This is a genomic window from Vibrio sp. JPW-9-11-11 (genome assembly GCF_013369335.1).
GTDB lineage: Bacteria > Pseudomonadota > Gammaproteobacteria > Enterobacterales > Vibrionaceae > Vibrio.
The window spans coordinates 1-461,373 of the sequence record NZ_SZQJ01000036.1; the positions used below are offsets into that span (position 1 = coordinate 1).

At 47.5% G+C, this 461,373-nt stretch carries 410 protein-coding genes, 1 tRNA gene, 5 pseudogenes and 2 riboswitches (1 of these 418 only partly in view); of the genes and pseudogenes, 214 read left to right on the forward strand and 202 right to left on the reverse strand.

All coding sequences use genetic code 11. The features are described 5' to 3' along the window. Positions 1 to 181 (forward strand): IS30 family transposase (locus FCU94_RS15900; protein ID WP_161782028.1); only part of this gene is annotated, 181 nt, incomplete at its 5' end. Between the two features lie 25 nt (positions 182 to 206). Here FCU94_RS15900 and FCU94_RS15905 read toward each other — a convergent pair. Beyond that, positions 207 to 632: a hypothetical protein gene (locus FCU94_RS15905; RefSeq protein ID WP_176289461.1), complete on the reverse strand. Its 426-nt coding sequence runs from the start codon at positions 630 to 632 to the stop codon at positions 207 to 209. Between the two features lie 152 nt (positions 633 to 784). After that, entirely contained in the window at positions 785 to 1,243 is a 459-nt protein-coding gene (locus FCU94_RS15910; protein WP_021822656.1) for a lasso peptide biosynthesis protein, read from the reverse strand. A 333-nt stretch (positions 1,244 to 1,576) separates the two neighbouring features. On the opposite strand from FCU94_RS15910, the gene FCU94_RS15915 reads away from it, so the two are divergent. Further along, positions 1,577 to 1,714 (forward strand): hypothetical protein, encoded by a 138-nt coding sequence (locus FCU94_RS15915; RefSeq protein WP_176289462.1) that lies wholly within the window; start codon positions 1,577 to 1,579, stop codon positions 1,712 to 1,714. Between the two features lie 225 nt (positions 1,715 to 1,939). On the opposite strand, the gene FCU94_RS15920 is transcribed toward FCU94_RS15915, so the two are convergent. From FCU94_RS15920 to FCU94_RS15935, 4 genes are all read right to left on the reverse strand, one after another. After that, positions 1,940 to 2,161 (reverse strand): VF530 family DNA-binding protein, encoded by a 222-nt coding sequence (locus FCU94_RS15920; RefSeq protein WP_176289463.1) that lies wholly within the window; start codon positions 2,159 to 2,161, stop codon positions 1,940 to 1,942. A 248-nt stretch (positions 2,162 to 2,409) separates the two neighbouring features. Then, a complete protein-coding gene (locus FCU94_RS15925) occupies positions 2,410 to 2,925 on the reverse strand; it encodes an adenylate kinase (RefSeq protein WP_176289464.1) in 516 nt (171 codons plus the stop codon). 349 nt (positions 2,926 to 3,274) lie between these two features. Then, the gene (locus FCU94_RS15930; RefSeq protein ID WP_040122766.1) at positions 3,275 to 3,577 is read right to left on the reverse strand and encodes a hypothetical protein; all 303 of its coding nucleotides are present in this window, start codon (positions 3,575 to 3,577) and stop codon (positions 3,275 to 3,277) included. 207 nt (positions 3,578 to 3,784) lie between these two features. After that, positions 3,785 to 4,531: a hypothetical protein gene (locus FCU94_RS15935; RefSeq protein WP_029831590.1), complete on the reverse strand. Its 747-nt coding sequence runs from the start codon at positions 4,529 to 4,531 to the stop codon at positions 3,785 to 3,787. A 254-nt stretch (positions 4,532 to 4,785) separates the two neighbouring features. Here FCU94_RS15935 and FCU94_RS15940 point away from each other — a divergent pair, with 254 nt between their 5' ends. Then, positions 4,786 to 5,748: an integron integrase gene (locus FCU94_RS15940; RefSeq protein WP_176289465.1), complete on the forward strand. Its 963-nt coding sequence runs from the start codon at positions 4,786 to 4,788 to the stop codon at positions 5,746 to 5,748. 99 nt (positions 5,749 to 5,847) lie between these two features. On the opposite strand, the gene rplT is transcribed toward FCU94_RS15940, so the two are convergent. From rplT to FCU94_RS15980, 8 genes are all read right to left on the reverse strand, one after another. Further along, positions 5,848 to 6,201, reverse strand: a complete 354-nt coding sequence (gene rplT / locus FCU94_RS15945) for a 50S ribosomal protein L20 (RefSeq protein WP_004401084.1) — start codon at positions 6,199 to 6,201, stop codon at positions 5,848 to 5,850. Positions 6,202 to 6,242: 41 nt separating this feature from the next. Beyond that, complete coding sequence (rpmI, locus tag FCU94_RS15950) at positions 6,243 to 6,437, reverse strand: 50S ribosomal protein L35 (protein ID WP_176289466.1); 195 nt, start codon at positions 6,435 to 6,437, stop codon at positions 6,243 to 6,245. Between the two features lie 106 nt (positions 6,438 to 6,543). After that, entirely contained in the window at positions 6,544 to 7,095 is a 552-nt protein-coding gene (infC, locus tag FCU94_RS15955) for a translation initiation factor IF-3 (protein WP_176290063.1), read from the reverse strand. Between the two features lie 3 nt (positions 7,096 to 7,098). Continuing rightward, the gene (gene thrS / locus FCU94_RS15960; RefSeq protein ID WP_176289467.1) at positions 7,099 to 9,027 is read right to left on the reverse strand and encodes a threonine--tRNA ligase; all 1,929 of its coding nucleotides are present in this window, start codon (positions 9,025 to 9,027) and stop codon (positions 7,099 to 7,101) included. Between the two features lie 207 nt (positions 9,028 to 9,234). Then, positions 9,235 to 10,749: an NAD(P)H-hydrate dehydratase gene (locus FCU94_RS15965; protein WP_176289468.1), complete on the reverse strand. Its 1,515-nt coding sequence runs from the start codon at positions 10,747 to 10,749 to the stop codon at positions 9,235 to 9,237. A 78-nt stretch (positions 10,750 to 10,827) separates the two neighbouring features. Then, positions 10,828 to 11,268 (reverse strand): PAS domain-containing protein, encoded by a 441-nt coding sequence (locus tag FCU94_RS15970; protein WP_176289469.1) that lies wholly within the window; start codon positions 11,266 to 11,268, stop codon positions 10,828 to 10,830. Then, positions 11,268 to 12,272: a response regulator gene (locus FCU94_RS15975; protein WP_176289470.1), complete on the reverse strand. Its 1,005-nt coding sequence runs from the start codon at positions 12,270 to 12,272 to the stop codon at positions 11,268 to 11,270. Before FCU94_RS15975 ends, FCU94_RS15970 begins: the two co-directional genes overlap by 1 nt. 247 nt (positions 12,273 to 12,519) lie before the next feature. Further along, positions 12,520 to 12,981, reverse strand: a complete 462-nt coding sequence (locus tag FCU94_RS15980) for a TetR/AcrR family transcriptional regulator (protein ID WP_176289471.1) — start codon at positions 12,979 to 12,981, stop codon at positions 12,520 to 12,522. 489 nt (positions 12,982 to 13,470) lie between these two features. Here FCU94_RS15980 and FCU94_RS15985 point away from each other — a divergent pair, with 489 nt between their 5' ends. Both FCU94_RS15985 and FCU94_RS15990 read left to right on the forward strand, forming a co-directional pair. Beyond that, entirely contained in the window at positions 13,471 to 13,764 is a 294-nt protein-coding gene (locus tag FCU94_RS15985; RefSeq protein WP_176289472.1) for a YfcZ/YiiS family protein, read from the forward strand. A 123-nt stretch (positions 13,765 to 13,887) separates the two neighbouring features. Next, a complete protein-coding gene (locus FCU94_RS15990) occupies positions 13,888 to 14,487 on the forward strand; it encodes a hypothetical protein (protein ID WP_176289473.1) in 600 nt (199 codons plus the stop codon). 48 nt (positions 14,488 to 14,535) lie between these two features. On the opposite strand, the gene FCU94_RS15995 is transcribed toward FCU94_RS15990, so the two are convergent. Next, entirely contained in the window at positions 14,536 to 15,636 is a 1,101-nt protein-coding gene (locus FCU94_RS15995; RefSeq protein ID WP_176289474.1) for a 1-acyl-sn-glycerol-3-phosphate acyltransferase, read from the reverse strand. 188 nt (positions 15,637 to 15,824) lie between these two features. On the opposite strand from FCU94_RS15995, the gene FCU94_RS16000 reads away from it, so the two are divergent. Both FCU94_RS16000 and FCU94_RS16005 read left to right on the forward strand, forming a co-directional pair. Further along, a complete protein-coding gene (locus FCU94_RS16000; RefSeq protein ID WP_176289475.1) occupies positions 15,825 to 16,427 on the forward strand; it encodes an AraC family transcriptional regulator in 603 nt (200 codons plus the stop codon). A gap of 92 nt (positions 16,428 to 16,519) precedes the next feature. After that, positions 16,520 to 18,388, forward strand: a complete 1,869-nt coding sequence (locus FCU94_RS16005; protein WP_176289476.1) for a methyl-accepting chemotaxis protein — start codon at positions 16,520 to 16,522, stop codon at positions 18,386 to 18,388. 58 nt (positions 18,389 to 18,446) lie between these two features. Here the strand turns inward: FCU94_RS16005 and FCU94_RS16010 are convergent, their stop codons facing one another. Continuing rightward, positions 18,447 to 19,799 carry an alpha-amylase family protein gene (locus FCU94_RS16010; protein WP_176289477.1) on the reverse strand — a complete coding sequence of 451 codons (1,353 nt, stop codon included), beginning with the start codon at positions 19,797 to 19,799 and terminating at the stop codon, positions 18,447 to 18,449. Between the two features lie 204 nt (positions 19,800 to 20,003). On the opposite strand from FCU94_RS16010, the gene FCU94_RS16015 reads away from it, so the two are divergent. Both FCU94_RS16015 and FCU94_RS16020 read left to right on the forward strand, forming a co-directional pair. Beyond that, complete coding sequence (locus tag FCU94_RS16015) at positions 20,004 to 20,651, forward strand: DsbA family oxidoreductase (protein ID WP_176289478.1); 648 nt, start codon at positions 20,004 to 20,006, stop codon at positions 20,649 to 20,651. A 126-nt stretch (positions 20,652 to 20,777) separates the two neighbouring features. After that, positions 20,778 to 21,698, forward strand: a complete 921-nt coding sequence (locus FCU94_RS16020; protein WP_176289479.1) for a M14 family metallopeptidase — start codon at positions 20,778 to 20,780, stop codon at positions 21,696 to 21,698. A 43-nt stretch (positions 21,699 to 21,741) separates the two neighbouring features. On the opposite strand, the gene FCU94_RS16025 is transcribed toward FCU94_RS16020, so the two are convergent. Both FCU94_RS16025 and FCU94_RS16030 read right to left on the reverse strand, forming a co-directional pair. Next, positions 21,742 to 22,530: an AraC family transcriptional regulator gene (locus FCU94_RS16025; RefSeq protein ID WP_176289480.1), complete on the reverse strand. Its 789-nt coding sequence runs from the start codon at positions 22,528 to 22,530 to the stop codon at positions 21,742 to 21,744. Between the two features lie 161 nt (positions 22,531 to 22,691). Beyond that, a complete protein-coding gene (locus tag FCU94_RS16030; RefSeq protein ID WP_176289481.1) occupies positions 22,692 to 24,509 on the reverse strand; it encodes a hybrid-cluster NAD(P)-dependent oxidoreductase in 1,818 nt (605 codons plus the stop codon). Positions 24,510 to 24,760: 251 nt separating this feature from the next. Here FCU94_RS16030 and pyrC point away from each other — a divergent pair, with 251 nt between their 5' ends. Then, a complete protein-coding gene (pyrC, locus tag FCU94_RS16035; RefSeq protein WP_176289482.1) occupies positions 24,761 to 25,789 on the forward strand; it encodes a dihydroorotase in 1,029 nt (342 codons plus the stop codon). Between the two features lie 60 nt (positions 25,790 to 25,849). Here the strand turns inward: pyrC and FCU94_RS19395 are convergent, their stop codons facing one another. The 3 genes from FCU94_RS19395 to FCU94_RS16045 all read right to left on the reverse strand — a co-directional run bounded on the left by FCU94_RS19395 (position 25,850) and on the right by FCU94_RS16045 (position 28,232). Beyond that, positions 25,850 to 25,975 carry a hypothetical protein gene (locus FCU94_RS19395; protein WP_255199289.1) on the reverse strand — a complete coding sequence of 42 codons (126 nt, stop codon included), beginning with the start codon at positions 25,973 to 25,975 and terminating at the stop codon, positions 25,850 to 25,852. 61 nt (positions 25,976 to 26,036) lie between these two features. Beyond that, positions 26,037 to 26,237 (reverse strand): restriction endonuclease subunit S, encoded by a 201-nt coding sequence (locus tag FCU94_RS16040; protein WP_176289483.1) that lies wholly within the window; start codon positions 26,235 to 26,237, stop codon positions 26,037 to 26,039. 81 nt (positions 26,238 to 26,318) lie between these two features. Further along, entirely contained in the window at positions 26,319 to 28,232 is a 1,914-nt protein-coding gene (locus FCU94_RS16045) for a methyl-accepting chemotaxis protein (RefSeq protein WP_176289484.1), read from the reverse strand. A gap of 379 nt (positions 28,233 to 28,611) precedes the next feature. On the opposite strand from FCU94_RS16045, the gene FCU94_RS16050 reads away from it, so the two are divergent. Genes FCU94_RS16050 through FCU94_RS16075 form a run of 6 tightly spaced genes read left to right on the forward strand, consistent with a single transcriptional unit; the run spans position 28,612 to position 35,369 of the window. Continuing rightward, positions 28,612 to 29,568, forward strand: coding sequence for an AAA family ATPase (locus FCU94_RS16050; protein WP_176289485.1), 957 nt, complete (start codon positions 28,612 to 28,614; stop codon positions 29,566 to 29,568). Between the two features lie 11 nt (positions 29,569 to 29,579). Beyond that, positions 29,580 to 30,497, forward strand: coding sequence for a DUF58 domain-containing protein (locus FCU94_RS16055; protein ID WP_176289486.1), 918 nt, complete (start codon positions 29,580 to 29,582; stop codon positions 30,495 to 30,497). Between the two features lie 2 nt (positions 30,498 to 30,499). Further along, on the forward strand, positions 30,500 to 30,973 hold the full coding sequence (locus FCU94_RS16060; RefSeq protein WP_176289487.1) for a DUF4381 domain-containing protein: 474 nt from the start codon (positions 30,500 to 30,502) through the stop codon (positions 30,971 to 30,973). Then, positions 30,966 to 31,934 carry a vWA domain-containing protein gene (locus tag FCU94_RS16065; protein WP_176289488.1) on the forward strand — a complete coding sequence of 323 codons (969 nt, stop codon included), beginning with the start codon at positions 30,966 to 30,968 and terminating at the stop codon, positions 31,932 to 31,934. Before FCU94_RS16060 ends, FCU94_RS16065 begins: the two co-directional genes overlap by 8 nt. Beyond that, positions 31,927 to 33,738 (forward strand): vWA domain-containing protein, encoded by a 1,812-nt coding sequence (locus FCU94_RS16070; protein ID WP_176289489.1) that lies wholly within the window; start codon positions 31,927 to 31,929, stop codon positions 33,736 to 33,738. Before FCU94_RS16065 ends, FCU94_RS16070 begins: the two co-directional genes overlap by 8 nt. Continuing rightward, the gene (locus FCU94_RS16075; protein ID WP_176289490.1) at positions 33,732 to 35,369 is read left to right on the forward strand and encodes a BatD family protein; all 1,638 of its coding nucleotides are present in this window, start codon (positions 33,732 to 33,734) and stop codon (positions 35,367 to 35,369) included. The genes FCU94_RS16070 and FCU94_RS16075 overlap by 7 nt, the downstream gene beginning before the upstream one ends. A 28-nt stretch (positions 35,370 to 35,397) precedes the next feature. Here the strand turns inward: FCU94_RS16075 and FCU94_RS16080 are convergent, their stop codons facing one another. Beyond that, positions 35,398 to 37,524 (reverse strand): sensor domain-containing diguanylate cyclase, encoded by a 2,127-nt coding sequence (locus tag FCU94_RS16080; protein WP_176289491.1) that lies wholly within the window; start codon positions 37,522 to 37,524, stop codon positions 35,398 to 35,400. Positions 37,525 to 37,778: 254 nt separating this feature from the next. Between FCU94_RS16080 and FCU94_RS16085 the strand changes: the two genes are divergently transcribed. Then, positions 37,779 to 38,255 carry a L,D-transpeptidase family protein gene (locus FCU94_RS16085; RefSeq protein WP_369597265.1) on the forward strand — a complete coding sequence of 159 codons (477 nt, stop codon included), beginning with the start codon at positions 37,779 to 37,781 and terminating at the stop codon, positions 38,253 to 38,255. 5 nt (positions 38,256 to 38,260) lie between these two features. Here the strand turns inward: FCU94_RS16085 and yddG are convergent, their stop codons facing one another. The 6 genes from yddG to FCU94_RS16115 form a co-directional block, all read right to left on the reverse strand. Then, positions 38,261 to 39,157 (reverse strand): aromatic amino acid DMT transporter YddG, encoded by an 897-nt coding sequence (gene yddG, locus FCU94_RS16090; protein ID WP_176289493.1) that lies wholly within the window; start codon positions 39,155 to 39,157, stop codon positions 38,261 to 38,263. Positions 39,158 to 39,221: 64 nt separating this feature from the next. Continuing rightward, on the reverse strand, positions 39,222 to 39,620 hold the full coding sequence (locus tag FCU94_RS16095; protein ID WP_176289494.1) for an OsmC family protein: 399 nt from the start codon (positions 39,618 to 39,620) through the stop codon (positions 39,222 to 39,224). 13 nt (positions 39,621 to 39,633) lie between these two features. Continuing rightward, positions 39,634 to 40,629, reverse strand: a complete 996-nt coding sequence (locus FCU94_RS16100; protein ID WP_176289495.1) for a Gfo/Idh/MocA family protein — start codon at positions 40,627 to 40,629, stop codon at positions 39,634 to 39,636. 204 nt (positions 40,630 to 40,833) lie between these two features. Next, a complete protein-coding gene (locus FCU94_RS16105) occupies positions 40,834 to 41,448 on the reverse strand; it encodes a LysE family translocator (RefSeq protein WP_176289496.1) in 615 nt (204 codons plus the stop codon). Positions 41,449 to 41,555: 107 nt separating this feature from the next. Further along, a complete protein-coding gene (locus FCU94_RS16110; RefSeq protein ID WP_176289497.1) occupies positions 41,556 to 42,476 on the reverse strand; it encodes a LysR family transcriptional regulator in 921 nt (306 codons plus the stop codon). Further along, positions 42,466 to 42,918: an Lrp/AsnC family transcriptional regulator gene (locus FCU94_RS16115; protein ID WP_176289498.1), complete on the reverse strand. Its 453-nt coding sequence runs from the start codon at positions 42,916 to 42,918 to the stop codon at positions 42,466 to 42,468. Before FCU94_RS16115 ends, FCU94_RS16110 begins: the two co-directional genes overlap by 11 nt. A 200-nt stretch (positions 42,919 to 43,118) precedes the next feature. Here FCU94_RS16115 and yjeH point away from each other — a divergent pair, with 200 nt between their 5' ends. From yjeH to FCU94_RS16130, 3 genes are all read left to right on the forward strand, one after another. Continuing rightward, the gene (gene yjeH / locus FCU94_RS16120; protein ID WP_176289499.1) at positions 43,119 to 44,369 is read left to right on the forward strand and encodes an L-methionine/branched-chain amino acid transporter; all 1,251 of its coding nucleotides are present in this window, start codon (positions 43,119 to 43,121) and stop codon (positions 44,367 to 44,369) included. Between the two features lie 120 nt (positions 44,370 to 44,489). Then, positions 44,490 to 45,812, forward strand: coding sequence for an ABC1 kinase family protein (locus tag FCU94_RS16125; protein WP_176289500.1), 1,323 nt, complete (start codon positions 44,490 to 44,492; stop codon positions 45,810 to 45,812). A 74-nt stretch (positions 45,813 to 45,886) separates the two neighbouring features. Continuing rightward, complete coding sequence (locus tag FCU94_RS16130) at positions 45,887 to 47,233, forward strand: magnesium transporter (RefSeq protein WP_176289501.1); 1,347 nt, start codon at positions 45,887 to 45,889, stop codon at positions 47,231 to 47,233. A gap of 353 nt (positions 47,234 to 47,586) precedes the next feature. Here the strand turns inward: FCU94_RS16130 and FCU94_RS16135 are convergent, their stop codons facing one another. Beyond that, entirely contained in the window at positions 47,587 to 48,342 is a 756-nt protein-coding gene (locus FCU94_RS16135) for a TerC family protein (protein ID WP_176289502.1), read from the reverse strand. Between the two features lie 933 nt (positions 48,343 to 49,275). Between FCU94_RS16135 and FCU94_RS16140 the strand changes: the two genes are divergently transcribed. The 6 genes from FCU94_RS16140 to FCU94_RS16165 all read left to right on the forward strand — a co-directional run bounded on the left by FCU94_RS16140 (position 49,276) and on the right by FCU94_RS16165 (position 54,335). Continuing rightward, complete coding sequence (locus FCU94_RS16140; RefSeq protein WP_176289503.1) at positions 49,276 to 49,725, forward strand: dCMP deaminase family protein; 450 nt, start codon at positions 49,276 to 49,278, stop codon at positions 49,723 to 49,725. A gap of 599 nt (positions 49,726 to 50,324) precedes the next feature. After that, positions 50,325 to 51,761: a glyceraldehyde-3-phosphate dehydrogenase gene (locus FCU94_RS16145; protein WP_176289504.1), complete on the forward strand. Its 1,437-nt coding sequence runs from the start codon at positions 50,325 to 50,327 to the stop codon at positions 51,759 to 51,761. Positions 51,762 to 51,988: 227 nt separating this feature from the next. After that, the gene (locus FCU94_RS16150) at positions 51,989 to 52,198 is read left to right on the forward strand and encodes a hypothetical protein (RefSeq protein ID WP_176289505.1); all 210 of its coding nucleotides are present in this window, start codon (positions 51,989 to 51,991) and stop codon (positions 52,196 to 52,198) included. A 13-nt stretch (positions 52,199 to 52,211) separates the two neighbouring features. Beyond that, entirely contained in the window at positions 52,212 to 53,381 is a 1,170-nt protein-coding gene (locus tag FCU94_RS16155) for an alpha/beta hydrolase (protein WP_176289506.1), read from the forward strand. A 92-nt stretch (positions 53,382 to 53,473) separates the two neighbouring features. Then, complete coding sequence (locus FCU94_RS16160) at positions 53,474 to 53,959, forward strand: acyl-CoA thioesterase (protein WP_176289507.1); 486 nt, start codon at positions 53,474 to 53,476, stop codon at positions 53,957 to 53,959. Positions 53,960 to 54,089: 130 nt separating this feature from the next. Continuing rightward, the gene (locus FCU94_RS16165) at positions 54,090 to 54,335 is read left to right on the forward strand and encodes a hypothetical protein (protein ID WP_176289508.1); all 246 of its coding nucleotides are present in this window, start codon (positions 54,090 to 54,092) and stop codon (positions 54,333 to 54,335) included. A 335-nt stretch (positions 54,336 to 54,670) separates the two neighbouring features. On the opposite strand, the gene malG is transcribed toward FCU94_RS16165, so the two are convergent. The 3 genes from malG to malE form a co-directional block, all read right to left on the reverse strand. Further along, positions 54,671 to 55,561 carry a maltose ABC transporter permease MalG gene (malG, locus tag FCU94_RS16170; protein ID WP_176289509.1) on the reverse strand — a complete coding sequence of 297 codons (891 nt, stop codon included), beginning with the start codon at positions 55,559 to 55,561 and terminating at the stop codon, positions 54,671 to 54,673. Between the two features lie 11 nt (positions 55,562 to 55,572). Beyond that, complete coding sequence (gene malF, locus FCU94_RS16175; protein WP_176289510.1) at positions 55,573 to 57,147, reverse strand: maltose ABC transporter permease MalF; 1,575 nt, start codon at positions 57,145 to 57,147, stop codon at positions 55,573 to 55,575. Positions 57,148 to 57,218: 71 nt separating this feature from the next. After that, positions 57,219 to 58,400 carry a maltose/maltodextrin ABC transporter substrate-binding protein MalE gene (gene malE / locus FCU94_RS16180; protein WP_176289511.1) on the reverse strand — a complete coding sequence of 394 codons (1,182 nt, stop codon included), beginning with the start codon at positions 58,398 to 58,400 and terminating at the stop codon, positions 57,219 to 57,221. A gap of 658 nt (positions 58,401 to 59,058) precedes the next feature. Between malE and malK the strand changes: the two genes are divergently transcribed. Next, the gene (gene malK / locus FCU94_RS16185; protein ID WP_176289512.1) at positions 59,059 to 60,177 is read left to right on the forward strand and encodes a maltose/maltodextrin ABC transporter ATP-binding protein MalK; all 1,119 of its coding nucleotides are present in this window, start codon (positions 59,059 to 59,061) and stop codon (positions 60,175 to 60,177) included. 54 nt (positions 60,178 to 60,231) lie between these two features. Here the strand turns inward: malK and FCU94_RS16190 are convergent, their stop codons facing one another. Next, positions 60,232 to 61,050 (reverse strand): phosphate ABC transporter substrate-binding protein, encoded by an 819-nt coding sequence (locus tag FCU94_RS16190; RefSeq protein ID WP_176289513.1) that lies wholly within the window; start codon positions 61,048 to 61,050, stop codon positions 60,232 to 60,234. Between the two features lie 170 nt (positions 61,051 to 61,220). On the opposite strand from FCU94_RS16190, the gene FCU94_RS16195 reads away from it, so the two are divergent. Further along, positions 61,221 to 61,574 carry a DUF3024 domain-containing protein gene (locus tag FCU94_RS16195; protein WP_176289514.1) on the forward strand — a complete coding sequence of 118 codons (354 nt, stop codon included), beginning with the start codon at positions 61,221 to 61,223 and terminating at the stop codon, positions 61,572 to 61,574. Positions 61,575 to 61,627: 53 nt separating this feature from the next. Here FCU94_RS16195 and rnb read toward each other — a convergent pair whose 3' ends face one another. Then, the gene (rnb, locus tag FCU94_RS16200) at positions 61,628 to 63,631 is read right to left on the reverse strand and encodes an exoribonuclease II (RefSeq protein ID WP_176289515.1); all 2,004 of its coding nucleotides are present in this window, start codon (positions 63,629 to 63,631) and stop codon (positions 61,628 to 61,630) included. A 460-nt stretch (positions 63,632 to 64,091) separates the two neighbouring features. Here rnb and FCU94_RS16205 point away from each other — a divergent pair, with 460 nt between their 5' ends. Beyond that, positions 64,092 to 65,966 (forward strand): DEAD/DEAH box helicase, encoded by a 1,875-nt coding sequence (locus FCU94_RS16205; protein ID WP_176289516.1) that lies wholly within the window; start codon positions 64,092 to 64,094, stop codon positions 65,964 to 65,966. A gap of 61 nt (positions 65,967 to 66,027) precedes the next feature. Here the strand turns inward: FCU94_RS16205 and FCU94_RS16210 are convergent, their stop codons facing one another. Both FCU94_RS16210 and FCU94_RS16215 read right to left on the reverse strand, forming a co-directional pair. After that, complete coding sequence (locus FCU94_RS16210; RefSeq protein ID WP_176289517.1) at positions 66,028 to 67,008, reverse strand: chemotaxis protein; 981 nt, start codon at positions 67,006 to 67,008, stop codon at positions 66,028 to 66,030. 150 nt (positions 67,009 to 67,158) lie between these two features. After that, on the reverse strand, positions 67,159 to 68,124 hold the full coding sequence (locus FCU94_RS16215; RefSeq protein ID WP_176289518.1) for an ABC transporter substrate-binding protein: 966 nt from the start codon (positions 68,122 to 68,124) through the stop codon (positions 67,159 to 67,161). Positions 68,125 to 68,237: 113 nt separating this feature from the next. On the opposite strand from FCU94_RS16215, the gene FCU94_RS16220 reads away from it, so the two are divergent. Then, on the forward strand, positions 68,238 to 70,190 hold the full coding sequence (locus tag FCU94_RS16220; protein ID WP_176289519.1) for a PAS domain-containing sensor histidine kinase: 1,953 nt from the start codon (positions 68,238 to 68,240) through the stop codon (positions 70,188 to 70,190). Here FCU94_RS16220 and FCU94_RS16225 read toward each other — a convergent pair. The 7 genes from FCU94_RS16225 to rbsD all read right to left on the reverse strand — a co-directional run bounded on the left by FCU94_RS16225 (position 70,175) and on the right by rbsD (position 77,765). Next, on the reverse strand, positions 70,175 to 71,704 hold the full coding sequence (locus FCU94_RS16225; RefSeq protein ID WP_176289520.1) for a DUF3369 domain-containing protein: 1,530 nt from the start codon (positions 71,702 to 71,704) through the stop codon (positions 70,175 to 70,177). The two genes, FCU94_RS16220 and FCU94_RS16225, sit on opposite strands and share 16 nt — an antisense overlap. 97 nt (positions 71,705 to 71,801) lie before the next feature. Then, entirely contained in the window at positions 71,802 to 72,809 is a 1,008-nt protein-coding gene (locus FCU94_RS16230) for a substrate-binding domain-containing protein (RefSeq protein WP_176289521.1), read from the reverse strand. Between the two features lie 21 nt (positions 72,810 to 72,830). Further along, a complete protein-coding gene (rbsK, locus tag FCU94_RS16235; RefSeq protein WP_176289522.1) occupies positions 72,831 to 73,754 on the reverse strand; it encodes a ribokinase in 924 nt (307 codons plus the stop codon). Between the two features lie 137 nt (positions 73,755 to 73,891). Continuing rightward, on the reverse strand, positions 73,892 to 74,770 hold the full coding sequence (rbsB, locus tag FCU94_RS16240) for a ribose ABC transporter substrate-binding protein RbsB (RefSeq protein WP_176289523.1): 879 nt from the start codon (positions 74,768 to 74,770) through the stop codon (positions 73,892 to 73,894). A gap of 65 nt (positions 74,771 to 74,835) precedes the next feature. After that, positions 74,836 to 75,819, reverse strand: coding sequence for a ribose ABC transporter permease (gene rbsC / locus FCU94_RS16245; protein WP_176289524.1), 984 nt, complete (start codon positions 75,817 to 75,819; stop codon positions 74,836 to 74,838). Next, on the reverse strand, positions 75,816 to 77,321 hold the full coding sequence (rbsA, locus tag FCU94_RS16250; protein WP_176289525.1) for a ribose ABC transporter ATP-binding protein RbsA: 1,506 nt from the start codon (positions 77,319 to 77,321) through the stop codon (positions 75,816 to 75,818). The genes rbsC and rbsA overlap by 4 nt, the downstream gene beginning before the upstream one ends. A gap of 24 nt (positions 77,322 to 77,345) precedes the next feature. Then, positions 77,346 to 77,765 carry a D-ribose pyranase gene (gene rbsD / locus FCU94_RS16255; protein WP_176289526.1) on the reverse strand — a complete coding sequence of 140 codons (420 nt, stop codon included), beginning with the start codon at positions 77,763 to 77,765 and terminating at the stop codon, positions 77,346 to 77,348. Between the two features lie 306 nt (positions 77,766 to 78,071). On the opposite strand from rbsD, the gene FCU94_RS16260 reads away from it, so the two are divergent. Next, positions 78,072 to 78,335, forward strand: a complete 264-nt coding sequence (locus FCU94_RS16260) for a DUF3012 domain-containing protein (protein WP_176289527.1) — start codon at positions 78,072 to 78,074, stop codon at positions 78,333 to 78,335. Positions 78,336 to 78,405: 70 nt separating this feature from the next. Here FCU94_RS16260 and FCU94_RS16265 read toward each other — a convergent pair whose 3' ends face one another. The 4 genes from FCU94_RS16265 to FCU94_RS16280 form a co-directional block, all read right to left on the reverse strand. After that, positions 78,406 to 79,074 (reverse strand): LuxR C-terminal-related transcriptional regulator, encoded by a 669-nt coding sequence (locus FCU94_RS16265; protein ID WP_176289528.1) that lies wholly within the window; start codon positions 79,072 to 79,074, stop codon positions 78,406 to 78,408. Between the two features lie 153 nt (positions 79,075 to 79,227). After that, positions 79,228 to 80,235 (reverse strand): S1 family peptidase, encoded by a 1,008-nt coding sequence (locus FCU94_RS16270; protein ID WP_176289529.1) that lies wholly within the window; start codon positions 80,233 to 80,235, stop codon positions 79,228 to 79,230. Between the two features lie 168 nt (positions 80,236 to 80,403). Next, entirely contained in the window at positions 80,404 to 81,522 is a 1,119-nt protein-coding gene (gcvT, locus tag FCU94_RS16275; RefSeq protein WP_176290064.1) for a glycine cleavage system aminomethyltransferase GcvT, read from the reverse strand. 258 nt (positions 81,523 to 81,780) lie between these two features. Continuing rightward, complete coding sequence (locus tag FCU94_RS16280) at positions 81,781 to 82,404, reverse strand: helix-turn-helix domain-containing protein (protein WP_176289530.1); 624 nt, start codon at positions 82,402 to 82,404, stop codon at positions 81,781 to 81,783. Positions 82,405 to 82,777: 373 nt separating this feature from the next. Here FCU94_RS16280 and FCU94_RS16285 point away from each other — a divergent pair, with 373 nt between their 5' ends. The 3 genes from FCU94_RS16285 (at position 82,778) to gcvP (ending at position 87,477) form a co-directional block, all read left to right on the forward strand. Further along, entirely contained in the window at positions 82,778 to 84,073 is a 1,296-nt protein-coding gene (locus FCU94_RS16285; protein WP_176289531.1) for a serine hydroxymethyltransferase, read from the forward strand. A gap of 34 nt (positions 84,074 to 84,107) precedes the next feature. After that, positions 84,108 to 84,488 carry a glycine cleavage system protein GcvH gene (gene gcvH, locus FCU94_RS16290; protein WP_176289532.1) on the forward strand — a complete coding sequence of 127 codons (381 nt, stop codon included), beginning with the start codon at positions 84,108 to 84,110 and terminating at the stop codon, positions 84,486 to 84,488. A 124-nt stretch (positions 84,489 to 84,612) separates the two neighbouring features. Continuing rightward, on the forward strand, positions 84,613 to 87,477 hold the full coding sequence (gene gcvP, locus FCU94_RS16295; RefSeq protein ID WP_176289533.1) for an aminomethyl-transferring glycine dehydrogenase: 2,865 nt from the start codon (positions 84,613 to 84,615) through the stop codon (positions 87,475 to 87,477). 330 nt (positions 87,478 to 87,807) lie between these two features. Here the strand turns inward: gcvP and FCU94_RS16300 are convergent, their stop codons facing one another. From FCU94_RS16300 to FCU94_RS16315, 4 genes are all read right to left on the reverse strand, one after another. Further along, positions 87,808 to 89,856, reverse strand: coding sequence for an AAA family ATPase (locus tag FCU94_RS16300; protein WP_176289534.1), 2,049 nt, complete (start codon positions 89,854 to 89,856; stop codon positions 87,808 to 87,810). Next, the gene (locus FCU94_RS16305; RefSeq protein WP_033008173.1) at positions 89,850 to 90,323 is read right to left on the reverse strand and encodes a hypothetical protein; all 474 of its coding nucleotides are present in this window, start codon (positions 90,321 to 90,323) and stop codon (positions 89,850 to 89,852) included. Before FCU94_RS16305 ends, FCU94_RS16300 begins: the two co-directional genes overlap by 7 nt. Next, complete coding sequence (locus FCU94_RS16310) at positions 90,323 to 91,234, reverse strand: hypothetical protein (protein WP_176289535.1); 912 nt, start codon at positions 91,232 to 91,234, stop codon at positions 90,323 to 90,325. Before FCU94_RS16310 ends, FCU94_RS16305 begins: the two co-directional genes overlap by 1 nt. Positions 91,235 to 91,366: 132 nt before the next feature. Continuing rightward, positions 91,367 to 91,765, reverse strand: a complete 399-nt coding sequence (locus FCU94_RS16315; protein ID WP_176289536.1) for a hypothetical protein — start codon at positions 91,763 to 91,765, stop codon at positions 91,367 to 91,369. A 450-nt stretch (positions 91,766 to 92,215) separates the two neighbouring features. On the opposite strand from FCU94_RS16315, the gene FCU94_RS16320 reads away from it, so the two are divergent. From FCU94_RS16320 to FCU94_RS19410, 8 genes are read left to right on the forward strand one after another with little or no spacing between them, the layout of a single operon-like run. Further along, the gene (locus FCU94_RS16320; RefSeq protein ID WP_176289537.1) at positions 92,216 to 93,079 is read left to right on the forward strand and encodes a TnsA endonuclease N-terminal domain-containing protein; all 864 of its coding nucleotides are present in this window, start codon (positions 92,216 to 92,218) and stop codon (positions 93,077 to 93,079) included. Then, entirely contained in the window at positions 93,069 to 95,246 is a 2,178-nt protein-coding gene (locus tag FCU94_RS16325; protein ID WP_176289538.1) for a Mu transposase C-terminal domain-containing protein, read from the forward strand. Before FCU94_RS16320 ends, FCU94_RS16325 begins: the two co-directional genes overlap by 11 nt. Further along, the gene (locus tag FCU94_RS16330; protein WP_255199290.1) at positions 95,236 to 96,630 is read left to right on the forward strand and encodes an ATP-binding protein; all 1,395 of its coding nucleotides are present in this window, start codon (positions 95,236 to 95,238) and stop codon (positions 96,628 to 96,630) included. The genes FCU94_RS16325 and FCU94_RS16330 overlap by 11 nt, the downstream gene beginning before the upstream one ends. Then, positions 96,623 to 97,537, forward strand: coding sequence for a TniQ family protein (locus FCU94_RS16335; RefSeq protein ID WP_176289540.1), 915 nt, complete (start codon positions 96,623 to 96,625; stop codon positions 97,535 to 97,537). Before FCU94_RS16330 ends, FCU94_RS16335 begins: the two co-directional genes overlap by 8 nt. Before the next feature lie 4 nt (positions 97,538 to 97,541). Then, positions 97,542 to 99,125 carry a TnsD family Tn7-like transposition protein gene (locus tag FCU94_RS16340; RefSeq protein WP_176289541.1) on the forward strand — a complete coding sequence of 528 codons (1,584 nt, stop codon included), beginning with the start codon at positions 97,542 to 97,544 and terminating at the stop codon, positions 99,123 to 99,125. An 11-nt stretch (positions 99,126 to 99,136) separates the two neighbouring features. Further along, complete coding sequence (locus FCU94_RS19400; RefSeq protein ID WP_255199291.1) at positions 99,137 to 99,391, forward strand: hypothetical protein; 255 nt, start codon at positions 99,137 to 99,139, stop codon at positions 99,389 to 99,391. 37 nt (positions 99,392 to 99,428) lie between these two features. Beyond that, entirely contained in the window at positions 99,429 to 99,731 is a 303-nt protein-coding gene (locus FCU94_RS19405) for a hypothetical protein (protein ID WP_235429229.1), read from the forward strand. A 41-nt stretch (positions 99,732 to 99,772) separates the two neighbouring features. Continuing rightward, positions 99,773 to 100,252: a hypothetical protein gene (locus tag FCU94_RS19410; protein WP_255199292.1), complete on the forward strand. Its 480-nt coding sequence runs from the start codon at positions 99,773 to 99,775 to the stop codon at positions 100,250 to 100,252. Between the two features lie 50 nt (positions 100,253 to 100,302). Here FCU94_RS19410 and FCU94_RS16355 read toward each other — a convergent pair whose 3' ends face one another. Further along, the gene (locus FCU94_RS16355; RefSeq protein ID WP_217906486.1) at positions 100,303 to 101,943 is read right to left on the reverse strand and encodes a UvrD-helicase domain-containing protein; all 1,641 of its coding nucleotides are present in this window, start codon (positions 101,941 to 101,943) and stop codon (positions 100,303 to 100,305) included. Between the two features lie 5 nt (positions 101,944 to 101,948). Beyond that, complete coding sequence (locus FCU94_RS16360; protein ID WP_176289543.1) at positions 101,949 to 103,643, reverse strand: ATP-dependent nuclease; 1,695 nt, start codon at positions 103,641 to 103,643, stop codon at positions 101,949 to 101,951. 226 nt (positions 103,644 to 103,869) lie between these two features. Here FCU94_RS16360 and FCU94_RS16365 point away from each other — a divergent pair, with 226 nt between their 5' ends. Then, positions 103,870 to 106,668 carry a tetratricopeptide repeat protein gene (locus FCU94_RS16365; RefSeq protein WP_176289544.1) on the forward strand — a complete coding sequence of 933 codons (2,799 nt, stop codon included), beginning with the start codon at positions 103,870 to 103,872 and terminating at the stop codon, positions 106,666 to 106,668. A 145-nt stretch (positions 106,669 to 106,813) separates the two neighbouring features. On the opposite strand, the gene FCU94_RS16370 is transcribed toward FCU94_RS16365, so the two are convergent. Next, complete coding sequence (locus FCU94_RS16370; RefSeq protein WP_176289545.1) at positions 106,814 to 107,989, reverse strand: hypothetical protein; 1,176 nt, start codon at positions 107,987 to 107,989, stop codon at positions 106,814 to 106,816. A 602-nt stretch (positions 107,990 to 108,591) separates the two neighbouring features. Here FCU94_RS16370 and FCU94_RS16375 point away from each other — a divergent pair. Next, a complete protein-coding gene (locus FCU94_RS16375; protein ID WP_176289546.1) occupies positions 108,592 to 109,086 on the forward strand; it encodes a NifB/NifX family molybdenum-iron cluster-binding protein in 495 nt (164 codons plus the stop codon). Beyond that, positions 109,083 to 109,298 carry a (Na+)-NQR maturation NqrM gene (gene nqrM / locus FCU94_RS16380; protein ID WP_176289547.1) on the forward strand — a complete coding sequence of 72 codons (216 nt, stop codon included), beginning with the start codon at positions 109,083 to 109,085 and terminating at the stop codon, positions 109,296 to 109,298. Before FCU94_RS16375 ends, nqrM begins: the two co-directional genes overlap by 4 nt. On the opposite strand, the gene FCU94_RS16385 is transcribed toward nqrM, so the two are convergent. Then, the gene (locus FCU94_RS16385) at positions 109,282 to 109,563 is read right to left on the reverse strand and encodes a DUF134 domain-containing protein (RefSeq protein WP_176289548.1); all 282 of its coding nucleotides are present in this window, start codon (positions 109,561 to 109,563) and stop codon (positions 109,282 to 109,284) included. The two genes, nqrM and FCU94_RS16385, sit on opposite strands and share 17 nt — an antisense overlap. A 23-nt stretch (positions 109,564 to 109,586) precedes the next feature. Between FCU94_RS16385 and FCU94_RS16390 the strand changes: the two genes are divergently transcribed. Then, positions 109,587 to 110,000: a PaaI family thioesterase gene (locus tag FCU94_RS16390; protein ID WP_176289549.1), complete on the forward strand. Its 414-nt coding sequence runs from the start codon at positions 109,587 to 109,589 to the stop codon at positions 109,998 to 110,000. An 80-nt stretch (positions 110,001 to 110,080) separates the two neighbouring features. Continuing rightward, positions 110,081 to 111,025, forward strand: coding sequence for an endonuclease/exonuclease/phosphatase family protein (locus FCU94_RS16395; RefSeq protein WP_176289550.1), 945 nt, complete (start codon positions 110,081 to 110,083; stop codon positions 111,023 to 111,025). A 54-nt stretch (positions 111,026 to 111,079) separates the two neighbouring features. On the opposite strand, the gene FCU94_RS16400 is transcribed toward FCU94_RS16395, so the two are convergent. Next, positions 111,080 to 111,337 (reverse strand): DUF2999 family protein, encoded by a 258-nt coding sequence (locus FCU94_RS16400; RefSeq protein ID WP_176289551.1) that lies wholly within the window; start codon positions 111,335 to 111,337, stop codon positions 111,080 to 111,082. Between the two features lie 277 nt (positions 111,338 to 111,614). Here FCU94_RS16400 and FCU94_RS16405 point away from each other — a divergent pair, with 277 nt between their 5' ends. From FCU94_RS16405 to FCU94_RS16445, 9 genes and pseudogenes are all read left to right on the forward strand, one after another. Beyond that, complete coding sequence (locus tag FCU94_RS16405) at positions 111,615 to 112,469, forward strand: DMT family transporter (RefSeq protein WP_176290066.1); 855 nt, start codon at positions 111,615 to 111,617, stop codon at positions 112,467 to 112,469. Between the two features lie 184 nt (positions 112,470 to 112,653). Beyond that, positions 112,654 to 112,878, forward strand: a pseudogene (tssD, locus tag FCU94_RS16410) (type VI secretion system tube protein TssD); the annotation flags it as partial. Between the two features lie 4 nt (positions 112,879 to 112,882). Continuing rightward, positions 112,883 to 113,548: pseudogene (locus FCU94_RS16415) on the forward strand (IS5 family transposase); the annotation flags it as partial. A 444-nt stretch (positions 113,549 to 113,992) separates the two neighbouring features. Continuing rightward, a complete protein-coding gene (locus FCU94_RS16420; protein ID WP_176289552.1) occupies positions 113,993 to 115,183 on the forward strand; it encodes a glycosyltransferase family protein in 1,191 nt (396 codons plus the stop codon). A gap of 32 nt (positions 115,184 to 115,215) precedes the next feature. After that, positions 115,216 to 116,430, forward strand: a complete 1,215-nt coding sequence (locus FCU94_RS16425) for a glycosyltransferase (RefSeq protein WP_176289553.1) — start codon at positions 115,216 to 115,218, stop codon at positions 116,428 to 116,430. A 3-nt stretch (positions 116,431 to 116,433) separates the two neighbouring features. Further along, positions 116,434 to 117,594: a glycosyltransferase family 4 protein gene (locus FCU94_RS16430; RefSeq protein ID WP_176289554.1), complete on the forward strand. Its 1,161-nt coding sequence runs from the start codon at positions 116,434 to 116,436 to the stop codon at positions 117,592 to 117,594. 1 nt (position 117,595) lies between these two features. After that, complete coding sequence (locus FCU94_RS16435) at positions 117,596 to 119,416, forward strand: ABC transporter ATP-binding protein (RefSeq protein WP_176289555.1); 1,821 nt, start codon at positions 117,596 to 117,598, stop codon at positions 119,414 to 119,416. Further along, entirely contained in the window at positions 119,406 to 121,736 is a 2,331-nt protein-coding gene (locus tag FCU94_RS16440) for a phosphotransferase (protein ID WP_176289556.1), read from the forward strand. The genes FCU94_RS16435 and FCU94_RS16440 overlap by 11 nt, the downstream gene beginning before the upstream one ends. Next, positions 121,733 to 122,899, forward strand: coding sequence for a nucleotide sugar dehydrogenase (locus tag FCU94_RS16445; protein ID WP_176289557.1), 1,167 nt, complete (start codon positions 121,733 to 121,735; stop codon positions 122,897 to 122,899). The genes FCU94_RS16440 and FCU94_RS16445 overlap by 4 nt, the downstream gene beginning before the upstream one ends. 3 nt (positions 122,900 to 122,902) lie before the next feature. Here FCU94_RS16445 and FCU94_RS16450 read toward each other — a convergent pair whose 3' ends face one another. Next, positions 122,903 to 124,192 carry a GGDEF domain-containing protein gene (locus FCU94_RS16450; protein ID WP_176289558.1) on the reverse strand — a complete coding sequence of 430 codons (1,290 nt, stop codon included), beginning with the start codon at positions 124,190 to 124,192 and terminating at the stop codon, positions 122,903 to 122,905. Between the two features lie 175 nt (positions 124,193 to 124,367). After that, positions 124,368 to 124,458 (reverse strand) — tRNA-Ser (locus FCU94_RS16455). A 318-nt stretch (positions 124,459 to 124,776) separates the two neighbouring features. On the opposite strand from FCU94_RS16455, the gene FCU94_RS16460 reads away from it, so the two are divergent. Continuing rightward, positions 124,777 to 125,460, forward strand: coding sequence for a MaoC family dehydratase (locus FCU94_RS16460; RefSeq protein ID WP_176289559.1), 684 nt, complete (start codon positions 124,777 to 124,779; stop codon positions 125,458 to 125,460). Positions 125,461 to 125,532: 72 nt separating this feature from the next. Here FCU94_RS16460 and FCU94_RS16465 read toward each other — a convergent pair whose 3' ends face one another. Continuing rightward, positions 125,533 to 126,096: a hypothetical protein gene (locus tag FCU94_RS16465; protein ID WP_176289560.1), complete on the reverse strand. Its 564-nt coding sequence runs from the start codon at positions 126,094 to 126,096 to the stop codon at positions 125,533 to 125,535. 163 nt (positions 126,097 to 126,259) lie between these two features. On the opposite strand from FCU94_RS16465, the gene FCU94_RS16470 reads away from it, so the two are divergent. Beyond that, a complete protein-coding gene (locus tag FCU94_RS16470; protein WP_176289561.1) occupies positions 126,260 to 127,780 on the forward strand; it encodes a DUF3612 domain-containing protein in 1,521 nt (506 codons plus the stop codon). A gap of 342 nt (positions 127,781 to 128,122) precedes the next feature. Here FCU94_RS16470 and FCU94_RS16475 read toward each other — a convergent pair whose 3' ends face one another. Next, positions 128,123 to 128,557, reverse strand: a complete 435-nt coding sequence (locus FCU94_RS16475) for an Mpo1 family 2-hydroxy fatty acid dioxygenase (RefSeq protein ID WP_176289562.1) — start codon at positions 128,555 to 128,557, stop codon at positions 128,123 to 128,125. Positions 128,558 to 128,625: 68 nt separating this feature from the next. Then, a complete protein-coding gene (locus tag FCU94_RS16480) occupies positions 128,626 to 130,002 on the reverse strand; it encodes a diguanylate cyclase (protein WP_176289563.1) in 1,377 nt (458 codons plus the stop codon). Between the two features lie 343 nt (positions 130,003 to 130,345). Between FCU94_RS16480 and FCU94_RS16485 the strand changes: the two genes are divergently transcribed. Together FCU94_RS16485 and FCU94_RS16490 are read left to right on the forward strand one after the other, a co-directional pair. Next, complete coding sequence (locus FCU94_RS16485) at positions 130,346 to 131,434, forward strand: DUF3541 domain-containing protein (protein WP_176289564.1); 1,089 nt, start codon at positions 130,346 to 130,348, stop codon at positions 131,432 to 131,434. A gap of 342 nt (positions 131,435 to 131,776) precedes the next feature. After that, positions 131,777 to 132,940 carry a GGDEF domain-containing protein gene (locus FCU94_RS16490; protein WP_176289565.1) on the forward strand — a complete coding sequence of 388 codons (1,164 nt, stop codon included), beginning with the start codon at positions 131,777 to 131,779 and terminating at the stop codon, positions 132,938 to 132,940. On the opposite strand, the gene FCU94_RS16495 is transcribed toward FCU94_RS16490, so the two are convergent. Beyond that, positions 132,921 to 133,208, reverse strand: coding sequence for a hypothetical protein (locus tag FCU94_RS16495; protein WP_176289566.1), 288 nt, complete (start codon positions 133,206 to 133,208; stop codon positions 132,921 to 132,923). The genes FCU94_RS16490 and FCU94_RS16495 overlap by 20 nt on opposite strands. A 196-nt stretch (positions 133,209 to 133,404) precedes the next feature. Beyond that, on the reverse strand, positions 133,405 to 133,689 hold the full coding sequence (gene ppnP, locus FCU94_RS16500; protein ID WP_176289567.1) for a pyrimidine/purine nucleoside phosphorylase: 285 nt from the start codon (positions 133,687 to 133,689) through the stop codon (positions 133,405 to 133,407). A 382-nt stretch (positions 133,690 to 134,071) separates the two neighbouring features. On the opposite strand from ppnP, the gene FCU94_RS16505 reads away from it, so the two are divergent. Next, on the forward strand, positions 134,072 to 134,509 hold the full coding sequence (locus FCU94_RS16505) for a DUF2850 domain-containing protein (protein WP_176289568.1): 438 nt from the start codon (positions 134,072 to 134,074) through the stop codon (positions 134,507 to 134,509). A gap of 79 nt (positions 134,510 to 134,588) precedes the next feature. Further along, a complete protein-coding gene (locus tag FCU94_RS16510) occupies positions 134,589 to 135,692 on the forward strand; it encodes a mechanosensitive ion channel family protein (protein ID WP_176289569.1) in 1,104 nt (367 codons plus the stop codon). A gap of 53 nt (positions 135,693 to 135,745) precedes the next feature. On the opposite strand, the gene FCU94_RS16515 is transcribed toward FCU94_RS16510, so the two are convergent. Both FCU94_RS16515 and FCU94_RS16520 read right to left on the reverse strand, forming a co-directional pair. Continuing rightward, positions 135,746 to 136,993 carry an MDR family MFS transporter gene (locus FCU94_RS16515; protein ID WP_176289570.1) on the reverse strand — a complete coding sequence of 416 codons (1,248 nt, stop codon included), beginning with the start codon at positions 136,991 to 136,993 and terminating at the stop codon, positions 135,746 to 135,748. 142 nt (positions 136,994 to 137,135) lie between these two features. After that, a complete protein-coding gene (locus FCU94_RS16520; protein ID WP_176289571.1) occupies positions 137,136 to 138,311 on the reverse strand; it encodes an MBL fold metallo-hydrolase in 1,176 nt (391 codons plus the stop codon). Positions 138,312 to 138,414: 103 nt separating this feature from the next. Between FCU94_RS16520 and FCU94_RS16525 the strand changes: the two genes are divergently transcribed. Beyond that, positions 138,415 to 139,032, forward strand: coding sequence for a TetR/AcrR family transcriptional regulator (locus tag FCU94_RS16525; protein ID WP_176289572.1), 618 nt, complete (start codon positions 138,415 to 138,417; stop codon positions 139,030 to 139,032). Between the two features lie 47 nt (positions 139,033 to 139,079). Here the strand turns inward: FCU94_RS16525 and FCU94_RS16530 are convergent, their stop codons facing one another. After that, positions 139,080 to 149,219: a retention module-containing protein gene (locus FCU94_RS16530; RefSeq protein ID WP_176289573.1), complete on the reverse strand. Its 10,140-nt coding sequence runs from the start codon at positions 149,217 to 149,219 to the stop codon at positions 139,080 to 139,082. Between the two features lie 420 nt (positions 149,220 to 149,639). Between FCU94_RS16530 and FCU94_RS16535 the strand changes: the two genes are divergently transcribed. Beyond that, complete coding sequence (locus FCU94_RS16535; protein WP_176289574.1) at positions 149,640 to 151,697, forward strand: alpha-amylase; 2,058 nt, start codon at positions 149,640 to 149,642, stop codon at positions 151,695 to 151,697. Between the two features lie 79 nt (positions 151,698 to 151,776). On the opposite strand, the gene aroG is transcribed toward FCU94_RS16535, so the two are convergent. Next, entirely contained in the window at positions 151,777 to 152,832 is a 1,056-nt protein-coding gene (gene aroG, locus FCU94_RS16540; protein WP_176289575.1) for a 3-deoxy-7-phosphoheptulonate synthase AroG, read from the reverse strand. A gap of 307 nt (positions 152,833 to 153,139) precedes the next feature. Between aroG and FCU94_RS16545 the strand changes: the two genes are divergently transcribed. From FCU94_RS16545 to FCU94_RS16560, 4 genes are read left to right on the forward strand one after another with little or no spacing between them, the layout of a single operon-like run. Beyond that, the gene (locus tag FCU94_RS16545) at positions 153,140 to 153,856 is read left to right on the forward strand and encodes an amino acid ABC transporter ATP-binding protein (RefSeq protein WP_176289576.1); all 717 of its coding nucleotides are present in this window, start codon (positions 153,140 to 153,142) and stop codon (positions 153,854 to 153,856) included. 3 nt (positions 153,857 to 153,859) lie between these two features. After that, positions 153,860 to 154,654 carry an amino acid ABC transporter permease gene (locus FCU94_RS16550; protein WP_176289577.1) on the forward strand — a complete coding sequence of 265 codons (795 nt, stop codon included), beginning with the start codon at positions 153,860 to 153,862 and terminating at the stop codon, positions 154,652 to 154,654. A gap of 12 nt (positions 154,655 to 154,666) precedes the next feature. Further along, positions 154,667 to 155,506, forward strand: a complete 840-nt coding sequence (locus FCU94_RS16555; protein ID WP_176289578.1) for a transporter substrate-binding domain-containing protein — start codon at positions 154,667 to 154,669, stop codon at positions 155,504 to 155,506. 60 nt (positions 155,507 to 155,566) lie between these two features. Next, the gene (locus FCU94_RS16560; protein ID WP_176289579.1) at positions 155,567 to 156,478 is read left to right on the forward strand and encodes an amino acid ABC transporter permease; all 912 of its coding nucleotides are present in this window, start codon (positions 155,567 to 155,569) and stop codon (positions 156,476 to 156,478) included. Between the two features lie 23 nt (positions 156,479 to 156,501). Here the strand turns inward: FCU94_RS16560 and cyoE are convergent, their stop codons facing one another. Genes cyoE through FCU94_RS16580 form a run of 4 tightly spaced genes read right to left on the reverse strand, consistent with a single transcriptional unit; the run spans position 156,502 to position 159,700 of the window. Beyond that, positions 156,502 to 157,398, reverse strand: a complete 897-nt coding sequence (cyoE, locus tag FCU94_RS16565; RefSeq protein WP_176289580.1) for a heme o synthase — start codon at positions 157,396 to 157,398, stop codon at positions 156,502 to 156,504. Then, entirely contained in the window at positions 157,391 to 158,425 is a 1,035-nt protein-coding gene (locus tag FCU94_RS16570; protein ID WP_176289581.1) for a COX15/CtaA family protein, read from the reverse strand. Before FCU94_RS16570 ends, cyoE begins: the two co-directional genes overlap by 8 nt. 17 nt (positions 158,426 to 158,442) lie before the next feature. Next, positions 158,443 to 158,991, reverse strand: a complete 549-nt coding sequence (locus tag FCU94_RS16575; protein ID WP_176289582.1) for a hypothetical protein — start codon at positions 158,989 to 158,991, stop codon at positions 158,443 to 158,445. Next, on the reverse strand, positions 158,984 to 159,700 hold the full coding sequence (locus FCU94_RS16580) for an SURF1 family protein (RefSeq protein ID WP_255199294.1): 717 nt from the start codon (positions 159,698 to 159,700) through the stop codon (positions 158,984 to 158,986). The genes FCU94_RS16575 and FCU94_RS16580 overlap by 8 nt, the downstream gene beginning before the upstream one ends. 22 nt (positions 159,701 to 159,722) lie before the next feature. Here FCU94_RS16580 and FCU94_RS16585 point away from each other — a divergent pair, with 22 nt between their 5' ends. Next, positions 159,723 to 159,959, forward strand: a complete 237-nt coding sequence (locus tag FCU94_RS16585) for a DUF2909 family protein (RefSeq protein WP_176289584.1) — start codon at positions 159,723 to 159,725, stop codon at positions 159,957 to 159,959. Positions 159,960 to 159,975: 16 nt separating this feature from the next. Here the strand turns inward: FCU94_RS16585 and FCU94_RS16590 are convergent, their stop codons facing one another. Genes FCU94_RS16590 through coxB form a run of 4 tightly spaced genes read right to left on the reverse strand, consistent with a single transcriptional unit; the run spans position 159,976 to position 164,299 of the window. Further along, the gene (locus FCU94_RS16590) at positions 159,976 to 160,860 is read right to left on the reverse strand and encodes a cytochrome c oxidase subunit 3 (RefSeq protein WP_176289585.1); all 885 of its coding nucleotides are present in this window, start codon (positions 160,858 to 160,860) and stop codon (positions 159,976 to 159,978) included. Further along, on the reverse strand, positions 160,857 to 161,459 hold the full coding sequence (locus FCU94_RS16595; protein WP_176289586.1) for a cytochrome c oxidase assembly protein: 603 nt from the start codon (positions 161,457 to 161,459) through the stop codon (positions 160,857 to 160,859). Before FCU94_RS16595 ends, FCU94_RS16590 begins: the two co-directional genes overlap by 4 nt. Before the next feature lie 9 nt (positions 161,460 to 161,468). Further along, entirely contained in the window at positions 161,469 to 163,127 is a 1,659-nt protein-coding gene (gene ctaD, locus FCU94_RS16600) for a cytochrome c oxidase subunit I (protein WP_176289587.1), read from the reverse strand. Continuing rightward, entirely contained in the window at positions 163,124 to 164,299 is a 1,176-nt protein-coding gene (coxB, locus tag FCU94_RS16605) for a cytochrome c oxidase subunit II (protein ID WP_176290067.1), read from the reverse strand. Before coxB ends, ctaD begins: the two co-directional genes overlap by 4 nt. Positions 164,300 to 164,613: 314 nt before the next feature. On the opposite strand from coxB, the gene FCU94_RS16610 reads away from it, so the two are divergent. After that, positions 164,614 to 166,320, forward strand: a complete 1,707-nt coding sequence (locus tag FCU94_RS16610) for a phospho-sugar mutase (protein WP_176289588.1) — start codon at positions 164,614 to 164,616, stop codon at positions 166,318 to 166,320. Between the two features lie 52 nt (positions 166,321 to 166,372). On the opposite strand, the gene FCU94_RS16615 is transcribed toward FCU94_RS16610, so the two are convergent. Next, positions 166,373 to 166,792 carry a GNAT family N-acetyltransferase gene (locus FCU94_RS16615; RefSeq protein ID WP_176289589.1) on the reverse strand — a complete coding sequence of 140 codons (420 nt, stop codon included), beginning with the start codon at positions 166,790 to 166,792 and terminating at the stop codon, positions 166,373 to 166,375. Between the two features lie 65 nt (positions 166,793 to 166,857). Next, entirely contained in the window at positions 166,858 to 167,490 is a 633-nt protein-coding gene (locus FCU94_RS16620; RefSeq protein ID WP_176289590.1) for a LysE family translocator, read from the reverse strand. A 225-nt stretch (positions 167,491 to 167,715) separates the two neighbouring features. Here FCU94_RS16620 and FCU94_RS16625 point away from each other — a divergent pair, with 225 nt between their 5' ends. The 3 genes from FCU94_RS16625 to FCU94_RS16635 all read left to right on the forward strand — a co-directional run bounded on the left by FCU94_RS16625 (position 167,716) and on the right by FCU94_RS16635 (position 169,641). Continuing rightward, positions 167,716 to 168,540 (forward strand): AraC family transcriptional regulator, encoded by an 825-nt coding sequence (locus FCU94_RS16625; RefSeq protein ID WP_176289591.1) that lies wholly within the window; start codon positions 167,716 to 167,718, stop codon positions 168,538 to 168,540. Between the two features lie 76 nt (positions 168,541 to 168,616). Further along, complete coding sequence (locus FCU94_RS16630; RefSeq protein WP_176289592.1) at positions 168,617 to 169,336, forward strand: AzlC family ABC transporter permease; 720 nt, start codon at positions 168,617 to 168,619, stop codon at positions 169,334 to 169,336. Then, positions 169,333 to 169,641: an AzlD domain-containing protein gene (locus FCU94_RS16635; RefSeq protein ID WP_176289593.1), complete on the forward strand. Its 309-nt coding sequence runs from the start codon at positions 169,333 to 169,335 to the stop codon at positions 169,639 to 169,641. The genes FCU94_RS16630 and FCU94_RS16635 overlap by 4 nt, the downstream gene beginning before the upstream one ends. Before the next feature lie 177 nt (positions 169,642 to 169,818). On the opposite strand, the gene FCU94_RS16640 is transcribed toward FCU94_RS16635, so the two are convergent. From FCU94_RS16640 to FCU94_RS16650, 3 genes are all read right to left on the reverse strand, one after another. Next, the gene (locus FCU94_RS16640) at positions 169,819 to 170,433 is read right to left on the reverse strand and encodes a fumarylacetoacetate hydrolase family protein (RefSeq protein ID WP_176289594.1); all 615 of its coding nucleotides are present in this window, start codon (positions 170,431 to 170,433) and stop codon (positions 169,819 to 169,821) included. A 209-nt stretch (positions 170,434 to 170,642) separates the two neighbouring features. Then, positions 170,643 to 171,464, reverse strand: coding sequence for a MalM family protein (locus FCU94_RS16645; RefSeq protein WP_176289595.1), 822 nt, complete (start codon positions 171,462 to 171,464; stop codon positions 170,643 to 170,645). A gap of 66 nt (positions 171,465 to 171,530) precedes the next feature. Continuing rightward, positions 171,531 to 172,880: a carbohydrate porin gene (locus FCU94_RS16650; RefSeq protein ID WP_176289596.1), complete on the reverse strand. Its 1,350-nt coding sequence runs from the start codon at positions 172,878 to 172,880 to the stop codon at positions 171,531 to 171,533. Positions 172,881 to 173,323: 443 nt separating this feature from the next. Here FCU94_RS16650 and glgX point away from each other — a divergent pair, with 443 nt between their 5' ends. Together glgX and FCU94_RS16660 are read left to right on the forward strand one after the other, a co-directional pair. Next, positions 173,324 to 175,273 (forward strand): glycogen debranching protein GlgX, encoded by a 1,950-nt coding sequence (gene glgX, locus FCU94_RS16655; RefSeq protein WP_176289597.1) that lies wholly within the window; start codon positions 173,324 to 173,326, stop codon positions 175,271 to 175,273. 127 nt (positions 175,274 to 175,400) lie between these two features. Then, entirely contained in the window at positions 175,401 to 176,267 is an 867-nt protein-coding gene (locus FCU94_RS16660) for a glycerol kinase (RefSeq protein ID WP_176289598.1), read from the forward strand. A gap of 66 nt (positions 176,268 to 176,333) precedes the next feature. Here FCU94_RS16660 and FCU94_RS16665 read toward each other — a convergent pair whose 3' ends face one another. From FCU94_RS16665 to FCU94_RS16700, 8 genes are all read right to left on the reverse strand, one after another. Then, positions 176,334 to 176,765 (reverse strand): YccF domain-containing protein, encoded by a 432-nt coding sequence (locus FCU94_RS16665; RefSeq protein WP_176289599.1) that lies wholly within the window; start codon positions 176,763 to 176,765, stop codon positions 176,334 to 176,336. Between the two features lie 15 nt (positions 176,766 to 176,780). Beyond that, on the reverse strand, positions 176,781 to 177,077 hold the full coding sequence (locus tag FCU94_RS16670) for an antibiotic biosynthesis monooxygenase family protein (protein ID WP_176289600.1): 297 nt from the start codon (positions 177,075 to 177,077) through the stop codon (positions 176,781 to 176,783). Between the two features lie 32 nt (positions 177,078 to 177,109). Continuing rightward, positions 177,110 to 177,838, reverse strand: a complete 729-nt coding sequence (locus FCU94_RS16675; RefSeq protein ID WP_176289601.1) for a sulfite exporter TauE/SafE family protein — start codon at positions 177,836 to 177,838, stop codon at positions 177,110 to 177,112. Positions 177,839 to 177,929: 91 nt separating this feature from the next. Continuing rightward, complete coding sequence (locus tag FCU94_RS16680; RefSeq protein WP_176289602.1) at positions 177,930 to 179,474, reverse strand: cryptochrome/photolyase family protein; 1,545 nt, start codon at positions 179,472 to 179,474, stop codon at positions 177,930 to 177,932. Continuing rightward, positions 179,474 to 180,757 carry a DASH family cryptochrome gene (locus FCU94_RS16685; protein ID WP_176289603.1) on the reverse strand — a complete coding sequence of 428 codons (1,284 nt, stop codon included), beginning with the start codon at positions 180,755 to 180,757 and terminating at the stop codon, positions 179,474 to 179,476. Before FCU94_RS16685 ends, FCU94_RS16680 begins: the two co-directional genes overlap by 1 nt. Before the next feature lie 91 nt (positions 180,758 to 180,848). Then, positions 180,849 to 182,054, reverse strand: coding sequence for an MFS transporter (locus FCU94_RS16690; RefSeq protein ID WP_176289604.1), 1,206 nt, complete (start codon positions 182,052 to 182,054; stop codon positions 180,849 to 180,851). Further along, positions 182,051 to 182,233, reverse strand: a complete 183-nt coding sequence (locus FCU94_RS16695) for a hypothetical protein (RefSeq protein ID WP_176289605.1) — start codon at positions 182,231 to 182,233, stop codon at positions 182,051 to 182,053. The genes FCU94_RS16690 and FCU94_RS16695 overlap by 4 nt, the downstream gene beginning before the upstream one ends. A gap of 110 nt (positions 182,234 to 182,343) precedes the next feature. Beyond that, positions 182,344 to 182,742, reverse strand: a complete 399-nt coding sequence (locus FCU94_RS16700; protein WP_176289606.1) for a rhodanese-like domain-containing protein — start codon at positions 182,740 to 182,742, stop codon at positions 182,344 to 182,346. Positions 182,743 to 182,861: 119 nt separating this feature from the next. Here FCU94_RS16700 and FCU94_RS16705 point away from each other — a divergent pair, with 119 nt between their 5' ends. Continuing rightward, positions 182,862 to 183,806: a helix-turn-helix domain-containing protein gene (locus tag FCU94_RS16705; RefSeq protein ID WP_176289607.1), complete on the forward strand. Its 945-nt coding sequence runs from the start codon at positions 182,862 to 182,864 to the stop codon at positions 183,804 to 183,806. A 14-nt stretch (positions 183,807 to 183,820) separates the two neighbouring features. On the opposite strand, the gene FCU94_RS16710 is transcribed toward FCU94_RS16705, so the two are convergent. The 8 genes from FCU94_RS16710 to FCU94_RS16745 all read right to left on the reverse strand — a co-directional run bounded on the left by FCU94_RS16710 (position 183,821) and on the right by FCU94_RS16745 (position 190,845). Then, positions 183,821 to 184,216 carry a DUF2391 family protein gene (locus FCU94_RS16710; RefSeq protein ID WP_176290068.1) on the reverse strand — a complete coding sequence of 132 codons (396 nt, stop codon included), beginning with the start codon at positions 184,214 to 184,216 and terminating at the stop codon, positions 183,821 to 183,823. Between the two features lie 32 nt (positions 184,217 to 184,248). Beyond that, positions 184,249 to 184,797 carry a mechanosensitive ion channel domain-containing protein gene (locus FCU94_RS16715; protein WP_176289608.1) on the reverse strand — a complete coding sequence of 183 codons (549 nt, stop codon included), beginning with the start codon at positions 184,795 to 184,797 and terminating at the stop codon, positions 184,249 to 184,251. Further along, positions 184,797 to 185,732: a CorA family divalent cation transporter gene (locus tag FCU94_RS16720; RefSeq protein ID WP_176289609.1), complete on the reverse strand. Its 936-nt coding sequence runs from the start codon at positions 185,730 to 185,732 to the stop codon at positions 184,797 to 184,799. The genes FCU94_RS16715 and FCU94_RS16720 overlap by 1 nt, the downstream gene beginning before the upstream one ends. A 171-nt stretch (positions 185,733 to 185,903) precedes the next feature. Continuing rightward, complete coding sequence (locus FCU94_RS16725) at positions 185,904 to 186,680, reverse strand: EAL domain-containing protein (protein ID WP_176289610.1); 777 nt, start codon at positions 186,678 to 186,680, stop codon at positions 185,904 to 185,906. Positions 186,681 to 186,855: 175 nt separating this feature from the next. Beyond that, entirely contained in the window at positions 186,856 to 187,854 is a 999-nt protein-coding gene (locus FCU94_RS16730) for a succinylglutamate desuccinylase/aspartoacylase family protein (protein ID WP_176289611.1), read from the reverse strand. A 115-nt stretch (positions 187,855 to 187,969) separates the two neighbouring features. Further along, on the reverse strand, positions 187,970 to 188,875 hold the full coding sequence (locus FCU94_RS16735) for a DMT family transporter (RefSeq protein WP_176289612.1): 906 nt from the start codon (positions 188,873 to 188,875) through the stop codon (positions 187,970 to 187,972). A gap of 1 nt (position 188,876) precedes the next feature. Continuing rightward, the gene (locus FCU94_RS16740) at positions 188,877 to 189,620 is read right to left on the reverse strand and encodes a 2OG-Fe dioxygenase family protein (protein WP_176289613.1); all 744 of its coding nucleotides are present in this window, start codon (positions 189,618 to 189,620) and stop codon (positions 188,877 to 188,879) included. Beyond that, positions 189,607 to 190,845 (reverse strand): argininosuccinate synthase-related protein, encoded by a 1,239-nt coding sequence (locus tag FCU94_RS16745; RefSeq protein ID WP_176289614.1) that lies wholly within the window; start codon positions 190,843 to 190,845, stop codon positions 189,607 to 189,609. The genes FCU94_RS16740 and FCU94_RS16745 overlap by 14 nt, the downstream gene beginning before the upstream one ends. A gap of 99 nt (positions 190,846 to 190,944) precedes the next feature. Between FCU94_RS16745 and FCU94_RS16750 the strand changes: the two genes are divergently transcribed. Further along, positions 190,945 to 191,895, forward strand: a complete 951-nt coding sequence (locus tag FCU94_RS16750) for a LysR family transcriptional regulator (protein WP_176289615.1) — start codon at positions 190,945 to 190,947, stop codon at positions 191,893 to 191,895. On the opposite strand, the gene FCU94_RS16755 is transcribed toward FCU94_RS16750, so the two are convergent. Both FCU94_RS16755 and FCU94_RS16760 read right to left on the reverse strand, forming a co-directional pair. After that, positions 191,884 to 192,816 carry a Gfo/Idh/MocA family protein gene (locus FCU94_RS16755; protein WP_176289616.1) on the reverse strand — a complete coding sequence of 311 codons (933 nt, stop codon included), beginning with the start codon at positions 192,814 to 192,816 and terminating at the stop codon, positions 191,884 to 191,886. The two genes, FCU94_RS16750 and FCU94_RS16755, sit on opposite strands and share 12 nt — an antisense overlap. 6 nt (positions 192,817 to 192,822) lie before the next feature. After that, the gene (locus FCU94_RS16760; protein ID WP_176289617.1) at positions 192,823 to 194,001 is read right to left on the reverse strand and encodes an MFS transporter; all 1,179 of its coding nucleotides are present in this window, start codon (positions 193,999 to 194,001) and stop codon (positions 192,823 to 192,825) included. 203 nt (positions 194,002 to 194,204) lie between these two features. Here FCU94_RS16760 and FCU94_RS16765 point away from each other — a divergent pair, with 203 nt between their 5' ends. Beyond that, complete coding sequence (locus FCU94_RS16765) at positions 194,205 to 194,696, forward strand: GNAT family N-acetyltransferase (protein WP_176289618.1); 492 nt, start codon at positions 194,205 to 194,207, stop codon at positions 194,694 to 194,696. 19 nt (positions 194,697 to 194,715) lie between these two features. On the opposite strand, the gene FCU94_RS16770 is transcribed toward FCU94_RS16765, so the two are convergent. Beyond that, the gene (locus FCU94_RS16770; protein ID WP_176290069.1) at positions 194,716 to 195,681 is read right to left on the reverse strand and encodes a phosphotransferase; all 966 of its coding nucleotides are present in this window, start codon (positions 195,679 to 195,681) and stop codon (positions 194,716 to 194,718) included. 4 nt (positions 195,682 to 195,685) lie between these two features. After that, entirely contained in the window at positions 195,686 to 195,964 is a 279-nt protein-coding gene (locus FCU94_RS16775) for a GNAT family N-acetyltransferase (RefSeq protein ID WP_176289619.1), read from the reverse strand. A gap of 169 nt (positions 195,965 to 196,133) precedes the next feature. Here FCU94_RS16775 and FCU94_RS16780 point away from each other — a divergent pair, with 169 nt between their 5' ends. Then, positions 196,134 to 196,859, forward strand: a complete 726-nt coding sequence (locus FCU94_RS16780; protein WP_176289620.1) for a PilZ domain-containing protein — start codon at positions 196,134 to 196,136, stop codon at positions 196,857 to 196,859. Positions 196,860 to 196,906: 47 nt separating this feature from the next. Here the strand turns inward: FCU94_RS16780 and gltS are convergent, their stop codons facing one another. Next, positions 196,907 to 198,133 carry a sodium/glutamate symporter gene (gltS, locus tag FCU94_RS16785; RefSeq protein ID WP_176289621.1) on the reverse strand — a complete coding sequence of 409 codons (1,227 nt, stop codon included), beginning with the start codon at positions 198,131 to 198,133 and terminating at the stop codon, positions 196,907 to 196,909. Positions 198,134 to 198,786: 653 nt separating this feature from the next. On the opposite strand from gltS, the gene FCU94_RS16790 reads away from it, so the two are divergent. Beyond that, positions 198,787 to 199,707 carry a DUF368 domain-containing protein gene (locus tag FCU94_RS16790; RefSeq protein ID WP_176289622.1) on the forward strand — a complete coding sequence of 307 codons (921 nt, stop codon included), beginning with the start codon at positions 198,787 to 198,789 and terminating at the stop codon, positions 199,705 to 199,707. Positions 199,708 to 199,849: 142 nt separating this feature from the next. Next, positions 199,850 to 200,575 (forward strand): siderophore ferric iron reductase, encoded by a 726-nt coding sequence (locus FCU94_RS16795; protein ID WP_176289623.1) that lies wholly within the window; start codon positions 199,850 to 199,852, stop codon positions 200,573 to 200,575. On the opposite strand, the gene FCU94_RS16800 is transcribed toward FCU94_RS16795, so the two are convergent. Beyond that, the gene (locus FCU94_RS16800) at positions 200,572 to 201,777 is read right to left on the reverse strand and encodes an MFS transporter (RefSeq protein ID WP_176289624.1); all 1,206 of its coding nucleotides are present in this window, start codon (positions 201,775 to 201,777) and stop codon (positions 200,572 to 200,574) included. The two genes, FCU94_RS16795 and FCU94_RS16800, sit on opposite strands and share 4 nt — an antisense overlap. A gap of 150 nt (positions 201,778 to 201,927) precedes the next feature. On the opposite strand from FCU94_RS16800, the gene FCU94_RS16805 reads away from it, so the two are divergent. The 8 genes from FCU94_RS16805 (at position 201,928) to FCU94_RS16840 (ending at position 213,920) form a co-directional block, all read left to right on the forward strand. Further along, positions 201,928 to 202,695 carry an ABC transporter ATP-binding protein gene (locus FCU94_RS16805; RefSeq protein WP_176289625.1) on the forward strand — a complete coding sequence of 256 codons (768 nt, stop codon included), beginning with the start codon at positions 201,928 to 201,930 and terminating at the stop codon, positions 202,693 to 202,695. A 23-nt stretch (positions 202,696 to 202,718) separates the two neighbouring features. Beyond that, positions 202,719 to 203,618 (forward strand): iron-siderophore ABC transporter substrate-binding protein, encoded by a 900-nt coding sequence (locus FCU94_RS16810; protein WP_369597266.1) that lies wholly within the window; start codon positions 202,719 to 202,721, stop codon positions 203,616 to 203,618. A gap of 77 nt (positions 203,619 to 203,695) precedes the next feature. Further along, positions 203,696 to 205,612 carry a Fe(3+)-hydroxamate ABC transporter permease FhuB gene (fhuB, locus tag FCU94_RS16815; RefSeq protein WP_441351753.1) on the forward strand — a complete coding sequence of 639 codons (1,917 nt, stop codon included), beginning with the start codon at positions 203,696 to 203,698 and terminating at the stop codon, positions 205,610 to 205,612. Between the two features lie 178 nt (positions 205,613 to 205,790). Beyond that, positions 205,791 to 207,587 (forward strand): IucA/IucC family protein, encoded by a 1,797-nt coding sequence (locus tag FCU94_RS16820; protein WP_176289627.1) that lies wholly within the window; start codon positions 205,791 to 205,793, stop codon positions 207,585 to 207,587. Then, the gene (locus tag FCU94_RS16825; RefSeq protein ID WP_176289628.1) at positions 207,580 to 208,497 is read left to right on the forward strand and encodes a GNAT family N-acetyltransferase; all 918 of its coding nucleotides are present in this window, start codon (positions 207,580 to 207,582) and stop codon (positions 208,495 to 208,497) included. The genes FCU94_RS16820 and FCU94_RS16825 overlap by 8 nt, the downstream gene beginning before the upstream one ends. Further along, a complete protein-coding gene (locus FCU94_RS16830) occupies positions 208,497 to 210,272 on the forward strand; it encodes an IucA/IucC family protein (RefSeq protein WP_176289629.1) in 1,776 nt (591 codons plus the stop codon). Before FCU94_RS16825 ends, FCU94_RS16830 begins: the two co-directional genes overlap by 1 nt. Positions 210,273 to 210,337: 65 nt before the next feature. Next, complete coding sequence (locus FCU94_RS16835; RefSeq protein WP_176289630.1) at positions 210,338 to 211,648, forward strand: lysine N(6)-hydroxylase/L-ornithine N(5)-oxygenase family protein; 1,311 nt, start codon at positions 210,338 to 210,340, stop codon at positions 211,646 to 211,648. A 157-nt stretch (positions 211,649 to 211,805) separates the two neighbouring features. Further along, positions 211,806 to 213,920, forward strand: a complete 2,115-nt coding sequence (locus tag FCU94_RS16840; protein WP_441351754.1) for a TonB-dependent receptor — start codon at positions 211,806 to 211,808, stop codon at positions 213,918 to 213,920. A 62-nt stretch (positions 213,921 to 213,982) separates the two neighbouring features. Here the strand turns inward: FCU94_RS16840 and FCU94_RS16845 are convergent, their stop codons facing one another. Further along, positions 213,983 to 214,960, reverse strand: a complete 978-nt coding sequence (locus FCU94_RS16845; protein WP_176289632.1) for an arginine deiminase-related protein — start codon at positions 214,958 to 214,960, stop codon at positions 213,983 to 213,985. Between the two features lie 310 nt (positions 214,961 to 215,270). Here FCU94_RS16845 and FCU94_RS16850 point away from each other — a divergent pair, with 310 nt between their 5' ends. Then, positions 215,271 to 217,124: an ABC transporter ATP-binding protein gene (locus tag FCU94_RS16850; protein ID WP_176289633.1), complete on the forward strand. Its 1,854-nt coding sequence runs from the start codon at positions 215,271 to 215,273 to the stop codon at positions 217,122 to 217,124. A 94-nt stretch (positions 217,125 to 217,218) separates the two neighbouring features. Here FCU94_RS16850 and FCU94_RS16855 read toward each other — a convergent pair whose 3' ends face one another. The 3 genes from FCU94_RS16855 to FCU94_RS16865 all read right to left on the reverse strand — a co-directional run bounded on the left by FCU94_RS16855 (position 217,219) and on the right by FCU94_RS16865 (position 219,682). Continuing rightward, positions 217,219 to 218,034 carry a helix-turn-helix transcriptional regulator gene (locus tag FCU94_RS16855; protein ID WP_176289634.1) on the reverse strand — a complete coding sequence of 272 codons (816 nt, stop codon included), beginning with the start codon at positions 218,032 to 218,034 and terminating at the stop codon, positions 217,219 to 217,221. 16 nt (positions 218,035 to 218,050) lie between these two features. Beyond that, entirely contained in the window at positions 218,051 to 218,647 is a 597-nt protein-coding gene (locus tag FCU94_RS16860; protein WP_176289635.1) for a LysE family translocator, read from the reverse strand. A 186-nt stretch (positions 218,648 to 218,833) separates the two neighbouring features. Then, positions 218,834 to 219,682 (reverse strand): pirin family protein, encoded by an 849-nt coding sequence (locus tag FCU94_RS16865; RefSeq protein ID WP_176289636.1) that lies wholly within the window; start codon positions 219,680 to 219,682, stop codon positions 218,834 to 218,836. Between the two features lie 185 nt (positions 219,683 to 219,867). Between FCU94_RS16865 and FCU94_RS16870 the strand changes: the two genes are divergently transcribed. The 3 genes from FCU94_RS16870 (at position 219,868) to arfB (ending at position 222,086) form a co-directional block, all read left to right on the forward strand. Continuing rightward, complete coding sequence (locus tag FCU94_RS16870; RefSeq protein WP_176289637.1) at positions 219,868 to 221,163, forward strand: alpha/beta fold hydrolase; 1,296 nt, start codon at positions 219,868 to 219,870, stop codon at positions 221,161 to 221,163. Between the two features lie 207 nt (positions 221,164 to 221,370). Continuing rightward, positions 221,371 to 221,610 (forward strand): hypothetical protein, encoded by a 240-nt coding sequence (locus FCU94_RS16875; protein WP_176289638.1) that lies wholly within the window; start codon positions 221,371 to 221,373, stop codon positions 221,608 to 221,610. Between the two features lie 62 nt (positions 221,611 to 221,672). Then, a complete protein-coding gene (gene arfB / locus FCU94_RS16880; RefSeq protein ID WP_176289639.1) occupies positions 221,673 to 222,086 on the forward strand; it encodes an alternative ribosome rescue aminoacyl-tRNA hydrolase ArfB in 414 nt (137 codons plus the stop codon). 67 nt (positions 222,087 to 222,153) lie between these two features. Here arfB and glgB read toward each other — a convergent pair whose 3' ends face one another. The 3 genes from glgB to FCU94_RS16895 all read right to left on the reverse strand — a co-directional run bounded on the left by glgB (position 222,154) and on the right by FCU94_RS16895 (position 229,446). Continuing rightward, on the reverse strand, positions 222,154 to 224,337 hold the full coding sequence (gene glgB / locus FCU94_RS16885) for a 1,4-alpha-glucan branching protein GlgB (RefSeq protein WP_176289640.1): 2,184 nt from the start codon (positions 224,335 to 224,337) through the stop codon (positions 222,154 to 222,156). Positions 224,338 to 224,709: 372 nt separating this feature from the next. Continuing rightward, positions 224,710 to 226,890 carry a 4-alpha-glucanotransferase gene (malQ, locus tag FCU94_RS16890; RefSeq protein WP_176289641.1) on the reverse strand — a complete coding sequence of 727 codons (2,181 nt, stop codon included), beginning with the start codon at positions 226,888 to 226,890 and terminating at the stop codon, positions 224,710 to 224,712. A 102-nt stretch (positions 226,891 to 226,992) separates the two neighbouring features. Beyond that, on the reverse strand, positions 226,993 to 229,446 hold the full coding sequence (locus FCU94_RS16895) for a glycogen/starch/alpha-glucan phosphorylase (RefSeq protein ID WP_176289642.1): 2,454 nt from the start codon (positions 229,444 to 229,446) through the stop codon (positions 226,993 to 226,995). A 566-nt stretch (positions 229,447 to 230,012) separates the two neighbouring features. Here FCU94_RS16895 and malT point away from each other — a divergent pair. Next, on the forward strand, positions 230,013 to 232,721 hold the full coding sequence (gene malT / locus FCU94_RS16900) for an HTH-type transcriptional regulator MalT (protein WP_176289643.1): 2,709 nt from the start codon (positions 230,013 to 230,015) through the stop codon (positions 232,719 to 232,721). 157 nt (positions 232,722 to 232,878) lie between these two features. Then, the gene (locus FCU94_RS16905) at positions 232,879 to 235,767 is read left to right on the forward strand and encodes an alkaline phosphatase family protein (RefSeq protein ID WP_176289644.1); all 2,889 of its coding nucleotides are present in this window, start codon (positions 232,879 to 232,881) and stop codon (positions 235,765 to 235,767) included. Between the two features lie 37 nt (positions 235,768 to 235,804). On the opposite strand, the gene FCU94_RS16910 is transcribed toward FCU94_RS16905, so the two are convergent. After that, entirely contained in the window at positions 235,805 to 236,161 is a 357-nt protein-coding gene (locus FCU94_RS16910; RefSeq protein ID WP_176289645.1) for a YibL family ribosome-associated protein, read from the reverse strand. Between the two features lie 177 nt (positions 236,162 to 236,338). Between FCU94_RS16910 and FCU94_RS16915 the strand changes: the two genes are divergently transcribed. From FCU94_RS16915 to FCU94_RS16925, 3 genes are all read left to right on the forward strand, one after another. Further along, entirely contained in the window at positions 236,339 to 237,112 is a 774-nt protein-coding gene (locus FCU94_RS16915) for a DUF4344 domain-containing metallopeptidase (RefSeq protein ID WP_176289646.1), read from the forward strand. Positions 237,113 to 237,150: 38 nt separating this feature from the next. Beyond that, positions 237,151 to 237,537 carry a thiol-disulfide oxidoreductase DCC family protein gene (locus FCU94_RS16920; RefSeq protein WP_176289647.1) on the forward strand — a complete coding sequence of 129 codons (387 nt, stop codon included), beginning with the start codon at positions 237,151 to 237,153 and terminating at the stop codon, positions 237,535 to 237,537. A 185-nt stretch (positions 237,538 to 237,722) separates the two neighbouring features. After that, positions 237,723 to 239,384, forward strand: a complete 1,662-nt coding sequence (locus FCU94_RS16925) for a methyl-accepting chemotaxis protein (protein WP_176289648.1) — start codon at positions 237,723 to 237,725, stop codon at positions 239,382 to 239,384. A gap of 81 nt (positions 239,385 to 239,465) precedes the next feature. On the opposite strand, the gene FCU94_RS16930 is transcribed toward FCU94_RS16925, so the two are convergent. The 6 genes from FCU94_RS16930 to FCU94_RS16955 form a co-directional block, all read right to left on the reverse strand. Then, on the reverse strand, positions 239,466 to 241,286 hold the full coding sequence (locus tag FCU94_RS16930) for a M4 family metallopeptidase (protein WP_176289649.1): 1,821 nt from the start codon (positions 241,284 to 241,286) through the stop codon (positions 239,466 to 239,468). A 427-nt stretch (positions 241,287 to 241,713) separates the two neighbouring features. Continuing rightward, the gene (locus FCU94_RS16935) at positions 241,714 to 242,442 is read right to left on the reverse strand and encodes a transporter substrate-binding domain-containing protein (protein ID WP_176289650.1); all 729 of its coding nucleotides are present in this window, start codon (positions 242,440 to 242,442) and stop codon (positions 241,714 to 241,716) included. Positions 242,443 to 242,462: 20 nt separating this feature from the next. Beyond that, complete coding sequence (locus FCU94_RS16940) at positions 242,463 to 243,998, reverse strand: methyl-accepting chemotaxis protein (RefSeq protein WP_176289651.1); 1,536 nt, start codon at positions 243,996 to 243,998, stop codon at positions 242,463 to 242,465. A 267-nt stretch (positions 243,999 to 244,265) separates the two neighbouring features. Beyond that, entirely contained in the window at positions 244,266 to 245,360 is a 1,095-nt protein-coding gene (locus FCU94_RS16945; RefSeq protein WP_176289652.1) for an alginate lyase family protein, read from the reverse strand. Positions 245,361 to 245,602: 242 nt separating this feature from the next. Continuing rightward, the gene (locus FCU94_RS16950; protein ID WP_369597267.1) at positions 245,603 to 247,735 is read right to left on the reverse strand and encodes an ATP-binding protein; all 2,133 of its coding nucleotides are present in this window, start codon (positions 247,733 to 247,735) and stop codon (positions 245,603 to 245,605) included. After that, positions 247,728 to 248,228: a molybdopterin-dependent oxidoreductase gene (locus FCU94_RS16955; protein ID WP_176289653.1), complete on the reverse strand. Its 501-nt coding sequence runs from the start codon at positions 248,226 to 248,228 to the stop codon at positions 247,728 to 247,730. Before FCU94_RS16955 ends, FCU94_RS16950 begins: the two co-directional genes overlap by 8 nt. 157 nt (positions 248,229 to 248,385) lie before the next feature. Between FCU94_RS16955 and FCU94_RS16960 the strand changes: the two genes are divergently transcribed. Continuing rightward, positions 248,386 to 248,760, forward strand: a complete 375-nt coding sequence (locus FCU94_RS16960; protein WP_176289654.1) for a rhodanese-like domain-containing protein — start codon at positions 248,386 to 248,388, stop codon at positions 248,758 to 248,760. A gap of 36 nt (positions 248,761 to 248,796) precedes the next feature. Here the strand turns inward: FCU94_RS16960 and FCU94_RS16965 are convergent, their stop codons facing one another. Beyond that, entirely contained in the window at positions 248,797 to 249,540 is a 744-nt protein-coding gene (locus tag FCU94_RS16965) for an RNA methyltransferase (protein ID WP_176289655.1), read from the reverse strand. A gap of 193 nt (positions 249,541 to 249,733) precedes the next feature. Here FCU94_RS16965 and FCU94_RS16970 point away from each other — a divergent pair, with 193 nt between their 5' ends. Both FCU94_RS16970 and FCU94_RS16975 read left to right on the forward strand, forming a co-directional pair. Further along, positions 249,734 to 250,516 carry an HAD-IIB family hydrolase gene (locus FCU94_RS16970; RefSeq protein ID WP_176290072.1) on the forward strand — a complete coding sequence of 261 codons (783 nt, stop codon included), beginning with the start codon at positions 249,734 to 249,736 and terminating at the stop codon, positions 250,514 to 250,516. Between the two features lie 73 nt (positions 250,517 to 250,589). Further along, complete coding sequence (locus FCU94_RS16975) at positions 250,590 to 250,754, forward strand: hypothetical protein (RefSeq protein ID WP_176289656.1); 165 nt, start codon at positions 250,590 to 250,592, stop codon at positions 250,752 to 250,754. 120 nt (positions 250,755 to 250,874) lie between these two features. Here FCU94_RS16975 and phnE (FCU94_RS16980) read toward each other — a convergent pair whose 3' ends face one another. The 7 genes from phnE (FCU94_RS16980) to FCU94_RS17010 form a co-directional block, all read right to left on the reverse strand. Then, positions 250,875 to 251,678: a phosphonate ABC transporter, permease protein PhnE gene (gene phnE / locus FCU94_RS16980; protein WP_176289657.1), complete on the reverse strand. Its 804-nt coding sequence runs from the start codon at positions 251,676 to 251,678 to the stop codon at positions 250,875 to 250,877. Then, positions 251,678 to 252,472, reverse strand: coding sequence for a phosphonate ABC transporter, permease protein PhnE (gene phnE / locus FCU94_RS16985; RefSeq protein ID WP_176289658.1), 795 nt, complete (start codon positions 252,470 to 252,472; stop codon positions 251,678 to 251,680). Before phnE (FCU94_RS16985) ends, phnE (FCU94_RS16980) begins: the two co-directional genes overlap by 1 nt. Next, positions 252,460 to 253,245, reverse strand: a complete 786-nt coding sequence (gene phnC, locus FCU94_RS16990) for a phosphonate ABC transporter ATP-binding protein (protein WP_176289659.1) — start codon at positions 253,243 to 253,245, stop codon at positions 252,460 to 252,462. Before phnC ends, phnE (FCU94_RS16985) begins: the two co-directional genes overlap by 13 nt. A gap of 92 nt (positions 253,246 to 253,337) precedes the next feature. Continuing rightward, a complete protein-coding gene (gene phnD / locus FCU94_RS16995) occupies positions 253,338 to 254,378 on the reverse strand; it encodes a phosphate/phosphite/phosphonate ABC transporter substrate-binding protein (RefSeq protein ID WP_176289660.1) in 1,041 nt (346 codons plus the stop codon). A 238-nt stretch (positions 254,379 to 254,616) separates the two neighbouring features. Next, entirely contained in the window at positions 254,617 to 255,828 is a 1,212-nt protein-coding gene (locus FCU94_RS17000) for a glycerophosphodiester phosphodiesterase family protein (protein ID WP_176289661.1), read from the reverse strand. Positions 255,829 to 256,043: 215 nt separating this feature from the next. Then, a complete protein-coding gene (locus FCU94_RS17005) occupies positions 256,044 to 257,384 on the reverse strand; it encodes a sigma-54-dependent transcriptional regulator (protein WP_176289662.1) in 1,341 nt (446 codons plus the stop codon). After that, complete coding sequence (locus FCU94_RS17010) at positions 257,381 to 259,330, reverse strand: sensor histidine kinase (protein WP_176289663.1); 1,950 nt, start codon at positions 259,328 to 259,330, stop codon at positions 257,381 to 257,383. The genes FCU94_RS17005 and FCU94_RS17010 overlap by 4 nt, the downstream gene beginning before the upstream one ends. Positions 259,331 to 259,601: 271 nt before the next feature. On the opposite strand from FCU94_RS17010, the gene FCU94_RS17015 reads away from it, so the two are divergent. Next, the gene (locus FCU94_RS17015) at positions 259,602 to 261,194 is read left to right on the forward strand and encodes a bacteriohemerythrin (RefSeq protein WP_176289664.1); all 1,593 of its coding nucleotides are present in this window, start codon (positions 259,602 to 259,604) and stop codon (positions 261,192 to 261,194) included. Positions 261,195 to 261,327: 133 nt separating this feature from the next. Next, the gene (locus FCU94_RS17020; RefSeq protein WP_176289665.1) at positions 261,328 to 261,480 is read left to right on the forward strand and encodes a hypothetical protein; all 153 of its coding nucleotides are present in this window, start codon (positions 261,328 to 261,330) and stop codon (positions 261,478 to 261,480) included. Between the two features lie 55 nt (positions 261,481 to 261,535). Here FCU94_RS17020 and FCU94_RS17025 read toward each other — a convergent pair whose 3' ends face one another. From FCU94_RS17025 to FCU94_RS17035, 3 genes are read right to left on the reverse strand one after another with little or no spacing between them, the layout of a single operon-like run. After that, positions 261,536 to 262,366 carry a hypothetical protein gene (locus FCU94_RS17025; protein ID WP_176289666.1) on the reverse strand — a complete coding sequence of 277 codons (831 nt, stop codon included), beginning with the start codon at positions 262,364 to 262,366 and terminating at the stop codon, positions 261,536 to 261,538. Then, a complete protein-coding gene (locus tag FCU94_RS17030) occupies positions 262,366 to 263,235 on the reverse strand; it encodes an ABC transporter ATP-binding protein (protein WP_176289667.1) in 870 nt (289 codons plus the stop codon). The genes FCU94_RS17025 and FCU94_RS17030 overlap by 1 nt, the downstream gene beginning before the upstream one ends. After that, the gene (locus FCU94_RS17035) at positions 263,232 to 263,603 is read right to left on the reverse strand and encodes a GntR family transcriptional regulator (protein WP_176289668.1); all 372 of its coding nucleotides are present in this window, start codon (positions 263,601 to 263,603) and stop codon (positions 263,232 to 263,234) included. The genes FCU94_RS17030 and FCU94_RS17035 overlap by 4 nt, the downstream gene beginning before the upstream one ends. Positions 263,604 to 263,769: 166 nt before the next feature. Between FCU94_RS17035 and FCU94_RS17040 the strand changes: the two genes are divergently transcribed. Further along, entirely contained in the window at positions 263,770 to 264,015 is a 246-nt protein-coding gene (locus FCU94_RS17040; RefSeq protein WP_176289669.1) for a DUF3297 family protein, read from the forward strand. Between the two features lie 178 nt (positions 264,016 to 264,193). Next, positions 264,194 to 265,093 carry an AraC family transcriptional regulator gene (locus tag FCU94_RS17045; protein ID WP_176290073.1) on the forward strand — a complete coding sequence of 300 codons (900 nt, stop codon included), beginning with the start codon at positions 264,194 to 264,196 and terminating at the stop codon, positions 265,091 to 265,093. A 65-nt stretch (positions 265,094 to 265,158) separates the two neighbouring features. Here FCU94_RS17045 and FCU94_RS17050 read toward each other — a convergent pair whose 3' ends face one another. Continuing rightward, positions 265,159 to 266,337, reverse strand: coding sequence for a lytic polysaccharide monooxygenase (locus FCU94_RS17050; protein WP_176289670.1), 1,179 nt, complete (start codon positions 266,335 to 266,337; stop codon positions 265,159 to 265,161). Positions 266,338 to 266,673: 336 nt separating this feature from the next. Between FCU94_RS17050 and FCU94_RS17055 the strand changes: the two genes are divergently transcribed. Beyond that, on the forward strand, positions 266,674 to 268,521 hold the full coding sequence (locus tag FCU94_RS17055; RefSeq protein ID WP_176289671.1) for a M3 family metallopeptidase: 1,848 nt from the start codon (positions 266,674 to 266,676) through the stop codon (positions 268,519 to 268,521). A gap of 71 nt (positions 268,522 to 268,592) precedes the next feature. Here FCU94_RS17055 and FCU94_RS17060 read toward each other — a convergent pair whose 3' ends face one another. The 4 genes from FCU94_RS17060 to FCU94_RS17075 form a co-directional block, all read right to left on the reverse strand. Then, positions 268,593 to 269,732 carry a glycerate kinase gene (locus tag FCU94_RS17060; RefSeq protein WP_176289672.1) on the reverse strand — a complete coding sequence of 380 codons (1,140 nt, stop codon included), beginning with the start codon at positions 269,730 to 269,732 and terminating at the stop codon, positions 268,593 to 268,595. An 8-nt stretch (positions 269,733 to 269,740) separates the two neighbouring features. Then, positions 269,741 to 271,006 carry a GntP family permease gene (locus tag FCU94_RS17065; protein ID WP_176290074.1) on the reverse strand — a complete coding sequence of 422 codons (1,266 nt, stop codon included), beginning with the start codon at positions 271,004 to 271,006 and terminating at the stop codon, positions 269,741 to 269,743. A gap of 136 nt (positions 271,007 to 271,142) precedes the next feature. Further along, entirely contained in the window at positions 271,143 to 272,285 is a 1,143-nt protein-coding gene (locus FCU94_RS17070) for a sugar diacid recognition domain-containing protein (protein ID WP_176289673.1), read from the reverse strand. A 32-nt stretch (positions 272,286 to 272,317) separates the two neighbouring features. Beyond that, positions 272,318 to 272,800 carry a MarR family winged helix-turn-helix transcriptional regulator gene (locus tag FCU94_RS17075; RefSeq protein ID WP_176289674.1) on the reverse strand — a complete coding sequence of 161 codons (483 nt, stop codon included), beginning with the start codon at positions 272,798 to 272,800 and terminating at the stop codon, positions 272,318 to 272,320. Between the two features lie 115 nt (positions 272,801 to 272,915). Here FCU94_RS17075 and FCU94_RS17080 point away from each other — a divergent pair, with 115 nt between their 5' ends. Then, a complete protein-coding gene (locus FCU94_RS17080; protein WP_176289675.1) occupies positions 272,916 to 273,812 on the forward strand; it encodes a DMT family transporter in 897 nt (298 codons plus the stop codon). 62 nt (positions 273,813 to 273,874) lie between these two features. On the opposite strand, the gene FCU94_RS17085 is transcribed toward FCU94_RS17080, so the two are convergent. Both FCU94_RS17085 and FCU94_RS17090 read right to left on the reverse strand, forming a co-directional pair. Next, positions 273,875 to 275,566, reverse strand: a complete 1,692-nt coding sequence (locus FCU94_RS17085) for a glycoside hydrolase family 13 protein (protein WP_176289676.1) — start codon at positions 275,564 to 275,566, stop codon at positions 273,875 to 273,877. A 31-nt stretch (positions 275,567 to 275,597) separates the two neighbouring features. After that, a complete protein-coding gene (locus FCU94_RS17090) occupies positions 275,598 to 276,629 on the reverse strand; it encodes a LacI family DNA-binding transcriptional regulator (protein ID WP_176289677.1) in 1,032 nt (343 codons plus the stop codon). 339 nt (positions 276,630 to 276,968) lie between these two features. Here FCU94_RS17090 and FCU94_RS17095 point away from each other — a divergent pair, with 339 nt between their 5' ends. The 5 genes from FCU94_RS17095 (at position 276,969) to gtfA (ending at position 283,258) form a co-directional block, all read left to right on the forward strand. Next, positions 276,969 to 278,321 carry an ABC transporter substrate-binding protein gene (locus FCU94_RS17095; RefSeq protein WP_176289678.1) on the forward strand — a complete coding sequence of 451 codons (1,353 nt, stop codon included), beginning with the start codon at positions 276,969 to 276,971 and terminating at the stop codon, positions 278,319 to 278,321. 87 nt (positions 278,322 to 278,408) lie between these two features. Next, positions 278,409 to 279,419 (forward strand): carbohydrate ABC transporter permease, encoded by a 1,011-nt coding sequence (locus tag FCU94_RS17100; RefSeq protein ID WP_176289679.1) that lies wholly within the window; start codon positions 278,409 to 278,411, stop codon positions 279,417 to 279,419. After that, on the forward strand, positions 279,419 to 280,600 hold the full coding sequence (locus FCU94_RS17105; RefSeq protein ID WP_176289680.1) for a carbohydrate ABC transporter permease: 1,182 nt from the start codon (positions 279,419 to 279,421) through the stop codon (positions 280,598 to 280,600). Before FCU94_RS17100 ends, FCU94_RS17105 begins: the two co-directional genes overlap by 1 nt. A 28-nt stretch (positions 280,601 to 280,628) precedes the next feature. After that, positions 280,629 to 281,720, forward strand: a complete 1,092-nt coding sequence (locus FCU94_RS17110; protein WP_176289681.1) for an ABC transporter ATP-binding protein — start codon at positions 280,629 to 280,631, stop codon at positions 281,718 to 281,720. 65 nt (positions 281,721 to 281,785) lie between these two features. After that, the gene (gene gtfA / locus FCU94_RS17115) at positions 281,786 to 283,258 is read left to right on the forward strand and encodes a sucrose phosphorylase (protein WP_176289682.1); all 1,473 of its coding nucleotides are present in this window, start codon (positions 281,786 to 281,788) and stop codon (positions 283,256 to 283,258) included. Positions 283,259 to 283,269: 11 nt separating this feature from the next. Here gtfA and FCU94_RS17120 read toward each other — a convergent pair. Then, positions 283,270 to 283,419: pseudogene (locus tag FCU94_RS17120) on the reverse strand (sugar O-acetyltransferase); the annotation flags it as partial. A gap of 60 nt (positions 283,420 to 283,479) precedes the next feature. Between FCU94_RS17120 and FCU94_RS17125 the strand changes: the two are divergent. Next, positions 283,480 to 284,136 (forward strand): cupin domain-containing protein, encoded by a 657-nt coding sequence (locus FCU94_RS17125; RefSeq protein WP_176289683.1) that lies wholly within the window; start codon positions 283,480 to 283,482, stop codon positions 284,134 to 284,136. A gap of 13 nt (positions 284,137 to 284,149) precedes the next feature. Here the strand turns inward: FCU94_RS17125 and FCU94_RS17130 are convergent, their stop codons facing one another. After that, complete coding sequence (locus tag FCU94_RS17130) at positions 284,150 to 284,881, reverse strand: glucose 1-dehydrogenase (RefSeq protein ID WP_176289684.1); 732 nt, start codon at positions 284,879 to 284,881, stop codon at positions 284,150 to 284,152. A 35-nt stretch (positions 284,882 to 284,916) separates the two neighbouring features. Then, complete coding sequence (locus tag FCU94_RS17135) at positions 284,917 to 285,822, reverse strand: LysR family transcriptional regulator (RefSeq protein ID WP_176289685.1); 906 nt, start codon at positions 285,820 to 285,822, stop codon at positions 284,917 to 284,919. A gap of 82 nt (positions 285,823 to 285,904) precedes the next feature. Here FCU94_RS17135 and FCU94_RS17140 point away from each other — a divergent pair, with 82 nt between their 5' ends. After that, complete coding sequence (locus FCU94_RS17140) at positions 285,905 to 286,141, forward strand: DUF2798 domain-containing protein (RefSeq protein ID WP_176289686.1); 237 nt, start codon at positions 285,905 to 285,907, stop codon at positions 286,139 to 286,141. Positions 286,142 to 286,185: 44 nt separating this feature from the next. Here the strand turns inward: FCU94_RS17140 and FCU94_RS17145 are convergent, their stop codons facing one another. The 3 genes from FCU94_RS17145 to FCU94_RS17155 all read right to left on the reverse strand — a co-directional run bounded on the left by FCU94_RS17145 (position 286,186) and on the right by FCU94_RS17155 (position 287,565). After that, positions 286,186 to 286,902: a YebC/PmpR family DNA-binding transcriptional regulator gene (locus FCU94_RS17145; RefSeq protein ID WP_176289687.1), complete on the reverse strand. Its 717-nt coding sequence runs from the start codon at positions 286,900 to 286,902 to the stop codon at positions 286,186 to 286,188. 92 nt (positions 286,903 to 286,994) lie between these two features. Next, positions 286,995 to 287,204, reverse strand: coding sequence for a DUF3283 family protein (locus FCU94_RS17150; RefSeq protein ID WP_176289688.1), 210 nt, complete (start codon positions 287,202 to 287,204; stop codon positions 286,995 to 286,997). 163 nt (positions 287,205 to 287,367) lie between these two features. Next, complete coding sequence (locus tag FCU94_RS17155; protein WP_176289689.1) at positions 287,368 to 287,565, reverse strand: PA3496 family putative envelope integrity protein; 198 nt, start codon at positions 287,563 to 287,565, stop codon at positions 287,368 to 287,370. 330 nt (positions 287,566 to 287,895) lie between these two features. Between FCU94_RS17155 and FCU94_RS17160 the strand changes: the two genes are divergently transcribed. Beyond that, positions 287,896 to 288,375: a transcriptional regulator gene (locus FCU94_RS17160; RefSeq protein ID WP_176289690.1), complete on the forward strand. Its 480-nt coding sequence runs from the start codon at positions 287,896 to 287,898 to the stop codon at positions 288,373 to 288,375. 366 nt (positions 288,376 to 288,741) lie between these two features. On the opposite strand, the gene FCU94_RS17165 is transcribed toward FCU94_RS17160, so the two are convergent. Next, positions 288,742 to 290,712, reverse strand: a complete 1,971-nt coding sequence (locus FCU94_RS17165; protein ID WP_176289691.1) for a replication initiator protein RctB domain-containing protein — start codon at positions 290,710 to 290,712, stop codon at positions 288,742 to 288,744. Between the two features lie 1,224 nt (positions 290,713 to 291,936). Here FCU94_RS17165 and FCU94_RS17170 point away from each other — a divergent pair. The 16 genes from FCU94_RS17170 to FCU94_RS17245 all read left to right on the forward strand — a co-directional run bounded on the left by FCU94_RS17170 (position 291,937) and on the right by FCU94_RS17245 (position 310,417). Next, the gene (locus tag FCU94_RS17170; RefSeq protein WP_176289692.1) at positions 291,937 to 293,154 is read left to right on the forward strand and encodes a ParA family protein; all 1,218 of its coding nucleotides are present in this window, start codon (positions 291,937 to 291,939) and stop codon (positions 293,152 to 293,154) included. 7 nt (positions 293,155 to 293,161) lie between these two features. Further along, on the forward strand, positions 293,162 to 294,133 hold the full coding sequence (locus FCU94_RS17175) for a ParB/RepB/Spo0J family partition protein (protein ID WP_176289693.1): 972 nt from the start codon (positions 293,162 to 293,164) through the stop codon (positions 294,131 to 294,133). A gap of 88 nt (positions 294,134 to 294,221) precedes the next feature. Then, a complete protein-coding gene (locus tag FCU94_RS17180; protein ID WP_176289694.1) occupies positions 294,222 to 296,231 on the forward strand; it encodes a tRNA(Met) cytidine acetyltransferase TmcA in 2,010 nt (669 codons plus the stop codon). Between the two features lie 350 nt (positions 296,232 to 296,581). Continuing rightward, positions 296,582 to 296,851: an STAS domain-containing protein gene (locus FCU94_RS17185; RefSeq protein WP_176289695.1), complete on the forward strand. Its 270-nt coding sequence runs from the start codon at positions 296,582 to 296,584 to the stop codon at positions 296,849 to 296,851. 15 nt (positions 296,852 to 296,866) lie between these two features. Continuing rightward, the gene (locus tag FCU94_RS17190; protein ID WP_176289696.1) at positions 296,867 to 297,226 is read left to right on the forward strand and encodes a response regulator; all 360 of its coding nucleotides are present in this window, start codon (positions 296,867 to 296,869) and stop codon (positions 297,224 to 297,226) included. Between the two features lie 41 nt (positions 297,227 to 297,267). Then, complete coding sequence (locus FCU94_RS17195; RefSeq protein ID WP_176289697.1) at positions 297,268 to 299,343, forward strand: chemotaxis protein CheA; 2,076 nt, start codon at positions 297,268 to 297,270, stop codon at positions 299,341 to 299,343. 10 nt (positions 299,344 to 299,353) lie between these two features. Further along, positions 299,354 to 299,914, forward strand: coding sequence for a chemotaxis protein CheW (locus FCU94_RS17200; RefSeq protein WP_176289698.1), 561 nt, complete (start codon positions 299,354 to 299,356; stop codon positions 299,912 to 299,914). Next, positions 299,911 to 300,375 carry a chemotaxis protein CheW gene (locus FCU94_RS17205; RefSeq protein ID WP_176289699.1) on the forward strand — a complete coding sequence of 155 codons (465 nt, stop codon included), beginning with the start codon at positions 299,911 to 299,913 and terminating at the stop codon, positions 300,373 to 300,375. The genes FCU94_RS17200 and FCU94_RS17205 overlap by 4 nt, the downstream gene beginning before the upstream one ends. A gap of 69 nt (positions 300,376 to 300,444) precedes the next feature. Beyond that, positions 300,445 to 302,838 (forward strand): aerotaxis transducer Aer2, encoded by a 2,394-nt coding sequence (gene aer2 / locus FCU94_RS17210; RefSeq protein WP_176289700.1) that lies wholly within the window; start codon positions 300,445 to 300,447, stop codon positions 302,836 to 302,838. After that, positions 302,823 to 303,674 carry a CheR family methyltransferase gene (locus FCU94_RS17215; RefSeq protein ID WP_176289701.1) on the forward strand — a complete coding sequence of 284 codons (852 nt, stop codon included), beginning with the start codon at positions 302,823 to 302,825 and terminating at the stop codon, positions 303,672 to 303,674. The genes aer2 and FCU94_RS17215 overlap by 16 nt, the downstream gene beginning before the upstream one ends. A gap of 9 nt (positions 303,675 to 303,683) precedes the next feature. Then, positions 303,684 to 304,331 carry a chemotaxis protein CheD gene (locus FCU94_RS17220; RefSeq protein ID WP_176289702.1) on the forward strand — a complete coding sequence of 216 codons (648 nt, stop codon included), beginning with the start codon at positions 303,684 to 303,686 and terminating at the stop codon, positions 304,329 to 304,331. Next, positions 304,331 to 305,368 (forward strand): protein-glutamate methylesterase/protein-glutamine glutaminase, encoded by a 1,038-nt coding sequence (locus FCU94_RS17225; RefSeq protein WP_176289703.1) that lies wholly within the window; start codon positions 304,331 to 304,333, stop codon positions 305,366 to 305,368. Before FCU94_RS17220 ends, FCU94_RS17225 begins: the two co-directional genes overlap by 1 nt. Positions 305,369 to 305,396: 28 nt before the next feature. Then, positions 305,397 to 306,554, forward strand: a complete 1,158-nt coding sequence (locus FCU94_RS17230) for a methyl-accepting chemotaxis protein (RefSeq protein WP_176289704.1) — start codon at positions 305,397 to 305,399, stop codon at positions 306,552 to 306,554. Positions 306,555 to 306,604: 50 nt separating this feature from the next. After that, entirely contained in the window at positions 306,605 to 306,904 is a 300-nt protein-coding gene (locus FCU94_RS17235; RefSeq protein WP_176289705.1) for an STAS domain-containing protein, read from the forward strand. A gap of 17 nt (positions 306,905 to 306,921) precedes the next feature. After that, positions 306,922 to 308,619 carry a fused response regulator/phosphatase gene (locus FCU94_RS17240; RefSeq protein WP_176289706.1) on the forward strand — a complete coding sequence of 566 codons (1,698 nt, stop codon included), beginning with the start codon at positions 306,922 to 306,924 and terminating at the stop codon, positions 308,617 to 308,619. Positions 308,620 to 308,737: 118 nt separating this feature from the next. Next, entirely contained in the window at positions 308,738 to 310,417 is a 1,680-nt protein-coding gene (locus tag FCU94_RS17245) for a DUF342 domain-containing protein (RefSeq protein WP_176289707.1), read from the forward strand. A gap of 120 nt (positions 310,418 to 310,537) precedes the next feature. On the opposite strand, the gene FCU94_RS17250 is transcribed toward FCU94_RS17245, so the two are convergent. Next, on the reverse strand, positions 310,538 to 312,472 hold the full coding sequence (locus tag FCU94_RS17250; RefSeq protein ID WP_369597268.1) for a methyl-accepting chemotaxis protein: 1,935 nt from the start codon (positions 312,470 to 312,472) through the stop codon (positions 310,538 to 310,540). A gap of 325 nt (positions 312,473 to 312,797) precedes the next feature. Beyond that, on the reverse strand, positions 312,798 to 313,133 hold the full coding sequence (locus FCU94_RS17255; RefSeq protein ID WP_217906505.1) for a winged helix-turn-helix transcriptional regulator: 336 nt from the start codon (positions 313,131 to 313,133) through the stop codon (positions 312,798 to 312,800). Positions 313,134 to 313,326: 193 nt separating this feature from the next. On the opposite strand from FCU94_RS17255, the gene FCU94_RS17260 reads away from it, so the two are divergent. Continuing rightward, positions 313,327 to 313,869: a nuclear transport factor 2 family protein gene (locus FCU94_RS17260; RefSeq protein ID WP_176289710.1), complete on the forward strand. Its 543-nt coding sequence runs from the start codon at positions 313,327 to 313,329 to the stop codon at positions 313,867 to 313,869. Positions 313,870 to 313,985: 116 nt separating this feature from the next. On the opposite strand, the gene FCU94_RS17265 is transcribed toward FCU94_RS17260, so the two are convergent. After that, on the reverse strand, positions 313,986 to 314,570 hold the full coding sequence (locus FCU94_RS17265; protein WP_176289711.1) for a TetR/AcrR family transcriptional regulator: 585 nt from the start codon (positions 314,568 to 314,570) through the stop codon (positions 313,986 to 313,988). A 240-nt stretch (positions 314,571 to 314,810) separates the two neighbouring features. Between FCU94_RS17265 and FCU94_RS17270 the strand changes: the two genes are divergently transcribed. After that, positions 314,811 to 315,365, forward strand: coding sequence for a carboxymuconolactone decarboxylase family protein (locus FCU94_RS17270; protein ID WP_176289712.1), 555 nt, complete (start codon positions 314,811 to 314,813; stop codon positions 315,363 to 315,365). Positions 315,366 to 315,430: 65 nt separating this feature from the next. After that, entirely contained in the window at positions 315,431 to 316,276 is an 846-nt protein-coding gene (locus tag FCU94_RS17275; RefSeq protein ID WP_176289713.1) for a DMT family transporter, read from the forward strand. Between the two features lie 33 nt (positions 316,277 to 316,309). Here FCU94_RS17275 and FCU94_RS17280 read toward each other — a convergent pair whose 3' ends face one another. After that, positions 316,310 to 318,004, reverse strand: coding sequence for a methyl-accepting chemotaxis protein (locus tag FCU94_RS17280; RefSeq protein WP_255199295.1), 1,695 nt, complete (start codon positions 318,002 to 318,004; stop codon positions 316,310 to 316,312). Between the two features lie 257 nt (positions 318,005 to 318,261). On the opposite strand from FCU94_RS17280, the gene FCU94_RS17285 reads away from it, so the two are divergent. Then, complete coding sequence (locus FCU94_RS17285; RefSeq protein ID WP_176289714.1) at positions 318,262 to 319,740, forward strand: sensor domain-containing diguanylate cyclase; 1,479 nt, start codon at positions 318,262 to 318,264, stop codon at positions 319,738 to 319,740. A gap of 95 nt (positions 319,741 to 319,835) precedes the next feature. Here the strand turns inward: FCU94_RS17285 and FCU94_RS17290 are convergent, their stop codons facing one another. Further along, entirely contained in the window at positions 319,836 to 320,495 is a 660-nt protein-coding gene (locus FCU94_RS17290) for an NAD(P)H-dependent oxidoreductase (protein WP_176289715.1), read from the reverse strand. Positions 320,496 to 320,773: 278 nt separating this feature from the next. Further along, the gene (locus FCU94_RS17295) at positions 320,774 to 321,193 is read right to left on the reverse strand and encodes a universal stress protein (protein ID WP_176289716.1); all 420 of its coding nucleotides are present in this window, start codon (positions 321,191 to 321,193) and stop codon (positions 320,774 to 320,776) included. A 199-nt stretch (positions 321,194 to 321,392) separates the two neighbouring features. Between FCU94_RS17295 and FCU94_RS17300 the strand changes: the two genes are divergently transcribed. The 5 genes from FCU94_RS17300 (at position 321,393) to FCU94_RS17320 (ending at position 327,366) form a co-directional block, all read left to right on the forward strand. Continuing rightward, the gene (locus FCU94_RS17300; protein ID WP_176289717.1) at positions 321,393 to 322,781 is read left to right on the forward strand and encodes a glycoside hydrolase family 1 protein; all 1,389 of its coding nucleotides are present in this window, start codon (positions 321,393 to 321,395) and stop codon (positions 322,779 to 322,781) included. Between the two features lie 156 nt (positions 322,782 to 322,937). Beyond that, on the forward strand, positions 322,938 to 323,663 hold the full coding sequence (locus tag FCU94_RS17305; protein ID WP_217906489.1) for an IclR family transcriptional regulator: 726 nt from the start codon (positions 322,938 to 322,940) through the stop codon (positions 323,661 to 323,663). 5 nt (positions 323,664 to 323,668) lie between these two features. Further along, a complete protein-coding gene (locus FCU94_RS17310; protein WP_176289718.1) occupies positions 323,669 to 324,502 on the forward strand; it encodes an arginase family protein in 834 nt (277 codons plus the stop codon). 459 nt (positions 324,503 to 324,961) lie between these two features. Continuing rightward, positions 324,962 to 326,839 carry a PhoX family protein gene (locus FCU94_RS17315; protein ID WP_176289719.1) on the forward strand — a complete coding sequence of 626 codons (1,878 nt, stop codon included), beginning with the start codon at positions 324,962 to 324,964 and terminating at the stop codon, positions 326,837 to 326,839. A gap of 374 nt (positions 326,840 to 327,213) precedes the next feature. Beyond that, positions 327,214 to 327,366 (forward strand): hypothetical protein, encoded by a 153-nt coding sequence (locus FCU94_RS17320; RefSeq protein WP_176289720.1) that lies wholly within the window; start codon positions 327,214 to 327,216, stop codon positions 327,364 to 327,366. Positions 327,367 to 327,461: 95 nt separating this feature from the next. Here FCU94_RS17320 and FCU94_RS17325 read toward each other — a convergent pair whose 3' ends face one another. After that, positions 327,462 to 328,358, reverse strand: coding sequence for a LysR family transcriptional regulator (locus tag FCU94_RS17325; RefSeq protein WP_176289721.1), 897 nt, complete (start codon positions 328,356 to 328,358; stop codon positions 327,462 to 327,464). Positions 328,359 to 328,440: 82 nt separating this feature from the next. Continuing rightward, positions 328,441 to 329,271 (reverse strand): HDOD domain-containing protein, encoded by an 831-nt coding sequence (locus FCU94_RS17330; protein ID WP_176290077.1) that lies wholly within the window; start codon positions 329,269 to 329,271, stop codon positions 328,441 to 328,443. Positions 329,272 to 329,412: 141 nt separating this feature from the next. Continuing rightward, positions 329,413 to 329,513: riboswitch (TPP riboswitch) on the forward strand. Between the two features lie 80 nt (positions 329,514 to 329,593). On the opposite strand from FCU94_RS17330, the gene thiD reads away from it, so the two are divergent. The 3 genes from thiD to FCU94_RS17345 all read left to right on the forward strand — a co-directional run bounded on the left by thiD (position 329,594) and on the right by FCU94_RS17345 (position 332,394). Then, complete coding sequence (thiD, locus tag FCU94_RS17335) at positions 329,594 to 330,424, forward strand: bifunctional hydroxymethylpyrimidine kinase/phosphomethylpyrimidine kinase (protein WP_176289722.1); 831 nt, start codon at positions 329,594 to 329,596, stop codon at positions 330,422 to 330,424. 148 nt (positions 330,425 to 330,572) lie between these two features. Then, positions 330,573 to 331,523: a GGDEF domain-containing protein gene (locus FCU94_RS17340; RefSeq protein ID WP_176289723.1), complete on the forward strand. Its 951-nt coding sequence runs from the start codon at positions 330,573 to 330,575 to the stop codon at positions 331,521 to 331,523. 118 nt (positions 331,524 to 331,641) lie between these two features. Continuing rightward, positions 331,642 to 332,394, forward strand: a complete 753-nt coding sequence (locus tag FCU94_RS17345; protein WP_369597269.1) for a phosphatase PAP2 family protein — start codon at positions 331,642 to 331,644, stop codon at positions 332,392 to 332,394. 37 nt (positions 332,395 to 332,431) lie between these two features. Here FCU94_RS17345 and FCU94_RS17350 read toward each other — a convergent pair whose 3' ends face one another. Next, positions 332,432 to 332,722 (reverse strand): hypothetical protein, encoded by a 291-nt coding sequence (locus tag FCU94_RS17350; RefSeq protein ID WP_176289724.1) that lies wholly within the window; start codon positions 332,720 to 332,722, stop codon positions 332,432 to 332,434. A 242-nt stretch (positions 332,723 to 332,964) separates the two neighbouring features. Here FCU94_RS17350 and FCU94_RS17355 point away from each other — a divergent pair, with 242 nt between their 5' ends. Further along, positions 332,965 to 333,270: an ArsR/SmtB family transcription factor gene (locus tag FCU94_RS17355; protein WP_176289725.1), complete on the forward strand. Its 306-nt coding sequence runs from the start codon at positions 332,965 to 332,967 to the stop codon at positions 333,268 to 333,270. Between the two features lie 37 nt (positions 333,271 to 333,307). After that, on the forward strand, positions 333,308 to 333,694 hold the full coding sequence (locus FCU94_RS17360) for an MAPEG family protein (RefSeq protein WP_176289726.1): 387 nt from the start codon (positions 333,308 to 333,310) through the stop codon (positions 333,692 to 333,694). 43 nt (positions 333,695 to 333,737) lie between these two features. Here FCU94_RS17360 and FCU94_RS17365 read toward each other — a convergent pair whose 3' ends face one another. Further along, positions 333,738 to 334,760, reverse strand: coding sequence for an acyltransferase (locus tag FCU94_RS17365; RefSeq protein WP_176289727.1), 1,023 nt, complete (start codon positions 334,758 to 334,760; stop codon positions 333,738 to 333,740). A 217-nt stretch (positions 334,761 to 334,977) separates the two neighbouring features. Here FCU94_RS17365 and FCU94_RS17370 point away from each other — a divergent pair, with 217 nt between their 5' ends. The 10 genes from FCU94_RS17370 (at position 334,978) to mnhG (ending at position 345,909) form a co-directional block, all read left to right on the forward strand. Next, positions 334,978 to 335,565, forward strand: coding sequence for a TetR/AcrR family transcriptional regulator (locus tag FCU94_RS17370; protein ID WP_176289728.1), 588 nt, complete (start codon positions 334,978 to 334,980; stop codon positions 335,563 to 335,565). 105 nt (positions 335,566 to 335,670) lie between these two features. Beyond that, a complete protein-coding gene (locus tag FCU94_RS17375; RefSeq protein ID WP_176289729.1) occupies positions 335,671 to 336,528 on the forward strand; it encodes an alpha/beta hydrolase in 858 nt (285 codons plus the stop codon). Between the two features lie 313 nt (positions 336,529 to 336,841). Then, entirely contained in the window at positions 336,842 to 338,230 is a 1,389-nt protein-coding gene (locus FCU94_RS17380) for an SLC13 family permease (RefSeq protein WP_176289730.1), read from the forward strand. 283 nt (positions 338,231 to 338,513) lie between these two features. Continuing rightward, positions 338,514 to 340,097: a BCCT family transporter gene (locus FCU94_RS17385; protein WP_176289731.1), complete on the forward strand. Its 1,584-nt coding sequence runs from the start codon at positions 338,514 to 338,516 to the stop codon at positions 340,095 to 340,097. A gap of 262 nt (positions 340,098 to 340,359) precedes the next feature. Next, on the forward strand, positions 340,360 to 342,996 hold the full coding sequence (gene mbhE, locus FCU94_RS17390) for a hydrogen gas-evolving membrane-bound hydrogenase subunit E (RefSeq protein ID WP_176290079.1): 2,637 nt from the start codon (positions 340,360 to 340,362) through the stop codon (positions 342,994 to 342,996). Further along, entirely contained in the window at positions 342,996 to 343,349 is a 354-nt protein-coding gene (locus FCU94_RS17395) for a Na+/H+ antiporter subunit C (protein ID WP_176289732.1), read from the forward strand. The genes mbhE and FCU94_RS17395 overlap by 1 nt, the downstream gene beginning before the upstream one ends. After that, complete coding sequence (locus FCU94_RS17400) at positions 343,346 to 344,839, forward strand: proton-conducting transporter transmembrane domain-containing protein (RefSeq protein ID WP_176289733.1); 1,494 nt, start codon at positions 343,346 to 343,348, stop codon at positions 344,837 to 344,839. The genes FCU94_RS17395 and FCU94_RS17400 overlap by 4 nt, the downstream gene beginning before the upstream one ends. After that, positions 344,836 to 345,312, forward strand: coding sequence for a Na+/H+ antiporter subunit E (locus FCU94_RS17405; protein ID WP_176289734.1), 477 nt, complete (start codon positions 344,836 to 344,838; stop codon positions 345,310 to 345,312). The genes FCU94_RS17400 and FCU94_RS17405 overlap by 4 nt, the downstream gene beginning before the upstream one ends. A gap of 4 nt (positions 345,313 to 345,316) precedes the next feature. Then, positions 345,317 to 345,583 carry a monovalent cation/H+ antiporter complex subunit F gene (locus FCU94_RS17410; RefSeq protein ID WP_176289735.1) on the forward strand — a complete coding sequence of 89 codons (267 nt, stop codon included), beginning with the start codon at positions 345,317 to 345,319 and terminating at the stop codon, positions 345,581 to 345,583. Next, complete coding sequence (mnhG, locus tag FCU94_RS17415; protein WP_176289736.1) at positions 345,583 to 345,909, forward strand: monovalent cation/H(+) antiporter subunit G; 327 nt, start codon at positions 345,583 to 345,585, stop codon at positions 345,907 to 345,909. Before FCU94_RS17410 ends, mnhG begins: the two co-directional genes overlap by 1 nt. Positions 345,910 to 345,922: 13 nt before the next feature. Here mnhG and FCU94_RS17420 read toward each other — a convergent pair whose 3' ends face one another. Further along, positions 345,923 to 346,858, reverse strand: coding sequence for a universal stress protein (locus tag FCU94_RS17420; protein ID WP_176289737.1), 936 nt, complete (start codon positions 346,856 to 346,858; stop codon positions 345,923 to 345,925). Between the two features lie 283 nt (positions 346,859 to 347,141). On the opposite strand from FCU94_RS17420, the gene FCU94_RS17425 reads away from it, so the two are divergent. The 3 genes from FCU94_RS17425 to FCU94_RS17435 are packed head-to-tail and all read left to right on the forward strand — an operon-like array spanning position 347,142 to position 349,670. Next, positions 347,142 to 347,282, forward strand: coding sequence for a hypothetical protein (locus FCU94_RS17425; protein ID WP_176289738.1), 141 nt, complete (start codon positions 347,142 to 347,144; stop codon positions 347,280 to 347,282). Positions 347,283 to 347,313: 31 nt separating this feature from the next. Continuing rightward, positions 347,314 to 347,688, forward strand: a complete 375-nt coding sequence (locus FCU94_RS17430) for a diacylglycerol kinase (protein ID WP_176289739.1) — start codon at positions 347,314 to 347,316, stop codon at positions 347,686 to 347,688. 26 nt (positions 347,689 to 347,714) lie between these two features. Then, positions 347,715 to 349,670 carry an LTA synthase family protein gene (locus FCU94_RS17435; RefSeq protein WP_176289740.1) on the forward strand — a complete coding sequence of 652 codons (1,956 nt, stop codon included), beginning with the start codon at positions 347,715 to 347,717 and terminating at the stop codon, positions 349,668 to 349,670. 285 nt (positions 349,671 to 349,955) lie between these two features. Here the strand turns inward: FCU94_RS17435 and FCU94_RS17440 are convergent, their stop codons facing one another. Beyond that, on the reverse strand, positions 349,956 to 350,828 hold the full coding sequence (locus FCU94_RS17440) for an NAD(P)-dependent oxidoreductase (RefSeq protein WP_176289741.1): 873 nt from the start codon (positions 350,826 to 350,828) through the stop codon (positions 349,956 to 349,958). A gap of 190 nt (positions 350,829 to 351,018) precedes the next feature. Here FCU94_RS17440 and FCU94_RS17445 point away from each other — a divergent pair, with 190 nt between their 5' ends. Continuing rightward, on the forward strand, positions 351,019 to 352,359 hold the full coding sequence (locus FCU94_RS17445; protein ID WP_176289742.1) for an aminotransferase-like domain-containing protein: 1,341 nt from the start codon (positions 351,019 to 351,021) through the stop codon (positions 352,357 to 352,359). 412 nt (positions 352,360 to 352,771) lie between these two features. On the opposite strand, the gene FCU94_RS17450 is transcribed toward FCU94_RS17445, so the two are convergent. From FCU94_RS17450 to FCU94_RS17465, 4 genes are all read right to left on the reverse strand, one after another. Continuing rightward, positions 352,772 to 355,876 carry an efflux RND transporter permease subunit gene (locus FCU94_RS17450; protein ID WP_176289743.1) on the reverse strand — a complete coding sequence of 1,035 codons (3,105 nt, stop codon included), beginning with the start codon at positions 355,874 to 355,876 and terminating at the stop codon, positions 352,772 to 352,774. Further along, entirely contained in the window at positions 355,873 to 357,195 is a 1,323-nt protein-coding gene (locus tag FCU94_RS17455) for an efflux RND transporter periplasmic adaptor subunit (RefSeq protein ID WP_255199296.1), read from the reverse strand. Before FCU94_RS17455 ends, FCU94_RS17450 begins: the two co-directional genes overlap by 4 nt. Positions 357,196 to 357,319: 124 nt before the next feature. After that, positions 357,320 to 357,670 carry an EF-hand domain-containing protein gene (locus FCU94_RS17460; RefSeq protein WP_017059884.1) on the reverse strand — a complete coding sequence of 117 codons (351 nt, stop codon included), beginning with the start codon at positions 357,668 to 357,670 and terminating at the stop codon, positions 357,320 to 357,322. 636 nt (positions 357,671 to 358,306) lie between these two features. Next, positions 358,307 to 359,518, reverse strand: coding sequence for an MFS transporter (locus tag FCU94_RS17465; protein ID WP_176289745.1), 1,212 nt, complete (start codon positions 359,516 to 359,518; stop codon positions 358,307 to 358,309). 91 nt (positions 359,519 to 359,609) lie between these two features. Here FCU94_RS17465 and FCU94_RS17470 point away from each other — a divergent pair, with 91 nt between their 5' ends. Continuing rightward, complete coding sequence (locus tag FCU94_RS17470; RefSeq protein WP_176289746.1) at positions 359,610 to 361,298, forward strand: ABC transporter substrate-binding protein; 1,689 nt, start codon at positions 359,610 to 359,612, stop codon at positions 361,296 to 361,298. 157 nt (positions 361,299 to 361,455) lie between these two features. Here FCU94_RS17470 and FCU94_RS17475 read toward each other — a convergent pair whose 3' ends face one another. Both FCU94_RS17475 and FCU94_RS17480 read right to left on the reverse strand, forming a co-directional pair. Then, a complete protein-coding gene (locus tag FCU94_RS17475; RefSeq protein ID WP_176289747.1) occupies positions 361,456 to 362,310 on the reverse strand; it encodes a sterol desaturase family protein in 855 nt (284 codons plus the stop codon). Between the two features lie 22 nt (positions 362,311 to 362,332). Next, positions 362,333 to 363,346, reverse strand: a complete 1,014-nt coding sequence (locus FCU94_RS17480) for a DUF2804 domain-containing protein (protein WP_441351755.1) — start codon at positions 363,344 to 363,346, stop codon at positions 362,333 to 362,335. A 130-nt stretch (positions 363,347 to 363,476) separates the two neighbouring features. Here FCU94_RS17480 and FCU94_RS17485 point away from each other — a divergent pair, with 130 nt between their 5' ends. Continuing rightward, positions 363,477 to 364,517, forward strand: coding sequence for an AraC family transcriptional regulator (locus FCU94_RS17485; RefSeq protein ID WP_176289749.1), 1,041 nt, complete (start codon positions 363,477 to 363,479; stop codon positions 364,515 to 364,517). A 55-nt stretch (positions 364,518 to 364,572) separates the two neighbouring features. Here the strand turns inward: FCU94_RS17485 and speB are convergent, their stop codons facing one another. Both speB and speA read right to left on the reverse strand, forming a co-directional pair. Next, positions 364,573 to 365,499 carry an agmatinase gene (gene speB / locus FCU94_RS17490; RefSeq protein WP_176289750.1) on the reverse strand — a complete coding sequence of 309 codons (927 nt, stop codon included), beginning with the start codon at positions 365,497 to 365,499 and terminating at the stop codon, positions 364,573 to 364,575. Beyond that, positions 365,500 to 367,410, reverse strand: coding sequence for an arginine decarboxylase (speA, locus tag FCU94_RS17495; RefSeq protein WP_369597270.1), 1,911 nt, complete (start codon positions 367,408 to 367,410; stop codon positions 365,500 to 365,502). A 284-nt stretch (positions 367,411 to 367,694) separates the two neighbouring features. Between speA and FCU94_RS17500 the strand changes: the two genes are divergently transcribed. Beyond that, positions 367,695 to 368,216 (forward strand): DUF2058 domain-containing protein, encoded by a 522-nt coding sequence (locus FCU94_RS17500; protein ID WP_176289751.1) that lies wholly within the window; start codon positions 367,695 to 367,697, stop codon positions 368,214 to 368,216. A gap of 28 nt (positions 368,217 to 368,244) precedes the next feature. On the opposite strand, the gene FCU94_RS17505 is transcribed toward FCU94_RS17500, so the two are convergent. After that, a complete protein-coding gene (locus tag FCU94_RS17505; RefSeq protein WP_176289752.1) occupies positions 368,245 to 368,457 on the reverse strand; it encodes a hypothetical protein in 213 nt (70 codons plus the stop codon). Between the two features lie 269 nt (positions 368,458 to 368,726). Next, on the reverse strand, positions 368,727 to 368,939 hold the full coding sequence (cspE, locus tag FCU94_RS17510) for a transcription antiterminator/RNA stability regulator CspE (RefSeq protein ID WP_176289753.1): 213 nt from the start codon (positions 368,937 to 368,939) through the stop codon (positions 368,727 to 368,729). A 492-nt stretch (positions 368,940 to 369,431) separates the two neighbouring features. On the opposite strand from cspE, the gene FCU94_RS17515 reads away from it, so the two are divergent. Beyond that, a complete protein-coding gene (locus FCU94_RS17515; protein ID WP_176289754.1) occupies positions 369,432 to 369,683 on the forward strand; it encodes a DUF3081 domain-containing protein in 252 nt (83 codons plus the stop codon). A 53-nt stretch (positions 369,684 to 369,736) separates the two neighbouring features. Here FCU94_RS17515 and FCU94_RS17520 read toward each other — a convergent pair whose 3' ends face one another. Further along, positions 369,737 to 370,096 (reverse strand): DUF413 domain-containing protein, encoded by a 360-nt coding sequence (locus FCU94_RS17520; RefSeq protein WP_176289755.1) that lies wholly within the window; start codon positions 370,094 to 370,096, stop codon positions 369,737 to 369,739. 195 nt (positions 370,097 to 370,291) lie between these two features. Here FCU94_RS17520 and FCU94_RS17525 point away from each other — a divergent pair, with 195 nt between their 5' ends. Next, complete coding sequence (locus FCU94_RS17525) at positions 370,292 to 371,185, forward strand: LysR family transcriptional regulator (protein WP_176289756.1); 894 nt, start codon at positions 370,292 to 370,294, stop codon at positions 371,183 to 371,185. A gap of 63 nt (positions 371,186 to 371,248) precedes the next feature. Here the strand turns inward: FCU94_RS17525 and FCU94_RS17530 are convergent, their stop codons facing one another. Beyond that, positions 371,249 to 371,827 carry an FMN-dependent NADH-azoreductase gene (locus FCU94_RS17530; RefSeq protein ID WP_176289757.1) on the reverse strand — a complete coding sequence of 193 codons (579 nt, stop codon included), beginning with the start codon at positions 371,825 to 371,827 and terminating at the stop codon, positions 371,249 to 371,251. A 197-nt stretch (positions 371,828 to 372,024) separates the two neighbouring features. Beyond that, positions 372,025 to 372,228, reverse strand: a complete 204-nt coding sequence (locus tag FCU94_RS17535; RefSeq protein WP_176289758.1) for a hypothetical protein — start codon at positions 372,226 to 372,228, stop codon at positions 372,025 to 372,027. Between the two features lie 151 nt (positions 372,229 to 372,379). Here FCU94_RS17535 and FCU94_RS17540 point away from each other — a divergent pair, with 151 nt between their 5' ends. From FCU94_RS17540 to FCU94_RS17550, 3 genes are read left to right on the forward strand one after another with little or no spacing between them, the layout of a single operon-like run. Then, positions 372,380 to 373,744: a DNA-3-methyladenine glycosylase 2 family protein gene (locus FCU94_RS17540; RefSeq protein ID WP_176289759.1), complete on the forward strand. Its 1,365-nt coding sequence runs from the start codon at positions 372,380 to 372,382 to the stop codon at positions 373,742 to 373,744. Then, positions 373,741 to 374,214: a methylated-DNA--[protein]-cysteine S-methyltransferase gene (locus tag FCU94_RS17545; RefSeq protein WP_176289760.1), complete on the forward strand. Its 474-nt coding sequence runs from the start codon at positions 373,741 to 373,743 to the stop codon at positions 374,212 to 374,214. Before FCU94_RS17540 ends, FCU94_RS17545 begins: the two co-directional genes overlap by 4 nt. Positions 374,215 to 374,218: 4 nt before the next feature. Beyond that, the gene (locus FCU94_RS17550) at positions 374,219 to 374,620 is read left to right on the forward strand and encodes a hypothetical protein (RefSeq protein WP_176289761.1); all 402 of its coding nucleotides are present in this window, start codon (positions 374,219 to 374,221) and stop codon (positions 374,618 to 374,620) included. On the opposite strand, the gene nhaD is transcribed toward FCU94_RS17550, so the two are convergent. The 4 genes from nhaD to FCU94_RS17570 all read right to left on the reverse strand — a co-directional run bounded on the left by nhaD (position 374,609) and on the right by FCU94_RS17570 (position 380,815). Beyond that, positions 374,609 to 376,042 carry a sodium:proton antiporter NhaD gene (nhaD, locus tag FCU94_RS17555; RefSeq protein WP_176289762.1) on the reverse strand — a complete coding sequence of 478 codons (1,434 nt, stop codon included), beginning with the start codon at positions 376,040 to 376,042 and terminating at the stop codon, positions 374,609 to 374,611. The two genes, FCU94_RS17550 and nhaD, sit on opposite strands and share 12 nt — an antisense overlap. Before the next feature lie 177 nt (positions 376,043 to 376,219). Beyond that, entirely contained in the window at positions 376,220 to 377,539 is a 1,320-nt protein-coding gene (locus tag FCU94_RS17560; RefSeq protein ID WP_176289763.1) for a hypothetical protein, read from the reverse strand. Positions 377,540 to 377,707: 168 nt separating this feature from the next. After that, positions 377,708 to 379,012 (reverse strand): dicarboxylate/amino acid:cation symporter, encoded by a 1,305-nt coding sequence (locus FCU94_RS17565; RefSeq protein WP_176289764.1) that lies wholly within the window; start codon positions 379,010 to 379,012, stop codon positions 377,708 to 377,710. Positions 379,013 to 379,330: 318 nt separating this feature from the next. After that, the gene (locus FCU94_RS17570; protein WP_176290081.1) at positions 379,331 to 380,815 is read right to left on the reverse strand and encodes a phospholipase D family protein; all 1,485 of its coding nucleotides are present in this window, start codon (positions 380,813 to 380,815) and stop codon (positions 379,331 to 379,333) included. 176 nt (positions 380,816 to 380,991) lie between these two features. Here FCU94_RS17570 and FCU94_RS17575 point away from each other — a divergent pair, with 176 nt between their 5' ends. From FCU94_RS17575 to FCU94_RS17620, 10 genes are all read left to right on the forward strand, one after another. Beyond that, a complete protein-coding gene (locus FCU94_RS17575) occupies positions 380,992 to 381,612 on the forward strand; it encodes a LysE family translocator (RefSeq protein ID WP_176289765.1) in 621 nt (206 codons plus the stop codon). Between the two features lie 13 nt (positions 381,613 to 381,625). Then, on the forward strand, positions 381,626 to 381,883 hold the full coding sequence (locus FCU94_RS17580) for a hypothetical protein (RefSeq protein ID WP_176289766.1): 258 nt from the start codon (positions 381,626 to 381,628) through the stop codon (positions 381,881 to 381,883). Between the two features lie 20 nt (positions 381,884 to 381,903). Further along, on the forward strand, positions 381,904 to 382,224 hold the full coding sequence (locus tag FCU94_RS17585) for a heavy metal-binding domain-containing protein (RefSeq protein WP_176289767.1): 321 nt from the start codon (positions 381,904 to 381,906) through the stop codon (positions 382,222 to 382,224). An 82-nt stretch (positions 382,225 to 382,306) separates the two neighbouring features. Further along, complete coding sequence (locus FCU94_RS17590) at positions 382,307 to 382,774, forward strand: YaiI/YqxD family protein (RefSeq protein ID WP_176289768.1); 468 nt, start codon at positions 382,307 to 382,309, stop codon at positions 382,772 to 382,774. Positions 382,775 to 382,777: 3 nt separating this feature from the next. Continuing rightward, positions 382,778 to 383,743 carry a LysR family transcriptional regulator gene (locus FCU94_RS17595; RefSeq protein ID WP_176289769.1) on the forward strand — a complete coding sequence of 322 codons (966 nt, stop codon included), beginning with the start codon at positions 382,778 to 382,780 and terminating at the stop codon, positions 383,741 to 383,743. A gap of 112 nt (positions 383,744 to 383,855) precedes the next feature. Next, the gene (locus FCU94_RS17600; RefSeq protein WP_176289770.1) at positions 383,856 to 384,095 is read left to right on the forward strand and encodes a YdcH family protein; all 240 of its coding nucleotides are present in this window, start codon (positions 383,856 to 383,858) and stop codon (positions 384,093 to 384,095) included. A gap of 273 nt (positions 384,096 to 384,368) precedes the next feature. Further along, the gene (locus FCU94_RS17605; protein ID WP_176289771.1) at positions 384,369 to 385,694 is read left to right on the forward strand and encodes a sphingomyelin phosphodiesterase; all 1,326 of its coding nucleotides are present in this window, start codon (positions 384,369 to 384,371) and stop codon (positions 385,692 to 385,694) included. After that, the gene (locus FCU94_RS17610; protein WP_176289772.1) at positions 385,694 to 386,635 is read left to right on the forward strand and encodes a chromosome partitioning protein ParA; all 942 of its coding nucleotides are present in this window, start codon (positions 385,694 to 385,696) and stop codon (positions 386,633 to 386,635) included. Before FCU94_RS17605 ends, FCU94_RS17610 begins: the two co-directional genes overlap by 1 nt. 155 nt (positions 386,636 to 386,790) lie before the next feature. After that, a complete protein-coding gene (locus FCU94_RS17615) occupies positions 386,791 to 389,187 on the forward strand; it encodes a M9 family metallopeptidase (RefSeq protein WP_176289773.1) in 2,397 nt (798 codons plus the stop codon). Positions 389,188 to 389,449: 262 nt separating this feature from the next. Then, on the forward strand, positions 389,450 to 390,643 hold the full coding sequence (locus FCU94_RS17620) for a DUF3103 domain-containing protein (protein WP_176289774.1): 1,194 nt from the start codon (positions 389,450 to 389,452) through the stop codon (positions 390,641 to 390,643). A 51-nt stretch (positions 390,644 to 390,694) separates the two neighbouring features. Here the strand turns inward: FCU94_RS17620 and FCU94_RS17625 are convergent, their stop codons facing one another. Beyond that, positions 390,695 to 391,696: a GGDEF domain-containing protein gene (locus FCU94_RS17625; protein ID WP_176289775.1), complete on the reverse strand. Its 1,002-nt coding sequence runs from the start codon at positions 391,694 to 391,696 to the stop codon at positions 390,695 to 390,697. Positions 391,697 to 392,038: 342 nt separating this feature from the next. On the opposite strand from FCU94_RS17625, the gene FCU94_RS17630 reads away from it, so the two are divergent. After that, positions 392,039 to 392,599, forward strand: coding sequence for a type II secretion system protein (locus FCU94_RS17630; protein WP_176289776.1), 561 nt, complete (start codon positions 392,039 to 392,041; stop codon positions 392,597 to 392,599). A gap of 162 nt (positions 392,600 to 392,761) precedes the next feature. Next, entirely contained in the window at positions 392,762 to 393,013 is a 252-nt protein-coding gene (locus FCU94_RS17635) for a hypothetical protein (RefSeq protein ID WP_176289777.1), read from the forward strand. A 143-nt stretch (positions 393,014 to 393,156) separates the two neighbouring features. Here the strand turns inward: FCU94_RS17635 and FCU94_RS17640 are convergent, their stop codons facing one another. Then, positions 393,157 to 393,378, reverse strand: a complete 222-nt coding sequence (locus FCU94_RS17640) for a DUF2798 domain-containing protein (protein ID WP_176289778.1) — start codon at positions 393,376 to 393,378, stop codon at positions 393,157 to 393,159. A gap of 154 nt (positions 393,379 to 393,532) precedes the next feature. Between FCU94_RS17640 and hpaC the strand changes: the two genes are divergently transcribed. Next, on the forward strand, positions 393,533 to 394,039 hold the full coding sequence (hpaC, locus tag FCU94_RS17645; RefSeq protein WP_176289779.1) for a 4-hydroxyphenylacetate 3-monooxygenase, reductase component: 507 nt from the start codon (positions 393,533 to 393,535) through the stop codon (positions 394,037 to 394,039). A gap of 48 nt (positions 394,040 to 394,087) precedes the next feature. Here the strand turns inward: hpaC and hpaR are convergent, their stop codons facing one another. From hpaR to FCU94_RS17665, 4 genes are all read right to left on the reverse strand, one after another. Then, the gene (gene hpaR, locus FCU94_RS17650) at positions 394,088 to 394,513 is read right to left on the reverse strand and encodes a homoprotocatechuate degradation operon regulator HpaR (protein ID WP_176289780.1); all 426 of its coding nucleotides are present in this window, start codon (positions 394,511 to 394,513) and stop codon (positions 394,088 to 394,090) included. A 165-nt stretch (positions 394,514 to 394,678) separates the two neighbouring features. Continuing rightward, positions 394,679 to 395,977 (reverse strand): TRAP transporter large permease, encoded by a 1,299-nt coding sequence (locus FCU94_RS17655; protein WP_176289781.1) that lies wholly within the window; start codon positions 395,975 to 395,977, stop codon positions 394,679 to 394,681. Beyond that, on the reverse strand, positions 395,978 to 396,505 hold the full coding sequence (locus FCU94_RS17660; protein ID WP_176289782.1) for a TRAP transporter small permease: 528 nt from the start codon (positions 396,503 to 396,505) through the stop codon (positions 395,978 to 395,980). Positions 396,506 to 396,509: 4 nt separating this feature from the next. Continuing rightward, positions 396,510 to 397,535, reverse strand: coding sequence for a TRAP transporter substrate-binding protein (locus FCU94_RS17665; RefSeq protein WP_176289783.1), 1,026 nt, complete (start codon positions 397,533 to 397,535; stop codon positions 396,510 to 396,512). A 477-nt stretch (positions 397,536 to 398,012) separates the two neighbouring features. Here FCU94_RS17665 and hpaH point away from each other — a divergent pair, with 477 nt between their 5' ends. From hpaH to FCU94_RS17710, 9 genes are all read left to right on the forward strand, one after another. Continuing rightward, positions 398,013 to 398,816, forward strand: coding sequence for a 2-oxo-hept-4-ene-1,7-dioate hydratase (gene hpaH, locus FCU94_RS17670; protein WP_176289784.1), 804 nt, complete (start codon positions 398,013 to 398,015; stop codon positions 398,814 to 398,816). 8 nt (positions 398,817 to 398,824) lie between these two features. Continuing rightward, a complete protein-coding gene (gene hpaI / locus FCU94_RS17675) occupies positions 398,825 to 399,628 on the forward strand; it encodes a 4-hydroxy-2-oxoheptanedioate aldolase (protein ID WP_176289785.1) in 804 nt (267 codons plus the stop codon). A 31-nt stretch (positions 399,629 to 399,659) separates the two neighbouring features. Continuing rightward, a complete protein-coding gene (locus FCU94_RS17680) occupies positions 399,660 to 400,307 on the forward strand; it encodes a fumarylacetoacetate hydrolase family protein (protein ID WP_176289786.1) in 648 nt (215 codons plus the stop codon). After that, complete coding sequence (locus tag FCU94_RS17685; protein WP_176289787.1) at positions 400,304 to 401,080, forward strand: fumarylacetoacetate hydrolase family protein; 777 nt, start codon at positions 400,304 to 400,306, stop codon at positions 401,078 to 401,080. Before FCU94_RS17680 ends, FCU94_RS17685 begins: the two co-directional genes overlap by 4 nt. Before the next feature lie 12 nt (positions 401,081 to 401,092). Then, complete coding sequence (hpaE, locus tag FCU94_RS17690) at positions 401,093 to 402,613, forward strand: 5-carboxymethyl-2-hydroxymuconate semialdehyde dehydrogenase (protein ID WP_176289788.1); 1,521 nt, start codon at positions 401,093 to 401,095, stop codon at positions 402,611 to 402,613. Between the two features lie 68 nt (positions 402,614 to 402,681). After that, positions 402,682 to 403,074: a 5-carboxymethyl-2-hydroxymuconate Delta-isomerase gene (locus tag FCU94_RS17695; protein WP_176289789.1), complete on the forward strand. Its 393-nt coding sequence runs from the start codon at positions 402,682 to 402,684 to the stop codon at positions 403,072 to 403,074. A 22-nt stretch (positions 403,075 to 403,096) separates the two neighbouring features. After that, complete coding sequence (locus tag FCU94_RS17700; protein ID WP_176289790.1) at positions 403,097 to 404,050, forward strand: AEC family transporter; 954 nt, start codon at positions 403,097 to 403,099, stop codon at positions 404,048 to 404,050. A gap of 82 nt (positions 404,051 to 404,132) precedes the next feature. Next, positions 404,133 to 404,990, forward strand: a complete 858-nt coding sequence (gene hpaD / locus FCU94_RS17705; RefSeq protein ID WP_176289791.1) for a 3,4-dihydroxyphenylacetate 2,3-dioxygenase — start codon at positions 404,133 to 404,135, stop codon at positions 404,988 to 404,990. Positions 404,991 to 404,993: 3 nt separating this feature from the next. Then, on the forward strand, positions 404,994 to 406,445 hold the full coding sequence (locus FCU94_RS17710; RefSeq protein WP_176289792.1) for an NAD-dependent succinate-semialdehyde dehydrogenase: 1,452 nt from the start codon (positions 404,994 to 404,996) through the stop codon (positions 406,443 to 406,445). Positions 406,446 to 406,485: 40 nt separating this feature from the next. Here FCU94_RS17710 and hpaA read toward each other — a convergent pair whose 3' ends face one another. After that, entirely contained in the window at positions 406,486 to 407,370 is an 885-nt protein-coding gene (gene hpaA / locus FCU94_RS17715) for a 4-hydroxyphenylacetate catabolism regulatory protein HpaA (protein ID WP_176289793.1), read from the reverse strand. A gap of 186 nt (positions 407,371 to 407,556) precedes the next feature. Here hpaA and FCU94_RS17720 point away from each other — a divergent pair, with 186 nt between their 5' ends. Further along, on the forward strand, positions 407,557 to 408,729 hold the full coding sequence (locus tag FCU94_RS17720; RefSeq protein ID WP_217906491.1) for a p-hydroxyphenylacetate 3-hydroxylase oxygenase component: 1,173 nt from the start codon (positions 407,557 to 407,559) through the stop codon (positions 408,727 to 408,729). Positions 408,730 to 408,786: 57 nt separating this feature from the next. Here FCU94_RS17720 and FCU94_RS17725 read toward each other — a convergent pair whose 3' ends face one another. Further along, complete coding sequence (locus FCU94_RS17725) at positions 408,787 to 409,686, reverse strand: AraC family transcriptional regulator (RefSeq protein WP_176289795.1); 900 nt, start codon at positions 409,684 to 409,686, stop codon at positions 408,787 to 408,789. A 181-nt stretch (positions 409,687 to 409,867) separates the two neighbouring features. Here FCU94_RS17725 and FCU94_RS17730 point away from each other — a divergent pair, with 181 nt between their 5' ends. Next, positions 409,868 to 411,064, forward strand: a complete 1,197-nt coding sequence (locus tag FCU94_RS17730; RefSeq protein WP_176289796.1) for a sugar efflux transporter — start codon at positions 409,868 to 409,870, stop codon at positions 411,062 to 411,064. A 65-nt stretch (positions 411,065 to 411,129) separates the two neighbouring features. Here FCU94_RS17730 and ribB read toward each other — a convergent pair whose 3' ends face one another. Next, positions 411,130 to 411,786, reverse strand: coding sequence for a 3,4-dihydroxy-2-butanone-4-phosphate synthase (ribB, locus tag FCU94_RS17735; protein ID WP_176289797.1), 657 nt, complete (start codon positions 411,784 to 411,786; stop codon positions 411,130 to 411,132). Positions 411,787 to 411,888: 102 nt separating this feature from the next. Next, a riboswitch (FMN riboswitch) is annotated at positions 411,889 to 412,041 on the reverse strand. Between the two features lie 152 nt (positions 412,042 to 412,193). Here ribB and FCU94_RS17740 point away from each other — a divergent pair. From FCU94_RS17740 to FCU94_RS17760, 5 genes are all read left to right on the forward strand, one after another. Continuing rightward, on the forward strand, positions 412,194 to 412,349 hold the full coding sequence (locus tag FCU94_RS17740) for a hypothetical protein (protein WP_176289798.1): 156 nt from the start codon (positions 412,194 to 412,196) through the stop codon (positions 412,347 to 412,349). After that, entirely contained in the window at positions 412,342 to 414,093 is a 1,752-nt protein-coding gene (locus FCU94_RS17745) for an ATP-binding protein (protein WP_176289799.1), read from the forward strand. The genes FCU94_RS17740 and FCU94_RS17745 overlap by 8 nt, the downstream gene beginning before the upstream one ends. A 141-nt stretch (positions 414,094 to 414,234) precedes the next feature. Further along, the gene (locus FCU94_RS17750) at positions 414,235 to 414,720 is read left to right on the forward strand and encodes a VOC family protein (protein WP_176289800.1); all 486 of its coding nucleotides are present in this window, start codon (positions 414,235 to 414,237) and stop codon (positions 414,718 to 414,720) included. Between the two features lie 214 nt (positions 414,721 to 414,934). Next, positions 414,935 to 415,669 (forward strand): beta-ketoacyl-ACP reductase, encoded by a 735-nt coding sequence (locus FCU94_RS17755; RefSeq protein ID WP_176290082.1) that lies wholly within the window; start codon positions 414,935 to 414,937, stop codon positions 415,667 to 415,669. A gap of 79 nt (positions 415,670 to 415,748) precedes the next feature. Next, the gene (locus FCU94_RS17760; protein ID WP_176290083.1) at positions 415,749 to 416,000 is read left to right on the forward strand and encodes a TIGR03643 family protein; all 252 of its coding nucleotides are present in this window, start codon (positions 415,749 to 415,751) and stop codon (positions 415,998 to 416,000) included. A gap of 90 nt (positions 416,001 to 416,090) precedes the next feature. Here the strand turns inward: FCU94_RS17760 and FCU94_RS17765 are convergent, their stop codons facing one another. After that, complete coding sequence (locus FCU94_RS17765) at positions 416,091 to 417,002, reverse strand: LysR family transcriptional regulator (RefSeq protein WP_176289801.1); 912 nt, start codon at positions 417,000 to 417,002, stop codon at positions 416,091 to 416,093. A gap of 143 nt (positions 417,003 to 417,145) precedes the next feature. On the opposite strand from FCU94_RS17765, the gene FCU94_RS17770 reads away from it, so the two are divergent. From FCU94_RS17770 to FCU94_RS17780, 3 genes are all read left to right on the forward strand, one after another. Next, positions 417,146 to 417,607 (forward strand): DoxX family protein, encoded by a 462-nt coding sequence (locus FCU94_RS17770; RefSeq protein WP_176289802.1) that lies wholly within the window; start codon positions 417,146 to 417,148, stop codon positions 417,605 to 417,607. Positions 417,608 to 417,697: 90 nt separating this feature from the next. After that, positions 417,698 to 418,651: a glutathione S-transferase family protein gene (locus FCU94_RS17775; RefSeq protein WP_176289803.1), complete on the forward strand. Its 954-nt coding sequence runs from the start codon at positions 417,698 to 417,700 to the stop codon at positions 418,649 to 418,651. Continuing rightward, on the forward strand, positions 418,648 to 419,442 hold the full coding sequence (locus FCU94_RS17780; RefSeq protein WP_176289804.1) for a DODA-type extradiol aromatic ring-opening family dioxygenase: 795 nt from the start codon (positions 418,648 to 418,650) through the stop codon (positions 419,440 to 419,442). The genes FCU94_RS17775 and FCU94_RS17780 overlap by 4 nt, the downstream gene beginning before the upstream one ends. Before the next feature lie 156 nt (positions 419,443 to 419,598). On the opposite strand, the gene FCU94_RS17785 is transcribed toward FCU94_RS17780, so the two are convergent. The 3 genes from FCU94_RS17785 to FCU94_RS17795 form a co-directional block, all read right to left on the reverse strand. After that, positions 419,599 to 421,335, reverse strand: a complete 1,737-nt coding sequence (locus FCU94_RS17785; RefSeq protein WP_176289805.1) for an Lnb N-terminal periplasmic domain-containing protein — start codon at positions 421,333 to 421,335, stop codon at positions 419,599 to 419,601. Positions 421,336 to 421,454: 119 nt separating this feature from the next. Beyond that, complete coding sequence (locus FCU94_RS17790; RefSeq protein ID WP_176289806.1) at positions 421,455 to 421,940, reverse strand: DUF3015 family protein; 486 nt, start codon at positions 421,938 to 421,940, stop codon at positions 421,455 to 421,457. A gap of 231 nt (positions 421,941 to 422,171) precedes the next feature. Beyond that, positions 422,172 to 423,623, reverse strand: coding sequence for a hypothetical protein (locus FCU94_RS17795; protein ID WP_176289807.1), 1,452 nt, complete (start codon positions 423,621 to 423,623; stop codon positions 422,172 to 422,174). A 271-nt stretch (positions 423,624 to 423,894) separates the two neighbouring features. Here FCU94_RS17795 and FCU94_RS17800 point away from each other — a divergent pair, with 271 nt between their 5' ends. Beyond that, on the forward strand, positions 423,895 to 424,971 hold the full coding sequence (locus FCU94_RS17800; RefSeq protein ID WP_176289808.1) for a helix-turn-helix transcriptional regulator: 1,077 nt from the start codon (positions 423,895 to 423,897) through the stop codon (positions 424,969 to 424,971). Positions 424,972 to 425,042: 71 nt separating this feature from the next. Here FCU94_RS17800 and FCU94_RS17805 read toward each other — a convergent pair whose 3' ends face one another. From FCU94_RS17805 to FCU94_RS17820, 4 genes are all read right to left on the reverse strand, one after another. Continuing rightward, positions 425,043 to 426,215: a MerR family transcriptional regulator gene (locus FCU94_RS17805; RefSeq protein WP_176289809.1), complete on the reverse strand. Its 1,173-nt coding sequence runs from the start codon at positions 426,213 to 426,215 to the stop codon at positions 425,043 to 425,045. A gap of 444 nt (positions 426,216 to 426,659) precedes the next feature. Next, positions 426,660 to 427,700, reverse strand: a complete 1,041-nt coding sequence (locus tag FCU94_RS17810; protein ID WP_176289810.1) for a DUF2860 family protein — start codon at positions 427,698 to 427,700, stop codon at positions 426,660 to 426,662. Positions 427,701 to 427,783: 83 nt separating this feature from the next. Beyond that, complete coding sequence (locus FCU94_RS17815) at positions 427,784 to 429,019, reverse strand: histidine kinase dimerization/phospho-acceptor domain-containing protein (protein WP_369597271.1); 1,236 nt, start codon at positions 429,017 to 429,019, stop codon at positions 427,784 to 427,786. Next, on the reverse strand, positions 428,988 to 429,650 hold the full coding sequence (locus FCU94_RS17820) for a response regulator transcription factor (RefSeq protein WP_176289811.1): 663 nt from the start codon (positions 429,648 to 429,650) through the stop codon (positions 428,988 to 428,990). Before FCU94_RS17820 ends, FCU94_RS17815 begins: the two co-directional genes overlap by 32 nt. 104 nt (positions 429,651 to 429,754) lie before the next feature. On the opposite strand from FCU94_RS17820, the gene FCU94_RS17825 reads away from it, so the two are divergent. Further along, complete coding sequence (locus FCU94_RS17825; protein WP_176289812.1) at positions 429,755 to 430,885, forward strand: fumarylacetoacetate hydrolase family protein; 1,131 nt, start codon at positions 429,755 to 429,757, stop codon at positions 430,883 to 430,885. A gap of 366 nt (positions 430,886 to 431,251) precedes the next feature. Here the strand turns inward: FCU94_RS17825 and FCU94_RS17830 are convergent, their stop codons facing one another. Then, positions 431,252 to 432,145, reverse strand: a complete 894-nt coding sequence (locus FCU94_RS17830; protein WP_176289813.1) for an EamA family transporter — start codon at positions 432,143 to 432,145, stop codon at positions 431,252 to 431,254. Positions 432,146 to 432,241: 96 nt separating this feature from the next. Between FCU94_RS17830 and FCU94_RS17835 the strand changes: the two genes are divergently transcribed. After that, entirely contained in the window at positions 432,242 to 433,627 is a 1,386-nt protein-coding gene (locus FCU94_RS17835) for an aminotransferase-like domain-containing protein (RefSeq protein WP_176289814.1), read from the forward strand. Between the two features lie 215 nt (positions 433,628 to 433,842). On the opposite strand, the gene FCU94_RS17840 is transcribed toward FCU94_RS17835, so the two are convergent. Then, positions 433,843 to 434,742, reverse strand: coding sequence for a LysR family transcriptional regulator (locus FCU94_RS17840; RefSeq protein ID WP_255199297.1), 900 nt, complete (start codon positions 434,740 to 434,742; stop codon positions 433,843 to 433,845). A 102-nt stretch (positions 434,743 to 434,844) separates the two neighbouring features. Between FCU94_RS17840 and FCU94_RS17845 the strand changes: the two genes are divergently transcribed. Together FCU94_RS17845 and FCU94_RS17850 are read left to right on the forward strand one after the other, a co-directional pair. Next, complete coding sequence (locus FCU94_RS17845) at positions 434,845 to 435,495, forward strand: glutathione S-transferase family protein (RefSeq protein ID WP_176289816.1); 651 nt, start codon at positions 434,845 to 434,847, stop codon at positions 435,493 to 435,495. A 466-nt stretch (positions 435,496 to 435,961) separates the two neighbouring features. Further along, positions 435,962 to 437,635 (forward strand): amidohydrolase, encoded by a 1,674-nt coding sequence (locus tag FCU94_RS17850; RefSeq protein WP_176289817.1) that lies wholly within the window; start codon positions 435,962 to 435,964, stop codon positions 437,633 to 437,635. Between the two features lie 473 nt (positions 437,636 to 438,108). Here the strand turns inward: FCU94_RS17850 and FCU94_RS17855 are convergent, their stop codons facing one another. After that, positions 438,109 to 438,966, reverse strand: a complete 858-nt coding sequence (locus FCU94_RS17855; RefSeq protein ID WP_176289818.1) for a LysR family transcriptional regulator — start codon at positions 438,964 to 438,966, stop codon at positions 438,109 to 438,111. Positions 438,967 to 439,052: 86 nt separating this feature from the next. Between FCU94_RS17855 and FCU94_RS17860 the strand changes: the two genes are divergently transcribed. After that, the gene (locus tag FCU94_RS17860; RefSeq protein WP_176289819.1) at positions 439,053 to 439,292 is read left to right on the forward strand and encodes a DUF2798 domain-containing protein; all 240 of its coding nucleotides are present in this window, start codon (positions 439,053 to 439,055) and stop codon (positions 439,290 to 439,292) included. Then, positions 439,285 to 439,572, forward strand: a complete 288-nt coding sequence (locus FCU94_RS17865; RefSeq protein WP_176289820.1) for a putative quinol monooxygenase — start codon at positions 439,285 to 439,287, stop codon at positions 439,570 to 439,572. The genes FCU94_RS17860 and FCU94_RS17865 overlap by 8 nt, the downstream gene beginning before the upstream one ends. A gap of 177 nt (positions 439,573 to 439,749) precedes the next feature. On the opposite strand, the gene FCU94_RS17870 is transcribed toward FCU94_RS17865, so the two are convergent. Both FCU94_RS17870 and FCU94_RS17875 read right to left on the reverse strand, forming a co-directional pair. Then, positions 439,750 to 440,385, reverse strand: coding sequence for a LysE family translocator (locus FCU94_RS17870; protein WP_176289821.1), 636 nt, complete (start codon positions 440,383 to 440,385; stop codon positions 439,750 to 439,752). Between the two features lie 46 nt (positions 440,386 to 440,431). Further along, positions 440,432 to 441,142: a type 1 glutamine amidotransferase gene (locus FCU94_RS17875; protein ID WP_176290085.1), complete on the reverse strand. Its 711-nt coding sequence runs from the start codon at positions 441,140 to 441,142 to the stop codon at positions 440,432 to 440,434. A 103-nt stretch (positions 441,143 to 441,245) separates the two neighbouring features. Between FCU94_RS17875 and FCU94_RS17880 the strand changes: the two genes are divergently transcribed. Further along, complete coding sequence (locus FCU94_RS17880; RefSeq protein ID WP_176289822.1) at positions 441,246 to 442,016, forward strand: AraC family transcriptional regulator; 771 nt, start codon at positions 441,246 to 441,248, stop codon at positions 442,014 to 442,016. 154 nt (positions 442,017 to 442,170) lie between these two features. Here FCU94_RS17880 and FCU94_RS17885 read toward each other — a convergent pair. Further along, a pseudogene (locus FCU94_RS17885) lies at positions 442,171 to 442,766 on the reverse strand (tyrosine-type recombinase/integrase). Between the two features lie 124 nt (positions 442,767 to 442,890). Then, positions 442,891 to 443,760 carry a LysR family transcriptional regulator gene (locus FCU94_RS17890; RefSeq protein WP_176289823.1) on the reverse strand — a complete coding sequence of 290 codons (870 nt, stop codon included), beginning with the start codon at positions 443,758 to 443,760 and terminating at the stop codon, positions 442,891 to 442,893. 92 nt (positions 443,761 to 443,852) lie between these two features. On the opposite strand from FCU94_RS17890, the gene FCU94_RS17895 reads away from it, so the two are divergent. From FCU94_RS17895 to FCU94_RS17910, 4 genes are all read left to right on the forward strand, one after another. After that, on the forward strand, positions 443,853 to 444,815 hold the full coding sequence (locus FCU94_RS17895) for a nitrilase family protein (protein ID WP_176290086.1): 963 nt from the start codon (positions 443,853 to 443,855) through the stop codon (positions 444,813 to 444,815). A gap of 190 nt (positions 444,816 to 445,005) precedes the next feature. Further along, positions 445,006 to 445,911 (forward strand): alpha/beta hydrolase, encoded by a 906-nt coding sequence (locus FCU94_RS17900; protein ID WP_176289824.1) that lies wholly within the window; start codon positions 445,006 to 445,008, stop codon positions 445,909 to 445,911. 507 nt (positions 445,912 to 446,418) lie between these two features. After that, a complete protein-coding gene (locus tag FCU94_RS17905; RefSeq protein ID WP_176289825.1) occupies positions 446,419 to 447,969 on the forward strand; it encodes an ABC-F family ATP-binding cassette domain-containing protein in 1,551 nt (516 codons plus the stop codon). After that, positions 447,959 to 449,116 (forward strand): MFS transporter, encoded by a 1,158-nt coding sequence (locus FCU94_RS17910; protein WP_176289826.1) that lies wholly within the window; start codon positions 447,959 to 447,961, stop codon positions 449,114 to 449,116. The genes FCU94_RS17905 and FCU94_RS17910 overlap by 11 nt, the downstream gene beginning before the upstream one ends. 133 nt (positions 449,117 to 449,249) lie before the next feature. Here FCU94_RS17910 and FCU94_RS17915 read toward each other — a convergent pair. Continuing rightward, positions 449,250 to 449,747 (reverse strand): annotated as a pseudogene (locus FCU94_RS17915) (IS5 family transposase); the annotation flags it as partial. A 133-nt stretch (positions 449,748 to 449,880) separates the two neighbouring features. On the opposite strand from FCU94_RS17915, the gene FCU94_RS17920 reads away from it, so the two are divergent. After that, positions 449,881 to 451,446 (forward strand): sensor domain-containing diguanylate cyclase, encoded by a 1,566-nt coding sequence (locus FCU94_RS17920; protein ID WP_369597272.1) that lies wholly within the window; start codon positions 449,881 to 449,883, stop codon positions 451,444 to 451,446. A 154-nt stretch (positions 451,447 to 451,600) separates the two neighbouring features. On the opposite strand, the gene accD is transcribed toward FCU94_RS17920, so the two are convergent. Then, entirely contained in the window at positions 451,601 to 452,467 is an 867-nt protein-coding gene (gene accD, locus FCU94_RS17925; RefSeq protein WP_176289827.1) for an acetyl-CoA carboxylase, carboxyltransferase subunit beta, read from the reverse strand. A gap of 107 nt (positions 452,468 to 452,574) precedes the next feature. Between accD and FCU94_RS17930 the strand changes: the two genes are divergently transcribed. Then, positions 452,575 to 453,480 carry a LysR family transcriptional regulator gene (locus tag FCU94_RS17930; protein WP_176289828.1) on the forward strand — a complete coding sequence of 302 codons (906 nt, stop codon included), beginning with the start codon at positions 452,575 to 452,577 and terminating at the stop codon, positions 453,478 to 453,480. 125 nt (positions 453,481 to 453,605) lie between these two features. Here FCU94_RS17930 and FCU94_RS17935 read toward each other — a convergent pair whose 3' ends face one another. From FCU94_RS17935 to doeA, 5 genes are all read right to left on the reverse strand, one after another. Next, positions 453,606 to 455,012, reverse strand: a complete 1,407-nt coding sequence (locus tag FCU94_RS17935) for an aspartate aminotransferase family protein (RefSeq protein WP_176289829.1) — start codon at positions 455,010 to 455,012, stop codon at positions 453,606 to 453,608. A 39-nt stretch (positions 455,013 to 455,051) separates the two neighbouring features. Further along, positions 455,052 to 456,572, reverse strand: a complete 1,521-nt coding sequence (locus tag FCU94_RS17940) for an NAD-dependent succinate-semialdehyde dehydrogenase (protein ID WP_176289830.1) — start codon at positions 456,570 to 456,572, stop codon at positions 455,052 to 455,054. Positions 456,573 to 456,726: 154 nt separating this feature from the next. Beyond that, positions 456,727 to 457,206: an Lrp/AsnC family transcriptional regulator gene (locus FCU94_RS17945; RefSeq protein ID WP_176289831.1), complete on the reverse strand. Its 480-nt coding sequence runs from the start codon at positions 457,204 to 457,206 to the stop codon at positions 456,727 to 456,729. Positions 457,207 to 457,251: 45 nt separating this feature from the next. Continuing rightward, positions 457,252 to 458,292 (reverse strand): N(2)-acetyl-L-2,4-diaminobutanoate deacetylase DoeB, encoded by a 1,041-nt coding sequence (gene doeB, locus FCU94_RS17950; protein WP_176289832.1) that lies wholly within the window; start codon positions 458,290 to 458,292, stop codon positions 457,252 to 457,254. A gap of 53 nt (positions 458,293 to 458,345) precedes the next feature. Next, complete coding sequence (gene doeA, locus FCU94_RS17955) at positions 458,346 to 459,533, reverse strand: ectoine hydrolase DoeA (protein WP_176289833.1); 1,188 nt, start codon at positions 459,531 to 459,533, stop codon at positions 458,346 to 458,348. Between the two features lie 243 nt (positions 459,534 to 459,776). On the opposite strand from doeA, the gene ehuR reads away from it, so the two are divergent. After that, on the forward strand, positions 459,777 to 461,186 hold the full coding sequence (gene ehuR / locus FCU94_RS17960; protein ID WP_255199298.1) for a MocR-like ectoine utilization transcription factor EhuR: 1,410 nt from the start codon (positions 459,777 to 459,779) through the stop codon (positions 461,184 to 461,186). Positions 461,187 to 461,226: 40 nt separating this feature from the next. On the opposite strand, the gene fdhF is transcribed toward ehuR, so the two are convergent. Then, on the reverse strand, positions 461,227 to 461,373 hold the end of the coding sequence (gene fdhF / locus FCU94_RS17965; protein WP_176289835.1) for a formate dehydrogenase subunit alpha. It continues 4,059 nt past the right edge of the window; only the last 147 of its 4,206 coding nucleotides appear in the window; the start codon falls outside the window, past its right edge; its stop codon occupies positions 461,227 to 461,229.

Genomic DNA, 461,373 nt, shown 5'->3' on the forward strand with positions numbered 1-461,373 from the left:
ATGGGAACGAGGCACTAATGAAAACACCAATGGCTTGATACGACAATACTTACCAAAACGAACTTCTATGTCACACGTGACACAGAAGCTCTGCAATGAAATTGCACACAAATTAAATACGCGCCCACGCAAAAGACTTGGGTATAGAATACCATTGGAGTATATTCATGCGCATCTGTAGAAAGTGTCGCACTTCAAACTTGATACTAAGTTTTGTACACTACGATGTCAGCATTTTCTAGTTGATATCTTTGTAACAACACCATTGCCCTTTCAGAAACTAAGAGTAGCCCATCATTTGTTACGCTAAAATCGTCTTTACCGATGGTTCCGGATACTTGGAGCCACGAAAAACGAGGTAAAGTACACTCTGGATACAGTTCTTCAAATACGTCAGAAGTAGATATTTCAGCCACTTCCAGATTGTATCCTGACAACTGCGATGAACTTAAGGCCGTTGCTAAACGTTCAGTGACTAAAAAGCATGGAAATGAAGTCAATAAATCATCACCTAGCCACCCATCAAACTGAAAATGTAGCTTTTCTATTATCGGTGGATGCAAATCGAAATTTGCCAAAGTATTTTCACCCAAACTCCCAGGAACTTCTGGTTCGATCAAATATTGACTCACTTTATTCTCCCAAAGAAAGCTAACGCCCTGTTAAGGTGTGAGCAACGCAATACCGAAGCTCCCGCATACCACCTTAATCACTTAAACCAACGCATGGTGAAAATGCCACGCGTTGCGAATCACTCTTAAACAGTTTGTTATGTGAACTGTTTTCACATGCGATGGTACACATACTCTAGATCTTCAAGGTAGTCTTCATCTACATCGTTCTCATCCCATACCCAACGTTCCTTAGAGACAAGTGAAAATATCTTATAATGAGGGGCTTGAGCAATGGGACAGCAGTAAACGGATTTAAATTGCCTACCTGTCTTAATTTTGTAGCTAAGCAAACGATCATCAATGAAATTAAATTGATCAGCTGTAATATCAATTAAGAGGTTATCAACTTCGACCCACCAATGACCAACTGTACCACTCCGTTTTTTAGACACACCAAATACTAAACAAGGTGATTTATACCCTTTTCTATTCAAGTGGTAACACAGCAACATCGAGGCGTGCTTACAAGCATCAATTGGAAATTCAGAATTGAAGTAACCTAGCGCTTCCTCTGCAAGCAACTCCAATCGTTGCCTGATCCAAGTAACGTCTTGTTCAAGATTCTTCATATTACCTCGGTTCACATAACGCCCAATTAAGTAGCCCGAAACGCCCTGGCTCACCTTCCGCATAGCAGCGTAAACACTAAACCCGACGCAAACCAAAAGTGCCACGCGTTGAGGGTCTGCTTGAATTGTTTGTTATGTTTTACCACAAATGACTGATTTATTTGGCAAAGAACTGCTTTGTTGAGCACGTTTCAAGAAGTCAGTCACACGCCCAAACTCACTTGGCCGGCAGATGCACGAAACACCAAGCGCGTAAATCCACTTCCCTGCCCAATGAGGCAACCCGACTTAGCTTCAACAAGCGCCCTCTCTTTCCAGCCAAAGCGCAGTACAATGGCAAATTGCCGAGGTAACTGCCAAGCCAATATGCTGATTGGCAAATACGCTCAAAGCGACTTAGAGCCAGTGAAATTTGAAACCAACCGCCACGACCTGCAAATGAAGCAACCCACGAATATTGGCATGTTTTAATGGCTGAGAGATTCAAGAATTTAGGCCGACAATGCGGATTTGCTGAGACAACTCCGACGAACTGCCAAAGGGGCAAAGAACAGAGATCGAAGAATTTTTAAGCCTTTGAAATACAAGTAAACATAACGCCGCATTAAGGTGTGAGCTGCGCTTGGCTATACTTGAGCGAAGCGAAAGCGCCAAGCGTTGCGAATCACTCTTAAATGCTTTGTTATGCAAATTTTCTTACTTGCAGAAAGTCTCAATATACAGTGCTTCGACCTTGTCTCTAGCCCACTGAGTGCGACGCAAGAACTTAAGCGAAGACTTGATAGATGGGTTGTTGTAAAAGCAGTTGATCTGGATTTCCGCGTCCAAGCCTTCCCAACCATAATGTTCCTGTAGACGGACAAGAATTTTCTCTAGCGTCAAACCATGTAGTGGGTTGTTTGGTTGCTCTTGGTTCATTTGGGGGATTCCTGAAATACTTAAAGTCAGCCTAAGTCTACCAGATTAGCAGTAGGAACTTAGTAGTTTTACCCACGTTTATCGCTGTCTGTCTGAACAATCAGAAACGAACAGAAATGAGCTATAGAGTTAAATTACCCTCATTTGCATAACGCCGCATTAAGGTGTGAGCGGCGCTTGGCTATACTTGAGCGAAGCGAAACTGCCAAGCGTTGCGAATCACTCTTAAATGCTTTGTTATATGCGTGCTATTTAGTTTTCGCTAAAGCAAAGTCATTTAACTCAGACACTGTTTTGATTATGTAGACTTTTTTAGTACTCGAGTATTCCATTAGCTTAGATAAGAATTCATCGTTCCAGAATTTAGGGCATAACTTGAGTGTCTTATAGCTATTCAATGTACCTTTCAATATTGAGCTCCCTTCAGGCCAACCCTCAGGCTTGATAAAGAGCCCTTTCAAGCAGCGTTTAGTTACAAACCAGTAGCTAATAGAGTAAGGGAGATCAATGTATACGAGGGTATCAGCTGCCGCTAAACGCTCGTTAAAGGAACTAATAGGACCAAAACCATCAATAATCCACGATTCTGAACTCAAAATATCGTTATGTGCGGCATCAAATACCTCTCGTGCTACGAACTCACCATTTGGCTTATAAACAATTGAGTCTAGTTGATAAAGCGGGAGCTCATTCGATAACGCTAAAGCTTTGCTTACTGTGGATTTTCCGCTACCGGGCTTTCCAAAAACGGCTACCTTTTTCATTTGAATCCTCCAAGATACTGATTCCTAAAAGGTAGAAATAGAAACCCCACCTTCTAGGGCGGGGTTGATTTGTTCAAAACATACAAAAATCCCACCATTCCTAAGGAATGATGCTAATTCGGTTGTTAAGATGCATTGGATTAAATTTCATACAGCTACTCTTATACAGATGCGTTTGGTTGTCAATTTTTCTTTGTGTAACGGAGAATCCTTCGCAAAAGCATATAACGCCGCATTAAGGTGTGAGCAACGCTACCACGAACCTAAACCATTGCGCCGAAAACACGAAACCCAACCTTGAACTAAAAATGCCAAGCGTTGGGAATCACCCTTAAATGCTTTGTTATGTTTAGCTTTTTACTTGCTCGATTACTTCACCTTCCGGACTTAACTTTTTATAACCAGAAGAAGCTGAGAAAGATTTAGGTGTAGACATATGATGCCAAGCTTCATACAAAGCAACAACGTTACCATCTTGGTCTTTTTCGACAAAAGAGTAGTCATCGTCATCTCGCATATGACGTGAATTGTTTGAGTAGTTGGTAAGCTCCAAAGTATTTTCGCTAGGAATACCAAACACCTTGCGATACTCGTTAGCACGATCAGTGTTCCATTGTTCAGAGCCAATAACATATTTTGGATCAATTGCCATACTGCACCTTTTAACATTTTATATTTATCACGAGTCTGCAATTTTGCTCCTGAAACTACCTTTATGCAACAAGTCTCTAGCTATACATAACGCCGCGTTAAGGGGTGAACAACGCCACCACCCAACCTAAACCATTGTGCCATAACCACAAAAGCTAAACTTTGAACCAAAACTGCCAAGCGTTGAGAATCCCTCTTAAACGCTTTGTTATGTGTTTTTTGAAATCTGCGAAAGTGTAAATTTTTTTAAGTCTTCGCAATCATCAGTATCGATACCAAAACGCCTATATATGCCAGCATATTGTTCCCAACTCATAACCTTCTTTTCGAACTCTTCCATACCACGCGCAAAGTCAAATATGTTATCAATTAATACTTGAATATGAGCTAAGCTATAAACGCAAGATTTATAGTAAGAATAGTTTGAGCCAGTCTCTGAGGGCATTGACTGCATTCTTGAGTGATGAATTTGTAATAACATCAAAATATTTGCCAAGTAGCTCGCCACTTCTGGCTGTGCGTGTCGAATACAATCTTGAAATACAGCCACATGAAAGTCTGGGTATGGGGTTACGGTGGAAGTCAACTTATCTCTTCGCAGCTTTCTCGAACGCCCTCTTTCATATGACTCCACAACAATTTTACTGCTTTCCTCACAATACTCGCAAAGCTCGCTTAGGGCTTTCGGTAATAGCGCTTTAGAAGCAATAAACTCTCGTTCAGTTTGTTTATTTGCGTTGTATCTTGATATGTTGAAAGCTATTACGCTAGAAGCAAATGCTAAAACGCCGACGTTTAGAGCCTGCCATGTATACCAAACAGAATGAACATGCTCCCAATTGAAATTTGAAGTTACAAATGGATACACGAGCATTGAGAATAGATACAGAATAAACGCCAATAAACAAATTTTATTTGCAATTTTTAACATCAAGTCTAAGTCAATTTTTCTCATTAACGTAAATCTACCTCGTTACACATAACGCTAACTATACAACCCAAAGTCGCTATAGTCCGGACTAAGCTCACTTCGACGCAATCTTGGGTTGGATCGAATATTATCACATAACCATATGAAACATATATCAAACTGGTATTAGGCTATGGGTTGTAGCCTGCAACTAGATTGCAAAGTGTCGACTAATTCTTGCAACCGCCTCAAGCATGATTAACTGTCTATATATACAGAGTAAAATAGTTAGGTAACAGGTGAAAAATCAGTTTATTTTAAGTGTACGCGAACACATGCGAGCCCGCCACTACGCGACAAAAACGATAGATGCTTATATCAATTGGATCGTACGTTTTATTAGTTATCACAACAACCAGCATCCTGCGAAACTCGACGAGACTCACGTAGAGGCCTTTCTAACTCATTTGGCTATTAATGATAGAGTTGCTGCAAAAACGCAGGCGTTGGCGCTTAATGCTGTTAACTTTGTCTACCGAGAATATCTTCGCACGCCACTGAACAACGAGATGAAGTTTCAGAAATCTCTGCTAGATCGTAAGCTACCGGTTGTCTTGACCAAAGATGAAATGCGCCGGTTTGTCACTCATATCGATCCAAAGTACAAGCTGCACATTATGTTGCTCTATGGATCAGGTTTAAGGGTAATGGAAGCGGTGAGGCTTCGCGTGCACGATATAGATTATCACTATTATGCGGTACGAATCTGGCAGGGCAAAGGAGGGAAAAACCGAACGGTCACATTAGCAAAAGAGCTAATTCCACTTCTAAAAGAACAACAGAGTATAGCACTACGCTATTTCAAAAAGGATATTAATACTGCTGGCTACGGAGGGGTTTGGCTCAATGAATCGCTCCAACGCAAATATCGAGGATGTGAGTTTGAATTTAATTGGCACTATTTATTTCCATCGACCAAGTTATCAACCGACCCTGAATCTGGGTTACTACGTCGGCATCATATCAATGAGGTCGCTCTGCAGCGTGCTGTAAAAAAAGCAGCTAGAGATGCAAATATCGATAAGAATGTCACCTGTCACACCTTAAGGCACAGCTTCGCAACACACTTGTTGGAGTCGGGTGCAGATATCCGAACGGTTCAAGAGCAGTTAGGCCACAGTGACGTTCGCACAACACAAATCTATACGCACGTTATAGACCGAGGAGCGAACGGCGTACTCAGTCCATTGTCGAACTTATAAGCATTCTGAGGAGTTTGGCGATTAAAATCTACCTAGATGACAAACGTAAAAAAGGGAAGCCTAAGCTTCCCTTTTCGTAATCCTAATCACTGACTCTTATTAAAGAGCAGCTTTCGCTTTTTCAACTAGAACCGCGAATGCAGCTTTGTCGAATACCGCGATGTCAGCAAGGATCTTACGGTCGATCTCGATAGATGCTTTCTTAAGACCGTTGATGAAACGGCTGTAAGATAGACCATTTTGACGAGATGCCGCGTTGATACGTGCAATCCATAGTTGACGGAATTGACGCTTCTTGTTGCGACGGTCACGGTAAGCGTATTGACCAGCTTTAGTAACTGCTTGGAAAGCTACGCGGTAAACACGTGAACGCGCACCGTAGTAACCTTTAGCTTGTTTTAGAACTTTCTTATGACGTGCACGAGCTTGTACACCACGTTTTACGCGAGGCATTATGCTTCTCCTAAACTAAACGATTGATAAACTAAAAAGAATTAAGCGTATGGCAACATACGAACAACTGCAGCCACTTCACACTTAGGAAGGATTGCATTTGGACGAAGCTGACGCTTGTTCTTAGTAGTACGCTTAGTCAGGATGTGACGTTTAGTAGCGTGCTTGTACTTAATACCACCAGCAGTTTTCTTAAAACGCTTAGCAGCACCTTTGTTGGTTTTCATCTTAGGCATGATGAATAACTCCGCATTGTTGAGTTGTTTATAACAATAGTAATTAGGGCGAACAAAACTCAGCCACCTTACGGCAGCTGAGTTCTATTACTTGCAAAGCCGTTAATTACTTCTTTTTAGGGGCAAGTACCATGATCATCTGACGACCTTCAATACGACTTGGGAAAGACTCGACGACCGCGAGATCGACAGTGTCTTCTTTCAAGCGTTTGAGAACGTCAACACCGATGTCTTGGTGTGCCATTTCTCGGCCACGGAAGCGAATTGTTACCTTCACTTTGTTGCCTTCTTCAAGGAAACGCGTCAGGTTGCGTAGTTTTACCTGATAGTCTCCGATATCAGTTCCAGGACGGAATTTAACTTCCTTAATCTGAATCTGTTTTTGCTTCTTCTTCTGCTCTTTAGCAGCCTTGCTCTTCTCAAAGAGGAATTTACCGTAGTCCATTACACGACATACAGGTGGCTCAGCATTTGGACTGATTTCTACTAGGTCCATACCTGCTTCTTCAGCTGCTGCTACTGCTTCTTGGATCGATACAACACCAACTGATTCACCGTCTGCGCCTGTTAAACGAACTTCACGAACGCCACGAATTTCACCGTTTAAACGATGAGCATTTTGTTTGGCCGGTTGTTGGCCGCGTCTTCCGCCTTTAATAGCTTATTCCTCCAGATTGAGCTTACGGCTTGAGATCTCGTCTTGGATGTATGCAATAAAGTCATCCACTTTAAACTTACCGAGATCCTTACCTTTACGAGTCCGTACTGCGATTTCACCGGCTTCCATCTCTTGGTCACCACAAACAAGCATATACGGTACACGCTTCAAAGTATGTTCGCGGATTTTAAAGCCAATCTTCTCATTTCTCAAGTCTGCTTTAGCTCTAATTCCACATTTTTGTAGTTTTTGTGCCACTTCCTGAACATAATCTGACTGTTTATCAGTAATGTTCATGATCACTGCCTGCTCTGGCGATAACCAAGTCGGGAAGAAGCCGTAGTACTCTTCAATCAGAATACCGATGAAACGTTCAAGCGAACCAAGAATCGCGCGGTGGATCATCACCGGCACCTGGCGCTCGTTGTTTTCATCTACGTAAGTCGCACCTAGACGGCCTGGCAGGTTAAAGTCTAGCTGAACCGTGCCACATTGCCATGCACGATCTAGACAGTCGTGTAGAGTGAACTCGATCTTAGGCCCATAAAATGCACCCTCGCCTTCTTGAATCTCGTACGGGATTTCCATCGATTCAAGCGATTGTTTTAGCGCTTCTTCAGACTGATCCCAAATCTCATCTGAACCCACACGTTTTTCAGGGCGCGTCGACAATTTCACTACGATATTTTCAAAACCAAAGGTTTGGTACGTATCGTACACCATCTTAATACAGCTAGTGACTTCGTCTTGGATTTGACTCTCTGTACAGAAGATATGTGCATCATCCTGAGTGAAGCCACGAACACGCATAATACCGTGCAGCGCGCCTGATGGTTCGTTACGGTGACATGAACCAAACTCTGCCATACGAAGTGGTAAGTCGCGGTACGATTTCAGACCTTGGTTGAAAATCTGAACGTGGCCGGGACAGTTCATTGGCTTAAGCGCGTAGTCACGGTTTTCAGAAGAAGTGGTAAACATCGCTTCTGCGTATTTGTCCCAGTGACCAGAACGTTCCCATAGAACGCGGTCCATGATAAGTGGACCTTTCACTTCCTGGTAACCGTACTCTGTGAGTTTTTCGCGAACGAACACTTCCAGATCACGGAAGATAGACCAACCATTATGATGCCAGAACACCATGCCCGGCGCTTCTTGCTGCATGTGGAACAGGTCTAGCTGCTTACCAATTTTACGGTGGTCACGCTTCGCCGCTTCTTCTAAGCGAGTTAGGTGCGCTTTAAGTGCTTTTTTGTCGTGGAATGCCGTGCCGTAGATACGTTGCAGCATCTTGTTGTCACTGTTACCACGCCAGTAAGCACCCGCGACGTTAAGTAGCGTGAAGTGCTGACAGAAACCCATATGTGGGACGTGTGGACCACGACACATATCGATGTATTCTTCGTGATGGTAAAGACCCGGGCGATCGTCGCGAGCAACGTTCTCATCTAGGATTTCCATCTTGTATGTTTCACCGCGAGCTTCAAATGCATCGCGTGCTTCCTGCCAGCTGACCTTTTTCTTGATCACTTGGTACTTAGTTTTCGCCAGCTCTTTCATACGCTTTTCAATCTTCTCGAGATCTTCTTGCGTGAGTGAGTGCTCTAGGTCGATATCGTAGTAGAAACCGTTGTCGATGGTAGGACCAATCGCCATTTTTGCTTCTGGGAAAAGCTGCTTGATCGCATGGCCGAGCAGGTGAGCACAAGAGTGGCGAACGATTTCTAAGCCATCAACTTCATCTTTGACTGTGATGATTTCAAGGCTGGCGTCTTGCTCAATGAGATCGCACGCATCAACGCGTACACCATCAACGCGACCTGCGATGGTTGCTTTTGCAAGACCAGGACCGATTGATTGAGCGACTTCAAGAGTAGAAACTGGGTTGTCAAATTGACGCTGACTGCCGTCAGGAAGAGTAATAATAGGCATTTAACTGTCCTTTACAGTGGTGTTGCACACCAAGCAACACGTGTATGTAAATCGTGCCTTTAACTTTAAACAAAACAATGTGTTAAAGGCGAGAACTCGGATCCTTTTATATGCAAATACGGATGCACAACTCAGGAACAAGCGGCTATTGTAACGGATTAAGATGAAATAACAATCAATGTCACAGATATGAAGTGAAAAAGTCGATTAGTTGACCAATCGAGCAGCAGCGACCCACTGATTGAGCACTCTACGCGACTGCTCGCTCACTTCACTCGCTCGCATCCCTATCAATCCTTGGTCGCGCGCTAACTCATCAGCAGCGCAGCTATGAAGGTAAACTCCAACTATCGCCGCATGAGCGTAACTTAACCCTTGAGCCAGCAATGCCCCAATGATGCCGGTGAGCACATCCCCGATCCCCCCAGAAGCCATGCCAGGATTGCCCGCTGGGCAAACATACATCTGCTTTCCATCAAATACCAAACTTCCTGCCCCTTTCAGTACTACCACTCCCCCGTATTGACGTTGAAGTGCAACAATAGCAGCAAAGCGGTCAGACTCGATTTGTGCGACAGAACATCCCAACAGCCTCGCCGCTTCACCGGGATGAGGTGTGATGACTCGCTTATCGTCATGACTTGGATTTTTAGCCAATAGATTGAGCCCATCCGCGTCGACTACTTTCGCTAAATCCCTTGTAATACAGGTATGAAACAGTTGCTGTGCCCACTCATCTGTGCCGAGCCCTGGGCCAAAAGCAAGCACCTGCGCCCAATCCAGACCTTCAACCAACGCTTGCTGCTCCGCGCATGCTTGAGTCATTACCTCAGGCGTACTCACCTGCAAAGGTAAAATCGAACTGGAATGACAGAGCGCGCGAACCAAACCCGCACCGGTGTTGACCGCGGCACCTGCGCACAAACGAATCGCGCCTGCATAACCCTGGTTGCCTCCGAGACACAACAATCGCCCATGCATACCTTTATGCGCAGCAGCATAACGAATAGGTAGCCAGGGCCGAACCAAGGCTGAATCAATCACCACAGCGGAGGGGGATTGGGTTTGCTCGAACTCAGATTCGACGCCAAGCCCAGAATAGTGAAGTTGGCCTGTGTAGCCTCGCGCCTGCCCTGTCATCAGGCCTTGTTTAACACCGATAAAGGTTAGGGTATGCGCCGCCTCTATGGCAGCACCGAGTACTTTGCCTGTGTTGCTGCATAATCCAGACGGTATATCGACAGCAAGGACAGGGGCTGACAACTGGTTGACCTGATCAACCACCGACCTAAGCGGCTCTTTGACCTCACCCGTTAGACCTGTTCCTAACAACGCATCAATGATCACATCACACGTGACTTGCGACCAATCGAGTTCGGATAACGAATGGATTTGGCCGCCTGAGGCTAACCAGTCGTCTTTGGCCTTTAGGGCGTCTCCTTGAAGCTGATCGGGCTGATCATGCAAGGCAACCGTTACCTTGAGTCGGTCTTGCTTGGCGAGCCTGGCAATGACGAACCCATCGCCACCGTTGTTGCCTTTGCCACACAATACTAATAGGTTTTTTGCCTGCGGGAACTGGCGACGAACAAGGTTATAGCTCGCCTCTCCTGCGGCCAACATTAGCTGATACATCTCTATACCGGCCAAGCGCGCCGCTTCTTGTTCTCCTTGTTTAACCTGCTGAGCGGTATACAGACAAGTGGGAAGTGTGTTGTTCATAAGCAACCGTGAGTAATAAGCTGTACTGACAAGCATAAACAACAACGCCAAGTGATTCCTTGGCGTGGGTGGCATTTCTTAGGCAGGCTTTCGCGACACTAAGGCTTCAGCGGTCGCATCCTGAATCGACAAAAACATCGAACGGATCTCTCCGGTCGGCGTCCGCATTGGGTTTAAGGTGATATTTTGGTACATGAATTCGGCTTGTTGAGTGACAGGACGAACATTACGGCACTTAAACAAGTATGGTCGCTGCTGCCAAGTGATAAAACTGCGACACCCCAAGTCATAGACTGGCTTAGTTTTTAGTTTGAACCAATCGGTCGGGATCTCTGGAAACAGTTCAAACAATGATTTACCTATCGCATCGTGTGCTTGAACCCCACTATGATGAGTCATGAAACCGTTCCAGACTTGCACCTTATACTCTCGGTCGAGTACAACCAGCCCCAAGTCGACATTTTGCACCATATCCACCATCCAGTGGAACTGTTCAAATTCTGCAGGAAGATTGAGCATTAAAAGTCCTCCATCAGATACGCGAGTTTATTATCTAGTAGCGGCAAAGATTCATCGACGAACATAAACAGTAAATCACAACGAATCGACGTGCCGTCAATGTTGTAACTCACCTCAAACGTCATCGTTTTCTTAAACGCACCTGTGGTCGATTTAATCACGGAATCAATTGAAATATGCTGCCCAAGTAGCACTGGCGAGCTTTGGAAAAAACGTACTTCTGCCTGTTCCCCTAGCCCGTTCAAAAACGAGCCGACCAAAATATTCGACACGTCCATGAGCAATTCGAGCTCTTCTAGCTCTTCGCTGTCGGCAGGTACCTTCATCAATTTTTTGAGGTCGGAAACACTGGAGTCACTGAGAAGAACCAGAGCTTCACCTGCAATTCCTTCGCCACTGAACCCCTGACAGACACCGGAAACTTGGTCATTTTCAGCCAAATCACGCAGAGCCATATGCAACTCACTCACCTCAAAAATATTGACGTTAGGCAGTGGAAGATGGACAAAAACATCAAAATGGCGAGCCAAAGCATCTGCAGCTCGACCTATCGAGACGTTCGCCACTTCCATATAGACATCGCGTCGCTTTAAAATTGGCAGTTCAATGCTAGTTGGGGTGACAATACGCGGTTGGGTGACGGGCTCGACGAGCTGTTTGAGAACAGTGTTGAGTGCCTCTTTATCTATAGGTTTCTGAATAAACGCCTTCGCGCCAAGATCCATTACCCTTTGTTTGGCTTTAGGCTGGATATCCCCCGACACCACGACCACCGAGATATCGATGGCTTTTTCTTGGATAGCCTCAAGCGTACCGAAACCATCGAGCTCAGGCATGGTTAAATCGAGGAACATCAATTTAAAAGATTGATTCGCTAATTGCTCCAAGGCATCGAGCCCATGCACAGCAAACGTAATGTCGGCATTGAGTGATGCGGGCAATGAACGCGCCATCTGCTTTCTCGCTAAAGCGGAGTCATCGCATATAAGAACGGGAAATGACATGCGTACACCTACTCCTCTCTGTTACTGATTGATCCATGAGGCAGAAACGCAAATAACCAAATAGATGAAGTCATTGTAATTTCGGCTGCTCTTATCAATGTAGCAGATCGGGCCGGGCCTGAAAGTATTGACGCAGGAAATAACCGTCTGCAGCGTTCGAGTGAGCAAAAAACACTCAAACGGAGAAACATAGACACAAAAAAGCCCTCTTTGCTTAGAGGGCTTCGTCCATTGATGGGCTGAAAGTTTAACCGGCCATACGCAGCAGCGATTTGCCAATTAGCCACTCGAGTTCTTTACTGCTCGCTTGACCAAATTTCGCTTCGGTCATCGCATACAAACGTTCGACCCCATTGCGAGCAAACTCATGAGTACTTTGCGATGTGACAATATGGTGGAATAGCAGACGCAAAATTGCGATGAACTCTTTATTATCGAGCGCGGCAAGCCAACTGGCCGAAAAATCACTCACATCGTGTTCAAAATCGACGTGCTCGACAAACATCTTAAAAATACGTCCGTCTAACGCAGCAGTGAAGTCGGTCTTTTTGGGAAAGTGGTGGCTGATCCCAGTTCGTGAAATCCCCGTTTGTTGGCTAAGTGTTGTATATGACATCTTGTCATAACCGAGACGCAAAAGTTGGTCAACAACCGCATCCATGATTTTCTGTATCGTGATTTCGGTATCTTCTTTACTACGCTTTGGCATGTGCAGGCTCTTCTCTCTGTCAATCTGTGTGCCCATACTGGGCTAAAATAAAGCGACGCCTTACCGGGCATGATCAATGATTACAACGTGAATGAACACCGACTTACCACCGTAGTGCAGCAGACCAAGCGCCGATTCAATATCGCGAAAATGAACCAAGTCCGTGCTAACAAATCAATTCAATGTTTCATTAGCGTTACAAGGCATATTGTTTTTATATATTTAATTTTTGAGCCATCGATGATGTAATAATTTTTTGACTCTTACAACGAATAGAACAGCGTTCTGACTCAAAAGTTACGGCTAATTTCGTCAATTGTTGATACAAATCACAGTTAAATAACTCTCATTCGCATTAATTTGCTTAATTAGCATTCACTTGTTAACAACCTTATCAATTAGACGTATTTTTGGCACTCAGGGATATAGCTAGATCAACCTGGCGTTCCTCGATAGAATAGCCCCATTATTTGTAAGAGGATAAATGAGATGAACACCGAACAAGAGCAAGTATGTGAAGCGTGCGGCTGCGCAGGTGAAATGGGCTTTATTATCAAAGAAGGCGATGATGTCGCTGAAGTGACCATTTTCGCTCAAGGTAAAGCGCTACTTGAATCTGAGCTGGCTAAATATGTCGAGCTAGCCAAGCAGGTGTGTGCCAATGTTGAGTATGAAACCAGCCCAATTGAAGACAACTCTGAACAACTCACGGCTCGTTTTCAATTTGAAGTCAGTGCAGAAAAACTTATCTTCGAGCTAAAAACCCGCTCTCTCGCTCGCTAGGCTGAAACAATAAACAAAGGAAACGGGCGTTTGTGCCCGTTTTTTTTATCTCGTCGTTTAATAGAGTTGACCTAACTCAAGGGATCACTAAGATTGAATGATTGACTTCGACGATGACTGCTTATGCGTGCTCTGCTTTTCTCCGTGCTATTGACCGTTTTTAGCCTTCCTCTGGTGGCTCAGCAACTCGACCAATTCCGCATTCTGAATCACTTGGATAACTATGGTAACCTCGATCTCCGCGGTAAGCCTTACACCGAGCTCCCGACAGGGTTGACCATCAAAGGCAATCTAAACATGGCCAAAACCGCTATCAAGACTCTGCCTGAAGACCTTGACATTCAAGGCAGCTTAGATGCATCCAATAGCCAGTTGAGCCGCATTTCAAAAGGGGTCAAAATCAAGGGGTTTGCCAATTTACTCGGTGCACAAATTACGCGTTGGCCACGAGGGGTAAGAGTGGGCGGCTATATCAACTTAACCGATACGCCCGTTAACAGTCTGCCACCTCGAATGCGCGTTAAAGGGGACTTGAGTGTGATTCGCACCCCACTTGAGCGTTTACCGGAAGGGTTGATTGTCGAGGGGAACTTATTTATCGGCGGGTCGATGATAAGCGAGTTTCCCGATACGTTAACCGTCAATGGCAATATATTTCTGGGCGGCAATCGAATATCCAAGTGGCCCACCAACCTAACTCTAGGCGGCGCAGTCGCTCCCTAGAAACGCAAAAAGCCTTACATCGCTGTAAGGCTTTTGGTTTTCAGCGGTCTAAGGTCGGTTCTTAACCGGGTTTGCGTAACTCGCGACTAGATAAGGCCGAGCTTCCGGTGGCAAGTTGTGCAGTTTGGCGGCGAATTCTGCTTTGACCTGCTCATCCACCTGTTCGTCGCCCGCCGCCAGCTGGTTGATAGGAAACAGTTTGTAGTTTGTGTGTACTTGACGGTCGATTTCTTGGGCCAACGCCTCAGGCGTGTCAAAGTCTTGCTCTATCACATCGCCAAACGCGACGTGGATCCGGCCTTTATCACCTACGATGCCTTGAATAATGCTTTGGATGTCTTCAAACTCAGCCTTTTCATAACGGCCGTGGGTATCTTTAGCTTGCAGCTCTATCGCTTTAGCGACATCACATGGGTCGTTTTCATATGAAATGGCAACCGGCACAATCTTCAATGATTTAATGTACTGTGCAAAGGAGACTTTCTGCTTACGACCTTCAACATGAAACATTTTTAAAATCGCCGGATCGGTATAGTCATTCCCGTCTTTGGCGCGCCCTTCTTTCTGAGCAATCCAAATAGAGTGTCCGCTATCTAGCGAATGTTTGATGTAAGCCGATAACGTCCCAAGCGCTTTCATCATTTCCCGCGGCCCTTTAGCCGAGCGCTTAACGATAAAACTTTTGTTGAGTTTCATCAGTTCAGTCGCACAAGGCTTCTTTAACAAGTTATCGCCGATCGCAATGCGCATGGTCTTGTGACCGCTATTAAACAGCCCGTAGTTGACGAGCGCGGGGTCCATAGCGATATCGCGGTGGTTAGAAACAAATAGATAGGCTTGATTCGGATCGAGCTTGTCGAGCCCGCTGTAAGTGACGCCATTGGTCGTGGTCTTCAGGGTTTGATCTAGGTACTTCTTTACCTCTAGCTGAATCGCTTCTACTGAATTCAGCTTAGACCATTTCATTTTCAGATAGATTTTCACCACAGGCGACATTAAGGCGCGAAACCAGCCTGAGTGATTAGAAAAGCGGTGCTTCAAAATAGCGCTAATGAACTCTTCATCATTAACTAAGCGGTCAATTGCCGCTGGAATTTCGTCGTCGTTGTACGGACGAATTTCAATAAATGGATCGTTGTTTGTGGTCATTTTGTTCTACATCAGATAAAAAGCGGCTCCATTCTACGCACAGAAAAGCCTCTTGGCAGCCACCCTTTTCGCAAAACTGTTAAGGTCAGACCAGAATTATTATCTGAATCTGCGCGCTTGGTTGCACAAAGTTGGCTTTTTTGGCAAGAAACGTTAATCTTAGCGCCCCAACACAGACGAGCAACGTTATGCACTACGCCATTTCCTTTCACACTGACACTCACGACTTTTTGCTGACAACGCCACGTAGAAATGCGCTCAAGCACAAACTGATATGTGTCAAACAGGGGCTCGTGTTGGTCAAGTTAGGCAAGCTGGAATATGCGGTTGAGTCGGGACAGAGCTTTTGGCTCCCTTTCGATAGCCTAGTCTCGCTCACCTATACACCGAACACTCAGGTGAACACGGTGGAAGTCTCCTCTCGTGTCAGCACATCACTCGCGAGACAAGGAGGTTACGTTGAGCTTGATCAACTGACGCTGGCACTGCTGAGTCGATTAGAGACACTTGGCGAAAACCAAACGCGATTGCGCACTCTGCTGACGGTATTACTCGATGAACTCTCAGAACTCAAACCCGAGCTCAAAGAGAGCAAACTTAGCCAGCAGATCAATCAGTGGCAACCTGACCATGATTCGCCCCTAAACAATGAGTTACAACTCGTTTTACGCCTCAGGGAAGCCAAGAAACAAATGCTCTCAGGTAAAAAGCGCGCCGGAGTGGTTGACGATTTATTTGACGGGAACGACGCCCTGTTGATCAGTTTGGAGCACGCACTGCTCGGACGTTAATTACAACAAAAGTTTAAGTTTTTCTGGCTGAATCTTCATTTGATAACTATAAATTTATTAATAGTACCTTGTTAATCTATGAGGAATGACAAATGAAATTCAGCCATAAGATTGTGGCGGCTTCGTCTGTTCTGTTGTTAGCAACAGTAACCCTTTTGACCCTTCAGCAATATTTCACTGTTCAGAGCGAAATTAAGAGTCAAGTGACCTCCAGTGTCACCGAAATAGTCAATGGGGTACGTGACACCACCGCAGCCGAAATTAACGCCCGTAAAGCCATCGCGGCCTACGCCACCAGCATGATAGAAGTCGACCTCAGCCCGAGCGCCGTCGAAGCCGTGATCACCCGTCCGATTGTCAAAGATACCTTTTTGCTTGCCGGATTAGGCCTCGAAAAAGATGGGTCTAACATCAACAATGATCCCTCTTGGAACCCAGGCCCGACTTGGGACCCTCGTGTACGACCTTGGTACATTGATGCCAAAACCTCTGGCAAATTAATCATCACCGCGCCATACGCCGACTCAGCGACGGGTGAGATCCTCGTCTCGATAGCGACACCAGTGCGAGACAGTGGCAACTTTATTGGCGCAATCTTCTATGATGTCAGCTTGGCTGCGTTAGCAGAACTGGTAAACAAGGTTGAACTGTTTGATGCTGGTTTCGTGTTTATTGTCGCTGGGGACGGCACCACGATCGCCCACCCCGATGCCAAGCTCAACGGCAAGCCCATGAAAGAGTTCCTCGGCAGTGCGGTAATACAAGATGAACCTCAACAAGCCACTATAGACGGCAAAGTCTATACGCTCGATTTTTCAAAAGTTTCGGGGGAAGATTGGTACGTAGGGGTGCTGCTTGATGAAGAAATTGCTTATCAGTCACTGGCCGAGCTGCGCAATAGTTCGATTGTCTATACGGTTATCGCGTTAGTGATCAGTATCGTGGTGCTACTGGTACTGATCCGCACCTTAATGCGTCCACTCGATACCCTAAATGATGCGATTCAAGAAGTGGCTTCAGGACAAGGGGACTTAACCAAGCGGTTGGATACGAATACCGACAAAGAGTTCTCGATTCTCGCCTCTGGCTTTAACGACTTTACCTCCACCTTGCAGCAGTTGATCAGTCAATCCAAAGCGATAGGCGAAGAGATACTACGCGGCTCTGAAATGACATCGATGGGCTTGCAAGAGTCTGCGGCCGCAATGCAAGATCAGCTTCATGAACTTGAGCAGCTCGCGACCGCGATGCATGAAATGGCGACTACCGCTGGCGACGTTGCCAACAATGCTCAGGGCGCTGCGGCAGCCGCGCGTGAAGCAGATGAAGCGACAGGCCTTGGGACTTCGGTTGTCAGCGAGACGACTCGGGCGATAGACAACCTATCACAGACCATCGACGAAGCGGTCGAAGAGGTGAAAGTGCTTGAATCCGCCACCGACAATATTGAGACCATTTTGAAAGTCATCAATGACATTGCCGACCAAACCAACTTACTCGCGCTGAACGCAGCGATTGAGGCGGCGCGCGCTGGGGAATCTGGTCGTGGTTTTGCTGTGGTGGCTGACGAAGTCCGAACCTTGGCACAACGCACTCAAGAATCGACCACAGAAATACGTAATATGATTGAGCAACTTCAAGCAGGCGCCAAATCGGTTTCCAACGCAATGAATACCAGTAAGAGTACAGCCGACAGTGCGGTTGACCGAGCTCAAGAAGCCAATGATGCCCTCAATCAAATCCGCGATGCGATTCAGCGCATTAGCGATATGAATATTCAAATCGCGTCTGCCGCTGAAGAGCAAAGCTTGGTCGCAGAAGAGATCAACAGTAACACGGTGAAGATCAAAGATCTGTCGACCCAAGTCTCCGACTCCGCGGCCAACGCGAATATTGCTATGCAAGCTCAAACAGAGAACATTCGCGAGCAAGATGCCATCTTGAACAAGTTCACCGTTTAAGTTTACCACCCTAGCGAGATACAAAGGCGCCACATTGGCGCCTTTGTTTTATCCATGGCTAGATCGCCACCAGCATCAGCGCCGATTGGCCTGGCACTTTAACCAAGCACCGCCCCGCTTGGGGTTCGATACTCTCCAAAGTGAGCAAATCAAGCCATTCAGATTTAGTGATAAAATCGACACTTTGTGCGCGGCGCGATTTATTGATGATCACTATACCTTCTTCCCCGCGAGCGAAAACGAGGAGATCATCTGAGGCTTCGAGTATCTTCATACTCTTACCATGCATGCGATTATGAAAGTCGATAGCCGCCAACATTTTTTCTTCTTGCCATGCGGCTAACCAACGTGGCTCTCCATGCTGATTTTTAATGCCACTGGTATTTAAATCGGTGTAAATCAGCGGCACGCCCCCATCTCTACCAAGCAGGTAACAGTAGGCCAGCCACTCATTCGCTTCGCTCATCACCAAGTTGGCAAACACATCATTGTTGGGAATGTCATGGGTAATGGCAAAGGTGATCGCTCGCGTTTCGGACAGTGCCTGACCAAAGCAGTAAGGGTCGACCAAACTTTTTAAGCTACCTCGACTATCAAGCGCATCAAATAGTGTCTGAAATAATGGAAAATCATAGGCACCCAATCGTGTTTGAGCCAAAAAAGGCTCTAAGAACAATTCATATTCTGGTTTCGTGGCACCGCCACTAGTAATAATCTCACCGAAGATGTGGACGTCTTGGCAAATTTCCTCTGTCCAGACCTGCTTGAGGTGCTCTAGCGTCATATGCTTAGCGGCATCAATACGAAAGCCCTTAACCCCCAATTGCTTCAGTGCACGTAGATAAGCTTGCTGCTGCTCTACCACATGAGGACATACTCTAAGCGTTGGCAAACCAGGGTCGGTCGGCCCGCCAGTAATACGACCATTTTGTACCTGCCAGCGATCTTGCCAATCTTCAATGCCAAACGCTTCAACAAAATCATCTTGGTCAAAAAGAGGCTGGCCGAGATCGCCAAACAATTTCTGCGCTTGATAGTAGTCACTATCACGCTGGTAGTCGGCCAAGTCAGCACGGCTTGGGTATTGCAGGTCGCCACGTACATCCGATTCATTGGCCATATGGTTAAACACCACATCAGCGTAAACATGCACACCTAAGGCTTTTAACGTCTCGACCATACGCGTAAAGTCTTGGCTATTACCCAGTTGATTGTCTATCACTCGATAGTCTTGGGGTTGATAACGCTGCCACCATTCGGTACCCGAATCGCGTTTGAGCGATTTCATCGGCGGCGAGACCAATACCGACTGATAGCCCGCTTGCTGTATTTGTCTTGCACGCTGCTCGACCAAGGCATAGGGCCAATCAAACGCATGCAATATGACGTCAGTGGCGTGAGAATTGTTCATCACGAGTTCCTTTATCAGGGAGTCAACACTCACAAGGAGTGGTCCATTACTTCGCATCTTAGCAAAGCCGACTGCTATCTCTTCCCCCTTGCACACTTTTTTTACGTAGTAGTGAATAGGCGTAGACCCGGGGGATATGTTACCTTGGATTCACCCTCTTGAGGGAGGCTATACTTATCAACAGCGGCACAAAAGGATGACAAGATGAACACTATTCGTATTGATATCGTTTCGGATGTGGTTTGCCCTTGGTGCATCATAGGCTTCAAACGCCTAGAACAAGCGTTGAGCAGACTCGAACACAGCATCACGGCGGAAATCCATTGGCACCCATTCGAGCTGAACCCTGCGATGGGCAAAGAAGGACAAAACCTGCGCGAGCACATTCAGGAAAAGTATGGCACCAGTGACGAGGCCAGCATCGCAGCACGCGAAACTCTGACTCAACTCGGCCAAGAGGTCGGTTTTCAGTTCAAATTTTATGACCAAATGCGCATCTACAACACGCGTAAAGCGCATCAACTGTTACTTTGGGCGCAAAGCGAAAACAGACAGATGGCGTTGGAAATGGCGCTATTTGAAGCCTACTTCACCAATCAGCTTGATGTCAGTGATGAGCAGGTTCTTATCGACTGCGCCGAACAAGTGGGGCTCGATAGGCAAGTCGCGGAACATATTCTCCACGAGGAAAGCTGGGCCGAAGCGGTCGCGGCGACGGAGCAGCAATGGCTTGAGGCCGGGATCAACGCAGTCCCTGCGATCATCATTAATCAGAAACACCTTATTTCTGGTGCACAAACACCAGACAGGTTGGTCGAAGCCATCGAACAAATCGCCCAAGCCGAAGGTTAGGCTGAATAAGGGAGGCGGCAAGTCAACCAGCAGTGCGCCCTCCGCCCCTTTTTACCGACCAAGATTGCCTGTCGCGCATCACCGCTCTATGCTATGACTCTAATCCAATCACGTTAGGGCTATTTCATGCACAGCAGCGACACCTACCCAATCGGCATCCCAGGTCAAAAATGGGGCGATACGCAGCGCCAGCAGTGGCGTGCACAAACCTCAATAAAACGTCACTACCAACAAGAAGTGGTGCCAAAAATAGATGCACTGCGCGACCAGTTTGACGTTGAACAATACGGCGCGCTCTCCTATGACCCGAGTCGCTACCCGCTGTTTTGTATCAAGAGTAAATCTTGGCAACCGAGTAAACCGGTAGTTCTAATAACGGGGGGTGTTCACGGTTACGAGACGAGTGGCGTACACGGCGCGCTCGAGTTTGCCCGCGCAGAAATGGCACGATACAGCCAAGATTTCAATATCGTTATCGCGCCGTGCGTTAGCCCGTGGGGCTATGAAACCATCAATCGTTGGAACCCACTCGCTCTCGATCCAAATCGCTCTTTCTACGCCAACTCCCCTGCAGAAGAATCCGCTCACTTAATGGCGTTGGTGGCCAAGCTTGACGGCGAGGTCTTAGTGCATATTGACTTACATGAAACCACAGATAGCGACGAAACCGAGTTTCGCCCCTCCCTCGCTGCGCGAGACGGGGTTGAGTATATTGAAGGAATGATTCCTGACGGCTTTTACACGGTAGGAGACAGCGAAAATCCACAACCTGATTTTCAAGCCGCTGTGATCGCCTCGGTGAGTAAAGTGACCCATATCGCCCCGGCGGATGAGAAAGGCGAGATCATCGGCTCTCCTGTCATTCAACACGGCGTAATCCAGTACCCTATGGTTAAACTTGGCTTATGTGGTGGGGTGACCCACTGTACCTACGGCACAACAACCGAAGTATATCCCGATAGCCCAACCGTCACCGACCAAGAGTGTAACCGCGCCCAAGTGGCGGCGATTGTCGGCGGTTTGGACTATGTGCTAACACAGATATAGTCAACAGAATAAAGCGTTGAGCAACTGTACATATCGATGGGTATTACAGTAATCGGCTTTTATATTGCTCCGGGGTTTGCCCGGAGTATTTTTTGAACATCGCGATAAACGGACTAGCCTGATTGTAACCTAAGGTGAGTGCCACTTCTTTAACCGAATGACCTTTTCGCAGTAAATCCATAGAGTGCAGATAACGCACTCGTAGGCGCCATTCTGTAAAGCTCATCCCGAGCTCAGCCTGACAATGCCGTGCGAGCGTACGCTCGGTGGTGTGCACTTTTTCGGCCCATTGTGACAAGCTGGTGTTATCAATCGGGTTCTCTTCAACAGCCGCCAAAATCTTGGCCAAATATTTGTTGTCTGTCGACGGCAAAAAGTGATGCTGGGTATCGCGAGTAGCGAGTTGGTCGAGGAGCACTTGCACCAACCTTTTGTCTTGTTGGCTGCTGGCGATATTAACCTGGCGTTGACGAAAATCATCCACAATCGCCGACACTATCGGCGTAATTTTGATAAGGCTGGTACAATCGGGAAAGTTCTCGGTCAAGCGCTCGGCGATGTTCAATGAGCAATAAGATAAAGGCTTGCGGTTGAAACTGGTGTGCATCACACCGGCAGGCACCCAAATCGCCAAATGCGGCGGAGCGAGAAATCGCGTCCCTTGCGCTTCCATTTCCAAGATACCGCCACTGATCAACTGAACTTGTCCCCATGGGTGACTGTGCATGCGGGTTTCGGTATTTGACAAGAATGCTTCGAAATTCATAAACACCTCTGATGGTGCTTTATCAATCGATAATGAAGGGTGGAGATGTTTGGCTGATTTTCTCAAAACGTGTTTTCCTACCAGGCGCCGTGTCGCTATAACGATAGATGCAATCATACAGACCTGACAGACGATGACTACTGTTAATCTTGTTGATTGAACCGTGCAACAGTCAGTGGTACACGGCGGTGCTCCTCACTTGAGCAAGCACCGCCGTCTGTTATTGGCTACACGCTGACGTCTAAGTCAGTTTGCGGTACGCTACAACAGGCCAGAATCTGGCCTTGATGGCGCTCACTCTCTGGTAAAGCCGGCACATCCGGATGATGCACTTGACCTGAGCTAAGCGTGACTTTACACGCGCCACATAACCCCGCTCGGCAACTATTGGCAATCGCAATGCCGGCATCTTCAGCTTGTTCAAGCAGTGTTTTTTGGTTGTCGCCACTAAAGGCTTGCCCATTGACGTTGATCGTCACCGACGCGAACGCTTGCTGGCTGGTAGTGCTCACGCCAAAGGCTTCTTGATGATACTGCTTTTCGGGCAAACCTTTTTTCAGCAACAAGTTTTTCGCCTTTTGCATAAAGCCATCAGGCCCACAAACAAACACCTGACGCTGCTCGACATCCTTAATCTGTTTTAGGTGAGACAAGGTAAAACGCCCTTTCAGGCCGAACCAATCGATCGGTGCTTGCGACAAGGAAATCAGCACTTTTAAGCCCGGATGCTGCGCCCGCAATTGCTCTAGCTCGTCACGGCACGGAATATCCTCGACACTGCGGCATTGATGATAGAACACCACATCACCGACTTGGTCATGGTCGGCAAGATAGCGCAGCATCGATAACATCGGCGTCACACCACTCCCTGCAGAGAGCAACAACAAGGGAGAATGGCTTTTGTTACCGAGATGGAAGCTACCGTCCGGCTTTTCACAATCTAAGGTGTCACCGATTTTCAGATTATCCACCAGCCAGTTAGAAACTCGACCACCGTGAATACGTTTGACCGAGATCGCTAAACGTCCTGGTCGCGAAGGACTGGAAGAGAGCGTATAACGACGACCAATCGTTTCACCATCGACTTGGATAGAAATCGGCAAATGCTGACCAGGCTGATAACTTGGGATCTCACCTTGTTGCGGCTCGAGCCAAAAAGTCACGAAATCACGAGCAATCTCTTCACGCTCGACACAGGTCATCACCATTTTTTTCGGGCTGTTGTCGGGATAGGACTCTTTCGGTTTATACTCCAGCACTTCCACGCTGTCGCCTTGATGAATGGTCCCTTCATTCAGAGCCACCAGATTTTGGCCAAAGAATACTCCACCAAACTTATTGGCCCGGAATTGAGACAAGGTTCTGAGCGGCTCTTTTGTCGCTCTGAACTCACCCGTTTCAACATCAACCGTAGTTAAAATACAGCGCTCACACGGTTTAACCGCCTCAAACTCCACCTCTCCAATCCGAATGCGCTTCCAGCTGTCTTCGACAAAAGGTTCATCACTGGAAACAACCAAATTTGTTCTAAATTGGTCCATCGAGTGATGTTCTGAGCTACGACGGTTCAGTTCGGCCAATGACGCTTCACTGATCACCAGCAACGGGTAACCATCGGCAAAACTGACATTGTGGCCGAATTTTTCGCGCACCCGGTTGGATTGCTCGCCACAAAACAGCAGTTCCACTCGTTTGCCAAGCACATCACTAAACCAATCATCTGCCGCATCGGTGGTGGTATAGGCGGTGAAATCATCACTCCATACCGTCGCGGGCGTCGGTTGCATCTTAAATTCACTGTATCGAATCCGCAAAGGCTCGTGACCCGGGGCCGTAATAATCAAACCGTCAGGGGTAATCGTGGATTGAACCGTGACCATAAATGGATATTTTCGTGCGGTGACCATAGAGCCATCGGCTAATGCGAGCATAAAACGGCGATCAAACATCAAACCTTGTTTTTCGACCCAAGCATTAGAGAGCGAAACACCACCAACGGACTTGACCGGATAGACATTAATTTGAGAAAGAGTTGAGACTGACATTGCTAATCCTAAGCATTCATTATTGTCGCACCAGTATACTCAATTTGATGGCGTTTTATTGCTGATGCCAACAAAAAAACAAAGCGTAAGACCTTTGATGCCCTAAACAAGTGGCGGTTTCGATGAAAAAAAAGGTGAAATAGAATCAGGTTTGCTCTATCATCCTGTCGCCTAAACGTAAGCGTTTGCCTTCACATTTTTCGTTGCGTTTAGGCTCCAATCAGACAACTCAATTTATGGTGGGAGCAATCATGACAACACTTACAATCACACGTCCTGACGACTGGCATGTTCACTTACGTGATGGCGAGGTCCTCAAGGATACCGTGCGAGATATTAGCCGCTACAACGGACGTGCGCTGATCATGCCTAACACCGTCCCACCAGTGACCACCACCGAAATGGCGCTCGCCTATCGTGAACGCATTATGGCGCAACAGCCAAGTGAACAGTTTCAACCTTTAATGGCGCTTTACTTGACTGACAACACCACCCCAGATGAGATTCGCAAAGCAAAAGCATCGGGCGCGGTTGTCGCCGCCAAGCTTTACCCTGCTGGGGCCACCACCAACTCTGACTCAGGTGTTACTGACGCTAAGAACATCTACCACGTACTTGAAGCGATGCAAGAAGTCGGAATGCTGCTCTTGGTTCACGGTGAAGTCACCCACCACGATGTGGATATCTTTGACCGTGAGAAAGCGTTTTTAGATACCGTTTTGGCCCCTATTGTCAATGATTTCCCTAATCTAAAGGTTGTCCTTGAGCACATCACCACGGCCGATGCGGCGAACTTTGTTAACAACGCCAATGATAATGTCGCGGCCACCATTACCGCTCATCACCTTCTTTACAACCGCAATCACATGTTAGTGGGTGGTATCAAACCTCACTTCTACTGCCTGCCAATTCTTAAGCGCAACACCCACCAGCTTGCGCTCATTGAGGCAGCGACCAGCGGCAGCAAAAAGTTTTTCTTAGGCACAGACTCTGCGCCGCACGCAAAAGGCATGAAAGAAGCGGCTTGTGGCTGTGCCGGTTCGTACACGGCGCACGCGGCACTAGAGCTGTACGCTGAAGTGTTTGAGCAAGAGGGCAAACTAGGCAACCTTGAAGCCTTTGCCAGCCACAATGGTCCAGATTTCTACGGTCTCGAGCGCAACCCAGATACCGTCACACTAACCAAGCAGCCATGGGCTGTCGCTGAAATTATGCCATTTGGTCAAGACGTTGTGGTTCCGATTCGCGCAGGTGAAACGGTTGGTTGGAGTGTCAAATAGTCAGACACGATTGAAAGCAAAAAGAGCGACCTGAGGTCGCTCTTTTTTATTGGTGACGGGTTAAAGTCCGAATTCAGCCAGTAAGCGAGCGACCCAGGTAATTTCACCGAACGCAATCCAATCATATAACGTGAAGAACAGCGCACAGATAACGGCCAACTTCACGAGGCGGTAGACAATAAACATAATCGACTCCGAGACAATAAAAAAGGCCGCATTAGCGACCTATACACAAACGGATACTGACTTAGTGCACTGGCGTATCTGACTTAGCGTAAAACTTACCAAAGTACTGCTCAAGCACTTCTGGCGTTAGCTTGCCTTCTGCTTCCAGTTGTTTCAGCTCTTGCGCAATCGCTTGTTGCTCTTCAAGCGATGGCAATGCAACTTCGGGTTCGCTGCTCATCTCCTGAGACATCTGCTCAAGCTCTTTTTCGAAATCGCTCATGACTTCACTTACCTTTTAACCAAAATAACTGGGGCTAAGTTTACCCCACTTAGCCCCGGTGACGCCAGTATCGCTGTTACTTTACAGCTTAAAGCTGCCCACCATTCGATCAAGGCGTTGTGACAGATCTTTCAACTCGGTGCTCGCAGCGGCCAGCTCTTCAGCGGTCCCTGTCGTTACTTCGTTGATCGCGTTGATCTCTTCGATATTCTGGTTGATGGTGTGAACCACGGTTGATTGCTCTTCTGTGGCCGTCGCAACCTGGGTATTGCGGTCCGAAATGTCATGAATACGCTCAGAAATGCGTACCAGCACTTCGACGGCTTCGTCTGACGCAGAGACCCCTTCTCCGGTCACACTCTTACCCGCTTCCATCGCCGACACTGCATCTTTGGCATCGCCTTGCAACTGGTTAATCATCTTCTGAATTTCTTCGGTTGATGCGGCAGTGCGACTGGCCAAGTTACGTACCTCGTCAGCCACAACCGCAAAACCTCGTCCTTGCTCCCCAGCACGCGCGGCCTCAATGGCTGCGTTGAGTGCGAGCAAGTTGGTTTGCTCAGAGATATCACGAATCACATCGAGAATAGAACCAATCTCTTGGGTCGTTGAGGCCAACTGTTCGACCACTCGGCCCGTATTTTCGATGTCGAGAGCCAAACGGCTAATGGCATCTTTGGCCTTATTTACCACGTTTTGGCCTTCTTGGGTGTTGTCTGAAGCCGTAGAGGCCGTCTCTGCTGCTGTCGCCGCATTGCTAGCAATCTCACTGATGGTTGCCCCCATCTGATTAATCGCCGTCACCACTTGAATGGTTTGGTCACGCTGAACTTGGCTGTTGTTATGAGTAGTATGCGACTTAGTCGATACGCCATCCGCCGCGGCTTGCAGGGCGTGGCTGGTTGACGCCACTTCTTTCATCGATTGATGAATTTTCTCAATAAAGCCATTAAAGCCCTCTGAAAGCTGGCCAATTTCATCACGTCCTTTCACTTCGATACGTTGAGACAAGTCACCGTCGCCTTTGCCCAGGTCAACAAAACGTGTTGCAATCGCTTGAATTGGGCGAGCGATACCGTTCGCGAGGAAAAGTCCCATCAAGATAAACAGTCCAGCAACAACGATGGTGGTCACCATCATTTGGGTCGCGACATCGTTGAGTTCAGCAAACACCTCGTCCACGGGGATCACACCGACCACAAACCAGTTCATCGACGGAATAAAGCTGGTCGCTACCAATACATCTTGGCCTTCGTACACCGCTTCAATCAGGTTAAACGAAGACTTATTGAGCAGTTGAGATGTATCACCCCCAAATAACTTGGCAAGGGTTGATTTGGCTTTGCTGCTATCGCGATGAATCTGGACTTGTCCTTGCGCATCGGCAAGAAACACAAAACCAGACTCTTCAATTTGGAAACCATTGAGTAATGCAACCATATCATCCATCGACTTAGATAGGCCCGACATCGACATCCCATTGAGGCTTTGATAGTTGGTGAACATCTTCACATCGCCGTTGGCTTCTTGGAAAATACTCACCGATGTCGCGTTTCCTGACTGCTTGAAACCAAAGAACCACCCATCTTGCTGCTGGTTTAGCTGGCGCAAGAACCCATTTTGGTTCCAGTAGTATGCCGTATCACGATTGGCCACTGAGGCATCATTGAGTTGATATTGGGCGCGCATATTATTGAGCTGCTTAACCAAGCGTGCTTCCACCTCTGGTGAGATAGAGGTGGTATCGATCGCTTGCTTAATAAACTCGTTGTCGGCGAGCTGTTTCGCCGCGGCGAGCAGTTGACGCACTTCATCGTCAATTTGCCCACTGATTTGTTCTAGGGTGGCGGGCACCTCTAGATTGATCAAGCGATCTTCCAATACCGATCGCGCCTGACGTTGCGCCATCACACCGACGATGATGGTCGACGCCAATACCGCAAAGGTAATGCCTGCGACCACTTTCTGTTTTATGCTGATTGAGTTCAGTTTCATTCTCTCTGCCTTTTCAAGCTTTTCGATATTGAGTCAATATTGGATTGGTGTGCCAATGTATGCGGCTTTTATTAACGCATACGACTCAATCCAAATCTTATATCGGCATCAGTATTGATTTCTTAATGACATAATGCTGATTTATCTAACTTTGCTGTCACTATCAAATAAAGGTCAAGAAAGCCAAGTTTTCAATATTGGAATATTGGATCTGAGAATTTTGCCCCCATATTTTAACTCACTGAATTGATTGCACTTGTCTAGACAGCCCTAAGTCAGTGTGGTGATATTTTCGACATAGCGCAATTACTGGCCTGATCGAGAGGGAACTTTTCGTTCTTACCAGCTACTAAGTGAAAAAATAAGGAGAGAGACAATCATGAATTCGCAGGCTCTACAACAGTTACGAGACTATTTAAACAGCCAAATCGTTGGCCAGAGTGAGCTGGTGAATCAACTCTTGGTTGCTTTGCTGGCAGACGGGCATATTTTGGTTGAGGGCCCACCAGGACTTGCCAAGACTCGCGCGGTCAAATCTCTTGCAGATTGCATTGAGGGGGACTTTCACCGTATTCAGTTTACCCCCGACCTACTGCCGGCAGATCTCACCGGGACCGATGTCTTCCGTCCGGAAAGCGGCGAATTTACCTTTCAAGCAGGCCCCATTTTTAACTCGCTTATTTTGGCTGATGAGATCAACCGCGCGCCAGCCAAAGTTCAAGCCGCCATGCTCGAAGCCATGGCTGAAAAACAGATAACAGCCGGGCGCAAAACCTACCCGCTGCCTGAACTGTTTCTAGTTATGGCGACGCAGAACCCGATTGAGCAAGAGGGCACTTACCCACTGCCAGAAGCGCAGCTCGACCGATTTTTACTCCACCTAGATGTGGACTACCCAGATGCCGACAGCGAACTTGAGATCTTAAGGTTAAACCGCGGTGAAGCCAAAGGTGATAGCCACCCTGTACCGCCAATGTTGAAACAAAACGATATCTTTACCGCCAGACAAGCGGTCCTTAATATCCATATGGCGGAAAGTATCGAACAATACATCATCCGACTAGTGATGGCGACGCGCAATCCAGGTAAGTACGATGAGCAGTTAGAACAGTGGCTTGAAATGGGCGTCAGCCCGCGCGCCACCATCGCTTTAGACCGCTGTGCCCGCGCTCATGCTTGGCTCAGTGGGCGTGATTATGTCGATCCACAAGACGTTCAAGCTATGGCCTATCCTGTCTTGCGACACCGCTTGCTGCTCAGCTACCAAGCGCAAGCACAAGGTGTGCAGCCGAATCAGGTCATCACGACGCTGCTTTCCCTCGTTGGCAGTGCTTAAGGGTGAGATCCATGCACACTCAGCTTCCACCTTATAGTGACGGCGTCAATCTAACCCTTGATGAGCTGATCTATTACAAGCAACAAGCTATCCGTTGGATGCCGCCAGGAAAAAGCCTGTGGTCACAGAGGCTTGGTCAGCATCACAGTCGTCAACTCGGCCGGGGTATGGATTTTAGTGAAGTACGTCAGTACCAGGCTGGAGATGATATTCGCGCCATCGACTGGCGCGTCACGGCCCGAACGGGTAAGCCTCATACTAAGCTGTTTAGCGAAGAGCGTGAAAAGCCCATCGTTTTGTTGATTGACCTTTCACCTAGCCTTTTTTTCGGCTCTCAACTGCTGTTCAAGTCGGTTCAAGTCGCGCATATGGCGAGCTTAATTGCTTGGCTAAGCGTGGCGCAGCAAGATAGAGTTGGCGCAGTCATCGACACTGGTAGCGAGCTTATCGAACTCAAGCCAACCGCGCGAACTAAAGGCGCTCTGGGCTTGATTCAATCACTCGTCACCCAGCACGCCATCGGCCTTGCGGCAGAGAAGCACGACTCTTGGCCGCTTAGCCATGCCCTGCAAGCGCTAAATCGTCTGTGCCCAAAAGGGAGTGAGATCATTCTATTAAGCGACTTTACTCGTTTGATACCGAAGGATGAACCTGCGCTTAGCCGCCTTACTCAACATAACCGCGTGCGCATGGTGCACATTTGCGATCCATTGGAGTATGGAGACACGCATTTTCGTGGTAGTGAGTTAGTCAGTAGTGCCAAAGGCAATCATTGGTTAGATTTTGCCTCTAAACTAACACGCGCCGGTATTGCCGACGCATTTGAGCAACAGCGCGCCTACTTAACGCAATTAGCCCTAACCATGGGCATCTCATTTTCAGCGCTCAGCAGTGATCGCACCCTATTAAAACAATTAGATGGATTTTAACTATGAGCACCGAGACTCAATCTTCACTTCTCCCCCTAAACGCGCTGCACTTACCGCCCCCTCCAAGCTGGTTCCCTTTGGCATGGGGATGGTGGGCTACATTAGCCGCATTTCTCGTTGCTGTGCTGATCGTCGTTGCGCTGATTCGCTGGAATAAAAAGCGCTTAGCGCCGAAAAAAACCGCCTTACGCTTGCTCGCCAATGGGCAAAAACCGTCAGAAGCCATTGAACTGGTGCGCCAGACCGCCCTGTGCTACTACCCAAGAGAAGAGATTGCACAACTAACGGGCAAGGAGTGGTACCACTTTCTTGATAGCCAAATGGCCCAACCTTGCTTTGTTGAACACTATGATGAGTGGCAACAAGCCCTATACAGCAAGCAGCCAGTCAACAATGCGCCGCATCTCATTCAACAGTGCAACGACTGGGTTTCCCAAGCACTACCGCCGAAAAGAGGGAGAGTTAAGCGTGGCTAACCTTAGCTTCGTTTGGTGGTGGGCATTTATCCTATTGCCACTACCTATTATTGTCTATCGACTCACGCCGCCAATTAAAAAGGCCGCGACGATTCATTTGGCTTATCTGCCGAGCAACCTCTCTCAGCGATCAGCAAGCCATTGGCTGATTAAGCTGCTTGCCGGCTGTTTTTGGCTTACCTTGATTACCGCGCTGGCTCGGCCGGTATGGTATGGCGACCCTGTCACCACCCAGCCTAAGCACCGCGATTTGATGTTAGTGCTCGACCTCTCTTACTCAATGAACCAACAAGATATGCGTCTTGGCGACGAGTATATTGACCGGCTAAGCGCGATGAAACAAGTCGTTAGCGACTTTGCTAAACAGCGTCAAGGGGACCGGTTAGGTCTCGTACTGTTTGCCGACCACGCTTATTTACAAAGTCCATTGACGCTAGATAGAACAGCCATTGCTGAACAGGTAGAGAGTTTGGTGCTGCGTTTAATCGGCGACAAAACCGCACTAGGTGACGGCATCGGACTCGCGACCAAAACCTTTATTGATAGCGACGCCCCGCAACGCGTCATTGTCCTGCTTAGTGATGGCGGCAATACTTCTGGCGTACTCGAACCCATCGAGGCGGCCAAGATCGCCAATAAGTATAACGCTACTATCTACACCATAGGCGTCGGTGCAGGGGAAATGATGGTCAAAGAATTTTTTATGACCCGCAAAGTCAATACGGCTCAAGACCTCGACGAGAAAAGCTTAATCGCCATTGCGAACGCCACGGGCGGCCAGTACTTCCGTGCGCGCAACGCCGACGAACTAGCAACCATCTACGACACCATCAATAGCTTAGAGCCGATCAGTGCGGCGACCCAAACTTGGCGACCACAAACCGAGTGGTTTACGCTACCACTTGGTTTGGCCTTTATTCTTGGTACCTTGATCCTAGTGATGAGGAGGAATCGTGTCTGATTTTACCTTGCTTTATCCTGGGTGGTTATTGGCCATTATCCCTTGGCTAGGGTTGATGTTTTGGCTCAAGCAATCGCGCGCGAAAGCCAGCTTAATCGCCCCGCATTTGGCACAAGCGATGAAGAGCGCTCACGCACCATCATCAAAAGCAGTGCGCTGGGCAGTAGCGCTGTCTGGCGTTATCGCCCTCGTCGCGTTAAGCGGCCCGAGTATCAGTCAACAAGAGCGACCAAGCTTTAGCAACAGCAGCGCTCGCGTTGTGGTTTTGGATATGTCGATGTCGATGTACGCCAACGACATTAAACCTAACCGCTTAACCCAGGCGCGCTTTAAGCTCACCGATCTACTTAACGGTTGGCAAGAGGGGATGACTGGACTGGTGGCCTACGCCGGAGACGCCTACCGCGTCACACCGTTGACGAGCGACACTCAAACCATCATTAACCTGCTGCCCAATCTCACGCCAGAACTGATGCCCTATCCTGGCGCCGATGCCAGCCGCGGTGTCGCACTGGCGATTGAGATGATGAACAATGCCGCGATAAACACTGGCGATATTGTTTTGCTCGCCGACGACCTCGATGATAGCGAGATGGAGCGAGTGGCAACACTGCTGGAGGGCTCCGCCTGGCGTTTGACTATTCTCGGGATTGGCAGCCGCAGTGGCGCACCGATTCAACTTAGTGATGGTCGCTTGATGGCACTGGATAATGGTCAACCCGTTGTGGCAAAGTCAAATTTTGACAACATGCGCGCACTTACTTCACAGCTTGGTGGACAGTTTATCCCCATTCAGCTCACCAACCGTGATGTCGAGCAGGTATTGTCTGTTACCACTGGGGTTGAGCAGGCACAAACGACGGCTTCAAGCCCGAGCCTCACCGAGCGAGTTAATCAAGGCTATTGGTTATTGCCCCTGCTGATCATCGCTTCTTTGGCACTGTTTCGCCGCGGTGTTCTATTTGGCCTATTGGTGATGGCAATACCATTGGTCTCCCCTCAACCCGCACTCGCATCACCGTGGAAAACCAGCGACCAACAAGCTTGGCAGCTCTATCAAGCAGGTCGCTACAGCGACGCTGCGGAGCAGTTTACGCAGAAACAATGGCGCGCCGCTGCCCATTACCAAGCTGGCCACTATAAACAAGCGATTGAGGCGCTAGAGAATGCCAGCGATATCGACAGCCGCTATAACTTGGCCAATGCGTACGCACAAGATGGACAACTTGAAACCGCACAGCAAATTTATCAAGACATTTTACAGCAGCATCCCGACCATCAAGATGCGCAGCACAACTTAGACGTGGTCAATAAGGCGCTGCAACAGCAACAGCAACAGCAACAGCAACAGCAACAGCAACAGCAACAGCAACAGCAACAGCAACAAGGTGAGTCTTCTCAACCAGAGAGTCAAGGACAAGATTCGTCGTCACAACAAGCAGGGGGCGAGTCCGCTCAGACCCAGCAAGCGAAAACAGAGCCAAGCGACGGTCATCCACCTCAGCAAGATCAAAGCGACGAGTCCGCCAGTGCTGAACCGCAAACACAAGCGGCTCTTGATGAACCAGAGTCTGAGCCTAACCAGACGCCCTCAAGTTCGAGTTCACCCGCAGCCCAAGCTGACTCGTCAGACAGCCAAGGTAATCCGCAAGGAGAGCCGAGCAGCAGTACCTCTATTGATCCCGACCTACGTAAGTTGCAGCAGGTTGAAGATGCACGAGATCCGAGCCGCTTACTGCGCGCGCAACTGCTGCTGCAAGCCCAGCAAAAACAACCTCCGCAAGGGACAGGTAAGAAATGGTAAGTATCCAATCCGTAACATCACATGCAGTACGCCTCCTTGCCTTCGCACTGCTGATGGTCAGCGCTCAAAGTTGGGCCACCACAGTCGTCGCTACGGTAAGCAAAAACAAAGTGGTTAAAAACGAAGTCTTTCAACTCCGCATCGTGGTCGATAAGCGTGTCTCTTCCGACGCCATCGACTTATCTGCACTTGAGCAAGATTTCTATATTGGTAAACCCAGCTTTGGTAGTTCAGTGAATATCATTAATGGTGACCGCAGTACGCGAAGTGAATGGAACATTAGTTTGGCCGCGCAGCGCTTAGGCATCGCCAAAATTCCTGCGTTTGTGATTGATGGTGCTCAATCTCAACCAATTGCGATTCAAGTCACCATGGACAGTGACCAACCTGTGCTGAGTGATTTGATTGAAGTCCAAAGCCATTTGGAGCGCACACAGCTTTATCCGAGTGAGAGTAGCGTGCTTGCGACTCGCCTAATCATAAAAACAGACCCGAGGCGACTACAAAACCCAGCCATAGTACCGCCGAAAGCCAGCGGCGTCTCGCTGACTTCCATTGGCGAAGCCAATCAATATCAAAGCGTTCTCGACGGCGTTGAGGTAACGATTGTCGACCAAAAATACCGCCTAACCGCCGAAAAAGCGGGGACGTTTGAGATACGTGGCATTGGCTTTAACGGCAGCATCGTTTATGGCGATAATCGCAGTGGCACCACAAAACTGGTATCGGCCAACACAGAGCCCGCTCGACTATCACTTGAAGTGCTGCCCGTGCCTTCTCAATATCAAGGGCAGTGGCTCCCCGCCTCTCAGTTAGAGCTCAGCCAACAGTGGCGGGACTCACAAGGTCAACCCGTCGCGACCGACGCCGTTTACACCACCCCTGTAGGTGAATCACTCAGTCGAGAAATTACACTGGATATTCAAGGACTCGCGTCGGAGCGTTTTCCCGACCTAGTGCTATCGGCTCCATCGAGCTTGCGGGTGTATCAAGAAAAGCCGCAGTTTAGTCAGCTCGACAATGGGTTAACACGAATGACTGTGAAGCAGGTTCTGATCCCACAACAATCGGGCGAAATCCGCCTTGATCAAGTGACGCTTAACTGGTGGGACAGCGTGAACAACGAGCAACAAACCAGTATATTGCCGGGGTTAACGCTCCAGGTTATGCCCGCAAAAGAGATCAACCAAGAGGTCGTACTACCTGCTGCTAGCCCAGGGCGCGCTGCTGAGATTAAAACCGTGTACGATGCTGGTTTTTGGCCCTATCTTACCGCCTTGTTTGCTCTGTTGTGGTTGACAACAGTGGGATTGGGCTACCGCATGTTGCGGAAAAACCCACATAGCCGCTCGCAGGGGCCAACACACCACCAAACGGACCCTTCGATTGAGCAAGCGTTGAGAAACCAAGATTTCGTTAATGCCAATTTGCTAATAAATCGCTGGTTGGATGCAAACCCAGATTTGGCGATCTCCACACGTGATGCCATCGGCCAACAGATTGCGCAAATGAACCAAAGTCGCTATAGCCAACAGGCCCATGAATGGCAACCCGATGGGCTGCTTAAGCTGCTGAAACACGCCCAAACCTGTAAGACCAGCAGTAAACAGCCCCCACTGGCTGAGTTGTAAACGAACAGGTCGCGACATGGCGACCTGTTTATTCGGTTTTTTTCTCCAGCAGAGAGACTGACCCAAACACTTGATTTCGTCCTTCGTGCTTGGCTTGATAAAGCCCTCGGTCAGCAGCGTTGTATAGCTGATCAAAATTAAACTTATCTTGGCTGACTTCAATCACCGAATACCCGACAGACACCGTTAGCGATGAGTGAATCTCGCTCTGGCTATGGGCGATATTTTCTTGTTCGATACTGGCACGAATACTTTCAGACAAAGTCGCCACACAATGTGGCTGGTCGGTAATCATCAATAGAGCAAACTCTTCACCGCCAATTCGGCAAAACACTTCACGCTCTCCTTGTGTATGCTGAGATAGAACACTCCCAACACGCATCAGTGCAATATCGCCCTGCAAGTGACCATAATGGTTGTTGTACAAGCCGAAAAAATCAATATCAACCAAGATTAACCCGTAGCAACGCGGTATGCGCTCTTGTTCAATACACAAATCTTCTAGCAATGAATCCAGCATTCGGCGGTTACCCAGCCGTGTGAGAGGATCGAGTTTTGATAGGGCGTCGAGCTGTTCATTGGCTTGTTGTAGCTCACGAGTACGTGCCTTGACCTCTTGTTCAAGGTTCTCATTCATTTCGTGGATCGCTTGCTGAGCACGGGTTCTCAGCAACACTTCGGTCAAGTTCGAGGCAAACATGCGGATCATTTCGCGCAGTTGGTGGGTGAGCGGCGTGCGTTTGAGTAAGTTATCAGCGGCAATAAAAGCGATGGGCTCGCCACTATTACTTACCAGCATGGTCATGGCTGTCCAGCCAAAACCGACAATATGAAAGTCATGATAAATGGGCACCGACTCTTCAAACACCACATCATTCGGGTTTATGCGCGCCGCACTGACAATTGAGCGATCAACGGTTTCCGAACGATAATATGACTCATCGACCACATTCCCTTGGATATCTGTCCCCCAAGTACCTTGCATATGAGTACAATCCTTATCGGTCAGAAACACTGCGAATCGGTCTATACCCAGTCGGTTAATCGCAAACGTCACCGCCGACTTACACACTTCACTAACGGTCATACAACGAGACAACTCGACCATACTGGTGTGCAACATACGCACATTTTGCTCTTGACGTTTGCGAATATAAATCTGCGCCAGTAGTGAGGCAAACGACTCCAACATCTGCTTTTGGTAGCTGGTGATAGGGGTACGGTTGATATAGTTATCCATAGCGATCCAACCGATGATCGCTTCACCATCGCGCAAGATCAACATTCCATTCCAACCCTGGCCAATCACGTTGCCTGCGGTATACAGCGGCGCGTCTTCTACGACGACTAAAGTCTCTTTGCCTTCAAAAAGCGCGTTAATGTACGTCTCTTCCAACTGGTGCAGATCAAACTGCGTATGGTGCTCACTGACGGTCTTCCCTTGCTCGTCCGTGCCGTAAGTCCCGTTAAAGCTACGTTTTTTAATATCGAGCAGCATGAAGGACACGCGGTCGAACCCCAATCGGTCGCGAATCACTTCCACTGCCTGTTTATACAGTTCATCTAAGTTAGCCGGGTTAGAGATTTCCACCGCCACCGCTTGGACCAACTTCATGTTATCGATAAACAACTCACGCTGCTTGATAACATCGAGATATTTGGCTTCTTTAATATCACGCTGCTTAAACTCTTTCGCCGCTTCGGTTTCGGCGCGGACACACTGCCAGCGCGCGGCGATGATTTGCAGAGCGTCCAATTGACGGCTCTCATTGAGAGTATCTAGTGACGATGCTTTGAGGCTCTCTACCACTAAGTAAATGCGCTTTCCCGGGTGGTTGTCGAGCATGAATATATAACTGTGCGCGCCCATGATGGTTCGGTAGCGCCACTGGCAAGTATTCATCGCCAGCGGAATTAAACCGTCCGAAGTGTCAAACTGGCACACCCAGGCCCAAAACGTCCCTGGGTAGTCGTTAAGGGAAGCGGGTTGACCATAAGCGTAGAGTAGCTCCGCTGGCTGAGCGTCCTTGGGCTCGGAAAAGATGGCCATATGCTTGGGCGTTAGCACTTGCTCAAGATACTGGAACAGAGCATTGGCCAAATAACGCTGATTTCTAGCTGACAAAATATCTTTGAGTAACGAACGGGGCAACATAGCGCGCGACTAAACCTTTGATGGATTCTGACAGATAAAAATTATCAGTTGGTGCTATGCAATCAAATGTATTTGTCATCGCCTGTTAAGTGACTCGCATTTTGCTGTGAGCAACTTGCCGAGACTTGAACAGAGCAGCAATTCACGCATTTTTATCCGCATGATTGCACCCTATATGTTGCTATTGTGCGTCGTCATCATCCACAATCTTTATCCAGTACCTGTAACGTGAGATGAGTCAAAAGGAAGGCAATGTGTTGAGGTGGCTATCCCTGCTGTGTTTATTGGTTTGTGCTCATAGCGCCGCGCAGGTCGATCTCATTAAGGTGGATAAATCTAAACGTAGGATGTATTTGTTCGACGGCCAACACGTCGTCAAAGAGTATCGGATTGCCCTAGGCAAACGCCCCAAAGGCCATAAGATTCGCGAGGGCGATAAACGCACACCAGAAGGCCGGTATTATCTCGACTTTGTTCTCGAACAATCTGAATTTTATCGCTCCATTCATATCAGCTACCCCAACCAAACCGACATCGACTACGCTACGCGGCTCAACCTCGACCCCGGTGGCGATATTAAAATTCATGGCTTGAAAAACGGGGAGCAGCGCCCAGCCAATTTTGTACAAAGCTTTGACTGGACCGATGGGTGCATTGCCATCACAAATCAAGAAATGGATGAGCTGCTGAGTTTGGTGACCATGGGCACACCGATAGAGATCGAGTGGTAGTGCCTTTAATGCGCCGTTTTTTCCCGAGTCACCCACCAGCACAATAGCGAGCCAATAGTCACCATCACCACACCTTGAAGAAAGCTTGGACTAAGCACCAACCCCAAGATCATTGACGAGATCACCGTCGACAGCACCGGAGTAAAATAAGATAACGTCGCCAGCAACACCATATTTCCGCCAATGATGGCGTAGTTCCACAGCGCATAACCACTGCCCATCGCGATACCGGAGATCAGCAGCAGAGACCCCGACTCTAAGTTGAGACTCATCCCCGTTTCATCACTCAATGCGTATTTAAGCCACAGCGTCATCGCAGTCATGACAAAGAATAGGGTAATCGCATTCTGCCCGTTGGCTATTCTCTTTGTGAGGTTACAGTAGATCGCCCATAAAAAGGCGCCCACAAACGCCATCGTATAAGTGGCGGGATTGGTCGCGACATTAGCCGCGATTTGACCGACGGTTAACCCTTGATCGCCAGTAATACTCCAAGCGACCCCAAAAAACGCCAGCGCGATACTTGGGTACACCCACAGGCTGGTTTTTTTGCCACTGGTCAACACCGCCAGCAGCACAGTTAACGCCGGCCATAAGTAATTAATCACCAGCATTTCTACCGCTTGTTGGCGCGAGTTTGCCATCGCTAAAGCAAGCGCTAAACAGATTTCATACGCGACAAACAGCCCACCACCTATCAATACATAACGCAATGAATAGTGACGGATTTTAGGAATTCCCATTACAAGTAACAGAAACAGTGAAGCGACGGTGTAAATAGACGCGGCGCCGCCAACCGGTCCGAGCATTTCCGTCACCGCGCGCGCGAACCCCATGACGCTACTCCAAAGTAAGATCGCCGCGATTCCTGCGAGCGTGAATTTATGTGCGCTTTTAATCATTATTATTGCCAACTAAAACAAAAAAGCCGAGCTCAGCGCTCGGCCTAGGTTGTAAAGAATCAAACTAGATAATTTCCCAGCTATGGGTCATTTCAACGCCTTTACCCAACATCAAGCATACAGAGCAGTACTTCTCGAGTGAGTCAGCCGCCACTTTGGCCACAATGTCAGGGTTAAGCTGGTCACCCTGTACTTCGAAGTGAACGTTCACACGAGTATAAATACGCGGCGCGGTGTCACGACGCTCTGTTGTGAGCTTAGCGACGCAACCTGTTACCGCTTGATTGGCTTCTTTCAGGCCGTCGACCACATCTACCGAGCTGCAGCCTCCAGCCGCCATCAAAACCATCTCCATTGGACTCGGCGCCGTTGCGCCGCCATTACCATCCATAACCACAGAGTGGCCTGACTGAGATTGGCCTAAAAACTTAAACTCTTCGACCCATTTTACTTCTGCTTGCATCTATTACTCTCTTTTAGCTGTTATTTTTCAGATCGTCGCTTGGAAAGACGACCCCCGTCTGGCGACGAATCTCTTCAAGCAATTTTGCCACAATTAACGAGCGCTGTGTGCAAGCATCATTCATTGCTTGCTGTTGATACTGCTGCGCAAACTCGAGTGCCTCGTAGTACATGGGATTAGCGTCTTGTTTGACACTCAAGTCAATCCCGATGTCGCTTCCTCGAGTGTACTTGGTAACTTTTTTCGCGGTCGAGATCATCTCAACCAACAATGCGCCCTCTTCACCTTGTATCTCACTCGGTAGATAAGAATCGCTGGTTTTAGAATGCTGCAGTACGACTTCAAAACCGTCGTAGCTCATGATCACGCTACCGCTACCATCAACGCCTGAGTCGAGCAGCTGCGCTTGTGCTTGCACTGAGGTTGGCGCACCAAATAGCTCGACCGCCGAACTCAAGCAGTAAAAGCCGATGTCCATGATTGACCCATTGGCAAAGGCTGGATTAAAGGTGTTAGGGTTGTCACCCGCCAGGTATTTAGGGTAGCGAGACGAATACTGACAGTAAGTGATCAAGGCTTTACGAACTTGGCCAATCGAACTTAATGAGGTTTTCAAGCGTTTAAAGTTGGGAAGATGCGGCGACATAAACGCTTCAAATAGAATCACATCGTTTTGACGTGCGACCTCAAACATCTGCTGCGCCAAAGCATAATTGGCGGCCATCGGCTTTTCGACAATCACATGCTTGCCCGCTTGCATCATCTCGATCGCCTGCGGTCCATGCAAAGCATTTGGGCTAGCAATATACACAGCATCGATGGCGTCAGATTGAGCGAGGGTTTGCAGATCATCAAATAGTTCTGGTGAAGCATACTTTTGCGCGAACTGCTGTGCACTCTCGAGCGAACGAGAATAGACACCGCTCAACTCGTACTTGCCCGACTTTAACGCCGCTTGAATGAATTGATCGGTAATCCAATTGGTCCCGATCACTGCTAGTCTGATCATATTTGTTCTCCCTAGCCCGAGCACAGGGCTAGGGCAAACCGTTTTATACCAATCGGGACAAGTCGCTGTGCAGATCATTGCGCAGTAAAATCGCTTAGAGCAAGGCACTGATTTTGTAGCGAGTTGACCTACCTACAAAATCTATAACCAAGCTATCAGCGATTTTAACCAGCAAGAATCACCAGAGACTTATTCTGATTGTTATTACACCGTCCAAACCACACGTATTGCCAGTAGGATCAATACGGCGCCCGACAAACGGTCGATTAATAATGCTTTAGCCCGGATTCTATCAATTAATTTGGGACTGGAAAGCAAAAAAGTGATGACGGTGTACCACAAACCATCGACCACTAGCGGCGTAGCCACAATAACACTTTTCGCGGCCACACTGTCACCGACCGCGACAAACTGACTAAACAGTGCGATAAAGAACAACGCAATTTTAGGACTGAGTAGCGAAATCAAAAAACCTTCGCGCGCCGATTGCCACACCGTTGTATGCTTCCCAGACTCCAGCCTTGCCGCCACTCCACCTTTAGATCGAAGCGCGTTATATCCCAAATAAGCCAAATACGCCGCACCTGCGTAACTGATGGTTTTAAACAGCAGAGGAGATTGTTGCAGCACAACGGCTAACCCAATCAAGGTGACAAATGCATAAATACCAATGCCGAAAGCGTGTGCCCACGCGGTCGCAAGCCCATTCAGCCTTCCGCCTGCTAAGCTGTGCTTGGCGACCATAGCCAAGCTCGGGCCAGGAGACATTGCGCCCAGCAAGCAGATTGTAAACAGTGAAAACCACACCGTGAGTGTCATACTATCTATCCTTTCATCGTCAACTAGCGTACAGCACGCCCTATCAACTCAAGATAACTGAGCTCAATAATGATTTGAAATCAAAGTTACTCATTTAAGTAATGATTTTAAATCATACCGATTGAGTAAGACGAGCTTTGCATCGCGTTGAGAACATTGTGGCGCATCCATTGGTGCGCTTTATCTTGGTCAAACTTAGGGTGCCACATTAACCAATAACGATGCGGCTCGCTGGTTACCGGTAAATCACGATACGCAAGTGGATAGTTGCGCGAGAGATTGCGCGCAATGTGTTCGGGCACGATCATCAGATAGTCACTCGTCAACAGTGCATTCACGGCCGCCGAGAAAAAAGGCACTTTGAGCGCGATGCGTCGTTGATAGCCCTGCTGCTTTAACGCAACGTCTGCGTGACTATCCTTATCTCCACCGCCGGTTACTTTTAAGTGTGGATAACCCACCAGACACTCACAAGTTAGGGGCGGTTCGCTATCGAGCGGATGCCCTCGGCGCATCAGACAGACCGAATTGTCTTGTCCAAGCGCGATACTGCTCAACTGCGATGGCGGCTGCGCCAGCATGGTCGAGGCTAAGTGAATGCCGCTCTGTTCAAAGCGGTCCAAATAATCGGGTTGCCAAAGTCGGTAAGCAATGTTGACGTGTGGCGCTTGCTCAACCATTACCGCCACCACGTCGGGGAGTATATATTGAGCCACGTAATCACTCGATGAGATGACAAATTCCTGTTGCCACAGCGCGGGGTCAAAAGGCTTGTCAGCCATCAACTGGTCAAACTGCTCGAGTAACTCACGAAGTTTCGGCTGCATTGAGACGGCTCGCGGTGTGGCAACAAGCTGGTTGCCTTCTCTGACCAGCAAAGGATCACCACATAAATCACGCAGTTGAGACAACTGACGGCTGACCGCCGACTGAGTTAAGTTGAGCCTCTGCGCGGCGTGACTCACATGACACTCCTCCAATAGGACGTGCAGCGAGCGCAGAAGATTGAGATTAATGTTATTGAGCATGATTGAGGGTATTGAAAAATTCAGTGAGGACAGTATGGGTCATAAGATGGCGTAACTCAGGAATTTGCTGCAGTTCGTCGCGAATCGCATTAAGTCGTGTCATGGTGTCGACCTCAACATACAACATCATATCGGTCTCGCCACTGATCGCGTGACACCACTTGACCCCATCTATCTGATAAATCCGCTCAGCATACACTTCGCAGTACTGACGAGAGCCCGACATGTCAAACTTGAGCGCCAAATAGGCTTTGATTCGCTCTTTGTCATTCTGCTGTGCGATGTCGGCATGGTAGCCCAAAATAACGCGTTCATTTTCGAGTTTTTGAATTCGGGCCGTGACGGCGCTGCGCGACAAGTTCACTTGACGGGCAATATCACTGACGCTAGCACGCGCATTCAGGGTGAGTTGCTTAATAATCTGTTGATCAAACTTATCCATTTCTTACTTCCTAATTGCCAACTTATCCTGTTGGTTCAAGGCAATGTGACACAAAACCCGCGCTCTGAAAAGCAGACAAATCGCCATTTGTCCCGTGAAAAAACGACAAAATGACGGCCGACTGCGACGAAATGACTACTGCACCAATCAGGCGGTTGAGATAAGCTGGCAAAAACACAATAAGGTGCAGGGAGAGCATCATGAGCGAGTTAAAACAAGACATTACCTTACTGTCCGGTATCGGTCAGTTATCCACCACGTTACTTGGGACAGGGTTATTTATGGTCCCGGCGATTGCAGCAGGAATTGCCGGCCACTTCTCTTTATGGGCTTGGCTGATCTTGTTTGTCGCGATCTGTCCGATAGGCTTAACCTTCGCCCAATTGGGTAAACGCTACCCCAACGCAGGTGGGACCGCCTTTTTTGTTCGTAAAGCGTTTAACCCACGCCTAGAAAAAAGCGTCGCTTGGTTGTTTTTGAGTGTAATTCCCGTCGGGGTGCCGGCTGCCATCGCTCTGGCCGCTGGTTTTCTCCAGCCACTACTGCCGTTCAACCTCAGTTCTTCGCTGTTTGCTCAGTTACTCACCGTCGCGTTACTGGTCGGAGTTAATCTCGCAGGGGCAAAATCATCCGGTCAACTGCAAAGCGTGATTGCCATCGTTATCTTCGCTCTGATTGGCGCGTTTTGGTGGCAAGGAGACTTATCCCCTGCCGACCTTGCCCTGCCTACGCTGACCTCATCCGGCATCGCATCGATTGGCGTGGCTTTGGGTGTGATGTTCTGGTGTTTTGTCGGTATCGAGGCCTTTGCTCATATGGGAGAAGAGTTTAAAAATCCACATAGAGACTTTCCCATTGCGATTATTATCGGTTGCTTTGTAGCCGGGGCGACCTATTGGCTCTGTTCGGTGATCATTCTCAAAATGGGCGCCTACGGCAGCGCCGACTTTGACAGCGCGTCGATTCCTTGGCTATCTGAACAGCTGTTTGGCACTCAATTTAAAATATTGATCAGCGTTATCGGATTTGCCGCCTGCTTCGCTAGTGTCAACCTGTATACCCAAAGCCTGTCTCGGATGCTGTGGGCGCAAGCGCGCGACTATAACCCTGCCAGCGGAATCGCCCGTTTATCGATTCGCGGCGTTCCGGCCAATGCGACTCTCGCCGTGGGCGGCGTTGTGGCGCTCTCTTGTGTGGCTGGCGATGTATCTGGATTGAATCTTGAGTTTTTCCTCAAACTGGCCAACGGGATTTTCGTACTGGTCTATTTACTGGCGATGTTAGCTGCCTTTAAACTGCTGACTGGATTCGGCCGTGCCCTAGCGGGCGTAGCATTGCTATTGTGCAGCGCCGTGTTTCTCTGTTTAGGTTGGTCTATGCTCTACGCGGTTGTGGTGTTTGGCTTACTCAATTTGCCTTGGGGAAGGTGGCGCGTAGCCAGACCAAGCTAAGTTGTGATCAACAACCGCAATTAAAAAGCACCACTTCAACGGATGCTTTTTATTTTCCTCTACTTGTATCCAACTCAGCGCTTTTTCCGTATAACTCTATCAGCGACAGGGAGAAGAGATATGCCAACCAAAGAACGTAGCCTACCTACTCACCGACTTTCAAGATTGGGAAAATTTGCCTCACTCGCTACTCGCGTGGCAGGCAATGTACTGAGCGAAGGTACCAAACAAATTGTTCAAGGCAATCGCCCCAAGGCTCGTGACCTTCTCCTCACACCACAAAATGTGTCGCGTCTCACTGATCAACTCGCTCATCTGCGCGGCGCAGCCATGAAGCTTGGGCAGATGCTGTCGATGGATGCTGGCGATATCTTAGAGCCTGAACTGGCTGATATTCTGGCCCGCCTGCGATCCAGCGCTGACCCTATGCCAGCCAAACAGCTTAATCAGGTGTTAGTCAATGCACTCGGTACAGAATGGAAAAATGAGTTCCTCGCCTTCAACTTCAAGCCTGTCGCCAGCGCATCAATCGGCCAAGTTCACCTAGCTTATAGTGATGATGGCGAAAAGCTCGCGGTAAAAGTGCAATACCCAGGTATTCGCCAAAGTATCGACAGTGATGTCGACAACGTCGGTACCCTGCTTAAGATCGTCGGCTTGATCCCTGAATCGGTCGATTACAAAGGTTTGCTTGAAGAAGCGAAAAAGCAGCTCCATGATGAAGCCGATTATCAACGTGAAGCCCAATTCATGCAGCGCTACCGCACGGCCTTACAAAACAGCCCTCATTTTGTCGTACCTAAACTTTTCTCACACAGCAGTTCCCAGTCGGTGTTGGCGATGAGCTTCATTGATGGGCAAAGTATAGAAAGTATCGAAAACGCCAATCCGCAGACCCGTGACTTTGTCATGCACGCTCTGCTTGAACTGCTGTTTAAGGAGCTATTTGAGTTCAAAATGGTGCAAACCGATCCTAACTTTGCCAATTATCTCTATCTCGAGGAAAGTCAGCAAATCGGTTTGCTCGATTTCGGCGCAACCCGTGACTATAGCGAGCGGTTCAGTTCGGGCTATAAGAAAGCGTTCATCAGTGTGATTCATAACGATGAACAAGGATTAAACGAAGCGCTCGAACAAATTGGATTCTTTAGCCAAAGTATACTCCCCGAGCAGCGCCAAGCCGTTTTGGATTTGGTTCATCTGGCTTGTGAACCCATGCTGGTAGATGAAAAGTATGACTTTAAAGCGAGTGGGCTAGCACAGCGTCTACGCGATGCTGGCACCATACTAAGCATGGAACAAGACTACTGGCATACGCCACCTGCCGACGCCCTTTTCCTGCACCGGAAAATTGGTGGCATGTACCTATTGGCGGCACGAATCGGTGCAAAAGTAAACATTCGCCAGCTTGTGCTCCCTTATCTGACTATGCAGGACCAATAGGGTATTGTTTTTCTTCTCCTTTCGAGTACCTTGAAGTATAACCAACAAAAATAATCTCTTTTTCGAGGTACTCTGTGAGTCAGTTTCAGGATCTCTCTCTGCTTATCGAACAAATCGGCAAGGCTGATGAAGATCAGCACGCGCCCATTCTTAATGAAGCGATCGAACAAGGCTTAGAGCCTGGGTCTGTTGCGCTGATACTTGAAGCTTTCCCTATCGAAGAGCGTGTGAAGCTATGGCGCAGCCTCCCTCTTGAACTGCACATCGAAGTGTTGACCGAGGCGCGTGCCGAAGTGCGACACTCAGTCATCGATCAACTATCTGACACCGAGCTCAAGCTCACTCTGGCCAAACTCGATAACTTATCCTTAATTGAATGGGCCGACTCACTTCCCGAAGAGATCATTAATGAAGCGCTGCATCTGATCGAAAAAGATGAGCTAGAGCTCTACGATCAGGCCAATCAGTACCAAGATGATGAGTTAGGGCGTTGGGCAGAAAGAAAAGTCGTCACTCTGCCATTCAACATATCAGTCGATAAAGCCAAAATCTTGATGGAGCGTTATAGCTACGATGCCCCCCAACAAATCTACTTGATCAACAAGCGCAAGCAGTTCCGCGGCTTGGTTAGCTATATTGACCTGCTGCGAGCCGAGCCAAATGAACGCTTGCGTAACTTAGCGGTTGATAATGTACTAACTTTAGATGCCAACCTGACCCTTGCCGAGAGCATTGAATCGTTGGAACACTCCTCATTGTCCGCCATGCCTGTCGTAGATGAACAACAAACTCTAATCGGTGAAGTTGACTGGCACTTTGCGTTGGGCACTCAGCGCGAAATATACGAAGCTCGCCTAATGGCCGGTACTGGTATGGATGAGGGTGACGACCTATTTGCCCCGGTGATCAAAAGTTCGCAAAAACGTGGCGTATGGCTTGGTATCAACTTATTGACCGCCATTTTAGCCTCAGTAACGATTGGGCTATTCGAAGATGTCATTGCCCAAGTCGTGGCACTGGCGGTGCTGATGCCAATAGTGGCATCAATGGGCGGTATTGCGGGAAGTCAAACCCTAACGCTCATGGTACGCGCGATGGCGCTCAATCAGATCACTACGGGCAACCGATGGGCATTGCTTAAGAATGAAATAGGTATTGGCTCGATTAATGGTCTGCTGTGGGCACTGATCATCGGCGCGTTAGCTGGGCTGTGGTTTCAATCCACTGTGCTAGGCGCCACCATCGCGCTGGCGATCATTGTCAATATCATCACGGCAGCCATGTTTGGTGTGTTGATCCCAATTGCACTCGACAAGCTCAAGCTTGATCCAGCGCTAGCGGGTTCGGTAATCCTCACCACGGTAACCGACGTGGTTGGATTTTTTGCCTTTTTAGGTACCGCGAGCTTAGTGATGCTTTAACTGCGTTAACTATGCAATCATCAGTAGCAATTTCAACACTGTTCGCATTTTGCACTTTCAATATGCAATAGCGACGGCCACTTTCAACCTAAAACGCGCAAATACTGCGCAATTTGGCACTATAAAAGTTGGCACATATGCTGCAATATATTAGATGACCCTTATTAAGCCGAGGGTCACCTAGCCAACTGACGTTGTTAGTGAACCAGATTTTGTTCACACCTATATCAGCCAATCTCACTCCTTGAGGTTGGCTTTTTTTATTCATCGATGAGTGCTCTGAGCGACCTTGCCTAATCGACATAAAAAAGGGAAGCCTTGTTCGCTTCCCTATTATGACCTTGACTAAATCACTATGCCTTGCTCACCCGCTTAAACGGTCGGATGGCGGTAATTCGCAATTGGTGTTTTTTCTTCAACTGAATATGGCATAGCTCCAGTATCAAACCAAATGCCATCGCAAAATAGACGTAGCCTTTGTTGACGTGAATTGCAAAACCTTCCGCCATCAACAGCCCTCCCAATAACACTAAAAAGAGCAACGCTAAGGTCTTAAACCCAGGATACTTGGTGACCAAGTGATTGATCTTTTCCGCGGTTAATACCATGACGACCGCAGACGCCAGTATCGCCGCGACCATCACTGGCACCTCACTGGTCAAGCCGACGGCGGTAATGACCGAGTCCATTGAAAACACGGCGTCGACCGCGACAATCTGCAACAGCACAACAGCAAGTCCAGTGCGAACGTGTGTCGAGTGCGCGGCACTGTGGTGCGTTAACCAAGCCCACAGCTCTTTAGCACTTTTGGCGAGTAGAAATACGCCACCCAATATCATAATCACATCACGCCCAGTAAATGCCACTTGAGCTAACTGGAACAATGGCTGAGTTAACGACATCACCCAAGAAATCGAGAAGACCAAGACGATACGCGCAGCAACCGCCAAGGTGATACCTAGGTTACGAGCCAGTTTACGCTGATGTTGTGGCAGTCGCTCACACAATACGGAGATAAACACGACATTATCGACGCCGAGTACTATCTCGAGCACAAATAGCGTGGCAAAAATAGCCCAAATTTCAGGTTGTAATAAGAGTTCTAACATTGAGAGACCTCCACCACGGTGGAAGCGAAGGGAGTATTGAGTCGACTAAAGGGGTCGTCCATTAAGAGCATTACCTCTGTTGCTTAGGGATCGGTAGTAAATCACCACACCACAAACAAGGCAATATCATCAAATGTAACCAAATATTTCGAACAAAAGAAAACCCCACTAGGCTTTCACCTAGTGGGGTTCATTCTTACTCGCAGCAATCCGGCTACTAATAGGTGCTCCCTGCATCTATTCCTTGATAGCACACTGAATCCTTCAGCACTGTCCTTATCATCGCCTTCCTAGCGGTGTCCTTGGCCGTCCAGCCCGTTAGCTATCCAAGCTAACTCTCTTCACTTGTCCTTAAGCGGTGTCCTAGCTCTATCATCCTGATAGATTTTGCCTTAGTCCGTTAAGCGTCCATTGTCTTTCCTTGTGTAACCATCCTAGTTACTAGCGTCCAGCCAATGTCCTTTGCTATCCATGCCAATTACTCATCCTGAATAATCGAATCTTCTTCCTGAAGATGACCTATCCTTGGGTCTTTCCTGTTCCGTGTCGGCTTCCTGCTGACACATTAAGATTATGCGATGAGCTGTTTTTCACAACGCTTGTTGCTACTTTTAGCCAAGCAGATAACGATTGCATTTTAAACAAATACAATATATTCATATAGTTACAGGCGTTAAATCTTCATTTTCTTGCGAACAACTTAAGTTTTACTTACGTCATTGTGAGAGATCTCTTACATGACAAAGAGACGATCTCTTGCTGGTGGTGATTTATCAAACAACACAAAATGTGATCTCAAACAGGCCCTTAGTATTATCAAGCGTGGATTGTCTCTGTCATTGCGGGTTTTTCTGGACTATCAGAGGCGAAATTAGGATATTATGGCCAGATCTAAATCACATTACTTGTTTCCATCTTGCAGAGGACGATTGAATGATTTCTAAGTGGGCTCAACGCTTTTACCAAATGGCAGAACTTGTTGGCTCTTGGAGTAAGGATCCCTCCACCCAAGTCGGTGCTGTCATCACCAAACAAAATCGGATTGTCTCGGTAGGTTTCAACGGTTATCCGCATGGTATTTCGGATAGTGCCATTACGGATGACCGTGAAATGAAATACCTCAAAACGCTCCACGCTGAAGAGAATGCCATTCTATTCGCTAAACGCGACCTAGATGGCTGTGAGATCTGGGTGACTCATTTTCCTTGTCCAAACTGCGCTGCCAAAATTATTCAAACGGGTATTTCCGCTGTTCACTGTCCGGAGCAGACAGAAGACTTTTTATCGCGCTGGGAAGACAAGATTAAAGTGAGTCAGGAGATGTTTCTCCAAGCGGGTGTAAAAGTAAACTGGTTACCACTCGAAGACATACAAACCCAATAAGTTCTGTCTGCGGTTAACTACCTAAGTGAACCGCAGCAACCTTGAACACCCTTAATTTGATTTCATCTCAACAGCCATAGCAAACCAATGAAAGATGCGCTGTTTTGTCGTCATCACGACCATTTTGCTTCCTACCCAGTAAAAACCGGCTTTTATCCCGATTATTTTTTTAACTCATGGCGAAGTCCTCGTTCAGAAGCCATAATTAACCATTCGCCGAAAGTTTTAGGTCGCAACCACTATTCATTGTTTACTAATTAAGTAGATCTAGTGACCAAAGTCGGTTTTATCTTATGAACCTATCACTACTGTTACACAAAATGTGTGCTTCAAGTATTTTTCTTCGCAAAATAAGGCGTCAGTAATCAAAAAGTCAATACGATCAACTGCTAGACCAAACCAAAAACAACCACCACAAATCCCCCTATTTTTAGCATAAAAGCCAAGCATTAATTTTACTAGCAGAATAAGATGTTAGGCATTACAATCCTGCCGCATAAAAATTACAAATTTAATACAAATTTTAGTCCACTCTACTCGATACCCTACAATCGCAAAGTAGAGTCAGTCCCCCAAAACGTGAAAGGTCCACATATACAATGAGCCCAGAGAAACATCTCCTAGATTGGCAAACGAGCCAAACGATTGCGGAAACTATCTCTCCACTTCTTGGTCAACTTTATCGCCACAAAGGGGTTGAAGTACTCCTGTTTGGCAAAACTCTAGTTAACGCGGCGACGATTGATATCATCAAAGCTCACCGGCTAGCCCGCCGTTACACGGATACCGCACTTAGCCCCCAGCAAACGCTTCCTCTTATCAAAGCGCTGGCGGAAATGGAACTTTCTCCTTGTCGCATCGACATTGGTCAGCTCGCCCATCAGTTCTGGAAAGATCGCGATGACGAGCACGGTGTAAAAGACTTTCTTCATACTTCCTTGCTCGGTGCAATGAACGGCGAAACGGTCACCGAACCACGCGATGTTGTGCTGTACGGTTTTGGCCGCATTGGTCGCCTATTGACGCGCTTGTTGGTCGAAAAATCTGGCCCCGGCTACCCGCTTCGCCTGCGTGCTGTTGTCGTCCGTGGGGGTAAAAAAGGTGACTTAGAGAAACGCGCAAGCTTGCTTCGCCGCGACTCAGTTCATGGTCAATTTAACGGTAGTATTGTGGTCGATGAAGAGCGAAAAGCAATCATCGCCAATGGCAACTATATCCAGTTCATTTATGCCAACAAGCCGGAAGAGGTAGACTACACTCACTACGGCATCAACAACGCTCTGGTTGTCGATAATACTGGCGTATGGCGAGACGCTGAAGGTTTAAGCCAGCATCTAGCATGTGGTGGCGCAGAAAAAGTCCTACTCACCGCACCGGGTAAAGGCGATATCAAAAACGTCGTATTTGGTGTCAATGACAGTGTTATCCAAGCTGAAGATACGATTATCTCCGCGGCAAGCTGTACCACCAACGCGATTACACCGGTGCTCAAAGCAATCAATGACAAATTTGGCGTGACATCTGGTCATATCGAAACGGTGCACTCATTTACCAACGACCAAAACTTGATTGATAACTTCCATTCTGGCGAGCGTCGCGGTCGCAGCGCGTCACTGAATATGGTGCTGACTGAAACGGGTGCGGCAAAAGCGGTGGCAAAAGCCTTACCAGAGCTAGCAGGCAAGCTGACAGGTAACGCGATTCGAGTTCCGACCCCGAACGTATCCATGGCGATCGCCAACCTCAACTTAGTAACGGGCACCGACAAAGAACAGCTCAACGCTTACTTACGTGAAATGGCGCTTAAGTCTGAGTTATCGGCGCAAATTGACTACACAGAATCAACTGAAATTGTCTCGACAGATTTGGTTGGCTCGCGCTTTGCGGGTGTAGTCGATGGGGCTGCTACCATCGCCCAAGACAATCGCTGCGTCTTGTATATTTGGTATGACAACGAGTTTGGTTACAGCTGTCAGGTGGTCCATTGTATGGAGCAAATGATGGGTGTACGCTATAAAACTTACCCCAGCCAGTAAGACTGTCAGCCGAATATTATAGAATATCGCCCCTCATAGGTAGGGGCAAAACTCCACAACATAATAGCTATAATAATCCCCCGTATTTGCCATCCTTGGGTTCTTAGGATGGCTTTTTTTGGTTATCCAACGAGAGATCAGATTTAATCCCGCTGATAAAAACTCTTGTTCATGTTTGATTCATTTGCCCACCGTTATCTTAGTCAGATAATAGAGAGGTAATAATTATGAATAGAGCTATTTCTGGTATTCTGACACTGTTTATCGGTGTATTCACACTCCTGTTCACCCTGATATTGGCGATCCCATTGACTATCGTTGCGCTTATCACAGGCAAAAAAATTGAGAAGTCACTCAAGATGCAGCGCGAAATGTTTTCTCATTCAAGCGATCGATCAGTACTCGAAGGGGAGTATGAAGAGGTATCAAAACAGTAACGGACCCAGCTCAATGATACGAAGAACTCTGTGGTTAATTTTCTCTTGTACCGCTTTGCTCAGCCTTAGTTTAAGCGGCTGTAGCTCAGCGTCCCAAGCCCCTGAATATAGAGCCGCGGACGCGCTCCCCAACTACGCTCAACCTAGCTTCGCTGCTTACATCCGCGACACCCAAGCTTGGCTTGAGCAACATCGTATTTTCCTCACTCAAGACAAGTCCACTGAGTTAGGATTGGTCACTCCGCAAGAATTTCGACCTAAGAAGCCCAATGGTCAGGGCGTACTTTTAGTACACGGTTTAGGTGATTCTCCCTATTCGTTTATCGATATCGCGACCCACTTGGCCAAGCAAGGCTATCTGGTTCGCACCATCCTTCTGCCGGGTCACGGGAGTAAAGTCGGTGACTTACAACTGCCCTCTTATAACGACTGGCAAGGCACCGTTAAGCATCATATTCAGTTGCTAAAACAAGATACCGATTCCATCTGGCTAGGCGGCTACTCAACTGGCGCTAACCTAGTGACCGAGCATGCCGTTGACGATCCTTCCATCAATGGTTTACTGCTGTTTTCTCCCGCGCTACAACCCCTTTCCGGTGCGGTAAAATACGCCAAACTTGCCAGCTACTTCATTACCTGGGCAGACCAAGACCCAGAAGATAACCCATTGCGCTATAACTCCCTGCCAATGAATGCGGCCGCCGTGTATTACCAAACATCCACCCAAGTGAGAGCGTCACTGTTGGGAAAAACCTATGACAAGCCAGTGTTCATATTGATGAGCGAAGGCGATAAAGTGATCGATAGCCAGTTCGTGACTGAAGTATTTTCAACGCAAATGACTCATCCGGCTAGCCACTTGGTGTGGCAAGGCGAGAAAGAAACTGGCATTGCAAGAACTACACGTTTTAGTATGCGCTTACCTGAGCTACACATTTCGAATGGCTCACACATGGGGCTGCTGTTCTCGCCCGACAACCCCTATTACGGACGCCATGGTATGCATCGAATTTGCAGTAATGGCCAAGGAGACGAGCTAGAACCGAAATGTTCGAGTAGCGAGGTATGGTATTCTGCGTGGGGCTATCGTGAAGAGGGAAAAATTCATGCGCGGCTCACTTTCAATCCTTACTTTACCCAAAGCATGGCAATCATGGATAGCGTTATGCGCTCAGCCCGCTAAAACCTGGCTTATCTCCTAGCAGAGGATAGTTGTTGCGCAAGATTGAGTGGTTTGTTATTAAAGAGTGACAATAATAACCACAGGAATGAGTGATGAGTACTGGTCAACGAGATTTAACCCTGCGCTTTCTTGCCGAACCCAGTGACGTCAATTTTGGCGGCAAAGTTCACGGCGGCGCCGTAATGAAATGGATTGACTTAGCGGCCTATGCCAACGCGGCGGCGTGGAGCGGGAAATACTGTATTACCGCCTACGCGGGTGGGATTCGTTTTGTCGCTCCAATTCATGTCGGCAACCTGGTCGAAGTGAGCGCCAAGGTCATCTACACTGGCCGTAGCTCGATGCACATCGCGATTGATGTTCAAGCGAGCGATCCTAAGGAACTAAAAAACCGCCTCACCACCCACTGCATCGTGATCATGGTGGCAGTCGACGAAGACGGTAAGCCGACAGACGTGCCTGATTGGGTTCCTCATACCGCGGAAGATATCGCACTTCGCGACTCGGCGATTCGATTGATGAACATGCGCAAGCAGATTGGCGAAGAGATGGAAGCGCACGTCAAATATTTGAAGTAGTTTATCTAAACTCAATGTAGCTGGCGAAAGAAACCCACCAGCTACACTCTCACATCCCCCGGCTGTCATCTTTCCTTCATCTTAGTTTGCTTAAATCCGCTAACTAAATCGCGCATTAAAGGAATCAGTCTTGTCTCTGTGTGACATTACATTAACGGAATCCACTCTGCTTAATCTTAAGTCGGTCGAATATCAATGGGTACGTACCCTGTATGTGGAAGGCTATGGTGAGCAAGAGATCAACCGTTATATCCGCGCCTGTTTTGGCGGTGACGAGACGTTCGCTGACCTGTTTAGACGAGTGGCTCTGTCACAAGAGAGTCACTATGTGCTGCTGCGCTATCTCGGCTGCGCCCCTTCCAGCCGTGAATTTTAGCAAGAAATTTCACTGTGACTCGCACAACAATGTAACCCGCTGCAAATCACTTAGACACTTTTTTTACCCGATCGCATTGATTTCTCCCTTTACTATCAATCACTAGCAGAGCTTTTACACTGCTCTAAACCAGCAAAAATCAGACACAAAAAAACCCGGGACAAAGCCGGGTTTTGGTTACAAAAACTGTTAGTAGTGAAATAGTAAGGAATCTAGCTAACAGCCAGCTATGCGTAACGCCAGTTCTGATCTCGACTTAACTGATCGGCGGCCAAACCAAAAGTGTTAAGTCTCAAACAAAATGGGCGACCTCGCGGTCGCCCTTATCGTTATTATTACCCTTTCACACCGCCGGCGGTTAATCCTCCGACCAACCAACGCTGCGCAAGTAAGAATACGACGGTAATTGGTAGCGCAGACAAAACTGCTGCTGCTGCAAAATCGCCCCATAGATAGTTCTGTGGGTATAAATACTGCTGCATACCAACCGCTAATGTGTATGAGTTTACATCAGAAAGTAACAAAGATGCTACCGGAACTTCACCTACTACCATAATGAACGACAGAATAAACACCACCGCCAAAATAGGCACAGACAGAGGTAGCAGCACCAATCGGAATGCTTGCCATGGTGTAGCACCGTCTAACGCGGCTGCTTCTTCCAATGAACCATCAATGGTTTCGAAGTAGCCTTTTATGGTCCATACGTGCAGTGCGATCCCCCCCAGATAAGAGAAGATCAGACCTCCGTGAGTATTCAACCCCAAGAACGGAATGTACTGACCCAGCTTATCAAACAAAGCATATAGTGCCACCAGTGCCAGTACCGCTGGGAACATTTGGAAAATCATCATCGCTTTAAGGATGGTGTTCTTACCTTTGAACTTCATACGAGCAAATGCATACGCAGACGTGGTAGATAGACACACGATCAAGATAGAAGAGATGCCCGCAACCTTGACTGAGTTCCACAACCAAGTCAGGACAGGGAACGGCGGTGGCGTCACCGTTCCATCGGCGTTGGTGACAGAAAAGCCCAACGCTAGCTTCCAGTGTTCAAGTGACGGATTCTCTGGGATCAGGCTACCTGTCGCGAAGTTACCTTCACGAAACGAAATCGCGATAATCATCAACAGTGGGAAAATAATCAGTGATAAAAACGCCCACAGTGCGATGTGTGTAGCCCACACTCGGTATTTTAAAGACTTACCTTGTACCATTGCCATTTGTTGTCTCCTTAATCCTGAGCGACTTTTGTTACACGTAGGTTGAGTAGCGCCAGCGCCCCTACAAGTAAGAAGATAAGTGTTGCGATTGCACTTGCTAGACCAAAGTCTTGACCACCCGCCCCTTCGAAGGCAATACGATAGGTGTAGTTTACTAGCAAATCAGTATAACCAGCAGGCTCTGAGGTACCGATCATGTTTGGTCCACCTTGAGTCAACAGCTGAATCAATACGAAGTTATTGAAGTTGAACGCAAACGCCGCGATTAGCAATGGCGTTAGAGGTTTAATCATCAAAGGCAACGTGATCTTGGTAAAGTTGGAAATAAAGTTTGAGCCATCGATAGCCGATGCTTCATAGAGGTCGTCGGGAATCGCTTTAAGTAGGCCCATACATAAAATCATCATGTAAGGGAAACCGAGCCAAGTGTTTACAATAAGGATCATAGTCTTGGCAAGAACTGGGTCTGAGAACCATGTCGGGCTAATACCAAATAGGCCTTCAAGCACCATGTTCACTTCACCAAAACTCTGGTTGAATAGACCTTTGAAAATCAGAATCGAAATAAAAGCAGGAACCGCGTAAGGTAAGATCAAGAGTACGCGGTAAATAGCACGACCTTTTAACGCTTCCCACTGCACAACACTGGCCAAAATTAAACCAATGAAGACCGTTAACCCGACACTGGCAGCAGAGAACACCACAGTCCAAATAAAGATGCTGATAAACGGCTCTTTGATGCCATCATCTTTCCACACACGCTCGAAGTTGTCGCTGCCGATGTTAACGATGAAGCCAGGTGAAACCGTGTCACCGACAAAGTCACCGTTGTCATCAATAGGCTGGTAGAATCCCACGTCGGCGTTAGGACGGAGCAATTGTTGCGTACGATTGTTGTATAAGGTTTCACCATCGGCTTGCAGAGTATAAAGCGGTACTACTGCGGCGAACTTACGCAGACCACTCATACGGATGTCTTCACCGGTCGGTAGGTGGAGATCCAGTTCAGACAGGGCAGAGCGGTTTTGAATGATGGTTTTTATTTTTTCTTTTTGTCCGTCTACGCCTTCAACCGGCAGAAGGTCCATATCCGCAGCGGTCAAACTAGCAAGCTCAAAAGAGTCGGTGGCGAGAAGCTGTTCGCCATCTTCAATCACGATGCGATGACCTTGTTCTGTACTATACAGGGCAAAAGAGTAGTTTTTACCGCTTTGGAACGTTCTGTCTAATAAAACGCTTTGCGCACGGTCGAAAGAGAGCTGGTTTTTCGCACTGTAGTTTGTGAATGCAAGACCTATGGTATACGCCAATGGAAATAGGATGAACAGAATCATCCCCGCCACACCTGGATAGATATAGCGGTGGGCATAGGTCTTTTTACTACCAAAAATAAAAAGTGCCAGTGCAGTAAGAATCACAGTAAGAAGCGCAAACGCCATCTCACCGCGGGAATACATTAGAATGGTCGCGTAACCGTTAAGAATACCAATGGAGCCGAGAAGCCCCCACTTAATCAGTACGTTTTTACTTGAAGGCAAGCTCGTTGTGGGTGATGGCATAACACCTGAACCTTGAACTGACTGCATAATAGAACCTGCTAGCGATAATAAAAAGAAAAATGAAGGAGGGGTTACCCCCTCCTTAAAAAGGTAAAGCTTTATTTAGTCATTTGTTTTTCAGCGTCTGCAAGAGCAGCATCCACTGTTTGACGACCATCAACGATATTGATGATGGCATTTTTCGCACTACCCCAGAACGCGTTCATTTGTGGGATGTTTGGCATGATTTCGCCGTTCATGGCGTTATCCATGGTAGCCGCAATGCGTTTATCAGAATCGAGTTCACGCTGGAACGAGTTAAGCGCAACGGCACCCAATGGTTTGTCGTCGTTCACTTTACGTAGACCATCGTTGGTCAATAGGTAGTTCTCGATGAACTCTACCGCTAGGTCTTTGTTTGGTGACGCAGTGCTGATACCTGCAGACAGAACGCCAACGAATGGCTTAGAAGATTGACCATTGAATTTAGGCAGCGTTGTCACGCCGTAATTGATGCCAGATTTTTCAATGTTGCCCCAAGCCCAAGGACCGTTAATCGTCATAGCAGTTTCGCCTTGGTTGAACGCCGACTCAGACACAGAGTAGTCCATATCTGAAGAGATAACGCCCTTCTCGACGAGGCCTTTAACGAAGTTCATCGCATCTTTTACACCCGCGTTGGCAATGCCCGCGTCTTTCACATCGTAGCCTTCTGCACCGTATTTGAATGCGTAACCGCCGTCAGCGGCCATAAGAGGCCAAGTGAAGTACGGTTCTTTTAGGTTCCACATGATCGCAGATTTGCCATCCGCTTTAAGCTTGGTATCAAGCGCAGCGACTTCTTCCCAGCTCTTAGGTGGATTTGGTACTAGGTCTTTGTTGTAGATAAGCGATAGAGACTCAACAGCCACTGGGTAACCAATCAACTTACCTTTGTATTTAACGGCATCCCATGCAAAATCAACGATACCTTCTTTAAGCTCTTGAGATGGGTTGATCTCAGTCAGTAGACCCGCTTCTGCGTAACCACCAAAACGGTCGTGAGCCCAGAACACAATATCAGGACCATCACCAGTCGCAGCCGTTTGTGGGAACTTGTCTTGCAACGCATCAGGGTGCGCCACTGTCACTTTAATGCCAGTGTCTTCTTCAAACTGTTTACCGACTTCAGCCAATCCATTGTAGCCTTTGTCGCCATTGATCCAGATAGTCAATTGACCTTCTTCGATAGCAGCATTTGCACCAAAAGAGCCAAGAGCAACAAGAGTTCCTAGTGCTACTGTGCTTAGGGCGTTTTTCATGTTCATATCCTTTTTATATTTGTGTTGTAGGGCTCCACCAGAGGTTTCGCCGTATTTCAGCAGTAATTTTCAGCCAAACTGACAAAAGACTCATCCTCCTACTCCCTACGCCCTACCTATTATGAACTATTTTCGTGATCCCTATCGTCAATGAACAACGACCAAGCTCACAAAAATTCGTTGTTGTGTGACTCAATTCACTCTCAATGACGGCAAATATTTGAGCTGGATCTCTGTCTGTATTCTCCACCCTAAAATGGCTCCTCCCTATCTACTCCCCCTACAATTTTTTTGCTTAGGAGGATGCAAACACAGGCGATATTTCACAAACTACAGCCATCCAAGAGTGGATGGTAAGAACCCTTTCCAGTAGCACGCAATAGGGTGACTGGTTACAATGCCGCTAGGGTTTGCGAAACGTACTCAAGTCACGTAGGTATTCAGGAAACTGATTCATTCGGGGGAGAAGCTTAGAGTACACGGGGGTAGCAAACCTGACTTTGGCTTGGTGGGTGATGTGAGGAACTCCATCACCCTATTTTCTTACACTTCAATTGATTGAATCCATTCCAATACCAAATTCCTACTGTTATTGCCTGCTCCAAAATTCATATAATGATAGGCAGTAAATTATAAAAATTGATCGAGGACGAGCTACATGGCGAGTGTCACGTTAAAAAATGTATGTAAAGCTTACGGTGACGTACTGATTTCCAAGAACGTTGATTTAGAAATCCAAGAGGGCGAATTTGTCGTTTTCGTCGGTCCGTCAGGCTGTGGTAAGTCAACACTACTCCGCTGTATCGCTGGTCTAGAAGACATCACATCAGGTGAGCTTTACATCGGCGATGAGCGCATGAACGATGTCGAACCATCAAAGCGCGGCGTGGGCATGGTTTTCCAATCATACGCCCTATACCCACACCTCAACCTTTACGACAACATGTCGTTTGGCCTTAAGTTAGCCAAAGCCAGCAAGGGTGAAATCGACAAGCGCGTTGAACACGCCGCAGAAGTTCTGCAGTTGAGCCACCTTCTTGAACGTCAACCTAAGGCGCTATCGGGTGGTCAGCGTCAGCGTGTTGCTATCGGTCGTACCTTAGTATCACAGCCAAATGTATTCCTACTCGACGAGCCACTGTCTAACCTTGATGCTGCGCTCCGTGTGCAAATGCGCTCTGAGATCACTAAACTGCAACGCAAACTCGGCTGTACCATGATTTACGTCACCCACGATCAGGTGGAAGCGATGACCATGGCAGACAAGATTGTCGTGCTCGACGCAGGTTTCGTTTCGCAAGTAGGCAAACCGCTTGAGCTCTACCACTACCCACAAAACCGTTTTGTTGCGGGCTTTATCGGTTCGCCAAAAATGAACTTTATGAGTGTCTTTATTGAAGCGGTAGAAAAAGACCGTGTGATGGTTCAACTGGCGAATGGCACGACGTTCTGGATTCCTGTCGATGGCACAACGGTCACTCGCGGCGAGCGTATGTCACTCGGCGTACGCCCAGAGCACTTACTTCCAGCCAATGAAGGCGATGCGACCATTGAAGGTGAAGTGAACATCGTTGAAAAACTTGGTAATGAAACTCAAGTTTACATGCACATTGACGCAGCAGACGCCGATATGATTTATCGTCAACCTGACACGCTTGCGGTTGAAGCTGGCGATACGCTGTCGGTCGGCATTCCGGCTCACCGCTGTCACCTATTCCACAGCGACGGTCAAGCGTGCCAACGCTTGCACAAAGAAGCGGGCATCGATTTCGAATAATCTGCCCTAAAGTAAAAAAGCCCAGCATTGAATGCTGGGCTTTTTGTTTTATGCTCACTTGGTAACGGGTGTGTAGCCGTACTCTTCAATGAGTTGCTTGGCATCATCACTTTGCAAATATTGAACAAATGATTTGGCGTTCGCATCGAGACGATCGAGATTGTACAGAACTAAAAATGGACGTGAGAGCTCATACTCTCGTTTAGCAATAGTCGCGCTGCTAGCCGTCACCCCTTCAAACTGAATCGCTTTAATCGAACTATCAACCGAGCCCCTCGAAACAAAGCCAATGGCCTGCTTGTTATGATTGACGATGGTTTTCACCATACTGTTACTATTGACGACCAAATTATCTGGATTAATGTCCGACACCAAACGACCATTGATGACCTTAGTTAATCCCATCAGGCTTTCAAAACTGTACCGGGAACCCGATGAGGCTTCTCGCGTGACCACGGCAATATCTTGATCGCTACCGCCGAGCTGTTTCCAATTGGTAATCTTACCTTTGTAAATATCAAACAACTGCTCACGGGTGATGTTTTCAATGGGATTCGCTTTGTTCACCACCACTGCCAAGCCATCAAAAGCTATCGGTGCTACAACTAAGGTTTCGTCAAGCTCACTCTCTGTCAAGTAACGTGAACTCATCCCGATGTCCGCCACCCCTTTTTTTACCAAACTAATACCGGCACTAGAGCCAACGCCCTGCACAGCGACATAGCTTTCCTTGTGAGTGGCATTATACTGCTCAGCAAGCACGTCCATTACGCGCGCCACGGAAGTCGAACCTGAAACGTTCACTTCGTCCGCCAGTAATGTAGCGCTGAATAGTGAACTGGATAGTAGTGTTGCTAGCGCGACACGGAACATATTTTTCTCCCAAACGAAACGGTCTAATTGATATCGGCGCCTATGTTATGTCGATTAGATGACATTTTTGTGAAAACCTATACAGACATGACCGGATCTTGTATCTACTATCAATAAACCCGAGTATGGTAAGCAACAGAGTTAAGAGGCAACAAGCGAGACCGAGCGTCATGGAATTGGTAAGTTTGCTCCAAAGACAAGTCGAGAGCCGAGCACAGCAAATCTGCAAGCAGCGCAACCAAAGTACGCCAGCGGAGTTGGGTAAGGCAAGCTATGAAACGCTACACAACGGGGTTGTGTTTATTAAGCAGCACTTTTTACTCGACTCTAGCCACTGCCACTACATGAACCCCGTGGCGAAAGTGGCTTGGAATCAAGATCTCCACCTTTGGCAGTTGTTTACGCCCCATGATAACGAACTCGAAACTTGGCTGCCCTATCCGTTTCTAGCACAAAGCAGCGATCTCACGGCTATCATGCGCGAAGTGGCCAAAGACCCAAAAGCGATATTCTGGAGCGACTAAAGCTCCTACAAAAAGGGCGCTCTATTGAGCGCCCTTTTTATCATCACACCGTATTACACTGCAGGTGTTTGCCCCTCTTCGACACTTTTGACTTCATCAAAGATTTGCGTAGGCTTAGCCACTAAGCTGCGGTTTTCTTGGTTAACGTCGGTCAGAACGACTTCTAACACATCGCCTAAACGATAAGTCAGCGCTTTATCAATGCTCACCGTGCCATTGTCGCCGTTGCACTCTAAGCGCTCTTTATTCGCCAAAATCAACGTACCAGGAATAAACGCCGCCGCTCCATTTTCAAGCAAACGCACTCGCATACCTGCACGGTTAATATCAAAGATTTCAGCGTTGAACTTGGTGCCCTTGCTCGGTTCATCGGCCAGTGTACGAGCGTATAGCCAGTCACCGACATTACGCTCAGCAATCTTATGATGTTTGCGGTGAATCGCTAGCTCTTCGCCCACACTGTCATCCGCGGTTTGCACCGGCTCTTTACCCAAAATATGCGCTTTTAGCATGCGGTGATTGATCATATCGCCGTATTTACGGATTGGCGAGGTCCACGTTGCGTACAGGTCAAGCCCCATCGCATAATGCGGCAAAGGTTGATTGCCAATTTCACTGTATGCCTGGAACTTGCGAATACGATTATCTAGGTACGACGTTTCTTGTGTTGCTAACCAGCGACGAAGCTGGGCAAAACCTTCTAAAGTCGCGAGAGATTCTGCCGTAAATGGAAGCTCACCGTTAGGGTTGATAAGCGCCACCACTTCTTCGATTTTCTCTGGTTTAAAGCCGGCGTGAGTATTGAATACCCCAGAGTCAAAGTTCGCTTTCAACGTACGGCCCGCACAGATGTTAGCGGTGATCATCGCCTCTTCAACCAAACGGTTAGCGCTGCGGCGCAGATCAGCATGAATCGCCACAACATCGTTATCTTCGCTTAGCTCAAATCGATAGTCAGGGCGGTCAGGGAACACGACGGCATTCTTCTCACGCCACTCAGCGCGCGCTGTCGAGAACTGGTACAAGTCACGCACGATTTGGGCAATATCATCGCTAGGTTGCCAGGCGTCGGAATGGCCGTTTTCAATCCAGTCAGACACGTTGTCATACACTAAACGGGCATGAGACTTAATGTTAGCCGCAAAGAACTTGATGTCATCGCCAATCACGCCGTCTTTACTGACCGTTACGCGACAACAGAGTGCCGGGCGCACTTCGTTCTCGATCAGTGAACACAGCTCGTCCGCCAAGTCACGTGGTAGCATCGGAATATTCCGACCAGGCAGATAAATAGTGAAACCACGCTCGCGTGCCACTTTATCCATATCACTATCTGGCGTGATGTAAGCGGTGGGATCGGCAATCGCAATGGTCAGTTCAAAGTCACCCGATTCGGTTTTCTTCGCGTGCAGCGCATCGTCCATATCTTTTGTGGACTCGCCATCGATGGTGACAAAAGCAACGTGCGTCATATCTACGCGCTCGAGATCCGCGTCGTCTTTGATTTGCCAATGATCGATGCCCGCAGGTTCGCTATTAGGCAGATCATTTTGCGCCAGCGTTACCCACCAAGGTGCGATTTTGTCGTCAGCGTCAGTGATCTTTTCTGAAATTTCAACGAAAAAGCCGTTGTCACCTTTTAGCGGGTGACGAATCAGGTGAGCCACCACCCAATCGCCTTCTTTTAGATCGTCGCTCTTAATGCCCTTACGGGTTTTCGCTTTAAGAGACAGTTTTTTCAATTGAGGGTGATCAGGAGCCACATTCAGCTTACCTTTGAACAGTTTCACACGGCCGATAAAGCGTGTTAATCCTTGTTCAATCAGCTCTTCTGGCTCCGCCACTTCACGCTCTTTTTCAGTACGAATGATGGCTTTGACCTTGTCACCGTGAAGACATTTTTTCATGTACGGTGGCGGGATAAAGAAGCTAGTTTTGCTATCGACTTCTAGAAAACCAAAGCCTTTTTCGGTTGCTTTGATGGTGCCTTCCTTTTTAGGAAGCGTTTCTTGAATTTGCTGCTTAAGTTGAGCCAGTAGCGGGTTATCTTGGAACATCTCTACAATTCTTACTGAAAAAATTGCGCACACTATAACACTGCGGCTATGGCCTCGCTAGCGCGCAGCCATGACAATCTCACCTTTAGACCGGATTTCAAACGCTTATCAAAACAAGCTATTCGCGGATAATTTAAACAAAGCACATCAATTAGTGACGAAGATGTGAACAGAACGGCCCGATTCAGAGAAAAATTGTGATGAAATTCAATTTTTTCTAGCTTTTTTTATGCGTTTGAGGAATAATGCGCTCCCTCAAATCGATGCGACTACAGTGTAGGCAAAGCTGCCATGTGACACCGCGAATGTAGTGAGCGGCATCGAGAGAATTTACGTCCCTAGTGGCTTGATGCGATTTACGACTTTTCCGCATCTGAACGGAATCAGCTCTCAACTGGATTGGTATTGGAATTGGTAGAGCTCGTGGGACCTTTTGTTGACATAATATAGTAGGATCCCAATGACAGATTCTGTAATTCAGTTTAGCGATCTAGCGCTTAACGACTCTATCCTTTCAGCTCTTGATGGTATGGGTTTTGTTTCACCAACTCCAATTCAGGCAGCGGCTATCCCGCACCTATTGGCTGGTAAAGACGCACTAGGTAAAGCTCAAACTGGTACTGGTAAAACTGCCGCTTTCTCTCTACCTCTTCTTAACAAGCTAGACCTCGGCCAACGTAAGCCTCAAGCTATCGTTCTGGCACCCACTCGTGAACTCGCGATTCAGGTTGCTGCAGAAGTTAAGAACCTAGGTAAGAACATTGCTGGCCTTAAAGTGCTAGAGATCTACGGTGGTGCATCTATCGTTGATCAAATGCGTGCACTGAAAAACGGTGCTCACATCGTTGTCGGTACGCCAGGCCGTGTTCAAGACCTTATCAACCGTGACCGCCTACACCTAGACGAAGTTCATACATTCGTGCTTGATGAAGCAGACGAAATGCTCAACATGGGCTTTGTTGATGACGTAACAGAAATCATGGAACACGCGCCTGAGTCTGCACAGCGCGTTCTTTTCTCTGCAACTATGCCTCCAATGCTTAAGAGCATTGTTGAGCGCTTCCTACGCGATCCAGAAACGATCGACGTTGCAGGTAAAAACCACACGGTAGACAAAGTAGAACAGCAATTCTGGGTTGTTAAAGGCGTAGAAAAAGACGAAGCGATGTCACGCCTTCTAGAGACAGAAGAGACTGACGCATCAATCGTATTTGTCCGTACTCGTCAAGATACTGAGCGCCTAGCTGACTGGCTATCTGCACGTGGCTTCAAAGCAGCGGCTCTGCACGGTGATATTCCACAATCTCTACGTGAGCGTACTGTTGATCACATCAAACAAGGTGTTATCGACATCCTAGTTGCAACTGACGTTGTAGCACGTGGTCTTGACGTTCCACGTATCACACACGTATTTAACTACGACATCCCATTCGATGTTGAGTCATACATCCACCGTATCGGTCGTACTGGCCGCGCTGGACGTAAAGGTAAGGCGATCCTTCTAGTTCGCACCAACCAACTGCGTATGCTTCGCACTATCGAGCGCGTCACTAAGTCATCAATGGAAGAAATCCAACTTCCGCACCGCGACAAAGTGGCAGAAGCTCGTCTACTCAAACTGGGTGCAGAGCTAGAGACAGAAAAAGAACACAAAGCGCTAGAGAAGTTCTCTGAGCTAGTTGAAAAACTGCAAGAGTCTCTAGAGTTAGATGCAGCAACACTTGCCGCTATTTTACTTAAGCGCCAGCAAGGTAAGCGCCCACTATTCTACATTGGCGAAGACCCAATGATTGAAGCGATTGAGCGTGATAAGAAGCGTCGTAAAGAGCGCCGTGAAAATGGTCGTGATGGTGGCCGTAGCTTCAATACTCAAGACTGGGATACGTACCAACTTCAAGTCGGCCGTGAACAAGGTGTTCAGGTTAAAGATATCGTTGGCGCACTGGCAAACGAACTTGGCCTAACCAAAGGCTCTATCGGTGCAATCAAGCTAGCACAAGGCGAGACTTACGTTCAGCTACCAAAAGCGATGTCTTCTGAGACTGCAGGTAAACTACGCAAACTACGTATCCGTCAGAAACAAGTTGATGCTGTGGTCTGTGACTTTGACGACTTCCGCGAGCCGCGCGGACGCCGTGAAGGTGGTCGTCGTGACGGCGGTTACCGTGGCAACCGTGAAGGCGGTCGTCGCGAAGGCGGTTACCGTGGCAACCGTGAAGGTGGCCGTGGTGGTCGTGACGGCGAACGTCGCTTTGACCGCAACCGCGGTGGCGATCACCGTGGCAACTATCGCGGTGAACGTGGCCATGGCCGCGATCGTCGTAACGACGCTTAATCAAGACAGAAACAAAAAAGGATACGCATTGCGTATCCTTTTTTTATAGCTGTACCACTGGTTACTGTCGGCCAAAAATATACTTGTCCATCATGGTCACCATTTTACCAATCTCGGGTTTGGTAATCGTATCGTTGGCGCCTAAAGCTAAAGCTTTAGCCCGGTTATCCTCACTCATTAAGGACGAAAACATAACAATCGGAATAGTGGCATAAGCTTCACTGTCACGTAGACGCTTAACTAAGTGCATACCATCCATACGTGGCATCTCTACGTCGGTCACCACACCATCGATAAACTCGCTCACTGGCATGTTGTCCTCTTTGGCCACTTCGATGAGGTTCATCAACTTCTCATGTGCTTCACCGCCATCTTTACACGCGATCACATTATAGCCTGCAGAAGTCAACGTATCTTGAATCATCGAACGGATAAACGCGGAGTCATCGACCACCATAACGGTTTTTGCATTCCGTTTGGTGACCATGCGCTGGTTCAAATCAACCGACTTATCGACCGTCACATCGTATTTTTCCATGCTCAGTTCTGGGTTGATGTCGGCAATGATCTTCTCGAAATCAAGAATCATGATAAGATTGCCATCTTTTCGTACCACCGCCACCACGCAGTCTTGCTCACCCGCTTCCAAGAACTGACTCGGTGATTCAACATCATTCCAAGAGATACGGTGAATACGGCTAATACTGTCGATCAAAAAACCATTGGTCATGTTGTTAAAGTCAGTGACAATAACAAACTTGCGCTTTAGGTCTTTATTGGTTGGAACGCCCAACCAACCCGCCAAGTCCACCAGCGGGGTCAAAACATCACGCGAAGAGAAGACGCCAACCATATGCGGCTGGGCGTTCGGATAATCTGTGGTCTCAGGAACCTGGATGACTTCTCGCACTTTGGCGACGTTAATTCCGTAGTAGCAGGTTTTTGTCCCACCACCTGGAAGTTCTTTGACTAAATGGAACTCAATGATTTCCAGCTCATTGGTGCCACTCTCAGTTAAAATCGTACTACTTGATCCGCTCATAATTCTTCTTTCTTCATTTGATCACAACTTATTATCGTCAATAGTCGTAGATACTTTTATTCTTTTTAACCGCAAAGCAAAAGTTTGTAAATCGAATAGACAGTGCGAGTTCAAAGTTCTGACCTTCAGGTTCTCAATATTACTGTTGAATCACTCAACAGCTTGCCAGTGATACGGTATTTCTAGCTGCCAACGCTCAAACTCTTTTTTTGAATAAATCGCTTTTCCTTGGTTATCAGTCACGATGGGAATAATAGGGTCATGGCCTGTTTGAATAATTTGATTGACCAGTTGTGCCGCTCGGGTTCCTTGGCTGTAACCAAATAATACCACCCCACCCGCGGCTTTGTTCTCACCAACGGCGAAGTCCCAAAACGCAAAAATCGGCAACGGCGAGTGGTTACGCGTCCATGTGATCACCTGTTCAGCAGGTACGTTGTTTCCCTGTTCATCAACCAAGGTTTGATACAGTCCGACAATAATCGCGCTAAAACCAGATTGCTTGGCAGTGAGCACTTGCTGTTCCCATTGCTGCTTCGTTTCAATGGCTTGAATATCGACCTCGATCCCCAAGTTGTTCTTAATCAGGCTATATTGTTTCTGTATGTAGTCTTTGGCAATCTTAGACGTTACCCCAGAGTCAAACAAAATCTTTACTTGAAACCGCTCTCGCTCAAACAAGCGTCTCAACTCCCCAAGTGACTTTACAAATAGTGGTCGCTCAAGCACCCCGGTAACTTTTGCCTGACCGCGATACTGACTGAGTAGCGCCCGCGGATTGGCATTCACGCCAAGAAAGACGATAGAAATCGGCTCATCATAAAGTTTAGGCAACAAATAATTAAATGCGTTGTCATCACCAAGAATAACAATCTCTGGCTGATGCTGTTGGTAAAACGCAAAAGCGTTATCTGCTTGCTCGGCATGCTCTGATGAAGGTAAACGTTTGGTATCCATCGAATAGCTGACCAGCTCTACTTTCGAGGTGAGGGTATCGTTAAGCCCCTCGACATAGCTGGCATCCCAAGGATAGGTCGAATGGTAGCTTTCTATCAACAGCACCTTGGTCGCCCACACCGGCGATGCACATACAAGCAACAGCCAACTCCAACGCATAGCTCTTCCCCCACTTAAGTATGAAATGAGTGTAGTTGGCGAATTGCAACTCTCCAACCTTTGCGCCTCTGTTTATTTTTCAAATGACTATACTGATAGAAAAGAGGAAAGTTATGACTCGCAGCCGAAAAATTGAAGATTGCCAAGACAATCCGCTTTCCAGTCGTATCGGGCGACGCATCATATTAATTATGGTCTTGCTCAGTGGTGTCATCACTGTGCTCACTACACTAATCCAACTTTCGTGGGACTATACCCACGAGTTTAATGCCGTCGAGCAGCGCCAAATTGAGATCCGCGATATTCACGCGCCGCTAATTGCTTCGTCGTTGTGGGATTTTGATCTTCTTTCGCTGCAACAAGAGCTCGACGGTTTGGTCAATCTACCCAAGCTCGATTATCTGCGCGTGCAAAGCGGTGATTACCAATTCGAGGCAGGTCAACCCACGGCTGAGCACCCCATTACCGAACAGTTCACACTGCTATATCAACACCCGAACTCCTCTTTGGTTGAGTCTGTTGGCACCATTTTTATTCAAACCGATGCCAAACAGATCTACGACTATCTAATTTGGCAAGCCGTCTATACCTTACTACTCAATGCATTTAAAACTCTGCTGGTATGCTACTTGGTCTTGATGGTCTTTCATAAAAGCGTCAATCAACGTATTTTTGCTATTGCCTATTACCTACGAAAGTACAACCCTCGCCACCCCAAAGCGCCACTGGTACTCGATCGCCACGCCTGGATCGCTGAAAAAAATGACGAGTTAGACTGGCTCGGTGACGAAACCAATAAGATCACCCAAAACGTCACCACGCTGTATAACAACATTAAGCAGGAACAAGAGCGGCTACACGAGTTCGCCCATATATCTTCCGACTGGCTGTGGGAAACTAATGCCTTGGGTGAGTTAATTTATTGTTCTGAGAGTATGCAAGAGGCCTTATCGATTGCGCCAGACAGCAAGCCGATATTGAAACAGCTTCCGGCGTTAACTGATGCGCAGCAACTCACAGAGTCTCTCTCTCGCCAAGGGGATTTCAGCATGTGTGAGGTGAGTTTAACCATCAATTGCATTAACCATTTTTTGCTGTTCCAAGCCAAAGCTCGCTTTGAAGATGATAGGTTTGCTGGCTTTCGTGGTACCGCAATCAATATCACAGAACTCAAACGCGTTCAGATAGAACTAAAACAACTCAATCAATCACTAGAACATACTGTCGCGACGCGAACCTTAGACCTCAAGCACAGCATGGAACAGCTCAAGCAAACACAAGACCAGTTGATTGAGTCGGAAAAGCTCGCAGCACTAGGAGGCCTTGTGGCAGGCGTCGCGCACGAGGTCAACACGCCCTTGGGGATTGCTGTTACCGCCACTTCCGTTATCCAAGATGTGGTCAAGGAAGCCAAACAAGCTTTCGCCGCACAGACGTTAACCAGTCAACAGTTTGAGTCTTTGATGGCTCGAATGAGTGACAGCCATGCGATGCTCGAGAACAATCTCAACCGCGCCGCGAAGCTGATCCGTGACTTCAAGCAAACCGCGGTGGATCAAGTTTCAGAGAGCCGCAGCCATTTCAATGTGTATCAAGTTCTCGATGCACTTATCGCCAGCTTGCACCCAGAGACACGCAAAGTACCGGTCACGCCACGTTTAGAAGGCGATAGAAGCGTTATGATGAACAGCTTATCAGGCGTCTTAACTCAAGTGATCTCTAACTTGGTGATGAACAGCATCAATCACGCTTTCGACCAACAACCCAATCCTGAGATAACCATTGAGTTTCAACAACAAGAAGATGCCATTGTCGTCGAGTATCGAGACAATGGTTGTGGCGTCGATGAGTCGTTGCATCAAAAGATTTTTGAGCCATTCTATACCAGTAAACGAGGCTCAGGCGGCTCTGGTTTGGGGCTCAATTTGGTGTTCAACCTGGTAAAACAAAAGCTCAAAGGCGAGCTCTCCTTCGCCTCTCAGCCCGAGCAAGGCGTGCACTTTACCTTCACCTTGCCCAAAGTTCTTCCTTCGGAGAGCCATGGACCGGGTCAATCGGGTAATTGATCACGAATTGCGATGAACTCAGCCCAATTGGCAATCAACAGGTCGACCAAAACAGGGTCAAAATGACGCCCACGCTGGGCAATGACCTCGTTTTTAATATCTTCATCGCTCCAAGGCTCTTTGTAGCTACGTTTGGATCCAAGCGCGTCAAACACATCAGCCAATGCCGCAATGCGGCCACTGATAGGTATATCCGTGCCCGCTACCCCTTGCGGGTACCCGCTGCCATCCCATTTTTCATGATGATAGGCGGCGATCTCTTTTGCCATAAGAATCAAACGGCGCTTTGAGCGACTGAGTATCTCCACCCCATATTCGACATGGCGTTTCATGATCTCCCACTCATCTGGCGTTAATTTGCCCGGCTTATGTAAAATGGCATCTGGAACCGCAACCTTACCGACATCATGCAGCGGAGAAGCGTGCTTGAGCATATTGGCCTCGCGCTCCCCCAGCCCATACATCAGAGCCAGTTTCTCACAGAACAGCGATACCCGTTGAACATGCGCACCGGTCTCGCGACTGCGTGCTTCTACCGCATTGGCTAAGTTGTACACCAGCTCTTTTGACGTATCTTTAATATCGATCAGCAAAGTGAGGTTTTCGAACGTCAAACCAATATTTTGCATATAGATTTCGAGCAGTTGAACATCGAGATCATTCAAATCACGATGAAAATTGACGTACAAAATGCTATCGACCCCTTGCTCATCGTTGGCATAAAGGACAAACGCGTCGCCAAAATGCATGGACTGCTGCAGTTCGAGAGCTTGGCGACAACGCACTGCAACCTGTTCAGGAAGCTTGTCAAACGTGCACTCACTGTAGCAATCAACATAGTCCCCTGTTGCCGCAATCGTCAGTGCTCTCGATGCTTCCCCTTCCGGACGTGGTTGAACGACACAATAGAAGGCCGACTCTTCCAGTTGCAGTAGCGAGGTTAGCTGCTCAAGTACCGAGGAGGCATACGCTTGTATCGTCGTGGTATTTTGCACTTGAGCCGATGCCTGAATAACCTTTCTCAGACCATTTTTTTGCTTCTCAATCAAACACAGATCGCGATAAGAACGAAGCATTGAATAGAGCAAGGTTTTGAGCTTTTGTGTGGTGAGTTCAGTTTTTTCTTTGTAGTCGTCGATCTCGTATTCTCGAATAACGATATCTTCTGGTGCTTGACCCGCTTGACCTGTACGCAACACAAGCCGAATCAACGAGTTATTGAGTTGCTCGCGAATATACTTGACCAGCTCAAGCCCAGCGTGCTCAGTCTCCATCACCACGTCAACCAAAGCCAAGGCAATATCATCGTTTTGCTGCAAAATTGGCTTTGCCTGTTCGGCAGAGTAAGCAGACAGCAGCTCTAGCCCTCGTCCCTCAAACTGAAATCCTGATAGTGCCAAACGGGTAATTTGATGCATCTGCTCATCATCATCCACCAGTAGCACCAACCAAGGCTGTTTAGCGTTAGGCTGCAATACGTCTTGAGTGTTTTTTTGATCTGCGAATAAGTCCATTTATCGCCCTAAGCTTAAAGTCATTATCACTTAAGGTTTAGCACAAATTCATCAAGTTAGGTGGGATAACTGCTAGGAAACAACTACCCATTTGGTGTTATTTTAGACACGCCTTCACTGTTGCACGTTCGACGAGCGTCGGTTCAAGCTGAACCACTTGAGCTTGATCGCTGTCACCTGCCAGTTTTTTCAAAACGGCTTCAACCGCCGCTTTACCTAAGCGATATTTCGGTTGGTGGATAGTCGTTAAAGAGGGGCTCATGAACTTGGCGATATGTATATCATCGTAGCCGATAATCGAGAGCTGCTCAGGAATCGCTACACCTTGTTCATTGGCTGCATTGATCACCCCCATCGCCATCATGTCGTTACAAACAAAGATCGCACTTGGCAACGGCCCTTTCTCTGCCATTTTTTTGAACGCCTCATAGCCGCCTTCACACTCAAAATCAGCCTCGATAATCCAGTCCGATTTAAACTTGAGTCCGGCTTCATTTAAAGCACGTTTGTAGCCTTCATAACGCATCTGCGCCTGATGTTTAACCAAAGGTCCGGTAATACAGCCGATCTCAGTATGACCAGAGTCAATCAGGTACTTCGCCGCCAGATAGCCGCCACGCAAAGAGTTGTCTTGAATCTTATCGCTGGTAAACAGCATGGGGCCCCAGTCCATCACCACAACCGGTATGTCAGGATACTGTTCAAACACATCGATACGCTCTCCCTCGAGCGAAGAGCACATCAAAATTAAGCCATCAACCCGCTTTTGCAATAACGTGTTGATCGATTCTCGCATTCGCTGGTTATCCCCTTCAGTATTGCACAGAATGAGGTTATAGCCTTGCTGGTAGCAACTGCGCTCTACCCCTTTCACCACTTCACCAAAGAAAGGGTTGGTTGACGTCGTTACCAGCATTCCTATGGTTTGAGTTCGGTTTATTTTCAAACTTCGCGCCAACGCCGACGGGCGATAATTGAGCTCTTTCGCAGCCTGATTAACCCGCTGTGAGATCTCTTCACTGACATAGCGAGATTTGTTAATGACATGGCTCACCGTTGAGGTCGACACCCCAGCCAGTCGTGCGATATCTTTCATTGTTGCCATGCCGTACTCCCTTACGCCAGATTATTGATTGCGCTCCGCAAGAAAGGCGTCAACTTCAGCACGCGATGGTATCGAGGTTTGAGCCCCAAAGCGAGTCACAGAGATTGCCGCTGCTGCATGAGCAAATTTAATCGCTGATTCTAAAGGCAAATCCTCAAGTAAACCAGTGACTAATGCCCCATTGAAGGTATCACCTGCCGCCGTGGTGTCGAGCGCTTCAACGCGAAACCCTTCAATTAAGTCACCGCGACCATTTTGGCTGAGCCACACTCCTTTGGCGCCTAAGGTAATCATGACAATTTCGATGCCCTTACGGTGCAGCACATTGGCCGCCTCTTGAGCACTTTCATTGTCTGTAACCGTTATTCCAGTCAGCACTTCAGCTTCTGTTTCGTTCGGCGTGATGACATCGATACAAGCGAGTAGCTCATCTGACAACTCACGCGCTGGCGCCGGATTAAGAATCACATTGGTGCGAGCCTGCTTAGCGACCTGCGCCGCTTTCTCGATCCCGCATAATGGGGTTTCCAATTGCATGAGCAGATACTTGGCATTGCGAATCGATTCTAAGTCTGGCTCTATCGCGTCTGCGGTTAGTTTGGCATTAGCCTCAGCGGAAATACAGATGCTGTTTTCACCGCTATCAGACACTTGGATCATCGCGATACCAGTTGGACAGTTCGGCTCCATTTTCACGCCGCGAATATTGATGTTGTCCATCTTGAAATTTTCACGAATATTGATGCCAAACGCATCATCACCCACGCAGGCAATAAAACCTGTATCAGCCTTTAAGCGTGCCGCCGCAACCGCTTGATTTGCCCCTTTACCACCCGGAATGACTTGATAGTTGCGACCATGTAACGTCTCGCCAGGGCGAGGAAAAGAAGGCACTTGAAGAACATGGTCAGCGTTAACACTACCTAAAACCACTAACTTATTCATAAGGTTGTCCTCGGCTCGATAGAGCCCAATAGATGTGAACAGGAGAAATAGTGATGGACTCTCAGGCACAGAGCCCATCACTATTTGCCCTCTTTGCTGCCGACAGATAACCGCAGCAAAGAGGGCTCCAACGTCAATTACTTAGTAATCACTTTTAGCGGAACCGGAATGTACGCTTCGACCTGCTCGCCTTTGAGTACTTGGTCTGCAGTTTCGATACCGAGTGCACCAATCAAATCGGGTTGTTGTGCAATTGTGGCAGACAGCTTACCGCGGTTAACGGCGGCGATACCGTCATCGGTACCATCAAAGCCAACAATCATCACGTCTTTGCCTGATGCTTGCACGGCGCGCAGTGCACCCAGTGCCATTTCATCGTTCTGGGCAAATACCGCTTCAACGTCTGGATTAGCCGCAAGCAAGTTTTCCATCACGTTAAGGCCCTTAGTACGGTCAAAATCGGCAGGCTGGCTCGCCAATACATCCATTTCACTGCCTTTTACCGCATTCATAAAGCCTTCACCACGCTCACGTGCTGCAGACGTACCCGCGATACCCTCGAGCTGAATGACTTTGGCTTTCATGCCGACTTTTTCGACAATGAAGTTGCCCGCCATTTCGCCACCCACCACGTTGTCTGACGCAATGTGGCTGACCACCTCACCACGACTCGCGCCGCGATCAAGGGTAAGAACAGGAATGTTAGAGCGGTTGGCCATGCGAATTGCGTTTGATACTGCGTCCGAGTCGGTTGGGTTGATCAAAATCGCTTTAACGCCACGGACGGTTAAATCTTCAACGTTAGAAAGCTCTTTACTCGGGTCGTTTTGCGAGTCCAACACGATCAGTTCATAACCCAGCTCCTTCGCTCTCGCTTCTGCCCCATCTTTCATGGTGACAAAGAACGGGTTGTTCAGCGTCGACAATACGATGGCCATCGTATCTTGTGCCTGTGCGGATACAGAAACGGTTGACGAAAGTAGTGCCGCGGAGATAAGAGTTGCGAGTTTTTTCATTTTCTCTGTCCTTGTGTAGGGTGGGTCAAGACACGTCACTTGACCCTATTGAGTTTAGTTTTGATTTACTTGTTTTTGTTGTCTACCAGTACCGCCAGCAAAATAACCACTGCTTTAGCAATCATCTGATAGTAGGAGGAAACATCGAGTAAGTTGAGGGCATTATTTAAGAAACCAATGATAAGAGCACCGATCAAGGTTCCCATAATGCGGCCCTTGCCGCCCATTAGACTGGTGCCCCCCAATACGACGGCCGCGATCGCATCGAGCTCGTAGCCCATACCAGCGGTTGGCTGAGCAGATGAAAGACGCGAAGTCACGATAATCCCGGCCAAGGCTGCGAGCAGACCACAGATGGCGTAGACGCCAATCTTAACGCGGTCAACGTTGATGCCTGATAAGCGAGTAGCCGATTCATTGCCACCCAGCGCGTAAACGTAGCGGCCAAAGCGAGTGTGGTTGAGTAAGTACCAAGCCGCAGCAAAGACGATCACCATTAACCACACGGGCACAGGAATACCGAGCGCATAACCGGTACCAAACCAAGCAAAGGCGTCCGCCGTTTCGGTAAATCCGGTTGAAATAGGACGACCATCGGTGTAGACCATAGTGACACCACGCAGTAGCGTCATCGTCACTAGCGTTGCAATGAACGCCTGCACTTTGCCCTTAGCGATAATAATGCCACTGATCGCGCCTAGCGCCGCACCAGCGAATAGCGCCGTTGGTACGGCAATCAACACTGGAACTTCCATGGCAATCAAACTAGCAGCAAATGCACCACATAACGCCAGCACCGAGCCGACACTCAAATCGATCCCTGCGGTTAAGATAACCAACGTCATACCGACGGCGATAATCGCGTTAACTGATGTCTGACGCAGAATGTTAAGAATATTGTCGACGGTAAAGAAGTTTGGATTTAAGAATGAGACAACAACAATCAATAATAGCAACGCAATCAGCGACTTTTGTTCAATTAACCACTCTTTACTAAACAGCTTATTACTGTGGGACGTATTTGTTTTGCTCATGGTATCGGTACTCATGCGGCTTCCTCATTAATCATTTTGCCTACAGCACAGGCGAGTAGTTTTTCTTGGTCAGCGTCTTTGGCATCAAATTCTCCGCTGATCCGTCCTTCGTGCATCACCATAATGCGGTCACTCATGCCGAGCACTTCAGGCATTTCTGAAGAGACCAAAATGATGCTCATGCCATCAGCTTTGAACTTATTGATCAGTTGGTAGATTTCTTTCTTGGCACCGACATCCACGCCTCGGGTCGGTTCGTCTAAAATCAAGACTTTCGGCTTTGTCATCAAGCCCTTAGCGATAGCGACTTTCTGCTGGTTACCGCCCGATAAGTTGCCAATGATTTGGTCACGTGTTGGTGTTTTAATATTGAATAGATTAATGAAGTCCTCGACTGCAATCACTTCATCGTTGTGCTGGATTCGACCACCTTTAGTCAGTTTATCGAGCGCACAAAGCGACATATTCTCTTTAACCGATAGCCCTAAAATTAAACCATCGCCTTTGCGATCTTCGGAAATATAAGCAATACCATTGGCCAAGCCATCTTGAGGGGAAACGGGGTTGATAGTCTTTCCGTCTAAATTGATCACGCCGCGCGCACTAGGCAGAGCGCCATAAAGCACCTTCATTAACTCAGTGCGTCCAGCCCCCATCAAGCCGGACACGCCAAGGATCTCACCTCGTTTAAGCGTGAAGCTGACATCGTCAACCCCCGACCCAGTCAATCCAATGACCTCTAGACAGGTTTCACCATGGCGGACATCGATGCGCGGATACTGCTCATCCAACTTACGACCAACCATCATCTCAATCAGGCCATCTTCATCGGTATCGCTTACTAAGCATTGACCAATAAATTTTCCATCACGCAATACGGTAATATCGTCACAAATCTCGAAAATCTCTTTCAAACGGTGCGAGATATACACAATGCCACAACCTTGATCGCGCAGTTCGTTGATAACCGCAAACAGAGACTCGGTTTCGGTATCCGTTAATGCGTCTGTCGGCTCATCCATGATGATGACTTTGGATTCGAACGACAGCGCTTTGGCAATTTCCACCATCTGCTGCTCACCAAGGCTCAAATCACCGAGCAAGGTCTTTGAGCTGTGCTTAACGTTAAGGCGCGCGAGTAGCTTGTCCGCTTCGGCATACATGTGTTGCCATTGAATACCACCAAACGCGTTGGTAAATTCTCGGCCTAAGAAAATGTTTTCTGCGATGGTGAGTTCGGGGATAAGGTTCAGCTCCTGGTGGATAATGCTGATACCCGCTTGCTGCGAGTCACGTGGACTGTTGAACGACGCAGGTTGGCCTTGGTAGTGAATGCTGCCAGCATCTAATGTGTAGATGCCCGTTAACACTTTCATCAGCGTCGATTTTCCAGCACCGTTTTCGCCCAGTAGCGCCATGACGCGGCCGGGGTAAACATTGAGGCTCGCTTTGTCTAAGGCTTTCACTCCGGGGAACGCCTTTTCAATTGAACTCAGCTGTAGTATGGCTTGAGTCATAGTGTTTCCTTCCTGTTGCGCCATCTAAAACACAACGCCAGCTTGAAAAATGACGTTCGCGTATGGGGTAAATTCGCCAGTGCGCACTACAGCGCGACTTTGTCCTGTACGTGCTTTAAAGGCCTCATGACTGACATATTGGATTGCAATGTCTTTGCCTGTCGATTCGCTTTCTGCAGCCAGCTCTTTGAGGAGTGCCTCATGGTGAGTTGGGCTGACCGATTTAAATTCTTCGGCGAGGATCACCCCTTCAATCTGTGATTCAGACAAGATCACTCGTACAGTTTCTAGAAATGCGGGCACACCATGAGTCAGTGCCAAGTCGATACGCTGCACCTGCGCCGGGATCGGTAACCCCGCATCACAGATCGTGATTTCGTCAGTATGACCGAGCGTGGCAATCAAATAGGACAGCTCTGAATTTAATAGCGTGTGTTTTTTCATCTCATCGACCTTCAAAAATAGACGTTTGTTCAAGAGTGAGTGTTGCGTGTTATCGACTGAATTACTGAGAAAACACTCATCGAAACGTTTCGATGAAATAATAATAGCTGGTTTTATTTATGCGAGTCGTGGTTAACAAGATTGTGAATTGGATCTTTTTCGTGCAAAGAAGTCATTATAATGAAGTGATCGCCGTCACTGATTGATACTATTATCAGTGACGGTAAACGAAAAATTTACCCACTTCGAACACATCTAAGCGGTGATAAACGCTATAGTGTCGTCAAAATGATATGGACCCAAACAATGAACAACAGACTACTCGCAATCGGTGCAATTTTTTTGTTTAGCGGCTGCCAACAAGAGGTGGGAACGCAAGCATGGTGTGACACCATGGCGACAACAAACAAGGGGCAATGGAGCGCACAAAACGCCGTTGATTATACCAAGCACTGCATTTTACTTGATGCCGTCGGCAGTGAAGCATGGTGCAAAGATTTAGAGCAAAAATCTAGAGGCGATTGGAGCGCCAACGATGCCACAAGCTATGCCAAACACTGCGTGTTTTGAGGCAGAGGACAATAGAAAAGGCCTGGGCAGGCCAGACCTTTATCAAGTTATTGACTGTTGAGTCTTGGGGTTAAACACGCTCTTCAAGAGAAATATTGTTGTTCGCCCACAGCAGTGCTTGCAAACGGTTTTTGGCGTTGATCTTTTTGAAGATATTATGCAAGTGAGTTTTGACGGTATTCTCACTGACAAACAGTTCATCAGCGATTTCAATATTCGACGCTCCATGCCCAAGTAAACGCATGATCTCTTTTTCGCGTTTTGTCAGGTTGGCGTAGGCTTGTGAAGTGGTCACAGTGTTGGCACAGCGGAAGTGTTCAATATAGTCCTGAGCCACTTTGCGAGATAGCCACATTTCATCTTGCATCACTTTTTCCATGCCTTTGAGCAGCAATGGCAGTTCATCATCGAGATAAAACACCCCTACCAAGTTACGCCATTTGAATAGCTCGCTTGAGGGCGCATCCGCCGGGCAATTAAACACGATTTCTTTCACCGCCGTTTGACTCTGCCCTTTGGCAAAGTGGTAGCTTTCAAACTTATCGCCATCAAGATAGTGGTAATCAATAAGTACTAAGTTGCCTAGTATCGACTCGCCTGGTACACAGTTTTTCAGTGAGTCGGCGGTCACAATCGCCACCTGCAGATCTAGCCCTTTCTCCAATGAATCCTTTAGTAGTTTTGATTGCATGCTCACATCAGAAACGAGTGTAACTTTATAGATGTCATTGCTAGCCATAACGTTGATCCCTGCCAAAAGTAACTGTCAAACTAAACCTATCTTCTCACAGAGAATAGTCAACAGGTTGATTACTCTCACTCAACAAGGAAATACAATAAAAATAATTAATTTCAAAAGGTTAAGTTGACATTCTCATTTATAAGAAGCGTATTAACTTACCCAAAGTCGAGCACGCGAATACGCCACAAGCACTAAGACTATCAGTGTGGAGAGAGGTAACGATCCTCCACCACCACCTCCCGATTGTGGGGCGGTTGACTCACTCCCTCCTGTATCATTATTGATCAATACACGAACCCCATTGCGCGTCTCTACATAAGCTTTTGGTGTTTCTTGACCGGTAATAACTCGCGAAATCCAACTTTGATAATCGTAAACATCGGTAAATACCGACGTCACGTTGACACTCGCGTCGCCACAAGGCTCGGGGCCAAAGCTGGTGATACCAATTTGCACATATTGTCCCCCGGTTGACCAGTAAACAGGCCCGCCTGAGTCACCGCTACAGGTAGCATTTTTGTACGTAGCGCCAGTCGGAACTGGACCGTCAAAACAAAGCTGGCTTGATGATATCTTACTGCCGAATACCGCTTGGCAATCCGTTGTATTTACATAGGTCAATGAGGTCTCTAATAACTGGGTTCCACCAGGGGTATTGTCCTCGATGTACCCATGTCCTACCGCTTTGTAATCAGCGTTAGTCGCGAAGGTGTTGTTGACAGAGGTATTAAGCAGCGAAGAGTAGTCGCTGACCGCCAGCGGCGATTCCAATTTGATGATCGCGATGTCGTTTGGCCAACGCTCTAGCTCAGAGTCTAGATAGCTGTCCGGATAGTAAAAAGCTTGCGCCTTAGCTTGTTGATTTGAGAGAAAATTACTCTCATCCTCTAATTGTGGAGCCACAACTGTGTAAAGCATCAGATTATTGTCGGCGTATATGCAGTGCGCCGCCGTGAGTACGTATTGCGAGTTGATCATGGTCGCGCCGCAATAAGCCGATGCACTGTAGGTGTTACCATTTCGATAAAAAAGACTGGCGAAAGACGGGTAATCAGAAATATCGGCATTAGAGCCATTGACAATATAGGGTTTCACGTCGACCGCATATGCGCTGGCGGGCACTAGTATCAACAACAAGCAGTAAAAGATACGACTCATAACAACATCCTGGCTTAAAACTACAAATTAAGTTTAGTTTACGTCAAACTCGATGATTGAGTTCATAACACTCTAACCACAATCAGACAACTAAATGAGTATCCATTAACAAAAAAAACCTCTCGAATCGAGAGGTTTAAGATTTATATAACGTTTCGTTGCAAATAACTAGCCACGGTAATAACGCTGTGGCACGAATGGCATTTTCGCCACCGTCATCGGTAGCTTCTTACCACGCACGTCGGCAAACAGTTCAGTGTCAATAGCAGCAAGATCGGCGCGCACATAAGCCATAGAAACAGGCTTGCCTGCGTTTGGACCAGCAGTACCACTAGTAACAATGCCCACTTTGTTATCATCAGCATCGAACAGCTCGGTCCCTTCACGTACTGGCGCTTTGGTTTGACCAACCAGACCAATACGCTTGCGCGTCACATCTTTAGTGTCGATCTGCTTAAGAATGATCTCTGCCCCTGGGAAACCGCCTTCGCGTTCACCGCCAAGTCGACGTACCTTCTGAATCCCCCAAAGCAAACTTGCTTCCACTGGGGTTGTCGTTGTGTCGAGATCGTGACCATATAAACATAAACCACACTCAAGGCGTAAAGAATCACGAGCGCCAAGACCAATCCACTCTACTTCTACTTCCGCCGTTAACTTTTGCGCCAGTTCCTGTGCATGCGTGTTAGGTACTGAGATTTCGTAACCATCTTCACCAGTGTAACCACTGCGGCTAACAATGCACTCAACGCCTAAGATCTCTAACTTCTTCACATCCATAAATAACATGTCTGCGACTTGTGGATTGAATCTTTTTAGTACATCAACGGCTTTAGGGCCTTGCAATGCGAGTAATGCTCGGTCATCAATGACTTCAAGCTCAACGCCCGAAGGTAAATGCGCTTCTAGATGGTTAATGTCTTGATCTTTACACGCTGCATTCACCACCACAAAAAGATGATCGCCCAAATTAGCCACCATCAGGTCGTCCATGATGCCGCCTTGATCGTTGGTGAAAAACGCATAGCGCTGGTTGCCCGACGGAAGATCGATAATATCAACTGGAACCAATGACTCTAAAAACGCTGATGCACCCTCACCATGTAAACGCAGTTGCCCCATGTGCGATACATCAAATAAACCAGCCGCATCGCGCGTGTGTAAGTGCTCTTTCTTTACGCCAAGTTTGTATTGGACAGGCATATCGTAGCCAGCGAAAGGAACCATCTTCGCACCAGCTTCAATGTGCAGCGCGTGTAGAGGGGTTTTGAGTAGATCTTGAGTCATTGTCGTCTCCATTTTATCAGGTTCGTTTTCCATGCAAGGAAACCTTGTTTCCAATAATAAACACGAGTGGAGAGAATTTGCACGATCAACACGACAAGAAGCGTTCAAAGTGTGACGCTTAACATCATATTTACATCTGAACAGACAAATAAAAAACGCCGCTTTGGCGGTAGAATCACCAAAGCGACGTCATTTTACTCTTTCAAGACCCAAAAGCAAACGTTTGCCTTCGCTATAGGAAATTACAATTATCGGTGGCTATTTGGCCGTCACCCACAAAATATGCGCGTCTTGCTCACTAGTGGAAACCAACATATGCCCCATGTTGGCGTCATAGTAAACACTGTCGCCTTGGCTAAGTTCTACCGGCTCGTAAAACTCAGAATAAAACAGAACCGAACCCGACAATATCAACAAGAACTCTTCACCGTCATGGCGAACCCAATCACTATACTCGTCAAAACTCCGTGCATGAACTTGGCTCTTAAACGGCATCATCTTTTTGTTCGACAGCTGAGTAGCCAATAACTCATGTTCATAAGTTGGCGTTGGGTGAGGTTTACCTTGGTTAGACTTAGTGATATCTCGTCGCCCCGTCGCCACCTTTTTCCTTGGTGGTTCAAACAGTTGCGGCATATCTATCTGTAACCCCATTGCCAGTTTTTGCATCGCTTGGAAGGTTGGGGAGATCTGTTCGTTTTCAATTTTACTTAACGTTGAGCGCGCAAGGCCTGTACGCTGGCTCGCTTCCTCTAACGTGATACCTAGCTTGCCACGAATCTCTTTTATCCGCTGTCCTAGTTTCAGTGGTTCTATGTTTTCGTCGGCAGACTCTTTTGCCAGAGTCAACGACGGGTACTCGTCATAGATATCTTCGGGCATGCTTCCCTCTTCAATATTTAGCAACATCCTGTGTGATTTTCATTGTGCCCCAAGCGCATAGTCGAGGAAAGACGTGAACAATAAATAAACCGTGCTCCCGTTAACAAATTTAGAAACCTTGTTTCCAATAGGAAATTTTTGGTTGATTGTTGTGCCGACAACCGCTATGTTACCAACTTGTTAGTTGTAGAGATGCGATTTCCGAGACCAAACGCTGACAGAGTTAACATTTGGAATCGGCTTTCCCCACCGTTTAGGGGTATGGAAATTCACCCTGCTCTTACGTAGATAAGAACAGTAACAAAAAGCAGAGCCGACGAGAGCCATCGATAGAAGTAACCATCTCATCGGCACGAATGGAAGGTCATCTACCATGAACAAACCGTTTCAAAATCACAGCTTAGAGAACTTTTTCTCTACTAACCTTGCTGCTACAGACGATGCTGTCTTCGCTGGAATTCAAGCAGAGTTTACTCGTCAAAATGAACAAATTGAGCTGATTGCTTCGGAAAACATTGTCTCGAAAGCAGTCATGCAAGCCCAAGGCACCTGCCTTACCAACAAATACGCAGAAGGTTACCCGGGCCGTCGTTACTACGGTGGCTGTGAGCACGTTGATACGGTTGAGGCGATCGCTATCGAGCGCGCCAAGCAATTGTTTAAGTGTGAATACGCAAACGTTCAACCTCACTCTGGCGCACAAGCAAACGGCGCAGTCAAACTGGCCCTCTTGCAACCGGGTGACACCATTATGGGCATGTCGCTTGATGCGGGCGGCCACTTAACGCACGGCGCTCGCCCCGCGCTTTCCGGTAAATGGTTTAACGCCGTTCAGTACGGTGTGGATCGCGATACGCTAGAGATAGATTACGACGCGGTTCGTGAACTGGCTTTAGAGCACAAACCCAAAATGATCATCGCAGGTGGTAGTGCAATTCCACGTACCATCGACTTCGCTAAGTTCCGCGCCATCGCTGACGAAGTAGACGCAATCTTGATGGTCGATATGGCGCATATTGCAGGCCTAATCGCAACAGGTGCACATCCAAGCCCACTTCCGCATGCACACGTTGTCACCACTACAACACATAAGACATTGCGCGGCCCACGCGGCGGTATGATCCTGACTAACCACGAAGAGATCATCAAAAAAATCAATTCTGCCGTGTTCCCCGGCCTTCAAGGAGGCCCATTAATGCACGTTATCGCAGCCAAAGCGGTCGCGTTCGGTGAAGCTTTAGGCCCTGAATTTTCGACATATATTGATTCAGTGATCAACAACGCAAAAGTTCTGGCTGAAGTGTTGCAAACTCGCGGTTGTGACATTGTGACCGGCGGAACTGATACGCACCTTATGTTAGTTGACCTTCGCCCTAAAGGCCTCAAAGGTAATAAAGCGGAAGAAGCTTTGGAGCGTGCAGGGATCACATGTAACAAAAACGGCATCCCGTTTGATTCAGAGAAGCCTATGATTACATCGGGCATCCGTTTAGGAACGCCTGCGGGAACAAGCCGCGGCTTTGGCGCTGAAGAATTCAAACTTATCGGTAACTGGATCGGCGATGTACTCGACGGGTTGGTTGAAAACCCGGAAGGTAACGCAGAAGTTGAGCAACGCGTTCGCAAAGAAGTCAAAACACTCTGTGCTCGCTTCCCACTTTACCAATAAACAATTTAATCAAAGTTATTTTGGAGAATAAGCAATGGACAACACACTGAAGTTTGCAGATAGCCACGAGTGGGTACGTGACAACGGTGACGGCACAGTAACTATCGGTATTTCAGAGCATGCTCAAGAAATGCTAGGCGACGTTGTTTTTGTCGACCTACCAGAAGTTGAAGACGAAATCGAAGCAGGCGATAGCTTCTCTTTGGTTGAATCAGTTAAAGCTGCGTCTGACATTTACGCACCAATCACAGGTGAAATTGTCGAGATCAACGAAGAGCTAGAAGATAGCCCAGAGCTTATTAACGAAGAGCCGTATGAAGGCGGCTGGATTGTAAAAGTGAAGATGTCAGACCCATCTGAACTCGACAATCTAAAAGACGCAGAAGAGTACCTAAACTCAATCGACGATGAGTAATTAGGAAAACATAGAAAGCTGCCCCCGACTTTGGGTGGCAGCTTTTTTTCTAAGTTCGGACGTATAATTATCATTATCAGTAACGCTGTAATCCGTTACCCGAACATGGAGTAGGTAAAGGACAATGACTGAATTACTTCAAAGCCTCAGCACACAAAATGAGTTCGTTGCTCGCCACAACGGCCCAAACAAATCTGATCAACAGAAAATGTTGGAAGCGATCAATGTTGCCAACCTAGACGCGTTGATTGATGAAACCGTTCCAGCGCAAATTCGCCTAGAAAAACCAATGACACTTGCCGCAGCAAAAAGCGAAGCAGATATGCTGGTGGCCATGCGCGAGTTTGCCGATCAAAACCAAATCAAACGTACATTTATCGGCCAGGGTTATTACAACACCTTCACGCCGAACGTGATTCTACGTAACGTGCTGGAAAATCCAGGCTGGTACACGGCATATACCCCTTATCAACCAGAGATTTCCCAAGGCCGCCTTGAAGCGCTACTGAACTTCCAGCAAATGGTGATGGATCTCACGGCAATGGAGATTGCTAACGCCTCACTACTTGATGAAGCCACTGCCGCAGCAGAAGCGATGACGCTATGTAAGCGTGCGGGCAAAAGTAAAAGCAACGTCTTCTTTGTGGCTGACGATGTGCACCCGCAAACACTAGAAGTGGTGAAAACTCGCGCTAAGTACATCGGCTTTGACGTGCAAGTTGGTTCTTTAGAATCACTCCCAGAGCAAGACGTGTTTGGTGCGCTTGTTCAATACCCTGGCACAACAGGTGAAGTTCGTGACCTAACCGACATCATCGCTAAAGCGCAAGCCAACAAAACCCTAGTAACAGTTGCGACAGACCTACTCGCTTCAGCTCTACTTAAGCCTGCGGGCGAAATGGGCGCAGATGTAGTCATTGGCTCAGCACAACGCTTTGGCGTACCTATGGGTTACGGCGGCCCGCACGCCGCATTCATGGCAACTCGTGACAAGCACAAACGTACTATGCCAGGTCGCGTAATCGGTGTTTCTATCGATTCTAACGGCAACCAAGCACTGCGTATGGCGATGCAAACTCGTGAGCAACACATCCGCCGCGAGAAAGCGACATCAAACATCTGTACCGCTCAAGCACTACTGGCAAACATGGCCTCTTTCTACGCGGTCTATCACGGCGCTGAAGGCCTACACACGATTGCTCGCCGTACTCACCACATGACAGCAATTCTAGCGGCAGGCCTGACTAAATCTGGCTTCGAACTCGCGCACAATAGCTTCTTTGATACTATCACCATCAATTCTGGCGAGCAGACTGACGCGCTGTACGCAAACGCGCAAACAGCTGGCATCAACCTGCGCAAACTACCTACTCAACTCGGTGTTAGCCTTGATGAAACAACGACCATAGCTGACATTGAAGCGCTGTTTGCCGTATTTGGCGTAGAACAAGACGTAAACGCACTGTCATCAGAAATCGCGAACAACGAATTTGCTGCGATTCCTGAAGCGCTGCGTCGCACTTCTGAATACCTAACGCACCCAGTATTCAACACGCACCACAGCGAAACGCAGATGATGCGTTACCTAAAACAGCTTGAGAACAAAGACTTCTCGTTGACGCACGGTATGATTCCGCTAGGCAGCTGTACGATGAAGCTCAACGCCGCCGCTGAAATGATCCCAGTTACGTGGCCAGAGTTTGGCTCTATTCACCCATTCGCGCCAATCGAGCAAGCAGCAGGTTACTCGGCACTCGCGAAAGATCTGAAAGAGAAGCTGTGTGAAATCACAGGCTACGATGACTTCTCACTACAGCCTAACTCGGGCGCATCAGGTGAGTACGCAGGTCTTATCGCGATTCAACGCTACCACGAAAGCCGCGGCGAAGGTCACCGTAACGTATGTCTGATCCCAAGCTCTGCGCACGGTACTAACCCAGCGACTGCTTCTATGGTGTCAATGAAAGTAGTTGTGGTGAAGTGTGATGAAGATGGCAACATCGACATGACCGACCTAGCAGCGAAAATCGACAAGCACTCTGAAAACCTATCAAGCATCATGATCACTTACCCTTCAACGCACGGCGTTTACGAAGAGCAAGTGAAAGAAGTGTGTGAAATGGTTCATGCCGCGGGCGGTCAAGTATACCTAGATGGCGCGAACATGAACGCTCAGGTTGGTTTAACGTCACCAGGCTTGATTGGTTCTGACGTTTCTCACCTGAACCTACACAAAACCTTCTGTATTCCACACGGTGGTGGCGGTCCGGGTATGGGTCCTATTGGTGTAAAATCGCACCTAGCGCCATTCCTACCTGGTCACATCGAAAACGGTGTAGAAGGTGAAGATTTTGCAGTATCAGCTGCTGATTTAGGTAGTGCTTCTATTTTGTCTATCTCTTGGGCTTACATCGCAATGATGGGTGAAGCGGGCCTAACAGACGCGACCAAAGTCGCGATTCTAAACGCGAACTACATGATGGAGCGCCTGCGCCCTCACTACCCGGTTCTTTACCGTGGTGCCAACGGCCGCGTCGCGCACGAGTGTATTATCGATATTCGTCCACTGAAAGAAGAAACAGGCATTAGCGAAGAAGATATCGCCAAGCGTCTAATGGACTACGGCTTCCATGCGCCAACCATGTCGTTCCCGGTGGCGGGCACGCTGATGGTTGAACCAACGGAATCGGAAGATCTTGAAGAGATTGACCGTTTCTGTGATGCAATGATCGCGATTCGTGAAGAGATGACAAAAGTGAAAAACGGTGAGTGGCCACTAGAGAACAACCCTCTAGTTAACGCTCCACACACTCAAGTCGATCTTGCTGCAGCAGAATGGGACCGCCCTTACTCTCGTGAGCTAGGCTGTTTCCCATCGAAAGCGACTAAGTCTTGGAAATACTGGCCAACAGTAAACCGCGTAGATAACGTTTACGGTGACCGTAACCTAATCTGCTCGTGCCCAAGCATTGATAACTACGAAGACTAATTTTCCAGGTGATCACAGATAACCAAGTTGGAAACTGTGATAACCGAGTTGGAAACCGATAACTAAATTGGAAACTAACTTCAGTAAAAAAGGCGAACCGTTTGGTTCGCCTTTTCTCTTTGCACAGTTTTTAGTCTAACATGGTGTCATATTTTCGATGCTAGGAACTCAGCAATGACTAACGTTAAATCAAGGAAAACTCGGAAAGCTTACACTCCAGAGGAAGCTGCTCTTTTCGCTAAAGCAGCTAACGCAGCAGCAAAACAAATAGTTTCACTACAGCTTCAACGTTACGACGACACTCCTTATACCCGTAGCAAAAAGGATTCGTTATAGCTTACCAATAATATATGAATCAAAGTGCTTTAACTCAACATCAAGTCCAGAAATAGCTGATTGAAGATTGTTGTAATCTTCACTAGTTCCTATGATTATCTGCTTACCTATTTTCTTTACTTCAGATGATTTTACGATGAACTCTTGAAAGCTTTCATTCTTAGCCTCTTGTTGGCGAGGTTCATCGAGGATTAGTAACCCCAAATGATTCGTTTCCTGTCCAGAAGCACTATCTAGAGTTAACATTGAATATAGATATGACCAAATAACACGAATGTTATCGCTGGCAGATGCCTCTGAATTGATATCCACCTCATTAAGTGCAGGTTTGAAGCTTCGTTCTGATATTTCGAAGTCTTTTAGATCACTACTGCTGTAACCAAACGCTTCTAGATTATTTACAAAACTATTTTTCAAAGAGCTTAACTTTCTACGATCATTAGCGCTTAAACCATTAAATGGGAGTGCACTTAGAGCTTTCTCCGCTATACCCCACGACAACAAGGCTTCTTCCATATTTCCTTTGATTTCTTCTTCACTTCGGAGAGCTTTTTCCAATGAACTGATCTCTCCTTCCAGAAGAAGCTCTTTCTTGATATCACTTCTTGAAGGTACAGAAGTTGAGTCAATCAAACTATCTTTGATACTTCTTATGAGGGCACGAGTTTTAGTTAATTCAGAACGAGACTCTCTCAACAAGTTTTCTTTTTTATCAAGTTTTAGTTCCTCTCCTTTCGCTAACGCATTATATGCATCTAATTGCTTCTCCAGATATTTTATATTGTCGCCTAAACCCAAGACCTTTGAGTCATTATCTCCTAACTCCGTTAACAGTGTTTCAGGCATTTTTCTTTGGCAGGTTGGGCATTGCTTTTGTACTATAGAAAAATTCTCTTGTGATCCTATTTCCTCAAGACGTTGGAGATCTTTATACTTTCGTAAACTATCTTGGACGTCATGGATCCTATCCTTAATTGAAACAAAGTACTTATCAGATACTGACAAGTCCGAAAGTAACATACTGATGCTCTTTTCTTGGCTACTTAGAAGAGTTTGTTGTTGCTCTAAATCACGCTCTAGTCTGCTAAGTTTCTGAGAATCAAGCTTACTATTAGTGAACTCCTGCTTTAGCTTAATCAAAGCGGTATTTAAATTCTCAATACGCTCTTTATAGCTCACCGCATTGTCAGAATCGTAGAAATAAAGGTACGAACCATTGGCTAATTGTGTTTTCTTTCCAATTTTTTCGTCTAACTGATTCGAAACGAAACCATATGTTCTCTTCGCTTCATTCATGAGGTTATCAAGAGCTAATTCCCAAACTCTCTCAGCGTCTTTCTTCTTCTGGGTATGTTCTTGTCTTCTTTTTGCAACATCTCTAGCATCTAGGTCTAGGGTGAACTCGATTACTCGCTCAGATAGCTCTTTTATACCCAAGTACGTTGGCAATATGTTGAGAATACCGCCCCATCCACGCGTTTGCTCAACATAGTTCATTGCAAATATGGCTTCTAGGTATAGTGGAGATTCACCACCGTTATACTTCGTAACTCTAGGAAGCTCTATCTCAAGGAAGTCAGCAAGCAGGTAGTGAAAGCCTCTCTCCCGTGATGCAGCTCCTTCAACCCTTAAGTAGTAATCTGAGCTTTCAATGTCATTCCTTTCGAGGACTTCTTCAACCGACAGGTCAAAATAAACGGAAATCAGATCTTTTCTATCTTCATTACTACTCCTCATAATCGTCATACGCTTATTCGAGTTAGAAATTTGAAGATATATTTTCGATCCAATTACACTAACTTTTCTTCCGCCCTCGACCCTCAACTGGCTGGTTAATGCTGTTTTTAAGGGTACTTTTCTCGATGGGCCTAAACAACCTTCCAAACCAAGTGCGTATACAATGGACTGTATACATGTTGACTTACCATGCGTGTTCTCAGCATGAATTATGTTGAGGCCTTGCGTGAAAGGAATGTCAGTACCATAAAGGCCATCATTGGTTTGAGTGCGAATAGATAGATTCTCTATTACAAGGTTTAACATATGATATTACCCTGAATGATATTGTTAATTCTTTGATCGTTAAAATGGGATTTCGAGTAAGCATTGATGAAATCACTTTCGAGAATGAACAGATTCGAATCTGCATCTATTTTTTTTGCAAACTGCACCCCTTTAGGGGTAAGTTTGATACTCTTTGCATCATCAATTATGAATAGCTTTTCACCTATACCTATATCTATTGCTCGATCAACAAGCGGGTCAAAACGGATATTACTATTCTCACGAGAAAGCAAACCTCCCCGATATGCAACACGCTTTTTATCTGATGAAACAAGTGCATAAAGCACTTGGATTTTTTTCAAGTTGGCTTTGTTACCAGAACAAAGTTTATACAGAATCAATACTAACAACGAAATACGCCAGAGGGGTCTAAGTTCAGCGTCTACAGAAGCGCCTCTATAGTTAAACTTAATTCCGTGTTGGGGTTCAATGTCAAATAAATCCATTAGTGGAAGTCCAATGTACAGTTCATTAGCCAATCAGCAACAGTTCCGAGAGCAATGGTGTCGAGATTGTCTTCATGTAGTTTTGCAGAGTTTTCTAACTTCTCTCGCAACACATTTTTCTGATAAGCAATGCTTTGGGATTCAGGTGATGAATCTAAAGCTTCGATGAAAATTTCTTCAGCCCGTTTGTCCTTCGTCGAGGTTATAGCTTTGTGGAACTCAGGATAATCTTCCTTTAGTTCAGTTAGCATGTTTTGTGACATTATCGCCTTACGCGTTAAGAGACCTTTACCATTGGCAACAACACTTGGATTTGAGTTGAGTTTACTGAGTTTAGTAGTCAGGTTTGACATAAACTCCGTCGAAGTATCTTCTATAAAAGAGGCTACATGATGTTCCTCTATGTCCGATATGTTCAACTTTAAAGTGGCGTACCCTGCCTGCAAAAGCATGGTTTCTTCTTTTTTAAACTCACTACGATCCCAGATCAAAACTCTGAAATCGTTGTTGTCAACGTAATCGAGGTTTGCAGCCTTAACTTCTAAGGTCTTTTTGGTCGCATGAGCCACTAGGTCTTTTGTTTTGTGGGAGGGTACAACTAAAATCCATCTTTTGATTTTTAGATCCCCAAAAAAACCACTCATTTTATCTGTATTAGTAATAAACTTTCCAATGTCCCTAGTCATCTTATTACGTTGCTTTTCGTAAAGCTTAGAGACATTTTCTACTTCTTCAGGGCAATACATCTGGTAGGCGTGTCCATCTAGAGAGAAGCCCTCTATGCCGCCATCCCCCTTATCATGATCAGGTATAGGGATATAGTTCGCAGACGAGTAGCGTTCTTTCAAAAGGTCATTTGCATGGGTCTCCCACTCATCAGGAAACCATACTTTGTCATTGCTCAATTCCATTAAAATCAGCTCAATAATGCGTGACAATTAACATAAACTAAAACATAAGATTATAAGAACTTAATTACTGATAAACAGTGAGCATAATCAAATTGTATCTATCTGTTCTATAAGGACATCTGATTTATTGTGTTATGAAGTTATGCTTATCATACTTTCAAAAAATGCTGATTCTACTCGCTCATACAAGTCTCTTCCCTCGGTAACGAAAACACACACTAAAAAAGAGCTTTCATTTGTATTTGCAAGTAGTGACCTCAGCCAAAACGTCTCATTACACTCCAAAGGTGCCAGCGCGTCAGCTCCTTCAAAAATGACAAGTGTCTTGCGTCTACAACCTTCCAAAGTAGCAACCAATTCTCGGTTCTCTTCTGCTGCGAAAGCAGCTAGGGGGGATTCATACTCATTAAAGTTCAGATTAAAGACATCTATGCCTCTACTCTTAGCTTGGTCTCTACACACATCCAAGTAGCCCTCTGGTGTTTGGTCAGTTATCAATGAGCAGATGGTGAGCTCTAGTTCCCATGCCATACTGATAAATCTTTCTGCGCTAACCATAACCAAGCCTAACTAATCATCACATGTTTGTAATACTAGCCTCTTTAAAAAAGATATCTAACTCTGTCGAAAATAAGCAACCAGAACAATAAATTTGCATGTTTTATAAGTTTTTTTTGAGTTAGGAATCCAAGTGTACGATCCGTGAACAATTATTTCTTAAAGCAATGAAATATAAAGACATTATATTCTATATCGATTTATATAAGGAATAATAATTAAGCCTAATGAAAAACTGCAAATTCCATGTATCCCTTCAAATATCACATTGAATTACAAGCTTTTCTAATTCAGCTCCCTAAGCTCTAAGTCAATTATATAAGTTATAATAAATCCTTTATTTACAAACACTTACAAGCACACCCAGTTAGACAAACCCTAGAAAGGCTGCTAACAATATATTAGTAAGTGAGGATTAGGCATATGAAAATAGTTAAGCAACCATACATAACAAACTATGAGCTCAGAAAATTAGAAAAACACTTAAAGAAGATTAAGAATGGTGAGTACGAGCCATATATTACAGTTCGACGTTCAAATAGTGTCGGTCTATCTCATATTGTTTTCAGTCACAAGACGAAACGCTGCCATCACTTATTCAGCTTAGGTGAGCTTGCTCTATTCCTTCATCTTGAGCACGATCCTGAAGTCTTGGATATACAAGAGCAATACCCCTTACCGTTAAATGAAACTCTCAAGTGGGCTAAATATCTGAATTATCGACACCCTGCTAAATACAAAGAACGGGATGGTAAAGATATTCCTGCTGCAACCATGACCACGGATTTCGTTGTCACCTTGTATGATGCGACAAGAGACCAGCTTGGCATTCAGCCGTATAACTATAAACCGAGCTCAGCACTAAGCACTGAATTTGAGCCTCCCCAAAAAGTCACACGAACCCAACAAAAGTTCAAAATTGAAGAGATGTACTGGGGGCATTACAACCATCATCTAACGCAAATAACAGATGAAGACTTAAACCCCAACAAAACATACAACCTTCAATGGCTTAGAGAGACTTACCATCATGTACGCGAGAGCCAAATCGAAGGCCCACTGTGCGAAGGGATGTTAAACACTCTAAACAAGAGCCTTATGAACGACCCAGATAAAACTCTAAAGCAGCATTTGAATCACGCATCATTAGTACATGATGTAACCGAACTTGCTGCGTTAGAGATATTTCAACATCTTGCGTATTCAGGTCAACTAGACGTTGACCTGAATGAGCGCATAGAAGTTTTTCGCCCTGTAATGATGATTACGCAACACGATGAGAATTAATCAAAAATTAGTCGATGGCAAAAAAGGGCTTGAATATCTTATCGTAGATATTTGCCAAGACCTCGACCAAATTGCTGTCACTCAGCTCAATGTTGAACGCCCTAAAAGGCCTCATACGATTATGCTAAGTGATACGTTGAGGCAAATAGAGCTGGGCAAATGGAAAGTGCTAGAGCATTCCTTTAGCCCTTACCTATACATGTCGGACGAAGAGTTACTGAAGGATAAGAAGCGCAGAAAGTGGTTACAACGCAGAGATAGCAGCTTTAACATTATTGCCCCGTTAATCGATAACGACGAACTACGTTACAACTATCTTTTTATCGATAGCAGTTCAATCTTACATCGATTGATAGAAACATCAGGTCGCAGCCGCAGTTATGTAGCAAAAATTTTAAATCGTTACTGGTATTACGGTTCTCACGTCAATGCTCTACTCCCTCTATGGAGAAATTGCGGAACGAATCAGTCTTTACCTGAAGTACCGTCATTTGACCAAGACCCTGAGTTAGGCAAAAGTGGCCCGAAAACCAAATATGGAAGTCCTTATCGTGGAGTCACTCTACAAGACATTAAACATATTCGACGATTTGCTAAAACCATTCCAAACGGTGGCAAAGCTAGGCTGAGTGACCTTTACGATCAGTTTACACGCAAGTTCATGTATGCGCGTGTTAAACCAATGATTGAAGAAGCACATGAGATAGCTTTACCTGTTCCAAGGGCCAAACTCATTTCACGAAATGCATTTAAATATCATTTTAAGCAAAACGTAGATCAACTTGAATTGATAAGGAAGGCTGTCGGCACGACCAATTTTCAAAAAGACTACCGAGGCCGTGCAGGCCTTGCTCGACAGGGTGTTCGTGGCCCCACAAGTCGCTATGAAATAGATGCAACAGTCGTTGATCAATACATACGCTACCCCTACGACAAAACCAATCAGTTAGCCACGGGACGCCCTGTGATCTATCTAGTTGTAGATACGTGGTCTGGCATGTTTGTTGGCACTCACGCTTGTTTTCACGGCCCAGATTGGACTGGAGCATCACAAGCCCTTTTCAATGCTTTTACCAACAAAGTCCAGTTTGCTAAACGCTATGGCGTTGAAATTACTGAAAACGAATGGCCGTGCCACCATGTCTGCTCACAGTTAGTCATGGATCGAGGTTCCGAGTATACAGACCGTAACATTGAAAGCATGCTTAAGGGTGAAATTGGCTTATCAATCGCCAGTTTCGCTCCGTATCATCGCGGGGATTGTAAAGGAACTGTCGAGAAAGCATTTGATATTTTTCATCAAAATGCTGTTCGATTTGTGCCTGGTCAAGTCATGAAAGTACCCAGCAAGGAAGAGCAACACGCTTCTAGAAAAGCGTCGATGTCCTTCGAAGCATTCATGGAAAAGCTCATAAGGACAATCATTTATACCAATAACAACCGCCTTAGAAAGAACAACCATAACTTCGAGATGTCTCGTGATGATGTTGGTTTCTCTCCTAGAGACTTATATCTCTACGGGCTAGAAGAAATGGTGATACCGCCAGCTCAGATTCCTGAAGAGCGACTTCGTTTCGCATTGCTACCTGCTGACAAGGCGACTGTGAGAATGGAGGGCGTTTACTTTAAGGGGCTGTATTACAGCGCTAACAAAATCATTCATAAACAATGGTTAGACAAAGCTCGTAATTTTGGTCGATACACAGTGGAAGTTCGATACGACCAAAATTCAACGAACTTTATTTGGTGTAAAGACCCTGAATCTAACGAACTAATTACTTTAGAACTCACTGATCGCTCTGAAGCGTATCGTAATCAAATTTGGCAATCGACCCTTCATGAAATCGAATTAACCAAACAAAAACAAAGCCTTCATGAAGAACATTCATTCGCTAACAAAATTGAGTTCTTAAACAAACTGGATGAAATCGATAAACAAGCAAAAGCTGACGCTCGATACTTAAAAACATCGTCAGCAAAGTCTATCCAGACAGGTATCAAAGAACGAAAGAGTATCGTCTCTTCTATTGAACGCAGCAAACAATCTGAGCAGATAGCAGCAACCTTAAGTTCCGAAGATAACGCTAGCTCCACTGCTAAAAAGAATACCCAACACTTGGAAACACCTGATTTTTTTGACTTTGATGATGAACAAGATGATAGCTAATTATATACCTCACCCTAACTCTCAGATGGCACAAAATCCTCTGATTGAAGCGCTTGGAATGCCATTGCTACCTAAACAATTTATCCAGGCAACAACACTATCTCCTGACATGATGATTGATGTCAGTTCGCTCCCTACTGAGCATCATGGTTACTACACCAGAACATTCATTGATAACCTATCTGAGTGCTATGTTGTTCAGGATGAAGCCCCACGCCTTTATGACACCGTATTTCGCATGATTGAACGAGGCTATATCTATCGCAACCCTTTGGTGTATGGCGATATTAAACAATTGCAATTTGCCGACTCTATTGAAATACCTGAAGGGCAAGAGCGCACTCTAAAGCAAACAGCAAATCAGCAGAGTTTTTTGGTAGCAGGTCTATCAGGTCGCGGAAAGTCAGCGATGGTAGAAAGCATCTTGTCTGCCATTCCTCAAGTCATTTCACATCAAGAGTACCAAGGACAAAAGTTCATCTACGAACAGATTGTCTGGCTCAAGATCGATATCCCAACAGCTCGCGGGCAGCGTGCACTACTCTGGAGGATTCTTGAGTCCATCGATTCGGTAACTGGTGAGAATTATTACGAATCACATCAGAAAAGCTCAGTTACAGCACTAATGATTGCGGTTCGTAAGGCTCTACTCATCCATGGTGTTGGGATTATTGTTCTAGATGAAGCTCAGAACCTATCTGAAACTCGACAGTACGAGAAAGTCGGTAACAACGAAAACGCCACACTAAAGTTCGTGGAAGAGTTGTTTAACAAGGTTGGTGTACCACTATTACTCGTCGGGACACTATCAACACTTAATCTGTTTTCTAAAGAGATGACTGCCGCTAGGCGAATTGGAAAGACAGGGTCGCTAATCTTAGAGCAATGTGCTGTTGAAAGTTCGTTTTGGAAACGCTTCATTAAGCAAATGTGCCCGACACAATTACTTAAGAATCAGACAACTGACATTGATACTCTAACACGCCATGTTCACTACTTATCAGCAGGGATCCCTGCTATCGCGAGCAGCCTAATAAAGGCCACATTGTCTTATCTGACTTATCTAACACCAAACAATCAAGACCTAAGCATGGCTGCTCTAGACCATGTATTCAAAGAACAATTTCTCTTGGTCTCAGGCGCATTAACGGCACTAAAGCGTGGTCAATTTTATAAATATGAGGATTGCAATCCTTTATCTCAATTGCACTCTGTTCAACAGGATTTGTTTTCTGAAAGTGGCTCAGATATTGACGGCAACCAAGTCTATAAGAAATCCATTAGAAGCTCTCGTTCTGCCGCAAACCTTACTGAGAAAGACCAAGAAATGCTAGAGAACTTAACTCCTGAAGCCTTACTAGCGCAGGCTAGAAAGTATGAATAACATCTTGTACCTACTACCGAACGAACACCTAAGAAGCTTCCTTAGCCGAGTTCATACTATGTCCCCTTTTGGCACTTTTGCTACTTCAGCAAAACGTGTAGGGCTGGCAAATTTCAGTGCGTCGCCAGTTACAGTCATGTCTGACCTAGACTCCATACTGATGAATATTCTTAATGATGACAATCGTTCGATTTGGCAAATGCATATGCACGGTAACGTCATCGAGTCTTTCCTCAACGAGCGAGAGAAGCGCGAACTACCATTGTTTTTGAAAGGAAAGCCATATGACATCGACTTTACGCAATCCCAAACGGTACATAATCGTTTGTGGCGTTACTGCAAAGACTGTATTGCTGAAGACTTAGATACTGTTGGTATTTCATATTTTCACCAACATCACCAACTACAGGGGGTTTTTCACTGCTACAAACACGGAACGAGGCTCATTAATAGCTGTTCTTCATGCAGTTACACTGTAAAAAATCTTAGTCGAATGCAAACCCCAACATTAATCTGTCCGAGCTGTGGTTCCAGTATGATAAGTCAGGGAGCGTATTATGATGAAACAATGCTAAGAGTTGAACAGCTTATGTTGGCGTTAAATGAGCAAACGCTCACCCTATGCCTTGAATCCGTGCAACAAAATACGTTGGCACGCATGGGGTTTACGCTTGAGCAAACTGATACGTTGGCTTTTAAGAAAGCTTGTGGCGATTGGTACAAAGAAATTTTCATGACTCTAGGGAAAGGCGCTCTAGAGCAGTACTTCTCGAATACGAGGAAAGTAAATGATCACATAATTTCTCCTACGATGAGGACAACACGCTTATTTTTATCGACTTCAACAAACAGATTTAGTCCACCACTGATCTACATTCTCATGCTGGTTGCTACAGGACAGTTATAGACCTATGTACCTGCACGAAATAGCTGGTGAAGCCTTTTATAGCCTTGTTGCGCGACACCACGCAGCCTCACCAAGACGCTCGCTACGCGAAAAAAACCGAGCTCTCCTAGGGCGCACAGATGTTCGCATTAACCCCCAGCTTCCTTGCATGCTCGAACAAGTTGCCAAACAGACTTCAATAGATGCGGAAAGGTTGTTGTTTAACAGTACTTGTTTCCCTGTTGTCGGCGCTTGCCTTCAAGATAACAAAAGCAAAGCAAGACTTAGATTGCACCTGTTGAGCAATGATGGCAGTCACATCGCGGTCTTATCACGTACTACTTCTTCTCGGTTAAGGTTTAGCAGCGCACTAAAGTTCTGTCCGCAATGCCTTGAGGAAGACACATTGAAATGGGGGCATGGTATTTGGCGTACCGTACATCAGTATTGCGGTATGTTCGTTTGTCCAAAGCATGCTTGTTGGCTGCAATATGCACCGACAGATGCCGATGGCCTTAACAAACGCATCGAACTACCACCAACACCTTACGATAGATGTTTCCATGGTTCTGATCTTTGTTTAGAACGAGCTTTGAGGTTATCGCAATTCATCAGTAGTTGGCATCGCTATGAATACGAACGTCGATACGAGCATATTGCTACACCCTCTCACTCATCTTGGATGATTAAGGCCCATTTGTTAACTCCGAAAGGACAGATCAGGCAATCAGAAGCCGTCAATCGTCTACAAGACTTTTGGGCTCCTCTATTTGCTGGTGCAAAGCTACTGCCTTCGAAGCTATATAAATTCAATTTCTTAAGGTGCCTTCTCCTAAACGACCACTACAACCATTACATACAGCATGCATTGGTTGGTGCTTTCTTTGCGAAGAACGCCAAGTGTTACTTTCGACAAACTTCTCAGGTCTCGAACTATTGTAGTCGGGAATCTCATAAGCCTCGTGTCTGTCTATCCGAGTTGGCCTCAGGAAACTCGCTTCGTTCTGTCGCCAAGGCGACAGGATGTTCGGTTGGCTTTCTAGCAGCCATGGCGCAACGCAATGGGGTCACAATCAAGCATCGATTTAAAAGACTCAACGATGCATTAGTCGACCAAATATTGAGACTCGCTTTTCGCGGGGTTCATAGACGAGATATCGCCAAATTATGCGGTGTTAGCGTTGGTACTGTAGAACAGCAAATAAATGCGATGTCAGGATTATCCGCATGGAGAAAACGACTCTGGTTCTGCCAAAAACGACATCAATATCGTCAAACACTCCAGAAGATCATTTCCCAGAATCCAACATTAACTCGGACAGAGATTAAAAATTCGAGCAGTTGCTACATGTGGCTATTTCGATATGACAAGGACTGGCTAAACCAGCACTTACCAAAACGAGAGCCTGCTAAGTACCATCAATCTATTGATTGGAATCTGGCAGATAAAAAGCTGGCTAAACAAATTAAGCGACACGTAAAGAAGGCTACTTCAGTTTCACACGTCGAAAGGCAGGTGGACTCACAACACTCATTAATCAAAAACAGAAAACGCCTACCCCTTTCGGTTAGGCAAGCGGAAAAAATCGTCTCAAAATCCCAAAATTAGGAACAATTACTATGAAATTTCTCGGTACATTCAAACAAATTTTCGAAGCACACGAAGTCAAACCTCGCTTACGTGACATCGCGATGTTTGTGACTCTTAATAATACAAGGCTCTATCCGAGAGAGCAGTTTGATGAAAATGGAGACATTCATCCGTACCTAGCACCACGTCTTGACCTGATTAAGATCATCAAACAAGAAAACTCAGTTAAGTGGTTCTTTACTGAAAGTAACTTATCAAATTTGGGATTACAAAGTACCTGTTAGGCGCCCAGCTTTCCTCAAGGCACGCATGAAGCAATACATGAAAGCCGAAAAGTTGTTTGAGCAAAGTCGTAACTATGTCACAGCTAGCCCTGCATCACTCTTAAGAAGAGACGATGAAGCGAAAGTGTTCAACATGTTCTGTGATTACATGCTCACATTTAATCAAATCGCTGTTGAGAGCAAATCTATAACATTGAATGAATGGCTTGTGTGGTATTCAGACATGAGGCGTATTGAAGCACAAAAAGAAGAAAACAAAGAAAAACAAAGACGTCACCGAGAAGTTATCGCTGAATGTAACAAATTGGAAGATGACCAAGACTCAACCGACGAAAATTAACCGTATGATGACCAACGCAATGATCGCTGTGAGGAGATCTGATGAATAAGCTCGAAACTAAGCGATTAAAAACTATTGTCTCGCTTCTCAACGGCCTAGAACTCATTTCTCATGAGGAGTTACCCGAAGAGCAGCACAACGCTCTTTGTATCAATGTGAACGGCTGGAGGTACTACCCGTCCTTTCAGTTCGATGAGCATTGTAATCTTATAGATAACCTCAGAAACAATCTTAGTCTCATGCGAGAAGGCCGAGACGACACTGATATTCTACTTTGGATGATCTCCGAGAAATCGGTATTGGTGGAGCGAGCTGTTGCTCCACCAGCATTAGTTTCTAAATACTTAGATAAAGGTGACTTAGAAGGCTACGAGAGATTAGTCTCAACAGAAGCGCGAAGTCATAAATACGTAACCGCCAAACCCTGTGACTTGATTGATGGGCCTTTGTTTGAGGTGTTCGTTGAGGACTGGTTAAGACCTGATGGGCGCAGAATTAAGACAAAAAGCATTACTTTCTAACACCCGTTTTAACTATCCGAAAAAGAGGGCGTCGGAAAGATATATAAAATTCACGAAGGAAGCGAATTTATAAACAAACCATTCAACTGAACCAAACTCAAAAAATATGACGGTGCTGAAGTTTTGAGCTCTCCTCTCGAATTCTCACGCAGTTCACTTTGACAAAGAACACAAAGTTCTTCTGCACGTGTTATTCCTACATAGTGAAGGTTCATTTCCTGTTGTAAGTCAGGGTATTGCGGAGGATCATTCCAATCGCCTGTATATCTTCGGTAAGGGAAGTTCCACTCTTCCAATCCGAAGTGAAGCACAACTTTGAACTCTAATCCTTTCGACTTGTGCAATGTCATGATTTGCACTTCTTCACGATTTATTGGTTTGTATGACTTTAGTGCTAAGTCATCCAACAGTATTTCAGCGAATACTTCTAACTCTCCAGACTTTACCTCCAAGTCAAACAAAGTTATGAGCTCGCTTGCAATAGTAACTAGCCGTGTATGGTCTTCCTCTTGCTTCAGCATACGAACTTGCTCTCTCGCATAGCTACTTTTACGACGAATATTGGGTGAGCTATTCCTAGCAAACTTATCGCATATTTCCTGTGCGCTAACAATTTTGCCGTACTTATACTCAATTAAAGCTGTCAAAAAATCAGAAGCGGTTGTGCCAATCGCGTTTAGCTTGTCATCGACGTACAACCTATTTGGCACCTCTAGATTCTCAGACACTAATTTTAAAATTCTTTCCGTTTTTGCCAATATGGCAATATCTGAAGCTTTTTCTACTTTAAATTTTTTCCCAGCGATCCATTCGCTTATTAAATCCGAGACTGTAGAAGCGCATGTCGGTAACCATCCCTCCATCACTAACCGAACGACGCGTAGATCACCCTCTTCATGTTCCACCAAGTTACAAGTAGGTCTTTTTAGGCGGCTGGCATAGTTAACGATCGAAGGATGACTCCGATGATTCAAATCAATCTCAAAGTGCTTGAAACCAGAACCTTCACGCGTCAATTCCTCAAGTAGCTTGGGGTCACCTCCCCTAAAACCATATATCGATTGATCGTTATCACCAACTGCTATACCAACTAATCCTAGTTCGACGAGTTCAAGAAACAGCTCGTGCTGAGCAAGTGAGCTATCCTGATATTCGTCAACAAATACATGTGTATATCTGGCCTTTATGTATCTCCTTGCTCCCTCAGAGTTTTTCAATACAAACAATGCGAGTCCCGAAAAGGAGCTCATCCAAAGCACATTTTGTTCGTAAAGAGAATTAAATCCCCCATCATTCATTACATCTTCAAGAGTTGGGGCCTGATAATTCTGACTTAGTTGTGAGAGGTGATCTTCAGTCAGTTTCTTAACTATCTCGCAACCTGCAACTTGTCCTCCCCATAATCTTTCTAAAAAAGGGGCTATCAATTCACTGAAGCAAAAACTATCTATGGTGCCAAAGAAACTGGCTTTTGTATCATGCCCGTTTGCTTCGCATTTCTGTCTAAGCTCTGTGCTCGCCTTATTGGTAAAAGATATACCGATAACACCTTTATAACTTGGAAGCATTGGAGTCAAAGCACGCACTTTCTCTTTAACAACTGTTGTTTTACCGCTACCAGGACAGGCAGTTATTACGGCACTACCATCCTGATAATCGACAGCGTTTTTTTGTTGTTCGGTTAGCTTCAAAATAGTCATTCCTGAACAGTCTTAATCAATGCTAATAATGGTTTAGCAATGTTACTGTTAGCTAAATCACTCATATTTCCGCGTAACGCGATCACTAATTCTCGCATTCTAACTGCTTTCTTATCTTGCAAATAGTTTATAGCGGCAGCGGCAGATGTCTTATTAAGTGCTTTCAAAGTTGGCTGACTGAATTCACTCACTAAGTCTGTTTCAAGGTCTACTCTAGATAGAAACACATCATATGTTTCAAGTTGTTCACTAACAACTTGCCAGTCAGGTTCGGGCATGTCACAAGGAGTTAACTTAACTTCAGAATGCTCCCACTTTTCTTCATTGATAATTGTCAAGCATCTATTGACACCTGCATATTGCCAGAGCTCCTTGTTTGGCACTTTCGAAATGTCGTTGTCAGTCCTCATTACGACAGGAATATCCAATCCTTCTAAAATATCGATGAACACCCTAAAATCGACTCCATCAACCGAGAGTATCGATAAATTTAGAAAATCTAAGTCATAGCCAAGTCCCTCTGCGAGTGCGTGATAAAAAATAACCTCTGATGGCCCTTCAACCAACAACACTCCGTTAGAAAAAAACGTCTCTGCTGGGATGATGCTCATACGATAACCCATCCCGTCCCATGCTTCGCTAATCCGCTCTGAACAACCATCATCAGCAGCCCATGTTTCTCCATCCTCAACATAGAGCCTTACAATTGAGTCAGGACTAAAACCCTCAGCAATCTGTGGAGAGTGAGTAGTTATGATCGTCTGGCCGCTTAACTCTTCTACAAGATAATTGGCTAATTTCCTTTGCTGATGAGGGTGCAAATGAGCTTCAGGTTCTTCGATCACATAGAACACCACACTATCATTTTCAGCATTTTCTCGGCTACTCCGAGATTTCCATAATGCCAGTAGTATCTGGTTGTTCCTTCCATCCCCCCCAAGGAGAACGTCGGAACCATTAGTATTCGCTCCCAGTTGCAACTTCTCAATGAAGTCACCCACCTGTATAGCTCCAGTATCTAATTGAACCTCATAATCACTATTGTGGTGTGCAAGCTTTTTAAGCTCTACATTTACGTCATTCGTTGCGGCTTCTACATATTTCAGAGCTGATACTTTCTTGTTCAAGGACTTCAAGTCGCTACTTATCTCAGCCATTAGAGCTTCATCACATTCAGCTTCATCTTTTAGTAAAGACTGTTGGGCATGCTTCAATAATTGTTTCTTTTCTCTTTGTATGAATTTATCTAAATCCCTTTTTGACTGAACATACTTCAAGTTCATACATTTTAGGTACTTGCTCCGAGGGAAGTCATCAAGTGACTCCATAGATTCACCCATTAAGATTCTTGGTTCAAGGTTATCTCTACTTGCTCGATACTGTAGATAAACTTCTCCATTGTCACTCACACACCCTTTCAAGGTAGAGAGCACCGATTCCTCTACCACCTCGTCAAACTTAATGGTAATAGCAAGCTCTGTGCTTATAGCTTCTTTGCCGATATGAAAATCCAACTCGGACGCTTCAACATCAGCCTCAGAGAAGCTTCTATCAAGTAGAAGCCTAAGAGCATGAAGCATGTTTGATTTGCCTACATCATTTGCTCCGATTACGAGGGTTTTCTCGTTGAAGTTAATATCGGTATCTTCGTAATTACGAAAACCCTGTAAATGCATGTTTGAAATTTTCAATCGTTCACCTTACATCCAATCTAAACTGTCACAACACCAAACAGATACGCAATCAGGCGCTGAGCAACAAAACTCGAAAAAGAATATCAAAAGGTATAAAGTGGAGTAAAAACAAAGATCACAAAACCAACGCGAACTGCGCAGTATATAAGCACCCATAAGGATTATTTTGGTTCATCACTCCAATTGGTGCTTTGGAATTCATCAAGTTCTGGGATTTCTTGCCATGCATGAACATATAAAGAAACGAATAGTAAAAGATCTGATAGAAGAAATTGGGAATCTCGATGACCGAGATATAGAGCTTGTTGGTAACAATTTCATAGCGGTTAGCGAAGGTCAACCGATGATACATCACGGCCTTAACAAAGATTATAAACCCGCCAACTACACTGTAGACTCCTTTTCGGACGATTTTACAGTGGTAGGCGAATATAGCACGGACAAAAACTACTTCACTCATAAAGGGACAGCTAAGTCCCCTACTTTTGAAAAGATCGAAAATGATGTAAACCACGCCGTCAATCATGCAGCGAAATGTGTGCTCAAAAAGATATATCTAATAACTAATCAAGAAGAACCAAACTATTTTAGAAAGAAGTTCAACACCACTGATCTTGCAAAGCGCCATTCGCACCTCATATCATTTATCGATGCTAGAAGGCTCTCCATAGGCATTTACGAACAATCAATTAGTAACCCCAACATCGCGGATTTCTACAAGCAATTCTTCCCTTTATTCTCTTTAAATCTAGATAACTATGAATATTATGGAAAGTTGCCACACCTTTGCCAAGGGCACATTCGGGATGACGCCGTCTTAGATAAAATTATAACTCATGTAACTCAGAAAAATCCGATATGTGTTCTCTCTGGTCTTAGTGGTACGGGAAAGACTCAAACAGCAATTGATTTTGTACACAAGTGTACAGAGGACTTCCAAAACTATGTGTGGATAATAGGTGACGACTGGTCTGAAAACAAACCGTTGAGTAGCGTTCAGCGCTCAAGGGGAGGAGCACCTGTAAACATTGCTGGACTATTTAACTCCACAAAAACAATCTTAATAATTGATAGTTTAGAACGAGTTATAGATGAAACCGCCTTTAATGAATTAGCTGAGGGATTCAAGAAAGGTAGTATTGTTTTGGTTACATCGCAGCTAACACAACCTTTGTCAGATATATACCTTCCGATCCCGCAGTTCTCCCTGCAAGTTGCATATGCGATTTTGGGGGAGTCTTTTCCAACATCTACATCAGATTGTGAAAAGTTTGTATCCAAATGTCGTTTTTCACCTTTGATATTGTCCATGGCAAGAAAACTTGCAGAGAATGAAGGCATAAGTAAATCAGATATTTATACAGAGATACTACAAGATCCAGAACTGATCGATGACGATAGTGGTAAATCTATAATTAAGAAAATCTTATCAAGACTAGAACCTAAGACACTTAAGTCACTGACCAAAATTTCTAATTCAGGGCAAAACACTCACGAAATACAATTTCTAAAAAATTACATAGGGTTTCTCAACCTGAATACCCTACAAAAACTTTCTTTGCTTGTACCGACCAAAGTGCCTGGTGTATTGAAAGTTCACGATCTAGTCGCTCAGTCGGTGATTGAATCCATCGATATAAGCGGGATAGCCAAAGATGTTGAAGATTTTGTGGCTAAGTTTAAGGGTGATATGACTCCCAGTGTCATTCGTCAAATACATCTATGCTTTAAACCTTTATACCAAGAGCATATAAAGAGAGGGCCCCGCTCCCCTGACTGGCTTCACTATTCGATACTTCAGTGTGAAAGTGATAGAAAAACAGAACTCTATGATGGCTTACACCAATTGCCTTTAACATCATTGACTAGATTGGATTTACCTTACCTAAAATGTGTTATTGATGCGAAGGAAATTCATTCCTATACAATTTTCGACAAAGCTGAGCGGACGAGCTTTTACAAGACCTGTGCAACTTCTTATGCCAAGTTAATAGAAACGACCTCCGATGAAGACTTACGAGCTGAGCTTCTTCACCATCAAGGGAAAGCCCTTCGCAGATGTGGAGAACTAGATGAAGCGTTAGCATCATTTACTAAACTACTAGCATTAAAACCTGATTGGCACGCAACTCATGGTCAAATAGCTCATCTAGGTAGCCAGCGAGAGGCTAGACCAGAAATTAAACGAGTAGGTGAAGAGTCAATGCGCATTTTAATTCAGGAAATGCTTAATGACTCCGCCTCTGTTCCACTACGAGTATCCTTAGCAACTATCGCACGCCTGAGATCTTATTTGAATGTGAAGAATGATGTCAATTCCCAGAAAGACTCCGTAAGAAAGCTCGCCAATATAATTGCACTATCAGCACTTGAAGGGCTTGACCAATTTTATGAAGGGTTTGTTTCATTTACCTCTTGTTTTGGATACAACCACAGTGAGCAATCGCTGTACATCGCTGAGCTCGTTCCAGAGATAACCGTTGTTTCTCCTGTTCAAATTGATGAAAGGCAATGGTTGAGCGCCTGCGAAGCTTTTACCAATGCTGCTATTGAAGCTGATCGGGCGAACAAAATATCTATGCAAGAAACTTTAAACGAAGCTAGCCTGCGTTTTGCTGATGCATTAAGTAATTACCCTACGCTAACCTCATTTACAGCTAGAGGGATCGCAAAAGCTTACACCTCTGCTAATGTTCCCAAAAAAGCGATAAAAACTATAAACAGGATAGACGAAAACGAAAGAAACCACTGGCTTCTATATGAGCTTGCAAAAGCTTACCTTGAAGATGAACAGAATGAGTCAGCATTAAGAACCGCGAAGGAGTGCTTTAATCAAGCATCCAAAGATCGAAATGGGATAAGTCGAATATCTATTTACCATGAACTATTGAGTAAATGCTACGAGCAATGCGGTTCCCCAGTGAAGGCATGGCAGCACTGTAAGAGAGCATTAAAAAAATGTTCAAATCCAAAATACAGAGAAGCTATCGATAATCGGCTAAAAACATTAACAACAGTATAGGGTGCTCATAAAATGACAAACTAAAGCAACTTTGTTCTTAACAATCAGCTTGTTTTGTAAAAGACGATTGATGGTGGTGAACTCTCGGGCACATAGCTCCAAAAAGCCTAATAGATATGTACCACCTCTATTCGTTACAGTCTCATCAGGATATGCCAAGCATTAAAGCAATTTTACTATGTACAGAGAAGATAATAGAAAAAACCTCATTTAATGATGCAATAACAAGATTAGGTAGAAAAACCATAGTTGCTATAAAGGCATAAACAACCCAGTTCTTAATCTGGTTCTTCTTTTTTTCAAGCAAGGCCGTATTTCGAAATCTTTCAAGTGCTAGCGCCTGGTTATCTATCTCTTCTTGCTTCCTACCCTGCACACGCTGAAGTCTTTGTTCAGATGAGTCAACTTCACTCTTTAACCTTTGAATTCTGGCCCTCTCGGAGTTCAACTCATTCGAAAATAACTTTACTTTTGAATCAGACTCATCAATTTGTTGCTCCAAGAGACTTTTCTCTTCATGGAAATCGCTGATTAATTTACGCACTACTTTATGGTGTACCCTTGTAGATATTGGATTGACGATAAGAGTTACGTAAATCCCTTTTTCAAAGTATGAAATGAGGTCATTGATATGCTTTTCTACTAGTTCGGGGCCCCATAAGCGCTCCTCTGGCCAATCAGGCCTTTCAGCGGGGAACTGACGAAACGTATCATTCTTTATGAATAATTCGAGTACTGGTATATTGTGAAACATGAAGTCTTCTATCTTGTAAGATTCACAACCGTGCTTGTACTTAACTTCGATAGCCAGCTTGCCCCCCCATTGATCATACATTTCATGATCTTCTTCAAAAGTACAAAGAACATCAGGGTAGTACGTCGCGCTATTGGGTAAGTTCAAATAAGGCTCTTTCCGTATAGAGGTGAAGTCAAATTCCAAAGGCTTATGTTTACAGTCACCAACAAATATGAATTTCATGTTCTGCATTCTTGAAAGAGCCTCGACTGCACACTTATGAGTCATCGACTCGTCATAACCTCTATCAATACCCAACTCAGATTCACCTTTACTGTAACGCTCGAACTGTTTATTTACTGTATGAACTTTAAGCCGATATCTATCATCTGGGTTAGGATGCAAGCTCATATAGTGCCTTTTCTTGTGCAGTTTGCGATTGTCTTTGGCTATTCGTATAGCCTTCTCTATACTAACAAGGCTATGCTCTCCTGAAATGTCATCTTCTTGGTAATAGCCCACGCTACCATCTTCAGAATACAGCTTTACATACGCATTCTTTGGTCTAACACTTTTTAATGACATGACACCCCCAAGACACTGTATACATAAACAGTACCCATATATGTTTCAATTTCAATACTAGGTTTCATTGATGAAACAAATACATGAATCCAATCTCAAATTTTAGAATCCATAGTGATACAACTATCCATAACAACCCAAAAGATAGAGGAGTTTCGTATTCTGAGCTGTTTATATACTGCTTGTGTGGTGGAAATTCACAGTTCGTAAAGTGCGGTTCGCAAAGTACGGTTCGGGTTTTACGAACTGAACAATCACTCTAAGTGAGAGAGTTCTATTGAAGAGGAAGTTTTCAACTTAGTTAACCAAACCTGATGGCTTCATTTGCCATTAAGCGGTAGGAGTTTGCAACTTGGTTATTTTTGAGAAGTATTCCAGATGGCTGATTTAGAAAGCTAGCTAGTTTCCATCTTAGTTATCTGTGATCACCAGGTGATCACAGATAACCAAGTTGGAAACTAACTTGAATAACAAAAGGCGAACCGTTTGGTTCGCCTTTCTGTTTTGCGTTATATGGATCCTTATTTCCCACAAATAATTATTGGCATATGCCATAAATGGGATGTACAGTGGTGGTGTTCCTCAGTCAAAAGGAGAACCCTATGTTATTTGCCATTCCTAGTCGCGAATTGTCTCTTTCCAATCACTTTGCCAAAGCTCCACAGATAGTACTTTGGGATAGTCAAAGCCTAACTGAACGTATGATCGAGCTCCCCGAGTCTTCAAACTGCTGTGGTCACAAGAAGTTTTGGATTAAGACATTGCAAGACAACCAAGTGGATGCTGTCGTTGTTCGCTCTATAGGCACTAATATGCTAAACACCTTGTTAAAGCTGAATGTGGCAGTGCTAAGTGCGCCGCGCGGTTTTGATATAACTAACTTTGATCAAAGTCTGTTAACTCCAGTGACAAACCTCGGCTTTGCACGACCATCACCTAATAGCAAAAAACACGGCTGCGCAACGCACTCTGACTCGCATCGATTACAACGCCCTTCTTATAATGGCGAGCTTAAGGCCCACAAGCTTTCACCAACAACGATGAAGCATCTGACAAAAGCCTTCGAACGCGCCACCCTACCTGAGAAAAAGAGATGACCTATATACTGTGTTTTTTAGTGTTTTTAGGCGTGATAGTGTTGATGGCAGTCGGTGTCATTCTGCAACGAAAAACCCTACAAGGCAGTTGTGGCGGGCTCGCAACGCTCAAGATAGAAAGAGAGTGCAATTGCGTGAGCACATGTGATGAGCACTCGTATCGGCTATATCAAATTCAAGAGCCGAAAGACAGAACTATGATTCGCGACTGATCATGATCGCCTGACCAAGAACAAGGCTTTGAGCAACTTTGGCTCGTGCACGTTTGACGATATTGCCAAACGTCTGTCTAGAGACCCCCATACGAGTCGCGGCTTCAAGCTGACTTAACGCTTCAAGATCGGCTAAGCGTATCGCTTCAAGTTCATCTGCGAGTAGATTGATCTGATTGAGTTTCGACAGTGGCACCCCGTTGGGTTTGAAGCACTCATACGGCGCGGTTCCGCATATATTTCGCTCTTTCTTTGGTCGAGCCATGTTCTCTAATCCAGTGGTATTTTATGTCTATCCAGATCCCAGAAAATCACCAACACTGTTCGGTGTGCTGTCAGCCTTTTTTTAACCGTCACACTGTCATTGACTTTACTTTAACGTCGGATGGAGGGGTTGAAGGTAAAATTGTACCAACAGAAAAAGTGCAAGGCTATCAAGATGTCATGCAAGGCGGTTTAATCACCACTCTGCACGACTCAGCCATGACACATTGTTTGTTTGCTCAAAACATTCACGCCATGACGGCACAGTTAAATGTACGTTTTCTTAAACCCATCCCGCTCAACTCTGTTGTTTGGGTTAAGGCCCGCTGCCTAAACAGTAAGCAGAGGATGCACACACTACAAAGCGACATCTTTGTTGATGGAGTTTGTCACTCTCGAGCGGAGGCGAAATTCATGCAAAGTTTCGACGCGAAATAACGCTCAAACTCCGCGAGGAGAAAGCAAGTGATGCTGAGATTGGTTACACTGATGGGGTGCTATAAACATAAGGACTCCCTTTGCTGACCAACCAAACACTGACTCTTGCTTCAGCCAATCTGTTTAACTTTGTTGAGCCGCCCAACGCATTTTATCAGTTTGATAATATCTATGAACGGGAGCAGTGGCTTGACAAATGCCATTGGACCGAGCAACAACTTACAACGCTCAATGCGGATATTATCGGCCTGCAAGAAGTGTTTAGTATTGAGGCCGCCAAGTCACTGATGAACCAAATGGGTTACCCCTATTTCGCTACCGTCGACACTCCCATGGTGGAGGATGAGTACATTTTCTCACTCCCGGTGGTTGCTGTTGCGTCACGCTATCCATTTAAGCGGGTCAGAGCCGTTCAACCTTGTCCGTCAATTAGCCAAAGCTATCAGGTGATACCGCCCGCTTTTAGCCGCCAGCCGATTTTTTGCATCATCGATGTGCCCATTATTGGCGAAGTCAGTATTTATGTATGCCATTTAAAATCTCAGCGGGCAACGGAGAGCATCAAGATTGAAGATGAACAGCCATTAGTCGGTAAGTGGTTGTCGGCTCAGCAGCGAGGTTGGGAAGCGGTGATGTTACGACTATTTATGCAGCAGCAATACCAACAAAAGCCAATGCCGACCGCACTAATGGGCGATTTCAATCAATGCTTGAGCAGTGATACGCTTGCCCCTCTGGTTAGCCCAATCGAGTCGGACGATGAGGCACTGACGTTGACCGATTGCTGGGATTTGCAAACTTCAGTGCCGACCCATCGCCCCGCTACTCATTACCATTTTAGTACCGGCAACGTACTTGACTACATTTTGCTTTCACAGGAGTTTCAGACAAACTCTTGCCAATCTCTTGCCGACGTAATTGACGTAAATACGCTGGATCAACACCTGATCAATCCTAACTATGAACAAGACAAAAATGCCAGCGATCATGCGTTTATCTCTGCGACTTTGCGCTTCGTGTTATAACGCAACAGGCCGTGTTAAAACACGGCCTGTCTATGGATTAATCTCGCTTACCGATTATGACGGCTGTTGAAGTTTGGCCTTTGCCTGTTCCACTTTAGCGAAATCCAGCCCTAGTTCTTCAACCGCTTGTTTGATCAAGGCTGGGTTTTGCATCACTTGCCCCATCAAAAGTTGCAGCTTGTCTTGTGGGAGACCAAGTTGGCTGATGGTCGCCATCGCCGCCAATGGATTTTCCGTCAAGGTTTGAAACAGTTGGTTGATTTGTTCATCGCTAATATTGTTCTCTTTCAACATTGCAATAATTGGGTTCATCGGGTTACCTATTTGGCTCAGTAAAACATGACGGGAAGTCTAGCACTGGCGCAGACCAATTTGTAGTCTGTTCAGCTCTAGCGCATTCGACGAATGGGTAGTGTACAGACCAGGGGCTTTACTAGGTAGCGAGCAAACTCAATTGACTTGTTTTATCCATTTCCTTACTGGCAACCCATTACGACATCCTTTATCCTGCCTGGCGAATAACGACTATTATCAAGGCGATACCATGCTTAACCAACTGTATCTTCAGATCCCCGTCGGGGTTCGATTTATGCTGCTCTCTGCATTAGGGTTTGCGTTGATGTCGGCCTGCGTTAAATATGTCAGTCACTATGGTATTCCGGTGTTTGAAATCGTGGCGGCGCGCGCTTTGGTGTCACTGATCATTAGCTATCTCGATGTCAAACGAAAACGACTCTCTCCATGGGGCAACAATAAACCCTTACTGCTTGTGCGCGGTGTTATCGGCACCTTTGCTCTAATGTGTGTCTACTACTCGGTCACCACACTACCACTCGCAGAGGCGACGATCTTACAATACGTCCACCCTGTGTTTACTGCCTTACTGGGGCTGATGTTTCTTAAAGAGCGCATTCAAACTTCCACCGTCATCTGCATCGTTTTTTGCTTGGCAGGGCTTGGCTTTATGATTCAACCGAGCCTAAACAGTGGGATTGAGTATCAACTCCCGTTATTTAGCGTCACGACCGCTTTGTTTGGAGCGCTTGGCAGTTCGATTGCTTACGTGATTGTGCGCAAACTAAGCCAAACCGAAGACAGCTCGGTGATCATCATGTATTTTCCACTTATCGCTCTGCCAGTGTCCTTGCTGCTCATTTGGGATAACTTCATTTGGCCAAGCCTCTACCTGACGCTGTTACTCGTCTTAGTGGGTATCTTTACCCAAGTTGGCCAGTACGGATTGACCAAGGCCATGCAGACCCAAGCGGCGGGTAAAGCCTCTGCCTATTCCTATGTTCAAATCGTTTTTTCCGCGTTGCTTGGCGTTTGGATCTTCGATGAAGTTCCTTCCATATGGACCTTCCTAGGCGGGAGCCTGATCGTCACTGGAGCATTAATTAATGTCTTTGGTCAAAAGTTGGTAAAACCTTTCCAACGTGGGTAACAAATCACAACATATTGCTCATTGGGCAACGTGTTTTTGCTTATGCTAGGTAAAATCTTGCTCAACCAATCGCAACGAAAAACGTAAACAATTGATAAATTTAGATTTTATAATTAGGCATAACAATTGCCCTTTAGTAAGCACATTCACATGTTAAACAAACACACTAAAGGAAAGGATTGCTATGCCAACTCCATGTTATATCTCTATCGAAGGTGAAACTCAGGGTCTAATTACTGCGGGCGCATGTACTGCTGATTCTATCGGTGACTCATTTGTAGAAGGTCATGAAGATGAAATGCTGGTTCAAAAGTTTGACCACGTTGTAACCGTTCCAACTGACCCACAATCTGGTCAGCCTTCAGGCCAACGTGTTCACAAGCCATTTCAGTTCACTGTTTCGCTCAACCATACCGCTTGTTTGTCCGCATTACACCTGTATAAGCCGTCGAGCTAAACAGGTTGAGGTTTCATTTAAAACTAAAACTAGAGGTGCGATACAGCATCTGGTCATTGATGCCACTGGTCTCAAGGTTTATGGTGAAGGTGAATAGAAAGTCAAGAAGCACGGTACTGACGGGAAGCGTAGAGTATGGAGAAAGCTGCATTTAGCAGTCGACACCAGTACTCACGAGATAGTAGCAGCAGAACTGAGTTTATCTAATGTCACTGATGCAGAAGTCCTTCCTAATTTGCTTAAGCAAACACGTCGACGAATCATCGAGATATCTGGAGATGGTGCTTACGACACAAGGAATTGCCATGATACCATACGGTTGAAGCAAGCAGTTCCGCTTATCCCACCAAGAGAAGGGGCAGCCTTCTGGGAACAAGGACACCCTCGCAATTTAGCAGTAGTTTGCCAAAAGCTCTATGGCTCCAACAAGAAGTGGAAAAAGCGGTATGGTTATCACAAGCGTTCGCTCTCTGAAACAGCCATGTATCGTGTGAAGCAGTTGCTAGGCGGGAGGTCAAGCCTTAGAAACTACAATGCTCAGGTAGGTGAAACCTACGCCATGATTAAAGCGCTGAATAAGCTTACAGGGCTTGGTATGCCTGAAAGTCGGTACATTGTTTAAGAACGCGCGGTTTGGTTTTCCGTCCGAATTACGCAACAAAGCCACGACTATGTTGCGATAGATCTTGATACCGACATTTGTAAAAAGTTTGCAAAGTAAAAATGTTTTTTGTTGCTGTGGGCTGATTGTGTTTGATTTAACCAACTCCAATCAGCTTACAGCCAAATAGTGCACTGGGGGTTAGGTCCTCCGTTTGTCACCACTACACAACCACTTCCATATTCGACTCTTCCATACATTTAGAACGCGTCTAAAAAGTTATAACCCACACAAACAATAGGATAGGTGCGTCGAACTCTCCTAGCTGCGTATTTCTCCGGCACTTTGCCCGCCAACTAACCATTAATGACTATACTATCATTAAACTTTGTAATGAATTGTCGTCACCTCTAGGCAAGCAGTAAGCAGTGATGCCGTTTCGAAACCTTAGCGTGAGGGAACCGCGTGATTAAGCTGCTTTTCTATTCTCATGATAGCTATGGCCTAGGCAACATTCGCCGAATGATTGCCATTGCCGAGTATTTGATCGAGCAGCATAGTAATGTCACGGTTTTGCTGATCACTGGCTCAACCATGTTGCATGCTTTTCGAACCAACCACGCGCTTGATTACGTTAAGCTTCCTTGTTTAGGCCGCGACCAACTGGGACAGTATCGCCCGAAGCTGGACAGTTTTAGTCATTGCCGAGAGCTTATTGCACTACGAGGGCAGATGATCCAACAAGTCCTCCAGCACTATCAGCCCGACCTGTTTTTAGTTGACAAAAAGCCGATAGGATTAGGCAACGAGTTAAGTAGAAGCTTTCAGTATTTACAAAGTTGTTCCAAACGCCCACGGCTTGTATTGCTGCTACGAGACATTTTGGACAGCGCCAAAGTGACATCGCGTATCTGGCGTAAGAACCACTATTTCACCTTTATCGACAAGCACTATGATCAAGTGCTGATAGCCGGGCAACAGAGCGTGTTTGATGCCACCCGCCACTACCAGTTTCCAAACAACATTCGTGAAAAAACCAGCTACCTAGGCTATTTGCAAAGACCGATTCCAACACAAGATGTTGATAAAACCGAACGGCCAGATACAAACATTAAACGTGTGCTGGTGACGGTGGGTGGAGGAAACGACGGAGTGTCGGTCATTACTCACTATCTTCAAGGTCTTGCTCAATCTGAGTATCGCAGCAACATCCACAGCACGGTGATCTGCGGCCCTGAAATGTCGGCGCGTGATATTGAGAATTTGTTCCAGCTAGCAGCTCCATTAAGCAATGTGACCATGCTGCAATTTAGTGATGAATTAACCTCCTATATCGCTAACTCAGACTTAATCGTCTCAATGGGCGGGTACAACACGGTGTGTGAGATTCTTTCAGCGGGAAAACCTGCCCTAATCATACCAAGAACCACGCCCTGCACTGAACAACTGATACGGGCCCAGAGTATGAGTCGTTTGAAACTATTTGACTATATTCATCCCGAGCAAGTAAGTGGCAAAGCGTTGATGGAAAAGGTCGCCGACATGCTAAATCGCTTGGGGAATTCGACTTACCATCAAAAGATTCGATTAGATGGAATGGAAAATATCAGCCAATGGATTCTGAGTCTTGCCAGCTCTAGGCGGCTCACCCACTGAATGGGACTGGCATCAAGGATTGGAGATCAAGCATGCGCGTTGCTTACGTTGTCAAACGTTACCCAAGATATTCTGAGACATTTATTGTCAACGAGATTTTAGCTCATGAGCAGGCTCATCAAGAGCTATTCATTTACGCATTATTGCCCCCTCAAGATACGCACTTCCAAGACATAATTTCTCGAGTAAGAGCGCCAGTCGCTTACTTGTCTGCTAAGGCAGAACGAGCCAGCAGTTTTTGGGAGAAGCAAAAGGCGGTTGCGCTGTTATACCCTATGATGTGGGCCGCCTTAAGTCAGTATCCAAAAGCCAGTGCGCGCGAGGTACTGCAAGCACTCGAGCTATGCGAACACATACGCAAAAAACGCATCACTCACCTTCACGCTCACTTTGCAACTACCGCCACAACCGTGTCGCAAATCGCCAGCGCGATTACAGGCGTCCCTTATAGCTTTACCGCTCATGCAAAAGACATTTTCCATCAAGAGGTCGATAAAAAACTGCTGTTGAAAAAGTTTGATTCCGCGCAATGCGCTATCACAGTGAGTGACTTTAACGTCACGTACCTAACTCAACAACTCCGGGTCCCCAAACAACAGCTCAAACGTATCTACAATGGTTTAGACCTTGATGAGTTTGCTTTCCACTCTCCTAATTTACGCGAACCTGTTATCTGTACGGTAGGCAGGCTGGTTGAGAAAAAAGGCATTAGCGATCTCATTGATGCTTGTGCACTGCTTAAAGAGCGCGGCGTGGTGTTTCATTGTCAGATCATTGGCAGTGGCGAACTCTACCAGGCGCTCAAACAGCAGATCAACTCACTAGGTATGGAAGGTCAAGTGAAAATGCTTGGCTCTTTACCACAGAAAGAGGTCAAGCAGTATTTGCAACAAGCCGCGTTATTCGCTGCGCCATGCATCGTCGGCCATGATGGAAATCGAGATGGATTACCGACAGTGCTTCTTGAAGCCATGGCGATGGGCACCCCTTGCATCTCTACAGACGTAACCGGCATCCCAGAAGTCATTCAACATGAGGTAACCGGGCTGATGATAGAACAGCGTAATCCTGCCCAACTTGCCATTGCAATCGAGAGGCTGTTGTCCGACAGCGAATTTAGAGTCAGCCTCGCCAACAACGCACGACAGAAAATAGAGCAAGACTTTGATATCCATCTAAATGCAGCACGCATTCGTCAATGCTTTTGTCGACCTGTCGATCACCCTCTATCTGACGAGCAGGAGTAGCAAATGAATGTCGCCTATGTATGCTCTGACCGAGGGGTTCCTATTTTTGGCACCAAAGGATGTTCGCTCCATATTCAGGAGGTGTGTCAGGCTCTATCACAGTATCAGATTTCTTTTTCACTCTTTGCCGCCAGCCTTGGCGGGCAGTGCCCAAGTCAACTTCATCCAAATGTGGTTTATCAAATTGCTCACCAACGAATAAAAGATCGCGCCCAACGCGAACAAGCCGACATCGAGGATAATCAAGCGACACTTGAACTGCTCGCCAACGCAGGTCCTTTTGACTTTGTCTACGAACGTTATTCGCTCTGGAGTCATGCAGGTATGACCTACGCCAATGCTATTGGGGTCCCCGGGATCCTCGAAGTGAATGCGCCCTTGATTGAAGAGCAAGCACGCTATCGCGGCTTAGTTGACCATGCCTCGGCTGTTTCCATCTCAGAGCAATGCTTTAGCCACGCCACCCATATACTCGCGGTGTCGAAAGAGGTCGCACATTACTTAAACCAGTTTCCTCAGGCCAGAGGCAAAATACAATTGCTACCCAATGGCGTGAATGTTGAAAGATTTTCCAACTGTCGTTCTCACGCCATCACCAAGCGGCCATTTACCATTGGCTTTGTCGGAACCTTGAAACCTTGGCACGGGGTTGAGTCACTGATCGAAGCCTTCGCTCAACTTTACCCACTCCATTCACACATTCGCCTGATGATTGTCGGCGATGGACCACAACGCCCTGCGCTGCAAGCCCAGATAGACTCGTTGGACCTTAATCATGTCGTGCAAATGACAGGCGCTGTCAGCCCAGCAGAAATGCCCGACTACCTAAGCAAAATGGATATCGGTGCTGCGCCTTACCCTGACAATATCGAGTTCTATTTTTCACCACTCAAGGTGTTTGAGTACATGGCGGCGCAACTACCTGTAGTCGCAAGTCGTACCGGACAGATAGGTGATGTCATTGAGCACAAGGTGCACGGCTTACTCTATTCCCCCGGAGACGTGCAGCAACTGATCGAGTGCTTGGACTATTTAATCACACATCCCAATGACGCAACGCTACTGGGTAAACAAGCGCGTTATGAAGCTGAGCAAAAACACAGCTGGCATCAGCGAGTAGGTCAACTGTTGAACTGGTTGGCCTTACCTACAAGGGTACACTGATATGGCAAGAGCAACGGGGCTCAAAGATAGCCTGCCAAAATTGCGGCGCTTTTTTTATCATGTTCGCCCTTACATCATAGAGAAACGGGCGCTCATTGCCGCAGCTTTTGTTGGGTTGTTCATCCAAATGCTACTGCGCTTGCTAGAGCCGTGGCCATTGAAATACATTATTGATCGGTTAATGACACCGGACCCAAGCAGTGCTAAGCACCTAGATATACTGCGCAACCTCGAGATTTCTCACTACTTTGCTGCCTTGGCGTTGGCACTGGTCGCCATCACTTTGCTCCGTGCATTAGCGACTTATACCACTACCATCTGCATGGCTTTAGTCGGCAATCACGTCATCATTCGCCTTCGTGCTCAATTGTTCGATCATCTGCAAAGGCTCTCTCCTGTGTTTTATCAAAAACAGCGTAGTGGCGATCTTGTGGTTCGGCTGATCAGTGATATGGGAATGATGAAAGAGGTCGCGGTGACAGCAGCGGTCCCGCTCTTGGGCAACTCCCTGATCTTCATTTGCATTGTGTCGGTGATGCTGTGGCTCAACTGGCAACTAGCTTTACTCTCTCTGTCTACCCTGCCGTTACTGTGGCTGTTCACCCTCAGCAGCAGTAAACAAATTCATACCGTTGCGCGCAAAAATCGACAAAGGGAGGGGGTGATGGCAGCGACGGCATCAGAGTCGATTCATGCGATAAAATCGGTCCAAGCCCTGACGTTAGAAGGACGGTTTTCGTCAATCTTTGGCAGCGCGAATAACAAAAGTCTTAAAGAAGGGGTGAAGAGCAAACGTTTGATTGCCGGGCTACAACGCAATGTGGACATTCTGATTGCTGTCTCCAGTGCTATCGTCTTATGGTTCGGCTCATTACAAGTGATGGAAGGCAAGCTAACCGCAGGTGAGCTTGTGGTGTTTATCTACTATCTGAGGCGTGTTTTTCGCCCTATCAGAGACTTTAGCAAATACACCGCACGTCTCGCCAAAGCATCGGCCGCAGGAGACCGAGTTCTTGATGTGCTCAATCAAGAACAAGATGTTCGAGACCAACCCGATGCAATTGATGCCCCCAGTTTTGTTGGCAACATCGCCTTCGAGTCGGTGTCTTTCTCCTATCTAGGGGATGCCAAGCATCACCTAAATAACCTCACACTAAAGCTCAACGCCGGAGAAAAAGTCGCGATAGTTGGTCCCTCTGGCAGTGGTAAATCCACTATGGTCAACCTTCTGCTTCGTCTTCATGACCCACAGCAAGGCCGGATCACTATTGATGACGTCGACATCCGAACCTACCGCCTCGCCAGTTTACGCAATCAAATTGCCGTTGTTTTGCAAGAAACAGCCCTGTTTGCGACCTCTATTGCCGAGAACATTACTATCGGGCAGCAGGGTTATTCAATGCAGCAAATTATTCAAGCGGCCAAATTGGCCGAAATCCATGAATTCGTCGCGTCTTTACCGCAAGGATATGACACTGAAGTCGGGGAACGTGGGGTAACACTTTCTGCTGGTCAGCGGCAACGGATCGCGATTGCTCGAGCGGCCCTTAAACAGGCGCCAATATTGATTCTTGATGAGCCCACCACAGGATTAGATCCGGTAACAGAAGCGTCGGTCAGCCGTGCTTTATACAGACTTTCCGAGGGCCACACCGCCATTATCATTACCCACCGCAAGGAGATCGCTAAGCAGTGCGACCACATTGTGTATATGGACAAGGGCCAACTTTCTGAGCAAGGCACACATCAAACGCTGCTTGAAAAAGCAGGGGAGTATAGATCGCAGTTCGGAGCATTAGCGGGGGCCAACAATGACCAGTGAAGAATTAGAGATTATTGCTCGTGATCCTTCTCTTCCTGGATTGAGCCTAGTGCTTAATGAAAGGAAACTAGGGCGAGTATTGCAATCACTGCACCCTAGCCTTGCTTTCGACTCCATCACTAAGTACTACATTCGCTACAAAAAGGGGACGAACTGCTTAGTCAAGTATCAGCTCAGCCATCAGGGCGTCTGCCATTCACTGTACGCTAAAGCCTATGTTCCGAGCGACGCCGACAAACTGCATAAACGTGAGCCATCTTCAACCTTGTCTCCTCCACTCCGCTTTACCTTGCAACAAGAGTCTGTACTGATCGCCTATTTTCCTCACGACGAAAAACTCGCAGTAATGTCGCGTCTGATTGAACCGCTTGCACGGGAGCAACTACTCGAGCGAGTACTTTATCAACCACAAGACTTCACAGGCTCGTCAATTGAAACACTGCAATACAAACCTGAAAGGCGCTTTGTTGGTTTGTTATCTGCACCGACAGGCCAACGTGCAGTAATCAAGATCTACACCAAAGGGCGCTATGAGCAAGCTAAGCGCGCGCGGCGTCAATCGGTCAACGGACGTCGGCCGCTTCGTTTGATTGGACGTAGTAATAAGCACCATATTCTGGTTTATCAATGGCTAGAAGGAACACCTCTCAGCCAGCTCTGGAATCAAGTTGATTTCGACCCTATTCAACTCAAGCGAACTGGCAAGCAGTTAGCCTTGTTCCATGGTAAATCTGCAAAACAGACCCTGCCCGAGCGTCATAATGACGAATACTGCCAACAGCTGAATCGAGTCGCGAAGAATACCGCTGACCTACTCCCAGAATTGCAACAGCAGACCGAATCGATCGCGCTGCGTATTGGTTATGGCGTGCTCAGACTCACCTCAGCCAAAACACGCATTCATGGTGATTTTTACGCAAAGCAAATCTTGGTGTGCCCAAAAGAAATAGCGTTGATCGACCTTGACGATGTCTGCCGCTTTTATCCAAGTTGCGATCTGGGGTTGTTTATCGCTCACCTTGAGCGAGATCGAATCGCAATGCGCCTCAACCAAACACAAGTCGACACTTACCGCAGTGCTCTGCTGCAAGGATACCAAGCCCAGAGGGGCTTTTTCGAAGATGAAGTCCCTCTTTTTACCGCCGCCGGACTATTGCAGCTGATTCATCACCCCTTTCGCAATAATGAACCTAATTGGCCCGCGCGAACCCGAGCTATCTTGCAGGCCAGCCTTCGCCATCTAGAGCAGTTTGAATCAAATCAACAAGGTAACTATCGCGTTTGCAGTGATCCCGACATGCCTTTTCTACACCAACTGCTTGATGTCAAGGCGATGAGTAGCGCAATCCAAGATGCTCTCTCTCTACATCATCCTGAGTTAAAGACTAAGCGCTTGCGCAAAATCACCCCATTGCGACATAAAGTAGGTAAACGCATCTTGCTTGAGTTTGTTTTTTCAGCAGACGGCCAACAAGAGTATTGCGTAATTGGTAAAGCGCGAGCGAAAGGGTTCGACAGGAAAACTTGGCGAGCGAATTGTCGCCTGCAAGAACTGGGGTTTGCTACTGACTGCGCTGATAAAATTGAAATTCCTAAACCTCTAGGATATTTGGCTTCACACCATATCTGGATGCAATCTAAAGTGAACGGCCAAGCGCTGTTTCCGCACTTTTGTGCAAACGATGGAACTTGGGTTGCCGAAAGAAGCGCCGATGCACTATACAAATTACATGCAAGTGGTGTTGAGCTAGAGAAAATGCACACTCTGCAAGACGAGCTCAAGATCTTGCGCCGCGCTCTAGCATCCGTGGCCGAACGTCACCCTGATTGGCAAGCTAGGTTAGACGTGCTATACGCGCAATGCCTCCTGCTAGCCGATAAACTACCTCCGCCTATGGCTTGCCCTATTCACCGAGACTTTTATCACGACCAACTGCTTGTTGAAGGCGACAAACTGTATTTGCTCGACCTCGACTTGCTGTGTATCGGTGACCCTGCCATCGACGTGGCCAACTTTATCGCACACATAGAGGAGCAGTGCCTGAGAGAATTTGGAAACATGAATCATGCTAGACGCCAAGTAGAAACGTTTACCGCTCGATATCAAGATCTTAGCGGCCAGGACATCACACAACAAATAGCGATTTATCGAATGCTAACACTGGCTAGGCACCTGTACATTAGCCAGAGAATCGCGAGTCGAAACAGCATCACTTACTCACTACTTGAGTACTGCGAGTCTCAAGCCCATGGACTGATTAGAGGAAGTTATTCAAGCAAAGAAATGGACATAAGACATAATCCAAGGAGTGAACGATGAAAATAGCCATTGCTGGCACCGGCTATGTCGGGCTATCGAACGCCATGCTGTTCGCTCAGCATCATCAGGTAGTAGCATTAGATGTAGTAGAAGAAAAAGTCTCACAGCTCAACAAGAGGATTTCACCCATCCTTGATAAAGACATTGCAGATTTTCTCGCCAACAAGCCAATTGACTTTGTTGCCACCACAGACAAATACCAAGCCTATTGTGATGCACAAATTGTCATCATCGCTACACCAACTGACTACGACCCAACCACTCAATACTTTAATACACTCTCTGTTGAATCGGTTATTCGAGATGTCAAAAAAATAAACCCACAGGCTACCATGGTAATAAAGTCTACCGTTCCTGTTGGGTTTACAGAGCGAATAAAACAACAGCTTGATTGTCAAAACCTGATTTTTTCACCTGAATTCCTTCGAGAGGGTAAAGCGCTACATGACAATTTATACCCGTCTAGAATCATCGTTGGTGGATGCGATAACAGGGCAAAACAGTTCGCAAATCTGCTTATTGAAGGGGCTTGGACGAAAGAGATTCCAGTACTCTTGACTCACTCAACAGAAGCAGAAGCGGTGAAGCTTTTTTCTAATACTTACCTTGCTATGCGTGTCGCTTACTTCAATGAATTGGACTCCTATGCAGAAGCCCATGGCTTAAGTAGCCGAGATATCATCAAGGGTGTCTGCCTCGATCCGAGGATTGGCGATCATTACAACAATCCCTCTTTTGGCTATGGCGGCTATTGCCTATCAAAAGATACCAAGCAGTTGCTGGCAAACTACCATTCTGTGCCCAACACTATTATCAGTGCCATCGTGACAGCAAATCGTATGCGTAAAGATCATATTTCCGATTCAATCGTGAAGCGTTCGCCGCAAGTCGTCGGCGTTTATCGGTTAGTGATGAAATCAGGTTCAGATAACTTCCGCGCTTCATCCATTCAAGGCGTTATGCGCCGCCTACAAGAGAAAGGGGTTGAGATTGTCATCTATGAACCCGCTTTAGAGCAGCAAGAATTCCATCAAGCAAGAGTATTGAAAGACTTAGAGACTTTCAAAACTCTCTCAGACCTCATTATTTGCAACCGGATGAGCAAAGAGCTATACGATGTTTTAGACAAGGTTTACACTCGAGATCTATTCGGTTGCGACTAGTCTTTATTCACTGCCCTCGGCAAACGCATAGGCATTCTTGCCTGACTTTTTCACCTTATACATGGCGTCATCGGCTATTTTGAGCAAATCTTTTAGATTGTCAGCCTGCTCGGGATAAGAGGCGATACCGATACTAGCGTGGACTTTCACCATATTGCCTTGCACTTTGATCGGCTCAGCCAAGGTGCTGAGAGTGCGCTGAGCGATACTCTCCGTATCATTGGCGCCGGACTGGAGAATGACAAACTCATCACCACCGATGCGAGCGAGCATGTCGGTGCCACGAATGACGGATTTGATTCGCTGCGCGACGATTTTAAGTACTTCATCGCCAATATCATGACCGTGTTTGTCATTGATCTGCTTAAAGCCATCAAGATCAATAAACAACACTCGAACCCCTTCCCCTTCGCGCGTTGCTTCAATAAGTGTTTGCTTGGCGACTTCTTGCATATGGTGCAGACTTGAAACTTGGGTGAGAGTATCGGTCATCGCGATATCATGAAGGCGTTTTCGTGCTTGTTCGACTTCTGCAAGTGCTTGGTAGAGTTCTGTCACGTCATACTCTACCACCAGTAGCAAAAACTCCCCGGTAAGCGGGTGGCGCGTGCGACGAATATCCAGTGCATGCTGGCGCTCTCCTAGCGCAGTGCGCATGATGTAGTCCCAGCGTCCTCCTTGTTGTTCGATGGCGGTAGCCAAGCACTTTCGTCCTTGGTCAGGGCAAGCAAAGCGCGCAACAAAGGTACTTGTCTCATCTGGGGTGCGATTTGTATTGAGGTGTGCATAGGTTTCGGTAGCCGCTGGGTTTTCAATCACCACTTCACCAGCCTCAGTAAAGGTGGTGGCAGCCACTCGGGTGTAGCGCATGGCTTCAACCAACAAAAGATTTTCCGGTTGCTCGCCTAGTTCAACTTTCTCATTGATAAAAGCTATGATGCCGCGATGTTTGTCTGGGCCTAGTAACACCGCTCGGTGCATCATAAATACAGTTTTGGGTTTGCCGTTTGGGTAGGTAGTCCAAGGGTCGATAGTCAGACCATTCTTCGCCGCCAATTCAAAAGTTTGCGCCGTTCTGTCCTTGGCCCCTTGCGTATCTCCAGACAAATCCTTGTCGATCAATTGCTGAACGTTATCTAACCCCCAAAATTCTACCGCCGCTTGGTTTCCCCACCACCAGCCGTGCTTATCGAGATCAAAAAACCATATCACATTCGGGATAAGCTCATACAAGGCAAGTTCATCGTGACTGGCTATATGAATCAAGTGTTCGTAATTGTCGCTGCTTTCCATGCTTTGAATCTATCTATCCACTCTATATCGCGATGGTATCACAATAATATCGTCGGTATCGTCAGGCAAACTGGTTTCGCAACGCGACTCTGTGATGCACTCAAAAAATAAAAAGCAATGTAGCTATTGGGAAATGCAAAAAGCCCGCTGAGTAACAGCGGGCTTTTCTAAATAGTGGCGGAGAGATAGGGATTTGAACCCTAGATACGCTATTAACGTATGCCGGTTTTCAAGACCGGTGCTTTCAACCACTCAGCCATCTCTCCGTTTCGGCTGGTATAGTAGGTACATGCCCGATCGATGTAAAGCGTTAATTTACCTCAGGTTGTTTAAGTGCTTATAATATATACAGTTATCATTGACTAAGTAGATAAAGCCCCGTGTGACATCGCTCGCAACTGATAGATCGAAAGCTCTAATTAGAAAAGTACAATAAAATAGTGTTTTATTAGTATATCATTGAAATATAAGAATTAAACACTGTTCAGTTAACGCTTGTACGCCCGAAAGTCATTGCACAACAGTGTGAACTATATCAAAATTAGCGAATTAACTGGCTAGTGTGTTCAAAAACTGAGGTTTTTATGAAAGTCGCTGACTTATTTAAACATCGTGGTGAATCAAATTCTAAGCAGCATTCTGAATTTATGCAGTGGATGACTCCAACTGTTCGCGAATACTGGGAAGAAATTGTCAACAAGGCTCATAACCGCCACCTGTTTACGCGTCTACGTGATTTTCATGTCCCTGCAGTTAACGATGAAGTTGAGGCACCACAACCAAAACCTATCGAACTCAAGCCAGAAGCTCAGCGCCTTTACAATGAGTTGCAGGCTAAGCTAGGCGAAGTTATCCATACCGGTGACTGGTTTGATGTAACACAAAAGCGCATCGATCAGTTTGCGCAGGTCACTGAAGATATGCAGTGGATCCACACCGATCCTGAGCGCGCAGCGGTCGAGTCTCCGTTTAAAACCACCGTGGCTCACGGCTTTCTGACGCTGGCATTACTGCCTAAACTCACCGACAGCGTCGATCCCGAAAACAACTTATTCCCGACCGCCAAGATGATCGTGAACATTGGTTTAAACCAAGTGCGTTTTCCTTACCCGGTTAAAGCGGGCAACCGCGTGCGAGCAGTGAGTACTTTGGCGAAAGTGACGCCAATTCGTAAAGGATTAGAGATCGAGCGAGAAATCAAAGTAGAAATTGACGGTGTGCGTCGCCCTGGTGCGGTTGTTACATCGGTAATCCAGTTGCACTTCTAAGGCTCAACCTAATACTACTTCCATTAAAAAAGGGTACGTTTTCGTACCCTTTTTGTATTTGTTGAGTGCTTCTTAGCTCATGGTGTAACAACAACCTAGTTGGAAATCCTCGCCATTTTTCGCGGTGTACTCTTTTTCTTCGGTACACGCTCTCGGCTTACCTCTTTCGTCCCCTTTCACTAGGCTAATCCAATGGCGCATTGCTGCCATACCCGCCATTTCTTGTGGGAAAGTGGTACAGGTTTCAAGCTGGATATCTTCGATATCAATCAACTCAACACAACCGGTTCCTTTATGGCAACCTAGGGTCACTTCAACATGGCTTCCAGTCCCATCGCGGAACAAGATAGATTCGGGATCTTCCTTCTCGCCAGTGAAAGCAACAAAGTGCTTAGGGTGCTTTAAGCCGCTATGTCGGCCGTCTTTAAAGTAGGCCATTACGTGACGGTAATCGATCACGTAAGCGGTCACCTCTTTATGAGAGCCACTTTCTAGTGGGAAGAGACGGTCAAGGAGCTGTTTCGCTTTCACTTGTTTTTCCATCGCTTGACTCGTTTCTACCGCGAAGACTGCTTCAGCGATAAATGGCTTATTTTGTTTTTGGATTTCAGTTTTATCGAATGTCAGCATGTTCATGGCGTTTCCCTCGCGGATATTTCACAACTTTTAAGTCCTAGAGCAAATATTCGAAATCGGCGTTTAACTGTTTTTGCAGATTTGTGACTTTGCTTACTTTGTATACTAGTGAATTTTTGACTACAATTTCACAACAAAAATTTTACAGTGTGAATTTTACAAAATGCCAGTGTCAAAAAGCTTAATTCGTCAGTCTCATTTTTTGGGTACTAAGATAAGAAACCTTAGGAAACGCAATCACTTAACTATGGAAGATCTCTCTGCACGTTGTATTCGTGTTAGCCCAGAGTACGCGCCTTCTGTTTCTTACTTATCGATGATTGAGCGTGGAAAGCGGGTTCCTAGCATCGACATGCTCGAGGTGATTGCCGAAGTATTTCAAAAAGATCCGACTTGGTTTCTTGACGACGAACCTGAGCAAGCCGATATCACCCCCGATAAAGGTAATCGAGGTGGAATAAGTGGCATGGCGCTCGAACCGAGCTTTCTTTTTTCTAACGACATCTTACAAATCGCGATCCCAGAGATGCTATCGCAAACTGGTATTACCGGTCGCCAATTCGCTCATCTTCTAATTCGTGCCCACCAAGAAAGTAATCAGAACCACTTCCCCGATCTTGAACGTGCGGCGGAAGAAGTGGGGCTAAAAAGGCTCAATCTCTCAGCAGAAGACTTAATGGACATAGCACGCAGTTTAGGCCTAACCATTCGCTGGGTGTCTCAACCTCCTAAGGATGTCGTAGACGAGCTTGGCGTCAGCGCCAAACAGGTCGTCACTTCGTTTTTTGAGCCACCTGGAACCATCTTTCTCAATGAGATCTTAAAGCACTATCCGACACGGCTTAAATATGATTTGGCGGTTTATATCGGCCACTGTGTTCTGCACAGCAAAGAAGGGCTTAAGAGCGTCCTGTCGGTTGGCCATGCGAATAGTTGGGAAGAACATGACCAAAGCACCTCGACATCAGAGCTCAACTCACAAGATATTTTGCAAGCTTGGCGTGACTTCGAATCGAGCTTTTTCGCTGGCGCTTTATTGTGCCCCAAAGTGCCCTTTAGACAACTTCTCGATAGGAGCGGTTACGAAATCGATGTGCACCTAAAAGCTGGGGTTTCTCCTTCTGTAGCGATGCGACGCATGACCGTCGTCTCACCCTACCCGCATTGGCACTATTTTGATGCTTATGGTCAAAACAAACTCAAAGCCGTGTATCGAGGCAATGGCATTCCCCTACCCTGGGGAAATATGCGTAAAGTCAATGACCCGTGTCAGCACTGGGCGGTGTTTCGTCGCTTGTCAGAACCTCGCCTAGGCAGCTCTGCACAAATTTCTATTCTTAACGTGGGTGATGAACCAAGAATATATTGCTGTGAATCAGTGAATATGACCGACCCGGCTGGCAATAACCGTGTACTGTGTGCAGGCATCGACCTCAATCCTGCCATTGATGCACAAGGAGGCAACTCAGTCGAGCTGGCTGAAGAACTGAAGGCGCTTTGCGTAGGACAGGGAGGTAGCGCCCCGATTCCGCGTCATATCCAAAAAGAGTTTACCACCATCGCTAAGATTCTAAATATCAATTGGATTGAGCGAGGGCTTGAGTCTGATGCTCGGGTTATTTGTTCACGCGGCGCAGTGTGCCCGAGAAAGCCGAGTTGCTATAGCGGCTGCCAAGACGCCTAGCCTGAAAAGAAAAAAAGCCAACCACAATCACCGTGGTTGGCTATATATAAGTGTGAACAAAATGGGTTCACTAACAACGTCAGTTGGCTAGGTGACCCTCGGCTTAATAAGGGTCATCTTAAGTAAAGCAGAAAGCGTGCCAACTTTTAAAACACAATATATGGGCATTTTTGGGCGAAAAATAACCTATTTCACAAAAACCAGGCGCATAATGAAGTCGCAAATTAAAAATCCATGCAAAATGCAAATCCGTGTGATTGCAATATGCAAAATGGCACAAGGTTTGAGTTCTTGACCTACTATTGTTCTCCTTCCCCCGAGCACATAACCAAGCATTCAGGGTTAGCGTTTACGAAACACCCAAATGGGCCCGATCAGGAGAAATTGCACATCTTCGAAAAAGGATGGTTTCTTACCTTCGATTTTGTGTCCGATAAACTGAAGCAACCACAAAACTGCAAACAAAACCAGCGACACGAGTAACACGGAGATTTGTAATAACTCAAGAGACCAAATAAGCGAGATGCAAGCCAATGAGAAGCCAAGCATCATCAAAAACACACTCAGTGACAAGCGATAATAGAACACCATAGTCGGAGCCAAGGCTATCCATACCCAGTTTAAATTCAAGCCATATAAAGGAATGGGAGGGATAGACCATAGCAACCCTACTACGGAAAGAAATATGCCCGGCACAGCGACTTTATGAATCTTTTGATTGACCGGGTGTTGGTGGCTTTCGCCGTACTCCTGCAGCCATTGAGTGAGATCTTTCATACCATCTCCTAAACTCATTATCTCTTATTTCTATAGCATGAGTTTACTTCCCATGCTGACGGACAGAGCTAATCTGTGAGAGTTTTTTGTTTCTGGCGACGCTTTTCTTCATACATGCGCTGATCGGCAAGTTTCAACATCTCATCAATATCTGTGAATTCATGCTGATAGAGCGCATAACCAATACTCACTTTCAGATTGATCAGGTGGTGATCGTAAATTACGGGTGTCTGGCAAATGGCCTTTTGCAGTTCGATGTTGATGATATCAATATCTTCAACCTTCTCAATTCTCGACAATAAAATTAAGAACTCATCACCGCCTAAACGGGCGACCACATCAGACATCCGCAGAACACTTTTCAGCCTCTCAGCGGTCGCGATTAACACTTTGTCACCTGCCGAGTGCCCATAGGTGTCATTGATCGCCTTAAACTGGTCCAAATCAATATTCAAAATGGCAAATTTGTCGCTTGCGGTGCCTTTTTTAAGCGCTTCAAAATGTTCAGTTAGGGTGTACATAAAATAACGACGATTGGGCAAGTGAGTAAGCTCATCTTGTAGTGACCGTTTACTGGCGGTAACAAACAGCCGATAGGTCAGCGCAAACGCCATCACCAGCAGCACTATCATCGGGTAGCCGATAAGACGCACCGCATGAACACGATACCAAGCACTGTTTGCCAATAAATCCTGTTTGGTCGAAGCCGCCAACACCCAGCTACCATAGGGGAAGTGAACTGACTCGATGGCAAAAGCATTATCAAATGTCGATTGCTCACCGTAGAACAGATCGCCTTCCATACCTTTACTATCTGTGCCTCGAATCGCTAAGTTATGGTTAAACTCAAACGAAGCGATGCCCGCTTCGGTAAAGAGGGAAGAGAGTGAGATAACTACACTGCAAACACCCCAATAACGAGTATTGTAGGGAGGGTCGGTGAAAATCGGAACTCGTACGATCACAGCACGTCCACCTTGAACAAGGTTGACAGGGCCTGCAATAAATATCTCTTGAATTTGTTGAGCTTTTCTCACCGTTCGCCATTGTTCTGGAATCGTTCGATAATCCAGACCCAAGGCTTTTTCATTGCCCTGTAGCGGATAAATATGCTCGATCACATCATTGGGCGCTAAGCCGATCAGCTCAATATGGCGACTTTTGCGCATCACACTAGAGGCAATCAAAGCCCAGCCTGAGAATTCGAAGTCTTGATTCGCCGCCACTAAGGTGGAAAGACTATTTGCCACATATACATCAGAGACAATAGCGGTTTCGATTTGAGAACGAACAATCGACAACTCTTCTTTGGCTTTAGCCAATAAGCTATCTCGAAGGAACGATTTTTGGCTACGATCAAGAGACTCCACCATTACAATAGAAAAAATGAATGAAATCAGAAACAAGCTATAAATAAAGTAGTGCTTGCCAAGGCGATAGGCCATCCGTCCCCCACAGCGTGTGTTATATTTGTGAGCCAAAACGGCTTTGCTCACTCACACGAAAGTCAATGTTAAATATTCTAGTTATTGTATAAAAATACATTAAAGTAGTGATGTTTTCATCGTCTAATCGATAAAAATATTGATAATTAGGCTCAGTTTTGTTGGTCAATAACCGTATTCGCACATAAGGCCACCGCCAATACGCCCTCTTTGTATAGGTTAACCACCCGTTAACGTAAAGTAAGCAAGCAAATTTAACCCGACTTTGACCCATCACTCACATTCATCATGGAAATGTCGGTTACATTCGTTAGTTTACTCGTAATGACTAAGGTCAAATTTTATGCGTCGATTGCTTCTCGGTTTGTGCCTTGGTGCCGTTGTTCATTATTCAGCGTTCGCCAACAACCAACCCTCAACTTATCAAGATTCCGCCGACTTGATCCGCAATACATATGAAAGCCAGCTCTACACTTTGCCCGCTTTCAAGGAGGGCCATTACGGTTTACGCATGTATCGGCAAACCCGAGATGAAAAATACGCCGCCGCAGTGTGGACTGATATGGCGCGAGTCACTAGTCGACTTAATCGATTCTCTGCCGACGTTCACACACCAGAACAAATCCTCATTTACGCCGAAAAAAGACTCAGTGGCTATGCAGATGAGACCGATGAACGCAGCTTAAGACGCTATAGCGTCACCAAACATATGCCTGAATACCTTTACCTTGGGGTCGATCTTCTGGGCTCTATGGCACGCGCCAATGAGTACGGTCTGAAACACAAAGATGACCAAAAATTGCGTTCTGTGATCCGCCGTTATGATTTTAGTCGCTACGCGACTAACCCTGACATGATTAAAGCGTGGGCCGCGCAACTCGCCAACCAAGTATTTTGGCTACGTCAATTGGGAGAGCAAGACATCGTAGAACCCTTTATAAAGGCCTTTAGAGAAACGTATCCCGATGAGCAAGATAAGGCACTAAGCAAACAACAATATGGCAACAAAATTTATGGATTGACCCATATTGTGTTTGCCGACTCCGAATACTATCAACATCAAGTCAGTGAACAGCAATATCAATGGATCTATGACTACTTCCGGACCAACATCGACACCATCTTACTGCGTGCCAAAGAGGATGTGATTGCAGAGGTCGGGATAAGTTTTCTCCTCGCAGGGTTAGACGATGACCCGGTGGTGGACAAAACCCGTCAAGCCATTCAAGCGTCAATTAATAGAGATAAAGGGATGATTCCTTGGGTGAGTGGGGATTTTGACCTTAAATATGGTGAACATCGCAACGTTCTAGCAATCATGTTGCTCGACTGGCAACAAGTGAATCACGCGCCCACCGTCGCGAGTGATCCTAGCGTTTTTTCTAACCTGCCTTATGGCTTAGTGCCCATTCAACACCATCGCGATAAATAGTGTCACCGAGCCTATCGCAAGCGGCGCGCCGTTATTTCAATACGGCGACGCCTCCATTAGAACATTTGATTATAAGGCACTGGCTCTTGATAGCGCGAGGGCCGAAAGCCTCCTCAACAAATAAACGTCAAAGATTAATCACTTACATAATTTCTATTCAGAATACAATACGTTAGTTATGTGTCAAAAATTATGCACTTGATCTCACACCTTTTGTTATAAGCACTTTAACTCATATCAAACCAGCAGCACGTTAATTTCTCTAAAATTTTTTCTTGGTTCAGACTTTCTTTTTTCTTCTAGACTTTGCTTGAGGGACTACGTATCGAGGAAATTATCAATATGCCACAACTTGCTGGGCAAAAAATTGAAGAAATGGCCGATATTCAAGCCAAGCGCAAGCGCAGAATGGTGATGCTCTGTTCTGCTGTCGGACTGTTTTATCTCGCTTTCTACAGCGTGGTTCGATTTGCTGAGCACAATTTCTTTCTTGGTCCGCTCAACTTGTTCTCTTCACTTGTGCTTGCCTGCAATTTACTCTACCTCTACCGCAGTTCCTCCGCCAACCATGCCAGCCTTATCTTAAGCGTGGTATTAATCGTTCATGCACTGCTGTTTTTAACCAGTGGAGACAGTGTCGTTGACCGTTTATTGTGGATTTATCCCATTTTAGCTGTCGTCGTTTTCGTTAACCCTTTTATCCCAGGAGTGATCGCAAGTGGCGCACTTTCCGTGTTAACCAGTTATTTCGTACTGCAAGCGCCCTCACAGCAGTTAACCTTAGATAGTGAGCAAGTGCGCTTTCTGTTAAGCCTTACTGCACTATTTATGTTGTGCAACATCTATGCATTCTATCATTGGAAAGTACTCACTTTCGTGCGAAACCTTTACAGTGAAGGAATTGAAGACTTAGCCTATCGAGACCAACTAACGGGCCTTGCGAATCGATGGAGTTTTGAGAACTGGGCGACAGATAAGCTTGAAGAGATCAAACAGAACGATACATTGACAGCCATGGTGTTCCTTGATATCGACAATTTTAAATCGATTAATGACACCTATGGACACGATGTCGGTGATCGCGTGCTGAAGCATTTCGCCAGTCGACTCAGAAACAACATCCGTAACAAAGACCGAAAAACCAACAAGTATGATTATTCCATCGCTCGCTTTGCGGGTGATGAGTTTGTACTTCTCATTTACGATATTAAAACCGCAAAAGATCTCGACAACATTCTCCAGCGCGTCTGTGACTTATTCACCCGCAGCTACCAAGTGTCAGAGCGAATCAACGAGCTGACGATCAGTGCTGGTGTCGCGCTCTACCCTCATGACGCAGAAACGTTACCAGAACTCACTCGATGTGCAGACAAAGCGATGTACGCAGCAAAGCATGGCGGAAAAAATCAATATCGCTTCTACAACGACACTCATGCTGTGCTGCAATGCAAACAAAAATTGGCGAGCGTTACTTCTATAAAAAAGGCTAGCGGGTCATATACATGACCCATAATGAGAGGGCCATCGCCACAATCAACCATGCGGCATAGCGAACGGTGTTTACCTTGTCTTTTTTAGGTTTGATGATCGGTTTTAGCGCAGCACGCCTAGCCGCTCTAGCCGTCGCGGCAATAGTACCTTTCTCAATGCTTTCTTCACGACGCTTTTGCGCTTTCTGAGCGGCTTTACCAAACCGGTGCAGCTGATCGGCGGTGAGATCTTGGCTAGGATCGTAGCGATTACTCGGATCTTTATGTTTTGGTACAACTGCCATAAGCCCTCCTCGCCAATGGACGTCTCTCAATTAAGTATAGTCAACTCTGTTATACGTCACCTTGGTTATAACTGAAGCAACTTTCGACAAAACCGAAAGACGTACTCCTCCTTGATGGACCAGATCGCGCAGCTTAACGCTCTACCCATAGTAAAAAAGCCGTGTAAACACGGCTTTCTTTACTCACTGACAACCATTAATTCAGGTATTCACACAGGTACGCGGTCGGCTGTTCAACTTGTAAGTCAAAGGAAGCATCACCCGCGACGTTAAACGATTCTCCGTCACGATATGTCACCCACTCTGCATCGGGGGCCAACTTAACCGTCAAGGCACCTTTAACGACGGTCATACGCTCTGGGGCTGCAGTCCCAAACGTGTACGCTCCCGGTAACATCACACCTATACTTAACTCTTGATCTTGCTGGCAAAACGCCAACGACTGCACTTGGCCTTCAAAGTATCGGTTCGCTTTAATCATTTCATCCTCCATGATCCATTCAACATTAGCGACTTGCTCGTTTTAGCCTAAATTCGCCTGGTCAGCAATCACTCGATGCAACCACAGCCAAACCTAGATAGCCATGATCCACCACTGTTATTAAGCTATGCAATCATATGGGCTAGACACTTCTCTGTTTGACAAAGGAAATGGCTGCAATACATGCGCTCTACCCACTGAAATCCCGTTTTCTCATCTAGGATGATATGAGCTAAACTTGACAACTAGGGCAATACTTAAACGTGGTTCTGGGGTCGAGTTCAAACTTCTTTCTATCACAATTGCGTTGAGAATCGATCTCTTCCAATCTAGCTAGCCGCGACTTGCAGTATCCTTTATAGGGGGATGAGTACATTACATTATGACCCGAAGCTCAACGTTTAAAACCGTCGCCATCAGCGTGTTTATCTTGCTTGCCGTAGGCTTTGCAAGCCTGCTCTACTTTAGCTATCAAGACTATGTGCACCCTAAGCATGTTTATGGAAGATGGATCGAAGTGGGTGCTCCGCCCTATCAAACCGAAGTGCTTGAGCTTAACGCTCAGGGGGTGTTTCGTAACGAGCGCTTGATCGCGACTCAGTTTGAATTTGATGGCAAACAAGTGTTTATTAAAACCGGTAAGGGTACCTCCATCTATCAAATAGCAGGGACATTCGACTCACCTCAATTGCGACGACTGCAACCTAACAGCCCTACTCAACGCTTTGTCAAAGAAGGGTTTGAACAAACCATCGATATGGAAGGCGGCGGTTCGGCTAAGAACCGCCGTTCGGCTCTGTCTGACCATTTTAGCCAATAATAACCGCGGACTGGGCTCTGGTTTGTGACCGCTCTAGCTCGTATACTGAGTTTACACGTCAGCTAGTTAGCCTAACATAATGAATAACCTCAAAGACTACCTTCCACAACACGTTTTATCACTACTCGACAGTTGGGACAGTAACGTTGTTCTGATCACTTTCGCCAGCCTGCTTGCCTGGATTTGTTGGCGGTTGGTGTACAACCAGCTTGAAGTGCTGGTGACTACCACCCGCTTTTATTGGGATGACCTGGTTCTCGAAGCAGTAAAAACCCCTGTCAGTGCATTGATCTGGTGCTGGCCCGCTACCCTCTCTTTTGGCTTTTTACTAGAAGATTACACAACCTCCCAACTCGACTGGCTCAGTACGCTCAAGGAGCTACTGCTGATCGCCATCTTTTTATGGGTAGTCATCCGCCTCATTAACAATGTTGAAGAGTACATTCTCGACCAGCGAAAACGCGACGAAACCACAGTGCAAGCAGTGGCCAAAGTGGCGCGGTTATTTTTCGTCGTTATTGCTACCTTAACCGTGATGCAAGCCTTCGGTCTGAGCTTATCGGGATTACTCACGTTTGGTGGTGTCGGCGGGTTAGTGGTGGGTTTTGCTGCGAAAGACTTACTTTCAAATTTCTTCGGCGGGATGATGATTTACTTTGACCGTCCGTTTAAGGTTGGCGATTGGATCCGCTCTCCCGACCGAGAGATCGAAGGCACTGTCGAACGTATTGGTTGGCGCATGACCATCATTCGTACCTTTGACAAAAGACCGCTCTATGTTCCCAACTCCGTGTTTAGTAATATCGTGGTCGAAAACCCTTCACGCATGCAAAATCGTCGTATTAAAGAGGATATCGGTCTTCGCTATAAAGATGGCGATAAAGTGGATGTGATCGTAACCGAGATAAAAGAGATGCTTAAATCACATCCAGATATCGATGCAAAACAGACCCTTATCGTCAATTTTAACGGGTTTGGACCTTCTTCGCTGACCTTGATGGTGTACACTTTCACAAAAACGGTGAACTGGATTCGCTATCACAAAGTCAAGCAAGACGTCCTGTTGAAGATCTACGCCATCATTCAGCAGCATGGGGCGGATATCGCCTTCCCAACTCAAACGATTCAACTCGAGCCACAACATGCCGGCACAAGCGATCAGCCATCTCACCTAACCAGCTAACCAGCTAACCAGCTAACCAGCTAACCAGCATAGTCAGTAGCCCGCTTTCAGGGCTACTGCAGCGCGACCTCTCTCTCAACCGTATCGTCCATTTTTGACGCTCTGGCATACAGCCAAATCATAGTTACACTAACAATAAAACAGAGACCAAACAGCCAACTCGCACCAAACCATTCTATCATCGCGCCACCGACAATAGGGCCAAGAGCGAAGCCAAGAGAGTACAAGGCGGTTGCACCAAAGTAAGAGCCTCGCAGATGAGCAGGCGCCAAACGGTCAATCTGAACGTTCAGTGTCGGAAAAGTAATCACCTCGCCGAGGCTAATAATGAAACAAGCTAGTGCCCACCCCAAGGCAGAGTCATTGGGTGATACAATGAAGGCCATTTGACCGACAGCAATGAGCACCATGCCGATTCTCGTCCGCGCAAATAGTGGTACACGCTCAAGCATTTTCAGCAAAGGAAACTGGAATAAAACAATCGTTGCGGTGTTTACAACCATTAACATTGCAATCAAGCTCGCAGCGCCTTCTATACCACTACGCACGATGACCTGCGGAACAGAAGACTCCAACTGAGCATAAACGAACATTAACAATAAGTTGGCCACCAGCAACAAAACAAACACCTTATCACGAGCGATGACCTTCAAAGTTTGAGTGAAATTGGGCAGCAGAGGGGAGTCGGCCGCCTGATTGACTTTGGCACTCTTGCGTTCAACACCAAATAGGATCCAAAACGCATAAACAAGGTGAGTAAAGCCTGTGATCAGAAAAAGGCTCTGTGGCTGGGCCAATGCCAGCGTCACCCCTATGAGAGGGCCAACTGCTCCACCAATATTGAGTAAAAAATAGCGTAAGTTAAGCGCTAACTCTCTATCTTTAAGGTCGGCTAAGGAGTCTCCGATGACCGCTTTAGCTGGTCCATCGATCATTGGACGCATGAAACCCGTCAGCAGAATGAGCAGATGGAAATGCCACATTTCGCTAGCAAGGGCGATGCCACTGTAAGCGACGAAACCTAGAACACACCCTATGACCATCAGCCACTTACGACCAAACTTATCCGACAAGTAACCAGAATAGACGCCAACGAGTGAACCAACTAGCGCTGAGGCGGCTAACATAGCGCCTACTTCGATTGCTGATGCGTTGTAATCCTGATAGAGAAACACGACCAAAAACGGCCACGCCATAAAGTAACTGGTTCTGGCTATCAGCACGCCAATCAGCACAGTCCATACTGGCAGATTAAAACGCTTTACCCTTTGCCATTCAAAAAGACTCTGCTCTTTTTCCATACGCTACCCCTTAAGCCAACCAGTTTCATATTGTTAACTCAGTATACAAACAATTAACACAAACAAAAGCTTTATTCTCATTCATATAAAAAAGCCTGCTAACAGCAGACTTTAATGAGAAAAGACATTCATAATCATATGGTTAATTATATAATTCTTGCGTACTTAAACTCACATTAGACAGATGATATGGCGAGTTTTTCCACCAAAATGTGGTTTTCATTCTTTCTGTCACTGCTAATGTCTCTCCCACCATAGGTGTGACCAAATGTGCACCTGCCACCTGCGCTTCTGCGATCAAATCTGTGATCGGTTCATCCCACTTGTAAGCAAACAACTCGTAAGTAGACCAGTGCACAGGAAACAGTTGTTCAGCATCAAGATCTTGGAAAGCTTGCATCGTGTGTCTGGCTTGCATATGCCCCCAGTTCTCAACCGGAAAGCCACGACCATTTTTTACATTCGCGGCGACTTCGATAAAGGCGATATCGAACGGTCCCAGCTTTTTGCCGATTTGGCTAAAGTGGTCATCATACGCACTGTCTCCGCTATAGAAAAACGAACCATTTTGCCCCTTAATAGCCCACGAGCACCACAGTGTCGAATTTGAATCAAAACCAGTACGACCAGAGTTATGATTGGCGGGCGTTGAAGTAAATGTGACACCATCAATACTCGCCTCTTGCCACCAGTCAAACTCATTGATTTTGCTTGGATCCACCCCCCATGACTCCAGGTGGCGCCCGACTCCAAGAGGAACAAAAAACTTTACGTCCTCATTAGCAAAGTGGCGAACGGTAGACTCTTCAAGGTGGTCGTAGTGATCATGAGAAATAACAATGACATCAGGAACCGGTACCTGACCGCGTTCCAAAGGCGCATCAAGGTTCCGCTTAAATAAAGATTTCGCCACCCAAGGTGACGCATAGTCAAACACAGGGTCAATCAGGATACGGATGTTATCCAGGTCGATGAAAAGGCTTGAATGGCCAAGCCAGGTCACGCGCATCTGTTCACTTCTCTGGTTTAACAGAGCGAGATTGGTTGGATAGTGAGGCAGTTTGTGACTGGGCTTAAACGAAGATCTTTCAAAGAAAAACTGTCTCATAACTTCAAGCGTACTCTCATCTGAAGTAACACTTGGCATTCTTGTGACCGCTTTGCCCTCTTTGAACTGCGGTGACTGCGCAATACGCTCAGCTCTTTGTCGCTCACTCTGTTGACGAGCCTGATTGCTATCATGGGCAATACACTGATTGTATCCCAACATACCCAACACGGAAATTACTGAGGCTTTAATCACATTACCCATAGTCATCACTGGTCCACTATCCAATAAAGTAAACGATAGTGTATACTTTATGAACTACCAGAGAAAAAGTAAACACCATCGTTTACTTTTATTTTATCAGGTCGCTATAATGATAAAAAGAAGTGATATAAAACAAGAAGATATCATCAAATCTGCGATTGAAGTTTTTTCTCAGAAAGGCTTCAATCAGGCCAGTATGGAAGGTATTTCTAAACAGGCAGGCGTCTCAAAGCGCACCCTGTATAAGTATTACCCCAATAAAGAAGCCTTGTTTGATGTGATTGTCGATAACCTGATGTGTCGCTTTGATGAGCAATATGACGTTGAGTTTGAACCGTCGCAGCCTGTCGACCAACAATTGCTACAACTAACACTGAAACAGATGTGTTATATCAGCAATCAGGATTTTCAACTCACCGCTCGACTAGTCATGGCTGAATGTATTCGCTGCCAGGAAACCTCTAAGCTACTGGTGAGTAAATTTGAGTCTATCGAAGACTCATACGGACTACAGAAATGGGCTCAGCAAGGTATTGATGCTGGCGTGTTGCAAATACCAGACATTGGCACGGCCATCGAGCAGTATGTCGGCAGTATTAAGGCCGTCGTCTTCTGGCCACAGTTGGTCGCTCATTTACCACCGCCCACCGGCGAACAAGTGGAACAAGCAGTAAAAATGGCGGTCGCGAGTTTTGTCGCGACTTATCAGATTAATGATCATCAGTAACTCAACACTGAGCGAAAAAAACGCCCCTTGGTCAGGGGCGTTTTGCGTTAGTTGTTATCGTGTAGCATGACATGGTCTAATAAAGAAGCCACCATATCGTGCTGCGACATCGCATCAAAGCCGCTATCAAGTTGATGAGCGAGGTTTTCTACCACGATTGACTGCTCTTGTGTCCCAGCTCCGCCAGGGTGAATATGCAGCTCAACATTGTCGCCATCTACGGTAACATCAAGGTGCTCAAGCAAGCTATCCATATCCAACGCGTTCTGCTTAAGCTCAGGAAGAACTTCACGCAAGTCTATTTTGTCCCCTTCACTCACCTGAAAGCCCTGAATCGTATCCAGCGAGCCATCATCAATATGGTCCCAGACAAATGTATCCATGCCAGTACCACCGACTAGAATATCCGAACCTAAACCACCATAAATAACGTCATCACCATCACCGCCAATCAGGGTATCATTACCATCACCGCCGACTAATAGGTCGTCACCACTGCCACCAATCAGCGTGCTATCAGAGCCACTACCATCGAGGCGAACCGCTTCGGTCTCCGAGGCGCGATTTACCTCCAAGTCAGCCACAGTGTCGACTACATTGAGATTGATCTCGATATGATGACTCGACTCAGCCTGATCGATGATGCTGCCGTCTTGGGCGAGTTCATGCGACAGCGCAGTGAACTGTAGTGTATGCGCACCCTCAGGTGCACCTTTGATGGTTAAACCTTCAATCGCTTGAGAGGACACTTGCCATACATCACCAACCAGAGTGACCAAACCCGTGCTGCTCTCGACCGTTGCTCCAGCGGGTACACCTTTCACTTCCAAAGTGAGCGCTTCACTGGTATCGGTTAACGCCGCCATGATGCCAACAATCGCTATTCCATCTGTACTAGCACTTTGCGTTGCAGTAATGTTTTTGTTGAATTCGTACCTGCTATCAAGTGTTAAGGTTGGCGCATCCGCTACTGGATTAACAGCAAGGGTGTAGTGCTTAGGCTCTGCCTCTAGCGCAAGACCTGAAGAGTTCCAACTGTCTTTCGCTGTGACTTGCAGAACGACGCGATTAGCCGACACTGAACTCGCATCAATAAACACCCCAACATCACTTTTTGGCTGATCAAGTAACGCATTTAGATCCGAGATCGTCCCCGATAAGGTGAGATTACCACTACCGCTCCCTGTCGCAGTGACACTCGAACCAGTAGGAACCACGAGAGAAAGCGAACCGTCGTCGACGCTTAGAGTGACCGTCATCAGGTCATTAGCCGCAGCGCCAACGTAATCGACATCACTGACTGAGATCCCGGTTAACTGCTGGTTCACATCTTCATCAATCTGCGCGGTAATGTGATCAATATTCAGCACTGGCGCATCATTGACCTCAGTCACGTTAATCACGAAGCTTGTCTGGTTGGTTGAAGAGCTAGTGCTATCACCCGGATCCATCGCGCCGTTATTACCACCATCATCGACCGTCGTGGTCACTGTAACCGGCCCGTTAAAGTCCAAATCGGGTTTAAAGATAATGTTACCCGCAGCCAACGCCGCGTTAATGTCAGCGATTTTACCTGTGGCAACCAGACTGCCATCTGCTGCAAGTGTAAAGTTCACATTCGCATCGTCAAGGAACTCAAGGGCGCCTTTATCGACTTGTAAGGTGAGCGTATAAGTCGCATCTGGGTCATCGTAAGTCGCATCAATATCAGCAATGCCAAATTGGTTAAGCGCGAGGCCGCCAACCACATCTTCTGACGTCTCTAGATTGATGACGTTGACGAAAGTAGGTTGATCGTTAACCGAGTCAATCACCAGATCGACATCAAATTCGGTTTTCGGCCCCAAGGCGCCATTGTCTACTGACTGGACCGCGATATGAATTGGGCTATCAATGCCTAACGCATTGCCACTGTCGCTGTTGTGCTGGCCAGAATTGAACACAATCTTATCCAGTTGTTGAGCAGGGATCTCTAGTACCCATACCTTGCCATGACTACCAGCGGCTACCGCTGCTGGTGTCACCCCATCTGGATAGTAGATGGTTGCGCCAGCAGGCACATTGCTGACTTCAACTCGAACGGTTTCTGCTGGATTTTCAGTGACATTGCTATGCGGTGTTGCCGACAGCGCCTTATCAATCACTGAAGCGTTAATCACAATATCGATGTTCTGCCCTTCAGAGCCAGAGACAGAGTCTGTGGCATCGGTGTCAACAATGTCGCCGATTGGGTTCACCGTAATCTCAAATTCAGGTAGATTTTTCGCCGGCGTTGGCACGCCAAGCAAAGACTCCTGAGTAAAGACGGTGACGCCAAACTTAACCGTGCCACTGAAATGCTTAGGTGGTTGCACCGTAATCGCACTTAAATCGAGTGAGTCTGTAGTGCCTGCTGGCAGTTTGACACTCCATTCGCCGCCACCGTTGTTTTTTACTGTGTAGCCGTCGTTGGCATTGAGTAAGAAGCCATCTGGCACGCCGGTAAACTTAATCGAGACAAAGCTTTCTGAACCATCAGTATCGGTCAGTTCGATCAACACTGGAGCTGAACGGCTGCCCAATGCGATGGCTTGGTCTTCCTCACCGACAATTTCAATCTTAGTCGCGCTACCCGGCCCTGTGACTTTGACATCGTCAACCACAGGCGTGACTTCAAAACTCACACTAGTGCTAAAGCTACCTTTGTGTTGAGCAGAGCTTTCAAAACCTGGCTGGTTAAATTCCGCTGTATCGGTCACTTCGCCCGTCACATTAATTTGCACCGTATTCTGGTCATTGCCTGTAGGATAATTCTCTTTCGGTCTGAACAAGATATTATTCAACGCACCATTGTCTATCTCAGCTCTACTAAAGGTAAGAGAGGTGCCTAACGCGCTTCCAGAGTGATCATAAAACTGCCCAATCGCAGTATCGGCCAACGTTAAGGTGAGTGACGTCAGTGACTCTTCCCCCCCTTCTACACCGCTAACTTGGTCGGCAAACTCAGAGCCAAAAGCAAGCTGAATGTAGCTGTCTTCATAACCCAGTTTATCGGCGCCCGCTTGGCCATCTTGGTCGATAGGATTGAAGCTGCCGTCTAGTGAGCCTGTAACCTCAGCAGTAATCGTTGGCGCGTGGCCCGTTTGCACATCGGCGATTGGTGTGATTTGAACCACTACCGACTCAGATCGAGTGAGTTCGTCGCCCGACGCTCTGTCGGTCGTGATCACGGTGATCGGCAACTCGAAATCCCCTGAGTAGTCTTTCGGCGGAGTAATGGTTAATCCATCCAAGCCGGTGATCTTGCCCTCTGCGGTGAGTGTCGCTTGGAAAACATAACGACCATCGGTAAAGTCTTCACTGGCGCCTAAGATATCAATGTTACCCACCGAAGTTTTGCTATCAATGACCAGGGTAATCATATCTTCGTGCCCATCATCAGAAAGCACTTTCAACAGAGGCTCTAGCTGCGCGCCAAGGTCTATTTGAGTATCCTCAATGCCTGTCACGATTTGATTGTCGGTCAAATCTAGCTCACCCGCTTTGTAATCACCGCCATCAAGATCCGCCGGGAACGACAAAGTAACACTGGTAGAGCGCTGCTCGACATCACTGCGCTTGCTGCCGTTGTCGCCTTTATCAACCACTTCGGCGAAAATCGTCAGACCGATATCACTGTGTGGCTTGCCGCCAAGCGAATAGGACAAGCCATTGGGCGCTTTAATACTAAATGCCTGTTCATTCGTGATAACCCAGCGCCCAGCGCCTTCGTAGACAGCGCCATCAATAAACAGCTGGTCCATCACCTGCTCATCGGTCACACTAAACTGCACCACTAGCTGAGTCACGACTTCGTTCGGTTCGCCCGCTAAGCCAGATTCGTCCGTCTCTTGGTAGCGAATCACAAACTCGCCGCTTTGGTCCGCTTTGTGGCTGTTGGTCGTGAAGTGAATACTGCCGTCAGGGTTGGCGGCAATATTGCTACCCGCAACGCCCGCTTCGCTCTCAACCACCAGTCGGTTATTGACATCTTGTGGCTCAACAATCGGCTTAACCTCCACCGTGATAGTGCCATGCAAGGTTTCTTGCGCGCGCTCAATCTCATCCGTGGGCTGACCCATTGCATGCTCGTGATTAACCTCTTCCACTTCAATCGTGGTTTTCAGCTCAAAGTGAGTACTTGAGTCTTTAGGCGGGATAATGTGAATAAAGCCTGGTTGCAGAGCTATCTCGGTAAATTTCTCCGGCGTTTGACCGCTCTCAGGGGTAATGGTCAACTCACCGGTTGCGCTATCAAAGTTCCATACCACACCACCAGCAACGCTTACTTGAGCACCATTTGGAATCCCCTCAATCATAATCGAAGTGACGATCTCATCTTTGTCGGTGTAAGCCGTGTCTAACCTTGGATGCCAGTCGATGTCGATCGCGGTATCTTCATTGCCAACCGACGTGTTGGTATAGTTATCTGGCGTGTCGATAACAGGCTCAACTTTGACCTTAACCACTTGATCAAAGCTGCGACTATGACCATCGTTTTCTGTTACCACAATGGTCGCTTTTATCTCAATATTTTCCGTTGAAGAGCTCGCTGGTTTAATCACAATCCCAGTATTGTTCTGCTCTTGAGTAATGTTGGCTTCATACATTGGCTGGCCGTTATCATCGTAGCCAACAAAGTTGAGACCAATCTCTTTGCCGGCGCTATCTTCAACCACCACACCGTGCGGAATATTGGACAGTACCACAGTCACCGACTCTGAATTATCACTCGATCTTTCCGTTAACTCGCCAGAGCGTACAGTGAAGTTAAGCTCAGCTTTACCATTCTCATCAATCTTGGTCTCGACGCCAACTTGCTTGCCGTCTTCAGTCATGACATGCCACTCAGTGGTGCCTTTCGAGTCTTCAATCGGGATAATCTTAGGCAGGTCCGCAACGCCTTTCACTTCAACATTAACGGTTTTGGTGCCAATCACTTGAGTATCGATGTGAGTGACATTCCCCGAAAGCTGGGCGGTATCCTTCACCACGCCAGTAACATCAAACTTAAAGTCATGGTTGTTGTGCAGATCAGGAATGACTTCAACGTACTTCAGTTGATCGTAAGGGATTTCTTGGTAGGTTTTGCCATCCACAGTTACGGTCGAGATTTGACTTGGCTCTTGTCCAACCCATTTAAGCTGCGCACCTTCTGTCATCTCTGAAATGCGCGCATGAAGTGTTTCTGAATCATCCATGTCTACAGACGGTTTCATCTCAATCACTTCATTTAAGGTGAATGGCTCATAGTTAGAGTCTCCTGGATCTTTATTCGGATCGTCGATATTGTCTTCATAGATCTGAATACGATGAACACTCAAACTGCCCAAGTCCGCATCAGCTTTCACGTCAATAATGATCGGTTGGGTTTCTGACTCAGCACGACTCTTATCCACCGAGGCTTCTTTATATGGATTACGCTTTTCGGTGGTAATCGCCGTCGCTTCAAGGCGAATTTGCCCAGAGTAATTATCGTTAGGATTGACCTCAACCTGATTGATCTCAGACGCTTTAACTGTATAAATCCCATCCACTGGCGTAAGCACTCGATTACCGATCTGTAGCTCAAAGTGGCCATCACCCTCTATCACTTTAAGCTCATAGGTGATGGTTTCTGGCCGACTGGTATCTTGAGTATTGGCCTCAAGTTGAAGCTGAACCGTGCTTTCATCTTCCACCGTTTCGTAATGGTAGATGCTGTTGTCGTCGTTCCAAATCGCAATATCAGCCACACTCTCGATTTCAATTCTAAAGCTAGAATCAAGCTGATGGTCTTTGCTGCCATGATTATCAATTTGTAGCTGGTAGTGAATTTCAACACCTTTGCCATTAGTCGAGAAGTGACGATCGGGAACAAAGTAGAGGTTATCAATCGTGGCAATAGTATGGCCACCACTTGGCGTAAAGCTTTGCTGAAGAACCGAACCATCAAAGATGATGTCTCCATCAGCATTCGGTTCTAGCTTGTAGAACACACCATTTTGTTGGTAGTAGAAAGTTCCGTGGTGATTACCCGATTCAATGGTCAACTGGCCAATATCTTCGGCGTTGTCTCTATCAAATAGGTCAACAGACAACTCGACTTTAGCAGGTGAGTCCGCCAATCCGCCTTGGTTATCTTGTCTGTTTTCCCACTCAGGCGTATCGCCCGAAGCATAGTTGATTTGCGACTCGCGTCCGGCGTCTTCAAAAGTGGTGACCTTAAGATTGATGGGCTCGGCTTTGTGGTCTGAAATGGTGACATCTAGCGGCACTACAGACGTGTCTTTATCGCCATCCGTCGCAGTCACATTGAGTGTGAAGTTGATTTCGTCGCCGCTGTGCTCAAGATCTGGAGCCGCGGCGAAAGTCACTTGGCCATCAGAATCAACAGCCAACCAACCGATATGACGCTGGCTAACTTGACCACCTGAACTTGTGGTTTGCTCGTAAACAAACAAATGCTGAGAACCTGGCTTCAAATCCACAGCGCTGGTGTAACCGCCATTGCCATCACCAAATACGATGTGTGTGCCGTGACTATTTTGCGTTCCGGCAACTTGGGTCAGAGATGCATGATCGGCGCCTTTATCCGTTTGGTTCGCAAACAGATTGACAGTGCGACTCCAGCCCTCTCCCTCTTCTGTGGTTAACGACTGCGCGATTAAGCTCGGTATATCATCCACCACGCGGATAGGCAGAGTGATCACATTACTCTCATCACCATCAAAATCAGTGGCTTTGATAGTGAAATCGAGCTGCAGGCTATTTTCTCCGTTGCCTGCGGCGTGATCGAGGGATTTAAGCAGCTCGAAACGGTAGCTATGGTCAACCGTGTCGAAAACGATGGTAAACACCGCATCTCCACTTGCCGTTTCAGCAGTGTAACGAAACTCGGTCCCACTTTGTGTCACTGCGCGCCATGACAGCGCTTCACCGCCACTGGTGAGTTCTGCGAGAATGTTGTCGGCATCGGCGAGTTGATATTTAACGACACTATCCGCGCCTTCGGTCACATCGAAATGGCCACTGATTTGTGGCCGCTCATTCTGATCTGAACCTGAATAGGGCAGATCGTCTTCATCGACAACGTGAGTCTGGGCAATATCGGCCAACGTTGGCGTGTCATCGACCAACTTAACCGCCAAGTTCACCGATGGAGATGAATCTCCATCACTATCAAGCGCATAGACGGGGATATTGAGCGTTAAGCTATCTTGCCCTTGGACAGGATGATCGACCTCTTGAAGCAACGTGACTGTGTATTGGTTCAATGTATCTTGGTCAAGCTTAATCGATAAGACATCGACTTCCTTACTCTCGTCTGTCGTGATATAGCCTCGATACACGCCCGGAGAAACGGCTTCAAACACCACGTCCTTGCCACTTGATTTCAATGATGTCGAATGATTGAGTGTCTGCAAATCGATGTTCATTGCCACGACGTCATCGCTGCCCGTCACAAAATCTATCCAACCACTGGTGGTCGTGGCAGCCACTCCTGGATTTGAACCATCGCTCAAACCCGTATCAAAAAGCTCTGCCGCTGTAATGCTGTTAATCACCGGATCTTTGCCATCTGAAATCTCAAGGTCAACCGTACTGGTGAGCGTATCTCCGTCCTTATCGGTGACAGTGACGACGATAGTATGCTTAATAGTCTCGCTGCTCGAATGATTGAGGTCGCTGTTAGCAACAAACGACAGTTTACCGTCCGGAGTAATGACGACCGTACCATCAGTGACTGGGTATTGTGTCTGGCCCGCTACCATGTTTTGCGGCGTACCATCGAATGAAAACGCGCTTACCGCACCATGGTCGGCCCCCGCCTGAGTAATAACGTCAATTTCATTACTCACAGCAGTCCCAATATGGTCAGGCTCGCTAACGCTCAGGCTACCATCAGTCACCACCTGCAGATCATCGCCAATCTTGATCACTAGTTGGCTATTGTCAGAATGATCGTTGTCACTATCGACCGCATAAACAGGAATATTAACGATGAGGCTGTCCTGTCCTTGGGTAGAGTGATCGACTTCTTGATGCAGGGTAACGCTGTACTGACCGAGTGTTTCAAGGTTGATAGTAAGAACGTCGATCTCTTGGTTATCGACAGTGATATAGCCCGTATAAATCCCTGCCGAGACCTCTTTGAGTAAGACACTCTTACCACCAGAGGTTAGCGTCGATGCAGTGTTGAAAGCGTCGACATCAATCCCCATCGCAACCACTTGATCGCTGCCCGTGGTGAAATCAACGTGGCCGGTGGCGGTGATTTCTGTATCGCCGACTTTCGAGCCGTCATTGAGACCTGCTTCATACAGCTCAGCAGCGGCAATAGCGTGAATAACTGGGTCTTTACCGTCCGCAATGGTCACATCAACCGTGCTGGTCAATTGATCACCATCTTTATCCATCACAGTAATCACAATGGTATGGCTAATCGTATCGCTGACTGAATGGTCAAGATCACTGTTGGCAATAAACGACAAGGTGCCATCTGCGCTAATTTTTACCGTGCCATGCGTCACTGAATATTCGGTTTTCCCCTCTTCAAGCGGGTACACTTTGCCATCAAAAGTAAATGACGTTACCTCGCCGTGATCAGCGCCCGCTTGACGGATCACATTCAGCTCGGCGCTCGCCGAGGTGGTACCAAAATCTGGCTCTGTAAGACTCAAACTACCGTCAAACACCACTTGTAAATCGTCGCCCACTTTAATAACGAGTTGCGCACGCTCTGACTGGTCAGAGTCTGCGTCCATCGCGTAAACAGGCAGCGAAATTAAAAGCGAATCCATGCCCTGCAGATCCTGATCCAACGCCTCTAGCAGCTCGATTTTATAATCAGCATTAAACGAAGTACCGCGGCTCACCACGTCATCGATAGTGACTCTAAACACATCGATTCGCGTACCTGAGAGTGTGATGTAGCCAGAATAGACGCCCGCTTGACCATCAATCGCTTCTAGCACGATGGTTTGCCCTTGAGCAGTGATTGCGGACTCTTGCTGCGCCGCATTAAATGCATCGACGTCAACCTGCAGTTGCCTAACCTGATCACTGCCCAACGCACCGCTTAAGGTGCCGCGAAACTCGGTATTCGTATCGCCCACACCAGAGCCATCATTCAGTCCTGCTTCAAAGACTTGCGCTTGTGGAATAGGCTCAAAGCTCGGCTTTGCACCATCACCAATGGTGATCAGAGCGTCAATGGGCTCTCGAATCGCATTGCCGCCACCATCTTTACCTTCAAGCTCGAAAGAGATAATGATCTGGTCATTATCGAAAGCAACCTGACCGCCTCCAATCGATGGAACATGGTCAATAGGCTGAGAAATAGTCGTGGTCAATTCGATCACCACATCTTTGCCAAGATTACTGGTATCGATATCAATACGTAGTACTTCTTCGCCTTCCGCAACGCCAACAATCATGTTTTCAGCTGCGTTGTAGTTGAAAGTGACTGATTGTCCGTTGGACGTAATATCGCTATTCAGCTCACTAATCAGCGAAGCAAGGGAGGCTTCACTGAGAACAAAAGAAGTGGGGTCAAGGGGAAGATCGCCAGCAAAAATGGTAACTGACGTCGTCACTGTGTTTGGGTAGGTCCCTTGAGATAGAGAGCCTTCAACCAAGGTTTCACTGATGCTTTCACCGCCTGCGGCAAAAACCAGTGGTCTGGCTTCGTCATCCGTTTCTGTAGCAGTGCCCGATGTAAAGCCAGTCGTTTCAAAGAAGGTACTGGCGAGTACTTCTGCGCCAGTATAGTCAATAGTCACAAAGCCCGCGTTGGCCGAGCCTACACCAGCACCAGCAGCCGTCGCTTCCAGTAATTGTGTTGGGTCAGCCCCGGCTAAAATGGCATCTTGGATCGCGGCTAGGTTATCGGGGTCAAACGCCGCCTCATTCAGTTGTGACAAATCAAAATTAACTTCGCCTGCAATCGGGGCATTCGGCCACGTGTCCAATCCGTCATCGACAGCAATCCGGTTAGCATCCAAACGAAACTCTGATACAGAGTTATCGAGCAGTATATTTGACTGGTGTGCGGTTAACAGAATGTCACCCAGACTCAGCACATCACCGACAGCGGCTTTTCTTGCATTACCTTGAGGTTTAACAATGACGACATCGCCAGTCACTTGTTGTACGACTGCGGCTTGGCGCACTACATCTACGTCCATAAAGGCTCCCCGATAAACCACCCCAAAAACGTGTTAGGGCGTTGAAATATTTTGTTTCATTCTTAGTGTTATCCGGCAAAAATAGCAAAACTCGCTCACAAAACCAGCGAAATTTAATGACATCATTGTTATTAAGTTTTAGCTAATATGAACCAAAGCAAGACAGGCTGGGGGTTGCGTTCGATCCAACACGACAAATGTGGAAAATAAATGACCAAAATTCTCAACTTTGATACACATGAAGCAACCACAAACACTAGGCGTTCCGCCGAATCAATCGTATTGAACGACCACTCATCCCTAGGTAGACGAAGTGTGAAACAGCTCTGTTTTTGGGGCGTAGAGATTAGGAATGATGTCGGGCAATTGCTGAGCAGCTAAGGTAGGCGAGTATAAAAGCAACAACATCAAGGATGCCACGTGAACAACTCTACAGCTTTTACCCTGACTTTACTCGCTTGTGCGGTGAGTAGCGCAGCGCTAGCAAGCCCTAATTTAACCCTTTCGACCAGCACCACCAGCCGAGACTTTCCCTTGCAAAATGGTCAACCAATTGTGCTGCCACTAACCAAAGACACCTACCAAGTCACCATCTCGGGTATTAATGGTGACTGCCCTGCTATTGATGAGCAGAAAGTGAAGTTTCGCCGCCCACTCAGCTTAAATTGCGGTAAAGAAACCCAACTACCACTAAACATACGCTTCAAGGGCGACTACTCATTTTCATACAACGCTACGGACAACACACTCACGGTGGCACGTGAGGCTAAAAAGAGTAGTAAGACTTTTGTTCGCCCTATGCCTAACGTCGAATGCGAAGTCTATGGCGGAGATGAAGTCAGCATAGCTTTAGACAACACGTTTGCAGATGGAACGCTGCTTAGAGATGCGTTAAGTGGTCAAGAAATTGAAGTGAAAGATGGCCAAGTGACCTTGACTCCGTCACCCGCTAGTGGCGGCCTAGTGTTGCTTGAGGCCGCCAATCGTACCGCTGACAACGCGGCATTTACCTACCACAACGCCAATATATACTTTGTGATGGTTGATCGTTTCCACAACGGTAATACCCACAACGATCTGAGTTACGGACGCCAAAAGGACAACCAACAAGAAGTGGGCACTTTTCATGGCGGCGATCTGCAAGGCGTGATTGATAAACTCGATTACATTCAGAGCCTTGGCACCGATGTGATTTGGTTATCGCCTATCGTTGAACAGGTTCACGGCTTTGTCGGCGGCGGTGAAAGTGGCAGCTTTCCTTTCTACTCTTATCACGGTTATTGGACGCGAGATTTTACTAAAATCGACCAAAACTTTGGTGGTGAAGAAGACCTTCGCCAACTGGTGACCGAAGCCCACAAGCGTGGCATGAAAGTATTCCTCGACGCTGTACTCAATCATGCAGGCTATGCGACTTTGGCGGACTTACAGCTCGATGGTATTGAGGTGGTTAACCTCGACAAGATGCCGAGCCAATGGTCACAATGGGCACCAAAGCCTGGAGAAAATTGGCATCGTTTTAACGATGCCATTAACTATCAAAGCGAGCAATGGGCAAATTGGTGGGGCCCCGACTGGATTCGAGCAGGCCTTCCAGGTTATCCCAAACCAGGCAGCAGCGACACAACCATGAACTTGGCCGGACTGCCCGACTTTCAAACCGAGTCGAACAAGGCGGTCACACCACCACAATGGCTACTGAATAACCCAGCAACACGAGTTCAAGCGCGAGAAAACTACACAGTCGCCGACTATTTGGTTGAATGGCAGGCCGATTGGGTGAAACGTTTCGGCATCGATGGCTTTCGGGTTGATACCGTCAAACACGTTGAAGGCGACGTGTGGAGGCAACTCAAACAAGCCGCGAGCGCAAACCTCAGCCATTGGCGCGCGCAGAATGGCCAGCAAGGCGAACCATTTTGGATGATGGGCGAAGTATGGGGGCACTCCGCTTATCGCTCACCTTATGCGGACCAAGGGTTTGATGCTTTAATCAACTTTGATATGCAGAAAAAACTCGACAAAGGCGCGGCATGTTTCAGCCAAATGCAGGATGTCTATCAGAACTACTCGGAGTCGATCCAATCAACGCCAGACTTCACACCTGTTAGCTATATGTCATCCCACGATACCGAACTGTTCTTCAATCGTTTCAAGTCATTCGACATGCAGCGCAATGCCGCCAATGCCCTACTTCTTAGCCCTGGTGCAGTACAAATTTACTACGGTGATGAAGTGGGTCGAGAATTAGGGCCATACGCAGACGATTTCCATCAAGGAACTCGCTCCGATATGGTATGGACACTGGATAAAGAAAGAGCGCAACTGCTGTCACACTGGAGAAAGCTCGGTCAATTCCGTCAAAGTCACCCGGCTATCGGGGCAGGGGTACACAAGCAGATTGTCAACAAAGGGGCTTATGTATTCTCCAGAACCTTAGCTGATGACAAGGTGGTCGTGGCCTATTTGGGCCGCTAAAATCATAAACGCCAGCGGCTTAAAACCGTGACATTAAAAAAGCTCCCGAGGGAGCTTTTTTGTTATCAATACCAAGTGCTTACTTGTTATTGCGACGAGCGGCAACGGCATCGGCTAGCTGGCGAAGCACTTTTTCTGTGTCTTCCCAACCTATACATGCATCAGTGATCGACTGACCGTAAGTAAGAGTCTCGCCTTCCACCAGATCCTGACGACCTTCAACCAAGTGTGATTCAATCATCACGCCGAAGATCGCATCTTCGCCACCTGAAATCTGGCTCGCGACATCTTCAGCGACAACCATCTGACGTTGATACTGTTTAGAGCTATTTGCGTGGCTGAAGTCAATCATCACTTTTTGTGGCAAACCGGATTTCTCAAGCTCTTGCTTGATAGCACCAACATGGTCAGCGCTGTAGTTTGGCTCCTTACCGCCACGAAGAATGATATGGCAATCCGGGTTACCCGCGGTTTCAATGATTGCCGAATGACCGTACTTAGTCACAGAGAGGAAGTGGTGTGAAGCACTGGCTGAACGAATCGCATCGGAGGCGATCTTAATGTTGCCATCGGTGCCATTTTTGAAACCGACTGGACATGAGATACCCGACGCGAGCTCGCGGTGCACCTGCGATTCAGTCGTACGCGCGCCAATCGCGCCCCAGCTGATCAAGTCTGCGACGTATTGCGGTGAAATCATATCTAAGAACTCACTCGCCGTCGGCATGCCCAAATCCGTCAAATCGAGCAGCAGTTTACGCCCCATACGCAAACCATCGTTGATCTTAAAGGTATCGTTTAGGTAAGGGTCGTTGATAAGGCCTTTCCAACCCACTGTGGTACGTGGTTTTTCGAAGTAAACACGCATGACGACTTCTAGGCGGTCGCCAAGCTCGTCACGCAGAACCTTTAGACGTTTGCCGTATTCAATCGCAGCTTCTGGGTCATGGATTGAGCAAGGGCCGATAATCACCAGCAAGCGGTCATCTTTGCCTTTGAGAATATTTGAAATCGCTTCGCGAGAACGAAACGTAGTCGAAGCAGCAGATTCGGTTGCAGGAAACTTCTCTAAAACGGCAACTGGTGGTAATAATTCTTTGACTCTATTAATTCGTACATCATCGGTTTGAAACATTGCTTACTTCTTCCTATTTCTCTTTAATGGAGCGCAACACTCAAATAAGGTGGTGAAAAAACGCTCACGCTGTCTTGGTCCTGTCTCTGTAACTTATCTATCAAAAACCAAGCTTGCAACCACTATTTTTATCAAAAGGCAATATTTTTACTATTTTTACGCTTTACATAGAGTGTAAAAAAATAATTACACACATTAAAGCTGTTACTCTTATGGGGTTCCGTTACGATACTGTTACGTTCAAGATGAAATATGTTGCTGATATTGCTAAGGTAAGCAGATAACAACAATCACGATAAGATCAGGCATGAAAGCCATTGAGTTTAACAACGTTGATAAATGGTTCGGTGAATTTCACGCACTCAAAGGGATTAACCTCAGTGTCATGAAAGGCGAAATTTTGGTCGTCTGCGGCCCTTCGGGGTCTGGAAAATCGACCTTAATCCGCACGGTCAATGGACTTGAATCGATTTCTAATGGCTCGATTTCGGTTCTTGGTCGCGAGCAATCCTTCCTTCAAGCTGGCAAAGTGGGCATGGTGTTTCAACACTTTCACTTGTTCCCGCACCTGACAGTGCTTGAAAACCTCACGCTGGCCCCCATCAGAATGCTCGGCTTATCGAAAGAAAAAGCAAAAAAACGTGCTATCCACTTTCTCTCTCGAGTCAATATTGAACAGCAGGCGAATAAATATCCGGTGCAATTATCGGGAGGCCAGCAACAGCGAGTGGCGATCGCCCGCTCTCTTTGCATGCAACCTGAGATTCTACTGTTTGATGAGCCTACTTCAGCCCTCGATCCCGAAACTATCCAAGAAGTGCTCGACGTTATGGTCGATCTGGCTAACGACGGCATCACTATGATGTGTGTGACTCACGAGATGGGTTTCGCACGTAAAGTGGCGAACAGGGTTCTCTTTATGGATCAAGGGGAGATTCTTGAAATCAACTCGCCAGAGCAGCTGTTCTCTCAGCCAAACCATCCACGAATGCAACAGTTCTTGCAACAAATTTTGAGCCATTAGCCGATGATAAAAGTGCTTAAACCGACTTTATCCGCCTTACTACAAATGACCCTGTTGCTGACCGGAATCGTCTGGTTGCTCGACTCCGGCGCACAAAGTATGGGTTACCAATGGCAATGGCATCGCGTGCCCGACTACCTGGTATTTTTCGAAGATGGCGAGTGGTGGCCTGCTGAGTTGTTAGATGGCCTGCTCGTCACGATTAAACTATCAGCACTCAGCCTTGCTTTCACCTTACTGCTCGGCCTCACCACCGCGGGGTTAAAACTTTCTGACTCGTGGGTGGGACGAGGATTAGCCAACGTCTATATCGAAGTGATCCGCAATACTCCGCTGCTGGTTCAGATCTACCTGCTCTATTTTATATTCGGTCCGGTCATCGGTCTCGACCGATTCGCAACTGCAGTATTAGCGCTTTCACTTTTTCAAGGCGCCTATACGGCTGAAGTCTTTCGTGGCGGGCTCAACAGCATCCCAAAAGGTCAATTTGAAGCGGCAAAATCGCTTGGGCTGAGCCCATTTTTCACTTTCTATGATGTAATTCTGCCCCAGCTTTTGCAACGAACCTTACCGCCGCTGACCAATGAAGTCGTTTCTTTAATCAAAAACTCTTCCATCGTGAGTGTGATGGCGATTTTTGACCTCACCACCGAAGGGCGAAACATCGTTTCTGAGACCGCTATGCCGTTTGAGATCTGGTTCAGTGTCGCGGCAATTTATCTCGCTCTGACGTTACTGCTGTCAGGGTTTTCTGCTTGGATGGAACATAAACTTGGCGCTAGTTGGCGTACACAATAAAGGATAGTGACTATGACAAACATTGGAAAAGCCTTGTTAAGGGGTAAAGGGCTTAGAGCCGCGATGGCCGCACTATTGGGCCTAGCGATTAGCTTACCCAGCTCGGCATCCGAGACGCCGAATCTCGATAAGATCAATGAACGCGGAACCCTGAGAGTAGGCATGTCGACCTTCGTTCCTTGGGCCATGCGCGATAAACAAGGAGATTTAATCGGCTTTGAGATTGATGTCGCCAACAGACTGGCGGAAGATTCAGGCTGGAAAGTTGAGTTTGTCCCAACCGCATGGGATGGCATTATTCCTGCGCTGCTGGCTCAGAAGTTCGACGTGATCATCGGCGGTATGAGTATTACTCCAGAGCGCGCAAAAAGCGTCCTTTTTACCGCTCCCTATTCTCATTCAGGTGTACAGATAGCGGCGAACAAAGCATTGGCTGAGGGTTTTGCTCAGTTGAGTGATTTTGATTCACGCCGAGTAAAAATCGCAGCTCGCCGCGGCGCCTTTACCGTTCAGGTTGCACGAGAAACGTTCCCGAAAGCCAAAATTCTACAGTTTGATGACGACGCGCAAGCATTCCAAGAAGTACTTAATGGCAATGCCCACGCCGTTATCGCGTCTAGCCCGAAACCTGAGCATGAAGCAGTGAAAAACAGCGATAAACTGTTTATTCCTTTTACAGAGCGCTTATCTAAGGGTAACGAAGCCTTTGCGGTGCGCTTGGGCGAAAACGACAAACAAGCTTTCTTCAATAGTTGGATTCAGGCTCGTACTGAGGATGGCTGGTTAAAAGAGCGCTACGAGTACTGGTTCTCAACCCTAGATTGGCAAAACCAGATCGCCTCAGGTCAATAATCACAAAGGCCCGAATCATTAAGTTAAGTGGTTCGGGCTGCAACTAGGAAGTCATACTCGGTGTTTAAAGCGAAATCACTCCCTCAACCATCATTCGCCACGACCAAACGAACATTCAACAAGCTCGATATTGTGTTGATTTCGATCTTAGCCGTCGCTGGGTACTGGCTCTATCAACGCTCCGTAGCAGGAGTCAACTACAACTGGCGTTGGCAAGAGGCGCTTGAGCTGATATTTACGCCTCGCTCCGATGGCTCCCTCCCCTACTTTTTTCAAGGACTGATTTCGACACTGCGCATTAGTCTTTGGGGTATGTTGCTGGCGATGAGCTTAGGCACCACTTTGGGCATCGCAAGGCGGTCAAGCATTGCACTCTTACGCATGCCAGCCAATGCGTTCGTTCAGTTAATTCGCAACATCCCTCCTTTGGTGTTTGTGTTTATTTTCTACTTTTTTGTTTCTAACCAGTTAATACCTTTACTTGGACTTGACCAAATCCTTCGCCAATACAACGGCGATATCAACACGGTTCAATACTTTCTGTTTGGCCCGGCTAACCTGTGGGAGAACTTGCTATCTGGGATCCTATGTGTCGGGCTGTTGTCTTCTGCTTATGTTGCCGAAGTGGTACGTTCTGGCCTAAGCAGTATTGCTCAAGGACAATGGGAAGCGGCAGATTCTTTGGGTTTATCCCCTTGGGTAAAATACCGTTATGTTATTGCACCACAAGTATTGTCAGCCATTACCCCGGCCCTTGCAGGACAAGCCATCTCGTTAATAAAGGACACGTCCATAGTGTCGCTGATTTCGATCCAAGAAATGACGTTTGTCGGTACCGAAATTGCTAACTCATCCGGGTTAATTTTTGAAATATGGCTGATCGTCGGCCTGGCCTATTTCACCCTGTGCATGTCTCTTTCTTTGCTGTTTAAGCAGATAGAAAAGCGTAGCCTCAAGCATCTTCAGCACTAGCCAGTTCAGCCTGAGACCGCCGATTACATAAGGTAATGGTCAACCAATAGAGCGACAAACAGTAGCATTAAGTGATAGATCGAAAAGACGAAAGTCTTCATCGCTCGGGTTGGGTCGTCGCTAAACTTAAGCTTCCAAGCATGCCAAACGAACATCGAGCTCAGAACCAAAGCAGCCGTAAGATAAAAGACGCCCGCCATTTCAACCAGAAAAGGCAATAAACAAATGACAAGCAGCAAAATGGTGTAGAGCAGAATTGAGGTTTTGGTGTACTCGACCCCATGAGTTACGGGTAGCATAGGAATATCGGCTTTAGCATAGTCTTCTTTACGATGAATAGCCAAGGCCCAAAAGTGCGGCGGCGTCCAAATAAAGATAATCATCACCAATAGCCAAGCATTGGCATGCAACTCCCCTGTGACGGCTGTCCAGCCCAATAAAGGGGGCATCGCACCAGCAATACCCGCAATAACAATATTTTGCGGCGTTGCCCGCTTTAAATACAAGGTGTAGACCACCGCATAACCAAGCAAACTTCCGAACGTCAGCCAAGCCGTTAAGGCATTGACGCCAGAATAAAGAATGACAAACCCCGCTACGCCAATCGCGGTAGCAAATGTGAAAACATGACTAGAGCGCAGTTTACCTTGCGGCAAAGGGCGTTGGTAAGTACGCGCCATGATCGCATCAATCCTTTGGTCGATAAGATGATTAAAAGCTGCCGCCGATCCTGCCATCAACCCCACGCCGCTGAGGCCAAGCAAAGCGGCTTGAATCGGTAAAGCGCCAGGTACGGCCAAGCACATACCCACCAAAGCCGTTAACAGCATCAGGGCCACCACTTTCGGCTTGGTCAGGGTAAAATAGCTCTTCAAGCGCCCTTTTTCATTGGCTGAGTGTAATGAAATCGCCTTACTCATGAATGCTCTCCTTAGACAACGAATTTGACGCGACGAGACTCAGTTCGCGCACAGCCCAAAGCACATAATTGGCGCGCAACACCGTCAACAACAACAATGCAGCCCCAAGGTTATGTGCTACCGCAATCACTAACGGCAAGCTCAACAGCACATTGCCGATGCCCAAGCCAATTTGCACCATCAGCATTGTAACGAGTGCTAACGCTGTTTTGCGAAGGCTAGCCTGTTGAGTGATAAAGAGCCGGTAAGCGAGCACAATCACCATCGCGCTCACCACGACAGCTCCCAAACGATGAGTAACATGAATGGTCATTCGAGCCGCATAGTCGAGCGTACCAAACTCATAACTCTCTTGCGGAGGCTGTATCAAATCAAACGCAGTCGCAAAATCGAGATACGCAGACCAATTGCCTTCACAAATTGGTAAGCTGGTACACATCAACGCCGCATAATTTGATGACGTCCACCCCCCTAACGCAATCTGAGCCACCACAACCAGCAAGGTCGCGACTGCCCAATAACGCAACCGTGACGGCTTGTTTATACTCGGCTTAACCGGTGCTTTCCTCTGTAACTGCCAGTGACATAAGGCCAACAAGCTGAACAGGGTAAAACCACCCAACAAGTGCCCCATCACAACTATAGGCATCAGCTTCATTGTCACTGTCCACATGCCTAACAGAGCTTGGAACACCACCACTGTGGTCACCGCGACCGATAACATTAGGGAGAGTTGACGTGTTTTTAAACCAACGAAGGTAATCGCAAACACAATCAAGCCTAAACCACCCGCCACATAGCGGTGAATCATCTCGAGCCAGGCTTTATCTTCTTCGATAACTAGGCTGGGGAACAAGGATTGTGCCAAGGCAATCTCATGCGTTTCATTAGGCACAGTGAAATGGCCATAACACCCAGGCCAATCCGGACACCCCAGTCCTGCATCCGCCAAGCGTGTATAAGCCCCTAACATCACCACAACAAAAGTCACCAACAGACTCAACCTGACCAGATATATCAACTTCATCTCGGCACTCCTTGCCATCAACCAACACGGGATAACTTAAGCAACTTGCGTAAGTCTGCGAGTAGCCCTTTACTTTGAGCAGTCAGTTGCGCCGCAGAGTCGGCTTTGGGATAACGCATGACCAACTGACCGAGTGGATCGACAATCACGTACTCAAACTGACCAACATGACGTGTAAAACTTGGGGTGACTTTCAGCTCAGAAAACTCGCCCCAGTTTGGCGAAGATTTTGCGCTGCTTGGTGTAGTGATGAGTACCGGTTGAACACGTTGCTGGTATTTACCGAGCGCGATATGGCTCTGCCCTAACAGGTGGATCTGTTGTTGGCAAAAGGCATCACACTGCTCTGGTACCACGTAAGCCAATTGCCATTGCTTGTGCAACAACGGGCTATCGATATCCAGCGCTGCTAGCGTCAAGGTGGGCTCAATCAACACCCCTTTATTAGTCACCCCTGATTGGTACCAGTGCTGACTGAGTACCGTTTTGGCCACCACCGCAGGTAGAGCAAACAGCAGTACTAGCGCGATAAAAATCAATCGGCCTCGATAGACTGGGTTAATCATGACTTGCTCCTTGTTTGAGTGTTCTAACCAATAAGAAAAGCGATAGCACCGCCAACGCAAACGCCATCGAAAACCACTGAAAGGCGTAACCAAGGTGTTTCTCTGCATTCATCGAGACTGGTTGCCAGGGCTGTGGATAAGGCCAATCAGAATAGAGGGGCTGTATCACATAGGGTTCAATGTCAATCTGCCACTCACGTTCGAGCTGAGCGATGTTTAGGTTTTGAATGCGGCCGATCTCTCCACGCTCGATAAACAGATCCTGACTGAGCGGGTTAAGCGACTTGCGGTAGATTCGGCCAACCCCCTTAAGTGGTTCTTTCAACCATTTGACCGTCGGCAACTGCGCTCGGGTTGAAGGTGCCACCACAAAACCTCGCTCTAGCAACACCCATAGGTTCGCCTCAGTACGCATCAGTTGTAGCGCCAAGTACCCAACCTCACCTGCAAAATTTTGGTTATCGAGTAGAAGATATTTGCCTTCAATCGGCGTTGCGGAAAACCTCACTCGCAACCCAGTCGGTTGCGTTAATTGATCGTGTTTGAGCTCGGAGAGCGCTAATGGATGCAAATTTTCTCTATCACTAACTCTTTGCTCTATCGCCGTTTTTTCATCGGCTCGCGACAGTTGCCATAAACCCAAGTTGATCAATAGTAAAAACGCAACCACAGTTAACAGACATGCCCCAACAAAACGTAATGTTATCAACCGATCCGCAAAGGAAATCGTTATGGTGTTTATCTTTAAGCTACTACTGCTTCTGCTACTGCTTTTCATCTTAATCAACCTTGGCCGAGCCATGTTTGAGATGGTCAGAGGCGACGACGAACAACATGACGCATCCCCCGACGACAAACCGATGAGCTTTTACCTCGGCCGCCGTGTTTTTCTGTCTGCCCTCGCGATCATCTTGCTGGTCGCCGCCTTACTCAGCGGGCTGATCGAGCCCAATAACCGCCCTTTCTAAGTCACGCTCATCTCGACTAAGTGACATAGACGAAAATAAACAGACATAACCAAACCACATCAACAAAATGCCAATACCAACTGCCTGCCTGAAACGCGAAGTGATTACTTGGTGTAAAGTGATCTTTCGCCACTCTGGCCAGCAAAATGATTAAAAACGTCGTCCCCAACAACACGTGCATACCGTGAAAGCCTGTTAGCAAGAAAAAGGTATTGCCGTATACACCAGACTGCAGGGTTAAACCCAGATCCTGATAGGCATGGATGTACTCTGCCCCTTGGTAATACAAGAAAAAGCAAGCCAGCACGATGGTAATTTCCAACCAGACGATCAGCGCCATGCGTTTGTTTCGCTCAAGGCTTACGTGGGCGAAGTGCAAAGTGATCGAGGAGGTGAGCAGGATAATGGTGTTGATAAGAGGCAACCCCTGCCAAGGCATCGCGGTAGTGGAATCGCCACTGGGCGTTAAGGTCAGGGGCCACATCGCTTCAAAGGTGGGCCACAAAACTTCTGCCGTCATGGCATTGTTGCCAGCGCCACCCAGCCAGGGCACCGAAATCATACGCGCATAAAACAGCGCACCGAAGAAAGCGCCAAAAAACATGATCTCAGAGAAGATAAACCAACTCATACCTTGCCTGAATGAACGAGAGAGTTGGGCGGAATACTTACCACTCATCGACTCGGCAATAACATGACTAAACCAACCTGCAAACATATAAAGAAGGAATAACAGCCCTGAAATGAGAATAACCTTGCCAAACACGCTGTTATCACCACCTTCGTCCATGTTTTGCACGGTCAAGCCTGCGCCAACAGCAATCAAAAACAGGGCAATGGCGCCCACGATTGGCCAACTGCTTTGAGCAGGTACGTAGTAGGGTTGATGTTTTGAACTCATGGCGTTGCTCCTTGCACTACGTCACGACTGGATAAGGTTGACGTGTTGGCTATCTCGGTCACCGTCGCTTGCTCACTGATATCGTATAAGGTGTAAGACAACGTCAGTGTATGGATCGACTCTGGGATATCAGGTTCAATGTAAAAGATCAGCGGCATTTCCGCGCTCGCTGACGCCTTAAGTGGCTGCTGGTTAAAACAGAAACACTCGATTTTGTTAAAGTAAGTGGCGCCCAAACCAGGAGAGACCGAAGGCACCGCCTGACCAACCATGTCGCGCGCAGACCTATTTTCTGCTCGATAAGCCGTTTGAATGACCTCTCCAGGGTGCACGTCCATCGACACCTGATCCGGTTCAAACCGCCAAGGCACGTTATGATGGTTGTGCGCCATAAACTCAACTCGTATCACCCGTGAGGTATCAGGTACCATGCCTTGCGGCTGCAATACTGACTCACTATTCGTCTTGCCATTGATCCCAAGCGCATCACACATCACGTCATACAGAGGCACCAGCGCAAAGCCAAAACCAAACATCGCCACCACGGCTGCAATCAGCTTTAAAGTCAATCGTTGATTTGCTTGATTGGTGAGACTCATAGCGCACCCCTAATCAATTTTCGGCGGCGTATCGAAGGTATGATGTGGTGCAGGGCTTGGCACCGTCCACTCTAGACCTTCGGCGCGCTCCCAAGGTTTTGCCGACGCTTTTTCACCACCACGGATACACTTGATAACTAACCATAAGAAAATCAGCTGCGACAAACCAAAGGCAAAGCCGCCAATCGAAACAATCTGGTTAACATCGGCAAACTGGATCGCGTAGTCAGGGATCCGGCGTGGCATCCCGGCCAGCCCCAGAAAGTGCATGGGGAAAAACAGTACATTGACCGAGATAACCGAGCACCAGAAGTGCCACAAACTGAGCCTTTGGTCATACATATGCCCAGTCCACTTCGGTAGCCAATAATAGGCCGCAGCCATGATCGAGAATACCGCGCCCGACACCAACACATAGTGGAAATGCGCCACAACGAAATAGGTATCGTGGTATTGGAAATCGGCAGGAACAATCGCCAGCATCAGACCGGAGAACCCACCGATGGTAAACAGAATAATAAAAGCAATCGCAAACAGCATTGGCGTTTCAAACGTCATCGCGCCTCGCCACATGGTCGCTACCCAATTAAACACCTTAACGCCAGTGGGCACAGCGATGAGCATAGTGCAGTACATGAAAAACAGCTCAGCAAAGACCGGCATACCCGTTGTAAACATATGGTGCGCCCACACCAAGAACGACAACAAGGCAATGCTGCAAGTAGCGTACACCATCGAATGATAACCAAACAATTTCTTACCACTGAACGCGGGCACTATGGCGGAGACTATGCCAAATGAGGGCAAAATCATGATGTAAACTTCAGGGTGGCCAAAAAACCAGAAAATATGCTGGAACATGACGGGATCGCCGCCCCCGGCGGCATCAAAGAATGACGTCCCAAAATACTTATCGGTCAACACCATGGTCACCGCCCCCGCCAGCACAGGCATCACCGCAATCAGTAAAAACGCAGTGATAAGCCAAGTCCAGACGAACATCGGCATCTTGAACCAAGTCATACCAGGCGCGCGCATGTTGACGATTGTCACGATGACATTAATCGCCCCCATAATGGAGCTAATCCCCATAATATGGACAGAAAAGACAAACAGCGCAGTGCTATCCGGGCCGTATGTCGTCGATAGCGGTGCATAGAAAGTCCAACCGAAATCGGGGCCTCCGCCCTCGGTGAATAACGAAGCGAGCAAAATAGCGAACGCAAAAGGAAGAATCCAAAAACTTAGATTATTCATACGTGGCAGCGCCATATCTGGCGCGCCAATCATCATTGGGATCATCCAGTTAGCCAGACCGGTAAATGCAGGCATCACAGCACCAAACACCATCACTAAACCGTGTACTGTGGTCATTTGGTTAAAAAACTGCGGTTCGACCAACTGCAAACCTGGTTGGAAAAGTTCAGCCCGAATGACCATCGCCATCGCGCCCCCGGTGAGGAACATGATGAAACTGAACCACAAATAAAGCGTGCCGATATCTTTATGGTTAGTGGAATAGAGCCAACGAGTGATCCCTTTAGGCGCATGATGGTGGTCGTCTTGCTCAATCGCAGCGGTGCTGTTCGCGCGCGCGATGTCACCATCAGCAGCAGGAGCTGACTTGGTTTTATCTTCGATGACACTATCTGGTTTGGACGTTTTCATTGTCCCTCCTTAGACGCCTTAAACTGGTTTACATCTGAGGCCTGAACTGAATCACCCACGCTGTTTCCTAGCCCGTTACGTTGATAAGTGATGACAGCAGCAATTTCTTTATCGGTAAGCTGATTGGCGAACGCTTGCATCGCCGTGCCGCTGCGTCCGTTAACGACAACATCAATATGTTGGTCGACCTCTCCTGTCGCCACTTTACTGGCCGTAATCGCCGGGAACGCACCAGGAATACCCGCACCATTAACTTGGTGACACACCGCGCAACGGTCCAGATAAACCTTTTCTCCGATCGTCATCAATTCATCGACGGACAGAGAAGCGGTCAAAGCCGCTGCGGCCTCTTGTTGTGCTTGGGCAATTTCCGCTTTTTTAGCCAGCAGCCACTCATCGTATTGCTGCTCTTCCATTGCATGCACCACCACTGGCATAAAGCCATGAGCGCGGCCACACAACTCGGCGCACTGACCTCGGTAGATGCCGGGCTTATCAATACGAGTCCATGCTTCATTGATAAAACCGGGGATGGTGTCTTTTTTAACCGCAAAGTCTGGTACCCACCACGAGTGAATCACGTCATCCGACGTTAGCAGGAACCGCACTTTGCGATTGATAGGTAAAACGAGCGGATTATCAACTTCGAGCAAGTAGTGGGCGCCTTTCTCTTCGATGCCCTCTATCGATTTCTGACTGGTCGCCAATAAACTAAAAAACTCCACATCTTCGCCGAAGTAGCTGTAATGCCATTTCCATTGCGACCCCGTTATTTTGACAGTGAGATCCGACCGGGAGGTATCTTCCATTGCGACTAACGTTTTCGTCGCAGGAATCGCCATAAGTACCAAGATCACAATGGGGATCACGGTCCAAATCACTTCTACTTTGGTGCTTTCGTGAAAATGTGCAGCAACAGCGCCCTTAGACTTGCGATGGTGGTACATGGAGTAAAACATCACCCCAAACACCACCAGTGCGATGGCGCAGCAGATATAAAAGATCAGCATGTGCAGTTCATACACCTGACCGCTTATCTCTGTTACCCCTTGCGTCATGTTGTAACTGTTACTTTCAGCGCGTGCGGAGTGGGTCGCAAGGGACGCGGACAGAATAAGCACGTTGACTGAAATATGTGATGGTTTCAAAAGATCTCTCCTCTGCCTCCGCATCAAGCGTGATGAGGTACCCGTGCCACGCACAACTCCGGTTAGGCAAGAAAGTACCAAGCTACCTTTGGACCTTAGAAAATGAAGTTAGAAAGCAAATAATGTGTAAATTGTTATATTTATGTTAATAAACGTTAGTTGGCGTTTCGAGATTGTGCAAGAAAGTCCTAGCGAAAGACGCCGACACGACTCTTACACAAGGTTTAGCGATTGCGCTCTATTAAATGAGAATCAATATCAATTAAACTGGTGCGAATTGTGTGAAATCACATAGACTTAATGGGTAACAACCTCTGATAACGAAATAGGTAGATAAGATGATGGATAACGTGACCCGCTGGTTGGAAAAAGATCCCGACCCGCACACAAGAGAAGAGCTTCAACACCTTATTGATCAACAACAGTTCTCCGAGCTGGAAGACCGCTTCCGACAGCGGCTTGAATTTGGTACTGCGGGCCTACGTGGTGAAGTAGGTTGTGGTCCCAATAGAATGAATCGTTTAGTTATCCAAGAGACCGCGACCGGGCTGGGGCATTATTTAATCGAACAAGTCTCTGATGCCAGACATCGCGGCGTGGTCATTGGCTACGATGGCCGAATCGACTCACAGCAATTTGCCCACGACACCGCATGCGTACTCACCGCATTAGGCATAAAGGTTTTCCTCACTCACACTGTCGCCGCAACACCGATCGTCGCCTTTGGAGTAAAGCACTTTAACGCGGCCGCCGCTGTCGTGGTGACTGCGAGTCACAATCCTCCCCAATATAATGGCTTTAAAGTCTACTGGGAGAATGGCGCGCAAATTATTCCACCGCACGATGCCGGCATTGCCGCTGAAATAGACCTTGCCGCGACCAAAGCCATCCCATTGATGTCACTCGCGGATGCGGAGAAACAAGGTTTGCTCATTTGGTTGCAAGATGATTACTATCAAACCTATCGTCAGGCAATGAATGACAACCCCTTGTTACAACATCGCCATCAACCAGAGCTGGTTTCTGTCGCTTACACCGCGATGCACGGTGTCGGTGCATCAATGGCTGAAACCCTATTAAAAGATGCGGGCTTCACTCAGGTTTACAGTGTAAACGAGCAACGTGAACCTGATGGCACCTTCCCGACCGTTAATTTCCCCAATCCCGAAGAAGCAGGCGCTATGGACAAAGTGATTGCGCTTGCAAAACAGCACAACGCCGACCTCGCGTGCGCCAACGACCCAGACGCAGACCGTTTCGCCGTCGCAGTACGAACACCTGAAGGCGATTACCAAATGCTGACAGGAGACCAAGTCGGATCGCTATTTGGCCATTACCTGCTGTCACAAACCGAGGCCAGCAAACAGTTGGTGGGCAATACAATTGTCTCATCAACCCTGCTCAACAAGATAGCCTCCGCCCACGGCGCACACTATTACCAAACTCTCACTGGTTTTAAATGGCTAACCAATGTCGCGATGCAAAAGCAAAGTGAAGATCAGCAGTTCTTGTTTGCCTATGAAGAAGCGCTTGGTTACACCATTGGCAACCAGGTGTGGGATAAAGATGGGCTTTCTGCCCTAGTAGCTTTTGCTCAGTTGACTGCCGAGCTTAAGAGTCAAGGAATGAGTATTTGGGATCAATTAGAGCAGCTTTACCGTCAGCATGGTATGTACCTGAACGCTCAGCGCAGCATCGCGCTGGATCCGACATCACCACCTGTGGGTGATAAACTACGTGCTTATCCCCCAACCATGATAGCGGGACGAGCGGTTGAAGTGAGTGAAGACCTCAAGTCGCTCACCAAGACATTCGCCGACGGCACTACCGAAGCGATTGACTTACCCGCCAGTGACGTACTTATTTATCACTTATCAGGAGGAGCACGTGTGATTGTTCGTCCATCAGGAACAGAACCTAAGCTCAAGTGCTACTACGAGGTGGTGGAGCCATTTTCAAGTGAAGAAAGTTTGGACCACGCGTTAGAGAAAGCCACTGAATCCATGGGTATGCTGATTTCGGAACACCAACACAGCTTATTGTAAACGACTTCAACCTCATCAAAGGCTCAAATGCATATTTGAGCCTTTGTCTTAATTAAACGATGTGTTTTTGCAAAAAGATTTTGTCTACACCTTGGGTTGGAAAGCCTGTGTATCGACCGACTTCCTTAAAACCAAGTTTGGCGTAAAAACCTGGCGCCTGAAACGTATAAGTATCGAGATATAAATCGGTCACACCCAGCTTTTTAGCTTCAGCCTCCACACGCTCCATAAGCAACGAACCCGTTCCAGATTGACGCTGAGACTCATCAATCCATAAGAATTCGACAAACAAGGTATTGGTAAAAATCTCCCCAGTGAGTCCACCGACGAAGTCTCCATTATGATCTTCCGCATAGCAGGCGAGGCTATGCACATCTTCGTGCGGAAAATGCTTCATATTGAATGCCTTCAAACCAGAATAGATCACATCTTTAATATTTTTCGGCGGGTTGAGAACGAACTGAACATTCATAACGGCTTCCTTGTTATGGCATAACTTCAAGACAAAAAAGGCCAGCTCGCGCTGACCTTTGTTGCTTAGCTCGCAAAGGAGCTTAACATCCAAATCGCTAAAACAACAAATATCAACCCCATAAACTTGTGCTGATAAGTGCGGAATCTTTCGTTCTCGAGCAACGGTTTGCCTAAGGTACCAACTAGTGCAACTAACACCAAATTAAACGCCAAACCCAGTACATTGAGCAATAACCCCAAGGCCAGCATCTGTTCACCAGAGGTCGCATTGATATTACCGGAGACAAATTGAGGTAGAAACATCACAAAGAAAACCAACGCCTTTGGGTTGAGCAAGTTACTCACCAATGCTCGCTGGTAGAAGGTGGTGGCCACTTTACTGCTTCCATCCAACTCGGGCGCATCGGCGGCACTGGCACGCAGACAATCCCAACCCATTTTTAACAGGTAAGCCCCTCCCAGTAAGTGCAAAGCTTTGAGCGCAATCGGGCTCATGGCAATCAACGCTGACACACCAAGCGCTGCGAGAAAAGTCAGAATAATGCCCGACGTAGCATTACCTAAGCTGGCAAAAATGCCCACTTTACGCCCGTAGCTCATACTTGAGCTGGCGATCAGCAACATATCGGGTCCTGGTAACAATAATAAAGCAACGACTGCGGTTAAATAGACCGGCAGAACAGTAATATCAATCATTCTTATAATTTCATAAATACAGCAAAGCGCGGGATTTTATCCTAAAAAATAGCCACTTTCCACACACAAACAAAAAGAATAAAATCCAAAAATCAGAACAAACAACAAGCAAAAACTCACCCAGAGCGATAACCAAGATAGGGCAATTTTGTACAAAAATAATCAACCGCTATAAGCTAGACTCGGTCTGCAGCCCGTAAACAAACTCATTAGCAAGGAGAGCGAATGGTAAAAAGTGCTAAAGAATCGGCCAACTTTCATTTCGCCGGGGAACTAGGTGGGCTTGAACTGCTGGATGCCAAATACACCAATCAAAATTTTTCTCGCCATAGTCATGAAGGCTATACGATAGGAGTGATTGAGAAAGGTGCCCAAAGATTCTATCGAACGGGTGGCAATCATATTGCGCCGCAGGACAGTATTATTCTTGTCAATGCTGACGAGGTGCATAATGGTCAAACAGCCACAGAAGGTGGCTGGGAATACAAAGCCATGTATCCACTTCCAGAACAGTTTGAGCAACTCAGTCAGGGGCTGTCTTCAACAATCGCCACGCCATACTTTACCGAGCCTGTCGTCTATGACCCAGAAATGGCTCAGCAATTGAGGTTGGTCTTTAACACTCTAGCTCAGTCAGAGAACAAGCTGCTAAGAGAAACCTTGGTATATGGTACTCTGATCAAGTTGGTCTCGCGCCACAGTAGAACTCGGGTAAATTGGGAGCCCAAGAGCCGTAGCCAAAGGCAACTGGTGTTAGTGAAAGAATTTCTCGATGATTTCCCCCAAGCCGATGTCAGTTTGGAGCAACTGTCGAAGCTCGCTGGACTGAGCCCGTATTACCTCACGCGAAGCTTCCAAAAAGAGTTTGGTTTACCGCCTCACGCTTATCAGATTCAAGCGCGCTTGAGAGTCGCGAAACAGTTACTGCGGCAAGGTGTGACCATTTCAGATGTGGCTCAAGAAACGGGCTTTCATGACCAAAGTCACTTTCATCGTCACTTTAAACGCGCGCTGGGGGTCACTCCCAAACAATTTGCTGGCAAAAAATAGCCAGCAAGAACGTACAAGCAGACCGTCATCAATCTGTGACTAAATGGATGTATCAGTCACTAGCAAAAGAATAATTATGAATACCATGACCTTAGATTCCCCCCAAAATCTCAGCCGTTCAAGACTGTTCTGGCAAGGCACCCTCGCCATGATACCGTTAAGCATCGCCGTCATCCCGTGGGGGCTACTCGCTGGATCATTTGCCATTGAGTCCGGTTTAACCATTGCAGAAAGCCAAGCGCTCTCGGCAATTTTGTTTGCCGGTTCCGCTCAGTTAGTCGCCACTGGAATGTTTAAGGCAGGGGCCTCACTCGCAACCATGCTACTCGCGATATTCTTTATCACTTCTCGTCATCTACTTTACAGCGTTTCAATGCGTGACAAGATTAAGCCTTTACCCCTTAAATGGCGCTTAGGGCTGGGCTTTCTTCTCACCGATGAACTGTTTGCGATATGTGGTCAACAGTCAGACAAGCAGTTCAATCGTTGGTACGCGCTCGGGGCGGGCTTGAGTTTCTACCTGTGTTGGAACTTAGCCACCCTAGCGGGCATCGTTGCTGGCCGCTATATCCCCGCGATGAATGAACTGGGCTTAGAGTTTGCCGTGGCAGCCACCTTTATCGCAATCGTCGTGCCCAACATTAAAACTTCTCCTGTGGTGATGGCGGTTTTGGTCTCTCTTGTGCTTTCGGTATGGTGCACCGCACAACAAATAGAGTCTGGACTGATGATCGCTAGTGTCGGCGGCATGCTGGCTGGCTACCTCACGGAAACACTGCGCGGAGGCAAACAATGATCATGCTATCGATACTCGCGATGACGGCTTTAGTGTTTTTAAGCCGCTATCTATTTTTAGAGCCCCGTTTACCACTGAGATTAAACCCTCAAGCGCAGCGGTTACTCACGTATTCAAGCCCTGCGGTTTTAACCGCCATTTGGGCACCTATCGTGTTCATGCCTGAGCAGGAGCTCTGGTTATCGCCAAGCAATCCTTACCTGATTGCCGCCGTGGTCGCTGCGGCTCTCGCTTGGAAAAGCAAGAACGTCTTGCTAACCACGGTGATAAGCATGCTGCTCTTTCTCGCGTTAAAGTTGCTTTAACCGAAAAATAACACCAAGACAACCAAGCCGACCCCCATAACCGCAACGTACTTGGCCAACAGAGCCAAATTGTTGCTTCCCCCGTTGGGCGACCGATTACAACATCCCATAAAAAAACCTCCAATTGATCACTCAATTGGAGGTTAATCCTTATCCCAAGGGCAAAGTAAAGCGCTTTTATTGCGCTACCCACTCTATTTCTATCAATGTCTTATCAGCTGATTTTAGGCGAGCTAGAAACACATCCCCTTGATGCACTTCACCCACCCCTTGCGGCGTGCCCGTCATAATGATGTCGCCGTCGCACAACGTCGTGTAACTGGAGAGCTCTTCTACTATGGTCTCTGGTGAATACATCATCTGCTCGACCGAGCCTTTTTGTACTCGGACACAGTTGATAAACAGCTCGATTTCTAACGAATCAATCGCGATCCCTTGTAACGAGATAAATCGACTAAATAGCGCCGAACCGTCAAAAGCCTTGGCACGCTCCCACGGCAAGCCTTTCTGTTTAAGTTGCGACTGCAGCTCGCGCTTAGTGAGATCTAAACCGACTCCTACCGCGCTCAATCTCCCTTGTTCAACCACAAAGCAAATCTCGCCTTCATAGTGAAGCGGCTCTTGATGATAGGCGTGTAATCGAGTGGTAATCGATGTTGCAGGTTTGGCAAACACCACCATTTGCTCTGGCACCGCATTGTTGAGCTCATGGATATGCTCAAGATAATTGCGACCCACGCATAAAATCTTTCCGGGTTGGATCGTTCGCTCTTCAACCTTCACACTGTACATGCCATCTTCCTTGATTCATTTGACTGCCAACATTCTAATCAAAATGTGAAGTAATTGAATGATTCAGCAACATTTTTTGAGGTTTGATCCCAGCTTATCTCACAACATCTAGCTTGGTTCTGTGATCACAAAGCCTTACTTGCCTATTTCTCGTGGCAAGCAATAAAGCCCTCGGCGAAGCGAGGGCTTAGATTGGACAGTATCATCGCTTACTTAGCGTTTACCGCTTTAATAAACGCTTGTTGCGCCCCTTCTACATTAAGGGATTTCGCTTCTTCGAGTAAGCTCAGGGCTTTGTCGAGATTGTTCTCAGCTACCGCTTTTTCAATACCACGGATATAGTAGTTTCTAGTGTCCTCTAGAACAGCAACTTGTGGTGCTTTAGTTGTAATCACACTAGAGCCAGTATGTTTATTAACAGAAAGGCTTAAAGGCTCAATGCTGATTTCGATTTCACCAAAATCTACATGTTTTGCGATAGGATCCGGAATTTTTGGCGGGTCATTTCTTTTGGCAATCGCCATCGCTTTAGCAGGATGAATAAGAACCGTTTCAGCCATTAAGTCTGACGCAGTTGTATAAACGACAAAATTGAGACGATTTACGCTTTCAGGCACTAAAAATTCCACATCACCTGATAGTGCTTCTCCGAGTATGAAATCATCTCTGTTGTATGAAAAATGTGACGAGTCAAAATTTTGTATTAAGTTAAAATCCTGATCATACACTGCTAGATTTGGGGCAAACACCGTAAGCTCGTTAACAGGCGACTTCAAAGAGATTTTGAGCCCCACATAATCACTGTCTATCGAGAACACACCTACAGGGCTTTCAGTTAAGGAGTTAGACAGGGTCTGAGAACGATGATCGATTGTCATTAACAATCGGTTTCCATTCACTTCTTGCCAAGATAGGTCAGATACATTCGCGACTTCTTTCACAGTAGTTCGAGGAGCAATAACTGTTTCAGCAGGTGAGACACATCCACCCAATAAGAACGCTGCAAATAAGGTCGAAGCAATTCTCTTCATACTAAATCCTTAATACCAATAAGCAGGCCATCTCACAAAGATGACCTGCTATTCAACTAACTTAGTTTACCACCAAGCTTCTACTTGAGCGCCAACCATTAGGTCGTTATTGTCAACTGACAAATCGCCATTGTACGCACTTGCAAATACTCGGATAGCTGGACGAGCCCAAAAACTTGTACCCGCTTGCCACTGTTGTGCGATGGTGATTTTATTCAGATCTTGAGACGAGTCCGCCCAATATTCGTCTGCTTTGTAGTAACCTAGCTCAAACACTGTGCTCATGGTTTCTGACCACTTATATGAAGGTCGAACTACGGCACTCATGCGTTTACCATTGTCCGAAGCACCTTCATCATCAAGGATTGAGTATATAAATGAGTAACCAAGATCCCAAGACTCACCAGAAATTACACCCCAGTCGATGAAGCGCATAGACTTACGACCTTTTTGACCTTGTTCTAAGTTGTAACCAATCCCCATGTGACTGTTTACACCATAGCCATCCCAGCCAAAACCTTCTGTGTTGTATTGGAAGATAGCCTTGTTAAAGCCGCCAAAGAAGTTGCCCTGCGTATGTTCAACGGTAAAGCTGTATCCAACTTCATCCAAGCCATAATCACTCACGTTGCCTGTGCCATTGTTGATAGCAGTTTGCTGTGCGTCAGTGTAGTCAGGTTTAGCAACGAAGAAAACAAAGTCCAAAGAACCGTCTTTATTGGTATTTAAACCAGTGTAACGTAAGTCTAGAGTTGGAGCCGAAGAGTAAAGCTGCTCTGCTTCTAATGCAGATGACTCATCTTCTGGAGTACTTGAATCATCAACAACGGCTAGAGGCGCCTTCCACTTTCTATTGAAGATTGCAGCAGAGAACTTGCCATCGCCTAACTCAATGTTCTCAATACCGATACCATCTCCAGAAGTGTTTACATAATACATATCTAAAATATGTACATCTTTACGTCCATAGTAACGCTTACCAGCCCACAATGTTTTTCCATCTTCCATGGTGTAGTCGACCCACGCCTCGCGGAATGAAGCGCGTTGTCCACTCCAAGGGTCTGACGCATCACCAATATTTTGGAATGAGCTACCTCTAGTGTCTCTTTGAGTAGATGGATCTTCGGCTGTACCGAATGCTAGAAGCGTATGTGCATTAAAGCTTCCACCATCACTTGTTTCATAGAGCTTATTTGCATTTAAAATAAACTCGCCATACATGTCACATTCATCACCTAAGCGGCCAACTACATGAGCCGCAGGTCCGCCATTACCGTAACAAAACTGAGAGCCACCATCTGCATTGAAACCCATTCCAGCACGGAAATATCCATGGTAATCAACTTCTGCAGCCGCTGCTCCTCCGGCCATTAGTGTGGAAACCACTGCGGCAGCTAATACACTTACTTTTTTCATTATTTAACTCCATTTAGGGATTATTATTCTTTTGCTCTCTCGTTCTAGACTCTGTAAAGGCAGAAACAGATTCGACATAAAAGAGAGGTAAGATGGGAGTTAGGCCCTCGCCTTTCTCCCCGTTTGTTTCAACTGCTGCAAGATTAACCGGGGAGTAGACGCTAAGAATCCTCCAGATGAGAAATAGTTAGGGGGGATGAGAAAGGATGAGAAATCATACCCTACGGTGTTTTTAAGTGTTTTGTCACAAAAGTTGGGAGGAGAAAAATCGAATGGAAAGAAAATGGGGCTACAAAATGTCAGATCGCTCACTGTTTGCTGATAAATAACACAAATAATGAAATTTAATTACAAAACTAATATTTAACAATCAAGCTTGACCTAATTCACACAACACTATTTACTAATATTTTAGTAAGAGACCATATTAATAAGTTATTAAGATGCAGTGTTCACGTCCATATCCCTTAGGGGCGACACCAGATAGCAAAGGGTGCAATTTCTCGATTTACGCACCTCAGGCACAAGAGATCCAACTCGCCCTTTTTGAATCAAACGGCGAGTTTAAAACGTATCCCCTACAAGGCGAATATGCGGGTATTAAGTTTACTTACCTAGAGAAAGTAAAAGCTGGCCAACGCTATGGCTACATTACGCAAGTCAAAGGTAAAGCTCATTTTATCTCCGACCCCTATGCCAAAGCGCTCGATAAACCGCTTGATTATCAACTCCCTTTTAGCGCAGAAAAGAGCTTTCAACTGGCAAAGTGTGTGGTCGTTGATGACTCTTTTGACTGGCAAGGCGTTTCTAAGCCGAATCGCCCGCGAGAAGAGATGGTTTTATTTGAAACCCATGTCAAAGGGGTAACCAAACTCAACCCGAATGTCAGCCCTAGCCACCAGGGCTGCTACCTAGGTCTGATTAGCTCAGAAATGTTGGCATTCTATAAACAGCAAAACATCAACACCCTCCAGCTACTGCCCATCGCCGCCTGTATGCACGAGCCACATTTGCTTAAAATGAACAAGGTGAATTACTGGGGCTACAATCCTTATCTGTTTATGGTTCCAGACCCAAGATACGCCGAAAAAAATGCGGTCAAAGAGCTGAAAACCACCATCCGAGAACTGCACCGTCATGGCATAGAAGTCATTCTCGACGTGGTGTATAACCACACCGCAGAAGGAGGAGCTGATGGGCCATTGTTTAATTTAAGGGCACTGGATAAGCGCTTTTACATTAAACATGGTGAGCATTACGCCAACTATACTGGTTGCGGTAATACAGTCGATCTAGCCTATCAACCGGCACTCAATCTGGTGATGGATACCCTGCGTTACTGGGCGACTGAGTATCAAGTTGATGGCTTTCGCTTCGATTTAGCCGCCACCTTAGGACGCCAAGGCGAGCACTTCAGTCCTGACGCAGGTTTCTTTAAGGCCGTCGCGCAAGACCCGGTATTGCAACAGGTCAAATTGATCGCCGAACCTTGGGATATTGGCCCTAACGGCTATCAAGTCGGTAATTTTCCTTTCGGTTGGAACGAATGTAATGACCGCCTACGTGATATTACACGCAGCTTTTGGCGCGGCGACCAAGGCTACTTAAAAGAGTTTGCTACCCGCTTAATGGGCTCTCGCGATCTCTACAGCGCAGCAAACTGGCCGTATAAGCTCACCGTGAACTACATTACCTACCACGATGGGTTCTGCATGCAGGACCTGGTCTCCTTTAAGCACAAGCACAATGAAGCAAATGGAGAACAAAATCGCGACGGTCATGGTGACAATCGCTCGGATAACTATGGCGTCGAGGGCGAAACAGACAACCCACTGATTATTGAGAAACGCGAAAAGCAAAAACGTAACTTTATGGCTAGCCTGCTGTTTGCGTTTGGTATTCCACATATTCTAACGGCTGATGTGCTGTCTCAAAGTCAACAAGGCAACAACAACGCCTACTGCCAAGATAATGAGGTAAGCTGGCTCAACTGGCAAACCAGTGACACAAAACAACGTTTTAAAGCTTGGCTTGCCGATATGGTTCAAGCCCGTCAACAATATATGCTGCCTTTCATTCGCGCCTTTAGTGGCAAGAAACGCAACCAAAATCGTATTTTTTGGCGTCGCATTGACGGCAGTTTTATGGAACATGACGACTGGAATCAGCTCAGCTCTGTGGCACTTCACCTAGGTATTGGTGAATCGGGCGATGAGCTCTTTTACTGCATTAACCAAACTAATGCGCCTGCTCGATTTACGCTACCGGAAAGCAATAACAGCTGGACCATGATCTGTAATACCGACAGTCACGATCTGCACCAAACCATTGACCAAAAACAAGTACTGGTCGCACGCGCCTCACTAGCAATTTTCTTTGCCGAAGGTGAGTAACTCTATCCCTCCTTACCAGTGGCATCTTTTTGACTGGTGAGGAGGCAGATATTGGCAAATTCCCACCTATCGACTTGATTTACTGAGTATATCGCTCAACAATAGCACCAACGACTAAGAGGTGCTTATGTCCGACAAAATCTCGACCACAGCCTTAGCAAAACTAAAAGGTATCGACATCAAACAGCTGTTTAGCGACTTAAAATCCGCCGGTTATATCAATCGCGCCGATGACGCTTGGCTGCTGACTGAACTTGGCCGAAAATTTGGTGGGGAAATGGTCGAACACGCCAAGTTTGGCCCCTTCATCGTTTGGCCGAAAAACTTGCTGATCGATCTCACTGCCACCAGTGGCAAAACCTTGAGTGCGACCCAAATCGGCCAGCGCTTCGCGCTCAGCGCCAAGAAGATTAACCAATTACTGCAAGAGCTTGGTTGGATTACCAAAAAAGACGATGGTTGGCACGTCACTCAGCCTGGGCTGAGCGTCGGTGGATATCAACGCGAAGACCAAGAGAGCGGCCAACATTTTGTGGTATGGCATGATTCGATAGCCCGCAATAAGCGCCTCAAGCAATCGGTTATTGAGTTCTCTGGCCAAGACGCCGAAGCCCACGCCACCGACAAGTCACTGTCAAGTTTTAGACAGAAATTCGAGGCCAAGCACCGAACATTAGACGGCCACTATGTCCGTTCAAAAGGTGAGCTGAAAATAGATAACTGGCTGTATATGAATGGAATTGTCCATGCCTACGACCGACAATTGCCGATTGATAGCGATGTACTCAGCGACTTCTACTTACCAACCGGAAAAGTGTACCTACAGTATTGGGGCAGCGATCATGGCGAGATAGATGCCAACCATCAAGCACAACTGCGTACCATTTATGCCGAACACCATTTTGGACTGATCGAAGTATTCCCAAGCGAAATCGAAAAGTTAGATGAGGTGCTTCCTGCGCGTTTAAGAAAGTTCGGTATCAGGGCTTACTAATGCCGATAAAGACAAAGCCGACTTCATACAGTGAAGTCGACTTTGTTGTTCCGCCTTAGCAGGCAATTATAGTTTGCCGTAACGAGCTCGCGCGGCTTGTTCTTTAGGCACGACCGTCTTGCCAATCGGCGCCAACGAAATCAGAGCCAGTTTCAGGTGCTGCAAAGCGAACGGGATGCCGATGATGGTAATAAAGCACGCCACCGCCGACATAATATGCCCAATCGCGAGCCAAATACCCGCCAATAAAAACCAAATCACGTTGCCTATGGTACCGAGCGGGCTAGTCCCAATGTCGAGCTCATTAGTCAGCTCATTACGACTGATCGCTTCTTGACCAAACGGGAAGAAGGAAAAGTTTCCCATCACCAAACAGGCACGACCCCAAGGGATACCGATGATACTAATAAAGGCCAGTAGACCAAAGAACCACCACATCAGCCCCATGATCACGCCACCACACAAAAACCAAATAATATTACCTAAAATTCTTAACACACTGCGCTCTCCTGGTTAGCTTTCGTAGACACTTTGATAATGTTCTACGGTTGGGAATGGGTCATAAAAGTGGTGCAAAAGGGCTTTCCATTCCTGATATTGCGGCGACTGCCTAAACCCTTGCTCATGATCTTCAAGCGTTTGCCAATTCACCAGCAAAATGTAGCGGTTTGGCGTTTCAATACAGCGCTTGAGCTGGTGAGAAAGGTAACCCGGCATCGAAGAGATAATCTGTTGAGCTTGGGCAAAATTGGCTTCAAACTGTTCTTCAAGCTGAGGCTTTACCTGTAATATCGCGACTTCCAGTATCATGACTTCTCCTTAACCTAAGATGAACAATTCCATTAACTCAATCCCTGCCAAACGGCCGTAGCACCACTAATTGAACACAACAGCAATGCCCCGCGACGAATTTTCTCTTTGGGTAGCGTTTGTGTCGTTGCTCTCGCCAGCTTGTACCCCAACCAAGCGGCGGGCATCAGCGGGATAGAAATCCACAAGTGGTGCAGAGTGAAAAAACCTGCCGGGATTTGAATAACCAGTGAAATGATAGAACTGAATACAAAGAATGCAGAAAGATTTCCGCGTAATTGATTGGCTTCTTGATGTTGTAGTAGCAGCGCCATCGGGGGCCCGCCGATGGCAGAACTGGTGCCAAAAAAGCCGGAGAAAAAGCCCGCGACCCCCATTTTCATCGGCGTCGGTTCAATGCGAAACGGCAGTAGACTGACAGCAACAGCAAACAACACTAGAGCACCCAGCCACAGCGCCAGGAGGTCGGTCGACACCATCACCAGCAGCACCCCTCCAGCAATCGACCCTGGCACCCGACCAATCAAGGCCATTTTTAGGCCGCCGATCTCTACGCTATCGCGATGTTTTAACGCATTTAAAATGGAAATAAACAGCGCCACCAAACAGATAGGTGCAGGAACATAATCTGGCGATACCAAAAACAGCAAAGGCGCAGCGACGATCGCCAAGCCAAACCCAATCGCCGTTTGGACAAAAGAACCTAAAAATATCAACAGGGCGGCGATCAGCGCTTGCGAGGTGATCCATTCGGCGAACATATAAGCAATTCAGTGCAAAGAAAAAGTAAGCTCCATCTTAGTCGAACTACACACCCAATGAACAGCATTTGCTGCTCCTCAGCATTTATATTTACAACTGTTCGATATGGTCTAGATAGTGCTGCGCGGTATCCAACACGGCTTGTTGCGCCTGACTGTCCATCTTGTCCCACGTCCGATAAATCATACCAATACGCGGATTCGCCGCTAATCTATCGCGATGCTTGATCATAAAGCGCCAATACAGGCTGTTAATAGGGCATGCGCCTTCGCCACTTTTAGTCTTCACTTGATAATGACACTTCTTACAGTAATCACTCATACGGTTGATATAAGCGCCGCTGGCCGCATAGGGCTTAGTGCCGACAATTCCGCCATCGGCAAATAGGGCCATCCCACGCGTATTGGGCATTTCGACCCACTCTATGGCATCGATATAGATACCTAGGTACCAACTGTCTACTTGATCCGGGTCGATTTCGCTGATTAAGCAAAAATTGCCGGTCACCATCAAACGCTGGATATGATGGGCGTATGCGTACTCCAGTGACTGACCGATCGCTTGGTGCAGGCACGCCATTTTAGTCTCACCACTCCAAAAATAATCGGGCAGCGCGCGCTTGGCGGTTAAGTGGTTTAGCGATGCATAGTTCGGCATGTTGACCCAGTAAACCGCGCGGATGTACTCACGCCAACCGATGATCTGCCTAACAAACCCTTCGACTTGAGCGATATCTACTGTTGGGTTGTTAGCGTAGGCTGAGAGCACCGCCTCCACGACCTCACGTGGATGGAGCATCTTACTATTGATCGAGAACGACAGACGACTATGGTAAAGACTCCACTTTGCACGATGTTGTTCGGTCATCGCATCTTGAAAACGGCCAAATAGCGGCAAGCAAACCTGACAAAAATGCGCCAACAGAGACAAGCTCTGGTTACGGTTCACTGGCCAAATCAAGTTGTTCTCCGCTCGACCTATCGTCGCGATGCGATGTCGCGCTATCCGCTCAACGATTGAAGAGACGTCGGTGGCAAACAGCAGAGGTTCAGGTAAATTCTCAATATCCGCCGCTTTGAGTTTGTTGCGATTATTGGCATCGTAGTTCCACTTTCCTCCAACGGGTTTGCCTTGTTCCATTAATAGGTTAAAACGCCTACGCATTTTTCGGTAAAAATGCTCCATCATGACGTGCTTACCCGGAGAGAAGTAGTCGTGCAGTTCAGCAAACGGGAGCAAAAAGTGTTCACTCTCGACTAAAACCACCTCACAGTCGGGAATGAAGAGCTGCGATAGCTGTTGACAGAGACGATACTCATCTGGCCTTTGGTATTCCAAGCGAGATGCCCCCGTTCTTGCAATATAGTGCTCGAGCAGAGAAGGCAAATGCGAGAACTCGCAGGTTTCATCCAAAGTAAGATGAACCACTTGATGCCCTTGTTCACAAAGCTGGCGCGCAAACTGCTCCATCGCGGCAAAAAAAGCGCACACTTTCTGCACGTGATGACGGGTGTAACTCGCCTCTTGGGGCAGCTCTGCTATCAGATACAGCACAGAGTCGTCCACTTGCTGAAACCAAGAGTGATTGCTATCGAGTTGGTCACCCAAGATCAAACGAATTGATTGAAACTGCATCACTGCGACTCCTTGCCACTAGCGTCGCTTAGCCATCTAGCGACAAATTCACCATTAGGGTCGTACATCTGAGTCTGTTTTTCTAGATTGAATTTGCGGCTTGGATTTGGGTCCGCCCCTACCCCCGCCAAATATTGCCAGTTGCCCCAATTTGAGCCGACATCGTAATCGACCAGTTGAGTTTCAAAATAGGCCGCGCCATAGCGCCAGTCTAAATCGAGTTCATGGATCAGACAGCTGGCCACCAGTTGACGTCCACGATTAGACACGTAACCAGTCTGTTTTAGCTGACGCATACAGGCATCAACGATCGGGTAGCCAGTCTCACCGTTAATCCATGAGCTAAAACGAGCTGAGTCAAAGTGCCGGCTCGGACTGTGGTATTTAATCCCTTGATGAAAGAATAGCCGCTCGGCATGGCGCTGCGCATACCAATGAAAATACTCGCGCCACAGCAGTTCAAAATAGATCCAGTAGGTCGATTGATTGGCGCCATGCTGGGCTTCATAATCTTTAAGATAGACCATGACCTCTCTCGGCGATAAGCACCCCAGGGCTAACCAAGGCGAAAACTTAGTCGAGTATGCCTTACCGTCCAAGCCGTTGCGGGTAAGTTTGTACTCACTGGCTAATGGCGTGGAAAAGTACCAGGCGCAGTGTTGATGGCCTGCTTGAGCGCCCCCCACAAACATCTCAGTACTCTTTTTAATCTTAACGGGTTGAAAATAACTTAGCTCGCAATCCGGAATGGGTGGCAGTGTGTTTACCGCCACCTGATGATCAATCGGTAGAGTTTCCACCTGCTTACGAAACTGGGTAAAAGTTTTAGGTAGGTCACTTAGCGTGAAAGGCAACTGCGTGTCACTAAACAGCGTCGATACATCAGCTTGTATCACTGAGAGTTGCGGGAAGAGCTTTTGCAAGGCGTCGACACAGCGAGCCTCATTAACACCACAAAATCGCTCGCAGAACAAGTGAGTGACTTGTAGCGATTGAATCAATGATTGCAGCGCGGTAAAAGGGTTTTGCTGACATACCCATAACTTCTGGTCGAGCTGAGCAAGCTGTTGTGACAAATCGTTCAGTGAAGCTTCGATAAAGCTAAACCGCTGACGACCAAGCTGCGTTTGCTGAGAGAAATGGGCCAAATAAGGGGTTAACTCTGGCATGCAGTAGACACATATCAAGTGTTCAACTTGCTGCGAGACTTGCGCCAATAAGTCATTGTCTGTCAATCGTAAGTCATGGCCAAACCAATATATCCCCACTTTTTTGTGCTGCACGCGACTCTCTCCTGTATAACAAAAAACAGCGAAGTGTTTACTTCGCTGTTTATACGCAAAACCCGAGTGTTCGACTCACTCCATCACGGATTTATGTCGATGCTAGACGTCTAACAGGTTGATCGTTAATCGGTAAATGAATCAGCGCTGCTGCAAACGCCAGCACCACGGTCGACCACCAAATCGGCTCGTAAGATCCGTAGTAGTCGTAAATTCGACCTCCTGCCCACGCCCCAAGGAAACTGCCGACTTGATGAGTAAAAAAGACCAACCCATACAAAGTCGATAAATACTTAGCACCAAAAATCTGTCTTACCAACCCAGAAGTCAGCGGCACCGTACCAAGCCAACAGAAACCAATTGCGGCGCCAAATAGGGTTGCAGTTTGCTGCGTGACGGGTAGCGTCACAAACGCGCCAATCACCGCTGTGCGCAGTAAATAGAGTGCTGACATCACATGACGTTTACTGTACTTGTCGCCCATTACCCCCCAAAAATAGGAGCCAAAAATGTTAAATATCCCCACGTAAGCCAGTGCCATCGCCGCAGTCTCAGCGGGCAAATGACGATCCGCTAGGTAACTTGGTAAATGCGTAGCGATAAACATCACGTGAAAACCACAGACGAAAAAGCCCAAATGAATCAGCCAATAGCCTCGATGAGACAACGCCTCTTTAAGCGCACTTTTCAAGCTCTGCTGCACCGCCGAAGCCTGACTGTTAGCGCGGTGATCTTTGGGTTCGCGCATAAACAGGGCAAAAGCAATCATGACCGAACACAATAGGGCAAACCACTGCATGGCCCCTTGCCAGCCAAAGTCACTCAACAAGGTTTGAGCGCCGGGGATCATGGCAAACATACCAAAGGAGCCCGCCGCGGTGGTCAAACCAAACGCTTTGGCCGCATGTTGGGCAGGAACCACTTTAGCCACCGCGCCAAGCACAATGACATAGCTGGTTGCACTCAAACCCAATCCAACCAACACGCCCAACGATACATAGAGCACACTTGGGGTCATCGCGACCGAGGTCAAATATAAGCCAAGTCCGTAACTGACGGCTCCCAACACAATGATCCGCTTGGCACCAAAGCGGTCAGCGGCCATTCCGACAAAAGGCTGGAAAACGCCAAACAATAAGTTTTGCAACGCAATAGCAAAACTAAAAAACTCCCGACCTGTTTGGAAATAGTCTGAAATCGGCAACATGAAGATCCCAAACGACTGCCTAATACCTAGGCAGATAACTAAGATGGCAATCCCAAGCCAAACCATCGGTGGAAATCGAAAAATACTCATCGTAATACCTTAGAGTGTGAATGGTGGGTGTCGGGTTGATTGCTTTGATGGCAGCCACTGTCTGCGGCTTGCTGGGCCAACAGTGCGACCAAAGCCGGCGAGTGATGCAATATCACTAGTGACACACTCAACAACAAAGTCATTCTCGCCAACTGAGCAAAAAGAGATTGAGAAAACATAGTGTCTCCCTCAGCATGATAAAAAAGAGCGCGCAGCATAGAGACTGACCTGTCATGCTTCCAATGACATTTTGACAATACCTCTATGCGCCGAGCGCATAATTAAAACGTCATCGCTCAGTGACAAGCTCAAAACCTTCATCGCACCATCCCTTTACACCACCAATCATTTTTTTGACAGGGCGACCTAGTTTGGCCAAGCGAATTGCTGCCTTTTCAGTCGCGTTGCAGTGTGGTCCAGCGCAATAAACGACAAACAACGCCTCAGCTGAGTATTCCGCCAACGTGGTCGGGTTTAGTCGAGCGTGAGGGATATTGATCGCACCTGCGATGTGTCCAGCAGCAAACAGCGCCTCGCCCCGAACATCGACCAGCACAAAATCTTGACGCTGGTTAGACAACGCGTGGTGCACGTCCCAACAGTCGGTTTCAAATTCTAATAAACGTTCAAAGTGAGCCAGCGCTCGCTGACTGGTGGCCGCTTTTACACGGGATACGGCACTATTCATAGCGACTCCTTGCTTTATTAACCAATGAGTCCCCATCATGCCAGCAGACAAAACAGCATGACACTGGCCTAAAAGACAGTTATCGTTAACTTTAAGCCAATCTGAATCACGAGATACTGATGAGAAAAGTCGCCATACTCGCTCACTCACACCTTACTTTGTTTGAGATGTCTTGCGCGGTAGAACTGTTTGCCCTACCTCGACCGGAGTTTGTTAACTGGTATCAAACTGAGGTCGTGAGCTTAGAGCAAGACCAAATTAACACCACGGGAAGCATTCAGTTAACCGTCAAACACGTCGACCATCTCGAAGATTATGACACCTTAATTGTTCCTGGTTGGCCAACTTGGGACTACCCCACCCCCGCCACGATTGAGCAGCAAGTGCGCCGCTTCGTACAAGATGGTAAGCGAGTGCTCACTTTATGTTCAGGCTCATTCTTATTGGCTCGCCTAGGGCTGTTAAACGGGAAGAGGGCGACCACGCACTGGATGTACCAAGGCCAGTTTTGTCAGCAATTTCCTCAGATCAATTATCAACCTGACGTACTCTACGTGTTTGATGGCAATATCGGCTGTTCGGCTGGCAGTGCGGCGGCGTTGGATTTAGGACTCGCGGTGATTCGCCACGACTTCGGTTACCAAATAGCCAACCAGGTCGCGAAACGTTTGGTTATCTCCGCTCATCGTTCAGGAGGGCAGGCTCAGTTTGTAGATACCCCTATGCTTGAGGTGCCCAATCAGTTTTCGCAAGCCCTCGATTGGGCTAGCAGCCATTTGGACAAAAGCATTACCGTTGCGGAGTTAGCGGAAAAAGCCAGTATGTCGCGGCGCACCTTTGACCGAAAATTTCGCGCAAGCTTCAATTTGTCGCCAAAAGAGTGGCTGATTCAACAAAGAGTGGAACGTGCGAAGGGATTACTGGAAGAGCGCGCCTTCCCCGTAGAGCAATTGGCGACGTTAGCTGGATTCGACAACGCCACCACTTTGCGCCACCACTTTCGGCGTTTAATCGGCGTTTCGCCACTTCAATACCGCAAACAGTTCGGCGATAATCGGCCATAGCCCGCGCGATGGGGCTATTCTTTGTCGAAGCTATCGACGACAATCGCCCCCATTGACGCTGGCATAGTGATCACTATCACCCGTTTTAAGGAGGTGGCCGGGTCTGCAAAAAGAGGCAGTTGATCGATACAGGCCAAAACCAAAGCCACCACCAATGCTGCCATTAAATAAGCCGAAACTATCCGCAGCACAAACACGCCTTTACGCTGGCGAACATCACGCTGAAAAACACTTTCATAAGTAAACAGCGTTAAAAACGTAAACGATAGAACCATAAGCATCAGTAAGTTAGCGGTGGGCAGTGTTTCACCCAAACGCCACGCTTCTTCGGAAAATGAGATTGGCACCGCTAACGCAAACGCGCCGACAAAAATTTGTCCGGCATCTTCAAAATTAAAGCTCAACTTCATCGACACTCTCGACTCCTTAGCTGATTGATGCCCTATTCGCTCTCGACTTTGAGCGATTCTACTTGGTTTTTCGCCACAATTTTGGTCACACCTTTTTGCAAAATCAGGCTATTAGGATAGGTAATGATATTACCACTGGCATGGCGCAGAATGACATGAAACATAGTGATATCGATGATCACACCACTAATATCCTCGTCCTTTTCCGCCACTTTCACTGTGTCGCCAATGCGGTAAGGGAATACAAAAAAGATCAAAATACTGGCGGTCAAGTTACTTAAAATTGACCACTGGGCAAACAGCGCCACACCCAGTACGGCAAAAATCGACGATAAAAACAGCGAGATATCACCAAAACCCAAGTCGAGAATAATGGTGAAAAATGATATAAACAGGATGAAAGCCATCAAGTTAAAGGCTTTCGACACAAACTTGGTGCGCTCTAGCGATACGCGCTTATTACTCGCTAAACGAGTGATCCAGCGCAAACCCAACCGGCGCACCACCAGGTACCCTACAATCAATAAACTGGCTAATAGTACCTGTTTGCTAACCAAAGTTAGCGGCCAAAACTGCTCCACTAAATAAACCTCAATTTTCTCAAAATAATCACTTCTGCCACACTCACCACTACCAAAGCAATGCAGAACACCGTAAACGCGGTCGGGCTATCCACCCCCGGCATGCCGCCAATATTGACACCGAGCAAACCAGTAAAGAAACTCGCGGGCAAGAAGATGCCAGCAATGATCGAGAAAAGATAGGTATTTCGATTCATGACCTCACTTTGTCTTTGCGCGACATTGGCTAGCTGATGATTGATTTGGTCCATGTAAAATTCAATCGACTCATTGATGCGTAAAATCAGGTCGAGACCGTTTTTGACTTGCGTCTTTTGCGCCTCCAGCGGCGTTACTTCGGCACTAATCAGGTCTTCAAACACATAGCGTTGCGGTTTAAGGTAACGGCGCAATTTCAAGAGTCTAAAATGCAACAGGTTGAGAGTATCGAGATTGATCTGCTCTTCCCCTTCCAACTCATTGATTTTGTCCTCAATCGGCGTCAAGAAATCTGCGATTAACCGGTTGATGCCGTTCATCATACTTACTAACACTGCATCAAGGCTTTTGGGCCCTTTTCCCTGCTCCAGCTGATTAATCAGTGTGGAGACCGCGCGCGACGGCACCTTGCGAGTCGAAATCAGCGCCCCTTGGTGCCACAAAATTCGCAAACTCAGCATGTCATCTGGCTCAGAGCCTTGGTTAAGGTTGATTCCGCGCAAGATAATCAAAAAACTGTCGTCATCGTAGCTTTCAAACCGAGGTCGGGTGTCATCGGCCAATAACGAGTCGATAACGCCTTCCGAGATGTGGTTTTCCATCAACCATTGGCGAAGCCCTGGTTGATCGCGTTGACAGTGATACCAGTTGTTTGCCTCAATCGGCTGAGCGTCTGGTGTTTCGAGTTGCGCTTTTGCTGATGAAAAGTTCCATCGAGAAATAATAAAGTCACTCATCACGCGTCCTTGGTTTTGCGAATAGTCGAGTTGGTTAATATATGGATGAAAAAAGCGCGTGGCGCAATCAATTTCCATACAAAACAAATAATCCCGTGCTTTATCGCGCTGATATGAGAAGAAAAAAATGAAAAAGCGGGCTATCGAGCCCGCTTACTTTCTCTGCTGTAACTAAGACCAGCTCAGCAGGGCAACATCGGGTTTAGGTAAGCATTCAAATCCCGGTTTAGCAATCAGATAGCCTTGCACTAAATCCACCTCTAAGCCTTTAAGAAATGCGAGTTCTTCAACAGTCTCAACGCCTTCAGCTAGCACTGTGATATCGAGCTGCTTAAACATACTCATACAGTTTTTAACTATCACCTGGCGGCTAGTCGATGAATCGATATTGCGAATCAACGCCATATCCAGCTTGGCAATGTTGGGCTGAAAATCAGCGAGTAAACTCAATCCAGAGTAGCCAGCGCCGAAGTCATCTATAGCAGTTAAAAAACCCAGTTTTCGATAACATTCAACGATATTCCTAAGATGATCGGTATCGCGCATCTTCTCCACTTCGGTAAACTCGAACATAATTCGGCTGATGGGAAAGTCATATTTGTCAGCCAACCTTAAGGTCGTTGCGAGGCATTGCTCAGGCTCATAAACCGCGTTGGGTAAGAAGTTAATACTCAATGTCGTATCCAGCCCGAGTTTTGCGGCCAGTTTAATCGCTTTAGCTCGACACTGCTGATCGAAGTGATATTTGTTTTCGTCATTCACTTGCGATAACACATGAAATGCAGATTCATTGTTCACGCCTCTGACTAAAGCCTCGTAGCCAAAAAGCTTCCCCTGCTTTAAATTCCAAATGGGCTGAAAGGCCATTGTGAAATCGCCGATTTTGGATTTACGACACTCACATTGCTCACATTTGACTGGGGCCTGTGTTTGAACCTCTTGAGTCATGGATTTTTCACCTTAAACCAACAAACCTCTTAGCAGGATAGACCAAAAGAGAGCGATATGTAACTGCAGCTAAACATAGTGTTAGGCGCGACAAAAAACCTTTTTTGACTGCTGGTCAATATGTTACCTCTTGCTCACTGTCTCGTTTGCGGTCGATGTAAGCTTCAAGGCAAACTCAAGCAATCAAACGAACAACCAATGAACCAGGGGCACGCACCGACTCGACGTTATGGCTAATGACTGTCCCCGTAGACGGGGCATAGTAGGTCTGAATTTCATCACCAAAGCTATTGTATTGCGTTGCAAGCTTTTGACCTTGTTCAACCTGTTCCAGCAGCTCTACGTGACAGACAACAAATCCGCCTTGCTCGGCGCGTACACTGCAAATCTGGCTGCCTTCAACACAGGGCCAATCCCCCTGTTTTACTTCACCTTCCAGCAGATAGTAGGCACGACAGACGTTCAGCACGCCATCGGCCGCGCGTGTGACCATGTTGAGATCGGTATAACGCCCCACCCCCACTTCAATGGTAATCGAAGGGATGCCCGCTCGGTTATACACCGTCTCCAATATTCCAGGATCGCCCGGATCATTGAGAATCACATCAGGGTTAATTAAACGCGCCATTTTGAGTGCATCGGGCAGACGATAATCAGCAAAGGCGTACAATGGGTAAGCACTGCCACTAGTTTGAGAGTGGAGATCAATCGCGAGATCTGCATTCGGTTTGAACAAGTTCTCCCACAGGCTGTGGGCATAACGGCTGGCATCATCGCCATGCGGATTACCAGGGAACAGTCGATTTAAGTTAGCCGAAGAACTATCGGGCGCGGCGGAATGAAAATCGCGGCTGTGGCGGGCAATGCCAGACAGGTTGACGGTTGGAACTATGGTGATGCAACCGGCTATCGTCTGCCCTTCTAAAGCTCGAGCCACTTGCTGGGCAGTGAGAATACCATTTTGCTCATCACCGTGAACCCCGGCACTGATGACGATACGTTTTCCTGGTTTCTCGCCTTTAAACACCCGGACTGGGAGTGTTTGCGGATGACCTATCGCATCCGTTGCCACCGCAAACCAAAATTTGTGCTCTCCTGGCTCAAGTGCGTTAACGTCGAGAGCCTGAAGTGTCGGGTACATGGGAACAATACATTCGTTTAGTGGTTTAGTCATTGTGCTCCTCACAAAAAAGGCGAGGTTCCATTCCCCGCCTTAGGTGATTGTGTTCGCTACTTTAATACGGAAAATGACCTTTGAGTAGCATGGAGCACATCAAACCCTTTCCCGTTTAGGTTTCTTTGGTGGAGGTCACAACCACGCTAAAGAGAATCAAGCCCCCACCCAGCAACTGGACTGGCGACAACGACTCTTGTAGCCATAACATGGCGAATAGAGCACCAAATAGCGGTTCACTGCCCATTAACAGCGAGACACGTGTCGGTGAGGTTCGGCGCACTGCGTAATTTTGAACGTAAAACGCAAACAAGGTACAGAACAGCACGAGATAAGCGACCAACAACCAAAACTCATGACTGGTCGGGATCACAATTTGTTCTGCTGGCAGATAGGCCCATGCGCAGACGATTGCCACGCAAGCCACGACCAAGGATTGCAATGAAGTGAGCGTGGTGGTGGTGATTTCTTTTCCTTCAGTAAAGCGCTTCGTCAGCGTAACCATTAGTGCGCGTAACACCGCTGCCGACAAGATAAAGTAGTCACCACTATTTAAGGAGAGTTCGATGCTCTGATTACTAGTGAGCAGGACAACGCCTACCACGCTGCATACGGTGAGCATCCATAAGGTATTACTGACGCGCTTTTTATTGACCACCAGCTCGGCAAAGGCCGTCAGAATCACCGACAGGCTGATTAAGAACGCCGCATTTGATGCTGTGGTCTGAGAGACCCCAAACACCTCGCAGAAAAAAATCGCCGATAGAATAAAACCGGTTGGTATGGCGATCTTCCAGTCTTTGTTGAGTCCTCGGCGAAAGTCTCGGATCACTACAGGTAGCATACATAGAAAAGTGATCGAGAAACGAATCGATATAAATACCAACACACTGGTGTAGAGTAACGCGCTCTTGGTTAGGCCATAACTGGTGCCCCAAAAAATAGCCACCAGCAATAATAGTGATTCGGTTAACGGAAACCTAAAACTTCCTTTTTTTAACTCACCCGCTGCCGTTGTCATCCTATTCCTCCATTTTAGTAAAAGCGATGACGAGTACATCCCTGTACGCGCATTTATCAGTGCAGATCGGTGAGATAGCCGATACCTCATGCATAGTCGCAAGGTCATCCGCCATCACCACATCGAAGGTCTTCTCTAATGTCAGACGCTCCAAAACGTTTTGTTTATCATCGGTTATCACAGTTTCTCCACCTGTGATATTGGTGCGGCTGATCAACATCGACGCGATATACGTCACGCCGTCGCGATGCAACCCTTCAGGTGTCGGTTTCCCCTCTTCAAGTTCATCCGCGATAATTCGATACGGATGAAGCCTAATGTTCCAATCGGTCGCTCTTCCCTGTGCACCGTCGTATATATCACTCATCATTAGCAGCAATTTTTCTAAAATCGGGGACAAGGTAAAACGGTCGGTGAGGGGCTCAAAATGGCGTTCGACATCACCATTTAATGGGTTGACTGACGATGGTTGTACATAAGGTTCATGAGGTAGCATCGTCAACTGTCGAGTATTTTTCAGTTTATTGAACTGACCATAACGCCGGTAGCGATAACCACCGCCATCCGCCATATATCGATCGCGCTCAAGGTGGTTCCAACAACTCATAAAGCGCACGACTTCATCGACATTAGTCGACAACATATTGGTCATCTGTTTACCACTGACAAACACATAATCGTTTTGGTTGAGCAGATTCGCGATCACCAACGCGTGTCTTTCTCTGGGGTTCTTAATGATGTCCATCTGAGGTGACCTCCGCGTTTTGCTCGCTCGATTGGCTTTGCGATGTCGGCACTAAAGAGCGTCGACTGCGTTTTTGGGCAATGTCGACTTCCCAGCGATCTCTATCCCGCAGGTACTTTGCATTATTGGCGACAATACTGGTCGCTAACGCATGACCGCGTGATAGTTTGAAAAGAACACTGCCAGAGATAGACTCGGCAGTGTGAGCGATGAACGCATAACTGGCACTTTGCAACGGGCTTCCCCAGCGGCCTTCGACCGCTTCTTGGGTCCACATCTCGTTTTGCATCGTTTTAGCTTTGAGTACATCTGTGGGTAAGGTTGCTGTTTCCAGCAACTTATATGCTTTCATGAGGATGTGAGCAGCGGGTGCTTCGCGCACCTCTAATACTTTCTCATCTTCATCTAAATGGTCGAAACCGACGTAACGACCAATTTCATACGCGCCAACGTGGTTGTTAATGAAAGCAATCATTTCCCTAAGGTTTATCGGTAAGTCATTGAGAGTGACCGGATACCCCTTACGAAATCCTATTTTAATTTGATCTTGGTCGAGCTGTCGTTTTGGCTGCCAGCGCGACCAGGTAAATAGTGATTCAGATAAACTGAATCCTTCAGGATCGTCTAAAACTCCCGATTCAAATTCGCGGCACCATAAATTGGCATCACCGCTGACCGAACGAGATTTGAAGCCAACCAAGCCAGAGTGAAACAGCGCATTTGCCTTCTGTTCACGACTCAGAGCCGAGTACTCATATGGAGAACCGTAGTAGCCTTGATAGCCACTTGCTTCAATCGCTCCATTAAGCCTTCTCAAGCTATTCTGCGATTGGTTGGCCGTGTGGATAATGGCCTCACACCCAAGCTGCTGCGCGACTTCGACCGCTTTACTGGCGATGATTGGGCGCGAAAGCGATGAACTGACTGGATAATCGCCCAAATAAAGCGCCTGTGACTGAATTGCCGATACGACGCTGTGTTCAACAAATTCTTGTTGAGCATCTATGACCAGCAGATCGACACCATAATGATTGGTGATAAGCTCTAGGTTGGCATGGTCAATACCTTCACCTAGGTCGACCACCAAAGCGGTCACTTTCACTTCGCTCTCTTTAAGCACTTCAAGCAAATAACTGCTGTCCAAACCACCGCTAAAAAGGGTCAATACATGATTTACTGCAGTTGAGATCGTTTGAATATCTTCAATACTTCTTATTTTTTTCACGACGTCCTTTCCACTCATCTTGTCATTCATTGACATATTTAGTATCTATCCGTAACTTAAGTGAAACAATATAGCCATTTCGCAAAGGATTTTTGCACCATGGACACAAATAAGCTTATTCCACTACTTTCAGAAATGGCGATCTTCGTGAGCGTGGTCGAGTCAGGCAGCTTTTCGAAAACCGCGCAAAAGTTGGGCGTTTCGCCCTCTTCGGTCAGTCGTTCAGTGACCCGGTTGGAGAATGCTCTGCAAGAGAAGTTACTGGAACGCACGACTCGACAAATGCGTTTGAGCGCGACAGGACAAGAAGTCTACAGTTTATGTAGTGATATGATGAACGCGGCCAAACTCGCGGTGTCCGCGGCGCAAGTCGACAAAACGGAAGTCTCGGGTACGCTCAGGGTCGCCGCTCCTAAAGCGCTGTCGCGCCAAGTATTAATGCCCATGGTGCTCGATTTTATCGACCTATACCCAAGCGTTGCGCTGCAGTTGAAAGTGGCTGACCACTATATTGACCCGATTGGCGATGAAGTCGATGTGATCATACACATTACCGAAAAACCGACCGAAGGCTTAATTGCCAAACCACTGGCCAACTGCCGCTTGCTGCTCTGCGCCAGTCCTGGCTATCTTCAACAATACGGTGTGCCCACTCACCCTGAAGATATCGTTCATCACAACTGTCTGTGCTTGGGTGAAAATCCACGCGATCGCGTGTGGGACTTTACCAATAATGGCAAGAAAGTTTCGATCAACGTTAACGGCTCATTTACCGTCAATCACAGTGAAATTCGACGAGAAGCCGTGATTCGAGGCAAAGGTATTTCGGTCTTTCCTGAGTTCGCGATTCGGTCTTATATTGCTTCGGGAGAGGTCAACGAAGTGTTGCCGGATTGGCACGTCGGTGGCAAATATCAAGGCAGTATCGTTGCTCAATATGCCCAGTCCAAATTTATTCCAGGCCAAATAAAAACCTTTGTTGAGTACCTACAACAAAGGTTTGTTCAAGATGCTTCAAGCGATACTGGGCTACTAGGATTAACCGGGTAGTTGAGCCTCAAGATGAGCCACCAAGCAGTCGGCCAACCGGTGGCTCGCCACATTCCGCGCCACCACCTCAATTGGCATTGTTCCGCTCTCCACTACCGCAAGCCAATCAAGAATCATGGTTTCAAACCCCTTGCTGGTTAACATAGGGGTCCAATCTTTTAACGCCAACGTACGGTTTTCTCCATCGCACCAAAGCTGACCTTGATAAAAAGAATCAAATTCGTAAGCCTGATTAGTGTAAGTCGCACTGACTCGCTCTTTGGTTGTGCCAAATTGGCGGTTCATCGATGCATGTAGCAAGGTTTGGCCCGCCTGCCACTGAACATCAAGACGCGCGAGCTGAGCCCCATCGAACTGCTTGGTGATGTACACCTGGTCAAGCGTGGTGCGGCTATCTAAGTTAATACTGTCGAGCGGGTGAATGAAATCATCAAAGACAAAAGTTCGAATATCGCCGGGTAAATTTAAGCGGTGCTTTTCCCAGCGCAATGAGGTTAGATTGCCCGGCTTCGCCGAGGCGAGCTCTGGCAGATGCTGATTATAAAGCGGTATATGACGTCGGTTAAAACCAACATAGAGCGGCTGCTGATGTTTTTCAGCGAGTGCATAAAGAGATTCAACTTGATCAGCGCTGTCCGCTAACGGCTTGTCGACAAAGGTCGGTACGCCTTGAGCGAGAAAAAAACTGGCAATCTGATGATGAACCGCGGTCGCGGCGTGAATCATCACGGCGTCGGGATTAAACGAGATCACTTCTCGATAATCATGGCAGTACTGCGCCACCCGATACTGACTGCTCAGTTGAGACAAGACCTGCGCGTTTCGAGTACAAAAAATCAACTCAATCCCTTCTAGCTGGGTGAGTACAGGTAGGTAGGCTTTTTGTGCAATATCACCCAAACCAATGATTGCGATTTTCATATCAGGTTAACTCCATTTCAATACTCGAACCTCATTCCCCTCTTGAGGTAAGCGAGGAATATTGAGTGATAGTACAAACGAAATCAATGCCATACCAGCACCGATATAAAACACAGCGGCTGGCGACACCAACCAAATGAAACCGAATGTGACGGGAATAAATACCGCTGCAATATGATTAATAGTAAAAGACACCCCTGCGGTAGAAGCCATGTCCGCAGGGTCGGCAATCTTTTGGAAATAGGTTTTGATCGCTAGCGCTAAAGCAAAAAACAGATGATCCACCACGTACAAAAGCGCCGCCCATTGCGCCGTTTCCACCACAGCGTAACCGACAAACACCGCTATCAATCCGGTATATTCGAACATTAACGCTTTTCGTTCGCCCACCTTACCGATAAAACGGCCAATGCGCTTCGCGAACAAAAAATTGAACAAGTAATTGATCAAAAATAGTAAAGTGACATCCGCCGCGGAATAACCAAACTTTTCAACCATCAAGAAGCCAGCGAACACGGTAAAGATCTGTCGTCGAGCACCACTCATAAACGTGAGCGCATAGTAGAGCCAATAACGTTTGCGTAATACCAGCTTCTTGTTCTGTGTTACTTCAGTTTGAAACTGAGGAAAGCTCAAGCTCATCCAAGCAACCAATGCAAAGCCAAGCCCACCAAAAATCAAATACACCCACTTAAATTCGAGCTGCCAGACATCCAAGCAAAACCACAAAGCTGCGTAAGTAAACAGTGACGCCAGCGCGCCCACTGAAATCATCTTGCCCAACATTTCTGGCGCTTCGTCCTTGCTTAACCACTGCAACGATAACGACTGTTTTAGGGTTTCAAAGTAATGAAACCCTGACGACATTAGCAATGTCGTCAACAACAAACCAAATAGACTGGGGAAAAATCCCGTCATCGCCGTGCCCAGAGTGAGGGCCGCTAGAGAAAGCAACATAAAACGTTGCTCGCGAATAAACAGCAACACAAACACAGCGCTGAAGGCGAGAAAGCCCGGAACCTCTCGCACACTTTGCAGTAAACCGATATCCGAGCCATCAAAGTGCGCTTTTTCAATCACAAAGTTATTGAGTAACGCCATCCAACTTGAAAACGCAATCGGGACGACAATAGATATAACCAGTAGAAAGTTTTGGGGAGTTTTCCAGCTCGCAGCGTGATTCATGCCGATTTCCTTATCCAACAACTCACTTAGAGTAAAACGCCAACCTTCAACAAACAAACATTTTGTTATTGATGAAATTCTCGTTATCCGTCATTCACAAAACGGGGCGACCATGAGCATAAATTTATTAAAAACAACACTTTAACTATGAGAAAAAACTCGCTATGTTGGAAAAACGTTCAACCAGTCGTTAAGGCAATAATATGGAAATAATAATACGTCCGACTCAAACCAATGATGCCGCCGCATTGTCTGATATCTACTCGCAGCCCAAAGCGCAACGGGAAACGCTGCAACTACCTAAGCCATCGCTGGCAATGTGGACCAAACGACTCGAGAACATGCCAGAGGGTGTCTACAGCTTTGTCGCCGAAGTCGATGGTCGGGTGGTAGGCAATATTGGTTTTGAACATTCGCAGCGGCCACGCAGATCACACTGCGCAAGCTTTGGTTTGGGAGTGCATGATGATTTTCATGGACTGGGAATTGGCAGCAAATTGATCGCGACGGTACTCGACTTGGCCGACAACTGGTTACAAGTGAAACGGGTCCAAATTGAGGTCAATGCTGACAATGATACCGCCATTGCGTGCTATAAAAAGTTTGGCTTTGAAATCGAAGGTGAAGCGAAATTTGGCTCTTATCGCGACGGTGAATACATCAATACCTACTACATGGCCAGAATTAAACCTTAATACCTCAAGGCGTCACTCATTATGGGTACGCCTTAATCCTGTCTAACGCCACCGCCGTCAAACGCTCTGTATAAGCATTGATCTTCCAATGTCCAGGGTTCCAACCTTTGATGAAACGTTGAAAATCAGCCCAAGCGACGGCGAAAAGCGGTCGCCACGCTTGTTCCACCTCGCTTGGGCAAAGCTGAGGTTGATATTGTCTTAATGCCTGCTTAAGGAGTGAAAAGTATTCATCCACTAACTCTCGCTCCATTGCTGCACAATCCTTAGGTGACACGGCGCTACTGATAAAAAGCGCGACGTCTTTCATCGCACAGCCGCGCCCAACATACTGAAAGTCCACCGCAGCAGCCTGATATCCGTCGGGCGTAAAGCAGAAATTGGCGACTTTAGCATCACCGTGAACAAGGGTTTGGTAGGGCGCGTCGGTTAACACTCGGTCAAGTTTATGAGCACTATTTTTAAGCGTTAGGTCTTGCAGTGCGTGCCATTCGTCGGGCCGGGTTTCAAGATGCCAATAGCTGCCGTTCGGCCACAAGTCTTGTCCTTCATCACCAATGAACTGGGCGTGAAACTTCGCCAACCACCCGAGGCAAGCACTGATGTGACGACGATTCGGCTTGGTTATCACTTGGCTATATCCGGCCTGTTTAAGATCTTCCATCACCAACAGAAATCCATCTTCTTGTGCTCGTCGCCAATATTTCTTCGCGACGCGAGCACAGCAATGGTTCGCTTGGTTTGCATACCAGTTCAACTCAACCTGATAGGAACGCCACTTGCGTTGATGAGAGAGCGGCGTGTTCCAGCCTCTAGGATGTTGGTCATCGGTTGGCAGTTGAATGTGTTTCACGATAACACTGGTGTCGTCGACATGGAGCCTGACTAACTCACCATAACCGCTCCACAACACTTGCAGTTGTTCGACCGAGTGAATTGGCCCGAAACCTAACTCAGTCAAAATGGGCTGATATTGGCTCTCCATCATGTTATGCCTTTAAGTGCGCCCACTCTGGATGACGTTCCAGATAGTGCACCACGTAGCTACACACTGGCTCAACCTTAACCTTCATTTGTTCTAGCTCGGTCAACAGTGCTTCCATCATCACCCGACCAAACCCGCGCCCACGAAGTGCTTCGGGAACCTGAGTTGCCGTGATCACATACACGTCTTCTTTAACGACAAACGTTACGGTCGCGTAGTACTCATCTTCTAAATGCACGCGGAACTGACTGTTTTGCTGATCGAGAATAACCATATTCGACATGTTGACTCCCAAAAATGATAGCTAGCTCATACTTATTCAGTAAATTGATGTTTGAACAATAATTAATCCAAACATAGAATTGGAGAGATCCGAGGTGTTGATTGTCATCCGGACGCAATATTTTTACCCACCAACAAAACAATAACATGGTGGGCGCAACGGAGGCTAGATGAATACCCAAGCGGTGGCAAGAAACGATCAACAGCACACAGAGCGCAGTGTGTCAGTGCTCAACAGTACCGACGCATTAGCAATGGTCGAGCATGGCGGTGAATTGACGATAGGAATTTCAACGCCTGTTGGCACCACATTCCGTTGTAAAACATCTTTTATCGGCACGCACTCAAACAATGTCGTCCTCGCTGAGTTACCCAAAATTTCAGACGAAGACCTTGAATACTTTTTCCAGGAGGGGTTCTGGGCCACCATCCGCGCTATTTCTCCGCGTGGCGAAGGCGCTGTGATCCATTTTCGAGGCCAACTGCAACATGTGTTGACGGCGCCTCTACCTATCGTGGCTCTATCCGTGCCACAAACAATGCAAGTCACACAGCTGCGCAAAGAGCCACGCTTTGACGTGAATCTCTTCGCAAAAGTGGCGGCCGAAAGCCACCGTCTGGACTGTGAAATTCGAGATCTGTCTAAAGGGGGGTGTCGTTTTATTACTGCGCCGCTCAGTCGCCCTTTCCAAGTGGGAGAGGAGATCGCGCTGCATGTGAAACTGAATACCATCAAGGGCACTCAATTTGAGCCTCTATTTGGCAAAATATGTAACCTGCAACGCTCGATGCATTATGCCCGCTACGGCGTAGCCTTTACTGACAATGGAAAAGACAACGCCAAAGTGTTGCTTGGCCAGCTCAAATTTAACGGCACCAAACTGACATTGAGATAACCCCTAAAACAGACAACGGCCGGCACATTGTGCCGGCCGTTGTCGTGTTAGCCGATGAAAGAGATGTAGCCCTGCAGAATGATCAAGTTGACGATATCGATAAAGAAAGCGCCAACGATAGGCACCACCATAAAAGCTTGTGGCGAAGGACCAAATCGATTGACCAACGAACCCATGTTCATGACCGCCGTTGGCGTTGCTCCCAAGCCAAAACCGCAATGTCCGCCTGCTATCACCGCGGCATCATAGTTCGCTCCCATCACCTTAAAAGTGACAAAGTAAGCAAATATCCCCAATACTAGAGACTGCACAGCCAAAATCAGCAAAAAAGGTATGGCAAGATCGAAGATATTCCACAGTTTCAAGCTCATTAGCGCCATCGCCAAAAACAGCGACAGAGAAACCGTACCTAAAATATCTACGGTTTCGGCATTGACCTTGTGCGTTTTGGTCACTTCCAGCACATTAGTAATAAACACACCAATAAACAGGGCATAGACAAAATCAGGAATCATTAACCAACTGATTTCAAAGCTGCTAACCCACTGTTCTAAGTACTTAGACCCGGTCACGCAAATCAGCAAAATAAACAGCACTTCGATGACTTTTTTGGCCGTAACCTTGTCTTCTTCATATTCGTTGTAAGTGACCAGCTCAGGAAAACGCTTATGGGTATCAATGCCCGAACCATACTCAGATTCAAAGCCGTTGTTGTTAATCAGTTTTTGCGCAACAGGGCTACCGATGATACCACCAATGATCAGACCAAAAGTCGCAGATGCCATGGCGATCTCAAGCGTATTGCTTAAACCGTACGTCTCGGTAAAGGTTTGCGACCAAGCGGCGCCTGTGCCATGCCCCCCCGATAGAGTAATCGAGCCCGCAATAAGCCCCATCAAGGGGTCCAATCCCAGCGCAGTCGCCAACGTGACCCCAACCCCGTTTTGGATCATGATATAAAAAGACGCCACTGCAAGAAAAATGAACACCTTCGCCCCGCCTTTCATCAGTTGCGTATAGTTGGCAGCAAGCCCAACCGTGGCAAAGAACATCAACATAAAGATTTTCTGCAGCGGTAACGAGAAGGCTAAATCGATACCATTAAAGTGCAACACAGTGATCGCACAAGCGACGATCAGTCCGCCGACGATGGGTTCAGGGATATTGAATTGTTTAAGAATCGGTAGTTTGGAATTAACGAAGTGGCCCAAGAACAATACGCTGATGGCGATTAAGAAAGATTCTAGCGGCCCAACTGAAATTATCTGATTCATATAACCTCTTATTAGTTACGCACTCATCTTCCTTAATGAGTTGAGAGCTAAATAGCTCCACAGAGCATGGCTCATTAACTGATTATTCTATTGAAATGTATCCTTATACAAACAGCCTCAATACGCTGGTTTCAACAGGTTGTCTCTACCAAAACGGTAGCAAGACGAAAAAGAAAGCGGACATTATTAATAAAAACCACACAAAAAGTCGAGTCTAGTCGACTGTTGGGAAGGAAATGAGTGGAGATTTTGCCTTAAATTAGCCTTTATCAAACACTCTGACTACAAAGGTGTCACATTGTTCAGATAAAAAAAGAGCCAAACGCAATGGTGCGTTTGGCTTATATATAGTGTGAACAAATAGCATTCACTAACAACGTCAGTTGGCTAGGTGACCCTCGGCTTAAGAAGGGTCGATTTAAACAATGCAGATAGCGTGCCAACTATAAAAAGTAGGGTTTATTTGCCATAAGCCGCATTATTTAAGCGAAAACTTATCTTAAAATGCAATATGAAAATTGCATTTTGCAAAAAGTTGCAATTTTATAAGAAACTGTATTCCTATAAACATTTCTATCAACGTTGATTTGACGATACTTTTTTCGATACAGAATCGATATACTCTCTGCACTTACTTTTAGCATTCTATGACCATGAACTATTTGTCTACATTTTTGAAAGGTATGGCGATGGGCGCTGCCGATGTGGTGCCTGGCGTGTCAGGCGGAACCATTGCGTTCATTACGGGGATTTACGATACGTTGCTCGAGAGTATTCGTCGTGTGAACCCAAGCGTACTGGGGATATGGAAACGTGACGGCTTTAAGGCCGCGTTTAACCACATTAACGGCGGCTTTTTGATCGCTCTGTTTGGCGGCGTCCTTACGAGTATCGCGACACTCGCGAAACTGATCTCTTGGTTGTTAGTCACCCATCCGATCCCAATCTGGTCATTTTTCTTCGGCCTGATCTTAGTTTCTGTCTTCCATATGTTAAAGCAAATTGAGCAAAGAACCTTCAGCCGGGCATTGGCACTGCTGTTGGGGGTGGGCTTTGCCTACACCATTACCATACTCAATCCTCTGCAGCTCGAACCCTCTAGCATCAATGTATTATTTGCTGGAGGCATCGCCATTTGTGCGATGATTCTACCGGGAATTTCTGGCAGCTTTATCCTACTGCTTATCGGTATGTACGCGCCCGTTCTCGGTGCCGTGAAGTCATTTGACATCCCTGTTCTCGCGCTCTTTCTAGCCGGCTGCGTAGCAGGTTTATTAACATTTTCTCATCTGCTCTCTTGGCTGCTAACCCGCTTTAGAGATCTCACCTTGGTGTTTTTGACCGGCCTTATGCTCGGCACATTACCCAAGATTTGGCCGTGGAAAGAGACCATCAGTTGGCGAATTAACTCCAAAGGTGAGCAAGTCCCACTGGTCGAACACAATCTGACCCCATTCGATTTCGAAGCCGTCACCTCACAACCATCCCAGCTAGGGCTTGCGATCATCTGTATGTTGTTTGCGATTGTGTTGGTTCTTGGGCTTGAGAAGTTCGCCGAGCAGCGCGACCTGTAATCATCCCCCCCGCCCGACTCTAAAACAAAGCGACCTCAACGGTCGCTTTGTTCTTTCATACAAAATACAAATGATAATTAATTGCAACTGTGCGCTTGTTTATTTAAGCTGAGGCGATGATTTTTCATTTCGTCCATTTCTGATGACTAAGCACGTTTTTTTTGACACCCTATTTGAACACGCACGTCACGTCACGCCTTACCTCGATGGCCAACTCTCGCCAAGAACACCAGCGGTCACGCCATTAATCCAACTAGGTAGTCCCAGCTCCGAGACTATTCAATCGCTGTATCGAGAGCTGCAACTCGCACATCCTGAAGCTGGCGCAGCCTATTGGTTAACGCGAACCTGGACGTTATTATGCTGGCAACCGATATATGTTGCTTTCGTCTCGATTTACGCGTGTCATGGTTTACCTAAGTTGTCCTCCATGGCACAAAGCGTCCAACCCAGGTTTATCAGCGGTTTTCATTTTGACTCATTAACCTACACCCAAGACAGTCAACAGGTATTGATCACCCAAGCAGGATCAGAACTCATCGCTCTGTTTGACTACTTTCGAGAGCAAATAGCGCAATGGACTCGCATACGTCCTGGCTTTACGCAACACTTGTTTGCTGATGCCATTTTGGGATGCGTGGTCAAATTGCATCACTTCTATCCCCACTTAGGGGGGGAGTTTCTTCTCCAACACGCAAAGCGGTGGCTCAGAGCCTGCCACTTACCGGAAAAACACTTGCACTCACTGCGCTACGATAGCGACACTCACCGGCTCACTTTAGTGCGCACCAGTTGCTGTTTGGTCTACAAATGTGAGGGGCGCAAGTTGTGTCAAAATTGCCCCCGTCACCCCGACAATAAACGTTAGGAGCTAACTTGCACCGCGACAGGCTTTGACCGAGCAGTATAAGCCGCCACGACAATGATCCCGCCGAATAACACGCAGAGGTAGATAGGATAATGCGGCGAGACAGTGGCAGTAAACGCGAGTAGCGAGGCGAGCCCATAACCTAGGGTGTGGGACATGGAGATATAGCCCGCGACCGCCCCAGGTGCATGTTCGTATTGAGCCGTGGCCGCCGACGTATAGGCGGGCACCAGAAATGCCGCGCCAATTGCAGTGAAGACCATTGCCACTGAGAGTACCCAAACTTGCTCGACCAGAAATAAGGTTAAGCCCAACACAAGCAATAACGCACCCAACCGATACATTTGCTCTGGTGAGAGACGCTTTTTCTTGATCACCATAACTTGAGTGACGAAGGTACACGCCGCACTGACCGTTAACAGACCGCCGATCGCATCGCTAATCTGGCTGGTTGACCAAGCCGTAAGCGCATCAATCAAAGGTGAAAAGCTATATTGAAGTAAGGCAATCGCGGCACATAAGAGTAAGCCGCTCAGTAAATAACGCCACAGACGCGGGCCTGGCAACCAAGGCAGTGGTGTATCGTTGCCTTGTTTTGACGTCCCCCTTACCGGGGCGGGCAGCAAGCATGCGCCACATAACGCCGCGATGGGGAGCAACACCATGACAACTAAAGGCGCGAACGGCGACAGCTTTAATACCAATATCGAGATCATCGGCCCCAGCAAACGACCCACACTCAACCCGATACTCACTGAAGTGATCGCTTGCAGGCGATTTTGTTCACCACACAACATAATGGCCCAGTGCTGACTGGCCGGTATGATGCCTGATACGGTGCAGCCATAGATGACTCGCGCAATCACCAAGCCAACTAAACACCCCACATAGCCAAATAAGGTGTCGCGACTGCCGATGGCAAAGAGCGCCAGCAAGCTAAAACTTAACGCCATACCAGTAAGGGCCTGAATCACTACGCGCTTTGGTCCATATTTATCACTCACCCTTCCCCAAAAAGGCGCGGAGGGAAGAAATAAAAAGCTACCAATGGCGATCAATATCGACCAAGTCGGCAGATCAAACGCAGACTCCTCGATCAAAAAAGGGAGCGAAACCAACAAGCCATTTTGACCGATGCCCATTAAGGCGGCGGACAACCCAATAACGGCCAACTGAGAAGATTGTTTATTAATTTTAGCCATAGTTACCATCGCTATGTAGACGCTGACGTTAGCCAGCCATAGCGTGCCATATTAGTAATATAATTATTGATAATGAAAATAATTATCATTGGTATTTTGTTATGGTAACATTAACCAATCGTAACCCTTAACTCAACTTTGTATTGCACTATGTTTCGACTCATCGACGCTTCGTTCGCTATTGATGACAAACCGATTCTCGCTCCCACTAACCTTGAGTTCGCTCATGGAAAAGTCACCACGTTACTCGGACACAACGGCTGCGGTAAATCCACACTTATCAAACTATTGAGTAGACAAAACCGCCCATCAAGCGGCCAAGTGCTCTACGGTCTACAACCCGTTGAGACGCTGAATCATCGCGAATTTGCTCACCAAGTGGCGTATTTGCCTCAACACCCACCGATCACCGATGGTGTGACAGTGCGTGAGCTGGTCTGCTTTGGTCGCTACCCGTGGAAAGGCGCGTTTGGCCGCTACAGCGACAAGGACTACGCAATCGTTGACCAAGCGATTGAAAAAGTGGGCTTGGACCGATTTTCCGACCGCTTTGTCGCGACCTTATCTGGCGGCGAACGTCAGCGAGCTTGGGTCGCCATGCTCTTAGCCCAACAAAGCCAAACCCTGTTGCTCGATGAGCCTACCTCGGCGCTCGACGTCGCACATCAATACGAGTTACTGAGTTTGATTCGCGAGCTAAACCAAAGCCTAGACCTCACGGTGATCATGGTGCTGCATGACGTCAATATGGCCGCTAAATTCAGTGATCACTTAATCGCCTTACACTCAGGACAAGTCATCGCACAAGGTACGCCCGCGCAACTCATGACTCGCGACACCCTCAATCACATATACGGTATGGAGCTGGCTCTGTTTCCCCACCCGCTAACAGGCCAACCTATCAGCTATATCCCTTAAACCGCACCAAAAAGGATTCTGTTGTGAAAACATTCTGCTTGATCTTTCTCTCTCTTCTCGCTTTGCCCGTGTCCGCCCTCGATATCGAGCACGAAATGGGCGTCGCCTCCTTTGAAGTGCCACCGAGCAAGGTGGTGGCTCTAGACTGGGCACTGACAGAAACCGTGTTAAGCCTAGGGGTTGAGCTGCAAGGCGTCGCCGACGTTGACGGTTACCAACAATGGGTGGTTGAGCCTACACTCAACGCCAACGCGATCAATGTGGGTTCGAGACGTGAACCGAATATTGAGTTGTTGAGCCAGTTGAAACCTGATGTCATTTTGATAAGCCAACACATGGCGGCGGCTTACCAGGCATTAAACGATATAGCGCCTGTTTTGGTGTTCACCGTATACAATCAAAACAAACATCCACTCGATTCTGCAGCCTCAATCACTCGTACACTTGGCACCCTGCTTGGCAAAGAGCGCGAAGCGCAGCAAGTAATCGAACAGACCCACCAAGTGCTTAAAGAAAATGGCCAACGAGTTCGACCTCACGTTGACGACGTCAATGGGCTACTCTTCGCTCGTTTTATCAATGACAAGACATTACGCGTCCACAGCCAGGGCTCTCTAGCCGATGCCACCATCAAAGCCATGGGTCTGCGCAATGATTGGCAACAACCGACCAACTTATGGGGGTTTACCACCACAGGTATAGAGAAGTTGGCTGAGCACCAGCAGAGCAAAGTATTGCTGTTTGGTCCATTAAAAGCGGAGCAACGCCAAAGTTTGCAAACCTCGCCACTGTGGCAGGCCATGGCGTTCACTCGCCGCGATGATGTCTACGAGTTACCGGCGATTTGGACATTTGGCGGGCTAATTGCCGCTCAACGTTTCAGCGATAACATTACCAAGCAGCTAACCACACAATCACCATGAACGGTCTTCTTTTAAACTTCGTAAAACCAAGGCACTTCCCCGTCACATCTTGGTTGGTCGCGCTGCTACCGCTGGGTATGATTGCACTGCTTATCCACTATACCGCGCCTTACTCGCAAGGGACGGCGCTGGTATGGGATACCCTCTGGCACTTTGACGCCAATAACTATCAACACTTGATTACTCACCTAACGTATCTACCGAGACTGAGCGTTGCACTGCTATGTGGCTTTGCCCTCGCCGTGGCGGGCTGCGTGATGCAGTATGTCCTGCGCAATCCCATCGCTTCGCCCACCACCTTGGGTGTCGCGTCAGGAGCCGAGCTTGGCATGATCCTTGGTTTACTCATACTCCCATCGGGATGGGAGCTGCCCGGTTTTTTACCAGCCTTTGTTGGAGGATGCTTAACGACCGCTTTAGTCTTTGCTTTAAGCGCCACTCGTGGCTTTGCGCCGCTGCATATGCTCTTGGCGGGTATGGTGGTGAGTCTGTTTATCGGTTCACTCACCACCATGTTAGTGATGCTCCACGAACAAAAGCTGACTAGCGTCTTCGTTTGGGGCAGTGGTGCCCTCAACCAAAACGGATGGAACAGTGCCAAGCTCTTGCTGCCACTCATTACCCTACCGACTCTGATGCTACTGCTACTCCAGCGACCGTTGGCCGCCTTGCAGTTTGGCGACAACGTCGCTACCTCTTTAGGCGTCAATATCAAGCAGATCAAAGTACTCTGCTTAGGTTTAGCGATTTTTATCACCGCCGCAGTGGTCAGCGAAGTCGGTTTAATTGGCTTTATTGGTATTGTTGCGCCCGCGATCGCCCGGTTACTCGGCTGTCGACAGTTGGCTGTTCAAATCATCTCCAGTGGCGCGATTGGCGCATTGATGCTCTTGACGGTGGATCTCGCAGTGCAGCCGCTGTCTGGCGTCGGAGGAGAGCTGCTACCCACTGGTGCGATGACCGCCTTGATTGGTTCCCCATTCTTACTTTGGCTTTTACAACGGACCAAGCTGCAATCTCAATTGCGCTCGCGCGATCAACACATTGAACATTATCGCCAAGTGAATTTCAGGTCCATTAGCTCTGCAATGGTATTTCTTCTGCTAATCAGTACCTTAACTGCACTAGTGGTCGGCCAAGGTCAATATGGTTGGCACCTCACCCTAGACTCACAGCTGTTACAGCTTCGCCTGCCTAGAGTGTTAGCGGCGCTGCTGGCAGGGGTAGGTCTAGCGTTTGCGGGAAGCCTCATTCAGCGGATATCAAATAACCCAATGGCGAGCCCTGAAGTGCTTGGTCTCAGCTCTGGTGCCGCGCTCGCATTAGTACTTGGCAGTCTGCTAGGTATCGCGGTAGAACGTGAGCAACAGATGTTGCTTGGCACTGCAGGGGCGCTATCGGTCACCGCGTTGTTGTGGTGGATTGGCCGCAAGCATCAGTTTGCTCCGAGTCAAACCCTATTAACTGGCATCGCATTAAGTGCCGGGTTCGATGCCCTGCTGCGCATTGCCCTCAGTTCAGGACAAGACAATGCCACCTCACTCCTGACTTGGCTTTCTGGATCAACCTATCTGGTGGCCCACTCTGATATCGTGTTACTCACCGTCGGGGTTGGGGTGGTTGCCGCACTCGCCTTAGCACTCAAGCGCTGGGTGGCGATTATCGAGCTCGGCGAAGTGACAGCCCATAGCTTAGGACTGAGCGCTACCCGCGTGCGTTTAATGCTACTGTTGCTGGTCGCGGCGATGACAACGCTGTGCACCATTGTTATTGGCCCACTGAGCTTTATCGGTTTACTCGCCCCGCATATGGCGCGTTCACTGCATCAATATCGACCTCAAGCGCAAATGTTAACCGCAGCGCTACTCGGTGCGATTGTTATGGTTTGGGCCGACTGGTTAGGGCGTAACCTGTGGTTTCCATGGCAATTTCCGGCGGGTTTACTCGCTTCATTGATCGGCGGTGGCTATTTTCTCTATCTCATGCGTCGCTAACACGCCGATATTCGGAAGGTAACATTCGTTCACCTTCCGAAAATAACCCTTTGATTAATAAGTCTAATTACATTCCTGACAATAAATTTGCCTAAAACACCAAAAACCAGTTGATCATACGAATGATAATAATTAGCATTCTCTCGTCAGTTTAGTTAATAACATAACGAGAAAGAAAATGAATCGTAACAACGATCGGCTTAACCTCGAGAACGCCACCAATCTGGTCAATACAAACCAACCAGCTATTGCTTGTTTTCTCAACTCCTTAGCCCGAGAAAGTCACTCTGTTCAACTGTTGTGCCACCAAGGTGGTGAGCACATTTATCAGCTTAGCTTATCAGGCGAGCGCACCATTCATATTCCTCTTAGCTACTACTCCAGCTTAGGCAGCCATGAGTACCGTTTACCGGCTTTATTACTCAATCAGCAAGGTGTCGAGACCCTAACGCCCGAACAATTAATCAGTTGTATTGTCAATGAACCGGCGCTGGTCGGTGTCGTCAGCGACGCGCAAAAGCAGACCTTCATCAAGCGTGTGCTCGAAAGCCAACGTAACACCCAGCAAGCCATTGAACATTCGCCATACCAGCAGCGTTTGTTTAACGCTCAGCTCGACTTCAAGACCGCAGAGCAAGGCCTTTTGATTGGTCACTCATTCCACCCGGCTCCTAAGAGTCGTGAGCAGTTCACTCTAACCGATGCGAAACGCTTCTCTCCTGAACTTGGTGGCAAGTTCAAATTGGTGTGGCTTGCCATCAATCAAGATATTGTCATCACCGGCAGTTCTGCTGGCGTCGATTTTGACCAGCGCCTTAATACGCTCGTGGCGCACGATGTCACTTTAACCCAAGCGTTAAAAGACGCCGCACAGCAAGGCAAAACTCTGCTGCCCGTTCACCCGTGGCAATGGCACGTAATGGCAGATAATCCGTCGATCAAAGGCTATATCGCCACCAAGCAGATAGAGAACCTCGGTCAGATAGGCGCGACTTGGTATCCCACTTCATCGACCCGTTCCCTTTACGCCCCAAGCCTGCCTTACATGTTGAAGTTTTCGTTGAGCGTCAAACTGACCAACTCCATCCGCAACCTGTCACTCAAGGAAGTCGTGCGTGGTACTCGTCTCAACGACTTATTTCAGGCACCTTCGTTAGCCAACCTACTTGGCAATGGCCAAGGTTTCCAACTCATGCAAGAGCCTGCGTTTATGGGAATTCGGGATCTGAGCGGCGAGATCATTGACGAGAGTCTTGTGGCATTTAGAGACAATCCGCTCATGGACACTCCAGAGCAAGAAGCGGTGGTTTTGGCGACCTTAACCCAACAAAATCCGTATGGCGGTAGCAGTCTTGTTGCACAGCGTATTAAGTATTACGCCGAGCAGCAAAACATCACCACCGACGATGCCGCTATTCGCTGGTTCGACGCCTACTGCCGTCACGCCGTGGTGCCCCTATTCGATTTACAAGCCAACTGGGGCATTGTTTTTCTTGCCCATCAGCAGAATATAGTGATGCAGTTAGATCAAGGCTTACCGATTGGGATGTACTATCGCGACTGCCAAGGGACAGGTTACACCGACCTCGCTTTCAGCCTGCTCGGCGACCAACTTGGTAGCGACAAGCACACACTAGAAAACTACTGGAACCAAGATAAAGTCCGCCGTTATTTCGCTTACTACTTGATCATCAATTCCACTTTCAACGTTATTTCCGCGATAAGTGCTCACTTGAACGTTGAAGAAGCGCACCTGATCCAAGTGTTGCACCATCACCTAGCCACTCTGCTAGCTAGTGGCGTGAGAGACGATGAATGTCTTCGCTATGTCTTGAGCAGTGACGCGTTATGTTGCAAAGGGAACTTTTTCTGCTATCTGCAAAACTTTAACGAGAACTCAATTCCTGACCCCGCGGTGATCTATTTCGATCTGACCAATCCTTTGGCCAACGTCGAGGAACCAACCTATGCCTGAGTTTAATACCTTTATTTACCACGCCCAGCCACACGCCACGGTGGAGATCACCTTACACGCGAGCGATTTGATTTGCTCTGAAATCGGCGATCAGTTAGTGCGTGAACTGGACCAACTGTTTAGCCAGCAGAAAACGCTCGCGGCGTGCCGCGTTATCAGCTCAGACCATGACGTTATGCGCTGGATAGAAACTTTGCTGCCGCTGGCCGATGAGCAGGTAACCCGTCAAGCTTTTTACCAATTGCCGCTGGTTTGGCATCAACACAAACCATCAAGCGGCTTCCCGCAGTGTTTAGTTCAGTCCAATCCAAACTACCGCCACCACCCTTTGCGCCCGCCTATGCCACACGGCCAGGTGTATCAAAGGTACGAGAGTGATATCGAGCAAAACGTCAGTTTTCGACTGTTCGATATGAACACCGACCTCGAGCGCTTTACTCGCTGGATGAATGACCCACGCGTCGCACAATTTTGGGAGCAGGCGTGGAGTCAAGAAAAGCTAGCTGAGTTTGTTCAGCAGCGCCTCGCGGATCCACACCTAATTCCTTTGATTGGTGAGTTTAACGGCGAAGCGTTTGGTTACATTGAAGCCTATTGGGTCGCTGAGGACAGGCTCAGCCCGTATTACGATGTGCAACCCTTCGACCGCGGCATTCACCTGCTAGTAGGAGAACCGTCGTTCCGTGGCCCCAAGTTTTTCAATGCTTGGATGAAAGCGATCAGCCACTATCTCTTTATTGATGATGTACGCACCAATCGCATCGTGCTCGAACCTCGCTGCGACAACGAACGTTTGTTCAATCGTATTTTACCCATCGGCTATCGCAAATGCTTTGAATTTAACTTCCCGCATAAACGCTCTGCTTTATTGATGTTAGAGCGTGACACCTTCTTTACGGAGCAGTGGTAATGGAACAACTAGCACTCCATCAATTCTGGTCGATCGCCAACCAGAAAATGGTAGCCAAGATTCTCAGTGAGTTTGCCTATGAGCAAGCGTTTAAATTTGAAACGACCGAGCTAGGCTACCAACTCACGCTAGACAACGGTACACGCTACCGTTTCTCGGGCGAAGCGAACATTTGGGGCCAAGTGCTGATTGACCCTCAATCGATCTACCGCGAGTCAAAAACCGAGACTGAGCAGCCGTTAAGTGCAGCGCTATTAATGCGCGACTTACAAACGCTACTCAATATGCCAGACGACGCCTTTGCCGAGCATCTGGAAGACTTGAATGCGACGTTGCTCGGTGACTGCAAACTCATGCAAAGTAAACAGTCGATGACAGCGCGCGATTTGGCGATGCTGCCGTGTGAGCAGCAACAGACTTACTTTGATGGACACCCCAAATTTGCCTTTAACAAGGGGCGCCGAGGCTGGGGAAGCCATGACTTAAACTTATATGCACCAGAGTCACAGCGCCCATTTCAGCTCGGCTGGGTGGCGGTTCATCGCACTATTGTTCAGCTCGCGACGAACGACAGTGTCAACTGGCCGCAACTGGTACAAGCTTGTATGTCTGAGCAGGATAGTCGTCAGCTCGATAGCACACTGGCCGCGTTTAACGTCGATATCCAAGACTATCATTATCTGCCCGTCCACCCTTGGCAGTGGAACAACAAGCTTTCGCTGCTATTTGTACGCGAGTTGGCAGAAAAACAGTTGGTGTACTTAGGTGAAGTCGGTGATGAGTTTCTGCCCCAGTTGTCGCTGCGCACGCTGAGCAATGTCACCCGACCACATCATTATGACATTAAACTGCCATTAACCATCATGAACACCTCCTGTTATCGAGGTATTCCTGGGCGCTATATCCTTGCCGGGCCTACGGCTTCAGATTGGATAGACACAGTGTTTAAAACCGACTCGTTGTTGGTTGAAAAACAAGCCGAGGTACTGCAAGAACCAGCAGCGGCGTTTGCTGCGCAAGCTGACTACGCCTTGCTAGCAAACGCGCCGTATCGTTACCACGAACTGTTAGGCGTGATTTGGCGAGAATCGGCGGTGTCTAAGCTTAAACACAACGAGCACGCTATTTTAATGGCGGCGCTGATGGAAACCGACCTTAACGGTCAACCGCTAATTGCTGAGTATATTCAGGCGTCCGGCCTGAGCATCGACGCCTGGCTAAGCCAGTTATTCGACGCTGTGGTGATTCCTTACTACCACTTGCTATGTAAGTACGGCGTCTCTCTGATCGCGCACGGACAAAACGTCACCTTAGTATTAGAGAACAACGCGCCAAAGCGCATTCTGCTCAAAGATTTCCAAGGCGATATGCGCTTAGTGAGCAGCGACTATCCAGAGCAAAGCTCGCTCGCTGAACGCGTCAAAGAGGTCACGGTTCGGTTAGATGAATCCTTGATCATTCATGATCTGCAAACCGGGCACTTTGTTACCACGCTACGTTTTATTTCACCCTTAGTCGCCAAGTTGGGCTTCTCTGAGCAGCGATTCTATCGCTTGCTTGGCGAAAGGCTTAAAGCTTACATGGCGACTCACAGTGACTATCAACACAGGTTTAAACAATTTGATCTGTTCAAACCGAGAATTTTACGCATCGGACTTAACTTGGCCAAGTTTCGCCACAGCACCGATGCCAGCGCGTCGCGCATGCTACCAGATATGGATGACATGCTAGATAACCCGCTGGTGAAGGCGCTCGAGACCGACGCCAACCGCTAACCACTTCATAACTATAACTTTAGCGCTCCGTTAAGCCGCTTATAACCAAGAAAAGGACTGTTCTTATGGAACACACTAACAACGTCAAACTAGACCTCGCCGGCGTCGGCGTCGGCCCTTTTAACCTCAGTGTGGCCGCGCTACTTGCTGATACCCCCCAAATCAACGCTCGTTTCTTCGAAAGCCGAGACAGTTTTGCATGGCACCCCGGGTTACTGTTAGATAACACCCACATGCAAACCATGTTTTTGAAAGACTTAGTCACAGCGGTCAATCCACAAAGTCGTTACTCGTTTCTCAACTACCTGGTGCAAAACAAAAAGTTCTACCGCTTCTTGTCCGCAGAGCTGCAGTGCATTAGTCGTCATGAGTTTTCTGACTATCTCGCTTGGGCGGCCCACCAGCTAGACAATGTTCAATTCTCGACCCAAGTGGAACAGGTCGAATACGATGGTAGCGCCTTTACTCTGCATACCAGCCAAGGCCGCTACCAAGCCAATAACCTCTGTATCGGTACAGGTAAAGTTCCTAGTGTGCCCGATTGTGCCAAGCCGCATATCGGCGAACGGGTGTTCCACGCCGCCGAAATGGGATTGAAACAGCGCGACTTTAGCGGAAAACGCGTCATGATCATTGGTGGTGGTCAAAGCGGTGCCGATATTTTCATCAACGCGCTACAACATAAATGGGGTAAACCCAAGTCTCTTGACTGGCTGTCGCGCCGCTCTAACTATCAACCACTTGATGAAGCTGCGTTCACCAATGAGTTCTTTACTCCCGATTACGTCAATGCGTTTGTCAACTTATCTCCTCAAGTGAAACAACAAGAAGTGGCCCAGCAAAAACTTACATCGGATGGCATCACCCAAAAAGCGCTCCTGACGATTTATCAAGAGCTCTACCACAGATTTGACGTGCTTAAAGAAGAGAAATGGGTACGCCTGCTGCCACATCGCACCTTGAATCAAATCAGCGCACAAGCCAATGGATTTAACCTCACCGCCAGCAACGCGCTAGGTCAATGCTTAGAAACGCATCAAGCAGACATCGTTATCTTAGCAACCGGATTTCAAGCCCCTTACCCTGCTTGTTTGAACGAGATTTTGCCACTGTTCGATCTCGACGCGCACCACCGCTACCAGATGACGCCAGATTTTGAGATCCAGTGGGAAGGCCAGCAGCGCAATAAGATTTTCGCTGTGAATGCCGGAATGCATACCCATGGCATCGCCGAACCACAGTTGAGTTTGATGGCGTGGCGCAGTGCTCGAATCATCAACCGTCTGGCAGGCGAAGCCATTTTCGACACTGAGTCTGGTCAAGGCATGATCGACTGGCTGTCGCCGAGTGCAATGGTCGAGAAGTTGGTCGCCTAAACCCTTTTTTGTCACTGACCGTCACTGGTGAGTGACATTTACCCCGCCCAAGAAAGACAGTGGTTGTCTATTCACCACTGAAGGGCTAATTACGACAAGAAACATAGAGAAGAAAATGCAAGTAAAGAAAAACAACGTGCCGCTGTCTTGCGCAGCAATGGCCGTCGCGACAGCGATTATGGCGACGCCTTCCGTCGCCGAAGAGTACACCCTATTTGATGAAATGGTGGTGGTTTCTAGTCGGACGCCAAAAGCGATCAGCGATATCCCAGGCACCGTTTGGTACATCGACTCTCAGCAAATTGAGCAAGAGTATCGTGGCGGAAAAACCCTGGGTGAAATTCTCGCCACTTCGATTCCTTCACTTGATGTCAGCAGCGGCGCGCGCACTAACTATGGTCAGAACCTGCGCGGACGCAAAATGCTGGTGATGATTGATGGCGTCTCGCTGCAATCGTCGCGTCAAATTAGCCGCTACATGGACTCAATCGACCCCTTCAACATTGAACGTATCGAAGTGCTGTCAGGCGCAACCTCTATCTACGGTGCAGGCGCTTCAGGCGGTGTTATCAATATCGTGACGAAGAAAGCCGATAGCCAAGACCTCGAGTTTGAATCCTACGTTGGGGCGACATCCGGTCTGAATTCGAGCCAAGATTTCGACTATAAAGTCGCTCAATCTATCTCGGGTGGCAACGACAAAGTCAGCGCTCGCGCTTCTGCCGTCTACTCAGAAACCCAGGGCTTTTACGATGCCGATGGCGACATTATCACGCCAGACATTTCGCAAGGGTCGCTGCAGTTCAACCAAACCGTCGACTTAATGGCGACGCTTGGCGTGAATATTTCCGACACCAAGCAGCTCAACCTATTGGCTCAATACTATGACAGCCAGCAAGACTCCCCTTACGGCTTGTATATTGAAAATGGTGACTTTATCGACGTTCGCAAGGGCTTTGACTCGGATCGCGAACACGGCACCAAGCGCATGATGCTCAGCGCCTCTTATGTTGATGATGCATTTTGGGGCCACCAATTGATCGCCGAGGCGTCATACCGTCATGAAGATCAAACCTACACCCCGTATTACCAATCCTCTGGTCAGCAAAAAACCGATGTATTGTCACTAAAAGCGGCGTTAGCTAAACAGTTTGATAAGCTTAACTTGGTTTACGGTGTGGATGCTTATCAAGATAAGCTCGACAGCAACCAAGCGCTGTATGACTCTACGATCGCCAACAATTCTGGCAACCTGATTAACCGAACCTATGCAGAAGTCGGCCGCTATCCTGGTGTTGAAGTCGCCTCGGTAGCAGGTTTTGTCCAAGCCGATTACCAGATTACCGAAGATTGGTCACTGGAAGGTGGTTTCCGTTATCAACATATGGTCAACAAAATTGATGATTTTATCGGCTATCAGCAACAGAAGAAAATAGCCGCCGGAAACGGCTTAACCGCCGATGCTGTTCCGGGTGGAGAGACGGATTACAGTGTGGGTTTGTTCAATGTCGGCACGATCTACCATCTCGATAACCACTCTCAAGTTTGGGCTAACTTCTCACAAGGTTTTGACCTCGCCGATCCTGCCAAATACTACGGCCAAGGCCAGTACACCTTAGTCGGTGATCACTGGCAGTTAGACGACAGTATTAATGTCGGTGACTCTAAGATGTCTGGGATTAAAACGGACAGCATCGAGCTTGGGTACCGATTGGATAAAAACGGCTTGAGCCTACAAACCGCCGCCTACTACTCAAGCTCTGATAAGTCGGTTAAGTACAATAAAACCACCTTGCTGATTGAAGAACTCGAAGACAAAAAACGCGTCTACGGGTTAGAAGCGATGGCGACCTATTGGGTCAATGACCAGATTGAGCTTGGCGCTTCAGGTCACTATGTGGTCTCAGAAATCAAAGACGATGACGGTTGGCAAGATATGACGGCAGGCGAAGCCAGTACATCACGTGCCAATGCATGGGCTGGCTGGTATGACGACGCTTTGGCGCTTAAGTTACAAAGCCAAACCATGTTTGACTACACAGACGCGGAGAACAACCAACTCGATGGATACACAGTATTCGATCTTGTCGGTAGTTACCAACTTCCGGTCGGCAGCTTAGGTTTTGGTATTCAAAACTTGTTCGACCACGATTACACCACCATCTGGGGACAGCGCGCACAAATCCTGTACTCGACGCATTATGATGCAGCGGCTTATGATTACAAAGGTCGTGGTCGCACATACAGCGTCAACTATCAAGTGAAGTTCTAATACCAGCAACAAAAAAAACCGCCCATCAGTTTGGGCGGTTTTTTTGTGTCCATGTTCAAAGCTTATAACTGATGCGTACGGCTAGGCAAAAATACCTCACCAAGCATACAACGCACACTGCCACCGCCAATGTTTTCGATGGTTTGAACGTTAAATGGCATCAACTTGCCGTGACTCGATAACTGAGCCAGCTGCGCCGGTGAGAATGCATCATAAGCCGACTGCGACATGGCAATGACTTTTTCACCATTGACCGTTTCCAACTGAAGGATATTGCCACAAAACTGGTTCATTTGTTCCAGCGAAATTGAAATGACTTGCTTGTCTTTTGCCAATGATTTGAGCACAAAGCGACGCTCAAACTCAGGGATCACTTCATCGCAAATCACACAGAATCCTTCACCGATCGCCATCATCACATTGGTATGATAAATCGGCTTGCCCGACGGTAGTGCCGTTTGAAACGAGACCACACGTTGATAGCCAATACGCTGAGCATAATCTTCTAACACTTCACGATCGCAGCGTTGTGAGAGCGCAGCGTACACGGTTTGGTTTAAGTGGTCTTTGACCATCACTCCGGTGCTTTCAAGATGAGCATCTTGCCCCAAATAGTCTAACAGATCATCTTGTGCGAGCACTGGTCGACCTGCAAACTCGAGCGCTTCAACTAAGGCGTCGGTTTTCACTTCGTGCTGACGGTTTTTACACGCCATCGGAAATGTATACAAACGGCCATCGGCGGTTGTGCTGAACCAGTTATTCGGAAAAACGGCGTCAGGGGTTTCAATATCACCCAGTGGGTAATCGAACACCACCACTTGCACACCCGCCTGACGTAACTGGTCAACCATCGCGTTGAATTCCTGCATCGCCAAGTGACGGATATGGCTGGTAGTCTCGTTAACTTGGTGTTGAAATTCATTGTCTTGCGCCGTTTCAGCATTAAAGGCGAACTCTTTCGGTGGCACCATGACCACACAGTTAGCGTTTTGCACTGATAATTGTTTTTTTTCTAATATGGCTTGCTGTTTCAACATTGTGACAAACTCAATAATCTCACTCAATAACGCCAATTGTAGACATAATGTTAAATAAAATATTGCTGAAATACGCTACTAAATCGCACTCTACCCAGCAATATTTGCTGACATATAGAGAAAATACAGTAAGCATTACTGCATGGTTCAGTAAATAGATAAGTCGCGTGAATATTATGCAAAAGAAAGAATAATAAACTAGTTACATTTGAATTGGTGACGGTATACCATGGCTACGCCCTTCCTATTAATGGACGAACGCATACGCCATACCGGCGTTCCACTCTCATTGCGTGTTTAGGAAAAAGATATGTTTAAAAAGTTTGAAGGCTTTACCCAGCCTTTTCCCGACCAAGAGCCGAGCCAACCCCCAAGTGGTGTGTTTGCGTTCTGTCGTCACTACACTCGCGGTTTCGAAATCCCACTGCTGATCATGTCGATCATGGCAACGATTGTGGCAGTGGTCGAAGTCTCTCTGTTTGGCGCGATGGGTAACCTGGTCGACTGGTTATCCAACAGCAACCCTGAAACCTTTTGGCAAGATAACCGCAGCGATCTGATTTTTTATGGGGTATTGCTCCTCGTCGTGATGCCTATCTTAGTGGTGGGCTACTCGTTATTGGTTCATCAAACTCTGCTCGGCAACTACCCAATGTCGATCCGCTGGTTAGCGCACCGTTACTTGCTGAAACAGAGCTTGAACTTCTACCAAGATGACTTTGCTGGACGCGTTGCCACCAAAGTGATGCAGACCTCGCTCGCGGTGCGTGAGACCGTGATGAAGACCATGGACGTGTTTGTTTACGTCTCGGTCTACTTCACCTCAATGATCGTGCTGTTAGCCCAAGCCGACTGGCGGCTAATGATTCCTATGATCATCTGGCTGATGTGTTACGTCAGCATCCAGATTTACTTTGTCCCTAAGCTCAAACAAGTCGCTTCGGAACAAGCCGATGCTCGCTCGACCATGACAGGTCGAATTGTAGATAGCTACACCAATATCGCTACGGTAAAACTGTTCTCACACAGTAAGCGCGAAACCGTGTACGCCGAAAAAGGTATGAATGGCTTTTTGGATACCGTTTACCGCCAAATGCGCTTGGTTACGGGCTTTGATGTAGCGGTCGAAGTCACCAACTACATTTTGGTCTTCTCTATCGGTGCCCTGTCAATCTTCTTATGGATGGACAACTCCATCAGTGTCGGCGCGATTGCGATTGCCATCGCTTTGGCCTTGCGCATCAACGGTATGTCGATGTGGATCATGTGGGAAGTGGGTGCGTTATTTGAAAATATGGGTACCGTCGTCGATGGGATGAAAACGCTGTCTAAACCGATTGATATTGAAGACAAACCTAAGGCGAAGCCGCTGGTTGTCGAACAAGGTAATATCGAATTTGATAATGTTAGCTTCCACTACGGTGATAAGACCAAAGGCGTCATCAACCACCTCAACCTCACCATCAAACCCGGTGAAAAAGTGGGTCTAGTCGGCCGATCTGGAGCGGGTAAATCGACATTGGTTAACCTACTACTGCGTTTCCACGACGTAGAAAGTGGCCAAATTAAGATTGACGGTCAGGTGATCTCTGATGTCACCCAAGATTCGCTGCGCAGCAAAATCGGCATGGTGACGCAAGATACCTCGCTGCTGCACCGCTCGATTCGCGACAATATTCTCTACGGCAACCCCGACGCGTCAGAGGATGATTTACTGCGCGCGACCAAACAGGCGCACGCCCACGAGTTCATCGAGACTTTGAGCGACCCGTTTGGCAACACTGGCTACGATGCCCAAGTGGGCGAGCGCGGTGTCAAACTCTCAGGTGGACAACGTCAACGAATTGCGATTTCGCGAGTGTTGCTGAAAGATGCCCCACTGTTGATCTTAGATGAGGCGACGTCTGCCCTTGATTCAGAGGTCGAAGCGGCGATTCAAGAGAGCCTCAACGAGCTGATGCAAGGTAAAACCGTCATCGCGATCGCCCATCGGTTGTCGACCATTGCGGCGATGGACAGGCTCATCGTGCTTGATAAAGGCGAAATCGTTGAGCAAGGCACTCATCAAGAGTTGGTTAAGCAAGGCGGTATTTATGCTCAGCTCTGGGCCCATCAGACCGGTGGCTTCATCGGCGCTGAAGAAGAGACGAAGCAAAGCGCTTAACTCAACACCAAAAAAGCCAGTCACAATGACTGGCTTTTTTTGTTTTCAACCGAATGCTGGGTAACACTCACGCCCATTTCCCCCCTGCCAATGACTAAGCCTTGACGAAATGGGACTGGTAATATTTAGGCGTAACGGCGATCTTCTTTTTGAATTGACGTTGGAAGTGCGCTTGATCAGAAAAGCCCAACGTATGGGCGACGTCCAAAATGCTTTGCCCCGATTTGAGCATGACTTTGGCGCGCTTGATTTTTTCATCCATCAGGTACGCATGGGGTGGCAATCCATAGTAATGCTTGAAGGCACGCAACAATTGATATCGACTCAACTGCGCTTCTTGCGCCAATTGATCTAATTGATGGACACCACTGACATCATCCAGCAATTTCTCTCTCACCCGCTGAATATCTGGCGTCGGGCTCCCTTTGAGCACTTGGTTTTTGTCCCCAAATGCCACGGCGATAAAGTCAAACAATCGAGTTTCAATTTGCAGTCGACTGGCGTCCGACTGCACATCATGCAACAATCGGACAAATCCTTGCTTCAACACAGGATCTCGCTCCAGCGCCGCCCGAAATGGTAAATAATCAAGGCCTTGACTATCGTTCACTTCTTGCTGGGCGCGGCCCATCTGCAGTGCATCAACAAACAACATACTGTAAGACCAGCGGCCTGCTTCAGGATTACACGCATGCACATCGGCTGGGTTGATGGTCACCAAATCTCCCTGACCAATATGATGACGATGATGATGGTTGAGATATTGAGCTTGCCCTTGCTCAATAATGCCAAATGAAAATTCGTCATGGGAGTGGGCTTGATAGCACGCACTGCTATGACTGGCCACTCGCAGCTCTACCCAAGGTACCACTGTGCTCTGCTTAAAATGAGCACTGTTATCTCGTTTCATGCGCAGCTCCTTTGCGCTAGGTTGACCAAATCATGCTAACAGATACCGCGAGCACGGTCGCCATAATCCGGTTAAATATGATTTGGCGCCTGTGTTGATGGAGAAAACCGGCCAACCAGCGTCCTGCGATTGCCCACAACCCGACCCCAATAAGACAACACACCAATGAAACAAACGTAAATATCCAAAGCCACTGGAGAGGGTCGCTCTGGCCAAACACATATAAACTTACCCCAGACATGGCCACCAACCAAGCTTTAGGATTAAGCAGTTGGGTAAGCGCCCCTACCCACCAGCCGGATAAAGATCCAGACGCCTGAGTCAGTTGACTCACTGGCGCGGTAAAAATCTGATAAGCCATGTAGAGTAAAAAACCACTGCCTAGCCAACGCATAAAAACACTGACTGCGGGTAGCCACGCCACTATTTGCTGCATCAAGCTGCCACAAATAAGCACCACGACCGCGTAGGCGACCGACGCACCAATCACCAGTTTTGTCGCTTCATGATGGCCTTTTTGGATCGCGGTCGTCGTCGCCAGCAGGTTTACCGGCCCCGGCGTTGCAGCGCCGACGATGGCAAATGCGGACATCGCAAAGATAATACTGTTCATCTGTTCCTCCTATTTGCCAACAGCGTATGACACTGCAGATCCCAAGTATTGAACGAAATTGCACCCATAAAAAAACCGCACCTCTATAGGTGCGGCAAACAAAAACAACTGGCAGTGGATAGTTGGTTTTTGTGACGGCGAGATCGAACAGCGATCTCAATCAAATCATGGGCATAGGATGAACGCCTAGTAGGTTTCGAACAGCCCCATATTGTAATCACGAACCGCTTGCTCGATTTCGGTCATGCTGTTCATCACAAACGGGCCGTAATGGACCACAGGCTCGTCAATCGGCTCGCCAGCAAAAATCAGCGCGCCGCTGTCACCCTGTGTCGCCAAGTCGACTTTGCTGCCTTTTGTCAGTAACGCAAGTTCCCCCTCTTTGACGGTTTGCTTGCCAACCTCAATCGCACCGCGATAACTGAGTACCATCATATTGTGGGTTTCCGGGACAGTGAGCGAAACCTGCTGACCCGCGCGAGCTCGCCAATCGCTGACACTCAAATCGACGCCGGTTTTATCGAGCGGGCCCGACAATGCGTGTTGGTTGGCAACGACCTTCCCGGCTAATACGCGCAGCAAGCCGACTTGATCACTTTGATGTTCAGTAATCGTCTCGGGTTGAAAGTCGTGGTATTGCGCAGGTTTCATCTTGTCGCGAGCGGGTTGATTGATCCAAATTTGGAAACCATGTAATTCACCTTCCTCCATGATGGGCATTTCACTGTGAATCACCCCTCGTCCTGCTGCCATCCATTGTGCGCCGCCAGTTCTTAGCTCGCCAACATTGCCCATGTGATCACGATGTTGAAAGTGGCCTTTGAGCATATAGGTCAAGGTTTCGATACCTCGGTGAGGATGAGGAGGAAAGCCACCAACATAATCTGCTCGCTGATCAGACTTCAGCTCGTCGACCATTAAGAAGGGCGAAAACTGCTGGTTGTTAAACCCCGCAACGCGTTGGATTTTCACGCCATCGCCATCCGAAGTGGCATGGGTTCTAATAATCTGATTCACACTACGCAACACGCTCATAGCTTGTCCTCCATATTTCGATAGGAGTAAGTCTAAGCCAACCCACTCAAAAGATGAGCGGGAAGATTAGAGCCTCTCGTTCAAAATTTTTGAATAAGAGGGCGTGAAAACGCACGGCATTGGTCTGCGGTTAAGAACGCGTTAAACTACCCACTCTCACAGTCACGGATGCACAAACAATCACTATGAATGCTCTCCCTTTTACCGATGCTGGAGTGACATACACTCCGCACTACTTTACCGCTCCTCTCGATTATTCAGACTCAAGTAAAGGCACGATTACCCTTTTTGCTCGCGAGCTCAAACTCACCAGCGATGGGGAGCAAGACAAACCTTGGCTGGTCTACTTTCAGGGTGGGCCTGGGTTTCCGTCACCGCGGCAAAACGGCAATAATGGCTGGGTAAAACGCGCGCTGCAGCAATACCGCGTATTACTCCTCGACCAACGGGGCACGGGCAATAGTAGCGTTATTAGCCATCAAACCTTGGCGCACTTATCACCCGCTCAACAAGCCGATTACTTAGCCCACTTTCGTGCCGATAACATAGTGCGTGACGCCGAATTAATTCGCCAACAGTTCGCAGTGAAGCAATGGGCAATTCTTGGCCAAAGCTTTGGCGGGTTCTGCTCTCTCACCTACTTATCCCTGTTCCCTGAGAGCTTAACTCGCAGCTACATTACCGGTGGCGTGCCATCAATCTCACGCCACCCTGACGAGGTCTACCAAGCTACGTTTAAACGTACCATGGAAAAAAATCACGCCTTTTTCCAGCAGTTCCCCGAAGCTCAGCGTCTCTGTCAGCAGATAGCCAATCATTTGCTTGAACACCAAGAGTTCTTGCCCAACGGCCAGCGTTTTACGGTCGAGCAATTCCAACAGATAGGAATCAACTTCGGTGTCGCAGACTCGTTTCTACCGACTTACTATGCGCTAGAGAATGCTTTAATTGAAGTCAATGGCCAGCCAAAACTACGCTACGAATTTCTCAATAGCATGCTGATGGAGCAAGGGTTCCAAACCAACCCTATCTACGCGATTTTGCACGAATCCATCTACTGCCAAGGGGTCGCCTCTGAGTGGAGCGCACATCGAGTTCGACAAAGCGTGCCCGAGTTTAACTACAAGAAAGGCCAGCCATTCTACTTCACTGGCGAAATGGTCTTCCCTTGGATGTTCGACCAATACACCAACTTGCAACCGCTTAAACAAGCGGCCGAACTTATCGCGGCGAAACAAGATTGGCCTACCCTTTATGATAAACCGACCTTGATGCGCAACACTGTCCCCGTAAGCTGCGCGGTCTACGCCGATGATATGTTCGTTGAGATGGACATCAGCCGCGAAACTCTGGCTTTAATTCCCAACGCCAAAGCTTGGATTACCAACGAGTATGAACACAACGGTTTGCGCGCCGATGGGGAGCGAATCCTCGACCGTTTGATCGCCATCGGGGAGCAAACGGCGGCGACGCTCATCTAGGCTCATCTGCCCCGTGATTCACGGGGCCTCGCTGATAGGCAATTGTTGAGTATTTACTCTAACTCTTTAACGTTCGTTTGTGATCGACTGTTCAATCTGTGGCTATTTAGCTGTGATATGTTGACTATCAACCGAGATAAATAGGTGATCAGACCGTTATCCCCATTGGTATCGCTGATCAAATATGACAAACACTTAGGTAAATACATGTCCATTCAATATTGTGAGTACTGTGGCTGCGCCACCGAGCATAAAGAGATCATTAAGCAAAGACCGTCCCCGTATGGGAAGAGCAAAAAAGAGCAGTTTAAAGCCTTCTTGTCGGGATTTTTTGGCGGTGTTGCGGTGGGGGCAGCGTTAGCCTCGCTCGAATTGATCGACCGCTACGTGGTTTGCCAGCAATGCGGGACTAAAAAGCTCGAAAACCATGGCGAAGAATTTAAGTAGCCCAATTAGAGCTGCGCGCGCCAAATGCGCTACAATAGCGTTTTTTCCAACGCCAAAGACTGATGCTGAAAATATCCAACAACGTGACACTCCAAGCTTGGGAAATACAACTGACCGCGATTCGTGCCCAAGGCGCAGGTGGACAAAACGTTAACAAGGTGTCGTCAGCGATTCATCTTCAGTTCGACATCCAACGCTCAACACTCCCTGCTGTGTACAAGCAGCGCCTGCTCGCATTGAATGATTCGCGAATTTCGAAACAAGGGGTGATCACCATTAAGGCGCAGCAGTTCCGCACCCAAGAGCAAAATCGAGAGGATGCCCTCAACCGACTGGCAGAACTCATTCGCAGTGCCATGGTGGTTCAGAAAAAACGCCGAGAGACGAAACCAACGCGCGCTTCTAAAGAGCGCCGTCTGAAGAGCAAAAACATCAAATCGCAAACCAAATCACTGCGTGGACGTATCCAACATTAAACCAGCCGCAGTACGTCAATGGCATTTATGCTAAAAACAAGCCCAGCGTCGCTGGGCTTTTTCACCGTTAACTGAGTTTTAATTTGTAGAACACAGTCGCTAACGGCGGGATCTTCAACGTCAGTGATTGGGCTAAACCTTGGCTTTCTTTTGCTTCGGTATTCACCGTATCTAACACTTGATAATCACTGCCGTGATACTTGGCATCATCAGTATTAAGGAGCAACTGATACGTCCCCTGCAATGGCACACCAAGGCGGAACTCATTGTGTGGCACTGGCGTAAAGTTGCTGATCACCAAAATCCGCTCGCCACTGTCACTCAATCGCTCATGCGCTAAGACGGAAGCGTCTGCCGCATCCTGCAAGCGCCATTCATAACCGCGTGGCTCACTATCGAGTTCATACAGCGCTTTTTCACTGGTGTAGAGCTTATTGAGATCACGCGTTAACGACTGCACGCCTTGATGGCGCTCAAAATCAAGCAAGAACCATTGCAGCTGGTCATCATGATTCCACTCACCAGTTTGGCCGAACTCTGCGCCCATAAAGTTAAGTTTTTTACCGGGTTGCGCGTACATGTAACCTAAGTAAGCCCGTAAGTTCGCGGTTTGCTGCCACTCATCGCCAGGCATCTTATTATGGATAGAACCTTTGCCGTACACCACTTCGTCATGAGACAACGACAACACATAGTTTTCACTATGCGCATAAACAAGCGGAAAGGTGATGGTATCGTGATGATATTTGCGATGAACAGGGTCTTCTTGGATGTAAGAGAGTGAGTCGTGCATCCAGCCCATGTTCCACTTAAAGCCAAAACCCAAACCGCCCATGAACGTCGGCGCAGACACGCCAGGGAAAGCCGTCGATTCTTCGGCAATCGTCATCGCATTGGGGAAGTACTTGTACACTTCCTCATTCATCCACTTCAAGGTCGCAATAGCGTCATAATTTTCATTTCCGCCGTCGACATTAGGCACCCACTGATCGTGGCTACGAGAATAGTCGAGGTAGAGCATTGAGGCCACCGCGTCGACGCGAATACCGTCGATATGGAACTGTTCAAACCAATAAAGTGCGTTGGAAACCAAGAAACGGCGCACGTGCTCGCGGCCCAGATCGTAAATATAAGAGTTCCAGTCTTGATGCCAACCACGACGAGGATCGGGATCGTGGAATAGCGGCGTACCATCGAAATTGGCTAAACCGTGATCATCGGATGGGAAATGCGCGGGCACCCAATCGAGTACCACACCAAGTCCCGCTTGGTGACACTGGTCAACGAAATATTTAAAGTCATCTGGCGAGCCGTAACGACTGGTCGGCGCAAACAACCCGACAGGTTGGTAACCCCAAGAGCCGTAGAAAGGATGCTCAGAAACTGGCATCAGTTCTACATGGGTATAGCCCATGTCAACCAAGTAAGGGATCAGTTGGTCGGCCAACTCGCGATAGTTGAGAAAATCACCATTTGCCGCTCGACGCCAAGAGCCAGGGTGCAGCTCATAAAATGACAAGGCTTGCTTGCGTTTCTCTGTCACTGGGCGCTGCTGCCATTGTTGATCTTGCCATTGATAACGGCTGTGATCGTAGGTCACTGACGCAAAAGAAGGATACTGCTCCGCGTAGGCGCCCCATGGGTCTGCTTTGTGCGGTAGCCCTTCACCATTTGGCCCTTTCAGTTCAAACTTGTATTGAGTACCTTCTGGCAAGTTAGGAACAAAAAGCCCCCAAATGCCGTAATCAAGGCGCTGCATCGGCGTGCGACGACCATCCCACTGGTTGAACTCACCCACTAAGCTGCATGCACTCGCGTGCGGGGCATAGACCAAAAAGCGAATACCTGAAATCTGCTTACCATCGCGCTCTAAGGTGACAAACTGCGCCCCCATATGCTTGTACATCTCTTTTGGCGTATGTAGATCGTCATATTCCGCATAGATGTTGTGATATTGGTAAGGGTCATCGATTAACTGTTCAGTCCCGTTCCAGTCCACCGCCAATAAATAGTGGGTAAGGTGCAAGTCGCGCTGCTGTTTTAAAATAAACCCTGACGCATCTTCGCGTTCTAATTCTATGCGTTCCTCATCAATCACCAACTCGACTTTATCGGCACCTGGCATCCATACCCGAAGCGCTCCCTGCTTAGGGTCGATAAAAGGACCAATAAAAGAAAAAGGATCTGGAAATGTCGCATGCGAAAGTTGGTTATATATCTTTGTTGCCTTATCTAACGTTGTTGTTTTCAAGTCGTCCTCTCCCTAACCTAACTTTCTGGCCGAAAACCGGCACGGATTGCGCTATTCATCTATACAGTCATCTACGCCATTTACGGGCTAAGAATACTGCTATCTGTATGACTCATAGCTGGTCAAATAACCGAAAAAGCCCGCTAAGTAGCGGGCTTGATTAGCATGTTTCTAGTTTACCGAATTCCTGCTCTACAGAGAGTGACCTATCCTTAAATTTTCTATGTAAATCTAGGGTCTGTTAACCTTTAGCGGTTAAGTTTGGTTCGAGATAGAAACGTTTTAGACGCAAAGAGGAGTGTTTGCCTAACATCCTAAGCAAACACTCCTCAATAAAGCATTAAACGCTTTTCTAGCCGAACCCTTCGGGCACTATTTGCTGACTTTGCCGCGCACTTCTGTCAGTTTGTGCGCGATACGGTTGACACCTTCGTGAGCAAAAACTTCATCTAGGTTCATGGACAGTTTACGACGCCAGTTAGGATACTCATCGACCGTGCCCGGGATGTTAACTGGCTTGTCCATTTCTAACCAATCTTCCAACTGCACACTCAGCAGTGTAGATGCACCGGCAGCGACATGCAGTTGCAACGCTTCTGCTAAATACGAGTCCATCGGCACGTATTGCGCGTCTCGGCCCACACCTTCCGGCAGGTAGCCATGCCAAGCAACAGAGTCCAAAATGCCTTGCTTCGATTCGAGGCGATCGGCAAATAGGGTTTTTAGTTGCTCTGCATCTGGGTATAGACCAAGCTCTTCGCCCATCTTTAAGTCATCACAGTGCCAAAAGCCACGTAAGGTCGGCATATCGTGGGTACATAAAGCCGACATCGACTGCTCAGCATAGTGTACTGGTGAAATGTAGCCACCATCGTCTTCAGACGTTTCAAAGAAGAAGACTTTGTACGAGTGCACACCTGCTTCACGCAAAATATCAACAATCTCATCAGGCACGGTGCCTAAATCTTCACCGATCACGCTGCACTGATGACGGTGAGATTCAAGGGCTAAGATAGCCAGCATGTCTTCAACTGGGTAGTAGATGTAGGCGCCTTGGGTGGCGTTTTCACCTTTTGGAATCCACCACAAACGCAGTAACCCCAGTACATGGTCGATGCGCAGTGCACCACAGTGTTTCATGTTGGCACGCAGTAACTTGATATAGGCGTCGTAGCCGGTTGCTTGCAGAACTTGCGGGTTGAGTGGCGGCAGACCCCAGTTTTGTCCCAGTGGTCCAAGAACATCAGGCGGCGCACCGATGCTAGCATCCATCACCAGATTACCTTCATCTGCCCAAGTCTCACTGCCTGAATCCGCCACACCAACGGCGAGGTCGCGGTATAAACCAACCGACATGCCTTTCTCTTCGGCTAGCGCTTGCGCTTCTTTGATTTGAATATCAGCAATCCACTGCAAGTACATGTAAAGGTGTACTTTATCTTGATTCTGCTCGATAAAGGCTTGGACGGCGCTGGTATCAAATTGACGATACTCTTCAGGGAAAACCGGCCAGCCCCAAACGTTGCTGTCTTCGGCATGCAACTTAGCGTGTAGAGCGTCAAATGCCGCTTGATGCATCAAGCTCTCGCCGCCTTCTTCTACAAACGCCAAGAACATCTCCGCGCGCTCAGTGTTTTTATCCAGATGGCGTTTTTTGAACTCGTCAAACAGGAGCGGGAGAACGCTCAATTTTAGGTCGGCCACTTCGGTATAATTAACCCAGTGAGCGTCGCGCGCTTTTTGCAAACGTTGCTGGAACTCTGCGCTACCGACGCGCTGCTGCGCTTCAATGCTGAGCGCAAATTCTGGAACCGAGCTAACATCAATATAAAGGATATTGAGCCAACGACGTGATGAAGGGCTATACGGACTCGCGCCTTCTGGATTGGCAGGGAACAGTGAATGGATCGGGTTCAAACCGACAAAGTCACCTCCGCGTGACGCAATATCCGCCACCAACTGTTTTAAGTCGCCAAAGTCACCCATCCCCCAGTTGTGTTGGGTACGCAAGGTGTAAAGCTGGACGCTGGGCCCCCACATTTTTTTGCCACGCTCAATCGCGTCTTGTTTATAACAAGCACGTGGCGTCACAATTAAAGTCATCTCATACGGCGCTTTGCGGCGCTTACGCATGATGGTTAGCTTGTGATAGCCCCAAGCGATATCACTCGGCAATGCAAACACTAAAGGGCCACCCTCACTACGCTCATCGCGTACGATTTGCGACTGAAGATAGCCTTCAAGTACCTCTCCCTGTTCGGTATCCAGACGCCAGCTAAACTCACTCTCTCTAGCACTCGCTCCTAGGTTAAGGGAGACCTCTACAGGCTCGCCATCACGCACCACTAATACCGGTTCGAGCACATCTTTCTTATGCTTTTTCTCCGCCGATTTTAGGAGTGTTTCATCATTGGTTGTATCGTAGCCTAACGACGCAAGTAAGTGGCGAATGGTCTCATCAGACACCTTCGCTTCATCTCCCCACGCGCTCACGTAGCTGTCGGCAATTCTCGCCATTTCAGCGACTTGTTTTAATGCGTTTTGTTGTTTCATCGCTCTCTCCGAAGGACTGCTTATACCTTCAAAATGTAGGGTTATCTATTGTGTATAATAAGTAGAGCCAAGGCGCGAGGCCTTGGCTTTTTTGGGCTTGATTTAGCGTTTCACCTCTTCAAGTTTCCAGATGTTGTTCACGTAATCTCGAATGGAGCGGTCAGAGGTGAACTTACCGACCAACGCCGTGTTGAGTATCGCTTTCTTCGCCCAACCCGCTTGGTCTTGGTACTGCTTACTCATGGCTTCGTGCGCTTGAACGTAAGAAGCGAAATCGGCTAAGCAGAGGTAAGGGTCTCCACCATCGAGCAAGCTATCGTAAGTAGCGCGAAGCAAACCTGGTTGACCTGGAGTGAACTCATCACCTAGCAGTAGGTCGAGTGACGCTTTCAACAGTGGGTCGGCGTGGTAGTAATCGTAAGGGTTGTAGCCAGCGGCTTTGAGTGCCACGACTTCATCCACTTCAAGACCGAAGATGTAGATGTTGTCGTCGCCCACTTCTTCACGAATTTCTACGTTCGCGCCATCCATAGTACCAATCGTAAGTGCACCATTTAGTGCCATCTTCATGTTACCTGTGCCCGACGCTTCTTTACCCGCTAGCGAAATTTGCTGTGACACATCGGCGGCAGGAATAATGATTTCAGCCATACTGACGCGGTAATCAGGGATGAAGACCACTTTCAGCTTATTGCCAATACGAGGGTCGTTATTGATCTTCTCAGCCACCTTGTTCACGGCAAAAATGATCTCTTTCGCTAAGTGGTAACCCGGCGCAGCTTTAGCCGCAAAGATTGCCACACGTGGAGTGCACTCAAAACCCGGTTCGTTAATGATGCGGTGGTACAAAGACAGAATGTGCAGAAGGTCTAGGTGCTGACGCTTGTACTCGTGTAAACGCTTAATTTGTACATCAAAAATCGCGTTCGTATCGAGCTCGATACCCATGTTCGTTTGAACCCAGTCCGCTAGGCGCTGTTTGTTGGCTTTTTTCACCGCCATGAAGGCCTTTTGGAACTTAGCATCGTCGGCGAATTTAGCGATACCTTCAAGTTGCTCAAGCTTCGCTGGCCACTCGCTACCAATTTTGTCGGTGATCAGTTGCGACAGACCAGGGTTACAGAACTTCAACCAACGACGTGGGGTAATACCGTTAGTCACGTTGTGTAGGCGAGTTGGGAACATCTCATGGAACTCTGGGAACAGGTCTTTTTTCACCAACTCTGAGTGAAGCGCTGCCACACCATTGACCGCGTAAGAGCCGATCACACACAGGTTCGCCATACGGACCATGCGGTGGAAACCTTCTTCGATGATAGACAGTTTTGCCTGCTTCTCACCATCACCAGGCCACATCGCACGCACCTCTTGTAGGAAGCGATGGTTGATTTCGAAGATGATTTCCATATGACGTGGTAGTAGACGTTGGATCAACGATTCTGGCCACGTTTCTAGCGCTTCAGGAAGCAAAGTATGGTTGGTGTAAGCGAAGGTTTGTGAGCTGATTTCCCACGCTTTTTCCCATGATAGACCTTTTTCATCGATCAAAATGCGCATCAGCTCTGGAATAGCGATGGTTGGGTGAGTATCGTTAAGCTGAATGGTTTCTTGTTTTGGCAGATCAGCCAACGCAAAGCCTGCCGCTTCATGGCGACGAAGAATATCGCGAACCGATGCCGCTGAGTGGAAGTACTGCTGCATCAAACGCAGCGTTTTGCCTTTCTCGTGGTTGTCGTTCGGGTATAGAACTTTGGTAATATTGCCTGCGTCAATCAGCGCGTGCTGCGCTTCGAAGTAGTCACCATTGTTGAAACTGGCTAGCGAGAACGGCGCAATGGCCTGACATTCCCACAGACGCAACGGGTAAACCGTGTCTGACTCGTAACCGACGATTGGCAGATCCCAAGGCATCGCTCTTACTGTCATACCTGGAACCCATTTGCGAACTTCGCGACCATTTTCATGAGTCACTTCGACATGGCCATAAAAGCCGATCTCTTGAGCCAGTTCAGGGCGAGCCACTTCCCATGGGTAACCTTCTACGCCGCGCCACGCGTCAGGCGCTTCTTGTTGACGCCCCTCTTTAAATGACTGTTTGAACAGGCCGTATTCATAGTGCAGGCCGTAACCGACCGTCGGAAATTCTTGCGCTGCACAGGAGTCCATGAAACACGCAGCAAGGCGACCTAAACCACCGTTACCCAATGATGGGTCGCGCTCTTCTTCAAGCAGATCCGTAAGGTTTTGACCCAGCTCGCTCATCGCTTCAGTGATCTGGTCATACAGACCTAGGCTGATCAAGTTGTTACCAGTTAAACGGCCAATCAAGAACTCAAGCGAAAGGTAGTTAACGCTTTTGGCATTTTGTATCTTTGGATCTTGCTCAGTCTTTAATAAATCAAGCGTGGTAATCTCAGCCAGCGCTTTGCCCATCGCGAGGTACCATTCACGCGACGTCGCGGTTTCAAGCGTTTTAGCGTAAGTCGCAGAAAGGTGCATCTTCACATCGGCTTGAAACGAAGCCTTGTCAAAGTTTTTCTGTTGCGTAGGTTTCATTAGAGAAATCTCACTTATTGGTTTTAATCCATCTGTGCCATATCGTGCATTGACATGCTCAGCAAAACATCCTCCCACCTAGTACCCAATTTAGGAGGAGGAAACAGGGCGTAGAGGGTGTATCGTCATGGCTCAGTGATCTAACTCTCATTAAAAAATAGCAACACCTGAGCTCGGGTGATAAAGATCACACCATCAACGAATTTAGCCTAGTTGTGATGTATTAAAGATACAGGTTGGGGGGAATATCTATTTGGTCAATATGTATACTGAGTCACATAATGTTTTCACTTAAAGTGCAAATTTCACTGAATGTCGTACAGACAGAGAGTTAGAACACAGTTCCCCACCAATCATTTAGTGACTCTCATCACAAATATAGGGCGTAGAAGAGACCAAAATGTGAAATATGCGAAAAACCGACGGCTGATCAATAACTGTTGCTTTTAATCTCCAGTAATATTCTTGCCAATAAGCCAAATTGAACAAATTTTGCTCAAGATTGCATCCCATTCACTGACAGTGAACCCGTGATCGCCAGCAGGATAACGAATAGGGAACAAAAGATGTGGATTCCTTCAAAATTAACGCGCCCAGGTCGATTGCATAACGCAATCGTACGACCAAGAGTGCTTGATTTACTGCAACAAGCGCCTTTCTACAAACTGGTGCTACTCCGCTCCCCTGCTGGATATGGCAAAACCACGATGGCGGCGCAATGGCTGTCAGATAAGCCTCATGTGGGTTGGTATAGCATAGATGAGAGCGACAACGACTCATTTCGCTTTATTAACTACTTACTGAAAGCGCTCAACAAAGCCACTGATAGCAGTTGCCCAAACTCGCAAAAACTGGCCGAAAAACGCCAGTTTTCGTCACTTCATTCCCTGTTTGGTGAAGTGTTTACCGAAATGTCGAATTTTCATCAAGAGTGCTATCTGGTGCTGGATGATTATCATTTGATCGCCGATGATGAAATTCACGAAGCGATGCGCTTCTTTCTAAAACACATGCCCGATAATTTAACTTTGGTGGTGACAAGCCGCGCTGCGCCTCCACTCGGCACCGCAAACCTGCGCGTTCGCGACTTAATGATTGAGATCGGCGATGAGCTACTCGCGTTTGACACCGAAGAGACCACGCGCTTCTTTAATCAGCGCGTCAGTGACGGCATTGATGACACCACAGCCAATAACTTGCGCCAGTATGTTGAAGGTTGGCCATCTGCACTGCAGTTGATCGCACTACAGGCACAACATCAGCACAAAACGCTCGCTCAATCAGCCGAGTCGTTCTCGCAGTTTAATCACGCTCATTTATGGGATTACTTGGTTGAAGAAGTGTTCGATCTGCTCGATCAAGAGACTCGCCTGTTCCTGTTGCAATGTTCGGTGCTTGACCATTTCAACGACCAACTCGTTTCTGAACTGACCGAGCGTGAAGATGCACTCAGTATGATAGAGTCACTCAACCGCTTTGGTCTGTTTATTCATCCTCTAGAAGGCGAGCAGAACTGGTACCGTTTCCACAATTTGTTCGCAGAGTTCCTCTCTCATGAGCGCACCGCCCGTATTCCTCAACAAGAAAAACCCTTGCACCGCAAAGCGGCCACCGCTTGGTTGAAGCTGTCCTCGCCTCACCAAGCTCTGCGCCACGCTCAGGACGCGAGCGATAGCCAATTGACCGCAGATATCTTAAGCCAATACGGTTGGAAGATGTTTAATAGCGGTGAACTGCAAACGTTGGAAAAGGCCATCAACTCTCTGACCACAGAGCAGCTCTACAGCGAACCTAAGCTGTGTATGTTGCAGGCTTGGCTGGCACAAAGCCAGCACCGGTATAACGACGTGGGCGATCTGTTGTCCAAAGCCGATCAGCATATGGCCAAGCTCAATGTGGTTCTGAGTAGCAAAGAGCAAGGCGAGTTTAACGCGTTACGCGCCCAAGTAGCGATCAACCGCAATGAACCCGAGCAAGCCCTAGAGCTCGCAGAGCTCGCGCTCAGCCAACTTGATTCCACCGTCTACCGCAGCCGCATCGTGGCCACTTCTGTCGTCGGTGAGGTCAACCATGTTTTAGGTCACCTCAGCCGAGCGCTGCCTATGATGCAGCAAACAGAAAAACTCGCGCGCCAATACCAGGTTTATCATCAAGCGTTGTGGGCGATGCTACAACAGAGCGAGATTTTAATTGCTCAGGGTTATGTGCAAGCCGCTTACGAAGTTCAGGATAATGCGTTCAAGCTAATCGAAGAGCAGCAACTTCACCAGGTGCCTTTGCACGAATTTTTACTACGGGTGCGCGCGCAGATCCTGTGGTGTTGGAACCGCCTCGATGAAGCCGAAGAGTGCGCATACAAAGGACTGGATGTACTCGGTAACCACAGCCCAAGTAAGCACTTACATAGCTACTCTATGTTGGCACGCATAGCCATTGGTCGTGGTGAAATTGACAAAGCAGGCAAATTTATCGATCAGATTGTGCATCTACTCAAGCAGTCAACCTACCACGTTGACTGGACAGCGAATGCCTCACTTTCTCTGATCCTGTTTTGGCAAGCGCGCGGCGATCTCGAGTCTATTGAGCAATGGCTCGAGACGACGGTGCGTCCGGAGCAAGCATGTAACCACTTTACCCAACTTCAGTGGCGCAACATTGCCCGCGCCCAAATCGCGCTCGGGAAACTGGACGACGCGGATGAAACCTTGAGTTTTATCCAGCAACAAGCCAGTGACAACGAACTGCTGACCGATACCAACCGTAATTTAATTGTACGCGCGGTATTAGCCCTCTCTCAGCATGATGAGCCGCAAGCGCAACACTACCTGAAACAAGCGCTTGAGTTGACGAACCAAACTGGAATGCTGGGCAACTTCCTGGTCGATGGCAATAAAATTGGCCATATCCTTGAAAAACTCAACAACAAACACGATTTGGGTGATTTAGAGCGCCATCGTGCCCAACAGTTGTTGAAGGCCATTTCAACCCATCAACGTAGTAGCTCGATCCACTTTGATGAAGAGTTTATTGAGAAGCTCGTCAACCACCCAAACATTCCAGAGTTGGTGCGTACAAGCCCGCTAACGCAACGCGAGTGGCAGGTTCTGGGCTTGATCTACTCTGGCTTCAGCAACGAACAAATTGCGCAAGAGCTTGACGTTGCGGGTACGACGATCAAAACGCACATTCGCAATCTGTACCAAAAACTAAATATTGCGAACCGAAAAGAGGCGATTAAAACGGCTGAGAATCTGTTGCAGTTAATGGGGTACTGAGCCCGCCCCCACCCCAGCGTTAAAAACGTAAGGCTCAATCCTTACGTTTTTTTATCTTGACTCCAAGATGAGTGTTTAACCGTCTTTGCCGCTGGGCATGTTGCGCTTCTAATGCCACAATGTCATTGATATCTATAAATTAATGAGAATACGTTCAATGGCTTGGCTTAAGGTTTCTACCCTCTCTATTGCACTTGGCTGTGCAATTTCCATCCCGTTTAGTTCGCAAGCCGAACTGGGCGATACTCCCATCATAGGCGGGATCTTTAACTCATCCCACATACTGAAAAACCAAATCCTTGGTTCACTCTCTTACTCCACCCGGTTTGCCCGTGATATGACGCTGTTTACTATCGGTGGGATGACTCTGGAAACTTACCTGCTTACGCTCCCCTTAGACGCCAAAACCAAAGCGAGCGTGATGGGTCAGTTAGCCGATCCGAGCTACTCGATTCCACTGGGCTATTTTCTCTATCAATTCTACGACCGATACAGCGACATTGAACCAGGAGATCATTTCAAAGCCCATTTAGAGACGGTCTACGACCCACAAGTACTCAAAGGTTTTGAGCACTCGCTATATCATTTGCAACCTCAGCCCGAGACACCTGTAACTCAAGTGAACAAGGAGCAGTCTCATCATGAAGGTATCAAGGTCGATCGTGACTTTATCGCCACCATGGTGACCGTCTACGATGCGCTAGTACAAATTGGTGAGTGGCAAAATATGGAGCACCTACCCGATCAATACCAGTATCTGACCCATGCAGACGCCGACCTAAATTTGGTTGATAAGATTCAACCCATTGTGGTTGATATTATTGATCAGGCCGCAGCAGGTATGGATAACGGAGAGATGAAAAATGCTCTGCTGACGATTGTCGCAGACGGCGCCGCCGAACGGGCTCACGTGCCCAATAACAAAGCTCAAGCATTGACCATTACCTTGATTGACTTCGTCCGACTCAATGTCCTCAAAGCCTACCGTCAGTTTGTTTTTAATGACGAACGTCAGCAGCAACTTGATGACTGGCTGCAGACGAGCTTTGACCGCAACCCGCTCGAAACTCATGCATTTCTCTACTCGCAACAACACCGGCGCTTAGCAGTACAAGTTACCGTTGACGGACTGCAACAAGGACTGATTGAGGGACTTGTCGATCCTAGCCTACCGTTTGTAAAGCAGGCCTACCGCAATTATCAACAGCGAGAGCAACTCTCCACGCCACTGGCGACATCCCGTCCCGAACACGCGCTCGATATGCGTTTTTTGCAAACCTTAGCCGAACAAACCTACCAAGACCCAAACTACCTACCCTTTTTCAAACACCTCTATGCAACGCATCGTGACTCGATTGCCCAAGTTGGGATTTCATCGACCCCAACGATTAGTGTGCGCAATCTTCCTATCATCAAAACAGGCGCAAAGGTCGCCGGAAAGCAGGGCACCGGCATTCCTAACTTTCACTTTGTTGACCGCGAGCAAGATCGAGCCTACTACTTCTTTGGCAATGATGCGTTACAACTTGATCGCTTAATGCAGCACAATCAAGTACAAACTATGTTTGACCGCCTGGTCCATCTTAAAACTTTAAACTGCAACGCCCAATATGACTGGAATGCCCACACTAGCTATGACGGCCTGGTGAACTTAGGTGCGGGAGAAGCGCTCAGAGATTTTGGTGAGAAACGCTGTTTGCGCGAGCTCGATCAAAGGGCGCAAGTGGAAACGACATTAACTAAGCTTCGCCAATCCTTGATGGACAACATCACTACTTATCTGGACATCCCTCGCTGGGATATCTATACCCGGTTGACCAGAAAATGGAAAATTGAGCAAGACCTGACTCACTACAGTAAGCTTGATGGCCAAGGCATGCCTGATTACACTCTGATCTACAACCCGTGGCCAGATCACTTTGCTCACTTTGTTGGGCCTTTTAGTGACGAGATCATCATGCCGAGTGGCGAACTCAACCGTTTGGATTATTGGCTAAGGCGGGTTGAGCAAAGTTATCGTCGAGCGGGCGTCTACTCGCAAACATTATGGGGCATGGCAGGCGATCACGGACTCGCGCCCGTTTACTACACCTTAAACCCAGAAAAAACGATTTTCGAACCATTACAAGAGAAACTTGGCTACCCACTGGTGGTGAAGAAGATCTCATCTGACGAAGGAGAAGGGCCAAAGATAACCAATGCACTCAATTATCCGACCAACCATGGACTTGATGTGGTTGTCGCATCGACGGCAGGCGGCAACTTCATGCTTGACCTCTTTAACGCCGAACAAGGTTGGGCCACTCAACCTGTTTATTCAGAGCTGATACGATGGCAGCCGATCAACGCCCAAGCTGGAGAGCGTATCGATATCATCACGCAGGCACTTCACTATTTAGGTGATAGCCTCGACTATATGGTGTTGCGCCAACAGAGTTGCAACGAACAGCAGTGCCATGTTCGTCTCGTGGCTAAACGAGACGGTCAGCGCTATGATGAGCAGATCATCAAACAGGGTGAGCGTTATTACTATGGCGCCATGGATACGGCCTCTCACAACGTTAAGCTGCTGGATGTTAAAACGCTGAATCCGTACTTATCACAACCCTCTAAACAAGCACTCGATAACTTTGCCTACCTAGTCGGAAAGTGTGTTGATCGAGCGGATATTCGCAATAGTCAAACATGGTGTAATGCTGAACAATGGCGTGAGCTCACTCGTTTCACCCCTCGCCCCGACTCAGTGGTACAGCTTGCGGCACTCTATGCCGAGGAGAGAGCCGGTACGATTAACCTCTTCCCACGTCAAGGGGTGGGTTACAATACCAAAGTACCAGGTCGACATGCAGGTGAGAGCTACTTAGAAAAAGATGCCTTTATTGGCTTTTGGGGCGCCCCTGTCGGTCAAAACTCGACGCCATTGACGATAGAGGCAAATGGCTCACTAGCGCCAACGCTGTACGAGTACCTGACTGGTGATGAGGTCGTGGCAGGAGAGAATGGGTGGGGGTATCCTTCACTGCTCAACAAGCTCGATATACACTAGTCCGCAAACAGTAAAAAAGCGCCGATTGGCGCTTTTTTTAAAACTTCTTCGGCGCGTAGCCCGTCATCACTTCAAGACGTAGCTCTTTGCCCAATTTAGTCATTGGGTGCACAACCACAAGCCCTTTGACTGATTTCTTCAGTTTCCCCATATCAGCCTGTTCAGCCTTAGTGATGGGACGAGAGAAAGGCATATCTAACAAGCTCTTACGCTCTTTGTTCATGTCGTACTTAAGTTTATGCTGAGTCGCACTGGCCTTTTTGTTTAGCTTCTCGAGCTCATCAGTAAACTTGCTGATCATCTCTTGGTCATCACGGCCTTTGGCAGCCTCCAACTTACGCTGACAAGTATCAATGCGGTTGTTTAGGTTCTGTAGTTCTTGCTTCAGGCTCATGGGGGTTACTCTTTAACAAACGGAAAGGTCGGCGAGTGTAGCATAAGCCCAGTCACTGCCCTACTAATAATCACCAAAGAGACTTAAGTTGTTGCCCTTAAGCTTTACGCTACGCAACCCAACGAATTTTGTGTCAATATTGAACCAATAAAAAGATAACAATGCTGAAGGATATCTATGTTGCGAAAAGCCCTGATGGCATGCATTGCCTTTTCCTATGCATCTTCCGCTGTCGCGAAGAATAATATTGAGATTCGGTACCTTGAGCCGAAAAACCAACTGCATACTGAGATCGAAGCAGCTATTCGACACAGCGACGTTAATCAAACTATCGTCGAGCTTTCTAACCAACTCTTTCCATTTAATCAAGCGCTCACTGTCGAGTACGGCGGTGACCAAGGCCCACTGTACAATCCGGAAACGCACGTTGTACACATACCGTATAGTTTCTACCAAGAGGCTCTCTCTTACTTCAAACAGAACAAATACGACCAGAAGTATGGTAAGTCAGCAAAGGCAGGTACTATGGATACTATCCTGCACACACTTCTACACGAAGTGGGACATGCGTATATCGCAGACCAAGCCATCCCGGTGTTAGGCAAAGAAGAAGATGCGGTTGATAACTTTGCCGCCATCATAATGATTGAATACCTCAACGATGGCGCAGACGCTGCGATAAGCGCCGCCGATATGTTTGCTTTCGAATCAGCTCAGCGCCCGGATTACTACGACTTTGGTGAGTACATCGACGAACATAGCTTCGATCTACAACGCTATTTCTCAACTCTGTGCTTGATATATGGTAGTGATCCCGAGCAGCATCAGAGCCTGCTCGACGAAGTAGAAAATGACTATCTCGCTGACAGACAAGACTTTTGCCAGTTTCAGTATCAAGCCACCTCACAAAGCTGGCATCATTATCTAAAAGGCCAACGCGCTGATCAGTAATCGGTTTTCGTTCGTAATAGCGAGTAAAGGAGAAAACTATGTATCAACTGATCATTTTTTATGATGGCTTGTGCCCTCTATGCGTCAAAGAGATGGAGGCACTGCAACGCCACGACTCGCGCCAACAAATTAAATTGGTCGATATTCAAGGCCAAGAAATGCGCCACTATCCATCCATCGACAAAAACAAAGCAGGACAAATCTTACACGCCATCACTCCTGAGGGCACAGTGTTACTGGGGCTCGATGTCACCTATCGAGCTTGGAAATTGGTCGGCAAAGGTTGGATCTATGCGCCACTTCGCTGGTCGGTGGTCAAACCTCTGGCAGACTGGGCTTACTTACAGCTTGCACGCAACCGATACCGTTGGTCTAAGTTACTGACAGGCAAGAGTAAATGTGAGAGTGGTCAATGTTCTCGCTAGTTAGTACTAATGTCTAATAATTAAGCGTTACAAACCTCTCAAGACTCACAGTCCTTGGTCGATAAATTGGCTAATCTAAATAGATAAACTTTTGGTCTATAACAATGATTCCAATAACAGGACGCCATCTCTAGACCCACGCTACTAGACATGATGTCACTTTATACCAATAACAGGATGTTTGTATGAGTCTTTCAATTCGTAGTCGCCTCTATATTTTGGCCCTAGTGCCATTACTAGTGATCACCCTTGGCATGCTGGGGGTCACGTATCTAAAAACCTCGGAACTCAACGATCAACAGATCGAAGTGACGCGTTCAAATATGATGAACATGAAAAAAGAGGAACTGAAAAACTATATTCAAATGGCAAAATCGGCCATTACCCCGTTTCTTCAACGCGGAGCCTCGTTGGAAGACGCCCTACCAACTCTTAAAACACTCGAATACGGAGAGTCTGGCTACGTGTTTGCTTATGACTCAAAAGGGGTTCGAGTCGCTGTGGGTAAAAGCGACAAAGGCATTGGTGAGAATTTTTGGAACTTACAAGACAAGCAAGGCAACTATCTGATTCAAGACTTGCTACGCAACGCCAAGACAGGTGATTTCACCACTTACTACTTCCCGAAACCTGGCCAAACAGAAGCATTACCGAAACTGAGCTACTCCATCTTTATCCCTGAATGGGATGTGATGCTGGGTACAGGGTTCTACACCGATGATATCGATGCCATTATTGCCGAAATGGAACAAGCCACCACCAGCGCTTTGCAAGCCACCCTTTCTGCTATTGTGGTGTTCTGTCTCGTGATTGCAGCTATCGTTGGCGTGTTCGCCGTTGCCGTGAACCGAACGATCATGAAACCGCTCGAAATGTTTGATGCATCGATCAGCTCTTTTGCCAGTGGTGACGCCGACCTAACCGCTCGCATGGAAGATTTCAAAGCGCCAGAATTTGCCAAACTTAGCAGCAACTTCAACGCCTTTGTCGCCAGCCTACAAACCATTATTCGTAGCGTGAGTGACGTGGGTCAGCAGGTGGTTTCAGAAACCAATAATATGTCGCTACGGGCAGCGAAAGTAGACGAATTGGCATCAGGACAACGTGAAGAAACCGAGCAAGTCGCGACCGCGATGACCGAAATGACCACGACCGCGAGTGAAATCTCCAACAATGCGAGCCAAGCCGCTGACTCCGCCAAACAAGCGGATGACAACGCAAAAGACGCACAAAATATTGTCAACTCAGCCGCGCACTCTGTCGAAGCACTCGCGCAAGAAGTCTCACAAGCGAACAGCGTTATTTCACGCCTAGAAGGGGACGTACAAAATATCTCTTCTTCTCTTGAGGTCATTCAAGACATCGCTGAACAAACCAATCTATTGGCCCTTAACGCAGCGATTGAAGCGGCACGTGCGGGTGAACAAGGCCGAGGCTTTGCCGTCGTTGCCGATGAAGTGCGCAAACTTGCTAGCCGCACCCAAGACAGCACGGGTGAGATTCACCAGATGATCGAGCAGCTCAAAGCCGCTTCTGATGATGCAGTAAAGGCGATGGAATCGAGCCAAAAACGCGGTGAAAGCACGGTAGAAGAGGCTAACGCCGCGGCACAAGCGCTGATTAAGATTCAAGAGTCAATCGGGACCATCATGGACATGAACTCATTAATTGCAACCGCAACAGAAGAGCAGAGCCTGGTCGGCCAAGAAATTTCACAACGCGTGGTGGTCATCTCGGATCAAAGCTCACAGTCGGCCTCTCTGGCCAACGAAAACCGCGCCGGTAGCCAAGAGCTCAATCATAGAGCAAATGAGCTATACGAACTCGTTGATCGTTTTAAGGTATAACCTGCCACATAAAACAAGAACCCCACTTTAAAAGTGGGGTTCGTCGTGACTCAAAGGCACCAAACGGTGCCTTTTTATCGTTTAATCTAAACGTAACGTGACACCTGAGTAGGCGTAATATCCACGTAACATCACATGATAAGTAACCCCCGCTTGTGCACTGATTTGGCACTGTTCAGAATTACCATTTCTAAATGGTCGGCAATCATAACTGCTGGTGCTCGGCTTACTGCCAGCCTTAACGTACAAGTCAGCGTCACCACTTCCACCCGAAATAGAGACCACGACATTTGACGCACGATCAAGGGTAAAGGTGTAGAAGTCTTGCTCACCGCGGCTGCCACTTAATCCGGTTTTTGGCTCACCTTTTTTCAGTTCATTGTCCGGTTCGACCACACCACAATCAGCATTAACCCCCACCGTGTTGAAGGCATCCTTCACATCTTGAACACTGTAGCCCAAATCTTGCGCTGCTTTAGTTACACCACACGCGCCAGCGTCAAAGGTGCTGTTTGCCGTCCAATATAGCTGGTTCGCCACAGTGAACACCTCAAAGCCTTTACGCACATTCCACCCTGCTTTGTTGGCTAACAGGTAAAACGCGCGATTATAGACACCACTTGAGTAGTGAACATTGAGGCCATCATAGTACTGAGATGCGTTGTCGATAGAGCGGCCGTCTTTTGAGGGTTGGTCAAAATAACGTAACCCACCTTCAGATTTAAAGATATCAGCACCAACCACCCAGTCGACACTGCCTTTCATATAGAACTCAGCCGCTTCACCGGCAATATCGGAGAACGCTTCGTTAATTCCTCCTGACATATTTTGGTAAACCAAACCTGAGTTTTGCTCTGTAAAACCGTGACTGACTTCGTGAGCACTGACGTTAATATCAACGAGCGGATAGAAAGTATCTTTACCATCACCAAATGTCATTGATGAACCATTCCAGAACGCATTCTCGTATTCCGAGCCATAGTGCACGCGCATCGTTAACTGGAATGAGAGCGGGGCTGTATTCATCCAGTCTTGGTACATATCGAACACCACTTTACCAAAGTAGTGCGCGTCGTTGAGCGGCGAGTATGCGCCATTAACGTACTTATAATCGTTGTAATTGGTGTCATCCGGGCAATCATAGCTAAAAGCGGTACTGCCTGATGTACCATTGTTTAAGTCGACAGTTTTCACTGCACTATTGAGCATGGTACAAGTGGTTCCGACCTTATCGATCACAAAGCCTGGGTAGTCGGTACCATATTCGTAACGACCGGTTTTGATATTACCGCCCGGGCCTGTTCCCGTCGCCTCTGCATGATTCAATCCATCCCAATGCTCAATCACATCGCCGGTCATGGCATCAATAAAGTAAAATGGGCGCTCTGGCGAATCCGCGGCAACAAAGAAATCAACCAAGTACACCACTTTTGCCACCTGATTTTCATCCAGCTTCACCATCAATGTCGCTTGCTCATTTTCAACCTTAGGCGCCGCTGCCGCTTGGCCTTGGAAAGCGGAGATAGCAGCAGTAATCGCTTGCTTTTGATCTAAGGCCGGATTGATGGTCGCGATATCCGCCTCAATCCCTTGTGCCATAGTACCGAACACTTGGTTTGGTTGATCTTTGCTCAGCGTTGCGACCACTGCGGTATCGAAAACCGGCACGCCACGATGGGTTTGCTGGTAACGAACTTTTGTTTTGCCATTGGGAAGTACCACCCGTTTCACTTCATCAAACCCTGTGGTTACGGGAGCCACACTACTGGATTGCGCTTGGAGTGTTTGTTGTAGTAGCGCATCATCATTCACTTGGACCATTTCTGCTGCGTGAGCAGTCATGCTAAGAGAGGTACCTAGAATCGCCGAAATCATCCAGCTCAATTGACGTTGTTGGTTCATTAGTTATTCCTGTCATTATTTAATCATCCTTTCTTCCCAACCACTCAATAGGAAGTGTTTCGCGATAAATCGCCTCAATAACATGGAAGATAAGCTTAGAAACGGGCAAGTAAGCCGTAAAAATTATTTTTACCGTATGGAGCTCATTTTTTACGCGATTTGAGGGGGGATGGGGCTCAATGACCAACTGGGCAATTTTCAGTCATTTAAAAACAGGCACTTATGGCTAATGATAGATTTGCGTTACAAATTATTAACATATTTCTATCAGCAGTGGCGGTGAGACATCAATCGAAAGTTTAGTTTTCTGATTTCAGGTTTACAGTACGAAAAACGGCCAATTAAACGTCAATATGGAGAGTGGAGTGAGGTCACCATAGCAACGGGCGCACTACAAAAAGTGCGCCTTTACTAATGAACTTTACGATCATTCAATACCATACTTGGCCAGAATCGCATCAAATGTTCCGTTGGATTTTATCTCTGCCAGTCCTTTGTTAAACGCCTCTATGTACATGGCGCTGTTAGGGTTGGCTAACCCCGATGTGACGTGCAAGGGGTTTACTGACAGAGCATTGGAAGTAAACTCAAAGTCCGCTAAGTTCATGCCTGCACCAGAAAGCGTTGATTTGGCAACCAGTTCATCTTCTAGCGTCAGGTCTATACGTTTCGCCATCAGTTTCTTGGCATTGGCAACCAAATCATTGGCCTCTGGCTTTTTGAAATTAGTCGCTCCCAAGAACTCATCACCGTAACCGTAGTTACGGATAATCCCAACGGTTTTGCCAGTTAAACTCTCCATACCCTTGTACTCAAAGCTATCCCCTTGACGTTTAATGAACTTGAGTGAGTTCTCCAAGTAAGGGGCACTGTACTTAAGAAAAGACGTACGCTCAGTGGTAAACCATGTCGCCACCAGCAAGTCGACACGCCCGTCTTTGACTTCATTCAACGCTCGAGTCCAAGGCATGATTTTAAAATCGATTTGATGACCCTGGGTTTTCAGCGCTTCAGTTAGAATTTCAACTGACACCCCAGGATTGGTTTTGTCTTTCTGAACAAATGGTGCCCAAGGGTCCTGAGCCGCAGTAATAGTGGCTGCTTGTACGACAACAGAAATACAAGCTGCAAGTACAAATATAATCAGACTTCTCATACGTCGTCCTCTCTGTATGGTTAAGTTCGGAATTTGGCCATATGATTGGCGATACTCTTACTCAAGCCGAGTACTTCTTCGGTACGTTGAGCATTTTGTGTCGCACCAGACGCAACATCATTCGTCGCTTCTGACGCTTCCACAATGGCTCGGCTTATCTCCTCGACCGCCATTCTCTGTTCATCGGTAGCCTGAGAGATCTGTCCACTGCGTTCAGAAATAATGTTGATTAAGCTCTGGACTTCGGTGACCGAGACCTGTGACTCACTTACCCGAGCAGCCGTTTGCTCTAATAGCGTCGCAATTCGGGTTAGTTCATCTTCGACCGACTTGGTTGCCCCTCCGAGCGCGGCAATGTTCTTTTGGATCTGTTCTGTCGATTCACTGGTTTTTACCGCTAGATTACGCACTTCGTCGGCTACCACAGCAAAACCTCGTCCCTGCTCACCCGCTCGAGCCGCCTCAATAGCAGCATTTAACGCTAGTAAGTTGGTTTGCTCTGAGATGTCATTGATGACATTAAGTACGGTGGTTATTTTTTCACCTTCATCAATCAAAATATGCATCTCTGCATTCACGTGATTCATTTCCTCACGCATATTGATGATCTCGTTGGCAGAGTGCTCAATGGACTGATGAACATTTGAAGTTAAGGTGGTAGCACTATGAGATTGGTCAGCGGTTTCCGCCGCTGTATCAGCAACCGTTGAAACCGATTGATTAAGCTGCGTTGCCGCGGCCGCCACCGTCGCCAACTGATGTTTCTGTTGCTCCAGCTTTTCTGCGTTAGTACGAGCAGTAGAACCATTTGCTAGGGCAGTTTCTCCAAGCGCCTCTGAAGAGATATTCACATCTTGAACAATCTGTCGTAGCGACTCAGTAAAGGTGTTTATTCCTTCAGTTATCGCGTTAAACTCACGGAACTTCGCAGGAGCGAGCTTATTGGTTAAATCACCATTTCCAGACGCCAAGTCGTTAATGACATCGGTCAGCTCGGCGATGGGACGAATCACCGTCATCGTCAGCACCAAAATGATCACTACCGATATCACGATAACCAAGATGACCAGCTCAATGATGTTGGTACGTAAGGAGTCAGCCAGCTTTGCGTCTAGCACATTGGTATCAAAATAAACCAAAACCTGCCCTACGGCATTTGTCTCTCCATACTCGACGAACACTAAGTCAGCGCTCATACTCTTATCAACCGAATAGGCTTGTTTGTCGATAACATCAATGATTTCACGACTGTCACCTTGGCCTTTCTGGGTTAAGAAGAGCAAGTCGTTTCCTTCATTATCAATTAACTGGATGGCAGATATTTCTGGCAACTTGAGCTCAGCAGACATAGAAACTTTGGCCGATTCCAAATCAAAATCCCAAACCGCCTTTGGCAAACTAATCATCATCCGCTCAGTGGTGTTCTCAACCGACTGATGCAATTCTAAAAGTAAGTTTTGTTTAAAACCTTGATACTTTATGAATGCCGAAACCAGCAAGACAAAAGTCAGCGCTACAATCACTTGGACAAGAAAAACAACTTTTAATCTTTTCACGGCAGGTCCCTTGGATAATTCAAACCGATAATGAAAAGATAGTTATTGATTAAACAATAATCAACAGACCCCAAAAATAAGACATCGATCAGTCAAAATAACTCTAAAAAGCGATCAACACACTGTTTGCGGCCAGTCCCTACGCCCTATGACTCCTAGCAACTTCTCGTGAAGAAGAGCTACAAATATAACCTTGAAAGCCCTTGCTATTGCCAAGGGCTTATATTGTACGAGTGGGTTGCTTGCGGTTAACTGTTCATGCTTACGTTATTGGGCATGCCAAGCGCTGTTTACCCATGTACTTAAACGCAATGTATAAGCTTGTTTATCTGGCTGCACAGTCTTAATGTAATCAAATGCTTTACTATCATAGGCAACCATATGTGCCATGGCGTAAACCGTTCCAGCTGGCTGGTATGGTTTATTGGCATCACCACGTTTCAAGTCGGGTTTCCAACCCGTGTTTACAAACTCAATATGTACATTGTTTACCGGGTCAGTAAAGTAAGGCACCCAAAACTGGTAGGCGTCAGCAATACTGCCATGGTTATTCTCTTTGTAAGTAAACAATTGATCGGCTGCTCGTTTTCCTTTGTAAGCCGTCACCGCTTTTAGAATTCGAGCATAGTACTGTTGATTGTACGCGTGGTAGGTTACGGCATCACGATTAGTAAAGTCGTTGGTTTTGCCATCTGGCTCAACGTTTACTTTAGTGAAACGTTTTAGAGCACTCACACTATATTGATAAAGTTCAGTATCATCGAGAATCAGTGCCAAGTTAAACAGAATAGCCAATCGCACGTTTTCCCAGTTATTTTTGATTAAGGTTCCCGTGAGCTTGTAGTGACGGAAGTAGTCTGCTTGACGAGTAAGCCATTGTTCTATTACCTCTACTGACTCTCGGTTCATGGCTGGCTTAATCAGTGAATACGCCTCGTACACATCGAGTAAAATTGATTCATTTGGCGTATGCGGGCTAGGACTAATGCTTTTTGCTAGATTGATTATTAAATCCGTCGCTTTTTGCAAGTAGCGATCAGCCTCTTCCGAGTTTTCTGTTAGATTCCAAGCAAGAGCAAGGGCGTAAATTCCCGTTGTGTGAGATTTTAGTGTCTTGCGCTCATAGCCAACATGTGGGAAATGGTCGAGTTCCAGTTTGAGAGCCTCGTTCGCCGGTGTTTGAATCCATGTTTTGTATGACTCGTTAGCTGCAGGAATTTCGGCGATTTGATTATGCATATGTTTAGCACCAGCATGAGGCACGATCAGGTTGTCGTGTTCAGCCAAAAAGGCGAATGATTGGCTCGACAATAATGCTGAAACGAGTCCAGCTGCTGCAGTTAATTTTATGTTATTACTCATGTTTATCTCATTTTTGTTGGGTACAGGTTTGCTTTGATTCAGCAATATAAAACTACTCCGACAACCGAAAACAAAAATAAAATGGCATTTCACTTTGTGACATTCACTGTATCTTTATGATTCACAGACTAAAAACTGTGACATGCTTACAAGGTGATATTGCCCGAAATCACCAAAACTTGTCGTATTCGGGCATGACTTTAAAACAAGATTTTAAATAACTATAAAAAGCGAGCTAGCGTCTACAACAGAGCGCTAGGGCCAGAAAGGTATCGGGTAAGAATCGCTTTCATAGACTCTAATTGAAATGGCTTAGCTAACACGTCAACAAACCCTTGTTCGAGGTAGTGTTCGACATCACTCTCAAACGTGTTGGCCGTCAAAGCGATAATCACACTGTTAGGCGCCAGTTCCTGCTGTTTGATATGCTCAAGCGCCTGTATCCCGTCCATCAGCGGCATTTGGATATCCATCAGGATCATATCAAAGTGATGGTTCTTTAACGTCTCGAGACACTCTTGGCCATTGTTCGCGATTTGCCAACTGACCCCAAGCGTACTCAACATCTTGGTGGCCACAATCTGATTAACGCGCATGTCTTCCACTAGCAGCACCTTTAAGTCACCCTCCATTTGCAACGCTTGAGTGTTCGATGGGTGGGTGATGCCTTGCTGCATTGCCTGCAATGAGGCCACCATACTAAAAAGATCATAAGGCTTAGTCAGTTTGGCCACACGCTCGTTGTCAGGCACCATCACGTGTACATCGGCAATCACCAACAGACCATGAAGCTGTTCCGATTGAACTAACTCGATACCAGATTCCAGCGTCGCCTCGTGACTATGATAATAGACAGTAATGGGGGCATCGGGCTCGAACAAACCAAGCTGTGTGAGTTCTGTGGTAATGATTTTCTGAGCATCAATATTTGGCGCGACCACATTAACGGCCAACTGACAACGTTTGGCGTCGCACAATGGGTGACGTTCCACGACCTCAATAGGAACTTGAATCACGAACTGGGTACCTTGATTCGGTTGACTGGATACCGAGAGTTGCCCATCCATCAACTGGACCAACGATTGACAAATTGATAGCCCAAGCCCACTACCGCCATACTGACGGGTGATCGAATCGTCGGCTTGAGTAAACTCTTCAAACACGCGATCTAGTTGCTCCTCGCTCATACCGATACCAGTATCGTTGACCTCAATAGTAAGCTGCGGGGACTCGTCCACAGACAGGCGAATCTCTACTAAACCTTGATTGGTAAACTTGACCGCGTTGTAACTGATATTATTAATGATTTGTAGCAGCTTGGTTTGATCGCCGCGCAGGGTGTAATCCTCCACCATATCGGTAGTAAACAAGACTTCCACTTGCTCTTTATTCATTTCAACGAAGATGGTTTTCGACTCAGCCACCAGCTCACTGAGTAAAAAGGTCTCTAGCTGTAGCGTGGCCTTTCCTTGCTCTATCTTGCTGATATCGAGGACACTGTTGATCAGCTTGAGAAGGTGTTGACCCGATCGGTTGATCAAAGTAATGAAGTTTCGGGTTTGCTCGTCTGACGAAGTGTAGTACTCCCTTTGGCTAAGACCAATAATGGCATTCAGTGGGGTACGCATCTCATGCGACATATTAGCCAGAAAACGCGCTTTGGTGGTCGCACTTTGCTCCGCGAGCCGCTTCGCCTGCTTCATGGCTTGAGTCTGCTCTTGTAAATGTCGACTCAGGCGGCTCTGGTTCAAGTACATCCATGAGATCACCCCGACCATAAGGAGCGAACAGACTAAAATAATCGCTAAATAAAACATCTGCTGGTTATGCAAATTTTCTCTAAACAGCACGAACTGCATCTGATTCTTTTGTACCTCAGAGACAAAACTCGACAAATAAGTGTTGAGACGGGTGTACACGCCCGACAACTGCCTGAAGATGTTGTCGAGCAGGGAGTGACTCTCCAAAGTGACGGATTCCACGCGACTCAACACACCTTCAATTTCGACGCTCAGTTGGGTCAATCGCCTCACATCGCCATATTGCTGATGAATTTTTATCGTGCGAGTCGATTGCAAGTCTTGTGAAATACTGGCTCGATATACCCGGGCCTTGAGTTTGAGGCGATTTAACGATTGCATAGAGGGATCGTTTTGAAAGCTCAGAATCTCATTTTGTAGTCGCAACAGTTTAACTTTAGCCGACAAGTTATTGTTGACGATGGTGACATAAGGTTGAGGCGACACATTGCGGATTTCAGTGACGGAATAAAAAAAGTAACCGATCATGATCAACAGAATTGCGCCAAGAAGGGCCACTATCGCCACAAACGAGCGCCGTGAGGTCCAGCCCACTGGCTTACTCTCACTACTCAACGATAATGTCCTTCACTTGCCAAACCGACAAGCTGTAGTAGTAATCGTTGCGCAGCTCTGGATAGTCGGCAAAAGGGAACACCACAAAAAACGGCCCTTTATCGTCTATGGTCATACGCTCCCCCGCTTCGTGAGTCGCGAGCAATACCTGATACTTAGTGATCTCACTTAAGGGAATGGACACCACGTAATCATCCCAAGCCACCACTTTCACCGACTCTCCCTTAGCGCCAACGAGGTCCAACACACTGGCGAGTGTTGGACCTCGGTACTCGACGACCTGTTCAACGACATGGTTATTAGTACGAATCGTCGCTTGCGGTAACTGACTCACCATCGCTTCATCTAGGATGGCTCCGGTGTCCGAATTGGTTTGGGTAATCGCACCGGAAATCCAAAGTATCGGGTCACCAGTAGTACCGGGCAACGCAGCCGCCCAGCCAGAAAAGGTTAGCCACAGAATGGCCAACACAGACATCGTTTTTTTACTCATGGGACTTCCTACCGTTATCACTGTCCTTTGTACTCACCTAAAAGTAGCAAAGATCCATTATTGACAGTATAGACAGTAGACAATCGCACTCGCGACAAAGTGATAACCAAGATAGAATTGTTTTACGTACACCGTCTGTTTCAACAAGGAAACCCAGATGAAAAGACTCATAACGTTCGCTCTACTCTCGTTCACTTTGTTCAGTACCGTCAGTCATGCGAGCGAACGTGCTCAGGTGGGCTGGCAGTGGATAAAGCAAGGTGCTTTGGTGGTCGATGTTCGTACGCCGCAAGAGTTTCAAGCAGGTCATCTAGACAATGCGGTCAATTATCCACTGGCAGAGTTACACCAGCATTTCGACCAAATAGCAAAAGATCAAACCGTGGTTGTGTATTGTCGAAGTGGCAATCGCTCTGGGCAAGCAATGCAGTACTTAAAGGCGCAAGGGTTTAACCAAGTCCATAATGCGGGAGGTTTAAACGAGCTTTTGAATACCTCAAGCCACAGCGAAACGGCGAAAGGGCACGAATAATTACAGGTAGCCGGGGCAAGAGCGGCGCTCTTCCCCCTAAGGCACAAGATTATGCTGACGACGCATGTTGTCAAGAATGATACCCGTCGCCATCGCCACATTGAGCGACTCCGCACCGCCAAATGCAGGGATGGTGATTTTATGGGTCACGTACTGCGCGGCCTCATGACGAATACCGTGAGACTCACTCCCCATCAACAAAATACCTTGGGCTGAAAAGTCGGTGCTATGAACGCTTTCACCTGCGAGGAAAGCACCATAGACAGGCAGATTAGCGGCCGAAAGATAACCGGGCAAATCAAGCTGACTGACCGTCACTCGAGCAAAACTGCCCATAGTGGCGCTAATGGTTTTCGGATTATAGGGATCGGCGCAGTCTTGGCTGGCAACAATGTGCTTAATACCATACCAATCAGCCACACGAATGATGGTGCCGAGGTTACCCGGATCAGACACGCCATCGAGCGCTATCATCAGCCCTTCAGCGCTTGGCACCTCGACTTGTGGGGTCTCAACCACTGCGATCGCGGCATTATTACTCACTAAGGTGCTCGCTTTAGTGAGCTCTTCCAAAGACGCCTCAATGCACTCGATATCGCCCAATGCACGAGCATGTTGCGAGAGAAACTCTGATGTCGCAAACACTTGTCTCACCACGAACGACCCCTCGACCAATTCGAGGACGTTTTTCTCACCTTGAACTAAAAACAACCCATGCGCCTTGCGCTGTTTTTTTTGGCCTAAAGCACGCAGGAGTTTGAGCTGGTTTTTCGAAATCATAATATGTCCAAGATAGAAAAGGCTGGCAATAAAAGCGCGCCAATTATAGAGCAAAGCATCGCTAAGCTAAAGAGGGTCTGAGCGGAACGCTTGGTCAATCACCGGCCCCGGCAGTAACATTTCATTAACTTACTGTTCCATCACGGTATTCTCCCTAGGGGGTGGGTAAACTAAGCGGATAAGTGACAAACGGATAGATAACGTGCTGACATCACAATGGAATAACATCGAATGGGTACTCACCGATGTAGACGATACCCTCACTTGGAGTGGAAAATTGCCCGCAGAGACTCTGCTTGCGCTCGATAAACTGCAGCAACAGGGGATCAAAGTCGTGGCGGTAACGGGCGCTTGCGCGGGCTGGTGCGATCATATCGCTCAACTATGGCCCGTTGATGCGGTGTTAGGCGAAAATGGCGCATTTTGTCTGGAAAAAGGCCCACGAGGGATCACCCTCTCTTCCGCAGTCGATATCGAGGTGATGCGCGCCAAACAAGCTGAACTCAAACAACAAATCACCGAACTGTTGCGCGACTACTCCAACATTGCCCTGACACTCGACCAAGCCTATCGCCTGTGTGAAGTGGCCATCGATATTGGTCAAAACCGTCTGCCCGTTGACAGCCAAACGGTCGAAAAAATTGTGCAGCGCATCCACGCCATGGGCGCTCATGCCACCGCAAGTTCCATCCATATCAATGCATGGTATGGCGAGCACTCAAAACGCAACAGTGCTTTCGCGTATCTGCGCCAACAAGGACTCAGCGAAAGCGATATCCTGAAAAAGTGCTGCTATGTGGGAGACTCACTCAATGACCAACAGATGTTTGAAACCCTGCCAATGAGCGTAGGCGTCAAAAATATCGAACACTATTGGCAACGGCTCGCCTATAAGCCAAGCGTGGTCATGAGCCAACCGGGAGGCTTTGGTTTTGCCGAATTCACTGACGCGCTACTGGAGATAAAACAGCGCTAAGCTGCCACGCTGCGCGTTTTTGCTCGGTCTGACTATACTGGTTATAACCGCCCAGTATGAAGAGGTCAGCGTAATGGACTTTACTGAAAAACTCCGACTGCGTGGCAAGGCAGAAGAGGATATCTACTTTGCCCAGCGTGATCGCGAATTAATTGAAGCGATGCACGAAAAACAAACCCAACAACCGCTCCCTGAGCCACCGATGCAAGAGAGCGATAACGGCGCGGCCACTAAATAACCGAGCCGAGCGGCGGGTTAGCACTTTTAACAGTCAAGCAAGGATACTTGGCCTCATCATGAATGAATCAAAGCGGCCGTTGGCCGCTTTGTTGTGAGGTTAAGCCAGAATCGACTTAGGCTAGATTAGCTTTTTACGCACATGCACAACCAAGGCTTCTGCAAGCACCACCACTGCGAAGATACTTAGCAGTACCATAGAAACTTTTTGCCACTCAAATAGGTTCTGGGCATCGTTGAGTACCACACCAATGCCACCTGCGCCAACCAAACCAAGAACCGCCGATTCACGAACGTTGATATCCCAGCGGAACAGCACAATCGAGTAAAACGCTGGCATCACTTGTGGCCAATAACCTTTGAGCAAGATGCTCATCCAAGAAGCGCCGGTCGCTTTCAACGCCTCAATCGTTCCCATGTTCACTTCTGCAATCGCTTCGGCCAGCAGCTTACCGACAAAACCGACACTGCGCACAGCGATAGCCATAATCCCCGCCAACACACCAGGGCCAAACAACGCGATAAACAACAGCGCCCACACCAATGAGTTCACTGAACGAGAAGAGACCAAAAAGAACTGCGCGACCCAGTTTAGAGTTTTGCTCGGGGTGATATTGGGCGCATTGAGTAACGCCAACGGGATGGCCAGTACCAATGTGAACAAGGTGCCGAGTGTGGCGATGTGCAACGTTTCAATTAAGGCGTCGTGAATCGTTGCTGGATAGAAGCCATAATCCAGTGGCACCATACGGCCAAACATATCGGCAAACTGCGCTGGCGCGTCATAGAGAAACTCTGGGATGATCTCTACGGTCTGCCAAGACCATACGATCGCAGCCACAAAACACAGATACGCGGCAAACCTTGCTAGCCGTTCATTAAACGTAAAGCGTTGCCATTCTCTATCAATAGAAGCGGTCGTCATTAGAAAATTCTCCTTACCACATTAGACAAGAATTCACCCACCAAAATCAGCGCGATGATGGTGATTAAAATGGCGGCGACAAAGTCGTAATCGAAACGCTGGAACGCCGAAAATAAGGTTCCGCCTAAACCGCCCGCGCCCACGATACCAACCATAGTGGAGTTACGCAGGTTGGAGTCCAGTTGGTAGCTAGCAAAGCCGATAAAGCGAGTAAACACCTGAGGCATAACGGCAAACAGAATCACACTGATAAAGTTCGCCCCGATCGCTCGAATCGCTTCAACCTGCTTAAACGAAATCTCTTCTATCGCTTCAGCAAAGAGCTTGGCGATAAAGCCTATCGACGCAAACACTAAGGTCAAAATACCCGCTAACGCGCCAAACCCCACCGCCTTAACGAACAAAATAGCAATGATCACCGGGTGGAAAGAGCGGCACAGAGCGATAAAGCCACGCACTGGCGTCGACACAATCGCCGGCATCATGTTGCGCGCCGCCAACAACCCCAAAAAGAGAGAAATAACAATCCCAAAAAAGCTTGAGATAATCGCGATCTGCAAGCTCTCGGCTAGCCCACTTAACAGCAGGCTAGAACGGGAAAAATCAGGTGGAAACATACGAGAAAGTAAGCGTTCACTCTCTCCAAAACCTATCACTAATCGTTCAAACGTAAGATTGAGTGTCGAAAAGCTATAGAATAAGTACCCGATGATGGCCATCAAACCAAGACGGCTTAACCAAGAGGCTTTGAACGGGTTTTCTACCTCAAGTTTCGACGGGGTTAATCCAGCCATGACTCACCTCCGTAGATGATCTTAAGGTCTTGCTCGCTGATGCCTTCCGGGCTGCCGTCGTAATGCACAGTGCCATTACACATGCCGATAATACGCTTGGCAAAACGCTTGGCTAAGTTAACGTCGTGAATATTGACCAGTACAGGGATCTGCTTCTCTTTGGCGAAGGTTTCCATCAGCTCCATAATTTCTACTGCGGTTTTTGGGTCGAGCGAAGACGTCGGTTCATCGGCCAGTAAAATGTAGGGATCTTGCATCACCGCACGCGCAATCCCGACTCGTTGACGCTGGCCTCCCGACAGGCTGTCAGCGCGCTGATTGGCAAAGTCTTGTAGGCCAACAAATTCCAGCAGCTCAAACGCCTTATGCAGATCTTGTTTCGAGTAGTTGCGACGCCAAGCGTTCCACGATGACATATAGCCAAGGCGGCCACATAGCACGTTCTCGATCACCGTTAATCGCTCTACCAAGTTGTACTCTTGGAACACCATACCGATATGACGTCGCTGGTTGCGCAGTGCTTGACCTTGCAGCTTAGTCAGATCTTCCCCTTGAAACAGGATCTCACCACTGGTGGGGTCATTGAGGCGATTGATACAGCGCAGCAGGGTACTTTTTCCGGTGCCTGATGGGCCGATAATGGCGATAATTCCTGGTTGATCGATATCGATATCGATACCTTTGAGAATAGGTTTGCCGGCGACGTATTGGTGAAACAGATTGTTTATCTTAATTCCGTCGTATTGTGCGCTATCACAGCTTGCTACGGCCATACTACAGTTCCTTGTGATTGTTCTATTTAGGATGCACGGTGCCCTGCGCCCTACACGCAAGGGCACCGTACTATTGGCGTTAAATGGGAGAATTACTGATTAGTGGCTTGTTTGGCTAACTCGGCTGCTTTTTTCTTTGCGCGCTTAGCCGCGTCTTTTTCTGCCAACTTTTTCAGCCCAGTTTTGGTGTAAGCGGTTCCCGTTGCGTGAGCAATATCGCGGATCACTGACCAATCTTCTTGGTAGGTAATTGGCGAGAAACGATCCGCGCCTTTAAACGCTGCGCTCATTTCTGGAGTAAAGCGGTAGCTAAAGAAGGCTTGGTTGATCTTCTCGACCAACTCTGGCTTAAGGTTATACGCATAACCAAATGCAGACGTTGGGAAGCGCGGACTGCGGTAGATGATTTTTAGCTCAGAATCATCGACACGGCCGGCGGCGACCATGCGATCGTAAACATCAGAGGCGACAGGCGCAGCGTCGTAGTCGCCGTTGTAAACACCAAGAATCGATTGGTCATGTTTTCCTGAGTACAATACCTTGTAGTCTTCATCTGGCACTAAGCCTTGAGCAGGGAAAAGAGCGCGCGGCGCCAAGTTACCCGAGTTCGATGAGGCAGAGGTGTGCGCCACTTTTTTGCCTTTCAGGTCTGCCATCTCGTTGATACCACTGTCCTTACGTACAATCGTGACTAAGTTGTAACCTTGAAAGCCGTTCTCATCGCCTTTCACTGCGATGGGTACATAACCGGCAAGGTTGACCGCATAACCGGTTGGCCCTGTCGAGAAACCCGCAACATGCAGACGCCCAGAGCGCATCGCTTCAACCTGAGCCGAGTTAGAGTGAACCGTATAGTAGATGACCTTCTTACCGGTAATTTTACTTAAGTGAGCTTGAAAATCGGCAAAGGCATCTTTGTACAGCGCAGGATCTTCAACCGGTGTGTAAGTGAACACGAGCGTGCTTGGGTCTATCCACTCTGAGGCATCTTTCGGCGCATCAGCGACCAAGTCTTGGTTTTCGTCACAATATCTCTCATCCAGCACGCCGCGGTTGGCACACTCATTCGCCATCGCCAGCGTTGGCAGCATCAAAGAGCCAGCGATTAACAATCCTTTTACACTGTTTTTCATATTAGAACCTTACATTCACGTTATTGTTGATGTTCCCTCCCTCTATAGCAGAGGTTGTGCCAACTATTAAAAACAATAATTTCAACAACTTAAACGCATCAACTAACAAGCCCTAGGCATTTGAGTCATTTGTGTCCGAACAAAAAACAGAACTTTGGGTCATTTTTGTCCCACCAATATTAGCGGACAAAAAAAGGGCCAAATGGCCCTTTGTTGCGTGGAGTTATCGCCACTTCGATTAAATGTCCATACAGTTGGCGTAGTAGGTCACGGTTGATGGCCAATCACTAAAGACGCCTAACACACCCACGTCTTTCGCTAACACGTCGAGCACTTTCATCATATCGCCGTCACGCTTGATCTGCTTCGTCACAGATTGGTAGTACCAGCCACCACCTTGCGCAAGCGGTCCAGAGCGCTCTAGCGTCCAGGCAATAATATCTAGGTCGGCTTGCTTAGCCAGCTTGGCGTAGTTCGACTCAACGATCTGATTATTGCTGTCTAGCTCGATCAGGGCGTAAAGAGGCGGTGCGATGATGTTGACGCCCTGCTTTTGCAGATCCTTCATATTTTCGAGTGACGCGACAAAGTCTTGCTGCTCGTACATACGGTCATCAAGGTAGACCGCTTGCTGGCCAAATTTAGGCTCGTTTTGAATCCAATAGGTGACATCATCTAAGTTGAACGACTGAACAAACGCCTCTTCTGGCGCAAAGCCCGCTTGCTTGAGTTCATCAATCAGCTTCTGCGCGTACATTTGTTGCGTGAAGCCTTGGTAAGGCATGTCGACCGCCGCCGATTTAAGCTCAGGTGTCACTTTCACGCCATATTGTTTAAATAGCGCCGCACTCTCGGCGTGGGTCATCAAGGTCCCCGTTTGTGCGTAAAGGTCTGTACGCCAACCTGGCGTCCCTTGCATGTACTCTTCAACCGTGGTGGCTTTCGGGTTCGCGCCGTCCATTTTTCCTTTTAGGGTTTTAAACTCGGCTAACGTGAAATCAGAGGTGCGACACTCGACCTGTGCATCTTCGCCAGTCGCAGGGTTGGCAGGTTTAAACGGTACCGTACATTTTTTTGCCAGCTCAGGGTGAGCCAACACATCGGTGGTGGTGTGCAGATCACTTTGCGAATGGCGGCAAACCAATTGCTTATCCTTAGTAAAGGTAACATCGCACTCCAGCACACCCGCCCCCATTGCGATGGCGGCTAAATAGGACTCTTTGGTATGCTCTGGAAACTGCATCGCCGCACCACGGTGACCGATAGAAAAATCACTACGATGGAAAGGGCCATCACTGCAGCTTTCTAACTTACTTTTCAGTGGGCTATTTTCCATGTCACTGACTAGGTACAAAGGACGTGGGCCGACTTGGGCCGGTTCATTGCCTGCCATAGCCATTGAACTGACGCCGATTAAGAGCGCGATACTACTCGTTACGATTTGCTTCATTGGTTTCTCCTTGCAGCAAATGTTCTATTGTGGATACAAGACTCTGAGCAGAGAAAGTTTCAATCGCTTTACAATCGGTTGAATCTTTTATTGTTATCGTCAAAGTCGCATCGTATAAAGCACGCTCTATGCCAAGTAATTTTCCTTTTTAATTCATACAGATAAAAAGATACCGCCGATAAAAAAAACCACATGGGTCATTTCTGTCTCCCGCTCTACGCTTTAAAACTCTCCTTTTCGAGTTGGTGCTTTTTCATTTTTCGGTACAAGGTTTTGCGCGGCAAGTTTAGCCGCAGTGACACCTCATTAATATTGCCGCCCATTTCAATCAGAGCCTCGGTCAGCACGTTACGTTCATACTGCTCCATCTGCTGCTCGAACGCGAAAGCGTCACTGCCAGCGGTGCTCGGCGTCTGTAAATCAAACCCTTCTCCTACAATCCCCAGCACAAAGCGATCGGCGACATTTCTTAACTCACGGACATTGCCAGGCCAATCGTGTCGACACAGCTGCTGAATTTGCTCCGCATAAAGGGTAGACGCTCGGGTCTTGTATTTTTGACTCGCCTGAACGACAAAATGGCGAAACAGCGCCTGAATATCTTCTTTGCGCTGTCGCAGCGGCGGCAGATTAAGGCTGGCGATGTTGAGACGATAAAAGAGGTCGGCACGGAACTCACCACGCTGGCTAAGCGCTGATAAGTCGGCCTTACTCGCGGCCACCACCACAATATCGACCGGAATTAAGCTATTTCCGCCCACTCGCTCAATGACGCGCTCTTGAATCACCCGCAGAAGTTTGATTTGTACCGCAATTGGCATGCTCTCGATTTCATCAAGAAAGAGCGTACCACCATGCGCTTGCTCTATCTTGCCAATACGTTTTTTATTGGCGCTGGTAAATGAGCCAGCCTCGTGACCAAACAACTCACTTTCAATGATGCTTTCTGTCATACCACCACAGTTGATCGCCACAAACGGCTTATCACGGCGCTGAGAGTATTGGTGCAGCGCACGCGCGACCACCTCCTTGCCGGTTCCGGTTTCACCGTTAATGATGGTATCGACGCCGGTGCGTGCCAACGCCAAAATCTGCGAGCGAATCATCTCCATCGCGGCCGATTCACCGATGACAACATTCTCGATAGGCAACTCTGGAGCACTCTCGACACGCTCGGCGGCATGTTGTAGGTGAGCGTTGGCAAGGTTGAGTTTTTCGATCAGCTCGTCGCTTTGCAGTGGCTTCTCGATAAAATCAAACGCACCCAATTTCATCGCTTCAATCGCCATCGGAATGTCCCCATGACCACTCATCAACACCACTTGGCAGTGTGGTGCTCGGCTTTGAATGGCATCGAGCATGGCTAAGCCATCAAGTTTAGGCATACGCACATCACACAGCACCACCTGTTGGCTACTTGGGGTCAGCGATTTAAGGGCGAGCTTAGGATCGCTAAAGCCCACGACTTCAAAGCCCTCGAGCTCGAGCATTTCACTCACCGCTTCAACGACATCCACTTCATCGTCAATCAGGGTTATGTGTTTTCCTACTGTCATGAGGTTTCACCTTGTTCTAGAACTATGACAAATTCACTGCCTTGTTGTGGCTGTGATGAGACCCGAATCGAGCCACCAAAATCTTTAATAATGTTAAACGCAATCGACAAGCCGAGGCCCAACCCTTTGCCGACCTCTTTGCGGGTATAAAATGGGTCAAAGATATGCGGTAAATCGTCGGCCACGATCCCTGTGCCGTTGTCCTTCACTGCAATGGTCACTTGGCTATCAACACGTTTGACCGAGACCAGGATTAGCGGCTCACTGCATTCAGCCACCGCATCCACCGCATTACTGATCAAGTTAACCAAGACTTGTTCCAAACGAATTGGGTTAGCCTTAACGATTTCTTGCGGAGTGAGCGAGCAGTCCAGCACGATAGGCACTGCGCTATTGGTAAACAGCTCTAGCGCATCATTCACCACCGGCATCACCGCCACCGACGACACTTTGCCATCACTTTTGCGCGCAAACGCTTTGAGATGACGAGTTAACGCCGCGACCTTGCCCAGCAAAACTTCGATTTTTTGTAAGTTATGCGTCGCTTTTTCTGGCCGCTGTTGCTCGAGCCACTTCTGTGCGCTGCGTGCATGACTGCTGATCGCCGTCAAAGGCTGATTGATTTCGTGGGTAATGCCGACACTAAGCTGCCCCAACGCAGCAAGCTTGCCTGCCTGCACCAGTTCATCTTGGGTCACACGCAGTTTTTCTTCCGCCACTCGGCGCTCCTCGACTTCGGCTTCTAACCGTTGATTGGTCTTTTTAACCGCTTGTGCTGTGGCCTGAAAAACTTGCAGCGATTTGGCCATTTGAGTGATTTCATCGTGCCCTTTGAGCTCAATGTGCGTCTCAAGATGCCCAGTAGAAATCGCAAACATATCGTCACGTAAGTCGAGCAGGCGCTGCAAAATATTCTTACGCACATAAAACCAAGCAATCCCAGCCGCCGCCAACACACTAAATAGCGACAACAGCAATGAAAATGTTCGATTCGAGGTCAGTGAGCGCTGCGCCTTGGCGATTGAGCGGTCAATTTCTAAGTTAACTTTGGCGCTGTTGCGCTCGATTTGAACCGAAAGCTGATGTAAATACTCTCTACTGTTCTCAAGCAAGTACGCTTGCTGATAATGATGCTCTAACGCTTGGTTTTTCAATTTGACTAACCGACTGGAACGCGACGCCAAGGTATAGATCACCGACAGTTTTTCATCCAGTGCAGGCATGGACTCCGCCAATCCGCTCGCGAGCCATAAACTAAACCACTCTTGGCCGAGTTGCTCTAACCGGTAAGTGGTGTAATCGAGCTCATTAAAACTGCCATCGTTGTAAAGCTTCTCAACCAGCCCCAACTGGTAATACAACAGCGCTTTTAATTGGCTGTACTGAAGGCGAGATTTTTGTTCACTGGGTAGGCTCTCAATCTCTTCATTCACTTGTTGCAGCAGAGGGTAAAAACCCTCGAGCAGATTCCGCAATTGTTTGTTGAGTGCACGAGACTCCTCGCCGCTTTGATGAAGCAAACTCAAACTGTTGTTAACCTGAACCATCAGATCTTTGAAGTAATCGTGATACTCGGGAAAATGCAGCAGTACCTGCTTCATCGATGCAATACTTTGGTTAATACGTTGCATCGCTTTTTGCCGCTCGAGGTTGGACTCGGCATCAACTAAGTGTGCCGAATCGGAGATGACCAAGCGCACCATGTCGTTCAACCGCGCCGCTTGCTCAAGCGACGCGATGTCTTGCTCTTTTAACTCAACAAGCGCGTGTTCGAGTTTGTCGTAAGTGGTCGAGCTGAAAAGCGCGAGTAATAAGGTGGTTAATGACAAAAGGGCGAGTGCAAGTCCAAGGCGAACTTCAATGCCACGCCATTTAAACGATCGAAGATAAGATGGATTGGACTGAGCGTCCTCTGGGCTAGTGCCTCGACTTACTGACTGATTCACTGCGCGTTCCCATGCACTCGCCGGTGCATTTACTTGTAGAAGTGTTAACAACCCCTATCAAACATGACTACATTTTATTAATAAAGCACCAAGTGATAGATCTGTGGCCTAAACAATGATAATTGTCTCGTTTCGACGCCCAAGCCTAGTCAAAAACACCACAGCTTTACTCAGTATTTTATTATTAAGGCGCTTTTTGTTAGACCATTCAGCCTTCTATGACCTAGATTTAATGGAGTAACCACCCCAATACCGACCAAGGAGCGGCGCTATGTTTAACCCTCTATTGGCAAAGCTGAGTCATTTCTCGTCCGCGCAGTGGTCACTGCTGCTGAGCGCATTGGTCTTGCCTATTGCTTACCTCTTGTTATCACAACAGCAATGGATGTGGTTGATTCTGCTCGTCATTTATCATTTAGTGGTTGTCATCCTAGTGTTTTCCATTAATGGCTTACTCGACCAACTCCGACACGCTGCAGTGCATCTCTCCGAAGGGGATTTAACCGTGCGCGTATCGGCACAAAACCAAATCAACGGACCGTTGCTGCGTACCTTCAACCGAATTGGTGAAGATATCTCGCGGACGGTACAGGCGCTCAGAAAATCCACTGGCCGTTTACTCGAAGTCGCAGATACAGTGCAAGAGGACTCAGCGTTATCGAAAAATGGGGCGATTGGTCAAAAGCAAGATGTGGATAACGCCAAACAAATAATCAGCGAGTTGTCTGACATCACGCAAAACGTCTCAGAGTATTGTGAATCGACCGCTACGTTAGCTGGCCAAGCGAAAGCGAAGGCAGACCAAGGCATCCAAGATATGATGGCACTCGAACAAGCGCTGGATAATGCCAATCAACATATCGACAATTCCAACCAACATTTTCAATCTTTAATGGAGGAAACCGCGCAAATTAGCCAAGTAATGGAGACCATCAGCAGCATCGCCGAGCAAACCAACTTACTGGCACTCAACGCGGCGATAGAAAGTGCACGCGCGGGTGAACAAGGACGTGGATTTGCCGTTGTGGCGGACGAGGTACGCTCACTGTCAGTTCGAACCCAAGAGGCTACCGAAGAAATACGTGGGAAAATTGCCAACTTACAAGCTAAAACTGACGATGTGATGCAGACCATGCAAGAGAACAAATCGAGCATGACAAAGTCGCTCGACATTGCCTCAACCGCCGAAACTACTTTCAAACAACTCAACCAACAAATTGATGAAGTGAGCCTGTATGGCCAACAAATCGCCACCTCGTCCGAACAACAACTTGGCCAGACTCAGCGCCTTGAAGAGTGTTTACAACTGATCGCTACAGAGTCTGACAACAATGTCCGCGCGACGCAGGAAACCTTAATCGCCAGTATCACGGTTCGTAATCTTTCGGGTGAAATCAATTCGCTATTGCATCGCTTTGCGACCGACAGTCAACAGATAGAGGCCGAAGAATCACGACGTGACAAACTAATGGAATGGAATGACCAACTCGATATTGGCTTAGATGAAATCAATCGCCAGCACCAAACCTTAGTTCATTTGGTCAATGAGCTCTACCATCTACTCAAACACAATTACGGTTTGGCGTCGATAAAACGGGTTGTGCAAGGTCTGATTGATTACACCGCCAACCATTTCACCTATGAAGAGATATTGTTCGACCAAATCCATTATTCGCACACCAAGGAGCATGTAGAGAAGCATAAACAACTAGTGACACAGGTATTGGAGTTCCAGTCACGGGTCGAAAAAGGTGAAAACATCGGCGATGAGCTGATGGCGTTTTTGAAAAACTGGCTAGTGCAGCACATCATGCGCGAAGACAAAGCCTATGCGAAAGCCTTTAAAGAAAATCATTTAAATTAATGATGTGTTGATATTTTTCTGATGTCGAAGCGAAAATTTGTTTTGTCTTATCGACAAAAAATCAGATTAGTCATCTTACTGAGTTACTGCTTTAATCCGCACCGAAACAGTTCATTGACTATAAGGTGTAACCATGTTCGCAATTGATGATGTTGTTGTCGCAACCAAAGGGGTAGATCTCGGTAAAATGGTCGTCACTGGCTTAAGCAGCGGTGGTTTCTACATTCGCGTTACCGTTGAGGGTATGGCACTTACCTACCCTGCCAAAGATCTTAAAAAAGCCTAATATCTTGATTCAAATAAAAAAGGTAGCACATTTGCTACCTTTTTTATCGGCGGGCTCAATCTACCGAACGGCTAAATCTTAAGCTCGCGAGCAACCCTAACACACCGAATAACCCGTACACCAACAGCGACACCGTCCCCATTCGGCTCAACGCAGTGAATGGGTTATCGGAGGCCAAAATATCCAGCGGTAGCACCGTCACGGCGCTAAGGAAATCCCCCACCATAGAAGTGGCCAGCAAACTGTCTGCGACCAGCTTAATGACAAAAAAACCAACCAGCATCACCAGTAACGGTGAATTTACCTTATGTGATACCGCCATCGCGATCGCCGCCATCGGAGCCAACGCTATGCCGACCAGCCACATTCGGCCAATGAATTCCAACCAATGCGTCACAACATACCCTAGCGATTCACCGGTAAAAAACAGCGGAAACTGCTCTGCCATGACGACATTAATCAGCCACATAAGTAAATCGGCACTGACCACCAGCATCGAGCAGATCACCGGCGTCACAAACAGACCAAACACTAACTTAACCAAGTGAATGTTGATATCTGTCACTGGCATACTGCGCCAGAACATCACGCTGCCCTCTTGGCGCTCTTTGCGCAGTGTTTTAGGGAAATAGAGGCTAGTCAACAAAATAGAGAGTAAGCCGCTAAAGCCCAGCACCATCTCACTCAGTTGCTGGCCTAACTCATAACCCGACATACCAAGGTCTGAATCATAAGTTAACTCATACGTCACGTTGCTCTGAATCGTCGAGTTCATCAAAATGCTGATCAAAAGCACCACACCGCACACTAACAATACCAGCGGAATGCGAGTGATTAACTTATGCTCCAACCACTCTTTTTCAAGCATAAATAGATTGGCATTCATCACGCCGCCTCCTTTTGTAGGGCTAAAAACAGATCCGCAAGTTTTACATTGTAAATTCTTTCGACGTCATCGAGCTGCTCAGCCTGCTGCGCTTCAAGTAGCCAACGCGTCGTACCCAGACCAGACTCTCTCGAAAGCGGTTTTAGCGAGGCCAAGTCGCTCTCTTTGTCGCTACGCGTTTCAACAATCACATATTGTTGCGCCAGGCTCTCCATCGGTGACTGCAACACCGCTTGACCATGTTTCAAAATCAACACATCGGTCAACAAGTGCTCTATTTCAGACACTTCATGGCTGGCGATGATCAATGCCCGTTCCCCATCATGAAACCACTCTAATAAGTGGCGATAAAAGGTATCGCGGTACACTAAATCGAGCCCCAAGGTCGGCTCGTCGAGTATCAACACTTGAGTATCAGTGGAAATCACCACAGCAAGATGGAGTTGGACCTTCATCCCTTTCGATAATGATTTGATCTTACTGCTCAGTTTAATATCGGTTTGCGCCAGAACCGACTTGGCTTTTGCTAAGTCAAAGCTTGGGTGAACACCTGAGGTATAGCGCAGTAGTTGCTGAACCGTCATCCACTCGGGCAACACATTCACGTCAGAAATATACGATAAATGCTGCATCACTTGCGCGCGATCAGCGATAGGCTCAAGGCCTAACACCTTAATCTCACCTTGGTACGGGTGTGCACCAAGTAAACTCTTGATCAGCGTTGATTTGCCTGCCCCGTTGTGGCCAAGCAGCCCTAACACTTGACCAGCCTTTAACTCAAAACTGATGCTTTGTAGCGCTTCTGTTTGCTGTTTTGCGCGTCCAGAATAATGCTTAGAGACCTGATTTGCCTCAATTAATACGCTCATACTTCACCCTTAACGTGCTGTTTTAACTGGATAATAAACTCATCCAATGAAATTTCTAGCTGCTGTAATTTGGTTGCAATCTCTGGGATTTGCTGCTCAATAAAGCGCTGTTTTTGCTTCATTCTCAGTCGATTCAGCGCCCCGACTGTGACAAACATCCCTTGACCACGACGCTTCTCAATCAAGGCTTCATCCACCAACAACTGATAGCCTTTCATCACAGTAAGATGATTGATTTTTAGATCGGCCGCGACGGTACGCACCGAAGGCAACGCCTGCCCTTCAGACCAAATACCTTGCAGTATTTGTTCAATGATGCGATCGGCAAGCTGACGAAATATCGGTTGGGATTCATTCCAATCGGTCATATTCACCCTCCCTTCGCTTTAGTGTTGTACATAACTATAACACTAAAGCAATTGGCGACGATTGCAAGAAAAAATGTTATCGAGGCAGATGTTGGGTTACGCTTGAATGCAGTCCAAGCTGTGACTACAATGGCGCACTTTTTTTAATGACTTCAAGGTCTCGAACATGAACGACACAACTAAACCCGCATTACCTGACCGCTTATCGGGCAACGCTCGCAGCCCTTTCTTTGTCAAAGAGTGCTTTGACCACCAGATCGGTATTCGTTTCAACGGCAAAGAACGTCACGACGTAGAAGAGTACTGTGTGAGTGAAGGCTGGATCAAAATTGCTTCACCAAAAGCGAAAGACCGCTACGGCAATCCAATGCTGATCCAACTCAAAGGCACCGTTGAAGCTTACTACGTGTAAGTGGCCCGCCTACCAAGATAGAAAGCCGAGCGCTCACCACTGAGCACTCGGCTTTCTCGATACCCTCATCCCTTGCCAATAAATCGGTGCGTACTGTCCCAACTTTTTGCTGTTAAGTTTGAATCTATACTCGATTCGATTAGTCTTCATAGCAATTCATGGAACCATGAGTAATCCCATGCGTGTCGACTACCAAAAACGGCTCAATCCCGTTATTCGCTACCTCGAAAAAAACTACAACCAACCATTAAACTTACCCGCTGTCGCGGCCCTCGCGAATCTGTCGCCTTACCACTTCCACCGAACGTTCAAAGCCGTTCAGGGAGAAACATTAGCCGACTTTATTCGTAGACTGCGCCTCGAAGCGGCAGCAGACGAGCTGTTCAAAACCAAACAGCCGATCATCAACATCGCGTTGGAATTTGGCTTTTCGTCATCACAGAGTTTAGCTAAAGCGTTTCAACAGCACTTTGGTGTCACGCCCAGTGCTTTTCGTGATTGTGAGAATTATCAGCAATTTTCTCTGCTGGCTCGAAATAGCAAGATAGGACACACCTTGCGCAAGATTGGAAACGATCTCGACACAGACGCTGCCTATACTGACTGCGAATCAACAATATGGAGTAGGATCATGGAAACACAACAATTTGCAGCGTCGAAACTCGCTTACATTCGCGTCACCGGGCCTTACGGTGAAGGGTATGAAGAGCCTAGCGGGCGTTTGTATCAATGGGCTGGCATGAAAGGGCTTGCGGGCAACACCTGCATTTTCATTTATCACGATAACCCTGAAATCACCCCGAGTGACAAGTGTCGTACAGATATCTGTTTGATGGTGCCTGAGGATACTCAAGCCCCCGAAGGTATTGAACTGCAAGACTTCCCGGGCGGTGAGTACGCCGTGATGCGACAAAAAATCACCCAAGTCACTCAGTACGCCAAAGCTTGGGATGACCTGATGAGCAACGTGATTGAGTCGGGAATTGAAAGTGACGATAGGCCTTGCTTTGAGCTTTATCACAGCTTTGACCCTCAAACCCAACACGCCGATGTGAGCTTCTGCACTGCGATAAAATAGTCTCCACGCTGGATAGGGGCAAAAGATCTCACGGCCAAACAAGATGTTTGGCCGTGCGAGTCGCTTTAGCGCCAGACGCCCCATTCACCGGTGGTTCCTGGCTCTTCACCCGTAGTCCACCACTGAGCAGTCCACTCACGTCCTTGGTGGATAACACTATCCCCCGCTTGATAGACCGCCTCTGACTGCCAAACGTTGTCTGGTTCTGTCGGAGGCGGAGTGTCACCTTTAAGCAACGATAGCGCGTAACTATAGCTGTCATTCGGCGCCAGCACCTGATTGGCGTATATATTGTCGCTATCGAACATGTAATGCTTCATCTCTGGGTGCCAAATACCGACATACCAATCCCCATTTTGCTGAGCATTAAACTGATCAGCCACCTCTAACGCCCAAGACTGAAGATTATTGGCACTGATCGGCAAAGAGATATCCGCTTGCTCAGCGCCACTGGCATCAAAGGTTCTAAAGCGCACCGTGTCGCCCTGTTCAACCGGACCAAATCCTTGTGGAACAAAATAGCCAAGTGAGGTTAAGTTATTGGCCGGGTCGGTGGGATCGGTTGGGTCGGTCGGCGGCGGGGTCCCCTGACCTTTGAGTGTGATATCACTACAGTTGTAAAAGCCCTCTCCAGCCGCATCCACACGCTGCCAACGCGTGTAAAGAATCGCGTTTCCGGTACGTTCAGCAGGAAACGTTACCGTCATCTGATAGCGCTTCTGGTCGTTAACCGCAATGTCACCAGCACTATCAATGAGTTCAAGATCCCCCCAAGTGAGTGGCTGACTAGGGTCGTAGCTGGGCTTAGTCAAATAGAACTCCCAGTATGAGGGGTTGTGTGGCGCTTTAGCGTAAAACACAAGTTCCATCTGGTTGTTTTCATCTAACACGACCTCACTGCGCTGCCAATGCGGGGACGGCACGTTAAGACCTCGTTTCGCTGCATCGCCCGCCGAGCATAGCTCACCATCCCGAACCACAGCTTGAACGTGGGTCAAATCACGATAGTTGGCAACATTGGCCGAAATTTCGCTACGTTGCACAAACGGGTAAGCGCCAGACTCGTCAAACGCCGCTTGGCACGCCGCATTGGGGATTTCATCGGTCCAAAAACCGCCATCTTGGTAACAAATATTCTGGCGCGCATTGGGGTACTCCACCCAACCATGGGCGTGGGTATTCAATGAGCTCAATGCCGCCACGACACCGAGTGATATGAGAGAAAGCGAAGCGTGTATTTTCATTATTTCATCCTTTATTAGCCAACGGACCGACAATTAACCTGCGGTCATGAATTGCACTGACAAAGCTAGCAGGCCTCGTCGACTTTATCGGCTCACGCCATCGGTTGAATTGTTAGATTTTTGCCCGCTTTCCAACATTTATGTTGTAAAGCGCGGCTCTCGACACTCTGATTCGAGTCACTTCAAACTCTTGGCCTCTATTGGAATGGGCGATGAAACGCGTCGTAGTGGATTGTTTACGCCTGATGACGTCTCAGATAATCACTCAGATTCCTATCAGCAGCCAAAGCGTGTCATAATTTCACCCTACATAAAGCAACCATTTGAAGGATCCAAATGAACGCCACCGACTTCCTCAACGATCTCAATCAACGTTACCTTGCCATCCACCGCACTAAAGAAGACTTCTTTTGGCAAACCTACATGGGTATCAGTGATGATCATCAAGGCTCGACTCAAGCACAAACCGAGTGGACCAACTTTCTGAGTGATGCGAACCAAATTAGTGTGATCAAACAGCAACTAGATGCGGCAGAGCACATTTCCGACCCCGAGCAAAAACAGTTAACCCAAACTGGCCTTGCCGGCTGGCTAGCCACCTTCCAATCGCACGCTATCGAAGGGGAACAAGCCCAGCAACTTAAAAATGAGTTGATCGCTTTTGAAGCTCAGTTATTTGAGAAAAAACAGAAACACCCGCTCACCTTTACCGACGAAAATGGCCAAGTCAGCGAAGGCTCGCTGCCTGTTCTAGCGGCAACGATTCGAGCAAACAGCGACGAAAATGCGCGTCAGTCTGCCCACCAAGCACTGCTTGATTTGGAGCAGTGGCTACTGGGCAATGGCTTTATCGAGTTGGTGAAGCGGCGTAACCAATTTGCCCAGGCACTCGGCTTCCCCAACTTCTTCGAGTACTCAGTGACCAAGAAAGAGAAAATGAGTTCTCAGCAATTGTTCGAAATTCTTGATGACTTTGAGCAGCGTACTCGCGACACTAACCGCGCAAGCTTGGACAGTTTGGCTAAAGAGAAAGGGGCAGCTGCACTTAAAGGGCACAACTTTGTCTACGCGTACTCAGGCGATGTGATGCGCGAGCTCGACCCTTATGTGCCGTTTTCTCAGTCTTTGCGTCGTTGGGTTGAATCCTTCGGTCGTCTTAATATCGATTACTCAGGTGCCGAGCTGACGCTTGACCTGCTCGATAGAAAAGGCAAATACCCGAACGGCTTCTGCCACGGTCCTGTGCCTTCGTTCTACGATCAAGGTCAGTGGGTCGCCGCCAAAGTCAACTTCACCAGCAACGCCAAACCGGATCAGGTGGGCAGCGGCTACAGTGGGATCAATACTCTGTTCCACGAAGGGGGACACGCTGCGCACTTTGCTAATGTCAAAATGAACGCGCCTTGCTTTTCACAAGAATTCGCTCCAACGTCCATGGCCTATGCAGAAACGCAATCGATGTTTTGTGATAGCTTGCTTAACGATGCAGATTGGCTCAAGCAGTATGCTCTCGATGCCGCAGGCAACCCTGTGCCAGATGCAGTCATCCAGGCGATGATCGATAGCAATCAGCCATTTCAAGCCTACCAAGAGCGCAGCATCTTAGTGGTCCCTTACTTTGAGCACGCTCTGTACCAACTGAGTGACAGCGAACTCACTGCCGAAAAGATTACCGCGCTTGCCCGCGATTGTGAGCAACGTATTCTAGGATTGGCGTGCAGTCCTCGCCCATTACTTGCGATTCCGCATTTACTTTCGGATGAAGCGGCCTGCGCATACCACGGCTACCTGCTCGCACACATGGCGGTATATCAAACACGCGCTTACTTCTTAGATAAATTTGGCTACCTGACCGACAACCCAGAGATAGGCCCACTGCTCGCCAAACACTACTGGCATTGCGGCAATCAGGTGTCACACAACGATACCATCGTCAGCCTCACTGGCGAGGGGTTTAACGCCAAGTACCTCGCGGATGCGTGTAACTTATCGCCTCAGCAAGCGTGGGCGCTGCAGCAACAGAAAATCGCCCAGCTTGCCACGCGCAGACGAACAGACGCGGCACCACTCAATGCGTCGATTAAAGTCGTAGATGGCAGTAATGAAATCGCCACCAATCAGGACGGCGATCAAGCGCTGTGTGAACAGTTTGAAGCTTATATCCAACGCACTTACGGCTGCTAAGCTTCCTTCGGTGAAACTCAGTATGTAAAAAAACGGCCGCTAATCAGCGGCCGTTTTTTTCACTATCGATGTTACTTTTTCGACAGCATGGTTAACGTTGCGGCAATATTGCGCGCCGTCATCTCGACGTTAAAGGCCGCTTCTTGCAGCGCGGTGGGTAAATCCGTCGCCCCCAGCACCACACTATAGACAGCGTCAAGGCCATGTTGGTGAACCACCGAGCAACCTTTTGCCAAGCTGCCAGCAATACCGATCACTGGCACTTGGTACTGTTTGGCCATGCGCGCGACACCAATTGGCGTTTTACCATGAATCGTTTGACTATCGATACGCCCTTCGCCCGTGATCACCAGATCTGCGCCTTTGACCACTTGAGAGAAGTTCACCGCATCCATAACGATCTGAATACCGGGGCGAAGAGTGGCCGCAAACAAGCCCATTAACGCCGCGCCGAGTCCTCCCGCCGCTCCCGCACCGGGTTGATCGATCACTTGCTTGCCGTTGGTTTGATAGATCACCTGGGCATAATGAGCGAGATTGGCATCAAGCTGCGCCACCATCTCGGCGCTCGCACCTTTCTGCGGACCAAACACTTGAGATGCGCCGTCTGAACCACATAGGGGATTGTCGACATCACACGCGACTTCCAGCTCAATGTGCTGCAAACGTGGGTCGAGCCCACTCAGATCAATAGTGGCAAGGTTCGCCAGTGCACCGCCGCCAAAACCCAGTTCAACGCCTTGACTATCGACAAAACGCGCCCCTAGCGCTTGGGCCATGCCCATTCCACCATCGTTGGTCGCGCTGCCGCCAATGCCAACAATAATGTGCTTCGCGCCTGCATCGAGCGCTGCTTTCACCAGCTCTCCTGTACCGTAAGTGGTGGTCAACAATGGGTTGCGTTGCGAGGGGGAGACCAAATGCAAACCTGATGCAGCGGCCATTTCAATAACCGCCGTAGAGCCATCACCAAGCAGTCCGTAAAACCCGTCGACTGGCAGGCCCAAAGGCCCGGTAACGGCGGTGTTAATGATACGTCCGCCGGTCGCATCCACCAAAGATTGCACCGTGCCTTCGCCACCATCTGCCATCGGCAACTTGATGTAACTTGCACTTGGCAACACCTGCTTAAAACCGTTCTCGATCGCTGTCGCGACTTCCATCGCGGTAAGGCTCTCTTTGTATGAATCTGGGGCAATGATAATTTTCATAAAAATCCTTAAACAAACAGGCCAAATACGCCAAACATCATGGTAGACACAAACGCGATCATCAAACCCACCGCTGACTCATACGGAATAAGCTTGAGTCGTTCACGGATGTCCATATGTACCGCACCACCGGTTGCGTGAAAGAAGCTACCGTGTGGCATATGGTCAAGCACGGTCGCGCCAGAATGAATCATAGCAGCCCCCGCTAGCGCTGGAACTCCGAGCTCAAGAATCGTCGAGCTAAATACACTCGCTGCCACTGCGGTGCCCGCGGTAGTCGATGCGGTCGCCAGCGCCATCATCGCACCAGAGACAGGCGCCAGGACAAACGAGGGTAAGCCAGAAGCCGTCAGTACGTCGATAAGACCATCTTTTAAGCCAGAGTTGGCAATGATTCCCGCCAAAGTCCCCGTACCCAAGAGCATCACGGCGACGGGTGCCATACGGCTAAGGCCCGATACCGCAAAGTGGTTGGTGTCGGCAAAGCGCCCCATCACCACCGCACCCAACAAACCACCTAAAGGAAGCGCAATCAAAGGGTCAACGTTGATGCCCGCGATAGGACGTAAAGAGAGCAGCGCAATCGCCACCAGCGGGGCCACAATTGCTGCTTTAAAGGCTGGCAACCGAGAGTGATCGACTTCGACCACTTCACTCGCGTCGACTTTCGAGCCTTTGTTGACCAATTTTTTGGCAATAAAGTAAGCCAGCAGCAGTCCACACAAACCAGGAATGACGCCCGCCGCCATCACGGAAGTAAGAGGGACATCAAAGGCATCCGCAGCGGCAATGGCATTCGGGTTCGGTGACATCACATTACCTGCTTTGCCCCCGCCAACCATGGCGAGCAAGATGGCAGTTTTAGAGATATCGGCGCGGCGGGCAATCGCCAGCGCGATTGGCGCAACGGTAATGACAGCAACGTCGACGAAAACGCCCACCGCCGTCAAAATCATGGTTGCAATAGCAAGGGCGAGCAAAGCGCGTGTTTCACCCACCTTTTTGACTATAGTTTCTGCAATTGAGGTGGCAGCACCGGATTCAATTAGCACACCCGCTAACACACCGGCCGCCAGAATACGCAGTACCGCAGTGACTATGCCCTGCGCACCACCAATCATTAATGCAACGGTGTCGCTTAACGACACTCCGCCGACCACACCACCGATCAGGGCGCCGATGATCATGCCGTAAGCGGGTGGCACTTTTTTCAAAATCAGAGCAATCGCGACCACAAGCGCCGTCAACGCACCGAGAGTAGAGACTTCTATCATTGTTTCTATTTCCACTTAGTGTTCCAAACTGAGCGCAGAGTAAAATTCGAACCGCGGAAATGCTTTATGCAAACCAACAAACATCCTTAAGAAAAGCAGGGGTATTTTGTGCACATGCACAATTTTAGCCCATTTTCTATACACATTTAATGGCAAGATAGAGCTGCACTTTGTGGTCTAACTTATTGATAGTTAAGCCAGTTACTTGTTCAACTTTATCAAGACGATAACGCAAGGTATTGCGGTGAATATGGAGGGCAGCACAGGTTTGAGCCAGATCGCAATCTTGCGCAAAAAATACCTTGAGTGTCTTTAGTAGCACACCCTTTACGTCGTGCTGGTGCAGTACGTCCAGTGGGTGGGTTAACTGCTCACGGCGCCAATCATCCTGTTTTAAATCACTGATAAGCACCGATAACTTATGCTGCTGATAGAAAAGAATAGCGGCCTTACTGTCACTGTTGCACGCCAAGGTCGCTTTGGCGGTTTCGTATGAACGGGCCAAGCCCGCTAGCCCAGGGAAATACTCCCCCATCGCTATTTTGACCGAAAAATCAGTCTCTTGAGTAATTCGGTTAAGCAGACGTTTGGCGCGTTTTTTCTCTTCGCTTTTGCTCCATGCCCCCTCAAATAAGGTCACCGGTTTTAATACCACTATCTCATTCATCGATACCGAAACAATCCCGACAATATTGTCACGCTCAGGGTATTCCAACAGGTGTACCAGTGTTTGCAGTTGCTCAAGGGTCAACGGTTCGCCCGGCTTGGGGATCACTTTGACCGCCGCCGCGATTCGAGGTTGCGCTAAATCGAGTCCGAGCTTATCGGCGATAGTGAGCAGCTGATTATCATTCAACGTCGTTCCTTGAATCAATTGCAATAACAGCTCTTCACGGTGGCGCTTGTTCCACTGAATTTGCGCCATCAACGCTGCCTGCTCAACAATCAGCTCTGCCGTCATCTTAACCAGCTCGCCGTAACGTCTCACTTGATCGGGCTGACCCGAGATCCCCACCACACCAATGACCGAATCGAGATATAAGATGGGCAAGTTGATCCCCTCTTTGACTCCACTCAAGGTCCTCGCAACACTCGGCGTAATTTCTACCGTGCGATTGTCATGGATAGCCAGCAACGCGCCCTCATGGGTCTTGTGCAGCCGTGACGCGTCACTGGAGCCGATGATTTGGCCGTTCTCGTCCATAACATTGACTGGGTACTGAATAATTTTTGTCGCCCGCTCGACAATCTGCCGTGCGATAAGGCTGTTTAACTGCATAAAAGGGCACTCGCTTCGTGGTAGGGAACCGGCTATTCGTATAGCGCCAAACACTCTTTAAGCGCTTGATTAAGTTTCGTTTTCTGCTGATCGGTTAATCCATCCAATAGGCGGATTTGTAGCGCCGCATGCTGCTCGATTAAGTCGTCAATCAAGGCAAAACCTGTCGAAGTGAGTTCAACGGTAACGCTGCGGCGGTCTGCCGTACTGTGGCAACGTACAATCAAGCCTTTTGACTCCAGTTTATCGAGTCGATTGGTCATTGCACCAGAGGTCAACAGCATGGAACCCATTAACTCAGAAGGGGTTAAGCGATAAGGGTGACCACTTCGGCGCAGCGTCGCCAAAACATCAAACTCGCCCAGTTTGAGATCATGCTGCTTATGCAGTTTGGCCACTTCTATTTCTAAGTACTTAGCGACGCGCAGCATACGCCCCATAATCGCCATCGGCACCGTATCCAATTGCGGTTTTTGTTCTGCCCATTGGTTAACCACGCGATCAATCGCATCCATCCAGAATCTCCACAGATCTTGTCTTTAGACTCGTTATCTTAATATAAAGATACTTTACAAGCAGCAATGTCAGTCGTATATTTCGAGGAAATATCTTCACATAAAGATAATTAACATGAACATACTACTCGCGATGATCCCCGCCTTTTTCTGGGGAACAACCTACGCCGTGACTCAGTTCACCGTACCAGATTGGCCCCCCCTGTTGCTCGGAGCCTTGCGGGCACTACCAGCCGGACTGCTGCTTTTTGCGGTTAAAACCAGTCTTCCACGCCAAAGCGACTGGCCGATTTTACTTCGCCTTGGATTGATCAATATCGCGGCGTTTTTCGGTTTGATCTTCGTGATGGCGCTGACGCTACCCTCTGCGATTTCCGGTGTCGGTATGGTGTCTGTTCCGGTGTTTGCCATGTTATTCCATTGGTTATTTAGCAAACAGCGCCCTAGCACAGTGCAAGCGATCAGCGGGACCATGCTGATCGCTTTGGCTTGGCAACTGTTCGACCCCAGCTCTATCAGCTTAAATCCATTGGGCTTGGCCGCCATGGTGGGCGCTATCTCATGTATTGTCGTTGGCAGTACCCTCACCAAATCCTTGGGTGGGCGTATTCATTGGTGGACAATATTGACATGGCAGCTCATTTTAGGCGGCGCGATACTCGCCGCCGCCGCCGCGTTACAAGCTGCTATCGAGCCGACACCTTATCTGACGCTCGCGAGTGAGATATCGCTGCGCAATATATTGGGATTGGTTTGGGTCATTGTCCTCAATACCGCTCTAGGCTATGGCCTATACGTGTGGTTACTGCAACGTATGTCTGTGGTCGACTTTACCTTTGGCGGGATAGCCAACCCGATTGCGGGGATCGTTTCGGGGCTGCTATTAATGGGAGAGTCGTTTACCCTCTACCAGTACAGCTTAATGGCGGGGATGATAGTGATGTCGCTGTTGCCGCAACTGCTTGCGACGATACGAACTCGAAAAGCCGCGCAACTCAGCCCCAACGGATAAAATGTGCGCTCTGTTTACACTGTAAACGTGCCACGGTTGCCGCCGTGGCACATTCAGTAAGGTTAACCTGATGCAACCTCAACCACCAACGCTTGATAGGGTTGCAACGTGAGCTTGGCGACACTCTCGACACTATCAGCATAATTGTTGATTACCGTCTGCTTCACCTGCGCTCGGTAGCTTCTCTCCACTGACTCACCAGTAAAATTGGCGATGATGAGCAATGTTTTACCTTGATAACAACGGGTATACGCGTACACCTCGCTGTCCTCTGGATCAAGCAGTTGATGCGCGCCATAGACAATTACATCGCCATACTCCCCCCCTTGGCGCAAGGCAATCAAACGGCGGTAGTAATGATAGATTGAGTCTTCATCGCTCACCGCTTGTTCAGCGTTGATATCGGAGTAATTATCATTGACAGGCAGCCATGGGGACCCCGTGGTAAAGCCAGCGTTGTCTTGTTCGTTCCACTGCATAGGTACGCGTGCATGGTCCCGGGAAAAGTCATTGAGGAAGGCCAATGCGTCGGCATCGCTAACCCCGCGATCGCGCATTTTTTGGTAATGGAATTTGGCCATCAAGTCATTGAACTCACCAATTGAGTGAAAATGCTTGTTGGTCATGCCTATCTCTTCACCCTGATAAATATACGGCGTACCACTCATCATATGCAGCACAGTACCGAGCATCTTAGCGCTCACCACACGATACTGAGGCGAGTCGCATCCGTAGCGTGATACGGTTCTAGGTTGATCATGGTTACTCCAGTAAAGACTGTTCCAACCTTTCTGGTATAGGTCTTCTTGCCAACGAGTCATGATCTCTTTGTACTGGACCAAGTCGAACGGTTTTTTCACCGCGTTGTGTTCTTCGCGATCAATACTCACATGCTCGAACTGGAAAATCATACTGATCTCATTGCGCGCAGGGTGCGAGTAATAGCGCCCATCCAGTGTGGTAGTAAACGGCGTTTCTCCTACCGTTAAAACGTCGTAATGCTTGAGTACTTTCTCATGCATTTCGCGCAAATATTGGTGGACCAGCAAATTGTTCGCCCAATGTTCCCAACCGGCAACGCCTTGGTCAAAAATGGTGGCGTCGGGAAAGTCGGCTGGCTTACCAATCATATTAATCACATCCATGCGAAAACCGCCTAACCCTTTCTTTAACCAAAAGTGCATCATCTCATACACTGCTTCACGCACTTCTGGGTTGGCCCAGTTTAAGTCCGGCTGCCGATGGCTAAACAAGTGCAGATAGTACTGTCCTGTTGTTTGGTCGAAAGTCCACGCTTTGGGCTTAAAAAACGACTCCCAGTTATTCGGTTCACTGCCGTCTGGCTTGGGATCTTTCCAAATATACCAATCGCGTTTGGGGTGATCTTTAGCGCTACGAGAGGCTTTAAACCAAGCGTGCTCGTCAGAGGTATGGTTCACCACCAGATCCATTACGATTTTAATGCCCCGCTCGCCCGCCTCAGCGATCAGCCTATCCATATCGGCCATGGTGCCAAATTCGGGGGCGATTTGCTGATAATCCGAGATGTCGTAACCGTTGTCATCCATCGGAGATTGATACACCGGACTTAACCAAATCACATTTGCACCCAGTGCTGCAATGTAGTCCAGTTTCTCAATGATGCCGGGAATATCGCCTATTCCGTCGCCATTCGCATCATTGAAACTGCGCGGGTAGATCTGGTAGACAACGGCATTGTGCCACCAGCGTCTTGCTAATTGCTGCGTGCTCATGATTGTTACTCCTTAAACGTGTGTACAACCTCTAACTGGTCTGTCGAATCATCAACTCGGTATCGAGTTGCATGTTCTGATAGGGGATGTGCCCCATCGCCATTTGGGCGGCAAGCTGCCCTTTGTGCATGATCGGCTGCCTGACGGTGGTTAAACCGGCCTGCTCGGCAGCCGGAATATCGTCAAAGCCAACAATACGAATCTGTTGCGGAACTTGCAGACCGAGCTCTTGAGTCACTTCTAGGGCGGCAAGCGCAATTTTGTCACTCATGCACAGCAAGACATCGGCGCGCTGCGGCGAAGTTAGCGCCCCACGCAACATGGTTTTTAGCACGGGCTTTTCCAGCTCATGAATTTGCCACACGTTTTCCACCTCCAGCCTCGCTCCTTTGTCATGAATCGCCCGTTTGTAGCCTTCAAAGCGGCACCTCGACACCGACTCTTCCTCAGTGTAGAGATTGTCTAAATTGGCCAACGCGAGTGCGTTACTCGACTCCAATCGCAAACCCAGGATCAGAATATGGTCATCTGGGCTAGCAATGGCATGACAAGCGATATCGTAACAAGCTTGCTCGTTGTCAACGTTTATTGATGGGATGTCAGGCCAACAGAAGTCCACCGTAACCAAAGGTTTACGTTGACGCGTAATCAGGTTCATGACGTTGGCATCCATAGGTTTACCGTAAACAATAAAGCTATCGGGGATCGTTTCTACCTGGGTGTTTTGGTAATTCTCAGTGTTGGACGGCAGCAACAGCATGTTGACATGCTCTTGGTCGAGCAGTTGAGAAATTCCGGTAAGAAACTCAGTCGCAACCGGATCGGTAAAGTTAAACGCCAAATTGTCTGCCAGTAATAGCCCAATGACCCCAGTTTTTCCGGTGCGTAAACTGCGAGCGGTGATACTCGGCCCGCTATAGCCAAGATGCTCACACTCAGAAAGAATCCTTTCACGCAATGCTTTGGATAGCTGATTCGGCCGATTAAACGCATTGGAAACCGTCGCGGTTGAAACCCCGAGATATTCAGCTACGGTTTTAAGTGTGGGCTTTTTGTTTTCCATGATGGGCCGCGTCCAAACGTCAAATCTTTAGGCAAAGATAGCTTATATCTTGTCAAAGTCTAAAACGATTAAGTAAAAATCAGCACTCTCACAAGTAGAACACATTGGTAAGCTTGAGCTAGGTCAACTTTTGTACAGCAAAGTTCAGGAAAACTTGATCAAAAGCCCAATAATTGCCCACAAAACGAGCAAACCTGGCCACAACTTCTACTTTGACTAGTGATAACTTAATCGATTAAGACATTACCTTAACAGGCCACAATTATCACAAGGTAAATAAGATTCGGTTTGATATTAAGAAACGTCAATAAACAGGTATCAGAACACGGAGTCTAACCAATGAAAACCACTCTACTTGCTAGTTCGATTGCTGTCGCAGCGCTCGCTATGCCAACCATCGCTGCTGACTTAAAATACGCTCCCGGTGAAGACGCTCGCTTTAACTGGCAGAGCTATGAAGCGCTCAAAAGCCAAGATCTCAAAGGTCAAACGGTGACCATTTTTGGCCCTTGGTTGACCGAAGATAAAGAGCTGGTTGAGAGCGTCATCGCCTACTTTGAGCAAGCGACTGGCGCCACCGTTAATTACTCTGGCTCAGACTCTTTCGAACAACAGATTGCGATTGATGTTCAAGCGGGTAGTGCGCCAAACATTGCGATTTTCCCTCAACCAGGCCTTGCTGCCGATCTTGCCTCCAAAGGCTTCTTAACTCCGCTCGAACCCAAAACCGCAGAGTGGATCAACGCTAACTATGCGGCGGGTTCCTCTTGGGTCGACCTAGGGACGTTTCCGGGCAAAGATGGTAAAGATGCCCTGTACGGATTCTTCTACAAAGTCGACCTTAAATCCTTGGTGTGGTACGTGCCAGAAAACTTTGAAGACGCGGGCTATGACGTTCCACAAACCATGGAAGAGTTGAAAGCACTCACCGAACAAATCGTCGAAGATGGCGAAACCCCTTGGTGTGTGGGCTTGGGTTCTGGCGGTGCAACCGGTTGGCCAGCAACGGACTGGGTCGAGGATATGATGTTGCGAACTCAATCTCCTGCCGACTATGATAAGTGGGTCACCAATGAGCTTAAGTTTAACGACGCCAAAGTTGTCAACGCTATTGAAGAGTTTGGTTGGTTTGTCACAAACGATGCCTTTGTTGACGGCGGCGCGCGCGCAGTGGCCGCGACCGACTTCCGTGATTCGCCTAAAGGGCTATTCACCTCACCAGTGAAGTGCTATATGCACCGCCAAGCCTCCTTTATCCCGAGCTTTTTCCCCGAAGGCACACAACTCGGCACGGATGTCGACTTTTTCTACTTCCCTGCTTACGAATCCAAACAGTTAGGTAAGCCTGTGCTCGGCGCTGGCACCATGTGGAGTATTACCAAAGATTCCCCAGCCGCTCGAGCGTTTATGGACTTCCTACAGTCTCCCATCGCCCATGAAATTTGGATGGCACAATCTGGCTTCTTAACGCCGCATAAAGGGGCAAACGTCGACGCCTATGGCAATGAAACCCTGAGAAAACAGGGGGAGATATTGCTGCAAGCCACAACATTCCGCTTCGACGGCTCAGACCTAATGCCAGGTAAAATTGGCGCGGGCGCTTTCTGGACGGGTATGGTTGATTATAGCGGTGGTAAATCTGCCCAAGATGTCGCCAACGATGTTCAGGCCACTTGGGATGCATTGAAATAACCCAGCAGAGTGTTAAAAGCCGATAGATAGCCACGCTGTCGGCTTTTTTACCTCGGGATAATGTCGAATGGTATAAGTGAGATCGCAATGGAACAGCTCTACTCTTCTCTATTTATCATGGTATTAGGCGTCGCAAGTTGCGTGGTCTACTTTTTGGGTAGTAATTGGTTGCTGACACTGATTTTCCCGACCAAAAACGTCTCTAATCAGGTGATGGCTCGCAATTTGCGCCGCGCCGCCTCCATTCGGCCCTGGCTGTTTCTCGGCCCCGCACTGACTTTTTTAGGCCTCTATTTAGTCTACCCGGTGTTTGAATCTGTGGTGTTGTCACTGCATGACCGTAACGGTGACCAGTTTGTCGGGCTTGCCAATTACGCGTGGCTCTTCAACGACCCAGAGTTTCGTGAGTCGCTGTTTAATAACTTACTTTGGCTGCTGGTGGTGCCTGCTGCCTCGACCTTCTTTGGCCTAGTGATCGCCGCCCTGACCGATAAAGTGAGTTGGGGCAATATCGCGAAGAGCTTGATATTTATGCCGATGGCGATTTCCTTTATCGGCGCCTCGATCATTTGGAAATTTGTCTACGACTATCGGGCGCCAGGATCGGAGCAAATCGGGATCCTCAATGCGATAGTCGAAGCGTTTGGCGGTACCGCCCAAGCTTGGATCACTCTGCCATTTTGGAATAATTTTTTTCTCATGGTGATCTTAATCTGGATCCAGACCGGCTTCGCCATGGTGATCCTATCGGCTGCGCTGCGCGGCATTCCAGAAGAAACCGTCGAAGCGGCGGTCCTAGATGGTGCCAGTGGCGTACAGATCTTCTTCAAAATCCTTATCCCGCAAATCTGGGGAACCATTGCCGTAGTGTGGACCACGATTACCATTTTGGTTCTGAAGGTGTTCGATATCGTGCTTGCGATGACCAATGGTCAATGGAGTACCCAAGTGTTGGCCAACATGATGTTCGACTGGATGTTCCGCGGCGGCGGTGACTTTGGTCGCGGCGCTGCCATCGCGGTGATCATTATGGTTGCTGTGATTCCGGTGATGGTGTGGAACATGCGCCAAGCGAGCGCGCAAATGGAGGACCGCTAATGTCAGATTCAGCCATTGCCAACCAAGCTCAGTTTGGCCTAAGCAAGCTCAGACGCTCACCACTAACCTTATTGGTGCACTTCTCCGTATTTGTGATCGTAGTATTATGGACGCTCCCCACCGCCGGGTTGTTTATCTCCTCGTTTCGCGATAAAGATCAACTCGCTTTGTCGGGCTGGTGGACGGCGCTCACGGCGTCACAACAAAACCTTATGCAGAGAACAGAACATCCAGATCAACAAATCCAACAGGGTGATGAGTATCTGCTTACCGGACAGTTATTGGTCGATGGTCAGCCAAGCGCCATCAGTGCTTTTGGTTTCTCTTCGCGTGAGCCCACCCAATACGTCCCCGGAGAAGTCGCGCAGATGCGCGGCGGTGCGACACTCACCGTTACCGAAGACGGTCAATACCGTATAACCTCACCCGACCCGTTCAAGGGTTCGCGTGGTAAGCGCATCTTCTATACCGCGGTGGTTCCGCCAAAGTTTGGCTTAGCAAACTATCAAGAGGTGCTCACCGCAGAGGGAATAGGCCGCTCTTTTATCAACTCGCTGACGGTCACCATTCCTGCTACCGTGATCCCAATTCTTATTGCTGCCTACGCGGCTTATGCCTTGTCGTGGATGCGAATGCCCGGCCGAAATCTGTTGATTGCGTTAGTCGTTGGCCTTTTGGTGGTGCCGCTACAAATGTCTTTGATTCCACTGTTGAGGCTGTACAACGATATCGGGGCATTTTTCGGTGTCGGCGCCAAGACCTATCTCGGCATTTGGCTCGCTCACACGGGTTTTGGCTTGCCATTGGCCATCTATCTACTGCGCAATTACATCTCGAGCCTACCGCGTGAAATCATTGAATCGGCCAAAGTCGACGGCGCCACCGACTTCGAAATTTTTATGCGTATTGTGTTGCCGTTATCGTTTCCTGCCCTCGCCTCCTTTGGCATTTTCCAGTTTTTATGGGTATGGAATGACCTGTTGGTTGCAACCGTATTTCTCGGGACAGGGGAAGAGCACATGGTCTTGACGGCTCGCTTACGTGAGCTGCTAGGCTCTCGTGGTGGTAACTGGGAAATCCTCACCGCGTCAGCCTTTGTCTCTATCGCCGTCCCCTTAGCGGTGTTCTTTACCCTGCAACGTTATTTAGTGCGTGGGCTTCTTTCTGGCTCGGTTAAATAAGCCATTAGCAAATGATGAGAATAGTGAAATGACAGGATTAGCGTTAACCAAGGTCACCAAATCATACGGTGATACCCAAGTTCTCCATGGTATTGACTTGCAGATTAAACAGGGCGAGTTTGTTGTCTTCGTCGGCCCTTCAGGTTGTGGAAAATCGACGCTGCTGCGCATGATTGCCGGTCTAGAAGAAATCACTTCTGGCGATTTGTTTATTGAACAGGCGCGCGTTAATGACTTACCCGCGGCGATGCGTGGTATTGCGATGGTGTTTCAAACCTACGCTCTCTATCCGCATATGACGGTCTACGACAATATGGCGTTTGCGATGCGAATTGCCAAAGAGTCAAAACAAGCCATTCATGAGCGGGTGATGGAAGCGGCCAGAATGCTGCAACTCGAACCCTATCTCGACCGCTTACCCAAAGCCCTCTCTGGTGGCCAAAGGCAACGGGTCGCAATCGGTCGCGCCATTGTTCGCCAGCCTAAGGTGTTTCTGTTTGATGAGCCACTGTCTAACCTTGATGCCGCGTTGCGGGTGCAAACACGGATTGAAATAGCCAACCTCAAAGAGCAACTCGAACAAACCACCATGATTTATGTCACCCACGACCAAGTCGAAGCGATGACGCTTGCCGACCGAATTGTGGTGTTGTCTGCGGGAAAAATCGAGCAAGTCGGCACCCCACTCGAACTTTACACCAACCCAGCCAATGTCTTCGTCGCGCAGTTTATTGGTTCTCCGGCGATGAACCTTAGCCCTGCGACCCTTATAGAAGCGGGAGAACGCTGCCAAATCAAAGCGGAAAGCGGGTTGACTATCGAGGTTCCAATTGCGGCCCCTCCCGAACTTAGCGATCAACCGCTGCAATTGGGCGTGCGTCCCGAAGACTACCTGGTCGCAGAGCCAAGTGACGCGTTGATCTCTGGCACTGTACTGTTTGTTGAATCACTGGGTGAGGTCACGCTACTCCACATCAATGCCGAAAGTCATGACGAAGCCATTGTGGCGAAATTACCCGGGATCTTAGACTTCCATCGCGGAGAACAGATCCACCTTAAAGCCGAGGTGGAGAAAATCCATTTATTCAATCAAGACGGGATATCGCTTAAGCATCTCTAATTCCAACCGTCGCCCAGTGTTTGTGTGTCTACGGTGCATTTACTTTGAGCGAAAAGGGGTCAATCATGCAAAACAAAGTTCAATTGATAGCTTACGTCGACCGCTTAACTGGGGCAGATCTACCCGCTTTAACCGCACTGCTTACCACCGAACTGAAAGACTTGTTTGCGGGGGTTCACCTTTTGCCCTTCTTTTATCCGATAGATGGCAGTGATGCAGGCTTTGATCCCATCGATCATCAACAAGTTGATCCGCGTTTGGGAGGCTGGGCAGACGTGAAACAGTTGAGTGAGCACTGTGACATCATGGCGGATCTGATTGTTAACCATGCGTCGGCTCAATCTCCACAGTTTTTGGATGTACTGGAGAAAGGCGAGTTATCGCCCTACTGGCCGCTGTTTTTGAAACAGCAGGACATCTTTCCGGCAGGCATTACTGACGAACAAGCGAACACCATCTATCGACCTCGACCCACTGCTTGCTTTAGTCGAAAAACGCTAAAATCGGGCCAACAGGTACCATTTTGGACCACCTTTACCGACAATCAGATAGACATCAATGTCGAGCACCCGCAAGGGAAGCATTACCTCGAGCAAATCCTACAACTGTTTGCCAACAGCGGGATTAAAATCATTCGACTAGATGCGGCCGGTTACGCAATCAAGCGGCCCAACACCCGTTGTTTTATGCTCGATGACACCTTTGATTTTATTGACAAGCTCTCCCATCGCGCTAACGAGCTGGGCATGGAGACGGTTGCTGAGATCCATAGTCACTACCAAACTCAGATAGAGGTCGCGAAACGGGTTCACCGCGTGTATGACTTTGCTTTGCCACCTTTGGTACTGCATGCTCTCTCAACCAACGATATGGGGCCTCTCATTCATTGGTTGAACATAGCGCCGCGCAACTGTCTCACCGTATTAGATACACACGATGGCATCGGCATTGTTGATGCGGGTCCCGAAGGGGATAAACCCGGACTACTCAATGCCGCGCAAATCGACAATATTGTTGAAACCATTCACGCCAATAGTGAGGGGCAAAGCCGCCTCGCTACCGGGGCTGCGGCAAACAACCTCGACTTATACCAAGTGAACTGCAGTTACTATGAAGCCTTGGGCAAAAACGATTTTCACTATCTGATAGCGCGAGCGATACAGTTCTTTAGCCCTGGCGTGCCTCAAGTTTACTATGCGGGCTTATTGGCGATGGACAATGACATGGCGCTGCTGCAGAAGACCCAAGTTGGACGCGATATCAATCGCCCCTATCTCGACCCAAAAACGCTAACTACTCAGTTGCAACGGCCCGTTGTACGAGGTTTGATGGCACTAATTCAACTTCGCAACACTCAGCCTGCCTTTGATGGGGACTTTCAACTCGCTGGTAGCGGTCAAACGCTGAACCTCGCTTGGCAGCATAAAAACGACCAAGTGGAGTTAGCAATTGACCTCGGCCAGCAGCGTGCCCAGATTTTTAGCCAGCTCAATGGACAAACCGAGCGGACAGACTTAAGCACGCTCGCCAAAAGCTAAACTACAGTACTTTAGCCAGGTGTGAGGCTTTTGATCACCCGGCACGGGTTACCTGCCGCCACAACATTGGCTGGGATATCTTTGGTCACCACACCGCCTGTGCCAATCACACTGTTATCAACCATAGTCACGCCTGGGCACACGATCACTTCGCCTCCGATGTGCTATCTTTTGCCACTAACATCGTATGACATAGCAACACATCACTTGGGAGAGTCTCGATGCTCAATATGAACTTGTCTCAGCGAGTCGTCGTCAACACCGCAGAGATGGAATGGGTCGCCAGCCCGTCAAAAGGAGTATGGCGAAAGCCACTCGAGCGAGAAGCGGCAGAATCAGGACACACCACTAGCATTGTTCGTTATGAAGCTGGCTCTCAGTTTCAAACGCACCTTCACCCTATGGGTGAGGAGATCTTCGTATTGGCAGGCGTGTTTTCAGATGAGCATGGCGACTACCCAGCGGGGACCTACTTGCGCAATCCACCAGGCAGCCACCACGCACCTTTCAGCCGTCACGGCTGCGATATTCTAGTCAAGCTCAATCAGTTTGATTCGCGCGATTTAGCGACGGTGAGAGTCGATACTCACAAGCAAAGCTGGTTACCCGGCATAGGCGGATTAGAGGTTATGCCTCTGCATGAATTTGAACATGAGCATGTGGCATTGGTTAAATGGCCGGCAGGAGAGAAATTCCAGCCGCATCGTCACTTTGGTGGCGAGGAGATACTTGTCCTGTCTGGTGAATTTGCCGACGAGCACGGGCGCTATCCAGTAGGCAGTTGGATACGCAGTCCACACATGAGTGAGCATCTTCCCTACGTCGACCAACCGACAGTGATTCTAGTGAAAACAGGTCATCTGCCGGTTGATTTATAGTGGTCTGCAACGGTTAGCGTCCGCCTGCAAGGTCGATAAACGATCCGGTAACATACGAAGCTTCATCACCAAGCAACCACGCAATCGCACTCGCCACTTCTTCAGGGGTCCCCCCTCGTTTCAATGGAAGTTGCGCGGCGAGCCTGTCGACCCTATCTGGCTCTCCACCGTCGGCGTGCATATCGGTGTAAATACACCCAGGCCGAACGGCATTAACGCGAATGCCGTGTTCGGCAAGTTCAAGAGAAAGCCCCTTAGTCAATGAGTCCATCGCCCCTTTTGATGCGGCGTAGTCGACATACTCAAAAGGTGCTCCGGTTCTTGAAGCCGCCGAGGAAACATTCACTATCGCTCCCGGTGCATTGAGCTGTTTAATAAAAGCTTGGCAACACAAAAAGCAACTGATCACGTTGGCGTTCAGCACACGTTGAAAACGCTCAGCATCAATATCGACTAGTTTAGACTGCCTAAATAGTATGCCCGCATTGTTGACTAGGTGTGTCACTGTGCCGTACTTATCTCGGGTGGCCGAAAACATCGCTTCGACCTGCTGTTGGTTTGAGACATCCGCCTGATACGCAAAAGCTCGCCCACCCGATGCCAAGATGTCAGAGACCACCTGCTGCGCAGTGGCCTGGTTGGCGCGATAATTGACACAAACCGCATATCCTAGGTCAGCTAGGCGTTTCGCAGTGGCGGCGCCAATCCCCCGACCAGCTCCGGTAACAATAACCACTTTGTCCATTTTTATTCCTCTAATTCGCGCTAAGTCCAACTGCTTTACAGTGTAAAGTGCCTTGGGTTTTGCATCTTTTCAACACCAATCAGTAGACGTTCAATAAGCAGGCTCAACGCTTTGGGTTGATAACGGCGCTGTTTATAAACCAGATAGGCTTGCCTAACCCCACGCTGATATTGCGGTAACACGCGTACAAGGTTCATATGCGGGTGAACATGACGAAATGGCAGAGCGGCAACTCCAAGACCTTTCTCTACCGCACCACATACTGCCATGATGTCATTAACGATCAATTTGGGTTTAACGCTGATTACATCGATCAACTGCTCTTGCTCAAAGACAGAAATATCGAGCGCGTGGTCGACGCTCACCCAATCTAGCTTGCTCAGCGCGGTAAGGTCAGCAATTTCGCCCACGCGTTCCAAGTATTCCGGGCAGGCAAAGAACCCTTGATGGGCTTTGAACAAGGGCCGCGCGATCATCTCATCCAAATCAGCCAAATCGAACGTCATCAGCAAGTCTCTGTCTGTTTGTGGCACGGCTTGCTCTTGGCTAAGCACCAGATCGAGCGAAACGTGTGGGAAATCAGCCAGAAACTGCTCAACCACTTCGCCGACAAACGCGCGGTAAAAGTTATGCGGAATGGCCAGCTTGATTTTCCCAGACACAGCTTGAGTGTCACTGAGCATTTGACCAAAGCCAACTTCTATTGATTCCATACCACTCTTTAGCTGCTCAAAGGCTTCTAGGCCACTTTGGGTGGCCACTAGCTCCCTACCCCTCTTTTCTAACAAACGACTGCCTAGACGTTGCTCAAGAGCAGATAAGCGGCGCGACATGGTCGAAACGGGCAGTTGCAGTTTTTTCGATGCCGCGAGTAGCGATCCCTGTTCGACCACCGAACAGAACAAATAGAGATCATCAATATTTCCAAATATGGAACTCATGCTTCTAAACCTGCCTATATTTCTCACTATTGAATGGTTATATCCTATTTCTCAACCAAACAACAACCGCTAAGGAAAAACCATGAGTCGCAAACAATTTTGGATTACTGCCCTGCTGTCATCCTTCACTATGGCGCTGTTTATGTCGGGGCTGATTTCGGGGTATCGTCTCGGCTTTAGTAGTGAGTGGCCGGCAATCTGGCGCGACAGTTTTGTTCTCGCATGGCCAGTTGCATTGACCTTAAATCTCACGGTTCTGCCGCAAATACGCAAACTATCCAGTTGGTTAGCCGGTACAAACCCGGTTTCGCAGGCATAAAAAAACCGAGCCAAGCTCGGTTTTTCGTTTAACTGTTTACGCTCTTACAGCTCAGCGTTGTGGTAAACCTGCTGAACATCATCACAGTCGTCAAGCATATCCAAGAACTTTTGGAACTTCTCCGCATCTTCACCTGAAACTGGCGTGTGCGTTTGAGGCACGAAAGTGATTTCTTCAACGTCTAACGTCAGATCAGGGAATGCCGCATTAAGCGCTGTTTTGGTCTTGAAGAATTCAGTGTGAGGCGCAAATACCGTGATCACACCGTCTTCTAACTCAACATCAGTGACGTCTACATCTTCCATCATTAGGGTTTCTAGAATGATTTCGTCATCGTCGCCCTTAAACTGGAACACCGCTTGGTGATCGAACATGTGAGAAACAGAGCCTTCAACACCAATTTTAGCCCCTGTTTTAACAAAACATTGGCGAACATCTTGGAATGTACGGTTACCGTTGTCTGTTAGACAGTCAACGATCACGCTCGTACCGCCAGGGCCAAAACCTTCGTAACGTGCTGGTGCGTAGTCTTCACCACCGCCGCCGTTCGCTTTATCGATCGCTTTGTCGATAACGTGCGCAGGAACTTGATCCTTTTTAGCTTTTGCGATCAGGTGTTTTAACGACAAGTTCATGTCTGGGTCTGAACCACCATTTTTCGCGCACATGTAAATTTCTTTACCGTATTTGGAATAAACTTTAATTTTTGCGCCAGCAGTTTTTGCCATTGAGGCTTTGCGCACTTCAAAACTTCTTCCCATCGGGATGTTCTCTCTAATTCAATTTAACGCGGAAGATTCTAGCAAAATACGAGCGCTTTTCAATTTCTCGCCTTGCAGAGGAAAAAGGCGCGTTACGCCACGCCCATTACTCGTTTGTATTTTTCGACAGACTCCAAGAATGAGGCTTTTTCATCAGCGTCGGTAATTTTGTCCGCTTGCTGATCGATTTCATCAGGCATAGCCTTCGCTTCTCGGAGTTTCCAGACCAAAAACGACGCTTGCTTATCAAGCTCAATTTTGTTCTTCTCGCTCGGTGGAAGAGTAGACAAGTTGATCGACATACCTTGGCTCTAATCTGTAAAAATAAGGAGTGAGAATATACCACACCGAAGTCGGTTATAGTGAGCCAATCTCAGTATGTGTCGCAGATTAGATCAAAAAAATGGCAAAAATAAAGGGTGGCTTTCCAATGCCACCCTCTCGTATTCGTCTTAGTAGGTCGAACTAGTGCAAAATGCCCAGCTCTTTCGCCTCTTCGATTGTCAATCCGCTTTCTCGTATCTCTCGCAGAGCTTCGATGCGACGACGAGCTTCGGCAGATTTGACACCTTTAGAGGGCGCTTTTGACTCAACTTCTTCCGTGAAGTCCCAGTTACTCGCGATCTTACTCATTTCATCATGGTCAATAGAATTAATGGACATAATCACCTCCGAACAAACCATGCTAGGGACGCTTAATCTGTAGCAAAATCTATCGTCCCTTGTTAAGAATTTTAGCTCTATAATGTGATAGTGCTAATAGTTCGATGACTCTTATTGTTTTTTGTATAAATAACTTTTGCCTCCCCCTCGATGGCGAAGTACATTTAAAAGATTACCCCTACACAAATGAAGGCGATCAGCGTCTCATTTTCCCCCTCGAGCATTGGAGCTAAACCCGTTGCTTTGCAGCGACACCGCTTAGTCTAAAGTGGCAAACTTCTCAAATCACAACCAAGCTATACCATAGACACCATTAGCCATGGAGACACTATGACCTCCCCAGCGATTGAAGATTGGTTTGAGCAACTCAACCAGTGGCACCGAGAGCGGAAGCATGATCAAGTGTCTGTTTTGGAACAGCTATTACTCACGACCCCAGAAGCGTTATGGTCATGTCCAAACCAGGCGATAACCAAACGAGCGCTCCCGATGTGGTTCGACGCGTGCCTGAGGCTTTACCTGCACTACCGAAATGATGTCCCACAACGCGCCTACTCTTTTGTACAGCTCGCTTATGGCCGACTTCAACAACTTGCCGGTGACGCGAGTTGTGAAATAGCGATAAGACACTGGGCAACTCAACGCATACAACATTTGGCAGTGTTGAGTCTCGAGTTTTGTCAGCAACAGAACAGTGAACAATGGCGGAAAGAGTCTCAGCAGTTGATCGACAATCATGTGCTCTTTATGCAGAAACTGGCTTGGAATGAAGTACGAAACGATGATCAAGGGAGCGTTCAACACCATTAACGGCGATCGCAAGCAACAATGATCAATATCGACCTTGATCATTGTTCCAATGAAGTGAACTAATACGTTGAATTTTTGGCAAAAAAAAGCGAGTTCAGAGAACTCGCAAAAAATTCAGAATGAATGTAACAATATGAGCCAATCTATCAGGGATAATCCTATCCCTCATTCATCAGAAAGGACAAAAGGTTGTCTATTCGGGATAAATAATAACCAGTTCCCGAGAGACGATTGTCAGTGGCGTGTCAGGGGAATGTCGTAGGTTTGTGTTTATCGGCGTAGAGTGTAACAAGATGTGAGACCGGGTAACGATAAATAAAAAAGCCAGCAATGTGCTGGCAAATTTAAAGGCTGAATATCGTTCGATCACACGGCGACTTCGTCCAGCGCTCTAAACACAGTCTCATCCAAGTGACCTTCAAACACCTGTTTGCACACTTTCCGCCTTACCGCTAAACCCGCGATCAGCCGCTCAATCGACAGATGTTTGTTTTCACTCTGACTGTTGTACAACTCCACCATTTTACTCAATGTTTCATAAGGCACGACATGTTCACCGACACGTAAGTAATCTAGCTTGTCAATTAGCTCCAGACACTCTTCTTGAATCGAGGCATGGGAATGCCCGGTCATCGCAGCCAACGCTGTTATAGAGCGTTCTAGGGCCACTGAAGAGGTATATTTGGATAGGGTAATGGTAATTTCGTCGGCGTTGATCTCTACCAGATGTTTACGCTGTTTCACGCGACGGCCTAGTTTACCACGCGGTGAGCGCTCTTTACGTTGGATCGGCTCAAACTCACCATCAATGATCTGAGACATTTCTTCGAGCTGTTGCTTAGACACCATCTCGTTTCGCAGCGGATTCGGTAGCGTCGGCGCCATATTGCGTTTACCGGCGTTAGTCGTCCGTGCTCGTGAGTAACGTAACACCTCTTCCGCATCGCATTTGATGTCAAACTGGTAGTCTTTGATCTTATCTTTTTCGATCTGGGCGGAGATCGTCAGATGGTAGCCCCACAAATTGACCACAAAAAATTCGTCCGATCCTTTGTTATCGGACAGCCTTTTCAGCTCGCGGATCAAATCCATTGAGAAGCGACGCCATTCAATATTGCGCGCCAATTTCTGATTGAGCTCGCTCAGGAGCATCGAGTCGGTATGACGGCGTGACATCCGACTGCGGAAGTAACTGTAAAGCTGGAATACCAAGGTGTGCTGCTTCAGGATTTCGGGCGGGAACAAGAAGAAATAATCGCGAGTGAGCAGCTCTTCGTAGAACGAAGGTTCCCACACTAGGATATATAGGTTGGGTTTAATGCGAATTTCGCCGTCAGCTCCCTCTGTAGGGGCTTCTTCCGATGCAGTAATGGTACGGGCTAAAAATCGGAAACGATCGCTCTTAAAGCCTTCAGGCATGTTCTCGCTTAACCATCGTCCGGTCAGTTCATGCAGTTGAAAGTCGGTAAACTCGATTCGATCGATACTGTCACGGATTGAATCACGCGCTGGACCACTGTCTTTTTTACCACGCAGCGACAAAATATCCGTGATGTAGAGCGGAGTTTTATTAGGAACATGTGTACCGTCTAACTGATATTGATGCTGATGATGTTCGTGGTATTGCACGGTCAACGTAAACAACGCGAACAGCGTCATCAAATCATCAACCGTCATAATATTTTTGGATGATCGAGTTTCGATCACTGCGCGCGTGCCCGAGATCGAAACCATGCTTTTCTGATAACTCTTGCGGGTACGGGGTGGCGCGAGCGCTTGATCGATAATGCCCGCCCAATTAGTGGGTGAAACAACGAACTGGTCGGCTTCGTCTTTCATCGCGGGTGGAGTATTGAGCCCATGTTCGTTCAGCAGGCGTTTATTCACTTGTGTTTGTGCCAGCGCTTTAGAACGTTTCTGTTTCTCATTTTGTTTGACGGACTCGGTGACTAAGCTTGTTGCCCCTAGCACTGAAATCAGCTGATTTGGATTAACGAAGCGGTGCAGCATGGTTTTGCCTGCTAATCCTTCCTCAAAACGAACTGGGATTTGTTGAAACAAACCGATGTTTACAGCCGCGCGCAATCGCTGTTGAATCGCGGCTCGGGTGACTTGCCCATCGGTGGCGTCGATCAGCTCTGTTGTGGATACCAGACCGTCTTTGCTGCTAAATCCACGTAATGATATCAGGTTCAGAAGTTCAACGATGCTCTTCGTAACGCCTTTAAAATGTTGGTATTGTTCTATCCAATTGACCGCAGACTCCGACACTTCGAATAAGTGTCCATCCTTGTGGCTTCTTGGCGCTTTGATCAGTCGTTTTTCTTCAGAGCTCATTATTAGATCCGTGTCACACTAGCCGTAATATCGCTATAGTTCCGAAAGAATAAAGAAAAAAAGATCATAAATAAAGAAAAACTTATTGCTTTTAAATAACTGATCTTTTTGATTAATCTGATCTTAATTGATTATATGATCTATTGATCCGAGGCGACGGGGCTCTATAAGTTATTGTCTTAAAAGAGTTATTTTTTTTAGTCTTGGAAAGCATGATCATGAATATCTCGTAAGCATGATCATTAAGTCACTGAAAGCATGATCAAAAATGCTTGAAACGATGATCATTGCAATAACGAATCAATGATCAACGTGATTAAGAAAGCATGATCATCATTGCTACACATCTTATCCACAGCCGTATGGCGAGTTGTGTCAATTGCCCCTGCTTGAGCGCGTAATATTCGGCCGATCGGGTCCGAAACAATGATCAAGGTGGACACAATAATAGCCGGATTTGCGCCTTACATCACCTGATTTGTGATTCGAAATGCACGCAGTAAACCGTGTGCGGTGATTGACAGTGGCGACTCGGTTTCTGAAAGCATGATCATGATAGTTTCTTGATATCGCTCTCCCATCGCTTTGTTGTTCAATTTTTATGACTAGTGGTGGCTGACAGGCATTATCGCTGAGTTCATCTGCTTTTAACCGTAAATTAGACGTCATTTTACATGCTTCCGGACGCCGAGAACACTTGATCATTTTTCCGATCTTTGATCATTTCAACTGACAGTGCTGAAAGCCCTCTGTTTGCCGTTTTATGCCTTGATCATTGTTCCATCAGGCCGATTATTTGCCGAAAGCATGATCATCATGCCACTCATGATCATCGTTCCGTATACCAGAACTATGGCTATCCTAGGATATCGAGCGACTCGCGTCTGCCTCCGCTTTTGTTCCTTTGCGTATTGCCTTGAAGTTGAAAGTGCACCTGCCGTAAATTAGCGACGAATCTTAATCGTTCCGAACAAAACTTACTCTAAACCTTTACATTGTAAATATGTGACACTGTAATAAATAAAAAGTACAACGCATTGTTAGGGGAAAATGACATTAATCGCGCATTAATTTGAAGCGATTGATCGCCAGTAATCATTAAATTTCTGTAAATTTTATATTTAATGTGATTTCTATCGATAATTGACCGTTCACCTTTTTATTGTATGTTGTCAAAAATGCTGTACAATCGCGTTTAGGTCAATAACAACGGAATTTGGCAAAATGAAACGAGAACAGACGATAGAGAGTCTCATTCAGTTAGCAGATCAGACCGCGCAGGTTCAGGCTGATCGAATTGAAATCGTATTAGAAGAGCGCAGTGATGAACATTTTCCTCCAATGTCAAAAGCATTGATGGAAACGCGCTCGGGATTAACGCGTCGTAAATTAGATGATGCGATCAGCAAACTTGAAGAGTCTGGTCATCAGTTCACTAAAAACAATGCCAATCACTACTCGATTTCTTTGCAAGAAGCACACATGCTTATGGATGCCGCTGGCATTCCCAAGTTTTACGAGCGTAAAAAGAATGGTGATAACAAGCCGTGGATCATCAATGTTCAAAACCAAAAAGGCGGTACAGGTAAGTCCATGACGGCGGTTCACTTGGCGGCTTGTCTAGCACTTAACCTTGATAAACGTTACCGTATTTGTTTGATTGACTTAGATCCGCAAGGCTCCTTGCGACTATTTTTGAATCCTCAAATTAGCCTTAATGACCATGACAACATCTATTCAGCCGTCGATGTAATGCTTGATAACGTGCCTGAAGGGGTTGAGGTCGATAAAGAGTTTTTGCAAAAAAACGTACTGTTGCCGACTCAATATCCAAACCTAAAGACCGTTTCTGCATTCCCAGAAGATGCCATGTTTAACGCAGAGGCATGGCAGCATTTATCGAAAAACCAATCGCTCGATATTGTTAAACTCCTTAAAGAGAAGTTGATTGATAAAATAGCGGACGAATTTGATGTCATCATGATTGATACCGGCCCTCACGTCGACCCTTTAGTGTGGAATGCAATGTATGCGTCGAATGCTTTGCTGATCCCATGTGCGGCTAAACGACTTGACTGGGCATCGACAGTCAACTTTTTCCAACATTTACCTACCGTGTACGAGATGTTCCCTGATGATTGGCAAGGTCTAGAATTTGTCCGCTTGATGCCAACCATGTTTGAAGATGACAATAAGAAGCAGGTCGCGGTATTAACGGAAATGAACTATTTGTTGGGTGACCAAGTGACAATGGCGACCATTCCGCGAAGCCGAGCATTCGAAACTTGCGCCGATACCTACAGTACGGTTTTCGACCTTACCACGGGTGATTTTGAGGGTGGCAAGAAAACGTTGGCGACCGCTCAAGACGCAGTGCAAAAGAGTGCGCTCGAGCTTGAACGCGTATTGCATAGTCATTGGTCATCACTTAATCAGGGGTAATTGAATCATGGCAATTAAAACTTCAGATTTGAACGCCAGATTATTTGGCAAAGCGAATAAGCGTCATGTCACCACACCACAAGAAGCGCAACAAGCGGCCAAAGAGCAAACACAAGTGATTGAGTTAGCGGTTGCGGGTGAAAACAAAGTTCAGTTTGAGCTAGTACGTATTCCTGCTGACGCTATTGAAGCTCAAACCGTCGTGTTTGCCGACAATGCACGCGAACAATCATTCCTCAATGAGCACGCGCTATCTGATGTGTTGGTTACACTGCGTGAACGGGGGCAGCAATACCCTGCTGTTGGCCGTCGGCGCGAAGATGGAAAAATTGAGGTGCTCGATGGTAGCCGCCGTCGTATGTCATGTCTGTTGGCTGAGCAAGAGTTTCTCATCTATGTTGGTGAAGACATCAGCGCTGAACACGCTAAGTTTTTGTCGGATGTTGCGAATGCACACAAACCGCTTTCACTGTACGAGAAAGGCAAAGAGATGCTCGCTAAACTCGAAAGTGGAGAGGCTAGCGACCAAAAAGCGCTGGCTAAGATGTTCCAGTGTAGCGAAGCCTTGGTGAGCGGCGCATTAAAAGCCGCGGATTTACCATTAGAGCTTCTTCAAGCTTACCCGAATGTCGCTGACCTTGGCCGCCCTACGATTGTGAAGCTTCACAAGCAGTTTAATGGTCTAGATGATGAGCAACGCGCTCAACTGCTGGCAAAATGTCGCTCGAAAGACGGCTTTGTTTGGCAACGCAGCGAGTCACAAGGTGTCGCACGCATTACCAAGGAAGTGAGTGAAACCATTGAAGCTTGGATTGAAGAGCTGTCACCTTCAACCAAAGCGGCGGTCGCTAAAACAGAACTGGTCAAGGGACGAGCGAGTTACTCACGTAAAGGCAGTAATCTGACTCTGAATCTAAAGAAAGTGGATGATGCCTTGATGAGCGAGATTTTGGCGCTCGTTGCACACAAGCTTAAATAATTGATATCCCCTATCGAGAGCCGCTTTTTAGCGGCTTTTTTTGTGTCATAATGTTGTTCAATCCCATTGTTGTTCTTCGAACTGAGCTATGACCTCAACTGACCTGTTTTTTACCCAGCTTCTTGATTGCGCGGTACAAAGTAATCACCGATATGGTGTTGTCCTTCAAGGTGATTCTGACTGGCAACAGCGAATGCTGGCTCCCCTACTTCAATCTGTCCCTGCTAAAGAGACGTTTTGTTTAGGGGCGGATATCGCTCTCGAGAAGTGTCATCGTGTCGCGTTCAATAAAGGCCATCAGCTGCTGGGACGGGAATGTCAGTTGTTGTTGTGTGATTTTGAACAAGGGTTTGATGCCAACAGCTTTAGCGCGGCCACGGGGTGTATTGTTGGCGGCGGTTTACTCGTTATACTCACCAAACCAGATCAACCTTCGAGCTATGATCAGCAATGGTTATCTCGCGCTTTAAACCACCTAATGGTTGTTACGCCTTATGATAAGTTGCCTTCCTTACCTAAAGTGACACCTAAACCAGTCTCTGCTTTCAAACAACAAGATGAGGCTGTCGAAAAGATCCTTAAAGTGGTCGATGGACACCGCAAGCGCCCATTGGTCATAACGGCAGATCGAGGTCGAGGTAAAAGTAGCGCACTCGGGATTGCTGCTGCAAAAATGATGCAAAGTCGTCGTATCCATATTGTCGTAACGGCGCCATCGCTGTCAGCCGTGAAACCGCTTTTTGTCCATGCCGCTCGGTTGTTACCAGAAGCGGAGCAAGCGTCTGGTCGACTTCGCTTTCAAGATTCGACGCTTGAGTTTATTGCGCCAGATGAGTTAATTCGCGCTGGCCGTATTGGAGATTGTTTGATGGTCGATGAGGCGTCGGCCATTCCGATCCCTATGTTGCAATCTATGGTCGAGCTTCATCATCGCGCCATATTTTCAACTACGATTCACGGTTACGAAGGATGTGGTCGCGGCTTCACTGTTAAGTTCCAGTCTTGGCTCAAGACCGAGAGGCCGGGCTGCGTGTTTTACCATATCAACCAGCCGATTCGTTGGAACGACGACGACCCATTGGAACGTTGGCTGTTTGACAGCTTTTTACTTAATGCTGAACTTGCTGAGTTTACTCAGAGCAGAGTTTCCAATATTGCGTTGCAGCCGATCGATAAGAGGCGTTTAATCGAACAGCCACACTTGTTACGCGCATGTTTTGCCCTACTAGTTAATGCTCATTATCAAACCACACCGAATGATTTGATGTTGTTGCTCGCCGATGACGCCATTCAACTCTACGCCCACTTTGAACAACAGCACTGCATTGGCTGTCTATTAACAGTCGAAGAGGGTGGGTTAGCACCTGATCTCATCTCTGAAATACAGCTTGGTAAGCGCCGACCAAGAGGGCATTTGGTTCCTGTCACCCTCGCGAATCACCTCGGAATCGCCGAGGCTGCGCAACAACGCAGCCTGAGGGTAATGCGAATAGCGGTTCACCCCGAGCTACAAGGGCAAGGTATCGGCAAACGAATGCTACGTCAGCTGCGAGAGCAAACCGATTATGACTTCTATTCAACGAGCTTTGGCGCAACCGCTGGACTGATCCAGTTTTGGTGCGACAGCGGTTTTTATCCGGTTCGGCTTGGTCATCAACGCGACCAGGCTAGCGGCTGTCATTCAATAATGATGCTACAAGGAGAGACGAGTTGGCGTCGGCAGGTAGAGCAGCTTTATTTCGATGCATTCTGTTTTGCATTGAGTGATAACTTTGCTTCGCTTGAAACGGAAGTTGTCCGTAGTTTGTTAGCTCATTCTAATGCTTCCGTAGCGTTTCCTAGCGGTTTCGAGCTTGTGGAACACTACCTTCAAGGCGGAGCGAGTTTTGAAACCATCGCTCCACTGCTCGATTTATGGTGGAAACGCGCACCGCGGCATTGGCAAAATGCCAGCCCATTATTAATTCGAAAAGTGATACAAAGGCGCAGTTGGGGTGATTGTGTTCAACATTTTAACCTTGTCGGTCGCAAACAAGCAGAGGCCGCATTTAGAGAGCAACTGAGTCACTTTCTCTCATCAATACGCCCGGCAAATTGAGTTGATACAAAATTTACACTGTAAAGCTAATCTAACCTTGCTCCTTTTACAGTGTAAATTTTTGCCCTCCTTCCTGCTCCTTACTCAAGCAACCTGTCAGTCAGCTCATACAATAGTTAAGATCTGAACCCTGATATCCCGTCAGGGGCGATAAATATTTTTTAGATAGAATAGTCAATGTAATTGCATAATTTATTTAGATAATTTCATTTTAGTCTGTTCCTTAGAATTGCCCTATCTCACTTATCTACCACTGCATCTTCTTGCGTATTATCAAATAGTTTCTACACTCATTTATAAGCAACAGGCTTAATATTTGGCTAGAAACAATAATGAAGCACGGTGATGACATGGAACGTTTATTACCCGAGAACCTTGATATCTCGACCGTTCTCGACAGCACTAACCTTTATAAGAATTGGCTTAGCGAAGACAGCGTACTTTTACTCGACGCGTCGAACGTGAAACGAGTGGATGCTGCCGGAATTCAAGCGCTCACCTCTCTGTTCCTCACGGCTAAGTTAAATCAGACAGACATACAGTTACTGCGTCCGACCGAACTGTTACTGGACAGTTTTAAGATACTCGGACTCACTGAACAACTTGAGATTAACCATTAAGTTGGGGATAGGGATATGACAAAAATTCTTGCTGTGGATGATTCGGTTTCAATTCGTCAAATGGTTAGCCATACCTTGCGAGACGCAGGTTATGACGTAGAAACCGCGAATGATGGTCGCGATGCTTTGAGTAAGATAATGCGCGCCAAATTTGATGTAGTGATTTCGGATGTGAATATGCCAAACATGGGCGGATTCGAGTTAGTGAAAGCATTGCGCGAAAAGCCTCAGTACAAGTTTACGCCCATTTTGATGCTGACCACCGAAACGAGTAGTGACAAAAAACAGCAAGGCAAAGCGGTTGGAGCTACGGGCTGGTTGGTTAAACCCTTTAATCCGGACACACTACTCAAAACATTAAAACGTGTGATTTAACCACTGCTAATTACTAACAACGTCAACTGGCAAGGTGAATAATGGCTTTAGACATGGAACAGCTGCGTAAGATGTTTTACGAAGAGTGTCGTGAAAATCTTAGCGTGCTAGAAGAAATACTGCTCAATTTAGATGTTGAGCAAGTCGATGATGAGTCAATCAATACTATCTTTCGTGCTGCGCACTCAATAAAAGGTGGCGCTGGGACATTTAACTTACTCGATATTAGTGAGTTTACTCACAGCGTCGAAGCTTACCTAGATTTGGTTCGTAACCACCAGCGTCAATTGACTCAGCAAACGGTCGATTTATTGCTCAAAAGCGGCGACTGTATTCACAATATGCTGGAAGGTCATGAGCTGGGTAACGACGTAGACAAAGCGCTGCAACAACAAGTGACTCAGAGCCTAGTGGCGCTGCTCGATGATGCGAGTACTGCCGAGAGTCGTCACGATGACGCACAAACTAGCGTTGAACCTAGTTCACCAGCGCAAGAGTGTGAGCAACCTTGGCACCTGCGCTTCGTGCCCCACCAAGACATGTTCTTTAGCGGTAATGATCCGCTAAGAATTCTACGAGAGTTAAATGAACTGGATGCGGAGTGTCATATCGACGCTGATACATCTGCATTGCCCGAACTTGATGTTTTAGAGGCCGAGCTCTGTTTTCTTAGCTGGTCTGCAACGCTTCCTGCCCATATTGAAGAAGACCAAATCCGAGAGATATTTGAATGGGTGGAAGATGAATGCGACCTGATACTTGAGCGCGTCGAGTCGAGCGACTCTCAGTCTGTGCAAGCTCCACAGTCGCTGGCTGATACAGCTCTTACGCCGAGCGATAGTCAGCGTAAATCAGATGACGCCCCTAGCGGGGGAAAAGCAACGGCGAAAAATATTAAGCCAGAGTCGAGTGTCAGTTCGATTCGTGTCGATATCGATAAAGTTGATAGCCTTATCAACCTTGTTGGGGAGTTAGTGATCACCCAATCGATGTTGACGGAGATAGGCAACGACTTTTCACTCGATAAGTTAGACAAGCTAAAAACAGGGCTTGAGCAACTACTTCAAAACAGCAAAGACCTGCAAGAGAATGTGCTGAACATACGCATGTTACCGGTTAGCTTTGCATTCAGCCGCTTCCCTCGTTTGATTCGCGATCTGTCTAGTCGTTTAGATAAACAGGTCGAACTCAAAATTAAAGGAGAACACACCGAGCTAGATAAAACCGTGTTAGAGCGTATTGTCGACCCGTTAGTGCACCTAGTTCGAAATGGCATCGACCACGGAATTGAAGCCCCGGCACTGAGAGTGGAAAAAGGCAAAGCGGCGGCGGGCACTATTGAGTTGAATGCCTACCATCAAGGTGGGTCGATAGTGATAGAAATCAGCGATGACGGAGCTGGTCTCGATTGCAACAAACTGTGGGGGAAAGCGCTAGAGAAAGGAGTGCTGCCACCAGAATCTCGTCGAGAAGAGTTTTCTGACAAGCAAATCATGAACCTTATTTTTGCCCCCGGTTTTTCCACGGCAGAACAAGTGTCTGACATTTCTGGCCGCGGGGTTGGGATGGATGTGGTGCGCCGCAACATTGAAGAGCTCGGTGGTCATATCGAAGTTGAATCTGAGCTTGATGTCGGTAGTCGTTTTGTTATCAGTCTACCGCTCACCTTGGCGATTTTGGATGGCCAACTGGTCAAGGTCGGTGGAGAGGTGTATGTCATTCCTCTGTTGACGATTGTCGAGTCGATTCAAATCGATCCTGCCAGTATTAAGCTTGCTTCTGGTGGCATCGAGTTGTACCGACTGCGCGAGGAGAACATTCCGATATTGCGCCTTCAAGACGAGTTAGAAATGGGCGACAGCGGTGCCTTAGATCAGCAGCTCTTATGCTTTGTTGAAGCCGCCGGCCATCGAGTTGGCTTGCTACTCGACGAACTTCTCGACCAGCAGCAGGTGGTCATCAAAAGTTTAGAGTCCAACTACAGCAAGGTGTCGGGGATCTCAGGCGCAACGATTCTTGGCGATGGCTCTGTATCGCTAATTCTGGATATTCAAGGCTTAGTGACCAACTTTACGCACCGTACCAATGATGCAGCGCACAACGGAATGGCGGCGTAGGGAGGCAGTTATGGACAGTATTAACCTCGACCCCCCTCGCTCTGAACAACAACCTCTTGCAGCGGAGAGCCAATTACTCCAAGCGCTAGAGGTGGGCAGTGAAGTCAGCAATGAAGTGAGTGAAAACGCTGACTTTCTAAGTTTTGAGTTAGCCGAAGAACTCTACGGCGTAGACATTAAAGATGTGGAAGAGATTCGTGTATGGGAGCGGCCCACCCCTATACCGCGAGCACCTAAATATGTGCTTGGTGTGATCAATTTGCGCGGAATGATCGTCCCTGTGGTGGATCTGCGAGCCAGGTTTTCGGTAGGGGAGTGCGAATATCGTCCCACGACGGTGGTGATCGTGTTACGTGCTCAAGATAACAATAGGGATCGATTAATGGGCCTAGTCGTCGACGCGGTAAGTGATGTGATCAGTCGCGGAGATAGTGAACTCTCCCCTTCAGTCGGGGACTCACAGGTGACGCCTTACCTACAAGGCTTGATCAACGTGGGCGATCGCGTGATGGCATTGCTCGATACTCATGAGCTTCTCAATATCGAGAGAATTTTGAGGAAGCCGGCATGACACAAGAATTTTTAAGTTTTGTTCTGGAAGGCGATGAGTACGCCGTCCCAATTCTGGATGTACGTGAGGTGAGAGGCTGGACTCCAGTCAGGCAGGTGCCTAATTCGCCGAGTTATATGCAGGGAGTCCTTGAGATTCGTGGTGAGTACATTCCGATTGTCGATCTTCGGCTACGTTTTGGTTTGTCGCCGGCGGTGATTAACGCCACGACGGTAGTCATTGTTCTCAATGACGATCAGCGCCACCCTCTCGGCATTATTGTTGATGGGGTCTCTGAGGTGTACTCACTGAGTAGGGAGCAAATTAAACCTTCTCCGCACGTGTCGCAAGATGTCGACCACAGTTACGTGCAAGGGATCGCGTCGGTGCCGAATGGGCATCTCATTTTAATTAATATGCAGGCTTTGTTCGATGCAGCGGAGCTTACTCAACCCGACCAATTACAAGAGAGTTGGGCTTAATGCCAATGTGAATGGGGTTTATTCGTTTTGGTACGACGGTCAGTAGAAGCAACCAGTGAGAGGTAACTCATGGCATTTTGGAATAGAAAAACCGCGTCAGAAACTCAATTTGTCGCACCTACGCAAGATACGTTGGCGGAGGAGTTTGATACGGAACCTGAGCAAGGAATAAGCAAAAATCAGCTCTTGTCGGCACTCAATGCTGCGCAAACCGCACTGATGATGATCGACCGTGATTTTAATATTACTTACCTGAACGCTAAGTCACTCGAGTTGTTAAAGCACCACGAGGCGGTGTTTCAGTCGGTGTGGCCTAACTTCAAAGCGACGCAAGAGTTTTTGTTGGGGTATTGCATCGATGCTTTTCATACCGATCCAAACCATCAGCGTCAATTGCTATCGAATCCGGCCAATTTACCCTATACCACAACTATTACAGTGAAAGATGTCAAGATTGAGCTTAACGTCGGGGCCATCATCGATGAGCTGGGTAACTATGTGGGCAACACGCTCGAATGGTCTGATGTAACAGAGAGCTTGAAACAAAGCCATGAGTTGAGCCGACTCCAAGCCGCTATCGATCAGACTCAGACCGCGATGGTGATGATCGATCGGGACTTTTTCATCACTTACATTAACCAAGAAACCTTGCAGCTTTTCTCCAAACATGAAGCAACCTTGCGCAGTGTTTGGAGCGGCTTTACCGCCAGTGAAGAGTGGCTAATGGGGCGCTGTATCGATGAGTTTCACCGTAACCCTGCCCACCAGCGGGCGTTATTGGCGGATCCGGGCAACCTTCCGTACAGCACAGACATCCAAATTCAGGATTTAAAGATAGAACTCAACGTTGCGGCTATTCACGATGGCAAAGGCAACTACATCGGTAATACGTTGGAATGGCGTGACGTCACGCAAGAGCGAGCGAAAGAAGAAGAGATAGGGCGTTTGGCCTCGGCGGTCGCGGGGATGACGACCAATTTAATGATGGCAGACAAAGAGGGCATCATTACTTACCTTAACCCGTCACTCGAGAGCTTACTTCGCAGTCGAGAAACTGACTTGCAAAAAGTGTTGCCAGGCTTTGATGCCAGCAATCTAGTAGGTAAAAACATCGACGTATTTCATAAGAACCCGAGTCATCAACGCAACATTATTGCCAATCCTGACCGTTTACCTTTCTCATCTAACATTGCGGTAGGTGGATTGGAGTTCCACCTAACCTGTATTGCGATGCGCGATGGGCAAGGCAATTATATTGGCCCTGCGCTGCAATGGATCGATATTACAGAACAACAAGATGGTCAGCGTCAGGTTGAATCTTTGATCCAAAAAGCCATCGCGGGGGAACTGAGTGAACGCATCGATACCAGCGTTTATACCGGCTTTATGCGCGAGTTGGGTGATGGCATCAATAACCTCCTCGATACCATGGTCGCGCCATTGGGCCAATGTATTGATGTAATGAGCCAGGTAGCGGATGGCAATCTCAATGTCACCATGCCAGATGACAATACCGGAGAATTTGCGCGCTTATCGAATGCGGTCAATACCTCGATCGTTAACTTGCGCAACATGGTAGAAAAAATCACCCAATCCTCCGCTCGTGTGGCAACGGCCTCGACGGAAATTGCCGAGGGTAACAACGATTTAAGCCAACGAGTCGAAGCTCAGGCTTCTAACCTCGAAGAGACAGCGGCAAGCATGGAGCAGATGACCGCCACCGTGCGCCAAAACGCCGATAACGCGCGTGGGGCTAATGAACTGTCTGACGATGCGGCGAAAAAAGCCAGCAAAGGTGGAGAGGTCGTGGGACAGGCTGTGTCTGCTATGGCGGAAATTAACGATGCAAGCAAGAAAATTGCCGATATTATCGGTGTGATTGATGAAATCGCATTCCAGACTAACTTACTCGCGCTAAATGCCGCGGTTGAGGCTGCGAGAGCGGGAGAGCAGGGGCGCGGTTTTGCTGTTGTCGCCGGAGAAGTCCGTAATTTGGCTCAGCGCAGCGCCGCTGCCGCTAAAGAGATCAAAGGGCTGATTAAAGACAGCGTCGAAAAAGTGGATGAAGGGTCACGTTTGGTGGATGAATCTGGCGCCACCCTCAATGAAATTGTCGAAGCAGTAGAGAAAGTCACTGAACTTATCGCTCAAATTGCCTCGTCGAGCCAAGAGCAGTCGACGGGTATCGATGAGATCAATCGCGCGGTAGCGACGATGGATGAGATGACCCAGCAAAATGCTTCTCTCGTCGAGCAAACATCGGCGGCTAGCCAGTCACTCAAAGATGAAGGTAAGCAATTGCTGCACCTAATGAACTTCTTTGTTACAGACGCCAATGTTGCGACGTTTGAAGCTAAGTCTACCGCGCCACGAGACACGAACGTCAGGGAAATTCGTACCCCGAAAGTGGCCAATTCTGGCTTTAAGCTTGAAGAGGATGGAGACGAATGGGAAGAGTTCTAGCCCAATCGGAAAAAAGAGTGGCGGAAGAGTTTGAACTAACGGATAAGGACTTTAAGTATATCCAATGGTTCATGCATAAGAACGTTGGCATCTATTTTTCCGATCGTAAAAGAACCTTGGTGTATGGACGTATCAGTCGTCAACTTAGACGATTGGGCCTGCGTCGCTTTGCTGATTACCGTCTATTGATAGAACAAGATCCAGACGAGCACGCCAGTTTTATTAACTGCTTGACGACCAATAAGACGCAGTTCTTTCGTGAGTACCACCATTTTGACTTTATCGAGAAAGTGTTGGTTAACGAATGGCAACAACAGGGGTTAGAACGAATTCGCATCTGGTCGGCAGGGTGCTCGACGGGAGAAGAGCCCTATAGCTTTATCGCATCACTGCATTGGGCCAAATTGTTTGACGCTATCCAAGATGTAAAGATTATCGCTTCAGACCTCGATACTAAAGTTCTCAGCCATGCCAAAACGGGTATTTATGAACAATCTGCGGTGGAGACCATTCCCGTCAAGTATTTAAAACCCTGTTTTGTCAAAGGGACAGGAGAGCAACAAGGTAAGATTAAATGTAAAGCGGGCTTACAACAGTTGATTGAATTTCGCCAAATTAATCTGTTGCAGAGTTGGGACTTTAGCCAGCCCTTTGACCTGATCTCGTGTCGAAATGTGATGATTTATTTTGATAAAAAAACGCAGCAGCAATTGATCGAACGTTTCTATCAGCATCTTAAGCCCAATGGGGTGTTGTTTCTCGGCCACTCTGAGAGCGTTCCTTCAGGGATGGAGCTGTTCCATCACCTTGGCCATACCATTTACGTCAAGAAATAGGAGAGGGTTTTGTTCGGTTCAAAAACAGTAACACTTCAAGATCAAAACAGCCACTTTGATCGGTTCTACCATCCGCTTAAGGATAAGCACATCGTTAAAGTGCTACCTGGCGGTGTTTACTGTACCGATGCTGAGGACGAGTTGATTGCGACTGGGCTTGGGTCTTGCGTTGCGGCTTGTATGTGGGACTGTGATTTACGTATCGGCGGGATGAACCACTTCTTGTTGCCGTTCGATAGTAAAACGCAGCTGAAATCGTGGCGACCTGATGAAGTTGTTTCGACTGCTTCCCGTTACGGCAGTTATGCGATGGAGATATTGCTCAACACAATGCTAAAGCGTGGCGCTAGACGCTCCTCGCTAAGGCTCAAGCTTTTTGGCGGTGCGCAAATGTTAGGGCGCACCTCAATGATAGGCGATAAAAACGTGGCGTTTATTCTTAACTATGTTGAACAAGAGCATATGCTGGTGGTCTCTCAAGATTTGGGCGGGCTGGAACCAAGGAAAATCATGTTCGACCCATGTACAGGAAAAGCATGGCTCAAGCGTATTCCGTTCACGGAAATTCACCACCTTCAGCACCAAGAAGAAAAATACGCCAGTCAGTTGGATAGAGAAAGCCACTCAACACCTAGCAATGATGTGGAGTTATTTTAATGAAAAAGATAAAAGTACTGATCGTTGATGACTCGCCTGTGTTTCGTGCGCTTTTGTCACAGCTAATTGACGCCGATCCTGAGCTTGAAGTGGTCGCGACGGCTGAGGACCCTTTTGAAGCGCGAGAACTGATCAAGCAATACAACCCAGATGTACTGACGCTAGATATTGAAATGCCGAAAATGAATGGCGTGCAGTTTCTAAAAAACTTAATGCGTTTGCGGCCGATGCCCGTTGTGATGATCTCCACTTTGACACAGCACGGGGCAGACGCGACATTGGCTGCGCTTGAGCTTGGTGCCGTCGACTATTTTCCCAAGCCGTCGGTCGATAACACGGCGGAAATGCTCAATTACAAATCCCTAGTGAATGACAAAATAAAGATGGCAGCAGGTGCCAATGTAGCTTCGACTCAGCCTGCGAAGCCGCAAAAGCTAACGGTACCCAAGCAGCATCACTGTGTCGAACTCATTGCCATTGGAGCTTCGACAGGCGGCACGGAAGCGGTGAGGAATGTACTTTCTGCTTTGCCTGCGGGCCTGCCACCGATAGTGATTACCCAACATATCAGTGCCAAGTTTTCCGCCTCGTTTGCTGATCGTCTTAATCAGTACAGCGACATTGAAGTGAAAGAGTTGACCGCGAATCAGGCGCCTTTGACACAGGGCTGTGCGTACCTCGCTCCCGGAGACAAGCATTTAACCGTGCTGCGTCGCGGGCCACACCTCTATTGTCAGTTAGACGACAGACCTGCGGTAAATCGGCATAAACCTTCTGTAGATGTCATGTTCGACACAGTAGCAGAAACCGTGGCAGATAAAGCCATTGGCGTCATTTTGACCGGAATGGGCCAGGATGGAGCGCGTGGCTTACTGCGCATGAAGCAGCGAGGTGCGAAAACCATAGCGCAAGACAAAGAATCATCTGTGGTTTGGGGGATGCCAAGAGTGGCGGTTGAACTTGGGGCGGCAATGTCGGTGGTTGACATCAGCCAGGTTGCACATCAAGTCATTCATTACCTGTCGCCTGACAGTTAGTCATAACGACAACAGCAAGGAAGCAAGCATGCAAACAGACAAGCTAAACATAAAAACACGCTACCTAGCGGCGATCAGTTTACAGGTGATTTTGCTTCTAGTGGCATTGAGTATGTCCTCTTCGATGGCTCATGTCGTGATTATGGTCATAGTGGCCGCGATTCCCTGGTTTGTTGTGCCCAAGCAGCAGCCCAATTCAGTCGAGTCTACCCCTGAAGGCCGAGATAAATACTCAGACCAACCACGCTTTGATATCAGTCCTGCCCTTGATTTGATTTCTCACCAGCTCACTGAGCCGCTTGATCATCAGCGCAGTATCGTGGATGAGTCGGTAGAAACGCTCAACGAGAGCTACTTTGGTCTGCAGCAGTTAGCTGAAGAGCAGAATCAGATTACCTCTCAGTTGGTCGAAAACTTGCTCGGCAATCGAAACAGTGACAGTGATATCAGCAGCGTGCTACCTAAAACCGAAGCGATTATTCGTCAGTTTGTCGATACCTTGGTGAATGTTTCGGAGAAGAGCATTTCGGCGGTGCACAGCATTCACGATATGTCGGACAAATTGGATGCGGTATTTAAGCTGCTTGACCAGGTTCGAGGCTTATCAGAGCAAACCAACTTGCTGGCTTTGAATGCGGCAATTGAAGCGGCTCGTGCAGGCGACGCTGGACGAGGTTTTGCTGTTGTGGCCCAAGAGGTGCGTAATCTTTCTGTGAAAGCAGAAGAGTTAAATGGACTGATTGAGGCGGAAATCAATGTTGCACAAAAAACGGTTCAAGAGGCCAATAAAACCGTAGGTGAGATGGCTTCGATTGATATGACAGAAGCGATTGAATCTAAAGATAAGGTTGACGAAATGCTGCGAGGAGTACAACAGATCAACGATTCAGTCGAACACGAGGTGCATAAAATCAGTTCGAGCGGAGAACAGCTACGTGTGCAAGTCGACAATGGTATCCGTGCTCTGCAGTTTGCCGACATCATTACTCAGCAAGGCGATTATGCTAAGCAAACGGTCGGCTACTTGCAGACTCTCTCTGAACTCTGTCAGCGCTTAAATAGCGGCAGTTTGACCGTGGATGAGTTTGCTGAACACGTGGTTGGGCTCAAACAGCAGATCTCTGGTCGAGATGCGCCAGCAGCTTCCCAACACAGCATTGATGAGGGGGAGGTTGAGCTGTTTTAACCAATAAAATCGCGAGGCGATAAACAACGACAGATGGTGAGGAATAAACAATGACAGTAGAAGCACAAATTGATTCTGCGGCAAAACATATAACGATATTGATCGAAGGAGCCTTTGGTTTCAACTTGGTGCAAGAGTTCCGGCGCACCTACAGTGACCGACAGGAGTTTCGTTTTACTATTGATTTACGCAAGGTGGACTATATCGATAGTGCCGGGTTAGGAATGCTACTGAATATGCATAACTACCTGGGCCAGCAAGATGGGACGATTCGCATTACCAATACCTTACCACAAGTGAGAAAAATACTGACTATCTCTCGATTCGACAAAAAGTTCGATATCGAGTAGGTGGCTAAGGAGAGCGTATGCATGTAATGATCGTAGACGACCATGCAACGAACAGAGAGCTATGTCGTTTTATGCTCAGCCATTTGGCTGAAAAGGTGACCACGTTTGAGAATGGTCAAGGGGTGGTCGAGGCAATGGCTAAAATGGATCTGTTGCCGGACGTTATTTTACTTGATGTGATGATGCCGATTAAAGACGGGTTCACCACGGCGCAAGAGATTCGGCACGCTTTTCCTGATCATCACATACCTATTATCTTCCTCACAGTGCTTGACGATCATGCTTCGTTTGAGCGCTGTTTAAATTATGGTGATGACTTTATTCTCAAACCGATAGAGCGCAGCGTCATTACCTCTAAAGTGCAAGCGCACTACCGGATTGTTCGTATGCACAATCAGGTAATGGAGCAACGAGATGAACTCAGTCAGTTCCACGAGCAGGTGCGTTATGAGTACGCGATAGCGGAATCTATCTTCTCTAATTTGATGCTCGAGATGAGTAGCCAAGTCCAGAATATTTACGGCATTAATTACTTGTCTACTCCTTCAACCGTGTTTAATGGTGATTTAATTGTGGTGGCAAACCGCCCTCATGGTGGGGTTTATGTGATGATTGCGGATGCCACTGGTCACGGTTTACCCGCGGCGATTTCTGCGATTCCTGCGACTCGCGCGTTCTTCTCTATGGCGGCGAAAGGGTTATCTTTGGGAGAGATCGCGCGGGAAATCAACGATGTTTTAGTCCGATTTTTGCCGATGGGCATGATGTTAGCGGCAAGTATTTTTGAGGTTAGAGCTAATGGTTTTGAAGTGTCTTGGTGGGGTGGGGGATTGCCCGATGGCTATTTGATTGACCGGAAAGGAGAGATAGTGCGCCGTTTGGTTTCGACCCATATGCCGCTTGGAGTACTCAAGCCGCATGAATTCGAAGCAGATATTGTCAACTTTCGCCTTGAGCCCGAGCAGCAGATTATTTGTTATACCGATGGCGTTATTGAAGCCACTAATGAGCACGGGGAACAATACGGTCAGCAACGCCTTGAGTCTGTATTTAAGCGAAATCGAGCGATTATTCCAACCTTGTATGACTCTGTGCGCCAGTTTGCGCACAAATCGGTCGGTGATGACTTGTCGATTCTGGCGATGACATTTCCGATTTCAAATGCCAATCTACAAGATCCACCACCGAATGCTTTTATTCTAAACCATATCCCAATCGAATCTAAGTTACACCTCAGCGGTTCGACTTTGCGCGGTGTAACCGTGATGACGGAAGTTCGCAAGTTTCTTACCGGAATACTGAATGGCGGGGTACATCTCGACTTGGTCTGCTCAGTGTTGTCTGAGCTGTTTGCTAACGCGATTGACCATGGCTTACTCAAACTCGACTCGTCGATTAAAGAAGAGCCGGATGGTTTCTTTCTCTTTTATCAGTTGCGAGAGGAAAAGCTCAAGCAGCTTGATGACAGTGCGTGGGTCAACCTATTTATTCAGTATGATCCGATTCAAGCCCGCTTGGTAATGGAACTCGAGCATAATGGTGAAGGATTTGATTATAAGGCTAAAGAGGCGCGTACGGATAAGGTCTTAACTCACGGGCGCGGCATCGTTCTTGCTACAGAATTGTGTGATTCATTGGAATATTCAAAACAGGGACGCTGTGTCACCGCTGTTTATTCGTTATCGGCTTCGCACCATTTTCCTAGTTCGAGCTAGCGTCATTTACAGTGTAAAAAACATCTAGTGATGTACGCCTTAAAATGTCACAGTTTTGATACAGTCCCAAGAATATTTTCTATACACTGAAGTTAGGAAGTATTAAGGACAGAATGACATGTGGGATAAATTTGTCGCGTTTTCTGACGATAACACTCAGGTGCTAGCTAAGCTCTCGCCAGACATCACCGTTGATTCAAATTTCGATACGCGCGGGCTTAACGAAGCGCTCGCGGCGCTGGACGCAAGTGACCTCTACTTAATGGAAGAGGAGGTCACCAAGTTTATCAACTATGCCAAAGAGATGAAAAGCGAAGCGTACGTTGGGGTTGCTATCGCCGAAGTGAGAGATGCCGCGATTAAAGTGGAACTCTCAGAGCAAGACATGTTAGCGAGTATCACCGTCACTGGGCCTTATCGAGGTAAACCTTTAAGAGGACCGCAGATTGTACAAGCGCTTGCCGATGCGCACGTGACAAAAGGCATCAATAAGCTGGCACTAAAAAAAGTGTTAGTCATGAGTCATCAGCTTAAGCCAGGCGAAACCTTCAGCCAACCTGTCGCGAAAGGGAAAGAGCCCATCCAAGGCGTTGACGCTAAATTTGTGCCACTGGTTGAAGATCCGACTAAACAAATTCTTGCTCCGAAAGAGTCCTCGCCCGGGGGCAAAGTCGATATGCTCAATTTGGGCGAAACCATTAACGTTGGGGCTAACCAGCCGGTAATGAAGCGCGTTCCTGCCACTCAAGGCACGCCAGGATTGACGGTGCAAGGGAAACCCATTGCGCCCAAACCTGGTAGCGATGCAGAGTTAAAAGTGGGTAAAGGCACCAAGATTTCTCCTGATAACCCTAACCTTCTGATTGCAGAAGTCTCCGGTATGCCTATTTTAAAAGAGCGCAGTGTCGAAGTTGAAGACGCTTTATGTCTGCCAACGATTGGGGTCGCCACGGGGCATGTCAAGTTTAAAGGTAATGTGGTCGTTCTGGGTGATATTGAGTCCGATATGATGGTTAGAGCGACGGGCTCTTTGACGGTCGGCGGGTTCATTGAATCGGCGGATGTTCAAGTTCAAGGTGATATTGAAGTGGCAAAAGGGATTATTGGCCACAACGTATCTGAGAACGAAAAGAAGAGCTGTATCGTGAAATCTGGTGGCTCAATTACCGCAAACTACGCCCAATTTTCTGAATTACAGGCCGCAAATGATATCAATCTCAGTGTTCATTGTATGAGTAACGAGTTGCGATGTGGCCACGACTTAGTCGTTTGTGACGCATCTGAAAAACAAGGTACCCTGAGTGGCGGCCACGCGAAAGTCGGCGGAAAAATCACTTGTGTTAACTTAGGTGTCGAAGGGGATACGGCCACCTACGTGCATGCTTTTGCCCGCTATCAAATGTTCAAGGACAAGCAGGCTAAGCTTAAAGAGCAATATACGCAGGCTCAGGAAGGAACCATGGCGATGGTGCGAAAAGAGCTGGAGTTCAAAAAAACGCCTAAGTCTGAGAGAACGCCGGAACAAGAGCAAAAGCTTGAACAAGACAAACAAGCCGCAAATGCACACCTCGAAAAAGTTAAAGCTGCGCGTGATAACCATGAGCATGAACTGGAAATTGCTCTCGAAGAGGCGATCGTTGAAGTCAAAGGCAAGGTTTTCACGCATGTAACGGTGCAGTTCGGTGATGAAAAAGTCATCACCAAGCGCGCTCATGGCGCGAGCTTTTTTAAGTTTAATCAGTTTGAGATTAAGTTCTCGTCGATGTTTGAAGAAGAAGATTTAGAGCAAGAGATTTAACGGGCTCCTGTCTTTACTCGTATAACACCCGCGGCGCTTGCCGCGGGTGTTATAGGTTAGAATGGAACATCTGATACGTAAGAACAAGTCATCGTCTTTGACTCATTTTTCGATCCAGCTTTATTGCACCACTTTCTGATTAATGGTTCGCTCCAGATCGGAGATTTTTCGCACAACATCTTTCGATATTGGTTCTATTTGTTCAAATGCTTTATTGGCCTCTTCATGCTGCCCTTGGTCTATCAATTCGAGAACATGCTTTATAACACTATGTAACTTCGCATGGGGTTGTTCTAATGCAACAAACGTGGATTCAGTACCATAAAGGTTTTTCCCTTCTCCATAGTACCATTTCCCCAATGCACACAAGTGATGGTCACAAGCCACGTTTTTATCTAGCGCTTGATGATCGCCATTTAAGTAGGATCTGACTTTAGTTTTCCAAGCCAAGTGGGCATTCTTAATATTCGTAAAATCAATCCTTTTTACGCTACTGAGCCTAAAGTCAGCTAACAGTTCTCTTAAGTCTAACGCCTGTTGACTCAACGTTTTGGCTTTACTCTGGAGGTGAAGCGCACTTTCTTCGGTGGAACCACTTTTTTCGTTGATTATCTCGACCGATTTATTCATATCTTGTACTACTGTCGATTGCTCTTCAGATGCAGCCGCTATTTGAGTGCTCATATCGTTGACATGACTGACTTGAGCAATAATTTCTGAGAAGGTTTTTCTCGCATTAGAAACACCTTCATATGCGTCCTGAGCGAGAAGGTTGTTTTCGGAAATTCTCGTTGACGAACTTTGAACACCTTGCTGTAAGCTCTCCAGCATAGAATTAATGTTTTCAGTCGCTGTTTGGGTCCGCTGCGCCAAACTTCTAACCTCATCGGCGACGACGGCGAAACCACGGCCTTGTTCACCAGCACGCGCGGCCTCAATAGCAGCGTTCAGTGCCAGCAAATTAGTTTGCTCTGCAATTTCGCTGATTGTCTTGGTCACTTGTCCTATGTCTTTGCTCTGTTCTGAGACTTGTGTGATTTGCGCAATGGTCGTGTCGAGTTCGACCAAGAAATTAGAAAGCTTCTCTAAACCCTGTTCGATAAGCTGGTCTCCAGCTTGAACATTCTTCTGAGTTTCTAGTGCAGTGTGCGAAGTTTGAACTGTGTTCTCAGTGACTTGTTGTACGGTTGCCGCCATTTGCGTCATTGCGCTAGCTATTTGAGAAGTATGAGAGGATTGAGAGATCATCATCTGCTGCATGTTGTAGCTATCCGATGAGACTTTGTCTGAGTCTTCGACGACTTGCTGTGACGCCCCTACGACTTGGCCGAGAATCGCTTTGTAGCGCGCTTGAAGCATTTTGACTGCTTGAATGAGATAACCTATCTCATCTAGGCCTGTGAGGTTAATTTGCGAAGAAAGATCGCCTTCAGACATCTTTTTAATCAGCTCTTCGGTTTGCTTAACCGGCTTTAAGACCCGATGTCGTAAGATGAACCAATTTAGGCCCGTCATTACACTGACAGCTAAGGCAAGCCCAACATGGATAAGGTCGTCCGATAAAAGAGATTTACCAGCTATAAAAGCACTCAATCCCAGCAAAAATAGATGAGTGAAGGAGAAAAACTGATTGAATGTAATTCGCTCTATCAATGTTGGCCCAGGTAGCTCAAGAGTGGTATCGCTGCGCATTTTTTTGTATAACGCTTCGGCTTCTGCAACTTGCTGTTTGGTAGGCTCCGAGCGAACCGACTGTATGGCTACTAACTTTCCGTTTTTCATAATTGGGGAAACAAAAGCATCTACCCAGTAATGGTCCCCATTCTTACAACGATTTTTTATAATACCCCGCCAAACCTTCCCCGTTTTGACTGTGTTCCACAGACTTTTAAAAGCCGCGGGCGGCATGTCTGGATGCCTGACAAGATTATGATCTTTCCCTATCAGCTCTTCTCGCGAGAAGCCGCTGATGGAGACAAAATCATCGTTAACAAATTTTATTTTTCCTTGAGTATCAGTGACCGAAACCAAGTCATTTCGATTATCAAAACCCACTTCTTTCTGAGTGATAGGGCCATTGTCTTTCATCCATTTTTCTCCGAACCTCTGAAACAGTACAAGCCAATGACGGTTATTATTGTAATTGTTTGATAATAATAGACCAGTTTCCTTAGGCTAGGATAGATGTACTTTAGTATAAGCAATTTGTGCTAAGTGCCTGATATATAGGGTAGTGACATGTCAGGGCTGTTAATGATGATTCATTTGATTTGACGAGAGACCGTTTATCACACCAAAAGCAATGGCGTCTCATCGTTAGGCGCTACAACAATGTATTCACGCTGACCTAAAACGATAGATTCACTCGCAGAGAGCCGAACTAGCTTTTTTCATCATAGGCTTTTCGAGCTTGTTGAATCTCGTCTTGGTGGTCATCTGCCCAACGAACTAACTCGTACAATGGCTTAACCAGCTCTCCCCCTAACGCAGTGAGCGCATAGTCAACTCGTACTGGCACTTCAGGATACACAGTCCTATCAACATAACCTTCTCGTTCTAGATCACGTAGAGTTTGAGTTAACATACGTTGCGAAATCCCTTCTATTCTTGACTTCAAGGCGTTAAATCGCTCTGGTCCATCGACTAAAGCAAAGAGAATAAGCAGCGACCATTTGTCACCTATCTGTGCGACAACATTGCGTACGGGGCAATCCATATTGTTACGAAAAATTCGTTTTTCTGATTTCGATTTTTCTACCACTTTTCTACACCTTTTCAATGAATTATTTCCATAGCGGTTACCAAAATGTGCCTAGGGAAGCTTTTGGTGCCTTCTTGTATTGTAGGTTACTATTAATTACCATGGTTATCAATATATACCAATGTGCTTATAACCCGTGGAGATTTCTATGCTTAAATCACTCATGTTGCTTGTTGTCCTATCCATCAGCCCGATGGTATACGCGCAATCTAACGACCCATTATTGATTGATCTGCCCACCCTCAAAAAATCAAACTGGACAGAGCAAGAGTTAGCTAACGCCGAACTCGTTACTGACTTTGTTCAGCATTTGATGAACAATCACAATTTCGACTACATCATGCAACGCTACAACGATAGCTCTTACATACAGCATAATCGAAACCTACCTGACAAAGTCGCTGGCTTAGTGGGGTTTTTAGAAGAATTTGTCGCAGAGTATCCCGATTATACTTATGACGTGAAACATATTTACGTAGATGGTGATTATGTGATTTTCCATTCTCATGCCACGTTAGAAAAAGAACACAGAGGCAACGATCAAAAAGGGATGAATATCATAGACACATGGCGTATCGAAGAGGGCAGGATCGTAGAACATTGGGATTCGATTCAAGCGCTTGATTTCTCGATGAGAGTTTACTCTCTAATTAGCGGTGGCGATATCGCTAACTCCAATGGTGTTTTCTAACCCTTAAACAGGCATTAATCTACGGTACGGATCATTAACTAAAACGGGCTTAAGGCAGAGGTAGGTCTGAGGAATCCAAAGGGGCTAATTAGCCCCTTGATGGTATTGGGTCTGAATTAAAACGGATAGTGAGTAAACACTTCATCGATCATTTGTTCTAGTGGCAGGTCACCGCTGCTGCCTTTGGCGTAAGTACGTAGCCCTGAAATTTGAATTTGCAGGTGGCGCGCCAGTTGATGCACATCCTTGTCTGCCTCGATTTCACCTTGTTGCTGAGCGATTTCAAGCACGCTAGCAAACGCCTGTTCCATGCTTTGGTAGCACTGTTTGGCGTAGTTGAGTAGTTCGTGCTGCTCTTCAGTGAGTTCGGCGATCGTTTTGGCTAACATGCACATACCGTTAGGTGCTTGGGTGCGAGACTCAATGACTATCAAGCGTGTAAAGTGTTTAAGCGCTTCAATTGCCGAATCGTGACGGTTCAAACACTGTTGCAATAGCGTTTTGCCATTGTCGGTGTAGTTATCCAGCGCGTGTTTGAACAACGCTTCTTTGCTGCCAAAAGCGGCGTAGATACTGCCCGGTCGCATGTCTATCTCATCCTGCAAATTGCGCATAGATGTGCCATGAAACCCTTTCTTCCAATAAAGATTGGTCGCCTTTTCTATCACTTGGTGACGATCAAATTTAGCCGCCTTTGCCACGATAACACCTTCAATTTTGAACGATGGTTCAAATTATAAGTATAGATCGATGACCGGTAAAGGGCCGCCTTGGCTTAAAAGCGAATCAATAATTTTATTTATTAATAAAAACAATAAATTAACAACTAATTTGAACGATCGTTCAATATTGTTGTTGAACGACCGTTCAAATGAATCTATAGTGGTTTGCAACAGAGGACGACCCTCGATGATAAACAAGACAGAGCAACAGGAATGATTATGACTGACTTTATTGCATACACAGCACAAAACGCCCCTCAAGAGAGCCGAGATATCTTAGCGGGCGCTGAGAAACAGATGGGCGCGATTCCAGGTTTACTGGCTCGACTTGCGGCGTCGCCACAAACCTTGATTGGCTATAACCAACTTCATCAGCAGTTTGCAAACTCATCATTGGATGCCGAAGAGCTGACGGTTGTTTGGCAAACTATCAACGTTGAGCATGAGTGTCACTATTGTGTACCCGCGCACACCGCTATTGCCAACTCGATGAAAGTGGACCCACAATTAACAGAAGCGTTACGGAATCGTTCGCCGATGCCGACACCAAAACTGCAGGCATTGCAGGATTTTACTTTGAGTATGGTGCGCAAGCGAGGTGACGTTTCTGAGCAAGATGTAGCGGCGTTTTTTGCCGCAGGATATGGTCAGCAGCAAATATTGGAAGTGATTCTTGGTTTAGCGCAAAAGGTGATCAGCAACTATGTTAATCGAGTAGCAAAAACGCCGCTGGATAAGATGTTTCAACCTTATGTCTGGAATGCTTCAGCATAATTAGTGAGCGCCCACTAATAGTGGGCGCTTTTGTCTCAAAGATTCACTGTTCAATAGGGAAGGTGATGAGCCGCTCATTTCAATTAGTCGTCGCTTTGTTCGCTTTTGCGGCTAACTCGTTTTTTTGCCGTTATGCGTTGGCCGATGGGTCGATCGATCCTGGCTCGTTTACCTTAGTTCGTTTAGTGTCAGGAGCGGTGACTTTGTCGAGCCGTTTATTGGTTGAAGGGAAGCTTAAAGCGTCGCTATTTCGCGATAGGTTAAGCTGGTGGTCTGGCGCTGCGCTATTCGGTTACGCGGTTTGTTTTTCATTTGCCTATACCGCATTAACGACTGGCAGCGGTGCTTTGATCCTGTTTGGTATGGTGCAGCTTAGTCTGGTCGCCTTTCATGTTCGCTCAGGCCAAAGCCTATCTGGGTTAGAGATACTGGGGGTGACGCTGGCGCTGAGTGGATTCGCTCTATTAATGATGCCTTCTGCGCAAATGCCGAGTCTTTCTGCTGCGTTATTAATGGCGGTGGCGGGTGGCTGTTGGGCCGCGTTTACATTAATTGGACGTCAATCAACCAGCGCTTCTGTAGCCATCACACATGGATTTATTCTCGCCTCCGTGCTTGCCGTTATTGCTAGCCCATTTTTGCTCTCGTTCGAGGAAATAACATGGCCTGGCATTGGTTGGGGGATGTTATCTGGCATTCTAGCTTCAGGTTTTGGCTATATAGTGTGGTATCAAGTTGTTAAAAAAATTACCGTATTACAGGCCTCTGTCGCACAACTTGCGGTTCCAGTGATTGCATTCATTGCTGGCGGGATAGGATTGGGTGAGTGGGTGTCTTTGATGGCGATAATTTCATCTGCCTTCGTGCTGGGTGGGATTGCACTTATTTTTGTTGGCAATGCACAGCAATAGACCCGCCTTTGATTCGGCGGGTCTAAAAGGGCATCAGACACGATAGTGTTCAATTTCGTTGCGTAATACTTCGGCGAGTTCGGCTAACTCTTGTGTAGCGGCGCTACTTTGTTCTGCACCGGATGCGTTCTGGTTAGAAATCTCACTAATACTACTGATGTTGGCGTTGATCTCTTCGGTGACTAGAGTCTGTTCTTCTGCTGCGGTGGCGATTTGGGCGTTCATCGCAGTGATTTGATCGACGCTGGCTTTGATTTGAGTCAGTGCATCACCCGCCTCGCGCGCTTTGTCTACGGTAGAGAGGGCATTGTTGGCCCCGGCTTCGAGCCGTTGTGTTGAGTCGCGGCTGCCTTGCTGCAAGCGCTGTATGGTTTGTAGAATTTCCTCGGTTGATGCTTGAGTTCGGCTGGCGAGCGTACGCACTTCATCGGCGACCACTGCAAAACCTCGCCCCTGCTCTCCTGCACGCGCCGCTTCAATCGCCGCATTGAGGGCTAACAAATTGGTTTGCTCTGAAATACCCTGGATGACATCGACGACACTGCCGATTTCTTCAGAGTGCTTAGCCAGTTGGTGCATGGACTCTACCGATTCTTGCATCTCTTGCGACAAGCGCTCAATCATGGTGACGCTGTCCATAACCACTTGTTGGCCACTGGCTGCTGCGATATCGGCTTGCTCAGACGCGTCGGCGGCAGAAGACGCGCTTTTCGCCACTTCATGCACAGTAGCGGTAAATTGGTTAATCGCGGTGGCCACCTGCTCGGTTTGCGATTGTTGAGTCATGATGTTTTGTTTGGTTTGCATTGCGACCGCTGAGTTTTCTTCTGCCGTGCGAGCTAGCTGACCAATAGAATCACGATTGGTTTGCACAACGTGTTGGAAGCTGGTGACGATTCGATTGACTGACTCGGCAATGTGCGAAAACTCGTCGTCTCCAGATGCATCTAAACGCTGCGTCAGATCGCCTGCGGCGATTTTATCTGATCGGTCTTCAAGCTCAGTGACCGCGTGATTGACTCGTCTAATCACAAACAACGACATCGAAACAATAATCAGTAAGGAGACGAAGGTGATGGTACTCACAACCCAAATAAAACGCTCGCTGTTCGCTTCTGCCTGCTCAAAGCTTTCGCGTCCTTCTTCCACCTGCATGGCAAAGAACTGCTCAGCATACTGGTAGGCCTGCTGAAATTTTGGGTTAATCTGTTGTAACAAGATAATGTTTGCGGTGTGGTACTCACCGCTTTTGAGTTTGGCGATGGCGGGTACAAAGCCTAAGTCTGTGATCTCATCTAAAACCCTGGCTAGGCCATTAACAGCCTGTTTTTCATCGCTGGCCAGGTCTGATAGGAGTAGTTCTTTGTCAATGATGTGGTGTAGTGTCTCAAGTGAGTTCTCTATCTGGGTAATATGGAACTCAACGGGGTGATCGTGCATCGCTGCGGTATTGGATGAAGGGTCATGTTGAAAGGCCAGCAACAAAGCGCTTCTTGCATTTCCGAGTTCATCAATCACTTTACTGGTGCGTATCGTGTGTTGCATCCCTTGGCTATACAGCTCTTCAATGTAGTTGGCCGATGTCTGCATCCCGGCAATGCCTTGATACCCTAATACGATGAAAGCGGTAAGAGTTAGCAGAACATTAATCTTGAGTTTGGTCCCGACATTAGCGAAAAAGCTGGATAACTTCGTTTGCTTTGGGCTTTGAGCGCTGGCTGAAGTCATGTGCGATCCTTATTATTAAAATACATTTTACTAATATAGTTAGCATGACCAACACTTGCTGCTTAATCAATTGATGTAGGTCATGATTAGGAGTTATCAAGCCAATCCGTATGCTTTATTGTTAACGCCGTCAAAGAGTGCGTCTCTATTGAGGTTAACCAAGATCTCAAAGACTCTCACTAACGTTGAACAAACCACGTAATCGTGCATAGTAGATTTAACCGTCAACTCACTTTTATTCGTTCGGGCACGATTTGATGACCATGACACTAGGCAATGTTAATCAACTGGATTCGCAAGGAGAAACCGCACTAGAGAGCGATTTGCTTACGGCGCTCCTTCGCGGTGCGCAAGAACTCGTGACGGGGGGCGGTTCACTACACTGTGTTCAAAGCTTGTTGCAAGAGTTGGGTGGTGTGACGGGGGTCAGTCGAGTATGGATCTTTCAAGTATTGGCGCTATCGGAAGATGAAATATTGCAAGATTACGTTTTTGAGTGGGCGAAAGGTAAGCAGTATGTCCAAATCGGTTTACCGCACTTTAATCACTTTCGTTCCTCTCTCGCTAATCCAGAATACGCTGAACTCGTGTTCAGTCGGCAACGAGGTGAGTATCAAGCGGTACTGACTGACCGATTGCAAGAGTCTTGGCTTAAAGACTATCTGGCAAAGCAGAGTATCCGCTCGATGCTGACGATTCCAATTGTTGTCGACAACCAATGGTGGGGAACGCTTGGGCTGGATGATTGTGAGCGTGAGCAAGAATGGAGTGCCAGTGAAATTACCCTGCTACGCACCGCGAGCTATCTTATCTCTAGTGCGATAGTGAAAGACAACTTGTGGGCGAAACAACGCCAGCTCGAGATCATCAAGCAGAGCAGCTACTTTAGTACCTGGGAAGTCGACGTTCGACGTGGTTTTTGTTGGTGTACGCCAGAGATTTTGGGGCGGAGTAACAGCGTTCGCTATCTCAGTACTTATACCAGCCTTCAGTGGCTGAGACGGATTCACCCACAGCATAGAAAGGTATTTTTCCGCCATTTGAGAGGTTACCTGAGCGGAAAACTGGACAGATTGTGCTTAGATATTGAAGTGTGTAACGACAGTGGCGAGTACTGTTGGGTCGATATTCGAACCAACCAAGGTTACGACATAGAAGGTTCTCGTGGAGTGATCGCGGGAGTCATGTGGGACATTACAGAAAGAAAGCGCCGTGAAGCGGCCCTGGAATCGCAAGCCGTGACGGATCCTTTAACTGGGCTGAATAATCGTCGCCAGTTTGATCAAGACTTGCATCAGTTAGTCAAAACGCAACAACACACGGCACTGAGCTTATTGGTGGTTGATATTGACTACTTTAAGTCGATTAATGACCAACACGGCCACCAATTTGGCGACTTAGTACTAAAACACTTGGCGAGTATATTTTCTGGTCAAGCGCTCAACATGGATTATATCTATCGCATTGGTGGAGAAGAGTTCGCTTGTTTGCTACCAGATATTCCGTTAGCTCAAGCCGAACATATCGCTCAAGCTTTGTGTCAAGCTGTATATGGTCAGCCAATCTGCATCGACGGAACCACAATTCGCTGCTCCATCTCTATTGGCTGCGCTCAAAAAGCCGCAGACTTGACTGATGGTCAGTCACTATTTCATCATGCCGACCAGGCACTCTATCAAGCGAAAAACCGGGGACGTAATCAGGTTGTCGCCGCATATGGCCATGTTTCGTTGTGAGTGCGGCAGGTGAACTGTGCTGGTTTCGTTAGTACGTTATTGCTCAGCTATAGATTTACATTGTAAAAAGGCTTCCTTGGGGAAGCCTTGTTTTCTTAGAGCGTAGTGATGACATCATCAAAATGCAGTCGCGCCTTAGGCAGGCTGTGGTTGTAGTCTTCACCCGCTTTGTGATAACCGATCGCGAGCGCAAAATCACATACGTAGCCATTGAGTTCTTGTTGAAACTGCTCGCCAATCAGCTCTGCATCAACCCCTTCCATCGGCGTCGAGTCAATTCCTAACCGCGCTAGAGTGTGCAAAACATTCCCCAGAGCAATATAGGTTTGGGCTTTGGTCCACGTGCCATTGTAGCCAGTCTGATCGGTATTGAGTTCAGCAAACCCAAACGCTCCGTCGAGCATTTCGTTATAGCGTTCTGCGGGTAGGTGACCCGAGGTCACTTCTGCATCCACCACTTTTTTGTAGTCATCCTTGCGGTAGTGAGGATTGTAGGCGAACAGAATAGTATGTGACGCCTCTTTCGCATGAGGCTGATTAAACTGAAATTTATTGGCAAATGTGTCGTGAAAGCGTTGTTTCGCTTCGTCACTTTCAAGCACGATAAACTTCCAAGGTTGTGAGTTAATCGATGAGGCCGATAAGTGCAGCGCTTGCGTAATCACTTGTAAATCTTCGCTCGACACTCGCTGTGTTGGGTCGTATTTTTTTGCGGTATAACGACGGCTTAAGTCTTGAATAATTGGATGGGTCATGTGTTTCCTCACTGTCAAAGTTAAGCTGGTGAGTGAAGAAGCTTTGCCCTAAATGCCAACAATAAGCAGTGGTGGTTGACTAGGTAAAGTCTCTTCTAACCAGGAAATATCGTGTTTGTTCAGTTCAATGGCACTAACTTATTCGACATTGAGGAGGAGAGAAATAGCCGAGAGTTCCAATTACTATGGAACAAATAGTCCATAAACCGCAGTGAAACGATTTACGGTGGATGGTTGGCCGCAGCCTCAATAGCAGACTGCGGCAAGCATTAAGGCGTTTAGATAGGTACGACGAGGATATCGACCGGGGACTTATCCACTAAGTGTTTGGAGTAGGAGACAATTTTGCTCCAGAAATCATGATGATGGCCACACAACAGCAGATCGACTTGATTGTCTTCAATCGTACTTTTTAGCTTGTCGGCTAGGTCACCGGTACCGACTAAAATGTGTTTGATGGGATGCTCACTATAGGTTTCAAAAGCGCGAATTTGCTCAATGGTATGTTCGCCAAAAGGTTGCTGCTGTTGATTGGCTTGAATGTCGGCCACTTCTGGGTAGATTTCGCCATGAGACCCATCAATATGGATAAAAGAGATCTCTGCACTGGTCAGTTTCGCCAAGTAGTTAGCCTTATCGATGAGAACTTTCGTTTCGTCACTGAGCTCGATTGCAACCAGAATATGTTTGTAGTTCATAATCATGACCTTTTTGTAACTCGCCTAACGTAAGCATAATCCCTCAATGGCGAATAAGTTGTCACGAATGTCTCGAAAACGTGAAAAATTTCCAATGCGGTCGACAAACTAGGAAATGTTTGCCGAATAACTCGACCTTATTTGTGCCAATTTCGGTCGCTACAATAGAGTAAGTCGTGAGCTAAATCTGGAGTAAACAATGACGTTTCCAAGTAATTTTCTGTGGGGTGGTGCTATTGCGGCCAACCAAGTCGAGGGGCATTTTGACGGCGATGGCAAAGGGTTGTCGACCTCGGATATGTTGCCAAAGGGGATTTTAAGTCCACATCAATCTCGAGAAGAGCGTGGGCCGGGTATCAAAGATGTGGCGATCGATTTCTATCATCGCTACCCACAGGACATCGCGCTGTTTGATGAGATGGGCTTTAACTGTTTACGCTTGTCTATCGCTTGGACGCGCATTTTCCCCAATGGTGACGAACTAGAGCCCAACGAAGCAGGCCTTGCCTACTACGACAAGATATTTGATGAACTGGCCCAACACGATATTCAGCCGTTTGTGACGCTTTCGCATTATGAGATGCCCTACGCGCTGGTCGAAAACTATGGCGGATGGGCCAGCCGAGAGCTAATCACCTTATTTGAGCGCTATGCGCGCACTGTGTTTGAACGATACAAAAATAAGGTCAAACTGTGGCTGACGTTCAATGAAATCAACATGTCGCTCCATGCGCCGTTTACGGGAGTCGGGTTACCTGAAGCCGCAACAGAACAAGACATTTACCAAGCGATCCATCACCAGCTATTGGCCAGTGCCAAGGCGGTCAACTTGTGTCATCAAATTATCCCAGATGGCAAGATCGGTAATATGTTGCTGGGGGCAATCAACTACCCATTTACCTGCAACCCAGACGATGTGTTGGCGGCGGTGCACGAGAACAACAAATGGCTGTTTTTTGGCGATGTACAAACGCGCGGTCGCTATCCTGGCTATATGCTGCGTTACTTCCGCGATAATGATATTGAAGTGCAGATGCTACCGGGCGATGTAGAACTCTTGGCTTCCGCCAGTGTGGATTTCGTGTCGTTTAGTTATTACGCCAGCGGCTGCGCCAGTGCCGATGAGCAACATAAAGAGGTTGGCAATATTGTCGATAGTGTGCCTAACCCCTACCTAGAAAAGAGCCAATGGGGCTGGTTGATTGACCCGAAAGGGCTGCGCATTTTGCTTAATTTCCTCTACGACCGTTATCAAAAGCCGCTGTTCATTGTTGAAAATGGTTTAGGTGCCCGCGATGAAGTCAATGAGCGAGGCGAGATTAACGATGATTACCGGATTGCCTACTTGAACGATCACTTAGTGCAAGCCCACGAAGCTATTTTGGATGGTGTTGAGCTGATGGGCTTTACCAGTTGGGGACCGATTGATTTAGTCGCTAACTCAACCGCAGAGATGAGTAAGCGTTATGGTTATATCTACGTAGACCGCGATGATGATGGAAGCGGCACACTGACGCGTCAACGCAAGAAAAGTTTCTACTGGTATCAAACGGTGATTCAAACCAACGGCGAGTCATTAAAAGGATAGGCATAGGGAGCTTTCGGGCTCCCTTTTTTCTACCTTTAATCTCTCTTTTTATCATCAGGTGAGAAATTGATGAGGAAAGATATTACATATTCTCGAATTATAAGAATATAGTTTGATCGGGACTCCACCTGGGCGATACAAATAGGCATAAAGGTTATGAAGCAAAATAGTGGACAGGTTAACGAGAAGATTCTGCAACTTTTGATGCAAGTTGCGGTGAATGATGAACCTGTCACCGCCAAGCAGTTGAGCGAACAATTGGGTACCCCAATTAGCAGTCTTTATCGACATTTGAAAGTGCTCAAAGAATGGAATCTGATTGAAGAAAGTCCGAATGACAAAACCTTGATCATAGGTCCGGCCGCATTGTTGTTAATGCGCAGTTATGACACCTGTCAGCATGATCTCGATGCCATCGATGCGGTGCTCAATCGACTGCAAAAGCAAACCGGAGAGATGGCCGCATACATGGTACCTGTGGGTTATCGCGCTTTATGTGTCAGTCAGAAAGAGAGTATGCAGGCGCTTCGTTGCAGCTACGTCCAGGGTCAGAGTCAACCCCTGCTGCGAGGCGCCTCATCGAAAGTGATGTTGGCTTATATGCCAGTCGCGCGTTGCGAAAAGATTTTGTGTCATTTTGGCGAGCAGCAAAGAATCGAGCAATGGCAACAAGAGTTAGAGCAGATCAGAAACCAGGGCTACGCGGTCAGTACCTCGGAAATTGATGTTGGGGTATCGGGTATCAGCGCTCCGGTGATGAAAGGCTCAAAGTTGATTGGGGCGATGTCAGTGATGGCACCCGCTCATCGCGTTCAACTCAATCAACAACGGATCGTGTTACATGTTTTACAAGCAGCTAGGGCTCTGCCCCCTGAGAGGTAATGGATATGTTTGGGCTATTTCGTCGTCACAATAAACTGGCAACCATAGGGCTGACGTCCCATCGTTTGGCGATGTTGAGTGTGAGCGAAAAGCTCAAACCTATGACGCAAGTCGAGTTTGAAATGGCCAATCAAAGCCTTGAAGAGATGTTTCAATGGGTCACCGATAGTCAAGGTCAGCACTGGTTTAACGCCGGACACTTTAATCTCAGTACTCAGGCGAGCGAAGACTATCAATTGAAATTAAGTCACTGTCTAGGCTCGCAAGCGATGCCCGTGGTGCTAACCAATCACTGTGAAACATTGCTCCATACCTTACCGCTAATCCACGCTTCGAAGCGCGAACTTGGCATCGTGCATATTGGTCGCCAGTTTGAACTTAAGCCGTCACTTGATTTGCAGCAGGGCAGCGCGTTTCACTTTGCGCTTAGCCGCTACGGTGAATGCCGCCTGTTTTGTCTTGGTATTGATGCGCAGTTGCAAAACGATCAAGTGTGGGAATACGCAGAAGACCTAGGCTGTGATTGGCTGACCCTTGATGAGTGCTCGTTTCTACATCGTTTTCAGGTTAAACAGCAATTGGCAACCTACCTCGGGCATTGTGATGATGTGATCGTCAATATCGACCTCAACTGTCTCTATCCTGCTACGCGTTTGGAAGGTTATTCCGCGCTCGAGGTGCAAATGGTGAATCGAATGTTGCGTCAGCTTCTGCTTTCGAGCAAAGTGCGTCTGGTACAATTGGTGGGTTACACAGACAAGCATTTATATTCCAAGCCAACACAAAGCATTCTGCATGAGCTGGGGCAATTGACCCCTTTTCGCGATAGGGCGGCTTAATACCAAGCCCTAAAAACACAAAAGCTGGCGGTTAAGCCAGCTTAGTACGGTGGGTTGCGCGTTATGATGGTTTGCTCGCGTTTTTGTTCGACTCTTTCCAGTATTGAATGCGAACGCGATGCAATTGCGCTTTTCTCATTTTCTTCATGATAATCCCTCACTTAAAAAACAACATTGCTCATCAATGAGCCTTTTGTGGATCCAGTTCCTCATGAACAAACTCAATGTAGCCGCCAAATTGCAAAAGATCTAGACTCCTGATCACATTTTTCTGTATGTAAACGCTGTTTTATTGCATAAAAGTGAAGGGTGATACGTTTACATGAAGCTGTCATGAAAAATCACTTAAACTGACGCTTTTCTTTCATTGTTTAGAAACAATAGCTTAACCACGTTGTCACGCCAAACTTCTACGATCTCTGCGCTTTTATATAAAAATATCAACACAAGGAGTCAGCAATGTGGGATCGTGACAATCAAGATTCTCAATTTAGCCAAATGATCGATGCACGACTATCCCGTCGTCGATTCTTAGCCGGAACCGCCGCGGTTAGCGCGAGTGCTTTCCTCTCGCTCAACCCGATTACCAAAGCGTTTGCCGCTTCCGGCCAAGGATCTTTGCTCAACTTTGATCCTGTTCCTGCCTCAACCGCTGATGCGTTTGTCGTCCCTAAAGGCTATAAAGCGACCCCACTGCTCTCTTGGGGTGACCCTATTTTCGCTGACGCCCCTGAGTTTGACCCTAGCGGTAAACAAGGCTCACAAGCACAGTTACGTCAGTTTGGTGACAACACCGATGGAATGAGCCTATTCCCGATCAATGACTCGCGTGCAGTGATCGCCGTCAACAATGAATACACCAACTACGATTTGCTGTTTGACCATGGTGGCAAAGCCATGACGGCGGATGATGTACTCAAAGCGCAGGCAGCGCACGGCGTCACTGTATTTGAGATTGTTAAGTCTGGCGGTGAGTGGAAACTCGACAGAAATGGCCAGCGCAATCGTCGAATTACCGCGAACACTGAAATGCGCCTAACGGGGCCAGCAACCGGTCATCGCTTAATGAAAACTGAGCTAGACCCAAGCGGTACCCAGCCACTCGGCACCTTCAACAACTGCGCTAATGGTCAAACGCCTTGGGGCACTTACCTGACGTGTGAAGAAAACTTTAATGGTTACTTTGGCACCAGCGGCAGCGCTGAACTGTCTGCGGATCACAAGCGCTACGGCATTAAAGCGGCGAAGAGCAAATACCAATGGCATGATAGTGATGAGCGTTTTGATGTTGCGAAACATCCGAATGAACCGCATCGCTTCGGCTGGGTGGTCGAAATTGACCCTAATGACCCAACCTCTACGCCACTTAAGCGCACCGCGCTAGGACGCTTCAAGCATGAGAACGCGGCGCTGCTTATCAATGATGATGGACATGTTGTCGTCTATTTGGGCGATGACGAGCGTGGCGAGCACTTGTACAAGTTTGTGTCAAAGAACAAGTATCAACCAGGCAATGACCGCGCCAATCGTAACCTACTCGAAGAGGGCACCTTATATGTCGCCAAGTTTGATATGGATGACAAAGAGCTGAAAGGTCAGGGCCAATGGATTGAGCTTAGCCATGGTAAAAACGGCTTAACCAAAGAGAACGGTTTTAATGACCAAGCTGAAGTGATGATTTTTGCTCGCCGCGCGGCAACACAAGTGGGTGCGACCACGATGGATCGTCCTGAGTGGGTAGCGGTACATCCAAACAACCAACACGTGTTCTGTACCCTGACCAATAATAAACATCGCGGGGTGAAAGAAGGCCAGCCAGTCGGTGGGCCGAACCCACGTCAAGAAAACCATTATGGCCAGATTGTACGTTGGCTGCCGCACAACGGCGACCATACCTCAGAGCGTTTTGATTGGGATTTGTATTTAATTGCTGGGAACCCAAGGGTTCATCAGGGCGATCTGTATGCGGGTAGTGACAACATTAATGCCGACAATATGTTCAATAGCCCTGATGGCATTGGTTTCGATAAAGCGGGTCGCTTGTGGATTCAAACCGATGGTAACTACTCAAATAAAGGAGATTTTGCTGGCCAAGGCAATAACCAAATGCTGTGTGGAGACCCAGCAACTGGTGAAGTGCGCCGCTTCCTCACAGGACCCATTGCGTGTGAAATTACTGGGTTAACCTTCTCACCTGACTATAAAACTATGTTTGTCGGTGTTCAGCACCCAGGAGAGAAAGGTGCTCCTTCTCATTTCCCTGCGGGCGGTAACAGTAAGCCACGTTCGACCATCATGGCCATCACTCGAGAAGACGGTGGCGTGATTGGCGCTTAAGCCACTAAGCAATGGGGCCATGTGCCCCATTGCTTCTGTGTAACAGTGATAGTGAGCATAATTATGCGCGCTGCAGCATAAAATGTGTGATCCCCTGACCATTAGACACTAAATGTGGTTGCTTCATCCATACGGTAACACTATATTGAAAGGGTAGCCGAATAACTTCAAAGGTGTAGAGAACCAAGTAAACTCCCAGAGCGAATACGAACAACTGAACGCAATTGACACACACAGCCTAACGAGCAATTCGTTATCGTGCATCGAAAAACGTATAAGAATTAGTATTTTCAACGGCCTTTTGCTTTACCCCTCTTTATCTCTCACCTGTGAGTTATCGATACATTATTGGATAACCCAGAAGGAGAATGATTATGGTATCACTAGGTATAATCGCGTTAGCTTTCTTCGTATTTATGTGCTGCTGGGTTGCACAGCATGGCCTGCCCGTTTTGGGTATGAAGTTGGACGAGTCAGACTTACTACTCATATCCGAAATGTCTGGCGAAGATGTCCTTGAAGCATAAATGACTTTACGCTAAGCAAAAAAGGAGCCGTTGTGGCTCCTTTTTTGATCTTAGAAGTTGCTATATCTGAGTGTGCGCCCACAATGCCACTATTGTTAGGTGTATTGCTGGAGCGTTTGCTGAATGGTGTCACGAATGGTCGTAAATCGTGCTGGGAGGCGGCGATGGCGTTTGGTCAGCATATACAAGGGTTGAATCACAGTTTGTTTGGGTTGGTAGACCGTAATATTCTCTTTGTCGCTAAAGGCCTCAAGTGCGCTTTTTGGTAGCACGGTAAAGCCACGACCTTTAGCCACAGGGAGTAGGATTTGGCTCAGTTGATTGACGTAGCCCGTTACCGGCAACTGATGGATATTGATTGTGGCTAAGTCAGGTTCGGCACAACGTGAAAAATACAGCGAAAGATAGTGCTCAGCATCTGGATGACGAATGACTCCGAGCGCTTTGAGCTGCTGAAGATCTAATGACTGAGGGTTGCTCGCCTTAGGTAACATTAAACACAGCGGCTCGTCGCCGATTTTAACTGACTCTACGCGTGGATCTGAGGTTTGGTGGGTGATGATGCCGATATCGATGTCACCATTGATAATATCGGCCAAGATCTTATGTTGTGGTGCGACTTCTAACTGGGTAATCAGTTGCGGGTGTTTACATTGTAAATCGAGCAGGTGAGGGTAGAGCAACAGTGCTAAAGCGCCCGAGCAAGAAAAAGATACTTGGCCCGCAAAAGGGTCATCTTGGCTAAGGGACTGCAGCATCTGCCGCTGCTGCGAGTCCAGTTCAAGCGCATATTGGTAGACTGTTTTGCCCGCTTCAGTAATTTCGAAGCTTTTATTGTGCCTTTCGATCAGTGCGTGACCACACGCTTGCTCTAGCTTTTTGATATGCTGGCTGACACCAGGCTGAGTCATAAACAGTTTGTCCGCGGTTTTGGTGAAATGGCCGGTATCAATTAATGTGGCAAATGTTTTAAGCCAGGCTGGGTTAAGCATTTCCATCACCTATAACAAATTATTATCTTTTATAGTCTATATGATAAAAATAAATCTAGGTAGTGCAGGCTCGCAGCGCTGCTCAACTGGCATTTAGCTGAACCGCGAGATCGCGACCGCTGCCGCGAAAATGATCGATGGTTTCAACAAACTGGCTAGGAAGGTCTAATAAGCGTGAGTCAGGATGCTCGGCAAGATAGCGGCTTTTTCCCTCTTCACTTTCTAACAAATCCCAATCGCGATGAATCGCTCGAGCCAAATGTAATGTGGTGGCCAGTTTGGGTGAAACTTCAGCGTCACGCGGATCGTCAAAGTTAGCGATCGCATCGACCATTTCTTCGGGGAACTGCCACGTTTTGGCCAGCTTAGCGCCTAATGTTGGCGCGGTAATATCCAATAGCTCTTCTTGCACATCTAGCGCGTTTTCCCCAGCCTGTGCGCGCTGTTGGATCTGAATGGCTTGTTCGGGCACCAGAGTGTGGATCATCAGCTCGCCAATGTTATGCAAAATGCCAGTGGTAAACATATCATCGCCGTCGATATCGGTTTGTTGAGCGATTTTACTGGCCAACACGGCCACTTCGAAGGTTTCTCCCCAGTACTGATCCATATCGAGGGTACGAATGCGAGGAAACACACTGGATAACGCGGAGACAACGACTAAGGTACGTACAGGTGCCGTTCCGACACGTACCACCGCTTCGTTCACCGACCCTATGGTTTTTTGGGCACCGAAATAGGCCGCATTGGCAAGGCGCAGTAGCCGAGCACTTAGCACCTGGTCAGTCGATATTTTCTGTGCCAATTGGGTAAAGTTTACCTCGGGTTGGTTGACCATATCGAGTAACTCTTGCAGAACTTTTTCTATCCTAGGTAGCTCGTCGATACGAGAAAGTAGTGCCTCCTGGCTCATCATGCTGCTCCTTTTGCGATAATCCAATCACTATAGTTCACATCAATCGCATCCTCCAATTTGGACCCAAATACCCGCTCGGCTTGGAATCGAGCTGGCATTTTACCCTGCCCATTGTCATGACTTGATGCTACTATCCAACTTCAATAGTCGGGGAGCCTAGTCAAGGCTGAGATCGCCAAGCGAGACCCGTTGAACCTGATTCAGTTAACACTGACGTAGGGAACTATAAACGCAGCTCGCACTTTAGCTGCGTCCTTATCAGTGAGTCATTTCGGCTTCTGTGTGATAAGGGTTCCTGCGTCTTGTTGTAGGAGCGTTTATGCCACATTTACAAGACACCTCGCCCATTGTTCTTACTATCGCCGGCTCTGATAGTGGCGGAGGCGCTGGGATTCAAGCCGATATTAAAGCCATTTCTGCCACCGGCGGTTATGCGTGTTCGGTGATCACGGCTATCACGTCACAAAACACTCAAGGAGTCCGAGCGATTCATCCGATACCGCTTGAGCATGTGGCCAGTCAATTAGCCGCGGTTTTCGAGGATTTGAATGTCGCAGCGGTCAAAGTGGGAATGTTGGCAGATGCCAGCATCATTCAAGTCGTGGCTGAGCAACTTGCTAAATACCGACCTAAGTTTATTGTGGCTGACCCTGTGATGGTCGCTACCAGTGGCGATCTGCTACTGGAACACCATGCCATTGAATGCCTGAAACAGCAGTTAGTTCCTCTCGCGGATTTAATCACGCCGAATTTGCCAGAGGCGGCTGCGCTACTTAACGTACCGATACCGAACAGTGAAGAAGAGATGGGCGCATTAGTGGGAATGCTGCGTGGCTTAGCGGCGAAAGCGGTGTTGTTGAAGGGAGGGCACCTAGAGCAGGATCCCAACAGCAACGATCTGTTAATCACGCCAGAACACTACGAGTTGGTGCGTGCACGGCGAATCGCTACATCCAATACTCATGGTACCGGGTGTACCTTGTCATCGGCGATTGCTTCGTATGTGGCGCAAGGGCACCGTTTACACAAAGCGGTCTGTCTTGCCAAACAGTACCTGACTCAAGCATTGAGTCATGCCGATGAATTGCAAGTCGGTCAAGGCCATGGCCCAGTTGCGCACTTTTTTCCCGGTCATCACAATGTGCGCTAGAGGCATTGCGCAGGCCTAGTGCGCAGTAGTAAAAGCAGTGGGAAGCCTAGATTACGGTGCATAAACGATAGAGAAAGGCTTCCCCTGACTCAACATCTCAGCGATTGAGTGCTAAGATCTTTCTATCAAAACGAAAGAGATGAGTGCAATGCAAGCGCCACAACCACCGGAACATGAAGCGCAACGAGTCGAGGCGCTGAAACGCCTCAATATTCTAGATACCAAACCCGAAGAACGCTTTGATCGAGTGACACGCTTAGCTCGACGTTTGTTTGACGTGCCTGTCGCTGTGGTGAGCCTGGTTGACACCGAACGACAGTGGTTTAAGTCATGCGATGGGTTGGAGCTGAGTGAGACGTCGCGTGAGGTTTCTTTCTGTGGCCATGCGATTTTGGGCAACGAGCCGCTGGTTGTCGCCGATGCACTTGAGGATGAGCGTTTTCGTGAAAACCCTATGGTGACCGGAGAGGTGGGGATTCGATTTTACGCTGGCGTCCCTTTGGTCTATCTCGACGGTCATAAACTGGGCACCTTATGCATTTTTGATACTAAGCCTCGCGATCTTAATCAAGAACAGCTGCTTGACTTGATTGATTTGGCAAAGATTGCCGAGAATGAGCTGTCAGCCAGCTTAACGGCTACCACCGACTCATTAACCCAGATCTCGAATCGTCGTGGATTTGAGCTATTGGCACCTAAAGCCATGGAGCACTGTTTGGTGAGTGGGCTATCGGTTTCACTGGCCTTTTTTGATCTTGATAGCTTTAAGCAGATTAATGATACATTCGGCCATGCAGTTGGCGATCAAGCTCTAGTCAGTTTCACTCAACTTTTATCACGATCATTTCGAGATTCGGATGTGATTGCCCGCATCGGGGGCGATGAGTTTGTGGTGTTGATGTCTGGTGCCAGTGACCGAGTCGCCGATGTCGCCATCGGTCGTTTTCGAGCGGCGGTCGAGAGGTTCAATCAAGATCTCAATGGCCCGTATCAGCTGCATTTTAGTGTGGGTGTGGCGTCGGCGAAAGAGAAAAGCGAGATGAAGCTTGAGTCACTATTGAAACGGGCAGACAAAAAGATGTTTGCGTCAAAACGTTAGCGATGTGAGTGGTGTATCGCGGTCACCTTCCTTAGCAGCAAATTGACATTAAGTTGATAAATCTTGACGAGTACTTCGGCTAACATGCTGGCTTAGCATAGTGAGGTGTTCGTCTATCGTGAAGAATCTATTTCGAAACAAACGTACCGGTTTGCTGCTACTCGCGGCGTTTTTGCTCTTGGTTATGCTGATGTCGCTGTTGTTCAATCATATCGACTTGATGGGTGAGGTGGGTGACGCGTCAGGGTTGGCTTTCACCTTGATGACTGACTCTGCAGGCAGTCAAGGCTTTGTCATTAGTTTGGCGCTTCTCATCGCCGTAACGTGGCGTATGGTCGGAACTCGTTTACGCTTGGTCAGCCTAATGGCCCAACTCGGTTTACTGCTGGTGGTGGGCTTCGCCGCGAAAACCGGTTTGAAACAGATGACAGAAAGCCCACGTCCATACACTGAGTTGTTGACCCAACAGCTCTTGATTCCGCAACCGAGCCACTTTTATAAGTTAAATAAACAGCAACAGGCGCAAGTGATTGAGCAAATTTCCACGCGAGTCTCGCTCTGGAGAACCCATCATTGGCAAGGTGAGACAGACTATTCGTTTCCTTCCGGTCATACGATTTTTGCCTCGATTTGTTTAGCCATTTTTGGCTCATTATTTATCGAGTACAAGCGTTTTGGTTTAGCGGCTATGTTGGTAGGGTGGGCATTGATGGTGGCCTACAGTCGATTATGGAGCGGTATGCACCGACCCGCGGATCTGATTGGTTCGATAGTGTTTGTTGGACTGGTCTATTTGGTGGTGCCTAACTGTCAGCGTTTGAGTGAACGTCTGTTCAGTACGTTAGTGTCTTATCAACCTAAAACCAAATGAGGCCTGAGTCACCTCAGGCTTCAATTTGAACGCGATGCTATAGGTCGCACATCAAAACTTCAAACTCTTCTTCTGCTTGATCGATTAAACGATGAACTTCGGCCGCATCGTGATCCGATAAGGTGACTTGCCATGGCCGCTTTGAATGACGGCCGATCAATCGAGTGTAGCCTTGCGCTTTTTGAAAGACTAACTCGCTGAACTCGGCGCTGTGATGTTGTGCGCTTTCGGTAATATCGACATCAATGACGCCGACTGGGTTAATCGCCACATGTGCATGATGGTGGCCAGCATTACCTAACCGATAGTCTCTATGTAACAAAATCATCAGCATCCCCCTTGCTTTTCAACTCAGTTAAAACAAGTGTAGGTGAGTCTCTCGTCGTGCTTGGCGAAATCATAACCAAACTTGATGCAGGTTAATTTTTGTTCGATAAACAACCGGCCCTAGGCAAAGCCGATAATTAATCGACATAGATCGACTTTATCGGCGAAACCGCGATTAAACAGGATTGCAAGTGGGCTATACTTCGACTATTTTGGAAATAAGTCATTGAGTAGGAGTGATAAATGGAGTTGGAAGCGGTCGCTAAAGCGTTGAAAGAACTAGGGCATCCAACGCGACTGTCGATTTATAAGCGAGTCGTCAAAGCGGGATATCAAGGGGTAGCGGTAGGTCAATTGCAAGAACAACTCGCGATACCGGGCTCCACTTTATCACACCATATCTCAAATCTGGTCGATGTTGGTTTGATCAGTCAGAGAAGAGAGGGGCGAATCCTCTATTGCGTCACCGATTACCAATGCCTAAAAGAAGTGATTGATTTCTTGCAACAAGAGTGTTGTGCTGACGAGCGGGGTTCGGCTCACTGCTAGGCATAAGTGGCAAGTGGATTAATCAAGGAGTGAAAGCATGGTAACGGCTCTCTACGCCAGTTTATCGGCGCTATTGTTGTTGTGGCTCGCTATTGAAGTCATTAAGCAACGACGAAAAGCACAAATTAAATATGCAGATGGCGGCGTGACTGCGCTGCAAATGGCACGCAGCGCGCACAGTAATGCGGTGGAGTACGTGCCTATTACGCTGATCATGATGGCGTTGGCCGAATACAACGGCGCACCATTGTGGGTGATTCACATAATGGGTGTGGCCTTTATTCTCGGTCGCCTCGTCCATGCTAAAGCAATTTTGGCCGACCGATTGAAAGGGCGAATTTCGGGAATGAAGTTGACCTTCGCTGTGATGGTGGGACTCGTTCTGGTTAACCTCTTTTATCTGCCCTACCACAGTTTGTGGTAACCAAGAAAAAAGCGATGATTTTACTCATCGCTTTTTTATTAAATCAACGAAATAGCCAGGGGTAGAGCGGCGTTTTTTCTAGCCCTTTAATCAAACCAAATGTCAGCACGGTCGCACCGAATAACATCAACAGATCTTTACTTAAACCAGTCAGTTGCGCGGCGCCTGCGATATTCATCATCACGATGATCATCGGTAAATGAGCGACATAAAGCGGCAGTACGTAGCGAGACTGTGCCGTTAGCCATAGGTTATCCCCTAGATCTGGCTTAGCCAGTAGCCACAAGAAGCAGCCCGTTCCCCAAAGGACCGTACCAAACACAAAGTCGTTGGCGTTAAAGGCTTGATTGTGACCATTGAGAATCCACGCCTCTAAAAAGTGCACGGTGATTCCCACTAGCGCCATTATGCCTGCTTGGCGAGCAGTCGCTTGAATGGACTTTTGACGAACAGTAAAGCCGATCGCAAACAATAACGTGCTAAAGAAAGGCCCATTTCGAGTAAAGAAAGGTGTCCAAAAATCCGTGAGTTCTTGATAGCTTCCTGCCAGTACGCCATAGACATAAAGGGTAATCCCCAACGGGATAAACAAGTCCAACTGTTTTAGCTTGCTGAGTAGAGCACCGATCGCGGCGGCAATGATCAGAGCAGGGAGGAACCACAAATGAACCAGTCCGCCCTCGAGCAGCGAGTTAAGGGGAGTTTGAGCGAGGTATCCCCAATACCCCTGACGCTCTGCTAAATAGCCGTGTTCTGCTACCGTCGCTAGGTTAAACGGCATTGCGAGGCTAATTAGGCTCCAGACGATAAAAACTCGAATCAATGGAGAGGCGTAGCGTTTCAAGGTTTGAACAGGCTGCTCAACCAGCTTAGGTTGAATTAAGTAGCCTGAGATTAAGAAGAACAGCGGGACGGCAAACCGTGTGGCTTGGTTGAATAAATAGCCCACCCAGGGGGTGTCTTCGATGTGCCAATAACTGATAAACAGTTGGCAGTGCATGGCGGCGATCGCCAAAATGGCGATCACACGGCCAAGCTCGATACTTTGAATCTTTTTATTTTGCATAACGACGGTTGAATGGTCCAAAACCACCAAGCTACAGCACTATGGTGTCATTCGGGGTTGATTTTCATCAAGTTTTGGCTCGACGTGTGCCGAGCAGGTGAGATTATGCGAGATGTGTTTAGCCTGTCTCAATCTTGAATCGTCGCGTATTGTGTATGACTGTTGGAAAAAAAGGACGAGTGTGCTAAAACTAAACGGTAAACAGTGAGAGTCGATAATGAGCAAAGGCAAAATAACCCGCGAGAATATACTGAATAAAGCGTTTGAGCTGGCCAGTGAAAATGGCTTAGAAAGCCTCACGATTGGCGAGCTTGCGAAGCAGTGTGGTATGTCTAAAAGCGGTCTGTTTGCCCATTTTAACTCTAAAGATAACCTGCAAATTGCGGTGTTAGAACACGCCAATCGCGTGTTTACTCAGCGAGTGATCGCCCCAGCTCGCGAACAAGAGACGCAAACCATCGAAGCCAAGATACATGCGCTACTGGATAACTGGCTTAACTGGAACCACTCATTTCAAGGCAGTTGTATGTTTTTGGATGCGTGGAAAGAGACGCACTCAGACAGTGCGCCAACCCAACAGGTATTGAAACAAACGATAGCCTCTTGGGTAGAGTACTTGCGAATACAGGTAGCAAAAGGGGTCGAGCAAGGCGAATTTCGCGCCGACTTAGATCCCAAACAAGCCACGTTCGAGTTGTACGGACTCTATCTCAGTGCGCATTTGTTTTATTCCATCCACGGTGAACAAGCGAGTTATCAGCACTTTTGGTCGGGCGTAAAGCGTTTACTCGCTGCTTGGAAATAATCTTCAGATAAGCTGAGTCAGTGTACTTGGCTTATTATTTAATTATAAATAGCACGGTCGTTCACTTTTTGGTGATGGAAAAGCAGGCCGCAAAAGGAAAACCACATGAGTGAGAAGATCTACTTTAATACCTCGCAAAAGTTCAGCGTAAAGAAGAGCTTAGTCAATATGACCACCCGGCTGCACCACATGCTGCTCCCTAAGCATGCGAAAAAAACTGCCCGTAAGTTGTTACTTACTCCAGCTCGCACAGCGGCCAAGAACAGTGAGCCACTGGGTCTAGTCAAAGCCGAAGTTCAATCGAAAGAGGGGGTGTTGAAAACCTATCGGCTGGGTACTGGTCCGGTGTGGCTATTGAGCCATGGTTGGTCGGGCAATGCGAGTCAGTTCTACCCTCTGATGGAACATATAGCCCGTCGTGGCTATACCGCACTGGCATATGATCATCCAGCTCATGGGCAAAGCGAAGGTGCCTACGGCCATATCCCGGCGTTTGTTCACGGTTTAGAAGCAATGCTTGATAGCGTTGACCAAGAGGTCGCAGGGTTGGTGGCGCACAGTATGGGTACTGCTTCAGCGCTGGAGTGTCACCACCAAAAATTGGCAAACAAACCTTTGCTGCTGATTGCGCCTGTGCTCGACTACCTCGATAACTTATTTGGGAGTGTGGCTCGCTCGGGTTATTCGATGCGGTTATTCAATGCTGTTGTGTCTGAAGTAGAGCAGGAGTATCGCTACCCGATTCAGTCGATTGACCCTTACCATAAACTCAAGTTGCGTACTTCACCGACGATTATCGTTCATGATCAAGCGGATAAGTTCACTAAATATGAGGTATCGAGTAAAGCTGCTCAAGAGATGGAGCAGGTGGAGCTGGTGACCACGACAGGGCAGGGACACGGGCGTGTGATGAAATGCCAACAAGTGATGGACAGCTTTGACACCCTCATCGGGGGCTGTTGATCTTTTAAGCTGATTTTTGCAGCACTTTTTCGCCCAGCTCAGGGAGTAAGGTTACTCCCTGAGCGAACGCCATGTCCGTGTGTTGCCATTCTCAAATTCAATAAATGGCCTACAATGGATAGCAGTGCTGTATCGGTTGGGTGGCCGCTTTCTCACCTTGATTAAGGTGAGAAAATATCCAAAGCATTCATGCTGTTAACAATCACAACCTTGTTGTTGATGTGGTTAACAATTTCGTAATGAACCGTTATTTCCAAGTGAGGTTGTGTGGGATCATTTGCAATGCCACAAGGCCCTCATAAGGAAAATAATAATGAATAGAAATGATAGTGTCCCTTTACCGACCAATACCCGAGAATGGTTTTTTAACCGCAACAGCATGATTGTCCTCGCCGATATCGCCCTGTTTGCGGTGATGTACCTCACTTTACCCTTTGACCCTCAAGTGGTGCTGGGGATCTGTATGCTGACCTTTATCGCGATTCTCTGGTTAACCGAAGCCCTGCACGTGACCGTTACCGCGATTCTAGTTCCGATCATGGCGGTGTTGTTTGGTGTGTTTAATACCCAAACGGCCCTCAATAACTTTGCTAATTCGATTATTTTCTTGTTCCTAGGTGGTTTTGCGCTTGCGGCAGCGATGCATCGTCAAGGTCTAGACAAAGTCATTGCCGATAAGGTGCTGATCATCGCCAAAGGGAAGATGAGTGTCGCGGTGTTTATGCTGTTTGGTGTAACAGCCGCGCTCTCAATGTGGATAAGCAACACCGCGACTACGGCGATGATGCTGCCACTGGTTCTTGGCGTGTTGAGCAAGGTCAACTCAGAGAGCGGCCACAAAACCTATGTGTTTGTGCTGCTTGGGATCGCCTACAGTGCCAGCATTGGTGGCATCGCGACTATTGTGGGTAGCCCGCCGAATGCGATTGCGGCCGCTGAAGTTGGCTTAACATTCACCGATTGGATGAGCTTTGGCGTGCCGACCACCCTAATACTATTGCCTGTCTCCATTGCAGTGCTGTATATAGCGCTAAAACCGAACTTACGTGGTGAGTTTGAGCTTAATTACCAACCCGTTAATTGGGACAAAGGCAAAGTCGTGACGTTAGCCATTTTTGCCGCCACGGTCTGCTTATGGATTTTTAGTAAACCCATCAATGCGATGATCGGGGGCTATGCCAAATTTGACACTCTAGTTGCACTGGCCGCGATTGTGGCGGTCAACTTTGCCCGCGTTGTGCATTGGAAAGACATTGAAAAAACTGCCGATTGGGGCGTGTTGTTGCTATTTGGTGGCGGTATCTGCTTGAGCAATGTCCTTAAAGCGACTGGAACCAGCGTATTCCTTGCCAATGCACTCAGTGAGATGATCGCGCATCTCGGCATTGTTTTTATCATCGCGGTGATTGCGGTTTTTGTGGTCTTCTTGACTGAGTTTGCCAGTAATACAGCCAGTGCAGCCTTGCTGATCCCAGTTTTTGCCAGTGTGGCGGAAGCGTTTGGTATGTCGCCAGTGATCTTATCCGTATTGATCGCGGTTGCCGCTTCTTGCGCTTTTATGCTGCCTGTCGCCACGCCACCCAACGCGATTGTATTTGGCTCCGGTCATATTAAGCAGAGTGAAATGATGCGCGTTGGTATCCTTCTCAACCTAGCTTGTATTGGGGTGCTGACCATGATTGCGTTGAGTTTCTGGACCTAATTCGCATAAAGACAAATCCTCGACTTGCTTCGGGGATTTTTTTATTCCTTTGCACTGGCCGCTTGGCCAACAGCTCTCGTTGCGCGGGTCAGTGGCATGAAGTAAACACAACCAACGATAATAATCATGGGGTTAGCGATTTGATTAAATTTTAGGTAGACCAACGGTTATCATCGTAGGCATGACATGTTAGCATAGCCAGCTTTTTGAACGTCCTCACACTTTTTTGTTGACTGTGTGAGGGAAATACACGGCTAAAACAGCCTTAAAAAGCGAAGTACTTATGTCAAATATGACGAATGCCGCCTCTCACGTACCGATTGAGGATGCGGATTACTCTGCCATTCATCCTCCATCTATCCTTAAGCGCCTTGAACTGACCAACCCCGTTTTTTGGTTAAGTGGTAGCTTCCTCACTCTATTTGTGGTTCTCGCCTTGACGAGTACCGACTCTCTAACCGCAATGGTTAACTCTGGCTTTGGCCTCGCAACTCAGTATTTTGGTGCCTACTGGCAAGTTCTCCTTCTGATCAATTTCCTTATTGGTTTGGCGATAGCGTTTGGGCGCACGGGTTATGTCCGTCTGGGTGGCCTAGCGAAACCAGAAATCGATACCTTCAAATGGTTGTCGATTGTTCTTTGTACTCTATTGGCCGGTGGTGGTGTTTTTTGGGCCGCTGCAGAGCCCATCGCGCACTTTGTTTCTGCACCGCCTCTGTTTGGCGAAACATCGGCAAGATCGGCAGCCATCAACGCTCTCTCTCAATCCTTTATGCATTGGGGCTTTCTGGCTTGGGCGATACTTGGCTGTTTGTCGTCGATTGTGTTGATGCACCTTCATTATGATAAAGGCCTGCCACTCAAACCGCGCACTTTGCTCTACCCTGTGTTTGGTCAACGAGCGATAAAAGGCTGGATTGGTGATGTTGCCGATGCGTGCAGCATTATTGCGGTAGCGGCAGGTACAATTGGCCCAATCGGCTTTCTTGGCCTACAAATTAGCTACGCACTGAATACCTTGTTTGGCGTGCCTGACACTTATGTGACTCAAAGCTTGGTGATTGTGTTTGCCATTGCCATGTACACCTTGTCGGCCTTGAGTGGATTGAGCCGAGGCATTCAACTGGTGAGTCGCTACAACATCATTTTGTCGGTGGCACTGATAGGTTTTATCCTCTGTTTTGGACCTACGAGTTTTATTGTTGATGGCTATGTCCAAGGGGTTGGACGCATGATAGACAACTTCTTCCCGATGGCACTGTATCGTGGTGATACCGGGTGGCTGAGCTGGTGGACAGTATTTTTCTGGGGCTGGTTCATCGGTTATGGCCCGATGATGGCGATCTTTATTGCACGCATTTCACGCGGGCGCACTATTCGTCAATTGATTCTTGCCATCAGTATTGTCGCGCCTTTGATCACCTGTTTTTGGTTTAGCATTGTCGGCGGTAGTGGCTTAGCGTTTGAGCTGGCGAACCCAGGTTCTGTTTCTGCGGCGTTCGAAGGGTTTAATCTTCCAGCCGCGCTGCTGGCCATTACCGCTCAGTTGCCCATGCCTATGGTGATTTCGGTGCTGTTTTTGATCCTCACCACCACCTTTATCGTCACTACGGGTGACTCAATGACCTACACCATCAGCGTAGTGATGACAGGCACCACCGAGCCAAGCGCAGGTATTCGTGCTTTCTGGGGAGTGATGATGGGGGTTGTGGCGATTGCCCTTATCTCGATGGGGGCTGGTGGCATATCGGCGTTGCAATCTTTTATTGTGATCACTGCTGTGCCTGTCTCGTTTATCCTGTTGCCAGGTATTGTCAAAGCTTATTCGATTGCTAATCAAATGGCGAAAGAGCAAGCCATTCTCTAAGCCTTGTTTAACTAACCTCAAAGAGCCCCATATTGGGGCTCTTTTGTTATCGTACGCGCAGAATACGTTTTGACTGGCGCGCATTTCTTGTTGCGAGTGCTGACAGTAAGAATGTTTCAAAAAGTAAAAAAATTCCCGCTTAGATGAATCGCTTACGCAAACGGCCGTCAATGGTTTACGTTTAAATGTACGACTAGTCCATTGATAGCGAGCAGCGATGAATCAAGAGCGTGGTTTGGGATCATACAAAGGCCAGCAAAGCATGAATCATGACAAGCAGTATGCCTTGTTGCTGTTCGCTCTGGTGCCTGCCATTCTCTTTATTGCTCTAGTGGCTGCTTACTCATCGTCAGGCGCTCGTTACCAAGTCGATTGGGTACCGAGTTTAGATATTGCCTTTGCTCTGCATCTTGATGGCTTGTCGATGCTATTTGCTGGGCTGATTACTGGTATTGGGTGTTTGATCCAGCTCTACGCTTGGTCTTATATGAGAAGCTATTCGGGGCGCTTCTCGTTTCACCTTTATCTCACCCTATTTATGCTCGCGATGCTGGGTGTAGTGCTCAGCGACAACGTTTTATTGCTGTTTGTTTTTTGGGAATTGACGACGATAACCTCCTACCTGCTCATCGGCTTTAATCACAATAAGTCGGTATCGCGAAAGAATGCGCTACAAGCGCTGTTGGTGACGGGGAGTGGGGGGCTCGCGCTGTTAGCGGGTCTTATTCTACTCGGGACAATAGCAGACAGTTTTCAGCTAGCTATCATCATCGAGCGCGCGCCCAGTTATCTTAATCATCCCGCATTTATTCCCTCATTGGTGTTGGTTCTATGCGGCGCGTTGACCAAATCAGCCCAATTTCCTTTTCATTTTTGGTTACCCAACGCAATGGCGGCTCCTACGCCTGTAAGCGCTTACTTACACTCGGCGACTATGGTCAAGGCTGGCATCTATTTGCTGGCGCGTTTATCGCCAGTCTACTCTACAAGCGAACTCTGGTTTTGGTCACTCACCTGCATTGGCGCAGCAACCGCGATCTGGTGCGCCTTGGTGGCCTTAAAGCAGACCGATTTAAAGTTGATGTTGGCGTATAGCACTAACGTCGCTTTAGGCAAACTTACCTTACTACTCGGCCTTGGAACCGAATTAGCGCTGGTTGCCGCGCTTATCTTCGTTTTAGCGCACTCGTTCTACAAAGCGGCGCTGTTTATGGTGATCGGTAATATTGATAGGGCGATGGGGACACGAGAGTTGGCGCAGGTATCGGGATTGCGATCAGTGCTGTTGCTCAGCTTTATTGCAGCGTTCGGGGCTGCCTTGTCGAAAGCAGGGTTGCCGCCGATGTTAGGTTTTATCAGTAAAGAGTACATGTACAAAGCGGCGTTAGAGATGAGTATTTGGCCGTCGCTGGCGCTACTTGTGGTCAACGCCACTATGGTCGTGATGGCTTTGGTTATCCTAATTAAGCCATTCCTTGGCGCGGCCAATACTCACGGTGATACAGCGCCTAAGCCTGTTGAGCGTGATTACAGTGCGTGGGCGCCGGCGCTATTGTTAGCGCTGGCCAGCCTGTTCGTGCCAGTGCTGGCGCTGAGTGGCTTGAGCGAAGCTTTGCTGATTAGCGGAGTCCGCGCAATGGCTCCGATGGCCATTATGCCGGAGGTTAAGTTGTGGCATGGGCTTAACGCCGCGTTAATGCTGAGCCTTATCACCTTAGCATTGGGAGTGTTGGGGTATCGGTACTATACACGTTTGACCAGCTGGCTTGCCGCGATGACAGCCTTCTTGCCCAGTGCCGATCGAAGCTTTGATCAGGTAATCAAAGCGATGATGACATTGGCTAACTGGCAAACTCAGCAGTTACAGCGCAAGCGCTTAACCCTCTATGTTGCTCTGTTCTTAACCGTATTAGCGGCGTTGCTGCTCAATTCCGTCGCTATCGCTGCTATTGGTACTTTCCAATCAAACGCCGAGGTGAGCTTCTATCAAGTGGCGATAGCCTTGTTGATGGTTGTGGCGGTGGGCGTTGTGGTCGTTTCTCGTTCGCGGTTACTCTCCGTGGCATCGCTGGGGGTGGTGGGGTTTCTCTCTACGCTGGTTTTTATGATTTTCAGTGCCCCAGATGTTGCCAAAACCTTGCTGTTAGTCGAAACCTTAATGGTCATTTTTGTGGCCATCTTAATGCGGCATCTGCCTAAGCTTGATCGGGTCGTGAGCCATTCGAAACAGCGCCGTGGTTGGCATGCTTTGGTCGCGGTCGTCATTGGGGGAAGTATCTCGCTTGTGCTTATCGCAATCACCGCGCAGCCTATTGATGCTCAACTGAGTGATTTCTTTGCTCAAAATAGTGTGCCGGGCGGCTTTGGGCGCAATATTGTCAATGTCATCTTGGTCGATTTTCGAGCGTTCGATACCTTGGGCGAAGTGGTGGTGGTGGTGATCGCGGGGTTAGCAGCGGTGAGTCTATTGCCCCAACAAAATCGTTATATCAATCGAATCCAATCACTGATCTTCACCACCACCGCACATATCGTTGCCACTCTTATGTTGCTGTTCTCGTTTTATTTACTGCTGCGAGGACACAATGCGCCAGGAGGAGGCTTCATTGGAGCGTTGGTCGCGGTATTAGGACTCTCTTTATTGATGTTGGCAGAGACGCCCAATTATGTTCAGCGCCGATTGCAGTTTGCGCCATTTAACTTAGCGTTGTTTGGGATTGCGCTTAGTTTGTGTGCCGGTGTCATTGGCTTATTGTCCGGTCAGGCGTTTTTGACCGGTTTATGGTGGAAGGAAATATTGCCTTTAGGGACGCCGCTGCTGTTCGATGTGGGGATTTATTTGGCCGTTATCGGTGGCGTGATGGGAATGATGTTGAGAGTGAATCAGGAGCTGGACTAATGGAAGTTCTGTGGAGTTTAGTGATTGGTGTGTTGGTTGCGGCTGGTCTCTACTTGATGATGGAGAAACACGTGCTGCGGGTGTTGTTTGGATTGATCCTACTCAGTAGTGCTGTGAACTTATCGATTCTAGTCGCAGGCCGACTCACGGTTGCTCAGCCCCCCTTAATTGATGCTAGCGCGACACTGCCTCCTGAGGGCGCCGCAAATTCACTACCGCAAGCCTTAATTTTAACGGCGATTGTGATTGGTTTTGGCTTGCTAGTGTTTGCGTTACTGCTTATCTATCGTGCGTATGTTGAAACAGGAAGTGCGGACGTGGACCAGATGTGTGACTCGGAGCAAGAGCAATGAGCGGCCTGCTACTCACTCTTCCGGTTGTCGTGGCGTTGAGCAGCGCTCTGCTGCTCTACACGTTGCGGTCACAGGCACGCCTTGTGGAATGGGTCAGTGTGGTGAGCGCATTGGCGCAGCTTGTTGTCACCCTATTTTTGATGAATCAAGTCATTGTCAGTGGCGTTCAAGTGGTGGCGTTTGGCGAGTGGGCGGCGCCGTTCGGTATTGTCTTCGTTGCTGACCATTTGAGCGCGGCGATGGTTGTGGTTACGGCCGTGATAGGTGTAGCTGCGGTAATTTATGCGATTGCGGATCTCGTCAAACAAACCAGTTACGGGCTTTATCACAGTTACTTCCATATCTTGCTTGCCGGGATCTATGGAGCATTTTTGACCGGAGATGTGTTTAATCTTTACGTCTGGTTTGAAGTGATGCTGATTGCTTCATTTGCGTTGATGGTGCTCGATGCCGATAAAACTCAAATTGACGGCGCAGTGAAATACGTGGTGCTGAATTTGATTTCAACCCTAACTTTACTGCTCGCAATCGGCTTGTTATATGGCGCAACAGGCACGCTCAACTTGGCCGATTTACACGGTAAATTGCCGCTGGTTTCGGTGGATATGCAGCGCATGTTGGCTGCGCTGTTCTTGTTTGCGTTTGCGATTAAAGCGGCTTTGTTTCCCCTATTTGCTTGGCTACCCGCCTCTTATCATACTCTTCCTAGTGGCGTTTTGGCGCTGTTTGCAGCCTTGCTTACCAAGGTCGGGGTTTATGCATTGATGCGTATGTTTAGCTTAGTGTTTCCTTTGCCTGATATGGGGTTACAACCTTTACTTATCGGGGTGGCAGGGTTGACCATGCTCACTGGTGTATTGGGGGCTGCGAGCCAGTTTGATGTAAAGAAAGTTCTCTCGTTCCATATCATCAGTCAGATTGGGTACATGCTCATGGGCTTGGCGCTTTATACCCCTGTGGCACTAGCGGGAGCGATTTTTTACATCATTCACCACATTATAGTGAAAGCGAACTTGTTTCTTATCGGCGGGCTACTTGAACGGAAGATGGGCTCGAGCCATTTGAGTCGCCTTGGCGGCGCTTATCAAACGATGCCCGGTTTGGCGCTGCTGTTTATCATTCCGGCATTTTCTTTGGCGGGTTTTCCGCCATTGTCGGGGTTTTGGGGCAAGTTTTTGGTCATCAAGTCGAGTATAGAGCAGCAGCATTATTTGTTGGCGGCCACTGCCCTGGTGGTTGGACTACTTACGGTCTTCTCAATGAGCAAGATTTGGGCGGAATCCTTTTGGAAACCGGCCCCCGCGGATTGTGAACCGCAGCAAACTGTGCCTCGTCAGTGGGGTTACTATTTACCCATTATCACACTGACTGCGCTGAGCGTGATCATCGGATTGGCGGCTGAGCCGTTTTACCTGTTTGCTCAGCATGCTGCCGCTCAGCTAATGGACTCGACCGACTACGTGACAGCCGTGCTAGGAGAAGTGCGATGAACTATTTCTTGCTCAACTTGTTTTTGGCCATGGCTTGGATGCTATTAAACGGACAATACGACAGCTTAAGCTTTGTGATTGGCTTTGCCGTGGGATTTGTGGCTTTGCGGCTCAGTCAACCGTTTGGTTTGAAAACGAGTTATTTCCGCCGTTTCCGTGCCTCAATCGGTTTATTGACGTTCTTTTTTTATGAGCTGATTGTATCGGCTGCACGTGTCGTTTGGGATGTTATAACCCCCACTCACTTGAGCCAACCGGATATCGTCTATGTGCCGCTTGAAGTCAGAAGCGACCTCGAAATCACCTTGCTGGCCAACATGGTGTCTTTGACGCCGGGGAGCCTGAGTTTAGATGTGACGCCAGACAAAAAGCACCTTATCGTACATGCGATGTTTGCCGAGCAGCATCAGCAGGTGATAGAGCCTATCAAACAGGGGCTAGAAAAGCGCATTCTGGAGGTGACTCGTGGGTGAGTGGATGATGGTTTCGATTTATTTTGCCTATTTGGGGTTGATGGTCAGCATTGCCATGGCGCTCACCAGATTGGTGATTGGTCCTACACTGGCAGATAGAGTCGTGGCACTGGATGTGATTGCGTTCATTACGATTGGTTTTATCGCTGTGTTTACGTTAGAGAGTGGCCAAGAAGCGCTGCTTGATATCGCGATTACCTTAGGGCTGGTGGCTTTTCTTGGGACTGTGGTTTTGGCGCGGTTGATTGTCAAACAGATAGGAGAGGAGTAATGGCGCTACTCATTAGCCTGCTACTGGTTGTTGGCACGATATTAATTCTGATTGCCAGCTTGGGCGTTTTGAGAATGCCCGATCTCTACACTCGAATGCATGCCGCAACCAAGGCAGGCACTGTTGGGTTGGGTGCGTTACTGTTGGCGGTCGCTCTGACATTATCCGACTTAACGGTTTGGTCACGGGTGGCGGGGACGGTGCTGTTTATCTTTTTAACGGCACCAGTGGGCACTCATTTGCTGGGTAAAGCGATGCGCCACAGTGGTTATATTATGTGGCGCAATAATGCAAAACCGAGCAAAGCGTCCGGGAAACAAAAGTAACGGAGGCTACCTGTTAGCTTATTGGCGTGACAAACCCATCCGGTTTGAGTGCGACTAAAGAGCACTTCACTGACTGGAGGATATTCTCCGCCGTGTTACCGATGACGAAACCGGGGATGCCTGTTCTCGCGAGTGTGCCCATCACCAACACATCAATGTCGTTCTTTTCAACGCAATCGGGGATCGTTTCGTCGGGTACGCCGTGTAAGTGGTGCACTTCGATATGGCCAGAGATATTGGCTTCCTCAATCATTTTGTCTAGGGCCTCGCGGTGATGTTGTTTGGCTTTGGCGATTTCACGGTTGAACTCTTCATCCTCGATTTTTATCCACACATGATCACTTAAATAGCGCTCAAGTTGATACTCCCAGCATGAAACGACGTGCAAGCGGCTGTCACAGCTGTCGGCAATAGAACGGGCGAGCTCGAGTAAGCGCAGTGATAATTTGTGGTGCTCTACATTGTTGGCCGTAGGGTCAATGGCTACGGCAACACGACGCTTATTTCTTGGTTGATGCGCGGGGCGATTGAGCCAAACTGGGCAAGGGCATTTACGGAGTAAGGTCATATCCATGGCCTTGAAACCTTCTCCATCTTCGTCGACAGGTTCGGCATCTTTGATGACCAAATCATGTTTCTGGTTCAGCACCGAACGAATAATAGTGACGGCAGGGTGCTCGTCACACGAGATATGCAGTGGGAAAGGCGTATCAGTCGGGCTGATATCATTAACTTGGCGAGCTTGGCTTATCTGTTGTTCCAAGGATTGAAACAAGGAACCACGATATAGCTCTTGGTATTGGTCCATGTGCGTGGGTAGTGGTGGACTCACTATTAAGCCGTTAAGAGCCGCCTGATTGGCAAAAGAGAGACGCAGAGCTTGGCCAATCGAGTCACTCGCACTTGGTAGCCCTTGGCTGACATACAGTATGTTTTTAAACCTTTTCATCCCTAACTCCTTAGATAATGTTCAGTCTGACGTTCGCCAACATAGGTATAGTCAGCCTCAGCCGTATTTACTTTAAGTGTTGTACCAAGCTGGTGTTTTTCCAACCTTTATTTGTAAAGGTGTGTTGCGAAATCGAGACAAACATAGCCAAGATAAATGCCCAGTTTCGACGTTCAATGATGGACGCACCTTCCTCAAAAGCCTGGAATAATATTTCCTTAAGGATTTCTTAAGTTTTGAGTTTTATCGTTACTGATAACGAACTCAGGCAAAGGTGGCTTGTATGAAACCTCAAACACATGTGATGGCGGCAAAGGGTGAACTAGAAGTGGTTGCTCCATGCCACCCATTGTTGAACTTAGTCGTTGAGCTGCGATTTCAACCAGCGTTTGATGCGTTTTCCACTCATCAGAGTCACCAATAATTAAAACCTCATGCAGAGAGCAAGGATTATTGTGAAATCTAATCAAACAGGCGTTGGGCGACTTGTCAAAGCGACAAAATATTCATGGCTTGGTCTAAAGGCAGCTTGGCATGGTGAAGCGGCGTTTAGGCAGGAGTTCGTGTGCTTTTGTGTACTTACGCCGATAGCGCTGGCTTTGCCCGTTGGTGGTTTGGCGAAGCTACTACTCATAGGCTCATTGGTTGCCATCATGATTGTCGAATTGCTCAATTCTGCCATAGAAGCTGTGGTCGATAGGATTGGATATGAAAAGAATGAGTTATCAGGGCGGGCAAAAGATATGGGGTCTGCAGCGGTTTTGCTCTCTCTTTTAATGGCGATGTTTACCTGGGGTTATGTTTTGGTCTCAATCTTGTCTAGAAATTAAGGTTTCATTTCAATAGGAAGTTAGCGATGACTGAAGGTGTAAAAAAACGGTTAGGGGTTCTTTTCCCTTTGGTTGTGACGTCAGTGATATGCCTTTTGGTACTAATGCTATCTCGAGTAGGATTGAGCCTATGGCATGGGGAGCGGATTAGTGATGCTCACGGCTGGATGCCGATATTTCTTGAAGGCTTGCGTATAGATATTGCGACGGTGAGCTACTTATTAGTACTTCCATCACTGTTGACATGCTTACTTGCTAGCAAGGGATCTTGGGGTAAAGTTTGGTTATTTATCTTAAGAATCTGGATTGTACTAGGTTTGTGGTTTCTGGTGTACATGGAAATAGCGACACCTTCATTTATCCTCGAATATGACGTACGTCCAAACCGCCTTTTCATCGAATACTTGATTTACCCCAAAGAAGTGTTTGGGATGCTATGGAGTGGATACAAGCCAGAGCTGTTTGTGGGCTTCTTCGCTAGTATTGCGACTATTTATTGGGGGTGGAAACTGACTCACTATTTAGTCACCGGTCTGACATTTCCTCGATGGTATTGGCGTCCAGTACTGGCACTTTTTGTGGTGGCCGTTGGGGTTATGGGCGCGCGTTCCTCACTCGGTCACAGGCCGCTCAACCCTGCGATGGTCGCTTTCTCAACCGACCCGTTAGTGAATGATCTTATTTTAAACTCTAGCTACTCGCTAGCTTTCGCGGCCAAGCAAATGAAGGATGAAGATAGCGCATTCAAATACTATGGCACTATGGATAGCGATGAAATTATTCGGTTAGTCCGTGAAACCACAGGGTTCAGTGAGAAGGCGTTTTTTTCTGATTCATCACCAACAATGGCTTATCATCAGGCAAGCTATAAGGGTAAACCTAAAAATCTAGTGATTCTATTACAAGAAAGTCTTGGTGCAAGGTATGTTGGTGCGCTGGGTGGCTTGCCACTAACGCCAAACCTTGATCAGTTAATGAGCCAAGGCTGGAACTTCACTCGCATGTACGCAACAGGCATCCGTTCAGTCCGAGGAATCGAGGCGGTGGTTACCGGCTTCTCGCCGACACCGGCTCGCTCAGTTGTAAAGCTAGGCAAAAGCCAAACCGGCTTTTTCACTATTGCCGACCTATTGAAAAGCAAGGGATATCATACTCAGTTTATTTATGGCGGAGAAAGTCATTTTGACAATATGAAGAGCTTTTTCTTAGGTAATGGTTTTGTCGATATGCAAGACTTCCCGACCTTTAAGAATCCAGCGTTTGTAGGTTCATGGGGAGCATCAGATGAGGATTTATATCAAAAGGCCCATGAGCATTTTTCTCAGCTAAGCGCCGATAATCAACCGTTTTTCAGCCTAGTCTTTACCTCTTCAAACCATAGCCCGTTTGATTATCCGGATGGTCGGATCACGCCATATAATGAACCAAAGCAAACTCGGGAAAATGCGGCAAAGTATTCAGATTATGCCTTGGGTGAATTCTTCAAGAAGGCTAAATCGTCTTCTTACTGGGACGATACGATTTTTGTTGTAGTGGCTGATCATGACTCTCGCGCTCATGGAAACCAGTTGGTGCCGATTGATCATTTTCATATTCCTGCGGTGATTGTCGGTGAAGGGGTTCCTGCAAAACAGGATCCTCGTTTAGCAAGCCAGATTGATCTTGCTCCGACGTTACTGTCTCTCATGGGGATTAATAGCATTAACCCAATGATTGGGCATGATATGACCAAGGATATAGATGAATCAACGCTTAGGGCGATGATGCAGTTTTATAAGAACTTTGCCTGGATGGATAATAATAATGACGTTGTTATTTTCCAGCCGGATAAACCCGCACAAGGCTTCCATTATGATGGAGAATCAACGGAATTAGTTGACCGTAAGATGTCAGAGCCAATGATCAAGAGGGCAAAGGCGAATGCACTGTGGGGTAGCTTAGCGTATCAGAACGGCCTCTATCATTCGGATAATACTCAGTAGTTTTGCTTAAAGGACGGTTTTGCTGGCAATTGTACCGAGTCGACATCAGGTTTAGTCTCGACCAAATCTTTTATATCGATGACGATATAATCCTAGACTAAAACTCTCATCCGCACTGGATGAGAGTTCTATCGTATAAATTTAGTGTCGAGTTGTTCGAACAGGAATTTATAACCCAGCGAAATCATCAGTAGACTGAGTGATACTGAAATGGTTGGTTGAATCAATTTGGCGCCATACTTCATTGCTGATGAGCGACCAACATGATTCCAATTCCTGCCCAAGTTATCGATCGTAGATTTTGAAAAGCACAGAAGTATCCATGCGACCAAAACCTTGTTGCTGTAAGGACTGATATTCACGGTCTACTTTTTCTGTTAACGGAAGCTCAACACCCATCTTATGTGCTTCATTTAGGCAAATGCTGAGATCTTTGTGCATCCAGTCAATGGCAAAACCAAAATCGAACTTATCTTGCGACATAGTTACGGCTCTGTTCTCCATTTGCCATGAACCCGCCGCACCATGCTTTAGCACGTCAACTAACTGGTCTATATTTAGACCTGCCTTTTTTGCCACAAGGAGGCCTTCGCTTAACCCTTTCAATACGCCTGCAATACAGATTTGATTGACCATCTTACAACGCTGCCCCTGGCCATTTTTGCCCATTAACGTCGATTGCTTAGCATAGCTTTTCATCACCGGCTCTACGCGATCAAAAACCGTTTGTTCACCACCACACATAATTGTCAGAGCTGCATTTTCAGCTCCCGCTTGACCACCTGATACTGGAGCATCAATAAACGAAATGCCCTTTTCTATACATACTCTGGCTAACTCCTCTGCAAGCTCTGCAGATGTGGTGGTGTGGTCAACCAAAACAGAGCCTGGGACCATGCTTGCGAGTACTCCGTCTGCGCCATATACAACACTTCTTACATCGTCATCATTCCCCACGCATAAAAACACAATGTCACAGTTTGTCGCAGCTAACCGAGGGGTTGGCTGGTATTCACCGGAAAATTCTTGAGCCCATAGTTTTGCTTTGCTTTCAGTACGATTAAACACTTTGGTCTTGTAGCCTGCTGTTGCGAGATGACCCGACATTGGGAAACCCATTACACCTAAACCAATAAAAGCGACGTTGTTTGATTTCATTTTATTTTCCTTAATCTTTTCCAATATGTTGTTCTAAACTGCATTGAGTTGATTCAATGTTGTTTTTTGTAGGTTATTATTGAAATTGAACTATGTCAATGTTGGTTTTTGTGTTTGTTGTAAATGGTAAAAACCCAAAAGACATATGTTATGATCTATCGAAAATTAGGATTGTCCTAGGAGACTCCTTGTGAGTAATAGTAAATTCATTCGGATAGCAGAAGTTATAGAGCAGAAAATTGAATCAGGTGACTTCTCGCCAGGTTCAAAGCTACCCACCCATCGTTTACTGGCTGAGGAGCTCGGAACCACGCCTGCAACCGTTGCAAAAGCTTACAAGTTGCTTAGCGACAGAGGATGTTTGGAGTCATTTATTGGTCGTGGTACGTTTGTTAGAGCAAGCTCAGAACTTGACAAAGCCATTCAAGCTCCCGATGAAGAAACAAACTTTAACTTCTCTATCCTTCAACCTTGCCTAGAGCTAAATGTCCCCGCATTGAAGAATGCCTACCGACAAGCTGCGGAGTTACTGACCCCTTCTGTCATTGGATATGTTGAACATTCTGGGCATGAGGTTCATAGGGCTGCTGGTGTTAAATGGGCGAAAAAGTACGGCTTAGAGGGGGCAAACAACGACAATATGTTACTGACAAATGGGGCGCAGCACGCTTTGTCTTTACTTGTTGATACTTTGACTAAGCCAGGTGACACTATTCTAGTCGAACGACTCACCTACCCGGGTATTCTGGCGATTGTCAATATGTCTGAGCGTCATGTAATTGGTGTAGATCTTGATGAGTATGGTTTATGTCCGGAAGCTTTGGCGAGTGCAATTGATGCTCATCAAGCCGCGATGGTGATAGCGATTCCTAGTCATCAGAACCCAACAGGCATCTCAATGCCGGAATCCCGAAAAAAGGAGATAGCGCAAGTTATCAACGATAAGAGAGTCTGGCTGGTTGAAGATGATATTTATTGCTTTTTAGATGATGAACCAGTGCCTCCAATCGCTAACTTTGCTCCAGATTATACGTTCCACATTTCTGCGTTGTCTAAGGCAATCAGTCCTGCAATGCGTTGTGGTTACTTAAAAGTCCCGGAAAATCAGATAACGGCTCTCAATGCCAGTATTCGCACTAACATTTGGCTTGCGTCTCCAATTAATTTTATTGCAGCGACATTGCTAATTGAATCCGGTGATGCTTTTCGGTTAGCGGACCAACAAAGGGAAGTGGCGAATGAAAGGCAGAAACTGGTAAGGGAGATTTTTACTTCCATAGAGTTCACCGCTTCTGGATACCATATTTGGCTGCCATTACCTGCTCATTGGCAGCCAGATCGATTTGCTATGGAAGCAAAAAATCGAGGTGTAATAGTGACCAGTGGTAGTTACTTCTGCTCAAATCATGAAAGTACACCACATGTCAGATTGTCTTTGATGTCAATCGGGAACGAGGCTCGATTGAGAGATGGCTTGAATCAGCTCCAACAACTATTGGAGTCTGACATTAATAGTTTTTTCCCATACTAAAGGTTCAAGCGAATAATTTTGAAGTAACTAAGGTGTGGATGAGCTTGGTGGAACCTCCTACTCTAGCTTAGCAAACATGGCAGTGGTCACAAGTTTATCCACATGATTAAACCTCAACCAAATTGGAAGAGGGCAATTTCGCGTGACATACCCTGTTAGCACGCTTTTGGACAGAAATGAGTTTTGGAAAATCAAACATTAGCAAATGACTAATAACTTCAGGTATGACAAATAACTAAACCTGATAGAAAAACTGCCACCAAAGAGCAAAAGACAAGACCTGACCCTATTGTTTTTTGTACGCAAAAAAACAGCAGTCAGTGATAGGGTTTAATCGCCAAATAAATTCTACGCAAACTACCATTTTCATGCCGGGCTAAATGACATGGTTCAGCATGCACTCCCAAGGGCCTCAAAGGGAAGATTGAGCACCTTCTGCCCATTTGGTCAGCTTTAAATCGTCCAAAATAAGCAGCACGCAAGGCACAACAATTGACGCGAGTAACGTAGCCGAGACTAAGCCAAACGCAATACTGGCAATTAACGGGATCAGAAATTGCGCTTGCGTACTGGTTTCGGTTAACAGTGGAAGCAATCCTGCAAATGTGGTTAACGAGGTGATAAATATCGCTCTAAATCGGTCACGTACCGCCTCTCGACAAGCGTCTATCAAGCGCTCGCCTTGGGCGATATTCTTCTTAATAAAATTGACCAACAGAATGTTATCGTTAACGACGATACCCGCTAAGGTAGCAAAGCCAACCAAGCTTGGAATAGTCAAATCGAACCCCATGCCCAAGTGCCCCCATACCACACCAATCCAGCCCATAGGGATTGCCAGCAGCACAGCAATCGGTTGAGTGTAGCTTTGTAACAGGAACACTAAAATAAGATAAATCCCCACCACGCCAAGAGCAAAGAAGGTCGCCAGCGAGGAGCCCGTATCTGAGCTTTCTTTATCCTGACCTTGCGAGGTGAAGGTGATGTCTGGGAATTTGTGTTGAGTTTGCAAGACAAATTCACTATTGAACTGCAGCATGATTTCACGCGCATTGGCAACCCGCGTATCGATATTGCCTTGCACAACCACAGTGTTCATCCCATTAATGCGGTGAATTCGCGAGAAGGCTTGTTTTCTGTCAAACGTCGCAACACTTGATAATGGAACTAGGGTTCCATTGCCTGCCGTCACCATCAAGTTATTCAACTCATACAGGCTAGCTTGGTGCGTAAACTCATCCAGTCTCACATTAATATCCACCAGCTCGCCTTGTTGGAAAACCGTCAGATCAGTACTGCCTTTTACCGCGCTGCGCAGCGTTTGAGCAATGTTGGAAGCATTAATTCCCATCACGCCAGCTTCATCTTTAAGGTTAACGTGAAATTCGGTTCTGCCCTCACGCAGATCGGTGGAGAGGTTATAGACACCGTCAAATCCCTTCAACCATTTCACCAGTGAGCGGCTGACTTGATTGAGCTCTTGTAACGACTCACCCTGAACCCTAATATCAATGCCATTGCCAGCAATGCCCCGTTCTTTATCGGTAAACTTGAGTGAAACCACATCCGCCGTAGGACCTACTTTTTGTTTCCAATCTTGGATCAGATCTTTAATGCTCTGCTGCCTAAATTGCGCTGGCAATAGATCGGCACTGACGGTTGCCATATGCGGCCCCGATTCATTAGCATCAGCATTTGAGTTGAACATGATGGTGGTGCTCGCGACCAAAGGTTTTGAGCTTGGGTATTTCTCTGCGTATTCTTGGTTGAGTTCATCAAGCGCGTTTGAAACCTTCTCCACCACCGCCTCTGTCTGGCTCAGTAAACTGCCTTGAGGGAGCAAGATACGCGCCTGCAGCACATCACTTTCCAAGGCAGGCATGGCTTTGAATTTCAGCCAACCTGACGAAATGGAAGCGGTTGAAATCATCACCACCATCACCAATATCCCTAGTGAAAGATAAGGTGCATTCATCGCCTTGACACTCACTGGCACAAAGAATCTGTCTCTGATGTTTTCAAAACCGGCAATGAACTTGTCCCGTATAGGATTAGAGCGAGATTCAGTATGGCTATGTGCCAAATGAGACGGCAAGATCAAGAAAGCTTCTATCAGACTAACAAGCAAGGTAATCAATAACACGATGGGAATATAGCGTAGTACTTCGCCCATCTTGCCTGTGAGAAACATCAGCGGCCCTATCACCATGATGGTGGTAGCAAACGATGCAATCACACCTGGGAAGACTTGTTTGGTACCTTCAACTGCAGCGTCAAACGCGGGTAGCCCTTGTGGCCTCTTGGCAGCGATATTTTCTGCAATGATCAACGAGTCGTCCATTAGCAGACCAATCGCGACAATCAGCCCGACCAGCGTCATCATATTCAGGGTATAACCGAGAAGTTGTATCGCAAAAATGGCGCCAAGGAATGAAACCGGCAGCCCCATGGTGACCCAAAAGCTAAAGCGAATATTAAAAAACGCCCACAACATCAAAAATGCCAGTGCTAATCCCTGTGCGCCATTGCTGGTGAGGATTCTCAGACGCTCAATAATATTGGTGCTGGAATCTTGGGTGATGGTTAAAGCGACGCCTTCAGGGGCTCTCGCCTGTTCTTTTTCAACGATGCTGACGATCGCATCTTTGACCGTTAAGGTATCTTGAAATTGCGTTTTGGACACCTGAAGCAAAGCGGCACGCTGACCATTGAACAGGATTTGATTTTCATCGCTAGTGAACTTCTGCTGAATAACGGCAACATCACCGAGGCGAACCTGAGTCCCCGTCTCACTGGATTTAATCACGATATTCTTGAAGTCTCTGACGTTGCTGCCTAAGTGGTCGAAGCGGACGCTGATCTCTTCCAAGTCATTACTAAATACGCCAGCAGGAGTGCTGATACTTTGCTGTTGTACTAGATTGGACAAGTCGGACACACTCAGGCCGTGCTGCTGCAACTTCCACTGCGATACGCGAATTTCTATTTCTTGATCCGCAAAACCGCTCACGGTCACCTGAGCGATCAATGGGCTATCTTTTAACTTGTGCTTAATTTGTTGGGCATAGAGATATAAGTCCCTATCTGACATATTGCCGGTAATCGCGACACTGGCCACCGTTGCCACTCGGTCCAGTTTCGACACCGTGATCTGCTCAACTCGATCCGGAAAATCACTGATGGCGTTAACCTGCTGTTGAATATCGCTGGTTAAAGTGTCAATGTCTTCATCATCGCCGATTTCCACATTGGCGATGACCAAACTCTCTCGGGCATCACAGCTTAACTCTTTAATTCCACTCAGCTTATCGAGAGAATCTTCCAACGGGTAACACACTTCTTCCATCATCTCAAAAGGTGACGCGCCCGGATAAACGATCCGAACCTCAATATTTTTGGTCGGCGTCAACGGAAAAGTGTCTTTCTGCAGTTTGGGCAAGGCAAAAGCCCCTAACAGCAGTACCGCCATCATCAGGACATTGGCGCCAGTGGTGTGCCGAGCAAAAAAAGCGATCATAATTTGCCCTCTTTCTGAATCGCGTTTAGGGCTTTAAATCCGCTCTGCGTATCCAACCAAAGGCCGATTTTCTCATCCGGTTGCGGTTGTAAAGCCATCCCCTCAACGGCGGGTGAAAGTTTACTTAGCACAACCACATCACCGAATTCCACGCCAGATTTGATCACCGCAACCTGCCCTTGGACGAAATCTATCCTGACAGGTTTGCTTTTCAGTTTACCTTCAGAGACAGTGTAAACTTTACCATCATGGATGGCGTTTATCGGTAGCAAGACTTGTTGCTCCATCATTGGTGCTTTAATCGTGACTTTAACGAAAGTCCCACGAATAAGTGGTGGCTTCTCCCCGGGAATGGCTTGCTGATAGGGCTGATTGACTTGTGCAACCAGGCTTTGGCTTTGAGTCTGGGCATCGATTTCACCGCCGGAGCGGCTGATCTCGGCAGGCCAAGTAATTACTTTATCGCCTGCTTGGAGCTCGACTGTCGCGCTCAAGTTGCTATGAACATCTTCGTCAAGCGAGTCAAAGCGATTGGAAATTCTTAGCGGACGCATTTTACCAAGCGGAAACTGCGCGCGAACCTCAACGGCATCGATGTCATCCGCTTTGAGCAGCAATTCCCCCTTGTTGACATACTCGGCGAGTCCAACCAAGGTTTCGACAATGCGAATATCAAATGGGGCTTTAATTACGGTTTGTTCGAGATCTCGGTTTGCAAGTGCTAGTTCCGTTTGCAAAACCTTTTGCTGCGCTTGATTAATTGCCAGTTGGTTTTTCTGTGTCTGGAGCTGTTGCTGGCTGCTGAGCAAGTCTTTGGTCGCGCGGTCTTTCTCTGTTTTGGAGATATGCCCGGTTTCACTCAATTTGATTGAGCGGGCATATTCTGACTGTTGTACCTCAAACTCTTTCTCTGCAATCTTGAGCGAATCGATAATGGTCTGATTCGTTAGCATTAGCACTTCAAGCTCAGCTTGCAAACGGGCAATAGTAAGTTGATAAGAGGTGGGGTCAATTCTAAGGAGTTCGCTGTCTTTGCGGATAATAGCGCCCGTTTTGTATTGCTCAGAAACCCACACAACCGCGCCGTCAAGTTCAGACTGTGCCTGCCAGTCTTGAACAGACTCGGTATGTCCATATCCGATGGCAGAAGGTTGGATATTTCGCGGCTCGACTTTCAACACCCGAACCACCTTTTTAGCAGCCGTATTACTCGCTTTAGGCGGTTCAGCCTTCATCCCTGGTGCGATCACCAATAACGCGATGCCCAACAAAACAGGAGGAACAAACAGAGCCCTTTGTAACCAGCTATACCTAGTCATAGCGATTCCCTTACTATATATTAGCTTTTCCTTAATCAAAAGGTAGCACACCAACATAAGCGGATTTGCTTCCTTGATCTCAAAATAAGTCAGGCCTCACAAATGGAGGCCTGATTGAATTGAGCTACTGATTGTTTTTGCCTTTGCCCATGGTATTTTTGGGGTTCACCATGCCTTGATGAGCATTAAACTCTTGTTGAGAGATAGCGCGATCCGCGTTGCTATCTAACGAAGCAAAACTGTGGCTTTGATTGATATTTTTCAACGTACGTCCCTCTTCTGCTCGCTGGGCAATACGTTCTGAGCGTGCTTGATTGAACTCGGCTTCGGTTATCTTGCCATCACCATCGAGATCAAACTGTGAAAATACTGGGCGTGACATATTGTTATTCATGCCTTTATTCATTCCACCAGCCATTGCTCCGAAGGCAATAACGATACCGAGTAACGCGATTATCGTGCTTTTGATTTTCATGACGTTTTCCTTCTCTTTGTTTCACTATTTAAGAATATACTAATGTAAGTAAGATAACGTCATGTGATGTAAAGGTATGTAAAGATGGCTAAGTAGATATCGATTTATGTTCTTATCGGTTTGTCAGCGCAGCGCAACAGAAATTATGAAACTTCTGCCGCTAGTACTCTGGTAAGAGTACAGGCATAGCTATGTCCAAATGGTTTTCAAATTATCCCAAACTTTCAGCCACCGAAACCGAAACCGAAAAGCCAATGATATAAAATCCCTAGTTTCGAAAAATATGGCGATTTTAGACACTCAGAGTGTTTTCGAACTTTTGCCCAGCAGTTTGCCTTGCAAATATCCAACAGACAAGGGATTACTTTTAGTAGGGCAAATACATGTTAACATTCTGTTAATTCTGACTGGTGATGGGGCACTTCTGAGTTACGAAGTGCCATCTGTGAAAGTTCTGGACACAAATGAGCTACAGCCCCCCTAAATTAGCAATTTATAGCTAACTAAAAAGTATGGGGAGTAGCTAAGTTTAATGCCCCGTTTTGTTCGTGCAGGTCATGTCTATTGCCACCAACGATGACGTTCAACTTTATCATCGAATGAATGTATTGTTTTTGTACATCATCTTTTTTGCTATTAACGAATAGAACGGACGCTAGTCGTCATTAACCAAAATGCTGTTAGTAGCTGTGTGGCAAAGCACCCGACGAACAACCACTCAATCCCAACCAATGAAGTTAGATAGCCTGAACCAGCGAGGCCAAATGGCATTAGAAGTTTGAAGAGCGAACCCGTTATCCCGTTTACTCGGCCGAGAACGCTGATATCAAAAGCTTCTTGACGGTAACTCCAGATACAGATGCTGCTATATAAACCCACAGCGGATATCCAAAAGAACCCAGCAATAAGTGCGGTTTGATTCTCCATTACCAGTGGAATAACAAACCCGATCGATTCAAGTGCAATTGAGATAATGAGAAGCCATCCCAGCCCCCATTTCTTACGCAGTTTATCGGCACTGAATGCACCAATGAGACCACCAAGACCAGAAGCGACAATCAGATAACTCACTCCTACAGCATTCAACCCTAAATCTGCTTTGGCATAATAGATAGATTGGATCCAAAATACCGCGCCTGTTGTGTTAATGACCATTACAGCAAGGGTGATTAGCCACATGTTCTGTTCATTACGTAGTGCTTGCCATCCGTCTTTTATGGCGCTGAAAGTGCTTTGTTCGTCTTTGTTGATAGGGGTTTTTACGTCGAGTCTTTTGACTTGCCAAAAAGCCAGTAACATCAAAATCGCTACGCCGATAAAGACGTTATGAATGGTCGCCAATAACATGATGGCTCCCGAGAGCACCGGCCCTACGGTTTCCATAAAACTGCCCAAGGAGCTCATTCGAGCTGTCGCTACGTTCTGAGTGTCATGTGAAAGCGCGCTTTTTTGAATCGACATCCGCGCATTATGGTAGCCGTAGTTGAATGCCATCATTAAGAACGCGCACGGGAACAGAACCCAAATTGGAGCTTCAAGGAATTCAACTGCGAGGAAGGAAGTGAACACCGTTCCCGCTTGACCGAGTAACATCGCCAGCGACCACCGCTTTTTATCACTGCGATCGACCCACACGCCAATAAAAAGAGCCAGTAATAGATTGGGTAGAAACTCAACGGCTCTCATCCAACCCATCCACTCGGAAGATTGGGTCAGTTCATACACCAACAAGGGTAATGCAAGTGTGTAGATTTGGCTCGCAAAGCTCACAAACAGAGCACTGCTAAACAGGGTAACGAAGGTTTTATTCTTCCAGATGGAGCCATGAGACTCAGCTAACGTATTCATCTAAATGTCCTTTTTATTTTTGGTAACGCGGCTATTATTTGAAAATAAAAGATGAAGAAAAATAGAAATATAATTTTGGAATTTCACCTTTATGCGCTATTGGTTAGCTTTGGTATTTTTGCGAGACTTTGGGTTTGAGATAGGTCGATGGACACCGATTTCATTAGATGATGTATCGAAAGCGTTGAACTGCACACGTCGCAATGCTCAGCTGGTTATCAAAAGGCTGGTGGACGAGTCGATCATTGATTGGAAGTCGGGTGTTGGCAGAGGTAATTTGCCTCAGCTTCTCCTTAAAGAGTCGGTAGATACCACATTAAGCGTACAAGCTAAGCTTTGGATGAATGATGGAAAAGCCGAACAGGCACTGAAGCTAATCAGAAGCGTAGATCGTGGTCAGTTTATTGCCGAGTTTGTTAGTCAATATCAACAGCAAGATAACGATCAAGACGTTCTCCAAATCCCTTTTTATCGAGCGACACATAGCTTGCTCCCCTATGAAATATCAAGGCGCACTGAGCAACATATTGCGGATTACCTTTATGCCAAACTGTTGCGTTTCAATAGGGACACAGGCCAGTTGGAGGGGGATCTAGCGCAAACTTGGGAGCATACAGGTGATACGCTGAAGATTCGATTGCGTAAATCACTTAAGTTCTGGGACGGCTCAGCACTTACTGCATTTGATGTGAAGGAAGCCTATGAGTCGATCATCTCGTCAAACTCGGTGAGTCGAGGTTTGTTTATACTCATTGATGAGTTTTCTGTGGTTGACGAGTACAATTTACGAATTCGTTCCAAACGTTTGTCTCACTATCTGCCAAGGTTGATGGCGCATGGTGCGTTGTCGGTTTCCAAGTTGAACAGTGACGGCTCGATAGTCGGAAGTGGAGTGTTTCGATTGGCAGAGCAAACCAACTACCGAACGCTACTGACTGCTTCCACTCATTATCATGGTTATCGACCTTGGTTAGATGGCGTAGAAATCTGGAACATGGGCTTATCTGCAAAAGACTTTCAAATGCATTGCGATATTGTGCATGGCAGCTCAGCTCCGGACATTACCGATGAGTTCCAACAGGTACAGCAGTGGGAAGAGGGCTGTATCTACGTCTGTTTAAACAGTACAAACAACGGATGGATGAAGTTGACAAAACATCGTCGATACATCCAACAGTTGCTGCGCTCTTTGCCGATGAACGGTGTGAGAGACACTATGATTTATCGCCGAGCCTCAGGTATGACAAGCCTTAAGCCCTTTAAATTAGGCAAAGAAGTGGATTTGTCTTCCGTAAATCAGGTGCCGCTTGAGGTGTTAACTTATCAGCTGCCTGGGCATATTGAAGCTGGTGAAAATATCACTGAGCTACTGTGTAAGCATGGTTTAGACTCAAAGCTTACCGTGCTGCCATACCCTGAATTTGATCAAGTAGAGCGACAATCGAAAGCGGATATTATTGTATCTGGTGAGGTGTTTGGTGAACATAAAGAGAGTTCTTGGCTCGGATGGTTGTTGTGCACAAACACCGTGACGGCGAGTCTGAACAGGCAATCAAAGCCTTGGTTCGAGCAACAAGTATTTGATAGTTTGGCTCAATCAGATGAAAGCAAGCGTGTTCAAGGTTATCAGCGAATTGAACGCGAATTGATTCGAAAAGCGATTTATCTTCCTCTGTTTCAATGTGCACAAGACATGAGAATATCTCATAAAGTGAATGCGATGGATCTTCTTACTAATGGCTGGATCGACTTCAATCAGGTTGTTTTTGAAAGCCGTTAAATGGGTCTTGAGTCCAATCCGTTAATCAATGGTAATACTCTCGTTCAATTAAGGTGTCGATAACCGTATTTTGCACTTGTTACTCCATTGTGTCAGTTGCACCGCCAAGATTATGCATGCACATGCATTAGAGGCTGCTTTGATTGCAGCCTCTTTGTTAGGACTCATCTCTAGGGGGAGAAAAAAGGAGCCGTAGGCGCTGGCGCCACGATAGCCCTTGTGCACGAATATCCATCAACAAGCGCTGCCATTCGCTAAAGGTGACCACCAACGGGTTATAACTCTCGACTGGTTTGGTGACGCCATAGCGCACGGGCTCTAGCTCAGGCTCGAAAGTACCAAACAAGCGGTCCCAAATGATCAACACACCAGCGTAGTTTTTATCAATATATTGAGGGTTGCGGCCATGGTGGACACGGTGGTGAGACGGCGTGTTGAACACCCACTCTAGCCAGCCGAGTGAACGTACCCACTGGGTATGAACAAAAAACTGTAGGCCAAGATTAAGCAACACAGCGAAAATAACCCATTTCGGCTCGAAACCTAAGATCACCAGCGGTAGCCAAAATAGCCACATGCCTGCGATGGGGTACATCATGCTTTGGCGAAAAGCGGTACTGAAGTTCATGCGTTCAGAGCTGTGGTGGGCAACATGCGCAGCCCACATCCAGCGAGTGCGATGACTGGCGCGATGGAACCAGTAATAGCAAAAATCTTGCAATACCAGCAACAGTAAAAAGCTGCTAATCGTCATCTCAATCTCAAACCAGCGCCAGCCAAATAGCCATAAATAAAGTTTAACGATCAGTAAGCCAGTCACAAGGTCGGCGAGTTGGTGCATTGCTGCTAGGGTGAAATTACACAGCACTTCTTGCCATTGGTAAGCAGAATTACTGGGCAATCTGCCCCGCTTTTGACCAAACCAGTACTCAGCGAGCATAAGGGTGATGAACAGCGGGGCAAGAAGTATAAGTAGCCACTCTGGGTGGTCGATGAGCGTCGTTATATCCATATCTAATTGACTCGTAACAAGGTTACCATTTAGCAAAGTGGTCTTCTGTTAGGCCGACAACGTGATCAAGGTGATGAGTTATTCCGTCACTGTCGGTGATCTCACCACTAAAGTGGCCAATAAACTGGCGAAAATTACTTTTTAACACGCCAAGGTTGAGTTTTTCACTGCGCAGATTTAGGGGGACAAAAGTAAGGTCGATGCGACCATCCTGACTGGTGATACGCCAAGGCTGGTGACGTTCATCGCGCTTGTAGTGAAAGTGCACTGGCGAGAGTAAGTGTCTGCGACCATCGATCCACAAGGTGTTTTCACTGCCTCCGGTCTCGTTAACCCCAGCCGCAAGGTTGAGTCCCAGTGAAACCGCATCGCAGGTGGCACTAATACTCGCCCATCGCCAGCTGGTCTCTCGGCGCATGTATCCAGCGGAAAAGTCGTAGCCAGCCCTAGCTTGACTTAGATCGACTTCCTTACCTTGTATTCGCAATTGACCGCCTACCGCTAGCGCATTGTGCTTTTGGGTATAGGTCCAGCCGGAGTAGCCAGTCGGTGTGCACAGTGCGAGTGGTTGGTGTGTTGTCGGTGGTTTTATGAGTATGTCACATTGTACCTGGGGCGCGTTTACACCCACTCGCCACACCCCTTGGTGAATATCAAATCGGATTGCGCCACCGGCTATTGAGCTGGTGCCGTCAAAGCTAGACGCCGACATGTGGCTGGTTATGCTGAATGGCCTAAGCCAATTCTGTTCAACCAAAGTGTCATTGTGCTTATCATAGACGTAACAAAACCCTGAGACTAGATAGCGAATATCCGCCAGAGCAACCCCTATCACATAACGGTCGGTGAACACGCTGACAAACTGAAACTGCTTGTAATGAAAGTATTTGGCGAAACGGCTGGCACGCTTGTCCATCCCATCTCGATAATCAAAATGGTCCACGCCGAGACTTTGAGGGATCGCATCATAATAGCCAAATGTTGGCGCTCCTTCGGCGTTAATAACGCACTCAATCTGGGAGGGAGTAGACATAATTATCGTTTACATTTAATTAACACTTCGATTAGTGTGGAGGAAAAAGACGAACTCAATCAGGTCAATATCAGTCAATTTGGTAAGATAGATCACTTATTGGCCGAGTCATATGGTAGGTAAAGGGGGAAGGATGGCGACGATTGCGCACTATTTGCCGACGAATCACCGTCACCAACTTGGAGTGATGGATGTCGCGCTCATGCTGGAGGTCGCTGAACAGCTGGAAATTGACACTGAACATTTGCTCAACACGCTAGGTTTGGCTGAACGAGAATGGTTTAGTCAACACGCTCAAATAACGTATGCCGATAAATTGATGTTGTTTCAGGCGGTAAATCAAGCGTTTGACGGGTATGGCTTAGGGCTGAAATGTGGTGAGAGAGCGACCTTGAATCATTTTGGTATGTTGGGGTTTGCGGTGCTCAGCAGTGCCAATGTCGAGCAGGCGTTAAGCATAGGCTTGAAGTACCTTGGTCTCAATGGTCCGCTGTTTTCTGTTGAGTTATCGGTGGAGCAAGGTCGAGCTTCGATAGTCATGGACAATGTGCTCGATATCGGTGAACTGCTGCCATTTTGCAGTGAGTTTTTCTTAAGCGCGTTAATGGCGTTGTTTGCTGAACTTACGGGCTCGGATCTGCGCGACGCCCACCTGACCTTTCCTTATGTGGCACCGGATTATGTCGATCACTACTCTCAGCGATTTGGTGATCAGTTAGAGTTTGAACAAGCGTGCTTATCGCTCAGTTTTGATGCGAGTTTGCTCGCTCTACCAGTCAAGAACCAAGATACCACCCAATTACAGCGCTACCTTCACTCCTGTTCAGCGGTGTGTGAAACGCTTGAATCGCCTCATTGGCTGCCAAATCAAATCAAAACTATGCTGTATCAAAGTGGTGGTCAATGTCCAAACCTGACGCACATTGCGCAGCAATATGGCTGCTCTGAGAGTACGCTTCGCCGGCGTTTAAGGGCCCACAATACTAGCTATCACAAGTTGGTGGATGAAGCGCGTAGCGATTTAGCCAAAGAGTTTTTGCTCGCTACTCAGCTCACGGTTGAAGAGATCGGCTTTCGCCTTGGATACAGTGAGGCGGCTAACTTTAGGCGCAGCTTTAAACGCTTAACAGGTTTAACACCGCAACAGTTTCGTGGCCAGAAAAGAACAAGCTGACGTTATCCTCAATCACAACAAATTTCTCGTTGGTGTTGGCGTCAGCTTGGTGGATTTACTCACTGTCGCGATGGGCGGCCCAGGCGTACATGAGTTCTAGGGCGATGGTCGCACCGGCGAGGGCAGTGACATCACTGTGATCATAAGGCGGTGACACTTCGACAACATCCATACCTACGATGTTGATGCCGGCCAAGCCGCGAATGATCTTCAGTACTTTATCTGAGTTTAATCCGCCGCATACAGGCGTGCCTGTACCCGGTGCAAACGCGGGGTCAAGACAGTCGATATCAAAGGTCACATACACTGGTTTGTCGCCAACAATGTCGCGAATTTGCATCACGATTTCTTCTGGCGCTAGGTCATTGGCTTGCATAGCGTTAATCACATTGAAGCCATGATCTTGCTGTTTATATTCAGTGCGAATACCAACTTGTACCGAATGTTTCGGTGATATTAACCCTTCATTCGGCGCATGGTAAAACATAGTGCCATGATCGTAACTGCTGCCATTAGCGTAAGTGTCGGTGTGGGCGTCGAAGTGCACCAGTGCCATTTCACCATGATATTTGGCGTAGGCCCGTAAAATAGGCAAGGTGATAAAGTGGTCTCCACCGAGCGCAAGCATGGTTTTACCACTTTTTAAGATTTCACTGGTTGCCGCCTCTAAGCGATAAGTAAAGTCCTCGGCGTCGCCACAATCAAACACCAGATCGCCAGCATCAATGACTTTGGCACGTTCAAACACATTGAAATCCCAAGGGAACTTCTTACCTTCCCAAGCCAAATTAACCGAAGCACGGCGGATAGCATCCGGTCCCATACGAGCGCCGGGGCGACCCGAAGTCGCCATATCTAATGGTACGCCCAACACCACCAAGTCCGCATCGGCTGAGACCGGGTTGCGCAGATACGGTCTGCGCAAAAAACTCATTGAGTTTGAGTAGAGCGAATAATCAGTCTTAGTAAACAAATCATTCATTTAGAAATCCTCTAAGTAGGTGTAACCGGTCAGACCGCCTTCTAGTTCTGCCAAAATCGACGCTTGTTCATCGGCATTTACACGCTCTGAGACAAGCTCGCGATAGTTCAGGCGGATTTTCTCTACGTCGATGTGAACATAGCGCATCATATCTTCCACGCTGTCGCCCTCATCAATCCGCTCAATGTTGGCTTCACCGTGACTATCCACCGTGACGACGGCGCTGTGCGTATCGCCAAACAAGTTGTGCATGTCGCCCAAGATCTCCTGGTAGGCGCCCACTAGGAAAAAGCCCATTAAGTACTCTTGATCTTTGGTCCAGGCGGGAACCGGCAGTGTGGTTTCGATGCCTTGGCCTTCCACATACTGCTCAATCGCCCCATCCGAATCACAGGTAATATCCAACATGACCGCACGGCGGTCTTCAACGTTCTCCAGTCCCGACAAAGGCAAGACAGGGAAGACTTGATCGATGCCCCATGCATCCGGTAACGACTGAAACAGCGAGAAGTTAACAAAGAACTTATCGGCCAAGCGCTCGCTCAACTGGTCCAAAATTGGCCGGTGAAAACGGTTTTTATTGCTCATTAGGCGGCTGAGTTCAAAGTAAATACGCAGTGAAAGCTGCTCCGCCCACGCGCGCTGCTGCAGGTTCATAACGCCAGTGGCAAATTGGCTGTGTACTTCGGCCAAGTCACTTTGAGTGTCGTTATATATCTCTATCAACGCACGCGCATCGCTGCCATTTTGCAAGTTTTGCCAACTGCTCCACATGTTGTGCAGTAGGGTCGGTTCCTCATCGTTTGGCGCATTGACCTCTTCAGGATGATACGCCTCAGTGCCAATCACGTTGGTGATCAACACCGCATGATGCGCAGTCAGGGAGCGCCCTGACTCAGAAATGATGACTGGCACAGGTTGCTTATATTGCTCACACACATCGCCAACAGTGGTGACAATATTGCGTGCATACTCAATCAAACCATAGTTCATTGAGTTAGAGGATTGGCTGCGGGTACCGTCGTAATCGACGGCAAGACCACCGCCGATATCAAAAAACTCGATTCCTGCGCCCATCGCGCGTAGCTCACAGTAAAAACGTGCCGATTCATTGACGCCATTACGGATATCGCGAATGTTGGCCATTTGCGATCCGAGATGAAAGTGCACCAACTGCAGCGTATCCAGTTGCTGCTCACGTTTTAGGCGTTCAATTACGGTCAGGACTTGTGATGCCGCTAAGCCAAATTTCGATTTCTCTCCGCCACTCGATTGCCACTTTCCCGCCCCTTGTGAAGCAAGGCGGATGCGCACGCCCAAGCGTGGTTTTACGCCGAGGCTTTTCGCTTCGTTGAGGACTAAATCGAGTTCAGATAACTTCTCTAGAACGATAAAAACTTTATGCCCCAGTTTTTCACCAATGAGAGCCAGACGAATGTACTCTCTGTCTTTGTATCCGTTGCACACAATCACCGAACTGGCCTTTTGTGCCAGTGCTAGCACGGCTAACAGTTCAGGTTTACTGCCTGCTTCTAGGCCGAGTTGCTTGGTCTCAAGCTGAGCTTGGCTCTCGAGAATTTCATCTACCACCTCTTTTTGCTGGTTAACCTTAATGGGGTAAACCAACAGATAGTTGTTTGGGTATTGATACTCTTCAATCGCTTGGTTGAACGCTTCGCAAATACCGTGCACACGTTGGTGCAAGATTTGCGGAAATCGCACTAAAACTGGCAGGTTAAGTTGCTGCTGTTCGAGTTTAGCGACGATATGGCTCAGTGGAACTTGATGCGCATTGTCGCTGCGAGGAGAGACATACACCTCACCTTGGTTGTCGATACCATAGAAGCCTTGGCTCCAGTAATCTACGTTGTAATCCGCGCGAACACGATCAAGTTTGGAAATGTTTTCCACATCAAATCTCACAAAAACAGAGAAAGAAATAGGGTTAGAGTTCACTCTAAACCACGCCAGTCGCGACACAGAGCCGTCTGTTTGGTTATCGCAACGAGCGCATTAACGGATAAATCACCGGTTGTGTCTAACAAAAACTATTTGTCGTGTCGATTGCTTAATAAACAGCGCAGTCACGGCATTTCTGGCCGAGATCATTGCGTGTTTTTTAACGTCATACTCGGCTTTATTTGCCTGCGGTGAACCGTTAAACTGAAGCGATTGAGATAACGGATGGAATCCCCATGGCAAAATTGACCCTTCAAGAGCAAATGCTTAAAGCGGGCTTAGTAAACGAAAAGAAACTTAAAAAGGCCAAAAAAGGCTCGAAGAAATCACGTGTGCAGGCGCGAGAAGTGAAGGCGGCGGTCGAAGAGAACAAACGCCAGCAGCTCGAGCGTGATAAAGCCTTGAGTATCGAGCAAAAAGAGCAGCGACTCACGAAAGAGATTCAAGCGCAGATCAAGCAACTGGTCGAGATGAATAAACTGGATCAGAAAGACGGCGATATTAAGTATAACTTTACCGATGGCACCTTAGTGAAATCCATCTATGTTGAACCTTTAGTTCGTGACCAGTTGGCGAAGGGGATTCTATCGATTGCTCGTCATAATGACGCGTATGTAGTCATTCCAAGCAGCGTGGCAAAGAAAATCGCATTGCGTGATGAAAGTGTTCTAATCGAGCAAAACGCACCGGCAGAGGAGTTGGCAGCCGAAGACGATCCGTATGCAGATTTTGTCGTCCCAGATGATTTAATGTGGTAATCCCTTTTATACCAAGCAAATGGCGAGTTTAGGCTAGTACAACGCTGAACTCGCCAATGGTTTCCCCATCTTGTTTGAGGATGGTGCCTTTTTGGCGCTTCTCGCAGTAATCCAGTGATAACACCTCGTTACCAACCTCGCCTTTGACCCTTATCTGTCGTAATAAGCTATCGCTGTTGAGCTGATGTAGGGCAGTTTGCCAAATCTTGTTAGTTTGGAATAAATGAAAATAGATCGTCATAGATCTCCTTATTGTTGTTGAATGTGTTTGGTATTGCGCGTGTTTTGAAACCAAAAACGCTTACGACCGTTTGAACGAGCCATACTAAGCCTTAATGAAAATATTGATTGGATTTGATAAAACTAAACGAGTTGATTTGTCTTAGGAAAACTAGATAGACGATTGCACAGAGAGGATAGGTGCGAGGGTATGATAGATTCGAAAGATAGGATATTCGTTGCTGAAGTGCTAAGAGTTGGTGCAAGCCAAAGGCTTGCACCAATTCGAAATTATAGAGCTACTACGTTTGCAGCTTGTGGGCCTTTTTGGCCTTGCTCAACTTCGAAAGAAACCTGTTGGCCTTCTTTCAGAGTTTTGAAACCTTCAGAAGCGATAGCACGGAAGTGAACGAATACGTCAGCACCGCCGTTTTCTTGAGAAATGAAGCCGAAACCTTTCTCTTCGTTAAACCATTTTACAGTACCAGTAGTTTTGTTAGACATAATGTGTCCCTTGTATAAATTGAATTAATCTTCTTAAGTTGCGCTGAAAATTTGAACTATTTAATGTAACGGTGAAGCTAAGGGAAACACTGAGGATAACAACGGTAACGCGGTAATTCTGAGGATTTACTTTTGACTTTCGGTTTCACTAATAACTCTGTATTGCAGAGCAGACTAGATAGTACCTGATAACTGAGCGTTGTAAAGAGATATTTTTTATTAACTTAGTGGAATAAGACAATAAGTTGATAAACGGCAATCGAATGAGGGCCTTAGCGAGATAACTTTTTGATAATAATTGAGCTATCGGCGCGACCAAAACCGAAATAATGAAAATTGTGTTACTCGGTTTGGCTTAACGGCTTGCGTCAATACAACCAGCGCGTCAAAGGAGATCAAATCGTTAGAGTTTGATGTGGCGCAAAGCGGCAAGTTGGCGAAAAAGGGCTTTGTTGTTCATACTTTTCTATATAGGAAGAAGGAAGGTGGCGTATGAAAAACGAACTTGACCCCAGCAAAATTCTGCAAGCTTATGAAATGGTGATGGCTAATGGTACTCCGACCGAGCATGGTAAGATCTATGAGGGTATCGAAGCCTTTTCTGACTATGACGGTTACAATGTCTACATGCGTGGCAATGGTGTGGAGTTAAAAGTGGGATTTCACAATACTTACCACCTAGACTACGACCAAGAGCACCTTCGCGATAGCTTCTTAAAAAAAGTGTCGATGCTGGCCAAATAAGTTGAATAACAAAGAGCCCCAAACGCTTGCGTAATTGGGGCTCTTTATTTTGGTCAGTCTTCTTCGACTAGGCTGGCGTCTTCAGAATACTCTTCAAGGTTCGCGTCGGGTTTACTGCGACCATTTAAGGTATGGAAGCGTTTGCGTCCACGCGCCAATTGAACGTATTTGAGCCAGACACGCTCAAGTTTAGATTTGGCTTTCCCCGGGTTAGCTAACACTTTGACGAAGTGTTTTTCTTCCGCGTTTTCAGGCCGTAACTCACCAGACTCCAAGCCAAGCATGGTGTCGCCATAAAGGGTTAGTATTTCTTCTTCTCCAAGCGTAAAATCGCCTGACTTGGCGAACCCGCGTGGAAATTTCGTATTGTCGTAAAAACGTTTTTTGCCATGACGAAATTGAGTGTCTGACATCTCGGTAGCCTCTATTATGCCTACGTGGTTGAACTAGATCGAAAGTTAGGCGTAAAGTTAACAAAAGAGAAACAAAAAATTTTTATCCTCACTATCGAAGATATTTATTGAATTTAGATAACATTTTCGTGAATTGAAGATTAAAAAAAACGAGCATCTTGCTACCTTTAAATGCTTGTTAGCAGAGGAAAAATAATGGACGTAAAAGTCTTTAGAACCTTTCTAGAGCTGGCGCAGGTCAGACACTTCGGCAAAGCGGCTGAGAATCTATACATTACTCAAGCAGCGGTGAGTGCGCGTATTAAGCAGCTTGAGAGTTACTTCGATACACAATTGTTTATTCGTGACCGCAATAACATCAAATTGACCTCGTCAGGCGAGCGTTTAATTAGCTACGCTGAGGTAATGGTGAGTACACTGCAGCAAGCTAAGATGGAGTTGTCATTGGAAAGTGGTAAAGGCTTGCAACTGACATTAGGCGGAACGCCAAACGTTTGGGATGCCTATTTACAGAACTGTCTCTCTTTAGTCACCGACGAGTTCGATGGTTACGGCTTTATCGCTGAAATTATGGGCCGAGAAGCCTTGACCCGAAATTTACAGGAACGCACGTTAGATATGGCGTTTGCTTTTGATCAGATTAAAGCCGATGAACTGCACTGTAAGAAAGTAGCGGATGTCGTGTTGACGTTAGTCTCGACTCAGCCGGACTCCTTAGAGTCGGTATTTGAAGCTAAGTATGTGTACGTCGACTGGGGAACGAAATTTGCCTCGGAACACGCTGAGCGCCACCCTAAGATACCAGCGCCTTACCTGCGCACTTCGAATGCGCGTATCGCCCTTGATTTTATCTTGGAGAAAGGCGGTAGCGCTTATCTTCCTGAGTCGTTAGTGCAGCCTTTCCTCGCGGGCGGACAACTGCACGAAGTGAGCGGCGCACAGGCTTGGTGCCGTCCTATTTACTTAAGCTATCGCAAAGCGAGCAGTTCAATTGAAGCCATCAAGCAAGTTGAGGAGATGGTCAAGACCATTGATCCAGTGACGGCGTTTAGTTTCCAGCAAATGGCAGACTTACCTGTCGACGAGTAAGTCCAGGTGTGATTGGTAAGCAAAAAAGCCTCGCAGATGCGAGGCTTTTTACATGGTGAACAGTTAAATGAGTTCGCTTAACGCTTGGGTGGCTTGTTCACGCGCGGTTTGGGCGTGCTCTTCGCCCATATTGAGCGCTTCTGCGTAGACAAATTCAACGTCGGTTAAACCGATAAAGCCAAGCATAGTCGTTAAGTAGCTCTCGATAGAGTTGCGCGGTGAATCTTTGTGCAGGCCACCGCGAGTGGTCACAACGATAACCTTCTTGTTCTCAATCAGGCCGACAGGGCCGTTTTCTGTGTAAGAGAAGGTCACGCCAGCGCGGGCAATCATATCGAACCAGTTCTTCAACTGAGTGGGTACCATAAAGTTGTACATCGGCGCGCCAATCACGACTTGATCGGCGGCGTTGAGCTCGGCGATAAGTTGGTTAGACAGCGCTAGAATGGCTTGTTGTTGCTCTGAGAGATCGTCGCTACCGCGTAGCGCTGTTGCCACATCCATATCTAAAATTGGAAGTGGATTTTCTGCCAGGTTGCGCTCGATGATGCCTGTTTTGCCTTCTAGCACCTTGTCAATCAATTGCGTTGACTGAGAGTGTGGGCCAAGGATGCTAGATTTAAGCACAAGAGTGTTTTTCATAATACTGCCTCACTAGGAAGTTGGGCTGGGTTAGAGCCGTTTTGTTTCTGTTGAAGCTAGTATAGGGAGGCGGGTGTCACAAAAGAACGGCTGGAATTTGAGCATAACATTCAAATTTTTCGAATGAGTTGCTTGACCGATAATATAACAGAGAAACAGCCCACGACGGGGCTGTTTATGAGACATAAATCCAAGCGTTATAGATTCATCAGACTTTCAATCGATTCTTCGATGGATAATTCGTGGTAGCAACGTACTCCCTGACCATCAAAAGCATCGATCAAAATCTTATCAATGTTCGCAGGGCCGTGTTGGTCGATAATGCCTAACGTTTGTTCGACATCATCACACGTCATGGTGAGGTGATCTTTAAGCACAATAGTGCAAGAGTGCAGGTTCATAGCCAACTTCCTTATTATTTATCGATCTGCATTGCTAACTTTAGAACAAGCATCACACTTGGCAAATAGAATTTAGTTCCGAAAATGGCTAGTAAATGGCGTTGATGTGATTAGACTGCAAATAAGGTTCTGAACAATAATGGAAAACCGTATGAGCAACGCTATTGCAAAATTGACTCAAAAAGAGTGTCATACCGCGCGAGTTGCGCGCGATAGCCGCTTTGACGGCCAATTTTATGTTGCGGTAAAAACCACGGGGATATTTTGTCGGCCAATTTGTCCAGCCAACTTGCCAAAAGAAGAGAACGTTGAGTATTTTCACGATAAAGCGCAAGCGCTGCTGGCGGGTTATCGACCTTGTTTACGCTGTCGTCCCGACAGTGCGCCGAACTCTTGGGCATGGAAAGGGGTTGAAGTGACCTTTGTTCGTGCGATTCGGATGATAGAGCAGGGCGAGCTTCAGACTTGTTCTCTACAACAGCTGTGTCAGCGTTTGGGAATATCAGACCGATATTTACGCAAGTTATTCAATCAATATTTGGGCATGTCGCCTAAGCAGTATGCGCTGTACTATCAGTTAATGTTCGCCAAGCAGCTGTTACACAGTAGCCAGTTGTCGGTGACAGAGATAGCGTTAGCTAGCGGTTTTAACAGCGTTCGCCGTTTTAACGATGCGTTTCAGAAAGTGATGAAAATGTCGCCGTCTGCCCTGCGCAAGGCCGAGCGGCACCACGCGCAGTCTAACGTGATCGACCTTGCTTATCGTGGCCCATTGGACTGGCAGCATATGCTTGATTTTTATCGGTTACGTGCGATCGAAGGATTAGAAGTTGTCACGGACCAAGCGTATCAGCGTAGTGTGGTTCTCAATGGTCAACAGGCTTGGTTTGCGATGACTCACCACAAGCCCGGCGTAATGCGGGTTGAATTTCAACTCGAACAGGTCAGTCAATTGCGCGAGTTGGTCAACCGCTTAAGGCGAATGTTTGATCTAGACAGCGATGTATTGATCATTGAACAGCACTTATCGAGTTTGGCCCCAGGCCTTGTTAAGCGATCGGGGATTCGTATTCCCGGTGTTTGGAGCGCTTGGGAGGCGGGGGTTCGAGCAATATTAGGCCAGCAAGTGTCGATTAAAGCGGCGATTGGTCAGCTCAATTTGTTAGTGGCGACATTGCAGCCGAATGAGGTGACACACTTTCCTACGCCAACAGATTTAGTCGACGCGGATCTATCGTTTTTGCGTATGCCACAAAGTCGCAAAGAGACATTAGCACGCTTTGCCCGCCATGTTGCTCAATTTCCACATCAAGATCCCAGCGAATGGCTTGCACTAAAAGGGGTGGGGCCTTGGACGGTCAATTACGCTAAGTTGCGTGGTTTGAGTGAGCCCAACTGCTTTTTAGATGGGGATCTGGTGGTGAAGAAAGCCTTACGGACCTTTACTCAGCTTAACCCTACATCGGTTGCTCCGTGGGGGAGCTACGCTACTTTCCACTGTTGGAGTCATGCATGAATTACTATTGCGAATACGCGTCACCTTTAGGTGATATGACGCTTCAAGCTAATGAACACGGATTGCTTGGGGCTTGGTTTGAAACTCACACCACTCAACCTGAAAAACTGGGTGACTACGCCCCAGATAACCCAATTCTTCTTCAAGCGGTACAAGAGTTGCAAGAATACTTTACAGGGCAACGTCAGCAATTTACCCTACCGTTAGCCGCGGTAGGTACGCCATTTCAACAGCAGGTTTGGCAAGCGTTAACCCAGATACCCTTTGGTCATACTTGGAGTTATCAAGACATTGCCGAGGCGATAGGCAAGCCAAAAGCGGTTAGAGCGGTTGGCCTAGCCAATGGTAAAAACCCGATTTCTATCATAGTGCCTTGTCATCGGGTGATCGGCAAAAACGGTAAGCTGACCGGATATGCGGGAGGCGTAGAGCGTAAAGCAAAACTGCTCGCGCTTGAACGAACGGAGTAAAGGAATGCGAATACAGCGTTGGCTCGTCAACATGGCGTTATTTATCGCCATGACCACCACTTTTACAGGGTGCTCAGACGAACAAACCGAACGTATGTTCAACAAACAAACCTATGAATTCACTGGGGTTTACGACAACCTGTATAATCAAGACCGCCTCGAGTTTCGCGACGCTCATGTCACTATTGTAAAAGCGAAAGGGCCAGATATGACCAAGCCCTTTGAAGTGAACGATAACTTTCTGACCATTCAAATGCGCAACAATTCGAAAGAGAAGCGCGACGACATTGTGATGCGCATTCATGGTAACAATGAACTGTTAACTTGCAGCGTATGCGCCAAATACCAACTCGCGAGTACGTGGCAAAAACGGGATTTCAACCCAGGGTCAACCTCAAGTAAATAGAGCGCTGTTGAGGACTAAGTGGACACCAATACTAGCGGCATACCCCATCGCTATGACGGGCGCCCACTTCAAATGCCCGAAGAAGGTGTATTTGCCGTGGGCGGCGCCCATTAGTGCCACGCCAGCCGCTGAGCCAATAGAGAGTAAGCTACCGCCAACCCCAGCTGTGAGTGTGACCAATAACCAATTGCCCATACTCATAGAAGGCTCCATGGTCAGTACCGCGAACATGACCGGAATGTTATCGACGATTGCGGATAAGATACCGACCATCACATTCGCCCACATCGGATCCCATTGGGTGTACATGACCTCCGAAATCAGGCCCAGATAGCCAAGCAAACTTAACCCTCCAACACACATCACCACGCCGTAGAAGAAGAGCAAGGTGTCCCATTCCGCATGGGAGACTCGACGAAAAACATCAAACGGCACCACAGAACCTAAACGCTTGAGTGCGTAATCGTCTCGATTTTCAATCGCGCGCAGGGCTTTCTTTTTCAAAGATGTTTTGAGCGTTTTACGCAAGAAAAAGCCAAAGAACTGTAAGTAGGCGAGGCCCATCATCATACCGACGACAGGTGGGAAATGCAGTACGGCATGAAATGCTACAGCGGTGGCAATAGTGAGAATGAACAAACCCACAATTCGACGTGCGCCTCGTTTAAGTTCTACATGCTGGTGAACGACATCGGGCTTTGCATTGGGAATAAACTGCGACATGATGATCGCTGGCACTAAGTAGTTGAGAACGGAGGGAAGAAACAGCGGCATAAACTCAGAGAACGATACGTGTCCGGCTTGCCAAACCATGAGCGTAGTAATATCGCCAAATGGACTGAATGCCCCGCCGGCATTGGCCGCAATCACGATATTGATGCACGCGAGATTGATAAATTTAGTGTTGTCGCCCGCCACTTTCATCACCACTGCACACATCAGCAGTGCCGTGGTTAGGTTATCGGCAATCGGAGAAATAAAGAAGGCCAATATCCCCGTTAGCCAGAATAGGGTTTTAAAGTTAAATCCTTTACCGACCATCCAGGCTTGCAAGGCGTCAAACAGTCTTCGCTCTTCCATGGCACTGATATAAGTCATTGCCACTAGCAAAAACAGCAATAGTTCAGCATATTCCAGTAAGTTGTGCTCTAGCGCGGCTTTGGCGACCTCAACTTGATCATACTGAGTGTAGGCGTAACCTATCATCGCCCAGATGACCCCTGCGGCCAGCAATACTGGCTTGGACTTTCTCAGCTGTAGATACTCTTCGAGCATCACTAGGGTATAGGCAACGGAAAAAATGAGCAGTGCTGTATAGCCAATGGTCGATTGAGTCAAAGGCAGTACCTGCTCTGGAGAGGCGGCGACATAGGTTGAGAAAGGCAATAAAAGCAGAACGACAAGGGACCGCGGCAGTTTCATGCTGTCACTCCTTTGAAAGTGAGTTGTTATTATGATGTAACTTATTGTAAGGCTGAAATGGCAGGGGGTATGTGAGTTAGGTTTGGATCTGGTTGAATTGTCAGCAATAAAATTGCCTCGGTCAGTCAGGCCGAGGCAATGTTGTCAAATGACACCGTGCTTGGGGAGTCCGTCGTGTTAGAACACCGTGACTGTGGTGTTGGAGCAGGTATCACTACCGGCGTTACAAACTTTATGATTATAAGTTGCCCCGCCTTTGTTATTGATGTTGTCGGTATAGAAGCCGGAGTTAGCCATAGTCTCAATAAGCACGCCATTGCGGTAGACGTCAACTTGGGCCGACTCACTACCACTCCAGTCTAAGTTCACCCTGTGCTGGCCTTTCACCTTATACCCTGATGCGGTTAACGCAAAATCACCACCGGACGGAGGCGGCGCCCCGGAATCAATCGTGACGTTGAAGCGCTGCAAAATAGGTTCTATCGGTGATCCTATGGTGTAAGAGGAAGATCCCGCGAATAGCAGTGCCACTGCGGCATTGCTATCGTTGGCGACAATCAGTGAGCCTGAATCTCCCCCTGCGCTAAACGTCCCTGGTGTGATAACGACTTGCCCAACGAATGTGGCCAATTTAGTACAACTCGAACCTCCCTCATAACAGACGTTCACCGTGGCGTTAATGCTGTCTACCGTGCCTTGGGTAAAACCGGTAGTGCGGCCGTATTTTTTTACAGTGAGGCCAAGCGAGGCCGTTTCGACACTGGAGGAAGGTGTGCCGTAGCCATCGGCGGGTGTTGCAGTAGACAGTGAGGCGACGTCGCTCAGTGCGATCGCGGCGTCCATAATATTGGCGGAGCCGTCAAACAAAATGGGTTCGTAGTCGACCAGTGTGGCGTAGGTGTCACCGTTTTCGACTCCACCGTCATAAGGACCAGGCTGAAGAATGTTTTCTGGTACATTGGTTTGATTGGAATTGGCAAACACGTGATTGTTGCTCAACGCATACACTTGCGTGCCGTCGGAGACTCTCGCCCCAATGGTGCCAGCGGTAATGTTTGGGTGACCTGTCGACACACCAATCGGGACCGGACGCTCAAAACGCGCGGTCGGGTCAACGGTGGGTTCGGGGTCAGGGTCCGAAAAACACTCTGCCGGGCGCTGGGCTGGTGGCCCGCCACATACCGGAGGCGCAAGCGCGTAAAATCGGCCACTGTAGACGGTTTTGACTTTTACGCCGTCAACTACGGTTGGAATGCCCGACATACCGGGCGATTCAGTAAACACCACAATCACACCGACGCCATGACTATCCAAGGCCAATCCGTGCCCCACAACCCCTTTGGTTTGGAGAAAGCTGTTGCCGTGTTTTTGTTGCGCCGCCGCGGCCGTACTGAGCCCAGGAGGCGCAGTAAACGAGGGAGCAGCGAAAGAGATCACCGACCAGACAATGCTAGTCAGGAAGGTAACAAACAAGAGGATCCAACGGTTAGACGCCATGATTAATGCCCTATCAATGCTATTGATGGATTTGTTAATTATGGCTGCTTTTGGTCACATTTGCGTAGTCGCAGGGGAAGAAAAAATGCGCAGTGAGTGAACTCATTGAGCAGAAACAATAAACCCGAGATTCACTGTCTCGGGTTTATTCTAGATAGCAAGCGAGAACTAAGCTTCAGAGTGTTTTAAATGGACCTCTTCTTCTTTCTCTCCCGCCATTGGGTCGTTAAATCGCGCTTCATCGAGTGCGCCTTCTGATTTGGCGACAATCACAGTGACTGCGCTGTCACCGGTAATGTTGACTGCGGTACGAATCATATCCAGCAGACGATCCACCCCCATGATAAGCGCGATGCCTTCCAGCGGCAGGCCGACTTGATTGAGTACCATCGCTAGCATCACTAAGCCAACCCCAGGTACACCAGCGGTACCGATAGAAGCGAGAGTCGCTGTCATGATCACCATCAGATAGTCACCCATGGTGAGGTCGATATTGAACGCTTGAGCGATAAATGCTGTTGCCACACCTTGCATGATCGCCGTACCATCCATGTTCACCGTCGCGCCGAGCGGAACCGTAAACGATGATACGCGGTTTGCGACACCCATACGATTTTTCGCCGTTTCCATGGTGACAGGAATGGTGGCATTTGAAGAGGCGGTAGAGAAGGCAAACATCACCGCGTCTTCCATCTTCTTCAAGAAGGTGATCGGGCTTAATCCCGTAAAGCCTTTGAGCATCACGCTGTAGGTTACTAAACCATGCAGTACTAAGGTTCCGGCTAACACCAAGAAGTACTCAGCGAGGTTGACGATGGCGCCTAGCCCCAAGCCTGTGAACAGCTTAGCCATCAGGAAGAACACACCGTATGGCGCTAAATGCATCAGAATGGCGACCAGCTTCATGATCACTTCGTTGAGATCTGAGAAAAAGGCCGCAATACGTTCACCTGGTTTACCCGCTGCGCTGATAGCAATGCCAAAGAGCACTGCAAAAACTATCACTTGAAGCGTCTTGCCTTCCGCCATAGCACTTATGGGGTTGGTCGGGAACATATCAATGATCACTTGCCCCAGTGAAGGCGCCTCGGCAGATTTAAATGAGCTGGCTGCGGTTAAATCGGCACCTGCGCCCGGTTGGAAAAGGTGACCCATAGTAAGGGCAAGCGTAATTGCAACCGCGGTTGTCACGACGTAGAAGCCCAGGGTTTTACCGCCCATACGACCGAGTGTCGATAGATCTTTTAATGAGCTAGTTCCGCAGACCAGTGAAACAAACACAAGCGGAACCACTAACATTTTTAAACTGGCGACGAAGACTTTTCCGCCGACTTCGAATAATCCATTAACAATGTATGCATCGACAAATCCGTTGTCTGCAAATAAGCTGCGAATCGCAAAGCCTGTCAAGATACCTGCGACCATACCGATAATGACACGGCTGGTTAGCGACATCGGTTTCTTGGTATTCATAGTGAACACTCCTTATAGTTATGCACCTTGAGTTCATTTCAAGGCGAGCAGGAGGTTAGCAGGGGTATTGATAAATCGAAAAGCAAATCGCTCAACTGAATGTGTAGATGTGATCTGCATCACTAGTATTTTGGTTTATTTAACAGCTTGTTAACCTTGATTTATGGTCTTTACAACTATAAATGGTCAAAATTAACGTCAAAGATTCTAATTGTTAACAAGGAGGCGTTTCTCATTACTTGAGAAACTGAGTGCACATCCTATTTGACGCTTCACGAGAGTGCATAGGTAGTCACGCTTTATTCACCTATGACTCCTCTAAAGCTGATTTTCTATCGGCAGAAGTCCTGCCAGCCAAGCGCCAATTTGGCGCCATATGCTGGCGTCTGGCTCACTGGTTAATCTTGTATCCGTACTGAGATCGCGCCAAACCAGTTGGTCATCTTCAACACCCATCAAGTAGGCGTTGTTTTTTAATTCGTTAGGCAAGCGCGCTAGGGTTTTCTCCACATACTCAGGTTGCTCAATCACTGCGGCCATTTCGGTGTTGAGTTCGCCTGACCTTGGGTCCCAGTTCATAGACCCGACAAACAGCACGCGCTGATCAACCATCACGACCTTAGCGTGTAGGCTCGCTCGACTGCTCCCTGTCATACTCCACTGGCTGTTACTGTTTGCGGTAGATTTGATTTCCCAAAGCTGAACGCCTCCCTCAACTAGAGGCCGGCGATATTTGGCATACCAGCCGTGCACTGCAAAGACATCATTGGAGGCGAGACTGTTGGTGACAATAGTGATATCGATACCGCGTTGGGCGGCTGCGATCAGTGCTTCAGTGCCTGACTCTGTTGGGACGAAGTATGGTGAGATGATCACCACCGATTGCTTTGCTGTAGCAAGAAGTTGGCTCAAATTCTCGACCAACTGGCTTTGTTGATGTTCGACTTTGTCGGGATGGTCGTACCAAACAGCCCCTTTTCCCCAATAAAGTTTGATACTGCCTTGAATCAGCTGTTGGTAGAGCGCTAAGTCAGTAAAGTTGTAGCGTCCAGAGGAGAACTTTTGTTCTAACTGCAGCGTGTCCACTGCTTTTTGGATATCGCTCTGGGTGAGAGTTCGGCTTTCAGTGACGATCCACTCTATAGGAATGGCATAACGACTGTTCCAGTAGAGGTCAAATTGGGTCGCTGTTTGCTCTACCGCCTCACCAAACAGCAGCAAGTCGAAGTCACCGAACTCGACCGCAGACTCGAAGGCGAAGTATTCATTGCCGATGTTTCTGCCGCCAACGATACTGGCGACACCATCGGCCGTTAGCGACTTGTTGTGCATACGTCGGTTGAGGCGTTCGAAATCGCTGGCCATAGCTAACACCCTAGCTTGGCGGTATTGATGTGGGTTGAACAGCCTAATCTCGATATTGGGATGGCGGTTAAGCTCCGCCATATGGCGATCGTTGCGCTGCTGCATATCGTCGAGTAATAGTCGAATGCGCACACCACGCTCTGCCGCCTGATACAGTCGCCAAGTCAATAGATGGCTAGTTTCATCATTGCGATAAATATAGTACTGCAGATCAAGGCTCGTTTGAGCAGACTCAATTAGGGCTAAGCGCGCCAATAGCGCATCTTCACCAAAATTTAGCGGCAAAAAGCCCGTTTGTGAGTCGTTAGGGGTTGGCAAGGCTTCAAAATAGCCAGCCAGAGGAGAGTGTGCTTGGTAACCAAAATGGTACGACGTCGGCTTTTCGCCAAATTGCGTTTCATCGAGTGTACTGCAGGCCGAGAGGAATACCACGAGCATGACAACGGCTGTCCGGAATAAAAGCAAACAAGCCTCCTTTGCACAATATCCAAATATAGGGGATTGATTATAGAATGATTTGTTCAGGTTACCATTGGCGTGAGCAATAAGCTGATTGGTTTTGTGAGCACATTCGATTATGTTAGAAGCAAGAATCATAATTATTAGTCACCGCTATGAATACCGCTTTGCTGGGAATGTTTATTCCAACCTTTTTCTTTGTTTCGATTACACCTGGGATGTGTATGACATTGGCACTTACGCTCGGAATGAGCATTGGCTATCGCCGTGCCCTATGGATGATGGCGGGCGAGTTGGTCGGAGTTGGGCTGGTTGCCGTCGCTGCTGTGCTTGGCATTGCCGCGGTGATGCTCAACTATCCTTGGTTGTTTGTCGCGCTAAAGTTTATTGGTGGTGGTTATCTGTTTTATTTGGGTGTACAAATGTGGCGCTCGCGTGGGAAGTTAGCCATTAACCTCGAACAGCAAACGGACGCAGTACACTCCGACTGGGATTTAGTGGTACAAGGCTTTGTGACAGCTATAGCGAACCCGAAAGGTTGGGCATTTATGATTTCTCTGTTGCCTCCGTTTATCGACCAAAATAGCGCACTCACACCACAATTGGTGGTACTGGTCTCCATTATCTTGCTGTTCGAGTTTGTCTGCATGACCCTTTACGCCACAGGCGGCAAAGGGCTCAAGCGGCTGCTTGGTCAGTCACAAAATGTGCGTTTGCTTAACCGAATTGCCGGCACGCTAATGATGGGCGTCGGGGTATGGTTATTATCCAGTTAATCGGTGTTTTACTATGTTCAATAAACTAAAGGCCAGCCTACTAGACGTACTCGATTTTCAGTCTCGGGTGTGGGTGGTGAGCGTATTTGCGGGCGAGCACAAAGGCGAGTCGTATGTCGTCAACGAAGATAGCTTTACCGAACCGATGCAGTGGATGAAGCGCAAAGGTTATAGTGAGCGCATGATTCAGCAGATCGAGAAGATGCCGCGTTCTCAAGTGAAAGAGTTTGAGCTTGAAACCGTCAAACATCGATTAATGAGAGTAAAGTGAACCGCAAAAAGGAGTCTTTCATGATAAAAACCACTACTTCAGTTGTAGAAGGTCGCCCGGTTCAAGATTATTTGGGTGTGGTCGTTGGAGAAGCGATTTTAGGGGCCAATATCTTTAAAGATATGTTTGGTGCGATTCGTGATGTGGTCGGCGGCCGCTCAGGGGCTTACGAGCAAGAGATGGGGCGAGCCCGTGAAATTGCGTTCCAAGAAATGGAAGCTAGGGCACGAGATCTCGGCGCGGACGGTATCGTCGGCATCGACATTGATTATGAAGTGGTCGGAAAAGGCGGCAGCATGATGATGGTCAGTGTTAGCGGCACAGCGGTGAAGTTTAAATAACACTATCGTGATGGCCTGCTTTGCGGTCTAATGGCCGCAATCGCTCGGGTTATCGGGTGTTAGCAGTTATAAGGAAAAGAGTTTGAACAAAATTTGGGTCGATGCAGACGCCTGCCCAGTGGTCGTCAGAGACATTCTGTACCGCGCCGCAGAGCGAACTGGGGTTGAGGTGACTCTGGTCGCCAATCAGTTTATTCGTACACCAGCCTCTAACAAAGTGACCATGCTTCAAGTGCAAGCCGGGTTTGACGTAGCAGACAATGAAATCGTGAAACGCTGCCAAGCGGGTGATCTTATTATTACCAGTGATATCCCCCTTGCCGATGAGATCATCACTAAAGGCGCCCATGCGCTGAGTCCGCGTGGTGAGATGTTTAGCAAAGAAAACATCAAATCTCGCTTGAATATCCGTGACTTTATGGAAACCATGCGCAGTAGTGGCATTCAAACGGGCGGGCCTGCGCCACTGAACCAGGCAGACAGGCAACAGTTTGCTAATCACCTCGACAAGTGGTTAGTGCATTGGCAACGCGCGCAAAAACAAGCTTAATCTATGGCATTGGTCAACCAGCTTTCATTGTTTATCGACGTGGTTCAGCAAGGCTCCTTTACCAAGGCCGCCGCGCTGCACGATATGGACAATTCGTCACTATCCAAGCAGATAAAAAAGCTTGAGACGGCGCTCGGTGTTCAGTTGCTCAATCGTTCGACTCGCTCTTTTTCCCTCACCCCAGCAGGCGAAGAAATTTTAGAGCAGGCTTACAGCTTAGTCGGAACCTTGGATCAGGTTCAATCGATAGCCGACTCCTATCAAGTGGAGCCGAAAGGACGCATCCGGGTTACTGCTCCCTATCATATAGGCCAGAATCATTTACAACCTGTGATCAGTCAGTTCATGCGCCGCTATCCTGATGTTGAAATAGAACTGCTGCTTGACGATAAGCGATCCGATATTATTTCAGACCATTTTGATGTCGCTTTCCGATTGGGTAGGTTGGATGACTCTAGCTTGATTGCCAAGAAAGTCGCCGATATTCGAGCCGTGATTTTGGCGTCGGAGAGCTTTCTCGACCAATATGGCGAACCGCAAACACCAGAGCAACTGGCTCTACTACCATCGGTGTTATACAGCAATCGTGAGTTCGTGGTGGATACCATGCGTTTGAGTGAGCGCCCGGGCGAGCGAGAGACATCGGCGTATAAAATGCGTGGTCAGTATAAAGTCAATGATGTGACGACATTAATTGCCGCGGCACGAGACGGTTTGGGTTATGTCATGATTTCGTCGTCCAACTTGAATCGACCTATTGCTGAGATGCAGCTCAAGCCTCTACTCACAAACCACACACTCTCTTATCCAGGCCTTGCGCTCTATGCCTTATACCCACACCGAAAGCAGACGGCCTTAGTTAAAGCCTTTATCTCCGCTGTGCAAAACCATATTGGCACACCACCGATTTGGGAGAAAAACATCCCTGGATTCAATCACTTCTATCGTGCCACCGACAGCGAGCGTTAGCTTGCAAAAGTTTCATGTCAGTAAGTGCTATGGATCGCTTTAATGATTCTCTTTCATTGCTATGGTTAAAAAGTAGTCAGTAGAACCGTTTAGTAAATAGGAAGGTGCACATATGCTTGGTGAAGACCACTCACTGTTGAAAGAGTTTCCAGAGTACAAACAAACCATCCTCACGTTATCCCAAAGCGATGAGGGGTTTGAAAGCTTGATGAGAGAATATAACCAGCTCGATAAAGATATCCGTAAACTCGAGATGCGCGACTCGCCTATCAGCGATCAAGAAATGCTATTGATGAAGCATAATCGCGCCGAGATGAAAGATAAGCTGCATTACTATCTGGTTGCCAAATAAATTGAGTGGCTGACATCCGCAACAAAGATTAACAGGGGGAGCGCGATGCTCCCTTTTTGCACTCTCTTAGTATTGTGAAAGAAGAGTGCGCGGAACAACCCCACCCATCTCACACCGATACGTTATAAAGCATGACCTTGTTGCACGTAATTTGCGTCGACCTCTCGTTTTAATCTTGCCACTCATATTGATTCAGACTGTCACATATTCATAACATTGATGTAAAGCATATGCTCTAAATTCATGCCTTCAAACGACAACAAGGATAACAGGATGAATATAAAGCAGTTTGCCTGCGTCATGGCTTCCATTTGGGTGGCTCCGGCTTTGGCGGATACAGATCTTTACCTCACCAATAACTCGGGCGAGGCTTTGACGATTCAGGTCAGTCATGAAGGCAGTGATTTGTTGAGCTATGGGCAAGAGTGGCAGCAGCACACGCAAACACTCGGGCCTTGGGAAACCAAGCAAGTGATGAGCTTTAATCGTTGGGAAGGGGTTAAGGCAGGCGAGACCTACCGTTTTGAGACCGTGGTGTCTAACCCCCGCGGTGAAAGTGTTACCCTTCAGCAAGTGATGGAAGGCCATTGGTATAACTCAAGCATCGAGTACGGTGTGTCTGCGGCGGATGTTCCCCTTGCTTTGCAAAACGATCGCCAAGTGCATAGGTACACCAGTCATTCTTTCGGTCAAGGTGAGGCAGAATTGGCGTTTAAGTCGGTGAACACCGCCCGCTACGACGATCTTTACTACACCATTACCCCGCAAAAAGTCGACGAAGTGGTGGAGGCCAACCCCGAGACACTTAAAATCATGACCTACAACATTTGGGCGTTGCCCGCGATTGCGTCGCATATCGATGACCGTTTCGACTTGATCCCTGATTATGTGAAGGGGTACGACGTTATTGCGCTGCAGGAGGTGTTCGCTAGCGGGCGCGAGGCCTTCTTGCGTGAACTGGCGAAAGAGTATCCGTACCAAACAAAGATGCTCGATAAAGCGGGATTTAATATCCACGATGGTGGGGTGATGATCGTCAGTCGCTATCCTATCGTCAATCAAGCGCAATACGTGTTTCCAGATTGCACAGGAACAGACTGCTTTGCAGATAAAGGGGTGAACTACGCAGAAGTGATTAAAGGTGGTAAGGCTTACCATGTGTTTGCCACGCATACCGCCTCGTATGACACCGATACCGCCCGCGACTATCGTCAGCGGCAGTTCAAGCAGATGCGTCAGATGGCGCAATCGCTTGACATCCCGCGTGGCGAAACCGTGGTATATAGCGGCGACTTTAACGTCAATAAACGTAAGTTCCCCGGAGACTATCAGCAGATGATCGCCAACTTGAGTGCGGTTGAACCTAGCTACTCGGGTTACACCGCCTCAACGTTTGACCCGCGTATTAACGATTTCGCCGGCGAGCCGATGTCCGGTGGTGAGAACGTCGAGTATTTAGACTATGTGATGGTTAGTAACGAGTATCTCATCAAGGCTGAAAACAACAACCGCGTTGATGTCCCTCGCTCCACTGATGAGCGGTTATGGCAACACTATAATCTCTCAGACCATTTCCCGGTGACGGCGGTCATTGAGTAATGCTGCGCCTATTGATGGTTCTCATGCTCGCCCTGTTGGCGAGCATGATCACTTGGTGGGGTGTCGAGCCGCAAAGGCAAGTTGCTGACACCCAGCAAACGTCTTTTTCTGATACCAACGCGAGTTTAAGCACTGTGCGTAAGGCTGAGCAACGCTCTGGCCGAGTTCAAGACAATGTGCCTGTCTCGGACGATGATTTATCACGGCAACTCGCGACATTGAAGGGCCGAGCTCTGCGACAACAGCTCGAGTCATTCTGGCTCGCCTGCCGAAGTGAGCATAATTGCTCACAACAGCTCGTCGAACTTGACTCAACGTTGGCACCTGAACTTTATTCATTGCTCGCCAACTATCCGCAACTCAAACGTCAGTGGCAGCTCACTATGGGCTCGCTTGAACTGTCACAGTTATCAAGTGTGGGTGAGAGGGTCGCTGAGGTGAAACTGCAAGCAGAGCAGGTTTGGGGACAAGACGCGCATCGACTCTTAGCCGATGAGCTTGCTCTATACGACTTTACGCTCGAGGCGCAAGCGCTAAATGCCGTCAGCGCCGAAGAGTACGTGGCTCAATATCAGCAACTGCTTGAGCGTTGGCAACACAACCACACTACCTTGGGCCTAGTGAGTGAGTTGGCCACATTTGAAAAGGCGATAAGTCTGATGCCGCTGACGTATACATGGCCACAAAGGCAACAAGTGGTCGAGCAACTGTCATCGCTCTATTTAACGCCAGCGCAAGCGAGTGAGATTGCAACCCGAGAGCAGCAAGTTGCGACTCAGACGCAGCAAGTTGCCGATTATCAGACACAACTCGCACAACTCAAACAGACACTCAATGCCGAGCGAGACATCGTTCATGGTCAGATGAGTGATGCCCAATGGCAACACTATTACCAGCAACAGGTCGAACGGTTTCGACGTCAGTTTTTTAGCAGTAACTAATTGTTAAATAAGTGTTTAATACAAACGATTGCTTAGTGATAGCAGCAAAAGATTTCTGGACCAGAGTCTAGTTCCTACGTGATGTTATTTTAGTCACTAGATTGATATTTGTTATAACCCGCCGACCAAATATTATTAAAAACAGAGGGTTAATAATGAAACAACGTCAATGGGCTGTCACCAAGTTGACCGCCGCAATGCTGCTTAGTGGGTGGAGTCTTGCCGCTCAAGCGCAGCAGCCGTGCCAGTATCAAGATTTGGTGGCTTCTCCACAGTGGGTGACACAAGTGGCCAACGCCGATTCATCGTGTTATGCCTCTTGGTTTAACGCACCGACCGAAGCCGCACATAGCTTATATAGTGAATCGTCATTGACGCCGCTGGTCAACTCGCTCACCCAAGCCGTCACTGATTATCGCGGGGAATCGCAACAGGCGCAGCGTATTGCCAATATGAGTGAGTTACTCAAGGCGGCGTATTACGCTCGTTATGCCACGCGAGATCAACATGGGTACTTCTCATCCGATTTTAGCCGCACTATCGCTCAAGTATCGTTGCAGTTTATTCGTTCACCGCACGCTAAGTTGCAAGGTCGTGAGCAGGTACAAGCCATGTCATCCATGACTTTGTTGGTCGACAGTGTTAAGCAACTGCCGGTGACGTTGGAGGCGATGCTAACACTGCTAGAGACATTTGATCGCAGCAATAGCGAAAATTTGCAGTATGTGGATGGACTAAACAACCTGTTTCGAGCTATGAGTGGCCATGTTGCTCGAGATGAGTTCTACGCCGCGTTGGTATCGAATCCCAGCTACTTAAACCGTTTGCAACGCTTTGTTGACAATAACATCTGGGCGATGGGGAGCGACGCGGAGTTCCTTGTTTACAACGCGGTGCGTGAAACTGGGCGATTGTTGGCAGGGCGCAATACTCAACTGAATCAACAAGTCATGCCGTTTCTCGAACGTATCCTGAGCCGTTATCCGCTTGGTTCTGAGCAAGAAAAGCTGTGGATCGGGGCCGCGGAAATGGTGGCACACTATGCACCAGACAAAGCACGCCAGCTCAACATTGCAGCGAGTAAGGCGCAGTTAGAACAGCGTTTGTTGGCCCATCGATTCGAATGCAACGGTCCAGCGATCATTCGCTCGCAGAATTTGACAGACCAACAAGCAGAGCAAGCCTGCCAGATTCTCAATGAGCAAGAACAGCACTTTCACCAAGTGGTCAACTCGGGGCACGTTCCAGTCGCGGATGACGTCAACAATCGGGTTGAGGTGGTAGTGTGGCAAGACAACGCTGCATACACCACTTACTCAAATTTTCTGTTTGGTAACAGCACCGATAACGGGGGACAGTACTTAGAAGGGGATCCGAGTGCACAGGGCAACATAGCGCGATTCTTAGCTTATCGTTACGCCAGTGACGAACTTGCGATCCTTAACCTAGAGCACGAGTATGTACACTATCTTGATGGCCGTTTTAATCTGTATGGGGGGTTCAATCAAACCCTGAGTGAGGGCCATATTGTCTGGTGGTTAGAGGGCTTTGCAGAGTACATGCATTACCAGAAAGATTATCAGGCTGCGCTTGATCTGATCGGCTCGCAAAATTTATCACTGAGTGAGGTGTTTGCCACCAACTACCAGCACGACGTGAATCGTATTTATCGCTGGGGCTACTTAGCGGTGCGCTTTATGTTCGAACAGCACCCTAGTGAAGTTGAGCGCTTATTACTATTGGCACGTCGTGGTGACTATTCGGCTTGGGCTCGTGAGGTGAAAGCGTTGGGCTTTGCACTCGAGCAAGAGTTTAGCGTTTGGCTAGAAGAGGTCGCGCAGCCTGCAAGTGGTGACAAGGACACGGACCAAGGTGAGAAACCAGAAACAGATTCGCACCAGCCGTTTGCCCTAAATCAAACCCAAAGTTTTGCCGCAACCGCCTATCAAGAGCGGCTGTTTTACGTTGATGTGCCAGAAGGAACAGAGCAGTTCCAAGTGTCGATAACTGGCGACGGCGACGCGGATCTTTACGCGAGCTACCAGCAAGTGGCGCACTACTATGACTTCCAGATCTCGGAGTACCAGCAGGGCAGCGAGGAAGTGATCGTATTCAAGCCACAAGCCAATGGTTTGATAGCTCCAGGTCGCTACTATTTCAGTTTAACGGCTCGTGAAGCGTTCAATGAGGTTGAAGTCACCACGTACGCAAAAAACAAACACGCAGTACATAGCGATGAACGAACTCCAATTGTGCTAGAAAACAGTCAAGCAAAAGCGCTCAGCATAGATAACGTTCGCTATGCAGGTTTGTATGTCAGTCAACCAGGGACAGTCAGAGTCTGGTTGAAAGGTCTGCAACCGCAACAAGCGCCGGTAGAGATGTTTGTTGGTCTTACGGGCTGGGCGTCTAAGCAGCAGTTTGACTTGAGCACTCAAGGTCAAGGAGAGTCGCAATACTTAGAGTTTGACGTCGAGCGCGCTGGGTATGTCCATTTCACAATTTCTGCCCAGCAAACGGGTAGTATGGTTGAGCTTTTTGCCGCCTATTAGGCGCTGAGCTTTAGGTTAAGGAGCGGAGTTTTTCGCTCCTTAGTCGATCATTTCATAAAACCCTCAATAGTGGATATTAAATCTAGGATTGCTAATTTAGGCAAAATTAATGGCCTAAACTTTTGTGTTAGACAGTGATCTTGAGCAGGAAAATCGTTCAAAAACGCATCGTTTTTGTTTCGTTCATCGATGAAGCTGATAGGTTGGTATTGGTAAGAGCAAAAGCTCTACTACTGATAATTATTACAACAAGGAGCATTCTATGCGACCGACTTTTTCTATCAGCTTAATGCTTGCAACGGCAGTGGTTGGCTTTCAGGCCAATGCAACCTCAGGTGATCTTACGTCTCTCGACACTGCGTCTAGAGCGGAAACGATCGCTCAACAAAAACAGCAGCTCGCGCTTCAGTTTAGTCAGCGCTACGCGAGCTTAGAATCGAGCTTGAAACAGCAGATAAACCCAGATCAACTCTCAGCGTCCGTCACTGAAATCCAAGCGGCCCAACCTTACTCAAAGTTTAGTCGTCAGTTGCAGCAAGCTGACCAAGAGTATCGGTCGATAAAAGGTTTGCAGGAGTTCAGTGATGCTTTGATTGAGCTGCGTCTTGCCGACGCCTCGATGATTGATCAATGGAAGCAAGGTGAAAGTCCTTTGTTTGCTTTTGAGCCAGCGGGCGACGACTCAAATTGGCAATATGTGGAAGCGTATGACGTGTACGGACAATTGCATCAGCTCGATGTCTATCAGATGCCCGACGTCCCGGTACTGGTTGTCGACAGCAACGGTGCCGAGGAGCTGCGTGCAGGGCTGCAAGCGATGCAGTCGGAAATGCAGCGATTGGGCCAAGCGACTCAACTCACAACAGATGAACCCGTACATAAAGCCAAAACTCACCGCTTGCAACGCTCAGCGATGACGGCGGATGTACAACCCTTGAACACAACACAACTGACCAAGATCCGTCTTAATGACGACCAAGAGCCGTGGATTTCTGGCAAAGCGGAAGTGTACGCGATCATTACCGGTGTCGACCCTAGCCGAGATGAGCCGCAAATCGACTTAGTTGAAATGCCTTACCTAGATTATGACGGACAAGACTATTATCCTGGGCAAACGATAATTCTGTGGCCTCGTTACCGCTGGGGAGCGGTGGATATGATCTTGATGGAGCAAGATGACGGCACGGATTACAAAGAGTTGGCCAAATTATTAGTACAAGCGGCGGAAGAGATCTTAAAAATGATCCCAGATCCGGAAGTGCAGGGCTATGCGATTATCGCCCAAATCACAGGTAAGATCATCGATGTGATTCCCGATGGCTTGCTCACCAATGATGATGATTATGTCGACGTTTATTATACGCTGATGCAAAACACCAGCTACATCGACCGTCCAGGTGCGGGTGGTAACGCGACAGCCAGTTTTGAACCTGTCACGATTAACCCCTCCGAGTAATTTAATCAGAGAAGGCCTTACGCCTTCTCTTTTCTTATGACGGCGAAAGGGTCAGTGTCGGGCAGCGTGATGAGCTTTTCTTGCCCGTTTCGCGCAGTACATACGTTGATCGGCCAGATGAATGAGTTGATCAATATCTGAGCCGTCTTTAGGGATTAATGCATACCCCGTGCTGGCGCTGATCTGGATCGTTTTGTTGCCAAACTCAAGCGGTGTCGCGAGGCCGGACTCAAGCTCACAGACGAAATCTTGTACCTCTGCAGAGTGGTGGATGGGAGTCAGAATGACCCCAAACTCGTCGCCCCCTAAGCGAGCTGTGGTACTGGAGCAATCGGTAAGCTGCTGTACTCGGTTGGCAAACTCACATATTGCCGCATCGCCAGCAAGGTGCCCCTGACTGTCATTGATCGTCTTTAACCCATCTAAATCGCTAATGATAATCGCCGATTTTTGCGCAAACTTTTGACACTGTTCGAGAGTGGTTCGAAAGCGCTCCATAAACAGGGCTCGGTTTGCCAGCCCGGTCATATCGTCGTGAGTTGCTTTAATAAATAGCGCATCACGGTCGTATTTCTCACACAGTGACATCATTGCGGCGACCATAGTAGCTAACTTGTCGAGTAAGAAAATATCTTGCTGGTCGAATTTGTAGGCGTGGGAAGAAGCGGCTTTTAGCACGCCGATTGTCGTGCCTTGAAACGTCAGTGGCACCACCACCATCGAACGAATGCCCATATTACGGCAGGCCGCTTGGTCGACTCTAGGGTCTGATTCGGCATCAAAACAAGTCAAAACCTCTCCAGACCGAATACATAAACCGGATAAGCTCGAGCCAATTTTAAGCCGCAACCCTAGAGATTTTGCGGTAATACCGGAGGCGGCACGGTAGATCATGTCTTGTTGCTCGGCGAGTTCGATCACCGCGCCATCCGCGTCGACCAGCGACAGGGTACGTTCGACGACAAACTGCATGATTCGGCCAAGATCCAGTCCTAGCTGAGCAATCTCTGACTGTATATTAATGACCTGTATCAGCTTCTGATGTGAAGGCATGGCGTCCTCAGTGATTTATCTCTGTCGTTAGGTGGTGTTTGTGGACGACAAAAGCGTTGTTTTCGCTAAGTAGAGTCGTCACAGACAACCAATGAAAGATTGTTATATATAGTTTTGTCAATAGAGGCCGAAATAGCCAGCGCTGCAAAACAATAATTCATCATCAGCGACTGTCGTGGCGCTAATAGACAGGCGCAGAGGTCTACATTTCGATACCCAGCAGCAATTGTCTATCAAGATCACAGCATGAGTTAATTATGTGCGGTTTTGTATGCGAGTGACGTTATAGTACTCGCCGTTCAATAAGTTGGCGTGATGTTGTAGTAGGTGAGTTTGAACGCGATGAATAGAAATGGATTTACTCTGATTGAGTTGGTTGTGGTGATCGTTATTTTGGGTATTTTAGCGGTGGTCGCCGCGCCAAGATTCCTGAATCTTCAAAGCTCTGCCAAGGTGGCAACGCTCGATGGTATTGCTAGCGCAATGGATGGAGCGATTGTACAAGTTCAAGCGAAGGCGGCAATCAAAGGCCTTACCCCAAGTACAGAAAACCCTGGCGGAACCGATCAAGCCAACTACGTGATTGATTTTGGTATTGGTTCGGTTGAAGTCGACTGGGCCACATTGTGCCCCGAAAGTGAAGGGGAGTCTGGCGATGCGTTAAACATGTTAGATTTTCTTGCGCTCGCCACCAATGACAATCTTACCGCGGCGGTGGGCAATCGTCATACCGTAGTGGGTTATCAACACGATTTTAGCGAAAGCGATTTAAACAGTGCCAATATTGTCACGCCTCCAGCGGGGTGCTATGTGCTGTATGACTCGTTTGGCGGCCGAGAGGGAGGTGTTTGTCCGGCCGAAGGATGTGAATGCACCGTACGCATTGAAGAAAGTGAGTGCTGATTGCAGAGCGTCTGTCCTGCATCTAGGTAAGCCTATCTTCCACAAAAACAGCCCTCAATAAATCCATCTTCTCGGCTTTGATAGCAATATAACTGTCATACCTAAACGATAGAGTACTCGCCTCTAAAGTGGCTTATTCAAACCGTTAAAGTACGTCAGTGTATGACTAGGAAAATTGCTCCCAAAGATCAAAAAATCATCTGTTTAATGCAAAAACAAGGGCTTATAAAAAGAGAAGCGCAGCAACTATTGAAAAAACAAGTTTATAAATTGAGCAAAAGTGAGGTAGATAAAGTCAACAACTATGCCCATCATTTTGGTTTCTCAGTCAAAGAGAAGTTTATTGAAGAAATTCTCGATTTACGGCGTGACGCACTGTTAGAAAAGTATCAAAGTGTTGAGCGCGATGATTAAGTGTTCTGTCAGTTACGACTATTTCGTCGACACGGTATTAAAAACTCGCTGAGCAGACAAGATGGCATCATGAAGACAAAAGCTCGGCGGGCTAAGGCCCAGGTGTAACGTACGCACGTTGATGTTTGATAGCTTAGATTCAATCAACTGAGGTTCGCTAGCCAAGTGGCGAAACGGCGCACTTGCGGCATAATGGTTACGTTGAGCACAAACGCTACTGGCCAGGCAACGACGAAAGCATTAGCCCATGCCTCCAACCATTCGACGTTCAAGCCACTTTTGCTCAGAGATATAACGCCCGACATCATGAGCGCCATAAACAATGAGCCCAAAACGGCTTGAAATAGTTTCTCTTTTCTTGTCATCCGTTCCACTCTCAAATACTGCGAAAAGTACAAGTGATTACCACAAGTGTCTATTCACTCCTCTGGGGCTTTTTTGCATTATTATCGCAGCTGTTCGGTAAACGCCAGCATAAATATAACCAAAAGTCAGAACTCAACACCTTAAGGAATGATTATGTCTCTACAAAAGGATTTTCGCGATGCAATGTCAAAGCTCGCTGCTGCGGTTAATATCGTCACGACAGGCGGTGAAGCCGGGACGGTGGGCATTACCGCAACCGCGGTTTGCTCGGTGAGCGACACACCGGCCACGGTATTAGTGTGTGTCAATCGCAATAGTGCGTCGAATGCCATTTTCAAGCAAAACGGCCATGTCTGCATCAATGTGTGTGCCAGTGAACATCAAGAGATGTCAATGCACTTTGCGGGTATGACGGGCCTTGCTATGGAAGAGCGTTTTGCCCTCGAAGGTTGGCAAACAAACGCAGCACAGGTGCCAGTGCTGCACGGTGCGCTAGCCAATCTGGAGGGCAAAATTACCTCTAGCCAAGAGGTCGGCACTCATACCGTGTTCTTCGTTGAATTGGATGCCATTCGCAGCAACGACAAAGATGGCCTGATTTACTTCGACCGTGAGTTTAAGACGGTGCCCGCGCAAGCTGTGGTTGCCCAAGTCGCTTAATTGCTCAGCACATAAAAAGCTAACACCCACGCGAGCGTGGGTGTTGATTTATCTAGGTTGAATAGCAATCAGCTCATTGAGCAAATCAGACAATTGCTGGTACTTGCTCTCGCCTAACGCTTCTTTGAGCGCCACATACTGCTGCTCAATTTGTGGACGCAGCTGCTCGACTAAGGTTAAGGCTTTATCGGTCAGGTGAATATAGAATTGACGGCCGTCTTGCGGCGACTTTTGCTTAGTGACGTAACCCTGTTTCTCGAGACGACCAATGATGCCAGTTAAGCTCGGGCTGAGAATACACGTCTCTTTGGATAGCGTGGAGAAATCGATAGAGCCTTTGGTATCGAGCACTCTTAACACTCGCCATTGCTGTTCGGTTAGGTCGTTGTCGGCCAAAACCGGGCGAAAGAAGTGCATCGCGATATCACGTGCTTTGATGAGTTGAAGGGGTAAAGAATTTTCGTATTTTGTCACTTAATTAACCTTTATTTATATTCGTTTAGCCAACGGTGCGGTTTTTGCGACTTATTCGTGTTCGATAAGCTATTACAAAGCGCGGTTTGGGTCTAGCTGTTGTGGCTATTATCTGCGAGTAAACGGTAAAACAAAGCTCTTTCATGCAGAAAGAGCTTATTAACGTTAATAAAGCATGGTGGGTAGATACAGCGCGATAGCGGGTATCATTACAATCAGCGCCAGTCGCACCATATCTGCCACCCAAAATGGCAGTACGCCTCTAAAAATCGTTCCAGTGTTAATGTCTTTAATCAGCCCTGATAACACAAACACATTCAGCCCAACGGGCGGAGTGATCAGGCTGATTTCGGTCACTACCACGACTATGATGCCGAACCAAATGGGATCAAAACCGAGCTCAACGATCACTGGGAAAAAGATCGGCACGGTCAACAGCATCATCGACATACTCTCGAATACACAACCGAGAATAATGTAGATCAGGAGAATGATGCCGAGTGCCATCATCGGCGTGACATTGGCGGTCTGAATCAACTCGACCAGCGCAGTGGGCAGTCCGGCACGGTTGACAAAGTTAGACAGAATTAAAGCGGAGATCACCACGGCGAACAAGGATGCCGAGGTTTTGGCGGTGTCGATGAGAATTTCACGCACGACAGAGTAATTGAGCTTTCCGCGCAGCGCTGCAAGGACAAACGCACCACACGCACCGATACCTGCCGCTTCCGTTGGAGTGAATGCACCGATATAGATGCCGCCCATGACGATGACAAACAACAATAACGTCGAAAAAATCCCTTTGAGTGCGATGAATCTCCCCTTCCAACTGACGCGTTCTCCAGGAGGCGCGCTGTCCGGTTTACGTGCCACTACCCATTGCACGGCGGCCAAATAGAGTCCGATACCGAGTAAGCCGGGTAAAAAACCGGCGGCAAACAGCTCACGAATACTGGTTTCCGTTAACAGGCCGTAAATCACCAGCATGACACTCGGGGGAATCAAGATGCCAAGGGTGCCGCCAGCCGCGATGGAGGCGGAGGCGAGGCCATCCGAATAGCCATATTTGCGCATCGGCGGCATCGCGACTTTCGACATAGTCGCAGAGGTCGCTAAGCTAGAGCCACAAATGGCCGAGAAGCCCCCGCACGCTAAAATGGTCGACATGGACAAGCCGCCACGGCGATGTCCGACAAAGGCATTACACGCGCGATAGAGCTCGTTTGAAATGCCCGCTTTGGTGACAAAGTTTCCCATTAATATGAAGAGCGGGATCACCGATAAGCCGTAATCTTGTCCGGTATCGATAATGCGTCTCGCCGCCATCGACATCGCGGCGGTCCAGTTGTAATCATTGATGTACCAAAAGCCGATAAAACCGATCACACCCATCGCAAAGGCCAAAGGCAAACGAAGCAAAATCAAAGCAATTAGAACCGCAAAGCCGATTATTGACTCAATCATTTAGGCCTCCTTGCCCGACATCGAGATGTCTGACTTATTCGGTTTGCCACTCAACATTTTTTTGCTGTAGTAGCCCGTGTTAAACAGTGTGAGTGCCCCGCCAATAAACCCTGTCACTGAAATAAGGTAAGTGACATAGCCAAGGGGCAGTTCGAGAATTTCTGTGACCTCTTCGTACTCAAGTGAGCGGCTGGCCAACTTCCAATTGGTGGCGGCGACCAAAATTAACGAACACGCACAGATTAGATTAATGATGACTTGGCGCAGACTTACCCACTGACTGGGGAAATAGTTGTCCAACAGGTCGACACAGATGTTTTCTTCTTGCCATGAGACGAGAGGAAACGCCATAAACACCATGATCGCGAGCAGTACTTCAACCATTTCGGTTGAGCCAAGCACGGGAGCGTTGAACAGGTTTCGCGCCGTCACATCAACAAAGGTGATGACCATCATCAGGAATAAGCTCAAAGCAGCGAGGGAACCGAGCCCTCGCTCAATGGCTTTAGCGAAACTAAAACCGGTCATAGGATTACAATCCTTGCGCGAGTTGTTGGTTGAAGTACTGGTACGCTTCAGGGCCATTGACTTTGCGTTTTTCAGCGACTTTATACCAGTCGGAAACAAGAGGTTCGCTGGCGAGTTTCAACTGAGAAATCATGTCGGCGCTGGCTGGGGTGAAAGTATGCCCACCCGCGAGTGCCTCTTGATACGCATTTTGGTCGGCGTTATCCCACATCTGACCAAACAAACGTGAGAGTTTTTCCCCCGACACGGAGCGGATCGCTTGTTGATCTTTTTCCGACAGGTCGGCGAAGGTGTCGCGATTCATAATAATGGCGAAGCTACCGCGATACAGGCCACCTGGCACCACCAGAGTGTTGTCAGCCACTTCGGCGAGGCGGAATGAACTCAGCGCTTCAAACGGTAAGTAAGCGCCTTCCACCACACCTTGCGATAAAGACTCGTACACCTTAGTGGTAGGAATGAAAACCGGAGTGACTTTCATATCTTTCGCCATGGTTGACACTACCCCACCGCCAACGCGAATTTTCTTGCCCTCGATATCGCTTAACTGGTTTACAGGCTGCTTAGTGATCAACTGACCCGGCCCATGCACGCTCAGCCCCATTACTTCGACGCCGCGGTGCTCTTTGCCTTTCTTCAGATATTTATCGTAGGTGCGCCAATACGCCATCGACATGAGTTCTGAGCTGGTTCCTTCAGCAAAGGTTGGAATTTCGGGAAGTTGAGTCAATTTGAAGCGGCCTGCTTTGTGGCCATGAAAAATCCAAGTGACATCACCAATGCCATCTGTGACTACGTCGATTTGAGTGTGGGGAGGCGCGAGGTCGTACTCGACCTTTAACGTCACACGACCTTCGGTTGCTTCCTCAATCCATTGGCCCCACGTTGGCCAAACCACTTTATTGATGCCGTGGTTAGGTGAGCCCCAAGTGCTGACTTTGATGACTTTTTCGGGTTCTGCATAGGCCGACATTGAGCTCAGTAAAAGTAGAGCGGATGTGGCCAGAGTGGCGATTTTATTTACTCGCATGACGCTAGTCCTTTTTCGTTCACGTTAGGTGGGTGTGCTCACTGAGTGAGTCATAATCATTTTATTTAATATATTAACTATCCGAGCGAGATTGCAAATTGGATTGTTAATGAAGTGTGGCAAATATACTTAATATGTTAAACAGATCAATTATTGGAAAACAAATTGCCGCTTTTGATCGTTAAACAAGGTGTTTTACTGTCAGATTTCTCTTCAGTGGTGCCAGTTTTAGTGATCTTTATCACTTAATTTGTGAATGCCATTTCGAATACTTTCACACTGATTTTTGTTCTCCTAATTAAATAATTGATTTATAAGATTTTTTACTATTCCCTTGGTCGATTGGACAATAGTTAATATATTAAATAAAGTAGTTAACATGTTAATTAACTTCGTCAGTGCGGATCGCAATCACCTTCGTCACTGAGCGAAATCCACCCTGTGTACTCAGTCGTAGAGATGAAAAAGGAAGAGAGAATGTTAACAAAGGAGCAGTTGCTAGAGGCGGCAGAGCGACTCTACTACGCTGAAAAGCAGCGCGAGCAGATCGCTGCTTTAACCCTTCAGTACCCACAGATGACGATGGACGATGCGTATCAAATCCAGAGCGAATGGGTGGGGCGTAAGGTGCGTGAAGGCGCTCAGGTCAAAGGTTACAAAATAGGGTTAACGTCGCGTGCGATGCAGATGGCAGTCAATATCGATCAGCCCGATTACGGGGTGCTACTCGATGAGATGTTTTTTGCCGATGGTGCGCAAATTCAAGCCGATGACTTTCTCGATCCACGTATTGAAGTGGAGCTAGCGTTTGTTCTTAAAGAGAAGCTCGAAGGGGACAATGTCACCATCTTTGATGTGCTTAATGCCACGGATTACGTGGTTCCGGCGCTGGAACTTATCGCAGCACGTTGCCACCGCACTGACCCAAAGAGTGGCTACACGCGCAAAGTGTTCGACACCATCGCTGACAACGCAGCCAACGGCGGCATTATTTTAGGCGGGCGCCCGATTAAACCCACAGAGTTCGACTTACGCTGGGCGGGAGCCATGCTCTATCTCAACGGACAAATAGAAGAGACAGGTTTAGCCGCTGGGGTGCTCGGTCATCCCGCCAACGGTATTTGCTGGGTGTGCAAACGCTTCGCACCACACGGTGTTTCCCTTGAACCAGGACAGGTGATTCTGGCGGGGTCGTTTACTCGACCCGTCGCTGTAAAAGCGGGCGACACTATCCATGCCGACTTTGGTCCGCTTGGTGGTATCTCGGTCAACTTTGTTTAGGAGTGGTTATGTTACCGATTAATGGTTTTAAACAGCAGCTAAGCCTATCGCAAACGTTGTGGGGCTTGTGGCTCGGTTTACCCGATACCAGCTGTGCGGAAATATGTGGCAGTGCGGGATTCGATTGGGTATTGATCGATGGCGAGCACGCGTCGTTTGATCTCACGAGTATCAAACTTCACTTGCAAGCGCTGGCCGCCCATTCTGCCTCGCCCATAGTGCGCGCTGAAGAAGCCAACTCAACCTTAATTAAACGTTTATTGGATATTGGTGCGCAAACCTTACTGCTGCCAATGATCAACACTCGCGAGCAGGCAGAGCAAGCGGTGAACGCCGCGTACTATCCACCGCTGGGTGAGCGCGGTATTGGCGCAGCGCTGGCGCGCGCGTCACAGTGGAATCGTATCCCCAACTATCTCCATCAAGCCAATGAGCAGGTTTGCGTCTTACTGCAAGTCGAAACTAAACAGGCGATCGACAACATAGAGCAGATCGCCAGTGTCGATGGCGTCGATGGCATTTTTATTGGCCCTTCAGACTTATCGGGATCGATGGGCCACATTGGCAATCCGAGTCATCCAGAGGTGGTGGCTGCCATTGACCACGCGATTGAAGTGATTCAATCACACGGTAAAGCGGTGGGCATTCTTAGCCTAGATCCTAGTCAAGCGCGGCAATACGCCACACGCGGCGTGAACTTTATCGGTGCTGGGGTCGACACCCTGTTATTACGCGCGGGAGCGGAGTCGTTGGCTCAGTCGCTCAAACAGCCAATGGCGAGTTCGAGTCAACTTGTCGACAACGTCTATTAACCGCGCTGAGTTATTAACTAGAGAGCAAAACATGAATACACAACGACAAGGAAAAGTGGTGTGCGTGGCGCTAAATGATGCCGAGCAATTGCAAGCCATGCAAGCGACCTTTGAGCAGCCACCGTATCAAGCGCTGCCAAGCGAACCCGTGCTTTATTTTAAGCCCCACAACACCTGGAACGAGAACCACCAGCCTATCGCATACCCACAAAATGGGTCGCTGGTGGTCGGCGCGAGTGTGGTGCTGGTGATCGGCAAAACCTGTTGTCGCGTGGCGGCGACGTCGGCGCTCGATTATGTGGAAGGGGCGGCACTGCTGCACGATTTTTCGTTACCAGAAACCAGTTACTATCGCCCTGATATTAAGGGCAAATGTATAGACAACTCCGCCACGTTCAGTGAAGCCGTGATGCTGTCTGATATCGGCCAGCTCGACCAACACGTCTTAACCACTTATGTCAACGAGGTGGCGACACAATCGCTACCACTCAAACGCCTGGAACGTTCAGCGTCACAACTGATTGAAAGTATCTCCCACATAATGACTCTTGAAAAAGGGGATGTGATAGCGATTGGCTTTGCCGGTGAGCGCTCGCCAGTTGGCCCCGGTGATAAGGTTCGTTCGCAATTAGGGGAGTTACTGGAGTTAAACGACCAAGTACAAGGAGAGCCAGCATGAAACGCGCACGTATTGAATATTTGGGGGATGTGCTGTCCGTTGTTATTGACCATGGTGGCAATGCGCTGACGGCCGAAGGTGAGAAGATTCCTGCTGGTAAGTTTACTTGGTTATCGCCGATAGAACGGCCAGGTACTGTGTTCGCTTTGGGACTCAATTATGCCGATCACGCTTCTGAACTGGCGTTTGAGCCGCCAAAAGAGCCGCTAGTGTTTCTCAAAGGCGCCAATACCTTAACCGCCCATGGCCAGCCTTCGTACCGACCAAATGATATTGAGTTTATGCATTATGAATGTGAGTTGGTTGCTGTGGTGGGCAAAGAGGCGCGTAACGTCAAGCGTGAGCAGGCGATGGACTATATCCAAGGCTTCACCATTTGTAATGACTACGCGATTCGCGATTATCTCGAGAACTACTATCGCCCTAATCTTAGGGTAAAAAGTCGCGATTCCCTTTGCCCGATCGGTCCGTGGATCGTCGATTGTGATGACATCGAAGACATCAACAATCTCGCACTCACCACCCATGTCAATGGAGAGTTAACCCAGCAAGGCAATACCTCAGACATGATTTTCGATGTACCGTTTTTAATCGAATATCTCAGCAGTTTTATGACTTTGAAACCAGGTGATTTGATTGCCACTGGAACGCCTAAAGGCCTGAAAGATATTCAACCAGGTGATGTGGTGCGTTGCACGATTGAAAGCATTGGCAGTTTAGAAAATCCGGTGTTGTCGGAAGACGAATTTTACGCCCGTCGCACTGCCCAGTAATAAGGAAATAACATGACTCAGCAGCTTGAACAAAACATGGCTACCGCGCAACGTTACTTAGCCCGTTTTCGCGACAATACGTTAGGCCACTATATCAACGGTGAATGGACTTTAGGTACCGACGGCGACACGTTTGAAAACCTAACCCCCACCGACAACACCTCATTAGGCAAGGTCGTAAAAGGCAGTGTCGAAGACGTCGATGCGGCGTGCTTAGCGGCGCAGGATGCCTTTGGTGAGTGGGCGGCGATGTCTGGTGCCGAACGGAAAAAAATTCTCCACAAGCTCGCGGATAAGATTGAACAACGAGCAGAAGAGATCGCGCTCGTCGAGTCGATGGATTGTGGTCAGCCGCTGCGCTTTATGCGCCAAGCGGCGATACGTGGCGCAGCCAATTTCCGCTTTTTTGCCGATAAATCACCTGAGGCGAAAAATGGCCTGTCGCTGCACCAAGACACCCATACCAACTACACCCTTCGTACACCCATTGGCCCAGTGGGCGTGATCACGCCGTGGAATACCCCTTTTATGTTGTCCACCTGGAAGATTGCCCCAGCGCTGGCCGCTGGATGCACTGTGGTGCATAAGCCGGCGGAGTTTAGTCCATTGACCGCGGCGATCCTCGCCGAGTGCGCGCAAGAAGCGGGTCTACCGAAAGGGGTGTGGAATATGGTCAACGGCTTGGGTGAAGTCGCTGGCAAAGCGCTCACCGAGCATAAGGCGATCAAAGCGGTCGCCTTTGTCGGAGAAACCAGCACAGGTTCGATGATTCAGGCGCAAGGCGCACCAACGTTAAAACGTGTCCATTTTGAGCTCGGGGGAAAAAATCCGGTCATTGTGTTTGATGACGCCGACTTTGACCGCGCGCTCGATGCCGTCGTGTTTATGATTTACAGCCTCAATGGTCAGCGCTGTACCAGCTCGAGCCGATTATTGGTTCAAAACGGCATCAAAGCGAAATTCATTGAAGCGCTTAAACAGCGGGTTGAGGCGTTGCAAGTCGGGCATCCACTTGACCCTCAAACTGAAGTCGGCCCGTTGGTTCATCAGTCACACTATAACAAGGTAATGAGCTACATGACCGCGGCGGAACAGGATGGCGCAACGATTGCGGTCGGCGGTCGCAAGCTGACAGAAAAAGGCGCGGGTAATTATCTAACCCCCACTCTGTTTACCGATGCGGACAACACGATGCGTATCGCGCGTGAAGAGATTTTTGGTCCGGTTTTAACCTGCATTAGTTTCGACACTGAACAGCAAGCGATTGAGATAGCTAACGATACGGATTACGGCTTATCAGGCTATATCTGGACGGCAAATACCGGTCGGGCGATGCGTATGGCCACTCACGTGGAAGCGGGAATGATTTGGGTTAACTCCGAGAACAACCGCAACCTGCCGTCGCCGTTTGGTGGGGTGAAAATGTCGGGAATTGGCCGTGATGGCGGTGATTGGAGTTTTGATTTCTACATGGAAACCAAGAACGTGTGTATCGCGCATGATCTCCACACCGTGCCCACGTTGGGCAAATAGCTTAGAGCGTTAAATACCAAGATATCAATCACAAGGGCGCCGACTCGGTGCCCAGCAAGGAGTCGCACGTGCCACATTTTATTTTGGAGTATTCGCCGAATCTTGAATCAGACGTCGATATCCCTGCCTTGATGCAGGCGATACATCGCGAGGCCATCGATACGGGGGTGTTCCCCAAAGGCGGGATCCGCACTCGAGCAATCAAGTGTGATTATTATCTCGTCGCCGATGAAGACCCGGAAAACCGCTTTATTCATCTTACGGCAAAAGTTGGCGTTGGGCGCGATATCAAAACGTTACAGCAGGCAGCCCAGCGGGTGTTTGATGTTTATTGTGCGTGTTTGAACGAGGCCTTTGACCAGCATTATCTCAGTATCGGTTTTGAAATGACCGAGCTGCACCCTCAGCTCAATTTCAAAAAGAACAACATTCACCAAAAGCTGGCGCAGCAAGCGTCTTAATTTGAAAGGTTAGTGGCTCGGCATGCAGCAGCTTAGTTATGTGGTGATGACAATCCTGCCGGTGTTTATTGTCATCGGCGTGGGGTATGTGGCTTTCAAACGCCAGATTATTCCACCAAATGGGCAAAAAAGCCTCGCCGCGTTTGTGTTTAACTTTGGGCTGCCCGCGGCCATTTTTAGTGCGCTAAGCAGTAAGTCTTTAGATCAAATTTGGCACAGCGACTATGTTCTCGCTTACACCTTAGGATCATTGCTTGCGTTTGCCCTAGTTGCCTTAGTGGCCTTGGTTGGACTAAAGCGAACACTTTCTCACGCAGTGGTGCTTGGGTTGGGGGGGAGTTTCTCCAACAGTTTGTTGATTGGGTTTCCTATCATCTACTTCTTATTTGGAACTCAGGCCTTGGTGCCTTTTTCACTGACCTTAGTGGTAGAAAACCTGATCATGTTGCCGCTGCTGTTGGCGCTTGCCGATATGTCGAGCCAAGCATCAACAGGCAGTGTAGCCAAAACCTTATATCAAACTGCCGCGAATCTGGTTAAGAACCCGATTGTGATGGCCATTGTGCTGGGCATGCTTTGCTCGGCGCTCAACTGGCAAGCACCCAACACGGCCGCTCGCATTATTGACATATTGGCGAGCACCGTAACCGGAGTTGCGCTGTTTGCAATTGGTGGTGGCTTGGTCGGTGTTCAGCTAAGTGGGATGAAGCAAGAGATCGGCTTAGTGATGCTGGCCAAGTTAGTGCTGCATCCGTTGATGGTCCTGATATGCCTAGTCGGTTGGTTCGAACTCGACCCCGTTATGAGCGCGGTGGCGGTGATTTTAGCTAGCATGCCAATGTTTGGTGTGTATGCCGTCATTGGTCAGAAATACCAATTGGGCACACTCTGCTCGGCCGTATTGCTACCAACGACATTAGCCGCAATGGTCACGGTCAGTGGCGTCACCGCGTTGGCGCTGACCCTGTTTCGTTAACACAACCGCGGCATTGATAAACAACAATGTATTGCGCAACAGATGCAATCATGACAATAGATGAAATATAAGGAAATTAACCATGGGTAAACTCTGTATCGCAGCAAAAATCACGCATGTGCCGACCATGATCATGTCTGAGCAGCCGGGGCGTTTGTATGGATGCCGCCAGGCGGCGATCGACGGGCACAAAGAGATCGCCAAAATGGCCAAAGAGATGTCGGTCGATACTATTATTGTCCTCGATACCCACTGGCTGGTTAATGCCGGCTATCACGTCAACGCCAACGACAGTTTTAGCGGTAACTACACCAGTCACGAGTTTCCGCACTTTATCCAAAATTTGCAGTACCAATACCGCGGCAACCGAGCGCTCGGGGATTTGATCGCCGATAAAGCGACCGAGAAGGGCGTGTTTACCCTGTCGCACCAAGTTGAATCGCTCGACTTAGAGTACGGCACCTTAGTCCCAATGCGTTTTATGAATCAAGACAACCATTTTAATGTCGTGTCGGTAGCGGCATGGTGTACAGTACACAGTATTGAATCGTCGCGCCTATTGGGAGAAGCGATTCGTGAAGCGGTTGAACAGAGTGATAGTCGAGTGATGCTTTTGGCGTCGGGATCGTTGTCCCATCGAATTTGGGATAACGATGAATATGAAGCGAATAATGGCACCTTTACTATCTCAAAAGAGTTTAACCGCCAAGTTGACTTGCGCGTCCTTGATCTTTGGCGCAGTCGCGACTACAAAACCTTTTTAGACATGTTGCCCGACTATGCGGCGCTCTGTTCTGGCGAAGGTGGTATGCACGATACCGCGATGCTGTTTGGCGCTCTAGGCTGGGACCAGTATCAAGGTCAGAGTACGGTCGTGACCGACTACTTCCCAAGTTCGGGAACCGGGCAAGTGAACGTCGTATTTGAAGTGACGGAGTAATGTATGCAGCTTAATTATCCTGCTTTGTTTCAGCAGCAGTGCTATATCAATGGTCAATGGGTGCCTGCGGATGGCGAAACCCAAGCGATCAATAACCCGTCGACGGGCCAAATCATCGGCGAGGTCCCTGTGTTTGGTCGTACTCAGGCCGAGCAGAGTGTGGCGGCCGCACACGCCGCGTTTGAGCAGTGGAAACAGACCACCGCCGACCAGCGAGCAGAGCTATTACGCCGCTGGTATGAGCTGATGATTGAACATCGAGATGACTTGGCAACGATTTTGACGCTCGAGCAAGGCAAACCCTTTGCAGAGGCTCAAGGTGAAATCACTTACGCGGCAAGTTTTGTGCAGTGGTACAGTGAAGAGGCGCGCCGTGCTTATGGCGAAATCATTCCCAGCCATCGTAGTAATGGCAAAATTGTTGTCACCAAAGAGCCGATTGGTGTGGTTGCAGCGATCACGCCTTGGAACTTTCCAGCCGCGATGATCACCCGTAAGTGCGCTCCAGCGTTTGCGGCCGGCTGTGCGATGGTGCTAAAGCCCGCGCCAGAAACCCCGTTTACCGCGTTGGCACTGGCAAAACTGGCCGAAGATGCTGGCCTTCCGGCGGGGCTATTTAATGTGGTGACTGGTGATGCGCGTGAGATTGGCGCTGTGTTTACCGCGGATAAACGAGTGCGAAAAGTGTCGTTTACCGGTTCAACCCAAGTCGGCAAGATTTTAATGAATCAGTCGGCCACGACCATCAAAAAGCTGGCGTTAGAACTTGGCGGCAATGCGCCATTTATTGTGTTTGATGACGCGGATATCGACGCCGCCGTCGAGGGGGCAATGATCGCCAAGTTCCGCAACGCGGGCCAAACGTGTGTGTGCGCCAATCGCCTGTTTGTCCACGACGCGGTCTATGACCAGTTTGCGCGCAAACTGGCGGATAAAGTGGCGAGCCTTAAAGTGGGGGATGGCTTTGATGATGGCGTAGTCATAGGTCCGCTGATCAACGCGGGCGCGGTATCAAAAGTGCAAGAACACGTTGACGATGCCCTGAGCAAAGGCGCTACCGCCTTGTGCGGTAAACTGGCGCAAGGCGACCAGCTCTTTGTGCATCCTTTTGTTCTCACCGATATGAGCGATGATATGCTTGTGGCCAGCGAAGAGACCTTTGGCCCGGTGGCACCGCTGTTTCGCTTTACCGATGAAGAGGAGGTCGTGGCGCGCGCCAACTATACCGAATCGGGTCTCGCGGGGTATCTGTACACGCGTTCGCTCGGGCGGGCGTGGCGTGTGGCCGACAAGCTTGAGGTCGGCATGGTCGGTATCAACGAGGGGCTGATTTCTACCGCCGCCGCGCCATTTGGTGGCATTAAGGAGTCGGGGTTGGGCCGTGAAGGCTCGCGCCATGGTATGGATGAGTACCTAGAAATGAAGTACATGTTGATGGGTGGATTAGACGACTAGTCGCGGGTCCATCAGCAAAGCATCTGGCAAGGGAGAGCGATTAATCGCTCTCCCTTTTTTGATTGATGCGAAAGTCAGACGCGGTCTCTCCTTGCTGTTTTTTGAAAAAGCGCGCGAAGTAAGCCGGATCTTGATAGCCGAGTTCATAGGCGACTTGTGATACGGGCATAGGGGTAAGTAGCAGCAGTCGTCGAGCTTCTTGTAACACGCGTTCAGCGACTAAACGTTTTGATGATAATCCACTGATTTTTCGGCATATATCGTTAAGTCTAGCGGTGGTCACACCGAGCTTTTCTGCATAGCCTGGTAAGGTTAAATGCTGCTTGTAGTGCTGTTCTATCATCTGGTTGAAGTGATTGAATAGCGTCACATCACCACTGCGAAACGGGAGAGAAGCGGGTTGGGTGTCGGCGCTGCGCATCACCTCTATCAATACCAACTGCAACAGCGCTTGGCTGGCGACATCCGCCATTAACTGCTGGTTTTTCTGCTCCAGCAGCAACCTATCAAGTAGTGCAGTCAAGGTATCTGGGTGCTCTAAGCGGGTACAGAAAGGCTGCATCGCGGTAGAAGCAGCATCACTGCGACCAATTTCAATATCCAGTAGACGCCAGACTAAGGGCTGCGTGGCGGTAATCACAAACCCGTGTGCGTGATCGTCAGTGACAAAAGAGTGAGGCACGGTTGGGGGAGTAAAAAACAGCGTGGGCCCAGAGTAAGAGTAGTGGCCTTGGTCGAGGACCACATGGGTGGTGCCTTGTAAGATCAAGTGAATTTGGTAGTAACGGTCATGATAATGAGTGGGCATATTGCGACCAAAGAACAGCGCTAGGCTGTCGAGCTTTTCGATATGAAAGTCGCTGTTTTCATAACGCGAATCATACACCTTGCCAATATCTAGGTTGGGTATCGCTACGGGGTCCATCACAACGTCCTGGTACTGGATTGGAGATAGGTTTAAGTCTATCAAAAAATAGTTAACGTGTTATCTATTTCTACGAAAAGTACAAGTGAATGGCGGTAACATCCATTTAACATTACATCTAGTGTGTCAATAATGTGCTCATCGCCCCAATCAAAACAACCACAGGGGCAACGTCAAAAGGAATCGATGATGAAACAGCACAATCCTCTGTTAGAAAAACTCCACACAATTTTGCCGACCATTGCCCAAAATGCGCAACAAGCTGAACAAGATCGTACGCCGCCAGAAGAAAATATTCGGTTACTGCGTGAAATCGGTTTTTTTCGCGCCTTTCAACCGAAAGCGTACGGTGGGTTAGAAATTTCTTTGCCTGAATTTACCGATTGTGTTGCTGCACTCGCTGGTGCGTGTGGCGGCACTGCGTGGGGGGCTAGTTTGCTTGCCACTCACAGCCACCAAATGGCGATGTTCTCAAAACAGGCTCAAGACGAGTTTTGGGGCAGTAATCCAGAAGCGACCGCCAGTTCCAGTATTGCGCCCTTTGGCCAAATCGAAGAGGCCGAGGGTGGGGTGACCATCAATGGTCATATGCGCTGGAGCAGCGGTTGTGACCATGCCGACTGGGCGATTCTTGGTTTCAACCGTTTCGATGAAGATGGCAACAAAGTGTACTGCTTTGGTGTGGTGCCAAGACACGAGTACTCGATCGTCGATGATTGGTATGCCGCGGGGATGAAGTCGAGTGGCACTAAGACTTTAGTGTTGGACAACGTATTTATTCCCGAGCATCGCATTGAAACGGCTAAAGGTATGATGGAAGGCTATTCGGCGGGGTTCGATCTTTACCCTGACAGCGATATTTTCTACACCCCTTACCGTCCGTACTTTGCTTGTGGTTTTGCGGCGATCAGTTTGGGCATTGCTGAGCGCATGTTGGTGGTGTTTAAAGAGAAGCAGAAAAACCGCGTGCGCGCCTATACAGGGGCGAATGTAGGCGTGGCGACTCCCGCTTTGATGCGCTTAGCCGAGTCGACCCATCAAGTTGCGGCGGCGCGTGCGTTACTAGAGAAAACATGGCATGACCACAAAGAGCATGGCGAGCGCAAACAGTACCCTGACGCCGACACCTTGGCTTATTGGCGTACTAATCAAGCCTACGCGGTAAAAATGTGTATTGCCGCGGTCGACCGACTGTTCGACGCCATGGGCGGGATGGCGTGGTTTAGCGATAACGAAGGGCAACGCTTGTTCCGAGACTCGCACATGACAGGCGCTCATGCTTACACCGATTACGATGTGTGCGCGCAAATTTTGGGCCGTCAACTAATGGGCTTAGAGCCAGACCCAACGATGGTGTAACTCCCCCTTTTCCATTCTGTGCTTTGCCAACTCAGACGGTCTACTGAGTTGGCTTTTTTAATGGCTGGCCAACTCAAATTGACGGCGAAACTGGGACGGGGTCATCTGCTTGACGGTTTTGAACTGACGGTTAAAGTTGGAGAGGTTCTGAAATCCCGATTTCTCTGCCACCAAGGAGACTGGAATTTGAGTGTTGACCAAGAGTTCGCAGGCTTTGCCGATACGATATTGCTTTAGGTGGTCTGAAAAACTGACGCCGTAATGCTTCTCGAATAGGCGATACGCCGAGCTCTCGCTTAAATGCAGCGCCTGACACAGGTCGGCAATCTTAATGGATTGATGATAATGGCTTTCAATATAGCGAGAAGCTTGTTCGACGCGGCGGTGGGCATCTTTATCATCCGAAAGTTGATTCAAACGATAAGGGGTGGATGAAATCTTACTGTATTCAAGATCATCACTAAGGTGGATCAGCGCTTCCATGAGCCGAATAGCTTGGTGGTGTCTATCTAGTTGTTCAATCTGACTGAGGAGCTGAGCGACATGGTCAGCGGTTGAGCGCGAAAATTTCACTCCATACGCGGCTTGTTCCAATAACCGCTTCAAGTGGCGCGCTTCGGGGATTGCCGCTTGCAACTTATCTACCCAATGTTGCTTAAACCACACCACGATAGAGTGGTGTACTCTCTCTTCGCTGGCGTTCACTGTGCCTTTGATTAAATGTGGCAATCCCGGACCATACAATAGCACGGTATTCTTGCTGACCGGGCCAATCGCATCTCCCGCTAAATAGTGACCGTTAAATACCTCATCGTCATCGAGATACAGTACCAGTTCATACTCGGCGTGATAGTGCCACGGACAAGTGAAGGTCTGCTTGGGATGCCGACAATAATATTCGCGCACCAACCAGTCATAGTGGGGCGTGTTGAGCACGTTTTCGATGAAAGGTTTCATGGTTGACCTCAATGATCTCGACCGGCATAGAATAGTGTTGCTGTTTCTTTTCTGTCAAAGATTTCTCTAATTTTGAATGATTAGTATCAGACTTGGCTCGAATAACACCATTATGGTTTGGCCAGTTTGGTTAGACTAGCGGCATCAATTATTGGTTCATGAATCACGAGTAGGGGGAATCATGTACAAAGACAAAACGGCCATTTTATTTGTGTTTACTGCGTTTGTGGCGGGGCTATGCAGTGCATTTTTCTACCCATTGTCGAGCTTGTTTATTGTCGAAGAACTGGGTGCTGAGCCGATTAAGCTCAGCCTTTATATGTTTTTATCTGTGGTGAGTTCTGTGGCAGTGTCGCAACTTTTAGCGGCGAAGTCAGATGCTAACTGGTCACGTAAAACCATTTTGCTCGTGGCTTTGGTCTGTTACCTGATCACAGTTTCTAGCTTTACGCTGATCCGTGACTATTGGACGGTGGTGGTGATTGCCACTGTGTTTGGCAGCGTGAGCGGCGCGTCGTTTGGTCAACTGTTTGCTTTGGGGCGTGAATACGCCGACAAGCATGTGGCGAACAGCACCAGTTTCCTATCGACCATGCGTGCGGGCATTGCGATTGCTTGGGTGTTTGGACCGCCGTTGGCATTTATGCTCAAAGCCAGCTTTGGTTTTAATGCGTCATTTTTGGTTTCTGCCGCGATTATTTTGTTGGGTATTGTCGTAATTGTGCTTTTTCTGCCCGATGGCCGAGTAGAGAAAGAGGCTCAACCATCCACGGTTAATGACGGGATTAAGTCAGTGAGTCAACCTGGCCTGATCGCCCTTTACTGTCTTGCTTTGGTGGCCGCGTTCTCAGCCAATAACCTCTACATTACCAGTATGCCTCTCTATTTATCGCAAGAGCTTCGAGTCGACCCGAACTGGCTGGGATTTCTGTTTGGTGCCGCTGCTTTGTGTGAAATTCCGGTGATGCTATGGGCGGGCAAGCTCGCGCAGCGAATGGGCACCATTAAGTTGATGACGTTAGCCGTGGCGAGCGGTGCGCTGTTCTATATTATTATGCTCAGCAGCACGTCTTTTATCGCCATGCTCACAGCGCAATTGCTCAATGGTTTCTTTATTGGTGTTTGCGCCACATTGGGCATGGTGGTGCTACAAGATATGATGCGTGACCGGCTCGGCACCGCCTCGACCTTGTTTACCAGTATGTTGAGTATCAGTATGTTGATGTCGAGCTTATCCGTGGGCGTGGTTGCTCAATTGTTTGATTACTACAGCACACTGTATGTCTCGTTGGCAGGGTCGTCATTGGCGATGGTGCTGTTGACTCTGTTTGCGGCGAAAACTCGGGTTGAGGGTGGGTTGGGTAAAGCGGTGGCGTAGCCGTTTGGCAAGTATGTTGAAAAATTCTACCGCCAAGCGCAGTGGCTGTGCTTGGCGGTATTCGTTTACGCCAGTTTTAGATCGTGTTGTTGGCGATACAGCACCATATCTTCAATGGTCAGCACAGGCATATTGTGAAGTTTGCCGAACGCGATGATCTCAGGTGTTTTGGCCATGCTCCCATCCGGATTGGTCACTTCACACAGAACCCCTGCAGGCTGCAACCCCGCCATTTGCATAAGGTCAATGGTGCCTTCGGTATGACCACGTCGGGTTAACACGCCGCCTTTACGCGCCCGCAGCGGAAATACATGTCCAGGGCGGGCTAGGTCGCTTGGTTGAGCGGTTGGGCTGGCCGCGGTTTTGATGGTGGTGACACGGTCTTGAGCCGATACGCCAGTAGTGACGCCAATCTTAGCTTCAATCGATACGGTAAACGCCGTTTGGTTGGCGCTATTATTGTTTTGCACCATTGGCGCTAGCTCGAGGCGATCGGCTTGCTCTTCTGGCAAACAGAGACACACAATACCGCTACACTCGCGGATCATTAACGCCATTTGCTCAGTGGTGAGTGATTCAACAGAATAGATGATATCGCCTTCATTTTCGCGATCTTCGTCGTCGAGTAACAAGACTCCGCGGCCCTGCTTGAGCGCAGTCAGCGCCTGTTCAACGCGAGTAATAGGGTCGCCGAATTCGGCAAGTAGAGATGACTGATTCATGGTTTACTCCTAATTATCACCAGAATCAGGGCATACAAGAGCACTGAGGTTGATCCCCAGCCAAAACGAAAGGCACCACGACTCGCAGGCGAGGTGGTGAATTTTCATTCTCTCTCATCCGGACTATAACCGTCGGCTCTGGCTTTTCACCAGATCTGCTGACCTCAAAGACATTTGAGCGCTCGCGGGCTCACCCCTTATCTTATGGTGGGGAATACCGCCGGTGGGGAATTTCGCCCCGCCCTGAGAATAAATTAAACGTTTGCTAATATAGCGAACAAATTGTATCGGTTTTGACTTGGAAATCAATATATTCGCAAAATGTCGTCTAAACTTTAGTTTCTAAGGCCGATTCTTATGCTCATCGATAAGGCTTTGAAATGATCGCTCTGTTGGAGAACCAAGGAATGACAAAGTTTTCACGATATCTCTGGGTCGCAATCGTCTTGTGGGTGGTTTGCGCTTTTTACTATTTTTCCTTGTTCGAACATCACGCCTTGATACCGAAACTTGATGAATTTCATTTTGAATTAACCGAACTGGGTAAAGCGCTCAATGAATAAACGCTCTGTCATCGAACTGCCGTTAGCGCTGGCGTTTGCCTTGTCTGCGACGCTATTTCTCGCCTACAAAGCTCAATATGTCGCGTTGGGGAATATCGAACATTCATTTTACTCTCATGCCCAGAGCATGATTCACATGCGTAGTTACGTTCAATTGGTTGAACCCCAAGACACTCCATCGATTGCGCGACTGAATAGCCAAATCGACGCCATGACTCGAGAGTTAGACGAGTTAGTTGACGCATCGTTGAAAGTGGAAGCTGACTTTCCAGATGCAGTCTGGCCTCAAGGTATGCTCAACCACATCGTTGCCGAGTATACCGACATCGCCAGCCAATACTTAGTGGTGTTAGCGGCGTATTTACACGAGAAGTCGCTGCATGGTTCATCGGCTCAGTTGAGGGAGTATAGGAACCAATTGCTCGCTGATGACCTCGATGAAGCCATTGAACATTTACATGAAGGGTTGGTAAAGCAACAGTTTTCGAGTAATCACGCGCTAGTCAGCTGGTTGATCGCTTCTGCGCTATGTTTGTTCTCAGTCGTGGCGCTCTATTTACTCTCCAACATGAACAAGTTGAAACGGACCCAAGTGCTACTCGAAGACGCAGTTAAAGCAGCTGAAGAGGCCAACAAAGCAAAATCGATGTTTTTGGCAACCATGAGTCACGAAATCCGAACACCGATGAACGGTGTAATTGGTATGGCGCAAATTTTGGCCTCTGAAATCAAAGATCCTAAACACAAAGAAAGCTTAGATATCTTGCTTGATTCAAGTCATCACCTGATGTCAGTGCTAAACGAAATTCTTGATCTCTCCAAGTTAGAGCAGCATAAGTTAGTGCTGCAGCAAGCGCCTTTCGCTTTAAAACCATTACTCTCTCCAGTGGTCAGTGTTTTCACATCGCTGGTGTCTGAGAAAGGAGTCGCGCTAACAATCGGTGCCGAGGACATTCCAGACGACCTAGTGGTGGTGGGAGACAAAGCGCGGATTCGCCAAATCATCTACAACTTGGTCGGTAATGCAGTCAAGTTCACTTCTCAGGGAGAGATTCGCGTCGAACTCCACTATCAACCCGACACTGAACGTTTAACTATCGTGGTTGAAGATAGCGGGATTGGCATCCCAACAGAGAAACTAGACACGATTTTTCACTCCTTTGAGCAAGTTGAAGACAAGGTTGGAGAAGGGTATGGAGGAACGGGACTCGGGCTGTCGATCGTCAAGCACCTGTGTGTCGCGATGCAAGGGGAGGTCACAGTGGACAGCAAGTTGGGTCAAGGGAGTCGATTTACCGCAGTGATGACTCTGCCACAGGGATGTGTGACTCCAGCCGAGCTGGCTCAAAATGGCACCAGCGCTGCAAATGCTCCCCGCGCACTCAAAGTATTACTTGTGGAAGATAATCGAGTCAATCAAGTGGTCGGCAAACGCTTATGTGAGCGATTGGGGTACGAAGTAACATTAGCCGAAAACGGTCAAGTTGCGTTAGAGCGGATTGACCAGCAAGCTTTCGACTTGGTCTTTATGGATAACCAGATGCCTGTAATGGGTGGGTTAGAGGCGACGCACATCTTACGCAATGATAAGGGTTATCAAGGCGGCATTTTTGCGTTTACCGCCGATACCACTTCCGAAACTCACGATAAATTTGTCGCCAATGGTGCCGATCGAGTGCTTAACAAACCGATTCAACTGGAAGAACTAGAGCGAGCTATTGAGCACTACTTTGCAACGAGCTAACGCTACACGCACGCCTTGATGATAACCTAGTTTTATTATTCTTATAATTAATGATAATTTTCTATAATTCAAACGGCTCCATATACTCTCCTTATCGAAACGGGGACATCTCCCCAATACGTCTAATTTAGGGGCTGTATTATGAAAATGAATCATGTGGGTATTATGGTCGGCGACATGGACCAAGCGGTTGAATTCTACACTCAAGTACTGGGTTTGAAAGTCGTGATGGCAAATACCAAAGTGGTTGAAGAGCGAGAATCGGCCATTGGAAGAATGTGTATCGCGGTATTTGGTGAAGGCTTTAAAGGCTTTAATATTGCTCATTTGGTCACCACTGATGGTATCGGTGTGGAATTGTTTGAAATGAAACAGCGCGATGAACGTCATGTGGTCGACTTCAAACGTCTAGGTATCTTCCACTTCTGTCTACAAACCGATGACTTTGAAAGTGTCATGGCGAAGACTGAGCAATATGGCGGCAAAGTACGTATGGATGTGATGCGCTATCACCCAGAAGATGACAATAAACCAGCGAAAATGGTCTACCTCGAGGACCCGTTTGGTAACTTGTTCGAGCTGTACTCTCACACTTATGAAGAAACTTACGCGTCTGACTACGAGTGATTGAACTGCACTGACCATAGAAGAGGGTGTTGGCTTGGCCAACGCCCTTTTTTGATGTCGATATCCCGTGACAGGTTGATGAAATGTGGTCGTATCGCCTAGTAAAGACGCGATCTTGTTCTATAGTCAGATCCGTTGGTCTGACGCGGTTTGTCGAGTCTCGGCCAATGAACATGACGGTTATCTAACCCCACAGAAAGCAAAGGAAGAATCGATGTTTGCAGATAAAGTGTGTGTAGTGACAGGGGCTGCACAAGGAATTGGCCGAGCGATCACCGAACGATTTGCCGACCAAGGTGCGACTATGGTTTACGCGATTGATCTTAACCATCAGGGTTTGAGTGAGGCATACAGTCACCTCGACAATGTCACCGGTGTGACCTTAGATATTTGTGATCGGGTCGCTGTGACAGAGTTAATTGCACAAATTAAGCAGGCTTACCAACGTGTTGATGTGCTGGTGAACAATGCGGGGATCACTCGTGATGCCTTGATCGATAAAATGACCGAGCAAGAGTGGGACTTGGTCATCGATGTGAACTTAAAAGGCGTGTTCAACCTCACTCAAGCGGTGGCCCCTTTGATGATGGAAAACAATTACGGCTCGATTGTCACTATGTCATCGGTGGTGGGGACAGACGGTAATATTGGCCAAACTAACTACGCCGCAACCAAAGGCGGTGTGATCGCGATGACCAAAAGCTGGGCCAAGGAATTTGCGCGCAAAGGGGCGCAAGTGCGAGCGAACTGCGTCGCGCCGGGATTTGTGGCCACCCCGATGACAGAGAATCTACCCGAGAAAGTGCTTGATATGATGAAACAAAAAACGCCACTTGGGCGAATGGGGACCACAGAAGATATCGCCAACGGAGTTGAGTTTCTCGCCAGTGATAAAGCGAGCTTTATTACGGGTCAGGTGCTTAAGGTTGATGGTGGATTAGTGCTTTAACGTATAGTTAACTAGCTTGGCTAAACCAAGGGTGTTTTTTTTGCGTATTAAGCTTGGTGTTTATTTAGTTGGATACGAAATGGTGTTAGCCAGTGACGAGCAGTCTCGAATCATCGAGATGGCATGGGAAGACCGAACCCCGTTTGAAGCGATAGAGACTCAGTTTGGCCTGAGTGAGCAACAGGTAATTCGCTTGATGCGTCAGAGCCTTAAGCCGAGTAGCTTCAAGTTGTGGCGTAAGCGCGTATCGGGCCGAGCCACCAAACACTGCGCGCTTCGCAGCCCAAATGTTACACGCGGCTACTGTCCAACCCAGTACAAACCGCGTTAACACGTCAACCCCATGCCAATGTCGTTATATTGGCTGGATGTTATGTCTAGTTTTTAATTTGGGCATCAATGAGGCCTGGAAAACGTCATATTATACAGCCTCATCCCAATAAGGGACGTCACCGTAATAATTGCTCAGAAACTCGATAAAAGCGCTTAACTTGTTGGCAATTAACTTACGGTGCGGGTATACCGCATATAGTGCCAATGGCTCTGGCTCAAACTCTTTAAGAATAACGCGAAGCTTGCCCTTTTTCACCGCGTCAGACACGATAAAAGTGGGCTGATAAACATAACCTTCTCCCGCAATTGCAGACTCAACGAGAATATCGCCATTATTGCAGCAGATACCGACACTTTGCTCTTTCGACGAGCGCTTTAGTGCATTCATAAGTGGCGACTCGGAATGAGTGTAATCCATGTAACTGTAGCTTAATAGGTGTTCTGGAATTAGTTGATCCGGATGTTCAGGCGTACCATGCTGATCAAGATAATCGGGAGATGCGCACATAACTAACCTAATCGGAGCGATACGTTTTGCGATTAAAGATGAGCTTTTTAATTGTCCGATTCTCAGTGCCAGATCAAAGCCCTCTTCAACCACATCGATTTTCCTATCATTGAGCTGCAGATCGATACCGACAGCCGGATTGAGCTGTTTAAACTCCCGAATAAGTGTGGCGAGGTGTTTGGTCGCAAAGGAGACGGGGGCACTGATACGCAGTAGACCTTGCGCCTCGTTCTTTAATTGCCCCAAACTCCCTTCCATATCTTGAATGCTTTCTAATATGTGCTGAACGTGTTGCACACACTGTTCACCTGCTTCCGTGAGATGTACTTTTCTCGTTGTGCGGTTAAACAAACGTACCCCCAGTCGAGCTTCAAAATGAGAAACGTACTTACTCACCAACTGGTTCGATGTGTCCAGTCTTTCAGCTGCTTTGGTAAAACTGCCTTCTTTAGCCACCATGAGAAATGCCTTCATCGTGTCAATTCTGTCCATTACCCCACTCCATTAAATAGCCGCATTGCCAATATTATATTGGTAATTATTAAATAAAATCTGCATTTATCATCTAATTATTAGAAAGTAATCTTATCCCCAAGTTAAGACACAATTGAAAGAATCAACGTAGAGGAAAAACCATGAATAAAGACATGTTTAACAAAGTCATTCAATCCAATGCTGGCTTTGCGGCACTAGTACTGAGAGTTCCAGTAGGCATCGTTTTGACAGCACATGGCGCGCAAAAATTGTTTGGCTGGTTGGGTGGCTACGGACTGGAAGGTACTGGTCAATGGATGGCAAGCATTGGACTCGCCCCTGGCTACCTAATGGCATTGATGGCGGGTAGTGCAGAGTTCTTCGGAGGGTTGGCCTTGGTATTTGGCCTTCTTACTCGTCCTGCTGCACTGGTCAATGCATTTGCCATGTTGGTGGCTATCTTCAGCGTGCACATCAGTCACGGCTTGTTTATCAGCAATAACGGTTACGAATTTGCTTTGGCGTTGTTCGCGGCGACTTTAGCGCTAGCTATACAAGGTGGTGGAAAGTTTGCGATTGATAACCGCTTAAGCGGGTTACTTGGCGCAACCAAATCCGCTTAAAAGTAGCGATCAGACTCGAAACAACTTGGACAAACAAAAGAGCCCCACGGCGTTCGCCTACAGGGTGTCTCATCATAAAAAGGTAAGATTATGTTGGTAAATGGCCAGTGGGAACGTAAGTGGGACCCGATTCAAAACAAAGATAGTGAAGGCCGCTTCATCCGTCAAAGTAGTGCATTTACACATCGCATTGACGATGCACAAGCTGCAGTAAACAAAGGTTTGCGACTTTATGTGGCTTACATTTGTCCGTGGGCGACTCGCACATTAATTGCACGCTCACTACTTAACCTAGAAGACGTCATTGACGTTAAAATAGTAGAGCCAGTATTAACGGATTTTGGCTGGCAATTTGGTGGTAAATCGGATTCAACGCCTGGATCAACAGAGAGTGGGATAGACAGCGTTGAATACGCTCATCACCTCTACACGATGACCGATGACCAATACACGGGCCGAGCAACAGTGCCTATACTTTGGGATAGTGGTGACAACAAAATTATCAACAATGAATCTGCTGACATTCTTCATATTTTGAATGAAGACTTACGGCCAGTTCATCATTCAGACATCAATTTGTATCCCGTTGAAATGATGTCACAAATTGATGAGTTTAACGCCAGTATTTACGACAGCCTAAACAATGGCGTTTACCGGGCGGGATTTGCGTCCAGCCAGAAAGCATACGATGAAGCGATAGTGGATATTTTCGCTCGGTTGGAAGAACTAGAAGCACACTTTGCAAACAACGATTTTGCCGTTGGTAACCAGTTAACAGAAAGCGATATTCGGTTATTCGTTACCTTGGTTCGCTTTGATGTGGCTTATCATGGTTTGTTTAAAACCAATATCAAGGCGATCTCCGATTACCCAGCCTTGTCGGCGTATTTAGACCGCTTGTTGCAAATTGAGGCCTTTGCGAAAAACACCCGTGTCGATCATATTAAAGCGGGCTACTACTCTATAACCGCGCTCAATCCATCACGTATTGTTCCTCAAGGCCCACACAGGGATTGGTTCAAATATTTACCGGAGGGAGTATGAGACTCGCACCTCTGATGTTCGTTGGTCACGGCTCTCCGATGTTTGCGCTAGGCGCAGACATCGACATTCAACGACAGGCGACCGATAACTTAACCAACCAAATTGCTCAATTTGATGATGTGGAAGCTATTTTGGTGATATCACCCCATTGGCTTACCTATGGTAATGTCGTTCTCACCAATGAGCATCCAGAAACCATTTACGACTTCGGTGGCTTTCCATCTGAGTTATATCAGTTGAAGTATCCTGCGTTGGGTTCACGCATTGCTGCGAAGAAAATCATAGACCTATTGAACACCGACGGTTTTGAAACGACAGTGGATAACGAACGAGGCTGGGATCACGGTGTTTGGGTACCGCTGCGTCATTTGCGTCCACAGGCAGACAAGCCCATAGTGCAGTTGTCGTTAAACGTTAACCTGTCAGTCGATGAGTTGGAAAAGCTAGGAATAACGTTAAAACAATTGCGTAAGCAAGGTATTGCGGTTATCTGCTCAGGTAGCGTGACGCATAATCTGCATGACCTTCGAATGAGCCACGAACGAGTTGCTGATTATGCTCACAATTTTGAAAGATGGGTCCGACGCATTGCTTTTGAAGGAAATGTCACTGACGCTAAGCAGCCTCATATAAAGTCGGCTCACTATGCAAAATCACACCCTACATCAGAGCATTACTTGCCGTTGATTGTTGCTTTGGCCGCAATAGATGACGCGGATCGCTTTGGAGTGTTGGAAAGCCCAATCTTGCATCATTCCATCTCAATGGAAAGTTATGTTTGGTCTCAATAAGTTGAGAATGCCACCAAATAGAAGGAAAGAGGGGACCAAACACCCAACTAAGCGACATATATTCGCGCCGAGCAGGCTGATTAAAGCCTGTATCTACCCGGTTGCGTCATCCGTTTATTCACTGGGGACAGGTCAAACAAGGGCTGATTGTGGCGCTTAAAAGTACCGGTTGTAATAAACCCCCACCAACTTGTCGTGGCTTTTCTCGATGTGGAGGCGAATATCATCTTTATTGCTGATGTGAAAGCGCGTATCCCCAACTAGGGTATAGTCCCAGCCACTGCCGTTTATACCTAGTGAGGGCACTATTCTTAGGTGGGTTTTCCACCGTTCTGGCCAGCGATACAATACGCCTAGTGGGAACTGAAAAGCCGAGTCGTCGAGGTAGGCGAAATCGACCTGTCCGCCGATCATTGTATAGGCGGAAAGGCGAGTAGAACGGCGGGAAGCCAAGCCTAAATAGCCTTTGAAATAGGGCCGATAACATTCGTCACTGCGGCATTCACTATGCTCAACCGAGAGCGCCAATTGCCATGCGAGGCGATCATTTTCAAACAACTCCACATCATTGGTGTTGAGTGAAGCAACGTTTAAGACATCTAGCTTTTTAAGGCGCAACTTGTCATCAGTGATGTGGAGCTCCGTATCCATAACCGTAAGCGCAGAGTCTTTGAGTCGTGCGACATCAATAGACAAAAAATCATAGTAAGCGCCATAGCCTTTTAAACTGACATAGCCGCCGTAGTCGTCGCTATAACCTGTCCCGACCCCAAGGTTAATCGGTAGCTGCGCTAAATGAGGTGGTTGAGCGTGACTCTTTGGCCAGTCGACACTAAAGCTATCCAACTGCAGTCTTGCGAGCAGCAGTTGACGCTTTTGTTCTTGATAGTGATTATCAGGCTCGTCGTCTGTGACTAATAGTAGCTCTGTGTACTCGGTTAACACGTCAAGTACCTTGGCTTTTTCATAGTCAGAGAAATCACTGGACTGCATCAATGACTTTAATGCAGAAAGATCGTTGGCGATAGAAAGTGCCTGCTGTTTTTCTGCATCGCTAAGCGCAAGGTACTTATTTTGAATACGGCTGTACTTGGATTGACGTTGATTGACTTTTTTGACCAAAGGTTGCCCATGATGCTCTACGTCCGGAAGGGCGTGGAATATATCAATCGGCATATCCCACGGCTGAAGGCCAGTATCGAGGGGCTGAGCCAGAACAATATTCAAAATGTCTTTAAACGCGGTTGAGCAGTTATCGCTTAGGAAGTAATAGTTGAAATTTACATCCTGCAGCTCAAACAGATGCGCTTGTATTAGCGCCACTTCTTGCTTGGTTAGGTTAAGTTCATACTCCCATAACTCCCGCTGTTCGTTCTCTGCATAATTACCGGTATGGAGATAGTAAGTGGCGGTGGTGTAAGTGGCACTGTAGCCACCAAAAATCCCATACAGAACATACTTAACTGGGTTGTCGTTCGGGTCTGCATTTGCTCCGAAATTAATACCCGTATCGAGCAGCTCGATATCGGTTTTGTTGTCGCCCTGACGGTTAAATTTCATCATCAGGTGACCGAAAAAAGAGGCAGGGTTGCCAAGATATCCGGTGACATAAACAAGACTGACCGACTCAGTTTTGCTGTGCTGAATCCATTGTTGATAGTCATCGCAATCTTGCAGTGACAACGCGAGATCGGAGCCGAAGATGTCTTTGATCCAGATGTAACGGGCAGGGTAACGGCAATGCGTTGTTGATGATGGTGAAGTCAAAGCGCTGAGCGTGGCCGTGAGCTCTTCTGCTGCATCAAAATTTCCGTTTTCGGCAAGAAAGAAATCTGGGCTGGAGATGGTACTGCGGCCATTTTTAAAGTGGAGCAGTTTGGACCACTGAGACATCTGCTCTTCACTAAGTGAAGCAGAGGCTGATGCGGGCCAAGAGTAGAGTAGCGCGACAAAAACGAGTAGAGCTAAACACGAAGATACACCATGGCGTATCTTCGGTTTGTTAATTTGGGTTAAGAGGTTGTGCACTGTTGTGAAGCATGTTTTGCCACGATGCGGTAGTAACTGTCAGCCTTCTCATGATGAGGCATTTCAGCATAGCTATCATTTGCCAGCACTTTGGCAAAATCACTGCGGATGCCCTGACGCACGACCTGTTGCTCCTGTTGTCCACACTCAAGGATATTCAACATTGCAAGCATATGCTCCCCTTCGCCTTGCACTGTCTCTTGCTCCAGCTCTGGGTAGGTTCTGTCAATAAACTGCGCGGCTGCATAAAAGGGCCCCGAGCAAGACGCTGGGGTTGAATAGTGTGAGATGGAGGCGGTAGTCCCTAAGTCCCAAGTTACGTTGGTGGTGACCGCAAGCCAGCCATTCGCATAGCCGTTAGCAATCCAATGGCCTAAACCACAACCTTTATAAATGCTGTCGAGCGAAGCGTTAGCTTGGGGTAGATAGGCAAAAGTGATCAAGAGCAAAGCCAAGATTCTGTTTTTCAAAATAAAGCTCCTTGTTCAAACTTATTGGGAGTAGAGCAACTAAGTCATCTACTGCATGATTTAAACTTTAGATGCAAACGAGAAAAAGTAAAAAGAAACTTATGTGTGGCGAGCGGTTGATCATAGATTGCAATTTTAGTTGACCACTATAAATAAACGAACGAGAGGTAGAGCCTCTCGTTCGTATCACTTGTCAACCTGCATACTTAGAGTTGGGTGTGTGTATAAACATTAGGGATTATATAAAGCAGCCAGAGATTGTGCTTGTGCTGAAGGTACCTTAATGGTGCCTTCTCGCGTCCCGTCGGTTGTCCAGTATTCTAAGCTATTTCCGTTGGTTCCATCTACGGCTACAAAAAGCAGTTTGTTTTCAGATACAACATCGTACTCTACTAGGCTGTCCGAGAAAAAATCATATCCAGTATTTGGTGCAGGGTCTTGTAGAACAATCGTTTCTTTACCATCAGCTTTGATCAAGAAACTATCTGAGTCAGAGATCATTGACACAATCGCCTCCCCGTTGACAATTTCTAGATTTTCTACGCGACCATTGAGTTCTTGCGTAACAAAGCTACCTCCCGCTATTGATCTTGATAAATAGGTTTTGTCATCACCTGTCACTGGGCGATAACTGTGTGAAACGTAAAGAATATTACCCCTTACTTTAACAGCTTTGACATTAGTGCTTGATCGTACGTTTGGATCATAGAAAGACATGGTTGATTCTGTAGTGAGCTGACCATCTTTAAACTGATAGACAGATTCTTGAACAAACAAGTAGACCTCTGAGTTGAAGATAATAAGATCGTGCACATTGCCAGGCAAATCGGAGACGAGTTCTTTTGTAGTCGCCACTGAACCTTCACTTACATATAAATTTGTTGTTGTGCCATTACTGGCGACGAAGTAGAACTTGCTGCCGAGAGATACGTAGTCTTGAATCGATACGGATGTTGGGCCAGGCGCAATAATGATTCTTTCGGAGGCGCCGACTGAGTTTACATCGTTAGTCTTAGGAATGGCAGAAAGCTCTCGTCCTTCATTACTACTCACCAAATTAGATTCTACGTAAACATGGCTGTCAGTCTGAGCAATAATTTTTGGAGAAAAATAGGGCCAACTGTAAACATCGCCGCTTGTAGTATCCAGTATCGAGACACCAACATCATTACCTGGGTTCGCTGTTGGCTCTGTGGCTATATAGATCATGTTGTTGTCAACCACAAAGCTATTTTGCTTGCCAGATTCATAGGCTTGCAAGTCCCCTAAAAGGCCATGAGTCATAGGGTAACTCGTTGATAAAGTATTAGTTGCTGTATTGTAACTTACTAGCTGTGCCGCCATGCTGTTAATATTATCGGCAATCCAAAACCAGCTGTCATTGTAGACTGAGAATGCTCGAGGGTTTGTCGATGTTGCTGGATCGCCTAATACACTGAAATTGGTTCCGTCAGTTAAATAAGCGGTTCGGATGGCAGTGGTTGTATCAGTCGCAGGTACGACAAACTGTCTTTTTACACTGTCGGCGGCTCTCGCCTCGGCTAGAACCTCTAACCCATTGTCTTTAACATCTACATCAGGTGAACTTGAGTCTGTACTAGATCCAGACCCTGATCCCCCGTTACAACCTGAAAGCATGGCCCCGATTAAGCAGGCCATAAAGGCGATTTTGGCTTGTCGCATTTTGTTATCTCCACAATTCGTTATGAACGCGGGAATCATAAGAGAGATAAAGACTTCCGATAACTACCCTGATGGGTAGTAGACTTTGATCATTAACAAGTTCTAGATCTCTAGTGTCAGTAGGTGAGACACTATCGGTAATTGCGAGATACACTATTAACCCTAACAGCGGTCTTTTTATGAGGTATATAAACAGATGGTAGAGCCCCGTGACTCTTTGGTTACAGCTATTGCAAACAGTGAACTAGGTTGGCAAAACGTTGCTCTAGACATGGTCAAGCAATTCGATTTGCACGTTTGCCATATCATGGTGGTTAACCGCAAAACGTTAACGATCCGTTATCATATTGACGAAGGCGAAAAGCTCCCTGACGATCTGGCCCGTGAATACCTTAAAGTCATTCAAAACGACCAAATAATGATGCAGATTTTGAGCTATCCACCTGTTGACTGTTTTTATGCGGTATCACAGCTTTCAGAAGACGAGTATCGCTACTACATCAATAGTGAATTTTACAAAACGTGGTCAAAGCCTCAGGGCTTAGTAGACAGCGCAACGCTGTGCTTGAATGAAGATGGCGATTGGCTAACTTTGATGATGTGTAACAGGAACAGCTCTGTTGGGGACTTTACTCAAACGGATTTGAATCAAATGAACGCCATGATCCCTCAACTCAAACGTGCAGCACTGCATACGTTTTCCCACCAGGCCGATCATTTATTGTCGTCTCGATTTACTAGCCTGCTAGAAACATTTCGCATTCCCGTCGCTATTTTGACAGAACGTGGGCAACTATGCGCCATGAATCAAGCGATGCAAAGCCTGATATGTGATAAGAACGAAATCAAAATTATCAATAATTGTCTTACTTTAGATCACCGTGAAAAAAATCAAATGCTATACAGTAATCTGATACAAGCCAGTAAACGCTTGGATACGTATCAAGACTACACATTGGTTGAGCATGACAATATTGATTTAAACAATAAGCTGACCATTGGTGTCCAGCCTTTGGAAACTTGTCTGAGTTGTGGGCAGCAATATCTCAACGGCGTCATGATCTATGCAATATCGCCGAAAATTATCTCCCCGGCGCCTATTGACAAACTAATGATTCTATTCGGTTTAACGGAAAAAGAAGCCATAGTATGTCAAAAGGTTGCGATGGGGCATCCTGTTAAGCGTATTGCCTTAGATGAAAACATCTCTGTAAATACGGTAAAATTTCACGTTAAACAAATATTCCAAAAAACGGGCTGCAACGACAAAGTATCTTTGGCGAGTTTAGTTAATGTGATCCCTAATGGTGCTGGAGTGACAAGCAAAAAAACGGTTAAATTTAGATAAAAACCACTAATTATAGGTGTTTAATGTGATGTGAAAAGGAAGAGGAATGGCAACTCTTCCTTTTTTAGGCTCTACTTTCTCTTTAATACAAAATACTGATAGGTGAAGTCTTTGGCTGCGGCTTGCTCATAAATAGCAATCTCTCGTTTAATATCAATGATCGCTTGTGAGCTTTGCATGACTGGCTCCAACTCGTTAACTCGCTCGGCGAGTGGGTGCCAGTAGTTTTGCCACGCATCCACTTCTAAAGAGAATTGAGCGACGAGCTCATAACCAGCTTTTGCAAACTGTGCCTCACGAGTAGCGATAGTTTGAATATCAGGGTAATCAGACAGCCAGAACTGCTCGACTTCAGGATCAGGCGTGTCCGTTAACCACACTAGGTCACTGACAATAAGAACACCATTCTCCTTTAGCAAAGGTTTCCACTGTTTGAGTGCTTTTTCCATCCCCATGATGTAAACACAGCCTTCGGCCCATAGTGCATCAAAACTACTCGGCGCAAAGGGCAGTGAGGTCATCGAGGCGTTGACTAGCTTCACTCTGTGGTCGAAATCGCAGCTGGTCAGTTTTTGCGCCAGTTGTTCAATGGCTGAGGGCTCGTTGTCGACCGCTGTGATCTGCGCTTGTGTCTGCTCAGCAAGGAGTGTGGTCGAGGTGCCTTTACCACAGCCAATTTCTAACAGGGTTTGAACATTGGCGGGAAGATGGGAAATGGCGTTTAGTGTTCCCGCTTCATTGCCCGGCCCCCAACGCTCTAACGTCTCGAATACCGTCATAAAGTCTTGCATGTATTTGTCGTGTTCGTTCATGTCTTTAGATAACCATTTAATTCTTAATGCTTCTTTTTCGTCAAAGCCTTGCTGGCTAAGCCAATTAAGATGTTCTTCAGGGGCGCTCTCACTCATCACACTGTGCATGTCTCTTTGTGAGCGCTCACCCAGTAAACCGAGCAATAGGTCTCGAGCTTGTGTCTTCTGCTCTATTTCTTGATTCAGCATCACCAAGCGCTGCGCGAGTACTTTGTTGTCTAACTTCGCGTCCAGACAGGCTTGGCACTCTTTCAAGGTTAAACCGGCGCTTTGTAGTTGTTGAATTAACAATAAGCGCTGCATATCTCGTTCGCTGTATTGGCGATAGCCATTGCTCAACCGTCTTCCCTCAATCAAGCCTAGTTTTTCGTAATAGAGTAAGGCGGTGCGAGACAGCCCAACCTTAGCGGCTAACTCTGAGATTAAGTACATACTGAACAAGCCCTTTTATTGCTCTGTTGGAGATAGCATAAAGTGTAAAGCTATAGACAGGTCAAGGCGAATTTGGCGCGCCACGAGCGTAAATCCGCAGACAGTTAGGACAGAAAGCGCAAGCGAGCATGTTCTATAAACGGGCAATCGAGAGGGGGGACAATGAGTCTACTCGTAAGTTTTTCGAACAGAGGTTACGAGAAGTCACTCAGTGATTCTGTCTTGTTCAAGATGGCTTTTGGATTTTTCTGAGTTGCCCGTTTTCCGAAGGTAGCATGTAGTGTACTAAAAAACGTCGAATTTATTGGCCAAGTTTACTCTTCCATTACGATAATAGGAAATGCGGTCGAAAAGGTCTGGGTAGAAGCTCTTTCGGCTCACCGCCTTCAAGATGTCGCTGATGATATCTAACACTGATAGTCTGCGTTTCTTATAGTTGGCTTTTCAGAATCGATATTGCATTCCCAAAGTAATCAAATATTCATCATGGTCATAAAAATCAATGTTAGTGTCAGTGATATCCCAACCACCTCTCGCAATGAAAAGTGTATTCTTCCAGTCAAATGGCATTGCATATATATATGTCGCTGACACTCCGAGCTTCGTATCTTCTCGAGTTCGTTTAAAAAGAGGATTTGTGTCATCAAATTTTTGAAGTCCAACGCTGCTCGCGAACATTGTAATGTGTCGCCCGTTTCTTAATTGAAGCTCAGCTTCCGTACTAATACGCTGGCTCTTTAATGCCGAGCCTGAAGCATCAACATCTAGGTAATTAATCAACCACTCGATTCCCCACGACTCATTTAAATCAGTCATGTAATTTAGTTCGATATAGCTAAGGTTAGAGTTTCTATCGAGCGCTGCTAGGCTTTCTTCTTGGTCTAGCGAGTATTTTCCGCGAGCAAATTCAAGGGACCAGTTTGAACCCAAAACTCGCTCATAATTCAAAACAAGCCCTTGCACAGCCGCGTTTGTTGTCGTTCTATCTGATTGCAATTGATAAGGGTTATTCCACACCTCTTTCTCCAACAATCCCGGCACCACACCAATCGCTATATTTGAACCGTCAGTCAAATAATGACGATATCCAGCTTGCATGTAATAGTCGCTCGCCATTCCAACAATATCGGTTTTGAAATACACTTCATTTGAATCATCAAAACGATAGTTAAGATCCCAAAAAGGAATAACAACCACTTCATTATGTCGTTCTTGAGAGCCCGAATAGTCAGTAATTTGAGCTTGAGACTCGGTATCCATCACCGAGTAAGTACCAGCTACCCCCGTAAAAAGACTGACACTACCTTGAAAGCCAGCAACCTTTTGTTCCTCTGCATACACCACAGAACTAGCCAACACGAACCCAATAGTCAACAGCTTAAGGTAGCCTTTTAGCAACAATGATATGGTAACCTTGTTTGTCTGTTGAAAGCTTAACGAAGACTTATATAAAAATGTGTGAATTAACAAGTTTGAGTGAATCATTTTACTATCCTTATGTGCTTTAGATAGCCAAACTCTACTTAGACTTGTGTCACAATAAAGTCACAACTCACCCGTTAACCTATTTAAAAATAAATCACAGCCTTCGCTTTGTGAGATGTCAGCGACAAATGATAATGCCAGTTGGCACTTTTACAGACTGCTGAAATGATTTCATCTCCATGACCAAAGCCTTCCCCATCATGCTCCTTAACATCATTTCCAATCACGAGTCGACGTCCTTTTAACTGGATGGATATATAGCTATCGGTGTAACTCATAGCATTACGGATCAGGTTCGCGACAATGACCTTTGCAAAGTAACTTTCTACTTCAACATCAGACCGCAAAACTTGCTCTAGTTGGATACTTCGATCAGATAGTAAAAAAAGATGTTGATCAATCGCTTCGTTAATGACTGCCGATAGTGACTTTTTAGGCTGAATCCCCTTTTTTTCTCGACCTAGTAACAAAAAGGTATTGATTAAGTTTTCCATTTCTTTGTTTGCGACTTGAATACGACTAATAATTTGCCGTTTTTTATCATTAACTTCAGCGATATCTAGCAGATCGGTCGCCCCTAGAATCACATTGACCGGCGTACGTAATTCATGACTGGCAAAGCGAGTAAACTGTTGCTCTCGCTTCAAAAAGGATTGAATCCTAGAGTAGGATTGGTGATAAGTCCGATAAAGTGCCCCAATCTCATCTTTACGCGATGAAATAGCATTATCATTAAAGTTATTAGACGGGTGTTGAATTTGATGGACCAAAATATCAATTGGACCGCTAAAATAACCTGAGAGTAAGTGAGCAGCAACCAGTCCTAAAACAAACACAAGGGCCATCATGTACCCTACATAAGCCACCACTCCATCGCCATAATCGACCATTTGGGGATCCAGTCCCGGGAAATAGACAAAGTGAAGCCACTCGGGTTGGAGCGGTGACATAAAAGTCACCGTATGAGCGTCGTTGAGCGCAAACTCTTCAATCCCTAAAGTTGTGATTCCTTCAAGAAAACTCGGTTTCTTATCGTCTTCAAAATGGTACACGGCAATGTAATTATCGTCCGGGCTAGCCCACTCTCCGGCCACTAACGATGTTTGTATCCATTGCTGTTGTAGCAACTTTACACGTTGGTTAATAAAGCTGTCGGCGGCAACTTCGGTGGCTGCCCACGCAATCACTCCGATCGCAATGACCACCAGCAACATCAAAGCCGACATCACGGTAAATACTTGATGTTTAAAGTGACCAAAATACCATTGTCTCAATGAGCTCTTCACATTAAATATCATTAAGTCGATATCCTTTGCCACGTTCTGTAACCAGCATCCCTTCTGGCAATGCCTTTCTCAGGCGGTATATTTGAGTGCGCAATGCACTCGTTTCTTCGGGTTCATCGCCTTTCCAGATTTCATAGGCAATGTCTTGATTAGCGACGAGTTTGGGGGCTTTTTTTATGAGTAAGCAAACAATACGTTTTTGAGTGGGGTCTAGAGCAATTTTTTCATCGTTAACCGTGACAGTATCGGTACCGACATCATATACCAAAGCGCCATATCGTAGCTTCGGGCTTAAGCGGCGTTGATTTCTTGCCTCTAATGCTTCAACTCTAGCATGCAGCTCTTGTAACTCAAATGGCTTCACCAAGTAGTCATCCGCACCTGCTTTAAAGCCTGCTAGTTTATCCTCCAGCGTATCCCTCGCGGTCAAAAAGATAATCGGTATATCAGCGTGACGTCCCATACGAATAGCACTGCACGCCGCTAAACCGTTCATTATTGGCATCATAATATCCAATATTATTAGATCAAATCGCGATTCATCTAACAATTGGATGGCGGCCTGCCCATTATACGCGTAGTCAATATTGTGACCGAAGAGCTCTAAATAATCACCTAAGTTCGCTGCGGTTGCGTGGTTGTCTTCCGCGACCAGTATTCTCATAAAATTCCCTTTTCAAAGGCTACTGTATTCTTACGAAGATTGGTGACGAAATAGTGACATATGCAAATGTACTGTAATCACATCAACCAAACGGAGAGTCAAAAATGAAAGTATCACCAAAACTAATCAGTTTCACAGCACTATTCGCTTTGTCGTCAATCAATAGCGCTCATTCTACGGAAATCGCGCCCTCTGACGTTGCCCTTACACTCGCACAAGTACTCAATCCATCGGGTCAAATCCACACGTATTTAGTCACTGAAGATACTGGAAAAAGTGTAAAGGCGATCGATCTAAGCAACTATTTTGACTATTACCCTAGTGAAGCACTAAGCTTTATCGACCGATACGGTTATAGCACTCTGTATGACGTGCATTATGATCTCCCAGTCATATCCCTAGACTACAAACAACTACTCGCAGCTGGCGGTCAAGGAACTGAGCATATCGCAGCAGGCACTAACTACATAGAACATGGGGAAGAAGCGGATATTGACGAAGTCTTCCTATTTCCTAAGTTTTCGAAGCCAACATCAAACCACACCAAGATCCGCTACCAAAAGGATGTGCTTCTAGATTACGAGGTAGAACTGTGTATGAGGTGGGTTGAACCTATAAGCAACCCTGAACACAGCGCTGGTTATGCGGGGCTGTTCGTATGTGGTGACTTTACCGACAGAGCAGAGCTGTTACGGAAGATTGATGTCGACAACGTCGCGTCTGGTCATGGGTTTAGTGATGCGAAAAGTGGACAGTCCCGCTTTCCAACCGGACCTTACATTGTTATTCCAAAAGATTGGAACACTTTTTTAAGAAGTGTCTCGCTGGCCACTTATGTCAATGGGGAGCAGCGCCAACAAGCCGCTGCCTCAGATATGATTCGTGACCCCAACTCTCTGATTGAAATGATTTTAGAAAAGGGAGCTCAGCCTATCTGGCGATATCAAGGTCAAGATGTCACGTTGACCGGCCAAAAAGGAATTAATCCAAACCAAAATCTCGTGACAGGGACGCCAGCGGGTGTTGTGTACAACACCCCAGGGTGGGGCTACAGAATATCAAAATCCATCAAGTGGATCGTAACCTTTTCATTCTTAGATTCTGATCCGGTAGAGTATATTTTGGAGCAATACATAGAAGAAAGCTTTGATAACAATAGTTATCTACAAGCTGGCGATAAAGTGCAGCTCACTGGCACCTATTTGGGAAGTATAGACGTCGATATTATTGACTAGACACCCAAACTAAGACACTTTCACCTTAGTTATCTTAACTTCACCGTGCCTGAATAGTCAGGCACGTACATCCATAAAACTTGTGGTGTGCAACTTAATTCGAATACAGCCTGTGGGCGTTATTGGGCCAAGTCTGGTTGCGTGTTACTTTGTGTGTATCAAAACTCGCTGACTATCGGTAACGTACTCGAAGCGCCGCAAGCTTTGGGGCGAATCTGAGCGAGCCAGAGGTAATTAGCTCGAAGCTGGACATTTCTGAGTTACGGTTTATCGGAATTAGCTAGCTTTCGGATAAGACTAGACAGGGTAAAAAGAAAGACCTGCCCCACGTTCCTTGTTAGTAGCTTCGACACATATGAGGCAGTGTTAGGTTTGAGTTACTGGCTTAGCGTTTACTGTGCTCTGTCGTTTAGCTGGTTTCACGATTAAGCCAATACCAATCAGAAACAGCGTACAACCCACGATCTGAGCTACTCTGAGCACTTCGTCATACATTAAGTAGCCTGATATCAGCGCAAACACAGGAACAAGTAAAGTCAGTGGCGCTGTCATGCTTAGTGGGTAGCGGATCAGTAGTCGGTTCCATACCCAGTAACCAAATAGCGTGGTTGGGTAAGCTTGAAAGACAACGGCGATGGTTGTGCTGGTATCCCAAACGTCAAAGGCATGGGTTACGATGTTCGGGCCATGTAAACTGACCGCAAACAGTACCAACGGAACTGGAGCAAACAACATTCCCCAAACATTAAAGGCAAAAGCTTGAGTGGTTTTAGATACTTTCACGATCATCCCCATGATTGTCCAACATGATGCGGCAATCATAATGAATACCAGGCCTTGAGGAGTAATGTTGCCATTGGTGGCAGAAGCCAAAATTAGTAGAGCAACCAGAGCCGTAATAGCTCCTGTGACCTTACGTTTTGAAGCCATCTCTTTGTGGATGAAAACGCCTACCGCCATGCTGATTAAGGCATTCGATGAGAGTAAAACCGAAGACATACCAGAAGATAGGCCAGCTAGAATTGACCAAGAAGCCATGCCCCAAATGCCCACGCCGAAAACGATGCCGTAGCTAATGAGGTATCGCCAAGCCACACTTGGTCTGCGAATAAAAAAGAGCGCTGGTAAAACAGCGAGTGAGAACCTTGCCGCTGTTGCTAAGAGTGGGTGAACTTGGGTGATGCCCATTTTAATCATCGAGAAGTTGAACCCCCAAATTGCCATCACTAGCACCGCTAAAAATAAATCGTTCCGTCTCATAACTGCACTCCCATATTGTTGAAAAATAATATTACTAGAGTACAGTTATCGGTACAGATACAATTTTTTAGTAAAAAAGAAGTACAGTTTTCACCTATGAGTATGTACAGAACGATGGCGAGCCAGTTTGTTCGTGAAATCGAGTCGGGTAAATTGCCACAAGGTAGCCGTATGCCCTCACTTAGACAGCTTTCAAAACAACAGTCGGTGAGCATGTCTACAGCAGTAAGTTGCTACCAAGAACTAGAGTCACAAGGGTGGATTTATGCTCGACCTCAAGCGGGTTATTACGTGTCGGCTCGTAAAAGCCAACATCGAACGCCGCAAATTGTGCAATTCGTCAGTAAGGTTTCGAGCGTTGATCAAAGCTTTGCGGTTCATTCTGAATACAAAGGGCCGCTTGGCGTCTCTAGCACGGATATTGATGAACAAGCGTTGAGTGAGTTAGAGCGCAGCTTTCGCCGGGCAAGCAAGCGTTTAGGTAATAGCCGACTCAATCAATACCCCAATGCTCAAGGTGAACCGTCTTTGCGAGATGCGCTGAGCGTCCACTTTGCAAAGCTTGGACTGCATATTAACCCAGCTGAGTTGGTCATCACTTCTGGTTGCATGCCAGCGATTAAGGCTGCGTTAGAATCGTGCACCCAAGTTGGGGATGCGATAGCGATTAGTTCGCCGTGTTTTAGTGGCATTTTGGATTTACTGGGTCAAATGGGTCGCAAGATTGTAGAGATCCCATCATTGGAAAACGGCATCGACTTGGCTCAGCTTGAATCTCACCTCAAGCAAGGTAGTGTCAAAGCAGGTATCTTTTGTACTTCTCACATGAATCCGCAAGGAGTCACTATGTCAGCCCAGCAAAAGCTGACGTTGGCTGAGCTTGCCAATCAGTATCGAGTGCCTATCATCGAAGATGACGTCTATCTAGAGCTCTCTTACGCTGAACATACACCGCTGCCAGCCAAGTATTATGACCAAGGTGGCTTCATCTTGTGGTGTGGTTCAGTTTCAAAAAGTTTATCGCCAAGCTACCGTTTAGGCTGGTGTATTCCTGGGCGCTATATTGAGCGTTATCGTCGGCAACATACCGCTTCAAGCTTTGGTGTGTCTCTGCCAACTCAGCTTGGTATTGCAGACTTTATCGAATCAGGGCACTACGCCAAGCAGTTGAAACGTCGCCGCACTAAGTTGCTTAAATTGAGGCAGGTTTATTTGGATTTTCTAACCGAGCGTTTACCTGAGAAGGTCAACATCAGTAACCCTCGAGGGGGAATGGTGCTTTGGTTACAAGTCCCCGACCTGCAATCGGAAAAGTTCGAATCCTTGGTGGCAAAGAATCAAGTTGATATTCGCTTGGGAAGGCTGTTCAGTACGCTATCGCTTTATAATGATTGCTTAAGAATTAACATAGGCTTTGAGCTAACTAATGAGGTGAAAGTGGAGTTAGTGAAGTTGGTGGATGTGATAAAGCAAGCGTGCTAACCCAGATGAGATGTAGAAAACCGAATGTCGCCTCAATCAACATTCGGTTTTCTGGTAAGCGAGTGACTAGGGTCAGGTCTTGCCTGTTGCCCCCAAAAGATTAGGTACTCAAAAACCATAACGCTGTTATTCGTTCTGATACTGCTTGAAACTCATTTTGGGGCAGATTCGTGCCAGGCTCCCTTGGTGATGACTGCCTTGTTAATCACAACGTGTCAGTTACTTTCAATTGCACCAAGTTTATCAATAACAAAATCTAAAAATACTTTCACTCGTTCAGGTTGATAAGCACCGCCACGGTATAGAGCGTTCAGCGGATACTTAAGTGGTTTAAAACCGATATCTAGTTTTTGCAAGAGTCCCTTTTCTACATAAGGTGCAGCGATAATATCGGGTTGATAGCTTGCTCCAACCGCTGAGAGCGTCAACTGGCGAATAAGTCGTGGACTATTGCTTTTGAAAACGGCGCGTACGGTGAGATGATGACAAGCATTGCTTTGCTTCATAGCGCTAACCACAGGCCAACGAGCTGTCGAGTGAAGGTTGCTGTCGATAAGGCAAGGTAATTGTTTTAATTCCATATCGTCGCAGCACTGTTTTGCTAACTCAGGCGCGGCATAAACTGAACTTTGAAGGGACATTACCTTGCGATATTTTAAGTTGGAGTCTTCGAGTTCACTGGCACGAAAAGCGATGTCTATACCTTGTTCGACTAAATCCAGCTTTTGATTAGTAACGATGATGTCGATGTGAATATCTGGATATCGCGCGTGAAACTCTGGAAGAATTGGGCTTAATAATTCCTCAGCAAAACCCTGCGAAGCCGTTACACGAATAGAGCCAGAAGCTTCTTTTTTATTTGATTGGAGTTGATGGTATAGCTGGTCAACCTTAGCCAGAACCTGTTGCGCTTGCAGGTAGTACTCTTGGCCAGCCTGATTAACTGAAAGCTTACGGGTGGTGCGATGAAACAGTTTGACCCCGAGCTGCTCTTCAACGCGGTTTACATATTTGGAGGTCAGGGATTTAGAAATACCTAAACGTTCAGAAGCAGCGGTAAATGAGCCTGTTTCTATCACAGCCACAACTGTTCTCATTCCATCGATAGTGTCCATAAATTATCAACATTTTGGAAATTATCATTCCATGTTAGCGGGCTTTTTCTTCTTCGCAACTTGTTCTTAAATATTGAACAAATAACGAGCTAGGAGAAAGCAATGATAAAACTATACTGGCACCCCATGTCGGGTCACGCACACCGCGCGCACATGCTATTAAGTATCCTCGAATTGAACTTTGAACTCATTACCGTCGATTTACCAGCTGGGGAGCATCAACAGCCAGAGTTTTTGGCACTTAACCCCTTTGGCCAAATACCAGTATTAGTCGATGGTGAAATCGTCATTTCTGATTCAAACGCGATCTTGGTTTATCTTGCTACCGTTTATGATAGAGAACAGATATGGCTTCCAGAGTCGCCTCTGGTGCGTGCACATATCGAGCAGTTTCTTTCTCTAGCTGCTCATCGACTAGCAGGCTCAATAGCCAAACTTCGCGCAGCGAACTTATTCAATCGCAGCATAGACAGTGCACCGCTCACTCAAGAAGCACATAAGCTTCTCAAACAACTTCAGACTTACCAAAACGGCCGTCAATGGTTGGTCGGAACAAAGCCTACTATTGCGGACTTAGCTCTCTACAGTTATATCAAATTAGCGCCAGAAGGTGGGATAAGTTTAGCAGAATACCCTGTTTTGGAATCTTGGTTGAAACGAGTAGAAGGGCTATATGGCTTTGTACCCATGCCACTTTCGAATGTCGGTCTACGGAAGGAAACACAAGATAGCGATATTATCGAAACCCATTGATAATTGCTCAACTTACTCTTGCTATGCCCCGTTTTAACTTATTCGAAATTAGGTTATAGGGAGTTAAGAAGCGCTAATTTGTACGTGTTTCTTATTTCGACCAAAAATGAACAAAAGTAATCCAAAAAGCAGCTTTCTGAATTGGTGCATTGATCAGGCGTAACTTCGAATGGGGCGAGGACGTGTTTGTCGAGTTCGGCGTCAACACGTCCTTGGACAAAAGAGCGTGAGATAAAAAGAGTTACCACATAAGACTCTGATTAAAAAATACCCTTTAAATGGTTCAAATTACAACCTTTAAATTGTTCACCCACCACCAAGTTAGTTGAGACTAAGTATCTAACCCATCCCTGTATTCTTATACTCACTATTTTTCTTTTGTTCTTACTATTATTTAATCTCTATCCGACGAAATCAAAGCACTCCCTGCATTGAGGATAAATGTGGGGTACGTAAGGAGTAAATGATGAACCGAACTTCCCCTTTAATACTAATAGCGAGTTTCATCATGAGTTCGAATGTATTGGCTGTTGAAAAAGCCGATATGATCTTAACAAACGCAAAGATCCACGGTCATGAGACTGCCGATGCAATTGCAGTTCATGATGGAAATATTTTGTTCGTAGGCAAAGTGTCAGATACCAAGAAATTGCGTAATGAAAATACAGAAGTCATCGATCTCGAGCATGGATATGTAATGCCAGGTTTTATTGATAACCACAACCATGTTTTTGAAGCTGCCTCTGAAGCTGGAGGTAACTGTGAACTCAGTATGGACGCATCACTTGAAGGCCAAATACCTTATCTAAAAGCTTGCAGTCGAAATAGTAAGTCCAAAGGGTGGCTGATGGGGTATGGTTTTTCGTTAGATGCGATTCTAAATGAAGATAATACTCAAACACCTCTTGCGGTTATCGATAGAATTTTTCCTGCTCGCCCTGTCGTATTCATGGAGCAGACCTCACACTCTATGTGGGTAAATTCTGCTGCACTGGAACTTGCTGGTATTACTAAAGATTCACCTGAACCTCAAGGAGGTAAAATTCTCAAAGATTCAGTCAGTGGTGAACCTAACGGTATCTTATTTGATAATGCTGGAGATATCGTTATGGAAATGGCGTGGAACAGCTTAGAAGGTCAATTTGATCAAAGTTATGACGGATTGAGGGTTGGCCTCGAAGAGTCAGCATCATACGGCATTACGACTATTGGTGATGGCCGACTCTATTGGAAACGCGGATGGTATGAAGTGTGGAAACAGGCAGAAAAAGACGGTAACTTGACCGCACGAGTGTCGTTGCGCCCTTGGATTTATCCTGCTGATTCAATGGAAACGCAGCTAACTTTTCTAAAGAAAATCCAATCAAGCAATACGTCGAGTTTGCTATTAGTTGACCAAGTAAAAATGTATAGCGATGGTATTACAATAAATGGTACTGCAAAAACGCTGGCACCCTATTTAGATACTTACATTCCAGACGAGCCTTACGGAATTAATTATATTCCACCCAGCCAAATGAAAACTTGGTTAGATGCTCTAGATAAGGTTGGTTACAGCGCGCATATTCATGCTATTGGTGATGGAGCGGTTCGCGAATCACTTAATGCAGTTGAACATGTACGTCGTAATGGCTCAACCAAGCCGTACACACTTACCCACGTTGAACTTGTCGATCCAGAAGATGTAGGTCGGTTTACTAAATTGAATGTTACAGCTGACTTTCAAGTAGGCTCTGAATACGTTGTTGAGCATGACCATTCATGGGCTAAACTCTTTCTAGGAGCAAAGAGAGCACACTCTTTGATGAACCTGAAAGCTATCTTTGATACAGGGGCTAATCTTACACTCAGTAGTGATTGGAATGTCCATGAGTTAAATCCGCTCGTAGGCATAGCTAACAGTATAAGAATGGGGAATACAGGGCTACCCAATGTTGAGGCTGCGATTGATGCATACACCATCAACGCAGCGGTTAGCCTAGGGATACAAGATATTACAGGATCTATTGAGGTAGGGAAATCAGCAGATTTTGCTATCTTAGAGAAAGATATTACCCGCTTGTCTCACGACGACATAGCAGATACTGAAATCTTAATGACTATCTTACAAGGTGATATCGTATTCGACGCCGAAGAATAGATAACTAGGTACAGGGTTAGCCCTGTACTATTTTTAAGGGGTTAACAGCGCGAAAAAAGCGCTTTTATATGGAACTCGCCGTAAGATAGTTGGCACTTCTGCTATTTATCGCACAGCAAAGACAAGACTTGATCCTATTGGTTCCTTGAAAACAATCTCCTCGGCGAAAACTACCACCGTCGTCTATAAATGCCGAACAATGTATTTAGTCAAGCAAAACTTCGCTTTGGTCTAGCTGATCCAACCGATGGCATCACACTTGGTGAAGTGTTCTCTTATCGAGTCCAAAAACGAAGACAGCAATGCGCTAGTCACTCGCCACTTTGTGATGGACTTAGATCAACACCAATGCTTGGAAAATCAGTATCATACAGGCTATGAAAACAAATGACCTTGGCTAGTTCGGTTTATTTCTCATCTCACGAACCAGCCTTGATGTATGGAGAAAATACCTTTCCCAGCAGCCAACTCTATCACGTCAAATCAACCATGCGTCCTTGTAAAGCGGGAGTGTTTTGAACACAGCTTTCGATACATGTGATTAGATCTTGCGACAGTGGCGAAGGCTTTGGTTTATTCGCCCACAAGGCATACATAGGCCGAGTGAAAAGTATCTCTGAGTCGTATTGAACGTGACCGGGTATCTCACTATACAAATCGGCGATCTCTGTCATAGGCAATAGGCCTACACCCATGCCAGACGCGACCAGTTTGCGTGCCAAAGTAATGTCGTTGACCCGAGAAACCTTAGAGTATTGTCGCTCGATACTTAGTAAGTCTTGCCTTGCAATTTTCATCTTAGAGTACGGCATAATGAGTCGCTCTCGGCTTTTGCAGTCTCGCCTTGAGACAAGGCATACGGCAATGTTGGCTAACTTTTTCTGGTAAAAAGACGAGTCTCTTTGCTCTCCATTACGTATGGCTAAATCAAAAGAAGTTTGGCTGAGCAGTACATTTGTGTTGGCAGGCTCAATGACGACATCCACATGCCTTTTTTCTAGCAGAAAGGCTTCAAGCGCCGGGTATAGTTGGCCAATGACTAAGTTTTGTGGGCAATGTAAGACGAAAGAAACCGCTTCACTTTTCGAACTTTGAGCCACGGCCTGATGAAGATTTAGGGTGGTTTCGCCAAGCTGCTCAAATAATCCTTTGCCAAAGCTGGTGAGTTTGACTCCCCTAGAGGAGCGAATAAATAGTGACTCACCTAATCTCTCTTCTAACAATAAGATACGTTTGGACAAGGTAGGCGCTGTAGTTGTTAAGTCTCGTGCCGCTTTTGAGTAACTGCCTCGACGGGCTACTTCAACAAATAATAAAAAATCATCCAGCATAAGGTTTTCCGAAATCTTAGTGTTCTAAAGCTCGTATGGCTGACGATACGATATCTCCATACAGTATACAGACAGGAGGGAGCACTATGACAAAACTTATTTTCACTGCTCTGTTCTCATGCGCGATGTCAATTATGGTGTCCGCATGGGTCACTTACGTCAATCTCGGTTTACCAGAGGATTTTATCAGCCGATGGGGAATTGCCTTTATTAATGCGTGGCCTGCTTCCTGTACAGCGGCCTACGTGTTGAATAAACCAATCATGATATTGACCCAAAAGTTAATGGGTCAATTTACACCTCAAAAGGAGCAAAACAATGCTTAGTGTTGTGGCTTTTATTACCCCAAAAAGTGAATTTTATGCAGAGTGCAAACAAAAAGCGGAAGGCATTTTAACTGTCACTCGAGAAGAAGCGGGTTGCTTGCGTTTTGAGCTATATGAGAACAAAGCGAAAGATCAGCTGGTCTTGGTAGAAGAGTGGGTGGACCAAGCAGCCCTAGACGAACATTATGTTCGGCCATATATCACACCGATATTTGAGTTTTATAAAACTGCATTAGCTAAAGAGCCAGAAATACACAAAATGACCAATGTAGAGGGTTAAGTTCTCCGATATATCTGAGTAAGTCACTAGATAGGGTGGTGCGTCACCTCCCTATCGTTTAAAAGTTGGAGTAGCTCCGGGTACCTCACTTTTGGACAAAAGTTTGCCAGTGACTTTGCTAAATTAGTATTTCATGCATTACTTAAAGTATAGCAAAGTGCTCATCAGTGACATTTGTTAGCGACTGATGATCAATTTCAACCCTAACCCTCCCATCACTGACCCAGACAAATAATCAATAAATTTTTTAAATTTTAAGTACGCTTGACGAGGACTTGAAGCGGATAAGATTAATGCAACGATTAGATAACATCCTGCATTACTCAAAAATGTGCAAATTGATACCGCAATATAGAAATACGTAGGTATGTTTTGTGGAAGGAGTGTTGTAAATACGCTGGCAAATACGATGGCTGTTTTGGGGTTACTGAGTTGGGTTCCTAAACCTAATAAGTACGAACTAAATAAGGGAATGTCTTGGCATCGAGTGGCATCTATGGCCTGTAACGGAATTCGAGCTGACCTCACAACTCCAAATGCCAAAAACAGGAGGTAGCATCCGCCTGCAATTTTAAATATTAAATAGCTTACCGGCATTAGGCTAAAAATTGTTTGTAATCCGAGTAAGGCAGCAAGCGATAGAACTAACGCTCCCGTCCCCATACCTAATGCGGTAAAAATCCCATGCCGTCTTGAAAGCGAAATTGCTCGTCTAGCAACAAAGATAAAGCTGGGGCCCGGACTCATCGCACCGAGAGTAAGCGCTCCAGTAATTGCCAATATTGGCATGTATGTTTGAAGTTCAATGTCCATTTGTTTCCTCACTAACTATCTATCAAAAGCAACCAGAAACTTAACTTTATGCTTGATAGGCTTTCGCTAGTTTATCCAAAAATTCGTGTAGCTTTTGGTTCATCTCATCATAGTCATGATTCATTAGTACTTCAGGGTCATCAACGAAACGATAGTTTGTTGCCTTGCTGAGATCATCATTTTCGATCAGCAACGCTACAACATCTTTAGTCAATTCCATATGACACTGAAAACCGAACACCAAATCGCTATAAGCAACGATTTGTCGAGGACAGCCTTCACTGTACGCGATAATTTTGGCGTCTGGAGTCAGTCCCGGCATGTCGTTGTGCCAATGGCCCACTTCTAGAACGGAGCCAAAATGGTCAAACAGTGGATGGGTACTGCCGTCTTTGGTTAGCGTGATAGGGAACTTACCAATTTCGCGTTCAGGACTATGCGCATAGTGAGCACCTAATGCTTCACCAATGAGTTGAGATCCCAAACAAATACCAAGTACGACTTTTCCTGCATCAATCGCTTTTGTTATTACCGCCTGTTCACCTTTGGCATCGAAATGAGCACAGTGCTCGATGGTGGTCACAGGATTTTGTGGGCCGCCCATGACAATCAGAAAATCAATATCATCTACTTTTTCCGGAAGAGAATCACCGTCATAAACCCGAGAGTAAGTCGTTGTATAGCCGCGAGTTTTAGCCCAAGACTCATAAGCTCCCGGAGCTTCAAAATGTTCATGGATGATAAAGTGAATGTGCATCATTTGGCCCTTTTGTTTTTTGATAACAATTGACTGATGTTATATCAAAACAAACTGGCGTAATTTATAATAACTGACAATTAATGTAGATAAGCCGCCATTTATGCAAGCTAACAACTTAATCAGAGATTTTCCAGATAAACAATTTATAACTAAAACGAGTATCATGGCCTCTGGTTATATTGATGATTTCCATTCACATCCATGGCACCAAATCGTCTTCCCACGCCAAGGTTTGTTACAATCAGACATTAGTGATAAAAGTGGAATAGTCCCTCACAATGGTATGCTCTTTATCCCCGCCAATACCATTCATAAATCTGTTGCAATTACAGACACACAATTTTTAGCGATTTACCTCAACCCTAACAAACATGTGCAGTATGGAAGTGAGCCTAAATCCTGTCAGGTAAACTTCTTCCTCAAAGAGTTGATATTGCTTTTATTTGAAAGTGATACGCTTTCACAGCCGGAATCCAACTTGGCACATTTGTTAACGGTCTTACGAGATCAAATCGAGGCAGCAAAAAGTTATGAAATACCACTTCTCATCCCTACGGACAAACGCCTTTTATCTATTTTTCTACAGCTTAAACAGCAACCTGACTTACCGTTTACGTTAAAAGAATGGGCAAAAAAAGTCGGAGCATCTGAGCGCACATTATCCAGATTATGTGCGAAAGAGTTCTCTCAATCATTTGCTCTGTGGCGACAAAATATAAGGCTGGTTTTATCTCTGCCATTATTAAGCTCGAAAATGAGCATACAGGAAATTGCTATGGAGTTGGGGTATGCATCTGATTCATCCTATGTACAGGCTTTTAAAAAGCTGTTCCATCAGACACCAAGAAAATACCGTACTGCAAACCTATAAACGAATACAGACTCTCTAATACACGGATTACACCACTTTTGGGATTATTTTTAGTATAACAAAATCAAGAACCATCTCTGATGCACTATCTGAGACGAAACTCACTTTGGGGCACAGGTTTTTCAGGAGAAAAGCCTGTAACAGCTTCTATCTGTCAGCAGTCTGTTTTCTCAGACAACCTCAGATCGTCCTCTAGCTCAACGCCAAGGTATCGAATAGTGTAATCAAGCTTTGAATGTCAAGTAAGATCTGTACAGCCCTGATGCTTTTCGTTCTGGCATAGATTAAAGTTGCTTTGGTGCGACGCATGGAGTGAGTACCGTAATAGTCAGCATTCAATCCAAGCTTTACAGCCCAGCTCCTGATAATTGCTCGATAGAATGAGTAGCTGATAGGTTGCCCAGAGCGGCGGCTACTCGGAAATAGAAAACTGCTTGCCTCTAGGGATGCTGCAAAAATCCATCGACTAATACTTTGCTGCGTTCTTGGTGTAATCTCATAGTGGACATCGGTTCCCGTTTTTTGTTGGATGTACTGAACCCTGTCATAGATAACTCCTTGCGAAGAAACATCGTAAACGTGTAACTTTAGCAAATCACTCGCTCTTAACTTGCTATCTATAGCTAGGTTCAGTATCGCGAGCTGCATCAAATCGTTTTCAATCTCCAGCCTAGTTCTGATCCGCCAGATCTCTTCAAGCTTAAATGGCCTTTTGATGCCACTGCATTTTCCAGAAGGTGACTTTCTCATGATGACCTCCTCTCAGTGTTTTTGGTCAACATGAAGTTTGGCAGTCACATATAGTAGGCCTCAGAAAGATCTGAAATGTTGGTGGACAAAAATGAGTTACAGCCCACCTATCGAATCAACGCCGTTAAATTTGCATCTGCTCAACAAATTGAATGAAATTATCTTTTGCAAAGCTCTCTAACTGCTCATTCCAAATTAGGCCGACATCCCATGAGCTATTTACCCCTGGTAGCTCCCAAAAAGCGACATGCTCATTCGCAATATGCTTTACACTTGCAGGAACAATAGTGAAGCCCAAATTTGCTGATACTAGTGCTAACAATGTTTGAATATCATCGGCTTCCTGAACTACATTCAGTTTTTTCTCATGCTCCTCTAATAGCATGCTTATTTGTTGGCTTAGCCCCTTACCTCGCTCAGGGTTAAGCTGTAAGTAATCGATTGAATCTAACGACAACCACAGTTTGTTTTTGTCTATAATTTGACTCTTATGCACGGCAAGCACTAGGTGATCTGTACAGAGCTTCATGCCCTTTAGCGGAGCTACGGTGGGTAGTCGACTAAAACTGAGATGAAGGTCCCCCTGAAGTAGGAGCTCTGACTGCTTTTGAGATGGTATATCGTTCAGTGTAATGTGGATCTCTGGGTAGTGTTTTTTAAACTTAGCTATGTAATCTGGCGCAAGGTGGTAGGAAGATATGCCAAAACCTATATTAAGAGTTCCTGCCATTCCCTTGGCGACTCGTTGAGTGAGAGATTTATAAGATTCAAAACTCGATACAATTCGTTGCGCTTCAGGCAAAAGAGCTACGCCTGCCGCAGTTAGACTGGCCCCTTGTCTTCCTCTCTCAAATAAAACCACTCCACAAAAAGCTTCAAGGCGCTGAATCTTCTTAGTTAAAGCTGACTGAGTGATGTGTAAGTGCTCTGAAGCTACTCGATAGTTCCGATCCTCAGCTAACTGGCAGAATGTGCGTAAATCGACAAGATCCATTCCATGTGCTCATCAATTATAGGAAATTTATTCATTATACGGAATCAAAGGGGCTTTTTAAAATGGTTGATATTCACTAAGTAAAAGGAACCATTATGAAAGATATCCGTGTTGCGACTGTCCAATTTAACCACCATGCGAACGACAAACACTACAACTTATCGGTCATTCAAAGTTACGTAGAAAAGGCGGCTAAACAAGGGGTAAAAATCATCGTCTTCCCTGAAATGTGTGTGACTGGCTATTGGCATGTGTCGAAGCTTAACAAATTAGAGATCAATGAGTTGTCCGAGTTCATTCCACAAGGGGCAACGTTTCAACGCTTGCTAAAAATGTCTAAGCAATACCAACTTAGCATCGGCGCAGGTTTAATTGAAAAGGATAAGGACGGAAATCTCTATAATTCCTATGTCATGGCAATGCCTGATGGCCAGATAGCCAAACACAGAAAGCTGCATACGTTTGTCAGTGAACACATGAGAAGCGGCCATGAATACACTGTGTTTGATACGCCATACGGATGCCGTGTAGGGATCCTGATTTGCTGGGATAATAATTTAGTCGAGAATGTTCGAATAACCGCATTAAAAGGGGCTGATATTCTCGTCGCGCCTCATCAAACAGGTGGAACGAACTCTCGCAGCCCTAATGCGATGGGTTTGATTGATCCCCAGCTTTGGCATAATCGTCACCAAGATCCAGATTCGATTCGTTCTGAAATGCAAGGTTCTAAAGGAAAAAAGTGGTTGATGCGTTGGCTACCCGCGCGTGCCCATGACAATGGTATGTTCCTGATCTTTAGTAACGGTGTTGGGGTTGATATGGATGAAGTTAGAACGGGGAATGCGATGGTGCTCAATCCCTATGGTGAAATTATCGCTGAAACTGACTGCATCGATAATGATATGGTTATTGCCGATCTCAATGCTAAAGATCTAAATATGTGTACAGGCAGGCGCTGGATCAGAGGGCGTAGACCTAACCTATACGCTCCCTTAACGATGGAAGGGAATGAATTGACGCCTTATCAGGCAAGATTCTCGACACTAAAATAGATGGCGTAACTTATTGAGTGGTCGCCAACGAATAATACGTTGGCGATGATCAGTACGCCCATGCACAACAGCGCGGGTTAAGCTTTAAGTCACCGCTTGATTCAGATTCTTAAATGCAAAATGAACTTTACCGATTCGCGGTGCTCAAAAAGTGAAATTTTAACTGTTATATTAGTTTTAAGGGATTGAGATGAGCCTTATTCGGATTATTCTACTAATACCGCTGTTTATTGTTGGTGTCGCCAAAGCGTCTTCCACCAGCCATATTATTGAGCGACAAGATGGCTCATCGTTAATTTATTACCTCACCAGAACGGCGCAAAATCCAAGTGACACCTTGTTGGTCATCATGCAAGGCTCTGATTGCAATAGTGTCTCCCACAGCAAGACGATTAATGATCTGTTTTCTCAAACGGTGCCAGAGGCTGATTTACTCACGGTAGAGAAATATGGGCTAAACCAAGCGATCAGATGGAATCCCGATGGCGATAGCCCTGATTGCCCATCAGCGTACATTCAAAAGGATTCTCCGACACAGCGCGCGGCAGATTACCAGCAAGTGATCGAAAAGCTCGAGAGTCATTATGAGCACATTATTGTACTTGGCGGGAGTGAAGGGGCCGTGGTTGCCGCCATGGTCGCGTCACAAGTTCCCTCGATTGATAGTTTAGTGTCTCTGAACGCTGGTGGGCGCTTCTTTGTTGATGATGTTCTCTATAATATGGAGCAAACTATGCCACCGGAAGCCTTGATGGAAGCAAAGAATGGTTTCTTGGGTTTTCAGCAAGCCGTGGTGAGCGCTGAAACGATGGACATCAATATGAGCTCCCATGGTTTTGCTTGGTGGAAAGAGATGCTGACGTTAGACCAAAAGATGATACTTGAACGCGTTAGTGCCGACATGCTCATTTTGCAATCGGAGCGAGACATTAACGTTTCACCTGAGCAGGCAAAACGACAAGCAGAGCAGCTGATGCAATCGCGTTCGAACGTGTCGTTTGTGTTACTTGCTGGTTTGGATCACGCCTTTCAAAACCAGCGAGGAGAAAGTGAGATACCAGCTGTTATCAAACAGATTCAAGCATGGTTGGAATGATCTTAGTTAGCACAGGGCAAATGAAATGGGGTCAGGTCTTGTGTTTGCCACGCATTACTTTTTGTATCTCAAAACTAGCTGACTATCGGTAATGTGTTGCAAATGCAGCTAGCTCGAAGCAGGACAGAAGTATGTTGGGAGCTAGGCTTGCGTCTACCCCTTTGTGATGATTGACTTCTATCCGATCGGCAATTACATTACGCGCAGTATTTTTATAGATAACTCTCTACCATGATTTATATCCTGTTCAAGAACTTCGTAAGAAGGCTGAACTCCGCGCAAATACACGATGAAGTGTTGCTCGGAGCCTGAAAAACCAAATCTTCATCAGATGTTGTAATGCGTAAATAACGCAGGGTGACTGACATCTGAAAGAAATGATTAGAGAGGTCGGCCGGTGATGCTTTATCACCGGCCTTTTTTGTGTCTGGAAATCAGAGACATCAATATCGAACAGATTCCAGGGGCCGGTACTTGTTACCGGCCCCTTTTTTATGGTTTAAAAACATGAGTTTATTAGTTATCAAACACCTGGGCTTTCAGGTGAAAGACAAGGTTTTATATCAAAACGCCGATTTCGCTCTCCATCGTGGTGAGCATCTGGGTGTCACCGGACCAAATGGTGCGGGTAAAAGTACCTTGTTCAAGCTATTACAAGGTGAGTATCTACCGGATCACGGTGACATCCTCTGGCAGCCGGGTGTGAAAGTTGGCTACCTCGATCAGCACCTTGAGATTGATCCTTCGCTGTCAGTATTCGATTTTATGGCGACTGCTTATGCACCTTTACTGGCTGCGGATCGAGAGTTGAATCGCCTCTATGCGCAAATGTCATCAGCGGTGTCCGATGCAACACTGAATCGCGCGGCAGAGCTGCAATCGCTTCTGGAAGAAGGGGGCTTCTACCGCCTGACTCATCGTATTGAACAGGTGGCGGTGGGGCTGGGTATTCTGCCACTTGGAATGACCACACACATGAGAGGTTTGAGTGGCGGTCAGCGGCATAAAGTGGTTTTGGCTAAACTGCTTCTGGAAGAGCCGGATGTATTATTGCTCGATGAGCCGACCAACTTTCTCGATACAGATCACGTGACCTGGCTGGCGGAGTTTCTCAATCAGTATTCCGGTACGTTTATGGTGGTATCGCATGACACGGCATTTCTCAATCGGATTGCCAATGGTATATGCGACATAGACCATCAACAGATCCGAAAATATCAAGGCGGCTACGCAAAAGCGATGGCGCAGAAGGAGCAGGAGACGCTTAACCAGCTTAAGCAGTATCAGTCCCAACAGCAGAAAATCGACAAGCTTGAAGCTTACATCAGCAAAAACGGTGCGGGAGTGAACGCCAAGATAGCCAACGGCCGTAAAAAACAGTTGGCGAAAATTGAGCGGGTGAACAAGCCGCAGCAAAAGAGTCAGCCTGAGTTTGGTTTTTCTCATGCTCCTCTGAGTGCCCAGACGGTACTGACCGCAACTCGACTTGAGATAGGCTATCAACATGCCTTGTTACCGGCGATGAATCTCGATATTCAGCGCGGCGAAAAGCTGGCGATTGTTGGCTTTAACGGTTTGGGTAAGTCGACACTGCTGAAAACGCTGATCGGTCAGCTCGATCCTCTTGCCGGGAACATCCGACAGGCCAACGGCATTTTGTGGGGCTATTTTTCTCAGGACTTACATTGGGATTACCCGGACAGTACTCCCATGCAGGTGATGCGTGCAGCGTGTGTTCAGTTGAATGACAAAAGTGCGCGTCAGAAACTGGCGGAGTTTGGCATCAGCGGCAGTAAATCCTTGCAGTCGCTGCGCAGTTTGAGTGGCGGTGAGCAGACCAAGGTAAAGTTGTCGTGTCTGGCGGTCAGTAAATCAAACGTATTGGTGCTTGACGAACCGACCACCCATTTGGATGTCGACGTAAAAGCGGCGTTAAAACAGGCGTTGTGTGCCTATGCTGGAACGGTGATCGTGGTATCGCACGAGCCGGACTTTCTGGCCAACTGGCCGGATAAAGTGATTGATATGGCAAAGATGGAGATGAGTGATGTCAAATAAAAGGTTACCTGCGCTGTTGTTCCTGATTGCGTTCTTGGTGGGGGCGGATGAGCTGCTGCTGGGCCCGATTTTGCAACCCATCGGACAGGATCTGGGCGTGCCAGCAGAACGGATCACGTTGTTTATCACGGCCTACAGCTTGGCGATAGCGTTTATTGCCCCGTACTTTGGTCGCTTATCTGACCAATGGGGGAGACTGCGCATTATGTTGCCAGCTTGTGTGTTGTTCGGTCTTTCTTCGATCGCTACTGGTCTGGTCGGCCAGTTCGATGTGGGTTTACTGACGCGGGTGATGACTGGCTTAGCCAGTGCCGGCATGTTGCCGATCGCGTTTGCATTGGCCGGTGACCAACCGGGTGACAAAGCGATGAAGCACATTACTCTGGTTCAGGCTGGTTTGACTTTGGGAATGATCACCAGCCCGGCTATTGGGGCTTTTTTGACAGAGTGGCTGTCCTGGCGCGCAGCGTTTATCGTGTTAGGCGCAGCGGCACTGATGGTGGCGGCATTGCTCGCGGCTCAAGGCGGTGCGCATTACGCCAAAAACAAAACGGCTAAACCAGAGCAACCTGCCATGGTGCAACTGCTACGGATTCCGGGCGCCCGCGGAGCGCTTCTGGCAATGGGGCTTGGCCTTGGGGGAGGGATCGGTGTCTTCAATCTGGTGGGACAGCGCTTACGTGATGCCACTGAACTGGACATAGCATTGGTTGGCTTGACGTACGCGATACTTGGTGGTGTCAGTGTGATGGGCAATATGGTGATGTCTAGAGCCATTCGACGCTTGGGCAGCGGCCGTGCTGTGATGCGAGCTGCACTGGTGGTTTGCTTGCTGTGCAGCGCTTGGGTGTTCGGTGCATCCGCAACGCATGTGTTAATGTTTTTGCCAGTACTATTTTTTTGGTCTCTGGCTGGCGGAATCGGTTCTCCAGCACTGCAAAACCATATTGCGCAACTGTCAGATTCACACCGTGGCACCTTGATGGCGCTAGGCATGAGTATGATGCATTTTGGCGTTGCTATCTGGTCCGGTCTGGCGGGTTATGCTTATTCACTGGGGTCAGTCTGGCTTGCCGTGTTGGCGGTGGGTTTGTTTGCCGTTGCGATTGCGGCCCTTAAGCCTGTCCCCGCCCTTGAGGCAGATTGATTTCTCTAAACCAAAGCCGTCGTTTGGCGGCTTCGGTTGTGATGAGATTGCCTTTTTCATGTCAGTACTAGCTGACGATCGGTAACGTATTCGAAGCACAGTAAGCTCGAAGTTGGACATAAGTATGTTGGGAGCTAAGCTCTGCTGCCACTGTTTCGCGGGTGTTGGTATCTACTGCGATATGCAGCTTACGCCATACTCTGCGTTTCCCATCAGTACCATGCTTCTTGACCTTCCATTTACCTTCGCAATAAACCTTGAGACCAGTGGCGTCAATGGCCAGGCGTTGTATTATTCCTCTGGTTTTGGTTTCAAAAGAAACCTCAACTTCCTTCGCTCGGCGTCTTATACAGGTGTCGTGTGGACTAACAAGCGGGATGTTAGCCAGCTTAAATACTGACTCTAAAAAGCCTTGCAGCGCTCTCAATGGCATAGAGAAAACGCGTTTCACCATGAGCGCGGTAGTAATCGCTAAGTCGCTGAATCGGCGAGGTCTATCACTCTTGCCTTGTCTATTTTGCTTCCATTCGGCTATCCTCTCCTCATCAATCTAAAAGCTCAAAGAACCACGGTTGCTTAAGGCTTTGTGGTACTGCTTCCAGTTAGTTGTTTTGTAACGAGGATTAGGCATGAGGCCAAGACGATTGATGGGTGTAGCCGATCAGATCGTAGCTTCTTGATTTAGTTCCATCGATTTTAGCAACAAAGCCTCAACTATCAACTAATCTTATGCTAACTGTAGTTTGTATATAAAAAGGTAATATGTGACGACTAGGCCTCATTTAAAAAATGTCATTAAAGCCAAGATGTTAGTTCACATTGTATTTTTGGTTGTTCTGAACATCATTTCTTTTACGGTGCTCAATCGTGAGTACCATGATCAAAAGACACGTATCCTAGACAATTACTCAGCAGTGATGCAGTCGAAAGTGGAGGCGAGCTTAGGGGTTTTTGCCAAGTTTTCTCACTATGTTTACCAGCAAATATCGCAGGACACGCAAATTATGGCGCTTTTTCAAGAGGCTGTAGAATCTCCTGGTCCGGTGCGGGATACAAATCGACAACAAATCTACCAACGGCTAAAACCAAATTACGAACTTCTTAAACAACATCATTTTCGACAGTTGCATTTCCACTTTGCGAATGGCGACAGTTTCTTGCGAGTACACAAGCCTGAGAAGTACGGTGATAATTTATTCGCTGTTCGTGAGTCAGTAAGGCTTGCAAACATACACCAGCAAATTATTGAGGGTTTTGAGGAAGGAAAAGTATTCAATGGTTACAGATTTGTCTATCCGCTTACTTTTGAACAGCAGGCTTTGGGTAGTGTCGAGGCTTCTTTGTCTATGGGAAGTATATTGGATCTCCTATTCGAGCTTTACCCTAAAGACGATTTCTATTTTGTGATCGATAAGTCTACAGTGGATGCAAAGCTGTTTGAGGATATGAAGGGCAATTATATTCCTACCTTGTTATCTGAACATTACTATTACGACAAGGCAGTATTTGAGCAGAATCTTGAAAAGATTAAATACAAGGATATCCTTGCTAATGTAGAGAACCTTGGAGCAGATCTAGAGCCTCTTATTGAAGGCGAAAACACTTTTTCTCAGGTGATCACTATCGCTAACACCGACTATATTCTGAGTTTTATTTCGTTTAAGAATTTCAAAAATCAGCACGTAGCGTACTTGATTACCAGCTCTCAAGATACGGCGATAGGGAGGTTGAACAACACATTTATGGTGTACGCACTTCTCATCCTTTTGGTCTCGTTCATTTATGTGTGGAATATATACTCGGAACACGCATACAAGAAGGAATTAGTTCACTTTTCCAACACTGATTTTTTGACCAAACTATTTAATCGAAACAAATTTACCGAGAACTTAACGTTTGAGTTCGTCAAGTATAGGGAAGCACGTGGGACTTTCAGTGTCGTTTTGTTTGATATAGACCATTTTAAGAAAATTAACGATGGGATGGGCCACAACGTCGGCGATGCGTATCTCAAAGAACTTAGCGATCTTATCTCTGCAAAAGTCAGGCATTCAGACACTTTTGCTCGGTGGGGAGGCGAAGAGTTTATTCTATTACTCCCAAACACGCCCGAAAACAACGCGTTAAAAGTGGCTGAAGTACTCCGCCAACTGGTTGAATCACATAGATTCTCTGCACCAAAAAACATTACAATTAGCGTAGGGGTCGCAGAGGTCAATGATAGGGATACCAATATTGACGATGTGATAGCCAGAGCCGATAGCGCCTTATACAAATCAAAAGATGCAGGGCGTAATAGAACGACAGCATGGTCGCAGCTTGTCCACTAGTGACTAATGAAATCGTGTCAGCTCTTGCGTTTGGCCACGGATTACCCCTCTGTATAGCTAACTAGCTGATTATAGGTAACGTACTCGAAGCGCAGCAAGCTCGAAGCTGGACTGGAGTATGTTGGGAGATCAGCTTGGTTAAAGAGCCTATAGACTATACTTTCAGCGAGTTAGCGGTATGAGTCATTTTAGCTATTAGCCCACTAACTCGTTTGCGCATCTCACGCCTATCCACAATCATGTCGATAGCGCCATGCTCTAGAATGAACTCACTTCGCTGAAAACCTTCGGGTAATGTCTCACGAACGGTTTGCTCTATCACGCGACGTCCTGCAAAGCCGATAATTGCCTTCGGCTCGCCAATGTTAATATCTCCCAGCATGGCTAGACTCGCTGATACACCACCCAATGTTTGGTCTGTTAATACAGATATATAAGGTAAGCCTTTACTGGATAAACGATTTAGCGCGGCACTGGTTTTTGACATCTGGATTAACGACATCAGAGACTCTTGCATACGAGCACCACCACTGGCAGAAAAGCAAACTAACCCACAATTTGCATCAATAGCCGATTCAACGGCCCGAACAAAACGAGCGCCGACCACTGAACCCATCGAGCCTGCCATAAAAGAAAACTCAAATGCACAGACAACAACAGGTAAGCCCATAAGTTTTCCTTTCATCGCAACTAAGGCATCTTTTTCTCCCGTACTTTTCTGGGCTAGAGCAAGGCGTTCCTTATAGCGTTTCAGATCCTTAAAATTGAGCAAGTCTTTCGGCTCATGTTCACTGGCAATCTCAGTTCGCTCTCCTTTATCCAGAAAGCAGTCTATTCGGCGGCGTGCCGACATTCTCATATGATGGTCGCATTTTGGACACACCTCCAGGTTCTCCTTAAGAGCTATGCGGTAAAGGATCTGATCACATGAAGGACATTTAGTCCATAGCCCCTCTGGAATCGGCGCTTTACGTGTACTGATTATATTCTTTTTATCTATTAGCTTTTCTAACCAACTCATAGGAAACCTTATCCAGATAACTTTAGTGAAGAGTATTGTATAAGCCTGTTTATGGTAATAAAGTGCGTTCAATGGGCTTTATAATCCAACAATATGGGATTAAATAAATGTTTGATAAGATTGACCAGCAGTGGCTAAGAACTTTTCACTGTGTCTATGAGAACAACAGCTTTAAACGGGCAGCGAAATTCCTAAGCTTGCCGACATCAAATGTCAGTCGCCATATTGCTTTACTGGAAGAGCGACTGGATATACGTCTATTTGATAGGACTACACGCCGAATCGCTCCGACAGATGCAGGGGAACACCTTTATTTGCGAACTCAGCCATTGCTGGACAAACTTAATGATGCGCTTGAGGAAGTGACACAGCACTCTCATGAGGTTATGGGGCAGCTTAAAGTTCTAATGCCTGATTCGCTTGCTTTAGCTCAAGCAGTGGTTTCTTTTTGTTCCCAGCATCCCTCAATCTCATTATGCTGCGATACAAGTATCAGCCCGAAAGAGGACTTACTTGATGGGTTTGACGTCATTTTGAGTTTTCACCGAGGAAAGCTTGAAGATAACAATTGGGTAGCTAAGGAGATTAAACGCTGGCCAAGTATTGTTGTGGCATCTCCAAAACTCTTACAGACCTCTCCTAGACCTGTTCAGATTACTGATTTGAAACACGTCCCGTGTATCAATAGTTTTACTGCGTTAAATGGGACACCTTGGGTCTTCAAAAACACTAAGGGTGAGCTTATTACTCAAAAGGTACAGTCCTCATTTAAGGTCAATAGTGGGCATCTCGCGAAGTCAGGTGCATTAGCTGGTTTGGGTTTCGCGATATTGCCAGCCGAATCCTGTCGCAATGAGATAGATACCGGTTCTTTAGAAGTAGTGACAATGGAGTACGAGCCTGAAGATTTGGTTTTGTATGTCTTTTATGCTTCCAGAAAACACTTGGCAAGAAAAATCCCGATGTTTATTGAACACTTACAGCATCACGCCAATTTAGATAGAAACGGATAAGCTGAAGAACTATATCAATGAAAGGTTTGCTATTGATGAGTTGCTAATATGCGGGATGCTTTAATAGAAGTGGCCGCTATCTTAAGTTCGATAAAGGCAGCGGCCATTGAGTGGGTGACTTGCGATTATTTCGGTTGCCACTGCTTTGAGGTGACGAGGTTGTCCATTACTTTGTTGACGGCTTGGTGCGCTTTGTCGACGATGGTATCAATGTCGCTACGTGTCGCGATAAGCGGTGGCGCAAAGCCTAAAATGTCGCCGTGTGGCATAGCGCGAGCAATTAATCCTTGCTCTAAACAGGCTGCTGCGATGTGTGGCCCCACTTTTAAGTTAGGGTCAAAGTGAGCACGGCGCCGTTTGTCTGAAGAGAACTCTAGTGCATGCATTAAACCCACCCCGCGGGTGTCACCGATTAAAGGGTGGTCGCTAAACCGCTCTGTCATTTGTTGTTGTAAGTATGCACCAACGTCAGCTGCGTTTTTTACCAACCCCTCGCGTTCAATAATGTCGAGGTTACAGTTGGCCGCGGCCGCGCCCATGGGGTGACCGGAGTAGGTGTAGCCGTGTCCGATCGCGCCCCACTGGTCGGTGCCGTTTTCCAGTACGCGCCACACCCTTTCGCCGACGATAACCCCAGACAACGGTTGATAGGCAGAGGTTAGGCCTTTTGCTACCGTAATGAGATCGGGTTTCATGTCGTAGTGCAGTGAGCCAAAGTCGCTGCCTAAACGCCCGAAACCACACACCACTTCATCGGCTATGAGCAGTACATCGTACTTATCGAGTACTTTGCGAATCGCTGGCCAGTATCCTTCGGGCGGCGGCACTATCCCGCCTGTCCCAAGAACGGGTTCTGCGATCATGGCGGCGACGGTCTCTGGCCCTTCTTCTAAGATCATCGCTTCGAGCTGATCGGCGCAATACTGAGAAAACTCAAGTTCAGACATACTGTCGTCTTCGCGGCGGTAGTAATATGGAGAAACGGTGTGTTTGATGCGATCCAGCGGTAAATCAAAATGGGCATGGAACAGTGGTAGCCCAGTCATGGAGCCAGAAGCGATGCTTGAACCATGGTAGCCGCGGTCACGTGAGATGACTTTTTTCTTTTCGGGTAAGCCGCGCGCGTTGTTGTAATACCACACCAGTTTGAGCTGAGTTTCATTCGCATCGCTGCCAGACATACCGTAGTAGACCTTGCTCATGCCTTCGGGGGCCATTTGGATGATGCGATCAGACAGCGTCACCAGTGCTTCGTTGGTGTGGCCAACGTAAGTGTGGTAGTAAGCCAACTCTTTGGCTTGGGCATAGATGGCATCGGCCATTTCTGTTCGCCCGTAACCAATGTTCACGCAGTATAGTCCGGCAAACCCGTCGATAAGCTCAATGCCTTCGGAGTCGGTGATGCGTATCCCACTGCCGCTGGAGATAATTCTACCGGGTAGCTCACCTGCCGCGTACTGCTTGAGGTGGGTGGAGGCATGAAATACTCGTTGACGGTCGATGTCTAAAAGTTGTTCGGTTTTATGGGTCATGATTGCTCTCCTTGAATGTGTCGGCGTATTTCTGTGCCCTTAACTACCGCTTACGGTGGGCAGTGCGCCCAAACAGCAGTATTTGATCTCACTGTATTCTTCAAAGCCGTGGCGGCTCCCCTCTCGTCCGAGACCTGACTGTTTCATGCCGCCAAATGGGATAGGGTGCCCCGTCATTTTGACCGAGTTCACGCTGACCATGCCAAATTCTAACCCGCGCATGCAGCGCCAAATCTGCTGAATATCGTGACCATAAACGTAGGCGGCCAAGCCGTATTCAGTGTCGTTACTCATTTCAATCACGCTATCTAAATCTTTATAAGGCAAGACCCCAGCCACTGGGCAAAAGTTTTCTTCGCGATACACCGCCATGTCGGGGGTGACATCGGCAAGCAAAGTGGGGGCGAAGAAGTTGTCGCCCGGCACGGCCTGATGGTATCCCGCGACGAGTGTTGCGCCTTTGTCCAGCGCATCACGTACTAATGCATGGGCCCTGTCTACGGCGGCGCGATTGATGAGCGGCCCCATCGTGGTTTTCTCATCTAGGCCATTACCTAGCACAATCGTGTCCATTGCTTTGGCAAATGCTTGCAGGAAAGCCTGATAGTTATCGCTAGGCACGAAAATGCGGTTGGCGGCGAGGCAGTCTTGGCCAGCGGTTTGAAACTTCGCCTCTACGGCCGCTTGCGCGGCTTGTTCGATGTTCATATCTGGCAGCACGATGAAAGGGGCATTTCCACCCAGCTCCATACTGCATTTCTTTACGGTTTGCGCCGCGTCGCGCAACAGTAACTTGCCCACCCGTGTCGAGCCTGTAAACGAGAGCGCTTTGACCTTATCTGAATGACATAATGTTTGCGACACCATGACCGCCTCGCCGGTGATCACGTTAAATACCCCCGGCGGAAAGCCTGCTCGGTCGGCCAGTTCCGCGAGTGCCAAGGCAGAAAAAGGCGTTTCACTGGCGGGTTTAATCAACACTGGGCAGCCAATCGCTAAAGCGGCGGCGGCTTTGCGCGTCACCATCGCATTCGGAAAATTCCACGGCGTGATCAGAGCCGCGACGCCGATTGGCTCTCGTAGCGTGGAGAGTTGTGCATTGGGAATGTGACTCGGAATGGTCTCGCCGTAACTGCGACGAGCTTCCTCGGCAAACCAGCGGATAAACGAGGCGCCGTAGTCAACCTCGCCTAACGCATCGGCTAAGGTTTTACCTTGTTCCATGACCATTAAACAAGCAAGATCCTGTTTTGATTCGAGAATCAGATCGTGCCACCGGATCAGTATTTCGGCGCGTTGTTCCGCTGACAGTTTTCGCCATTGACTAAAGGCTTGATCGGCGCTGTCGATCGCTTGATAGAGCTGTTGCTGAGACAGTTGAGTGATATAGCCGATAACGGTGCCATCAGCGGGGTTATCGACCGGGTGAAACTGGTCGCCACTGACCCACTTACCATTGATGTAAGCTAGGCTCCTAACCAAACGAACGTCTTTCATTATCGCCATCATGTCATGCGAGGCTTTGAGTTCCTCTGCATGTAAGCTGTGCAGTGCTGTCATGAGTCCTTCTCCCAGCGCGTTGTCCATAGCTAAACTGTAATGGAGATGTGGCTGAAAGAATTTCTGAACGCTGCAAGGAAACAGGCGAAAATTTCTGTTTCAACCCATATGAAGAGCGGTTTTTTCTGTTCTCCTTGGCAGTGTGGTTTGGCCGCTAAAACAAGGCATTTTGATTGACGTCTATGGCGCCTGCGTCACGTTTGATGGTTTTGGTCACAATGTAGGTAAAGTAGCGCTCTATCCCTACTTCTGACTCTAACCAGTTATCGATCAAGCGCTGATATTGGTCGATATCTTCAGACTGAACTTTGAGAATGTAATCCACGCCGCCTCCGGTGGCATAACAATCAGTGACTTCGGGTGAATGTTGGACCAATTGCTCGAATCGTTTGAACGCCTGTGCGTTGTGCTCTTTGAGGGATACTTCCACCATGACGGAGGTGCGCTTAAACAACACATCGGTATTCACCTTAGCGCCATAGCCTTCGATGATCCCGGCTTTTTCCAGTTTTTTGACTCGTTCCCAGCAGGGGCTGACCGAAAGGTTGATCGCTTCTGCTAGGTGTGACTTGGTGATGCGGCCATCGTCATGCAGAATTTGTAGAATTTTCACGTCGTAGCGGTCGAGGCGCATAGTGGTTCTCCTTGTCCGTTGTTCATCGCTTTGGCAGTTTGTGCTTCACCTTTTGAAAAGCGTGCTATCAGGTGTGAACTCTATCCATTCTCCGCTCTCTTTAGCGATCACCGCCAGTGTGTCACCCATCCCCACTTTTGCGGGAAATCGGCGCGCGGCAAGCACTCCACTGCGCTCTGCTATGTATTCGACAGGGGCGACGCCGGTGCGCTCGGTTGAATAGATTCTCACTAACACATCGCCCTCTTGGATGGTATCCCCGAGATCAAACAGATATTCGGAGATGCCACTATGTTGGCTCTGCACGTAACAACGGGCGTCGGGCATAGATAGCCATTGCGTAGGTTGGATCGGCGGTTCGTATTCACTGGCTAAGTTGCCTGAATAGCGTAAGAAATTGCGAATACCGCGGTCTGCGTAAGCCATTGTGTTTGGGGTGCTGGTCCCACCACCTCTTAGTTCTGTGGTGACAAACACCTTGCCTTGGGATTCAACGGCTGTGTCATACAAGCTGGTGGCATCCATCTCGAGCATGATCATGGTGTAGGGCGCGCCAAACAGCTTAGCACCTAACATACAGGCTTGCGCCTGCTCTCGATTGGGGAGGCGGTGCGCAGCGGCAAAAGGCAAGATGTCTAAGGTTTTCCCGCCCGAGTGAATGTCTAGGGCAAAATCACACATTGGCACTAGATGGCGGGTAAAATAGTCGGCGATTTTTTCAGTGACGGATCCACTAGGATTTCCCGGAAAGCTGCGGTTTAAGTTGCCTTTGTCGAGGGGCGAGGTTCGTGATGCGTTTTGAACGGCGGGTAAGTTCATCATAGGCACAATGACGACGCGCCCTTGAATTTGCTCTGGTTGAAGGGAGTGTGTCAGCTTAAGTAGGCTAGTGATCCCTTCGTATTCATCGCCGTGATTCCCCCCGGTAAGCAGCGCGGTGGGGCCATGACCATTCTTTACCACGGTGATAGGAATCATAATGCTGCCCCAAGCGGAGTCATCATGGGAGTGAGGCAGGGCTAAAAAGCCGTGTTGCACGCCGTCTCGGTCAAAGTCTACGGTGGCTGTGATCGAGCTTTCTTGCATATCAAATCCTTTGGCCGTCAATATTAATTCACCCAGGGTAGATTTAAAAAAAATCAATGTTTTACAAACAGGTGGCGGGGAAAATCACACAGTGTCTTGGCCCCACTTTGGGTGATCACTATGCTTTCGGTGGTTTCTAAACCCCAGTCTTCAAACCATAACCCCGGCATAAAATGGAACGTCATGCCTTCTTGCAGTATCGTCTTGTCGGTGTCGCGCAAACTCATGGTTCTTTCTCCCCAGTCTGGCGGGTAGCTTAGACCGATGGGATAACCGCAACGGGCGCCTTCGCGTGAAAATCCGGCTTTGTCGAGAATCTGGTTTAGGGCATTGGCGATGTCGGCGCAGGTGTTGCCCGGTTTTGCCACCGCCAACCCTGCTTCTAGGCCGAGCGTTAGTGCCTCGTCTGCCCGCTTGAACTTGTCGTCAGGTTCGCCAAGGAAGATGGTTCGCGAGAGAGGGCAGTGATAACGACGGTGTGCGCCAGCGATCTCGAAGAAGGTGCCTTCGCCTTTTTTGAATGGTCTGTCATCCCAAGTAAGGTGCGGTGCCGAGGCGTCGGCACCTGAGGGCAAAAGTGGCACAATCGCGGTGTAATCACCGAAATGGTCTTCATGGCCAAGTACTGCTTGACGGTTAATCTCAGCAACCAGATGGTGTTTTGGTAGACCGGGTTCGATCATGTCGAACGCGACGCGGTGCATGTTTTCAACGATGCGCGCTGCGCGGTACATATAAGCCAACTCTTGATCCGATTTAACGGCGCGACACCAGTTGACTAGCCCTGTGGCATCGATAAGTTGGGCGTTCGGCAGGTGTGTAATGAGTGACTCGTAGGCGGTGGCGCTAAAATAATAGTTGTCTTTCTCGACGCCGATTCGACCCCGATCCCAAAGACGAGGGCTGAGCACGGCCTCGACCAGAAAGTCCATCGGATGCAACGGCGGGTTCATCACATAATGATCGGGGTAGTAGGTAATGTTTTCGGCCGACATATACGCGGTACGGTACGCCCCATTCGCATCTTGGCAACGTCCAAACCAAACAGGCTCGCCAGATGAGCCGACAACGACACACTGCGGAACATAGAAAGACCAACCGTCATAACCCGTCAGCCATGACATGTTAGACGGGTCATGGATGATCAAAACATCCAGTTCGCGTTCTTCCATGGATTGGCGAACTTTGGTTAGCCGCTCCTGAAATTCATCCAGTGTAAAGTGCATAGCAACGCCTCTCATAATCTCTCCTTGTTACTATTTCCGACGCTTTAAGAGCCTTCGGAGACGTTGAGGTATTTCTACCCGCGATAGGTCAGCGCGACCTGCGTATTAACTTGTTTGTTGAGCGATACAAATCATGTTAATCATTACAATTGTGGTTTAATTTTGTGCATTGAACCACGTTTGGTGATTAAAAACTCGTCATTTGTTAAATTAAAGTTACAATGACACTTAAAATTGAATCAATTAAAATATTGTGTCATGACAATTTCTTTGAACCCGATCATTCGCCCAGGCACCGCCAAGTATCTCTCCATTGGTCACTATCTTGTTGAATGCGTTCGAAATGGTTATCTCAAACCGGGGACGCGGCTTCCAACACACCGTGAGTTTGCCGAGCAACTTGGGGTCAGTGTCCAAACGGTGAGTCATGCCTATAGTTTTGCTGAGAAAAAAGGCGCGCTCGAATCTTGGGTCGGCAATGGTACGTTTGTAAAAGCAGGTTTTGTCGACGACAGTACGGACAGCGAGTTCATGCTGACGCAAGAGATGAAAGAGACACCAGATGAGATTGACATGTCGATTGCCCACGCGGTGGTTACCGATCGACATATCACGCTGTTTAATCAGGCGTTAATTGAGATTGCAGGGCAAACCAACAATCGCGGATTGATCAGCAAGGCAAAGCCAGTGACAGGCCAGCCACATCATATTGAGTCGGGAGCGCGGTATCTGCGTAGCCAAGGTTTAGAGGTCGGGCCCGAGCAAATACTGCTGACCAACGGGGCCTGTCATGGATTAACGTTGGCGCTAAGTACCGTGGTCGAGCATGGTGACTTAGTGGCTTGTGGTCATTTGGTTGACCATGGTTTGATCTCCCGTTCGAGAATGTTGGGATTCAAACTACAACCGCTTGAGATGGATGAGTTTGGAATCACGCCGGATGCGTTTGAATGGGCGTGCCGACACAAGTCGATTAAGGCCTTGTGCTGCACACCGAGCATGGCGAATCCTAACAGCGCGCATATGGATCTCGCGCGCAGAGAAGCGATCGCGAAAATTGCGCAAAAGTATGAGATTTATGTCGTCGAAGATGATGTCTACGGCGCTCTCGAGCCCAATCGTGTGCCACCTCTTGCCACGCTGCTGCCTGAACAAGCCTTCTATGTGACCAGTTTAACTAAAGTCGTTGCGCCCGGGATGCGCACCGGATACTTGACGGTGCCGCGCCATTTTTTGCAGCATGCGATTGGCCGTTTAGCCGCTACTAGCTGGTCGGCGACACCATTGCCATTTGAAGTGGCGCATCTTTGGATAGAAAATGGCACATTGAATCGGCTGATTCGCTTTCAAATGAATGAGTTTGCCAAGCGGCAGCGAATTGCAAACGCGGCCTTGCAAGGGCATGTGTATAGTTCGCACCCTAATGGCCAGCATATTTGGTTAACATTGCCAGAGCAGTGGAGTAGCGATGATCTGGTCGCCTCAGCCAAGCGCTCTGGGGTGCAAATCACCGGCTTTAAACCCTTTGTTTTCGATACCAATCAATCGATGCCTTGTGTTCGCATTAGCTTAGGCGCAGAAACCAATCGCGGCTACATCAAACATGGCTTATCTGTCATTGCGGAGATTTTGGATACCAATCCCCCCACCTCTCATTTCTTGGTTTGAGCCGACGCAGTGGCTGGCTTAAGAGGCAGCTTGTGCCGCGCTAGGTGGGTGGAGTATTGAACACTTCAACCTTAACCGCTGCCACCTTAAACTCTGGGATTTTCGCGTGAGGGTCGGTGGCGGTCGTGGTTAACCGGTTAACCGGAGACTCGACAAAATGGAAAGGGATAAAGATCACCCCTTGTTG

What these genes read in the sequence shown, in the direction of transcription:
- phnE (WP_176289658.1), bottom strand. Translation starts at nt 252,472, where the DNA reads ATGGCTGGATTAACCCCGTCGAAACTTGAGGTAGAAAACCCGTTCAAA.
- FCU94_RS16055 (WP_176289486.1), top strand. Translation starts at nt 29,580, where the DNA reads ATGCACACTCAGCTTCCACCTTATAGTGACGGCGTCAATCTAACCCTT.
- FCU94_RS16315 (WP_176289536.1), bottom strand. Translation starts at nt 91,765, where the DNA reads ATGGCATGGGAACTAGAGCTCACCATCTGCTCATTGATAACTGACCAA.
- FCU94_RS16205 (WP_176289516.1), top strand. Translation starts at nt 64,092, where the DNA reads ATGACAGATTCTGTAATTCAGTTTAGCGATCTAGCGCTTAACGACTCT.
- FCU94_RS17310 (WP_176289718.1), top strand. Translation starts at nt 323,669, where the DNA reads ATGTTTGGGCTATTTCGTCGTCACAATAAACTGGCAACCATAGGGCTG.
- gcvP (WP_176289533.1), top strand. Translation starts at nt 84,613, where the DNA reads ATGACTGAATTACTTCAAAGCCTCAGCACACAAAATGAGTTCGTTGCT.
- FCU94_RS17550 (WP_176289761.1), top strand. Translation starts at nt 374,219, where the DNA reads ATGCGAATACAGCGTTGGCTCGTCAACATGGCGTTATTTATCGCCATG.
- FCU94_RS17450 (WP_176289743.1), bottom strand. Translation starts at nt 355,876, where the DNA reads ATGATCGCTTTTTTTGCTCGGCACACCACTGGCGCCAATGTCCTGATG.
- FCU94_RS16680 (WP_176289602.1), bottom strand. Translation starts at nt 179,474, where the DNA reads ATGCAGTTTCAATCAATTCGTTTGATCTTGGGTGACCAACTCGATAGC.
- FCU94_RS16905 (WP_176289644.1), top strand. Translation starts at nt 232,879, where the DNA reads ATGGCTTGGCTTAAGGTTTCTACCCTCTCTATTGCACTTGGCTGTGCA.
- FCU94_RS16490 (WP_176289565.1), top strand. Translation starts at nt 131,777, where the DNA reads ATGCCACAACTTGCTGGGCAAAAAATTGAAGAAATGGCCGATATTCAA.
- FCU94_RS16690 (WP_176289604.1), bottom strand. Translation starts at nt 182,054, where the DNA reads ATGAGTATTTTTCGATTTCCACCGATGGTTTGGCTTGGGATTGCCATC.
- FCU94_RS17680 (WP_176289786.1), top strand. Translation starts at nt 399,660, where the DNA reads ATGAATACACAACGACAAGGAAAAGTGGTGTGCGTGGCGCTAAATGAT.
- FCU94_RS16515 (WP_176289570.1), bottom strand. Translation starts at nt 136,993, where the DNA reads ATGGAAAAAGAGCAGAGTCTTTTTGAATGGCAAAGGGTAAAGCGTTTT.
- FCU94_RS17600 (WP_176289770.1), top strand. Translation starts at nt 383,856, where the DNA reads ATGCTTGGTGAAGACCACTCACTGTTGAAAGAGTTTCCAGAGTACAAA.
- FCU94_RS16585 (WP_176289584.1), top strand. Translation starts at nt 159,723, where the DNA reads ATGGTGTTTATCTTTAAGCTACTACTGCTTCTGCTACTGCTTTTCATC.
- FCU94_RS17090 (WP_176289677.1), bottom strand. Translation starts at nt 276,629, where the DNA reads ATGGAAAACAAAAAGCCCACACTTAAAACCGTAGCTGAATATCTCGGG.
- FCU94_RS17420 (WP_176289737.1), bottom strand. Translation starts at nt 346,858, where the DNA reads ATGAAAAGGTTTAAAAACATACTGTATGTCAGCCAAGGGCTACCAAGT.
- FCU94_RS17235 (WP_176289705.1), top strand. Translation starts at nt 306,605, where the DNA reads ATGACAGTAGAAGCACAAATTGATTCTGCGGCAAAACATATAACGATA.
- FCU94_RS19410 (WP_255199292.1), top strand. Translation starts at nt 99,773, where the DNA reads ATGAATAAGCTCGAAACTAAGCGATTAAAAACTATTGTCTCGCTTCTC.
- FCU94_RS17380 (WP_176289730.1), top strand. Translation starts at nt 336,842, where the DNA reads ATGAATAGAAATGATAGTGTCCCTTTACCGACCAATACCCGAGAATGG.
- thiD (WP_176289722.1), top strand. Translation starts at nt 329,594, where the DNA reads ATGCCACATTTACAAGACACCTCGCCCATTGTTCTTACTATCGCCGGC.
- FCU94_RS16225 (WP_176289520.1), bottom strand. Translation starts at nt 71,704, where the DNA reads ATGGACTTATTCGCAGATCAAAAAAACACTCAAGACGTATTGCAGCCT.
- FCU94_RS16845 (WP_176289632.1), bottom strand. Translation starts at nt 214,960, where the DNA reads ATGTTGAAACAGCAAGCCATATTAGAAAAAAAACAATTATCAGTGCAA.
- FCU94_RS16855 (WP_176289634.1), bottom strand. Translation starts at nt 218,034, where the DNA reads ATGAAACGAGATAACAGTGCTCATTTTAAGCAGAGCACAGTGGTACCT.
- FCU94_RS19405 (WP_235429229.1), top strand. Translation starts at nt 99,429, where the DNA reads ATGAAAGCCGAAAAGTTGTTTGAGCAAAGTCGTAACTATGTCACAGCT.
- yjeH (WP_176289499.1), top strand. Translation starts at nt 43,119, where the DNA reads ATGAGCGAGTTAAAACAAGACATTACCTTACTGTCCGGTATCGGTCAG.
- yddG (WP_176289493.1), bottom strand. Translation starts at nt 39,157, where the DNA reads ATGATTAAAAGCGCACATAAATTCACGCTCGCAGGAATCGCGGCGATC.
- FCU94_RS16670 (WP_176289600.1), bottom strand. Translation starts at nt 177,077, where the DNA reads ATGATACTGGAAGTCGCGATATTACAGGTAAAGCCTCAGCTTGAAGAA.
- FCU94_RS17720 (WP_217906491.1), top strand. Translation starts at nt 407,557, where the DNA reads ATGATGAAACAGCACAATCCTCTGTTAGAAAAACTCCACACAATTTTG.
- FCU94_RS17440 (WP_176289741.1), bottom strand. Translation starts at nt 350,828, where the DNA reads ATGAAATCAAACAACGTCGCTTTTATTGGTTTAGGTGTAATGGGTTTC.
- pyrC (WP_176289482.1), top strand. Translation starts at nt 24,761, where the DNA reads ATGACAACACTTACAATCACACGTCCTGACGACTGGCATGTTCACTTA.
- gtfA (WP_176289682.1), top strand. Translation starts at nt 281,786, where the DNA reads ATGCAAAACAAAGTTCAATTGATAGCTTACGTCGACCGCTTAACTGGG.
- FCU94_RS17505 (WP_176289752.1), bottom strand. Translation starts at nt 368,457, where the DNA reads ATGACGATCTATTTTCATTTATTCCAAACTAACAAGATTTGGCAAACT.
- FCU94_RS16220 (WP_176289519.1), top strand. Translation starts at nt 68,238, where the DNA reads ATGACTCGCAGCCGAAAAATTGAAGATTGCCAAGACAATCCGCTTTCC.
- nhaD (WP_176289762.1), bottom strand. Translation starts at nt 376,042, where the DNA reads ATGAAACTGCCGCGGTCCCTTGTCGTTCTGCTTTTATTGCCTTTCTCA.
- FCU94_RS16825 (WP_176289628.1), top strand. Translation starts at nt 207,580, where the DNA reads ATGCCTGAGTTTAATACCTTTATTTACCACGCCCAGCCACACGCCACG.
- FCU94_RS16780 (WP_176289620.1), top strand. Translation starts at nt 196,134, where the DNA reads ATGAATACCCAAGCGGTGGCAAGAAACGATCAACAGCACACAGAGCGC.
- speB (WP_176289750.1), bottom strand. Translation starts at nt 365,499, where the DNA reads ATGAATGATTTGTTTACTAAGACTGATTATTCGCTCTACTCAAACTCA.
- FCU94_RS16750 (WP_176289615.1), top strand. Translation starts at nt 190,945, where the DNA reads ATGGACACAAATAAGCTTATTCCACTACTTTCAGAAATGGCGATCTTC.
- FCU94_RS16320 (WP_176289537.1), top strand. Translation starts at nt 92,216, where the DNA reads ATGAAAATAGTTAAGCAACCATACATAACAAACTATGAGCTCAGAAAA.
- FCU94_RS16595 (WP_176289586.1), bottom strand. Translation starts at nt 161,459, where the DNA reads ATGAGTCTCACCAATCAAGCAAATCAACGATTGACTTTAAAGCTGATT.
- FCU94_RS17760 (WP_176290083.1), top strand. Translation starts at nt 415,749, where the DNA reads ATGGTGTTAGCCAGTGACGAGCAGTCTCGAATCATCGAGATGGCATGG.
- FCU94_RS16155 (WP_176289506.1), top strand. Translation starts at nt 52,212, where the DNA reads ATGATACGAAGAACTCTGTGGTTAATTTTCTCTTGTACCGCTTTGCTC.
- FCU94_RS17070 (WP_176289673.1), bottom strand. Translation starts at nt 272,285, where the DNA reads ATGCAGTTAAACAGCCTTATCGCACGGCAGATTGTCGAGCGGGCGACA.
- FCU94_RS17530 (WP_176289757.1), bottom strand. Translation starts at nt 371,827, where the DNA reads ATGAAAAACACTCTTGTGCTTAAATCTAGCATCCTTGGCCCACACTCT.
- FCU94_RS15990 (WP_176289473.1), top strand. Translation starts at nt 13,888, where the DNA reads ATGCGTGCTCTGCTTTTCTCCGTGCTATTGACCGTTTTTAGCCTTCCT.
- FCU94_RS17610 (WP_176289772.1), top strand. Translation starts at nt 385,694, where the DNA reads ATGCTGCGCCTATTGATGGTTCTCATGCTCGCCCTGTTGGCGAGCATG.
- FCU94_RS17305 (WP_217906489.1), top strand. Translation starts at nt 322,938, where the DNA reads ATGAAGCAAAATAGTGGACAGGTTAACGAGAAGATTCTGCAACTTTTG.
- FCU94_RS16435 (WP_176289555.1), top strand. Translation starts at nt 117,596, where the DNA reads ATGGCAAGAGCAACGGGGCTCAAAGATAGCCTGCCAAAATTGCGGCGC.
- FCU94_RS16840 (WP_441351754.1), top strand. Translation starts at nt 211,806, where the DNA reads ATGGCCGTCGCGACAGCGATTATGGCGACGCCTTCCGTCGCCGAAGAG.
- FCU94_RS17485 (WP_176289749.1), top strand. Translation starts at nt 363,477, where the DNA reads ATGGCGACGATTGCGCACTATTTGCCGACGAATCACCGTCACCAACTT.
- FCU94_RS17150 (WP_176289688.1), bottom strand. Translation starts at nt 287,204, where the DNA reads ATGTCGATCAACTTGTCTACTCTTCCACCGAGCGAGAAGAACAAAATT.
- FCU94_RS17375 (WP_176289729.1), top strand. Translation starts at nt 335,671, where the DNA reads ATGAGTGAGAAGATCTACTTTAATACCTCGCAAAAGTTCAGCGTAAAG.
- FCU94_RS16550 (WP_176289577.1), top strand. Translation starts at nt 153,860, where the DNA reads ATGATAAAAGTGCTTAAACCGACTTTATCCGCCTTACTACAAATGACC.
- aer2 (WP_176289700.1), top strand. Translation starts at nt 300,445, where the DNA reads ATGGCATTTTGGAATAGAAAAACCGCGTCAGAAACTCAATTTGTCGCA.
- FCU94_RS17385 (WP_176289731.1), top strand. Translation starts at nt 338,514, where the DNA reads ATGTCAAATATGACGAATGCCGCCTCTCACGTACCGATTGAGGATGCG.
- FCU94_RS17130 (WP_176289684.1), bottom strand. Translation starts at nt 284,881, where the DNA reads ATGGACAAAGTGGTTATTGTTACCGGAGCTGGTCGGGGGATTGGCGCC.
- FCU94_RS16520 (WP_176289571.1), bottom strand. Translation starts at nt 138,311, where the DNA reads ATGACTATGGGTAATGTGATTAAAGCCTCAGTAATTTCCGTGTTGGGT.
- FCU94_RS17565 (WP_176289764.1), bottom strand. Translation starts at nt 379,012, where the DNA reads ATGAATACCAAGAAACCGATGTCGCTAACCAGCCGTGTCATTATCGGT.
- FCU94_RS17020 (WP_176289665.1), top strand. Translation starts at nt 261,328, where the DNA reads ATGTTCGCAATTGATGATGTTGTTGTCGCAACCAAAGGGGTAGATCTC.
- FCU94_RS16080 (WP_176289491.1), bottom strand. Translation starts at nt 37,524, where the DNA reads ATGTTGCCCCGTTCGTTACTCAAAGATATTTTGTCAGCTAGAAATCAG.
- FCU94_RS17140 (WP_176289686.1), top strand. Translation starts at nt 285,905, where the DNA reads ATGAGTCGCAAACAATTTTGGATTACTGCCCTGCTGTCATCCTTCACT.
- FCU94_RS17365 (WP_176289727.1), bottom strand. Translation starts at nt 334,760, where the DNA reads ATGCAAAATAAAAAGATTCAAAGTATCGAGCTTGGCCGTGTGATCGCC.
- FCU94_RS17200 (WP_176289698.1), top strand. Translation starts at nt 299,354, where the DNA reads ATGGACAGTATTAACCTCGACCCCCCTCGCTCTGAACAACAACCTCTT.
- FCU94_RS17525 (WP_176289756.1), top strand. Translation starts at nt 370,292, where the DNA reads ATGGACGTAAAAGTCTTTAGAACCTTTCTAGAGCTGGCGCAGGTCAGA.
- FCU94_RS16800 (WP_176289624.1), bottom strand. Translation starts at nt 201,777, where the DNA reads ATGGCTAAAATTAATAAACAATCTTCTCAGTTGGCCGTTATTGGGTTG.
- FCU94_RS17880 (WP_176289822.1), top strand. Translation starts at nt 441,246, where the DNA reads ATGCAAGCTAACAACTTAATCAGAGATTTTCCAGATAAACAATTTATA.
- FCU94_RS17425 (WP_176289738.1), top strand. Translation starts at nt 347,142, where the DNA reads ATGAAACCTCAAACACATGTGATGGCGGCAAAGGGTGAACTAGAAGTG.
- FCU94_RS17405 (WP_176289734.1), top strand. Translation starts at nt 344,836, where the DNA reads ATGAACTATTTCTTGCTCAACTTGTTTTTGGCCATGGCTTGGATGCTA.
- FCU94_RS15930 (WP_040122766.1), bottom strand. Translation starts at nt 3,577, where the DNA reads ATGGCAATTGATCCAAAATATGTTATTGGCTCTGAACAATGGAACACT.
- FCU94_RS16505 (WP_176289568.1), top strand. Translation starts at nt 134,072, where the DNA reads ATGACCCGAAGCTCAACGTTTAAAACCGTCGCCATCAGCGTGTTTATC.
- FCU94_RS16465 (WP_176289560.1), bottom strand. Translation starts at nt 126,096, where the DNA reads ATGAACATGCTGACATTCGATAAAACTGAAATCCAAAAACAAAATAAG.
- FCU94_RS17330 (WP_176290077.1), bottom strand. Translation starts at nt 329,271, where the DNA reads ATGAGCCAGGAGGCACTACTTTCTCGTATCGACGAGCTACCTAGGATA.
- rpmI (WP_176289466.1), bottom strand. Translation starts at nt 6,437, where the DNA reads ATGCCTAAGATGAAAACCAACAAAGGTGCTGCTAAGCGTTTTAAGAAA.
- FCU94_RS16610 (WP_176289588.1), top strand. Translation starts at nt 164,614, where the DNA reads ATGATGGATAACGTGACCCGCTGGTTGGAAAAAGATCCCGACCCGCAC.
- FCU94_RS17060 (WP_176289672.1), bottom strand. Translation starts at nt 269,732, where the DNA reads ATGAAAATTATCATTGCCCCAGATTCATACAAAGAGAGCCTTACCGCG.
- FCU94_RS16030 (WP_176289481.1), bottom strand. Translation starts at nt 24,509, where the DNA reads ATGTCAGTCTCAACTCTTTCTCAAATTAATGTCTATCCGGTCAAGTCC.
- FCU94_RS16425 (WP_176289553.1), top strand. Translation starts at nt 115,216, where the DNA reads ATGCGCGTTGCTTACGTTGTCAAACGTTACCCAAGATATTCTGAGACA.
- FCU94_RS17170 (WP_176289692.1), top strand. Translation starts at nt 291,937, where the DNA reads ATGAAACGAGAACAGACGATAGAGAGTCTCATTCAGTTAGCAGATCAG.
- FCU94_RS16010 (WP_176289477.1), bottom strand. Translation starts at nt 19,799, where the DNA reads ATGAACAATTCTCACGCCACTGACGTCATATTGCATGCGTTTGATTGG.
- FCU94_RS16960 (WP_176289654.1), top strand. Translation starts at nt 248,386, where the DNA reads ATGAAAAGACTCATAACGTTCGCTCTACTCTCGTTCACTTTGTTCAGT.
- FCU94_RS16640 (WP_176289594.1), bottom strand. Translation starts at nt 170,433, where the DNA reads ATGTACAGTGTGAAGGTTGAAGAGCGAACGATCCAACCCGGAAAGATT.
- FCU94_RS15925 (WP_176289464.1), bottom strand. Translation starts at nt 2,925, where the DNA reads ATGAAAAAGGTAGCCGTTTTTGGAAAGCCCGGTAGCGGAAAATCCACA.
- FCU94_RS16660 (WP_176289598.1), top strand. Translation starts at nt 175,401, where the DNA reads ATGTCCGACAAAATCTCGACCACAGCCTTAGCAAAACTAAAAGGTATC.
- FCU94_RS16695 (WP_176289605.1), bottom strand. Translation starts at nt 182,233, where the DNA reads ATGTTTTCTCAATCTCTTTTTGCTCAGTTGGCGAGAATGACTTTGTTG.
- malF (WP_176289510.1), bottom strand. Translation starts at nt 57,147, where the DNA reads ATGCAGTCAGTTCAAGGTTCAGGTGTTATGCCATCACCCACAACGAGC.
- FCU94_RS16210 (WP_176289517.1), bottom strand. Translation starts at nt 67,008, where the DNA reads ATGAGCGGATCAAGTAGTACGATTTTAACTGAGAGTGGCACCAATGAG.
- FCU94_RS16005 (WP_176289476.1), top strand. Translation starts at nt 16,520, where the DNA reads ATGAAATTCAGCCATAAGATTGTGGCGGCTTCGTCTGTTCTGTTGTTA.
- FCU94_RS17055 (WP_176289671.1), top strand. Translation starts at nt 266,674, where the DNA reads ATGAACGCCACCGACTTCCTCAACGATCTCAATCAACGTTACCTTGCC.
- gcvH (WP_176289532.1), top strand. Translation starts at nt 84,108, where the DNA reads ATGGACAACACACTGAAGTTTGCAGATAGCCACGAGTGGGTACGTGAC.
- FCU94_RS17545 (WP_176289760.1), top strand. Translation starts at nt 373,741, where the DNA reads ATGAATTACTATTGCGAATACGCGTCACCTTTAGGTGATATGACGCTT.
- FCU94_RS16635 (WP_176289593.1), top strand. Translation starts at nt 169,333, where the DNA reads ATGATCATGCTATCGATACTCGCGATGACGGCTTTAGTGTTTTTAAGC.
- FCU94_RS17175 (WP_176289693.1), top strand. Translation starts at nt 293,162, where the DNA reads ATGGCAATTAAAACTTCAGATTTGAACGCCAGATTATTTGGCAAAGCG.
- FCU94_RS16865 (WP_176289636.1), bottom strand. Translation starts at nt 219,682, where the DNA reads ATGAGCGTGTTGCGTAGTGTGAATCAGATTATTAGAACCCATGCCACT.
- FCU94_RS17910 (WP_176289826.1), top strand. Translation starts at nt 447,959, where the DNA reads ATGTCAAATAAAAGGTTACCTGCGCTGTTGTTCCTGATTGCGTTCTTG.
- FCU94_RS17075 (WP_176289674.1), bottom strand. Translation starts at nt 272,800, where the DNA reads ATGGATGCGATTGATCGCGTGGTTAACCAATGGGCAGAACAAAAACCG.
- FCU94_RS16310 (WP_176289535.1), bottom strand. Translation starts at nt 91,234, where the DNA reads ATGGAATTGAGCAATGACAAAGTATGGTTTCCTGATGAGTGGGAGACC.
- FCU94_RS16195 (WP_176289514.1), top strand. Translation starts at nt 61,221, where the DNA reads ATGGAATTGGTAAGTTTGCTCCAAAGACAAGTCGAGAGCCGAGCACAG.
- FCU94_RS17160 (WP_176289690.1), top strand. Translation starts at nt 287,896, where the DNA reads ATGACCTCCCCAGCGATTGAAGATTGGTTTGAGCAACTCAACCAGTGG.
- FCU94_RS17165 (WP_176289691.1), bottom strand. Translation starts at nt 290,712, where the DNA reads ATGAGCTCTGAAGAAAAACGACTGATCAAAGCGCCAAGAAGCCACAAG.
- FCU94_RS15980 (WP_176289471.1), bottom strand. Translation starts at nt 12,981, where the DNA reads ATGCCAAAGCGTAGTAAAGAAGATACCGAAATCACGATACAGAAAATC.
- FCU94_RS16140 (WP_176289503.1), top strand. Translation starts at nt 49,276, where the DNA reads ATGATTTCTAAGTGGGCTCAACGCTTTTACCAAATGGCAGAACTTGTT.
- FCU94_RS17290 (WP_176289715.1), bottom strand. Translation starts at nt 320,495, where the DNA reads ATGACCCATCCAATTATTCAAGACTTAAGCCGTCGTTATACCGCAAAA.
- FCU94_RS16935 (WP_176289650.1), bottom strand. Translation starts at nt 242,442, where the DNA reads ATGAGAAGTCTGATTATATTTGTACTTGCAGCTTGTATTTCTGTTGTC.
- fhuB (WP_441351753.1), top strand. Translation starts at nt 203,696, where the DNA reads ATGATTGCACTGCTTATCCACTATACCGCGCCTTACTCGCAAGGGACG.
- mnhG (WP_176289736.1), top strand. Translation starts at nt 345,583, where the DNA reads ATGGCGCTACTCATTAGCCTGCTACTGGTTGTTGGCACGATATTAATT.
- FCU94_RS16775 (WP_176289619.1), bottom strand. Translation starts at nt 195,964, where the DNA reads ATGTCGAATATGGTTATTCTCGATCAGCAAAACAGTCAGTTCCGCGTG.
- hpaD (WP_176289791.1), top strand. Translation starts at nt 404,133, where the DNA reads ATGGGTAAACTCTGTATCGCAGCAAAAATCACGCATGTGCCGACCATG.
- FCU94_RS17105 (WP_176289680.1), top strand. Translation starts at nt 279,419, where the DNA reads ATGTCAGATTCAGCCATTGCCAACCAAGCTCAGTTTGGCCTAAGCAAG.
- FCU94_RS16870 (WP_176289637.1), top strand. Translation starts at nt 219,868, where the DNA reads ATGAATGCTCTCCCTTTTACCGATGCTGGAGTGACATACACTCCGCAC.
- FCU94_RS16020 (WP_176289479.1), top strand. Translation starts at nt 20,778, where the DNA reads ATGCACAGCAGCGACACCTACCCAATCGGCATCCCAGGTCAAAAATGG.
- FCU94_RS17275 (WP_176289713.1), top strand. Translation starts at nt 315,431, where the DNA reads ATGAGCCGCTCATTTCAATTAGTCGTCGCTTTGTTCGCTTTTGCGGCT.
- FCU94_RS16705 (WP_176289607.1), top strand. Translation starts at nt 182,862, where the DNA reads ATGAGAAAAGTCGCCATACTCGCTCACTCACACCTTACTTTGTTTGAG.
- FCU94_RS16015 (WP_176289478.1), top strand. Translation starts at nt 20,004, where the DNA reads ATGAACACTATTCGTATTGATATCGTTTCGGATGTGGTTTGCCCTTGG.
- FCU94_RS16390 (WP_176289549.1), top strand. Translation starts at nt 109,587, where the DNA reads ATGTCTATCCAGATCCCAGAAAATCACCAACACTGTTCGGTGTGCTGT.
- FCU94_RS16875 (WP_176289638.1), top strand. Translation starts at nt 221,371, where the DNA reads ATGTCCATTCAATATTGTGAGTACTGTGGCTGCGCCACCGAGCATAAA.
- FCU94_RS17045 (WP_176290073.1), top strand. Translation starts at nt 264,194, where the DNA reads ATGCGTGTCGACTACCAAAAACGGCTCAATCCCGTTATTCGCTACCTC.
- FCU94_RS17325 (WP_176289721.1), bottom strand. Translation starts at nt 328,358, where the DNA reads ATGCTTAACCCAGCCTGGCTTAAAACATTTGCCACATTAATTGATACC.
- FCU94_RS17605 (WP_176289771.1), top strand. Translation starts at nt 384,369, where the DNA reads ATGAATATAAAGCAGTTTGCCTGCGTCATGGCTTCCATTTGGGTGGCT.
- FCU94_RS16340 (WP_176289541.1), top strand. Translation starts at nt 97,542, where the DNA reads ATGTACCTGCACGAAATAGCTGGTGAAGCCTTTTATAGCCTTGTTGCG.
- rbsD (WP_176289526.1), bottom strand. Translation starts at nt 77,765, where the DNA reads ATGAAAAAACACACGCTATTAAATTCAGAGCTGTCCTATTTGATTGCC.
- FCU94_RS16700 (WP_176289606.1), bottom strand. Translation starts at nt 182,742, where the DNA reads ATGAATAGTGCCGTATCCCGTGTAAAAGCGGCCACCAGTCAGCGAGCG.
- FCU94_RS17500 (WP_176289751.1), top strand. Translation starts at nt 367,695, where the DNA reads ATGGCAAAATTGACCCTTCAAGAGCAAATGCTTAAAGCGGGCTTAGTA.
- FCU94_RS16075 (WP_176289490.1), top strand. Translation starts at nt 33,732, where the DNA reads ATGGTAAGTATCCAATCCGTAACATCACATGCAGTACGCCTCCTTGCC.
- FCU94_RS17655 (WP_176289781.1), bottom strand. Translation starts at nt 395,977, where the DNA reads ATGATTGAGTCAATAATCGGCTTTGCGGTTCTAATTGCTTTGATTTTG.
- phnC (WP_176289659.1), bottom strand. Translation starts at nt 253,245, where the DNA reads ATGGCCGTAGCAAGCTGTGATAGCGCACAATACGACGGAATTAAGATA.
- FCU94_RS17255 (WP_217906505.1), bottom strand. Translation starts at nt 313,133, where the DNA reads ATGGATTGCCCCGTACGCAATGTTGTCGCACAGATAGGTGACAAATGG.
- FCU94_RS17785 (WP_176289805.1), bottom strand. Translation starts at nt 421,335, where the DNA reads ATGTCTCAGTGGTCCAAACTGCTCCACTTTAAAAATGGCCGCAGTACC.
- FCU94_RS17285 (WP_176289714.1), top strand. Translation starts at nt 318,262, where the DNA reads ATGACCATGACACTAGGCAATGTTAATCAACTGGATTCGCAAGGAGAA.
- coxB (WP_176290067.1), bottom strand. Translation starts at nt 164,299, where the DNA reads ATGCGGAGGCAGAGGAGAGATCTTTTGAAACCATCACATATTTCAGTC.
- FCU94_RS17585 (WP_176289767.1), top strand. Translation starts at nt 381,904, where the DNA reads ATGATAAAAACCACTACTTCAGTTGTAGAAGGTCGCCCGGTTCAAGAT.
- FCU94_RS17640 (WP_176289778.1), bottom strand. Translation starts at nt 393,378, where the DNA reads ATGACAAGAAAAGAGAAACTATTTCAAGCCGTTTTGGGCTCATTGTTT.
- FCU94_RS16530 (WP_176289573.1), bottom strand. Translation starts at nt 149,219, where the DNA reads ATGGACGTAGATGTAGTGCGCCAAGCCGCAGTCGTACAACAAGTGACT.
- FCU94_RS17795 (WP_176289807.1), bottom strand. Translation starts at nt 423,623, where the DNA reads ATGCGACAAGCCAAAATCGCCTTTATGGCCTGCTTAATCGGGGCCATG.
- FCU94_RS16190 (WP_176289513.1), bottom strand. Translation starts at nt 61,050, where the DNA reads ATGTTCCGTGTCGCGCTAGCAACACTACTATCCAGTTCACTATTCAGC.
- FCU94_RS16570 (WP_176289581.1), bottom strand. Translation starts at nt 158,425, where the DNA reads ATGAAGTTGATATATCTGGTCAGGTTGAGTCTGTTGGTGACTTTTGTT.
- FCU94_RS17700 (WP_176289790.1), top strand. Translation starts at nt 403,097, where the DNA reads ATGCAGCAGCTTAGTTATGTGGTGATGACAATCCTGCCGGTGTTTATT.
- FCU94_RS16790 (WP_176289622.1), top strand. Translation starts at nt 198,787, where the DNA reads ATGAACTATTTGTCTACATTTTTGAAAGGTATGGCGATGGGCGCTGCC.
- FCU94_RS16115 (WP_176289498.1), bottom strand. Translation starts at nt 42,918, where the DNA reads ATGGATAAGTTTGATCAACAGATTATTAAGCAACTCACCCTGAATGCG.
- FCU94_RS16480 (WP_176289563.1), bottom strand. Translation starts at nt 130,002, where the DNA reads ATGGCCTATCGCCTTGGCAAGCACTACTTTATTTATAGCTTGTTTCTG.
- FCU94_RS17745 (WP_176289799.1), top strand. Translation starts at nt 412,342, where the DNA reads ATGAATAAACGCTCTGTCATCGAACTGCCGTTAGCGCTGGCGTTTGCC.
- FCU94_RS16000 (WP_176289475.1), top strand. Translation starts at nt 15,825, where the DNA reads ATGCACTACGCCATTTCCTTTCACACTGACACTCACGACTTTTTGCTG.
- FCU94_RS16100 (WP_176289495.1), bottom strand. Translation starts at nt 40,629, where the DNA reads ATGATCAGACTAGCAGTGATCGGGACCAATTGGATTACCGATCAATTC.
- FCU94_RS16475 (WP_176289562.1), bottom strand. Translation starts at nt 128,557, where the DNA reads ATGAAAGATCTCACTCAATGGCTGCAGGAGTACGGCGAAAGCCACCAA.
- malK (WP_176289512.1), top strand. Translation starts at nt 59,059, where the DNA reads ATGGCGAGTGTCACGTTAAAAAATGTATGTAAAGCTTACGGTGACGTA.
- FCU94_RS17370 (WP_176289728.1), top strand. Translation starts at nt 334,978, where the DNA reads ATGAGCAAAGGCAAAATAACCCGCGAGAATATACTGAATAAAGCGTTT.
- FCU94_RS17890 (WP_176289823.1), bottom strand. Translation starts at nt 443,760, where the DNA reads ATGGATCTTGTCGATTTACGCACATTCTGCCAGTTAGCTGAGGATCGG.
- FCU94_RS16920 (WP_176289647.1), top strand. Translation starts at nt 237,151, where the DNA reads ATGTATCAACTGATCATTTTTTATGATGGCTTGTGCCCTCTATGCGTC.
- FCU94_RS17930 (WP_176289828.1), top strand. Translation starts at nt 452,575, where the DNA reads ATGTTTGATAAGATTGACCAGCAGTGGCTAAGAACTTTTCACTGTGTC.
- hpaI (WP_176289785.1), top strand. Translation starts at nt 398,825, where the DNA reads ATGTTACCGATTAATGGTTTTAAACAGCAGCTAAGCCTATCGCAAACG.
- FCU94_RS16755 (WP_176289616.1), bottom strand. Translation starts at nt 192,816, where the DNA reads ATGAAAATCGCAATCATTGGTTTGGGTGATATTGCACAAAAAGCCTAC.
- FCU94_RS17300 (WP_176289717.1), top strand. Translation starts at nt 321,393, where the DNA reads ATGACGTTTCCAAGTAATTTTCTGTGGGGTGGTGCTATTGCGGCCAAC.
- FCU94_RS17145 (WP_176289687.1), bottom strand. Translation starts at nt 286,902, where the DNA reads ATGGGAAGAAGTTTTGAAGTGCGCAAAGCCTCAATGGCAAAAACTGCT.
- aroG (WP_176289575.1), bottom strand. Translation starts at nt 152,832, where the DNA reads ATGTTTCAAACCGATGATGTACGAATTAATAGAGTCAAAGAATTATTA.
- FCU94_RS16575 (WP_176289582.1), bottom strand. Translation starts at nt 158,991, where the DNA reads ATGATTAACCCAGTCTATCGAGGCCGATTGATTTTTATCGCGCTAGTA.
- FCU94_RS16325 (WP_176289538.1), top strand. Translation starts at nt 93,069, where the DNA reads ATGAGAATTAATCAAAAATTAGTCGATGGCAAAAAAGGGCTTGAATAT.
- FCU94_RS16385 (WP_176289548.1), bottom strand. Translation starts at nt 109,563, where the DNA reads ATGGCTCGACCAAAGAAAGAGCGAAATATATGCGGAACCGCGCCGTAT.
- FCU94_RS16965 (WP_176289655.1), bottom strand. Translation starts at nt 249,540, where the DNA reads ATGATTTCGAAAAACCAGCTCAAACTCCTGCGTGCTTTAGGCCAAAAA.
- FCU94_RS17195 (WP_176289697.1), top strand. Translation starts at nt 297,268, where the DNA reads ATGGCTTTAGACATGGAACAGCTGCGTAAGATGTTTTACGAAGAGTGT.
- rbsB (WP_176289523.1), bottom strand. Translation starts at nt 74,770, where the DNA reads ATGAAAAAACTCGCAACTCTTATCTCCGCGGCACTACTTTCGTCAACC.
- cspE (WP_176289753.1), bottom strand. Translation starts at nt 368,939, where the DNA reads ATGTCTAACAAAACTACTGGTACTGTAAAATGGTTTAACGAAGAGAAA.
- FCU94_RS16335 (WP_176289540.1), top strand. Translation starts at nt 96,623, where the DNA reads ATGAATAACATCTTGTACCTACTACCGAACGAACACCTAAGAAGCTTC.
- FCU94_RS17025 (WP_176289666.1), bottom strand. Translation starts at nt 262,366, where the DNA reads ATGAATGCCAATCTATTTATGCTTGAAAAAGAGTGGTTGGAGCATAAG.
- FCU94_RS17905 (WP_176289825.1), top strand. Translation starts at nt 446,419, where the DNA reads ATGAGTTTATTAGTTATCAAACACCTGGGCTTTCAGGTGAAAGACAAG.
- FCU94_RS17710 (WP_176289792.1), top strand. Translation starts at nt 404,994, where the DNA reads ATGCAGCTTAATTATCCTGCTTTGTTTCAGCAGCAGTGCTATATCAAT.
- malG (WP_176289509.1), bottom strand. Translation starts at nt 55,561, where the DNA reads ATGGCAATGGTACAAGGTAAGTCTTTAAAATACCGAGTGTGGGCTACA.
- FCU94_RS16945 (WP_176289652.1), bottom strand. Translation starts at nt 245,360, where the DNA reads ATGAGTAATAACATAAAATTAACTGCAGCAGCTGGACTCGTTTCAGCA.
- FCU94_RS16370 (WP_176289545.1), bottom strand. Translation starts at nt 107,989, where the DNA reads ATGTCATTAAAAAGTGTTAGACCAAAGAATGCGTATGTAAAGCTGTAT.
- FCU94_RS17050 (WP_176289670.1), bottom strand. Translation starts at nt 266,337, where the DNA reads ATGAAAATACACGCTTCGCTTTCTCTCATATCACTCGGTGTCGTGGCG.
- FCU94_RS15915 (WP_176289462.1), top strand. Translation starts at nt 1,577, where the DNA reads ATGGCAAATTGCCGAGGTAACTGCCAAGCCAATATGCTGATTGGCAAA.
- glgX (WP_176289597.1), top strand. Translation starts at nt 173,324, where the DNA reads ATGCAGTGTTCACGTCCATATCCCTTAGGGGCGACACCAGATAGCAAA.
- FCU94_RS16285 (WP_176289531.1), top strand. Translation starts at nt 82,778, where the DNA reads ATGAACAAACCGTTTCAAAATCACAGCTTAGAGAACTTTTTCTCTACT.
- FCU94_RS17940 (WP_176289830.1), bottom strand. Translation starts at nt 456,572, where the DNA reads ATGACAGCACTGCACAGCTTACATGCAGAGGAACTCAAAGCCTCGCAT.
- rbsA (WP_176289525.1), bottom strand. Translation starts at nt 77,321, where the DNA reads ATGACTCAAGCCATACTACAGCTGAGTTCAATTGAAAAGGCGTTCCCC.
- FCU94_RS17470 (WP_176289746.1), top strand. Translation starts at nt 359,610, where the DNA reads ATGCGCTATTGGTTAGCTTTGGTATTTTTGCGAGACTTTGGGTTTGAG.
- FCU94_RS17535 (WP_176289758.1), bottom strand. Translation starts at nt 372,228, where the DNA reads ATGAACCTGCACTCTTGCACTATTGTGCTTAAAGATCACCTCACCATG.
- FCU94_RS17630 (WP_176289776.1), top strand. Translation starts at nt 392,039, where the DNA reads ATGAATAGAAATGGATTTACTCTGATTGAGTTGGTTGTGGTGATCGTT.
- FCU94_RS17100 (WP_176289679.1), top strand. Translation starts at nt 278,409, where the DNA reads ATGGAACAGCTCTACTCTTCTCTATTTATCATGGTATTAGGCGTCGCA.
- FCU94_RS16710 (WP_176290068.1), bottom strand. Translation starts at nt 184,216, where the DNA reads ATGAAGTTGAGCTTTAATTTTGAAGATGCCGGACAAATTTTTGTCGGC.
- FCU94_RS16860 (WP_176289635.1), bottom strand. Translation starts at nt 218,647, where the DNA reads ATGAACAGTATTATCTTTGCGATGTCCGCATTTGCCATCGTCGGCGCT.
- FCU94_RS16615 (WP_176289589.1), bottom strand. Translation starts at nt 166,792, where the DNA reads ATGAATGTTCAGTTCGTTCTCAACCCGCCGAAAAATATTAAAGATGTG.
- FCU94_RS17540 (WP_176289759.1), top strand. Translation starts at nt 372,380, where the DNA reads ATGAGCAACGCTATTGCAAAATTGACTCAAAAAGAGTGTCATACCGCG.
- FCU94_RS17155 (WP_176289689.1), bottom strand. Translation starts at nt 287,565, where the DNA reads ATGTCCATTAATTCTATTGACCATGATGAAATGAGTAAGATCGCGAGT.
- malQ (WP_176289641.1), bottom strand. Translation starts at nt 226,890, where the DNA reads ATGAAACAACAAAACGCATTAAAACAAGTCGCTGAAATGGCGAGAATT.
- FCU94_RS16365 (WP_176289544.1), top strand. Translation starts at nt 103,870, where the DNA reads ATGCATGAACATATAAAGAAACGAATAGTAAAAGATCTGATAGAAGAA.
- FCU94_RS15985 (WP_176289472.1), top strand. Translation starts at nt 13,471, where the DNA reads ATGAACACCGAACAAGAGCAAGTATGTGAAGCGTGCGGCTGCGCAGGT.
- FCU94_RS16470 (WP_176289561.1), top strand. Translation starts at nt 126,260, where the DNA reads ATGCCAGTGTCAAAAAGCTTAATTCGTCAGTCTCATTTTTTGGGTACT.
- FCU94_RS17805 (WP_176289809.1), bottom strand. Translation starts at nt 426,215, where the DNA reads ATGTACTTAATCTCAGAGTTAGCCGCTAAGGTTGGGCTGTCTCGCACC.
- FCU94_RS17935 (WP_176289829.1), bottom strand. Translation starts at nt 455,012, where the DNA reads ATGACCCATAAAACCGAACAACTTTTAGACATCGACCGTCAACGAGTA.
- FCU94_RS17900 (WP_176289824.1), top strand. Translation starts at nt 445,006, where the DNA reads ATGAGCCTTATTCGGATTATTCTACTAATACCGCTGTTTATTGTTGGT.
- FCU94_RS16555 (WP_176289578.1), top strand. Translation starts at nt 154,667, where the DNA reads ATGACAAACATTGGAAAAGCCTTGTTAAGGGGTAAAGGGCTTAGAGCC.
- FCU94_RS16830 (WP_176289629.1), top strand. Translation starts at nt 208,497, where the DNA reads ATGGAACAACTAGCACTCCATCAATTCTGGTCGATCGCCAACCAGAAA.
- FCU94_RS16125 (WP_176289500.1), top strand. Translation starts at nt 44,490, where the DNA reads ATGCCAACCAAAGAACGTAGCCTACCTACTCACCGACTTTCAAGATTG.
- FCU94_RS17660 (WP_176289782.1), bottom strand. Translation starts at nt 396,505, where the DNA reads ATGACCGGTTTTAGTTTCGCTAAAGCCATTGAGCGAGGGCTCGGTTCC.
- FCU94_RS17825 (WP_176289812.1), top strand. Translation starts at nt 429,755, where the DNA reads ATGAAAGTATCACCAAAACTAATCAGTTTCACAGCACTATTCGCTTTG.
- FCU94_RS17475 (WP_176289747.1), bottom strand. Translation starts at nt 362,310, where the DNA reads ATGGATATAACGACGCTCATCGACCACCCAGAGTGGCTACTTATACTT.
- FCU94_RS16300 (WP_176289534.1), bottom strand. Translation starts at nt 89,856, where the DNA reads ATGTTAAACCTTGTAATAGAGAATCTATCTATTCGCACTCAAACCAAT.
- FCU94_RS17865 (WP_176289820.1), top strand. Translation starts at nt 439,285, where the DNA reads ATGCTTAGTGTTGTGGCTTTTATTACCCCAAAAAGTGAATTTTATGCA.
- FCU94_RS17870 (WP_176289821.1), bottom strand. Translation starts at nt 440,385, where the DNA reads ATGGACATTGAACTTCAAACATACATGCCAATATTGGCAATTACTGGA.
- FCU94_RS16060 (WP_176289487.1), top strand. Translation starts at nt 30,500, where the DNA reads ATGAGCACCGAGACTCAATCTTCACTTCTCCCCCTAAACGCGCTGCAC.
- FCU94_RS17350 (WP_176289724.1), bottom strand. Translation starts at nt 332,722, where the DNA reads ATGATTTTGTTACATAGAGACTATCGGTTAGGTAATGCTGGCCACCAT.
- FCU94_RS17080 (WP_176289675.1), top strand. Translation starts at nt 272,916, where the DNA reads ATGAACATACTACTCGCGATGATCCCCGCCTTTTTCTGGGGAACAACC.
- FCU94_RS17460 (WP_017059884.1), bottom strand. Translation starts at nt 357,670, where the DNA reads ATGAAAATCAAAAGCACGATAATCGCGTTACTCGGTATCGTTATTGCC.
- FCU94_RS17085 (WP_176289676.1), bottom strand. Translation starts at nt 275,566, where the DNA reads ATGAGCACGCAGCAATTAGCAAGACGCTGGTGGCACAATGCCGTTGTC.
- FCU94_RS17775 (WP_176289803.1), top strand. Translation starts at nt 417,698, where the DNA reads ATGTTGGTAAATGGCCAGTGGGAACGTAAGTGGGACCCGATTCAAAAC.
- FCU94_RS16835 (WP_176289630.1), top strand. Translation starts at nt 210,338, where the DNA reads ATGGAACACACTAACAACGTCAAACTAGACCTCGCCGGCGTCGGCGTC.
- FCU94_RS17225 (WP_176289703.1), top strand. Translation starts at nt 304,331, where the DNA reads ATGAAAAAGATAAAAGTACTGATCGTTGATGACTCGCCTGTGTTTCGT.
- FCU94_RS16730 (WP_176289611.1), bottom strand. Translation starts at nt 187,854, where the DNA reads ATGACTAAACCACTAAACGAATGTATTGTTCCCATGTACCCGACACTT.
- FCU94_RS17840 (WP_255199297.1), bottom strand. Translation starts at nt 434,742, where the DNA reads ATGGACACTATCGATGGAATGAGAACAGTTGTGGCTGTGATAGAAACA.
- hpaC (WP_176289779.1), top strand. Translation starts at nt 393,533, where the DNA reads ATGTCTCTACAAAAGGATTTTCGCGATGCAATGTCAAAGCTCGCTGCT.
- FCU94_RS17035 (WP_176289668.1), bottom strand. Translation starts at nt 263,603, where the DNA reads ATGACCGATTGGAATGAATCCCAACCGATATTTCGTCAGCTTGCCGAT.
- FCU94_RS16450 (WP_176289558.1), bottom strand. Translation starts at nt 124,192, where the DNA reads ATGGAAAGCAGCGACAATTACGAACACTTGATTCATATAGCCAGTCAC.
- FCU94_RS16305 (WP_033008173.1), bottom strand. Translation starts at nt 90,323, where the DNA reads ATGGATTTATTTGACATTGAACCCCAACACGGAATTAAGTTTAACTAT.
- FCU94_RS17685 (WP_176289787.1), top strand. Translation starts at nt 400,304, where the DNA reads ATGAAACGCGCACGTATTGAATATTTGGGGGATGTGCTGTCCGTTGTT.
- FCU94_RS16850 (WP_176289633.1), top strand. Translation starts at nt 215,271, where the DNA reads ATGTTTAAAAAGTTTGAAGGCTTTACCCAGCCTTTTCCCGACCAAGAG.
- FCU94_RS16975 (WP_176289656.1), top strand. Translation starts at nt 250,590, where the DNA reads ATGGACTTTACTGAAAAACTCCGACTGCGTGGCAAGGCAGAAGAGGAT.
- FCU94_RS17005 (WP_176289662.1), bottom strand. Translation starts at nt 257,384, where the DNA reads ATGACAGTAGGAAAACACATAACCCTGATTGACGATGAAGTGGATGTC.
- FCU94_RS16040 (WP_176289483.1), bottom strand. Translation starts at nt 26,237, where the DNA reads ATGAGCGATTTCGAAAAAGAGCTTGAGCAGATGTCTCAGGAGATGAGC.
- FCU94_RS15970 (WP_176289469.1), bottom strand. Translation starts at nt 11,268, where the DNA reads ATGCTCAATCTTCCTGCAGAATTTGAACAGTTCCACTGGATGGTGGAT.
- FCU94_RS17750 (WP_176289800.1), top strand. Translation starts at nt 414,235, where the DNA reads ATGAAAATGAATCATGTGGGTATTATGGTCGGCGACATGGACCAAGCG.
- FCU94_RS16135 (WP_176289502.1), bottom strand. Translation starts at nt 48,342, where the DNA reads ATGTTAGAACTCTTATTACAACCTGAAATTTGGGCTATTTTTGCCACG.
- FCU94_RS16495 (WP_176289566.1), bottom strand. Translation starts at nt 133,208, where the DNA reads ATGGCAGTTGTACCAAAACATAAAGATCCGAGTAATCGCTACGATCCT.
- FCU94_RS15910 (WP_021822656.1), bottom strand. Translation starts at nt 1,243, where the DNA reads ATGAAGAATCTTGAACAAGACGTTACTTGGATCAGGCAACGATTGGAG.
- FCU94_RS16050 (WP_176289485.1), top strand. Translation starts at nt 28,612, where the DNA reads ATGAATTCGCAGGCTCTACAACAGTTACGAGACTATTTAAACAGCCAA.
- FCU94_RS17635 (WP_176289777.1), top strand. Translation starts at nt 392,762, where the DNA reads ATGACTAGGAAAATTGCTCCCAAAGATCAAAAAATCATCTGTTTAATG.
- FCU94_RS17240 (WP_176289706.1), top strand. Translation starts at nt 306,922, where the DNA reads ATGCATGTAATGATCGTAGACGACCATGCAACGAACAGAGAGCTATGT.
- FCU94_RS17295 (WP_176289716.1), bottom strand. Translation starts at nt 321,193, where the DNA reads ATGAACTACAAACATATTCTGGTTGCAATCGAGCTCAGTGACGAAACG.
- FCU94_RS16265 (WP_176289528.1), bottom strand. Translation starts at nt 79,074, where the DNA reads ATGGCTAGCAATGACATCTATAAAGTTACACTCGTTTCTGATGTGAGC.
- FCU94_RS17800 (WP_176289808.1), top strand. Translation starts at nt 423,895, where the DNA reads ATGGTCAAGCAATTCGATTTGCACGTTTGCCATATCATGGTGGTTAAC.
- FCU94_RS16545 (WP_176289576.1), top strand. Translation starts at nt 153,140, where the DNA reads ATGAAAGCCATTGAGTTTAACAACGTTGATAAATGGTTCGGTGAATTT.
- hpaE (WP_176289788.1), top strand. Translation starts at nt 401,093, where the DNA reads ATGACTCAGCAGCTTGAACAAAACATGGCTACCGCGCAACGTTACTTA.
- FCU94_RS17755 (WP_176290082.1), top strand. Translation starts at nt 414,935, where the DNA reads ATGTTTGCAGATAAAGTGTGTGTAGTGACAGGGGCTGCACAAGGAATT.
- cyoE (WP_176289580.1), bottom strand. Translation starts at nt 157,398, where the DNA reads ATGAGTAAGGCGATTTCATTACACTCAGCCAATGAAAAAGGGCGCTTG.
- FCU94_RS17820 (WP_176289811.1), bottom strand. Translation starts at nt 429,650, where the DNA reads ATGAGAATACTGGTCGCGGAAGACAACCACGCAACCGCAGCGAACTTA.
- FCU94_RS16280 (WP_176289530.1), bottom strand. Translation starts at nt 82,404, where the DNA reads ATGCCCGAAGATATCTATGACGAGTACCCGTCGTTGACTCTGGCAAAA.
- nqrM (WP_176289547.1), top strand. Translation starts at nt 109,083, where the DNA reads ATGACCTATATACTGTGTTTTTTAGTGTTTTTAGGCGTGATAGTGTTG.
- FCU94_RS16105 (WP_176289496.1), bottom strand. Translation starts at nt 41,448, where the DNA reads ATGACACTCACGGTGTGGTTTTCACTGTTTACAATCTGCTTGCTGGGC.
- FCU94_RS17315 (WP_176289719.1), top strand. Translation starts at nt 324,962, where the DNA reads ATGTGGGATCGTGACAATCAAGATTCTCAATTTAGCCAAATGATCGAT.
- FCU94_RS17015 (WP_176289664.1), top strand. Translation starts at nt 259,602, where the DNA reads ATGTTTAACCCTCTATTGGCAAAGCTGAGTCATTTCTCGTCCGCGCAG.
- FCU94_RS16910 (WP_176289645.1), bottom strand. Translation starts at nt 236,161, where the DNA reads ATGAGCCTGAAGCAAGAACTACAGAACCTAAACAACCGCATTGATACT.
- FCU94_RS17570 (WP_176290081.1), bottom strand. Translation starts at nt 380,815, where the DNA reads ATGCTCGTGGTATTCCTCTCGGCCTGCAGTACACTCGATGAAACGCAA.
- mbhE (WP_176290079.1), top strand. Translation starts at nt 340,360, where the DNA reads ATGAATCATGACAAGCAGTATGCCTTGTTGCTGTTCGCTCTGGTGCCT.
- FCU94_RS19400 (WP_255199291.1), top strand. Translation starts at nt 99,137, where the DNA reads ATGAAATTTCTCGGTACATTCAAACAAATTTTCGAAGCACACGAAGTC.
- FCU94_RS16440 (WP_176289556.1), top strand. Translation starts at nt 119,406, where the DNA reads ATGACCAGTGAAGAATTAGAGATTATTGCTCGTGATCCTTCTCTTCCT.
- FCU94_RS16740 (WP_176289613.1), bottom strand. Translation starts at nt 189,620, where the DNA reads ATGGACATCATTAAGAACCCCAGAGAAAGACACGCGTTGGTGATCGCG.
- FCU94_RS16805 (WP_176289625.1), top strand. Translation starts at nt 201,928, where the DNA reads ATGTTTCGACTCATCGACGCTTCGTTCGCTATTGATGACAAACCGATT.
- FCU94_RS17360 (WP_176289726.1), top strand. Translation starts at nt 333,308, where the DNA reads ATGGTAACGGCTCTCTACGCCAGTTTATCGGCGCTATTGTTGTTGTGG.
- FCU94_RS17110 (WP_176289681.1), top strand. Translation starts at nt 280,629, where the DNA reads ATGACAGGATTAGCGTTAACCAAGGTCACCAAATCATACGGTGATACC.
- FCU94_RS16110 (WP_176289497.1), bottom strand. Translation starts at nt 42,476, where the DNA reads ATGCTCAATAACATTAATCTCAATCTTCTGCGCTCGCTGCACGTCCTA.
- malE (WP_176289511.1), bottom strand. Translation starts at nt 58,400, where the DNA reads ATGAAAAACGCCCTAAGCACAGTAGCACTAGGAACTCTTGTTGCTCTT.
- FCU94_RS15975 (WP_176289470.1), bottom strand. Translation starts at nt 12,272, where the DNA reads ATGTCATTTCCCGTTCTTATATGCGATGACTCCGCTTTAGCGAGAAAG.
- FCU94_RS17855 (WP_176289818.1), bottom strand. Translation starts at nt 438,966, where the DNA reads ATGCTGGATGATTTTTTATTATTTGTTGAAGTAGCCCGTCGAGGCAGT.
- FCU94_RS16770 (WP_176290069.1), bottom strand. Translation starts at nt 195,681, where the DNA reads ATGGAGAGCCAATATCAGCCCATTTTGACTGAGTTAGGTTTCGGGCCA.
- FCU94_RS17465 (WP_176289745.1), bottom strand. Translation starts at nt 359,518, where the DNA reads ATGAATACGTTAGCTGAGTCTCATGGCTCCATCTGGAAGAATAAAACC.
- FCU94_RS17780 (WP_176289804.1), top strand. Translation starts at nt 418,648, where the DNA reads ATGAGACTCGCACCTCTGATGTTCGTTGGTCACGGCTCTCCGATGTTT.
- FCU94_RS17860 (WP_176289819.1), top strand. Translation starts at nt 439,053, where the DNA reads ATGACAAAACTTATTTTCACTGCTCTGTTCTCATGCGCGATGTCAATT.
- FCU94_RS17850 (WP_176289817.1), top strand. Translation starts at nt 435,962, where the DNA reads ATGAACCGAACTTCCCCTTTAATACTAATAGCGAGTTTCATCATGAGT.
- FCU94_RS17245 (WP_176289707.1), top strand. Translation starts at nt 308,738, where the DNA reads ATGTGGGATAAATTTGTCGCGTTTTCTGACGATAACACTCAGGTGCTA.
- FCU94_RS16405 (WP_176290066.1), top strand. Translation starts at nt 111,615, where the DNA reads ATGCTGCTCTCTGCATTAGGGTTTGCGTTGATGTCGGCCTGCGTTAAA.
- FCU94_RS16160 (WP_176289507.1), top strand. Translation starts at nt 53,474, where the DNA reads ATGAGTACTGGTCAACGAGATTTAACCCTGCGCTTTCTTGCCGAACCC.
- FCU94_RS17095 (WP_176289678.1), top strand. Translation starts at nt 276,969, where the DNA reads ATGAAAACCACTCTACTTGCTAGTTCGATTGCTGTCGCAGCGCTCGCT.
- rnb (WP_176289515.1), bottom strand. Translation starts at nt 63,631, where the DNA reads ATGTTCCAAGATAACCCGCTACTGGCTCAACTTAAGCAGCAAATTCAA.
- FCU94_RS16430 (WP_176289554.1), top strand. Translation starts at nt 116,434, where the DNA reads ATGAATGTCGCCTATGTATGCTCTGACCGAGGGGTTCCTATTTTTGGC.
- FCU94_RS16150 (WP_176289505.1), top strand. Translation starts at nt 51,989, where the DNA reads ATGAATAGAGCTATTTCTGGTATTCTGACACTGTTTATCGGTGTATTC.
- FCU94_RS17835 (WP_176289814.1), top strand. Translation starts at nt 432,242, where the DNA reads ATGAGTATGTACAGAACGATGGCGAGCCAGTTTGTTCGTGAAATCGAG.
- hpaH (WP_176289784.1), top strand. Translation starts at nt 398,013, where the DNA reads ATGTTAACAAAGGAGCAGTTGCTAGAGGCGGCAGAGCGACTCTACTAC.
- accD (WP_176289827.1), bottom strand. Translation starts at nt 452,467, where the DNA reads ATGAGTTGGTTAGAAAAGCTAATAGATAAAAAGAATATAATCAGTACA.
- FCU94_RS16045 (WP_176289484.1), bottom strand. Translation starts at nt 28,232, where the DNA reads ATGAAACTGAACTCAATCAGCATAAAACAGAAAGTGGTCGCAGGCATT.
- FCU94_RS16270 (WP_176289529.1), bottom strand. Translation starts at nt 80,235, where the DNA reads ATGAGTCGTATCTTTTACTGCTTGTTGTTGATACTAGTGCCCGCCAGC.
- FCU94_RS17180 (WP_176289694.1), top strand. Translation starts at nt 294,222, where the DNA reads ATGACCTCAACTGACCTGTTTTTTACCCAGCTTCTTGATTGCGCGGTA.
- doeA (WP_176289833.1), bottom strand. Translation starts at nt 459,533, where the DNA reads ATGAGAGGCGTTGCTATGCACTTTACACTGGATGAATTTCAGGAGCGG.
- FCU94_RS16590 (WP_176289585.1), bottom strand. Translation starts at nt 160,860, where the DNA reads ATGAGTTCAAAACATCAACCCTACTACGTACCTGCTCAAAGCAGTTGG.
- FCU94_RS16095 (WP_176289494.1), bottom strand. Translation starts at nt 39,620, where the DNA reads ATGCAAGCAGAAGTAAAATGGGTCGAAGAGTTTAAGTTTTTAGGCCAA.
- FCU94_RS17520 (WP_176289755.1), bottom strand. Translation starts at nt 370,096, where the DNA reads ATGTCAGACACTCAATTTCGTCATGGCAAAAAACGTTTTTACGACAAT.
- FCU94_RS15965 (WP_176289468.1), bottom strand. Translation starts at nt 10,749, where the DNA reads ATGAACAACACACTTCCCACTTGTCTGTATACCGCTCAGCAGGTTAAA.
- FCU94_RS16925 (WP_176289648.1), top strand. Translation starts at nt 237,723, where the DNA reads ATGAGTCTTTCAATTCGTAGTCGCCTCTATATTTTGGCCCTAGTGCCA.
- FCU94_RS16330 (WP_255199290.1), top strand. Translation starts at nt 95,236, where the DNA reads ATGATAGCTAATTATATACCTCACCCTAACTCTCAGATGGCACAAAAT.
- FCU94_RS16215 (WP_176289518.1), bottom strand. Translation starts at nt 68,124, where the DNA reads ATGCGTTGGAGTTGGCTGTTGCTTGTATGTGCATCGCCGGTGTGGGCG.
- FCU94_RS17730 (WP_176289796.1), top strand. Translation starts at nt 409,868, where the DNA reads ATGTACAAAGACAAAACGGCCATTTTATTTGTGTTTACTGCGTTTGTG.
- FCU94_RS16955 (WP_176289653.1), bottom strand. Translation starts at nt 248,228, where the DNA reads ATGAGTAAAAAAACGATGTCTGTGTTGGCCATTCTGTGGCTAACCTTT.
- FCU94_RS17030 (WP_176289667.1), bottom strand. Translation starts at nt 263,235, where the DNA reads ATGAGCGTATTAATTGAGGCAAATCAGGTCTCTAAGCATTATTCTGGA.
- FCU94_RS17575 (WP_176289765.1), top strand. Translation starts at nt 380,992, where the DNA reads ATGAATACCGCTTTGCTGGGAATGTTTATTCCAACCTTTTTCTTTGTT.
- FCU94_RS16485 (WP_176289564.1), top strand. Translation starts at nt 130,346, where the DNA reads ATGCGTCGATTGCTTCTCGGTTTGTGCCTTGGTGCCGTTGTTCATTAT.
- FCU94_RS17340 (WP_176289723.1), top strand. Translation starts at nt 330,573, where the DNA reads ATGCAAGCGCCACAACCACCGGAACATGAAGCGCAACGAGTCGAGGCG.
- rplT (WP_004401084.1), bottom strand. Translation starts at nt 6,201, where the DNA reads ATGCCTCGCGTAAAACGTGGTGTACAAGCTCGTGCACGTCATAAGAAA.
- FCU94_RS16645 (WP_176289595.1), bottom strand. Translation starts at nt 171,464, where the DNA reads ATGAAGAGAATTGCTTCGACCTTATTTGCAGCGTTCTTATTGGGTGGA.
- ctaD (WP_176289587.1), bottom strand. Translation starts at nt 163,127, where the DNA reads ATGAAAACGTCCAAACCAGATAGTGTCATCGAAGATAAAACCAAGTCA.
- FCU94_RS17230 (WP_176289704.1), top strand. Translation starts at nt 305,397, where the DNA reads ATGCAAACAGACAAGCTAAACATAAAAACACGCTACCTAGCGGCGATC.
- FCU94_RS17320 (WP_176289720.1), top strand. Translation starts at nt 327,214, where the DNA reads ATGGTATCACTAGGTATAATCGCGTTAGCTTTCTTCGTATTTATGTGC.
- ehuR (WP_255199298.1), top strand. Translation starts at nt 459,777, where the DNA reads ATGACAATTTCTTTGAACCCGATCATTCGCCCAGGCACCGCCAAGTAT.
- FCU94_RS17765 (WP_176289801.1), bottom strand. Translation starts at nt 417,002, where the DNA reads ATGGACAGAATTGACACGATGAAGGCATTTCTCATGGTGGCTAAAGAA.
- FCU94_RS16230 (WP_176289521.1), bottom strand. Translation starts at nt 72,809, where the DNA reads ATGGCAACAATGAAAGATATCGCACGACTGGCTGGGGTGTCGACCTCA.
- FCU94_RS16145 (WP_176289504.1), top strand. Translation starts at nt 50,325, where the DNA reads ATGAGCCCAGAGAAACATCTCCTAGATTGGCAAACGAGCCAAACGATT.
- FCU94_RS17125 (WP_176289683.1), top strand. Translation starts at nt 283,480, where the DNA reads ATGCTCAATATGAACTTGTCTCAGCGAGTCGTCGTCAACACCGCAGAG.
- FCU94_RS16930 (WP_176289649.1), bottom strand. Translation starts at nt 241,286, where the DNA reads ATGAACCAACAACGTCAATTGAGCTGGATGATTTCGGCGATTCTAGGT.
- FCU94_RS16675 (WP_176289601.1), bottom strand. Translation starts at nt 177,838, where the DNA reads ATGTTCGCCGAATGGATCACCTCGCAAGCGCTGATCGCCGCCCTGTTG.
- FCU94_RS17810 (WP_176289810.1), bottom strand. Translation starts at nt 427,700, where the DNA reads ATGATTCACTCAAACTTGTTAATTCACACATTTTTATATAAGTCTTCG.
- FCU94_RS17000 (WP_176289661.1), bottom strand. Translation starts at nt 255,828, where the DNA reads ATGAAGCAAATCGTAACGAGTAGTATCGCGCTCTTAATCGGCGTCAGT.
- FCU94_RS17595 (WP_176289769.1), top strand. Translation starts at nt 382,778, where the DNA reads ATGGCATTGGTCAACCAGCTTTCATTGTTTATCGACGTGGTTCAGCAA.
- FCU94_RS17830 (WP_176289813.1), bottom strand. Translation starts at nt 432,145, where the DNA reads ATGAGACGGAACGATTTATTTTTAGCGGTGCTAGTGATGGCAATTTGG.
- FCU94_RS17620 (WP_176289774.1), top strand. Translation starts at nt 389,450, where the DNA reads ATGCGACCGACTTTTTCTATCAGCTTAATGCTTGCAACGGCAGTGGTT.
- FCU94_RS15920 (WP_176289463.1), bottom strand. Translation starts at nt 2,161, where the DNA reads ATGAACCAAGAGCAACCAAACAACCCACTACATGGTTTGACGCTAGAG.
- FCU94_RS16720 (WP_176289609.1), bottom strand. Translation starts at nt 185,732, where the DNA reads ATGAGTGACTTTATTATTTCTCGATGGAACTTTTCATCAGCAAAAGCG.
- FCU94_RS17725 (WP_176289795.1), bottom strand. Translation starts at nt 409,686, where the DNA reads ATGAAACCTTTCATCGAAAACGTGCTCAACACGCCCCACTATGACTGG.
- FCU94_RS17435 (WP_176289740.1), top strand. Translation starts at nt 347,715, where the DNA reads ATGACTGAAGGTGTAAAAAAACGGTTAGGGGTTCTTTTCCCTTTGGTT.
- thrS (WP_176289467.1), bottom strand. Translation starts at nt 9,027, where the DNA reads ATGCCTATTATTACTCTTCCTGACGGCAGTCAGCGTCAATTTGACAAC.
- FCU94_RS16620 (WP_176289590.1), bottom strand. Translation starts at nt 167,490, where the DNA reads ATGATTGATATTACTGTTCTGCCGGTCTATTTAACCGCAGTCGTTGCT.
- FCU94_RS17845 (WP_176289816.1), top strand. Translation starts at nt 434,845, where the DNA reads ATGATAAAACTATACTGGCACCCCATGTCGGGTCACGCACACCGCGCG.
- FCU94_RS17215 (WP_176289701.1), top strand. Translation starts at nt 302,823, where the DNA reads ATGGGAAGAGTTCTAGCCCAATCGGAAAAAAGAGTGGCGGAAGAGTTT.
- FCU94_RS17260 (WP_176289710.1), top strand. Translation starts at nt 313,327, where the DNA reads ATGCTTAAATCACTCATGTTGCTTGTTGTCCTATCCATCAGCCCGATG.
- FCU94_RS17205 (WP_176289699.1), top strand. Translation starts at nt 299,911, where the DNA reads ATGACACAAGAATTTTTAAGTTTTGTTCTGGAAGGCGATGAGTACGCC.
- FCU94_RS16630 (WP_176289592.1), top strand. Translation starts at nt 168,617, where the DNA reads ATGAATACCATGACCTTAGATTCCCCCCAAAATCTCAGCCGTTCAAGA.
- FCU94_RS17395 (WP_176289732.1), top strand. Translation starts at nt 342,996, where the DNA reads ATGGAAGTTCTGTGGAGTTTAGTGATTGGTGTGTTGGTTGCGGCTGGT.
- FCU94_RS16915 (WP_176289646.1), top strand. Translation starts at nt 236,339, where the DNA reads ATGTTGCGAAAAGCCCTGATGGCATGCATTGCCTTTTCCTATGCATCT.
- FCU94_RS17615 (WP_176289773.1), top strand. Translation starts at nt 386,791, where the DNA reads ATGAAACAACGTCAATGGGCTGTCACCAAGTTGACCGCCGCAATGCTG.
- FCU94_RS16820 (WP_176289627.1), top strand. Translation starts at nt 205,791, where the DNA reads ATGAATCGTAACAACGATCGGCTTAACCTCGAGAACGCCACCAATCTG.
- FCU94_RS16795 (WP_176289623.1), top strand. Translation starts at nt 199,850, where the DNA reads ATGACTAAGCACGTTTTTTTTGACACCCTATTTGAACACGCACGTCAC.
- FCU94_RS17625 (WP_176289775.1), bottom strand. Translation starts at nt 391,696, where the DNA reads ATGCCTTCACATCAGAAGCTGATACAGGTCATTAATATACAGTCAGAG.
- FCU94_RS15995 (WP_176289474.1), bottom strand. Translation starts at nt 15,636, where the DNA reads ATGACCACAAACAACGATCCATTTATTGAAATTCGTCCGTACAACGAC.
- hpaA (WP_176289793.1), bottom strand. Translation starts at nt 407,370, where the DNA reads ATGGACCCCGTAGCGATACCCAACCTAGATATTGGCAAGGTGTATGAT.
- FCU94_RS16650 (WP_176289596.1), bottom strand. Translation starts at nt 172,880, where the DNA reads ATGAAAAAAGTAAGTGTATTAGCTGCCGCAGTGGTTTCCACACTAATG.
- FCU94_RS16260 (WP_176289527.1), top strand. Translation starts at nt 78,072, where the DNA reads ATGAACAACAGACTACTCGCAATCGGTGCAATTTTTTTGTTTAGCGGC.
- FCU94_RS16765 (WP_176289618.1), top strand. Translation starts at nt 194,205, where the DNA reads ATGGAAATAATAATACGTCCGACTCAAACCAATGATGCCGCCGCATTG.
- FCU94_RS16510 (WP_176289569.1), top strand. Translation starts at nt 134,589, where the DNA reads ATGAATAACCTCAAAGACTACCTTCCACAACACGTTTTATCACTACTC.
- FCU94_RS16525 (WP_176289572.1), top strand. Translation starts at nt 138,415, where the DNA reads ATGATAAAAAGAAGTGATATAAAACAAGAAGATATCATCAAATCTGCG.
- FCU94_RS17945 (WP_176289831.1), bottom strand. Translation starts at nt 457,206, where the DNA reads ATGCGCCTCGACCGCTACGACGTGAAAATTCTACAAATTCTGCATGAC.
- FCU94_RS17400 (WP_176289733.1), top strand. Translation starts at nt 343,346, where the DNA reads ATGAGCGGCCTGCTACTCACTCTTCCGGTTGTCGTGGCGTTGAGCAGC.
- FCU94_RS17280 (WP_255199295.1), bottom strand. Translation starts at nt 318,004, where the DNA reads ATGACTTCAGCCAGCGCTCAAAGCCCAAAGCAAACGAAGTTATCCAGC.
- FCU94_RS19395 (WP_255199289.1), bottom strand. Translation starts at nt 25,975, where the DNA reads ATGTTTATTGTCTACCGCCTCGTGAAGTTGGCCGTTATCTGTGCGCTG.
- FCU94_RS17410 (WP_176289735.1), top strand. Translation starts at nt 345,317, where the DNA reads ATGATGGTTTCGATTTATTTTGCCTATTTGGGGTTGATGGTCAGCATT.
- gcvT (WP_176290064.1), bottom strand. Translation starts at nt 81,522, where the DNA reads ATGACTCAAGATCTACTCAAAACCCCTCTACACGCGCTGCACATTGAA.
- arfB (WP_176289639.1), top strand. Translation starts at nt 221,673, where the DNA reads ATGCTGAAAATATCCAACAACGTGACACTCCAAGCTTGGGAAATACAA.
- FCU94_RS16625 (WP_176289591.1), top strand. Translation starts at nt 167,716, where the DNA reads ATGGTAAAAAGTGCTAAAGAATCGGCCAACTTTCATTTCGCCGGGGAA.
- FCU94_RS17560 (WP_176289763.1), bottom strand. Translation starts at nt 377,539, where the DNA reads ATGGCGTCTAACCGTTGGATCCTCTTGTTTGTTACCTTCCTGACTAGC.
- phnE (WP_176289657.1), bottom strand. Translation starts at nt 251,678, where the DNA reads ATGACGACCGCTTCTATTGATAGAGAATGGCAACGCTTTACGTTTAAT.
- FCU94_RS17665 (WP_176289783.1), bottom strand. Translation starts at nt 397,535, where the DNA reads ATGCGAGTAAATAAAATCGCCACTCTGGCCACATCCGCTCTACTTTTA.
- FCU94_RS17190 (WP_176289696.1), top strand. Translation starts at nt 296,867, where the DNA reads ATGACAAAAATTCTTGCTGTGGATGATTCGGTTTCAATTCGTCAAATG.
- ribB (WP_176289797.1), bottom strand. Translation starts at nt 411,786, where the DNA reads ATGAATCAGTCATCTCTACTTGCCGAATTCGGCGACCCTATTACTCGC.
- FCU94_RS17515 (WP_176289754.1), top strand. Translation starts at nt 369,432, where the DNA reads ATGAAAAACGAACTTGACCCCAGCAAAATTCTGCAAGCTTATGAAATG.
- malT (WP_176289643.1), top strand. Translation starts at nt 230,013, where the DNA reads ATGTGGATTCCTTCAAAATTAACGCGCCCAGGTCGATTGCATAACGCA.
- FCU94_RS17355 (WP_176289725.1), top strand. Translation starts at nt 332,965, where the DNA reads ATGGAGTTGGAAGCGGTCGCTAAAGCGTTGAAAGAACTAGGGCATCCA.
- FCU94_RS17580 (WP_176289766.1), top strand. Translation starts at nt 381,626, where the DNA reads ATGTTCAATAAACTAAAGGCCAGCCTACTAGACGTACTCGATTTTCAG.
- FCU94_RS16760 (WP_176289617.1), bottom strand. Translation starts at nt 194,001, where the DNA reads ATGAATCACGCTGCGAGCTGGAAAACTCCCCAAAACTTTCTACTGGTT.
- FCU94_RS17270 (WP_176289712.1), top strand. Translation starts at nt 314,811, where the DNA reads ATGACTGACTTTATTGCATACACAGCACAAAACGCCCCTCAAGAGAGC.
- FCU94_RS17135 (WP_176289685.1), bottom strand. Translation starts at nt 285,822, where the DNA reads ATGAGTTCCATATTTGGAAATATTGATGATCTCTATTTGTTCTGTTCG.
- FCU94_RS17455 (WP_255199296.1), bottom strand. Translation starts at nt 357,195, where the DNA reads ATGACTAGGTATAGCTGGTTACAAAGGGCTCTGTTTGTTCCTCCTGTT.
- FCU94_RS16895 (WP_176289642.1), bottom strand. Translation starts at nt 229,446, where the DNA reads ATGAAACCTACGCAACAGAAAAACTTTGACAAGGCTTCGTTTCAAGCC.
- rbsC (WP_176289524.1), bottom strand. Translation starts at nt 75,819, where the DNA reads ATGAGTACCGATACCATGAGCAAAACAAATACGTCCCACAGTAATAAG.
- gltS (WP_176289621.1), bottom strand. Translation starts at nt 198,133, where the DNA reads ATGAATCAGATAATTTCAGTTGGGCCGCTAGAATCTTTCTTAATCGCC.
- FCU94_RS16735 (WP_176289612.1), bottom strand. Translation starts at nt 188,875, where the DNA reads ATGACAACGGCAGCGGGTGAGTTAAAAAAAGGAAGTTTTAGGTTTCCG.
- FCU94_RS15935 (WP_029831590.1), bottom strand. Translation starts at nt 4,531, where the DNA reads ATGAGAAAAATTGACTTAGACTTGATGTTAAAAATTGCAAATAAAATT.
- FCU94_RS16460 (WP_176289559.1), top strand. Translation starts at nt 124,777, where the DNA reads ATGAAAGTCGCTGACTTATTTAAACATCGTGGTGAATCAAATTCTAAG.
- FCU94_RS16725 (WP_176289610.1), bottom strand. Translation starts at nt 186,680, where the DNA reads ATGACTCAAGAGGTTCAAACACAGGCCCCAGTCAAATGTGAGCAATGT.
- FCU94_RS17740 (WP_176289798.1), top strand. Translation starts at nt 412,194, where the DNA reads ATGACAAAGTTTTCACGATATCTCTGGGTCGCAATCGTCTTGTGGGTG.
- FCU94_RS16445 (WP_176289557.1), top strand. Translation starts at nt 121,733, where the DNA reads ATGAAAATAGCCATTGCTGGCACCGGCTATGTCGGGCTATCGAACGCC.
- ppnP (WP_176289567.1), bottom strand. Translation starts at nt 133,689, where the DNA reads ATGATTAAAGCGAACCGATACTTTGAAGGCCAAGTGCAGTCGTTGGCG.
- FCU94_RS17875 (WP_176290085.1), bottom strand. Translation starts at nt 441,142, where the DNA reads ATGCACATTCACTTTATCATCCATGAACATTTTGAAGCTCCGGGAGCT.
- FCU94_RS17065 (WP_176290074.1), bottom strand. Translation starts at nt 271,006, where the DNA reads ATGATAGAAGTCTCTACTCTCGGTGCGTTGACGGCGCTTGTGGTCGCG.
- FCU94_RS16375 (WP_176289546.1), top strand. Translation starts at nt 108,592, where the DNA reads ATGTTATTTGCCATTCCTAGTCGCGAATTGTCTCTTTCCAATCACTTT.
- FCU94_RS17185 (WP_176289695.1), top strand. Translation starts at nt 296,582, where the DNA reads ATGGAACGTTTATTACCCGAGAACCTTGATATCTCGACCGTTCTCGAC.
- FCU94_RS17770 (WP_176289802.1), top strand. Translation starts at nt 417,146, where the DNA reads ATGAATAAAGACATGTTTAACAAAGTCATTCAATCCAATGCTGGCTTT.
- rbsK (WP_176289522.1), bottom strand. Translation starts at nt 73,754, where the DNA reads ATGAATAAGTTAGTGGTTTTAGGTAGTGTTAACGCTGACCATGTTCTT.
- doeB (WP_176289832.1), bottom strand. Translation starts at nt 458,292, where the DNA reads ATGCAAGAAAGCTCGATCACAGCCACCGTAGACTTTGACCGAGACGGC.
- FCU94_RS16400 (WP_176289551.1), bottom strand. Translation starts at nt 111,337, where the DNA reads ATGAACCCAATTATTGCAATGTTGAAAGAGAACAATATTAGCGATGAA.
- phnD (WP_176289660.1), bottom strand. Translation starts at nt 254,378, where the DNA reads ATGAAAAACAGTGTAAAAGGATTGTTAATCGCTGGCTCTTTGATGCTG.
- FCU94_RS17040 (WP_176289669.1), top strand. Translation starts at nt 263,770, where the DNA reads ATGAACGACACAACTAAACCCGCATTACCTGACCGCTTATCGGGCAAC.